The sequence below is a fragment of the Methylophilus sp. DMC18 genome, from assembly GCF_056314005.1.
In genome coordinates this window covers 56,760-518,132 of record NZ_JBQUZE010000002.1, presented here as the reverse complement: position 1 = coordinate 518,132, position 461,373 = coordinate 56,760, and the positions used below count along the sequence as shown (strand labels likewise).

Genomic DNA, 461,373 nt, shown 5'->3' with positions numbered 1-461,373 from the left:
CTGCTTGACTACCTCATTGCCCTTGATATCTTCAGAACCGATATTGAGCAAACCCACGGTTGGATTCGGCTTATTGGTCAGGCAGCTCACCACCATCGCGCCCATAATGGCAAACTGGTACAAATGCTCAGGCGTACAGTCGGCATTCGCCCCCAGATCCAGCATAAATGTACTGCCTTTTTCAGAGGGTAAAGTCGAGGCAATGGCTGGCCGGTCAATCCCGGGCAAGGTTTTGAGGACAAAACGTGCGGTCGCCATCAACGCACCGGTGTTACCGGCACTCACGCAAGCCTGCGCTTCTCCCGTTTTCACCATATTAATAGCCACCCGCATAGAAGAATCTTTTTTGTTCTTCATCGCACTTTGTGGCGACTCATCCATCAACACCACTTCACTGGCATGGCGGATACGCAATCGCGGTCCCGGCTGGACATTCAAGACCTTAAGCTCGGATTCAATTGCCTCTTGCAGGCCGACCAGGATAATGTTTAATTCAGGATTTTCGTTCAGAATTCGAACTGCCGCGGGCACAGTCACATGCGGACCGTGATCTCCTCCCATGGCATCAATGGCAATCACTACTTCATGTGAATGCACGTGTTGACCAGTTGTCATGTGATTTTCCAAGTTTGTTAACTTTGCGCGTTTAAGCGCAGCCATCACAGCGGCTTACGTCAGATACGCAAACGCCGCGCATTTTACTGCGCGGCGCGTTTTAAAGCGGTTCGCTTTAATGTGGCGATTATTCGCCTTTTGCAGGCATCACTTTGCGGCCACGGTAAAAACCGTTAGGGCTCACGTGATGACGCAAATGCACTTCACCTGTGGTTGGCTCAATTGCCAAAGGTGGGTTAGTCAAAAAGTCGTGGGAACGGTGCATACCACGCTTGGAAGGTGTCTTTTTGTTTTGCTGAACGGCCATTTAAGTTACTCCAATATCAAACCGCCACACCTCATGTATCGAAGCTCAATGACAGTTTATAAAACAAACTCGGTTATTAATAAATTAAAAATGCTACCTAATCCAGCATTATAAAATAACTCAGGGATAACTGCAAATAAATCATGCAAATATCGCTTTTCATTGGTTTATTTGCCATGATTCGCGGCATGAACACCCAGCTTACGGGGTTATTTGTCCAGCTTCAACTGCTTGAGCACAGCAAATGGATTCGGCTTTTCACCCGCAGACTGCTGTAATTGTGTACACGCCTCTTCATGCATGACAGAGATAGGCAGCGCCATCAACAACTCATCCTCGACCAACACTTCCAGTGACGACTCATCCGTAGATTCCAGCCAATCCACCGTTTCATCTTCTAGCAATGCTTCCGGCGGCTCATCACAAAGCGCAAATTCAAAGGTCATCTCTAGCGACTCTGGCATGGGCTCAAAGCAGCGCTGGCACACCAGCGGCAAAGTCGTCTGCAAACTTAGCGCCAGCATAGGCAGCGACACCTCACCAAAATAGCGGGATGGCAAGCCTTGCAACCGATAATGCACCTGCATGCCGTCGAGCGCGGCCGCATCCGTCACTCCTAGCGCTTGCAACGCCTCATGTAACCTGGGCATAGCGCTCAGCGCTAACACCCCCTCAACGGTTTTTTGCTGCTTTGCAAGCTCCTGAAAATGCGCCATGATCTTTACCAAACAATTCAATCAACTATTAAGCCGGCACTATAACAAACTCAATGATCATTGACGACTAAAACACGGACAAGACCAGCACTAAAATGACAGGCCTCTGTTTAAGCGCAAGGTTTGTTGTTATAATGACACCGCATCACGCGGCGCTCTGTTCAAGGGCTCACCCATGGTGCCGGTTTGCCTGATCGGCCATTTGTTGCTGTAGCAAAGACGACTCCAAACCACAACCAAATCAACTTGAACCGTTTTATATTCAGTCTCCTGGAGATTGAAAAACTCGGTTGAGTTACTAAAAGACTCTAGTCCTTTTTTCTTGCTTTAAGGGTAATGTGTGTTTAAGAAAATTTTAGTCGCGAATCGCGGTGAAATTGCGGTGCGCATCGTACGTGCCTGCTCTGAAATGGGCATTAAATCGGTAGCTATTTACTCCGATGCTGACCGCCATGCGTTGCATGTTAAAAAGGCAGACGAAGCCTATAACATTGGCTCAGACCCTGTCGCAGGCTACCTGAACGCACACAATATAGTCAACATTGCTGTGGCTGCAGGCTGTGACGCCTTGCATCCTGGTTATGGCTTCCTGTCAGAGAATCCAGAACTTGCTGAAGTCTGCGAACGTCGCGGCATCAAGTTCATTGGTCCTGATGCCGACGTCATCCGTCAAATGGGTGACAAGATCCAGGCACGTAATGCCATGATTAACGCAGGCATTCCTTGCGTGCCAGGCAGTGAAGGCAATCTGGAATCGGTAGAGGCCGCAGTGACTTTGGCCAATAAAATTGGCTATCCCGTGATGCTCAAGGCGACGAATGGTGGCGGTGGCCGCGGAATTCGTCGTTGCGATAGCGAGAAAGAGCTGCTCAGCAACTATGACCGCGTCATTTCAGAAGCCAGCAAAGCCTTTGGCAAGCCAGAAGTCTTTCTCGAAAAGTGCGTGGTGCATCCGCGCCATATCGAAGTGCAAGTGCTGGCCGACTCACATGGCAATGTCATTCATTTGTTTGAACGCGATTGTTCCATCCAGCGTCGTAACCAGAAACTGATCGAGATCGCCCCCTCTCCACAACTGACTCAAGCCCAACGTGAATATATCGGTGGTCTGGGTGTGAAAGCGGCTAAGGCTGTCGGCTATGAAAACGCTGGTACGGTTGAGTTCTTGCTGGATTCAGACAATAACTTTTACTTCATGGAAATGAACACGCGCTTACAGGTAGAGCATACTGTGACCGAGACCATTACTGGCGTGGACATTGTTCAACAGCAGATTCGTGTTGCAGCCGGCTTACCGCTGCAATACAAGCAAAGTGAAATTGCTTTCCGTGGCTTTGCCATGGAGTACCGGATTAACGCAGAAGACCCGAAAAAAGACTTTTTGCCCAGCTTTGGTAAAATCACCCGCTACTATGCGCCCGGCGGTCCGGGTGTGCGTATGGATGCGGCGATTTACAGCGGATATGTCATCCCGCCTTACTACGACTCCATGTGTGCCAAACTGACAGTTTGGGCCCTGGATTGGGAAAGCGTGATTGAACGCGGTCGCCGTGCCTTGAATGACATGATTGTCTATGGCGTCAAAACGACCATTCCATACTACCAGCAGATCATGCAGCATCCGGACTTCCGCGCCGCTGATTTCAACACCAGCTTTGTGGAGCAACACCCCGAGCTGACTGAGTACGACGTAGGATTACCCAAAGAGTTGATGGCAGCCGCCATTGCGGCTGCGATTGCCGCCCACGAAGGCATTTGATTAACCCGCATTGCAAGATATTTATTTAGATCGACAAGACTATGAGCAAAATACATGTCACCGAACTCGTTTTAAGAGATGGTCACCAATCCCTGATTGCAACGCGCATGCGCACCGAAGACATGCTGCCGATCTGCAGCAAGCTGGATGAGATTGGGTTCTGGTCTCTCGAAGCCTGGGGCGGTGCAACCTTTGACGCTTGCGTCCGATTTTTGAAGGAAGATCCGTGGGAACGCCTGCGCAGCTTGCGTAAAGCCTTGCCCAATACGCCTATCAATATGCTGTTGCGTGGCCAGAACTTGCTGGGCTACCGCCATTACTCTGATGACGTCGTGCATGCCTTTGTCAAACAGGCAGCCGATGCCGGTGTCGATGTGTTCCGTATCTTTGATGCGATGAACGACATCCGCAACCTGAAAACCGCGATTGAAGCCGTTAAATCTGTCAAGAAACATGCCATCGGTACCCTGTCCTTTACGACCAGCCCGGTGCATGATGTGGCCTACTTTGTGAGCATGGCCAAAGAGCTTGAGGCGCTGGGCTGTGACAGCATTGGCGTCAAGGACATGGCCGGCCTGCTGACACCCACCATGGCTGCCGAACTGGTCAAAGGTCTGAAGGCTGCGGTCAGCGTGCCCGTACACATGCACAGCCATGCCACCTCCGGTCTGGCCAGTATGGTCTTGCTCAAGAGCGTGGAAAGCGGCGTGGATATTATTGATACCTGCAACTCTTCATTCTCCGAAGGTGCCAGCCATCCGACCACAGAAAGCCTAGTGGCCGCATTGAAAGGCACGGAATACGACACAGGCCTCGATTTGGGCAAGTTGCAGGAAATCACCGCCTACTTCAAAGAAGTGCGCAAGAAATACTGGCAATTTGAAAGCGAGTTTACCGGCGTGGATACCCGCGTTCTGGTCAACCAGGTACCAGGAGGCATGATTTCCAACCTGTCCAACCAGCTGAAGGAACAAGGTGCGCTTAACCGTATGGACGAGGTGCTTGCCGAGATTCCACGTGTGCGTCAAGATCTTGGTTATCCTCCGTTGGTGACGCCCACCTCACAAATCGTCGGGACACAAGCTGTACTGAACGTATTGACCGGTGGCCGCTACAAGTCCATTACCAACGAAGTCAAAAATTACTTGTTAGGCCAATATGGCAAAGCCCCTGCGGCAGTGAATGCTGAGGTGCGTAAACAAGCGGTCGGCGATGCTGAAGTCATTACCTGCCGTCCAGCAGACTTGCTGCAACCGGAAATGGTCAAGCTGCAGTCCGAGGCCGAGCGCTTTGCCAATAACGAGCAAGATGTATTGACCTATGCCATGTTCCCGGACATCGGTAAAACCTTCTTGCAAGAACGCAATGCAGGCTCATTGAATCCAGAGCCCTTGTTGAGCAAAGATGCGGTCACCCAGCAAACAGCAGCCGCCCGTTATGCACCGAATGAATTCAACATTACCCTGCATGGTGAAACCTACCATATCAAGCTGACCGGCAGCGGTCACGCGGGTGAAGAACGCAGACCTTACTATGTCAAGGTAGACGGCATTTCTGAAGAAGTGTTTGTTGAGACCTTGAGCGAAATGGAAGTCAGCGGTGGCGGCAGTAACGGCAGCAAGAAAAAAGCCGCTGCAGTCGCCGCGAGTGGGCGTCCACGCCCTCACCATCCAGGCTGCGTCACCACGGCAATGCCAGGCACGATAGTGACGGTAAAAGTGAATGTGGGTGACAAAGTCAATGCCGGTGATGGCGTGTTGGTGATCGAAGCCATGAAAATGGAAAACGAGATCCAGGCCAGCAAATCGGGCACCGTGGTCGCCATTCACGTGGCCAAGGGCGACAGTGTCACGCCAGATGAAACACTGATTGAAATTCAACCTGAATAATTACAATCAACAAAAATCCCTGAAGTAATTCAGGGATTTTTGCTTTTGAGCTACCTGATCCATGAAACAATCACTGATTCTTGCCTCCTCTTCACGTTACCGTCGTGAAGTACTGCAAAAGCTGCATTTACCGTTTACCTGCTTGTCACCAGAGATTGATGAAACCCCGTTGCCAAATGAAAGCCCCGAACAGACTGCTTTGCGCTTGGCAGAGGCCAAAGCCCGCAAAGTGGCAGAAACCCAGCCTGATGCGCTGATTATTGGCTGCGACCAGGTCGCGACCGTGGATGGTATGCAGATAGGTAAACCTGGCAATCATGCCAATGCTGTCAGGCAACTCACCATGCTCAGCGGCAAAGAGGTGGTTTTTCATAGTGCCTTGTGCCTGTATGACAGCCAACGACAGCACATGCAAGCCACCATCGTGCCCTATTTCGTTAAATTCAAATCCTTAAGTGCCAGCCAGATCGAGACCTACCTGCGCCTTGAACAACCTTATGATTGTGCAGGCAGTGCCAAATCTGAAGGCATGGGCATCGCACTGCTGGACTATATGCGCGGCGATGACCCGAATGCGCTGATAGGACTGCCCTTGATTGCCTTGGTCGAGATGCTGCGACAAGCGGGTGTAGACGTATTATCGGCTTCAACTCGATAGCATAAAACAAAGTCGTGTGTTAACTTTTGAACGGCCAATGCGTTTAGGCAGTCTCATGCTTAAAACGCAAATAACCCATAACGAAAGGATACACATGCGACTCAGCACCCTGCTATTTTTCTCCATGGGGACGGCTGCATTGACGTATGCAGCCGCTGCACAAGCGGAAACCACCCTCACCAGCCCGCAATCTGACCAGACCAGTGTGGCGGTGACGATTTACAATGAAGACCTTGCGCTGGTCAAAGACAGTCGCAAGTTAAAGTTAAGCAACGGGTTTTCTGCCGTTTCTTTCCGCGATGTCAGTGCGCAGATCAAGCCTGAAACCGCCTTGTTGCGTAGCTTGCTCCCTAACACCAGCTTGCAGGTGCTGGAGCAGAACTTCGACTTTGACTTGCTCACCCCGCACAAACTGCTAGAAAAATATGTCGGCCAACAAGTCACCGTGATTCGTACCAACCCGACCACAGGTGCCGAAACAGAAGAAACAGCCACCGTACTCTCTGCCCAGGATGGCCCGGTGCTCAAAATAGGTAACCGTATCGAAACCGTGATCCCGGGCCGTATCGCCTATCCTAACGTCCCCGGCATGCTCAAAGACCGTCCAACCCTGACGACGCAGTTGCAATATAAAGGCGGTGAACAGTCCACTCTGGAGCTCAGTTACCTCACAGGTGGCTTGCAGTGGAAAACCGACTATGTCGCTGAGCTCAGCAGCAAAGAGGATGCGATAGACCTGTCTGGCTGGGTCACGCTCACCAATACCAGCGGCACCAGCTATCCCAACGCAAAAGTGCAACTGGTGGCAGGGGATGTCAACCGTGTGCGTGAAGTGATCCACCCCAAAACCATGATGATGCGCGCGGATGCCATGGTCGCCGAAGCCGCCATGCCCACCGAGCAAGCATTACTCGAATATCATTTATACACCCTGCCACGCCCCACGACCATTGCAGAAAACCAAACCAAACAAGTGGCCTTGCTTTCTGCGCAACATATCCCGGCGCATAAAGAGCTGGTGCTGAATGGCTCGGAGTATTATTTCCAGGGTCAGTATCCTGATATCGACAAAAAACTCAAAGTGCAGGTCTTTGTAGAATTTGATAACAAAGAAAGTAGCCAGTTGGGCATTCCTCTGCCTAAAGGCACCATGCGCGTTTACAAAAAAGATCACGACGGCACGGCACAGTTTGTGGGCGAAGACCAGATCGACCATACACCAAAGAACGACACGGTGCGCCTCAAACTTGGCAATGCCTTTGATGTGACGGCTGACCGTGTGCAAACCGATTTTAAAAACCTGAGCAAGCAAAACCAGCCACCCGTGTATGAAAGCGCTTATACCATCACTTTGCACAACGCGAAAAAAGAAGCGGTCACCGTCACCGTGCAAGAGCCGATTGCAGGTAGCTGGAAAATACTAAGCGAATCACAGCCACACCAGAAAACCAGTGCCCACCAGGCCAGCTGGAAAATCAATGTGCCTGCCGATGGCGATGCCACGCTGAAATATCGTGTGCAGGTGAAATATTAGCCTGCCACACCCCGGCTCAACATGCTTCAAGGGCGTCAACAAAAGCATTCTTGCAAAAGAATGCTTTTTTGCTGTCTGGCCGTGGGATAATCACGCTGTTTAACTCATTAAGATTGCCATGACTGCTGGAACCCTCTACTTTATTCCCGTCCCCCTCACGGAAGACACCACGCCCCAACAAGTCGTACCGCCCGAAGTCATACAACGCATGCACAGCTTGCGTCACTTTATCGTCGAGAACGAAAAAACGGCCCGTCACTTTCTAGGCGCCAGCGGGCACCCAGTGCCTATGCGTGAAATCACGCTCACGGTGCTGACTAAAGATACACCGAATAAAGACCTGCAAAAGTTACTGCAACCTGTGCAACAGGGCATGGATGTTGGCTTGATGAGTGAAGCCGGTTGTCCGGGTATCGCCGATCCAGGGGCCGCGCTCGCCGCCGTCGCTCATCACAAAGGCATACGCGTCTCCCCGCTCATCGGCCCCAGCAGCTTGCTGCTGGCACTGATGGCCAGCGGCTTGAACGGCCAGAGATTTACGTTTTTAGGCTATCTTCCCAGCGATAAAAATGAACGTATCAGAACCATCAAAGGCATTGAGTTTGACTCAAAAAAACAGCAAGCTACCCAGCTGTTTATTGAAACACCCTACCGCAATCAGCATGTATTAGAAGACCTGATTGCTAACCTGCAAGCACAAACAAAATTATGTGTGGCCTGCAATGTGTCAGGCAAAGAAGAATTGATTGTGACAAAAACAGTGGCTGACTGGAAGAAAGCACCCCTGCCAGATTTGCATAAAAAACCGACCGTTTTTTTGCTGCTAGCCTAAGGGATCAAAAACGTACCACCCGCACACCAGAGGCAGCCTCGGGATTGGAGGCTGCCTGCTGCGCCTGATCATAATCACGTTGCGCTTGCAACACCTCATCCATATGCGTCTCAGACCAGTCCCGCAATGCGGCTAGCAGGCCCACCAGCGTGTTCCCCAGTGGTGTCATCTTGTACTCCACTCTTGGCGGCACCTCAGGATACACCGTACGCGCAATCAGCCCGTCCCGCTCCAACCCGCGCAATGTTTGCGTCAGCATCTTTTGTGAAATTCCACCAATCTCGCGCTGCAAGGTGCTAAACCGCTTGGTTTCATTCTCCAGCAACCCCAATACCAGTACCGTCCACTTATCTGCTATCCGGTTCAACATCAAACGTGTCGGGCACGCTGCCTGATACGCATTCCAGCTACTGACAATCTGCAACGGTTGTTCTATCTCTTCCAGCATGGCTTTCCCTCGGTATCTAAGACGTTCAAGTGAGTAACAAGTGCATAAGTTACTTTAAGGTACCTACTTACTAAAAGTAACCATTGAAATTATGATGCGCAACACCTACAACACGCAAGCATTTTCAACTCACTTAAGGAAGCCATATGCATCTATTCAAATCGCTGCTTACCACCTTGCTATTCACCACCCTGTTAACCAAAGGAACCCTCACCATGGCACAAGACCAAACGCAACAAAACAAACAACTGCTGGCAGACTTTGCCACTGCCGTCTTTGTGAAAAAAGACCTGAGCCAACTGCCCAACTTCATGCAGCCAGGCTATATTCAACACAACCCGCTCGTGCCACAAAGCCTGACTGGCTTCGAGCAATTCTTTAGTGCCTGGTTTAAAGCTGTACCAGACTGGCACTATCAACTGGAAAAGCTGGTCGCCGAAGGGGATACCGTTTGGGCGTATGGCGTGTATTCAGGGACACAAAAAGGCGACTGGTTAGGCATCCCGGCTACAGGCAAGCACTACAGTATTTACGCCGTGGATATTTTCAGGATCGAGAACGGTAAACTGGCCGAGCACTGGGATGTGCTGGATGCTTATGGCTTGTTCAAACAACTAGGCGTTATTCAGTAACTTTCACCGATTAAAAAGGCCTATCCAAGATAGGCCTTTTTTGCGCCTACAGCAATATCCGCTACCGCACTGCTTAAAGCGATTTGAACTATATGATCCAACCGCGGTATTAATCAATCAGTACATCACTGATGAAAAGAATGCATACAAAACAATCATTACCGAGAAAAGGAATGAATAGGCCGCCCAAGTGGGCTATTTTTACGGCGGTTTTCATAGCGGATAAAGCAATGGTGATTGTAGAGGCCGTTTAAAAAAGCAGTCTTGGACAAGAATTGTTTTTAAGTACTATCGTGGGATAATCCGGCTTTGCAATCTCCTCTATCTCTTTGGCTGCCATCCTTGATACTTCATTTTATGCGTAAATCTCTGATTGTTAATCTGCTGATCAATTAGTGAGTGCCGGACATGTCAGACCAAGAGCACAGACGCATCGCACATATTGATATGGATGCTTTTTTTGCATCTTGCGAATTGTCACGCTACCCGGAGTTGAAAGGCTTGCCCATGGTGGTGGCCGGTGGCTCCTCACATGTGCCGAGGATCAGAGAAGATGGTACACGCGAATTCTCGCGCTTGCGTGATTACGCAGGGCGCGGCGTGTTGACCACAGCCACCTACGAAGCGCGGGCGCTGGGCTTGAACTCGGCCATGCCCACCATGCAGGCAGCCAAACTCGCGCCAGATGCGGTCTTGCTACCGGTCAACTTCGAACTCTATCGCCATTACTCGCAGTTGTTCAAAGCAGCGATTCGTAGCATCAGCCCGCAGGTGGAGAATATTGGAATCGATGAAGTCTACGCCGATGTTTCGGCGCTGCCAGGAGACGCCACCGAGATTGCACAACAGCTGAAATCGGCCGTATTCGCTGCCACCGGCCTGACCTGTTCAGTCGGGATCGCCCCCAATAAACTATTGGCAAAGTTATGCTCTGAAATGCAAAAGCCAGATGGCATCACGGTCATCACGATGTCAGATGTCCCCAGCCGCATCTGGCCGATGGCGGCAAAAAAGATCAATGGCATTGGTCCCAAAGCCAGTGCAAAACTCGAATCGTTGCAGATTAAGACCATAGGCCAAATCGCCGCTATGAGCGAAGCCTGGCTTGTTCAACATTTTGGCAATCGCTATGGCAGGTGGTTATACCGTGTTTCCCGCGGTCAGGACGACAGACCGGTCGTGACAGAAAGCGTCCCGGTCTCCATGAGCAGGGAGACCACTTTCGAACGCAACTTGCATCCGGTGAGAGACAAACCAGCGCTGAGCGAGGCATTTACCCGCTTATGTGAACGTGTCGCCAACGATCTGCAAAAGAAAGGCTATACCTGCTGCAAGGTCGGGATCAAGCTGCGTTTTGAGGACTTTAAAACGGTCACGCGCGACCTCACCTTGCCCACGGCGATCAGCGATGCGAAATCGCTACGGCTTTTTGCTGGAAAATGCCTGAAAAGGATAAATCTTGATAAAAGGATACGATTATTAGGCGTAAAAACCAGCGGTCTGCTGCGTGCTGATCGTATAAACCAAACGGATTCAGCGCAATTTACCCTAGACTTTGACGAGTAAGACGCACACGCTTTTAAAATCGGGGCTAGACGGCTACTGCCCCCGCATAAACATCTTATCCAAATCGGCCAAACTCACCTGAAACCAGGTGGGTCTGCCGTGATTGCACTGCCCGCTTCTTTCAGTCGCCTCCATATCACGCAACAAGGCGTTCATTTCAGTAATGGTCAGTTGCCGGTTAGCACGAACGGCAGCGTGGCAGGCCATGGTACCCAGTACTTCGTTTTGCCGTTCTAGCAGCACGCGGCTGGCGCCATATTCGTGTAAGTCGCGTAATACAGCACGGGCCAGCGCGACGGCATCGGCATCTTGCAGCATGGTGGGGATGGCACGAATGGCAATCGTGGTGGGTGACAAGGTAGCCAACTCAAAGCCCAGTTGCTGTAATGTGTCGCTGCCTTGCAAGGATTGCAGCGTGGCAACTTCAACTTTTTCGGCATAAAAACTGATGGGGATCAGCAACGGCTGAGTTGCGATGGCCTGCTCGCTCAGGGCATTTTTCAGGCGCTCGTACATGATGCGCTCATGCGCGGCGTGCATATCGACCACCACCATGCCTTGGGCGTTTTGGGCAAGGATATAAATCCCATGCAACTGCCCCAGCGCAAACCCCAACGGGTATTGTTGCGGCAGATCTGGCGTGGGTTGTATCGGCTGATCCAAGGCCGCCACCGTAGCAAACACCTCTAAAGAATTACTTTCAAGGATGGTCGCTTGATCCATCGCGGCCGGTTTTAAGTCGCCGTAAAGTTGACCATAAAACTGCTGCGCCATGTCACCCCCGTTGCTGATATTGGGGGGGTAGCTGCCGCCAAAGACCGGGCGATTGTGCAGTGGCATTTCCACCTGTTCGCGTGGCATGCTAAACACAGAGGCATCCGTGCCTGGGCGGAAGGGATTAAAAGGCGCTTGCACGGGCTGGCTGGCTTGTATCTCGGCGGAGGTTTTACCCAGGGCCTTGTGCAGGCTATGAAAAATAAAGCGGTGTACCGCTTGCGATTCGCGGAAGCGGACTTCGGTTTTGGCGGGATGCACGTTGACATCGACCAGGGAGGGATCCAGCTCAAGAAACAGCACAAAGGCCGGATGTTTATCGCCGTGCAACACATCCTGATAGGCTTGCTTGATGGCGTGCGCAATCAGCTTGTCGCGCACAAACCGGCCATTCACAAACACATATTGGCTATCGCGGCTGTGGCGCTGGTAAGTGGGCGAAGCGGTCATCCCCCACAGGCGCAAGCCACCGCTATTCTCTTCTAGCCAGAGGCTTTGTGCAGCAAATTCGCTCCCTAACACATCTGTGATGCGTTGCTGCGGGGTATTGGACGCCAAGCGGCTAATGGCTTTGCCATTGTGTTGCAACAAAAACCCGATATTCGGACGCGACAGGGCGACGCGGGTAAAGGCATCTTCACAATGGCCAAACTCGGTATTTTCGGTTTTGAGAAACTTGCGCCGCGCCGGGGTATTAAAGTACAAATCATGCACCTCAACAATGGTGCCTGCATCCAGTGCGGCCGGGCTCAGCTGTGGCGCTTGCGTGCCTTCTGCGGCGATTTGCCAGGCATGACTGGCGCTTTGCTGACGGCTGGTGAGCACAGTACGCGAGATAGAGGCAATACTGGCCAATGCCTCGCCCCTGAAGCCCAGGCTGCCAACTTGTTCGAGATCTTCAAGGCTCTCAATCTTGCTGGTGGCATGCCGTGTCAGCGCCAGGGCCAATTCATCCTTGGCAATTCCGTGACCATTGTCGGTGACTTTCAACAGCTTGATACCGCCTTGTTGCAAGGCTACCTGAATCTGCGTGCTGCCTGCATCCACACTGTTTTCGAGCAGCTCTTTCAGGGCGGAGGCTGGGCGTTCAACCACCTCACCGGCGGCAATTTGAGAAATCAGTTGATCGGGGAGAAGTTTAATTTGCATCTTGGCATTTTAAACCGTTTGGTAGAATGACTGTATGTTCTCAGAAGAATTTCAGGCGTATTTATCTCGCTTTACCCTCGCCCGCCAGCTGGGTCGCCAACATCATTTTTATGTCGGGCCCACCAACTCAGGCAAAACCTATCAGGCACTCGAAACCCTGCGCCAGGCTGAGTCTGGCGTTTATCTCGCGCCGTTACGTCTGCTGGCAATGGAGGTCCGCGACCGGCTGATGCAGGCGGGCGTCCCTTGCAATCTGGTGACTGGCGAAGAGCGTGTCATGGTGCCCGGTGCCAGACACACCGCCTCCACCATCGAAATGCTGCGGCCAGACCACGCCGTAGACGTCGCAGTGATTGATGAAATCCAGATGCTGATGGACCCGGACCGCGGCAGTGCGTGGACAGCGGCGCTGGTCGGGGTCCCTGCCAAACAAGTATTTATCTGCGGGGCCAACAGCGTCACCAGCAGCTGTACCCGCGTGCTGGATACGCTCAACGAGCCCTACACTCTCACTCATTTACAGCGCATGACACCGTTGCTGATCGAAGAACATAGTATTTGCGGTGCACGCTACCACGCCGCCAAACTACGCAAAGCACTACACACCGGTGATGCCATCATCGCCTTTAGCCGCAAAGATGTGCTGACACTGGCTGCGCGTATCCGCCAATGGGGGCTGTCTGTCGCCACCATCTATGGCGCCCTCTCGCCTGAAGTCCGCCGCGTCGAGTCTGCGCGTTTTGCCAGCGGCGAGGCGCACATTCTGGTCGCCACAGATGCCATAGGCATGGGGCTCAACCTGCCGATCCGCCGCGTGATTTTTGCCAATATCCATAAATTTGACGGCATCGCCTCGCGGCCGCTCAATGCCACCGAAATGCGCCAGATTGCCGGTCGGGCCGGACGCCATGGCTTATATGACACGGGATATGTCACCGTCCTGGAAGACGACGAGCAATGGCATTTACAGGCTATGTTAGACGCCGATGACACGGTGCCACCATTTGCCTTGCCGATTGCGATTGATGGCGGGGAGATTGAAGCGCTGAGTTTACACATCCCTACCTGGCGACTGGCCGAATGCATGGAGTACCTGCACAAGCAATATGCCAGGTCACCCGGCCAGTATGCCTTGCAGTGGCAAGTGACAAGCCTGCAACACCAGCAAGCCATGCTGATAGACCAAACCGCACCGCAACTCTCCATGCGGGACAAATACCGCTTGATGTGCGCCCCGCTCGCGATCCAGGTGCCGATTGCACGGGACTATTTTTTGCAATGCGTACAAGCCGTCGCTACGCAACAAGCCAGGTCATTGCCGCAAATGCCAGAATGGCTGAATGGCCAACAGGCGCAATATCTAGAGCAGGCTGAACTCATATGCCAGCATTTGAGCTTGTATAGCTGGTTATCGTATCAATATCCACGCATCTTTGTGGATAGCGCATTGATTGATGATGCCAGGAAAAAGCTCAATGGTTTTATTGGTCGGGCGTTGAGAGTTCAGGCGGGCTATGGCAAGACGCAAAGGGAAGCAGAATTAGGGCAATACTTTTAATAGCACTTCTACCAAGAACGCTTACAGCGTCCTTTTCGCCTGTAGGCAAAAATAAGCCCAATCATCGAATGACTTTTGAACCAAATAAATAACACTTATTTTTTAGCGAAGGAAGGATTGGTCGCAATATAAGACTTCACGCCAGACAAAATCGCATTGACCAACTTATCCTGATAAGCATCATCATTCAACCTGGCTTCTTCTTCAGGATTGCTGATAAACGCCGTCTCGACCAGAATCGAAGGGATATCCGGTGATTTAAGCACCGCAAACGCCGCTTGTTCAACATACTTGGAATGGAGCGTATTGATTTTAGCGATGCGTCCCAGCACGGCTTTACCCATGCGGATACTGTCGTGAATAGTGGCCGTTTGCGACAAATCGAGTAAGGTTCTTGCCAGGTCCATATCGCGGGTATCAATCGCCACACCACCAATCAAGTCTACCGCGTTTTCCTTTTTCGCCAGGTAGCGGGCGCCAGCACTGGTGGCGCCACGCTCAGACAGGGCAAACACAGAAGACCCTTTGGCGGTGCTGTTCACAAACGAGTCGGCATGGATGGAAATAAACAAGTCGGCCTTGGCCGCGCGTGCTTTTTTGACACGGTCTCCCAGTGGCACGAAATAATCGCCATCGCGGATCAGGATCGCTTGCATGTTTTCTTCGGCATCGATCTGTTGCTTGAGCTTGCGCGCAATGGCCAGGGTAATGTTCTTTTCGTGGCTGCCATTGGAACCGCGTGCACCAGGATCTTCACCGCCGTGACCGGCATCGACGGCAATGGTAATGAGTTTTTGGCCAGGTTTTGCCTGTTTGAGTGGTTTTTCAACCGGCTTGTCGGCCACTTTTTCCGCCGGTTTTTCGGCAGATTTTTCCACCGTTGGATTGGCATTGTCTGGTGTGGGCTCGGCTGCTTTTTCAGCAGGTTTGTCGTCTTGACGTGGCACTTCTTGCAATTGCCGGGAAGGTGTCAGTACCGGGTTCGCCATGGCTGACTCGACAGGACCACTCGCAGGGCCTATGCTGATGGCCAAGCGTTGTTGCGAGCTGCCCGCATTCATATCGGTGACCTGCGGTTTAATATCAGATTTGATGTCAAAAACGATACGCGCCGTTTTCTCGGTAAACGGCGCAATGCGGATTTTAGACAGATAAGGATGTTGGGCATCCAACTGCAGCGCGAGCGCTTTCAGGGTCGGGCTGATGGCAACGCCGTCCATATCAATCACCACGCGGAATGGATTATCCAGCGTGAAGACACGGTATTTGACTTGCTGGTCGAGCAAAAGCTCGACATGTGCCTGACCGCCTTGCTGCTGCAAATTGGCCAGGATGACTTCAGCGGCATGTGCGGCCTGACTCAGGATGAAGAACAGGACTGGCAATAGCCAGCCCAGGCAATGCTTACGATTTACTGGCATAGTGTTTCCAAGGCCAGCGCCTGCTGACTTGTGATGTGCAGCACGCGGCCGTGCGGCAGGATATCAAAGCGAATCTCGATGTCTGCGACAGGCAATAGCTCGGCTGCACGCTCAGGCCACTCGACCAGGCAAACACTGGCAGGGTTGAAATAATCGCGGAAGCCGGCAGCTTCCCACTCTTCTGCATCCTGAAAGCGGTAAAGATCAAAGTGATAGCACGTGGCGAATGGCAGCATATAGGATTCCACCAGTGTATAGGTGGGGCTTTTCACTTTGCCGACATGACCCAAGGCATGTAGCATGCCACGCACCAGCGTGGTTTTACCGGCCCCCAGATCACCGTGCAGGTAAATGACCTGCCCAGGCTGCAATTGCTTTGCCAGCACGCTTGCGGCATGCACGGTCGCTGCTTCGTCTTTTAAAATCTGTGTAGAATACGTTTCTGTCATGTCACATCAATCACATCCCGTCCCGATTCAACTGCCAAATGTTCATGTCGCTGCGCAAATGGCAGCGACCATCAAGGGCTGGGCGCGAGAACTGGGGTTTGGCAATATCGGCATTAGCGATACCGACTTGTCTGCCGCGGAGCCTGAATTTTTAAAGTGGCTGGACAAACAATACCACGGCGACATGGATTATATGGCAAAACATGGGACCAAGCGAACCCGTCCGGCAGAATTGGTGCCTGGCACCTTGCGCGTGATCTCGGTCAACCTCAATTATTTGCCCGCAGATGCAGCCGACGGCTGGCAGGTGCTGGAGAGCCCTGAGCAGGCTTATGTCGCCCGCTATGCCATGGGGCGCGATTACCATAAAGTGATGCGGCAAAAATTGCAGCAATTGTGTACCCGCATCAGCGAGACCTTTGGCAGTTTTGAATACCGTGTATTTGCCGACAGTGCGCCGGTGATGGAGGTGGCACTGGCGACCAAAGCGGGGGTGGGATGGCGTGGCAAACATACGCTGCTACTCAATCGCCAGCAGGGATCATGGTTTTTTCTGGGGGAAATTTATACCAACCTGCCGCTACCCGTGGACCCGCCCATCTCAGCACATTGTGGCAGTTGCACTGCGTGTATTGATGTCTGCCCGACCGCTGCCATCGTTGCACCTTACGAACTAGACGCCCGCCGCTGTATCTCTTACCTCACCATAGAACATCAAGGCAGCATTCCCGAGGAGTTAAGGCCACTGATGGGCAACCGGGTGTATGGCTGTGACGATTGCCAGCTAACCTGCCCGTGGAACAAATTTGCCGTCAAGACCTCAGAGCCCGACTTTGCGGTACGGCATGGACTCGACAGCTTGAGCCTGGTGACCTGTTTTGGCTGGACCGAAGCTGAATTTCAGCAAAAAATGGCGGGGAGCGCGATCTACCGCATAGGCTACACGCAGTGGCTGCGCAATATTGCCGTCGGCTTGGGTAATGCGCCGACGTCGATGGCGGTGATTGCAGCACTGAAGTCACGGGCACAGGATGAAAATGCCTTGGTGCGGGAGCATGTGGTCTGGGCACTGGCGCAACACCAGGCGCACACGCATGAAGGGTTATGCTGAGCGGGTGGTGGACTCGGCCAGCAAGGCAGCACCCAGCATGCCAGCAATATCGCCAGAGCGAGATAGATGAACCACGACCTTGCCTCTGAGTACCGGAATCAAGTCAGCTTCTAGCCGTTGATAAAACGCCTCAGACATCAGCGACCATGCGGCAACCACGCCACCGCCAATCAAAACGGTGCCGACATCAACCACCTTGAGTACACTCGCCAGCATTTGCGCCAGTTTGCGACCAGCATCCGCGTAGACTGCGCGCGCATGTTCATCGCCCTGCTCCGCAGCCAGCGCAATCTCCAAAGCACTCCTTGTCTGGCCAGTCAACTCGGCATAGCCTTTGCTGATGCCGGTGGCAGAAGCATATTGCTCGACGCAACCTCGGTTACCACAGCCACACAAGCGGCCTTGATGCTCGACAATAATATGCCCGGCCTCGAGCGCATAACCATGCTGCCCGGCCCAAACATGACCATTCACGACCAAGCCGGCACCCACTCCGGTGCCCAGGCCCAGATACAGCAAGCCACCAGCAGGCTGACCAAGCAGGCTAAATTCCCCAAAGGCTGCAGCATTGGCATCGTTCTCGACCCGGATATTGAAACCAAGTCGGGCACCCAGATCGTGGCCCAGATTCACGTTCAACAAGCCCGGTAAATTGGGCGATTGCGCCAGGATGCCCGTGTGCGGATCAATAAAGCCGGGAAAACCAATGCCTATACTCTGAATCGCCGGATATTTTTCGAGCAATGGCTGGATGGCTTCTGCCGTAACTGCAATAATCTTTTGCCAGGCCTGTGCTGGCGAGTGCTGCTTGCAAATGGCAGAATAGTTTGCCTCAAAACGCGTTTCTTCAATCAGGCGCAGATCAGAAAACACACCTAAACGCAGATTGGTCCCGCCCACATCCAGACCCAAACGATAAACCGGAGTCACATCACGCATGGAAGCGGCCACTTTCTTCAACACTGTGTCTAAAAGACAATAATTTCTCTTCACTCAGTTGCGACCATTGCATGCGCCAGCACCAGTTACCTTCTATGGTGCCTGGCGTGTTCATGCGCGCCTGGCTATCCAGCGCGAGAATGTCTTGCATGGGAATAATTGCCAGCTTGGCCTGGCTCTCCAGGGTCAGTTTAATCAGGGCGGCGGGCATTTGCGGAGGATGTTGATTCAGGTAATCATGTAAATGATTACGCACATGCTCTGGCGCGGTGAGGTACCAGCCCAGGGTGGTATCGTTATCATGTGTGCCGGTATAAGCGACGCTGTTTTGTTCTATGTTTTCTGGCAAGTAAGGATTATCCTCACCGCCACCAAACGCAAACTGTAAAATTTTCATGCCAGGCAAGTCGAATCCATGGCGCAAGGCATCCACCTCTGCGGTGATAATGCCCAAGTCCTCAGCCACCAGACTCAGCTCCGGGAAGGTCTCGGAGATGGCGTTTAACAGCGCTTCACCTGGCGCCTCTTGCCAAGTCCCGTTAATGGCAGTGGGCTCTTCTGCGGGGATTTCCCAAGCGGCCTGCAAGCCCCTGAAGTGATCAATCCGTAGCACATCAAACAGCTGTGCCTGCGTATCGATACGCCCCAGCCACCATGAAAAGCCATCTTTTTGCATGGCTAGCCAGTCGTAATGCGGATTCCCCCAGCGTTGTCCGGTTTCAGAGAAATAGTCTGGCGGCACACCCGCTACGACGGTCATGTTGAGGGTGTCATCCAGCTTGAACCATGCGTGATGCGCCCAGACATCGGCACTGTCGTAAGCGACAAAAATCGGGATATCGCCAAACAAGCGAATACCGCGCTGATTGGCGTAACGCTTGAGCTGCGCCCATTGCTGAAAAAACACATACTGCGTAAACTTAATCAGCGTCAACGGCTCCTGGTGCGTGACCCGATAAGCTTGCAAGGCTTGTGGATCATGCTTGCGGTAAGCTTGTGGCCATTGCTGCCAGCTTTGATTATGGTGCTGCTCACGCAAGCAGCCAAACAAGGCAAAATCTTCCAGCCAGTATTGCTGCGTCTGACAGAATCTCGCAAACCCGGACCAGGACAGGCCATGGCCTTCGCCATGTGTGGGGGCGCTGCCTGACTGCACGCGCGCCATGACTTTGGCCATCAACGCAGGCAAACTCAGCGCGAGCTCATTGGGCAGACACCAGCCATCAAGCTGCAATTGCTGCGCGCTGATCATGCCACTATGTCCTGCATGCGCGGAGACACTTTGATAGGGCGACTGGTCTCCATGTGGCTGGTTGACCGGCAAGGTCTGCCACACCGATACGCCCATTTTGACCAGGGTGTCTACAAAACGATAGGCCTCTGGGCCGAGATTGCCCTCAGGCAATGAAGTGATGTGCATCAGCACACCCGCTTGTCTATGTTGCGTCATGGATTGGCATTCAAATCAGTTGAAAGAATCAGGCGTTGCCCCGGCGCATGGTGCCTGCATTTTCGGCATCGCCACCGCCCAGGCTGATGGGTTGTAACAAATGTGCAGGGGCTGTCAGGCCAAGTAATTTGTACAGGTTGCTCAAATTACGGCGATAGAGCTGGTCAAAACTTTGTACGCTTTGGGCGCTGTTGTAATCGCCAAACCACCAGAACCAGTCCGAACCTTCGCACAGGGCCAATTGCTGCTGGCACTTTTGTTTCTGTTCGGCTGAAAGTTGGTGTATCTGTTGATCATAATGCCGCTTGGCTTCGCACAACAGATCCCAGGCACGGTTTTTGGCCGGTTCCCCAATCCAGGTACTAAAGGTGCCATAGACCCAACTCCCGGCGCAAATATCATCCAGCAAGCGTGGCGCTGGCAATGTGTGTTTCTGCTGCAAAGCGAGAATATCGCTAAAAGTCGTCATCTGGATATCCGGATGCTGCGCCAGCGCCTGATAGAGCTCGTGCAAGAAATAATAACCGTTGTATGGATAGTATTCCCAGGCATTCTCGCCATCCAGAATCACGCTAACCACCGGCGTCTCTTCACTGTTGGCCAGGATATGCTCCAGCGACTGAATAAAGTCATGCACCGCTTCGCTTGCGTATTGCTTGGAATACTCAAAACCAATTTTGTCAGACAGATGGTCGTCACGGAAAAAGCACACAATATCCTGCTGACCATTGGTGATCTTATAAGGCTGATACAGGTATTGCGCTGGCGTGTCGTGCGGCAGCCCAAGTTTACGCAAGCTGTTAGCCAGCACACCCTGGCCAGTGGCTGCCCAGGCTACGCCCTGCTCTGCCAGCAACGACAGTGCAGGATGCGAGACCGCGCCTTCAGCAGGCCACATACCATTGGCGGGCTGACCAAATATTTTTTCATGATAGCGCTGTGCCGCCTGCACATGAGCAATCGCACGCGGATAACCGTCTGGATAGGTGGCTGACTGCGGCAACGGCGCATCGGGCATGGCGTCACGCGCACTTTCCAAATCAATGAGCAATGGCAAGATGGGATGGTAGTAAGGCGTGGTGGTCATTTCAATGCGGCCTTTTTTCAGCAAGGCCTGATAGCGCGGCAAAATGCCTTGCAAGGTCTCGCTAATCACGGCTAACAGCGCTTGCCTGTCTTCCAGGGTAAACAACACGCCTTTTTGCATCAGGGTTTGCACAGTTTTGTTTTTGCGGCGCAAGCTCTCCCCCGTCCATGCCAGGTGGTACCAGACCAGCAAGTCCGCTTTATATTGCGCCGAGAGATAATGAAACTGGCCGTTTTGCATGATAGGCGCCACCAGTTCATACAGCTTGAGCAAGCGCTGATAATGCGGAAAAGGACTCAACATTTTTTCATGGTGTGCCTTGAAACAGCTGTCCACAATCAGGCGACACTCTTCATCCGTGATGTTTTCCAGATTGGGATTTGCCAGCAAACGCAGTAATGGGTCGCGCCACTGTCCGGACCGTGACTGCTCAGCATAATCTTCGAGCTGCTCCACCAGAATAGGTACAAAGTTGAACGTTACCCTGGCGTTTGGATTTTGCTCCAAGTGAAAGGCCATATCACTGTAATCCTTGAGCGCATGCAAATACGTCCATGGCAGCACAAACTCGCCTGTCACCAGATCACGGTAATCCGGTTGGTGCATGTGCCAATATAAATTCAAGAGCAATTTTTTATCGGACATCCTTCAACCTCTTTCACTCATTCAATGACTGTAAAACTACTTCACACGGTATAAATCTTGGCCCAGCATGTCGGGTGTGACCAATACGATGCCTTTTTCAGAGACATGAAAGCGCTTTCTATCGCGCTCCAGATCGACACCGATCTGCATGCCAGCAGGAATCTCGCAGCCGCGGTCTATCACTGCGTTGCGCATGATGACCCCCTCGTTAATTTTGACCTTGGGCAGCACTATAGCGCCATCCAGATCGGAATAATCCGCCACATGCACGCCGGAAAAAAGCACTGAGTTAGACACGCAAGAACCACTGATCAGGCAGCCCCCTGACACCAGCGAGTCTGTCGCCTTGCCCGTACGGCCTTCATCCTTGAATACAAATTTGGCCGGCGGCAGTTGTTCCTGATACGTCCAGATCGGCCATTCACTGTCATACAGATTGAGCTCTGGAATCACCTTGGTCAGCTCCATATTGGCTTCCCAGTAGGCATCTATGGTTCCCACATCCCGCCAGTAAAAGTTGTTGCCTTGTGCACCAACGCAACTATCGGTAAATCGGTGCGCCTGTACCCGGTATTTTTTGATGATGTAAGGAATAATGTCTTGCCCAAAGTCGTGGTGTGACTTGCGGTCATAAGCATCCCGGATCAATTGTTCGTACAAAAATTTGGCATTGAAGATATAAATACCCATGCTGGCAAAAGCCACCTCGGGATTGTTCGGGCTAGGCTTGGGATGCGCTGGCTTTTCATCAAAGGCGATCACGCGGTCGGTGGCGTCCACCTCCAATACCCCAAACCCTTTGGCGTCTTCGAGCGGCACATTGATGCAGGCAATGGTCATATCGGCATTGCTGCGTGCATGCGTCGCCAGCATTTTGCCGTAGTCCATTTTATAGATATGGTCGCCGGCCAGGACCAGAATATATTCGCCGCCATTCTCTCGCAGCAAATCAATATTCTGATAGACCGCATCAGCCGTGCCTTTGTACCATTCCTCGCCCAGACGCTGCTGGGCAGGAATAATGTTGACGTATTCGTTAAACTCCCCACGCAAAAAGCCCCAGCCGCGCTGAACATGCTGAATCAGGCTTTGCGCTTTGTATTGGGTCGCCACATTAATGCGGCGGATGCCAGAGTTAATGCAATTAGACAAGGGGAAGTCGATAATGCGGAATTTGCCACCAAACTGTACAGCCGGTTTGGCCCGCCAGTCTGTGAGGTTTTTTAACCGGCTGCCACGACCACCCGCCAGGATAATGGCAACGGTATTTTTCGTCAGGTTACTGATAAACCGGTCGGAGGGACGTTCTTGCCGCCGGTTGGCTTTACGACGTTCAACAAACTCTGCTACTTGAGACATGATGCTATTCCTGTTTTTCCTGATCCTGGGAACCAGCCTACAGTCATTATTGTCAGCGTTGCGCGTTTCAGCAGAGACGACACAAGGCTTTGCATCTGCAGGTCTGACATCCACAGTCTGCATGATAATTGGGGTAAAGACAACGAAATTCCGGGGGCGAATGACGTAAATCTTAACTTTTTTTGATAGCATGGAATCTGCTTAACCGGATACCGACAGCATGACTGCCAAAGCTTCTCATCAAATTGCCACCGACAATCATCATTTGCAACGGATTTTAGACGCCACCCATCATAATCCCTTTGAATATTTGGGGTCGCATCAGGATGCGAAAACCAAGCGCTGGCAGGTGCGTGTGTTCATACCAACGGCAGAACAAGTATGGCTCAACAATGGCAAAAATTGGCAGCCCATGCAGCAGGCGCATGCCCAGGGCTTGTTTATTTACGAGTCAGATAATCCGATTTCAACCCCTGCCCTACTGCAAGTTCAGCCCAAGGGGCAAGCTAGCCGTTACGAAACCCTGGATGTCTATGGTTTTGACAGCACCGTGTCTGCCGATGACCTGTATCTGTTTGCTGAAGGTCGTTTTTACCAGGCCTACAATACCCTGGGCGCAGTCCCCATGCAGGTGAATGGGGTGCCAGGCGTCCGGTTTGCTGTCTGGGCGCCCAATGCGTCACGGGTCAGCGTAGTTGGCAACTTTAACCAGTGGGATGGCCGTATCCATGCCATGCGTGTCATTGGTAGCACCGGTGTTTGGGAGTTGTTTATTCCCCACCTGACCGAACATGATTTATACAAATTTGAGATCCGCAACCGCGAGCATGGCTATGTCATGCTCAAGGCCGATCCCTATGGCAGAGCCTTTGAGCCTAGGCCCGGCACGGCCAATCGTATCTGCCACAGCAAGTATACCTGGCAAGATGATGGCTGGTTGCAGCAACGCCAGCAGCATGACTGGCTGCATGCCCCCTTTAACTGTTATGAAGTGCATTTAGGCAGTTGGCAACGAGACCCAAACGGCCACTTTATGGGCTATCGCGCCATGGCAGAGGCGCTGATTCCACATTTGCTAGAGATGGGCTATACCCATATCGAGCTGTTACCAATTGCCGAACATCCGCTGAATGAATCCTGGGGTTATCAGGTGACGGGCTACTTTGCCCCCACCCAGCGCTATGGCAGTCCGGATGATCTTAAGTATTTTATTGACCGCTGTCATGCCGCCAATATCGGCGTCATTCTGGACTGGGTCCCTGGTCACTTCCCCAAAGATGACTGGGCGCTGGCGCGTTTTGACGGCACGGCGCTGTATGAACATGCCGACCCCCGCCTGGGTGAACATATGGACTGGGGCACCTATATTTTCAATTATGGCCGCAATGAAGTGCGCAGCTTTTTACTCAGCAATGCTTATTACTGGTTGCAAGAGTTTCACATTGACGGCTTGCGTGTGGATGCCGTGGCGTCCATGCTCTACCTGGATTACTCGCGCAAAGATGGAGAATGGTTGCCTAATGTCTATGGCGGACGTGAAAACCTGGACGTGATCGAGTTTCTCAAGCAACTGAACGTGATGGTGGGCGAACGCTTCCCCGGCGCATTGACGATAGCCGAGGAATCAACGGCCTGGCCCGCCGTTTCGCGACCGGTCTATGCCGGGGGCCTGGGGTTCAGTATGAAATGGAATATGGGCTGGATGAATGATGTCCTGACCTACATGCAACTGGATCCGGTCTACCGCCAATACCACCATAATCGCCTGACCTTTGGTCAGATGTACGCTTATTCCGAGAACTTTGTCCTGCCGTTCTCGCACGACGAAGTGGTCCACGGCAAAAAGTCCTTACTCGAAAAAATGCCTGGGGATGATTGGCAAAAATTCGCCAACTTGCGTCTGTTGATGACCTTGCAAATGACCATGCCAGGTAAAAAGCTCAACTTTATGGGCAATGAAATTGCCCAGCGCCGTGAGTGGCGTGTCAACCAAAGCCTGGACTGGCATTTACTTGAAGACACTGCTGCTGACCATGACCTGCATCGAGGTATACAGCGCGTTTGCAAGGACCTCAACTGGCTCTATCGCCATCAAAGCGCACTCCATGCCCATGACTTTGATGCACAGGGCTTTCAATGGATAGACTGCGAAGATGCCGCGCAATCAATATTAAGCTACGTCAGACGCGGCAAAGACCATAGTTTTGTTATAATCCTACTTAATTTCACACCGGTACCGCGCCATCAATACCGTTTGGGCGTACCACAATCGGGTTACTATCAGGAATTGTTTAACAGTGACGCCGCTTGTTATGGTGGCAGCAATGTTGGTAATGGTTCCGGCTGTCCTAGTGACCCCGTGCCATGGATGAACCAGCCAGCCTCCATCAGCCTAAACTTGCCGCCACTTGGGGGTGTCATACTTCAGTTACAATAACTGGTTACACTGACTATATGATGTAGCCTGGCAGTAAAGATTTTTGGCCAGACAAGAAAATTCAGAGATTGCCTTGTCTGGCCCCGTAAATTTAATTGACTTGAAAAACGATAGTAACAACACGACATGGCAAAACTAACCACACATCCGAGCTGGCATGCGCTGAACCAGCATCAAATTGAAATGCGCGATGTTCAAATGCGCGATCTGTTTAACCAAAACCCCAAACGCTTCGAAGAATTCAGTTTAACGGTGGACGACATCCTGCTGGACTACTCCAAGCACCGTATCACTAAAGAAACCCTGTCCCAGTTATTCCAGTTAGCGCGCGACTCAAATATTGAGCAATGGCGCAGCCGCATGTTCAGCGGCGAAAAAATCAACATTACCGAAAAGCGTGCAGTGCTGCACACCGCCCTGCGTAACCGCAGTAATACACCGGTGTATGTGGATGGCAAGGATGTGATGCCAGAAGTGAACGCCGTACTGGCGCAAATGCGGGCCTTTACCGAGCAAGTACGCAACGGCCAATGGACAGGATTCACCGGCAAACGGATTACCGATATCGTAAATATCGGTATTGGTGGCTCAGACCTCGGTCCAGTCATGGCATGTGATGCGTTAAAACCCTACGCCAGCCCCAACTTGAAAGCCCACTTTGTTTCCAACATTGATGGCGCGCACTTGATGCGTGTGCTGGAAGTCTGCGACCCTGAAACCACCCTGTTCATCGTTGCCTCCAAAACCTTTACCACCCAGGAAACCATGACCAACGCGCACTCAGCGCGCCGCTGGTTCCTGCAAGCAGCTAAACAAGATCAGCATGTGGCCAAACATTTTGTCGCGCTGTCCACCAATGCCAAGGCCGTGCAGGCATTCGGCATAGACACCAACAACATGTTTGCTTTCTGGGACTGGGTAGGTGGTCGTTACTCCCTGTGGTCAGCCATCGGTCTGTCCATTGCGCTCTATGTCGGCATGGACAACTTTGAACAGTTGCTGGCAGGCGGTCACGCCATGGATCAGCACTTCTTGTCGGCGCCACTGGAACAGAACATGCCTGTCATCATGGCCTTGCTGGGTGTCTGGTACAACAATTTCTTCCATGTTGATACGCACGCGATTTTGCCTTATGACCAGGGCATGTCTCGCTTTGCGGCCTATCTGCAACAAGCAGACATGGAAAGTAATGGCAAATTTATTTGCCGTGACGGTAGCCGCGTCAGCTACAAAACGGGCCCGGTCATCTGGGGCGAAGCTGGCACCAATGGCCAGCATGCGTTTTACCAGTTGATTCACCAGGGCACACAAATGGTTCCGGCAGACTTTTTGATGCCAGCCAACAGCCATTACAAAGTGGGTAGCCCAGACGATCAGCACCATAAAATCCTGCTGGCTAACTTCCTGGCACAAACCCAAGCCTTGATGTTGGGCAAAACCCGTGAAGAAGCACGTGCCGAACTGGAAGCACAAGGCATGAGCGGCCAGGCACTGGAAGATCTGCTGCCGCATAAAGTGTTTGAAGGCAACCGCCCAACCACGTCTATCCTGTTTAAACAGCTCACACCCTTTACCTTGGGTAAACTGATTGCGCTTTATGAGCACAAGATTTTTGTGCAAGGCATGATCTGGGACATTAACAGCTATGACCAGTGGGGTGTGGAATATGGTAAGCAGATTGCGAGCCAAATTCTGCCACAGCTGAATACCAACGAGCCGGTAAACAGCTTTGATAGCTCAACCAACGGCTTAATCAATTACGCGAAGAAAATTTCATAGCATATTGATTAATATTAAAAAAGGCCTCTATTGAGGCCTTTTTTTATTGTGCGGTGCTATCTCAAGCGCCCCTAAACCAATTGGTTCTTGATGGCGTAATGGGTGATATCGGCATTATGTTTAAGATGCATTTTTTCGAGCAGCCGCGTCCGGTACATGCTGACCGTTTTCACCGACAATGCGAGTTTATCTGCAATCTCACTGACTGACTGCCCGGAAGCAATCATGCGCATGACCTGAAACTCGCGATCTGAAAGGGTTTCGTGCAAGGCCACCGCATAATCATTCCCCACCTGCTCGGCCAGAATCTCTGCCACGTTGGGGGTAATGTATTTTTTGCCTTTGGCCAGCGTGTGTATGGCGGTGAGCAATTCTTCTGACGCCGTATGCTTGCACAGGTAGCCAGAAGCGCCAGAACGAATGGAGCGCACGGCATACTGCTCTTCCATGTACATGGAAAGCATCAAGATGTTGAGCGCAGCATTTTCTCGCTTGATGAGCTTTAAGGCTTCTATGCCAGTTTTATCCGGCAACGAAATGTCCAGTAGCATGACATCGGCAGCCACTTCACGTACACATTTAATCGCCTGCGCAACATTCTCCGCCTCACCGACGACATCAATATCCCCACTCGCAAGCAATATTTGCTTGATGCCAGAACGTAAGATGGCATGGTCATCTACGATAATGACTTTTATTTTTTGTATATCCAACCTGACCCCTCTGTTTTGCTGGTTGCACCATGGCTAATCCAGAAACTGCGCTGTTGATTGTAAATCGGATCAGCCATTCTGTCACGACTCTGCGGGCTTGAACGGTGCTTGCACCCGGATACAAGTGCCAGACGCGGCGCTGGAAGATTCAATCTGGCACTCGCCCCCCAGTGCCGCGGCCCTTTCCTGCATACCTCTCAGGCCAAATGCGTTCGATTTGATCTTGTCGGCAGGGGCAATGCCGATGCCATTATCCGTGATGTTCATGAATAACAGCTGATCCTTGAGGCTGAGCTCCACTTCGACCGCATTGGCCTGCGCATATTTGGCGATGTTCGAGAGCGCCTCCTGACAAATCCGGAACAACGCCATGGATTGGTCGGGATCACACTCCAAATCATGACAATTGGTGAGAAATTTTGCCGAGATGCCTAATTGTTTTTTGAACTGGCTCACCTGCCACTCCAGCGCATCCACCAGCCCCAGATCGAGAATGTTGGGTCGCAAATTGCCAGAAATACGATGTACGGAATCAAACGTCTGGTTGATGATCCCTTGCAACAAATGCGCTTGCTCGAGGTTGACCGGCTCACCGGCCTCAATTTGCTGGATGATGGTCGACAAGCCCAGCTTCATCGCGGTCAGGTTGCCGCCGAGGTCATCATGAATTTCACGCGCAATCGACACGCGCTCCTGCTCTTTGACCTGGTTCAAGTGCGCCGTCAGTGCCTGCAGATCTTGCCTGGCTTGCTCGATCTCCTGTTTTTCATGCTTGCTCTGGCTAATATTGAGCATAATGCCATCCCATTGCACCGCGCCCTGCCCCAAGTCTTGCACGGTAGCCCGGATATTGACCCATTTCATGTCTTGCCAGTCGGCAATCCAGATTTGTCCTTCCCAATCCAGGCGCTTGTGTTGCCGGGCGGATTTTTGCAAGTTTTGCTTGAACAGATGGGCGGAAGGTTGATCCATGGCATCAAACAGGGTGTTGGCATCCTTGAGCAATGCTGCGGCCGGGATACCCAGCAAGGCTTCGCAGCCCTCACTCACATAAGTAAAAACCACTTGAGCATCTGCAGTCATATGCATCTGGAACACGAGTCCAGGAATGCTGGAAACAATGGCGGAGAATCTGCGCTCGCTTTCATGCAAGGCGTGTTGGACACTATCAATAGGAAAATGGCTGGCTGGCGTAGACACATGGCACCTCAATCAAGATGCCAGCTAGCATATCATGCCAACCCACGGCTGGATATGACAGTCAGTGATCCCGGATAAAACCGCTGTCGATCAACAAAGTGCTGACCAAGCGCACAAGCTAGGGATTGACGCTGCCAACTAGATCAGTTTCAGTCATCACCCGGTTTTTACCGCTTTTTTTGGCCAGGTACATGGCCTGATCTGCGCGCAACAAAATGGCACTGACATCGTCCTCTTTCTGGAACAAGGCGACGCCTGCACTAAAGGTGATGAGCAGCTTTTGGTTATTACCCATGAAGTACTCTTTGGTCAGTGATCGCTGCAAGCGCGACATAATGATCACCGCCTCTTGCAAGTCGGTCTTGGGCAGAATGACAACAAACTCTTCGCCGCCCATTCTGGTCACAATATCCGTCGGCCTCACCGCACGTTTAACCACTGAAGCCAGATGTTTGAGCGCAGCATCCCCGGCGGCATGCCCATGCTGGTCATTAAGCGATTTAAAATTATCGATGTCGAGCAAAGCCACACTAAATGACTCACCGCTACGCTGAAAACGCGCAATCTCGGCCTGGAAGGCATCGTCCATACCGCGGCGATTGAGCACGCCGGTGAGTTGGTCAATTCTGACGACCTCACTCAACTGCTGCAACTCCAGTTGCAATTGATCAATACGGTCTTGCGTATCCGTTGCCTTGCGCTGTTGGATAAGCAAGTCATCGCGCGAACGCAGGATGTCGGTCTGCATGACAGAAGTATCGCGCATCAACTGGTTGACCAGCTCATTAATTTTAATCAAATCATCAGTTTGAGAGAGCTCTTTGGCATAGGTCTCGATTTTGCCACTGTAGAGTTCGCTGGCTTCACCCATATATTTGAGCTTATCAATAAAAGTACTGATTAAGGTTTTAAATGAGTTCCTCGCCTCAATCAGACTGTGCTTGACCAGTCCTTGCTTGTAAATAACCTCTTTGAGGCTTTTTTCGGCTTGTTTAAGCTTGGTTCTATCCAGCGGACCGGTAATAATCGACTGTACAGCATAGACCTGACCACTCAGCCAGCTATCTTCAGCCACCAGTTCACCGATATTTTCCAGTAGCAAATGCAACAAGTCGATAATGTCGCCGCGCACGTCATCTTCTTGCGCGCCAATCACCTCGACCCGCATCAATAACGCTTTGAGTGACTTGGCCAAAGCCTCCCACTCTTTCAGCTTTTTGGCGCGCTCGGCAGATTCCTGCAAGGCCACCGCTTCCGCCTGCAAGTCTGGATACCCTTGCAAACGGGGAATCAAGCCCAGGTAAAGTGTTTGCTTCAACAAGGTCTGCAAAATGGTAAAAGCGCCATGGAACTGCTGTACTTCAGAGGGCAAACCTTGTTCACTGGATATATCCAAGACAGGTTGCGACGTCGATGCTGTGGCCGCGTCAGCCGCATCAGTCAAGGCAATCCCCTCAACCCGGGCTTCAGAAGGCAACCACATATTCGCCATGCCGATCAACTTGTCGGACAGGCTCTCGTCATCACCAAAATTAATGAGCACACGTTCCAGCGTCTCACGCTTTCTGGCAGTATCTATGCCACTGCGCTTGTCGTCCCAGGCTTGCAATAAAACACGAATCGCCTTGGGCCATTTGGTGGAATGACTAAGCTGCTGTTGCATGGCCTCAGTCAGCAATTCCCCCAATCCTTGCCAGTTATCCTGTTTCAGGACTTTTTCCCAGCGGTTAATCCAGTTGGTTTGCTCCAGGGTGTCGTGGGGCAACTGCTTCAGTGCCTTGCGCAACGCACTGGCAGCATCCTCCTTCACCGGTTTACCTGCAATCTCATAGTAAATTTGCATGTAATTGTCCGGTGTCGGTTCGACACGCCTGACAGCCATTTGCTTGATGGTTTCACGTGCAACTTCTGAAGCTGTCATGGATGATCCGTTTGCTGCCATCGTTTTCTGCCAAATCACACTAAAATTAATAGGATGCAAATATTATGCGGGGCGATGATTGGAATTTATTGGTGTATAAGAAGGTAAATAATTGTTTATTTCAGAAGCTTTACCTCTGCAGGTGAAATGGGGCACGGCGAAAATAAGGCGGTAAAAAAACGTTTTTGCGTTACAATAGCGTCCGCGGGCCTCCCCGCATTGTAAGGTAGCCAACCTGGTCAGGTGCGGAAGCAAGCAGCCACAACTATCGAGCAAGTGCCGGGGGTTGGGCTCGCCCCTTCTCTCCAGCCCTTCTGTTTGTCATGCCAGCGTTGATCTCAATGTTATGGTTTGTGGCAAGCATGAGTCGGCAAATTAGGCTAAAGTACAGGTTTGCCTTATTGCTTTTAATCAGTAGAGTGCGCGATGTCTTACCAAGTGTTGGCGCGTAAATGGCGCCCCAAATCTTTTGCCAGTCTGGTGGGCCAGGACCATGTAGTCCAGGCCCTGAGCAATGCTCTGAGCCAACAGCGCCTGCATCATGCTTACCTGTTTACCGGCACCCGTGGCGTCGGCAAGACCACCCTATCCCGTATTCTGGCAAAATCGCTGAACTGTGCGACCGGCATCACCGCAACGCCTTGCGGCGAATGCGAAGCATGCCGTGCGATTGATATCGGCCGTTATGTAGATTATGTGGAAATGGATGCAGCCTCTAACCGTGGCATCGCAGACATGGTGAGCTTGCTGGAGCAGGCGATCTACGCACCGTCTTCCGGCCGTTTCAAGGTCTACATGATAGACGAAGTGCATATGCTGACCAAAGAGGCGTTTAATGCCATGCTGAAAACGCTGGAGGAGCCGCCTGCCCACGTCAAATTCATTCTGGCGACCACAGATCCACAAAAAGTCCCGGTCACCATTTTGTCGCGCTGCCTGCAATTCAATCTGCGCCAAATGGCCAGCAGTACCATTACCGCCCATTTGCAAGACATTCTGAGCCAGGAGCAAATTCCATTTGAGGCGCCCGCATTACAGCTGATAGCGCGTGCGGCCAATGGCAGTATGCGTGACGCGCTCTCACTGACCGACCAGGCAATTGCTTATGGCAACCAGTCCGTCCGTGAAAGCGATGTGCGTAGCATGCTGGGGGCGATTGACCAGAGCTACCTGTATGATTTGTTGCGGGCGTTGATCGCACAAGATGCAGCCAGCCTGCTCAATATCGCACAGCAAATGGAGTCGCGCAGCATTGGCTTTGAAAGTGCCCTGAACGACCTTGCAGCTTTGTTGCATGTGCTAGCTGTCGCGCAATACGCGCCGCAATCGATTGCGGACGATCACCCCGAGCGGCAGAACTTGCTGGAACTTGCTGCAGCCTTGCCCGCAGAAACGCTGCAGCTGTATTATCAGATTGCTATTTTAGGTCACCGCGATATTGGCCTGGCCCCGGATGCTTATGCAGGCTTTACCATGACGCTGTTGCGTATGCTGGCATTTAAAGCCGATGCAACGGCTACCACACCCGCGCCCCCGTCAAGCACAGAAGGTCATGGCCGTGGCAGCGCTCCGAGTATTGGCAGCGCGCGCGCCGCCTTGGCGCAAAGTTATCAAGCCAGCAGCGCAACCAACCCTGCAACAGCGGATCATGCGATGCGCAAGCGTGCGGTGGAACAGGCTCCCGAAAGTGCTACTGAACCAGGCGCATCTTTCACCACTGCCCCCCTGGCAGAAATGTCGCAGCCAGCGCTTTCGGCCCCAGCACCGACAGCCGTTGCCAGTGAAGCAGTACATGTTGCAATGCCTGAGACGCAAGAAACAAGCGCTGCATTGGACTGGGATGGCAACTGGCGCGCGCTGGTAGAGAACCATTTGAGCAAATTGGGCCTGGTACGCGCACTGGCACAAAATTGCGAGCTGGTCCAGTTTGAGGACGATGCCATGACATTGCGGATTAGCGAGTCACATAAACACCTGGCCAGTGCCAATTATCTCGAAAAACTCAATGCTGCTTTAAACAGCCATTTTGGCCGCCGCTTGCAACTGATCATCACCACCAGCCAGGAAGCCAATACGCCCGCCAGACAGCTGGCCGTCGAAAAAGCAGAATTACAGGATCAGGCTACACAAGCGATTATGAGTGACCGCTTTGTGCAAGGCCTGATGCAGGAAATGGGCGCAACGATAGTGCCAAATTCCATTAAACCCTTACATTAACCACACGTAACTTCAGGAGCAGACAATGATGAAAGGTGGCATGGGCAATATGATGAAACAGGCCCAAATGATGCAAGCCAATATGCAAAAAGCCCAGGCAGAACTGGCAAACACTGAGGTGGAAGGTATTGCCAGCAATGGCATGGTCAAAGTGACCATGACCTGTAGCAATGATGTGAAACGCGTACAGATTGATGACGCGGCCATGGATGACAAAGAAACACTGGAAGACTTGCTTATGATTGCGTTGAAAGATGCGAAAGCGAAAGCCGAAGCGACCAGTTCAGCGAAAATGAGTGGCCTGATGCCACCAGGCTTCAAGTTGCCGTTCTAGTGCCTGACGCCCACCCATATTATCGTCGACGCGGAGACCAGGCGTGAATCACCCGGCAGTTCTGGATCAGCTGATCAGTGCCCTGCGCTGTCTGCCGGGCGTGGGGCCTAAATCCTCCACGCGGATGGCCTATCACTTGCTGCAACGTGACCGTGAAGGTGCACAAAAGCTGGCAGCCAGTCTACAACAGGCGCTGGATAAGCTGGCGCATTGCGATTATTGCAACAACTTCAGCGAGCATCGCGTATGCAGCGTGTGCCAGGATACCCACAGAGACAAATCCACGCTATGTGTGGTGGAGATGCCGACCGACCTCATGATGCTGGAGAATACGCGTAGCTATCAGGGCCAATATTTTGTATTAATGGGAAAACTCTCGCCCATGGATGGCATTGGGCCCAAAGACATTCACCTGGATAAACTGCTCAAACGTGCACAGGACAGCGCGATAAACGAAGTGATTATTGCCACCAACTTTACCTCCGAGGGTGAAGCCACTGCACACTATATTGGGCAGATGCTCAAATCGCGTGGCATTCGCGTCAGCCGGATTGCGCGTGGGCTGCCGATGGGTGGTGAGATTGAGTATGTGGACAGTGGCACGCTGTCTACCGCGTTGCTGGAAAGAAAAGCCGTCACTTAACAGCAAAGCAATCGTCAAGCAGTCAAGATGACTGCCAGATTTGATGCCCTTGTGCCAAGACCTTAACAAGTTTTTAAGCAGACTTGTCTTTTATCTTCGTTTTCTCTCTTCATAAACACGCTGTCCTGTCGTTATACAAATGACGCCCTCCCGGTTGTTAATCAGGCGAGTCGTCATTATCGTGAGCTAATAAAAATAAAAGCAAGGTCGTATTCCATGGAATTATTTCTGCATACTTTTGACGCCAATAGTCATACCAACTCTGAAAGTCCGCATTTTTCAGGCATCAACACCGCATCTTTCAGTTATGAGACTGAAGCAGAACTACTGCAGATTTTAGACCGTATCATTCCCGAGGAGCCTGCACATACACTCAGAGATACCTGGGTGCTGGTGTCACAGGACAAGCAGGCCATGCATCCAATGGAAGCCTTGCAGGCCACCATGCCATTCAATACCTTTTATGCTAGGCATAAATACCCGTGGCTGCTGTCTGAGCTGACGCCACATGTGCAAATGCATTATCAACCGATTGTCGACTTTGGCCAGAGTGGCAAAGTGTTTGGCTTTGAAGCCTTGTGCAGACTGAAAACACCAGAAGGCAAGTGGCTCAACGGCATGGAGGCTTTCGCCCTTGCCACTGAGGTTAAACGCAGCCACGAGTTAGACCTGGCCTGCCAACAGTTGGCGCTGATGGGCAAGTCACAATCAATTTCTGTGGACAAGCCCCTCTTTATTAATGTGCTGCCACAAACAATCATGAGTCCGGGCTGGCTCAATTTTATTTTAAACCTCTTGAACCAGCAGCAGATTGATCGACGGGATATCGTCATCGAAATTGTTGAGAGTGAAAAAACCAATCCCGAAGTACTGGCGCGTTACTGTGATGAAATCCGTATGCATGGTCTGCGCATCGCACTAGATGACATGGGTTCCGGTTTTAACGGTTTGCGCATCCTGGCTGAGGTACGGGCTGACTTTATCAAGATAGACCGTGCCATTGTGCATGAAGCACAAGGCAGCCGTGTGAGGACAGTGTTACTTGAGGCGATTATTTCGATGGCGCAACGACTGGGATGCACCATTATCGCTGAAGGGCTGGAGCGCGTAGAGGATATTACCTATTGCCAGGATTTAGGCCTGCATTATGCCCAGGGCCATTATTTTGCCCAGCCACAAAGCACGCCGAGCGACAAGGTGGCGGCACTGCCCGTACGGGATGAAGCCCACCGTTCGCATATTCCTGATGATTTTCATATTGGTGAATATATTAGTCACGGCTTGACAATTGATGTCAGCAGCACGCTGGCTGAAGCCAGACGCTTGTTTAACGCGCATGCCGATATTGCAACGGCGGTGGTGCTGGACGGGCAAAAACCGCTGGGGGTATTGCGGCGGGGCAAAGTATTCTCCAAGAAACCCACAGGCCTGGGTGCTTGTTGCGACCCCTTGCCCAAGGTCATCAACCATAAACTGCCCTCTTCGGTGTTGGCGCGCATTTTTTATCTGGAGCGTGGCAATATCGACATCTGGATCACCGTCAATGACGAAGGCGGCTATGTCGGTATCTTGCAGCCGATGGAAATCATGGCTCAGTTGATCAGCCGCAAAACTGCTACCGGCAATCTTCACCCCTTAAGCCATCTGACGACAGGCCCGACACTCCGGCAAACCCTGGATAACAGCTTGCGTAACAATCCCAATACGCAACTGATCTACATAGATCTGGATCATTTCAAGGCCTATAACGACCGCTACGGTTTTATCCGTGGCGATGCCATGATACGACTCCTCTCCGAAATCATCCGACAGGAGTTTCAGGATAAAGCGGGCGTGATGGTAGGCCATATTGGTGGCGATGACTTTGTGCTGATCTATGATCATAAGGTGCCTACCCTTAATGACACCTTATTGCATATCATTAGCCAGTTTCAGGCCCTGGCCGTGCATCTGTATGACGCAACAGATCTGGAACGAGGATTTTTCACCACTGAAGATGGTAAGGATCACCCGGTCGCCAGTGTCTCGATTGCGGTGGTGAATGGCAAACAAGGCAAGCTCGAAAACAGCGTCATTGCCGCGGAACGCGCAGCGCTGCTTAAAAAGATAGGCAAAGCCAATATTGGCAGCATTGTGGTTGTAGAAGATACGCCGCCACAAACCATCCTGCCAAAAAAAGAATTTTATTCAGACTGGCAGCAAAAAGCACTGTCCGCCTTACAGTCGCTGCTACACACGCAACGCTCGACAGGCGCCCATGATTTGGACAGCTGCTTTGCCGAATTCCCCTTCTTTGAGGTGATCTTTGAGTTAGAGCCAAACGGTGTACAGCGCTATGCCAACTGGATAAATCCCAACATGTATGGAAAAATCAAGGCTGGCGGTGCAGGCATAGACCGGAGCCAACAAGCCTATTATCGTCGCGTGGCAGAAACTCAGGCGCCTTATATTTCAAGCATTTATCTGTCTACCGCAACCGAAGACTTCTGCCTCACGGTCTCTTTGCCTATTTTGGGTGAGGACGGCCAGCTGGCTAGTATTTTAGTCGCAGATATTAATATTGCGGCGATGGCGGTACTCAGCAGCAAGCGCAATTAGCTGAGCGGCAAGCGCAATGATAAATTGGCGCGGAATCTGCTCAGTTATAAATACGCCAGCAAGTCCTGGGGCTGCTGGATACAGCCATCCGCACCCCATGCCTCAGGCCGATCCATGTCTGACAGGTAGCCAAACAAAGCCACCAGCGTTGTCATGCCCGCTGCATTACCGGCCTGCACATCTCGCTCGGCATCGCCAACATACACCACCTGTTCAGGATCAAGCTGCATACGTTCACAGGCCAATAACAGTGTTTGGGGCGCCGGCTTGGGCTGGGGCGCATCATCCCCGCTGATGACCGCACCCGCGCGGCTATCCAGCGCCATGTGTGTAATCATAGGCAAGGTAAACCGGCGTGGCTTATTGGTGACAATGCCCCAGCGGAGCCCCCGCTGCTCAATCTCCTGTAACACCTCTGCCATGCCGTCAAACAATTGTGGCTGACGGGTCATGACTTTGGTGTATAACTCCAGATATTCAGTGCGCATCTGTTCAAACTCAGCATGATCCGGTAACAGACCAAATCCGACTTCCAGCAGCCCTCGAGACCCATGCGAGGCATAGGGGCGAATCGTCACTTCTGGTAAAAAGGGCAATCCATGCCGTTCACGCTGCAAATTAAGTGCATATGCCAAATCTGGAGCGGTATCTACCAACGTCCCATCCAGATCAAATAATACGGCTTGCATGCGCTCAATCCTCTTTGACCGCATGTAGCATGTAGTTGACGTTGGTATCTGTTGTCAATTTATATTGTTTACTGAAAGGGTCATAAGTGACGCCAGTCTGATGCTGTAACTCCAGTCCAGATTGACGTAACCAGCTCGCTAACTCAGACGGCTTGATAAACTTGCTGTAATCATGTGTGCCTTTGGGAAGCAGATTGAGGACATACTCAGCCCCGACCACCGCCATCAGGTATGCCTTGGCATTGCGATTAAGCGTGGAAAAAAACAATTGCCCCCCCGGCTTGACCAGTGCAGCGCAAGCACGCACCACGCTGGATGGGTCGGGAACATGCTCCAGCATTTCCATGCAGGTCACCACATCAAACTGCTCCGGCATTTCTGCAGCCAGCGCTTCCACGGCAATACAGCGATACGAAACCTGGGCCCCTGCCTCAAGCGCATGTAATTGCGCCACCTGCAGCGACTTGTCTGCCATATCAATCCCCATCACGTGGGCACCACGTTGTGCCATGGACTCGCTCAGAATACCGCCACCACAGCCGACATCGAGCACCTGTTTGCCCTTAAGCAACGCGCGACTGTCAATATAATTTAAACGTATTGGGTTCAACTGATGTAAAGGTTTGAAGACACCTTGCTGGTCCCACCACTGGTGTGCCAGTTCAGCAAATTTGTTTACTTCTGCAATTTCGACATTGGCCATGATGTTTTCCTAAACAAAATTAATCTGCGGGCTGTTGCATCTTGAGCTGCCACTGCAAAGCGATAGACCGTAATGCCTCGGTCTCAATGCCTGCAAATTGTGGCTGGCCATCTGGTAAGCGCTGATACCGTAATTGACCATTGACCCAGGTATGGGTGACCTGCTCGCGGCTAGCCACATACACCAGATGAGAAATCGGGTCAAAACAAGGCAAGCTATTCAGCTCATCCAGACGAACCGCAATCAGATCAGCCTGCTTACCGACGCTAATGCTGCCAATCTGTGCTTGCAACCCCAGTGCCGTGGCTCCATTAATGGTTGCCATCTGTAGCGCCTGATAAGCTGGCACAGCCTCTGCCTGTTGCGCTGATACCTTGGCAAGCAAGGCCGCTGTGCGCATTTCCTGCCACAAATCGAGCCGGTTATTACTGGCGGCACCATCAGTGCCTAAACCGATATTGATCCCCGAACGCAACGCAGATGCCACCGGCGCAATCCCACTCGCCAATTTCAGATTAGAACTTGGACAATGCGCGATATGCGCGCCTAACGTTGCTAGGGTCTCCTGTTCATACTTTTCAAGGTGTACTCCATGCGCCAATACGGTGCTGGGACCAATTACCCCCAGCGCTTGCAAACGCTGCAACGGCCGTACACCAAATTGCTCCTGACTTTGCGCGATTTCCGCCTGGGTTTCATGCAAATGCGTATGAATCCCCAGATTCAACTGTTCGGCAAGTGTGACAACGTCGGTAAAGGTTTGATCACTCACCGTATAGGGGGCATGCGGCGCAAAAGAAAAACTGATAGAGGACTCGGATTTATACTGATCGCGCACTTCTGTGCCCAAGCGGATATATTCACTGGCAGTTGCCGCATAATTACTGGGAAACTCCATGATAGTTAAGCCAATATGTGCGCGTATCCCTGTGCGTTTGGCAGCCTCTATGGTCGCTTGCGGAAAAAAATACATATCGTTAAATGTGGTGATTCCGCCTGCCAGCATTTCCGCACAAGCCAGCAAGCTGCCATCCTGTACGAAAGCGGGTGAGACCCATCTCTTTTCTGCTGGCCAGATATGCTCATTCAACCACGGCATCAACGCATAATCATCAGCATATCCCTTTAACAGGTTCATACTGCTATGAGTATGCAAATTGATCAGCCCGGGCATCACGACATGTTGTGAACAATCAACGACGGGCCAGTCAACCGCCCAATCCGGGATATCGGATTTGGGTACAATCGCCTTGATTTTTCCAGCATCCACAAGAATTGCATGCTGCTCCCGCACTTGTGGCCCTTCATCCATAGTAACGAGCCAGCGTGGTTTGATGATAAATTGGGATTCACTCATGCTTGGATTATAACTGAGGCAGGCTGGCAAATTGAAAGTCCGCCTGCGTGCAGCAACAAAAAAGCCACGCAATTGCGTGGCTTTTTAAACTCACAAGTCAGTGCTTATTGGCAACCTTCTTGTTTCGTACCTTCTGCACGGATTTCAACGCGGCGGTTAGGTTGCAGGCAAGAGATCAATTTCTTGCTTACTTTTTTACCTTCGCACTGAACAACTGGCTCAGATTTACCTTTACCTTCAGCAGTGATCAAGCTGCTGTCTACACCTTGAGCAACCAAGTAGTCCGCCACTTGTTTTGCACGGCGCTCAGACAACTTCTGGTTGTAAGCATCTGAACCGATACGGTCTGTGTGACCAGTGACGATCACAGCTTTGATTTCAGGGTTTTCTTTAATCTTCGCGGCAACCGCATCCAATGTAACGCGGCCTTTTTCTTTCAGGTTTGCCTTGTCAAAACCAAACAACTCTTCAGCAGATACAGTCACAGTCTCATTCACTGGCTTGCAAACAGGTGCTGGTGCCGGAGCTGGTGCTGGTGCCGGAGCTGGTTCAGCCGCAGCAACAGGTGCTGGTGCTGGCTCTGGTGTTGGCTCTTCAACCACTGGTGCTGGTGCACCAAAGCGGAAGATACCACCAATATTAAATAATGTGTTATCAACACGGCCAGAATCACCAGCTGTTCCACCAGGGCCGGTAGCTACCAAACGTGCTCTGCTCCATTGATGGCGCAGATCAGCTTGGATACCAAACTTATCATTAAACAAATACTGGGCACCTAAACCTACGTTAGCCATCCAAGAAGTTTTTTTACCATCAATATCAACGTTTGGAATGTTGTAATCTAAATCATTGCGGGCTGCACCAATACCAGCCAACAGGAATGGGCGGAATTTTTCACGACTGAACATATACAATGCGTCCAAACCCAAAGTGGTTTGTTTGTATTTACCACTTGCACCCGCAATGCCAGTATCTTCATCAGCACGGTTATAACCCAGACGACCTTGAATGTCCCAGTGCTCGCTCAGCTCTTTACCAATGGACAAGAAACCACCACGGGCATTATCTGCATCCAGATCACTATCAGTGTGCATGTAGCTTGCACCTGGCACAACATACCAAGCACCGCGGTACATGTCTTCAGCTTGCGCAGCTTGCGATGCAAAAACAAATGCAGAAGCAATTGCCAAGCCTAAAAAACTTTTTTTCATTCATTGACTCCTTTGTTATTGGGCATTTTCGCCACATCTTTGAAAATACTTACAAACCCAACTATACGCAAACAGTGCAAGAGGCGCAAGCCTAGAGAGCTACAAGCCCAAGTATTTATTGGTTTAGGCGCTCATTTTGCAACAGTTTCCTGACAGCTGCCTGACAACGCTCACAATCGATTCAGCCAACAGGTTTGATTGCCTTAACCCTTTTTCACATAAACCACTACGAAAACCCAAAAAGTCCGCCTCTAGCGAACGCAATTGCGCCAAATATGCCGGTCTGAGTCCGCCGGCCACCCCGACCATTAACTGCAAGCGTCTGGCTATCTCGGTAAATTTCTGAATATGCGATATAGAAACGCAGTCCAAGACTGAGCTAGACTTGTCTATCGTGTCGACCATAACCCCAACATACCCTTGTCTGGCGAGCTTGTTCAAGCGCAACTCAAGCGTAGATGCTTGCAATAAACTATCTGGGCAAAACACCGCAACCATCTGCGTGCCTGCCGCAAGTAGTTGGCTAATCACCGTTGCATACAGAGGATGATCCCAAATGGCTTCCGGTAGCTTGATAATGTCCACGCCAATCTCAAGACGGGATTGGATCAACTCCAGCAATGCAGCCACGGATTCAGCAGTATCGCCCACGGTGGCACTGACCAGAATGTCTGCATGGGGATGTTGTTTTTTGTAACCATTCACTACCTGCATAATGGCAACCGACTGCGACAGACTTAATGCAGAGAGCGCACCATGACTGGTGTCTTTCAAATCAATCAAGCTGACTCCAGCGGCCAGTACCAACTGCGCCTCGGCAACCGAATTTACACTGACTAATATGCGCATAGATATCCTTATGCCTGCTGCATGCCTGTTTGCTGTGCCTGGTGGTTGTTAACGCAATCCACCAGCCATTGCCAGGCTTCAAGCTCGTTGGGGCCGGCTGTTTTATCAATCGCAATTTGTAAATACTGCATTTCTTGCGTAATTTTCTCAGCAGGCAACAGATGCAGCCTGCTGACAAGTACGGCCAATTCAACCACTGCCGCCTGGGCACGGTTAAAGCCCATAAATGGCGCATGTGTCTGACTTTCAACCACTTGCATCCATAATTTTGGTCGATTTTCATCCGGCTCGACTGTATCGAGGCTTAATACATGATGCGCCAGACAGTCAGTTAGCCGCACGCTGTGGCCATGCCCGACTGGCAAGGTGGAAAACATTTTTTTTCTGGCAATAGCGGCAGCAAAAACACGAACATCATCGGTCAGATTTAAGACGGCCGACCGGGTCTGTAAAATATTCTGCAAGGTAGTTGAGGGCTGGTAAGGCATGATGAGCACTCGCCCTGCCTGCCATTGGATCCCAAACGGCGCAATGTGCACCTCACCTTCAGGAGAGCACGTGGTGATGATGGTTTCGTAAATCATTCTTTGTTTTCCGGGCTGGTTGAATTACCAACGGGCTTTTTCGCTGATGCGTGAACCGTGGCACCACTGGCTTGATCAGGTTTAGTCGCTTCCTGACGCTCTTTGATGGAAGCCTCACGATGTGCAACTTTGGCCTGCTTGTTTTGGGCGACTGAGGCAACGCCCCACTCCAGCATTTCATCCTGCACATAGCGTTTTTTCAGTTGCCAGGCAATTTGGGCGCGAGCCAGCTCTACCCCCAAATAAAACGCATGCGAAGCATCGTCTTGCACCTGCAGTTCTGGATAAAAAACATAGGGATCCGTTGCCTGCTGCAGACCATCCCGATTGTAGACATGTACACCCGCTTCGCTCACCATGATGCGAAAACTGGGGTCCTTGATTTGCCTGGCCATCTCAGCAATTTCCGCCGCACTGTAAGGAAACGGCTTGCGATCATGCAGGCCAAGCAAGCCGGCATCATAGCCACGAGGCAACCGTTTGTCCTGTTTGGCGCGGTACATGACACGGCGGGCAATATCAGCCTCAGCCACAGCCTCGCAGGCATGCGCGCTGACCGAGGTCGCCAGCACAGCGTTGATATTCAGCTCACTGATCATCCCGAACAGCATGGCGTTAATCCCGGTGGTGTCGGCATCTGTCAATTCGGTCAGATTGCCCACGCCCATCATGATCGCGATATCCGGATATTTTTTGCGCAGCTTGTGATAACGTACAATCGATTCGGTGAAACCAAAATGGATGGGATCCAAAATAGGATCGGCAATAAACGCAAGCTCCCGTTTAAGGCAGTGCTCGATGGCACGTTGCAAGCTGGGCATGCTACCAGGCTTGGCTGGAATCAACACGGGGGTAGAAGCGACTTCTTCTGCAATCCAGAGACTGTTTTCATGCAGACTTAAGAGGTAATCGGCACCGGCTTTACCCGCTGCCAGCAGATCGTCTTCACGCATGGAATCTACACTTACCTGAAAACCTGCTGACTTGAGCGCACACACGCTCTCTGTCATATGCGCAAATGCTTTTCCCGGCAGGCAGCCGAGGTCGATGACATCCGCCCCCTGCTGTTTGAAATGCTGCGCTTTGGCGATGATTTGCTCAACCGTCAGATCTGGTGCATCGACAATTTCAGCAAAAATCAGCACACTATGCTGGCTTAAATCGGGCACTTTTCCTTGCTGACCAAAATATTGTGGCAAATCCTTCAAGTCTTTAGGTCCTCGCTCTACAGGCACACCCCACTGCGACTCCAGCAGGCCGAGATCGCCCTGACAGAGACCAGGTAAAATGACTTTATCAATATTCTCGACTTTGGGTAAGCGGCGGGCGATCAGGGGCGGCGTCATCAATGCCGCAACAGACACCCCGATCTGTTTCACTTCATATTCAAACGGAGACTGTTTACTGTCGGCCTGTATCGCTTGTAATACCTGATGCAGACTGTGTTCTGCCAGTTTTCCGGTAAGAAACAGCAGTCGATTCATGGTGTTAGTCGTGAGTGTGCTCTACCTGTACGCCCTGATGCAAATGCAACTCATGCACGACTGCCAGACGCGCCATGATCGCATGCTGCAAACCAGCCATGTCTTCAACGACCGTGGTATCCGCAAAGCGTTTTAACTGGGCCACATTATCCAGATCGATCTGGCGTGGATAGACCTTGACCACGTTGTCTCTGGGTGCTTCCGACTCCAACTCTGGCGCCGTATCACATGCAAACACAATGCTTTGGATCCGCGTTTTACCTGCTTGCGCAAACAGGTTGGTGACCAGGCTATCCGAAAAGCCATATGCCATTTTGGCGATAGTATTAGACGTCGCAGGTGAAATCACCAGCGTGTGATATACGCCCTCATAAAAACGCTCGACCGGGACGCTGCTGGCTGTTTTGTCCTGATAGACCTTGTGGCCAGTGGCTTCCAGTGCAGCCTGAAAGCCATATTGCTGGATAATTTCGGCCGCTGCACGGCTCAGGTAAATATCGACCTCCTGCAAGGTTTGCAGAATGGCCAATGACTCTCGCAGATAATGGCCGGAACCGGTAATTGCCCATGCCAATCGTTGTGCACGCATGTCAAGTCACCTTACTCAGGCGAAAGGATGTTGCAGCACGATGGTTTCATCCCGCTCCGGGCCAGTCGAGACAATGGCAATCGGCACGCCACAGACCGCTTCCAGACGCTTGAGGTAATGCTGCGCATTTTTGGGTAATGCATCCCAGGTTTTGACACCGAAGGTGGTTTCGCTCCAGCCTGGCACGGTTTCATAAATCGGCTCACAACGGGCGACGTCATCCGCACCGACCGGCAGCATATCAACCACTTTGCCATCCAGCTTGTAACCCGTGCAAATATCCAGTGACTCAATGCCATCCAGCACATCCAGCTTGGTAATACACAAGCCAGTCAAGCCGTTGATTCGCGCAGAGCGACGCAAGGCTGCAGCATCAAACCAGCCACAGCGGCGTTTTCGTTTGGTCACAGTCCCGATTTCCTGTCCCTTGTGAGACATCTGGTAACCTGGTGCGCCTTCTGTTTCAATATCCAGCTCGCTTGGGAAGGGGCCGCCACCCACACGCGTCGTGTAGGCTTTGGTAATACCAAGCACATAGTGCAGCATGTTGGCACCAACACCGGTCCCTGCTGAGGCTTGGCCAGCGATACAGTTGCTGGAAGTCACATAGGGGTAAGTGCCATGGTCCACATCCAGCAAGGTGCCTTGTGCGCCTTCAAACAGCAAGTGTTCGCCACGGGCATTGGCTTCATATAACGCCGCAGAAATATCAGCCACCATCGGCTTCAACGCCACAGCGTGCTGCATGCTGGCATCGTATTGCTGCTGGAAATCTACCGCAGCAGAACCAAGATAATTGGTCAATACAAAATTGTGATAATCCATGACTTCGCGCAGCTTTTCGGCGAAGCGCTCAGGGTGGAACAAATCATAGACACGCAAGGCGCGGCGTGCGACCTTGTCTTCATAGGCAGGGCCAATGCCCTTGCCTGTAGTGCCAATTTTTTTCTCGGCGCTGCGCTTGGCTTCACGTGCCAAATCAACCGCAACGTGATGAGACAAAATCAATGGACAGCCAGGACTGACTTTGAGACGGTTTTTAACATCCAGCCCGCCTTGTTCCAGCGTGGAAATCTCATGCAGCAAATGGGTGGTATCCAGCACCACGCCATTACCGATATAGCAATTGACGCCATCGCGCACAATACCAGAAGGCACCAGGTTTAACTTGTAGACTTTTTGCGCATCCCCTTGGCCGACGACCAGGGTGTGACCCGCATTGTGACCACCCTGAAAACGCACCACACCTTGCGCATGGTCGGTCAGCCAGTCAACAATTTTACCTTTACCTTCGTCGCCCCATTGGGTGCCAATCACAACGACGTTCTTTGCTTGCTTAAATTGTGTCATGTTCAATCAATATCTTGTCTATACAAATTAAAGAGGCGGCGTATTACACAGCCACCACTTGCCAGCGACCATCCACCTTTTGCAACAGACGGTCACAGGCCAATTCAGAATAATCCACCTGCGCATCAGGCAAGGCTTCAACCACCACCTGACCTTGCGCGCGTAAGGTCTCTATCAGGGCTAACAAGTCAGCATCCTGCGTTGCAGGCGCCAAAATCCCTTTGTCCATGGTCGCAGGGCCCAAGGCGAGTAAAGCACCACGCAGATCCAGGCTAAAGCCTGTCGCCGGGCGTGCACGGCCAAAGGCAGCCCCCACCTCATCATAGCGGCCACCCAGTGCAATGGGGCCAGCATAGCCTTTGGCATAGGCCGCGAAGACGATGCCGCTATGGTAGTGATATCCACGCAACTCACTTAAATCAATGGTCACCGTCACATTACGATCACCCAGCGCTTTCGCGACTGCCTCCAACTCAAGCAAAGCCTGTTCAATCCCTTCTGAGTCAGGCAATACTTCACGCGCCTGATCCAACACCTCAATGCCACCATTGAGTTGGGCCAGGGCAATAAAAGCTTGCCTGGATTTTTCGGGCAAATTCACCACCAGTTGCTCTACCAATGAAATGTCTTTAGCTTGCAAAGCCGCTTGCAGGGCTTGTTCTTGCGGCAGGCCTAATTGCGCGGTATGCGACAGGCTGGCGAAAATCGCTGCATGACTCAGGTCCACAAACAAGGTTTGCATGCCTAACAACTGCAAGGCTTTGACCATCAGCCGCTGCACTTCAATATCGCTGGCAATACCGGCATGACCATACAATTCTGCCCCGAGTTGCAAAGGCTCACGAGTGCGCGCCAGGCCATCCGGCTTGGTTCTCAAAACGGTCCCGGCATAACACAAGCGCGAGACACCGGCATGATTGAGCATATGCGCATCAATGCGCGCAGCCTGTGGCGTCGTATCAGCGCGCAAGCCCATCAAGCGCCCGGTCAGTTGATCCACCACTTTAAAGGTGGCGATATCCAGATCGTGACCGGTCCCGGTGAGCAGGGATTCAACATATTCCATCATCGGCGGCATGACATACTGGTAGCCATGGACACGGAACAAATCCAGCAGTTGCCGACGGTAGGACTCAAGCCGTGCTGCTTCAGCAGGCAGCACATCTTCAATATATTCAGGGAGTAACCAATTATGCATCCCGCCATTATACCTGCAAACCCCTGCCGAAAGCACGGCTTTAGCAACCTGCCAGCAAGTCGCGTCAGCCTTGCACTCCGTTAAAATCCAAACAAAAAAGCACACGCAAGGTGTGCTTTTTTTAAAACGCTTAACCATCTCAGCTTGGTGGCATTCACCCGTTAGCGATTTAACCAGAGAATGAACAAACCAAACAGCATTGAAATAAAACCAATAAAGCGAATTTGACCATCCCGCAGTTGCAGCATTCGTTCAAAAGTATTGCGCCAGGCTTTGGTCAATAACAGCGGCATCAAACCTTCAATCAGCAACACACCACCCAGCACACTCCACCACCAGTTCATGGTGCAAGCATTACTTTTTACCGCTGCTACGCATGTATTTAAAGAAGTCTGAACTCTGGTCAATCACCATCACGTCAGACTTGCTCTTGAAGCTGTTTTTGTAAGCTTCCTGGCTGCGGTAGAAGGCATAAAACTCAGGGTTTTTACCAAACGCCTGTGCATAGACTTCTGAGGCTTTGGCATCGCCCTCGCCTTTAATTTTCTGCGCATCGCGATAGGCTTCGGCAATAATCACTTCACGCTGCTTGTCGGCATCGGCACGAATTTTTTCTGCCGCCGCTGCACCTTGTGAGCGCAACTCATTGGCCACCGATTTACGCTCGGCCTCCATGCGTTGATACACGGATTCGCTGACTTCTTTCGGCAGATCTACACGACGTAAGCGCACATCCATAATCTGGATGCCCATTTGGCGGCTTTCCTTGTCTGCACGCTGACGCAGGATTTCCATGATCTGCGAACGCTCGCCAGAGACGACATCGTGGATGGTGTGTTTACCAAACTCAGCGCGCAAGCCGTCATTGACCATCTGCGACAAACGACGCTCGGCCTGCACTTCATCGCCACGCACAGAAACGTAGTATTTGGCCGGGTCGATAATGCGCCATTTCACAAACGAATCCACCAGTACGTTTTTCTTTTCACTGGTGATAAACCGGTCTGGTTCTTCCCAGTTCAGCGTCAGAATCCGCTTGTCGTAATAGCGGATGTTCTCCACCATAGGCATCTTGAAATAAAGACCAGGGTCTTTTTTCACCGAGACAATTTCGCCCAGACGGAAGACCAGCGCATATTCACGCTGATCGACCGTATATGCTGATGATGTCACCAAGACCAGCAAGACAAACACCCCAATTAACAAACTTCCAATATTTCTCATCATGTATTTTCCTTGAGGGGCAGACTAGCGATATTCGCGATCACGACTACGCATGGCATCCCTGGAGCGGTCTAGCACACTCGCGTCAGCCGGTGGCTCGATGGCTGGCTTATCCGCCGGGACGGCAGACCCAGCTGCGGCATTACTGCCTGCACCACTCATGCTCATGAGTTTATCCAGTGGCAAATACAGCATGCTGTTGCCATTTTTCTGATCAACCAGCACTTTGCTGGTATTGGCCAAAATATGTTCCTGCGTATCCAGATACAAACGCTGGCGGGTCACTTCAGGCGCTTTGTTGTACTGCGCCAGAATCTGCTCGAAACGGTCTGCATTACCCTTGGCTTCGTTCTCCACCCGCAGCTTGTAACCCGCGGCCTCTTCGGCCAACCGCGACGCTGTACCACGTGCTTTAGGAATCACATCATTGGCATAAGCCTGACCTTCATTTTTCTGGCGTTCCAGATCCTGTTTGGCCTTGACTGCATCATCAAATGCCGCCTGTACCTGTTCTGGCGGCTGTGCATTCTGCATGGTAACGTTAACAATATTGACGCCAGATTGATATCTGTCCAGCATGTCCTGCATGAGTTTTTTCGCTTTGGCAGCCACATCATCCCGGCCTTCATACAGCACGAAGTCCATCTTGCTCTTGCCTACCACTTCGCGGATGGCTGTTTCTGCCACACCACGCACGCTTTCTTCGGTGGAGCGGTTGCTAAACTGATAATCTTCCACCGACTTCAGGTTGTATTGCACAGCCACCTGCAAATCAATAATGTTTTCGTCATCGGTCAACATTAAAGACTCTTTCAGCTCTTTGCTACGGCCAGATTCGCCCTCATAAGAACGGTAGCCCATTTCAATGGTACGCACCTGCTCGAGGTTCACGTTTTCCACGGTCTCAATCGGAAATGGCAAATGCCAACGCGGGCCAGGCATGGTGGTTTCCACATGTTTGCCAAAACGTAACACCACACCGCGAGAGCCCTGGTCAACAATATAAAAGCCAGAGCCCAGCCAGATCAGCGCCACCAACCCTAAAATCGGGGCCACTGGCAAGGATTGTGGAGCAGGTGCTGATCCACGCGGACCACCCTGCCCGCCTTTATTGTTGCCAAATAACCGGTTCAGCTTTTGATTCAAATCCTTGAACACCTCGTCCAGATCGGGCGGGCCTTCATTGTTTTTATTCCAAAAGCCTGGAAATTTTTTCATGCGTGTACTCCGTATGTTTTGATCTTTTTAAACGTAAGCACTTTCTTCGGTGCTGAGTTTTTTCAGGTATTGCTGATGCTCTAACAGCGCCTGGCGTAAATCCTCTATGCCTATGCCATCCCTGGCTGACACACGAACAGTTCGGATATTACCATACTCGTCGCGGTCGATTCCGGGCGGCATGCCCATGCGGTCAATCTGGTTAAGCACCAGAATCTGTGGGACCCTGGCAGCACCAATCTCGTTCAATACGATATTGACTTGTTCGATTTGCGCATCGCGATTAGGGCTGGCCACATCAACCACATGCAGTAATAAATCGGCCTGCGCGGCCTCTTCAAGCGTAGCACCAAAGGCTTCAATCAAAGTCGTAGGCAAATGCTTGATAAAGCCAACCGTATCTGACAACACCACCGGATAACCTTCCGGCAGGTGCATTTTACGAGAGGTGGTATCCAGTGTGGCAAATAGCTGGTCTGCCGCATAGACACCCGAGTGTGTCAGGCGATTAAACAAGGTGGATTTACCCGCGTTGGTATAGCCGACCAGAGAAACGGTCATCAGGTTGGAGCGTTTGCGCGCACGACGTTGCATGCCACGTTGCTGCTTGAGTTTATCCAGCTTTTCACGCAACTGCTTGACGCGCACGCGCAACATGCGTCTGTCCAGCTCGAGCTGGGTTTCACCAGGGCCGCCCCGCACGCCAATCCCGCCCTTTTGTCGTTCAAGGTGGGTCCAGCCACGCACCAACCGCGTAGACAAGTGCTCCAGTTGGGCAAGCTCGACTTGCAGCTTACCTTCGTGCGATTGCGCACGTTGGGCAAAGATATCCAGAATCAGGCCGGTGCGGTCTACCACACGTGCTTCAAGCAACTTTTCAAGGTTGCGCTGTTGCGAGGGGCTCAAGTCGTGATTGAAAGCCGCGACTTTGCTGTCATAGGCGGCCATCAAGGCCTTTAACTCATCTGCCTTGCCAGAGCCGATAAAGTATTTGGGATCAGGCGCATGACGCTTGCCTTCCAGCGTCGCTGAGATATTGAGGCCAGCAGTCCCGGCCAGGTGGCGGAGTTCTTGCAAACTTTCTGCGTAGTCAGCGTCACCAAAGTTGACGCTGACCAGAACGACGGCATCTCCGCCGCTTGGTCTATCAAACATGCATTAAGATTCTTGAGCGGCGTCGTGCGATCCGAGGCTGACTGGACGTGCAGGAACGATGGTGGAAATGGCGTGCTTGTACACCATTTGTGTCACGGTGTTTTTTAACAAAATGACATATTGATCAAAAGAATCGACCTGCCCTTGCAATTTAATGCCGTTTACCAGGTAAATGGACACTTGAACGTGCTCTTTTCTGAGTGCATTCAAAAACGGATCTTGCAGCATTTGGCCTTTATTATTCATGGAATTGCTCCTTGTTTGTTTTAATCGTATTGGAGTTTTATTATCTTGAACACCAATCCCTCATAGTGACTATGATTGTACTAATTTGTTCCTTTTTCAATCCCCGCGCTTTACTTTTTTGGAAATAAAGCGCGGATGCGCTGCAGACAAGCCTCTTTACCCAGAATTGACATCACCTGATCAATGCTAGGCGACTGTGCTATGCCGATCAAAGCCACCCGCAAAGGCATCGCCAGCTTGGGAAACTTGATCTGCTGCTCAGTGACCACCTGATTTAGCGCATCGTGTAGCATATCGGCAGTCCAGTCAGAATCTTGAGTTTTTTCTAAAAAAAGTTCGATATAGCCGGCGGTTTCCGGCAACACATGTTTGGTTTTGTCCGCCTCATTGATCTCAGGCACTTGGTAAAAGAAGGCAATTTCCCTGGCCAGTTGATTGAGGTTATTGGCACGCTCACGGTATAAATTCAATACTGCCAGCAAATCTGGCGACTGTGTTTCTGTGACGCCTAATTCAGCCAAACGGGGTTTGACTTCATCGGCAATCCGTTCCAAGGGCAAGGTTTTAATGTAATGCGCATTGAGCCAGTTGAGCTTTTCAGTATTGAACTGTGCGGCTGACGGCGTGATATGGTCCAGATCAAACCACTCGCAGAACTGCGCCATGCTGAACACTTCATCATCGCCATGCGACCAGCCCAGGCGCGCCAGGTAGTTGAGTACCGCCTCACGCAAATAACCGTCTTCATGGTATTGCATGACGCTCACGGCACCATGGCGTTTGGACAGCTTCTGACCATCATCGCCCAAAATCATGGACAAGTGCGCATACTGCGGCACCTGTGCACCCAGTGCCTTGAGCATATTGATCTGGCGCGGAGTGTTGTTGACATGATCATCGCCGCGAATTACTTGCGTAACGCCCATTTCCCAGTCATCCACCACCACACAGAAGTTATAGGTTGGCGTACCGTCAGCCCGCGCAATAATCAGGTCATCCAGCTCGGCATTGGCAATCTCAATGCGACCCTTGACCATATCCTCCCAGGCCACCACGCCTTCGGTCGGGTTTTTGAAACGCACGACCGGTGGCACATCCTTAGGCGGCTCAGGCAACACTTTACCGGGCTCAGGCCGCCAGCGGCCATCGTAACGCGGCTTCAAACCCTGCTGCATCTGGCTTTCACGCAAGGCATCCAGCTCTTCTTTGCTGCAATAGCAATAATAAGCATGGCCAGCATCCAGCATCTGCTGGATCATTTTTTTGTAAGTCTCCATGCGCTGCATTTGGTAAAACGGGCCTTCGTCATGATCCAGCTGCAACCAGGCCATGCCATCCAGAATGGCCTGCACGGCTTCCGGCGTGGAGCGTGCAACATCCGTATCTTCAATACGCAAAATAAACTTGCCGCCATGGCGCTTGGCATACGCCCATGAGAACAAGGCGGTACGCGCACCGCCAATATGCAGATAACCGGTAGGACTGGGGGCAAAACGGGTTTTAACAGCTTGCATGATGACTCTTGAAATTAAAACAGGCGTGCATTTTAACATGCCGCCTGTCAACACCGTGTTTAGTCTGGTTAAGATTGAAGCCGTGGGCGCAGAGGACGCATTGAAGCTGGTTTAAAATCACGCTAAGATGCGCGTATGCAAACTGCGCCATTAGATACAAACTTGGAAATTCATGTAGGCGAGCTCTATGGCAAGCCAGACGCCGATGGCCACATTGCCGTCTTGTATCACGTGCTGGCTGTTCACAAACAGGGCATCACCTTGCAAAATATGGACAATCCGCTCAGTCAGTTTGAGACCACAGCCGGCAAGCTGCTGCAATCCGGCTATATCCGCCTGAGTCAAACACCCTACGTCAACTTGCAACAAGCCAACAAACGTAAAAAAAATGCGGCCACCAAGCTCACACGCTGTCCGTTTACCACCGACATTTTTGCTGAACGCGCGGATAGCGAACGGCCACAGCTCGCCATTTAAAAAAGACGGTAGGCTAGGCCGTTGCCTGCCGAAACTGAAACGCGTCACCCTTTTATCTCAACGCTAATTGAGCACTACGACAGCGATCTGCTTAAAAACCTGTCTGATTTAAGCGGGCCTGAATCAACGCCTTGGCCTAGCCCTAAAACTCCGGTGGCGCCCCGATCAAATCATGGCCTTGCGCATCGATAATCTGTACATCCACAAAATCACCCGGGTTCAAGCCATCTGCATCTTGCAGATAAACAATGCCATCAATTTCGGGCGCATCTGCCTTGGTGCGAGCAATACCGATGATGTTTCCATCGTCATCTTCAGTGAGTTCATCCACTAGCACGGTTTGCAGGCTGCCGATTTTAGCCGCCACCTTGGCGGCACTGATGCGCTCCTGCACTTCCATAAAGCGGCTCAGGCGCTCTTGTTTGATTTCTTCAGCCACCGGATTAGGCAAATGGTTGGCCGCTGCGCCATCCACTGCCGAATAGGCAAAGCAACCGACGCGGTCCAGCTGCGCTTCTTCCATAAAGTCGAGCAGCATTTTAAAGTCATCTTCAGTCTCGCCGGGGAAGCCGACAATAAAGGTGCTTCGGATAGCGATTTCCGGGCAAATATCACGCCAGGCTTTGATACGGGCCAGGTTGTTTTCACTGCTGGCCGGACGCTTCATGGCTTTGAGCACCGCCGGGCTGGCATGTTGGAACGGCACATCCAGGTACGGCAAAATCGCCCCTTCGGCCATCAATGGGATCACGTCATCAACATGTGGGTAGGGATACACATAGTGCAAGCGAACCCAAACGCCCAGCTCGCCCAGGGCTTTACTGAGTTCGGTCATATGCGTTCTAACTGGCCTGCCGTTCCAGAAGCCTTTGCGGAATTTCATGTCCACGCCATAGGCAGAAGTATCCTGCGAAATGACCAAAATTTCGGAAACGCCTGCATTCACCAAGCTCTCAGCCTCATTGAGCACGTCACCAATCGGACGGCTAACCAAATCGCCGCGCATGCTGGGGATAATGCAGAAGCTGCAACGGTGGTTACAACCTTCTGAAATTTTAAGGTAAGCATAATGCTTGGGCGTGAGACGAATGCCTTGCGGCGGCACCAGGTCGGTGTAGGGGTCGTGCGGTTTCGGCAGGTGTGTATGTACATGCCCCATCACCTCTTCCAGGGCATGCGGGCCAGTCACGGCCAACACGCTGGGGTGTGCGTCCGTGACCACGTCTTTTTTCGCGCCCAGGCAACCGGTCACAATCACCTTGCCGTTTTTGTTGAGTGCCTCGCCAATCGCATCCAGCGACTCTTGCACCGCAGAGTCAATAAAACCACAGGTATTCACCACCACCAGGTCAGACTGCTCGTAACTGTTGCTGATTTCATAGCCTTCGGCCCGCAATTGGGTCAGGATACGCTCGGAATCTGAGCCTGCCTTGGGGCAACCCAATGAGACGAAACCAACTTTAGGTGAACTTTGCATGATGCTTCCCTCTTAACCTTCTACCAACCATTTGGTCAGGGCAACTGAAGCCACCCCCAACACAATTAACAATAACTGATTCATGGTATCGCGCAATGCCGTACGCTTGTGCAAGCCTGGAATCAGGTCCGCCACCGCCACATAGAGCATGCTGGCTGCGGCAAGACTCAAGATATAGGGTACCCAGTGCTGCACCGCATGCAGCGCAAAATACGCAATGATACCGCCAAGCACGGTGGCCAGGCTGGAGCCGATATTAAACAAAAAGGCTTTTTGTTTACTGTAGCCGGAATGTAACAAAATCAGAAAGTCGCCGACTTCCTGCGGAATCTCATGGGCGATAATCGCCAGTGCAGTCACTACGCCCACCTGCATATCTACCATAAATGCCGCGCAGATCAGGATGCCATCAACAAAATTGTGAAAGGTATCGCCTACCATGATCATCAAACCACTGCGGCCACCATCATGACCATGCGCGTGACCATGTAAATGAGGATGCCCTATCATCTGGCTAGGCTGCGCCGCTGGCAATCTGAACTTGATTGCGCCTTGCGGTTTTTTGGTAGCAGGCTGGCCTGGATGTAACTCGGGGCAATGGGCCTCGTCATGCATGGCATGTATTTCACAGTGCTCGCCATGACAATGCCGCCACAGCACCAGTTTTTCCAGCGTAAAAAACAGTAGCACGCCAAACAGCATGGTACCGGTCATCGCCTCGATATTGGGGCTGCTTTCAATCGCGTGCGGCAAAATCTCAAGAAACACCGCGGCCAGCAAGGCGCCAATCGCATAACTCACCAGCAAAGGCACCCAATGCTTTTGAGCATTGAGCGCAAACAGGGCTGCGACACACACACTGAGCACGCCCCCTAACAAACAGGCCAGCATCATGCCGGTAAAAGGCGAAATATCAGTCAACAAAGGGGTCAAAGCAAGCATGCCGAGTGATTAAAGGAAGCCGCGCATTATACGTGAGTTATCAAAAAAACAAAGCATAAACAATTAGTTAACGCATGCAGATGCCAGGTCACCTGGCTCAAATAAACTGCGCAATGATGTAGCCAATCACAATGCCGATCAGCAAGGCCATGGTCAATCCGCGATAGGTCAACACATCCCGTGAGTAACCACGACGAATGGCAATGTAAGACATCAGGTAACCTACAGCATTGAGCAGCCAGATAAAGCCAAAGCTGAGCACCTTGACAATGATGGGGCCAATCAATGGCACCAGGCCTATCACGCCGACCAGCCACACCAGCAACCCTGACAACAGGCCGAACAACAGTGTGACCGCCGCCAGTACCCGCGTATCCCAATGGAAATGCTGCCCCAGTAAAAACAAGCAAAGCAAAGCCACCGCGAACAATACCATTTGTGGCCAGGCGCGCAATGTACTACGCGTAGCGCTCACCTCCCCCGGTGTATTTGCCGGATGCCGTCTGGCGCGCAATCTTTTCATCATAAGACACTGTCCGCACATAGCCCGGCCACCAGGGCAGGCAAGTCAGGCACAGCGTCGCAGCACTGCCAATGCGGTTGACGCAAGGCCACATCGCCGGCATAGCCCCAGGTCACCAGCACGAAGTCCATCAGGTTGGCCTCGGCCGACTGGCCATCTTCAAGACGGTCACCGATATACAGGCAATCCTGGATTTTTAAATCATGCTCGGCGACCACGCGCCCTATCATCTGCGCCTTTGACTTCAATGCAGGGCTGAAATAATCCAGTGCATAGACGCCCGCAAAAAAATCCTGCCAGCCCAGATAGGCCATGATTTTTTCAGTCGGATCAAAGCGTTTATTGGTCGCAATATACAGCGTATAGCCCTCTGCCTTGAGTTGCTGCAGCATGGCCGGAACACCATCAAACACCACCGACTGCTGATAACCCGTGCTGTCATAATGCTGCTTAAAAGCTGCGGCCAAAGTATTCAACACAGCCGCATCCTCGCTACCAGACAGCTGTTTAAGCGTCTCCATGAGCGGCGGGCCAATCACCTCATTGCCCAACGCCATTCTGAGTGGCGTATTGGTCGAACGGAAAGCCAACTCAAAACAATGCAGTGTACTCGGTGCGGAATCGATGAGTGTGCCATCGAGGTCAAAAATCAGATGTTTTTTCATTATTTAAATAATATCTTGGGTTGAGCCACAGGGCACTCAGAGATCAATCTCTATCAACCAGCTTGCAATAGCGCAGTATTGACATACTCCAGCGTATCAATCCTCGCGAGGATCAAATACGTTCGTGCCTGACGCTGTATCCACTATGGCGAAAAACACTACTCCAGCCAAATCAAGCTGGCCATACGCCCGGTATCGCCATCACGCCTAAAGCTGAAAAACGTCTCTGGTTCACGATAAGTACAGCGTCCACCACCATAGACCTGCGTCACTCCTAGCCTGGAAAGCCGTTGTCGCGCAATCGCATACAAGTCTCCCAGCCATTTTTCGCCTTGCGCCTGAAATGCATGTTCTGCCTGCGCATCTTGCGCCATAAATTGCGCGCGCACTTCATTCCCCACTTCAAACGCTTGCGGGCCAATGGCCGGACCTAACCAGGCCATGAGCCTGGCGGGCTCAACCGGCATGGTTTTTACCGTCGCCTCTATCACCCCGTCACACAAACTGCGCCAGCCAGCATGCACAGCCGCCACCACACTCCCCGCCTGATCACAGAGTAATACTGGCAGGCAATCGGCGGTCATGGTGACGCAGACCACCTGTTTGCGGGTGCTAAAACTGGCATCTGCGATTTCCAGACATGAAGATAAGGCCGCATCAATTACGCGCACCCCATGCACCTGGTTAAGCCACACCGGCTCACTCGGCAAATAGGGACTCAGTAATTGTCTGTTGGCCGCCACATGCTGAGGCAAGTCCTTGACATGATCCCCCAGGTTCAGACTGGCATAGCTGCCCTGACTAACACCGCCAAGACGTGTGGTTTGCAAGGCCTTCACGCAAGCAGGCGCCGGCCAATCAGGCAAAATAACAGGCAAAACAGCCATTATGCCTCATCCTCTTCGCCTTCTTCATCCCAGGCATCCTCATCCAGCTCAGCATCGAGATCTTCGTCAAAATCTTCATCGCCCCAATCTTCGTCATCTTCACCAATGAACAAGCCGTTTTCATCCACATTGAAATCGACAGGCGCCAGCGGCTCATCGGGCAAGTCGGTCGTGCGCATAGCGTCTAATAGTTCACGCATGTCATCAGCAAGCTCAATCTGCCATTCCATGGGCGCATTCGTCACCGGGTGAATCAAGCCGAGCTTGATCGCATGCAAGGCCTGACGCTTGAAATTGCCGATGACCTCACGCAATTCCGGCGTCATCATCTTGTGCGGAATAATATTGCCTATGCCATACAGCGGATCACCGACCATAGGCGCTTTCAGATGCTGCAAATGCACGCGGATCTGGTGGGTACGGCCGGTTTCCAGGTTGCAGCGCAAATAGGTATTGGTGCCAAACCGCTCAAGGATCTCGTAATGCGTGATGGCGGTTTTACCTCGTCGCACCACCGCCATTTTGGTTCTGTGGTGCGGATGGCGCCCTATCGGCTGATCCACCTTACCATTACGCCACAACTGGCCCCAAACGATGGCCCGGTACTCACGTTTAACCGTGCGTGCCTGCAACTGACGCACCAGGCTGGTCTGTGCTTCGAGCGTTTTCGCAACCACCAGCAAACCGCTGGTATCCTTGTCCAGCCGGTGCACAATACCGGCACGTGGCACCTCTTTGAGCGCCGGCCAGTGAAACAGCAAGGCATTGAGCAAGGTGCCGCTCCAGTTGCCGGCCGCCGGGTGCACTACCAGACCAGCAGGCTTGTTAATAATGATCAGTGCATCGTCTTCGTATACAACATCCAGTGCAATGTCTTCTGGCTCAAACGCATTGTCCTGCGCATTTTTAGGGGGAGTCACCACCAGTCGCTCGCCCCCCCACACCTTGGTTTTGGCCGTGGGCGCCTTACCATCGAGCAAGACCAGACCTTCTTTAATCCAGGCCTGCAGGCGGCTGCGAGAATGGTCTGGCAACATCTGCTGCAAGGCCAGGTCCAGGCGTTGCCCGCCAAGGTTGCTAGGGACGACCAGCTGTAAGGAGGTGCTTTCTTTCATATTTTCAAACAGCATCAGTTATAATGCTTTGAGTTCCCTTGATAAAACAACATAAATCAACATGCTTCGCATTTTACCGCTTAACACCCTGTTCACGCGTGCTTTTATTTTGATTGGCGCGCTGGCCTTGAGTGCCTGTGCCATTTTCGGCAATCCGAATCCCCCTGACGAAACCAAAGGCTGGAGCGAACAACGCCTTTATGCCACGGGCCAGGAAAAAATGGTTGACCGTAACTATGACAAGGCGATTGAGTATTTCCAGAAGCTGGAGGCACGTTATCCGCATGGTGCGTATGCGACACAATCCCAACTCGAAGTTGCTTATGCCTACTACAAAAAATCAGAACCGATTCTTTGCCTGTCTGCGATAGACCGCTTTATCAAGCTCCACCCTAATCACCCCAACCTCGATTACGCCTACTATCTCAAGGGCCTGGCCACCTTTAACGAGCGCGGCGTCATTGAAAAATATACCAAGCAAGAAATTAACGATCGCGACCCCAAAACTCTGCGTATTTCGTTTAACGCCTTTAAAGAACTGGTTGAACGGTTCCCTACCAGCCGCTATAAAAACGACGCCACCCAGCGCATGATTTACCTGGTCAATACACTGGCACTGCACGAAATGCATGTCGCGCGTTATTACATGCAACGCAAAGCCTACGTCGCCGCACTCAACCGTGCTCGCTATGTGCTTGAGACCTATCCCAATTCCAGCTCCATCGAAGATGCGCTGGTCATGGAGATCAGTGCTTACGATGCCATGGACATGACAGACCTGAAAAATGAAGCGCTGCGTGTTTTAAAAACCAACTATCCTGATAATCCTATGATTGCCGGTAAGGTTCAGGAAGAAGAAAAAGTCTGGTGGAAATTCTGGGAAAGCTTATATTAAGCGCCTTCCATCCCATAAAAAAACGCCAGTCTGCTGGCGTTTTTTTATTGCCCATTCGTGATCACCGCCTGCGGCAAGCGCTTAAAGTGAAGGCATTCAGCGGCCACGGCTGCCTTTTCAAACGGATGATCGTGATAGACATGGCGTCCGCGTAACAGCTGCCACAGTCCAGCCAGCAAATAGGCCGGAATAAAAAACAGGCCCCAGCATTCAGCTTGCCGCACATGCGTATGCTCATGTACGCGCAACTGCTGCAAAGCATGCGCGGAATAGCCAAGCACCACGTGACCGAATGTTATCGCAGCAAAGCCGCTATACCGGGCCAAGCGGCTGGCCAGCCAACCGCCAGAGACTTCCAGCACGCCCGCCACTTGTCGCATTCGCGCGCCCGTCAGCATGAGCAGGCAGGCAAAGAGCAATCCAAGTACGGTATTAGGTGCGGCCCACAGATAGCGCAAACAATCCACGATAAATTTAGGCATAGGGCAGGAGATTGCGCAAAGAATGAAAAGATACCGGGTTAAGGGAGCCGATTTAAGCGCGATTGACGCCAGTACAGCAGCATGCCAACCAGCATATTTAGTGTCCCCTGCCAGACGGGCAAAAACAGGAAAATCAGACCGCCCTGCGCATCGGGATACATGACCACGGTCTGGAAATATAGCCAGGCGACGACAGCCACTTCAATCACGCTAAAGCTCAACCATTGTTTTTGTATGCGCGGATGCTCAAAAAAATAATAGCCTGCATGCAGCGTCAGATAAGGGACTATCGTCCATAAAGTGATCAGCAAACCGCTCGCGCTTTCCAGAAAAGCAAATCCGCGCGCAGCATATAGCTCAAAGCCAAGTGCCAACAGGGCACCTATCATGGCCGTAATCATGAGCGCTGATTTGAACATGCGCTCACCTCACCATCCACTGCATAGCACCCACAATGTTTATAGCTCGTCACCGCTATCATTTTCGCCCCTCCTGGTTTCCCTGGTCCGTGCTATTTGGACTCAGGCGGCTCCTGCTCGGAAATCAGTAATTGATTGTGGTCGGTTTTAAGATAAAACGTCCCATTCTGGTCAATTTGGATGGCACGAATCCGGTATCCACTTAACACAGGTTCGGCATACACCAGGGTCGTGCCCTCTTTGCGCACGCGATACAGCGTAGTATTACCCATGCCAGCCACAAACAAATCATGGTCCCAAAAATCATTGCGGCCAGTGGCCGGATACTTCACTAGCGGGCCGATGCCGATGGAAGGTACAAACGTCATGGCCGGTTTTTCATAGCCTTCGTGGCTATTAAACTTGTTGCCATAATAGCCACTCATACCGTCGCGCTCGTAAATAGTGCCATAACTGACAATCGGCCAGCCATAATTTTTGCCGCGTTTGATCAGGTTGATTTCGTCGCCGCCCCTGGGGCCATGATCCGTCAACCATAACTCATTGCTGTCGCGGTCAAAATACAAGCCGCCAGAGGGGGAGCGGAAACCACTGGCATACACCTCTGCATTCAAGCGCTGCAAGTCTATACGAATCACTTTGCCAACCGAGGTGGTCTTGTCCTGCACACGGTCCGGTTTGGAAAAATCGCCTATGCTCAGGTACAAGGTCCGCTCGTTTTCGCCCAGCGCCAGTTTGCCACCCACCTGATGCCCGAGTATCGGCTCTTTCATCGCTGGCCGGCTAATATAAATTTCGCGGTTAAAACTGACTTCGCTGTTCTCTACGTCGACCTCAAATTCGCTGACAGCCAGCCGTACGCCGTTATTGGCCTGATCCCAGGCGGTATAAGCCACATACAGGGTCTTACCCACCAGCAATGAATCCTTGACACCCGACAGTTCACGGCAATACACCAGCGATTTACTGCTACTTTCATCGGCAGAAGTTTCTTCACCCGGAATAAACTTCGCCAGCGGCTTACCCGGCTTCACCAGCTCCATGGTTTCATTCTGACGAACAAAATAAACCTCGCCACACTTGCTGATAAACAGGAATAGTTTTTTATCCAGGCGCTCAAACGGGCCCGTCGGGTATTGATCCTCAAACGGTAATTTATACTCTTTGAGGGCTTGCGTCCCAAACACGGACACAATCTTTGGTGTCTCCGGCTCTTTTGTTGCCTCTTTGTCAGCTTGGGCAGCATCACTGCCGGAGAGCAATAACTTGGGCACTGTCGCATCCTCTGCCTGCAGCTGGCCCAACCACCCGGACAACAGCAAAACAAAGACAACATGAATCAAAGATAGGCGCGAGGTACGGCTCGCGCTTTTGAATGAATAATGCAATGAAGGCTCCCTATTAGTTTATTTTTTCGAGTAGCCTTTGCTAAAAAAGTTTAAAAATAAAATTAAAAGTTATTTTTAAACAATATATTATTTATTTTTATTAAAGTAATTTGTGATATAAATTTTAAGCAATAGTCCGGCGATCAGTACGCCCCAAGCGATCAAGGTGAGCTGAATAAAGGCGGCAAATGCGTCCTGCTGGCAAACCCCTTGCAAGGCGGCAAAAGACGCATCGCACCCAAATGCAACCACGGCAAAGGCAAAGCCTGGACCTAAATGCAAAATGGTTAACCCGTAAATTAAACCTCGCAACACAGCGTCACCCAATCCCAAATACTTAAAGCCAGCATTGTAAAGTGGGCTGCACGGATAGACTACTGCATGCCTTTAAAAATCTGGTAAGTGCCGCCCATATAATTGCCCTGAAACGAAGTCGCCCGCATGCCTGCCACTAACTCCATTTCCAGCGGGACATGTTCGTAGGAATAAAGCGCGTGCCCTTTTTGAATGCAGCGCGGGCAGGCAATATTGTCATAGCTGTATACGTCCACCTGCACCTCATCCAGCCCGACGATACGTTGCGTGTGATAAGCCCCCAGGATCACTTTCTGAATCACCACGCCCGGCGCCAGCTGAATATGCCAGGTGACAGGCTCATAAGCCATCAGGCCCAGAATCATGGGTTTGCTATCGTCAGTGATATTTACAGTGACTATGCGCTGATCACGACCCGCCAGTAAAAACGCATCGCATTCACCTGGCACAAGTGGCCCCAACTTGCCCTCTGCCGCCCTGGCTGCCTGACATTGCGCCCACCAGGGTCGCTGGTCTGCCTCTGGTGGCAATGTGCCTTGGTAAACGCCAATGACATGCAAAGCCACGCTAGATTCCGCGGCAGATTTGAGGGGGATAGGCTGGGTAATGCTGGTCGGCTTTGGCGTACAACATCCAGCCAGCCACAAGGCCAGGGTGACGGCAAAAGCACGGTAAAAGGACAGTGAAGATGGCATGCTGAATACTTTCAACGCTGGTTTGTTGGCTAGGCATCACGTCATCAAGCATAAAAAAGCTTCATTCGCCGTGATCACCGCATGCATTTATCAATAAATTCACAGCGCAAGCAATAGCCATTTGGGGCTATCAGCCCTGGGTAAAACTAACGCTTCAAGGCCAGCAGCAACACGCCTGCGGCAACCAGTGCCAAGCCCAACCACTCGCGCAAAGACAAGCGCTCACCCAAAAACAGACAGGCAAATAATGCAACCAGCACCAGACTGAATTTATCCACCGGGGCCACTTTCGACGCATCACCCAATTGCAGGGCACGGAAGTAACACAGCCAGGAAGCGCCCGTCGCCAGTGCTGACAAGCTCAAAAACAGCCAGGCATGGCCCGGCAAACTCAAGGGGTTACTCCACTTTCCGGCCAGCCAGACAAAGGGCGCCAGCACCAGCGTAATCAGCACGGTACGAATCAACGTTGCAAAGTCTGAGTCTATGCCCTGAATACCGACCTTGGCAAAAATCGCCGTCAAGGCGGCAAAACAGGCTGACAGCGCTGCCCAGAAAAACCAATCGTTCGTCATTTACATACTCCCCGTCATATATAAACTTAAAGCGACCTAATCCACATTCTGGCCGATGCGCCACAACACGCCAGAAGGATCTGTCAGACAAAAATCGCGCATCCCCCATGGCTGCAACTGAATCGGCCAGAGCTTGATGCCATATTTTTGCACGATGCCCGTTTGCTCAATCTGCTGCCACCAGGCATCCACATCCGGGACCAGCAAATGCATCATAAAGTTTTCAGCCAGATTTTCTGCACAAAAATCCTGCAACAAAAAACTCACATGCTCAAAGTGGAAATAAGCTACTCCGCCGCCCTCAGAAGCCATCTTGAAGCCTAAATCAAGATAAAACTGCTTGGATAACGCAAAGTCTTTGCTAGGCACAAACGCCTTGATTTCAGTGACCTGGAGAGTTGACATGACACATCCTCCGCGAATGGCTATGTAATGACGGAATCAACTTCAGGCAGATCACTCTCCCTGAAGCACCAATGCCAGGGCTCATACTGATAACCCCAACGATTTACTTTTGGATAAGAGAGTATGAAACCAAAGTCTGCTGCATAGCGACATAACCAGGCATAAGCCGCTGTGTGCTCAAACGCAACCTCAAGCGGTGGACTGCCCGGCGTAGCAATATCCACCGCCCGGCCAGTATGGTGCTCACTGTAACCGGGTGGCGCGCTCACATTCAGAATATCCTCAATGCTCTGGCCTTTTTCCAGCTTGGCGCGAATAATTTCAGACTGTCGATCAACGCTGCGGAAAGCAGAGACAATAAACACGTCCACCCCCGCTTCAAAAGCTGCAGACTTAAGACTCTGCCAAGCGGCAGCTGCTGGCGGTATCAACAAATGTTGACGCCCATGTTCACTCACCTCAGCAACCTCTAACGTGACCGCTTCGGCATAAGGTTGCAAGCCACGCGCCAACAACAGCGAGTCAGGAACGCCTAATGCAAGCAGATGAGTACTCATCTCTACCAATGGCTTATCTCAAGAGCAGATAAACAAATGCTAAGGTCATACTTACTGACAACCCAAAAGACACTATCAGCATGGTCTTATAAGTCGCCACCTCTTTTCTCGCCTCTTCTGCGGCCTCCTCTAACGCCAGGATGGCCTGCTGCATTTTTTCTGCCAGCAAGTGAATAGACTCGGCATTCTGAACCGTTGCTGTCTGTAACTCCTCAATCTGCTTGGTCAATACAGGATCAAGCTTTTCCGCCTCAGGCTTGGCGGTAAATGCCGGAATGGCAGCCGTTGCCACCTGTGCCAAGTAAGGGGCGACGGCTTTAAGAATGGGTAAAAACTGAATGGCCACGTGTATCCTTTCTGCCTTAACGCAATACATTGATGCTCATGGTAAAGGCTATACTTGCACGCGTCCAGCATGGATTTTCGGAACTCACGACCACATCCACGTAAGTTTCAGGCTAAGGTTACGGTTTAAATAACCAACTTTTGCGCATTAACACAGCAATCACAAAAGGCCAAAAGAGCGTATTAATCACATCATGCAAACTGGCATCCCAACGCCAATATCCCAGGCTATGCAGGCCATCCCGCATATCCAGCACTTCACCGCAGCAGGCCACGATAAACACAGCGAGTAAGGGCATAAAACAATGCCCCTGCCTACGAAAAATGCGCATCGCAGCAAAAAATACCACCAACCCAACGTAAATATGCAATGCGTCTTTTGAAAGGCCCGTGACACTCACAATCGCCAACTTGATCGCTTGAAATGTTGAAACCGCCATACGCCCCTCATACTCTGGCGCGATCCGCAGCCACTAGTTGATGACTTTTGCTGAAACCTGATTGCATATTGCCAAGCCTCACTCAGATGTTGCGACAAGATCAAACTGACTTGCTATTGCTGCAATAACCTCTACCGGCCCCTCAATGCGCCATTCATCACAGGGATCCCACTCACATTTAAGCTTTATGCCAGCGCGTTTTAAGCGGATGCAGTCGTAATCAATGCCCGCATCAAAGCCACCGTAACGCGCATAAACTTTCCACCCCATCTGCTCAAGCTGGGGCAAAACACAGTCAAACTCTTGAGACCCGATATTGGCAATGGCTGAAAAATCTCTCCTCCGAAACGGCCACATTACCAACCGGCGCATCAAATTGACGAACAGCTGCATAACGTCTTGGAAAGAAGTCTGGATTCTAACGTGTACCCTGGGTGCCCTTAGACAGGGCCTAAACGGAGCGCCGCAAAAAGCCAGCTACTTTTGATTTGAGCGCTCTTTTTCATACTCTTCATAGGTTTTCTTGTTCAAATTCTCTAAACAACGGTCAACCTCACTCGGGGGTTGATTGCGGCAATTGTTCTCAGCGCCACGCTTGACACCCTCATACCAAGACTGGGAAGTGCAGCCTGAAATTGCCATGATCCAAAAAGAAAATGAGACAAAGGCGATATATTGTTTTGTTTTTACGGGCAGATTCATATTTAGGTGCTCAATAATTGTTGTGTTGGTTTCACAAGTGATTGTAAGGGACTTTACTAATTTTTAATTAATAGAGCAAACGGGGAGCTGTTCAGAATCGCAGCTGAACTGCCAGGCCTTGATGTGTAGCGGGTTGAGCCCGCGCCGGGGAGCCTGATTAACTCTAGGGGAGCTGATATACCCGACTAACGAATGAGGCCCCGACGCGCGTCTTTCACCAGGGGTCCGGGCCAATCATGCCCAATATGCCCGGTTGTAGTACCGCAGTCCTTCACCTTCTTGCTTAACACTGGCTACAGCAAAAGGTACTTATGCGTTGAAAAACTTAAAACACACAAAAACATTGCAGATAGCTATTGCTTAAAATGGGGAAGCCCTTGTAGTTTGAATTAAGGGGCTGGCTTTTGCCAATCCCGCTTGAATGATGGGTTAGACGGTTTTAAGTAACGTGATAAAACAACGAAACTTACAAACCAACTAAGAGTAAATGATACTGCTGCAAAGTGCCAAATTGGAGCAAAGAATTGATTGTATGGAACTGGTTTAAAAAGCAGCGAGATAAGAGGAACGAAAAAAGTAATGATTGGAGTAGGAACTGGTGCAACTACTATTGAGGTTAATAAAGATAAACCCAAAACGTAAACACCAGAAGATAGTAGTTTTTTGCGCATATATTTAGCAATAAAAAAACTAATGGCAAGAAATGGTGAAGCAAATACAGTCCATAAAACCGAGAAAAGCAGAACAGCTAATATGGCTTCAAGGATAAACATTGGTTTTGCCGTCTAACATAGAGCTAACCAGCACTGCGCGGCTTTATCGCGCAGCGTCCAGCGACCGAAGGGAGCGAGGTTGAGCGCCGGATTAGCAGTCATATTGGGTCTGGCGTGAAGCCACTGGGAAATTGAGAGGCGACTTGGGTATTGAGTACTGAGCCAACTGTCCTCTCGAACCCCAAGGCTGATTCATTGACGTGCGGAAAACCGCGCTCGAGTTGACGCCACATCTCTCGTGCAAGGGGGCGAAGTTCTAGACGTACGCCAGCTCGGGCGGTGTGCAGCCATACCAAGAGTGCGGCTGCGTCTTGCATTCGACCCTGTTTCTGGGCTTCGGCAATAGTTCGCGATAGAAATAGCGGGAAACCGACGTTTTGCCCAGTATAAATTATCGGATCCATTACGTTGTGACCTTCAGATTCAAGTGCGCGACGCATGTGGGTAGCGATGGCGACAACATGTCCAAGCTCTGGCCCATCCATTGCGCGAAGCATTTCGACAAAATGTGCCATCTCTTCGCGCTGCTTGTCCGATGACCAGCTATTGATTTTATTCATGAGCCAACCCATTGCGCACGCTCCTAGACGGCTAACGTTAATTAGACCCCAAAACGAACCTAAATTTTTATTCAGGACGGAGCCATAAAATTAATGAAATAATTTATTATAATTAAATCAATTATTAGTTGTTTTTTATAACACCTTGAAAAAAGGATCGCAGTATGGAAAACACACCTGAGGTAAAACCGGCTCCAAAGTTGTTTCCTTTAATCGTAGAGCGATTACGTTCACAAAATTACAGCAACCGCACCGAAGAAGCTTATATACAGTGGATTAAACGCTTTATTTTGTTTCATGACAAGCGCCACCCCAGAGACATGGGCACGGCTGAAATTGAGGCGTTTTTGAACCATCTGGCGGTAGAGAAAAAGGTGGCGGCTAGCACTCAAAGTCAGGCGAAAAGCGCCCTGCTGTTTTTGTATGATGAGGTGTTGGAGCGGAATCTACCCAAACTTGAAAACTTGACCAAGCTCCCGGCAAAAAAAGACTTGCCTGTGGTATTGAGCAAGCAGGAGGTACAGGCCGTGCTTTCTGGGTTGGAGGGGACGATGTGGTTAATGGTGAGCTTGTTATATGGCAGCGGCTTGCGGGTGATGGAGTGCTTGCGCTTGCGGGTGGCGGATATTGATTTTGATCGGCAGGAAATTTTGGTGCGCGACCCGCAAGGTTATAAAAACCGTACGACATTATTACCAGGAACGTTGGTGCATCCTTTAAAAACACATTTGGCGTCTATTGAGGCATTACATGCCGAGGATTTGAGTAAAGGTTTAGGGGAAGTCTGGATGCCTGAGGGGTTGGCTAAACGCTACCCCAATGCGGGTAAGGATTGGCAGTGGCAATATGTGTTTCCCTCAAGCCGCTTATCGGTTGCGCAGCAATCAGGCGGAGTTTACCGCCACCATGCGGATGAAAAACCAATACAGCGGGCGGTGAAAAATGTCGCCAAGCAATTAGGCATTAAAAAAGCCGTGACGCCGAATACACTCAGACACAGCTTTGCCACACACTTGCTGGAAGGTGGCCACGACTTGCAGACCGTGCAGCGCTTGTTGGGTCATGCCAATGAGGCAAACACTAAAGTCTATGCGCAACTGGTCAACACTGGCGGACGAGGTGTGGCCAGTCCGCTTGATATGATGAAACCAGGTTGATTAAGCGCGCTTTTATATATTACAAAGTGAAGACATATCTACATCAACCAAGCTAGACCAGCTGCGATTAAACACTTCATCAGGCGATGTCGAAACTCACTTATTCATGCTTGTTTTGGTGATCGCCGATGTGATTTTGGCCGCGCAATCTGGCCAGCTTCACCTGCTTTTGACGCTCACGCAAAGACTCTTTCTTTTCTGCGGTCAATTTGTCATAGCAATAAGGGCAAGAAATACCGGCTTCATATTGCTCACTTTGCATTTCTTCTGCGGTAAGTGGCATGCGGCAGGCATAACACTGGTCATGATCCCCGACTTCCAGGCCGTGCTTGACTGCCACGCGCTGATCAAAGACAAAACACTCGCCTTCCCACAGGCTTTGCTCTTTGGGCACGGTTTCCAGATATTTAAGGATGCCGCCTTGCAGGTGATAGACCTCTTCAAACCCTTGTTGCTTCATGAAAGAAGAAGCTTTTTCGCAACGGATGCCGCCGGTACAGAACATGGCGACTTTTTTGTGTTTGGTTTTATCCAGGTTTTCAGCCACATAGTTGGGAAACTCGCGGAAGGTGGTGGTTTTTGGGTCCACCGCGCCTTTAAAGGTGCCAATATGCACTTCGTAGTCATTGCGCGTGTCTAGCACAATCACGTCCGGGTCTGAAATAATGGCATTCCAGTCTTCAGGCTTCACATAGGTGCCCACGACCAGATTGGGATCCACCTCTGGCACGCCCATGGTGACGATCTCTTTTTTGAGCTTGACCTTCATGCGGTAAAACGGATGGCTATCGGCCCAGGATTCTTTGTGCTCGAGATCGGCCAGTCGCGGATCCTGGCGCAAGTAGGTGAGCACGGCGCGGATATCTTCCGGCTTGCCAGCAATGGTGCCATTAATCCCCTCATGGGCCAACAGCAAGGTGCCTTTAATCTGGTGTTGCTGGCAAGTCTCTAAAATCGGTTGTTGCAGGTCTTTGTAATTATCCAGCGTGACAAATTTATAGAGGGCAGCGGTGAGATATTGACTCATGAGAAATCTGGCTTGATTGCAAAAGCGAGATTTTACCACTCTAACCCACTGATGCAAAAAGAAAAACGGACACGCGGCCCGTTTTCATATGCACACTGATTGGCTTTAAGGCTGAATCACCAGTATCTCAGCTTTACCGAGGCCACCCATATCGCCCATCCAGCGTTGTACGCGCTGACTGCTGATTTGCGCAAAGCGGCTATCCAGCAACTTAAAGGATTTATACAGAATATTGAGGAAAGGCAGCTTGTGCAAACCACAGTCTATCCAGGTAGCCTGCGGCGCTGGCGATTGTGCCAATAATAAAGTCCCGCGTTTCATGCCGTAACCCAGATATACACCTGTGCTGCCCAGTACGCCCAGCGTCCCCGCCATCATGTCCGAGCCGCAATAGTCACCGGCATTGCCTTCAATCAACAGCATGCCTCTGCGCATACGGTCGCCCGCTCGCGCACCGGCGTTGCCCTTGCAGATCAGCACACCGTTTTGCAGTTGCGCCCCTAAAAAGTCACCCGCATCCCCCTCGACTAACAGCTGGCCAGCCGTCATGCCGAAGCCGATGTATTGGTGCGAAGAAGTTGTGTTTTTAAAAGTCAGCTTAGTTGCCTCTGTGGCTGCGTCCACGCTCACCTCAAACGCGTCGGCAACAGACAAATTGGCGGCCAGTTTGATGGTGCTGATCTCGGTCTCAGTTTTGCCTTGCAAGGCCAGCGGCAATAAGGCACGGCAATCGACCGTGCGCGAGAGTGGCTTGGCGGTTAATACGATATGGCTCATGCGGTCACCTCCCCGCTTAAAATTGGACGCAGTTTAAAGTGATGCTGGCCCAGCTTGCCGCCGTAGTTACCGGCAGAAATACGCAAGATGCCATTGTCTTTACCCAGGCTACAGGCCGCTTCAATCCCAGCTTTCATCGAAACAGCAATATCTTCAAAAGTCAGGCCATTGACCACAATTTCCATCACGCTTTCCACCCGTGGATCCAGCTCGCTCTTAACCACGCCTTTAAGGGTTGGGCAGAATGCGTCGTTGGTACTGGCAAACATTTTGGGGTACTTGCTGCCCACCTTGGAACCAGAGCGCACCACCCCGCCCGGGAAAGGCATAATCACATTGGGCAGTTTGCGCATGGCATCAATGGCGGCTTCACAGGCCGTCAGCACTTGTGCCTGACTGGCGCCCAAGACCAGGAAGTTACCGCCGCCAATGGCACGTACCATGCCCGTGGTTTCTTCGGTTAAAAACTCGCCATCCATCACCGGAATACGCCAGTAGCGCTTAAGCTTGCCCGTGGCATCGGGGATTTGTTTGGACACCTGATAACCATCGCCAAAAAAGCGCAAATGTTTGCCGAGGCTGATCATGTCTTCTGACTCAATCCCGGCAAAGGCGGCCGCGGTTGGGCAAGTGAGAATACATTGGCCCATGCGCGTTTCGAGTTGTTGCATCAGCACTTTGCTGCCCATGGCAAACATGAGCACACTAACGCCCGGACGACCGTCCGGGGTTTCATCCTCGGACAACTCCCGCTCTATGCCCGCCTCGACGCCACAGCCAATCACACTGGTGGCAAAACCCGTCATGGCATTGGCGGCGTTATATGCCCAGCGCAAATTTTGCGCCGTAATCAGGATACGCGTGCCGCGCATATTAAATGCTTCAGCAAAGGTATCGTCTATGTCTACGCCATTTAACTGCATATTCACCCCTGGCTATGGTTAATGACATGGTTGCGGCCATCTTCCGCAATCTGGTCATCCGAAATTTTAAAGTTATGCATTTGCATGGTGTGGTAGCGGTCAAAATACTGCTTGATGTCTTTTTCCACACCCAGATCAAAGGCTGGTTTGGCGGTATGTGTTGCGCCCCACACCACCTTGACCACTTTGCCCTCTTTCACTACCAGCTCACCGTCTTTAAACACCAGGTCTGGCTTGGCGAACATGGCCTCCTTGTCAGCCTGATCGGTATAGACGGTAATATCAGCCGCAGCGCCCACACCCAAATGGCCACGGTCTTGCAAGCCAATCAATTTCGCCGGCGCTGAACGGGTCATGGTGGCGATTTCATAAAGGCTGTATTCGCGTTCCAATGACTTGAGGTTGCTCATGGCTTGCGCATCGAGGTTGAGCTTGTCAAACGCGTCGTTACGGAAGGTTTTATCCATGAGCAACCGGATCAAGTGCGGATAGCTGGTAAACGGCGCGCCGTTCGGGTGGTCCGTAGTCAGGAAAATACGCCAGGGGTCATCTACACTGAGGAATACTTCGAGGCCAATCGCCCATTGCAAGGCGTTGACATAGTTCTGGTCGCGGTATTTGAACGGCACCACGCCACAACCTGCGTCGCATTCAATGTCCATGATCACCGATTTTTTCGGGTTGGCCACTTTGGCGTTTAAATGCTGCATCATGTTGTCGCCAGACGCGGTCACGGTCTGTCCAAACAGAATCTGGCCGACATCCGCAGTGATGTGTTTGTTGTTGTTGATCGCTTCGGCGATATTGGCGGCGGCAGAAGAAAATTTCTTGTCACCCTCGGTGCCATAACTGTGAAACTGGATATGGGTCAAATGCATGGGGATGCCATCGCTGGCGCCCATGGTATCCAGCGTGGTCTGAAAGTTACCAGCCACGCCCAGGTTATTACAGTGCACATGCAAAGGTTTGGCAATACCTATCTCATTTACGGCACGGCTTAAGGCCTGCAAAATGCGGCGCGGCGTGATGTTGTAATAACTGTGCAGTTGATCGAGGTCCTGGCGGCGCTCATTGAATTTAAACGCGGAAATGCCGCCCGGATTGACCACTTTGATGCCTATTGTTTGCGTCGCATGCAGAGTCCACGCCACATAGTCATTAATGGTTTTCTGGTCAGCATTCTGGCTCAGCAAACGCAGCAGGTAATCATCGTTACCCAGCATGGCGTAGCCGCCTTTATCAATCATCGGCGTGTCACCCATTTCCATATGCGCCTGACGCGCATTCACGGCGAGCACTGCCGGCTCAAAGGCAGCGGTATAGCCCATCTCGATATAGCGCATGCCGGTATCGGTGGTATTCGGTGTCGCATGGTGACTGCAGTTGGCGCCGCAGATGTGAGCTTCAGGCTCCTCCAGCTTGCGCATGGCCTGGTATTCAGGCAGCAGCATGCGGGCAATATTGACTTTGCCGCCACCAATATGGCTATGCATATCAATCGCCCCGGCCATGACGATCTTGCCATTCAGGTCGTACACCTGCGCAATTTTTTCACTGTCGGCCGGTTTGGCAATAATGCGGCCATCACGGATATAAATATCCTGCACCACGCAATCCTTGCCGTGCGCGGGGTCAATCACTTTAGCGTTCTTGAGTACGGTAATCATGCCGCCACTCCTTTAAGTTCTGTTTCTATCATGGCGATCACTTGTGACAAGGTAGGCAGGTCAGAAGGCTTGGCTGCGCTGAGCGGCAAGGTAACCGAGCCATCGACACGGAATTGCTGGCCGTTGCAGTCCAGCCCTGGCGTCGCAACGGGGATAAACACCGCTGGCGTCTCTTCAAATTGGCTGTCAGCAGCACCGAGCACAATCACAGGTTTAGTGCCTGCAGGCGGCATCGCATCAGGGCTGTAACTATTGACCCATACCACCGCGTCATGGCTTTCCCAGTCTGGCGTATCAATAATCACGCCATTGAGCCAGGTATGTGCGTAGTTGACGCTGGTATCGCCATCACTGCCGCCAAGCGACAAACCCATGGCGCGGCTCTTCTGGTTCAAGGCGACCACTGTTTCAGTGATATTTTCAATGGTTAATTCGGCATGCGCATAATGCAGGTCTTTGGACACCCACACCAAAGTGGCGTACTTGGCTGCCTTCAGGGTCTCAGCCACGTTTCTCAAACGGCTCACATCGACGCTGGCCACCTTGTCCACCGTCACAGGCTTATCCATGACCAACGCACGCAGCGTGGCAACCACTTCCGGCAATTGTTCGCTTGCACAAGGAATGACTTCAGGTGCGCGTCCATCGGGAGAGACGCCTGGCTTGGTATTCAGGTCATCGCCGCCCAGGTAGATGATCTTGCGGGCGGCAGGCGCAGTAAACATGGCCTCAGGCACCCACACGACGCGCTCGAAAAAACGGGTATTGTGGCTCACCACATCAGTGCCTATCATCAGGATCACATCTGCGCGGTTGCGTACTTCGGTCAAGGTGGTGGTCTGCCAGCCGCGATGCTGTAATACCTGCATGTTGCGCAGCGTGCTGCTGGCATTGAGATGCGTCATTGCCGCATGCGTATGATGCGAAAGGCTGACCAGAGCACGCGCACCGTGGACATCGGTACTGCTGCCGGCGATCAATGGCGTTTTGGCTTGCTTGAGCAGTTCGACGGCGGTATGTACGGCCTGGGTCAGCGACACGGGTTGCCCCGCCACCCGAGGTTGCGCACCATTACTCGTTCGCGCATAGAACTTTGCGGCTTTGCCACACGAAAACTGCTGTTTGGCAATGGCCTCCCCCGAAATGTCGTCACATAGCAAGCCACAAGCCGGGCATGCATGCATACTGTTTTGTTGATTTGTCATGGCTTTATAGTCTCTCGTTTTGATCTTTATGTATTCAATCCTGAATATCCACCTGACCGTGGGAAACCATCACATCATAAAACATCTGCTGACAATAGATAAAAAAAATAAAGCAATGAATGCCTGCTATTTAACGCAATAAAAGCCTGTCATCGGTATCTAAGGTTTATCAATCACAGTAAAAATAGTAGAATAGTCGTTTGTTTTTCTTGTTCATTACTTTATTTGGAGTTCTCATGGCTTTAGAGCGTACACTCAGCATCATCAAACCAGACGCCGTTGCAAAAAACGTGATTGGTCAAATCTACACCCGTTTTGAAAACGCCGGTTTGAAAATTGTTGCAGCTAAAATGACCCACCTGACTCAAGCTGAAGCTGAAGGCTTCTACGCTGTACACAAAGAGCGTCCTTTCTTCAACGACCTGGTTAAATTCATGATCTCCGGTCCAGTGATGATCCAGGCTTTGGAAGGCGAAAACGCGGTATTGAAAAACCGTGAACTGATGGGTGCAACTAACCCTAAAGACGCAGCCCCTGGCACCATTCGTGCTGACTTCGCTGAAAGCATTGATGCTAACGCCGTGCACGGTTCCGACTCTTTGGAAAATGCGGCCATCGAAATCAAATACTTCTTCGGTTAATCACACCCTTCGTCACTTAACGACGATCACATTGATACCGAACTAGGAATACACTTGGTTAACTTACTGAATTTTAACCAATCGCAACTCGCCGAGTACTTCACCAGTCTCGGCGAGAAGCCTTTCCGCGCCAAACAATTGATGCGCTGGATGCATCATTTCGGGGTACTTGACCTCGACCAGATGACAGATATTGCCAAAACCCTGCGCGAAAAACTGCGTCAGGAAACCGAATTTGCGCTGCCAGACGTGCAGTTGGAACAAGTGTCAGATGATGGCACCCGCAAATGGCTGATCGGCACAAACAACTTAAGAGACGGCACGTCTAACAGTGTGGAAACCGTCTTTATCCCTGAAGATGACCGCGGCACGCTGTGTATCTCCAGCCAGGTAGGCTGTGCACTCGAATGCACATTCTGCAGCACTGGTCGCCAGGGCTTCAACCGCAACCTCAACGTCTCCGAAATTATCGGCCAACTATGGATTGCCAATCACGCCCTGCGCCAGGCGCCTGGCTATGACTTGCTGCCACCCGGTGAGCGCATTATCTCCAACGTGGTGATGATGGGCATGGGTGAGCCATTGGCCAACTATGACAACGTCGTCACGGCGATGCAAATCATGCTGGATGACAGCGCTTATGGCTTAAGCCGTCGCCGCGTCACCCTGTCGACCAGCGGCATGGTGCCAGCGATGGACAGACTCAAAGAAGATTGCCCCGTCGCCTTGGCAGTGTCGTTACATGCGCCGAATGATGCGCTACGTGATGAGATCGTCCCCATCAATAAAAAATACCCGATCAAGGAACTGATGGCGGCCTGTGAGCGCTATCTGGTCAAAGCACCACGTGATTTCGTGACGTTTGAATATGTCATGCTGGACGGCGTCAATGACACCCTGGAACACGCCAAGCAACTGATGAATATCGTGCGCGATGTCCCTTGCAAATTTAACCTGATCCCATTCAACCCGTTCCCAAACAGTGGTTACGGGACGTCCAAGCCCATGCAGGTGCGTGCGTTTCGTGATATGTTAATGCAGGCAGGCTTTGTAGTCACCGTGCGTAAAACCCGCGGAGACGACATTGATGCGGCCTGCGGGCAACTGGCGGGTAAAGTGCTCGATAAAACCCGCCGCACTGAGAAAACCATAGCGATACATCCGGAACAGTAAGTGATGACAGCCCCCTTTTACAAGCCTTTCGTGGTCATCTCTGCAGTGACCTTGTTACTGTGGCTGTCAGGGTGTGCGCAAAACCCTTCTTCCAACGCTCAAGCTCAACCTTATGACCAGCAGCCTATCGGACGCGAAAGCGGCGATATGGAATCTGCCCGCGTGCATACCGAACTTGGCGCGGAGTATTTCCGTCTCAAACGCTACGATGTGGCGCTTGAGGAGTTTAATACCGCGCTTGAACGCAGCGCGACCTATGCGCTTGCCTACAACGGTTTAGGCCTGGTCTATGCGGCCCTCGGTGAAAAAGCGCGCGCAGAAGCCGCATTCAAGCGGGCGATTCAACTGCAACCAGCTAACTCGGAGTCACACAACAACTATGGCCGTTTTTTGTGCGACCAAGGCCAATACGATGCCTCACAAAAAGAATTTTTGCTGGCGGTGAAGAATCCGTTGTATAAAACACCGCAAATTGCGCTGTATAACGCTGGCGTCTGTGCCTTGCGTGCCCAGCAAAAACCACAGGCTGAGCAGTATTTTTATCAGGCACTGCAAGTGGACCCATTGGCCCACGCCAGTGCTTATCAATTGGCCAACCTGCAATTTGCACGCGGCGAGGCACAACTGGCACTCAACACCGTGCAAAATAGTGTGAACGTTGCCCCGACACCAGAGTCCCTCTTTTTGGCAGTCCGAATTTGCCGGTCCTTACAATTGGCCGATGATGCAAATTATTACAGTGTGCAACTGCACAAACTGTTCCCGAATGCCAATGAAACCAAACAATTGCTGAAAACGGAGTAAATGCACGTGACGTCAGAAGATACCACCAACGTCAATCCTGCACCGGCAGAAAAACCCAGACGTGGCCGTCGGCCCAAGAATGCTGCCACCACGCAGACGGCAGCCAGCCAGGCGCCCACAACAGACACTGCGGTGAGCCTGGAGCAAACGCCTGCAGCCGTCTCGGTTGCGCAAGCAGCGGCCGCAGAAGCTTCTCGCATGGATACCACACCTGACGATACTAGCAGTCTCAATCCAGTGCCTACCGATGCGCCTGAAGAGTACGGTGCCGCCATGGGCTTGGAAAGCATCCCGCAGCAAGCAGTGAACCCGTCGATCGCTTATGGTTCTGGCTGCGGCAATGTCCTCAAAGCGGCACGAGAAGCGCAGGGCTTGAGTATCCACGAAGTGTCTGGCCAATTGCGCCTGGGCGTCAAGCAAATCCAGGCCATTGAGCAGGATGACTTTGATAAGTTGCCACAACCAAGCATTGTGCGCGGCTTTATCCGTAACTACGCACGTTTGCTCAATATTGATGTGGCACCCATCATCGAGGCCTATCAACGCATCGTGCCTAACAAGACCCCGCTGCCCTTGAGTGTCCGCTCGAATGCCAGCCGTTCGGTGATTGATAAACCGGTGCGCGTCTTGCGTCCGCAACGCTTGCTCACCTTGCTGATCTTTTTGATATTAGCCGCGATTGCCGCCTATTTTTATATCAACCATATCAAGCCGCACACACTCAAAGATGCTTCACTGGCGCTGGATGTGGAAGAAATCAGTGAAACAACGGGTCAGCAAATCGAAATTCCAGTGCCTCCGGCAACTGCGACCGCCCCCGAAGCAAGCAACAGTGCGCCCGTAGAATCCGGCAATACTGCGAGTACAGCCTCGGTAGAGGCGCCCGCCGAAGCCAATCTAGCCATGCAACCGGCCGCAGGCATGCCGCCAGCGAGCCCGGCTGATACGGTTGCCAGCACGCCTACCATCGTTAGCACACCGACACCGGCGGCTGGTCAGTCGCTTGAAACGACCATGCTCAAAGCCGTGGATCCGCAGAAGGCAAACTTGAGCTTTAAAGTGACTGAAGACTCCTGGGTGCGCATTGAAGATATGCAAGGCAAAAAATTATTTAGTGAGGTACTGCCGGCCGGTTCAGAACGTCAGGTAGTGACAGACAAACCGGTCAATATCACGGTCGGGCATGCCGCCGGTACTCAGCTCACAATTGATAACCAGCCTTACGATTTAACCCAAGCCACACGTGGTCGTGTTGCGCGTATTCAATTGAAATAATCATGATATCCCGTAGACATACCCGTCAGGTCATGGTCGGACACGTTGCGGTCGGCGGTGGCTTATATGGTACACAGGTGTCGCCTGTGGTCGTGCAAAGCATGACCAATACCGATACCGCCGATGCGGCTGCCACCATCGCGCAGGTCTATGCCTTATGGCAGGCCGGCTCTGAAGTGGTCAGGATCACGGTCAACAGCGCCGAAGCTGCCGCGCAAGTTGCTACCATCCGCAAAGGCCTGGATGCTATGGGGTGTTCTGTGCCGCTGGTGGGCGACTTTCACTTTAACGGCCACAAGCTGTTGCAAGCTTACCCGGATTGCGCCGAAGCACTGGCCAAATATCGGATCAACCCTGGTAATGTCGGCAAAGGCAGCAAGCGTGACGAACAGTTTGCGGCGATGATAGAAGCCGCCATCCAATACAAAAAAGCCGTCCGCATCGGCGTGAACTGGGGCAGCCTGGATCAAGCCAAAATGGCACAAATGATGGATGAGAATGGCAAATCTGCCAACCCGCTCTCTGCCGATGCCTTGATGCGCGAAGCACTGATTCAATCCGCGCTCGAAAGTGCCCAGCAAGCCGTCGATTTAGGCTTAAACCCCGATCAAATCATCATTTCCTGCAAGGTCAGCAACGTGCAGGATCTGGTACTGGTCTATCAGGCGCTGGCGCAACGCTGTGATTATCCCCTGCATTTGGGACTGACTGAAGCGGGCATGGGCTCCAAAGGCATTGTTGCCTCCACTGCCGCACTGGCGATTCTGTTACAGCAAGGCATAGGCGACACCATCCGCGTCTCACTAACCCCCGAGCCGAATGAGTCCCGCACCAAAGAAGTGGTGGTCGCCCAAGAAATTCTGCAGACCATGGGGATCCGCTCGTTTACGCCCTTGGTGACCGCCTGCCCTGGCTGCGGCCGGACCACCAGCACCTATTTCCAGGAGCTGGCGATGCAAATCCAGAGCTGGTTACGCAATCAGATGCCAATCTGGCGTAGCCAATACCCCGGCGTGGAAACCCTCAATGTGGCAGTCATGGGCTGCGTGGTCAATGGCCCTGGCGAATCCAAATTAGCCAATATCGGCATTAGCCTGCCGGGCACAGGCGAAACGCCGGTGGCGCCGGTGTTTGTTGATGGTGAAAAAACCGTCACCCTTAAAGGCGACCATATTGCTGAAGAGTTTCAACAGATCGTGGATGAGTATGTGCGCACGCATTATGCCGAAGGTGGCAAATTGCGCACAAACAAAGCGCCCGTGATTCCGATTGTGGCCGTATAAGCCATCCACCTCCCCCATTCGTACAAGATGAGTCAAACATTTCAATCCATTAAAGGTTTTTACGACATCCTGCCAGAAGCCACGCCCTTGTGGTTCAAGCTTGAAGATACGGCACGCCGGATCTTGAGCCAGTATGGTTACAACAATATCCGCATGCCACTGGTCGAGCCGACCGAGTTGTTTGTGCGCAGCGTAGGCGAGCATACAGATATTGTGGAAAAGGAAATGTACGCCTGGGAAGACAAGCTCAATGGCGACAAACTGACGTTGCGCCCGGAAGGCACGGCCGGTTGCGTACGTGCCGTGGTGGAACACAATCTCACTTACAATGGCCCGCAACGCCTGTGGTATATGGGACCCATGTTCCGTCATGAAAACGTACAAAAAGGCCGTCAGCGCCAGTTTCACCAAATCGGCGTAGAAGCCTTTGGCTTTGAAGGGCCCGATGTGGATGCCGAGCAAATCGTCTTGCTGGCCAGACTGTGGCAAGCGCTGGGCATTGCCGACGTTGAATTACAGTTAAATAGCATTGGTGATGCCGAGGAGCGCGCGCAATATCGCCAAACCTTGATTGCCTATTTTGAGCAACACATGGACTTGCTGGATGAAGACGCAAAACGTCGTCTGCATAGCAATCCCCTGCGCATTCTGGATACGAAAAACCCACGCATGCAGGCCATGTGTGAGGCGGCCCCCAAGCTGATGGATTGCCTGGGTGAAACATCCAAGCAGCATTTTGCCCAATTGTGCACCCTGCTTGATCAGGCTGGCATTGCTTATACCATCAACCACAGACTGGTGCGTGGTCTGGACTATTACAACCGCACGGTCTTTGAATGGGTGACCACCAAACTTGGCGCGCAAGGCACCATTGCCGGCGGCGGACGCTACGACACGCTGGTAGAACGCATTGGTGGTAGCGAAACGCCAGCTTGCGGCTTTGGCATTGGTCTGGAACGCGTATTCCTGTTGATGCAGGAATATGGCGTCACCGCCCAGAACCAACCCGATATTTACCTGGTCAATGTGGGCGAGTTGGCGACACAAAAAGCCTTTACGCTGGCCGAAAGACTGCGTAGCATGGGACTCAAGGTGGTCTTGCACGCCGGTGGCGGTAGCTTTAAATCACAAATGAAAAAGGCTGACCGCAGCGGTGCACGCTTTGCCGGCATTTTTGGGGATGATGAAGCAGCCGTTGACGAACTCACCTTAAAACCCATGCTGGGTCAAGGCGAACAAGCACGTGTCAGCTTTGATCAAGTCGCCTCCATCGTTAATGCGGGCTGATTGACGGCAGTGTTCTGTTTGAATGATGACTGGTCTGAATAGCAAGGCTGGTAAATATCAACAACGGTCGCTGGCATGGCGATAAATCCGTAATTTTGTGAATCTGGTGATTGATCTATCAACATGAGCGAAATCTTAAATATCCAGGACCTCAATATTTACCCGGCCAATGCGCCAGGGCGCTACTTGGTCAAACAGGCCTCGCTCAGCCTCGCCCGTGGCAAGACCACTTGCATCGTGGGTGAGTCTGGTAGCGGCAAAAGCCTCACTGCGCTCAGCATCATGAAGCTACTTTCCCCGCAATTGCGCATGCAAGGCCGCGTGGTGTTTCAAGGCCAGGATCTCAGTCAATTAAGCGAGCGAGAAATGCAAGCCATCCGTGGTCGACAAATCGGCATGATTTTTCAGGAGCCCATGACCTCGTTAAACCCGGTACTCACCATCGGCTTTCAAATCGGTGAGCCACTGCAAACGCATTTAGCGCTTAAAGGTGCCGCACTTAAACAAAAAGTCGCTGAATTACTAACGCAAGTGGGCATTGATCCCACGCGCGCCAACAGTTATCCCGACGAACTTTCAGGCGGGCAACGTCAGCGTGTCATGATAGCCATGAGCATTGCTTGCCAACCTGCCCTGCTGATTGCCGATGAGCCGACAACTGCGCTAGATGTCACCGTGCAAGCACAGGTGCTGCGCTTGCTCGATGAACTCAAGCAACGGCTGAATATGGCGATGTTGTTTATTACCCATGACTTCGGTGTGGTCGCGGATATTGCCGACGATGTCATCGTCATGTTCAGAGGTGAAATCGTAGAAGCTGGCCCGGTCAACCAGGTATTGGATGCGCCACAGCATCCATATACCCGTGCCTTGCTCGCTTGCGTGCCTGATGCTGAGGGCAAAAAAGTGTTGCAGCCCATGCGCTATGACTGGCTGACGCCTGCGTGAGGTCGATATGACGGATTTCCTGTTACAAGCCCATCATCTAAGCAAAAGTTATCGCCAGCGGACGGGCACGCTCGGGCTGAATACCCAGACCATACATGCCCTCGACGATGTCAGCCTGCAACTCAAACGCGGCAGTACGCTGGCTGTGGTCGGCGAATCTGGCAGCGGAAAATCCACACTGGCTCGCGGCATTTTGCGCCTGTTGCCGCTAGACCAAGGCCAGGTGCTGTTCGATGGTCAGGACTTTCTCGCGCTAGACCAAAGCAGCCTGCGTCATGCACGCCGCCATATGCAAATGGTGTTTCAGGACCCATTTGCTTCACTCAACCCTAGAATGCGTGTGGGTGAAATCATTGCCGAGGGCCTGGTGATCCATGGCGTCGGCGATAAAAAACAACAACAAAACAGCGTCTTTGAGATGCTGGAAAAAGTCGGGCTAAAAGCTGAAGATGCCAGCAAATATCCGCACCAGTTTTCAGGCGGCCAACGCCAGCGTATCGGCATCGCGCGTGCCCTGATTCTGCAGCCCAAGCTGGTCATCTGCGATGAGCCGGTGTCGGCGCTAGATGTATCAGTGCAGGCGCAAATCCTCCTATTACTCAAGCAACTGCAACAAGAAATGGGGCTCAGTTACCTGTTTATCACGCATGATTTACGCGTGGTCAGACATATTGCCGATGAGGTTCTGGTCATGCAAAAAGGCAAAGTAATTGAGCAAGGAAGCGTAGAAACCATTTATAATGCTCCCCAACAAAAATATACCCAACAGCTGCTCAGCGCAATTCCTGGTCAAGGCCTGCGCGGGGCTGCCGCATAATTAAGATCCTAATACAAGAATACGCAGGAAATTCAATGGCATACGATTTGGAAGAACAGGAACAACTAGACGAGTTTAAAGCCTGGTGGAACAAAAACGGTAAACTGGTCACCCGCCTGGTGATTGCAGCGGTCGTCGTCTATGGCGGCTGGCAAGGATACCAGTCTTACATGAATAGCAAGGCCACTGCCGCCTCTACCGCCTATCAGACCTTGATCAGCAGTTCCTTGCTGGATGTTGATAGCAAAAAAGCCGAGCAAATTAGCAAAGAAGCGCAAGCCATTGAGCAAGACTACAGCATGACCCCTTATGCAGGCCGTGCCGCCCTGTTTGCAGCGCGCGCATTGCATGAAGCCAAGCAGTCCGAAGCCGCTGAAAAGCAATTGCGCTGGGCGATGGCTGAAGCAAAAGAACCCGCCATTAAACAGATGGCCGCCATTGAAATTGCCGGCTTGCAAATTGAGCGCAATGCACTGGACGATGCCAAGAAAACCTTGGAAGGCATCAATGACCCAGGCTTTGATGGCATTAAAAACAGTTTGCTTGGCGATATCCTGATGGCGAAAAAACAGGAAAAAGAAGCGAAACAAGCCTATACCAAAGCATTGCAAGCGCTTGATCCTGAAGGAAAATTGTTTTACCTGACCCAGCAAAAGCTGGATGCTTTAGGATAATTGCTGATGAAGTTGAATGTTGCCGCCATGCCTGTCCCGTCTCACCGTCTCAAACAATGGACACTGGTTGCCCTGTGTTTCATCGGGAGCAGTTTGACTGCGTGTACGGCATTCAACGATGTTAAAACCAATTTAAGTGAAAGTATTTTTGGCGCCGAGCCTGCCAACCCGCCTGTAGAGCTTGAGGAAATCAAATCCTCTTACGAGACACGCGTACAGTGGTCCACCGATGTGGGCGAGGCAGGCCGTTTCAGCTACGTGCCCGTCCTGGCTGACAACATGGTATATGCCGTCAATGCTGAAGGCAGCGTCATGCAGCTTTCTGCAGAAAATGGCAAAACGCTGTGGCAAACAGAATTAGGCGAGCCCATCAGCAGTGGCGCAGGACTGGGCGGTGGCCTGGTATTGGTCGGGACCAGCAAAGGCCACGTCTATGCACTCAACTTGAATGGCAGAAAGCTCTGGAGCGCCGTGCTCTCCAGTGAAATACAAGGCTCCCCGCGCTATTATGATGGTACGGTGATTGTACGTACCACCGATCACCACATTTACGGCATTGATGCGGCGGATGGCCGACGCAAATGGTCTTATGAACGTGCCACCCCTTCCCTCTCGCTCAAAACGCATGCCGGCATCGTCGTGGATGGCGGCGCCATTTATGCAGGCTTCCCTGGCGGGAAACTGGTGGCGATTCGTGCCGACAATGGCAAACTGATTTGGGAAGCAACGGTTGCCCAACCCAAAGGCGTGACCGAAATCGAACGGATTGCCGACATCACCAGCCTGCCGTTTGTCGATGGCCCGCTGGTGTATGTGGTAGCTTATCAGGGCAAAGTCGCCGCGGTTGACCGTCAGCGTGGACAAGTGGTGTGGAGCCGCGATATTTCAAGCTATGTCGGCCTGACCGCAGAGAATAACAAAGTGTACCTGAGCCACACCATCGGCTCAGTCTACTCACTGGATGCCAGCAATGGCAAAACCTTTTGGCGCCAGGGCAACCTGGGCTACCGTAACCTGACCGTGCCTCTGCCACTCAGCAATATTGTGGCTGTTGGTGACCTGGAAGGCTATGTCCATTTACTGAGCCAGGATGACGGCAGCTTTGTTGGTCGTCTGCAATTAGGTTCCAAACCCCTTATGGCATTGATCGCAGGCACCAATGCCAACCAGTTTCTTGCACAATCGCGTGACGGTCACCTTTACGCAGTGACATATAAATAATGCTACCTACCATCGTGCTTGTTGGCCGACCCAATGTCGGCAAATCTACTTTATTCAATCGTTTGACCAAATCGCGAGATGCGCTGGTCGCCGATTTGCCTGGTCTCACGCGTGACCGGCACTACGGCCGAGGCCTGGGCGCCAGCCAGCCCTATCTGGTCATTGATACCGGCGGCTTTGAGCCCACCGCAGATACGGGTATCTTGAAAGAAATGGCCAAGCAAACCTTGCTTGCCATTGATGAAGCCGATGTCATTATTTTCCTGGTCGACGCCCGTGCAGGCCTGACACCGCAAGAATTTACCATTGCGCAAACCTTGCGCAAGGCCCAGCGGCCGGTGCTGCTGGCAGTGAACAAAACCGAAGGCATGCGCAAAGCCATCGTCAGCGCTGACTTTCATGAACTGGGCATGGGTGAACCCCTGTCCATCTCTTCCGCGCATGGCGAAGGGGTCAGAGACTTGATTGAACTGGCGCTGGAAACCATCGCCGATAAGGAAATCGAAGCTTCCGAGCCTGTGAATCCGGACAATCCCCGCATTGCAATTGTTGGCCGCCCTAACGTAGGCAAATCGACACTGGTGAATGCGCTGCTGGGAGAAGACCGCGTGATTGCCTTTGACCAGCCAGGCACGACTCGCGACTCGATTGAAATCGCGCTCGAAAAGAACGGCAAGCACTATACGATTATTGACACTGCGGGCGTACGCAAGCGCGGCAAGGTCTTTGAAGCGGTTGAAAAATTCTCCGTGATCAAAACCATGCAAGCGATTGAAGACGCCAACGTGGCTATTTTGGTGGTGGATGCCCAAGAGGGCATTACCGAGCAGGATGCACACGTTGCGGCCTATATTGTCGATGCCGGACGTGCTCTGGTCGTCGCCATTAACAAATGGGATGGCTTGCAGGATGATGAGCGAGAATGGATCAAACGCGAAATCGACCGTAAACTGCAATTCCTCGACTTTGCCAAATTCCACTATATCTCGGCGCTGCGTAAAAAAGGCCTGAATGAGTTACTGGACTCAGTTGATGTTGCCTTTAAGGCGGCCATGGCCAAGTTAGCCACGCCACAACTGACGCGTGTGCTTGGCGAGGCCACCACCCAGCATCAACCACCCATCAGCCGTGGTATTCGCCCCAAACTGCGCTATGCACACCAGGGCGGCAGCAACCCACCGATTGTGGTGGTACACGGCAACCACATTGATGGCGTCAAAGCGAGCTATACGCGTTTTCTCGAAGGGGTGTTCCGTAAAGCATTTCAATTGGTAGGCACGCCGCTACGCGTGCAATACCATCAGGGTGAAAACCCGTTTGATAGAGAAGACGAGCGCAAAAAAGGCGAAGGCCTGGTCACCATGCGTAGACGTAAAAATGAAATGCGCGCCAAGCTGAAAGCGCGCAACGAGCAAAATAAAACCAAAAAATAATTGCTTGGGCGCTCAGGATGGGCTTTTACTTTATTCCATCCTGCGCGGTCAAGCTTACACGCACAGGCAGCACGCCTCTTGAGTGCTCAACTTGAAATCAGACTTATTTCAAGCTGATTTCATAGGTTTGCCAGCCTTGTATGCCTTGCCAGCTTATCATCGCAGGCACATGCCAGCTGGTTATCCTCAGCAGCCACCCAACGGATCACCGACCATCCCTGCAGTTGTCCAATCTGCACCACTGCCTTGATCAAAGCGGTGCCAACACCCTGCCCTCTGACCGCGGATGCTACAAACAAATCATCGAGATAACCGCCCATGCTCGCCGCCAAGGGTCTAACAAAAGCACGATAATGTGCAAATCCAATCAGGCGCCCCTGCGCATCTACTGCCACCAAAGCAAATATGGCGGGAGACGGCTGGTGTAAGCACTGCCAGACCTGTTCCCGCTTGGCGACAGACTGATTCACAGCATAAAACCTGGCGTAGTCAGCATACAAGGCTGACCACTCGGCATGATCTTCACCAGCGATTGGACGAATATGGAAACGGGATGGTTGTGTCATGGGAGTTCTTCAGTCATACGGCAAACAAAAAAAGGGACCTTGCGGTCCCTTTGCATCCCTTTCAAAGGTTTATCGCAAGGTGGGCAACAGATTTTTTGCGCTCACGCCCAGCTCTTGTGCCATGCTGGCCCCCAACTTCTTGGCAAAGCGATCCACAACCGTCTCCTGGTAGGTGAAATCAACGATTTCAGCCTGCTTGATCACTTCACGGGCGACGTATTCTGCGCTGCCTTGCGCATCCGCCAGACCCAGCTTGATACTTTCTTCGCCGTTCCAGAACAGGCCACTAAAGGTGTCTGCATCTTCCTTGAGGCGGCTACCGCGGCCTTCACGCACCACGGTGATAAATTGCTGGTGGATTTGATTGAGCATGCTTTGCGCAAACGCCTGCTGCTTTGGATTGACCGGTGAGAATGGATCCAGCATGCCTTTGTTTTCGCCGGCAGTCATCAAACGGCGCTCTACCCCCACTTTTTTCATGGCTTCAGTAAAGCCGTAGCCATCCATCAGCACGCCGATAGAGCCAACGATACTGGCTTTATCGACAAATATTTTGTCCGCTGCGACGGCAATGTAATAGCCTCCCGAAGCGCAGATATCTTCAACCACGGCATAGACAGGAATTTCCGGGTGCAATTTGCGCTGACGGTGGATTTCATCATTGATGATGCCTGCTTGTACCGGACTGCCACCTGGACTGTTGATACGCAAGATAATACCCTTGGTGCCCTTGTTGTCGTAAGCATCATTGAGGCTGCTGATCACCGCATCGGCATTGACTTGGCCACCGGCCTCAATCACGCCGGAAATGTCGATCAGCGCAGTGTGTGCAATAGAGGTGCTTTTGCTTTGCCCAACCCAGCCCAACAACATCATGAGCAGGAAGAACAGATAGATAAACGTCAGCGACTTGAACAACACAGACCAGCGTCTGGCTGTTTTTTGCTCCTGCAATCCGGCCAGTGCAATTTTTTCTACCGTGCGCAAAGCCCAATCCTGCGAGGCAGGGCTGGGTTGTGTGTCTGAGGATGGCGTATGGTTTTCTTGCATCATTCAACTTTCGTCTATTAATTTTTAGCTATTCTAGCAATATTTGTGTGCTCGCCGTTGGCTATTTAAGAGGCTGTCACACGGACGAATCCTCATCACTAAAACTGATCGAGATGGACCGTGATCATGCCATCGGCTTCAGTAACAGGGATGGATGACAGGCGCTTGCCCTGGCATGGCCCCACCACACAATAGCCGGTTTCTGGCGCGTACATGGCTCCATGCGTCGCACAGATCAACCACTCTTGTGTCATGTTAAAAAATTTACCATGCTCCCAGTCCAGCTCCACCGGCACATGCGCACAGCGATTAACATACGCATAGGGCTTGCCCTCAAAGCGGACGACAAAGCCGGTGGCATGCGGACCGAGCGCCGGGATATCAAAGCGTAACCCATCGCCTTTTTCAGGCAAGGCGGCACTGTCAAAAGTGACGGCGTTCAGGCTCATGTCTGCTCCAATAACCAGGCGCTTAATGTTGCCACATCATGAAACAGGTAATCCGGGGAATACTGCTGTAAATGCTCAGCTGTTTGCGACCCATAACTGACCGCAGCCGTGATCACCCCTGCGTTTTTGCCCATTTGCATATCATATTGTGAGTCGCCTATCATCAAGGTACGCTCTGGCATCACCACCAGTTCGTCCATGAGCGCATCCAGCATTTGCGGATGCGGTTTCGAAAAACACTCATCCACGGTTTTGGTGGCATTAAAGCACCTGGCCAGGCCCGATTGTTGCAAAGCAGTATTTAAGCCACGCCGCCCTTTGCCTGTCGCGACCGCCTGCTTGCAACCTTTGCGGTCGATGGCAATAATCGTTTCGGCAATGCCTTCAAACAATACAATATTGTTTTCATTGTTGTAATAGTTACGGTTGTAATTGGAGACCAGGGCCTGTGCCTGAAACTCTGGAATATCACCAAACAGTACTTCTATGGATTCGCGCAGTCCCAGGCCGATAATGCTACGCGCACGTGCTTCGGTCAGGCCGGGTAGGCCTGCCTGTTCTGCGGCCTTAATCAGCGCCTGAGAAATCAAACCGGTAGAATCTGCAATGGTGCCATCCCAATCCCAGACAATTAAATCAAACTGTTTCACTAAATCAGACTTCTTCACTCAGCAAACTTTCTTTAAAACTCAACATTGATGCGGCCAGAACACACGACCAACTTTATTTTACGGCCTGAAGTTGACGTTGTTGTTGCAAAAAGCTTTCTAATTCTGCCGGCAACGGTGCCACCAAATGCAAGGGCTCTCCCGTCAGCGGATGGGCAATCCGCGTCTCGCTGGAATGCAAAAACATGCGTTTCAAGCCCTGCTTGCTTAATTGCTTGTTCAAGGCAAAGTCACCATATTTATCGTCACCCAGAATCGGGAAGCCCAAATGAGACAACTGCACCCGCAACTGGTGCGTACGTCCGGTGATTAATTTGGCTTGTAAAAAACTGTACTGTCCCAACACGGATTGCAGGTAAAACCAGGTTTCAGAGATTTGCGTTTCCACCTCAAACTTGCCTTTGGCCGCATGTCGCTTGGCGGTCAAGCCACTTGCCTTGAGTGACTTTCTGCCGCCCGCTTCGTGATTGAGCAAAGGTTCATCCACGACTTGCACCCTGCGCTCACCACTTTCTGTCACGTATTTCTGCAAATCCAGGGTGACTTTCTTTTTCGCCTCTGTCCACTGCCCCTGCACCAGGATTAAATAGCGTTTATCCATATGATGATGGCGCATGGCTTCGTGCAAGGCAGTCAAAGCCGAGCGTTTTTTGGCAATCATCAATACGCCAGAGGTTTCACGGTCCAGACGGTGCACCAGCTCGAGAAATTTGGCTTGCGGCCGCTCCAGGCGCAATTGCTCAATCACGCCCAGACTGATACCACTGCCACCATGGACCGCCATCCCGGCCGGTTTATTCAGTGCCAGCATAGCATCATCCTCATAAATCACTTGCTCGGCCAACTTGGCCTTGACCGTTGGAGCGGCAGGCTTGGCTGCCGCTTCCGCAAGGCGAATGGGCGGCACGCGCACTTCATCGCCCATTTGCAATCGGTATTCCGCATCAACGCGCTTCTTATTGACGCGGACTTCGCCACTGCGCAAAATCCGGTAAATATGGCTCTTAGGCACGCCTTTGAGCACCTTGGTCAGAAAGTTATCTACCCGCTGTGTTTCAGACGCCTCGTCCACCATCAAGAATGTGACGCGATCACTGGCGGGCCTGAGCTCGGAATCGAGGCTGGAAGCCATTGCGGCCGTCGCGGATGTGGATGATCGTAATTGTGAGCTCATAGTTGCAGGTCGTGCTTTGCTTTATCAGGACTTATGGATATACTGTCGAGATTCTGAATCAATGGTTTACCGGCAAAAGCGACAACATTGCCATGCCGATTTCGAGATGACAAACTGTTTTCATCTCTGACCTGAGAGCCCTGATATCCGGACTCGCCAGATTTTGGGTCTCGTCAATGCATTCAGAATCAAAAAAATTTTGGTGAATACCGCTCGCCATCAAGTAGCGATAATTAATTAGAAATGTTTTAACGCGAAGCTCACGCAGAATAACCAAAGAAATGAGCTCGGCGTTAGCCAACCCGAATTTTAACGAAATTGCCCTCTGTTTAGGGTTTTATTTTTGCAGTCTATCGCGCTGGACAATACAGGTCACACACTCCTGCCACGCACACACTGCCCCTTGCAGAAACCGAGTCTTCAGCCACATTCAGTGTTGGCTGCACTCAAGTGCATATTGATGCCTGCCTGCTGCGCTGACAATCTTGTAGCGCACCTCGCAAAAGCCATTGCACATCCCCGGTGACATCTTGGTCACTTCGTTAAGTTCTGGTGGTTGTTTACGACCACGGCCCGCCCTGCGCACATCTCTATTCTGTGGCTTCGTCTAGGAGCCCTGCATGAAAAGAATGTTGTTTAACGCAACGCAATCAGAAGAATTGCGCGTTGCGATCGTCGATGGACAAAAACTCATCGATCTGGATATTGAACACGCTGGTAAAGAACAGCGCAAAAGTAATATCTACAAAGGGGTGATCACCCGTATTGAACCGTCTCTCGAAGCCGCATTTGTCGACTACGGCACTGACAGACACGGCTTTTTGCCGTTCAAGGAAATTGCCCGCAGTTACTTCCAGGAAAAACCGGATCAAGGACGAGCCCGTATTCAGGACGTGATCAAAGAAGGTCAGGAAGTCATTGTGCAGGTAGACAAAGACGAGCGCGGCAGCAAAGGCGCTGCGCTGACTACCTTTATCTCGCTGGCTGGCCGTTACCTGGTCTTGATGCCCAACAATCCACGCGGAGGCGGTGTCTCGCGTCGCGTGGAGGGTGAAGATCGCAATGAGTTGCGCGACACCATGGCGCAACTGGAAGTGCCTAACGGCATGAGCATCATTGCCCGCACCGCTGGCATTGGCCGCAATGCAGAAGAGCTGCAATGGGATTTGAATTACCTGACCCAATTGTGGCAAGCGATTGAAGATGCCTCCAATTTCCAGCCTGGCGCTTACCTGATTTACCAGGAAAGCAGCCTGGTGATCCGCGCCATCCGTGACTACTTCAGTGCTGATATCGGCGAGATCCTGATTGATACCGCTGACGTACACGAGCAAGCCTTGCAGTTCATGAACCACGTGATGCCAGGCAATGTGACCCGCGTCAAACTGTATCAGGACGAAATTCCGCTGTTCTCCCGCTTCCAGATCGAACATCAGATCGAATCTGCGTTTGCGCGTGAAGTACGTCTGCCTTCCGGTGGCGCCATCGTGATCGACCACACCGAAGCACTGGTGTCCATCGACGTCAACTCTGGCCGCTCCATCAAAGGCGCAGATATTGAACAAACCGCGTTTAATACCAACCTTGAAGCGGCCGAAGAAGTGGCACGTCAGATGCGTCTGCGTGACCTGGGTGGCCTGGTGGTCATTGACTTTATTGACATGGAAAACCAGCGCAACCAGCGTGATGTCGAGAACGCCCTGCGCGACGCCTTGCATCACGACCGCGCACGCGTGCAAATGGGCAAGATTTCACGCTTTGGCCTGTTGGAAATGTCCCGCCAGCGCCTGCGTCCTAGCCTGGGCGAAACCAACCACATGACCTGTCCTCGTTGTAACGGTACCGGTCATATCCGCGGTATCGAATCCACGGCCTTGCATATCCTGCGCATCACGCAGGAAGAGGCCATGAAGGACAACAGCGCCATCATTCAGGTACAGTTGCCGGTTGAAGCCGCCACTTTCCTGCTCAATGAAAAACGTGCCGACATCCACAAGATTGAGCAACGCACCGGCGTGGAAGTGATCCTGATTCCTAACATCCATATGGAAACGCCAAATTACAACATCTTGCGTATCCGCCATGATGATGTGAACGAAGAAACCACGCAAGCCAGCTACAAGATGGTGGACTTGCCAAGCGAGTCTGATTACCAGCATCGCCTGGAACAGGCTGCAGCCCCTGCCAAAGCAGAAGCTTTAGTCAAAGGCATTACGCCTGCGACATCGGCCCCGATTGTAGAAGAGAAACCTGCGCCTGCGCCGGTACAAGTGACTGAGCAGAAAAAGTCATTCTTTGGCGTGATCAAGTCCTGGCTTGGTCTGGACGAAAAAGAAGTGGTGCCCTCAGAACCTGAAAAACCAGCGCGCGAAAGCAAAGAGCATGGCCGTGACCGGAACAAAAACCGTAACCGTCGTGACCGTCAGCGTGACCGCGGCCAAGAGCGTAATGAGCGTCCAGCCAATGAACGTGCAGGCAAAGAGCAACAGGAAACGCAGCATGGTAGCAAACCTCGCCAGGAGCGTCCGGCACAGGAAAAACCTGCGCAGAGAGAACGTCAAGAGCGCCAAGCCAATCAAGAAGTCAAAGCAGAGACTAATCAGCCCGCATTGACCGCGCAATCAGGCGACAATAAGCAGGAACGTGGTGAGCGCGGCAACCGCCGTAACCGTCATGGCCGCCGTGATCGCCGTAACCGTGATGAAGCGCCCAACCAGAACGTTGTAGAGTCTGAAAACAGTGTGGTGACTGAAACTGCTGCATCCGTCAATCTTGCCGCTGCACCAGTTGTTGCTGACACAGTGCCTACGTTTGCGGTGACAGAAACAACTGCCGCAGTTAGCCCAGTAGAAGTAGTGGCTGCCGCACCAATCGTAGAGAACCCTGCTGCCACAGTGGAAACGCCCGTTGAAGACACCGCCATCCAAAGCGCAGATGACAATCAGACTGAAGCGCCCAAGGCACAAAAACCTGCGCGCAATCGTTCAAGAGCAGGCAAGCCAGCAGGAAAAGCCAAAGCGAAACAGGCTGATCAGGCAGTAGACACCAGCGGGATTGAATTGGTGGAAACCGCTGCAACGTCCTCCCCTGTCGTGACTGAGGCTACAGAAGCCCCAGCGGAAGCGAAAAAGAAACCGGCCCGTAAACGCAAACCGTCCGCGGCAAAAACTACAGAAACCCAGGCGGACAGTGGTATTCAACTGGTTGAAACCAAAGCAGAAGTGGTGAATACAGGTGTTGAAGCCACCCAGAAAACCAAAAAGCCACGTAATGCGGCTAAATGGAAAAAAGACGAAGCCAGCACCGGTGAAGATGGACTGGTCATGGTAGAGACGCAGAAGTAATCAAACTGAGTCTGATAAAAAAAGAGGGCCTGTCAGGCCCTCTTTTTTTATGGCATCAACCGCATTACCAACTGGAGTGCCAACGCACGATACTCCAATAGCCGACTATTGTCAGCAAGATAGAGACCACAACATGCGAGGTGACATAAAGCAACATTCCACCGTAATTTTGCTTTTGTAACAAGCTGAAAGCTTCTGCCGAAAAGGTAGAGAAAGTGGTTAACCCGCCCAAAAAACCGGTTGTCATCAACAAGCGCCACTCCATAGACAGGGTTGGAATCACCTGCAAGATACCCAACGCAATGCCCATTAACAGGCCCCCAATGGCATTGGCGAGAAAAGTGCCGAACGGGATCAGTCCACCTTGATTCAAGCTCAATGCCAGGCCCCATCTGATCCATGCACCAACACTGGCACCGAATGCGACTGCTAGCCATGATTTCATTTGAATATCCTTCTAAAACGTGAACAGGCAATGTATCATAAGTTTAAAAACATTCAGCTTCAACCGCCCGTTGATTTAAAGAGATTGCCTTGCGTTTACTATTCGTTACTTCAGAAGTTTTCCCGTTAATCAAAACAGGTGGTTTGGCAGATGTCAGTGGTGCACTCCCCACCGCCCTCGCTAGCAGTGACACAGAGATTCAAATTCTGTTACCGGCTTATCGTGGCATGCTGGCGCAATGTAGTTCACCCAAACACTTGGGCAGCTTACAGCCCTTCCATGATATCCGCTGCGAGCTCTACAAAACTTTATTACCAGGTACCAATATCCCCTTGCTGCTCATAGACTGCCCTGCGCTCTATGACCGGGATGGCGGCCCTTACCATCACCCGCTCCATGGGGAGTGGGAAGATAACCCGTTGCGGTTTGGGGTGTTGTCAAAAGTGGCAGCCATGTTGGCGATGCCTAACATGCTGCAGGCCTGGCAGCCAGAGATCGTCCATTGCAATGACTGGCAAACTGGATTAACGCCCTACTACCTCAAGCAAATGGGCAGCCAGGCCAAGTCCGTGTTCAGCATCCACAACCTGGCCTTCCAAGGCAACTTTCATGCTGACTGGCGCTATCGATTAACCCTCAACCTTGAGGACTATCAGGCAGAAGGCTACGAGTTTTATGGCCAGGTCTCATTCATGAAATCCGGTCTGTTTTACGCCGATGCTTTATCAACCGTCAGCCCAACCTATGCCCGAGAAATTCAAACCGATCAGTTTGGTTTTGGTTTTCAAGGCTTGCTGCAGCATCGTGCGGCAGATTTAACCGGGATTTTGAATGGCATCGATACCGAAATCTGGAATCCCGCACAAGACCCTTATTTGCCAGCACACTACACTGCCAGTGCGTTATCCGGCAAGCAAGCGATCAAGCAAGCCTTGCAGGCAGAATTAGGACTGCGTCAGCAAGCAGATACGCCACTGTTGGGGGTCGTTAGTCGCCTCACCTATCAAAAAGGGCTGGATATGCTGATCGAGATTGCTGACGTACTGCTTGGCAGCGGCTGTCAATTAGCCGTGCTTGGCAGTGGTGAGGCCAGCATGCAACGGCAGTATCTGAGTTTAATGCAACGCTATCCTGGACAAGTGGCCGTGACCATCGGCTATAACGAGCCACTCTCGCACCGTATCATGGCCGGTACCGATATTTTCGTCATGCCCTCGCGGTTTGAGCCCTGCGGGCTGAACCAGATGTATGGCTTGCGATATGGCACGATTCCCGTAGTCGCCAATACTGGTGGACTGGCAGACTCAGTGCATGGCGGCGAAATCAATGCCCAAGGGGTTCCCGGCACGATGACTGGATGGGTCATGGCTGACAATGACGCATCGACACTTTTGGTCACATTACAAACTGCGATGCAGGTTTATGCCAATTCTGGTCAGTGGCAACAGCTGCAACGGCAAGCGATGCAACAGGATGTGAGCTGGGAAACCAGCGCCCAACACTATCAAACACTGTACCAAAACGTGCTTTCAAGCCCAAAAGCCTGATTTTTAAAGCCAGAGAGACAAAAAGGAGAAGTTGGCACGGAAGCTGCTTATTACTAATCAAGCTTCTCCAAAGCTAACTTCTCCTCCCTCAAGACGCCGAATAGGCGTCTTTTTTTTGCCTGAATTCAGACTCAGTCGCTTATTCAGCGGCCGCAGGTGGTGTCATATTCAAAAAGTGTTCGCGGTAATACTTAAGCTCATCAATCGACTCATAAATATCCGCCAGGGCTTCATGACGGCTGGCTTTTTTAAATCCCGCATAAATATCCGGGCGCCAGCGACGTGATAACTCTTTAAACACGCTTACATCAAGATTGCGGTAATGGAAAAATGACTCCAGGCGTGGCATGTAACGCGCCATAAAGCGCCTGTCTTGACAAATTGAATTGCCACACATCGGCGACTTGCCTGCAGGCACATGCTCTTTCAAGAATGCCAGCATGGCATCTGTTGCTGCTTCTTCATCCAGGGTCGATGCCTTGACCTTATCGATCAAGCCACTCCGGCCATGCGTGCCTTTATTCCAGGCATCCATGCCATCGAGTACCGCGTCAGACTGATGAATGACCAGCACAGGGGACTCTGCAATCACATTTAATTGTGCATCGGTGACGACGGCAGCTAATTCCAGAATGCGGTCCGTGTCAGGCAGTAAACCGCTCATCTCCATATCCAGCCAGATTAAATTGTCCTGATTAGTTGCCAATTGTGTGCCTCTCGTCATGATTTCCATTAAAATGAAACATTATATTCAGTTCAGTGAACAAGGTGGAGTTAAATCCATCAAAATAGCTAACTGAAATCATTCATCCTCATTACTGTTATGTCCGGATTATTTACTCAAATTTTTGTCGCTGTGATTGTAATCAGCTTGGCAGTACGTGTCTGGCTCGGCTTGCGCCATATTCGCCATATCCAGCAACATCGTGCACAAGTGCCTGCCGCCTTTAGTCAAACAATCAGCCTGGAGGCGCATCAACGCGCTGCAGACTATACGACCGCCAAGGTAAAACTGCGCTTGAGTGAAACCGTCATGGAGTCATTGATTTTGCTGGCACTCACGCTAGGCGGCGTTTTACAACTGCTGGATCAGGCCTGGCAACAATGGCTGCCTGACCATGAAATCATTCGTGGTGCACTGGTCATTTGCTCGGCCATGTTGATCTCGGGTGCAGCGACCCTGCCGTTTGATTACATTCAGACTTTTAAAGTCGATGAGAAATTTGGCTTTAACAAGATGTCACGCAGCATGTTTTTTAGTGACCTGGTTAAACACACCGTTGTTGGCTTAATGCTGGGCGGACCAATCTTGTTTGTCGCGCTCTGGCTTATGCAAGGTGCTGGCGACTTATGGTGGCTCTACCTGTGGCTGATCTGGAGTGCATTTAACCTGTTTATGCTGGCAGTGTATCCCATCTGGATTGCGCCACTGTTTAACAAATTTACGCCCATGCAGGATCAATCCCTTAAGGCACGTATTGAGGCCCTGTTGCAAAAATGCGGCTTTGCCAGCCAAGGCTTGTTTGTGATGGATGGATCCACCCGCTCTGGTCATGGCAATGCCTACTTCACCGGTTTTGGCAAAAACAAACGTGTCGTGTTCTTTGACACCTTGCTGGAAAAGCTCAGTGCCGATGAAATTGAAGCGGTGTTGGCCCATGAGCTTGGTCACTTCAAACACCAGCATGTCATTAAACGCATTATCATGATGTTTGGATTAAGCCTGTTAGGACTGGCGTTATTGGGTTACCTGATCAAACAGGAATGGTTTTTTACAGGACTGGGGATTTCGGCACCGAGTAACCACATGGCTTTGCTGCTGTTCGTGCTGGTCTCGCCCGTCTTCATGTTTATTCTGCGTCCAGTCATGGCGGCCTACTCCCGAACCAATGAGTTTGAAGCCGACCACTACGCGGCACAACAATCCAGACCACAGTTTCTGATTGATGCACTGGTTAAGCTGTATCGTGACAATGCGTCTACGTTGACGCCGGATCCACTCCACTCTGCATTCTATGACTCGCATCCACCGGCGAGCCTGCGGATTGCCAAGTTACAAACGTACGCATGAAAGCGCTCCTGCTGATCAGTTGGTCTTTATTGCTCGCCAGCCATGATGCAAGCGCAACTGAAGCCCAGCTGCAAGCAGGAAAAAAACTGGTCGACACCCATTGCATCAGTTGTCATGCCAGCAGCTATGGCGGCGATGGTAGCGGCATTTATACACGTGACTACCGCAAAGTGCGCTCTTTCAATGGATTAAAAGCTCAAGTCACCAACTGTAATACCATGCTCAACCTTAAATGGTTCGATGATGAAGAGCAGCAAGTGGTACAGTACTTGAATCACACCTACTATCATTTCTAGCATGTCGCATCCAGGCCTGATTGTCGCTGCCTATGGCAAGCGCTATAACGTAGAATTGCCCGATGGGCGTATTCTTAGCTGTGTCACGCGTGGCAAAAAAGTCGATAATGCGGCAGGTGACCGCGTCACAGTGACCCTCACTGCCAACAATGAAGGCGTCATTGAGAAAACCGCAGAACGGACCACCCTGCTCTATCGCAGCAATGCTTATAAAAGCAAAGTGCTGGCAGCCAATGTCACCCAGATATTGATTGTGCTGGCAACGCAGCCCAGCTTTTATGAAGACCTGCTTAACCGTTGCCTTGTCGCTGCAGAAGCCGCTGGCATTCGGGCTGTCATTCTCCTCAACAAATGTGACTTGCCTAATCCACAAGCCCTACAAAAGCTGGAGCAATATGCAGCGCTTGGCTACCTCACTTTGCAACTCAATGCACGGCAATCGGTAGAGGCGCTCAAACCGCTACTTGCGGGTCACACCAGTGTATTAGTTGGGCAGTCCGGCATGGGAAAATCTACGATTATCAATAGCCTACTCCCTGAAGCACGCAGCAAAACACAGGAAATCAGTACCACACTGGATAGTGGCAAACACACCACGACAGCCACCCATCTCTACCATCTTGATCAGGACAGCGCCATTATTGACTCACCAGGCCTGCAGGAGTTTGGGCTGTATCATATCAATGAGACCGAGCTTGAATATGCATTTGTCGAGTTCAGGCCTTTTATTGGTCACTGCAAATTCAATAATTGCACGCATACGCACGAACCAGACTGCGCGATTCTAAAGGCTGTCCAAGCAGGCAGCATTCCCCGCGAACGCTTACAAATATTCCAGCAAATCCGTAGCGAAAATAGCGTGCAAGTCTACGGTTAACCTCCGTTATCTTCTACACTCCTCAGCGTTAGATACAAAAAAACACCCTGCCGAAGCAGGGTGTTTAGTCTTTTAACCGACCAATGACTTGATCGGTCATAAGCTGAGTTGATTACAGTGCGAATACGTTCAATGCACCGCCGCCAGGCGCAGCGTTGTACTTGGTCAACTCTTTGTAACCACCAGCAGCACCCAGTGCGTCTGTGTCAGTCGTCATGCCCAAGTTCATCGCAACACCAGCCCAACCACCGATACCAGACAAGATACCCACGTATTGCTTGCCTTTGTTACCGTAAGTGAAAGCGTTACCAATTGCACCGGAACCGACTTGGAATTTCCACAGTTCTTTACCGGTTTTCGCATCAACCGCCTTGAACCAACGATCCAATGTACCGTAGAACACGATGTCTGAAGCTGTAGTCAGAGCACCACTCCAAGCAGAGAACTTCTCTTTGTTGTACCAAACTTTTTTGTTGGTCATTGGGTCATAAGCACCGAAACCACCCATCACGCCGTCTGGACCAGCAAACATGGTCAGTGTCGCACCAACCCATGGTTGACCAGCAACGTATTTGGACTCAACGGGCTCGTATGTCATACATACGTGGTTCAGTGGAGAGTACATCAAACCGGTTTTTGGTGAGTAGGCTGCTGGCTGTTGGTCTTTAGTTCCCAAAGCTGCTGGGCAGATACCCTTAGCATTATAGTCCTGGTGTGTTGAGTAACGGCCATCTTTGCTTGGCACACCTGTTTTCAGGTCTACATCATTTGCCCAGTTAACGAATGGGTGTACTTTTTCAGCGGCAATTAAAGTACCGGTCAGTGCGTTCCAGGTGTAAGCAAAACCGTTACGGTCATGGTGCCATGCGTATGTTTTGCCACCTTTGTCAAACAGGATCACTTCGTTCACACCGTCGTAGTCCCACTCATCGTGTGGTGTCATTTGCATTGCCCATTTAGCAACACCAGTATCCAGATCACGTGCAGTCACAGTCATAGACCATTTGTTGTCGCCTGGACGTACATCTGGGTTCCAAACTGATGGGTTACCCGCACCGTAGTAAACCAAGTTTGTACGTGCATCATATGGCCACCAGCCCCATACGGAACCACCACCATGTTGCCAGCCGTCTTTAATCGCTTGTGGTTTCAACCAGGTACGAGTACCCAACTCTTTTTCGCCACCTTTGATTTGGTCAGCTGACAAGCGCTTGAAAGAACCACCTTCTTTGTTACCACCATTCACGTCTTGATAAACAGACAGTGCGTTGTAAAGCGGATTGTCTTTGTTAGTGTTAGCGTCGTGCAGTGTTTCAGCATCAGGACCTGTAGAGTAGGCTTTCCATGCCAGAGAACCGTCTTTCAGGTTGTATGCAGCGATAAAGCAACGTACGCCGAACTCAGCACCTGAGCAACCGGTCAGTACTTTGTCTTTGATCACATGTGGTGCGTTGGTGTTAGTTGCACCGACTTTTGGATCAGTGTTTTTAACGTCCCAAACTTTAGCACCGGTTTTTGCATCCAAAGCAACCAGCATGCCGTCGTTTTGTTGCAAGAAGATTTTACCGTCACCAAAACCCAGACCACGCGTCACGTTGTCACAGCACAATACTGCTTGTACGCTTGGGTCTTGTTTAGGAAAATAGGTCCAAACGATTTTCTGATTGTCGTTCAGGTCAAGTGCGTATACGTTGTTTGGGAAAGCAGTCACGATATACATCATGTTGCCAACAACGACTGGAGAGCCTTCGTGACCACGGTTTACACCAGTCGCGAATGTCCACGCCATTTTCAGGTTTTTAACGTTGCCCTTGTTGATTTGTGCCAAAGCGCTGTAGCCTTGGTTATTATGTTGACCACGTGGATGTGCCCAGTTGTTGGGATCTTTCATCGCAGCTTCTTGATCAGCAGCAGCGAATGCGAGCATTGGCATGGCAAGCGCAACGCTGGCAGCAATACCAAAAGCAGTTTTGATTTTCATGATAGTTATATCTCCGAGATAATCACAAGGTAGCAATTGTTAACATCAATTGCGCGGTGCTTAAGTTGCCACTGGCACTAGGATTTCCAGAGCTGAAACATCCTGTAACGGATATATGTCACTTTATTAAGCGCTTGTAACTGTAATATAAATAACCGCCCATGACAGCCAGCCAGTTTAAGGTTTTATTCATGGGCCAGAGCGGGAATTTTTCCGAAAACTTTATTGAATTGCTTTTTTTTTGTATCATCTGGTAACGGAAGGCCATGTCCTAGTGTGCCCTTCAGGTAAGCGTGCCCAATGTGATGTGCAGGCACCCTTTTCTTGAACATAAGGCAAACGCAGACGTGCTGAGACCCTGGTATTACTCACTGGTATTAGATAAAGACTCCCCTTCCTCCATACATCAGCAACTCATAGATCACTTCAGGTCTATGATAGAAGCAGGTGACTGGTTAGGCGGTAGTCCCTTGCCCAGCTCACGCGATATTGCGCAACGCCTTGGGATCAACCGAAAAACGGTTTCACGCGTGTACGAAGAGCTTTCTGCACAAGGACTGATCTACACTCAACCCAAGCGCGGCACTTTTGTGGCCGAGACCACCAAGCGTGCCAGCTCAGCAGACAAAGTGATGGCGGGCCAGAGCCAGCCATCTCCCGCACCACTCACCGAAACCAGCAACATAGAAAGCCTGATCCAAAAAAGTAGTATTCATCATCTGCGCCGGGCAGCATTGCATCTGCACAAATTGCGGCAAGCAGATTACGATGTCACGGGCTTGCATCATCTCAAGCATTTGCTGGCAAATTTGCTAGCACATGAACGGCGCTATCTGGTGCCGCCGGAACATATTGCCTGTGGCGCGCGGCATGGCCTGCAACAGGCGATCCTCTGCAATCTGGATGCAGCCCATGGTTATGTATTAATTGATGCCGAAGTCGGGACCGGGTTGGAGCGCGCGTTGAAAAAGCACGGTATTCCAGTCATGAAACTGCCTGAAATGGCATGTAACCAGACTCAGCAGTTTATTGATCAGGTTGAAAAATACTGCATCAATTTTCCGGTATCCGCAGTGTGGTGTGATAGCAGCAAGATTGTGTCACCAGACCACCTGGAAGCCGAACACACCCTGATTGCACAAAAATTGTCCGATTATGGCCTGCTGCTCATTGATGACCAGCGTAGCCGCCTCCCCCTGGGCCTTGAGCATCAACCGCCACTAGCAGCAAAGTACGCACGCAGCCTGCTACTCGGCAGCCTCTATGGTACCTTTTGCGAGATGTTCAACATTTGCTATGTGGCGAGCAATCTGGGATTCACAGACAAGTTCTTGAATGAAATGGACGCCCATTCACAATCTCCGTTGCTCTTGAATATGCTGGCGCAAAGTGACCTGATTAAACGCGGTGAGTATAAAAAACTGGTGACCACAATACATCGCACCATGGCTTAAACAAATACACTCACTTAGCAATCAGGCACGCACCAAATTGGTTGAAAGGAACCAAACAAAGGCGAAAATCGGCTATTAATAACCACCAAATTTTCAGGAAAAAATCCTATTTACTTTAAAAATAGATTTTTAAAACATTGAGTTAAATTGAATTTATAGAGTTGGCATGAGAAATGCTAAGTTCAAGCCGGGAGTGAGCTATCACTAGGACCGATACCAGCAGACTGCATATCCGCCGGTATCGGGGTAGACACTCCCAAACTTGCATATTGATCTCAGTCAGAATAAAAAAGGCAACGCAATTGCGCTGCCTTTTTTATTCTGACTTTTAGACTGGATCTGCCTCACGGAGAGACAGACACAACCCAATTACTCTTGACCGATTTGGTAAACTTCGTAGCTGGTTTCCACAATCTTACCGGTTGTCGCATCAACTTCAACTTTGACTTCTTCGTTGTCTGCTTCGAGGATATCAAATTCGTAAGAGGCTTTGCCATCTGGTTCAAGCTCATACTCCACTTCAACCACTTTACCAGCATGCGCCGCCAGAGCTGTGGCTTTGGCATCGGCTTCTGAAACTTTAGCCAAGGCTTTGAATTTCTCGTCATCCGCGGTCACTTCTTGCTCTACTTCTGTGACTTTACCTGTTTTGGCGCTACACTCGATATCCCAAGCAGAGCCGTCTTTGGACTGCACATCAAACTCGTATACCAATTGCTTGCGCTCTGATTTGGCTTCGACTTTTACAATTTTGCCATCATGCACAGACAAGGCCGCTTTTACGCACTTACCCAGGCTGTCGTAGGCTTTTGGTTTGATAGTTTCATGGTCAGCGAATGCTGGCGCTGACAATACACCGCATACAGCGGCAATGATGAATGACGCTTTGATTTGCATAATGATCTCCTAAGATTAAGTCATGAACTCATCGTGCAAGACTGCGCTAGGGACGCATCTTGACACATTCACAACGATGCAAAGGATATCAAAAACAAACAGGGGTTTTGCAAATATTACACCTTATTAACAAAATGGTTTAAATCAACCATTTCACGCCCTTCACCAGCCTCTTTAGACCGCAACTGGCGCCTTGATAGCAGGATAAGGATCGTAGTTTTCCAGTGTGAAATCTTCAAACTTAAAGGCAAAAATATCGCTAACTGCCGGGTTAATCCGCATGTTAGGCAAGGCACGTGGTGTGCGTACAAGCTGCTCTTTGACTTGCTCCATATGGTTGCTATAGATGTGGGCATCGCCCAGCGTATGCACAAAATCCCCCAGCTGCAAATCACACACCTGCGCGACCATCATGGTCAACAGAGCATATGAGGCAATGTTAAACGGCACGCCGAGAAAAATATCCGCACTTCGCTGATAGAGCTGGCAGGACAGTTTGCCATCTGCCACATAAAACTGGAAAAAAGCATGGCATGGTGGCAACTTCATCCGCTCAACATCGGCCACATTCCAGGCTGACACAATTAAACGACGAGAGTCAGGGGTCTTTTTGATCTGCTCTATAACCTGCGAAATCTGGTCAATATGACTGCCATCCGGCTTGGGCCAATTGCGCCATTGATAACCATACACAGGCCCAAGATTGCCTTGTTCGTCTGCCCACTCATCCCAAATGGTAACGCCGTGTTCCTTGAGGTAGGCAATATTGGTACTGCCTCGCAAAAACCAGAGGAGCTCATGAATAATCGACTTCAGGTGTACCTTTTTGGTCGTTAATAATGGAAAACCTTCTGCCAGGTTAAAGCGCATCTGATAGCCAAACACCGAGATCGTGCCTGTACCGGTGCGGTCAGTTTTGACATGACCATGCGCAAGTACGTGGTTCAGTAAATCATGATACTGTTGCATAGACAGGCTCCCGCTAATTTAGGTATTGGCGACGATAAATGCTTTAATCGCATCGACACTGACGTCCATGACAGTCGAGGTTTGCGGCAAGTCTTCCAGGCCTTGCAGGCTGGCTGGCCGCTCTGGTTTTTCTCCTAGAGCTTCCACGATGGCGTCTTCAAACTTGGCCGGCAGTGCCGTTTCCAATACTAGCATGGGCACATTTGGCTTACGGTGTTCCAGAGCGACTTTCAAGCCATCGGCAGTATGCGTATCAATAGTCACGCCATATTTTTCTTTGGTAGTGCGTATGACTTGCATCCGGTTGGCATGGTTACTATGGCCTGAAACAAACCCAAAGTCAGCCACTTTCTCAAAATAACCATCTGCATTCAGGTCAAACTTGCCCCCATGATCCACAGCGGTCCACAGCTCGCGTACCCTTGCGCTGTCTTGCCCCACCAAGTCATAGACAAAGCGCTCAAAGTTGGAGGCTTTGCTGATATCCATGGACGGGCTGGAGGTATGATAAGTATTGGCTGAACCACGCGGCGCATAAACGCCGGTATTGAAAAATTCGTCCAGCACATCATTTTCGTTGGTAGCAACGATCAATTGATCAATGGGCAAGCCCATCATGCGCGCAATATGCCCTGCACAGACATTACCAAAGTTTCCACTTGGCACGGTGAAGCTGACCTTCTGGCTGTTGTTTGTGGTCACAGCCAAATAGCCTTTGAAGTAATACACAATTTGGGCTGCAATGCGCCCCCAGTTAATGGAGTTGACTGCGCCGATTTTGTATTGCGCCTTGAATGCATGATCATTTGAGACGGCTTTGACCATATCCTGTGCATCATCAAATACCCCTTTAACCGCAATATTGAAGATGTTTTTATCTTGCAGGCTGAACATCTGCGCCGTCTGGAAGCGGCTCATTTTCTGGTAAGGCGATAGCATGAAGACACGTACGCCTTTTTTGCCACGCATGGCATATTCGGCCGCTGAGCCTGTATCACCGGACGTTGCGCCCAAAATATTGGTGGTCTGGCCAGTTTTTTCCAGCACGTATTCAAACAGGTTGCCCAGTAGCTGCATCGCCATGTCTTTAAACGCCAGCGTTGGCCCATTTGAGAGACTCAACAGGTAGAGATTATCCTCGAGCTTGAGTGTAGGTGTAATGTCCTCGGCATTTTGGCCAGCACGCGCATATTGATAGACTTCAGCCCGGTAGGTTTTATCAATAATGGCTTTGAGATCTGCGTGTGGAATATCACTGTCATCAACCAAGCGTGACAAAACCGCAAACGCCAGCTCACGGTAACTCATGCCACGCATGGCATTGAGGTCAGCATCGCTGAATTGCGGATACTGCTCAGGCAGATACAAGCCGCCGTCTGGCGCCAGGCCACCCAGCAAAATCTCACTAAAACTCAAAGCAGGCGATTGCCCGCGGGTACTGATATATTTCATTGTATGACACTCACTGAATTTGGCCGGGTCAACATTAGACTGACTTAGCGCGACAAGGATTCGACACGGATTTTTGTCACTTTACCAGTCAAGGCGGGCAAGGCCTCGATACGGGCGATCGCGGTATCCATGATTTTTTCCTGGGTGGTATGGGTCAGAATAACGATATCTGCTTCTGACTCCCCATCTGCGGGCTCTTTCTGCAGCATGGCATCAATCGAAATTTGCAGATCAGCCAGAATCTTGGTGAGATCGGCCATGACACCGGGTTTATCCGATGCACGCAAACGCAAGTAATAATCAGAATGCACTTCTGCAATCGGCAACACGGGCAAAGCTTGCTGCTGATCTAACTGGTAGCCCAAATAGGCCACGCGTTGTTCCGCCTGCGTGCCCTGCAAGCGCGCGATATCGACTAAATCAGCCACCACGGCACTCGCGGTAGGCTCAGCGCCCGCACCGGCGCCGTAGTATAAGGTAGGCCCAACGGCATCGCCTTTCACCACAACGGCATTCATGGCGCCATCGACATTGGCAATCAGGCGTTTTTCCGGGATCAAGGTGGGATGCACACGCAACTCGACGCCCTCACTGGTTTTCTTGCTGATGCCCAGCAATTTAACGCGGTAACCTAACTCTGCCGCATAGCTAATATCTTGAATGCTGAGTTGAGTGATGCCCTCAGTATAAGCTTGTTCAAACTGCATGGGCATGCCAAACGCAATACTGGCCATGATGGTCAGCTTGTGTGCGGCATCAATGCCTTCGACGTCAAACGTCGGATCAGCCTCGGCATATCCCAGACGCTGCGCTTCTTTGAGCACATCTGCGAAGGCGAGGCCTTTGTCACGCATTTCGCTGAGGATAAAGTTGGTGGTGCCATTAATAATGCCAGCCACCCATTCGATTTTGTTGGCACTTAAGCCTTCACGTAAAGCCTTGATGATGGGGATACCACCTGCGACCGCCGCCTCAAACGCTACGATCACGCCTTTATCAGACGCAGCTTTGAAAATTTCGTTACCATGCACGGCCAGCAAGGCTTTGTTGGCCGTGACCACGTGCTTGCCATTGGCAATGGCTTGCAGCACCAGCTCCTTGGCAATGGTGTAGCCGCCGATCAACTCGACAACCACATCGATCTCCGGGTTATTGACCACGGCAAAGGCGTCGTCAGTCAGGGCAACCTGCCCATTAGTAACCTGTTTGGCGAGCTCCAGGTTGCGGTCAGCCACTTGCACAATACGGATATTGCCCCCAATCCGGCGCGCGATTTCCGCCTGGTTACGGGTGAGCACGGTATAAGTACCACCGCCTACTGTGCCTATGCCTAACAATCCAACTTTTAATTCTTTCATACTTAATACTCACCATTGATGGCATGCCCACTGGCACACCTTTTATTTTGAATGTTTCTTTCGATACCCATCGAGGTAACGCCCGATACGTGTCATGGCCTCGGTCAGGTCATCCACATTAGGTAGGAAGACTACACGGAAGTGGTCTGGCGACTTCCAGTTAAAACCGGTCCCCTGTACCAGCAGCACTTTTTCTTCGAGCAGCAAGTCGAGAATAAATTGCTGGTCATCTGCAATCGGATACATGTTGGCATCCAGCTTGGGGAACAAATACATGGCGGCCTGAGGTTTGACACAGGTCACCCCTGGCATCGCGGTCAACATGTCATAGGCCAGATCGCGCTGTTTGCACAGACGACCACCAGGGGCCACCAGATCGTTGATACTTTGGTATCCTCCCAACGCAGTCTGGATCGCCAGTTGGCCGGGCACATTGGCACATAAGCGCATAGAGGCCAGCATATTCAGGCCTTCGATGTAGTCCTTGGCGTCTTTTTTATCGCCAGAGATAATCATCCAGCCGGAACGATAGCCACAAGCCCGGTAGTTCTTGGACAAGCCATTGAAGGTCACAAACAATACGTCATCGGCCAGAGAGGCAATAGAAGTATGTGTATTGCCGTCGTACAAGACCTTGTCGTAAATTTCGTCGGCAAAAATGACCAGGCCGTGATGGCGGGCGATCTCAATAATGCCTTCCAGCGTCTCTTTAGGATACAAGGCGCCGGTGGGGTTATTAGGGTTGATAATCACAATGCCTTTGGTATTGGCATTGATTTTGTTCTCAATATCCTCAAGGTCGGGCAACCAGCCAGACTGTTCATCACACACATAATGCCTTGCCGTGCCACCCGCCAGATTAACGGCTGCCGTCCACAGTGGATAGTCGGGCATGGGCACCAGAATCTGGTCACCATTATTGAGCAAGCCTTGCATTGCCATGACAATCAGCTCGGACACGCCGTTACCAATAATGATGTCGTCTATGGTCACGCCAGTAACATTTTTTTGCTGGGTGTAATGCATGATGGCTTTGCGCGCGGCAAACAAGCCTTTGGAATCCGTATAGCCAGAGGCCTGATCCATATTATGAATCACGTCCTGAACGATTTCTTCTGGCGCATTGAAACCGAATGGCATCGGGTTACCGATATTCAGCTTGATAATGCGCTGCCCGTCTTCCTCCATCTGGCGTGCGCGCTGTAATACAGGGCCACGGATGTCGTAACAGACATTACTGAGTTTGCTGGATTTATTGACTGGCTGCATAGCGGATTAACAAACACATCTGGCGTGTGTTAAGCTCTTAAAGTAAAACTTTCATTCTACCTGCAAACCCTTGCTACATCAATGAACCTAGTACGTGGCATCGGGTCTGGATTGGATAGTCCTTGCACATTCAGCCACCTCACAATCGAGCTTCAAACTTATGAAACTACATCTGCATACCGGTGAACAGCAATACCAGATTCATGGCGTCGATAGCGATGCGGTGACCATCAATCAGCAGCGCTATCCACAACCAGTCATTGTCAGCGATCAGGCACTGCGCACTGACTGGTTTCATGGTCCTTGGGAAAAGCTGGACGCTCAAGCTTTATCAGTCATTCTGGAGTTCAAACCAGAAGTCGTGTTATTGGGGACGGGAGACAAACAGCGGTTTATTCACCCCAAACATCTGCAGCCCTTTTTATCTGAACTGATCGCTGTGGAATGCATGACCACTGCAGCCGCTTGCCGTACCTTCAACATTTTAAGCGCAGAAAACAGAAAAGTCGTGGCTGCCCTGCTACTTGAAAAACACCTCTCGGACGCAACTTAGCCGCTTACTGCGGCTTGAGCGTCACGCTTAGCCCATCCGGGGTGACTTTAAACTGGTCGGGGTGATACTTTCTACCGGCATAACTCAAATCTTCCGGCTTCACTTCATATAGGACGACCTGCTTAAACCATTGCCGACCTATGTCTTTAGCCAACTGCTGGGCGAGGTTGCTCCACTCACTGCCAGCACCATCCAGCTGTAATGAATCCACCTCAGGCTGATCCAACACCACCGTCTGTTGCGCCTGATCAAACCTCAACAAACCAGAGAGACCGAGTTTACCGGTCGCAGAGTTGGCCAGCAAATCGCTACGAACATTCGCATCCATCAAGGCATGTATGCGGCCAGAGCCAGGCTCGACCGAAACGAGTGCATTAGAAAGCTGAAGATGAAATACACGCATGAGTGTGATCGGTTTTTCCAGTTTTCGATTCAACTTTTGCTGTAATTGTGCCGTATTAATATGCAAGGTGTGTTCGCCCAGACTCACACAGTGCGAGAGGAGTAACGCTAGCAAAACACTGAGGCAAAGCCCGATTAATTGACGCATTTGTAAGCCCTATTTAACACTTGTAACATTCAACAAAAATCGAAAACACTTCACAGAGGATAAGATAAGATCGTGCGCTATGGAAATTAAACATCGCCTCCAGCCTGGATTTACATTGGTAGAAATGATTGTGGTCATGCTGATTCTATCAGCGCTGGCTGTGACTGCCTATGCACGTATTTCTCAGGTCGACTCACAGGCCAGACAAGCCAGCTTGTCAGCCTTCAAAGCTAACGTACAAGCGACTGCCATCATGGCCAAAGGCGTATGCATGTCCGATCCGCAATGTGACAGCCAGCAAGTGGCACCGTCAACCACGATAGAGGGCAATGTTATTTACTTCAGCCAAAGCTATCCTGTCGGCTGGCTGGGCAATAGTGATGGTGCAGGCACCCTCAACCAGTTACTAGACACTGGGAAATTTGCTATCCAGCCATCCCTGTCAGATCGTGAGCATGCCACCTATTATTTGCAAGGGGCCAGAAACAGCGCACACTGCAAGCTGGAATATATCCTGACCTCTGGTGCAAACAGCACTCAGCCCCTGACGATCCAGACAGACAGCAGCGGTTGCTAATATCAGGTCAAGCAGGCACCAAAAATAAAAAAGCCGTGTGTTGAAATCACACACGGCTATGCTATTTACGCTATGATATTTACAGCTAAACCCAAGCTTAAAGATGTTTGGTTGACAAGGTCAATGTGGCGTTGGTGCCACCAAAACCAAAGCTGTTAGAAAGTGCGGTTTGCACCTTGGCAGATGGAATGGCCTGACGCACAATATTCAAGCCCTCAGCCGCCGGGTCCAGATGATCAATATTGGCAGAGGCCGCAATAAATCCGTGCTGCATCATCAGCAATGTATAAATGGCTTCATTGACACCGGCGGCCCCAAGCGCATGACCAGACAGTGATTTGGTCGAAGCAATCGCTGCCCGGCTTTGCGTGCCAAAAACAGCGCGAATGGCTTCAAGCTCTTTGGTATCACCAACCGGGGTGCTAGTCCCATGCGTATTGATGTAATCAATGTCTTCCGGACTAATCCCTTGCAGGGCTTGCTGCATACACCGCACCGCCCCCTCGCCGCTGGGAGCCACCATGTCATAGCCATCAGAGGTTGCCCCGTAGCCTATCACTTCAGCATAAATCTGCGCACCGCGGGCTTTGGCATGTTCGTACTCTTCAAGCACGACAATGCCGCCTCCACCGGAGATGACAAAGCCATCCCTATCCACATCGTAAGTACGGGAAGCTTTTTCAGGCGTCTCGTTATACTTGCTCGACAAGGCACCCATGGCATCAAACAGATAACTCATGGTCCAGTGCTCTTCTTCGCCGCCGCCAGCAAACACGATATCCTGTTTACCCAATTGAATTTGCTCTACACCGGCGCCGATACAGTGGGCACTGGTTGAACAGGCAGAACTGATGCCGTAATTAACGCCCTTGATTTTCGCCCCGGTCGCCAAGCAGGCAGCAATGCCACTGCTCATGGTTTTGGTGACCATGTAAGGTCCCACACGACGAATCCCTTTTTCAGCCAGTGTATTGGTGCCTTCCAGCATACTCTCGGTGGAGGTCCCCCCGGCACCGACAATAAGGCCGGTCCGCACATTAGACACCAGTTCAGCTGGCAGTTGCGCATCAGCAATCGCTTCCTGCATGGCCAACCAGGCATAAGCATGGCCTTTGGCCATAAAACGCAACAACTTACGGTCAATCAGGGCTTCGATATCCAAATTTTTAATCGAACCCGCCACGTGCGAGCGCAAACCGCGCTCGGCATACTCCGGCTGATAGCTTATGCCAGAGCGCCCGGCTTTCAGGCTCTCCAGCACTTCTTGTTTGTTATTACCGAGACTTGATACGATACCAAATCCTGTAATCACTACGCGACGCATTGCGCCTCCCTTAAACTTCAAAAAACGGTCACGAATACTAAAAATGATCCGTACTAAAAATTGTCTGTGGTGGTAAACAGCCCAACACGCAAATCGCTGGCAGAATAAATCTCACGACCATCCACCTCCATCCGTGCATCCGCAATCCCCATCACCAGTTTGCGCATGATCACGCGTTTTAAATCAATGTGATAACGCACCAACTTGGCCTTGGGCAGGACTTGACCGGTAAACTTCACCTCGCCTGACCCCAGCGCACGGCCACGTCCAGGCCCACCTTTCCAACCCAGAAAAAAGCCTACCAGCTGCCACATCGCATCCAGACCCAAACAGCCTGGCATCACAGGGTCTCCGGTAAAGTGGCATTCAAAAAACCACAGATCAGGACGGATATCCAGCTCGGCAATAATTTCGCCCTGGCCATATTTTCCACCTTCATCAGAAATCTTTACGATCCGGTCAAACATCAGCATAGGAGGCAGTGGCAATTGCGCGTTGCCTTCACCAAACATTTCGCCGCGACCGCAAGACAGCAACTCCTCTTTACTGAAACTACTTTTTCTAGTCATGTATTTTTTAGATTTTTAGTATAAAACAATATTTTCGCCGGAAATTGCGTTTAGTGAAAGCTTTTTGTCACGCAAAGACTATACAGACCTGTATACTTTTCTTCAAAACACAGGTAACATTCCCAAAATTGTTACTGAATTTTACATATTAAAAACCGGCTGTCTGACGGGGTTTAAAAAAGGATTCGTGAATTTTTCACCCCGTTAAAGTTACAATTTAGTTACAATCAGAATCACTTAATACATTCAAATCATCAGGAACTCAGGCATGCAAGAACAACAACTCAACGATTGGCGTACCCATGCGCTCACACTCGAGTCAGAAGTCAACAAAGTGGTCGTCGGTCAGGAAACCCCGGTACGTCTGATTACCACGGCCGTGTTTGCGCGTGGCCATGTGCTGCTGGAAGGTGATGTGGGCGTTGGCAAAACCACCTTGCTGCGCGCATTCACCCGTGGCATTGGCGGTGGCTACCAGCGAATTGAAGGCACCATCGACCTGATGCCGAATGATTTGGTGTATCACACTTATTTGGGCGAAGATGGCAAACCTCATGTCAGCCCCGGTCCGCTGCTGATGTCAGGCCAGGACTTGTCGATCTTCTTCTTTAACGAGATCAACCGCGCGCGGCCACAAGTGCACTCCCTCATGTTGCGCGTGATGGCGGAACGGACACTGACCGCGTTTAACAAAGAACATCACTTCCCGCACATGCTGGTGTTTGCTGACCGCAACCAGGTAGAGCGTGAAGAAACCTTTGATATTCCTTCAGCAGCGCGCGACCGTTTCATGATGGAAATTCCAATCGTGGTGCCGCCTGCACACGACATTATGGAATCCCTGATTTTTGATACGCGCTTTCATGATGTAGACCAACTGATTTCAAATGTGCCAGCCGACATCCTCCAGTTTGACCAGCTAAACAGTTTTGCCAAGGTAATCCAGGAAAACATTCAGGCCAGCCCTGCCCTGCGCAAATATGCACTTGACCTGTGGCTGGCCACCAAAGATCCGGTTGCCTATGGCGTCAAGGTCTCCAACGTAGACATGAAGCGCCTGGTACTGAGTGGCGCAAGCCCGCGCGGGATGGGTATGCTGCTGCGTGCCGCCCGCGTCAATGCCTGGCTCAATAACCGCGCTGCAGTGATACCGGAAGATATCCATGCCGTGTTCCATGAAACCATTGCCCACCGCCTGGTCTTTAGCCCGGTCTACGAAATGCGCCGGACTGAAATCGCCCGAGAATTGCTGTCTGGTATCGTTCACGCGATTGCTGCCCCTTAATGGATGATGTACGAATTCACAAATAACGAGTACTGAAAAGTGATGCAGACAATTAAGGAATTCAGCTACCACATCGGCTGGCGCTCGCGCGCACGTCGCCCAGGCCGCCACAAGAGCAATCAGCGTGGCATGGGGATGGAGTTTCGCGGTCATACCACGCTGCTGTCCTATCCTGACCCGCGCCGGATTGACATCCGCCAAACCATACGTGACCCCATGGAGCAGGTTTATGTGCGTATTTTTAACCAGAAAAGCGCCACGCCTGTGTTTGTCCTGTGTGATATGTCGGGCTCCATGCAATACGGCACACCGCATACCAAACTGGTGACTGCGGCTGAAATCACCCGCTCGGTCGCCCAATCGGCTTGCCGCAATACGGATCCTGTTGGCTTTATCGGCTTTGATGATGATTTGCATGACGCGTGGCTGTCTACGTTGTCTTCACGGCCACACAGCATGTTTGACCTGGCTGACCGCCTTGAAAACCATTTACCCAATGAGGTCGGTGCCGCCGCCCTGCTGGAAAGCGTCAGGTTGTTACCACGCGAGCGATCCCTGATTTTCATGGTGTCCGATTTCCATATGCCGCTGGAACAACTGGAAGCCGCGCTGGTGCTCATGCTGCGTCATCATATTGTGCCAGTGGTGTTATGGAATAGCACTGAATACAAGCAGTTGCCGGAATTTGGCATCACCAGTATCAATGACCCTGAAACCGGCGAGCGGCGCACGCTGTTTTTACGCGCCTCCTACCGTCAACGCATCCTGGAAGCGTTCGCGGCCCGTCGCCAGGCCATTGAAGATATTTTTATGAGATTTGATATGCAGCCTTTTTTTGTGGAAGACCAATTCGATGCCGATTTACTGACCGAATACTTCCATCAATACGTGCCTGCCTGAGGAAAGCGACCCATGAAAGCGCGCCACCATCTTTTATCTTTAGTGTTAGCGGCCAGCCTGTTGTCTGCCTCACTCAACAGTGTTGCCGATGTAATTTTGCCATCCGTTGACAATAAATTTGTCAGTGTCCAGGAAATCAACCCGACCCGCGATGCCGGCTTTTTCGTCGGTGACAAGCTGCAACGGACCATGATCCTGACCGTCAAGCAACCTTACGAATTGATCAAGGAGTCGCTGCCGATTGTCGGTTATGAGCACCGTTACCGCGGCCAGGTTTCTGGCATTGAATTGACGGCGATTGACATGGAGGAAGCCCATGAGCGACAGCAGACCGTGTATACGATACACCTAGAATATCAGGTCTTCAAATCTGGTCGCGTGGTCAAGCCCGCCATCCTCAGAGGCGAAATCGTCAAGCTACGCCAGCAAGGCAGTCAGGACATCAAGCAATTCCGCATGCCCTCGTTTAACTTCAGGACCTCACCACTGTCCGTGTATGGCGAAGTCAACCTGAAGAATGAAATGAGCCCGTTTGTCGCCCCCTTGAAACTGCATGCCGACAAAGAATGGCTGGCGCTAAAGGTGGCGACTGGTGTGCTGGCCGTCTGTTTGCTGGGCTTAGTCTATATTTTGGCGGCCAATACCTGGTTACCGCGCATGGGTGGTGCTTTTGCCAAGGCCTACCGCAAGCTTGGCAAACTGCCGGACGACGCGCAAGGTCTGCAACAGGCCATTTCCACCGTACATGAAGCCTTGCATCAGGTGGCGGGGCACAGCGTATTTGGTAATGGTATCGAGCATTTCTTGCAGCAAAAACCTGGTTTTACCCCTGCCAGGCCAGAAATTGAACGTTTTTTTGCCTTGTCTCGCCAAGTATTTTTTGACGCCAGCACCCCGCTGGAGCTGGGCATCCCACCACGTGAATGGCTGAAAAAATTCTGTAGGCACATGCGCGACTGCGAACGCGGCTTGAAGCCAGAGGTACATGCATAATGGCTTTTACCCATCCGTGGCTGTTGTGGGCACTCCCCTTGGCGCTATTACCATTATTGCTAGATCGTTCCCATAGTAAACATTACTCCTGGGTGAGCCTGTTGCCACCGGACCCGCTGTCCAAAACCATCGGTTTTTTACTCAAGGTCTTGGCCGTCATTAGCATCGTCTTCATTATTTTGGGTCTGGCCGGCCCACATAGTCTGGAGCAACAGGTGGAGCGTACCGGCATAGGTGCGCAGATCGGCCTGGTGCTGGACCGCAGCGCGAGTATGGACGACCCGTTTGCCGGAGACAAAGATGGCAATGTTGGTGAAACCAAATCGGTCGCAGCCGCACGTATCATGACCAAATTTGTGCAAAGCCGCCAAAACGACATGATGGGTCTGATTACCTTTAGTAACTCAGCCATGTATGTGTTACCCCTGACTGAAAATAAAGAAGCGATTTTGTCTGCCATTCAGGCGACTGCCGGCAACTCGCTGTTTCAAACCAATATTGGCGGCGGTTTGACCAGTGCGGTTGAATTGTTCAAGGATATGCCGGACTCCGGCTCTCGCGTGATTATCCTGATTTCTGATGGTGCAGGACGCGTCAGTGACATGGTGCAACAGAAGCTGCGTGACTGGCTGCAACGCTATAACATCGGCTTGTACTGGATTGTATTGCGCCAGCCAGGTGGCATTACCATCTTCGATCCCAAATATACGGCCAGTGGCTACGACGGCCCCATGCCAACCGAAGTGTTGCTGTATCAGTTCTTCCAGACGCTGCGTACCCCGTTTAGCGCCTATGAAGCCGCAGATCCCAAGTCACTGGAAGCGGCGATTGCCGATATCAACAGCAAAGAAAAAAAACCGATTCAATATCTGGAAAAAATCCCCGGCCATGATTACACCAATGTGTGTTACTGGGTGGCTTTCGTCATGATTGCACTCTTGCTGGCGGTTAAATATTTGGAGATTCATACATGGCGCTCAGCGTAAATAAACTTGTGATTGGACTGGTCGTGGTCGCTACCGTGGCCGCAGGTACCATTACTTATAGCTGGCAACGCATCAAGCAAGTCGAAGCCTTTAATCAAGCCGTGGCGACAGCTAAAAGTCCACAAACGGACCAGCAAAGTTTCGAAGCCAAGTATGCAGTCGCCTACTGGTTAGGCAAAAATGAGCGTTACAAGGAGTCCACACTTTTGTTTACCAAGCTCATCGAACAAGCCAATGCCAGTCAGCGCGCGGCCATTCTGCACAATGTGGGTAATATGTTTTTCATGCGTGCAATCCAAATGACGGGCGGCAATGACAACAGCACACGTGATGAGATTGAATACCTGTTGTCGCAAGCGGCCACCTCTTATAAATCAGCGCTCAAAGCAGATAACAGCAACTGGGGCACACGCCGCAACTATGACCGCGTTCTTGGCTTGCTGCCAGAAAAACCCACGCCAGGTGTAGGCGAATCTGACAATCCCGGGTTGATCATGGGCAACATTCCCAACGGATTGCCATAACAGGCGGCGATTTTCTCTGGCTCTGGATCTGAACATATTGACTGGCATGGCATGAAAATCTGGCTAAGACACTTTATCAAACATCGCGACACGGCGCTGCTCGCCTTGGCACTGCTCTTTCTGCTGGGAGCAATTTTACGACCCAGCATCCCGTTTAAACATAATATCTATGCCTATTTTCTGGTTGCAGATATTTCGCAAAGCATGAATGCAGAGGACATGATGCTGCATGGCAAAAAAGTCACGCGCATGGCCTATATGCAAAACATGATGCATGAAGTGGTGGCTTCATTGCCATGTGGCACCAAAGTCAGCATCGGCATGTTTGCAGGTAACTCGGTCGCCGCCATGTATGCACCGATTGAGGTATGCCGTAATTTTGCCGCAATCCAGGACACCATTGCCCATCTGGACTGGCGTATGGCGTGGTCAGGTAACAGCCGGGTGCGTGAAAGCCTGTTTGTGACCGCGAAAGTGGTGCGTGCCATGCCTGAGCCGGCGCAAGTGCTGTATTTTACCGATGGCGAAGAAGCCCCTAAACTGCACGCCTTCAACACCAAAAACCTTGATGAATTTCAAGGCGGTGATGACTGGCTGTTTGTTGGCATCGGTACCGATGAAGGCGTGGCGATTCCCAAGCTGAGCCAGGATAATCAGGTCATTGGCTACTGGTCTAATGAAAGTTTTGCCATGCAGCCTGGTATCGCACAGATCTCCGAAAGCACTTTGGGCGTGCGCGACGATAACGTCGCATTTGGTGACCATGACCGCTATGTCTCCAAACTGGCCAGCGAATATCTGGAAAACCTGACCAAAGAAATTGGCGCAAAATTCATCAAAGGTGACAGCACCTATACCGTCCTCAAAGCCATGAAGGAGCAAAAACCGGCCCGCCGCGATATTGCTCCCTTACCATTGGATTGGCTACTGGCCAGCCTAGCAGGCTTATGTATACTCGCGACCTATGCGAGCCATCACCCTTGGCGGCAAATCAAGCAGAATCTGCATCTTTACCGTCGTGAGATTCAATCCAGATTTTTTGTAAAAAGCGAGGCCGTCGCCCACGACAACCATTTTCAATAACCGTTAACGCCTCGCCCCTCTGACATCCTAGGCCAGCGATGCAGGCAAACAGAAGACCTGACCATGCACAAAAAATGGCTACCCTTTTGCCTGAAACATCGCGACACCCTGCTGCTAGGCATTGCCCTGATGCTTTTACTCGGGGCGGCCTTGCGGCCTTCAATACCGATTAAGCGGAATATCCATACTTACCTGCTGATAGCAGATATCACGCAAAGTATGAATGTGGTCGATATGTCGCTCGATCATGCCCCTGCCAGCCGTCTCGATTACACCAAACGCATGATGCATGACATCATCGCCCAACTGCCCTGTCAGACCCGCATCAGTATCGGCCTGTTTGCAGGCGATGCGGTAGCCGCCCTTTATACGCCCCTGCATGTCTGCAAACACTTTTCAGCTATACAGCAGACCATAGACCATCTCGATTGGCGCATGGCCTGGACCGGCAACAGTCAGTTACGCCAAAGCGTGCCGATGGCAGCAAAACTATTGCGGCAAATGCCTGAGGCAACCAAAGCCGTCATTTTTACTGATGGCGATGAAGCGCCCCTGTTGCATGCCTTTAACACGCGTAACCTCAAAGACTTTCAGGGCTCGGACGACTTTTACTTTGTCGGCGTCGGGACAGACCAAGGGGCTGGCATTCCCAAGCTGACAGAAAACAATCAGATGATAGGCTACTGGTCGAATGAAAGCTTCGCCGTCCAGCCTAATATCGCGCAGGTCACCGCCAGTAAAAGCAGTGGACGTGATGACAGCGTGGCTGTCTCGGACTATGACCGCTATATTTCCAGACGGGCGTCGGCCTATTTGAAAAAACTGTCTGAAGAAATTGGCGCGCAATACCTGGATGGCGATGACCCCCACCATGTATTGCAACATATCCAAAAACACAGCTCGCCACGTTATGAAATTGTGGCATACCCGATAGACTGGATACTCGCCACCTTGTCTGCGGTATGCATCGTCAGCGCCTATCTCAATCAGGACTCCAAACGACAGCTCACGCATACACTACGCAAACGATTTACCAAGTTGAGGCAGACACGCTTGTTTAAAGCTAGACACGATGTCGCACACGACAATCACTTTTAAGCATGGGCCATTCAAGCCTGTCCCCAACGCAACCAGACGCGCAAAGCCGTCAAGCTTGCCCTGTCGGCCTGGTCAGGGAGCACTAGCATACGCTGCGTGCGCAAGATGGGTTCAGTTGCTGCCTCATGCAGCGGTTGCAGCTGCATATGCAAGACCAGGCACCACGGATGCACAACGCTATCAGGGAGCACGCTGACCTGATAGACCTGTCCCGTGCGGTTCACGACAGTCATCTGCCCATACACATCCACACGCAGTCTCTGGATACTGTGTTTCCAAAAAGTTGCCGCCAGTTGCGTCCAGTGCCAGCCACTTGCCAGTCCATAGACAGCCGTTGCACTCAACGCCCAGACAAACGCTAATTTCCACCACAGGCAGGCCATCACCAGCATTGAAAATAAGCACCACCAGCCCCATAAAAGATATGATGGTCGTAAGCGCAGATCAATTTCAGTTGATAAAATAGCTTTTTTCATTGCATGAACCAGGGCAAAGCCGCGCAAGCGACTCTGGCCCAGAAGGAAAACCGAGTTATGTCCAATCCAGCAACCGCATGGCAAACGTTTTTAATCTCGCAAGGGGCGCACTTCAATTCACAAGGTGAAGCCAGCTTCCCCATAGAAAAGGCCTCTGCGCAACTATTTGACCTGTCGGGCAATGGCCTGATCGCCATCAGCGGTGCAGACAGCCAGACCTTTTTGCAGGGCCAGGTCACCAATGATATTAAACTGCTCGCTCAAGGTGCGCAATTCAATGGTTATTGCACGCCCAAAGGCCGCTTGCTGGCGCTGTTTTACACCTTTATTGTTGAGGACGTCATTTACTTGCAAAGCCCGCGCGCCTTGGTGCCAGACTTGGTGAAACGCTTGCGCATGTATGTGTTACGCAGCAAGGTGGTGGTAGAGGATGCCAGTGAGCGCCTCTACAACCTGGGATTGGCGAGTGATGCGCTTGCGAGCACATTGACTGGCCTGCCCGCGGATCCGCATCAACTGGCGCAAACCGAGCTGGGGACGCTGATCCGCCTCGCTGACGCTGGCACACAACAACGCGCCCAGCTGATTGTCGCTGCCGACCAGGCTGAAACCGTTTGGAAATCGCTGCGCGCGACCTTCACCCCAAGCAGCACGGCTCACTGGGAAGCGCTTGAAATTCAGGCGGGGATTCCGCAAGTTTACCCAGCCACTAAAGAACAGTTTGTCCCACAAATGGTCAATCTGGATGCATTAAATGGGATCAACTTTAAGAAAGGCTGCTATACCGGCCAGGAGATTGTTGCCCGTACGCATTATCTGGGCAAGGTCAAGCGCCGCACATTGCTGGCACAGCTGCCTAAAACCGCCCAAGTACCACTAGCAGGCGACACCTTGCAGGATGTCCAGACACAAGACGCGGGTCAACTGGTGCGCGTTGCGCCCGATGCCTTGAGTGGCGGCTGGTGGGTATTGGCAGAATGCCGACTGGAAGCCAAAGAGGCCGGAGAGATTCTCTGGCAAGGTCAGCCCTTGCTGTTTAAAGAATTACCGTATCCCTTGCCCTAATGTACAGGGTCAATAAAAATAAAAAAGGCGCTTGTGAAGCGCCTTTTTTATTGGGACGGTTGCGCCGGGATCACAGGCGCTGCATCTGTTGGCTTGGCAGCAGCATCGGTATGGCTCTTGCTGGCTGAAGATTTGTTCTGAATCACCTGAAAAAATACTTCGTCCTGCTTCACCAGGCCCAGCTCACTGCGTGCCCGCTCTTCAATCGCAGATTGACCCTGCTTGAGATCGCGCACTTCAGCGCGCAGGGTTTCATTGCGTTGCCGATAATAATCGTTACGCTTTTGGTGCGCCTCAATCTGCTGTGAATATTGCCATACGCGCAACCAACTGCCCTTGCCCAGCCACAACGGATATTGCAGCAGGGCAATCAGGACCACTAATACAACTGTCAGTTTACGCACCGTGGCCCAAAATCAGTTATTTGAACAACTGATAGAAAGCAGACAAGCCAGCGTAGCTGGTAGCATCGCCCAACTCTTCTTCAATACGCAGCAACTGGTTGTACTTGGCAACGCGCTCTGAACGGCACAGGGAACCCGTCTTGATTTGCAAGGCATTGGTCGCCACAGAGATGTCGGCAATCGTGGTATCTTCGGTTTCGCCAGAGCGGTGTGACACTACGGCCGTGTAGTTGGCACGTTTTGCCATCTCGATAGTCTGGAAAGTTTCAGTCAAGGTACCAATCTGGTTGACTTTGATCAGCACAGAGTTGGCCACGCCTTTCTGGATGCCTTCACGCAGGATTTTTGGGTTGGTCACAAACAGGTCATCGCCGACCAACTGTGTGGATTTACCCAAGCGTTGTGTCAACAGGTCCCAGCCCTCCCAGTCAAACTCGCTCATACCATCTTCAATGGTGATGATAGGATACTTGTCGGCCAAGGTAGCCAGGTAGTCACAGAACTGGGCAGAGGTCAGTGCAGCGCCTTCTGACTCGAGGTGGTATTTACCATCACGATAGAATTCGGTACTGGCGCAATCCAGGCCCAGGTAAATATCTTTGCCTGGCTCATAGCCAGCTGCTTCGATGGACTCCATGATCAGCTGCAAGGCAGACTCGTTGGAAGGCAAGTTAGGTGCAAAACCACCTTCATCGCCCACGGTTGTCGCCAAGCCTTTGGCATGCAAGGTTTTCTTCAGTGCATGGAACACTTCTGCACCCGCACGCAAGGCTTCACGGAAGCTTGGCAAGCCTGCTGGCACAATCATGAATTCCTGAATATCCACAGAGTTGTCTGCGTGTGCACCACCGTTGATGATGTTCATCATAGGCGTTGGCAATTGCATGAACGCAGAACCACCCAGGTAACGATACAGTGGCAAACCGCTTTCTTCAGCCGCCGCACGTGCACAGGCCATAGACACGCCCAAAATCGCATTTGCACCCAAACGGTCTTTGTTCTCGGTACCATCCAGTTCAATCAGCGTCTTGTCGATAAAACTTTGCTCTTCAGCATCCAGGCCAATGATCGCTTCGGTAATTTCCGTGTTGACGTTCTCAATCGCGTTCAATACGCCTTTGCCCAGGTAACGGCTTTTATCGCCATCACGCAGTTCCACGGCTTCTTTGGTACCGGTAGATGCGCCTGAAGGCACTGCCGCACGACCAATCACCCCGCTTTCCAGCAAAACGTCGACTTCAACCGTCGGGTTGCCACGGGAATCCATAATCTCGCGGGCGATAATATCTACAATAGCGCTCATGATTTATCCTTATCTAAGATGAAAAAAATTATAGGGTTTGTTCTGCGAAACCGGCTTTTTTGACCAGCTTGTCGAGATCGACCAGCAAGTGCAGCAAGTCTTCCATTTTGCCCAAGGGCCAGGCGTTCGGGCCATCAGACAAAGCTTGGCTCGGGTCAGGATGCGTTTCCATAAAGACCCCGGCAATACCACTTGCCACCGCTGCACGTGCCAACACCGGCACAAACTCACGCTGACCGCCACTCTTCTCGCCCTGCCCGCCTGGTTGCTGGACAGAATGGGTGGCATCAAAAACCACTGGACACTGTGTTTCACGCATAATCGCCAAACCACGCATGTCAGAAACCAGCGTGTTATAGCCAAACGAAGCGCCGCGTTCACAAACCATAATATTGTCGGCACCGCCGTTGGCTTCTTTAGCCTTGTTGACCACTTGTTTCATGTCACCAGGGGCTAGAAACTGGCCTTTTTTGATATTGACCGGCTTGCCAGACTGGGCACAAGCGACGATAAAGTCGGTCTGACGGCACAGAAAAGCCGGGGTTTGCAACACATCCACCACCGCGGCCACGTGAGGCACCTGTTCTTCGGTATGCACGTCGGTCAAGATCGGCACACCGATCTGGGCACGCACTTCGTCCAGAATTTTCAGGCCCTCTTCCATACCAAAACCACGGAAAGTCTTGGTCGAACTACGGTTAGCTTTGTCGTAAGATGATTTATAAATAAATGGCACCCCCACGCGGGCAGCCATCTCTTTTAACTGGCCAGCCGTATCAATTGCCATTTGTTTGGATTCAATGACGCAGGGGCCCGCGATCAGAAACAGAGGATGTTCGAGACCAACGTCAAAACCACATAATTTCATTCAACATTCCTTATTTTTTGGATGCTTTTTGTGCCAGCGCAGCCTGCACATAGGCTTTAAACAATGGATGACCCGCACGCGGGTTAGACGTAAACTCGGGGTGGAACTGGCACGCGACAAACCACGGATGCACAGACTGTGGCAACTCAATCATTTCACACAATTCTTCACGCGGCGTGCGTGCAGAAATGACCAGACCGGCGTCTTTCAACTGGTCCACATAGTGGTTGTTGACTTCATAGCGGTGACGGTGACGCTCATTAACTTCGCTGCCGTAAATGCTGGCGGCCAACGTGTTCGGCACAATCGGACAGCTTTGCGCACCCAGACGCATGGTGCCACCGAGATCGGAGTGTTCATCACGCTTCTCGATCTTGCCGGAAGCATCTTGCCACTCGTCAATCAGACCAATCAATTTATGCTCGGTGCCAGGGTTAAATTCAGTGCTGTTCGCATCCTTAAGCCCTGCGACATTACGCGCATACTCAATCACGGCCAATTGCATGCCCAGGCAGATACCCAGGTAAGGCACTTTGTTTTCACGCGCATACCGAATAGCCGCAATCTTGCCTTCGGTACCACGTACGCCAAAGCCGCCAGGAATCAGGATCGCATCCATGCCTTTGAGACTATCGGTGCCACTTTTCTCAATGTCTTCGCTATCGATGTAGTGAATCTTGACCTTGGACTCGGTGTGAATACCGGCGTGTATTAGCGCTTCGGTCAGCGACTTGTATGACTCGGTCAAATCGACATACTTACCGACAAATGCGATATCGACAATCTCTTTGGGATTGGCTTGCGCGTGAGTAATTTTTTGCCAGGCAGACAAATCCGCTGCTTTGGCAAGAATATTCAGTTTGTGGCAAACAATCTCATCCAGCATTTGCGCGTGCAACAGGCCGGGGATTTTATAAATCGAATCGCTATCAATGGCACTAATCACCGCCTCAAAAGCCACATTGGTGAACAAAGCAATCTTGCGTTTTTCGTCTTCAGGGATTTCACGCTCGGCGCGGCACATCAAAATATCCGGCTGAATACCGATTTCGCGCAATTCTTTCACCGAGTGCTGGGTGGGTTTAGTTTTCAGCTCACCTGCGGTTGGAATCCATGGCAACAGGGTCAGATGGATATAACAGGCGTTGTTTCTGCCTTCTTCAATCCCCATCTGACGAATCGCTTCCAGAAACGGCAAGGACTCAATATCGCCGACCGTACCGCCCACTTCGACAATCGCCACATCCGCGCCTTCAGCACCACGTTTCACGTGTGCCTTGATTTCATCGGTAATATGTGGAATGACCTGTACGGTTTTACCCAGATATTCGCCACGGCGTTCTTTCTTGATCACCGTTTCGTAAATCTGGCCAGTAGTGAAGTTGTTACGCTTGGACATCTTGCTGCTGATAAAGCGCTCGTAATGACCAAGATCGAGATCGGTTTCCGCGCCGTCGTCGGTCACAAACACTTCGCCGTGCTGAAATGGCGACATGGTGCCGGGGTCAACGTTGATATAGGGATCAAGTTTCAGCATGGTCACTTTAATGCCACGCGATTCGAGAATGGCGCCGAGGCTGGCGGCCGCGATACCTTTTCCAAGAGAAGAAACAACACCGCCGGTTACGAATACATATTTGGTCATGGATCAGGTACTTTGAGATTGTTACAGACGGGAGAACATTTTACCGTAAAGCCCCCTCTCCCACAATGAAAGTCAGGCATTAAATCTGGCAGCGACTCGCCAAGGCCTGCGCTTACGCATACAATTCAATCATGTATGACGCTCAAACAAACGCTCCAGCCCTGTGGCAACCATTATTGCCGCAACCGCATGCGCAAAGCCATAAATATAGCCGCGGCTATGTACTGATCCAGGGTGGCTACCCGGTCACTGGCGCAGCCCGCCTCGCGGCAATGGCGGCTGCCAGATGCGGGGCAGGCATGACGGCGATTGCAGCCCCAGAAGTCGCACTACCAATTTATGCCAGCACGCTATTGAGCGTCATGGTGAAGCCCTATGCGCATGCCGCAGAATTACAGACACTGCTTGAAGACACCCGCGTGAGTTGCTATTTAATTGGCCCCGGCGCAGGTCTCTCACAAGACACCAGACTCACCACCCTTGCCATGTTAGCCACAGGCAAACCGGTGGTGATCGATGCCGACGCCCTGACGACCTTTGCCGGTCAGGCGGATACCCTCAAGCAAGTAATACGTGCAAGTTGCGTGCTCACCCCGCATGAAGGCGAGTTCAAAAGCGTTTTTGGAATGAGTGCGGCGCATGATAGACCCACCCGTATCACACAAGTAATGACGGCGGCACAAACCTGCGGGGCGATTGTTTTACTCAAAGGCGCCGACACTATTATTGCCACGCCGGAAGGCCGGGTGTTGATCAACGAACAGGCACCGCCGACCTTGGCGACTGCAGGCGCTGGCGATGTGCTGGCGGGCATGATTGCCAGTCTGTTGGCACAAGGCATGCCCGCATTCGAAGCATGTGCGGCGGCCACCTGGATGCATGCGCAAGCCGCGCGTTTATTTGGAGTGGGATTGATTGCAGAAGATTTGCCAGGGATGATTCCGGCCGTGTTGCAGGCGCTTTTAAAAACTTAACCCTTTTTCAAAGATTCGTCTTTTGCTAAGCGCTCTTGATTTCGCGTCACTTTTAACGCTTCATCTTGTTTTTCATCAGCGCATTTTGCTCGCGCTTCCAGTCGCGCTCTTTTTCAGCATCACGCTTATCGTGTTGTTTTTTACCTTTAGCCAACCCAATTTGCACTTTTACCCGTCCGCGGGTGAAATGCATGTCCAGCGGCACCAAGGTGTACCCTGCACGCTCGACCTTACCGATCAATTTGTCGATCTCTTCGCGGTGCAGCAGCAATTTGCGTGTACGGATCGCATCGGGACGCACATGGGTGGATGCCGAGCCTAGCGGCGTAATGTGGCAACCGATCAGGTACAACTCCCCACGCATGACCACCACGTAGGATTCCTTGAGGTTGGTACGGTTATCGCGTATCGCCTTGACTTCCCAGCCCTCGAGCACGAGGCCGGCTTCGTACTTTTCTTCAATAAAATAGTCAAAAAACGCTTTTTTGTTTTGCGCGATAGTCATAACGCTGCTGTGCGGGCTTAAATCACTTAAAATAGCATTTTAACTCAAAACCGACTTTCGTTCTGACGCAATGGCTCAAGTAGAAAAAACCGTGCTGGTCATGCATTCGTGTGAAGCGATGTTTCAATTGGTTGATGCCGTTGAAACCTATGCTGACTTTTTACCCTGGTGTGGCGGTAGCCAAGTCATCGAGCGCACGGATACCGTAACCCAGGCCACCATCCACATCCGTTACCACGGCATACAGCAGCACTTTACAACACGCAACCACAAACAGTTCCCTCACCGCATGGAAATCACGCTGGTGGATGGCCCGTTCAAACAACTGAGTGGACACTGGCACTTTATAAGACTGCGTGAAGATGCCTGCAAAATTGAATTCAAGCTTGAATATGTCTTTGCCAACGGCCTGATTGAACGCATGATTGCGCCGGTGTTCAGCCATATTGCCAACACCTTCGTCGACAGCTTCGTCAAACAGGCTGGCAAGCTCCAACTCAAGTAATGACCAAACCGGTCACGCCAGCCATGCCTGAAGAACTCACCGGGATGCTCAATATAGAAGTGGTCTATGCGCTGCCAACGTCGCAAACGCTGATCACACTCGTGGTGCCGCCAGGCACCACGGCAATCGCGGCCGTGCGACAGTCGGGCATTCTGGAACAACACCAGATGACCGCAAGCAAAGAATTACCCTTAGGCATTTTTGGCAAAAAAGTCAGCCACGACAGGCCACTAAAAGCGATGGACAGGATAGAAATTTATCGCCCGCTGATTGCGAACGCCAAAGAAATGCGCCGTCAGCGTGCCACTAAACAGAAAACAGCCACGGCCAAGCGGGCCAATTCCCGTTAATTACGTATTGCACCATTCAGCGCACTGACAAAACTGCAGGCTTTCTGATCAACACCATCAAGATGCATTACTCGGGTGGACAATTTTCGTCGATTTCTTGCTGCGCGGCTGCCAGCCCCTGACGAATTTGCTCATCTGACAGATATTCGCGCTGACCGTTCTCATTCACATTCTGCATGCGGCCGCCCACGGCATAGTTGCGATAGTTGCTTCTGGCTGCTGCACAATTTTGGGCTTTTTGACGCGCTTCCATCGCCTTGAGCGCTTCAGCTTCTGGGGACGCATTCTGCCCGGCTGAGTTCTCGGGCATTTTCTGTTTGGCCGGATTCATTTGCTCGCGCGAATAGGCGTCGGATCGCGTCAGTGGCGTATCCGCTGGCACCGTCGTCGCCTTGATTTTTTGCGTGGATGGACCGGCGACAGGAGGCGTATCCGAATAATTCATAATGCCTTTTTCATCGCGCCATTTATAAATCTCGGCCGCAGCCTGCATGGCCCAGCACAAGCCCAGCATCAACATCCATCTCAACGTCATTCTCATTTGATAAACCCACACTTGCTTAGAAAAAGGTTAAGTAAAGGCCTCATGCACAAACCATGCCAGACATCAGCAAACAGAACTGCAAAAACGCAAAACGCTTTGTCAAGGCAAAGTGAAATCGGTATAATTATATTTTGGAGATAAGGAATTCACATGCGTTTGTTGCAACAAGCTCTTACCTTTGATGACGTTTTACTCGTTCCCGCACATTCGAATGTGATGCCGCGCGAGGTCAATCTCAGCACCAAGCTTACCAAGAGCATCACCTTAAATATTCCCCTGCTATCTGCTGCGATGGACACCGTCACTGAAGCACGCATGGCCATTGCCTTGGCGCAACTGGGCGGCATGGGCATCATACACAAAAACATGTCGGTAGAGATGCAAGCTTCTCGCGTCTCCCGCGTAAAACGCTTCGAGTCCGGCGTTGTCATTGACCCGGTCACCATCCACCCGGCCATGAGTGTGCGCGAGGTGATGAATATCACCCAACAGCAAAAAATCTCAGGCTTGCCAGTGTTGCAAGACGGCAAGGTAGTCGGCATTGTTACCAACCGTGACCTGCGCTTTGAAACCAACCTTGATCAAGCTGTCAGCAATGTGATGACCCCGCAAGACCGTCTGGTCACCGTGCGTGAAGGCGCCAGTCGCGAAGAAATCATGGGCTTGCTGCATAAACACCGTCTTGAGCGCTTGCTGGTTATTGGTGAAAACTACGAGCTCAAAGGCTTGATTACCGTTAAAGACATTCAAAAATCGTCAGATCACCCCCTGGCCTGTAAAGATGAAAAAGGCCGCCTGCGCGTCGGCGCGGCAGTGGGCGTGGGTGACGGCACAGAAGAACGCATTGCCGCACTGGTTGAAGCCGGTGTCGATGCCATTGTGGTAGATACCGCGCATGGTCACTCACAAGGCGTACTGGATCGCGTCAAATGGGCTAAAACCCACTATCCAAAACTGCAAGTGATTGGTGGCAACATTGCCACGGCAGAAGCAGCGCTGGCCTTGGTGGATCATGGCGCTGACTGTGTCAAAGTGGGCATCGGTCCTGGCTCTATCTGCACCACCCGTATCGTGGCTGGCGTTGGCGTGCCGCAAATCACAGCCATCAGCAATGTGGCCAAAGCCCTCGAAAAATCAGGCGTGCCATTTATTGCAGACGGCGGGATTCGCTTCTCTGGCGATATTTCCAAAGCCATTGCTGCAGGCGCGTATAACGTCATGCTGGGCGGGATGTTTGCAGGCACTGAAGAAGCGCCTGGCGAAGTAGAGTTGTACCAAGGTCGCTCTTACAAATCCTACCGCGGCATGGGCTCGATAGGCGCCATGCAAAAAGGCTCTTCTGACCGCTACTTCCAGGACAGCACGGCCAACGCCGACAAGCTGGTGCCTGAAGGCATCGAAGGCCGCGTCCCTTATAAAGGCAGTGTCGTTGCCGTGATCCATCAGTTGATGGGCGGCTTGCGTGCCTCCATGGGTTATGTGGGCTGCGCTTCTATTGAAGAAATGCGTAACAAGGCAGAGTTTGTGCAAATCACCAGTGCCGGTATGCGCGAGTCGCATGTGCATGATGTGCAGATTACCAAAGAAGCACCGAATTACCGTATTGATTAACCCTTATTGATAAACGCGAATTCATCCATTTAATCAAAGCCACAGAGGACACAGAGATCACAGAGAAATGACTTCTCTAAGACTCTGTGTCCTCTGTGCACTCTGTGGCTAAACAAATGTCTCATTCAAAAATCCTGATTCTAGATTTCGGCTCCCAGGTCACCCAACTGATTGCACGCCGTGTACGCGAAGCGCATGTCTACTGCGAAATTCATCCTTGTGATGTGTCCGATGAATTTGTCCGCAATTTCGGTGCTGACGGCATCATTTTGTCTGGCAGCCACGCCAGCGTTTACGAAGAAGAAACTGACAAGGCCCCACAAGCCGTGTTTGAACAAGGCGTACCTGTGCTGGGCATTTGCTACGGCATGCAAACCATGGCGCAGCAGTTAGGCGGCAAGGTTGAGGCAGGTGCAAAACGCGAATTTGGCTACGCCCAAGTGCGTGCACGTGGCCACTCTGCCCTGTTTCGCGACATTCAGGATGCCACCAACGCTGAAGGCCACGGCCTGATCGACGTCTGGATGAGCCACGGCGACAAGGTCACCGAACTGCCTGACGGTTTCAAAGTGATCGCCAGCAACGACACCACGCCCATCGCCGCCATGGCTGACGAAAGCCGCAAGTTTTACGCGGTGCAATTTCACCCTGAAGTCACCCACACCAAGCAAGGCCAGGCCATGCTTGAGCGCTTTGTACTGGATATCTGCGCGGCCAAGGCAGACTGGATCATGGGTGACTATATCGCCGAAGCCGTTGCAAAAATCAAGGCACAAGTTGGCGATGAAGAAGTCATTCTCGGCTTATCAGGAGGCGTAGACTCCTCCGTGGCAGCCGCACTGATACACCGTGCCATTGGTGACCAACTCACCTGCGTCTTTGTCGATCACGGCCTGCTGCGTCTGAATGAAGGCGATATGGTGATGGACATGTTTGCTGGTCGTCTGCACGCCAAAGTCATCCGCGTGGATGCCTCTGCACAATTCATGGGTAAACTGGCTGGCGTCAGTGACCCGGAGGCCAAGCGCAAGATCATAGGCGCAGAATTCGTTGAAGTGTTTAAGGCCGAAGCCGCCAAGCTCAAGGCCAGCGGTGCCGGTCACAAAGGCGCCACCTTCCTGGCACAGGGCACCATTTACCCGGATGTGATTGAATCGGGCGGCGCCAAGTCCAAAAAAGCGGTCACCATCAAGAGCCACCACAATGTCGGTGGCTTGCCAGAACAATTAGGCCTCAAGCTGCTGGAGCCATTGCGTGACCTGTTTAAGGATGAAGTGCGTGAACTGGGCGTCGCGCTCGGCTTACCCCGCGACATGGTTTATCGCCACCCCTTCCCTGGCCCGGGCTTGGGCGTGCGCATTCTGGGTGAGGTCAAACAGGAATATGCCTTGTTACTGCAACGTGCAGATGCCATCTTCATTGAAGAGTTACGTAATACCGTGGATGCCGCCAGCGGCAAAACCTGGTACGACCTCACCAGCCAGGCCTTTACTGTGTTCCTGCCGGTCAAGTCTGTCGGCGTGATGGGCGATGGCCGCACTTACGATTATGTGGTTGCATTGCGCGCCGTGATCACCAGCGACTTTATGACTGCACATTGGGCGGAATTACCCTATAGCCTGCTGGGCAAAGTGTCTAACCGCATTATTAATGAAGTGCGCGGCATTAACCGCGTGGTTTATGATATTTCCGGCAAACCTCCCGCAACCATTGAGTGGGAATAAGCTTTAAACATTATTCTGACGGCCTACACTGAGAACAAAAAATGAGCACTAAATCCATCATCCTTACTGGTGATCGCCCGACTGGCCCGCTGCATTTGGGTCATTTTGTCGGCAGTTTGCGCAACCGCGTCAAATACCAACATGAATACAAACAGTATGTCATGCTGGCCGACGCGCAAGCGCTGACCGACAATATGGATGATATCGACAAGGTGCATCGCAACGTGGTGGAAGTCGCGCTGGATTATCTGGCAGTCGGTATAGACCCCAAGCTGTCGACCATATTTATCCAGTCGCAAGTGCCTGAACTGACTGAGCTGGCCTTTTACTACCTCAACCTGGTCACTGTGGCGCGTTTGGAGCGCAATCCGACGGTGAAAGAAGAGATACGCCTGCGTGATTTTGAGCGCGACATTCCGGCCGGTTTCCTCACCTACCCAGTCAGTCAGGCAGCCGATATTACGGCCTTTAAAGCAACGCTGGTGCCAGTGGGCGAAGACCAGATTCCCATGATTGAGCAAACCAATGAAATCGTGCGCCGCTTTAACCGCACCTATAAAAACATTCAAACCAAGCAAGAGATTCTGGTTGAAACCAAGGCTCTGGTGCCTGAACTCGGCCGCTTGCCTGGCATTGACGGTAAAGCCAAGATGAGCAAATCCCTGGGTAATGTGATAAATCTGGGTGCAAGCGCAGACGAAGTCACCAAAGCCGTCAAGCGCGTCTACACCGATCCCTTGCATTTGAAGATTGAAGATCCTGGCCATGTAGAGGGCAATATTGCCTTTACCTATCTAGATGCGTTTGACCCGGATAAAGCAGCGGTCGCCGAGTTAAAAGCACACTACACACGCGGTGGACTGGCAGACAGCATTGTAAAAAAACGCCTGGAAGCCGTATTGCAGGAAATGCTGGAACCCATTCGTACCCGCCGGGCCGAACTGGCCAATGACAAAGGCTACATTTTGCAGTTGTTGCGCGAAGGTACTGAGCAAGCGCGTGAAGTCGCCGCTCAAACCATGAGCGAAGTGCGCGCGGCGCTGGGCCTGAATTACTTTTAAATGGCGCAGGCAACCACACCTCACCTATGAGCCGGGGCTTTGTCAAAGAAGACGATCTGGAACTGGCGGGCACCGATTTACCGGAACGCCCCATCAGTGCGCATGTCAATTACGTCACGCCTGCAGGCTTGCAACAATTGCAGCAGGCAGTGAAAACGCTGGAAGCTGACCGCTTGCACTATAGTGCGCGCAAGGAAGATCCCAACGCGCAACAGAAGCTGGCCGAGATAGACCGCGACCTGCGCTACTTTGTCGCACGGCTGGAAACCGCACAACTGGTGGATCCCGTCCAACAGCCGCAACATACGGTGCTCTTCGGCGCGACCGTGACCGTAGAAGACGAACTGGGGACGCAACAGGCTTACCAGATTGTTGGAGAAGACGAGGCAGACATTGCGCAGCACAAAGTCAGCTATGTTTCGCCCGTGGCCAAAGCCCTGCTCGGCCGTAAAGTCGGTGACACCACGGTCTGGCAACGGCCTGCGGGTCCCTTGTCACTGGATATTTTAGACATTAAATACTGAAAACACGATGAACGTTTCCCAAGCAATTGAACAACGCCGCTCTATTAAAGCCTACGACCCTGCACACCGCATGACAGAGGCAGAAATCCAGCAACTCTTGTCGCTGGCCATGCTCTCCCCGACCGCTTTTAACATCCAGCACTGGCGTTTTGTGGTCGTGACTGACCCGGTGTTACGTCATCAGATCCGCGCGGTGAGCTGGAACCAGGCACAAGTCACCGATGCCTCATTGCTGATTATCCTGACTGCGGATTTAAAGGCCTGGGAAAAAGACCCTGCCCGCTACTGGGTCAACGCGCCACAGCCGGTTAGTGACTACCTGGTCAAGGCCATTCACGGCTATTACACTGATCAACCTCTGGCACAACGCGATGAAGGCATGCGTTCTTGCGGCATGGCAGCCATGACCTTGATGCTGGCCGCCAAAGAAATTGGCTATGACACCTGCCCGATGGATGGTTTTGATTTTGAGGCTGTGTCCAAATTAATCAACTTGCCTGAAGATCATGTCCCCGTGATGTTTGTCGTGGTAGGAAAAGCCCTCGAAGCAGCCAAGCCACGTGGTGGCCAATTGGCCATGGATGAAGTCGTCATTTATAACCGTTTTTAGCAAAATTACGATGCCTGAAGCAGGCGCACCTTTTTAATTATTGATTGAGAGTTCTTGCATGTTAGTTGCGAACAATATCACCATGCAGTTTGGCTCCAAGCCACTGTTTGAAAATGTTTCCGTCAAATTTGGTGATGGCAACCGTTATGGTCTGATTGGCGCCAATGGCTGTGGTAAATCCACGTTTATGAAGATCCTGGCCGGGGTGCTGGAGCCTACCAGTGGCAACGTCAGCCTGGACCCGAACGAACGCATGGCTTTTTTGAAGCAGGACCAATTTGCCTATGAAGACCAGCGCGTGCTGGACGTGGTCATGATGGGTCACGAGCAAATGTGGAAAGCCATGCAAGAGCGTGACGCGATTTACGCCAACCTCGAAGCCACCGAGGACGACTACATGCGTGCCGCCGAACTGGAAGGCGTGTTTGCAGAGTATGACGGCTATACTGCCGAAGCACGTGCTGGCGAATTGCTGTTAGGCGTAGGCATTCCCCTGGAGCAACATAATGGCCCGATGAGCGCCGTAGCCCCAGGCTGGAAGTTGCGTGTGCTGCTGGTACAAGCCCTGTTTGCAAATCCGGATGTGTTATTGCTGGACGAACCGACCAACAACCTGGACATCAACACCATCCGCTGGCTGGAAGATGTGGTCAATAATCGTGACTGCACCATGGTCATTATTTCTCATGACCGCCATTTTTTAAACCAGGTCTGTACCCATACCTGTGATATGGATTACGGCAAGATTACCTCTTATCCAGGTAACTATGATGATTACATGGAAGCCAGCATTGCCGCACGTAATCAGCAAGCCAAGGACAATGCCAAGGCCAAACAGCAGATTGCAGACTTGCAGGACTTTGTCCGTCGCTTTTCGGCCAATGCGTCTAAAGCCAAGCAGGCAACCAGCCGCGCCAAACAGATTGATAAAATCAAGGTCGAAGAGTTTAAACCCTCTAGTCGCCAGTATCCGTTTATTCGCTTTGAATTTGACGACAAAGAGAAGCTGCACCGCAATGCCGTCGAGCTCAAGAAACTCGGCCATGGCTTTGACAAACCCTTGTTTAACAACGTGGAATTGATCTTCGAAGCAGGTGAAAAAGTCGCCATCATTGGTGAAAACGGCATTGGTAAAACCACCTTTTTGCGTTGCCTGGCCGGGGATTTGCAGCCCAAGCATGGCGAAGTCAAATGGGCAGAAAAAGCCAAGCTGGGCTATTTTGCGCAAGACCATGAATACGAGTTTGCAGAAGGTGAAGACTTGTTTGAATGGATGACCAAGCAACGCCAGCAAGGCGATGATGACAACACCGTGCGCAGCATGCTGGGCCGTTTGCTGTTCCCGACCGAAGCCACTAAAAAATCAGTCAAAGTGCTGTCCGGGGGTGAAAAAGGCCGCATGCTTTACGGCAAACTAATGCTGGCGAAAACCAATGTTTTGCTGATGGACGAACCGACTAACCATATGGACATGGAGTCGATTGAAGCGCTGAATACGGCACTGGACAAATACAAGGGCACCTTATTTTTTGTCAGCCATGACCGTGAGTTTGTCAGCTCGATTGCCACCCGTATTATCGAAATCAAGGCGGATGGCATTGTCGACTTTACCGGCAACTATGAAGACTATTTAGCCAGCCAGGGGATTGCCTAAAAACTGACGATACATTCCGTTACACAGCTGACCACCCCTGACAAACACCCGATACAATCGGGTGTTTTAATATCATCATTGCAAATTCGCAATGGTGATTGAAAGGATCCATCATGAAACTGAACAAACTGGTATTCGCGGGGCTTTTGGTGTTGGTGTGCGGAACTGCCTTTGCCGAGCATGGCCATGATTGCGGTAAAGGCAAATTTGACCCTGCCAACTGGCAAGCACAGCGCCTGGAGCACTTTGAACTGCATCAGGAAAAATTGCATACCATTTTGCAACTCACTAGCGCACAGGAAAATGCCTGGAAAACCTATCAGGCACAGATTAAACCGCAAGACAAGGAACATCCGGACTTTGCAGAGTTAAGCAAACTGAATACCTTGCAACGCCTGGACAAAATGGAAGCCTGGGATAAAGCGCGTGACGCACGTCAGGCTGAACGTGCCAAAGCCATCCGTACATTTTATGCCCAGCTGAATGATGCACAGAAGAAAGCATTTGATGAAAATGCCTTACCGCAACATCCGCATCATGCCAATGCGCATCACGAAAAACCTGTGCGTGAATAATCTCAGCGCGTTTCACAGACTCACCGGCCACAATGGCCGGTTTTTGTGCTCAAATACTCCCCTTGCAAGTCCGAGACACTTTTATGACTGACGGCCATCCTGATACCCATGTGCTTGTCGTTGATGACGACGATGCCATCCGTGATTTATTGTGCGACTTTTTGCAGGATAATCAACTCAGCACACAACAAGCCAGCAATCATGCACAAATGTGGCAAGCGTTGCAGCAGCGCATGCCTGATGTCATTATCCTCGACATCAACATGCCGCAGCGGAGTGGTATTGAGCTCTGCCGTGAACTGCGCGAGTCCGGCAAATATCATCTCCTGCCCATCATCATGCTCACAGCCAGAACCAGCTCTCTGGATACCATCATGGGCCTGGAAACCGGGGCAGATGACTACGTGGCCAAACCGTTTGAGCCGCTGGAACTGCTGTCGCGTATCCGTAGCGTGGTCAGACGGTCGCGCATGATGCTGGAGAGCGCAGGCAAACCCGATCACGAATGGCAGACCGATCACGCTCTTTTGCGTTTCATTGAGTTTAACGAATGGACTCTGGATATTCAAAACCGTACCCTGGTCGACAACCAGCATACGCGCATTCCCCTCTCCAATGCCGAATTCAAGTTCTTGCGTTTCATGCTCCTGCATGCCAACCGCACCTTGAGCCGAGATCAGCTCATGGAAGAAATGCATGGCCGGGAGGCGGGTCCATTTGACCGGTCAATAGACTTACAAATCAGTAGATTAAGACATAAACTTGAAGTGGATACTAAGAATCCATCCATGATCAAAACGCTACGCAACGAAGGCTATTTACTCACCGCCGAAGTGCGTTACATTAAATAATGTGTGACATTCAATGACCGGATACACAAGATGATGAAAAAATGGCTAGGCACCATGTCGGTTCGTATTTTCCTGATCACGGTGATCGGTATTCTATTGACCGCCACCACAGTCAGGATGCTGGGACAGCGGGACTTTAAAGAAAATGAATCTCGCATGCGCGACCAATTTGCCTTTGACCGCATTGAGAGCATGGTGCGCATACTTGAAGCCACCGTCCCCGAAAAACGCGTCGAGATTCAAGATGTGTTTAAGCGTATGGGCAGCCACGTCACCATTGGCGCCAACAAACCTTCACAGGTGCCCGCCTTACCCGCAGAACTGGCGCACTTGAATACCTTGCTGGTGCCAGAAGTGGCAGACATGATTGACCTGGTTCCCCTCAGTAATTGTGCTCCACGCCGCATGACACTGCCGCCGCCGTCTGCCATGGGTTTCTCGCCGCCGCCTCGTCCGCATGGGCAATGTCTGGCCATTTACACCCACCTTGAAGACCAGACACCGATAGTGATCACTCTGCACTATGGCGGCCATAGACCACCGCCACCGCACGAACGCAACCCTTTAGCCATTTTACTGGCCTTCCTCGGCTTATTGCTGATCATTTGGACCGTCGCCTCCGTAGCCACCAGACCCCTGCGTAAACTGGCCGATGCGGCCTTGCAGCTCGCCCATAATATCGAGCACCCGCCACTGCCAGAAAATAAAGGCTCGACAGAGGTCCGCCATGCCGCCAAAGCCTTTAATGAAATGCAACGCAGCATCCTCAAGCATATTCAGGAGCGTGGCTTTATTCTGGGGGCCATCGCGCATGACCTGCAAACACCGTTGACCCGTCTGCGCTTGCGCCTCGAAAAAGTCAAAGACCCAGAACTCAAGCAGGGACTGATCAAAGACCTGACCGCCACCCAGGAAATGGTCCGGGAAGGACTGGATTTTGCGCGCCTGTGTGGTGAAAACATCCACAAAAACAAAGTGGATCTCACCGCCCTGGCGACGGCTGTTTGCGACGACTTTGAAGACGCAGGCCAAGCCATTCAAAAAACACTACCCGAACAGGCAATCACCGTCATGGGCTCTGCCCATTTGCTCACACGCTGCCTCACCAACCTGCTCAACAATACCATTGCCTATGCAAAAACGCCTGCCTTATCCATTCAAGTCAAAGGTAAACAAGTCATCTGTACCGTCTCGGACAATGGTCCAGGCATTCCTGAATCTGCCCTAACCAGCGTGCTGGAACCGTTCCGGCGCCTGGAGGACTCCCGCTCCCGCCAGACCGGTGGCACCGGCCTGGGCCTGGCCATTGCACGAATGATTGTTGAAAAACACGGCGGGAAAATGACACTGAACAACAAGACAGCCCCTGAATCCGGCCTGGTCGTGCAGATGGTGCTACCGCTGAACTAAATCAGCTGTTGCGTAACACTGCTTGCATATTTTTGTTGAAGCGCGAGGCCACCACAGTGTAGACTAGCGCCCTTATCAAGGCTTGCTGATCGCAATGATTACGCAAGACCTCCCGGAGAAGTGGCAGAGCTGGTTGAATGTACCTGACTCGAAATCAGGCATACGTGAAAGCGTATCGGGGGTTCGAATCCCCCCTTCTCCGCCAGTCATCTCAGGCATGAGAAATCCGTAGCTGGATTCTGATGACATTTTAGTCACGCCTGTTTAATGTTCACCCATTCATTCTATTTGCTTAGAACAACCACACTACTCGACATCGAGTCGACTCATTTTTTGCTTGAAGCTGTTTACAGAAAAGTCAGCCGCGGCAAGACATGCGGCCATATCAAATTGATTGTCGCTGATATCAATATAGCCCATTCCCCAGTCAGCATATAGCCTCTCTGGCAGATCACCGCTGAGGATCATCACGATATTTTTGTGTCGCCGATCACGCAGGATATTCGCTAGCAGCGCATCGACACTGGACGCTTCTCCTTCAAAATATTGCGTGAAATTTAAGCCATCAAACAGTAATACACCGGTAATTCCATCACGGCTGTTTGCAGCACGCGCAGTTTTAACGATCTCAGGCACCACCAATACGTCGTAGTGCTCTTGGTTTAATACGCTTGTATACAGAACAAATTTCATGGCTGTGCTCATGTTTTGAGATACTTAATGATATACGATAAATAATTGATCAATATATATTTAAAGCGTCATGTTTGATCTCGTCTGATCGTCGCAATAGTTCTAGCAAGCGCTCATGTCCCGTCCTGACTGATCCGACAGTCCCTTGTCATCAATAACGGCCTGATCCTGCATCAAGCTCGACTACGTTGTTTAACGTATTAATCAACGATGACTTCGGTGCGAGCATAGTAACAAACAAGCTTGGCAGTAAACCGTGCAATGGTGATCAGCCCTTCTGTTTCTCTTTTCTTCAGGCCCGCGAGATCGGTGGTCAGCGCAAAAGAGTAACAGGTCATAGAGCGCAACTTCCCCATATTCAGCCAGCCCCCAATAGGCGGCATGCACACCTCTTATCCGTCATTCAGCCGCTCTCAAGCCTTGTTCCTTGAGCCAACGACTATCACGCCTAGCAGCGCCATGTTAACGAGCTCACTTGCACATTCTTAACCCAGTGGAGTCTTTCAATATGTTAGAGCATACTTGTAGTCCCGGTTGTCAGCATGGCGTTACCCCAGGTAATGAAGCACACATCAAAGAAGAGTTTCACGAGGCAAGGAGGTCTTTTTTAAAAGATGCCTTTGCCGTCGGCAGCACCACTGCCGCGCTTGGCGCGATGGGGATTACCATGTCGTCAAACGCCTTTGCCCAGAGTCCCAAGGTCGGTACGGGCCGCGCCAATCATTTTTATGTCCCTGCCAATGACAAAACGGTCCATTGGGGATTTTTCAGTAAATCCCTCAAACCGTTAATTGAGGTCGAGTCTGGGGACTATGTGACCCTGGAAACCCTGACCCACCATGCCAATGATGATGCCGAACGGATGGTGAGAGGCGATGCGGGCGCAGAAAGTGTGTTTTACTGGGATAGCAAACGCAAAGGAGTAGACCGGCGCGGGATAGGCGCCATGAATGCCAAAGTGGGCGCAGGGGGTGGCTTAGGTGTCCATATTTGTACCGGGCCGATTGCAGTTAAGGGCGCTGAGCCGGGTGATATTCTGGAAGTCCGCATTGTGGATGTCACTCCCAGACCTAGCGCTAACCCCTTGTACAAGGGCAAGGCCTTTGGCAGTAATGCTGCCGCCTGGTGGGGATTTCATTACGGTGACACGATAGAGGAGCCGAAAAAACGTGAAGTGATCACCATTTATGAAGTCGATGCGACCGGCGAAAGAAACTATGCGTCCGCAGTGTATAACTTCCGCTGGACGCCACAAACCGATCCATTCGGAATTGTGCACCCCATCATTGACTACCCAGGCGTCCCGGTCGACCATAAAACCATCAAAGAAAATCATAATGTACTGAAAAACGTCCGTATCCCTATCCGTCCGCACTTCGGTACTATGGGGGTCGCGCCAAGTGAAGCTGACATGGTCAACTCGATTCCTCCCAACTACACCGGCGGCAACATAGATAACTGGCGCATTGGTAAAGGCGCCACGCTCTACTACCCGGTATCGGTGTCAGGCGGCTTATTTTCGGTCGGCGATCCGCATGCGTCACAAGGCGATTCCGAGCTGTGTGGCACGGCCATCGAGTGTTCTCTGACCGGCACTTTTCAGCTGATTTTGCATAAAAAAGCCAGCCTGCCCGGCACGGCACTGGAAAGCCTGAAATATCCACTGCTGGAAACGCAAGATGAATGGCTGCTTCATGGATTCAGTTATCCAAACTACCTGGCGGACTTGGGGCCAGATGCGCAGAATAGTATTTTTGCCAAATCCTCGGTCGATTTAGCCTTGCGCGATGCCTACCGCAAAATGCGCGATTTCTTGATGACTACCCAAGGATTGAGTGAAGACGAGGCGATCTCACTGATGTCAATTGCGGTTGACTTTGGCATTACGCAGGTGGTGGATGGCAACTGGGGCGTGCATGCGTTGGTGAAAAAAAGCATTTTCCCGCCGCGCAAAAATTGATCATGCGCCAGAGCATCAGCCTGATAAATTGCTAATGGAAAGGCAACGCGCCTCTCCGTTAGCAAATCTATTTAAGAAGAAGGATGCGTTCTAAGAAAAAACAGGATTGAGCAGAGCAGCGTGCAATGCATGCGGTGACTAGATTAAAGCACGAATCTCGGGCAAATTGCGCCACCAGCCATACACGTCCATGCCGCAGCCAAATACGTAGCGGTTTGGCACCACCAACCCGACCACATCGGCTTGCAATGGCTTTTGCAAGCCATTGTCTTTTTCAGTCAGCACCGCGGTGAGCACGTGGCGCGCACCTGCCGCATGGCAAAAGCGCACCACTTCTGCCAAGGTAATCCCCTCATCCAGAATATCGTCCACAATCAGCACAGTTTGGTCACGCAGGTCTAACTCGGGCTGCTTGCTCCAGACAATTTCATGGCCAGCCGTGCCGTGATAGCGATTGGCCTGCAAGTAGTCTATTCGTGCTGGCAGATTGAGTCGCGCCATTAATTGACCGGCCAGATAAAGGCCGCCACGCATCACGCAAAGCAACACGATGCTTTCGCTAGCAAGGTCTTGCATGCGCTGCTGCAACTGTAACGCAACGCGCTCCATGGCGGCGTTGACCTCTTCTGCGGTAAATACCACCTGCGACTGCGCCAGCCAGTGCGCCGGCGGTTGATCCTGCGGTGCAACCATGCGCGTTAGAGGCTCAGGGTTTTCAGATACGCTCTGAAGCTGTCGGCGATTTCGGGATGTTTGAGACCCAACTCAACGTTGGCCTGCATAAAGCCGAGTTTGCTGCCGCAATCATAGCGTTTGCCCTTGTAGCGGTACGCCATGACTTTCTCGTACTGCATCAAGGCAGAAATACCGTCTGTCAGCTGAATTTCGCCGCCTTTGCCTGGCTTGACGTGCTCCAGGCACTCAAAAATGCGTGGGCTCAACACATAACGACCGACCACGGCCAGGTTGGAAGGCGCTTCTTCCGGTTTTGGTTTTTCTACCATGCCTTTCACTTCGAGCAAGTCATCGGTTTTTGCCACGGCATCCACCACACCATAGCTGCTGGTTTCTTCCGGTGCAACCGTTTCAATGCCCAAAATGGAGCATTGCTGCTCTTCATACATGTCTACCATTTGCTTGGTGATGGATACATCACCAACCAGCAAATCGTCCGCAAGTAAGACTGAAAATGGCTCATCCCCGACCACAGGCTTGGCGCAAAGCACAGCATGTCCCAGGCCCAATGCTTGTGACTGGCGGATAAAGACGCAGCTGACGCCTTTGGGCAGAATGCTGTGCACGATATCCAGCAGTTTTTGCTTGCCGGCAGCCTCGAGTTCAGCTTCCAGTTCATAGGCCTTGTCAAAGTGGTCCGCAATCGAACGTTTGTTGCGACCAGTGATAAAAATTAACTCGGTTGCGCCAGCGGCAATCGCCTCTTCGGCTGCATATTGAATCAGCGGCTTATCGACGACAGGCAGCATTTCCTTAGGGCTAGCCTTGGTCGCTGGCAAAAATCGGGTCCCTAGCCCTGCCACCGGGAAGACTGCTTTTGTAATTTTTTTCATGGTCGTATCCTAATAAATAAAAATAGTTATAACAAAAGAATAAAGGTGTGACTCAAATTTTTAATATAGATTTCAACTTTAAGCAAAGAACAGTCCCTGCCAGCAATGCCGTCACCGCATTGGCGATAATCACCGGCCAATCTCCGATCAAGAGACCATAAATCAGCCATAACACCACGCCAGAAGTGAAAATGGTGTACATCGGCAACGAGATGCCGCTTAAATCCCTGGTACGCCATGATTGCAAAACTTGTGGGATAAAGGCTAACGTGGTGCACACGGCAGCGATTGATCCAATACAGGTGTTTACTATGCTCATTTCAAATCTTCTACTTCGGCACCAAAGGCCTGTAACTTGAGTTTTTTGAGTTGATCCCTGAATTGGGCCGCCTTTTCGAACTCAAGGTTTTTGGCCGCGTCGTGCATGGCTTTTTCAATGCGCTTGATTTCCTTAGTCAGCATTTTTTCGCTCATGCTTTCATAGCTGGCCTGTTCCTGCGCAGCCTTGCGTTCACGCTGGGCCTCATCCTTGTCATAGACGCCATCAATGATGTCTTTAATGCGCTTGGTGACGCCTTTGGGCGTAATGCCATGCTCGGCGTTAAACGCCAATTGAATCTTGCGGCGGCGGTCCCCTTCATCCATCGCCAGCTTCATGCTGCGTGTGATGCTATTGGCATAAAAAATGACGCGCCCATTCAAATTACGCGCCGCACGGCCCGCCGTTTGAATCAATGACCGCTCAGAGCGCAAAAAGCCCTCTTTATCGGCATCCAGCACGGCCACCAGCGACACCTCGGGGATGTCCAGGCCCTCACGTAGCAGGTTAATGCCGACCAGCACATCAAACTCCCCCAGGCGCAAGTCACGGATGATTTCCACGCGTTCCACCGTATCAATATCGCTATGCAAATAGCGGACCTTGACGCCATGTTCGCTCAGGTAATCCGTCAGGTCTTCAGCCATGCGCTTGGTCAGGGTTGTTGCTAGCACGCGTTCGCCCACGGCGACACAGCGTTTGATCTCGCCGAGCAGATCATCTACCTGAGTATCGGCAGGTTTGACGGTAATTTCAGGGTCTACCAGTCCGGTTGGCCGAGCAATCATTTCCACCACTTGCTGCTGATGCTCTTTTTCGTAATTGGCAGGGGTGGCCGAGACAAATACGCATTGCCGCATAATACGCTCAAACTCTTCAAACTTGAGCGGACGATTATCCATGGCCGAGGGCAGGCGCCAGCCATAATCCACCAGGTTAGCCTTGCGTGAGCGATCACCCAGATACATACCGCCAATTTGCGGCACGGTCACATGGCTCTCGTCTATGATCATCAGCGCTTCAGCGGGCAGGTAATCAATCAGCGTCGGCGGCGGGTCGCCGGGGTTGCGGCCCGTCAAATGACGGCTGTAATTTTCAATGCCTTTGCAAAAGCCGATTTCGTTAAGCATTTCGAGGTCAAAACGCGTGCGCTGTTCGATGCGCTGCGCTTCTACCAGCTTGTTTTCACTCAGGAAAAAACTGACGCGCTGACGCAGTTCTTCCTTGATGGTTTCCATGGCCCTTACCGTCGCTTCACGCGCGGTCACATAATGGCTGGACGGGAAAATACGGAAATTGTGTATCTTGTTAAAAATCTGGCCCGTCAGCGGATCAAACAACTGAATGGTATCAATCTCGTCATCAAACAGATTGATTCTGACCGCCGTTTCACTGTTCTCTGAAGGGAACACGTCAATAATGTCGCCCCGGACACGGAAGCAGCCCCGGCTAAAGTCAAAGTCGTTGCGGTCATACTGCATAGCAATCAGGTGCGCAACAATGTCTTTTTGTGCAATCTTTTTACCCTGATGAATATGCAACACCATGCCATGGTACTCACCCGGATCGCCAATACCGTAAATGGCCGAAACAGTGGCCACAATCACGGCATCTTCGCGCTCGAGCAATGCTTTGGTCGCTGACAAACGCATCTGCTCAATGTGTTCGTTGATGCTGGAGTCTTTTTCGATAAACAGGTCGCGCGAAGGCACGTAGGCTTCAGGTTGGTAATAATCGTAATAGCTGACGAAATACTCGACGGCATTATTGGGAAAAAACTCGCGGAACTCGCTATAAAGCTGTGCCGCCAAGGTTTTATTCGGTGCCATGACAATCGCCGGTTTGCCGGTGCGCGCAATCACGTTCGCCATGGTGTAGGTCTTGCCAGAGCCTGTCACCCCCAGCAAGGTTTGAAACTTGAGGCCGTCATGGATCCCCTGCGTCAATTTTTCAATTGCCTGTGGTTGATCCCCAGCCGGCGGAAAGGGCTGGTGTAATTCATATTTACTACCTGGGAAAGTGACGATCACAACAACAGTCTGTGCAAGGGATAAATAATATACGTTCTATTTTAACTGCTTTTGCGCAGGCAGGCATATGATTTACAATTTTCTCAACTACTTTGCGCCTGAACTTTTATCGCAAGCACCAGTCAGTTAAACCACAATGAATCATATTTTTTGGGGGTCGCGTGAAATTCCTTTTAATAGCCATTCTGGCACTCGGTACACCAGCGGCGCAAGCCTACAATCAGCAAGCCCTGATGGAAGCTTACTTTGGCGTGGTCATGATCCGCGGCTACAACCAGGAAGGTGGCATGGCCTATGGTTCCGGCGTGGTCGTCAGCGACAATTCAGTGGTCACAAATTGCCATGTCTTGCGCGCAACCAAACAGCCCTGGGTCTCGCGTGGCGAAGACAGCTACCCAATCACCAGCGTACGCGCAGATGCCTGGCATGATTTGTGTCTGGTGACCACTAGCCATATGCCCTTCAAGCCAGTCCCGCGCGGCAACAGCCTGGCCTTGAGTCGCGGCCAGGAAATCACCGCGATTGGACACTCAAATGGTGTGCCTGCACCGATCACCTCTATTGGTGAAATTCAGGGCTTGTATCCCACGCCTGCCGGCAATATGATCCGCAGCAGCGCCAAGTTCCTCATGGGAGCCAGCGGCAGCGGCTTGTTTGACATGGATGGCAAACTGGTGGGCATCAATACCTTTAAAACGGCAGGCAATGGTGGCAGCATTCACTTTGCATTGCCCGTCGAGTGGCTGGAGACCCTGGAGAAAATGCCAGCCAGCAACGTCTTTCCAGTGTCAGGCAAAGCATTGTGGGAGGAAGACGAAGACAAAAAACCCTACTATATGCGTGCTGCCGTGCCCGAGTCCCGTCAAGATTGGCCTGCACTGGCACAAGTCAGCCAGCTTTGGACCCAGCAAGAAACAAGTAGCCCAGATGCCTGGTTTAGTCTGGGGCTGGCAGAAATGTCACTCAAGCACTTTGATGTCGCCGCCTCCGCCTTTAGCCAAGCCGTCAAACTGGACAAACAGTTTGTTGAGGCCTGGTTTAGACGTGGTGAAATGGCCCAGAAACTGGGCGACCAACACACCGTGCATGAGATTGAGGGCCAGCTACAACAAATAGATCCCACCCTGGTGCCCGTCTACCAGGCTTATCTCGGCTGCGGCAAACAATGTTAAATGAGCCCGTCATCATTTTCGAATCAATGCACCGCTCTGGGCGGCCAGCTTAAAACACCAGGCGCGCTTTTTGCGCGCCTTTCACTTCCCTATCCGCTTGTTTTTGCGTAAAATATTGCGTTTTTCATTTTTTTGCAGGCTGCATATGCAGCCTGCTTATTAAGCATACGACCCAACAAGGAAGTGATCTTGAACCAAGCTGCTGCCAACGTGCTGTCCGCACGCGTGTTATCCATTAAAGAATCGCCCACCCTGGCCATTACAGCCAAAGCGGCCAAATACAAATCTGAGGGCCGTCCTATCATAGGCCTAGCGGCAGGCGAACCTGATTTCGACACGCCACAACATATTAAAGATGCAGCCAAGGCAGCGATTGACGCCGGTTACACCAAATACACCCCTGTGAGCGGGATTCCCGCCCTCAAAAAAGCCATCGTCAACAAATTCAAGAACGAAAATGGCTTTGATTACGCAGCCAATGAAGTGATTGTTGGCGTCGGCGGCAAACAAACCATTTTCAACCTGTGTCTGGCGGTGTTAAACCCAGGCGACGAAGTCATCGTGCCTGCCCCCTACTGGGTGAGCTATGCCGACATTGCCATGGTCGCAGAGGCAAAACCGGTGATTATCGAATGCGGGATTGAGCAAGGCTTTAAACTACTGCCCGCGCAACTTGAAGCAGCGATCAACAGCAAAACCAAACTGGTGATGTTTAACTCACCTTCCAACCCAACTGGCGCAGTCTATAGCCTGGATGAGCTCAAGGCGCTGGGCGAGGTGCTGCTCAAACATCCACATGTGCTGGTCGCAACTGATGACATGTATGAACACGTCAACCTGACCGGCGAAAAATTCCACAACATCCTCAATGCCGCGCCAGGCCTCAAAGACCGCTGCATTGTGCTCAATGGGGTGTCAAAAGCTTACTCCATGACCGGCTGGCGTATCGGTTATGCCGCAGGCCCGGCCTACATCATCAAGGCGATGGAAATCCTGCAAAGCCAATCCACCAGCAACCCGACCTCAATTTCGCAATATGCGGCCGAGGCAGCATTAAGTGGTTCTCAGGACTGCATCAAGCCCATGGTTGCCGCCTTCCGCGAACGCCACAAATATGTGGTGGATCGTTTTAACGCCATGCCAGGCTTGAGCTGCCTGATGGCAGGCGGCGCATTCTATGCCTTCCCGGATGCACGCCAGGCCATTGCCAACCTGCACCAGGCTGGCAAAATCAAGGAAACCACCGATATGGCGCTGGCAGAATACCTGCTTGAAGAACACAATGTCGCGGTTGTCCCAGGCTCAGCCTTTGGCGCAGAAGGCTACTTCCGCATCTCGTTTGCCACCAGCATGGAAAACTTGCGCGAAGCATTAGACCGCATCGAGCACGCACTTAAGGTTTAACAAGATCGTCCCAAATATAGTCACCAAAAAGCGCCTGCGGGCGCTTTTTGCTTTTGCATCGCAACAACTGTCACAAAACCAGTTTAAAGCTCAAAACAAGCGTATCAGCCTAAAACTCCATAATTTTTCTGCGCTTTGCGCAGGGTTCAAGGTCGAGACTGCCATGCCCATCTGCAAGGTATAACGCTCGCTCGCATCGAAATGTACTTGTGGCGTCAATCGGTAACGCCAAGTACCGCCGCGGCTGATTTCCTGATTTATTTCCATGCCCAAGGTCACTCGCGTCGATGCATCATAAAACACCGAGTGATTAAACAAATAGCCAGTCCTGGCACGCCGATTGACATCCTGTACACGCAGTCCCAACATACTCAGCGACGACCATGGCTCAGTCCATCGCTTGGCGACAATATAGGTTGCATCGACAGAAACAGCTTTACTATGTTTATGCATATCAACAAAAGCCTGCCAACCGGTGGCCATGCCACGCGCAGAAGAAACCTGCAGCGTCTGCTGAATGGCCAATTTATACCGTTCGTGCCGCGTATTCTCGATAGGCAATTCCAACTCCACCCCAATGTCGTCCGCCAGGCCATATTCAAGCTCAGGCGCCCAGCTGACATCCCCGGTCGCCGCACTCACATCCACCAGCGCATTCACCTCCAGATCTCCCTGCTTCACCCCCAACGGTCGCACCAGATCATAGACCATAGGCTCAGGCACTCTCAACACACGGTCACTATGTGCAGCATCCGACTCAAGAAACAGCGCTTCTTCAGAAGCCTCCGAAACAAAGGCGCTGGTTAACAGCCACACATAAGCACAAACAACAGCACAGACATTCACAATTACATTTATGCAAATATAAAAACCACATCATACCAAGCAAGCGACCAACGCTCCAAGTGATTCCTCCTCACACAGGTTATTCTTGTTTGACATGCGCAGGAAAGCCTTTGGAAGCAAACAGCAATGATCAGGCGTTTGCAAAATAAACAAAGAGAGAGATAAAGAATGCATCAGGATAAGGTGATCCGATATTGCGAAGCGCTAGGCAATGCTGCAGAAAAGCAAAAAGGCCTCGCATTTCTGCAAGGCCTTTTTCTATTTGGCTCCTCAACCTGGGCTCGAACCAGGGACCTACGGATTAACAGTCCGGCGCTCTACCGACTGAGCTATTGAGGAATCGGTACGTCGTTTGAAGGCGCTATATTACTGAGACCACGCCCCTTGGTCAACCACTTTTTGCGAAATATTTTATATTTTTTTGGCCACAGGCCAGCCACCTGCAAAATGCCACTCACGCTGCAAATTTTCGGCAAATTTTTGTAATATTCAGCTTGTCCAAGCTTGACAGACTTAGGCATGTAAGGTTATGAGGATATAATATTTCCAGGAGAATAAAGATGCATAGCATGGTGGCAAAAATTTCACACCTGGATGGTCAGGTCGAGGCAGTCAACGCAATGGGCCAGCACCGGCCACTGATCGCCGGCGACTGGTTACGCGAGGGTGAGCGTATTGTGGCGCATGATGGCGCCCAGGTTTCCCTGGAGACTGCGACCGGTGAACGCTTGCAGGTGCAAGGTCTGCAAACCATGACACTGAGCGCGCAATTGACGGCGGACTATCTGCCGCATGCGAGTGATGATGCGATTGATGCACAATTGTTGCAACATGTCCTCTCCTCATTACAGGCGGGCGATACCGAACTGGATATTTCTACCCTCTTGCAATCACCGCTGGAGTTTGCCGCTTTTGCGGCCCCAGCGGATCATCCGCCACAAGCGGATGCCTTGCATATCGCTGACTTGATCCCCGAACAAGCCGCCGCTGAACATGGTGCATCCAGTTTAGCGCCTAACGATAGTGTCGCGTTGATGGTTGCCACCGCACTGCCTAGCGAGATCGCGCTGCAGCAGCAATTATTAAAAGACATGGATCAACACTAATCTTGTGAGTGATGTCTGCTAAAAGCCTTGCATTGTTGCAAGGCTTTTTACTTATGCGGGCCTGCGCTCTTACCAACAAGTCATCAAACGGCATCTCTTTGTCAGGCAAACGCCGAGGATAGATTTTTTTACTTGCAGACGGCCCTGTGGCAAACTTAATGGGCGGAGACACGGTCTATATGGTTGATTTCCGCAACAGCAGGCGATATCCCTCTCCGGCGGCGGGAAGGTAAGGTGGTAGAAAGATCAATATGTCTGATTTGGCACTGACGCTGGCGCGTATCCAGTTTGGTTTTACGATTTCGTTTCACATCATCTTCCCGGCCATCACCATAGGTTTGGCCAGCTACCTGGCAGTTCTTGAAGCACGCTGGCTCATGACCAAACAAAGCGTGTATCTGGATCTCTACCACTTCTGGATTAAAGTGTTCTCGCTATGTTTTGGCATGGGCGTGGTATCTGGCCTCGTAATGGCCTACCAGTTTGGCACCAACTGGGCAGGCTTCTCCAATGTCGCTGGCGGCGTGACCGGTCCTTTACTGGCTTATGAAGTGCTTACCGCCTTCTTCCTTGAGGCGGGTTTTCTCGGCGTGATGCTGTTTGGCTGGAACAAGGTCGGGCCAGGCCTGCACTTTCTGTCAACCTTGATGGTCGCGGTTGGCACCTTGATCTCTGCCACCTGGATTCTGGCTTCGAATAGCTGGATGCAAACGCCACAGGGCTTTGAGTTAATCGCCGGTAAAGTAGTGCCGGTGGACTGGTGGCAGATCATATTCAATCCCTCATTCCCTTACCGGCTCATGCACATGGTCATCGGTGCCTATCTGGCCACAGCCTTGCTGGTGGTGGCGACAGCTGCCTGGCACTTGCTCAAGCAGCGGGATCACGCCAGCATCCGTAAAATGTTGTCCATGGGGTTATGGCTGATTCTGCTGATTGCGCCCTTGCAAGCATTTATTGGCGATATGCATGGCTTGAATACCCTCAAATACCAACCCGCCAAAATCGCCGCGATTGAAGCGCACTGGGAGAACAAAGGCAATGAACCGACGCCGCTGATTCTGTTTGCCTGGCCAGACATGCAACAGGAAAAGAATCATTTTGTCCTCGAAATCCCGGTGCTTGGCAGCCTGATTTTGCGTCACTCATTGACCGAGCAGATTCCTGCACTCAAGCAATTCGCCCCTCAAGATCGGCCCAATGCCACCATTATTTTCTGGACCTTCCGCGTGATGGTGGCGCTGGGCTTGCTCATGATCTTGCTGGCATTCTCCTCCGTGTGGCTACGCTTGAAACAACAACTGTATCAACAGCCGCTGTTTCTCAAGTTTGCAGTGGCCATGGGGCCCGCAGGCATTATTGCCATCCTGGCAGGCTGGTTCACCACCGAAATCGGCCGCCAGCCCTGGGTAGTGTATGGCGTGTTGCGTACTGCAGAGGCGGTGACGCCGCACCCTGCCAGCGAGGTGGCACTGACCTTGGGCCTGTTTGTCATCATTTACCTGTTAGTGTTTGGCATGGGCACGCGCTTCATGCTCCGGCTGCTCAAAGCAGGCCCTAGTACCGGGGAGGCCCTGCACGGCGACGCCATTTCACCGCAGCTTGACCACGCCACTGCGTTTACGCTGGCCCCTGAGTTTCACCCGGAGACGAAGACACCCGCTTCGGCGCAGTCAGCAAAGCACCAGGCTGGCACTCAGGCTGACGATCAATCAAAGGATCAATAAATGGACTTGTCTCTCATATGGGCTGCGATCATTCTGTTTGGCATCATGATGTACATCATCATGGATGGCTTTGATCTTGGTATAGGCATTCTTTATCCCTTTTTTAAAGACAAAAGCGACCGTGACCTCATGATGAACACGGTGGCCCCGGTGTGGGATGGTAATGAAACCTGGCTGGTGTTGGGGGGCGCCGGCTTGCTCGCCGCCTTCCCCTTAGCCTATTCAGTGATTTTGAGTGCGTTTGCGCTGCCTTTGCTGCTGATGCTGATGGCACTGATCTTTAGAGGGGTGGCGTTTGAATTCAGGTTTCGCGCCAAGGACAGCGAAAGGCACTTCTGGGACAAGGCATTTACCGGCGGATCGGTTGCGGCGACCTTCTTTCAGGGCATGACGCTAGGGGCTTACCTGCAAGGAATCCCCATGTCAAACCAGGCCTATGCGGGTGGCTCACTGGACTGGATTTCACCGTTTTCGCTGTTTACCGGCCTTGGGCTGCTGGTCACCTATGCCCTGCTCGGCAGCACCTGGCTGATCATGAAAACCGATGGCGCGCTACAGGCCAGCTGTTACCGCCTGTCAAAACACATCGCCACCGCCTTGTTTGCCATCATTGTCATTATCAGCGTGTGGACACCATGGATGGATAGCCGCATTGCTGAGCGCTGGTTCAGCATGCCGAATCTGTTATGGCTGTCTCCCGTGCCGTTACTGGTGGGATTGTGTTTTTACCGCTTGCAGCGAGCCCTGAGCCAGCAAGCTGAAACCCGCCCGTTCCTTTACACCCTGGCACTGGTTCTGCTGGGCTATGCCGGGCTGGGCATCAGCATCTGGCCTAACATCATTCCGCCCGACTTGCCGATACAAGCTGCCGCAGCGCCGCATATCAGCCAGATGTTTGCATTGATAGGCGCACTGGTGATCATCCCGATTATTTTAATTTACACCGCCTGGGGCTACTATATTTTCAGGGGCAAGGTGAATAGAGATGAGCACTACCATTAAGCACACAACAGGGACAAAGTCTGTTCAGGCAGACACCCCACGCCCCAACTGGCGCAAGCGTGTAGTCTGGCTATGCCTGATCTGGCTCGCCAGCATTGCGGCATTGGGCGTAGTCAGTTTATTGCTGCGCTTTTGCATGCGCCTGGCAGGCCTGCATACTTAAGAATCTCATCAAAACAGGCGCGCCTCCTCTGCTGAATACGTCGGCTTGCGCACACCCGGCAGCGCATCGCTCAGAAAATCCTTCTTGCCCCATCCCTACTCCTTTCACCATGGCAAAAAGGATGAGACAACAGGGATTTCAAAGCGCGTATGCGGTGACAAATTGTGTGCATCAAACCGCCGTAAGAGACAATTCCTGTCATCAGTCCATCTTAATGAGTCTCTACAGCACGGAATTTTTCTTGCCTGATCAAATCCAATCCCATTACTATGCATGTATCCAGCCTGTTGAAAAACTGACAATCCGCTGCCTGCAACCCCCTGTATGACGACCCAGCAACCGACAAAATGGCGACGCTTGCGTGCCTGCCCAGCCTGTGACATGGTCAGTGCCATTCCGGTACTGCGGCCGGGTCAGCACGCCAGTTGCCCGCGCTGTGGTCATGTGCTGGCACGCCGCTACCTGCATCCGGTGCAACGCAGCATTGCGCTGGCGGCAAGCGCGCTCATCACGCTGTTGATTGCGGTGGCGTTCCCGTTTATCCGTGTCGATGCCGGCGGGCTGGATAACCAGATCGCCCTGTCACAAACCGCCTCCACCTTGTTGCAATCGCATCAACCCATTGTGGCCTTTATTGTAGCGTGCACGGCAATCGTGCTGCCCGGCTTGTACCTAACCGGGGTGATTGCCATGCAGGCCAATGTATTACGCACGGTACCCAAAGCCTACAGCGATGTGATTGCGCGCCTGTTTTCACAACTGCACCCATGGATGATGGCGGATGTTTTTATCGTCGCCGCGCTGATCAGCCTGGTGAAGCTGACCGGCATGGCCGATGTGCATCTGGGCGCCTCGTTCTGGGCGTATTGCGTGTTTGCGCTACTCTTGCTGATGACGACACGCTCGGTGGATATAGACTGGCTGTGGTACCGGCTGGCAGGCGAACCGGAAACCCCGGAAGACATCCGTTGCGGCATCAACGCCGCTGAGCAGCATGTCACCGGTTGCCCGACTTGTGGGCTGATCAACCACCTGGCTAGTCATCCTGATAACGAAGGCCATCATGCCAGCTGTATCCGTTGCGGCACGCTCTTGCATGCGCGCAAGCCGCACAGCCTGCAGTTCACCTGGGCGCTGTTGCTCACCGCCATCATTTTATATATCCCGGCCAATGCCTACCCGATGATGATTACCACGGCGCTGGGGCAAAGCCATGCAGCCACCATTATCGGCGGTATGATGGAGCTCTGGCAGCATGGCTCGCAACCGATTGCGGTCGTAATTTTTGTCGCCAGTGTACTGGTGCCAATCCTCAAAATGCTGGTGTTAATCCTGCTATCGTGGCTGGTCAAACACCCAGGGCCACTCAATGCCCTGCAAAAAACCCGGCTCTATCATCTAACCGAGTTTGTCGGCCGCTGGTCCATGGTGGATGTGTTTGTGGTCGCCATCATGGTGGCACTGATCCAGTCCGGCAACCTGATGTCGGTATTGCCCGGCCCCGCCGCGCTGGCCTTTTGCGCCGTGGTGATTACCACCATGCTGGCCGCAATGGCGTTTGATCCGCGCCTGTTATGGGATACTCAAGGAAAACAACATGACTGATACGTCTGATGACAATTTATTGGCCCGGGTAGGCAAGCAGGCCAGGGTTTCACCGATCTGGATCGTGCCCATTGTCGCGTTGCTGATAGGCTGCTGGCTCATTTATGACAACTATACGCGTGCTGGCAAGCAAATCACGCTCTCAATGTCCAACGCCGAAGGCATAGAAGCCGGCAAAACCAAAATCAAGGTACATAGCGTCGATATCGGTCTGGTCGAGCAAGTCAAACTGTCCGAAGACCTTGGGCACATCCAGGTCATCGCCCGCATCGCGCCAGATGCGCAACCGCTGCTGGTCAAAGATACGCAATTATGGGTAGTCAAACCCCGGATCGGCCTTGAGGGCATCAGCGGCCTCAATACCGTGATCTCAGGCGCCTACATCCAGTTGCAACCGGGCAAGGGTCATGAAGAAACAGACGAATTTACCGTGCTCGACCAACCCCCCATTTCATTGAATGGCGCCGGCGGCGTACATATTAATTTGATCGGCACCGTCGGCAACGCCTTGCGCATTGGTGACCCGGTCACCTATCAGGGCCTGCGCGTGGGCCGGGTGGCGAGCGCCACCTTTGACCCCAAGCAACGCAAAATGCAGCATGAGTTGTTTATCGAGCAGCCCTACGACGTGTTGATCACTGAAAACACGCGCTTCTGGACCACCGTTGGCATAGACCTCAAGTTGGATTCCGAAGGCTTCAAGGCCAGCATCCCCACCGTGGAGTCGCTGATTGCAGGCGGGGTTAGCTTTGGCCATGCCGACAACCGGCCCATGGGTAAACCGGTGGCGTCCGAAACCACCTTTGAGCTGTATGCCAATGAAGAAGCTGCCCGCCAGCAAACCTACGACCAATATCTGGAATATGTGCTTCTGGTGGATGATACGGTGCGCGGACTCTCCAGTGGCGCGCCGGTCGAGTTCCGCGGCTTGCGCGTAGGCACGGTGATGCAAGTGCCGTGGAAATTCAACTCGCCCGCGCGCAAACAGGACTTCAACTATGCGATTCCGGTGCTGATTCATCTCGAACCTGGCCGTCTGGCAGACAGTGGCAAGGCGGACCTCAATGAGTGGAAATCGCGCCTCGGCATCATGCTCAAAAACGGCCTGCATGCCACGCTCAAATCTGGCAACCTGCTCACAGGCTCATTGTTTGTCGACTTGAACATGGACAAGCACGCACGCAAAGTCAACTACAAAGCCAAAACCTTTGAAGGCTTGCCAGTGTTGCCCACGAGCGCGACCAGCCTGGCACAGATAGAAGAGAAACTGTCTGATCTGCTGGATAAACTGAATAAGCTCAATGTCGAGCCGGTATTAAGCGGCCTCGATAAAAACCTGCAACAATCCGAGCAAACCTTGCGGGAGATTCGTGCGCTGAGCCAGCAAGTGAACCAGTTTGTGGCACAACCAGAGTTCCAGCAAATGCCGGCCAACCTGAACCAGACCATGCAAGAACTGCGCACCACCATCAAAGGCCTGTCGCCCGAGTCACCAGCTTACCAGGAGCTGAGCAGCACCCTGCAACGGCTGGAAAAGGTCTTGCGCGAAGTCCAGCCGCTGGTGCGTACGCTGAATGAGCAGCCCAATGCCATCCTGTTTGACCGCAAACCCGGTAACGACCCGATGCCACTGGCACCGGCAACCCCATAAGGACAGTTTTCATGCATATGCCTTTTTCTTTCTTGCGTACGACAATTTGCCTGCTCTGCAGCCTGTCGCTGACCGCTTGCCTGGGCAACCGCCCGCCGGTCAATACCCAGCGCTACAGCCTGCCAGAAGTCAGTCTGCCAAATACCACCACACCCCCTACGCGCATCCTTATTCTGGGCAATCTGGTGCTGGCCGATGCGCTGGACAGCGACCGTATTCTGATCCAGCTTGATGACATTACCATTCAGCCCACGCGCGACCATTTATGGAGCGCCTCGCTGTCTGAAGAACTACGGCAAGGCCTGCGCAGCCGACTCGCCCAACGCCTGCCTGACACGCTGGTCACCGATGCCTTGCCCGGCACCAAACTGCAAGCCAGCCGCTTGCAATTGCGCATAGATCAGTTTCAAGGACATATGCGTGGCGAAGCGATCATGAGCGGCCAATGGCAATGGCTGTCCGCCGATCAACGCCCGCTCAAAATCCAGCCGTTTCAATTTACCACCCCGCTCACAGAAAACGGTTACCCTGCGCTGGTCCGCGCACTGGGGCAAGACTTGGACAAATTATCTGACCAGATCGCCAGCCAGATCAAAGCAACGCCAAGCCAACCCTGAAACATGAGTTAGTACCCCACGCCCTTTTACTCAAACAGCGCCCCAGACAAGGGCGCTGTTTGGCCTTGAACGCATCGCCCGCAACCACACCTTCGTTAGTAATTCTTTGCGTTTCTTAATCCATTTCCCCACAAGAGAGACAGGAACTTTTCAGGTAAACTGGCTTGTTAGATTTACTCTTGATGGATAACAGTCTTGCAACGCTTTCTCCTCTGTGCCCTGATGCTGCTCTTGACCTGGCTGCCCACGCAAGCCCAGGCAGACGCGCAATTGTCGGGCACAACCTGCATGAGCAGCGAGGGCGAAATCGTAGGTAATATTCCGCTGCAAGGCGGCCGCTTTGTGTGTCAGGGCGTGCTCAAGATCACGCAGGCCGGTCAGTATGTGATTGACTTTAAAAACACCTCTACCCTGGCCCAGTTCCAGCACGAAATTTCTGATGGTCACCACACCATGCATGTGCTGTCAGGCGGACTCAGTAGCGAGCATACAGACCAGCTTCTGCTCAGGCATGGCCGCCTCGTAGCACTGCAGCCGGGGACCTACCGGCTCATTACCTGGCTGCAATCTCCTTATTATCTGGCGCAACCAGAAGTGTTTGTGACTGACCTCGCCAGCCACCAGCAACAAACCAATGTCAGCACTGCCGTGAGCCTGTTGCTGCTCGGCATTTTGCTGGGGATTTTCAGTTACTACATGGCCATCGGCATCATGCCCGGCCACGTCACCGAGCGCATGTATGCCTTGTTTATTCTGGGCAACCTGATTTTTCAAAGCGCGGTGCTCGGCCTGTTCAAACAATTGTTTGACTGGCACTGGTTCTACCTGACCAGCCTGCCTATCCTGTTTTCCAATCTCGCTTATATCAGCTTTGTCTGTCATTTACTCGGCATCAGCCCGTTTCGCCATAGCCGGCTTTATCAGGTTTCGATTGCGGCCAGGCTGACGCTACTGGGGCTCATGGTGTTCGCCATGATCTACCCCAACTGGATGCTGGAAATGGACAGGCTAGGCGTGGCCATTTTTCTGGTCTTTGGCCTGGTGTGTGGCATCCGTTTGAGCTTGCAAGGTCAGCGCGTGGCGCAGTTATACCTGCTGGCCATTTCCATTTTTGGCGTGCTAGGTGGTTTGACGATTACCGCAGATCGCCTCAGCTCAAACGCCTGGACCGTAGAGCAACTCGGCCTCATCGCAGTGACCGTGGAAGCCGTCGCGCTGTCACTGCTGGTGGCATACCAGATCAACCGCCTGCACAAAGAAAAAGAACACATGCTGGCCGAACTCGAGTCCACGCGCTCGCTGGCCATGACAGACCGCCTGACTGGCGTACCCAACCGGCATGCGCTGGAGAATCAAATGCTGCATTTTCCCGAGCACGGTTGCCTGATGTTCCTCGATATCGACAACCTCAAGCATGTCAACGACCAATATGGCCACGAGGCCGGGGATCAACTGCTCAAGAGTTTTAGCCGCATCCTGACGAACAAGCTGGATACGCATGGCAAGCTTTACCGCCTGGGGGGCGATGAATTTGCAATCGTCTGCCATGAGGATGATGTGGAATGGTGCCAGCACCAGTTGGAATACACGCACTTGCACCTGCAAAAAGAAGGCATCGTTGGCGCGGGCACCAGCGTAGGCATCGTGTTTGCCCACGAAGCCACAGATACCGAATCGCTGATGCGCATCGCTGACAAACGCATGTATGCCGATAAGCGCGCACGCAAAAATCGCAAAGAAATGGTCCAGGTCTTTACGCATTAACCCTGCGCAACAAAGCGCCGTTGGTTTTTTTGCGACGTCATTGACACAGATGCAGCCTTGAACGCCAATGCGCGCCCTGATACATGCCATCCGCGCCTAAATCCGTTACACTCTATTCTGCACGCGCGCTATGCTAAGCCTGCACCGTCCGTGACTTTAATCTTGATGGTTCAAACCAAAAGAAGTCCTCGCGCAACGACCCCATTGATCTTGCCTTATGGCGCGCTGCCCAACCATAAGAGAAACCAATGCCATTACTGACATCGCTACTGATTCTGATCGTCACCGCCCGCCTGCTCGGGCAAGTCTTCAGTCGCTTTAGCCAACCCGCCATTATTGGCGAAATGTTGGCCGGGGTGTTGCTTGGCCCCAGCCTGCTCAACCTGATCACGCCCAGCCCAGCGCTGTCTGGCATCTCTGAGTTTGCCGTGTTCTTAATCGTGCTGTCGGCCGGGCTGGAGATGAACTTCAAGGAGGTCATAGACTCCATGCGCGGCAAAGGCGCTGTCATTGCGCTGCTGGGCTTTTTATTGCCACTCACGGGCGGCATTCTGGTCGGGGTCGGCTTTGGTCTGGATGTCAGCCGTACGGTGTTTCTGGGCCTGTGTGTCTCGATTACAGCGCTACCGGTCACTGTTAGCATTCTGCAAAGCTTCAAACTGCTGGACTCCACCATCGCACGCTATTCAGTCGCCACGGCGATCTTTAACGATATCGCCGCGCTGCTGGTGTTAGGGGTGATTCTCAACCTGCCCGAGCAAAAATCCTATCAGGCCGTGGCCGCTGCCACGTTTAACGCGAGCTGGAAGCTGATTTTGCTCATGACGCTGATTGTCAGTATCAGCGTGCTGATCAAGCAGGTCATTCAAAGAGGCATTCTTATCGACCAACTGTCAGAAAAGCTGGTCACCATCATCGGCAACGAGGCCCTGTTCGGCTTGCTGCTCCTATTGGTACTCGTATTTGGTTCAGTCAGTGCCGCGCTCGGGTTTCACTTTATCATCGGCGCCTTCTTTGGTGCCCTGCTCATAGACCGCACCTTTTTTTCACCCGAACGCTACAAAGAACTAGAGCTCACCTTAAGCTCCATCACCGGCGGCTTTCTGGCCCCGGTATTTTTTGCCTATCTCGGGCTGGAATTCAAAATCCAGGTCATTGATTCAGTCTGGTTTGTCGCTGTGGTGCTGGTAGTGTCGATTGTGACTAAAATCCTGGCCGGTTGGCTGGGGGGCCGCCTCATCGGCCTCAGCAAAAGCGATGCACTAGGCATCGGCTTTATCCTCAATGGCCGCGGCGTAATGGAGCTGGTCATCGCCAGTATCGCCTACGAACGCGGCTTTATCGGGCAGGACTTGTTCTCGGTGCTGGTGTTGATGGGCGTGGTGACAACGCTGATCACACCGCTCATGTTCCGCAAATGGGTGATGCCAAAACTCCCCAAGACAACGAATACAAGTAATCCTTAATCAATAACAAGGCTCGCAGGTTTTTATCATCGCCTGCGCGAGCTGGTAGCCGCTCATCCATGCGCCTTCTACCTTGCCGCCATTGAGCCAGTCGCCACACATACCCAGTTGCTGGGCGGCATCCCAGGCAAAGCCCTGGTGCAGATAATTGGCACAATCCGCATAGCGCCAGCGGTGCACACTGTGTTCCATGGGCGCTTCACCACCCAAGGCCTGGAATGCCGCCAGCAACTCCACCGCAACCTCCTCTGGTGCACGCTCAATATTGGCCTCGGACCATTCAGCGCTGGCATGCAATACCCAGACCTCTTTGACCGCACTGCCCTCAGGCACACGCCCCGGCTTGCTACTGTCTCTCGCCACCCAACTCAGCGGTCCCGCATTCACAAACAAGCCATCAAACGGCAAATCGAGCGTATGCGCATAGCGCCCCATCAAGGCCCAGCAGCCACGCATGTTTACACTGGCCGCCAGCGTCTGCATCTCCAGATTAAAGCCTAGCAGCGCCTGTGCCTGCGGTGCCGGAATCGCCAGCACAACCTTGTCAAACACCTGCGGATACGCGCCGTGCTCTTTGCTGTGCACGCGCCATTTCCCCTCGGCAAAGGTAATCTGCTGCACCGTCTGCTCCAGCTCTACGGTTAAAGACTGTGCCATCTGCCGCGCTGGTCGCGTATTGCGCGGCACGCCAACATAACGCTGTTTTTCAGACAGCTTGGCGCGTAAACCGGCCTCATTCGCCTCGTAAATGCGCCCTTGCCACTCAGCCACCACGCCCGCCTGCAACCACTTTTGCACCTGTGTCACAAACGGCTGCTGGCTCACCGTAAAATACTGCGCGCCATGGTCACACTGCCAGCCCTCGCCCAATCGCGTAGACACGCGCCCCGAAGGCCCACGGCTCTTTTCAAACACCGTCACCAGATAACCGGCCTGTTGCAACGCCTGGCTGCAAGACAAGCCCGCCATCCCCGCACCAATCACCGCAATATTTTTCACGCCACCCACCCCTGTTTCCACACTGCGCGGTCTTGCAACGCATGCCAGTCAATCACCTGCACGCGCCCAGTCATGACCGCTTCTAACTCAACGGTTTCAATCACTTGCGTCTCCTCATCACCCATCTTCTCATCGCTTACGATGAGCTTGGTCACCATAAAGTGTTTTTCTTTATTCACGGGCTTTACCGCTGTCCACTTAGAATGTAACAGCTTTTTAGGATTAAGCCGCAATGGTTTTGTTTGCATGATCGTGTGACAACGTAAATCCAACAATTTATCCACTATTTAGAGAGATTTCTAACGCATGCTAACCGTTGCAAGGCCCCCCCGAACTCGGGATTGACCAGCCTCACTGACCAGCATAGTCTCCAAAAGATTAAAAAAATCATTTAAATACCATTTGAGAGGAGTCAGGCATGCATCAAAAAGGCATATTCAAACTATTCTGTCAGGGCTTAGTGTTATCTTTATTCACTATCGCTTTGCCAGCCAAGGCAGTCGTATACTCAGTATTTGGCAATATTGAGTTTGTCGCAAACGGATCAAACGTCAGCCTGCTGACGGGTCAAACCATCCGCGATGCACTTACCAACCAATATGCCGGGTTTACCGTCGATGTTGATACCACAGTGGCAGACACCAACCCTGCCGTAAATCAAATCGAACTGCGCAACGCAGTGACCTCCACCGCAGTCATCGGCAACACCAGCCTTGCCCTGAGCAGTAACCCTTGCCTTACTCTTGACATTGACTGCCGTGTCACCTCAACCAAAGACGGATTTAACGCCAACTTTGATACACAACTCATCAGCAGCCAACTGCACAGCACCGCTGCACTCGGCCTGAATGGAACCCTCAGCTTTTTTATTAATACCAGCGGGCAAGATTTATTCGTGTTTGCACGGCAAAAAGTCATAGACCCGTTTGATGGCAATACAACCGTCAATTTCTCGGTGTTTTACACTGAAGGGGGCAGTGGCTTTGGCTCGCAACGTGTGAATTTTCAACTGGCTAACATCACAGCAACACCTGTGCCAGAGCCTGAAACTTATGCCATGCTTGGCTTGGGCCTATTGGTCTGTGCAATGATCAGTCGACGCAAACGGCCGCAGTGTTAACCTTTTATGGGCTAATAATAAAAACTCTTTTAAAGTATGCAGTGCGCAACTCACCCCATGTTATTTGACATGGGGTTTATTTTTATAATCATATTGATAGCGCCCACATTGCGCTGATTGAGGAATAGCTTTGTCAGTCCTGCACCGCAGGCCAAATGCAAGAGTTTTACGCTCAAAAAGCCATGGCTCTCTTAGTGATTGACGTTCGCAAAATATGGCATATACTAATTGTATATGCAAAAAGGAGCACCTGCCATGTCAAGTTTATCCAAAGCCCCTCACCGAGAAGCCAAGCTGTTCCGCAACAACCGCAGCCAAGCTGTGCGCATCCCTGTTGAGTTTGAGCTACCAGGTGATCGTGTATTAATTCATCGTGAAGGCAACAAGCTGATTATTGAACCAGTAGCACGTCCCGCCAACCTTGCCGAACTATTGGCGCAATGGCGTCAGGAGCCACCACTCGCGCCAGAAGATCAATTCCCGGATATTGAAGATATGCCCGCCAAGCCGGAGGACATATTTTGAGTGGCTACTTGCTAGACACCAATATCATCAGCGATCTGATTCGTAACCCGTCCGGGGCTGCTGCAATCCATATTGAGAGAGTCGAAGCCAAGTTCATCTTTACCAGTATTATCGTGGCTTGCGAACTACGCTATGGCTGCGCAAAAAAAGGATCAGTCAAACTTACAGAAAAAGTAGATAATCTACTCGCCACCATCCCGGTGCTGCCATTAGAGAACCCAGTAGATACCGAGTATGGACGTATCCGCGCAGAACTTGAAGCAGCAGGCCAAAGCATCGGCATGAACGATTTACTGATTGCTGCACAAGCTTATACTCTAGGAGTTACGCTGGTAACGGATAACCTGCGAGAATTTAGCCGTATTCGTAGCCTCAAGGTTGAAAACTGGCTGGAGAGATAATTGATGAGGGTTTTAATTTTACTCTGACCCCAATTATTCAACCACCAGCTCGAAAAAAGCACCCTGGGTAAACCATTCGTTGAACTCATTAATTTACGTGTTTCACACGTCAATGGCTGTGCTTATTGCTTGGGCATTCACGCCAAATCACTCCGCGCGGCTAGTGAAAGCAACTCCCGTATTGATCAATTAGGCGGCTGGCAAGTGAGTGACCAATATACCGAAAAAGAACGCGCGGCCCTGGCCTGGACGGATGCCGTGACCAACATCACCACCTCAGGCACACCAGATGATGTTTTTAATGCATTAAAAACGCATTTCACAGATCAAGAAATCTCGGATCTGACGTTTGCGATTATTACCATGAATGCGCTTAATAGGTTAGGCATCAGCATGCGTAAGTAATATATTCATCACCGCAGCAGCCATTGGCTTAGCCACATTTACCATGGTGACCATTGGTATGATGCTTGGGTGTTTACTAGGATTGATGTTTGGGAGACGTTCAGAGATTGTGGGTGGTTTGGTACTGATCGCGATTGGGTTTTACGTTCTTTACGAACATCTCGTAATTAAAGCCATTTCCTAATATTGATCTATCATTTGTATTAATATTCTTCACAACATATTTATGGAGTGTCACAAATGTCCATTGAAATTATTAAGCAACAAATTCAAAAGTTTTTAATGGATGACACTCCAGAAGTATTAGCTATTAAAGGCGCATGGGGCATAGGGAAAACGTACTCTTGGAAGAGATTTCTAAATGACGCTAACACTAATAATAAGATTGCATTAGATCGCTATGCGTATGTATCTTTGTTTGGCGTTAATTCTTTAGATTCATTAAAGCAAACAATTTTTGAGTGTGTAATAAACAAAGATTTAATAGGAACAGAGCCAAGCCTCGAAACTTTTAAAGCTAATATCACAGCAGTTTCTAAATCATTCGGGCGAAAAACATTAGATTTTTTTTCTAGTATTCCCTTAATAAAAAACTTTACTTCAACTATTGAATCCCTGTCATTCCTATCTTTGAATAGAACTTTAATTTGTATTGACGATATTGAGCGCAGAGGCTCTAAGCTAGAAATTAAAGATGTAATGGGTTTGATTTCTCAACTCAAAGAGCAGAAAAAATGCAAGATTGTATTATTACTGAATGATGAGGAAGATGGGCTAAATGAGTACCATAAGCTTCGTGAGAAAGTAATAGATATAGAGTTAAAATTTACACCTACAGCTTCAGAATGCTCTGCTATTGCTTTCGATAAAGAAGATGAAACACATGCCACTTTACGTGAGTTATCGGACAGACTCGAAATTAGAAATATTAGGATTCTGAAAAAAATAGAAAAGCTTGTGAATCTTGCTATTCCTTTTTCAAAAGACTTTGAAAAGGAAGTCCAATATCAATTTATTCATTCCATAACATTATTTACTTGGTGTTATTTCAGCTCTACAAAAGAAGTTCCTAGTTTGGATTTCGTCACAAAATCAGGTTACAGTTTCTATGACATTGGAAAGGATAAAGAAGGTAACGATGATGAAAAAAAGTGGATAAAAATACTTGATAAGTATGAGTATCGTCTTACTGATGAACTGGATTTAGTGCTGGCAGAAGCAGTCAGAACTGGGTATTTTGTTGAGACTACTTTAAAAGCGGTAGCATTGAAGAAAAACGAAAGTATTCTTGCAGAAAAATCAGATAATTCATTTGGCGATGCTTGGCGTCTTTTTCACGACAGTTTCGCCGATAATCAAGAAGTAGTTGTTAATACAATTTATGACAGCTTTAAAGCTAATGCAAAAAACATCACTCCAACAAATTTAAACGGAACAGTTCATTTATTTCGCGATCTTGAAGAGCCAGGAAAAGCCTCTGAAATAATTGACTACTATATTAATTTAAGAGGGCAGGAAATAGATTTATTTGACCCCGAGAAGGACAACTTTTTTGGAGACTCAATAGATACAGAGGTCCTAGAAAAATTTAGAGTTGCATTTGCAAAACTTGCAATTACTGAAAGTGCTACAGACGTATTAAAACGGATAGCTGGTAAAAATAGTTGGAATACAAAGGACGAAGTCATTTTAGCCAATACTTCCACCGATGAATATTATGAATTATTTAAATCTGAGTCTGGAAAACATTTATCTAGATATGTCAAAACATGCCTACAGTTTGGTGAATTTGCCAGTTCTACAGAACAACAACAAACAATTGCAAATAATGCACGTAGAGCTTTACAAAAAATTGCGGCAGAGAGTTTAATCAATCGAAGAAGGGTGAAGAAATTTGGTATAGATCCAGAAGAAGCCGCAGAAGAGAAATAAAACTATAAAACTCGGCTTTAAGCCAATTATTAGAAAATTAGTAACTTAATTTTTTAAGACTTTTAAAGTCGATATGACGTTAGCTGTACCAATGAAATATCTATTTATTTCCCAATGCCTTGTGATTTACTGCCATATCTCCATATAAGTTGAAACACTTAGCATCACCAACAATCATCCGCGTTAAAATACCGTCACACTCGTTTTATTAAGATTTATATGGATAAACGTATCCCCGTCACGCTGCTCACTGGTTTTTTGGGCAGCGGCAAAACCACCCTGCTCAATAAGCTCCTGCATAATCCGGCGATGAAAGACACCGCAGTGATTATTAACGAGCTCGGCGAGGCAGGCTTGGACCAGATTTTTGCCAATAGCCAGATTTCGCAAACCATTGAGAGCGAGCACATTGCCGATAACACGGTGTTGTTGAGTTCTGGCTGTTTGTGCTGCTCCCTCAAAAACGAGCTGGCTGACACCATGCGCGATCTGTTTTTTAAGCGCAGTTTGCAGGCGGTGCCGGAGTTTAACCGCCTGGTGATTGAGACCACGGGCATGGCTGACCCTGGGCCGATTTTGGCTAACCTGATGAATGAGCCGGTGATTGAATCGGTGTACCGCTTAGACGCAGTGGTGGTGACGATAGATGCGGCGTATGGCTTGCAACAGATTACCGAGCAAAAAGAGGCGCTTAAACAAGCTGCCGTGGCAGATGTGTTGCTGATTACCAAGCGTGACACAGCTACACCAGAGCAAATTGAGGCCTTGCAGGCGAAGCTGAGCGAGATCAACCCGAATGCGACGCAGCAATTTGTGTTGCATGGCGAGATAGACCCGATGCAGATTATTGATGTAGGCTTATTCGACTTTGCCAGCAAGCAGGCGAGCCCGCAGCGTTGGTTGCGTGCCCCGGCCAGTGGGTTTAGTGCGGCGAAAAAAGGCACTTTGCCCAAAGCGCCTGCGCATGATGGGGTGAGCACTTTTACCGTGTATTTACCCAAGCCGATGGCTTATGCCGATTTTAAAAGTGTGATTTTAAAGCTGTGCCAAACACACGGTGAAAAGCTGCTGCGCATGAAAGGCATTTTGCATGTGGAAGATGCGCCTGCCCCGCTGGCGATTCACGCCGTGCACTTTACGCCCTACCCGCCCACCTTGCTTGAGGGCTGGGATGAAGAGGAGCCGATTAGCCGCGTGGTGATTATTGGCAAGGGGATTGATGAAAACGCTGTGCGCGACATGCTCACACAGTTTTAGGAATGAAGTGATTTAACAGGCGAATCGCTGTGTTGCGCGGTACGCGAAATCCTCATGTACTACAAGTACACTCCGGTTTCTGTGTTCCGTGCGCCTTGCGCTTCATCCTGCAAAATCATTCATTGAGAAAAATTAGTAGTTTCTATTTGGAGTTTTCATGGCGAAGTTTTTGGAAAAAATTTTAGAGAGTTTGATTTTTAAGAGCCGCTGGCTGATGGCGCCGATGTACCTCGGCCTGGTCGGCGGGCTGGTCATTTTACTGGTTAAATTTGGCCAGGAGTTTATGCATATTGCCGGGCATCTGGGTTCGCTCACCGAACAAGAAACCGTGCTCTCGCTATTGGCGCTGGTGGATATCACCTTGGTGGGTAACTTGCTGATTATGGTGATTTTTAGCGGCTATGAAAACTTTGTGTCGCGCATTGATACGGCTGATAGCGAAGACCGCCCTGAATGGATGGGTAAAGTCGATTACTCCGGCCTGAAACTCAAACTGATTGGCTCGATTGTAGCGATTTCTGCCATCGACCTGCTTAAGGCTTTTGTGCACCAAAGCTCTGGTACCGCCACGTTTAGCACCGAGCAAATGGCGTGGCTGGTGGGCATTCACCTGACCTTTATCATCACCGGCGTGTTGTTTGCCTGGATGGATAAAATTGCCGGACATGGGGATGACCACTAAACCCAGACTTGCTTGACTGAACACCGTTGCTTGTCTTTAAAAGGCTAAACTACAAAACCCGCTGCGGCGGGTTTTTTGTTGTTTGCGAGACCTATTAAATCTTGCAAAAATAATAGCCTTAAAGGAACCTGTTAGCTATCGCGTTAATCATATTAACAACTTTATTGGGGTGGCTAACTATGAAAATTCCTGTCTTCACTTTTATTGTTTTTTTGATTCCATCACTGTATCAAAACACGCATGCAGACGAACATGCGACAACACCGGATTGCAACAAGCTGCCGCCTAATTACAGTTTGAGCTATCTGGATGAAAACACCGATGGTGTGATTTCGTTACAAGAGTATTTGCAAGGCGACCCGACGCATCAGAAAAAGATGTTTGAGCATATGGATGCCAATCATGATGGTGTGCTGGATGTGGCGGAACAAAAGGAAATCGAGCAGGTGTATCAACTCATGCATGAAAAGCGTGCAGCAGGGAGCCACAAAACCTGAGCCAATAAAAAAGCCCCATCACTGGGGCTTTTTTTATATGCGGCTGATTAAGCCTTTTTAAAACGGCGGGCGACAATCGCACCCAAACCCACGAGCATCAAGGCCATACTTTCTGGCTCTGGCACTGGGGTGACAACTGAGGCAAATGGCGTCAAGTTCGCATTGAAGCTATAGTTACCACCGCCATTGATGTTGAATCTTAGGCTGTAAGTACCTGAGGCCAGGTTGCTAAAATTGAATCTATAGACATCACCGCTGGCAGCAGTAAAATCTGCCAGGCCTTTAATCAGCGTATCGTTTTTGTAAAGCCCAAACACAAAGTCCTGGTTACCGTTTTTCTGCAGGGCACCGTCTAGGTCGAGTGAGCCCAGAAGATTAAAAGCGGTATTCTGTGGAGCAAAGTCAATGATTTCAGTTTTACCCGAAGCTGCTCCTGGCTCATCGTAGCCATTTGTGATTGTAATCGTAGCTGCATTTGCATTTAAAGCTGCAAACATGACCCCTGCACAAGTCAGTTTCCAAAACATATTTATATCCCCAATTTGTTTATATAGTTACCACGATAACAATTATACTTCAAAGTAACATTTAAGCCTAATCCCCTGATCAGACTAAGCACAGGCTTGGTCGCGATTCATACATCGACGATAGTCCATCTCAAGCATTCTTTCTGCCAGCGGATCAGCGTCTATAGCGTGTTTGTTTGATCTATTGAATACAGACACTAACCCGTCTCTTATCCCAGCATGCCTTTACACCTGATTAGTCTCTAATCCTATTGGTATCGCGATAATAATTACAAGATAAATTTATATCAATGAGGGTGTAAAAGTGAACTGGAATATTTTTAATAAGCTTGGCAAACAACCTTCTCAGGAAACACTGCTCCGGCAGCTGGATCAAGAAGGACAACTGCGCGCGATTGATAAAGTCATGGGCGTGATTGAATTTGACCTGGAGGGAAACATCCTTGCGGTCAACGACAATTTTGCGGCAGTGACGGGTTATAGCAAGCAAGAACTGATCGGCCAGCACCATCGGCTGCTGCTGGATGCCGCGGATCAGGCAAGCCCGGAATATCAGGCACTCTGGCAAAAGCTTGTGCGCGGCGAGCCAGATCAAGGCCTATATTTGCGCAAGGGCAAAGACGGCAAACAAATCTGGCTGCAGGCCAGTTATAACCCGATTCTCGATAAACAGGGCAAACCATTCAAGGTTGTTAAATACGCCACTGATATCTCGGCAGAAAAACGCAAGAACGCAGACTTTGCAGGCCAGATTTCTGCAATCGACAAGGTGATGGGGGTGATTGAGTTTGACCTTGACGGGAGAATCATTGCCGTGAATGACAATTTTGCCGCAGCCACTGGCTATAGCAAGCAGGAAATCATTGGCAATCACCACAGCATGTTTGTTGAAACCGCTTATAAAAACAGTGCGGAATATAAACAGTTTTGGGACAAACTGGCCAAGGGTGAGGCCGATAACGCGCAATACAAACGCATCGGCAAAGGCGGCCGAGAGGTTTGGCTGCAAGCCAGTTACAACCCCATTTTTGATGCGACAGGCAAACCGTTCAAAGTCGTCAAATATGCCACCGACATCACCGCTGAAAAAAGAAAAAATGCGCAGTTTGAAGGCCAAATTTCGGCCATCAACAAGGTGATGGGCGTGATTGAATTTGACCTCAAAGGGAATATCACACATGTAAACCCCATTTTTGCCGCAGTCACCGGTTACAGCGCGCAGGAAATCATCGGCAATCACCACAGTATGTTTGTCGAACCGGCTTATAAAAATAGTCAGGAATATAAACAGTTCTGGGAAAAACTGGCGCGCGGGGAAGCCATGAGCGGCCAATGCAAGCGCTTGGGCAAAGGCGGCAAGGAGATCTGGTTACAAGCGAACTACAACCCTATTCTGGATGCCGCTGGCAAGCCGGTGAAGGTGATTAAATACGCCACCGACATCACGGCAGAAATCGTTAAAAATGCAGACTCTGCCGGACAAATTGCGGCCATTAGCAAAGTGATGGGGGTGATTGAATTTGATTTAAAAGGCACGATCACCCATGTCAATGACAACTTTGCAGCCGTCACTGGCTACCGCCCGCAGGAAATCATCGGCAACCACCACAGTATGTTTGTGGAGTCAGCTTATAAAAATAGTCAGGAATATAAGCAGTTCTGGCAAAAACTGGCACGTGGTGAAGCCGATAACGGCCAATATCTGCGTATAGGCAAAGGCGGTAAGCAGGTCTGGCTACAAGCGAGTTATAACCCGATATTGGATATGGAAGGCAAACCCTTCAAGGTGGTGAAATACGCGACTGACATCACCGACAAAATGCTTGAAGCACAAGCCATGAAACAGGCGGTTGATGAAACCGGAGAAGTGGTGGCTTTAGCTAAAGCAGGCGACTTGACAAAGCGCATCAAGACAGATGACAAACAAGGAGAGATCAGGGAATTGTGCCTGGGGGTCAACAGTATTGTCGATACCATGGCTGAGATTCTTGCTGCCATCAAAATTGCCGGAGAGACCATCAAGACCGCCGCCAGCGAGATTTCTGTGGGTAATAATGATTTGTCTCAACGTACAGAAGAGCAAGCCAGCTCGCTGGAAGAAACCGCGGCCAGTATGGAACAGATTGCCTCTACGGTAAAACAGAATGCTGAAAATGCCAAACAGGCCAACAGCATGAGCGCGCAAGCCAGCGAAATTGCTGCACGCGGTGGCGAGGTATTTGGCAAGGTGGTCATCACCATGTCCGAAATTACCGAGAGCTCGTCACGGATTGAGGAAATTATTTCAGTGATTGATGGCATTGCTTTTCAGACTAATATTCTGGCCTTGAATGCAGCCGTGGAAGCCGCCCGTGCGGGGGAGCAAGGCCGTGGCTTTGCCGTCGTCGCCAGTGAGGTGCGTAACCTCGCCCAACGCTCAGCCAGTGCGGCCAAAGAGATTAAACAACTGATTGTAGATTCTTCTGAAAAAGTCTCGAGCGGCTCTCAGTATGTCAATCAGGCAGGCAGTACGATGGACGAGATGATAGGCGCGATACGTCAAATTTCGGACTTAATCACTGAAATCACTTCTGCTTCGCGTGAGCAAAGCATAGGCATCGAACAGGTGAATACTGCAGTGACGCAACTGGACGAAGTCACGCAACAAAATGCCGCCCTGGTCGAAGAAGCCGCTGCAGCGGCCATGTCACTGGTAGACCAGGCCGAGCAATTAAACGAGAAAGTCAGTCACTACAAATTGAATCACAGTGGCAATACTGCCGGACAACAAAACCAGTTCACGCTACAAAACACTCAAAAAAGACGGGCGTAGCGGCTCATATCAGAGCCACTACCCGTCATGAAACGGATGCCCGGAGCGTATGGGCATCCTTTTTAGGCATAAACGGCTGGCGTCCCCTTGATGCCCTGTTCTGGCTGGCGATCAAGGGGGCTCACCCTACAATTGCACGCGGCTACCCAGCTCAATGACACTATTGGCCGGGATATTGAAAAACTCAACCGCACTGCTGGCATTGCGCGACATCACCGAGAATAACTGGTCACGCCAGCGTGGCATGGCACCGCCTACATCCGGCACGATAATCTCGCGGCTCAAGAAATAAGAATTGGTGAACGGATCCAGCGTCTTGCCATCCAGCGCCACCGAGCGCAAGGCTTGCGGAATATCAGGATGTTGCATAAAGCCATACCGTAACTGGATTTGCCAGAAGCCTTCTGCCAACCGCGTCACCCTCACACGCTCTTCTGCGCTCATAAACGGCACTTCCTCAAACGTGACATTTACAAACAGGTTATGCTGATGCAGCACCTGGTTATGCTTGAGGTTGTGTAACAGCGCTTGTGGCACAGTCTCAAGATTGGAGACCATGTAGACGGCCGTGCGCTGGACGCGGGGCAGCGTACAGTGTGCCAGTGACTCGATAAAAGGTAGCAATTTGGGGTCAGACTGCGCAATGCCGTTGAGCAGGCTAAAACGGCCTTTTTTCCAGGTGGTCATGAACAGGATCAACACCACACTGAGCGCAACCGGAAACCAGCCACCTTGCATAAACTTCATGGAGGCAGAACTGAGCAAAATACCATCTACACTCGCCAATACGGCCGTCAACAAGCCTGCCAGCCAAAGCGGAAACTGCCAGCGCTTGCACATGACGATAAACATCAGGATGGTGGTAATCAGCATGGTGCCCGTCACGGCAATGCCATAAGCCGAGGCCAGTGCCGATGAGCTTTGGAAAGCCAGACAGACGATGATGACGGCGATCAGCAGCGCCCAGTTGACAGAGGGCATATAGATTTGGCCGGACTCGCTGGCTGAAGTGTGAATAATGCGCATACGAGGCAAAAACCCTAATTGAATCGCCTGACGTGTCATGGAGAAAGCGCCAGAAATCACTGCTTGCGAGGCAATAATGGTGGCCAGAGTGGCCAAAATCACGGCGGGAATCAGCAAGGGCTCGGGAAACGACAGGTAAAACGGATTGTTGACGGCTTCAGGATGATGCAGCAGCAAGGCGCCCTGGCCCAGATAATTTAAAATCAGGCACGGAAATACCAAGCCCAGCCAGGCCAACTGAATGGCCGGACGGCCAAAGTGACCCATGTCTGCATACAAGGCCTCGGCCCCGGTCACGGCCAGCAAGATGGCGCCAATGGCGATAAACACACCAGCCCCGCGTGATTGCAGAAACTGCCAGGCATACTGCGGATGAATGGCCTGCAATACTTCTGGCGCCTGGCTAATTTGCCAGACACCGATACAGGCCAGCGCCAGAAACCAGCTAATGACCACCGGGCCAAAAAAACGCCCGACGGCATGCGTGCCATGGCGCTGAACCCAGAACAAGCCGATCAGGATGCCGATTGAGATCGGCAGCACCTGCGCAGCCAGGGTGGGCGACGCCACTTGCAGGCCTTCTACGGCAGACAGCACCGAAATGGCCGGCGTCAGGACACTGTCGCCATAAAACAGCGCCGCCCCGAGGACGCCGAGTAATAACAGCACAGTGCTACGCTTGTCTTGTGGACGCAAGCTGGAGACCGCCAGCGACAGCAAGGCCATGACGCCGCCCTCGCCTTTGTTATGAGCCCGCAGCACGAGCAGGACGTATTTAAACGTCACCACAAACATGAGTAACCAGAAAATAGACGAAATCGCGCCAAGGATATTGGGCTGGTTGAGCGGCACACCGGTGCTCTCGCTAAAAATGACCTGTACGGTATAGAGCGGACTGGTTCCGATATCGCCATAGACGACACCGATCGCCCCTAAGGCCAAGGCGGCCAGACTGCTTTTTTTGGTGGAAAACGTTTCCATCACATCCCCTTATGGTTGATTGATGGCGCAAGTGTGCAATCAGGCGTATATCAATCGCATATACATGATGCAATGTTTACAACGCCTATGGTCATGGCGACAATGATTAAGCCAGCCGGTAGCCGATCCCCAGCTCAGTTAAGACGACTTTAGGCTCAGCGGGCTGATCTTCGAGCTTGGCGCGTAAACGGCCGATGTGAATACGCAGGTATTGCGTATCGTTGAGATATTCTGGCCCCCACACCGCTTGCAGCAATTGAGCATGGGTAAAAATGCTGCCAGGTTTACTGGCCAGTTGCATGAGCAAGGCGTGCTCGATGGGCGTCAGGTGCAAGGGCGCACCAGCCTTGGTCACAATTCCGGTGGCACGGTTAACGCTGACCCCGGCGTGCTGATACACATGGTCGCGCATTTGCATCATGGCAGAACGCCTCAGGGCCGCCTGTAATCTGGCCAGCAATTCCTGCAAGCCAAACGGCTTCATCAGATAGTCATCTGCGCCCAGATTAAGACATTGCACTTTGTCTGCCTCATCCTGCCGTGCGGACAGCACCAGTATCGGCACGTCGGAATAACTGCGCAAATGCGGAATCAGTTGTTCGCCCTGCCCGTCTGGCAAGCCAAGGTCGAGTATCACCATGGCAAAGCCGCTGGCCTGTCTGGCCTGAGCCAGGTCACGTGCATGCTGCACGTGATAGCCATGCGCAGACAGCGCGGGCAGCAGAAACTGGTAAACACCAGGATCATCTTCGACCAGCAACAGATGTGGGTGCGTAGAGTGATCGACTGGTTGGCTCATCCGGCATCCCCTGCACTCAAGCTGGTGGCGGGCACAAATGGAAACAACATACGCACACAGGTGCGCCTGGCAACTGCCGTTTTATCTAACGGCGCTGCATTTAATGGGGACTCATCTGACTGCTGCGTCAGTTGCAATTGCCCCTGATGCAGCTGCATGATGGTATTGACGATACTCAGGCCCAGGCCAAAGCCACGGCTACCACTGCCCGCAGGACGGCGCGAGTGAAACGAGGCAATCTCGAAATCTGGTGCAAAGCCGGGGCCTTCGTTGATCACAGAAAGTACCAGCCAATCCCCTTCCCTTGCCAGCTGCAATGCCACGGGCGTCTCAGTGCTGCGCCATTGCAAGGCGTTATCCACCAGATTAGAGAGCGCATGCGCCACCAGCACCGCATCCATATGCACCAGCCATTCTTCGCCCTCTGCAACAGCGGCAAAGGCCAGTGATACCGGGGGCGTGCGCTGCAAGTAGCGGTGCATCACATGTTGGATCACCTCTTGCAACGATTGCCATTCGCGATGCAAGGCGCGCTCGCCCGCTTCCAGCTTGACCAGAGTCAGGATATTTTCAGTGGCCTGGCTTAAATAACCGGCTTCTGCCTGGATGCTTTGCAATAACTGTGAGGACTGTGCCGGCGCCAGCGTAATCTGCTGGTCGGCCAGCACATTGGCCGCGCCTAAAATCGCCGTCAGTGGCGTACGCATATCATGCGACAAGGCGGTCAGTAGCGATTTTTTGAACTGGGCCTCAGTGGTCTCGCGGGCGGCGTCTGCCAGGGCAATCTGCTGCCTGAGCTTGAGCGTGGCGTCAGCACATTGCTGTACCAGCCGTTGTAAAAAATGCAGGTCAGGCGCGTGACCGACAGGCACAGCCACCACCAGCACTTCGTGCTGCGGGAAACCAAACGGTAATAAACATTGACCCAGCGCTGGCCAATCCTGAGTGCCTGCGCCGATGGCACGCTGGTAATCGAGTGCCCATTGCACACTGGAAGGCTGAACAAGCAGCGTGGACTCACCAGCCAGGCGCTGCAATTGCATGTCGGGCGCCAATTGCACAACACAAACCTGCCAGCCAAATCCCTGTTGCACATGCTGGCAAGCGGCCTGCAACAACGCTGCAACGCTCAAGTGGCTGGATAACACTTCGGCCAGTGATTGAAAAAAACGGGATTGTTGTGCGGCCAATTGTGCCTGTTGCCTTTGCCGCTTGAGCTGTTGCATGGCTCGGCTCACCGTCAATGCCAGCACGGCAAACACCATGAGCATCACCCACGATTGCAGGCTAGCCACGCGCAAGGTGTACAGCGGTTCAATAAAACAGTAATTGATCAGCAGGACAGCGGCAATCGCCGTCAGCATGGCGGTGGCAAAGTGCAGGAAATAGGCCGCCCACAACACCCATAGCATATACAGCAAGGTGAGCAGCGTGACACCCAGGCTGGCAAAATGCCAGACACCCACCCAGGTGGTGAGCGCTATGCCCGACCACAACACCAGCTGATATTGCCAGTCTGGCCGATGCGACGTTGTGGAGGTAACAAAGCCGTCTGCCATCTGCTGCTCCGGGCGCTAGCGGCCGTAAATATCCTGATTTTTATAATTGGGCCCAAAGAACTCTTTCATCAAAAAGTCTTCGAGCCCCGCGCTGTCTGCAGGCCGCGCTGACAGCGTGACAGTACGGCCCAGGCGGTTGGATATCCAGTCAAAATCACCGTTATAGTGCTCACGGATGATACTGATCATTCGTCTGACCATCACCAGGCGGATATCTTCACCACTGCGCGCTTCCACCTCGTAGTACTGCGTATTGGCCGAGGTGTAATCATTGACCCAGCCCTTGAAGCTGAAGGTTGCATTCAAGGGATCCATGCGGCGGATCTGGAACAAGCCGTTGGTGCCGAACTTGAGATTGTTCATGATGTTTTTGGTACGGCGCTCATCCTCGGAAGGACCACGCTCGGCCGCTGCAGCAGCATCATTGGCCTGTTTGGCCGAGATCTCATCCGCATAACGGTCGGTCTGCTTGCGCTTGATAAAACTTGAAAAGTCTTCCACCGGCGGTGGCGGCAAGTTTGGCGTAGGCTCTGGCCTGGGTTGCGGCTTGGGCTCGGGCAATTTAAAGGCGCTATCCGGCCGCTGTGACTGAATAATCTTTTTAGGCAGCTTGAGCTCAGATTTGGGCGGTGGCTTCGGTTTGGGTTCAGGCCGCGGTTGCGGAGTGGGCGGAATCTCAGGCGGCGGCGACACCACTTTGGGTTTGGTCGGCGCCGGCACGCCCAAGTCGAGCACAATATTCAGCGGCGCTTGCGCGGGCTCCTCAAGCGGCTTGAGCAAATCGAGTAAAAAGCCCCAGAACAGGATGGCGTGTATCAGCAGCGACACCAAAATCGCCCACATCAGGCGTGCCGGGATGCGCAACACGCGCTCGCGTTGCTTGGGCTTTAGCCAGTTAGGCGTACTAAATGGTTCAAAGGGAGAAGGCTGCATGAACAGGGTTGGTCACAGGTTAGCAGTGGTCACGCGATACTATTGCATTTCTTGCCAGAGTTTTTCAAGACGTTTGATTGAGACAGGATAAGGCGTCCTTAATTCCTGCGCAAATAATGATACACGCAACTCCTGTAATTGCCACGCAAAGTCTTGTAACTGGTTGGTTACAGGCAGATGCGCCTTGCGCAATTGCTCAATTTTTTGCTGCCAGCGCTGCTCCAGTTGTACCAGCGCCTGCGTATGGCGGCCATCACGCTCTATGCTGGTCGGATATTTGTCTATGCGCAGCTTGATCGCCTTGAGATAACGCGGCAGATGCGGCAATTGCTCCCACGGGGTCCGGCTAAAAAAACCGTGATACAACAAACCCTGTAATTGTTGCTCGCAGTCGCGTTTGATTTTCTGCGTCACCGGCGTCATTTTCTGTAACTGGGCAACCAGCACCTGATACTCATTGGCAATCAGTTGCGCCTGCCCGGTCAGCGCCTCGGTCACCGCTGGCAAGCGGGTCCGCGCCCGTGTTTTCAGTTGCATAAACTCGGCATTGCTGCGCGGCAAGTCGTCCTCGGCAATAAAGGCGCGGTCAGCAATACATTGCAGCATGTCTTCACGCAACTGGTCAGAATTCATGATGGCGCGCAACAGCAAGGCATACTGGTTAAAGCCTGGCAGGCCTTTTTCCAGTTGTTTGACCTGCTCCTTGAGCTCAAAACGCATCAGGCGGCAGACGCCTTTACGGTGAGCGGCCAAGGCGGCTTCTGGCGTATCAAACAGCTTGATGGCCACGCTGTCACCATTGTCTTCGAGGCCCGGATAGCCGGTCAGTTGGCGGCCATCTTTGCTAAAGGTAAGGGTGGCTGGCAAGTCGCCAAAATCCCACTGCTTGAGCCCGGATTTTTCAATGCCGGGCGAGCCGGTTCTAAACGTCAGTTGCGCGGCCGAGCCCAGTTGTTTTTTGAGCTGATTCCAGTCGCGGCCCATGCCTAGCTCACGGCCTTTTTCGTCGACCACGCTAAAGTTCATGCGGTGATGTGGTTCCAGGCCCGCCAGGTCAAACTCTTCCGGCTTGAGCTTAAGCCCGGTTTTTTGCTGGATAAACTCAGCCAGAGCGGGCAATAATGGCTGCGCAGTCTGCTTGGATTCGAGGAAGCCGGTCACGAACTCCGGCACCGGGACACAAACGCGGCGCAGGGTTTTGGGCAAGGCTTTAATCAGTGCCGTCACCTTGTCACGCACCATGCCCGGCACCAGCCATTCAGTCACGGTAGCATCAAGCTGATTGAGCAAGGCCAGCGGTATCGTCGCCGTCACCCCATCCAGCACATGCCCGGGTTCAAAGCGGTATTTGAGTGGCACGGTTTCGCCGTCTACCACCATGGTCTCGGGAAACTGTACCTCGGTAATGGCACTGGCGCCATGGCGCATCAGCGATTCGCGCGTCAGGTACAACACCTTGGGGTTGGCTTTTTCAGCGTCCTGCCGCCACTTTTCAAATGCAGCGCCATTATAGACACGGTAAGGGTCTGCAATCGGCGGCACCACCTGGTCATAAAATACAAACAACTGGTGTTCGTCGACCAGCACGTCCTGACGTCTGGCTTTATGCTCCAAAGCCTCCACTTCGGCGATCAGGCGACGGTTAGCTTCAAAAAACGGGGCCCGCGTGTCAAATTCCATATTGGCCAGGGCTTCACGGATAAAAATTTCACGCGCTTCGGTCGGCGCAATCGGCCCATAATGTACGCGGCGTTTGGGCACAATGGTCAGCCCGTACAAGCTCACGCGCTCCCAGGCCACCACTTGCGCGGTTTTGCGGTCCCAGCGCGGGTCGCTGTAATGGCTTTGTGTAATGCCACGGCCGCCGCCTTCATGCGCAATGGGTTCTATCCAGTCCGGATCAATTTTTGCAACGCAACGGGCATAAAGCTTGGTGGTGTCGACTAACTCGGCGGCCATCACCCACTTGGGGCGGTTTTTCTTGAGCACCGAGCCCGGTGCAACGGTAAAGCGGATCCCGCGCGCGCCGGCATAGGTCTCGCTATCGCCATCTTTAAAGCCGATATTGCCAAGCAAGCCGGACAGTAACGCACGATGGATTTGCGCATAATTCGCTTCTTGCTGATTGGGCTTGATATCAAGCTCATCCACCATTTCCAGCAACTGCGCATGCAACTCACGCCATTCCTTCAGCCGTAAAAACGAGAGAAAGTTCTGGTGGCACTGATTGAGCAAATCACGGTTGGACTTTTTGCTTTTGAGCGCCTGCTCATACCAGTCCCACAACTTGAGATAACTCATAAAGTCAGAGTCATCCGCCTTGAATTTGGCATGCGCATTGTCGGCGGCCTCGCGTTTATCCATGGGCCGCTCCCGCGGATCCTGGATGCTGAGTACGCTGGCAATAATCAGAATCTCACGCACGCAGCCTTCTTTTTTTGCGGTCAGAATCATGCGCGCCACACGCGGATCCAGCGGCAAGCGCGCCATCTGCCGACCCAGCTCGGTGATCTCACGACGCTCGGTCACCGCCCCCAGCTCTTGCAGCAACTGATAGCCATCGCTGATCAGGCGTGAAGAAGGCGCCTCAATAAACGGGAATTCACCGACATCCCCCAGCCGTAAATCCGCCATGCGCAAAATCACGCTGGCTAGCGAGCTACGCAGAATCTCGGGATCGGTAAACGCCGGACGCTGGTTAAAATCATCCTCGCCGTACAAACGCACGCAAATGCCGTTAGACACACGCCCGCAGCGCCCTGCCCGCTGCTTGGCTGCCGCTTGCGAGATTTTTTCAATCTGCAATTGCTCGACTTTGGCGCGCGGGCTATAGCGGTTGACTCGGGCCAGTCCGGTATCAATCACATACTTGATGCCAGGCACGGTCAGCGAGGTTTCCGCCACGTTGGTCGCCAGCACAATGCGGCGCTGGCCGCTGGGCCGGAAAATCTTTTGCTGGTCTTCTATACTCAAGCGCGCGAATAGCGGCAAAATCTCAATCGACTTCAGCTTGGGCGAGCGGCCCTGGTATTTACGCAGATGCTCGGCGGTATCACGGATTTCACGCTCACCCGGCAAAAACACCAGAATATCGCCATCCCCCAGACGCAACAAATCCTCGGCGGTATCGAGGATGGCATCTTCCATGACTTCCTCTTCGTCATCCTCTTCCAGCCAGCGCGTCTCGGTACGCGGCGGCTTGCGCTTGATGCCCATCAGGTCCTGCGCAAAACGGTCTATATCATCCAACCCATCATCAATCGGCACTTCCACGGCCACCATAGTGGCCTTGTTGCCCAAGGGCCGGTAACGAATTTCCACCGGATAAGTCCGGCCAGAGACTTCAATCACTGGCGCGCCATCAAAGTGGTTCGAGAAGCGGTCTGCATCAATCGTCGCCGAGGTGACGATGATTTTCAAATCTGGCCGCTTGGGGAGTAACTGTTTGAGATAGCCCAACAGAAAATCAATATTCAGGCTGCGCTCGTGCGCCTCGTCGATAATGATGGTGTCATAGCCGTTAAGGAATTTATCGCTCTGCGTCTCCGCCAGCAAAATCCCGTCCGTCATCAACTTGACGTAACTGCGTTCGGACAACTTGTCGTTAAAGCGCACCTTGTAACCGACCACCTCACCGAGCGGACTTTGCAACTCCTGCGCAATGCGCGACGCCACCGAACGCGCAGCAATCCGGCGTGGCTGCGTATGGCCAATCAAGCCACTCACCCCACGACCGAGCTCGAGGCAGATTTTAGGCAATTGTGTGGTCTTACCCGAACCGGTTTCACCACACACGATCACCACCTGATGCTTGGCAATCGCCGCTGCAATCTCATCCTTTTTACCACTCACCGGTAACTCTGGCGGGTAATCAGGCTGAGGCAATGCCGCCTGACGCGCCTGCAACCGCTGCTGGGAAGCCTGTACCTTGTGTGCAAGTTCCACCAGCGCTTTATCCACGGGTTTATTTTGTTTTAAAGCATCGCGTAGCTGCTGCAAACGACGTTTGAGCGGAAAGCGATCAGCCAGCATGCACTGGGGGAGTTGTTTTTCGAGTTGGCTGATGAGTTGGATGGGAGAGACGGCAGTCATAGGGGTGAGATTTTATCATGGCATGCGAATGGGGATGCAGCATGACGGCTTACATCTAGCTTAAGATTTAAGCTGGCAAACAAATTTCTCAGGTTTTTCGCTTACATAGGCTGTTGTAACGCTTCGATGCCAAGCTTAACTTAGGGGAATTATTGATTTCGCCTTTACGGCGACCGTTCTTTCTTATGCTTGTCCATAAGAAAGAAGGCAAAGAACAAGACACCCTTGCTTCCGCTTGTTTCCTGCGTTGCTCGCCAAAACAAGCGGTCACGAAACTCGACCTGGCAGCTCACAACATACGTGAGCTGCTGCGGGACTCGAACAGTCGCTCCCTTCTTCCTTGTTTTGGCTGCGCTACTCGGCGCGGCAGATAGGGGCCCAAAAACCACTGAGCGCCACACGTAGTGCATTAAAGAAAGAATTGGAGTTTTTGAACGGTCCAAATTTTTAGGCTGTGAGTTTGACGCGACAAATCCCATCCCATCACGCTGAGTAGCGGAAACAAAGTAAGAAACAAGGGAGCGACTGTCCGAGCTCCGCGGCAGCTTGCGGGGTGTGCAAGCTGCTAGGGCGAGTTTCGTGACCGCTTACTTTGTTGAGCAACGCAAGGGAGCCGAAGGCCGTGATGGCTGGGTGTCCTCTTCTTTGGCTACGGCCGCCACTTTGTGGCTTAACCTAAAGGTTAGCCTACGCCGCAACACTCCGTTAGTTGTGGTTACTTTCTGGGGGACAAGCACCAGAAAGTGACTCGCCGAGAGGCGAAAAGAAACGTTACCTAAAACACTCTAAACTCAAATGAAAAGAGTTAATTTCTCACACACTCCTCCACTCCCGTATTGCCTCCTTTAAACCCAGGCTCAAAATAAAACTTCCTAAAACTCAACTGTCCCTTGGCATTTTTCTTAAACTCGGCAATCCCGGTTCCATAATCATGCGTCTTGCCGCCATATTCGCCATTTTCCATCGGTAAGGCAAAATGCATCGCCGCATGCATGCCGTGCACGGCAGCGTGGCCTTTATAAGTGCCATAGTCCGGCACAGCCAGTTCAAAATCATAGCTGGCATCCGCGCCTTTACTGTGCTCCGGGCGCAATTTCATGGTGACTGTGCCGGTGTATTTGCCTTCATGTGCATCGTCACCGGTACAGCTGTAAACACCGCTTAAATCCAACGCATAGGCGTTCATTGCAAGACATGTGACTGCGAGTCCAAGCATCCATTTCATGATGTGATCCTTTCTGTTTCAATTATTCCGGTGGCCGTACCCGCACAAAGCGGGCAAATTTTGGTTTGCCGTTTTTGGTGAGGTCGCGGTAGGTAAACGTCACCTGGCTGCCGATAGGCGGTGGATGTGCCCGGTCAGTATCTTTAAAGCCAGTGCCAAGTTTGAAGCGTATGCCTTGCGCGGTTTCGACCACTAATGCACCCATTTTACCTTGGTATTTGCCTTTGCCGGGCACGTAGGCAAGGACTTTGGCTTCAGCATCCAGTTGCGGCTTGAGTTTGAGTAACACGTGGCTGCGGCCAGTCAGGTAAGGTGCATCGGCTTGATGCAACATGAGGCCCTCACCTTTATGCGCCACCACCCAGTCCAGCGTGCGCTTGAGCGCAGCGGTATCTGCTACGCGAAACTGTTTGATGGCTTTGAGATACGGGCTCTGCTGACGTTTAACCAGTTGCTCGATGTGCTGGGCACGTTGAGTGAAAGTGCCTGGGGCCATTGGCAGTTCAAACACATAATAGACCACATGACGCCACTCCGCTTCATCAGGCTGCGCGCGGCGCACAGTGGCAGAGAGTCTTTCAAATTGTGCGCGGGCGATCCACAGTTCACCATCCAGGGGCTGTTGGGGGAGTTTTTGCACAAACCAGGCCGGCGCGTGGATGGGATGGCCCTGTCGACTGATCAGTTGTTTGCCATCCCACACGGCGCGTATGCCGTCGAGCTTTTCGCTGACCAAGTAGTCGTTGACAGCGAGGCCTTCGTGGTAAACCTGTGCCAGCAGGATTTCTGGTACCTGCGCATAGGCTGGCATGCCAGACTGACTGATCAGCCACAGTAAAAAACAGATGCGCATCCATATCATCATCACCGCCCCAATTGTTAATTTAATTTAACAATCGTAAGTTAGCGGAATTTAACTAGGTAGGCAATATGCGGATGGCGAAAACGAGCATCCCGGAGGCTGCTTGTGCAAACAATCAGACAAGGCTATAACAACTGGCACCACAGTTTGTCGTGATGCATGACGTCCATCCACAGCGCCACCAGGCTGAGGGCGACCAGCAAGCCGCCACTCAGGCGCATGCCTGCCGCTTCACTGAACCAGCGCGGCAGGCTTTGCTGGCCCGCGCGCCAGAAAAAGGGGGCCAAGGCGAGGATGGTGGCGGAACCGGTCGCGAAGGCAATCATGACCAGTGCGCCTTGCAGCCATTGCGACTGGAGGGAGGCCAGCATCACCGCCGAGTACAGCAAGCCGCAAGGCAGCAAGGCCCAGACGATGCCGGTCACAAAATAGCCCGACCTGGCATGCGCGGTATGTTGCTTGATCCATGCCCAGACCAATTGCGCCCGCTGCACCGCCCATTGTGGCTGTCGGCCGAGGATAAGTAGCAACACGCCCCAGGCGAAGATCAGCGTATGCGAGAACGTCCACAATGGTTGAAACAGATGGCTCTGATTGGATAACCAGGCCAAACCGCGCAAGGTTTCGGCAGCAATCGCGCCGAGCAAGCCATAGCCGAGCATACGGCCCAGGTAAAAACTCCAGGGGATGATCTGTACGACACGCAGAGGGATGGAACGCGGGGGATTGGAAAGATTCGGCGGCGTTTGCATGGCGCCGCAAGCAGCGCCACACATCAGCACACAGTGCGGGCCGCCTGCCAGCCCCATGACAAAAGCAGTCAAGAGTAAACTGGCTAACATGCCAGCAGTTTAAAGGATTTTGGAGAACCTTGCACGGTTGGCATCGTGCTGCAAATAACGGTCAAACACCATGGCAATGGCGCGCACAAAATACCAGCCCATTTCGGTGACTTTGAGGCCATCGTCTTCGAGTACGACCAGGCCTTGTTTCTCTTTCTCGGCCAATTGCGCAATTTCTGCCTGAAAATATTGCTTGAAATTGACCATGTAAGACAACTCAATGGACTCGTAACTCAGTTCACCATGGCACATGACCGCCATGATCACGGCACGGCGGATCAGGTCATCGCGGCTTAATGCCAGCCCTCGCACGATAGGTAACTGGCCTTGGTCAAGAAAGTCATAATACTCTTCGAGGGTTTTGGCATTCTGGCTGTAAGTAGCACCGATCTTGCCAATCGCGGAGACACCCAAAGCCAGGATATCCTGATCAGCCATGGTGCTATAGCCCTGAAAGTTGCGGTGTAACCTGCCCTGTTGTTTGGCAATCGCCAGCGGGTCATCAGGCAAAGCAAAATGATCCATGCCGATAAAGACATAGCCTGCCAGCATCAGCTGCTGAATCGCTTCTGACAGCATTTGGATTTTATCTACGGCATGTGGCAAGTCCGCTTGCAAAATCCGGCGTTGCGGCTTGAAACGTGACGGCAAGTGCGCGTAGCCATATAACGCGATACGGTCTGGCCGCAATTGAATGATCTGGGCGATGGTCTGGCGGAAGGTCGCCGGGGTTTGCTTGGGCAAGCCGTAAATCAAGTCGGTATTAATAGACGCAAACCCCAGGTCGCGCGCATGTTGCATCAGGCTTTCAACCTGCGCATAAGACTGCACCCGGTGCACGGCCTGCTGTACCTCGGCATCAAAGTCTTGCACGCCAAAACTCAGGCGGTTAAAGCCCAGCTCGCGCAAGTGTTGCAAGCGTTGCTGATTGACGGTACGTGGATCAATTTCAATCGAGTATTCACCATCTTTGGCAAAGGCAAACGCCTGCTTGAACATCTGCATGAGTTGGGTCAACTCGGCATCATTGAGAAACGTCGGCGTGCCCCCGCCCAGATGCAACTGGTTGACGGTTTGCTTTTTGGCAAACTTGTCCAAGTGCAAATCAAGCTCGCGTTGCAGGTAGTTGAGATAAACCGCGCCTTGCTCATAACGCTTGGTGACTATCTTGTTGCATGCGCAATAAAAACACAACGAGGCACAAAACGGGATATGCACATACAACGAGAGCGGCTGCGTCCAGTTGCTGATATTGCGCTGCTCGGCCGCCTTGAGATAAGCAGCGGCGTCAAACGCCTCAACAAAGCGGTCTGCTGTCGGATAAGAGGTATAACGAGGCCCGGAGACGTCATAGCGCTCAATATGCTCTTGAGTAATCAGCAACGGGGAGTTCATGGTTTCTGGCAAATTCTTTCCTATCAGTATCCCGAAACTGGACTTTACGGGTTCATCTGGCGCTACTGTGCCATAAACCAATGCAGGGCTTTTTGACACAAGTCAAATGCAGCTTGCGTCGCCTGCTGCATAATGCGTCTAAATACAAAAGGAAGAGGTCACACCATGTTCAATGAAATCGCAACCGAAGAGGCGTATAATTTGCCGCATGTTCAACGTCAGTCAAGGACGCCCTCCATGCAAGCAGAATCCAGTTTCAAGGTTGCCTGCTCCAATTGTAACTTGCGTGAACTGTGCCTGCCGGTAGGCTTGAGCACAGATGAAATGACTAAACTGGATGGCATGGTTGCCACCCGTAAAAAGATCAAGCAAGGCGGTCACTTGTATAGCAGTGGCGATGCCTTCACCACGCTTTATGCGATCCGCACTGGTTTTTTCAAGACCTGCGTCGTCTCGGAAGATGGCCGTGAACAAGTCACCGGCTTTCAGATGGCTGGTGAAATCATGGGCTTGGATGGCATTGTCAGTGACAAGCACAACTGTAACGCCATTGCCCTCGAAGACGCCGAAGTCTGTGTCATGCCCTTCAATCATGTCGAAGACCTGTCGCGTGAGATTCCCGTCTTGCAACGCCATGTGCACAAAATCATGAGCCGCGAGATCGTGCGCGAAAACGGCGTCATGATGTTGTTGGCTAATATGCGCGCCGAAGAACGCCTGGCGGCGTTTCTGCTCAACTTGCTGCAACGCCTGCATGCACGCGGCTACTCCAAAAGCGAATTGATTTTACGCATGACGCGTGAAGAAATCGGCAGCTACCTGGGCATGAAACTGGAAACAGTCAGCCGCACTTTCTCCAAATTTAGTGAAGAAGGCATTATCGAGGTCAAGCAAAAGAATATCCGTATTCTGGACCACGAAAAGCTTAAAACCATCTTCAACGCCAGCACCTGCTAGGCGGTTGCTGACGTCTGTAAGCGCTGAGGGATGCCACTGCCTTCGTCTCTATTTGAGGCCTTACAGCGCATGGCCGCGCAACAAGCCTGGCAATATATTTATCCTGTCTGGTCCCGCCGTGCGCAGGGCCTTTCCATCGGCATAAACCTGCACCCGAATCAATGCTGCAACTGGCATTGCATTTATTGCCAGGTGCCAGGGCTGCATCGCGGCCCCTCCCCGGTCATTCAAATAGAGCGCCTGCAACAAGAATTAAGCACCTGCTTGCACTGGCTAAGACAGCACTTACACGCAGCAAAGCGTGTATTGTCGGAAGATGTGCAGGATATTGCCTTTGCCGGAGACGGCGAACCGACCACCTCGCCGCAATTTCCTGAAGCCTTGGCACTGGTTGAACGATTGCTGAGCCAGACAACACAAACAGACCGTCCGGCACGGGTCAGGCTCATTACCAATGGCAGCCAAATGCATCTGGCCACGACACAGCAAGCCTTAAAGGTACTGCAACAGATGGGGGGAGAAGTCTGGTTTAAGCTGGACGCAGGCAACGATGCAGAAATGCTGGCAGTGAATGATGCGCGTTTGCCACTTAGCCTGCATCTGCAACGGCTGCAGGCTTGCAGCATGGCTTGCCGGACTTGGGTGCAAACCGCTGTGATGCAGCGACGTATCGCGGACCAACTGGTCACCACCCCCGCATTGGCCGTCTATGTGCAGGCGTTGCTACCACTTAAAGAGAACATTGAAGGCATTTTGTTGTATGGCATCGCCAGACCTAGCCAGCAAGACACGCTGGCCAGCATTCAAGCACCAGACATCCGGCTGTTACAGCAGTATGCTGAGGCTTTGCGCACGCAGGGTTTCAACGTGCGCCTATTTGCCTAAACGCTGATCTCCTACCCGCAATGCTCGCGCCTGAATCAGGTCTTAGACGCGCGTCAGCGCTGAGAGACAGGCAGACAGTTTACTGTTCAGCAGGCTTCAGGCCGGTCTGCGCATGGTTACGCGCCTGGATGGCGGGCGCCATGGCATCTGTCTGGCCGTCTTGCGCTTGCGCATCCAGCGTTTTGTTGATTTCTATGCCCTTGCGGTAGTAATCATCAATCGCTGGATCAGGATGCGTAATCGCCAGATACAGGGTAATGAAAGAAGCCACAATCACGGCAGAAGGGCCGCCTATAATCATCCAGACATAAGGGTTGTGATACCATTTTTTCTGGTCAACCGCTTTAGCGGCCGGTTTCTGCTGTGCTTGGTGTTGTGACAATCTCTGCTCCATTAGTTGCTCGGCACAATAAAGACCGACTTTTCTTTGACCGCTTCGCTGGTTTGTAAATCCGTCATTTCGAAAAAGATTTTATGGGAACCAGCTCTGGTGACCCCATCAGGCAACTCCAGCTCAATCACCACATTGCGTGTCTCAAACGGCCGCAAGCCTTTGAAGTCCTGGCTATTCTCGTCAGCAAAATGCACCACCAAGCCTTCGAGCCCCGTGACCTTCAATGCATAGTCATGCACGGCTTCGGTATCATTTTCAAGCTTGAGGTTATACACGTTCTCAATCATGCCTTCATCAGTATAGCGAGACATGACTGCACGATCACGTAACACATCCAGCCTGAAATCGGGCTTGAAGTAGAGACTGACCACCATACCGATGGTGAGCGCCAACAAAATCGTTGTATAAATAATCACGCGTGGGCGTAGCAAACGTTGCAGCATTTGCTGACGGCTCCAACGGTTGGTGATGCCGTTCTGCGTGGAATATTTGATCAAGCCCTTGGCATAGCCCATTTTGTCCATTACATCGTCGCACGCATCAATACAGGCACCGCAACCAATACACTCGTACTGCAAGCCTTTACGGATATCAATTCCGGTCGGACACACTTGCACACAAATACTGCAATCAATGCAACTGCCCAGGCCATTGGCATTCTCGCCAGCTTTTTTAGAGCGTGCACCACGCGGTTCACCGCGTGCCTCGTCATAGGTCACAATCATGGTGTCATCATCAAACATGGCACTCTGAAAGCGGGCATAAGGGCACATATATTTGCAGACTTGCTCACGCATATAGCCTGCATTGCCATAGGTAGCAAAGCCGTAAAAGCAAATCCAGAACGTTTCCCAGCCACCCAATTGCCAGTTCACAATATTGGGCACCAGCTCGCGAATGGAGGAGAAGTAACCGACAAACGTCACGCCTGTCCACAAGCCGAAGGCGATCCAGGCAAACTGCTTGAGCGATTTGCGCGTGAGCTTGTTCAGAGTCCATTTGCTGTCATCGAGGCGCATACGTGCGATACGATCGCCCTCGATTTTATTTTCCATCCACATGTAAATCTCGGTATACACCGTTTGCGGACAGGTGTAGCCACACCACAAGCGACCGGCAATGGCCGTAAACAGAAACAGCGACAGCGCAGACACAATCAGCAAAAACGACAGATAGATCAAGTCCTGCGGATGAAAAATCAGGCCGAAGATATAAAAGCGCTTGGCATCCAGGTCGAACAGCATGGCCTGACGACCATCCCATTGCAGCCAGGGTACACCATAGAAAAACAGTTGCGTGGCCCACACCATGACCCAGCGCCAGTTGTTGAACATCCCGGAGACGCTACGGGCATAGATCTTATCTGCGGATTTATAAAGTGACAAAACCACCTCCTGTTCAGGGATGGTGGTTTTGTTCACAGCGTTTTGTTTAATATCGCTCATGGGTTATCTGCATTCGCCTATTTGTTGGAAAGACCCCAAACATAAGCAGTCAGCAGATGAATTTGCTCTGGGCTGAATTTTTCTTTCCAGGCTGGCATCACGTTGTTTTTACCTTCATGAATACGCTTGATAATCGCGGCTTCACCTTGACCATGCAACCAGATGTTGTCTGTCAGGTTAGGTGCACCAATCGCCTGATTGCCCTTACCTTCTGGGCCATGGCAAGCAGCACACACCACAAATTTGTCTTTACCGGCATTGGCACGACCAGAGTCATGAATACTGCCAGACAAGCTCAATACGTAGTTGGCGACGTTTTTCACATCTTCTTCAGAACCAACAGCAGCAGCCATGGGAGGCATGATGCCATTACGACCATTGTTGATAGTCAGCTTGATCGTATCAGGTGAACCACCATACAACCAGTCATTGTCGGTCAGGTTAGGAAAGCCACGGCTCCCTTTGGCGTCAGAACCATGACAAGCAGCACAGTTGTTCAAGAAAATACGCTTACCGATGTCGCGGGCTTCAGGAATCTTGGCCACTTCTTCTACCGGCATGGCTGCATATTTGGCATACAGCGGGGCGATCTTGGCATTGTTCTTTGCCACTTCAGCTTCGTACTGCTTGACTTCCGACCAGCCGAACTTGCCATTGTAAGTCCCCAAGCCTGGAAACAGGTACAGATAGGTCAGGCCAAAAATTACGGTAATGATAAATAACCCTACCCACCACATTGGCAGCGGATTGTTCATCTCCTTGATGCCATCCCATTCGTGACCATTGGTGTTATCGCTATCCAAAGGCACTTTGACGCGGCTTGCGAAAATCAGCAAACCGACACAGAAAGCAATCCCGCCCAAGGTAATGGTCGAAATCCAGATCGGCCAAAAACCATTTACAAAATCATTCATGATGTTTTCCTTAACCTTTCCGCGCAGTGTTTAGTCTTGGTCGAACGGCAGATTTTGCGCGTCCTTGAATTGCGCGGAGTTGCGATTGCGCCATGCCCAAATCAAAATTGCCACAAACAGGACGAAACTGAGTACTGTAAAAAATATGCGTAGTATGTTGATATCCATGGCGCGTCTCCTTATTTCAGGTGTGTACCCAACACTTGCAGGTAAGCCACCAGTGCGTCCTGCTCGGTTTTGCCTTTGATTTCATCCCCAGCAGCCTTGATCTGCGCGTCGGTGTATGGCACGCCAACTTTACGCAGTGCAGCCATATGGTCACCAATGGTTTTGTCGTCAACCAGGTTTTCTTCCAACCATGGATAGGCTGGCATGATGGACTCAGGAACGACATCACGTGGGTTGTGCAGGTGCACACGGTGCCAGTCATCACTGTACTTGCCCCCTACACGGTGCAAGTCAGGACCCGTACGCTTACTGCCCCACTGGAACGGGTGATCATAAACATACTCACCAGCAACCGAGTAATGGCCATAACGCAGCGTTTCAGCGTGGAAAGGACGAATCATCTGTGAGTGGCAGTTGTAGCAACCTTCACGCAGATAAATGTCACGGCCAGCCAGTTGCAACGCGTTGTAAGGCTCCAGACCACGGATAGGCTCGGTGGTTGACTTCTGGAAGAACAAAGGCACGATTTCGACCAGACCACCAAACGAGATCGTGATGAAGGTCAGCACGATCAGCAGGAAGTTGCTGGTTTCAATCTTTTCGTGAAAATTGCCACTATTGTTTTGATGCGTAGCCATAGTGAATTCCTTAAGCGTGAGCAACCACAGCTGGCACTTCTACAGTGACTGCTTTGCCGTTAGTTGCTGTTTTATATGTATTCCACAACATGATGATCAAACCGCTCATGTACAGGAAACCACCCAATGCACGTGTGAAGTAGTATGGGAACTTGGCTTTCACACTTTCAACGAAGGTGTACGCCAATGTGCCGTCAGCGTTCATGGCACGCCACATCAAACCTTCCATCACGCCGGAAATCCACAATGCAGCGATGTACAACACCACGCCGATGGTTGCCATCCAGAAGTGCACTTCAATCGCTTTCACGCTGTACATTTGTTTTTGACCAAACAAACGTGGAATCAGGAAGTACAGGGAACCGATAGACACGAAACCAACCCATCCCAGCGCACCAGAGTGCACGTGACCCACGGTCCAGTCAGTGTAGTGAGACAAGGCGTTCACAGTCTTGATCGCCATCATCGGACCTTCAAAGGTACTCATACCGTAGAAAGACAGGGAAACAATCAGGAAGCGCAAGATTGGGTCTGTGCGCAGTTTGTGCCATGCGCCAGACAAGGTCATGATACCGTTGATCATGCCACCCCAGCTTGGTGCAAACAGGATCAGAGACAACACCATACCCAATGACTGTGTCCAGTCAGGCAAGGCAGTGTAATGCAGGTGGTGAGGACCCGCCCACATGTAAGTGAAGATCAGTGCCCAGAAGTGGACGATAGACAAGCTGTAAGAGTAGACAGGACGCTCAGCTTGTTTAGGCACAAAGTAGTACATCATGCCCAGGAAGCCCGCAGTCAGGAAGAAACCTACCGCGTTGTGACCATACCACCACTGCACCATCGCATCCTGTACCCCGGCGTAAGCAGAGTAGGACTTCATGAAACCAGCAGGAATCGCAGCACTTTCAACGATGTGCAACAAAGCCACCGCAAGAATAAATGCACCGTAGAACCAGTTAGCTACATAGATATGCTTTACTTTACGGATACCGATAGTACCGAAGAAGTTGACTGCATAAGCAATCCATACCAAGGCAATCAGGATATCGATTGGCCACTCCAGCTCGCCGTATTCCTTACCCTGGGTATAACCCAAAGGCAGAGAAATGGCAGCAGCCACGATGACAGCCTGCCAGCCCCAGAAGGTGAAGCTGGACAACTTGTCGCTGAACAAACGTGTCTGACAGGTACGCTGAACAACATAGTACGAGGTAGCAAATAAAGCACAGCCACCAAACGCGAAAATCACTGCATTGGTATGCAGTGGTCTCAAACGGCCAAAAGAGGTAAACGGCAGGCCCAGGTTCAGCTCTGGCCACACCAGCTGAGACGCAATAATCACGCCCATCAGTGTACCCACAACACCCCAAACCACTGCCATGATTGCGAACTGGCGGACTACACTATCGTTGTAGGTCGCAGCCTTCACGGTTGCATTTTGCATGGATTTCTCCCAATGATTAAAACAAACACCCAACACTAAAAAAACTTCTAGTTGTTCACCCTGATATTCTCAGAGATGTCACAAATTTGATTTGACTCACATCAATACTGCTTAAGAATCCCCGTTCCTGCTTGAGAATTCCTAATCCTGCTCGAGAATTCTGGACCCCTCTTCCTCAAGGTCTTCAAATTGCCCGGTTTGAATGGCCCACCATAAGCCACCCAAAATCACAAACACCAGCAACACTGCCAGTGGGATCAGTAAGTATGCAATTTCCATTGAGCGATGCCTAACCTTTCTGCCAGGCCGACTTATCCCAGTCGGTCAATCGCAATGCATTTAACAGTACCAGTAACGAACTGGCCGCCATCCCCAACCCGGCTAACCAGGCAGGCAACAGCCCCATAATCGCCAAAGGCACACCGGCCGCGTTATACAACGCCGCCCACAACAAATTCTGTTTTACGATGAGGATGGTTTTTTTGCAGTGTGAAATGAGCGAAACCAGCACGCCGATATCATTGCCCAACACTACCATATCGGCCTGTGCCTGCGTCAAAGGGACGCCGGAACCCATTGCAATAGAAGTATGCGCTGCTGCAATGACAGGGCCGTCATTCAAACCATCACCTACCATCAACACTTTCCGCCCCTGTTGTTGCAGCTGCTTGACATGCTGCAGCTTATCTTCTGCTTTTTGTAACCCTGCTGCTCGCTGGATACCCAGTTGTGATGCAAGGTTTTTAACGGCCGCTATTCTATCACCAGATAACAGTTGAATATCAAGCCCGGATGCAATTAATTGTGAAACAGCAGCCTTGGCGTGTGGCTTCACTTGCTCAGACAACGCTAATGTCGCCAACATTTTGCCATTGCTAGCCAGATAGACCACTCGCAACGCCTCGTGTTCCGGCTTGACCGTGATCCCGCAAAATTCAGCATTGCCCAATTTTAATGGCATGGAATCACCAGACTGTGTGATCAAGGTCGCAGACATGCCACCCCCCACAATTTCTTGCCAGTCCTGCATCTCCAGCTGGTCACTCGCGTCTTGCCGGGTGGCAAATCCATGCAACGCCTGCGCCACCGGATGCAGGGAATCGCGGCTCATGCTGGCAATCACATCCAGCAACCACTGATGGTCTTGCCCGGCGGCCATTTCGACCGCGCTAACCTCTTGCAAGCTCTCGGTCAGGGTTCCGGTTTTATCAAATACAATGGTGTCAATTTCGCTGAGGGCCTGAATCGCCTGCAGACGGCGGATCAGCACACCGCCTTTGGCAAACGTGCCCGCACTGGCCAGCATGGCCGCAGGCGTTGCCAGCGACAAGGCACAAGGGCAAGTCACCACCAGCACCGCCACTGCTGACATAATCGCTTTGGCCGGATCGGTGGTCCACCAGAAAACCAGGGCATACAGCGCGGCCAGCAGCACACCCCACAAGAAGGGTTGCGCCACTTTATCAGCCAGCAAGGCGATGCCAGGTTTCTCGGTTGAAGCAGAGGCCATCAGGTTCACCAGCGCATGATACTGTGTACCCTCACCCACCTGCTCCACCTGCATTTCAATCGCCGAAGTCAGGTTACCCGAACCGGCAATCACAGTCGCGCCGGCAGGTTTCAACACCGGGTCCGACTCACCCGTCAGCATGGATTCATCGGCACTGGTATTGCCTACCAGCACCTTGCCGTCGGCGGCAAACACTTCACCAGGGCGCACATATAAGACATCGCCCACATTGATGTTGCTGGCGGCGATTTGCACCCATTCGCCTGCTTCATTCTTCTTGAGCACCGCATGTGGCAAGCGACGCATCATGTTTTCCAGCGCGCCTGCCGTACGGTTGCGCAGCTTCACATCCAGCCAGCGGCCAACCAGCAAAAAGCTGACAAACATGGTCAGAGAATCGTAATAGACCACATCGCCCCACCAGCCACCCGGCACAAACGTGGCCAGCGTACTCATGATAAAGGCAGCCAGTATGCCCAATGACACCGGCACATCCATGCCTAACTGGCGTTGCTTGAGACTGTTCCAGGCCTGGGAGAGAAACGGCGTCGCAGAAAACAGCATCACGGGCAGTGTCAGCACCCATGACGCCCACTTCATCAACTGCACCATATCAGGCGCCATGTCATTACTGCCGGTCCAATAAGTGGGATAAGCATACATCATGACCTGCATCATGCAGAAGACGGCGACCACCAGGCGCCACAGCATCTTGCGCTGCTGCACGGTTCTGTCGCTGATGGCGTTGTATTCGTTAAGCGGAAGCGCTGGGTAGCCAATCTCGTTAAGACCGGCAAACCATTGCGAGGGGGAGGTTTGATGCGCATCCCATACCACACGGACGCGCTTGGAAGCGGCACTGGCATGCACAGCCAGCACACCACGCATTTGTTTCAATGTCTGCTCAATGCGACCACTGCAGGCGGCACAATGCATGCTATCAACCCAGACATGCGAGGTCCACACCTCGTTGGCAGAAGCATCACGCTGACTAAACCGCTCCCACTCGGACTGGACATCCAGCCCCTGCCAGGGATTTGCACTGCTCACTGCTAAAGGGGTTGCCATTGGGTGATGGAGCATCCGTGAAACAATCTATAACTTTATATTATATGATTGAATATAATATAAATCAATGTGTTAGCGAACTTTTCAAGCTGTCATTAAAGCAGCAAACGATCTTCTCTTTGTTGATTTGGCGCAAACATCGCGTCCATGACAGCCCAAGAAAACCGCCTGATGCGCATGCAACCATTATTTCACACGCATCCCCGCTTGCGCACCACTGTCAGGTGAGAGGATATAAGGCCCACCACGCTCATCGCTGGCGGCCAACACCATGCCCTCACTCATGCCAAACTTCATTTTGCGTGGTGCCAGGTTAGCCACCATCACAGTCAGCCGCCCCACCAGCGTCGCCGGGTCATAAGCGGACTTGATACCGGCAAACACCTGACGCGGCGTCTCTTCGCCAATATCGAGTTGCAGCTTAAGTAACTTCTCGGCACCCTCTACGTGCTCGGCACTGACAATTTTGGCAATCCGCAAATCCACCTTGCCAAAGTCATCAATCGAAATATACGCCCCCTCTTCTGCCGCCTTGGCTTCGGCTTTCGCTTCTACCTTTACTTCAGCCTTGGCTGGCGCTGCCGCTTGCAGGCTTTCTTTATTGGCTTCCACCATGGCTTCGATTTGCTTGGCCTCCAAACGCGTCACCATATGACTATAAGCCTGGATCGTTTGCGCAGCCAGGCCTTGGTTCACATGTGACCACTGCAAGGCTGGCACGTTCAAGAAAGCCTCCACCGCACTGGCGATATTTGGTAACACTGGCTTCAGATAAATGGTCAACAGACGGAACATTTCCAGCGCATTACTGCAAATGGTATGCAGCTCAGCCGCCTTGCTTTCGTCTTTAGCCACCACCCACGGCGCCGCTTCGGCGACATAGCCATTCGCGGCATCGGTCAGCTTCATGATTTCACGCAAAGCACGCGCAAAATCACGCGCGGCATAGGCTTCGGCAATCACAGGCGCGGCGGCGCGCATCTCGTCAATCACAGCGTGCTGCGCTGCAATCACTTGGTGATCGAATTTTTTGGCGATAAAGCCGGCCGTGCGACTTGCGATATTGATATATTTACCCACCAGATCACTATTCACCCGGGCAACAAAATCTTCCAGGTTGAGATCGATATCCTCCATGCTGCCATTCAGTTTGGCTGCATAGTAGTAACGCAAGTATTCAGGATTTTTGACATGTTCCAAGTAGCTACGCGCCGTGATAAACGTGCCGCGCGACTTGGACATTTTTTCGCCGTTCACAGTCAAAAAGCCATGCGCAAACACCTGCGTAGGCGTGCGGTGACCGGAATATTCCAGCGTGGCTGGCCAGAACAAGGCATGAAAATACAGGATATCCTTGCCGATAAAGTGATACAGCTCGGTCGAAGAATCCTTTTTCCAGTACTCATCAAAGTCCAAACCAGCTTTGGCACACAGATTTTTGAAGCTGGCCATGTAGCCAATTGGCGCATCCAGCCAGACATAAAAATACTTGCCTGGCGCATCCGGGATTTCAAAGCCAAAATAAGGCGCATCGCGCGAAATATCCCAATCGGAGAGCTTGTTCTCGCCCGCCTCGCCTACCCACTCGCTCATCTTGTTGGCAGCTTCGGCTTGCAGCGTGCCAGACCGTGTCCAGTCACGCAAAAAGTCAGCACATTCACTGAGCTTGAAGAAATAGTGTTCGGTCTCTTTACGTACTGGCGTCGCACCAGAAACGGCAGAATAGGGATTTAGCAAATCTGTCGGGCTGTAGGTCGCACCGCACACTTCACAGTTATCGCCATACTGGTCTTTGGCGTGGCACTTGGGGCACTCGCCTTTGATAAAGCGATCCGGCAAAAACATACTTTTCACCGGGTCAAAATATTGCTCTATGGTTTTGCTGGCGATTTTGCCGTTGGCCTTGAGCGCCTTGTAAATGCCAGAGGCCAGTTCGCGGTTTTCTTGCGAGTTGGTGGAATAGTAGTTATCAAACTGCACCAAAAATTCGGCAAAATCCTGGCTGTGCTCAGCGTGGACTTTCTCAATCAACGCCTCAGGGGTAATGCCCTCTTTTTCAGCACGCAACATAATCGGCGTGCCATGCGTATCATCCGCGCAAACATAATGCACGGTATGCCCCTGCATCTTGTGAAAACGCACCCAGATATCGGTTTGAATGTATTCAACCAAATGGCCCAGATGGATACTGCCATTGGCATAAGGCAAGGCGGAGGTCACCAGAAGTTTGCGTGTCATGTCAGCCAGATCAAAATAAAACGACTATTTTAGCAAACCATGCGGCATTTCAGCGATGCCAGCGGCAGATAATGTTTGTGAGCAAACGCGCGATCAACCCCTGGCTCATTTAAACCAATATGGTTGATATCAACCATATACTCACAACCAAAGTCACAGCTTGAATTTATAAAAATCATGATAAACAACAAGTTAGCCCATGCTGGCTGCACGGTACAATCCTTGCCTGATGCCAAACAAGTTCACCTTACTGGCAAATTCGCATGTTATGGCATGGCATTAATCTTCATTGGGCATATAGCACGTTGCTACCCGGCATCCGCCGTAAAACGCAATGCCAGCATCATGCCAAGGATATTTTGCATGATGGCTTTCTGCGCTTTGCCCTGACCACCAGCCCCAACCGCGGGCAAGAACCGCATGCCTATCTGCGTACCATCGTACAAAATCTGCTGCTTGAGCATTACCGTAAAGAGCGTTATTTTGCCGAGTATCAGCAACAGGCAGACTTGGAAGAACCCGTCACGATTTCCGTCGAACATCTGGCAGACATCAAACAACGGCTGGAACTCGTCACCCAAATCATTCAGGACCTACCGCCCAAATGCCGCCAGGTGTTTGTCATGTACCGCATTGAAGGCCATGCGCAAAAAGACATTGCAACGCAACTCAACATTAGCCTCAACATGGTCGAACGCCACCTGATCCGCGCCTTGCTAGACCTGCGTGCGGCGCGCGAGCAGTTTCTCAAATAAGCGCATGTCGGCCCATCAAAAAATCGCTGAGACAGCTGCCCGCTGGTTTATCCGCATGCAAGAAGCGGCACCAGACGCGCCGGAACGCAGCCAGTTTGAAGCCTGGCTCATGCAAAGCCCATTGCATCAACAAGAATACCGTAGCATCAGCGAAGCCTGGCAAGGCATAGACTCGGTCACCGAGCTGCAATCTCTGGCGCAGGCCAAACAGGCTGATGCTTTCTTCAAACAGAGCGAGCGCAAAAAATCGCGGCAGAAACTGGCTGGCACGGTGGCCAGCGTGGTCGCGGCGCTGTGCATAGGCTGGGCAGGCTTGCACCAATATCAGGTTTGGCAAAGCACGCCCACGCTACAACTCGCCGCGCAAACCACCACCGCCCAACTCAGCACACAAACGCTGGACGACGGCAGCCGTGTCACACTCAATGCCAACTCGCGTATTGAGATCAAGTACTACCGCAACCAGCGCCACATTGACCTGCTGCAAGGTGAAGCCGTGTTTGAAGTGCAACCAGACCGAGACCGACCCTTTGTAGTAGAAACCCAGCGCCTGAAAGTCACCGTGCTGGGCACACGCTTTGCCGTCAACAAACTCAAACAGCTTGAACGTGTCAGCGTCGATCACGGCAAGGTACAAGTGCTCAACAAGCAAGATCAGCAAGGCCTCATCCTGCAAAATAACCAGGTCGCTGAAATCAACCAGCACGGCCTGCAAGCTCGCCCACAAGTGAGTGCCCAGGACTACTTCCGCTTTATTAGCGGCACCTTGGTATTTAATCAATCCTCGCTCTCAGAAATCGCCGAAACCCTCACCCGCTACCAGCCCCAACCCATCACCAGCGATGAGCGTTCCAGCGAAAAAATCAGCGCCGTGGTCGCCATTAAAGACAGCAACAGCTTTATCGCCACCCTGCCCCGCATAGCCAATGTGCGTGTGCACCGCAGCCCAGAAGGTATTCAACTAGAAACTTACCCCGCAGCCAAATAAGCAAATCGCACATCATTACATTTTTTTGCAATCAACATATCAGGGTTTTGACGCCCCGTGCATTAAGGCAATAACAAGCCAAAAAGTAACGGGGAAGTCAGATGCACACACCAAAAAAATTGATTCTGGGCGCAGCCATCGCCGCCTGCTTTAGCAGCCAGCCGACCTGGCTCAACCCTTTATGGGCGGCAGAGCTTAATACCAAGTTGCCGCAGTCAGAAGAAGACGTTTTGCTCTCGCAAAAAATCACCATCACCTTGCCAGCCCAACCACTGGCCGCTTCGCTAAAAACACTGAGCGCCAAAATAGGTTTAAACATCACTTATAACGATAAGCTTGTGTCAGATAAACAAGCCCCGGCGCTGAGCGGCACCATGCGTAGCAAAGAGGCGTTGCAAAAACTGTTGGCAAATACCGGGCTTGAAGCGAAGTTAAATGACAACACGCTTTATATACAACGCATAACAAAGGTTGAAACAAAAGATATACAGCTAGATAAAGTAGAAGTCCGTGCAAAACGGTTTTATGAAATTGGGCCTTTGGGAGGCACTGGCCTGACCAAAGAAGAAATCCCTGGCAACGTGCAATCGCTCACAGCTCAAGACATTAAAGAGGCGCATGCTTTAAGTCTAACCGATTTGATGAACTCGAAATTGCAGTCAGTGAACGTCAACGACTATCAGGGCAATCCATTCCAGATGGATGTCCAATATCGTGGCTTCACTGCGGGGCCTCAAATTGGCACCCCGCAAGGCTTGTCTGCTTTTATTGACGGTATTCGTATTAATGAGCCATTTGGGGATGTAGTTAACTGGGACATGATTCCATTAAATGCGCTTGCCAGTTTCGATGTGTTCCCTGGCTCGAACCCCATCTTCGGGTTAGGGACCTTAGGTGGTGCGCTCTCCATGAAAACCAAGGATGGATTTAATCACTCAGGGTTTAATGCAGACGTACTAACGGGTTCTTTTGGACGCAAACAACTTCAGGTAGATGGAGGCTGGAACAATGGTACGGTTGGTTTATTTGCAGCGGGAAACTTCTTTTTAGAGGATGGCTGGCGGGAGAACTCCCCAAGCCGAGTCAATCAGCTTTTTACCAAGGCGAGCTATCGCGGAGAGAAGCTAGATCTTAATCTTGGGGTATTAAACGTTTGGAACGATTTGGTTGGTAATGGCCTAATCCCGAATGAAATGTACGCACAAGATAGAGATGGCGTATTTACCTCGCCCGATAAGACTAAAAACAAGTTACTCCAGTTTCAGCTCTCAGGTAGCTATTTCGTTAATGATAATTTTTCTGTCACTGCGCAAGCCTATCGCAGAAAAAGTAATCGGGATCAATATGGCGCAGATGTATATACGCAATATGGTGCGCAGACAGTCAAAAGAAACTTGCGGCCAGGTGAGCAGTTTACGTGCTTGTTTGACAGTACGAATCCCTATGGTCTACCTGATTACTATGTGATTAATTTAGATACGGATGTAAACGACCCATTTGCTAATCAGGATTTTTTGAATTTCATTTCTGGCACGCCTACTCCTGGTTCGTTTAATCAAAAGCTTCCTCCAGAAGCTGCTGCATTTTTGGCCGGAGCACAATCTAACTTTAATGGGGTGTTTAAAAACGCTCAGCAAGCATTAATTTTCAAGGCCCAAAATGGGACTGATGCTGTCGCTCAACAGGGCGCAGTCGAGGCTTATAGTAGTGGTATTGCTTCTTGGCAATACGACCCCTCTACGCTAATACAATTTCGTAATGCGCAAGGCGATCCAGTTGGGCAAGCTTTTCTTGCCAACTCAAGTTTTTATTACTTTACTGATGCTGGTAATGGCAATGGCGTAAAGCATATAGTAGTACCTGTTATACCAAACAATGCGGCTGATTGTGCAGGATACACGTCTGGACCTGATGGCACAGATGTCACCGGGCTTAAGCCTCTACAGGTACCTTACGGTAATGGTGAACCTACTTATGTGGATGGTGCGGCGCAGGCTGGCGGTCAGGCGCCGGGCGTGGTTGAAGGTACGCCAACCTCGGTTCTAACAAATACTCAGATTGATCAAGTCACGGATGGTGCTTCTGTTCAACTGAACTGGAACTTTGAGAAGCACAAACTCATGGTAGGCGCTTCTATTGATATGCCTTCTGCTGACTATACCAGTAGCCAAATGCTGGGTTTGCTGGATGCCAATCGAAAAGCTTATTTAGCTCCGGATGAAATACGGGATCAATATGCGTTGGCTGATCAGCCAATCAGTAATAATAACTTTGAAGGTAGTCAGGTCACTAAAAGTCTGTACTTCAGTGAGACATGGAGCCCGATAGAAACATTACATTTTACTGGTTCGGCACGATACAACGACACCAAAGGACATAATAAAATAGCCTCACGTACATTTGGCTTCACGGTTTTTAATCTTTCACAATTTGAAGCGTTCCCAGATGCATATGGGGTGTGTATTAATGGCACTTGCCCAACTACCGGCTATATAGTCCCCAATGCCTCCAATGTATTGAATGCTCCTGAAAAAGAGAAATTCTCATATCATTCACTCAATCCCTCTTTGGGCGTGAGTTGGCAAGCGAAAGAGGATCTGAATGTCTACGCGAATATCTCACAGGGTACCCGAGTTCCTTCTGTCATTGAGTTAGGGTGTGCATTTGATCCAACTCCAGTACAGATTGGAATAAATCAATTTCTTGCTAGGAGTTTGGCACAGAATCGTTCTTGCTCATTGCCAACAACGCTGTCAGGAGACCCCTACCTTCCTCAGATTAAATCAACTTCCATGGATATCGGTTTGAGGGGCCGTTGGGGTGACAATATTGAGTGGAACTTGGGCGCTTACCAGACAGATTTGCGGGATGATATCTATCTCGTCACCTACCCTGGCAATAGAAGCTTCTTTAATACGATCGGTGATACCCGTCGGCAAGGGATTGAGGCAGGGATGACTGCGTCATTAGATAGGTGGAAGTTACGTTTGAACTATGCCCTGACTTCCGCGACCTTCGAAAACAGCTTCAAGATGGCCGCTAACGACAATAGCAGCTCTGTTGAAACCGTGACTGGTAATAACGATTATGGTAGAGAAATTCAGGTTAATCCAGGAGATGTAATGCCTGGGGTGCCTCTCCACAATTTGAATGCCACTATAAGTTATGCGGTAACGCCTAAATGGCAGTTGGGATTTACCGCGGTCGCACATTCTATGGCTTATGTGCGTGGCAATGAGAATAACAAACATCAGAAAGGGGTCGTTCTGGTGGATAGTTATGAGGAGCCTAACACTGGCACTGTTGTACCGGTTAGCCGCGCTCCAATTACTTCTCCCGGTTTTGTCCCTGGCTACATGACAATTAACTTCCAAACCAGCTACAAGATTAATTCAGAGTGGACATTAGGGCTACGCATTAACAACATTTTTGACAAGGAATATTTCTCAGCAGGTCGCTTGGGTAGGAATCCGTTCTCGCCTTCGATATATGGTGCGATTGGACCTGATGGCTACAACCATAACTCTAGTGATTGGCAAACAACTAACTTTATTGCACCGGGGGCACCAAGAGGGGCTTGGGTGAGTTTGACCTATCAGTTCGATCCGAATAAATAAAACTTAAAGGGGCATTAACATGATAAACACGGAATTAAGTTTTGCTGCTTAAGTATTAATTGGTTCTCTTGGATAAGATATTTGGGGTCAGAGTAAAAAGTAAAAAACCTCACTTTTACTCCGATCCCAATGCACCCTGAAGGTTTGGAGATAAACGTGTTTAGACAGATTTTTCAAGACGCTCGGCAAGCCATACTTTAATAATTGATTGCCTGGTCACCCCCAGCCGTAACGCCTCTCGGTCAAGGGACTCAATCATCCATGTAGGAAAATCGACATTCACCCTTTTTTGCGCTTGCATGACGCGTGTTGCTTTTGATAAATCCAGCGCAGCAGTAATATCAACGTCGTCATCAAACTGCCGTTCAAAATCTTTAGCCTTCATAAAGCTCCACCTCCTCGGTACGTGAGCGACGAACAGAAATCAGCCTGACATTTAAACCTCTGTAGGTAATCACGGCAGACCAATGCTTGCCATTGATCAGTCCGATCATCAAATATCGCGGTTCATCTTCAGTTTTTGCTGGGATTTCCACTAATCGTGAATCATCCCATATCGCCTGAGCATCTATAAAGTTAATGCCATGAAGATTGGCCTGACTTTTTGCTTCGTCAAACTCAAAAGTGATCATGGTATAAAAAATATACCTTTATTAAACAAAATGCGAGCACATAAATCTTAGAATAATTGGGCAAAGTAAAAGTAGAAAAATCTCACTTTTACTCTGACCCCGCTGCTCGTATTTTATAAAAGCTTTCAAAGCTGCCCAGTGGCGCAACATGAGCGCACTACATCCCTGTTCCAAAATAGTTTCTTTTGATTTATACCAAACCATTTGCCATGGTGAGTGACATACTACTCAAATGATCAGTGAAAATGAGAGGGTTGCGCATATGACTGAACACAGGGTTTTATTAGATCAAAATGAACTAAACCGCATCAATCGTTATTGGTCGGCGTGTAATTATTTGGCTGCCGGGATGATTTACTTGCAGGACAACCCACTGTTAAAAAAACCGCTGGAAGCTTGTCATCTCAAACAACGGCCACTCGGCCACTGGGGCTCTAGTCCAGGCCTTAGCTTCACTTACATCCATATCAATCGCATGATCAAAAAATACGACTTGAATGCGATTTTTCTGGCTGGACCTGGACATGGCGCACCCGGCGTACTCGCACCAGCCTATCTGGAAGGCACTTATAGCGAAATCTACCCAGACAAAGCCCAAACCGAAGTGGGTATGCGTACTTTCTTCAAAGACTTTTCGTTTCCAGGTGGATTTGGCAGCCATTGCACACCTGAATTGCCGGGCTCCATTCATGAAGGCGGTGAACTGGGGTATAGCCTTTCGCATGCCTTTGGGGCTGCTTTTGATCATCCGGATTTATTGGTCGCTGTGATGGTCGGTGATGGTGAGGCGGAGACTGGCCCCTTGGCCACCGCATGGCATTCAAACAAGTTCCTGAACCCTATTCGGGATGGGGCGGTGTTACCGGTGTTGCATCTCAATGGCTACAAAATTAACAATCCCACCGTATTGGCGCGGATATCACACCAGGAACTGGAAGAGTTGTTCAAGGGCTATGGCTGGACACCTATTTTTGTGGAGGGGAATGATCCCGAGCGCATGCATCATGAGATGGCGCAAGCGCTTGAAACCGCTATTCAGTCAATTAAGGATATCCAGCAAAACGCGAGAACCAACAATGATACCAGCCGCCCTCGCTGGCCCATGATTGTGTTACGCAGCCCCAAAGGCTGGACTGGCCCCAAAACGGTGGATGGGCATCAAGTGGAAAACAGCTGGCGCGCGCATCAAGTGCCAATCAGCAAACCCGCGGAGAACCCTGAGCATCTTGCGCAATTGGAATCGTGGTTGCGCAGCTATCAACCTGAAAGCTTATTTGATGCAGAGGGGCGTCTGTTGCCTGAGCTGGCTGAGTTAGCCCCTTGCGGCACCAGTCGCATGAGTGCCAATCCGCATGCCAATGGCGGACTGTTACGCCAGCCACTGGCTTTACCAGACTACCGCCGGTATGCGGTCACGGCATCGCGGGCAGAAGGCGCCCTCCACTCCAATACGCAACCGCTGGGTTGCCTGTTGCGCGACGTGATATCAGCCAACCCCAACAATTTCCGCGTATTTGGGCCTGATGAAACCAGCTCGAACAAGCTGCAAGACGTTTACACCGCCAGTAAAAAGACCTGGCTGGCGGATAGATTGCCTGAGGATGACGATGGTGGCGAGCTGGCGGCGGATGGCAAAGTCATGGAGTACTTGTCTGAGCACACGCTGGAAGGTTGGCTGGAAGGTTACCTGCTCACAGGCAGGCATGGTTTCTTATCCACTTATGAGTCATTTGTACACGTGATCGACTCCATGTTCAACCAGCATGCCAAGTGGCTGGATATGTCAAAAAAAGTCAGTTGGCGTGCGCCGGTTTCTTCTTTGAATTTATTGATTACTTCTACTGTCTGGCGACAAGATCATAATGGTTTCACGCATCAAGACCCAGGCTTTCTAGACCTTGTGGTTAACAAAAGCCCGGAAATTACACGCATTTATTTACCTCCCGACGCCAACTGCCTGCTTTCTGTGGCGGACCACTGTTTGCGCAGCACAGATTACATTAATGTGATTGTCTGCGACAAACAAAAACACCTTCAGTATCTGGATATTGAAAGTGCGACTATCCATTGTACAAAAGGGCTGGGGATTTGGGACTGGGCCAGCAGCGACGCGGGAAGCGAACCCGACTTGATTATGGCATGTGCGGGTGACATTCCTACCAAGGAAGCGCTTGCGGCAACCCAGCTGCTCATGCACCACTTCCCTTCGCTAAAAATCCGCTTTATCAATGTCGTCGATTTATATAAATTGACACCGGATAGCGAGCATCCGCATGGCTTATCCGATAAGGAGTTTGACCGCTTGTTTACAACGGACAAGCCCATCTTGTTCAATTTTCACGGCTACCCCTACCTGATTCACAGGCTCACTTACCGGCGCGCCAATCATGCCAACCTGCACGTGAGGGGCTATCGCGAAAAAGGCAGTATCAACACACCGCTGGAACTGGCCATCCAGAATAAGATTGATCGTTTCAGCCTGGCGATTGAGGCCATTTACCGTATCCCCGGCCTACGCAATATCGGTGCCCATGTGCAAGAGGAACTCCTGAACCGCCAGATTGCCTGCTGTGAATATGCCTATGAACATGGCGTGGATATGCCTGAAGAGGATGAGTGGCAATGGCAGAAGTAAGCACGCAAAACATGTTAAATGATGACCAGTCTTTACTGGTGATCAACTGTGGCTCGTCCAGCCTCAAAGCGGCCTACTTTGCATCTGACAAAGCCCGCCAGAATTACCATTATCGTATAACCCCGCATCTGCCAGTGACAGAAGGCTTTGAGGCTGCATTTAAACAGCTTTTTGTAGCGCTGGGGGCTGCCCGCCCAACCCGTGTCGCCCACCGTTTTGTGTTTGGCGGCCATATTGAGGACACGGCGCGTTTACTGACGGTGGAAGAGCAAGATCGTCTTGAAAAACTGATTTCATTCGCACCGTTGCATCTCCCACTCAATTTGTTGGGGGTCAGGCTTTGTGCAAATCACTATTCCGACCACCCCCGACTGTCGCAGTGGGCATGTTTTGACAACGGTTTTCATTACAATCTGCCCGCATTGTCCTACCGCTACGCTATCCCCGAATCAGCGCAGCTACGTCGATTTGGCTTTCATGGTTTGAATTATGCGCATATCGCCAAGCAGCTACCTGGATTGCTGGACCATACGATCACGCAAGGCCACATCGTTGTGGCCCATCTTGGCAGCGGATGCAGTTTATGCCTGCTTGAAAATCTGCAATCTGTCGATACCAGCATGGGTTACAGCACAGCAGGCGGCATCCCGATGGCGACGCGCAGTGGCGACCTGGATCCCGGCGTGATGCTGGCACTGGCAAAAGAATTGGATCACACACAATTAGAGGATCTTATTTTTCATCAAAGCGGCCTGCTCGCGCTCTCTAACGGCGAAAGTAGCGACATTCAAACCCTGCTTGAAAGCGACAGCCCTGCTGCAAAATTTGCGGTGAATTACTTTGCCCGTAGCGTGCGTGCCATGATAGGAAGTTATGCGGCAAAAGCAGGCGGCATTGATGCATTGGTGTTTACAGGAGGCATAGGCGAACACGCCAGCAAAATAAGAGCATTGATTTGTGACCCGCTCTCATTTTTAGGTTTTAGCTTGTCCGCAAGCGCCAACCAAACCCATCAAACCTGGATCAGTGACCACTCCTCCAAACCTATTCTGGTCATTCCTGCTGATGAAGAAGCTGAAATGGCTGCCGAGGTCACCCCTAAAAACTGATTTATTCCCTCCTTCTGCCTTGCACTTGCTATATGACTTGCACCTTAAAAGTACGCAACACCGCTTTTTCCAGCTCAATCACTAAAAACATCAAGATGGCGAAGGCCAGAATAAATAACCAGCTAGCAACATCAATAGGTTCAGTACTGAACACCGATTGCATCCACGGCGAATAAGTAAATAAAGCTTGCAAGACGATCATCACGCCACAAACGACTAAAGTGATTCGATTCTCGATGAAGGCTGAAATCCGCATGGATGAATGCGTAAAGTATTTAACATTGAATAAATAAGCCATCTGGCACAGGATCAGCATATTGACGGCAGTTGTTCTAGACATCGCCAAACTGTGCCCACGCAATAACTCCCACTCAAAGGCTGTAAAAGTGAATGCCATGAGCAGGGCGCTGACAATAATAATTCTTGTTGCAAACAGCTTGGTAATCAGGGGTTCTGTGGGCAATCTGGGCGGCCTTTGCATCACACCGCGTTCAGGCCGCTCAAAGGCAATGGCAAGCGAAAACGTCACGGCTGTGACAGTATTGATCCATAAAATCTGACTAGCTGTGATGGGCAATGATAATCCGCCAAGGATGGCAAGTAGAATGACCCCGGCTTCCGCAACATCGGTCGGCAAAATAAACAACATCGACTTTTTGATATTATCGAGTACCACTCTCCCTTCTTTGACTGCGTTGCTGATGGTGGCAAAGTTGTCGTCGGTTAACACCAGATCAGCCGCTTCGCGGGCAGCGGCAGTGCCTTTATTACCCATCGCCACCCCAATATCAGCGACCTTGATCGCAGGCGCGTCATTGACCCCATCGCCGGTCATGGCAACCAACTCGCCAAGCGATTGCAACGCTTTCACCAGGCGCAATTTGTGTTGCGGCGATGCTCTGGAAATCACATCCACCGTTTTCATCTGTTCGCGAAGCTCAGCATCATCCATTTTTTCTATCTGTTCGCCAGAAAGGATGGCACTGGCATTCAAACCTATCTGTTTGGCGATGGCACTGGCAGTGATGGCATGGTCGCCCGTGATCATCACCACACGCAACCCGGCGGCCTGGCACTCTGCGACGGCTGCCATCGCTTCCGCACGCGGAGGATCCAGCATGCACACCATGCCAAGCAGTTCAAAATTGTCATCCATCGCAGCCATCGACAATGTGGTGCTATTCGTGGGCAGGATGCGTCTGGCTAACGCCAGCACGCGTTCTCCGCGTTTGGCAGCTTCTGCCATGCGTGCTTCCCAACGCTCAAGATCCAGCGGACCTGACAGATCGCGCTGACAATGCGCCAGTACAGTTTCTGGTGCGCCTTTGAGCAACACCACACCTTCACCCTTCTGACTGTGATGCAAAGTCGCCATGTATTGATGCTCAGACTCAAACGGTATGCAATCCAGCCTGGGGTAGCGTTGATGCAAGTTCAGTTTGTCTACGCCGGCTTTAGCGGCGAGCGTTTGCAGTGCGCCTTCTGTAGGGTCGCCTATCAGCTCCCAGGCGCCCTCCTCGTTTTGCTCAACCCCCGCATCGTTACACAGCGTGGCGCACATGAGCAAACTCTGTAGGTCATGGGCAAGAGTCACATCAAGCCACTCGCCATTTTTAAAAAAGTCGCCTTTAGGGGCGTAGCCCAGGCCAGATACGTTGAGCGTTTGCTCTGGCAAGATGACCGTCTCCGCAGTCATTTGATTACAGGTGAGCGTCCCCGTTTTATCAGAACAGATCACGGTCACGGAACCCAGTGTTTCTACTGCGGCCAGTCGACGGACAATTGCCTTGTTTTTCGCCATTACCCGCGTTCCAATGGCAAGCACGATAGCCACAATCGCAGGCAAGCCCTCTGGAATGGCTGCCACCACCAAGCCCACCACGGCTACAAATAAGTCCAGCAATGGCATCTGTCTCACCCAATAACCAAAGGCAAAAGAGAAGACGCCGATGATTAAAATAAGCAGCGTCACTTGTTTTGCAAACAGGCCCAGGCGACGGGTTAATGGCGTCTCTAAGCTTTGCTCATCGCTGACCATGGTGCCGATTTTGCCGATTTCGGTCTGTTTGCCCGTGGCTACCACAACGCCATGCGCATACCCCGCGGTGACCAATGTACTGGAATAGGCCATACAAAGGCGGTCTGCAACAGGCGTCTCCACCGCAACAATGTCTATATTTTTTTCAACAGGGACAGACTCACCTGTTAGCGCGGCTTCCATGACAAAGCAATTTTTCACCTGCATCAGTCGCAAGTCTGCAGGCACGAGATCACCGGGCTCCAATATCACCACATCTCCAGGCACCAATAGACTGGCGTCTATGTCTGCTTGCTGCCCATCACGCAACACTTTTGCCCGCGTTGCCATTAACGAGCGCACTGCTTTTAGCGCTTCCTCAGCCTTTCCCTCCTGCACAAAGCCGATCAGTGCATTAATTATGATCACCGCCGCAATCACCCCTGCATCCACATAATCATGCAGCGTAAAAGTAGCAATGCCCGCCACCATCAAAACGTAAATAAGTGGATTATGAAATTGCAAGGCTAACCGGAGCCACATTGACTTTGCGCTGGGCTGGGGCAATCGATTCTCACCAACCATGCGCAAACGTGCCATGGCAACAGCGCTGGATAAGCCTGTTTTTTGGGTATCAAAGGTATCTAGTACTGCTGGTAATGGCAGGGCATGCGACGGACTGTCTTGAATATTGATCAAACCATGTCTCCTTAGCACCTTGGCAAGATAGAGCAAGTAACCGCGAAACACGCAAGCAATGAGAAAAGTTGCCGCTGTGATGGGCAAACTCTCGGTAAGATTCTAATTCGATTTGAGGTGCATGCTTTGATATAAGATAAAGCAATGCAACATGAGGTATGTCATCACATGCTCATGTTGCAGACGACAAGACCAATTATTGCGATCCAATATGCATTAATCTGGTCTATAGGGTGACATATAACAGCCTGATTGAAAACCCTGCCTTTAGCTTAACCCGAGGCTGCTTGAAGACAGGGTGCCTTGCATGAAATCGGTTTAACCTTTTGGAATCAGCACCGCACTCATGGTATGGATCACACCGTTATCTGCATTGATTTCATCACCAATCACTTTGACATTGTCCACTTTTACACCATCAGTCACAGTGAGTTTCAAGTCTGCACCTTCTAGCGATTTAACCTTGCCAGCGCTCACGTCTGCCGAGGTAATTTTGCCTGGATAGATATGGTAGCTGAGCACTTTTTTGAGCTCAGTGGGGTTAGCCATTAACGCTTTAAGTTTTGCTTTTGGCAACTTGGCAAAGGCAGCATCGTTAGGGGCAAACAGGGTGATCGGGCCTTTTTCGTTCAGCGTACTTTCCAGGCCAGCGGTCTTCACGGCTTGTAAAAAGGTTTTGAAGTTGCCTTCCTGATCTGCGGTTTGCAGCAGGGTATCTGCATTGGCATGATGGGTATAGCTGATGGCTAACAAGGTGAGTGCAAGTAGTTTGTTCATGCGTGTTCTCCAGAATTATTGTTTAACTGAAACTAAAGCGTGTATTACCGAGACTTTTAGCGGCTTGCGTGCTGCTGTCGTCGATGTGCTTACCTTAGCAAGCCAGCCTTACGCTTAACTTACCGGGGCATGGTCAAAACTTACAGCGAGCTGAACACCCGTGAAGCATGTGCGCAGGGATGATCAGTTGGGCAATGGTTATCGCAGCTTTAAAGCGAGATGTTCATAAACTCGTCATGCTGGCTTGGCAAGATCATGGCACCTTGTTGCGGAGCTTGCATGATGACGATGTTGATTGTGACGGACACTTTTCAGCAAACCAATGGCGTCTCTACGACCTATAAAAACCTGCGGCGGGTGGCCAAATCACGCAACTTGCGTTTTCGTGTCTTGCACCCTAGCCTGTATCGCTGGATACCGTTGCCGTTTTATCCTGAAATCCAGCTCAATATCCAACCCTTGCGCCTGTGGCGCACACTCAATCGCATCCAGCCTAAACAATTGCATATTGCCACCGAGGGCGTCATGGGCCTGGTGGCACGCCACTGGTGCAAATCGCGCGGGATTGCGTTTACGACCTCCTATCACACGCGCTTTCCTGAATACCTCGAATTAATGTGGCGGATCCCCGCACGCTGGACCTATGCTTATTTACGCTGGTTTCACCAAGGCGCACATGCCACCTTTGTCACCACCGAAAGTATGCGCCAGACTTTACAGGCGCATGGATTCAAGCACTTGGTGATTTGGTCGCGGGGGGTCTCTGAACAGTTATTGAGCGTTGCGCAGCCGCCAGTGGCCGGACAAAAATTGCGCGTGTTGAACGTCGGCCGGGTGAGCCGTGAAAAAAACCTGGATGCGCTATGTGAGCATCAGGATCAGTTTGATATTACTATCGCTGGCGATGGTCCTTATTTAAGCCAGCTTAAGCAAAAATACCCGCGCGTCAATTTTGTCGGCTATCAATATGGCAAGGCGCTGGCGGCGTTATATGCGCAGCATGATGTGTTTGCTTTCCCCTCCCGCACCGATACATTTGGCATTGTGATGATAGAGGCGATGTGCAACGGCCTACCCGTGGCAGCATTTGATGTGACGGGGCCCAGAGATGTGATCAAACATGGTTTTTCAGGCATGTTGGCCGAAGATTTTACGCAAGATCTTGCGCAAGCTATTGTGCAGTGTTCATCGCTGGATAAGGCGGCGATACGCGAGCAGGCGCGCAGCCAGTGGAGCTGGGCGCATTGCTTTGAGACGTTTCAAAAGCACTATCCTGACCATAGCCCCTGTGTGCGCTCACAGCCTGCTACGACTAACGCAGAGATTGCATGACGAATCAGGGGGGATGGAGTAGAATTCCTGATTTAATTAGTCAGGCATTTCTGCGGGAATTCAAGGCATGGCCATCAGCGATATTGTGATTCAAAGCACGCTCAAACTGAGCATAGACCCTAATACTGGCAAGGATTTTGTCAGCAGCAAATCAATCAAAAATATACAAGTCAATGGCAATGATGTCAGCCTGGATGTGGTGCTAGGCTACCCTGCAGCGACGCAACTGGACCTGATTCGTGCACAAATTACCGAGGCATTAAAAAGCATTGCCGACATTGGCAAAATCACCGTCAATGTTGGCAGCCGCATTGTGGCGCATAGCGTGCAACGCGGCGTCAACTTACTGCCTAACGTGAAAAACGTGATTGCCGTGGCGTCTGGTAAAGGCGGCGTGGGCAAATCCACCACGTCAGTCAATCTGGCACTGGCCTTGGCTGCTGAAGGCGCCACCGTCGGCTTGCTCGATGCGGATATTTACGGGCCTAGCCAGCCACAGATGCTAGGCATTTCCGGCCGCCCGGATAGCGCCGATGGCAAGAGCATAGAACCGATGCGTGCGCATGGCATCCAGGCCATGAGCATCGGCTTTCTGGTCGATACCGACACGCCCATGGTGTGGCGCGGCCCGATGGTGACCGGCGCTCTGGAGCAATTGCTGCGCGATACACGCTGGCAGGATCTGGATTATTTGGTGATTGACCTGCCTCCTGGCACCGGCGACATCCAGCTGACTCTGGCACAAAAAATTCCGGTCACCGGCGCGATTATCGTCACCACCCCACAAGACATAGCCCTGCTCGACGCGCGCAAGGGCCTGAAAATGTTCGAAAAAGTCGGCATCCCGATTTTAGGCATTGTAGAGAACATGAGTACGCATATCTGCTCCAACTGCGGCCATGAAGAGCATATTTTTGGCGCAGGCGGCGGCGCCTTGATGGCTAAAGACTACAACGTGGAGTTGCTCGGCAGTTTGCCGCTGGATATCAATATCCGCATGCAAGCAGACGGTGGCCAGCCTACCGTAGTCGCCATGCCGGATGGCGCCATTGCAAAAACGTATAAAGAAATTGCACGCAAAGCAGCAAGCAAAATCGCCATTGCCAGCCTGGACCACAGTGCCAAGTTCCCCAACATCGTCATTCAAAATACATAATCAATCAAGCCGACCGACTGCAATGACCGCCAGTGAACATGAGATTGCAGAAACGCTGATCGGCAAGGATTATGACGCCATGGACGCGCACACCCAGCGCGTCGCCCGGCACCTGACCGAGCGCAGGCATGTGTCTCGCAATACGGCAGATGAGAGTGACGGTAGTATGACCACCGCTCAACGGGCCGCCGATGCAGTAGCTCGTTTTGGCGGCTCCTGGACGTTTATTTTTGTGTTTGCTCTGGTGCTGATCGCCTGGGTCGTGCTGAACTCGGTCATTTTGCTCAAATATGACCGTGCGTTTGACCCCTATCCTTATATTCTGCTCAATCTGTTTTTGTCTATGCTGGCCTCGATACAAGCCCCCATCATCCTGATGTCGCAGAACCGGCAAGCAGAAATAGACCGCAAACATGCAGAGCATGACTATGAAGTGAATTTGAAAGCAGAATTGGAGATTTTGCTGCTGCATGAAAAAATGGATGGCTTGCGCGAGCAACAATGGCAGGAACTCATAGATTTGCAGCAACAGCAAATTGGCTTGCTCGAGCAGTTACTGGCCAAGCAAAATAAAAAACCATCTTAGCGACAGCACGCACAGGGTGATAAAAAAGCCACAAAGAGTTCTCTCTGTGGCCTTTATGTTCTCGGGAGCTTAAAACGATTTAGCTCAAAACCACACCAAAGCAATAGACATCCACGCCATTCGGTGACTGGATTAATGTCGCCGGAATCGCTACACCTTTACGCCAGTTATCCACCGCCTCCTGCTTACCCGCGCCCGTCACCAGAAACATGACCTCATGCGTATCGTTCAGACGCTTTTGGCTAATCGTAATGCGATCCGCGGGCGGTTTGGGCGAGTTAAACACTGGCACGGCATCGGCACTGTTATCAACCGCCTGGCCTGGGAATAAACTAGCAGTATGCCCATCTTCACCCAGCCCCAAAATCACCAGATCAAAGGTGCGCACACCTTTAAGGATCTCGCTATAAGCCAGCGCACCAGCCACATTGCCAAGCTCGGCCGGAATATCATGAATCTGACTTTCAGGAATCGCCACATGGCTTAACCAGGCATCGCGGGCCATTTTGCTGTTGCGCTCCACATGATCGACTGGCAAACAGCGGTCATCATTATGATAGACATGCCATTTGGACCAGTCGGCATCAGCTTTTGCCAACAACTGATACACCGCCTTGGGCGTACTGCCGCCTGCCAGCACAATCAGAAAACTGCCATGCTTGGCAATGGCGGCGTCGGCAGCCGCCAGAATTCTGTTAAGTGCTGCCTGGTTGATTTCTTCCTGGGATTGAAACGTGTGCCAACGGGTTTGAGCATTCAAAGACATAGAAAACCTGTAAAAAACAATACAAAAAAGCTTGCGCAGCCTTTTAGACCGTGACTGCATTTGTTATAATTATAGCTGACTCGACATGATAATTCTGCAAAATTATCCGAAGCACTGATCGGGTTCATGCCATCCAAAAGATGGGTGTCTCTTAAACTATCCTCACACCATAGGAAAATCCGAATGAAATTAGCAATGATTGGCTTGGGCAAAATGGGCGGTAACATGGCTGCTCGCTTGCTGCGTCACAAAATTAACGTGGTTGGTTTTGACTTTAACACCGAATTCGTTAACAGACTGGTTAAAGAAGAAGGCCTGGAAGCAGCGACCTCCGTTGCGGATGCAGTTAGCAAACTCGAAGGCCAAAAAATTGTTTGGTTGATGTTGCCCGCTGGCGAAATCACCGAAAATCAAATCAAAGATTTGATCCCAATGCTGAACAAAGGCGACATCATCGTCGATGGCGGCAACTCAAACTACAAACATAGTCAGCGCCGTGGCGCAATGTTGGCCGAGCATGGTATCGGCTTTATCGACTGTGGTACTTCCGGCGGCGTTTGGGGCCTGGATAACGGCTACTGCCTGATGTACGGCGGTGAAAAACAATATGCTGATGTATTGGCTCCATATGCACAGGCATTGACCCACGCGGATCGCGGCTGGGCACACGTTGGTCCTGTCGGTTCCGGTCACTTCACTAAAATGATCCACAACGGGATCGAATACGGCATGATGCAAGCCTTTGCTGAAGGTTTGGACCTGATCAAAGGTAAAGAAGAGTTCAACCTGGACTTGGCACAAATCACTGAACTGTGGCGTCATGGTTCCGTGGTACGCAGCTGGTTGCTTGACTTGACGGCTGAAGCACTCAAACAAGACCAAAGCCTGCAAGAAATTGCACCATACGTTGCTGACTCCGGTGAAGGCCGCTGGACCGTGGTTGAAGCGGTTGAGCAAGGTGTGGCAGCGCCAGTGTTGACCACTGCATTGCAAGCACGTTTCAGAAGCCAAGACTCAGAAGGCTATAGCTACAAGCTGCTGTCACTGATGCGTAATGCATTCGGTGGCCACTCAGTGAAAACCAAGTAAGTGATATAAGCCTCTCATGATGAGAGGCTTTTGCTTATTTGTTCATAGCCACATGCTGACACGACTAAGTTTAAGAACTTATTAGCGCTAGTCATAAACATATGGGAAAGGCCTGCCCTTTCCCGTTTACATTTTTATCTTAAGGTTAGAAATGACGAATAAAATTGATCCATGCACCCTGGTATTATTTGGCGCGAGTGGCAACCTTGCCCGCGTAAAATTGTATCCTGGTTTGTTCAGGCTAGACCTGCTGGGCCGCCTGCCTGATGACATGAAAATTATCGGCGTTGGCCGTCAAGTGGTTGATCTGGATGCCTGGCGTGCAGACATCAAATCCATGCTGGATACCAAATTCAAAAAAGGCTATGACCAGAAAGTCTTCGAGCGCTTTATCGCCCGTAACTTCTACCATGCCAACCCACCGACTGACCCAGACGCGTTCAACAAACTGAAAGCCACGCTGAGCGACGAAAAAGTATTTCCGCAGAACCTGGCTTACTTCCTCTCAGTACGTCCGGTAGACTTTGCACCAGTCGTTGAATCACTGGCCAATGTAGGCCTGACTCAGGAAGACAAATACTGGCGCCGCGTGGTGATCGAAAAACCATTCGGTACCGATCTGCCATCTGCCAAAGAACTGCAGGCTGCCATCACCAAGCACCTGAAAGAAAGCCAGATTTACCGTATCGACCACTACCTGGGCAAATCCGCGCTGCAAAACATCTTGCTGCAACGCTTTACCAATACCGTGTTAGAGCCGATCTGGAACAACCAGTACATTGACCACGTGCAAATCACCAACACCGAAATGCTGGGTGTAGGCGACCGTACGCAGTTCTACGACAGCACAGGTGCTCTGCGCGATATGTTGCAAAGCCATATTCTGCAAACCTTGGCACTGACCGCCATGGAGCTGCCAAAAGACCTGTCACCGGAAGGCGTACGCGACGCTAAAATCAAGTTGCTGGAGCAGATTCGTCCTATCCCAGTCAACGAACTGGAAAAGCATGCTTTCCGCGCGCAATACAGTGCCGGTGAAATCAATGGCGAAAAAGTGCCTGGCTACCTCGAAGAGCTGGGCAACAATGACAGCGTGGTAGAAACCTATGCTGCCTTGAAACTGTTTATTGATAACCCACGCTGGAAAGGGGTGCCTTTCTACATCCGCACCGCCAAGCGCCTGCACGAAGCCGATACCCGTATTGCTATCCGCTTCAAAAAAGCGCCATTGCAAATCAATGACCAAGATCAAAACTGGCTCATCATCGGCATCCAGCCACGTGAGTGCATCAAGCTCGAAATCCAGTCCAAGATTCCTGGTCTGGATGTACAAACCCGTACTATCCAGCTGGATGCAGCCAACCGTTGGGATGCAGACGACTCCGTAGATGCTTACGAGGCCTTGCTGCTGAACCTGATGCAAGGTGACAACTCCAACTACCTGCATATTTCTGAAGCCGAAGCACAATGGCGCTTGGTGGATCCAGTGGTGAAAGCCTGGGCAGAAGACAAGCGTCCGGTCCATCAGTACCCTGCTGGCAGCCGCGATCCTGAAGCGTCCAAAGTGATTTTTGAAGCGGAAGATCAGTTCTGGCGTTACAGCATTGAATTAGGCGGCGATAAGTAAACCTTGGGGGCTCATGCCTCCTAGGTAGATTAATTCGCCTCAAAGCCAAAAAAATTTGCAAATTTAACTGTAATTGTTGTTATTATTTGCACTCACTAAAAGCGGAGTTTAAACTCCGCTTTTTTCTCTTTATTGCATGCGTTGATGACGCAAATGACTGGATATCGTAATGAGCATTAAGTCTGATAAATGGATACGCAGGATGGCTGAACAACACGGCATGATCGAGCCGTTCGAGCCCACGCTGGTCCGCGAGGTGAATGGTCAAAAAATCGTGTCTTACGGCACCTCCTCTTACGGCTACGATATCCGTTGTGCGGACGAATTCCGCGTGTTCACCAACATCAACAGCACCATTGTCGACCCCAAGGCATTTGACCCACAGTCTTTTGTCGAGGTCTCAGGCAAAGGCTATTGCGTCATTCCTCCCAACTCGTTTGCACTGGCACGTACGGTCGAATATTTCCGCATCCCGCGTTCCGTGTTAACGATTTGCCTGGGCAAGTCCACTTACGCGCGCTGCGGCATTATTGTCAATGTGACACCGTTTGAACCTGAGTGGGAAGGCTATGTAACGCTGGAGTTTAGTAACACGACGCCTTTGCCAGCCAAGATTTATGCGGGTGAAGGCTGTGCACAAGTGCTGTTCCTGGAGTCTGATGAAGTTTGTGAAACCAGTTATAAAGACCGTGGTGGCAAATACCAAGGTCAAATTGGTGTCACATTACCAAAGATATAATCACACTCTTGAACACAACCAGAACATTTCACCACAGAGGCACAGGGTTAAGCGCTGACTTTCCCTGTGCCTCTGTGTCTTAAGCGGTAAAAGGATTCCTTTATGAAATTTAGATTTCCCATTGTGATTATTGACGAAGATTTTCGCTCGGAAAACTCGTCTGGCCTGGGCATCCGTGTGTTGGCCAAAGCGATCGAAGACGAAGGTCTGGAGGTGCTTGGTGTGACCAGCTACGGCGACCTCACCTCTTTCGCCCAGCAGCAAAGCCGTGCCTCGGCGTTTATCCTGTCAATTGACGATGAGGAAATCGTTGAAGAGAAACCAGAAGCCATCGAGCAACTGCGTAATTTTGTACAGGAAATCCGTTACCGTAACGAAGAGATTCCGATCTTTTTGCATGGCGAGACCCGCACCAGCCGCCACATTCCAAACGATGTGCTGCGTGAATTGCATGGCTTTATCCATATGAACGAGGATACGCCAGAATTTGTGGCGCGCCTGATTATCCGCGAAGCCAAGGCCTACCTGGACAGCCTGCCACCGCCCTTCTTCAAGGCACTGACGCATTACGCGGCTGATGGTTCCTACTCCTGGCACTGCCCCGGTCACTCCGGTGGCGTCGCGTTTCTGAAATCACCGGTCGGCCAGATGTTCCACCAGTTTTTTGGCGAGAATATGCTGCGGGCAGACGTTTGTAACGCAGTAGATGAGCTCGGTCAATTGCTGGATCATACCGGCCCGGTGGCCGCTTCCGAGCGCAATGCCGCACGTATTTACAACTGCGATCACCTCTATTTTGTCACTAACGGCACCTCGACCTCGAACAAGATCGTCTGGAACTCCACCGTCGCGCCTGGTGACATCGTGGTGGTTGACCGTAACTGCCATAAATCCGTATTGCACTCCATCATCATGACCGGGGCGGTGCCGGTATTCCTGATGCCAACGCGTAACCACTTTGGTATTATCGGCCCGATTCCGAAAAGCGAGTTTGCCTGGGAAAACATCCAGAAGAAAATCGAACGCAACCCGTTTGCCACCGACAAAAACGCCAAGCCACGCGTACTGACCATCACGCAATCTACCTATGACGGCGTGCTGTACAACGTTGAAGAAATCAAGGAAATGCTGGATGGCAAGATCGACACCCTGCACTTCGATGAAGCCTGGCTGCCACACGCGACCTTCCATGACTTTTATGGTGACTACCACGCAATTGGCGCAGACCGCCCACGGTGTAAAGAATCCATGGTGTTCTCCACACAGTCTACGCACAAACTGCTGGCTGGCCTAAGCCAGGCCTCGCAGATTCTGGTACAGGATGCTGACCAGAACCGCCTGGACCGCGATGTGTTCAACGAAGCTTATCTCATGCACACCTCTACCAGCCCGCAATACTCGATTATTGCCAGCTGTGACGTGGCTGCCGCCATGATGGAAGCCCCAGGCGGCACCGCCCTGGTAGAAGAATCCCTCAAAGAAGCCCTGGACTTCCGCCGTGCCATGCGTAAGGTGGATGAAGAATGGGGTACCGACTGGTGGTTTAAAGTCTGGGGCCCGACCGACTTGTCCGAAGACGGCCTGGAAGAACGAGATGCCTGGATGCTGAAAGCCAATGAGCGCTGGCACGGCTTTGGCAACCTGGCCGAAGGCTTTAACATGCTGGACCCGATCAAAGCCACCATCATCACGCCCGGGCTGGATGTAGATGGTGAATTCTCAGAAGAATTCGGCATCCCGGCAGCGATTGTGACCAAGTACCTGGCTGAACACGGCGTGATCGTCGAAAAAACCGGTCTCTACTCGTTCTTTATCATGTTTACCATCGGCATTACCAAAGGCCGCTGGAACACCATGGTCGCCGCATTACAACAGTTTAAAGACGACTACGACAAAAACCAGCCATTATGGAAAGTGTTGCCAGAGTTTGTGCAGAAGCATCCACGCTATGAACGCGTAGGCCTCAAAGATTTGTGTACACAAATTCACGAAGTCTACAAAGCTAATGATGTCGCCCGCCTGACTACAGAAATGTATCTGTCTGACATGGTGCCAGCCATGAAACCGACGGACGCCTTCTCAAAAATGGCCCACCGCAAAATTGAGCGCGTGGCCATTGATGAACTCGAAGGCCGTGTCACTGCTGTGCTCTTAACCCCCTACCCACCAGGCATTCCGCTGCTGATTCCAGGTGAACGCTTTAACAAGGTCATTGTGAACTACCTCAAATTTGCACGCGAATTCAACGAGAAATTCCCGGGCTTTGAGACCGATAACCATGGCCTTGTGAAGCAAGTCGTGGATGGTAAAGCCGTGTATTACGTGGATTGTGTGCAGCAGGAAGATTAGCTCTTTAGCTTCACTCAGCTGTTTTTTACTGAGCTTTCTTTTTTGTGAGCTTGAGCAAAGGCAACTTAATGGTTGCCTTTGCTATTTTACCGAGACCTCTGTTTCGCCTGTGAGCTAGTCACCTTTCTTTGCGTACATTGAACAAGGTTGTATTAGGCATTAACAGGATGGGTGAATGATTTATTTCGCCTTTTAGGCGACCGTTCTTTCTTATGCTTGTCCATAAGAAAGAAGGCAAAGAACAAGACACCCTAGCTTCCGCTTGTTGGCTGCGCTACTCGGCGCGGCAGATAGGGGCCCGAAAACCCATGAGCGCCACCGTTTGTGGGCTAAAAAGAAAAGAATTTGAGTTTTTGAACGGTCCAAATTTCAACAGTGTGATTTTGATGAGATAAATCCCATCCCATCACGCTGAGTAGCGCAGACGAAGTGGGGGATGTCGGCCATCGGCTGTTCGAGTTCCGCGGTGGCTTGCGTTTTGTGCAAGCCGCTAGGGCGAGTTTCGATGGACGCCCACTTTGTTGATAACTAAGACTGCAGCGCATTCTGTTACGGCGTAGGCTAACTTGCGCAGCAATGTTAAGCGTAGCGGCCTTAGCCAACAACGCAAGGAAGCCGTAGGCCGTGATGGCTGGGTGCCCTCTTCTTTGGCTACGGCCGCCACTTTGTGGCTTAACCTAAAGGTTAGCCTACGCCGCAACACTCCGTTAGTTGTGGTTACTTTCTGTGGGACAAGCAACAGAAAGTAACTCGCCTACAGGCGAAAAAGAAAGGTGGAATTCCGTAAATATCTAAGAAGACTTGCAGCAAATTCAATACGCGCTCTTCAATTTTAATCAGATTAGTATTAACCTTGCATGAATTCGGCCTACGCCGGAATGACGAAAAACTGGACTAACTTGGATTGAGATTAAGCATCGAAAAAACAATAACCTTATTCTTTTTTCGATGCATCAAGCCAAAGGCTTCTATCATCGCCGCTGATAAACCATATCACTATAATGCAAGCCATTCTCCGAGGTATGCCCTTCCTCACTCACCAATTCCCACTCATGCATCTCGATTTCCGGGAAAAATGCATCGCCGCCGACATGTGCATATACCCGCGTAATGTATAGCCGCGTGACGTAAGGCAGGCCCTGTGCATACAACTCCGCGCCGCCAATCAGAAAGGGTTCTTCATCACCGGCACAGGCTGCAAGCGCTTGTGGCAGTGAATGTACAACCTTGGCCCCTTCAACCGCGTATTCAGTATCGCGAGTGACGACTACCGTGGTGCGTCCGGGCAACAAGCGACCCAGCGACTCATAGGTTTTGCGGCCCATAATAATGTGGTGTCCCATGGTCAGTTGTTTGAACCGCTTGAGGTCTTCGGGCAGGTGCCAGGGCAACTGATTATTGTGACCAATGACACGGTTGTCTGCATGGGCGACGATCAGAGAAAGGGCTTGCATGGTGATACTCACTAAAAAGCCGACAGACGCTTGAGGTCACGAATGATGGCCTCGCTATGCCCGTCAGGGTTGACGTTGCTGTAAGACTCGGCAACGACGCCTTGCGGGTCAACAATAAAGGTCATGCGCTTGGCGGCCTGGAAGACGACAAGTTTAAACAAGGCGCCATAGGCATCAGCCACCTGACCATTGCTGTCTGCCAGCAACGGAAAAGACAAGCGGTGTTTTTGCGCAAATGCGGCATGGCTGGCAACGGTATCGACACTGATACCTACCACCTCGGCACCCAGGGCATGGATCTGCTGGATATCATCCCTGAACTGGCAAGCTTCGCGCGTACAACCAGGCGTGTCATCTTTGGGATAAAAATAAAGCACCAGCCATTTACCCTGCCATTCGGAGAGTTGCCGCAGGTTTCCCTGGGCATCTGGCAGACTGAATGCCGGAGCTTTCATGCCGACGCTGACGCGTGTAGAAGGCTGCTGATATTGGCGATAGCCCCAGACGGCTAACCAGAACAACAGGCCGTACATGATCAGTTTGATCAGCATTGAGTTTCCTTTCTTTAGGGTAAATGACATTCAGGTCGTTGACGCTGACAGCTGCTTATTGTACCTTAATCCGCCATCCATCCATTTAAGGTCGCCCGCAATCGCTTGAAGTGTTGCCAGTTATCCCATGAACAATGAAGCCATTGCAAAACTGCTGAAACTGATTGCTGCCGATCCGCAGAAGTGGGATGCCTATCAGAAGCTGGCAGGCCTAATGCTGCAAAACCAGGAGTTTCATGCGGCTGAGCAATATTTGCTGCAAGCGATCAGTTTGCGGCCTGACCTGCTGGAACTGCGAGTGCAGCTAGGCAACCTGCATATGCGCACACAACAGTTCAAGGCGGCGCATGAGTGCTACAAACAAGCCATTGCCCTGGATGCCAAACAGGCACAGCTTTATTACCTGGATGCACGCGCACTGAAAAACCTGGGTAGAACACAAGAAGCCATTTTGCGCCTGCGTACCGCCATCAAGCTTGACCCGCAACGACTACCCGCTTTTACCGAATGTACTGACCTGATGCTGCAACTGCAGCAAGTCGACCAGGCAGCCAATGTTTTACGACAGGCAGTGGTGGCGCATCCGGAGCATGCCCATTTTCACTATCGTCTGGGGGTGTTATGCATGCAACTGCAACAGACAGACGATGCACTGTTATGCATGAACGAGGCGATCCGCATACAGCCTGACTTTGCCGATGCCTATCATCAGCGCGCCTTGATTCTGCAATCACAGGGCAAGCCACAAGAGGCCGTGCTAAGTTTTGATGAAGCTATCCGCTATCAACCGAATTTGCATTTACCCTACAACAACCGTGGCGTGGTGTTATGCCAGCTGGGGAAGTACACTGAAGCGATTGCCGATTTCCGCCTGGCCTTGCAGTTGAACCCTGGGTATGCGGCTGCCCAATGCCACCTGGGCTTGGCGCTGTATGAAAACAGGCAGCACGATGAGGCTTACGCCTGCCTGGAGACGGCGCTTAAATTGGCGCCGAATCATGCGCAAGCCAGATATACCATGAGTATGCTGCGATTGGCACGCGGAGAATTCGAAGCCGGCTGGCCGCTGTATGCGGCGCGTTTTCAAGTGCTTGCGGACAAACACCGGCCAGATTTAAACTTGTTATGGTCATCAGCAGGCGCTCTGGTCGGCAAAACCATTCTGATCTGGGCCGAGCAGACGTTGAGCGACACCCTGCAATATTGCCGTTACCTGCCTATGGTTCAAGCCTGCAAACCTAACCATCTGGTATTGGCCGTCCCTGAGGCTTTATTTGACCTGTTTAATGAGTATTGGGCGCATGACGCAACGATTCTGGTCGTTTGCCAGGATGGACGTAGCCTGCCGCATTTTGACGTATTCTGCCCCATGCTGAGCTTGCCAGCGGTGTTTAACACGCAACTGGATACGATACCAGCCAGCTTGCCTTATCTGGGGGTAGAGGCACGCCACAGTGAACCCTGGCAACAATTACTGGGGCCGGGCCGTCGGTTGCGCATCGGGCTCAACTGGTGTGGCGAGGCGACGAACAAATATGATCAGTGGCGCAGTATTCCGCTCTTTCTGATGGCGCCTCTGCTGAATATGGAAGTCGAATGGCACAGCTTGCAAAAAGAGTTCAGGCGCGAAGACCATATCATGCTCAAACGGTTTCCCATGCTGGAATGTCATCACCCGGAATTAATAAACTTCACCGCCACTGCGGGGCTGATCATGCAAATGGATCTGGTGATATCAGTCGACACGGCCGTCGCGCATTTGGCTGCGGCCTTAGGCAAAGAGGTCTGGTTATTACTGCCGCAACATGCCCATTTCCGCTGGTTACAACAGCGCGAAGACAGTCCGTGGTATCCAGGCATGCGCCTGTTCAGACAGGGGGATGACGAAGCCTGGGAGCAAGTGATTGACCGGCTACATCAGGCTGTCACCGATGTGCTGGCCCAGCGTCATGAGCGCCTGATCGCAAGCGAACAAGCCGCACAAGACTAATGTTGTGGCACGCCGACGATATGTTTGACCCGCTCAACATCAACATGCAGCAACTCGGCAATATCTTTGTAGTCATCGGGCAAGGCGGCATTATCCCAGCCGTCGGCAGAATGTCTGGCCAGATTCACGGCTAACTGCACATTACGCACCCTGGGCAGGTCTGCGCGCGCCTCGTCCATCAGGTCACTGAGCAATGGCGGCAAGTTAAAGACCTGCACCAGCTCGGCCTGTAACTCCAGCAATCTGAAACCCAGCACCTCTTGTTGAACAACCCGGCTACGCAAGGTTTTATCTGCGTCCTGGCGCTGGCTGATTTCGCCCATCGCATCCGGGTTAAAGCACCACATGAGCATTTCGGCAAAATCATGCAGCGAGGCTGCCACCCTCACCTCTTCTGCGTGCAAATCCATCAAATGCGAAGCAAACTCTGCGGAAAAATAACCGGCACGGTGAGCCCGTATCATGAGCTTGAGCAAATCGATCAAGGCGGACATATGCTCATGCAGCACATCTTCCACATGCGGAACAGTAGGAATCTGCGCGAAAAACGTGCCAGTGCCCATCATGATAATTGCCTGCTCGACCTGTACCAGGTCCTGTAACTGATGACGGCTGCGATGATTATTGGCGTACGCCAACACCTTGAACATCATGAGCGGATCATTAATGACCACACGGGTAATGTCACGGGCGCCCGTTTCATCTTCACGCGCCTGTAATTGAGCGATCTCTCTGGCCGTCTGCCGCAAGACCGGAATCTCTGCCGCCTTAAAAAAAGCCACCCAATCTTTAACGGTGCGGTTGGCTCTTGCTTCGGTGAGTGTCACCATAAGTGTGCTCCAGCTAAAATCATGCCCGAGTATAAATCATTGCCATCAAGTGCCATGTCGGGATCAATTACACTAATGCCAGTCAGTTTCTTTTATGACTCAACTCTATTAACGGCGTTCTTGCGCATTCCTTGAGCGAAGTAGGCCAAACATCATGACTGCTATGTGTCTATGTTAGAATGTTGTTTTAGTTAATGATTCCGAAAGCCTGTCTGGGAAACGGATTAACGTAAGAGCGGTCACTCGTTTATGGCAATTGTTCTGCATACCCCCGAAGAAATTGAAAAAATGCGCATCGCAGGTCGTCTGGCCTCAGAAGTGCTGGATTACATCACACCGTTTGTCGTGGCGGGGGTGACCACCAACAAACTGGACCAGCTTTGCCATGATTACATCGTCAATGAACAGCAAGCGATCCCGGCCCCATTAAACTATGCACCAGATGGCCATGCACCCTACCCCAAGTCTATTTGCACCTCGATTAACCAGCAAATCTGTCATGGGGTCCCTAGCGAAAAAGAGCTGAAAAATGGTGATATCGTCAACCTGGACATCACAGTCATCAAAGACGGCTATCATGGCGATACGTCACGCATGTTTATGGTCGGCAGTGTCTCACCACAGGCCAAGCGGCTGTGCGACCTCACCTACCAAGCCATGTGGCGCGGCATAGAAAAGGTCAAGCCTGGTAACACGTTGGGCGATATTGGCTATGCGATTCAGTCATTTGCCGAAAAAAATGGTTACAGCATTGTGCGTGAGTTCTGCGGCCATGGCATCGGCAAAAAATTTCATTGCGAACCCCAGGTGTTGCATTATGGCAAACCCGGGGCAGGCTTGACGCTCAAGCCTGGCATGATTTTTACCATCGAACCCATGATCAATGCTGGACGCCGCGACATCAAATTCATGCCGGATGGCTGGACCGTGGTCACCAAGGACCGTAGCTTGTCGGCACAATGGGAGCATACCGTACTCGTCACTGAAGAGGGCTTTGAAATCATGACCGTCTCAGCGGGTACGCCAGCCCGGCCCACGCTCTAAGGCACGCATGTCGATGGTCAGTCCCGCATGACAGTCATTGGCAAGGAACATCTCAAGCATTGGCGAGCGTCAGTACAACTGACACGTCAACAACTGGCCGATGCTTATCTGGCCAAGCCGCAAGCCAAACGCCTGCTACAACAACATACGCGCTCACTCGATCTACTGCTTAAACAGATTTGGCAGGCTTATGCCCTGCCAGACAGTGCTTGCCTGGTTGCGGTCGGCGGCTATGGCCGTGGCGATATGTTTCCCTACTCGGACATTGATTTGCTGATCCTGATGCCGGAAAACAGCGATGCTGCGCTACAGACGCTGGTTGAATCGCTGATTGGCACCTTGTGGGATATTGGTCTCAATATCGGTCATAGCGTGCGCAGCCTCAAAGAGTGCCTGGACGAAGCGCAGCTGGATGTCACCATCATGACCAACCTGCTGGAAGCCCGCTGGCTGAGCGGAGACAAAAAAACTTTCCAGTCCCTGACGCAGTTACTGCATGCACAGCTGGACCAAGCCCGTTTTTTTGCTGAAAAACTGCGTGAGCAACAAATCCGTCATGCCAAATTTCATGACACGGCTTACAACCTAGAACCCAATGTCAAAGAGAGTCCAGGCGGCCTCAGGGATTTGCATATGGTTCTTTGGGTCGCGCAAAGCCAGGGCTTGGGCAGTGATTGGAACGCGCTTGCCCAGGCGGGGTTATTAAGCCGGCATGAAGCCATTCAACTCAAAAAACACGAACGTTTGCTGCAAAATCTGCGCATCCGCCTGCACCTGATGGCCAAGCGTCGGGAAGACCGCCTGGTATTCGACTTTCAAAACACGCTGGCGGAGCAGATGGGCTATGAGACCAATCCGCAAAAACGTGCCAGCGAACAGTTAATGCAAGGCTTTTACCGGAGTGCCAAAGCGGTCATCATAGAAAATGAAGTCCTGCTGAAATTACTGCATGCACGCATTCAGCCAGAAACCAAGCCGCCGCAAGCATTAACAGAAGACTTTAGCCTGTCTCAGGGCTTGCTAAGTGCAAATGCGCCAGACCTGTTTCAACGCAAGCCAGAAACCATCTTGCAATGTTTTCAACTCCTGCAACAATACCCGGAAATTACCGGCTTTAGTGCGCCGCTCGTACGTGCATTGCAGGCGGCACAGCCGCTGATCAACCATCAATTCAGACAACGCGCCAATCACAAAGCCTTATTCCTGCAGATTTTGCACAGCCGCGAAGGTGTGCACCGCAGCCTGCGACGCATGAACCGTTATGGCATCCTTGGCCGCTATATCCCGGTATTTGGCCGCGTCATCGCACAAATGCAGCATGATCTGTTTCATGTCTATACGGTAGATGAGCACACGCTGAATGTCTTGCGCAACCTCAGACGCTTTGCCAAACCCGATTTGAGACACGAATTTCCGCTGTGCAGCCAACTATTTAATGCATTCAGCCAGCCACATTTGCTCTATCTGGCGGCCATTTTTCACGACATTGCCAAAGGCCGTGGCGGCGATCATTCGCTGCTGGGCACCCTGGACGCGCGCCGATTCTGCAAACAACATGGCTTAAGCAAAACGGATACAGAGCTAGTCGCTTGGCTGGTTGAGGCACATCTAAAACTGTCCAGCACGGCACAAAAAAGTGATTTATCCGACCCCGATGTGATTGAAGCCTTTGCGCATCTGGTGGGGACAGAATATCGCCTGACAGCGTTGTACTTACTGACGGTGGCCGACATTCGTGGCACCAGCCCGAACGTGTGGAATGCGTGGAAGGCCAAGCTGCTCGAGAGCCTGTTTTTGCAAACGCGGCGAGTGCTGCAACAATCACTGAATACCGAAGCCCAGCTCAGCTTACGCAAGCAGGAAGTGTTGCAGAAACTTAGCAGTTTCAACCTCAAAGAGTCTTCCGTCGCAGCCCTGTGGCAAGCCTTTGGCAATGGCTATTTCAGTCGTTTTGACAGTGATGAAATCGCCTGGCAAAGCCGCTTACTGATTCCGCATCTCAATACCGAACAAGCCATTGTGCGTGCCCGGCTCAGCCCCAAAGGGGATGGCATTCAGGTGATGATCTACAGCCGAGATCAAAAAGAGATTTTTGCCCGTATCTGCCATTTTTTTGACAGCATGCAATACAACATTGTGCAGGCCAAGATTTACACCACCGCTCACGGCTATGCCCTGGATAACTTTATTGTGCTGGAACCTGAAACACGGCAGATCAGCTATAACGGCTTATTGAAGCATATTGAACAAGGGTTGAATACGCAATTGATCAGCCATGAGGCGATTCCCGCGCCAATTCGCGGCCGGGTCAGCAGGCAAGTCAAACATATGCCGATTAGCACGCAAGTGAGTTTTAAAGCCGTGCCCAATCCACAGGACGCAGACCAGCCTTTTCAACAGCTGGATATCATCGCCAATGACCGCCCAGGATTATTGGCCAGTATGGCGCTGATTTTTCAGCAACATGGCATTGCATTACATAATGCCAAGATCAATACCTTGGGCAACCGGGTAGAAGATAGTTTCTTGATCTCTGCGTGTAATAACGGCCTGCTTGATGCAACATCCATCACCAACTTGACGCAAGCACTCCATCAAATATAGCCAGCTCACTCAAAATGGTAATGCTTTTTCAACGGCTGTTTGACTTCCCACACACAATCCAGCCCACTGGCAAAGGTGACTAAGTCACCCGCCCCAAAATTCACCGGCTCGCCATCTTTAGGTGTCACGGTCACCTCCCCCTGCAAGATATAAGCAATCTCGCTAGTGCTATATTGCCAGGGGAAAATAGAGACTTCTTTTGACCAGGTTGGCCACTGATCTACTCCGAGTAAGGCCAGTCTCTCTGAAGAGGGACGCTCGACCTTAATTTGATTCACTGGATGATGACTCATGTGTATTCCTTTCCTGCTTACGGGAACGGAGGCCCATCAACAAAAAACCCTGCCGGATTGACAGGGTTTTCATCATACGCCCACTTCAATTAAAAGTGTTTGTAGTGTTTTTTCAATTGCTTGACCACTTCCCACTGGGATTTCAGGCCTTTTGGAAACTCTACGTAGTCACCCGCTTTGATGGTAACAGTTTCGCCACCAGCTGGCGTCACTTTGAATTCACCTTCCAACACATAGGCTTTTTCAGTCATGGTGAAGTCGAGTGGGAATTTTGATGGAGGGCAATCCCAAATGTTCCAGCTGGACACGCCCAGCTCGTTCAATTTCTCTTGGGATGGGTTGCTATCGATAATGATTTGAGCCATGACGGTTCCTTCATGTAAATATAAAAAACTGCAAATAGAAATGCCGCAAAACTGCGGCATTTCATGTCTGGCGGAAGAGGTGAGATTCGAACTCACGGAGGGCGTGAACCCTCGACAGTTTTCAAGACTGTTGCATTAAACCGCTCTGCCACTCTTCCCGAAAGCGCGCATTATAGCAAACAATCAGTCATCTGGAAGCGTTATTCCAGGAAAAAGTACATCATTAAAGCCAAATTTTGTCAGATCACGGATACGCATGGGGTAAAGCACACCAAATAAGTGGTCACATTCATGCTGGACCACCCGCGCATGAAAGCCGCTCACCGTGCGGTCAATCACGTTACCTTGCGGGTCAAAGCCACGGTAATGCAGGTGCTGATAACGCGGCACCAGGCCGCGCATGCCAGGCACAGACAGACACCCTTCCCAACCCTCTTCTTCTGCCTCATCCACAGGTGTGAGTTCGGGGTTGATCAAAATCGTAAAAGGCACGGCTTCGGCATCCGGATAACGCGGATTGGCACCGACGCCGAACATCACCACCTGCAAGCTGACACCAATTTGTGGCGCGGCAATGCCTGCGCCCTGCATGTGCGTCATCGTGTCGTGCATATCCTGAATCAAGGCATGCAACTCGGGCGTATCAAACTCGGTGACCTTGTCTGCTACCCGGTAAAGTATAGGCTCGCCCATTCTCAGCACAGGTTTGACTGCCATTTCTGCTCCTCTGACTGCCGTTTAAGCCACAGAACAATCATTATCTGACAGGTATTGCGCAATGACGGCACGGACTTTATCCATGGTTTGCTGCAGCAAAGGCATGACCTGCTCAAACTGGATAGATTGTGTACTATCGCCGCGACCAGCCGCAAAATTGGCTACCGGGCAGATGGCCGCATAAGACACGCCCAATTCACGCGCCAATACCGCTTCCGGCATGCCGGTCATACCGACAAGGGTGGCACCATCCCGCTCATAGCGGTCTATCTCTGCGGCGGTCTCTAGCCGCGGCCCTTGCACGCAAGCATACACACCGCCATCCACCACGCTGCAGCCCACATCGGCAGCGGCTTTGAGACAGCGTTCACGCATGGCTTGTGAATAAGGTTGTGTGAAGTCTACATGCCGCACAGGCAGCTCTATGCCATCGTGATAGGTGTTATTGCGGCCATAAGTGTAATCAAGTATCTGGTTAGGCAAGACGATATCTCCCGGGATCAGATTACGCGTAATGCCGCCCACCGTGGCCACTGCAAGCAAATCACAGACGCCGACCGAATGCAGGGCCCAGACATTGGCCCGGTAATTGATCGCATGTGGCGGAATCGTATGCCCACCACCATGACGGGCTAAAAACACCACCTCTTTGCCATTGATTTCGCCAAAGACTAAGGGCTGCGAAGGTTCCCCATATGGCGTGCGTACGATCAAGCGCTTAGAAATGTTCAAATTATCCAGTGCGGTGAGCCCAGTGCCCCCAATAATGCCTAACATAAGTTCTCTTTATGATTGTTCATCTGCAAGGCGTAAGCGTATCATGGATTTATGGCATACTTAAGCCATGCATGCCTTTTCCAAGCCCGCCCAGCCCCAACCTAGCCTGACACTTGCACACACGCATTACGAAAACTTTCCGGTTGCATCCTTGCTGTTACCGGCCCATTTACGTCATGCAGTGACGGTCATTTACCAGTTTGCGCGCGAGGCAGACGATATTGCAGACGAAGGCAACGCGAGCGAAATAGAGCGCCTGCAAGCCCTGCAGGCTTATGAAGATGAGTTATTATTGATTCAGGCCTATATACAGCCCTCACAGCCATTGTTTCAATCGTTGCAAGCGGTGATCCGGACTCACACTCTCGATGTTCAACTGTTAATCGACCTCATCGATGCTTTCAAACAGGATGTGGTGAAAACCCGTTATGCTAACTTTAAGGAAGTACTGGATTATTGCCGCCGCTCGGCAAATCCGGTCGGCCGCCTAATGCTGCAATTGTATGGCAGTGACAGCACGCAACACCGGCTGTGGTCCGATCAAATATGCAGCGCGCTGCAACTGATTAACTTTTATCAGGACATTGCGCTAGACCTGCAAAAACATGGGGCCGTCGGACGGATTTACCTGAGTCAGGAGGACATGCTGGCGGCGGGCATCAGTGAGCAGGATTTGCGTGCACAACGGCTGGACAGCCACTGGCAACAGTTCTTTTTGACACAAGTGGGGCGTGCTGAGGCCATGTTAAAGGCTGGCAAACCGTTAGGTCGCGCCCTACCTGGACGGATCGGTTTTGAGTTGCGCATGATGATTGCCGGTGGCGAACGTATCGTGCATAAATTAAAATCCTGTCGTGGCGATATTTACCATCACCGCCCGACCTTGAAAGCCTATGATTGGCCACTGATTTTGCTGAAAGCCCTGTTTAAACAATGACGCCGCAACAATATTGCCTGCAAAAAACCCGTGAAAGCGGTTCCAGCTTCACGCTGAGTTTTGCTTTTTTACCCAAAGCCAAGCGCGAGGCGATGACGGCGCTGTATGCCTTTTGCCGCGAAGTGGATGATGTGGTGGATGAGTGTACCGACTACCAGATCGCCCAAACCAAGCTTGGCTGGTGGAAACAGGAAGTTGAGCGGCTGTTTCATGCCACGCCGCAACATCCTGTGACGAAAGCCTTAGAGCCCGTCATCAAAACCTATGGTTTGCAAGAAAGCCATTTCATTGAAATCATCGATGGCATGCAAATGGATACGCAATACAATCGCTATGCGGATTTTGAACAGCTGGGCCTGTACTGTTACCGTGTAGCAAGTGTGGTCGGCTTGCTGTCAGCGCAAATTTTTGGCTATAAAAATCCGGCAACCTTGCAATACGCGCATGACTTGGGCATGGCGTTTCAACTGACCAATATCATCCGCGATGTCGGCGAAGATGCGCGGCGCGGACGCATTTATATTCCACTGGATGAGCTGGAGCGTGACAGTGTCACCGAGCAACAACTGCTTAATAGCGAAGCCACGCCGCAAACGCAGGCCTTGCTGCTCAAGCAGATTGCCCGCGCAGAACTGTTTTATGACAAAGCCCTGCAGCAGCTCCCGCCAGAAGATCGGAAAGCCCAATTACCAGGATTGATGATGGCGGCCATTTACCGAACACTGCTGCAGGAAATCAAACAAGATCCCAACCTGGTACTTAACCATAAAATTGCGTTACCGCCATTTAGAAAGCTCACCTTGGCGCTGGGCGCCTGGTTTAAATCCCGCCGTTCATGAGTGCAGTGTTATCCAGGGCTAGTCAGAAAACATCCCCAACCGTTAGCGCCACCGCGAAGCTTCGCAGAGTAGCGGTGATTGGCGCCGGTCTGGCCGGGTTGTCTACGGCCTTGCGCTTAGGTCAGCAAGGCTATCAAGTATGCGTCTTTGAGGCCGCCCCGCAGGCAGGTGGCCGTGCACGTGGGGTATCGCACTCTTCAACCACGCTGGATAACGGCCAACATCTTTGCCTGGGCGCCTATCATGCCACGCTGGCCTTGCTACGCGATGCCGGCCTGGATCACAGGCATGTGTTCAGGCGCTTGCCGCTGGCATTGCACATGCACGATGGCCAGCATCGTATTTCGCTGGTCACCCCAGAATGGCTACCCGCCCCGCTGCATCTGCTGTGGGGGTTAATCACCGCGACTGGACTGGACTGGCAAAGTAAATGGCGCGCCATCTGCTGGATGCGGCAGTTACAAAAAACCGCTTTTACGCTTGCGCAGGATATGCCGGTATCCGGCTTACTGGCTCAAGCACAACAAACGCCACTGGCGATCAAGTACTTGTGGGAGCCCTTATGCCTGGCTGCACTGAACACGCCGCTAGCGCTTGCCAGTGCACAGGTATTTTTAAATGTACTCAGGGATAGTTTTCAGCATCGTCGTCAGGACAGTGACTTTCTAGTGGCCAGATCTGATTTGTCCACCGCCCTTATTCAGCCGCTGTTAACGCAGTTACAAACACAAGGGGTTGCAGTCAGGCTGGGGACCACTGTCACCGCCATCGAGGCTTTTGAGCATGGTTGCAAACTGACGCATCAGCAACAAGAAGTGTTTGATGCGATGGTGCTTGCGGTCGGACCACACCAACTGAAAACCATCGCAGGCGCACCTACGCTGCCCTGGCGCGAGTATCAACCCATTACCACCATTTACCTGCAATTCAGCGATCAGGTGCGCTTGCCGTACCCCATCATGGGCTTATGCGGCGGCTGGGCACAATGGGTGTTTGACCGCGGGCAGTGCTGTGACCAGGCCGGCTTGCTCGCAGTAGTCATCAGTGCGCATGCGCCCTTTGAGATGGACAAGGCCGTCCTGGTCACACATTGCCTCAATGAGATTAATGCTGCGCTCGGCAACTACGACATGGCATTGCAGCAAACGCCTCTGTGGACAAAAATCATCACAGAAAAACGCGCCACCTTCAGTTGCAGCCCGGCTTTAAAGCGACCTGGCCCTCAAACCGCACATGCCCGCATCTTTTTAGCCGGAGACTATGTCGCGAGCCCTTATCCGGCCACCATAGAAAGTGCGATCCGTAGCGGCGAGGCCGCTGCGCAAGCAATTGCGCGATTACTGGGCTAGCAGCGCCAAGACAGGCGATTAGCCTTTACACACCACCGCCAGGTGATTATTCGCTGGTCTGTAAATCCCATCACCGCTATCAGGGAATGTTTCGGTGTAAGACAAACGTTTGTCTAGCTCATACCCCCCGGCACACTGTTCACCCGCCTTGCGCTGGCATTGCTCCCAGGTCGTGTTGAATTCACTGCATGTCAGGGTATAGCCCGTTTTACCATTGTTGCCTGTATATTGCTGCGGGCTGACACTGGCACAAGCCGTCATTAACAGTGGCAAAAGAAAAATGATTTTTTTCATTATTTTTTCTCCTTTAATACATATCGTCATCTTATTGTCATATTTTTGTGAATCTGACTTTATTTTGGCCTACATTTTGTAGGAATAGTTGCATTAAATTTTTATGACAATTACTTTTATATAAATTAAAATTATTGGTGATGCACGCGATCTCTGCTCTGTATCGAACTCGCTACAAATGCCTACAAAATGCGCGGCCTTTGTAACTGACATAACCCAGTGGGTTTTTTATACTGTTTTCAATGTCATTGATTGAAAGGAGTTAAGCATGAAATATGCGACCGTCATGGCCACCGGCTTATTCGTCCACATGTCAATCTTCGCTTCAGATATATTACCGACAGAAGATTACGCAAACCTGACAGGGGAAAAAGTACGCATCCTCAAACAACTGGGCGAACATGCAGAGTGCATCCGTTTGGCTGATAACGAGCAGGCTTTGCGCGATTGCCAGGAGAAACTGAGCCAACACCAACTCACCCAGGATCCACTCGCGCGGGACCTGTCTGTAAAACAAAGAACAGCCAGAAATATAGAAAAATTAAAGACAGATAACCCGAATCAAAACGAGTTTTTTTGACACGGCCATCAAGCCGCTTGAGTGAACCGACTTCCCTGTGGTTGCCTACCCTCTTCTGGGCAACCTCATCCTTAGGCAACGATAGGACTCCCATCTATCGTTGCCATTTTTTTATGCACGCATGACGTCTATGGCATGTTCCAGCCTATCCACGGCCTCAACCTGCATACCGGCAATGCCGCCTTTGGGCGCATTTGCTTTGGGGATAATGGCATGGGTAAAGCCCAGTTTGGCAGCTTCCTTAAGACGTTCCTGGCCCCGCTGCACGGGCCGCACTTCGCCAGCCAAGCCCACTTCACCAAAGACAATCAGCTTGTTTGGCAACGGTTTGTTTTTCAACGATGAAACAATCGCCAGTAACACTGCCAGATCCACCGCAGGTTCACTGATTTTGACACCACCGACGGCATTGATAAATACATCCTGGTCATAACAGGCCACGCCTGCATGTCGATGCAACACTGCCAGCAACATAGCCAGCCGGTTCTGCTCCAGACCCACACACAAGCGCTTGGGATTGGGCGCATGTGCCGTATCCACCAACGCCTGGATTTCGACCAGCAAAGGCCGTGTGCCTTCTTGCGTGACAGTGATACAAGAGCCAGGTACTGGTGATTCATGGTGCGATAAAAACAAGGCGGAAGGATTGCTGACTTCGCGCAGACCCTTTTCGGTCATGGCAAACACACCGAGTTCATTGACCGCACCAAACCGGTTTTTAAACGCGCGAATCAGCCTGAAACTCGAATTCTGGTCGCCCTCGAAGTACAGCACGCTGTCGACAATGTGCTCCAGCACACGCGGGCCCGCCAGCGAGCCTTCTTTGGTCACATGACCAACCAGAATCATGCTGATCCCAAGTTGCTTGGCCACCCGAGTGAGTTGCGCAGAACATTCACGCACTTGCGCCACCGAGCCTGGTGCAGACTGCAAAGCCTCGGAATACACGGTCTGAATCGAGTCTATCACCACCACGTCCGGCTGATGCTGCTGCAGTACCTGGCTGATTTTTTCGAGATTGATTTCCGCCAGCACATCGACCTGGCTCGCATCCAGCCCCAGGCGATGTGCCCGCATGGCAATCTGCTGCGCAGACTCCTCACCGCTGATATAAAACGCTTTGAGCGATTGCGAAACGTTGCACACGGTTTGTAGCAACAAGGTCGATTTACCAATGCCAGGATCGCCACCGATGAGGACCACACCGCCCGCCACCAGCCCGCCCCCCAGCACCCGATCAAACTCGGTAATGCCGGTCGCCTGACGGGACACATCCTGCGCTTCAACATCAGCCAGTTTTTGTAATTGGGCCGTTGGCGCCAGACTGGCAAACCGGCTTGTCGTTGCCGCTTCTGGCACCGTCTCTACCAGCGTGTTCCAGGCATGGCAGCTCGGGCACTGCCCTTGCCACTTAGGCTCAGTGGCACCGCATTCGGTGCAGGTGTATTGTGTTTTTGCTTTAGCCATAGTGCTTGAACGGGACCCTGGCGGTGACCGCACATAATAATTCGTAGCCTATGGTCCCCGCTGCTTGCGCAACCTCATCTACAGGGACTTGCTCACCCCATAATTCCACAATGCTGCCAACGGTTGCGTCAGGGATACCGGTGACATCTACCGCCAGCATATCCATAGACACGCGCCCTAGCGTACGGGTCAATTGACCATTAACGGCAATCGGCGTCCCTGTTGGCGCATGTCGGGGATAGCCGTCGGCGTAACCACAAGCGACAATCCCGACCTTGGTCGGCTGATCTGCGGTAAACAAGCTGCCATATCCGACACTTTCCCCGGCCTGAATTGACTGCAAGGCAATAATAGCGGACTGCAAGGTCATGACAGGTTTCAGGCCCAGCATGGAAGCATGCTGGTCGGCAATCGGCGAGGCACCATACAACATGATCCCAGGCCGCACCCAATCGGCATGGGTTTGCGGCTGCTGAATCACGGCAGCCGAATTCGCCAGGGAGCGCGCATAAGGCTGATTGGCCATGACCGCCTCCACGGTGTGCATGGCCTGCTCAACGCCATCCGCGAGATCCGCATTGGCAAAATGCGTCATCATGACGATCTCGCACACATTGGCGCATGCAGCAAGAGCAGATAACGCCTGCGGATACTCGGCTGGCGACAAGCCAAGCCTGTGCATGCCGCTATCTAACTTGAGAAACACTCGAATGGGGGCACTCAATGCGGCCTGCTGCAACCAGGCAATCTGCTGCATCTGGTGCACGACAATATCCAGCCGGTATCTGTCGACCTCAAGCAATTGCTCGGGCGCAAACACCCCTTCAAGTAACAATATGGGCTGCGTATAACCCGCTTCACGCAACGCGATGGCTTCACTAGGATTGAGCACAGCGAAAGCATCTGTTTCGCTGAGCCCTTGTGCCGCATTGAGCAAACCGTGACCATAAGCATTAGCTTTGACAACGGAGATGATCTTCGCAGCTGGCGCGTAACGTTTGACCTGCGCCAGATTGTGTCTAAGCGCAGCTAAAGACAGATGAGCAACAATCGGACGCATTAATACTCGTCCGGCATGTAGGCCGCGTTCGCATAGTCGGCAAAACGCGTATGCGCACCCATAAAGGTCAAGCGCACCCGGCCAATCGGGCCGTTACGCTGTTTGGCGATAATAATCTCGGCCGTGCCTTTTTCAGCACTGTCCGGGTTGTAATACTCATCGCGATACACGAACATGATCAAGTCAGCATCTTGTTCAATCGCGCCGGATTCGCGCAAGTCACTCATCACCGGGCGCTTGTCTGGCCGTTGGTCCACGCTACGGTTAAGCTGCGAAATCGCAATCAGCGGCACATTGAGTTCTTTGGCCAGCGCCTTCAGCGAACGTGAAATTTCTGAAATCTCGGTTGCACGGTTTTCGCCCTGACGGCCGGCTGGTGAGCTCATCAACTGCAAATAGTCAATCACAATCAGACCAAGTTCGCCTGTTTGCCGATGCAAGCGACGGGCACGCGCCCGCACGTCAAAGCTGCTTAAACCGGCCCCTTCATCAATATAAATCGGCGCCTCGTTCAATTTACCCAGCGCGGTGGTGAGCTTTTCCCAGTCCTCATCCTCAAGGTTACCGTTACGCATTTTGTGCTGATCGAGGCGGCCAATTGAGCCGATCATACGCGTGGTCAACTGCGTCGCCCCCATCTCCATCGAGAAAATAGCGACCGCTTTATTGGTCTCAAGCGCGACATTCTCAGCAATATTAATTGCAAACGCGGTCTTACCCATGGACGGACGACCGGCAATAATCACCATGTCACCGCCTTGCAGGCCTGAAGTCATGGAGTCAAGATCGGTAAAGCCGGTGGGGATCCCCGTCACATCAGAATGATTTTCGCGTGAGTACAGGTAGTCAATGCGGTCAGCCACTTGTGGTAAAAGCACTTGCATGCCCAAAAAGCCCTGGCTCTTGCGGTTACCACCCTCGGCAATCTGGAAAATCTTGGCTTCGGCTTCATCCAGTAACTGCTGTGCATCGCGACCATTCGGTTGGTAAGCACTTTCGGCAATATCAGTGCCCACTGCAACCAATTGGCGCATGACAAAGCGCTCATGCACAATTTCGGCATAGCGGCGGATATTGGCAGCGGTGGGCGTATTTTGCGCCAGCGCACCCAGATAAGCCACACCACCAACCGTGGTCAACTCACCACTGTTTTCAAGCGATTCAGCAACCGTCACAATATCGGCTGGCTGGTTGCGCTCAATCAGCCGTGCAATATGTTCATAAATCAATTTATGGTCATGCTGGTAGAAATCCTGAGGGGCCAGAATATCGGCAATCTTGTCCAGCGCTTCGTTATCCAGCAACAGGCCGCCCAGCACGGACTGCTCAGCTTCAATGGAATGTGGAGGGAGTTTTAAGAATTCGAGTTGTTCATCAGCCATCTGGCGATTATACCGAAAAGCTGACTGGCATTTTTGGGTTTCAGAACAGATGAAAGATTAAAAATACTTTAGCCACAGAGATCGCAGAGGAGACAGAGAAAAACCTCATGTACTTTATTGGTACGTTATCAAATAACGCTTTGTGGCAAAAAAGCAAAAAGGCTACCGAAGTAGCCTTTTCCTGTCATGCATGCAGATGCCTGATTAGGCTTCTGGCGTCACAGTCACAGTGATATCAACCACTACGTCGTGGTGCAATGCCACGCTCACAGCGAAATCACCAATGGTCTTCAGTGGGCCGTTAGGCAGGCGCACTTCCGCTTTTTTCACTTCGTGGCCTTGTGCTTGCAAGCCTTCCGCGATGTCCATGTTAGTCACGGAACCGAACAGACGGCCATCCACACCCGCCTTTTGAGCGACTGTCAGGACAAAACCAGCCAGTTTTTCGCCACGCGCTTGTGCTGCGGCCAACAGGTCTGCCTGTTGTTTTTCCAACTCGGCACGCTGAGCAGCAAACACTGCCTTGTTCGCTTCGGTCGCGCGTTTTGCTTTACCTTGTGGGATCAGGAAGTTGCGGCCGTAACCGTCTTTCACTTTAACCACGTCACCCAGGGAACCCAGGTTTGCTACTTTTTCCAATAAGATTACTTGCATGTTGTTCTCCTAAGCCGCCGATTAACCTGGGTGTTTGTCTGTGTAAGGCATCAGCGCCAGGAAACGTGCGCGTTTTACCGCGGTTGTCAATTGACGTTGGTATTTAGCCTTGGTACCAGTCATACGGGCTGGGATGATTTTGAAGTTTTCAGAAACGAAATCTTTCAACAGATCTACGTCTTTGTAGTCAACTTCTTTGATGCCTTCTGCGCTAAAACGGCAGTAACGGCGACGTTTGTACATATCTCTTGCCATTTGAAACTCCTTAAATTCTTTAATACTGTATTCGCTGTAACTCTTGTATGTGCAGTACCACTTGTGTGCTTTTTGCACTGCGCTGTGCCAGAAAACCCTTCACTTTGATCTGATCGCCGCTTTGCAATGGCAGATTGGCTTTTTCACCAATAATCACTGCGGGTAACTGACACTGCACCTTCCGATTCATCCCAGCCTCTAGCTGCTCTGAATCATGTTGCAATTGCAATCGCAACAAGGGCAAGCCCGCCGGTGTGTATCGCAACGTTTCAACTGCTTGAACCGTCGCTGCAATCACCAGCGTATTCACAACACTTAAGCAGCCGCCTCTGTGCTAGCAGCAGGTGCGTCACCAACGATGGTTTTGGATTTTTCCTCTTTCATCATTGGGCTTGGTGCGGTGACCGCTGTTTTCGTCGCGATGGTCAGGTGACGTAATACAGCATCATTAAATTTGAAGCCATGCTCCAACTCTTCCAGCACTTCTTGGCTGCACTCGATGTTCATCAACACGTAGTGTGCTTTGTGTACTTTTTGGATTGGATAGGCAAGTTGACGACGGCCCCAGTCTTCCAGACGGTGGATGTTGCCGCCATTACCTGTGATTTGTGCGCGGTAACGCTCAATCATCGCAGGCACTTGTTCACTCTGGTCAGGGTGAACAATAAACACGATTTCATAGTGTCGCATGAGATTTCCTTATGGTTAAAGCCACCTTCGGATCAAACTTAAGAATGCCTGATCAAAGTGTGGCAAGGTTGCAAAGCACGCGATTATAAACCCTTTTTGAAGGATTGATCAAGAACCGATTATGTTTTAGGCGGATTCTCTAGGGATTTGTCTTCTTTTGGCAGGTAATAAGGGTCAGCGACGTAGCCAGGCCCTTTCATGATAATGATCACGATCAGGCCTATCATGGCGGCACCGATAAAGAACCAGAAGGTAAACAGCAAGCCCAAAAACATGGAGTTGCGTTCCAGGTCATGGGCCAGCAAATCGCCTGACTGCCACCAGTCATAAGCAATCGGGGCAGCAAACACCACGCTCCCCAATAGCCACCATTTAGGCAGTTTCTTGAGCAGCTGCCATTCTTTATAGCTAGGGTAACGCACGCCACCAGGAAGTTTTTTCAAAATACCCATGAATGTCTGGACCTTAAAGCCATCTCATCTCGCCAGCCTTATTTTACCTTAAGGCCCCAAGTAGTAGGAAAACGATGTGGCCAAATCGTTCAACCCTTGCGCCATCTCAAGCATATCCCTTTGCATGGATTCACTCATGCATGGTTAAAGAATTGCCAGCCTATGCCGTAAAACCCTTAAACCATGAAACATCGGGCAATGCTGCCCTGCTCATTACCGTTTGAGGTCATTGCATGCTGGTACAAAAAAAACAAACCCACTGGGAAGGCATTTTGCAAGCCATACAGAAATCATATGCGATTAAACGGCATATTGAATTCTTTCAATGGCTGAAACAAGATATTCATCCGCTGATGCGACATGATGCACTATTGGCAGCGTGGGGCGACTTCAGCACCGGTGAACTGCATTTTGATGTCTCTTCTGCAATCCCGGAAATGTCTACCCAGCGCTTACTGGAAGACTCTGCCATTGTGAACTACCTGATGTGCAACCTGTACAAACGCTGGGTAGAAAACGACGAAAAATGGTTTGTGATTAACCGTTTTGATGCCACGGGCATTCATGCACAGTCGCCCAACCCGTTCACGCAGCAGTTGATAAAAATGCATTCGCTCATGGTGTATGGCGTACGCGATACCCGTGGCAAATCAGACTGTATTTATGTGTTTTTTGACCGCACCAAAGAGTTTCATGTGCCAGACCAGATGCTGGGCATGATCATGCCGCACCTGGATGCGGCGATCCGCCGTATTGGACACCTGAAACCGGTGATTAAAGACGAGGACCTGCTGGACAGTATGGCGCAAGGCGGGTTATCAGACCGCGAGCAGGAGATTCTGCATTGGGTGCGTAGTGGCAAAACCAATCTGGAGATAGGCATGATCCTGCATATCAGTGCCAATACGGTCAAAAACCATCTCAAACGCATTTTCCAGAAACTGGATGTTTCTTGCCGGGCACAGGCGGTGGCAAAAACCGGCCTGAGCAATGGCGCCCGCAGGCCAAGCTAGACTAACCGCGTCCAGTAAAGCGCTGAATCTCGCGCATTTGACGCTTGGTCGGACGCCCCATGCCACGGTCGCGCTCGGCAAAATGCTCCGCACCGCTCTCTTTCATCTGCTGGCGTATTCGTTGGCTTTCTTCAGTCTCGCGGTATAGCAAGGCGGCTTCGGGCGCGCCGCGCCGTACATTACTGAGCGCCAGCACTTCCACCTCTATCTGCATATCCTTGTTTTTAATACTCACGCGCATGCCAGGCTTCATTTCGCGTGCATTTTTGGCGCGGTCACCATCAATGCGCACCTTGCCGGCATCGACGGCGTCGGCCGCCAGACTGCGTGTTTTAAAAAAACGGGCGGCCCATAGCCATTTGTCTAGTCGGCAACCGTCGTCTTTTTCTGGCGGTGCCTCTTGCTTGCGGTGATGCGTGCGTGGCATAAATCAAAAATGTTGATGGTCTTGTTGTTGCTGGATATAGGCCATACGCGCCTGATTACGTTCCAGCGTTTGCCGGTAGCTGGCGAGTGCAGCTTGCGCGCGTGCCATGAGCGTATCACCCTGATAGGTGCCATCCGCCTCTTGCACGCCGGCTTCGCAGTCGGTCAGATGGGCAATGCCTTCCAGCACATGGTCAATGGCAATAATTTTGAACATGCCATTATTCACGGCAGTGACGACGGTCTCATCCAGCAACAGGTGACGCTGGTTACGTTTGGGGATAATGACGCCCTGCTCGCCGTTCAAGCCCAAGGCCTGACAGACGCGGAAATAGCCCTCGATTTTTTCATTGACGCCACCAATCGGCATCACTTCACCAAACTGATTGAGGGCGCCGGTGACGGCCATGCCTTGCTTGATCGGCAAGCCGGTCAGCGCAGATAACAGCGCAAACAATTCGGCACAGGAGGCAGAGTCGCCTTCTACGCCGTTATATTCTTGCTCAAACACCAGCGAAGCGTTCAGGCTCAACGGTGCCAACGCCCAAAAACTGGCACTGAGCCAGTTTTGCAGAATATAAATGCCTTTGTCATGCGTGGGGCCGCTCATATTCACTTCGCGGTCAATATTGATCACGCCACTGCGGCCTGGATAACAACGGGCGGTAATCCGGATAGGCGAACCAAAACTGGCATCGCCCAACTCGATATGCGTGAGGCCATTGACCTGCCCGACCACACTGCCATGCACCTGAATCAATAACTCATTATCAATAATCGAGTCACGAATCTGTGTTTCAAAAAACTGCTGACGCAACAAGCGCGCAGACAGGGCCTGCTTGACATGCGCATCGGTCACCAGACGTGCTTCAGCAGCCACCGCAGCACTCTCATGCATGAGCTGATCCAGATGCACAAAGCGCGTACTGATACGGCCTTGGTCCTCTTCCAGCCTGTGCATGAACTGCAACAGCACATTCACCGCCGCGCTCGTAAAATGCGGCATCACCTGTTGCTGGCATTTACGCGCAATATAGCCGGCCACCCAGGCATAATTGTCTAGTGTGGCGGCAACGCGGTCCTCAAATTCGACTTTTACCGGAAAGAAGTCAAAGAAATCGGGCTGTGCTTCAAGACAGTCGTAATAATCTTCGCGGCTGGCAATCATGACAATTTTGACATGGACCGGCAAGGCGCCATGACGATTGCCACCAGCCCCTTGCTGCGCATGGTTTGCCCAGTCTTCAATCTGCACCTCGCGGTTACGCATGAGACGGTAAAGCTTTTCGAGCAAGGCGCTGCCGTTGCCTTCGTCTTGCATCAGATCACGCAAATGCAGCAGCAACATGCCTCCATCGGCCTGGTGCACACTGCCGGCACGCAAGCGTAAGAACTCCGGCCATTGAGCCGACTCTCCTGCAGCGGTTTCCAGCATGCCAAACAAGGCGGCAAAGCCGGGATCTTTGTCTTCCACCACAGGCTGCTTGATGCCGGAGGTGAGGTTAGCGCGCTGATCGACCAGCAGATTTACCCGAAAACGCGATAAGAAGCCGTCATTGACCAAGCCGTCAGTGCCGCTGTCGCCCTCACTGCCGACTTGCTGCCAGGCTTGCAGATACCCCAGCACCTCGGGTTTGATCAGATTAAAAAATGGCGATAACTTGGCGCTGCTTAATTGCGAGCGCAAACCATCCACGCGCTCCTCAAGCCAGGTTTCGGCCTGCGAAAAATTGACCTGGCCATTGGCATCCACCCATTGCTGCATCTCTGCCACCAGCGACTTGATAAACGACTCCATCACAGTCCGCAATTGGGCGCCCAGCCCGGCCGGCAGCTTGATGTAGTTGGCGCAGGATTGCTGGCTAAAATCATACAGCGCCACCAGGTCGGTCAGCGTGGTATCAATCCCGGTCATGGCAGAGGCTTTCATCGCCGCCAGTGTGAGTCCGGCACGACCGGAACCAGGCGTCCCCAGCACCAGCACATTACAACCATCCTGTTGCAGCGACAGGCCCATCATCAGTGTTTTCTGTGCTTCTGGCTGTAGTTTCCAGCCGTAGTCGGTCAGGCTAAGCTCACTCGCATTCAGCAGGTCTGCGGTGGACTCAAATGACATGGGTGACAGTTTGTAGGAAACGGTCATTTCTTCAGGACTGAGGACTTGCATCATTTAGGGCTGTTTCCATTGTTGTTTTGCTTGTTCATCAGAGGCACGGGCTTCTACCCAGTGTTCGCCAAACGCGCCGATTTCTTTTTTCCAGAACGGCGCATCGGTCTTTAAATAGTCCATCATAAAGGCACAGGCTTCAAAGGCTGCCTGGCGGTGCAAGCTGGTAGCAGCCACCAGCACAATCTGCGCCTGAGCAGCCAATAGGCCGACACGGTGGATGATACGCACCCCGAGCAATGGCCAGCGACTTGCCGCCTGTTGCGCAATACTCTGCAAGGCCTTTTCTGTCATGCCAGGATAATGTTCGATTAACATCTGGCTTAGCTGACCTTCACTGGCGTGCTCTCTTACCCAGCCGACAAAATTCACCAGCGCACCTGCTTCTGGCGAGGCTAGGCGCAAGCGCTGCAACTCGCTGGCCAGGTCAAAATCCTCAGACTGAACAGAAATATCCAGAAATGGTGGCTTGCTCAAATCAGCCTCCGGTCACAGGTGGAAAAAACGCCACCTCATCACCTTCATCAAAGGTTGCCATATCGTCGACCAGTTCATGATTAATGGCCGCACGCACTACCCCGCTGCCGTTAAACAGTTTTTGCCAGGTCTCGCCGCGGCCAGACAACCAGGACTTGAGTGCGACGATGGTTTCTATCTCATCCGGCAGCTCAACGTCTTCAGAGGAGTAATTCACCACCTCTTTGATGCGTGCAAAATATAAAATGGTGATCTTCATGTAGGGGTGCTCTTTCCAACCTCGTCTAATTCGTCCAGCAATTCCAGCGTTTCCAGACCAGCCTCTGCCAGCTCGACTTTTTCAATTTGGGCGAAGCGTCTGGAAATCTTCTGACTGCTGATATGCACGTCTTGCGCATTTTCATGCGCCTGCCGGATATTATCAGCCAGTTTTTTCATGCGGGTATCAAAGCGGTCAAAATCTTTACTTAATTTGCCCAGCTCGTCTTTGATGATATGCACCTGTTTGCGCATCTCCACATCTTTGAGCACTGCGCGTGCCGTATTGAGCACCGCCATCAGGGTGGTCGGCGACACCAGCCACACGCGTTTCTGCATCGCGTAATCGACCACATCCCTATGATAGGCATGAATCTCGGCAAACACCGCTTCAGCCGGGATAAACATGACCGCGCCATCGGAGGTCTCGTTGGCGATGATGTATTTGCTGCTGATATCATCAATGTGTTTTCTGATGTCGGCCTTGAACAGCTTGGCGGCTTGCGCCTGCACCAGATCGCCCTGGCTGCTATCTATCATGCGATGGTAGTTTTCCAGCGGAAATTTACTGTCAACGGCCACTGTGCCAGTTGGCTCGGGCAAAAATAAAGCACAGTCCACGCGTGCGCCGTTACTCAGCGTATGTTGCATGGCAAAACTGCTATTGGGCAAGACATTGCGGATCAGCCCTTCCAGTTGCACTTCCCCATAAGCACCGCGGCTACGCTTATCCCCCAACAGCTCCTGCAAACTGACCACATTCACACTGAGACCATCAATTTTCTTTTGGGCCTCATCAATGGTGGCCAGCCGCTCCATCACACTCACAAAGGTCTCATTGGTTTTTTTGAACCCTTCTTCCAGGCGAATAGACACCTTGCCACTCATTTCCTCCAGGCGGCCATCGACGACTTTGGTCAGTGCTTCAATGCTTTGCGTCAGGCTTTGAGTCGTTGTTTGCAAGGCGGTTTTAAGCAAGTTTTGCTGGGCAATGCCCTGCTCCGACAAGCCATTACGCAAGCTCAGGCTGAGTTGTTCAGTGCTCTGGCTCAAGTGGTCGCGCTGGGCAACCTGTAACGCCTGCATCGCTTCACGCGTCGCGGTCAGCTCTTGCGACAATTGCGCCCGCAAACGGTCTTGCTGGTCGGTATTCAGGCTTTGCAAGCGATCAGCCAGATGATTGAGTGACTGGTGCATCTCCTGCATCATCATGCGGTGTTTCTCTTCGAGCTGCTGCGCCAGTAACTGTGCCAGCGCCTGCTGCGCAGCCTGTTGTTGCCTGCGAGATTGCCACACCAGCATGGCAATAATCACCACTAATAAAAGAAGCTGAATAATTTGAAACGTCATGCAGGCATTATAGCCGATGACTGGGAGGGCCACACTGCCCGGCTGCAAATTCGGCCGCCGGGCGGCAGGCCCATCGCATGCGCCATGCGATCAGAGCAATCAACACGTATTCTCTGCGATGCCTGGGCATGCAGTCCAGACATCGCTAGCGATCAGGCCGACGCGACTAATGATGATGCGACTGCAAGCCAGGCGCATCGTGCGCTTTGGCCAGCCATTGCATTTCGGAAGGGTTGTGTTCCATATCGCCCAAATCGGCATAATCTACATGCTGGTACTGGCTCAACGCCGTCAAAGAGGTTTTGGGCGCGACTTCGACAGGCTGACCAGGCTTGGCTGCCGGTTGCAACGCCTGCAACTGTATGCTGACCGTGTGTTGTGGATAGGTATATTCGACCTTGTAGGGCAATTTCAAGGCTGGAATCCACCAGACCTGACTACGGATCCCGTTGCCCAAGGTGCCACTGTACTTCTCAATAGCATAGCCATACTGTTCGCTGGCTTCGTCTGCCACTTTTTGCAGGCTGGCCAACTCGGCATCGGTGACCAATTGCGTCTTCAGTTGCCATGTGGCTTCATCCATTTTGATCGCCAGCAGTTTTAAATCCACATCGCTGTAATCAATGGTGCGCTGCTCGTCATGCATCAGGTAAATATAGCTGAATTGCCCACCCGGTTTTTTCTGCCACAAGCTGCTGTGGTGAGCTGGCTCGCCATTTTGATACAACTGACGAATTTCCACCTCATCCTGGTCACGCATCAGCCACCATTGCAAGTGCTTGGCGGCATCGGCCTGGCATGGCAAGGCGCACTGCACGGTGTCATAGCGTGCAGTGATGATTTCTTCGGCCTGCGCGCCAGCGCTTATCATCGCCATCACCAGCGCAAAACAGCCAGCGGTTTGTTTCAATCTCATGATGATTCCATTTCTTACTAAAGGCAGAGGGCAGCTTGCGCTGCCCCACTGTTAAACCAATTGATGTTCAGGTCTATTCTAAAGACAGTCGATTAAAAACCGAATGCATCTTTCATGACTTGATAAATGTAGCTTTGCTCTTGTACCCCATGGACCAGATAGGCTTTAGGGCCGACGGCATAAATCGCAACCTCTTCACCAGCATGCGTTTCAGAGCTCAGTGGCACCAGTGCCTCCTGGTGGAAATCTGGGTCCTCAGTATCCACGCCTGACATGTCGACCACGCGGCCTGCAGCAATCGCCTCATTGTAAACCGCATCACCTGGTGAGTTAGTGTGATAGCCTGGGCCGTTGGCAAAGCTCACGGTGGTGTAAGGCTTGCCATCAGCCGCCAGCGTTGGCGTGGTTTTACCTGGCTCAACCACTTTACCCAAAATCGGGTTACCACGTTTTGGGTAGCCGCCTATGGTCAGGGTGTGGCTATGGTCAGCTGTGACAATAATCAAGGTGTCGTTCAGATTCACTTTGGAAGCCGCTTCACGCACCGCATCTGACAGCGCCACCGCATCTTTAAAGGTACGGTAAGCATTGCCTGCATGAGAAGCATGGTCAATCCGGCCACCTTCCACCATCAGGAAAAAGCCATTCTGGTTTTTCTTCAAAATGTCGATGGCCTTGCCCGTCATCTCTGCCAAAGAAGGCTCACCAGCGATATCGTTAGGACGGTCTTGCTCGTATTCCATGTGGGAGGGGTTGAACAAGCCCAAGACTTTATTGGTCGTGGCTGGATTCAAGGCATTGAATGCCGATTGATTTTCGATATAGACGCCACCAAACTTGTTCACATATTCTTGCGTCAGGTTACGGCCATCGGTACGGCGGCCTTTGGCACCTTCGATATCTTTAATACTGTTAGGCAAAAAGTAGCTACGGCCACCGCCAAAGACGACATCAACGCCATCGCCAAGCTTGCCATTGCCAAAGTTATCAATCAGTTGTGCGGCAATATCCTTGACGCCATTGCTAGCCGCCGCCGCTGACAGGTTAGCGTTGGCTTCCCAGTCACGGTTGGAAATATGTGCATAGGTGGCTGCCGGGGTGGCATGCGTGATACGGGCAGTCGACACCACACCAGTGGCTTTGCCAGCTTGCTCGGCCTGTTCCAGCAGGGTGGTTACTTTATTCGCATTGATCACGGCAGGGTTAGCCTCATTGCGCGGAACAGACTGGTTCAATGAAATGATGCCGTCATTGGTTTTCACGCCAGAAATGATGGCGGTCATGGTCGGTGCAGAGTCAGAGGTCTGCTGGTTGGTCGAATAAGTTTTGGACAGGGCCACATAAGGGAACTCTTCAAAAGACAGTTTGTTGCGCTCACCATCCTTGCCTTTGAGCTGACCTTCAAAAATACGCGCGCCAGTGACCGTCGAAATCCCCATACCATCGCCGACAAACAAAATCACGTTTTTGGCTTTGCGTGCATTCGGTACCAGTTTTTTACTGTCGCTCAGGCTTGCTGCGCCATCGTTGAGCCAGAACTGGGCGTTTTCCTCAGCCATCAAAGGTTGTGTCAGGGAGACTTGTGTACCCAGCAGCATGGCCAACAGAGCAGTAAGTTTTAAGTTAAACAGTTGCATGATTGTTTCCTCAAAGATATTCGTTATAAGTTATTGTGCGCGTCTACGCATGATGGCGGCAATCAAACCAAGCCCCACCAGCATCAAGGCATTGGTATCCGCTTCAGGGACTGCAGAAGCCGTTTGCAAGCTAATATTGTCTACGCCCAGTTGAAGAGAACCCTGGTTGGCGACACTGGCGAAGCGCAACATGAATTGGCCTCCGCCAGACAGGATGGAGGTCAGGTCAAACTGGTAGCTCAGGTAGTTGTTGGCAGCCAGCGTGCCATTGGCACCGCCCAGATACAGGCTCTGCAGGACATCGCCCTGGCTGGTAGAAAAAGGATCACTGCCCGCCTTTAAGATATCCACACGGACATGCTGGTTTGGATGATCGGTTGCGTCAACGGTGTAATCAAGGCCACCTGCATCGACAGCACTGCTGGCTGACTGATTGTTGACAAACATTTGGAAGGTCAAGGTCGCCTGGCTGACCGCAGACGTCGTAAAGTTTTGATACAAGATGTTGCTGGCCAGGCCGTTATTATCAAGCAAACCGTAATGTGTGCCCTGATAAGCGCCAACGGTGGTGTTTCCGGTGACTTCAGTCGTGGTGCCTTGCTGTGCCAGTACGCTACCAAGGATGCCAGCTTCAGCCACTTGCCAGCCGACGATGTCATAGGCGTCTACGCCCTGCACCTCGAAGCCACCATTTTGGATTAATTCAGCGGCGTGTGCTTGAGAGAGCAAAGTCGCTCCCATCAACCCAGCCATGAGCCAAGGTTTCAATGTCATCATTCATCCTCTCGCAGATGGTTATATTACGTTTTGTACACGGTTAAGTGCTTGTCATGTCACAAGTCATTTGCTTGTGTTAGCCCATGCATTCTTGAAAAACTCTGTGTCAGACAGGTTACGGAAACATGAAATTTATGTGACATGCCTGACTAGTTTTAAGCTGTTCAACACCCCCTAAAACATTAAAAAATGTAAGCCAGTGTTGGGTTCACGCAACCTTCATAAAACCATCACGCCCACTAGTCATGATGAGCTACGTTTCGGGCGCAGGACCACTGAATGCCTGTTACACAGCCAGGTTACGATTTCCGGGCTCAAGAATTGTTCTTGTGCTCTTGATATGGGGATGATTTATGAATTTTTTTCGTTTGTTACCAATTTCTGCTGCAGTATGGATGGCCTTAAGCGGACCAGCTTTCGCCGCGGCCAGCACCTCTGGTGTTGTGATCGGCTTGCATGGCGCCAAGCTTGCCAATACCCTGGTTTGCATTGACGCCAACCTGAATGCCCGCTGTGACAGCGGTGAAGTCAGCACACAGACCAATGCCAACGGCGAGTTTAACCTGGCAGGCCATGGTGCTCTGGTGGCGCAAGCAGGGAAGTCTGTGTACCGCGCAGCTGCCGAAAACACGACCGTTGTCAGTGCGTTGAGCACCGAAATCCTGGCGCTCATGGAAGGCAGCAATCTTGATTACATGACCGCACGCGATCGTCTGGCCGCCAGACTACACGTCAGCGGATCACAGCTAGAAGCTGACTTCACACAAACGAGCACTGGCGCCGACCTTGACAGCCTGATGACCGAAAACGATGAGCTGCAAAATCGCCTTGCCGAAGCGGTGCGCGAGGCTGGCAGCAAAGGCAATCTGAATAAAGCGCTGAGCAACCGTCTAAATCTGGACAAAATCGAGCATTTTGTCGTGATCTACCTCGAAAACCGCAGTTTTGACAACCTGTTTGGCAAATATCCAGGCGCCAACGGCCTGAATACACCACAGGCTAAAGCGATCAAACAGGTAGACCGCGACTACACCACGACGCTGACCACCTTGCCACCGGCTTGGGGTGGCATGCTGGCCAATGGCCAGAAAAACACCGCTGGCCAGGCCATCACCCAGGCACAAACCGCTGGGGTGTGGCCCAATGCGCCCTTTCAGGTCGATGCCACGAGTGACCAGTTTGGCTATGGCCTGGTGACTGGTAACAACATCACCCGCGATCTGTATCACCGCTTTTTTGAGAACGCCATGCAAATCAATGGCGGCCAGAATAACCTTTATGCGGCCTTTAGTGATGCCGGTGGTTTATCCATGGGTTATTTTGATGGTAGCAAAATGCAACTGTGGGGGCTGGCTAAAAAGTACACCCTGGCAGATAATTTTTACCAGGCCGCATACGGCGGTTCATTCTTGAACCACCAGTATCTGGTCTGCGCTTGCGCACCGGCAATTTCCGCCGATACCGTCGCCAATAACAAAGCTTCTCTCAACGTCTTGACTACCCCAGTCAACGGCGTGCCACAATTGGCCCGCAACAGCTCCATGAGCGCCTCTGCGATTGGCACCAACGCCACCAACACCTCATTCAAGAGCGGCAATATTGCCCCATTGGACTACTTTGGTGCGGGTGACGGCTATCGCGCCGTGAACACCATGCAGCCACCATTCCAACCCAGTGGCAATGCGCCGGTGACCAGCGCCTCAGGTAACCAGTTGCTGTACGCCAACCCATCAGCTTCGACCACCTTGCCAGCACAAACCATCACCACCATTGCAGACCTGCTGGATAGCAAGCAAATCAGCTGGAAATGGTACTCAGGCGGCTGGAGCGATGCGGTCAATGATCGCAGCAATGTCTACAAGTCAAACAGCTTTGGCGTGGCAGATGCGACCCATGGCGACTTTCAGGCCCATCACCAGCCATTTAACTACTATGCAAATTTTGACCCAGTGGCCCATGGCACCTACCGTAACAGCCACCTGCAAGACCGTGCAGATTTGTTGAATGACATTACACAAGGCACCTTGCCAGCCGTGTCGTTCTATAAACCGATTGGCAACCTGAACCAGCACCCAGGCTATACCAACGTCACCAATGCGGATGATGAAGTGATGACCATCATCAGCCAGTTGCAAAACAGCCCGCAATGGAATAACACCCTGGTATTGATTACCTATGATGAATTTGGCGGCCAGTTTGACCATGCCGTGCCTCCTAAAGGCGATTTGATCGGGCCAGGCACACGTATTCCGGCCTTGATCATTTCACCTTTTGCCAAAAAAGGCGCCGTGGATCATACCCAGTATGACACCGGTTCTGCCTTGCGTTTTATCACACACCGCTACTCACTGCCGCCATTGGACGGCCTGAAAAAGCGTGATGAAAGCTTGCAAAGCCATGGTGCCAACATCATGGGCGACCTGACCAACGCCCTGGCATTCTAATCATTACAACATACGGCGCAGTTGGGTATCCCAATTGCGCTGACTGAATCTTAACTTCTGGAGAAGAATCATGATCAAATCTTTGGGCTTTGCCACCCTGCTGGCCTTCACCTTCGCATCCAACAGCAGTGTTGCGGCCACCCCTACCATCGTGTTTTCAAGTGCTAACTATGTGAGCGAATCTGCCGCTTTCGGTAGTTACATCATCGATAACACGGATTATCTGGGTGTACGCCTCACCTTGAGCAGCAGCATGGATATTTCCTACATTGGCGGTAACTTCAGCCAATTCTCCGATGGCAATATCTTTGGGGCGATCGTCAAAGCCGGTGACTGGAATAGTAGCACCCTTGCTGCCAACAGCCTGGCACATACCGTCTTTGCAGCGACCGGTGGCGATCAACTCGCTTCACTGGGCAGCACCGTTCATCTGGCCGCAGGCAGCTATGACATCATCTTTGGTTCCGGTCAATTTGGCGCGACTGGCTACAGCGCTCTGGTTGACACGCAAGATGCTGCCAGCACCAGCAATATGTTCCAAAGTACCGACGCAGGCGTGACCATCAGCGCGCTGTCCGGCACGGCTGTACGCGTAACCGCCGCCGCAGTGCCAGAAGCCAGCAACACTGCGATGATGCTGGCCGGCCTGGGCTTGACTGGCCTGATGCTGCGCAGACGCCAGTCCAAATAATCACATTTTTGTGCCCAACAAAGCGGATGAGCAGCCTGTTTATCCGCTTTTTTATTCGCTCCATTCACTGCTATGCTCAACTTGAAAACATTATTGCTGACCGTGCTTTGCTTCTCTTCTTTGCAATTGACGGCTCAGGAAGATGAAACCTTAGTCCCGCCGCAGGTACAAGAACCCCAGGCGGCCAATACGCTGTCACCCGCCTCACGCACCCAGGCATTGACGGCGCTGGGCAAACGTCTGTTTCATGATGCGCAACTATCGGCTTCGGGCAAATTATCCTGCGCCAGCTGCCATCAGGCCCAGAACGCGTTTACGCCAGGCAACCCGCAGTCGGTTCAAAAGGGCGGTGACCATATGCAGTTAATGGGGACGCGGGCAGTGCCTACCCTGATGTACTTGCAATCCACCCCGCCTTTCACAGAACACTACACCGAAGATGAGGGCTTACAGCCTGGCCTGGATAATGGTCCGGCAGGCGGATTCACCTGGGATGGCCGCGTCAACACGCTGGCCGAGCAAGCAAAAATCCCATTATTTTCAAGCAATGAAATGGCCTCGACACCGAGCCTGCTGGCCAAAAGAATACGCCAGGCTTATCCCCAGGCGTTCAGCCAGTTGTTTGGCCCGGCCAGCTTGCAAGCCGACGCCGCCATCACGGATGCGGTTTTATTGGCGCTGCAAACCTACCAGCAAGACGCGACAGAATTTGCGCCCTATTCCAGCAAGTTTGATCACGTCATGGAAGGCAAGGCCCGCTTTACCGCGTTGGAGGAAAAAGGCTTGCGGCTATTTATGGACCCCAACAAAGGCAACTGTGCAAGTTGCCACCAGGCAGCAGTCGTCCATGGTGCCCTGCCGCAATTTACCGATCATGGCTATGCTGCACTGGGTCTGCCACGCAATCCACACATCGCGCAAAATCATGACCGGCACTATTACGACCTCGGCTTGTGCGGCCCGGCCAGACAGGATTTGAATGCAGAGTACTGTGGCTTGTTTAAGGTGCCGACGCTGCGCAATGTGGCGCGCAAAAAAAGCTTTTTCCATAATGGCGTGGTACACACCCTCAGAGATGCCGTGCGCTTTTATGCTGAACGCGATACCGCACCAGAAAAATGGTATCCGCATGACCGTACCGGCAAGCGCCTCAAATTCAATGACCTGCCAGAAAAGTATCAAGACAATATCGAGATGAAAGCCCCGTTTGGCCAACAGCCTGGTGACCCCGCCCCGCTGGATGCAAAGGAGATCGACGCGATTGTGGCCTTTTTAAAAACGCTCAACGATGAAGCGCGCACTGGCAGCCGCCTGGCCAGAGCACCATAATCGCAGCGCGCTATCCCCAAAAAGAAAAAGCCCCGACGGGTCGGGGCCAAAGAGACTTTAAACTTGAAAAACACGCCACAATTACACAAAAGCATCCAAAATGCTGACAATGAGCAGGATGAGCAATCCAAACCATAATACTTTTAGATTAAACCCTGTCATTTCTTGTGTCCTTGCGATGTGTGTAGAATACTTGTCTGGTTAAGCCGCCACAATGGCCCGTTCGGGTCATCTGTTTCAACCTCCGACCACGCCAGGCCAGACTGGCAAATGTGAGCATGACCGCCATGGCTGATTAATGTTTTTACCGAATATCCAGACATTGCAGCCCTTAAACCCACTCCCGTGCCCGACACTCGCTTTTAAGGTAGGCATAGTAAACCGGCGCAGCGACGATGCCCGGCAGCCCAAAGGTGGCCTCCATCAGTAACATGGCGACCAGCAACTCCCAGGCGTGCGCGCGGATTTGCCCGCCAACAATACGCGCGTTTAAAAAGTATTCCAGCTTGTGAATGACGATGAGAAAAGCCAGCGAGCCCATGGCGATCACAAAGGAATGACTGGTACTGACTATGACAATCACAGTATTGGACATCAGGTTGCCCACCACAGGCAGCAAGCCAACCAAAAAGGTAATCGCAATCATGGTCTTGGTGAATGGTAGATGTACACCGCACAACGGCAAAATCACGATCAGGTAAATCGCGGTCAGGCTGGCGTTGACCGCGGAAATTTTCACCTGCGCAAACACGATATTTTTAAACGCCAGCGCAAACAGCGTGATGCGATTGAGCAGGCTTTGCGCAAGCGGTTTATGGTTACCGTGTGTTTGCACATCATGCAAGGCGACCATGGCCCCGATCACCATGCCGATCAGAATATGCGCCAGATGATGCCCGGCCTCCTTGCCCAGCAATTGCCAATCTGCCGAATGTGAACGTAACCACTCAATCACGGTTTGCTGCAAGGTAATCGCATCATCTGGCAAACGCTCGTTGAGCCAGGGCGGCAACACTTTGCGCGAGTCTTCAATGATTCTAGCCAGTTGATCAAACAACATGGCCAAACCGCCGCTGTCACTGCGGATCAGCGTCACAATCCCCATGCCCAAGGCAACCAGCAGGCCGATCACCAGCGTGGCAATCAGCATGACTGCCAGCCATTTGGCATATTTACCCGGCAATTTGCGTGCAATCAGCGGCGAAATGACATGAATCAGCTCAAACACCAGCATGCCGACCAGTAACGCGGGCAATAATTGCACCTGCAATACCAGCCACATTAACCCTACCATGAGCAAACAGGTGGCAGTATCCAGTCGTTGGGTTTGGTTCACGTCGAACTCCGGTTCCTCAGTTGTTCAGTCTATTGCGCGACTAAAACTTGGCGCGTATTTGTTGGGCGGCATCCAGGGGCAGCTTGAGCAGAAAATGCACAGCCTCATCAAACTGCTTGTCCAGAATTTCGCCCTGGCACTTTTGTACTTCGCGGGTCAGTTCATCTACCCGTTTATAACTGGTTGAGATCTTCAGTTGCACCATCTCGACGAAAGGCATGCTTCCGGCTTGATCCATGGCCTGCTTGGCCGTGCCGCCATACGCCCGCACCAAACCGCCAGTGCCCAAATTGATGCCACCATAATAGCGCACCACCGCCACACAGCAATTGACATAATTCTGCCCATCCAGCATTTGCATGATGGGTTTACCGGCCGTGCCTGCCGGCTCACCGGCATCTGAAAAACGCGCGACAATGCCCTCAGGAGTTTTCATGCGAAATGCATACGCCAAGTGGCCGGCAGTTTGATGGTCGCTGGCAAACTGACGTAAAAACAGGGCCAGTTCGCGCTCATTTTCACAGCGCTTGGCCCGTGCGATAAAGCGGGATTTATTGATGGTTTGATCGGCTTGACCGAGTTGGCTAAACGTTTGCATGACACAGACTTCAGGATAACCCCTGTATTCTACCATCTGCATCGACGCTAATCCGGGTGCTGGCGGGCTGCTTGGGCAAGCCGGGCATGGTCATGACGTCTCCACAGATAGCGACGACAAAGCCTGCACCACGCGACAAGCGCAGCTCTCGCACATGCAATACATGATCCGCGGGCACATTGCGCAACTTGGGGTCACACGAGAACGAATACTGCGTTTTGGCGACACACACCGGCAAGCCCTGGCTGACTTCTGCCAGACGGGCAAGTTGCTGTTGTGCCAGCGCACTAAAGGTCACCCCGCTGGCGCCATAGAGTTTTTGCGCAATGGTGTCTAGCTTTTCAGTCAGGGACAAATCGTCTGCATACAGTAACGAAGGCGTCGATGCTTGTTGGGCCTGGTCAGCCACCGCGTGCGCCAGCGCAATCGCCCCGGCGGCGCCCTGTGCCCAGTGATGGCAGACATGCAGACTGGCGCCCAAGGCTTGCACGGCTGCCTGTACTAACGCGATTTCGGCCTCGGTATCCGCAGTAAAATGATTCAGCGCCACCACCACCGGCAAATTGAAATGCTGGCGTAAATTCGTCACATGCTTGCGAAGGTTGGCCACGCCCACCTGTAAAGCGGCGAGGTTTTCGCGGTTCAAGTCCGCCACATCCACCCCACCGTGATATTTCAAGGCGCGCACCGTGGCAACGATCACCGCCACATCCGGCCGCAGGCCAGACTGGCGGCATTTGATATCCATGAATTTTTCTGCACCGAGGTCGGCACCGAAGCCAGCCTCGGTCACCACATAGTCCGCCAGGCGCAAGGCGGTTTGTGTCGCTACCAGAGAGTTGCAGCCATGAGCAATATTGGCAAACGGCCCCCCATGTACGAGCGCCGGCGACCCTTCCAGGGTCTGTACCAGATTGGGTTGAAAAGCATCTTTAAGCAAGGCGGCCATGGCGCCTTCAGCCTGCAAGTCACTCGCCAGAATCGGGCTGCCTGCTGTACTCAAGCCGACCTGAATCCTTCCCAGTCTAGACGTCAAATCGGCCAGATCGGTCGCCAGGCAAAAAATGGCCATCACCTCACTGGCGACGGTGATATCAAAGCCGGTATGGGTATTATTTTCCAGCGTGAGCCGCCGTAAGGCGCGATCATTCATATCTATACAGCGGCGCCAGCTGACGGTGTCAAACTGCAGCGCATTGCCCTGATATATATGGTTATCTACAAGGGCAGCCAGCAAATTATTGGCGGCACTGATGGCATGAAAATCACCGGTAAAATGCAGGTTGATATTTTCCATCGGCACCACCTGCGCATAGCCGCCGCCGGTCGCCCCGCCTTTCATCCCAAACACGGGCCCCAGAGAGGGTTCACGCAAACAGGCCATTGCCTGATACCCGGCCTGATTCAAGGCATCGGTCAATCCTATCGTGGTCGTGGTTTTGCCTTCGCCTGCCGGGGTCGGATTGATCGCCGTGACCAGGATCAGTTTGGCTTTGGCAGGTTGCGCCTGCAAGCGGTTGACGGTGGCCTGCGTCAATTTGGCCATATGCTGACCATAGGCATGCACATCGTCCGCCACAAGCCCAAGCTTGCTGGCAATGTTGACGATAGGCGTTAGCGTGGCGGCCTGGGCGATCGCGATATCACTGAGCATGTCTCTTCCTGACTGACTTCACGGTTAACGCTTGCTTTTGCCATTCCCCATGATGGAGCCTAGCACGCCACGGATAATCGCCCGCCCCAGTTGTGAGCCGATGGCGCGCGCGGCTGATTTGGCCGCAGACTCCAGCACCGAGTCTGAGCGGCTGGTTTTACCGCCTAGAATGCCGCCCAAATCAAAGCCTGAACTTTCTTCCTGTTGTTGTGCCTGCGTCGCAGCACTGGCCTGCTCTGCCCGCTGTTTGAGAATCTCATACGCAGATTCACGATCCACCAGCTTGTCGTAAACACCCGCCACCAGAGACTGCGCCATCACCTGCTTGCGCTCCACATCGGTCGCTGGTCCCACACGGCTCTCGGGTGGACAGACAAACACGCGCTCAACCGGCGTCGGCGCGCCTTTTTCATCCAAAAATGATACCAGCGCCTCGCCCACGCCTAACTCGGTAATCGCTGTGGCAACATCCAGCTTGGGATTGGCACGAAAGGTTTGAGCCGCCACTTGTACCGCTTTCTGGTCGCGCGGGGTAAACGCGCGCAAGGCATGCTGCACCCGATTACCCAATTGACCCAACACCACATCTGGAATATCCAGCGGGTTTTGCGACACAAAGTAGACGCCCACGCCTTTGGAGCGCACCAGACGCACTACCTGCTCGATTTTTTGCATCAGAATGGTCGGCGCATCATTAAACAGTAAATGCGCCTCATCAAAGAAAAACACCAGTTTTGGCTTTTCCAGGTCACCGACTTCAGGCAGTTTTTCAAACAACTCGGAGAGCAACCACAGCAAAAGCGTCGCATACACACGCGGCGAATTCAGCAGCTTGTCCGCAGCCAGAATATTGATAAATCCCAATCCTTTGCCATCGGTTTGCATCATGTCTTCGAGATTCAAAGCCGGCTCACCAAACAGCACATCGCCACCTTCTGTCTCCAGTTGCAACAAGGCTCGCTGAATGGCACCAACACTGGCGGTAGAAATATTGCCGTACTGGGTCTGATAGGTGGCGGCATTTTCGGCACAATGTTGCGCCATGGCGCGCAAATCCTTTAAATCCAGCAGTAGCATGCCATTGTCATCGGCGATTTTGAAAATCGCATTCAAGACACCGCCCTGCACCTCATTAAGGTTCAGCATGCGTGCCAGCAGCAACGGCCCCATCTCACTCAAGGTGGTGCGCACCGGATGGCCTTTTTCACCAAACATATCCCAGAACATGACTGGATAGGCTTTATTCGCATAGCCAGTCAGCGCCAGCTGCTGCACACGCGCCTCCACCTTGGCGTTGCCACCGCCAACCTGACTCATGCCAGACAAATCGCCCTTCACATCAGCCATAAATACCGGCACACCAATGCGCGAAAACTGCTCCGCCAGACTTTGTAGGGTCACGGTTTTGCCCGTCCCGGTGGCCCCGGCAATGAGGCCATGACGGTTGGCCATTTTCGGCAGCATCACACTTTCGATGTCATTATTTTTTGCGATGAGCATAGGTTGAACCATGGAATGCACTCTTAACAATTAAAGTTAAGTTGAGTATAGGGGATGGCTCTAAAAAGGGGAAGATTGTTGTTTTGCCTTAAAGGAGAAATCGTTTAAAAAACTTTTAGCCACAGAGAACACCGAGAAAAGCGATGAGTGTGCACCACAGTAAATCAGAACATAGCGGATTGATGCTGCTCCCTCTGTGTTCTCTGTGGTTAAAAAATGTTTTTATAAGAACTATCAAAAATCCCCACGTCGGGCTTTTTCCATCAACTCAATCAAGGCATTTTCAAGCTGTTGTGCCGAGGCTTGCGCCCTGGCGGTGGGATGCTTGATATTTTTCAAGTCATGCGTGGGTCTGTCCAGCCCCAGGTAAAGTTGCCGCTTGCCGTGCGCATCCGGCTTTTCATAAATGGCCAGGCGGCAAGGCGCAAACACCAGAAATTCGGGGTGATCGAGGATAATTTCGGTGCCCATGCTCAGGTTACAAAAGGTGCGGACTTCTTTGATGCCTTGCGGATCCTGGCCGCGTTGTTTCATATGGTCACCAATCGGGAAGTTTGCAGGGTTTACAAAATTCATGCCCTCAGAGAGCGATTTAAGGCTATCCACCAGATCCTGGTAGCTCACGTCAGGCTGCACCGGCACTTCATAAATGGCGTTATCGAGATCGACGTCTGGCATGCCATGACCAATGACACGGACATGCGCCGGCGCGGCCCAAACCGAGCAATGGATAAAAAAACAGAGGCAACACCATCCCTTGAGGTGACTTAAACGCATGAAAGACCTCTCTATCTGTGAAGACTATGCAGCATTACAGCATGCCGCTACGCAGACCAATGTGACGCGCATCACAAGTCCTGATGCAAGGCCCGTTGCACACTGCGCTTGTCATATTGCGGTGACAGCATGGTAATAAAGTTAAGCATGTAATCACGCAAAAAAGCATCCCTGCGCACACCCAGATAAGTGGTGCTGTCAGGAAATAGATGGCTGCAGTCCAGGCTTTTTAGCGGTGCATCGCGGGTTTCCTCATAAGCCATATTGGCAATCAACCCAATACCCAGCCCCAGATTGACATAGGTTTTGATCACGTCGGCATCAATCGCCGTAAACACCACATTGGGCTGAAGACCGGCATCGTGAAAGACTTTAGACACCAGTGTGCCGCCAGTAAAGGCAAAGTCATAGGTGATCAGCGGATAGTTGACCAGATCTTTCAGGCTGATGGTTTTTTTTTCCAGCAAGGGATGTTGCGACGGCACGACCAGGCACCGGTTCCAGCTGTAGCATGGCAAGCACGACAAACGCTCATCCTTGCTGATGTTCTCGGTCGCAATGCCGATATCGGCTTCTCCGGCAGCAACCTGTTCGGTGACTTGCGACGGGTTGCCCTGATGAATCGTCAATTTCACATTGGGATACTGCGCCATGAACTGCTTGACCGCAGCAGGCAGGCGATAACGCGCTTGCGTATGGGTAGTGGCAATGGTCAGTTCACCACTGTCTTCGCGGCTGTATTCGTCGCCCACCCGTTTGATATTCTGCATGTCCAGCATGACACGCGCGGCCAGCTCGACAATTTTACGGCCAGGCTCAGTCACGCCGATGAGGCGTTTGCCATTACGCTGAAAAATCTGCAATCCCAACTCTTCTTCTAACAGCTGGATTTGCTTGCTGACCCCAGGTTGGGAGGTATGCAATGCCTCAGAGGCAGCAGAAATATTCAAATGCTGCCGCACCACCTCATGCACATACCGTAACTGGTGAAACTTCATAGATCACCCTTTATAACCAAAAGCTATATCATAGAAGAATTTATTATTAAATCAACACTTAAAAACTTGTTATGATGCCGCGCTTAACTTTTCAAGATACTCCTCATGGAATTCGGATACATATTGGCAGGCTTTGTCGTGGGCTTTTTGGTTGGTCTGACGGGCGTTGGCGGCGGCTCATTAATGACGCCGATTTTGTTGCTTATTTATAACATCAAGCCCGCCGTCGCCGTAGGGACAGACCTGCTCTATGCCTCGATCACAAAATCTGTGGGGATTTTTGCGCATGGCAAACTGGGGAATATTGACTGGCGTATCGTCAAACGCTTGGCCATGGGTAGCGTTCCAGCGTCTCTGTTAACCCTGTGGGCCTTGCACAGCATGGATTTACAGTCAGGCGAAGTGGTATCCACAATCAAATTCTGGTTAGGCATTGCCTTGATGGTGACCTCAGCGGCCGTGCTGTTACGCAACAAATTAATCGCTTTAGTCTCCAAAGACGAATGGATTCCAGCCCATTACGTACCTCCGGCCACCGTATTACTCGGGGTGGTACTGGGCGCGCTGGTCACGCTGACCTCGGTCGGTGCGGGCGCGCTTGGGGTAACAGCACTCATTCTGTTATATCCCAAGGAGAAAATCACCACGATTGTCGGCAGTGATATTGCGCATGCCGTCCCGCTAACGCTGGTGGCTGGTCTCGGCCATGCCTCCCTGGGCACCATAGACTACCAGTTACTCGGCACCTTGCTGATCGGTTCCATACCGGGCATTTACCTGGGTAGCCATATGAGCTCACGTGTTGCAGAACACTGGGTACGTATTGCCTTGGCTATGATATTGATTTATGTAGGCTTTAAGCTAGTTTTCCATTAAAATACTGCCTCTTCGCTTTTTGCGAACAAAGTGACTCAAGCATGTACAAATACGATCCTATAGACCAACAAATTGTTAATGAACGTGTCGCCCAGTACCGCGACCAGACCCGCCGCTATTTGGCAGGCGAACTCACGGATGAAGAGTTCCGCCCACTGCGTCTGCAAAACGGCCTGTATATTCAGCGCCATGCACCGATGCTGCGGATTGCCGTACCTTACGGACTCATGTCCAGCAAACAATTACGCAAACTGGCAGACATTGCCAAGCGCTATGACCGTGGCTATGGTCACTTTAGTACCCGTCAGAACTTGCAGCTCAATTGGCCCAAACTGGAAGACACCCCGGAGATTCTGGCTGAACTGGCGACGGTAGAAATGCACGCCATTCAAACCTCAGGCAACTGCATCCGTAATATCACGACCGACCAGTTTGCCGGCATTGCGCCCGACGAGATCATTGATCCGCGCGCCATTGCTGAAATCATGCGCCAGTGGAGTACCTTCCACCCTGAATTCGCCCTGTTGCCACGCAAGTTCAAGATTGCCGTCTCAGGCACTGAACAAGACCGTGCGATTGTGCAGGCGCATGACATTGGCCTCGAATTTTACAAAGACGCACAAGGCCAGATGGCGATCAAAGTCTGGGTGGGTGGTGGCTTGGGCCGTACACCGATCCTGGGCACTGTGATTCGCGAACATCTGGAATGGCAACATGTGTTGTCTTACTGCGAAGCAGTGATCCGTGTATATAACATTCACGGCCGTCGTGACAACATTTACAAAGCCCGCATCAAGATTCTGGTGAAGGCGCTGGGCATTGATGAATTCAGACGCCAGGTAGATGAGGAATGGGCCCACCTCAAAGACGGTCCACTCACCATCACTCAAGCCGAACTAGACCGCGTGGCACATTACTTTGAGCCCATGCCATACAAAACACTGCCTGCGCATGATGCGTCATTCGACGCTGCGGTCGCATGCAATCCTGCCTTTGCCGCCTGGGTGAAACGTTGTGTCCACGCACACCGTGTCCCGGGTTACCGCGCGGTGACCTTGTCGCTCAAACCACACGGCAAAGCGCCTGGAGACATCACCAGCGAGCAAATGCACGTGGTGGCTGACTTGGCCGATGCCTACAGTTTTGGCGAGCTGCGCTCCTCCCACGAGCAAAACCTGATCCTGGCCGACGTGCAATTGTCCGACCTATTTGCCGTGTGGGAAAAAGCCCGCGCAGCCGGTCTGGCCACGCCTAACATCGGCTTGCTGACGGATATTATCTGCTGCCCTGGCGGTGACTTCTGCAGCCTGGCCAATGCCAAATCGATTCCGATTGCCGAAGCCATTCAGATGCAGTTCGACAATCTGGACTACCTGTATGAAATCGGTGACCTTGAGCTCAATATCTCTGGTTGCATGAATGCCTGCGGCCATCACCATGTCGGCCATATCGGCATTCTGGGTGTGGATAAGGATGGTTCGGAGTGGTACCAGGTCACCATTGGTGGCAAGCAAGGTAATGATGCCAGCATCGGTACCGTGATCGGCCCTTCATTCTCGGCAGAAGAAATGCCAGGCGTAGTCAAACGCCTGATTGAGGTCTATGTGCGTGAGCGTAGCGACGAAGAGCGTTTTATCGACACGGTACGTCGTTTGGGCGTGGCGCCGTTCAAGGCCCATGTCTACGCTGAAAAGGAATCTGCATAATGAGTCAATTAATTCAACTTGATGCCAACGGCCACGCCAGCATTGTGGCGGATACCTGGACCCGCGTCATCCCGCCTGCGCCGGCAGAAGAATCTGTTCGCAAACAGGCGGGTAAAGTGGTGCTATTTAAACTCACCGGCGAACAAACCTACAGCCCGGAACAAATTGCCAATACCCAGATTCCTGCCACCGGCAAGATTCTGGTTCCCCTCACCGTCTGGCAAGCACGCAAAGCCGAATTGCAAGCGCGTCTGGCAGCGGGTGAACTTGGCATTGTGCTGGCCACCAATGAAACTGCCGAGACCCTGCAAGCTGAGTTTGCAGATTTGAACAGTTTGCCAATCATCGCCATTTATGTGGAACGCTTTGCCGATGGCCGCATTTTCACCTTGGGCAACTGGCTACGCACGCGTTACGGGTTTAAAAACGAATTGCGCGCGATTGGCGATGTATTGCGTGATCAATTGTTCTTTCACAAGCGCGCAGGCTTCACCAGCTTTTTAATTCGTGCTGACCGCTCGGCCGAAGATGCACTGGCCAGCCTGAATGACTTCAGCCAGCCCTATCAGGGCGCGGTAGGTGATGTGCCAGTGTGGAGAAGGATACAGCGCGCATGAGTTTCGGCGTCAGCATGCTCAAACCGGCAGCCAGCAATCCTGCGACACGCCCTGAGCTGACAGAAGCCCTGGTTGCTTCTGTCCAGGCCAAGCGCGCCCAAGTAGTAGCCCTGCTTCAGTCTGCGGCGGCAGAGTTTCCGGCCATCACTTTTGCCAATAGCTATGGCGCTGAAGACATGGTGTTGACTGACTTGATCGCCAAAGAGGCCCTGCCCATCGAGATTTTCTCACTGGACACGGGTCGACTGCCCGCAGAAACCTACACCCTGATGGGGGAAGTTGAGCACACCTACGCCACCAAACCGGTGGTGTTTTTCCCCAAGCATGAAGCCGTAGAGCAGTATGTGCGTAGCCAGGGCATCAATGCCTTCTATGACAGCATAGAACTGCGTAAGGCCTGCTGCCATATGCGCAAAGTGGAGCCGCTGCAACGTGCACTGGCTGGCAAACAAGCCTGGATCACCGGCATGCGTGCTGAACAAGCCACCACCCGCAGCAATTTGCCTGTCCGTGAATTTGACGCAGGCAACAAACTGGAAAAATTCAACCCGCTTAGTGACTGGACAGAAAAAGAAGTCTGGGCCTATATCCGGTTGCATGAAGTGCCTTACAACGCCCTGCATGACCAGTTTTACCCCAGCATTGGCTGTGCACCTTGTACGCGTGCCGTCGCCATGGGTGAAGATATCCGTGCCGGTCGCTGGTGGTGGGAAGATCCGACCAGCAAAGAGTGCGGTTTGCACGTAAAGAAATAGTTAACTGCCGGTAAAACGTTAAAGCAGTAATGAGCGTGTATCTACGTTGATCGGCGGTAAAAATTTGATTGGTAATAAATTAAGATGACAACGAAACAACCTTTATCACATCTCGACTGGCTCGAAGCTGAAGCCATTCATATCCTGCGTGAAGTGGCTGGTCAGTGCGCCAACCCTGTGTTGCTGTTCTCCGGCGGCAAGGATTCGTTGTGCATTTTGCGTCTGGCAGAAAAAGCCTTCCGCCCAGGTCGCTTCCCTTTCCCGCTCATGCATATCGACACCGGTCACAACTATCAGGAAGTGGTCAATTTCCGTGACCAGCGCGCTGCCGAGCTAGGCGAGCGCCTGATTGTGCGTTCAGTGGAAGACTCCATGAAGCGTGGCACTGTGGTGCTGAAAACGCCGGATGAGCCACGCAACAAACATCAGTCGGTGACCCTGCTGGAAGCCATTGAAGAGTTCGGTTTTGACTGCTGCATTGGCGGCGCCCGCCGTGATGAAGAAAAAGCGCGCGCCAAGGAACGGATCATGAGCTTCCGTGACGAGTTTGGCCAATGGGATCCGAAAAACCAGCGCCCGGAATTATGGAACCTATACAACGCCCGTGTGCACAAAGGGGAAAACATCCGCGCCTTCCCGATCTCGAACTGGACAGAAATGGATGTCTGGCAATACATCGAGCGTGAAAAACTGGAGCTGCCTAGCATCTACTTTGCCCACCAGCGCGATGTGGTGATGCGTCATGGTGCGATTTTCCCGGTCAACGTGCCGCTGACTTCTGGCGAATTGATCAACCAGCCCAAGGCCGGTGAAGAAGTCATCAACATGCAGGTACGTTTCCGTACCGTCGGTGACGTCACCTGTACAGCGCCCGTCATTTCTGATGCCGATGATGTGAGCAAAATCGTGGTAGAAACCGCCACCACCACCATTACCGAGCGCGGCGCAACGCGTCTGGACGATCAAACTTCCGAGGCTTCCATGGAGCAGCGTAAGAAAGAAGGTTATTTCTAATATGACAACACAACACAACGACTCTTTGCTGCGCTTCATGACCTGCGGCAGTGTGGATGATGGCAAAAGCACGCTGATTGGCCGCTTGCTGTACGACACCAAAACCATTCTGGCAGATACGCTCAACAACATTGAACGTACTTCGAAAAAACGCGGTATGGAAGCCGTGGATCTCTCCTTGCTGACCGATGGTTTGCAAGCCGAGCGTGAACAAGGCATTACCATTGATGTGGCTTACCGCTATTTCAGCACCGGCACCCGCAAATACATCATCGCCGATGCCCCTGGTCACGAACAGTACACCCGCAACATGGTGACCGCCGCATCAACGGCTAATCTGGCCATTATCCTGATCGATGCGCGTAAAGGCGTACTGACCCAAACCCGCCGCCACAGTTATCTGGCGCATCTGGTCGGCATTCCCCATATTGTCGTGGCAGTGAACAAGATGGATCTGGTCAATTATGACCAAGCCGTCTTTGACAAAATCAAGGCGGATTACACGGCATTCGCCACCGAGATCGGTCTGGCGCAAGCGCGTGACATCAAATTCATCCCCATGTCTGCACTCAATGGTGACATGCTGGTAGACCGTCTGGAGAATCTGAACTGGTACCAGGGCGAAACCTTGCTGGAGCTGCTGGAAGCGGCCCCGGCTTCAAATAGCGAGGCATCAGAAGCCTTCCGCTTCCCGGTACAGTTTGTCTGCCGCCCACATGATTCAGCCAATCCCGACCTGCATGATTTCCGTGGCTTTATGGGGCGCGTTGAGTCCGGCGAAATCGCCGTCGGTGATGCGGTCACAGTATTGCCGAACGGTTACCAGTCTAAAGTCAAGGCGATTCAACTGGGTGCCGAGCAACTGCAACGTGCGCAAACGGAGCAAAGCGTAACCCTACTGCTTGAAGATGAGATTGATACCTCACGCGGCGATATGATCGTGAAAACCAGTCAAGCGCCTGAAGCCGTCAAACACATTGAAGCACATGTCTGCTGGCTGTCAGAAACCCCATTGTCGCCGGCACGGACTTACATAGTGCGTCACACCACACGCGAATCCAAAGCGAAAATCGGCAGCATTCAATACAAGGTGGACGTCAACACGCTGGAGCAACAGGCGACTACTGATCTCAAAATGAATGATATCGCCCGCGTAAGCTTTAAGCTGGCGCAACCGCTGATGGTAGACAGCTATGATAAAAACCGTGCCACCGGCGCCTTTATCGTCATTGACGAGAGCACCAACAACACGGTTGGCGCAGGCATGATTGTCTAAACCAGCGCAAGCGGATGTCACACCAAGCCATCCATCGTCAATTTGGCTAAATTGCAATAAAATATCGTTTTGGCCCTAAAAGCCCACAAAGGATTTAAAACATGACTTATGTAGTAACCGAAAATTGTATTCAGTGCAAATATACCGACTGCGTAGATGTGTGCCCGGTAGACTGTTTTGTTGAAGGCCCTAACTTTCTGGCAATCAACCCGGATGAGTGCATTGACTGCACGCTGTGTGTGGCCGAATGCCCGGCAGAAGCCATTTTCTCTGAAGATGATGTGCCAGCCAACCAGCAGCACTTTATCGAACTCAATGCCCGTCTGGCAAAAGTCTGGCCGACCATTACAGCACGCAAAGAACCCTTGCCGAATGCCGATGAAATGAATGGCAAATCCGGCAAGACTGAACTGCTGGTCGAATAAGTTTTTCTGGCCTTGAGGTCACAAAAAAGCCGCTTTTTAAAAAGCGGCTTTTTTATTGCGACTGGCGTCCAAGTGTTTAACTGTCCATGGCTATGAGCAGTTTTTTAACCGGTGCATAACTGCGCCTATGCTCAGGCGTGACGCCATGTAAGGCCAGTCGCTCAAGATGCAACGCGGTGGGATAGCCTTTATGCTGGGCAAAGCCATACTCTGGATATTGCGCGTCTAATTCCAGCAATGAAGCATCTCTGGCCGTCTTGGCCAAAATAGAGGCTGCCGAAATTTCAGCCACTTTGCTATCGCCTTTGACAATGGCTTCACAAGGGATCTGGAATACAGGTTTACGATTACCGTCCACCTGGATCAGTGTGGCCTGTATATGAAACTGGTCGCACATGGCCTGGTAAGCGCGCTGCATGGCGAGCAGACTGGCCTGCAAGATATTGATCCGATCAATGTCTTGCGCACTGACGCTGGCGATGCCCCAGGCCAAAGCCTGTTCTTTGATGGTGATCGCCAGTGCATCACGCTTGGCTTCAGATAACTTTTTCGAGTCTGCCAGGCCTGCGATAGGTCTGGACGGATCCAGAATGACTGCGGCGGCATACACTGCGCCAGCCAAAGGCCCCCTACCTGCTTCATCAATACCACACAGGATATGCATCGCAGTTAAGCCTGTAGAAATTGTCTAATCACAGCCGCCGCCTTTTGCGCGCTGTTTTGCTTGAGCTGCGCGTGAATATGGCGATACTTTTCTTGTAGCGCACTCAAGCCAACTTTATCAGCCAGCAGATTGTAGAGTGTTTGCGCAATGCGCTCCGGAGTCGCGTCATCCTGCAGCAATTCAGGCACAATAAACTCACCAGCCAGGATGTTAGGCAAGCCAACATAAGGCTGCAGACGCATGCGTTTAAGCAATTGCCAGCTCATATTGGACATCTTGTAGGTAATGACCATCGGCTTCTTGAGCAACGCAGCTTCCAGTGTTGCCGTGCCAGAGGCGACCAGCACCGCATCTGCGGCTGTCATCGCATCATGTGCGTGACCAAACATGATTTGCAGGTCTATGCTGGTCTCAGGTTTTTGCGTTAATAACTGGTGCCAGGCACTGGTAAAAATATCACGGGTTTCTCGCGTCACCAATGGCACCAGAAACTGCGCTTGCTGGCCGTTTTCACGCATCAGGCGATCAAATACAATCGCAGTTTCCAGAACAAGTTCTGCATGAAACGTCACCTCAGACTGGCGGCTACCAGGCAGCATCGCAATGACCACTGTGTCTTTTTTGAGTTTGAGTTTCTCGCGGGCTTGCTCAACAGGCGGCTCCATCGGTAGCGCATCCGCCAGAGGATGGCCGATATAGGTGACAGGCACGCCGACCTGCTGGTAAAGCGCAGGTTCAAACGGAAACAAGGCGAGCATATGTGAAACCGCCCGCTTGATTTTGTGAATCCGGTTTTTACGCCACGCCCAGATAGAGGGGCTGACATAATGCACAGTCGCGATGCCCTTGGCTTTGAGCTTACGCTCCAGCCAAAAGTTAAAGTCTGGGGCATCAATACCGATGAACACATCCGGCTTTTCAGTGAGAATCTGCTTGTACAACTGGCGGCGTAACTTGAGCAGGCCCCACAGATGCTTGAGCACTTCAAGATAGCCACGTACCGATAAACGTTCAATCGGGAATAAGGATTTGGCACCCAGGCTCATCATTTTAGGACCCGCAATGCCAAAAATCTCGACGTCAGGTTGCGCTGCTTTCAGCTCCTGAATCAAGTGATAGCCCAGCAAGTCTCCGGAGGCCTCTCCCGCCACCATTGCAATCTTAGCCATAATCTGTGTGAATTAACGGACAATGCCGCGCGTGGTCTGCGCGAGAAAACGGGTCATCAAGCCAATTTCCGGGCAGGATGTTTCCATGTCAGCCAAGGCCGCTTTTGCTTCTTCTAACGACAAGCCTTGACGATAAAGCACTTTATAGGCGCGCTTGATTTGCTGTATGGTCTCAGCATTAAAGCCTCTACGCTTGAGGCCCTCGGCATTAATCCCATGCGGCTGCGCGTCATACCCCGCTGCCGTCACATAGGGCGGAATATCCTTGAACACCACAGACCCAACCGCGGTAATAATATGCTCACCGATCTGGCAATATTGGTGGATTAAGGTAAAGCCGCCAAGAATGGCATGATCATAAATAGTGACATGCCCTGCCAGCGAGGAGTTATTCGCCATGATGGTATGGTTGCCAACGATGCAATCATGGGCAATATGTACATAAGCCATAATCCAGTTATGACTGCCGATTTTGGTCGTGCCTTTATCCTGAACCGTGCCACGATTAAAGGTACAAAACTCACGGATGACATTGTGATCACCGATTTCAAGCAGCGTAGGCTCATCCTTGAATTTTTTGTCTTGTGGCTTTGCCCCTAGCGATGAGAATTGAAAAATCTCGTTATGCTTACCAATGGTGGTGGGGCCTTCAATCACCACATGTGAGGCGATTTTGGTACCCGCATCAATACGGACACCCGCACCTATGGTGCTATACGCGCCCACTTCGACCGAGCTATCCAGCTCGGCTTTGGGATCAATAATTGCGGTAGGATGAATCAAACTTTGCATGTTTCGCCTGCTACGCCCTCATGAGCGCAGTATCATATCGTTATTTTTCAATGGCTTTCAGGATACACATCATGTTGGCCTCGGCCACCACTTCGTCTCCTACTTTGGCCACGGCGACATATTTCCAGATACCCTTCAGGATACGGTCAATTTTGACATTGAGCACGATCTGATCGCCTGGGGACACCGGCTTTTTAAAGCGCACATTGTCTATGCCAGCAAAATAATATACGGAGTCATTGGTCGGCTTGGTACCCATCGTTTTAAATGACAGGATGGCTGCCGCCTGTGCCATGGCCTCAACAATCAAGACGCCCGGCATCACAGGGTGGTATGGAAAATGGCCTGGAAAATAAGGCTCGTTGACCGAAACGTTTTTGACGGCGGTGATCTCTTTACCCAACTCCATAGACAGTACGCGGTCAACCAGCACAAACGGATAACGGTGCGGTAAATGTTCTAGTATCTCATGAATATCCATGCTATTCATTGGGTTCTCAGCCATAGTCTCTCTCAATCTTTTGAATGTCTCTGTATATTGCTAATTGCTTGCTCAAGCTGCTTGAGCTTGAGCTGATATTGTTCCAGATGCCGGATATTGGCCGCGGTCCGCAACCAGTCTGCATGTTTTTGGAATGGCATGAGCGCCGTATAAGTGCCTGCCTGCTGGATAGAGCGCATAATCATGGAACCAGGCGAGATGGTGACACCATCTGCAATCTGCAGATGGCCCAAAATCATGGCCGCGCCACCGATTTTGCAATGTTCACCGATCACTGCACTTCCTGCGATGCCCACGCAGCCAGCAATCACCGTATGCGCGCCAATGCGGACATTATGGGCGACCTGTATTAAATTGTCCAACTTCACACCGTCTGCAATGACCGTGTCATCCAAAGCGCCGCGATCGACTGTGGTATTTGCACCGATATCCACGTGATTTCCGATCACTACCCGGCCTATCTGCGGTATTTTAACCCATTCGCCCTGCGCTTCTGCGTAACCAAAGCCATCATTTCCAATAATACAGCCAGAAAACAAATGGCAATGGCTGCCAATCTGGCTGCCATGCTTGACCACCACACGCGGTTCCAGCACGGTATGCGCACCAATGCTTACATCGTCTTCGATCACGCAACCGGCACCAATTCTGACCCCTTCGCCCAGCACAACGCGGTCACCAATATAAACCTGCGCCTCAACGGTTAACTCAGACGCATGCTGTACCGCTTGCCCAAGCACGGCGGTTGCATGAATCTGGTTCTGGTAAGTACGCGGCGGATTCAATAGCGCGGACAGCCTTGCGAAGTAGGCATAAGGATTATCCGTCAGAATACACGGCAGAGCCGTTAAATGCTGATGCTCAGGCCGTAAAATGATGGCAGATGCCTGGGTGGCCTGTAAGGATTGTGTATATTTGGTATCGTTAAAAAAAGCAATGCTGCCTGGCTGCGCCTGCGACAAGGAAGCCATGCGAGACACGGTCAGGGCGCTCGCATGTTGTGACTGCTCGCCTAGCCATAGCTCACCGCCCAGAGACGCAACAATCTCTTGTAATGTATAGTGTTGCGCCATAAAAAAACAACCCTAGAAAACAACTTTAGAAAAATAACTCGAAAACAACATGACTAAGCAGCGGACAACCCAAAGCCAGGCAAAATCTCTATTTTTTACCTAGCAATTTCAGCACTTTATCCGTGATATCAATACGCTTGCTGGCATAAGCAACTCCACTGTAGGCGACTAGATCATAGCCTTCGTTCTCAGCCACAGTCTGCACCGCTTTATTGATACGTTCTTGCAACAAGGCCAGCTCTTCATTTTTGCGCAAATTAATATCTTCACGCAATTCACGCTGCTTGCTCTGAAATTCAAGGCGTGAATTGTTCAATTGACGCTCTTTCAGGCGGCGATCTGACTCAGTCAGGTTTGAACGATCATGATCGAGCTGCGTTTCCAACTCACGAATCTGTTTTTGCAGCTTATCAAGCTCGAGTGAGCGCGGACTAAACTCTTTTTCAAGCTTTTTACCCGTCTCGGCGGTTTGCGGTGCCTCTTGCAGAAGCTTGTCCACCTGTACATACCCGACTTTGTAATAATCGGCGGCTTGTGCATGAGCACAACACAATACAATCGCTAGCACGCTAAACCAGATGCTTCTCATGAGAGTCCTCCTTTCCGCGCCAGCATGATGAGTGATTTGACACTGCATGCGTTAGAACTGCTGTCCAAACTGGAATTGCAGCACTTGTGTGTTGTCATAACTTTTACTATTCAAAGGCTTGGCCAGTACCAATTTCAACGGTCCAAATGGCGACACCCAGGTCACGCCTGCACCGGTTGAGAAACGCAAATATTCCGAGTTAATCGGATCATCTTGCCCGTAAACTCCCCCCGCATCCAAGAACACACTCAGACGGAACTGACTAGACTGGGTGACGAACGGCACTGGCATAAACAATTCCGCATTGCCTAAAACCTCTTTGGTGCCGCCCAGCGCATAGGTTGAACCTGACGTTGGGTTTATACCTCTAGGGCCTAATGAAGAGTTCACAAAACCGCGGACACTGTTTACACCACCCAGATAAAAGTTTTTAAAGAAAGGATAGTTTTTACCACCATAACTGTTCGCATAGCCAACTTGCCCGTTCAGCATGAAGGTAAAGTTATCATTTAACTCTTTATACCAGGCATGCTGGTAAGTGGTTTTGTAATACTGCAGATTGAGTCCTGGCACACTGACTTCGCCAGAGAGTCTTTGTAACACACCGCGATGCGGGAAAAGAATGCTGTCCCTGGAGTCAAAGGTCCAGCTGGCATTGGCCACTAAGGAGTTGCTGTCACAGCCACTGGTATTACCGCAGAAGTTAATGTATTGGATCGGACTGCTGCTACTCAAACTGACATTGGTAAAGTCTAGCGTCAGCCCGGCATTGACAAAGTCCCTTTCTGACAGCGGCATACCAAAGTTAACACCCACGCCATAAGAACGGCTGCTATACGTACCCACATTTAACAAACTACTATTGGTATTACCAGTGTTGACATCACGCCGGTAAATATCAAAACCACGACTGATCCCGTCTGGGGTGAAGTATGGGTTGGTATAGGATAACGAGTAGGTTTTATTGTAGTTACTGGTATTAACCACCAACGCGACACGGTTACCGGTGCCGAGGAAGTTCGGCTGGTTGACGTTGAAGCCCAGAATCACGCCACTGCTACTGGACAAACCAGCACCGAACTGGACACTACCGGTGGCCTTTTCTGCAACCGTCACGTTCATATCGACCTGATCATTGATGCCAGGGACAGAAGGCGTCTCCAGCTCGACCGTGTCAAAGAAGTTCAAGCGCTGGATACGCTCTTTTGAACGCTTGATTTTATCGCCTGCATACCAGGCAGACTCTAGTTGACGCATCTCGCGTCTGACCACCGCGTCACGCGTACGTGTGTTGCCTTGTACGTTAATCCGTCTGACATAAACTTTACGGCCGGGATCAACAAAGAAGGTAAATGCAACAGTATGCTCTTGCTTGTTGATCTCGGGCACCGCGTTGACATTAGCAAAGGCATAGCCTTCTTCACCCAGCTTGTCATTGATGTTTTTGCTGGCGTCGGTGACTTTTTGGCGATTGAATACTTCGCCATCCTGAATATTAATCAGTTTGCGCAGATCGTCTTCTGGCAGCAATGTCTCGCCAGCCAGCTTGGTTTTGCTGATATTGTATTTATCACCCTCGGTGATATTGATGGTGATATACACGTCCCGCTTGTCTGGCGAAATGGAAACTTGGGTGGAATCAATCGCAAACTCCAGATAGCCCTGGTTCATGTAAAACGAACGTAAGGCTTCTAGGTCCGCCGTCAGCTTTTGCTTGGAATACTGGTCATCCTTGTTCCACCAACTCATCCAGTTTGGGGTCGTCAGTTGAAAGTTTGCACGCAAATCCTGCGTGGTAAACAAATGATTACCCACGATATTGATATCGCGGATTTTGGCTGCAGGGCCTTCGGTAATCTCAAAGCGGATAGCGACGCGGTTACGCTCCAGCGGACTTGCCGTGGCTTTAACCTCTGCGCTGTACTTGCCTTGTGACAGATACTGGCGCTTGATTTCCTGTTCGGCGCGATCTAACTGGGCTTTATCAAAAATCTGCCCTTCGGCAATGCCGATCTGCTTCAGGCCCTCTTTGATTTTGTCCGTTTGAAACGATTTGTTTCCGCTAAAATCAATTTGTGAGATAGAGGGGCGTTCCTGAACGGTGACAACCAGCACATCGCCTTCATTTTCAATACGCACATCCTTGAAAAATCCGGTGGCATAGAGGGATTTAATCGCTTGCGCAGCTTTTTCATCACTCATGACATCGCCCACCTGCATGGGCAGGTAGTTAAATACAGTCCCCGCCTCGGTGCGTTGCAAACCTTCAACGCGGATATCTGAAATGACAAACGGTTCTGTGGCGTAAGCGCTGAAATGCATCACCCCAGCTAACAAACCCAACCACAATTTGGAACTTGATTTTATTCTCATTAACTATGCTTTCAACCAATCAGGTAGCGATTAATGTCGTTAAAAAAAGCAATTAACATTAACGCGCCCAATATACCCAAACCCAGTCGCTGACCAATCGCCAGCACACGTTCAGGTAACGGTTCTCCTCGTATCAACTCCGCCATATGATACAACAAATGACCGCCATCCAATACTGGAATCGGTAGCAGATTCATGACCGCAATACTGATACTGAGCAAAGCAATAAAGCCGATGTAGGGTTTAATGCCCATATCGGCCGACTCACCAGCCGCATCGGCAATACTGACCGGGCCACTGATCGCCTTGAGTGATGCCTGACCCGTGACCATTTTTCCCAACATTTTGAGGGTGAAGGCAATGGTCTCCTGCATTTTTTCCAACGCCCGGCCCGCCGCCTGCATCAGACTAAAGTGCCTGACCACTTGATAAGGCGTCAAATCCACTGCTGCCATATCCACAGCCGCCCCCAGACGGCCAATTTTCTGACCACCCTGCAGAGTCAGTTCTGGCAACAGCTTGACTTCATAGAACCTTTCAGCCCGCTGGTATTCCAGCTTGAGCGCTTGCTCGGGACTCGCACGGACCAGTTTGACGAATTGCTGCCAGTCTGCAATCGGCTTTTGATTCACCTTGAGGATACGATCCCCAGGCTGCAAGCCACTTTTCTCAGCCACCGAGCCAGGCAAGACCTCCCCAATCACTGCTGGCACCGTCGGCATCAAGACGGCCAAACCCACTTTCTGCATCACCTCGCCATCTGGCTCGCCCGCTAACTGTTGCAGCGGCAACTGATGCTGATGCAGCTCGCCTTGCGGGGTTTTGGTCACGACACGCAGGCTACGGTGTGCCATCCATTGACCCAGCATTTGCCACTGCACCTCTTGCCAGGTCGCCACCGCTTGACCATCCAGCGATACAATCAGGTCGCCTTGGCGCAGTTTGGCGGCCGCTGCCAATGAGCCAGGCTCGACCGGACCAATCAAGGGTTTCAGGCCAGTCTCGCCTTGCGCAATCAATCCCCAGTAGCACACGAATGCCAGGAGCAGATTGGCCAGCGGGCCGGCAAATACGATCCACATTTTGGCCGCAATGGACTGACGATCAAAGGCCTGTGACCAATCCACATCGGGACGAGAAGGCATTTCAGTCGCTTCACGGCTATCCAGCATTTTGACGTAGCCGCCGAGCGGGATCCAGGAAAGCACCCATTCTGTGGCCTGGGGATGGGCTTGAAACTTGAAAATCGGCCGACCGAAGCCGATGGAAAATTTCAGGACACGCACGCCACAACTGCGGGCGGCCAAATAGTGGCCAAACTCATGGATAGTCACCAGCACGCCTATGGCGACAATAAAAGCCCAGACCGAAGTCATACACTCGCCACCTTGCGCAAGGGGCTGACCGCCTGAGCAGCCAGCGCATGCTCGACAAACTGTCTGGCCTGCTGATCAACCGCCAGCAATTGCTCAATCGAGCTGACTGTTTCGACCGGCAGCGATTGCAAGGTACGTTCTATCAGGCATGGAATATCCAGATAATGGATTTTTTCCTGCAAAAAGGCAGCGACCGCCACTTCGTTGGCGGCATTCAGGATTGCTGGCGCCGTGCCGCCTGCAGCCAAGGCCTCATAAGCCAGATGCAAACAGGGGAAACGTTGCGTATCAGGCGCCTCGAACTCCAGCTTGGCGACGTCAATCAAACTCAAGGGTTTGACCCCAGAGGCAATTCGGTCTGGATAGCCCAAGCCATAGGCAATCGGCGTACGCATGTCTGGATTACCCAGTTGCGCCAGAATGCTGCCATCCACATAAGAGACCATGGAATGAATCACACTTTGTGGATGCACAACTACTTCTATCTGATCTGGACGCGCATCAAACAACCAGCGCGCCTCGATCACTTCCAGCCCCTTGTTCATCAAGGTGGAAGAGTCTATCGTAATTTTTGCACCCATCACCCAGTTCGGGTGCTTGAGCGCCAAGGCAGGCGTCACTTCCTGCAATTGTGTCTGTGTATACCCGCGGAACGGGCCGCCTGACGCGGTGAGAATAATCTGATTCACACCGACATCTGCCAGCGCATGATAGCTCTGACGCGGCATGGCCTGAAAGATCGCGTTATGCTCGCTGTCAATCGGCAGCAGGGTGGCCTGACCCTGCTTGACGGCATCCATAAACAATTGGCCAGCCATCACCAGAGTTTCTTTATTAGCCAGCAGGATTTTCTTACCCGCACGGGCCGCGGCCAAGGCAGGCAACAATCCGGCAGCCCCAACTACGGCCGCCATCACGATGCTAACGTCTTCATGCGCAGCGACTTCACTCAAGCCATCTAAGCCAGACAATACCTCCACCGGCAGTTGCTCGGCAGCCAGGCATTGTTTTAGTTGTCGCGCGGCTTCCGCATCCTGCATCACAGCAAATCTTGGCTGGTATTGGGCACACTGTTGCAACATGAGGTCAACTCGACTGTGTGCTGCCAGCGCGAACACACCATAGCGCTCAGGATGCTGGGCAATCACATCCAACGTCTGCTGACCGATGGTGCCAGTGCTGCCTAGTATGGTGACGTATTGCAAATCAACCTCTTAAAATGAATGAGCTTGCGCGCAGAAGTGAAACCAGAACAGCAGGCACAGCCCGACCGGCAACGCTGGCACAACGCCATCGACCCGATCCAGCAAGCCGCCATGCCCAGGCAAAAACTGTCCACTATCCTTGAGGTTGGCTCGGCGCTTGAAAAATGACTCAAACAAATCGCCATAAATCCCCACCACCGTCACCAGCCACAAGCCTGGGAAAATCCAGCCTGTAGCCACCCAGCCGCTGCCATACAAAATCCCCGCATAGCCTGTGACGGCGATTAACGCCCCAAGCACGCCCTCCCAGGTTTTGCCTGGACTAATCGCTGGCGCCAGTTTGTGACGGCCAAATTGTTTACCCGCAAAATAAGCCGCACTGTCAGCCAGCCAAATGGTGGAAATAATCACCAGCAGCACATAGGGATTCACCGCTTTTGCGACAACCAGCGCCATCCATAACGACAGCATCAGTCCGGCACCCACCCATGCATTCACAAAGGCACTGTTAAAAAAAGTATTGAAGTATAAGGCCACTGGCACAATCAATAGCCAGAATAGGCTGGCAAGTGCAAATACCTGTAACGATTGATAAAAAAACCAGTGAAAGCCCAGGTTAAGCAGGCCAAACAACAGGACTACGCCCGCCAGACTAGAAATTGCCAGATACACCGTGGTTTGCACACGATTAAACTGCAAAAAGCCAGACCATTCACGCAGGCAGACCAGCGACAATCCCAACATAATCAGGGCCCAAGCCAGCAATGGCAGCAAAAATAAGGCTGGCAAAAACAATCCCAGCAAGACAACCGCGGTCACAATTCTTGTTTTTAGCATATCCTTGCTTTTAGTCTCTCTAGGCGTCGCTACCATCAACCAGTTGCTCACTGGTGCGGCCAAAGCGGCGTTCACGTTGACGGTATGAAGAGAGTGCGGCTTCAAAGGCGTCATCATCAAAATCGGGCCACAAGGTGGGCGTAAAATACAATTCAGTGTAAGCCAACTGCCAGAGTAAAAAGTTACTGATACGGGTTTCACCGCCGGTGCGGATAAACAAATCCGGCTCTGGCGCATATGGCATGGAAAGGTAAGGCAACAGATCACACTCCTCGATCTGCTTGAGGTCGGGCCGTGCCTGCATTAACTGGTTCATGGCATTGACCACATCCCAGCGTCCACCGTAATTGACAGCAATCGTCAACACCAGCCCGGTATTGGCAGCCGTTTTCGCTTCGGCCTCGATCATTTTTTGCTGTAATGCTGCGTTAAAGGCACTACGATCGCCAATCAGTTTCAGGATCACATTGGCGTCATGCAGTTTCTTGACTTCGCGGTCCAGGGCCTCCAGAAACAGGCTCATCAGAAAAGTCACTTCCTCCTGCGGGCGGCGCCAGTTTTCACTGCTAAACGCAAACAGGGTGAGGTAGTTGATTTGCAGCCGGACACAGGCCTTGACCATGGCGCGCACAGATTCCAGGCCACGTTGATGCCCGGCGACACGGGGCAAAAAACGTTTTTTGGCCCAGCGCCCATTGCCATCCATAATGACGGCGACGTGCTGGGGCACTTCCTGAACAGGCGGGACTTCTTTGGTAGAGCTTGAGAAAAAACCCAAAACAGTTTCCGTTCGCGCAAATGGCTGTTAAACAGCCATCAGGTCCGCTTCTTTTTGTTGCAGAATTTTATCGACTTCCGCCACGGCTTTGTCTGTCATTTTTTGCACTTCATCTTGTGCGCGGCGCTCATCATCTTCAGAAATAGCTTTGTCTTTAATCAGTTTTTTCAGCGCATCGTTTGCATCACGGCGCACATTACGGATCGCCACTTTGGCGCCCTCGCCTTCCTGACGCACAATTTTGGCGAGGTCGCGGCGACGCTCTTCGGTCAACATTGGCATAGGTACGCGAATCAAATCACCATTGGTAGCAGGGTTAAGCCCTAAATCACAGTCTCTAATCGCTTTTTCAACTTTGGCAATCATGTTTTTTTCGTAAGGCTGCACATTCAAGGTACGTGCATCTCCCAAATTGACATTCGCAACCTGATTGACTGCCACCATAGAACCGTAGTACTCCACCATCACATGATCCAGCAAGCCGGTGTGTGCACGGCCAGTACGGATTTTTGCCAGATCCACCTTCAGGGACTCCAGCGATTTATGCATTTTCTGCTCGGCAGATTTTTTAATGTCTTCAACCATTTGATTCTCCAATCGACGCGCGGGGCTTAAGCCATCACGCGCGTGCCTTCATTTTCACCCAGAATGACACGCTTCAACGCGCCTTCTTTAAAGATACTGAATACCGCAATCGGCATTTTCTGATCTCGGCACAGCGTAAATGCAGTTGCATCCATCACTTTGAGGTTTTTATTGATCGCCTCGTCGTAGGTCACCATATCATAACGGGTCGCTGTCGGATCTTTTTTCGGATCTGCCGTGTAAATGCCATCGACCTTGGTCGCCTTCAATACAATTTCGGCATCAATCTCAACGCCGCGCAAAGCAGCTGCCGTGTCCGTGGTAAAAAACGGGTTACCAGTACCCGCGCCAAAAATCACCACCTTACCTTCTTCCAGGTAACGAATGGCTTTACCGCGGATATAAGGCTCAGCGACCGCCTCAATATTCAATGCACTCTGCACACGTGCTGGCAAGCCTGCGTGCTTCATGGCATCCTGCAAGGCCATCGCGTTCATCACCGTGGCCAGCATACCCATGTAATCCGCAGTTGCCCGGTCCATACCCTCTGCGGCAGGGGCAACACCGCGAAAAATATTGCCACCGCCGATGACTATGCCTACCTGTACGCCCATACTGACGATTTCTTTGACTTGCGCAACAATAGCCGTCACTGTTTCGCGATTAATGCCATATGCGTCATCGCCCATCAGCGCTTCACCTGATAACTTGAGTAATATGCGCTTGAAAACAGGTTGTGCCATAATTATTTTCCCAAACTCAAAAATGTGCCTATTTAATCACAAAAACGTCATTTTTTGGATGTTGCAGGCGCAATTAGAAATAAAACTAGTGATTCGCGGTAAAACCACAAGGCTGATCCATAAAAACCAAAATTCAGCCATAAAACAAAATTCAGCCATAAAAAAAGTGGAATCCTAAGATTCCACTTTTTGTGAGACGCTACTAGCCAGTCAATTAGACTTTTGCAGCAGCAGCCACTTCAGCCGCGTAATCGACTACGGCTTTTTCAATGCCTTCACCCACGATGTACATGCTGAAAGAAGCCACGCTTGCCCCTTTGGATTTCAGCAATTGCTCAATGCTCAGCTTGTCATCTTTCACAAAGGCCTGGCTCAGCAAAGTCACTTCTTTCAAGAACTTCTGCACCGTACCTTCTGCAATTTTTTCCAGCATGGCTTCTGGCTTGCCAGCTTCTTTGGCTTTTTCGATAGCCACACGACGCTCGGCTTCAATCAGCGCAGCATCCACACCACTGGCATCCAACGATTTTGGTTTGGCTGCAGCAATATGCATTGCAATGTCTTTACCCAGCGCTTCGTCACCACCCACCAGATCAACCAGCACACCAATTTTGCTACCATGCACATAGCTGAACAATTGGCCTTGTGCTTGTGTACGCACAAAACGACGTGGGGTGATGTTTTCACCAATTTTACCAACCAGTTGCGCACGCACAGACTCCGCTGTTTCGCCACGCAATGGTAAAGCGCCTACCGCGTCAATGTCAGCAGGATTGTTTTCATTTACAGTTTGCGCCAATTCGCTCACAAACTTGAGGAATTCTTCGTTCTTGGCGCAGAAGTCAGTTTCAGAGTTCACTTCGATCAGTGTACCCAGTTTGCCATCAGCGGTGATGCTGATGCCTACGGTGCCTTCTGCAGCCACACGGCCAGCCGCTTTGCTTGCCTTGTTACCAAAGCGTACACGCAGAATTTCTTCCGCACGGGCCATATCGCCTTCAGCTTCTGTCAAAGCCTTTTTACAGTCCATCATTGGGGCATCGGTGCGCTCACGTAAGTCTTTCACCATGCTTGCGGTAATTTCAGCCATTTATTTGCTCCTTTTATTCAACGACCTGAGCGGTCGCCATCAATATTCTTTTCACTATACAGAGACTGTGTGACAGCCAGATTGCGCCAGACACCAGCGCATTTACGTGCCCATTCTGTCAGCCTATGCAACAGAAGACACAATAGAAAAAGGGGCGATGCGCCCCTTTTCATGCCACCGGGAATTACTCAGCCACTGCCTCAGCAGGTGCAGCTTCTTCCTGTGCAGCCTTCACGATTTCAGAAATCGCGTTTGCACGACCTTCCAACACGGCATCAGCCATGCCACGTGCGTACAAGCGGATTGCGCGTGAAGAGTCATCGTTACCAGGGATGACATAAGTGATGCCATCTGGTGAGTTGTTGGTATCCACGATACCAATCACTGGAATACCCAGTTTACGTGCTTCAGTAATCGCGCCGCTTTCATGACCAACGTCGATCACGAAAATCGCATCTGGCAAGCCACCCATCTCTTTAATACCACCAATGGAACGCTCCAGCTTTTCGATTTCACGCTTGATGCCCAAAGCTTCTTTTTTACCGAACTTGTCAATGCTGCCATCAATCATCATGGCCTCAAAGTCTTGCAAACGCTTGATAGATTGCTTCACGGTTTTGAAGTTGGTCAGCATACCACCCAACCAGCGATGGTTCACGTATGAACAACCAGCACGCTGTGCTTCTTCTTTCACGATATCGCGGGCTTGACGCTTGGTGCCCACAAACAGAATACGGCCCTTGTTTGCTGCCAAAGTGCGCACATATTTCTGTGCCTCTTCAAACAGTGGCAGGGTTTTTTCCAGGTTAACAATATGAATTTTGTTACGATCGCCAAAAATGAACTCTGCCATTTTCGGGTTCCAGTAACGAGTTTGGTGACCAAAGTGAACACCGGCCTCCAACATTTGACGCATAGTCACGGACATGATTTTATCTTTCCATTCAAAGGGTTATTCATAAACTTGCAATCAAAAACACCGCATTTAACGGCACCCAATGTGATTGCAAGCAAGTGTTTGACAAAAAAGTCAATCCAAAATTATAGCGCTTAATCCGAATACTATCAAGCACTTAAGCATTTTCAGCTAAGCTGGCGTCCCCGTCAGGACTCGAACCTGAAACTAGCCCTTAGGAGGGGCTGGTGATATCCTGTTTCACCACGAGGACAGCGGCGCTATTTTAAACGCTTGTCTGCAAAACGACCACCCTGTTATTCAAAATCGCTGACGCCTCCCTCAGCCAGCTTGCCGAGCCCGATGGCTGTGAGTAACATGCACCTACAAACTTTCTAACTGACAGACAGAGATATGGATACTAACTCTATCAATCGTTATGCCTCGGCGATACGCGAGGCAATTGTTGCGCATGAAGCGGATATCGAATGCCTGGACCGCGAAATAGGCGATGGCGACCACTACATTAATATGAAGCGTGGCTGTGAAGCGATTGCAGGACTGGCAAACGAACTCAATGGCCTAGACGCATCTGATGCCCTGAATAAAATTGGCATGAAATTACTGAGCACCATAGGCGGGGCATCTGGGCCGTTATTTGCAAGCTTTTTTATGGCCATGGGCAAATCGCTTAAAACCAGTGAAGCAATCAGCATCAACCACCTTGCCGCCGCATTTGACGCTGGTGTACAAGCCATTATGCAACGGGGCAAAGCCCAGACCGGTGAAAAAACCATGCTGGATGTGCTGGTCCCCGTCGCCCAGACCTTTAAACACATGGCAGAACAAGGCCACACCCGCCCGGAAATTGCAGCCGCCCTGAAAAAGACAGCCAGTGAAGGTCTTGAGTCCACGCGCAATATGCTGGCCACCAAAGGTCGCGCGGCTGGATTGGGTGAGCGCGCCATTGGTCATCTCGATGCGGGGGCAAAAAGCTGCCAGGTCATGATTCATGCAGTATGCGATCTCGTGCTTGCCGGTTAAGGGCATTGCAGATCAAGTTTGCCCCACTCACCCCTCTACGCGGCGCACTGGGTATCAGGCTTAGCTTAGCCAGCTGTGCACGGTTTTAATCACGGAGCGAAAAATGAAAAAATTTTTAAATCAGGTTGACCAGATGCTGATTGAAAGTCTGGCTGGCTTTGCCACTGCACATCGCGAGCTGGTGCAAGTGCAATTTGAGCCGACCTTTGTCAGCCGCAAACAAAAAGCACAAAACAAGGTCGTGCTGATTTCCGGTGGCGGTTCAGGCCATGAACCTTTGCACGCGGGCTATGTGGGCAAAGGCATGCTGGATGCCGCCTGTCCAGGCCAGGTATTCACCTCACCCACCCCAGATCAGATGCTGGCGGCAGCCGAAGCGGTGCATGCGGATAAAGGCGTGCTGTTTATCGTGAAAAACTACGCCGGGGATGTCATGAATTTTGAAATGGCGGCTGAAATGCTGCCGTTTGAGCATGCCACGGTGCTGACCTCGGATGACTGTGCCGTCGTCAATAGCACCTATACCTCAGGTCGCCGCGGCGTGGCAGGCACCGTCATTGTCGAAAAATGCGTCGGTAGCCTGGCGGAAAGCGGCGCTGACCTCGCTGCCTGCAAGGCGCTTGGCGATAAAATCAATCTACGCACTTCTAGCATAGGCGTCGCCCTGACCAGCTGCACGGTTCCTGCGGCAGGGAGACCCACCTTCGATATCACTGAAGCTGAAATTGAAATGGGGGTAGGCATCCATGGTGAACCAGGTCGTCGCCGTGAAGCCATGCGTGCAGCAGACGCCATCGTCACGGACATGGTCGCCGCGATTGTGCATGATATTGAAGCCAAGCAACTGCCTGGTGCGGGCGATATCCTGCTTTTGGTCAATGGCCTGGGCGCGACACCGCTAATGGAGTTATACCTGATTTATCACACAGCCGCAGAACAGCTGACCGCCAAAGGTTATCAAGTCACCCGCAGTCTGGTTGGCAACTACACCACCGCCATTGACATGGCAGGCGCCTCAATCACTGTATGCCTGCTGGATCAGGAAATCCTAAAGCACTGGGACAGCCCAGTGCATACCGCTGGCTTGCGCTGGGGCTGCTAACACGATTAGCTACCTTAAACGCTGACCCTAAGTCATTCCGCTCACAGGCAGCAAAGGCAACTGCATTAATTTATTTTAAATCGCCATTTTCTCGCACATTATGATTGCTTCCTGCTTGCGGCAGGTGTATGTTAATCCAAGGGATGCAAATCCACTGTTCATATCAGTGTGGACATAACAATAAACAAAAGCAGTATATTTGAGTGATGATGCATGGCAGCAACAAACCTGTGGCGGACTTCCTGAATTCAGATTCAGTCTCAGCTTCATTTTTCTGCAAATCAGACTGGACCGCCTGATGAAGCGCCTGCTCAACCACAAACAATCGCTGACGCTGGATGTCATGTTGCAAATGGCGATCAGGGTCAGCATCGTCATCGTCGCGGTCAGTGCGCTCACTTACTGGCACATCTACAAAACGCTGGTGGCCTCCACTATTGATGGCCTGGAACATTACATTCAGGAACGCGGCCAGCGTGAAAGTGCCATTTTCAAGTTGGCCGAGTCCAATCACCAGATTTTCAGGGCCACCTTTCTCGCGCACTGGCAACAAGATTTTTTCTACAATGACCACTTCTTCTGGCAAGTCTTTCAGCGCATGCCAGACCACACCATACACCTGCAAAAAAAGGCCTACGATGGCTTTTATAATCAATCCGGACTGATCAGCAAAGACGTCACCGCATATATCGGCGCCAAGGCCCCGATTGCCAATGAGGATTTCAGGAAGAAATTACTTCTGTCGTATGTCATGGTCGATCACTTTGGCACGTCGTGGACCAAGCAGTTTGCCAACTTGTATGTCTCCATGCCAGAAAATGTCAATATTGTGTACTGGCCAGGCATGCGTTGGGCTGACAACGCCAGCAGCAAACTGGATGTTCTCACTGAAGAGTGGGTTTACATCACCACCCGGCAGCGCAATCCTGAGCGCAAGAGTGTCTGGACTGGCCTCTACTTTGACCCGACCGCCAATGAATGGATGGTGTCACTGGAGACCCCTATTGATATCACTGAGACAAACACGCTGAATGTGGGGCATGACATTTTGCTCAATGCCCTGTTTGACCGCGTGTTTAATGACCATCTGTCAGGGACCTACAATTTTATCTTCCGCGAAGATGGGCGCTTGATTGCGCACCCGGCCAAAGAGACAGAAATGAACCGTACACGGGGCATGCTGATGATCCCTGACCTCAAAGACGGGCATTTGAGCCAGCAGTTTCAGGTGCTGACTCAATCCATCAAAAACAGGCAGCAGGCTTATTTTATTGTTGAGGATGATGACGCATTTCTGGCAGCCACACAAATAGAAGGCCCTGGCTGGTGGTTTGTCACGGTCTACCCAAAATCTTTATTGTCTGCACCGTCCATGAGTGCCGCCAGGTTTATCCTGATTGTCAGTGTACTGGCATTGGTGATAGAGCTGATCATGCTGTATCTGGTGATGAAGAAAAAAGTCATTCAACCGCTGGAGACGTTTATGGCAGCTTCCAGCGCCATTGAAGCGCAGCAGTATGAAAAAATCACCAACCACACCCTACCCTTGCCCTTTAAGTTGCAAAACGAGATTGGCAAGCTGGCGAGGATGTTCAAAAGCATGTCTGGCAGCTTGCAACAATACCGCAATGAGATGCAACGCCTGAACCATTCGCTGGAAGATCAAGTAAAAATCAGAACCCGGGCGTTGCAGCAGGCAAAAGACAAAGCGGAAAAAGAGGCTACCATAGACAGCCTGACGCAAATCCCCAACCGCCACTCTTTTTATAACCGAGCCAAAGCCATACTGCAACAGGCAGACCATACCGGTGCACCACTGTGCTTCCTGATGCTGGATATTGATTTCTTCAAAGTGATCAATGACTCTTACGGCCATCCGCAAGGCGACCAGGTGCTGATTGCCTGTTCACGGACGATTGAAAATGCCATCCGCGACAAGGACTTGCTGGGTAGACTGGGTGGTGAGGAGTTTGCCGTGGTCTTACCCGCCACAACAGCCGAAGAAGCGCGCGTGATTGCTGAACGCATCCGTACCTCGATCGCAGAGTTACGCTTTTTTACCCCACAGGGCGGCCATGAATTCAGCACGACGATCAGTATAGGTATTTCGTGCGCGAATGAAACGATTTATGCTTATGAATTGCTTTATAAGCATGCCGACCTGGCCCTTTATCAGGCCAAGCAAACCGGACGTAACCGGGTGATTTGCTACAACAGTCAATGGCAACCACCCGTCACAGACGCGCAAGCCTGGAATGCAGGCGAATAAAGCGTTTGTCAGTCAGACCTGGCCCAGCAACTGCTGCCCCAGTAACTGCTGCCAAAGTGCCTTGACCACGGTTCTCTGCGGCAACAATTCCGTATCCTCAACGATGGCTTCTTGCCCTTGCAATTTGGTGTGATGGATCAGTCTCCGGTATTCCCGGTAGGCTGTCGCCACCGCTTCCGCCATGGTTGCGGAGTCAATCAGCCCCAATTCGGCACAACGCTCCAGCAAGCCGATATTGCCAATATTTTCGGCCAGGCCGGGATGCTTAGCCCCGTGCAATAACACCAGATATTGCACCATAAACTCGACATCAATAATGCCGCCTGGCCCTTGCTTGAGATCAAAGCGGCCAAGCTTGGACTTGTGGGCTTCGCGCATTTTCTCGCGCATGTGCACAATATCTTGCTTGAGCGCAGTTGCATCTCGCGGCTGCACGATGATCTCACGGCGGATCTGTTCAAAGGCCGCGCCGATGTGTTCCAAGCCCGCCACAAAACGTGCACGCGTCAGTGCCTGATGCTCCCATACCCAGGCTTTATGATGCTGATACTCCCTGAACGCGGCCACCGTACTGACCAGCAAACCACTATTGCCATCTGGGCGTAACTGCAAGTCGGTCTCATACAGCAAGCCGGCATTGGTCAGCGTGTTAAACCAGGTATTCAGGCGCTGAGCAAAGCGCGCATAGACCTCCGGGGCCTGCTCCGCGTCATCTTCATATAGAAAAATAATATCCAGATCCGAGAGATAGCCTAATTCTTTGCCGCCCAGCTTGCCGTAGCCGATCACGGCGAACTGGGGCGTATCGCGGTGTTTGATCGCCAGGTTTTGCCACACGGTCTGTACACTGACCTGCAAGATCACGTCGGCCAGTGCGCTTAAGTCGTCCGAAATCGCCTCCAGCGACAACGCTGTCATCACATCCTGTGCCGCAATTTTAAGCACGCTGGCATGCTTGAAATGTCGCATCGCATCCATTTGCGCTTCCACATCGCCGTGCAAGGCTTGCATCTGGCTTAGCAGCTCGGTTTTCAATTGGGCGGCATCCAATCGCTTGAACAAGGTCTGCTTATTGAGCAACTCATCCAGCAAAATGGGGTGGGCAGAGACATACTGTGCAATCCAAGGGCTGGCGGCACACAGTTTGACGATCAGCGACAGGGCATCAGGAAACTCTGCCAACAAAGCCAGATAGCTGGCGCGGCGGCAAATACTTTCCAGCAAGTCCAGCGTGCGAATCAGCGCGGTATCCGGCGAGGTACTCTGTTGCTGAGCGGCTTCCCGCAACAGTAAAGGCATCAGTTGATCCAGTCGGCGACGGCTTTGCTCGGGCAATTGCTGGATGCGTTGGCTCGCCCGCGTCTGCTGCAACAAATGCACGATATCGCTGCCACGCGTATACCCTTGCGCAGCCAGCCATTGCTCACTGTCAGCGGCACTCAGCGTCCCTTGCCAAACAGCCGTTTCCTGTTGTAAATCCTGTTGCTGTTCGTCCTTAAAGGTTTCATCAAAAAAACGTTGTATGCGGTCTCTATGCAGATTGAGTTCGACTATAAAACTGGACCAGTCCGGCTGCTTGAGCATCTGCAGCAAGTAACCACGATAGGTCTCAGACTCAGGCAAATCCTGGGTTTGCTGATCGTCGATGTACATGAGTCTATGCTCTAGGTTGCGCAGATAGACATAACTTTGCTTGAGCGCAGAGACTTCGTCTGCGGGCAACATGCCGCGCATCGCCAAGCAGTCGAGCACCGCCAGCGTCGGCTTGATTTGCAAATCCGGCACTTGACCACCACGGATCAACTGAAACAACTGCGCGATAAACTCGACCTCGCGGATGCCGCCCCGCCCCAGCTTGATATTGTCCGAGAGCTTGCGCTGCAGCACATCGCGCTGAATTTGCAGCTTGAGGTCGCGCATGGAGGCATAAGCGTTAAAATCCAAGTACTTGCGGAACACAAACGGCTTGATCAGCTTGGTCAGCGCAGCGTCTGGCCCATGGACAACCCGGCCTTTAATCCAGGCGTAACGCTCCCACTCCCGCCCATAATTCTGGTAGTAATCCTCCAGCGCATCGAGGTTGCAAACCAGCGCGCCTTCCGAGCCAAACGGGCGCAAGCGCATATCCACGCGAAAGACAAAGCCTTCCGCCCTGACTTCATCCAGCGCCACAATGACCTTTTTACCCAGTCGCGTAAAAAAGTCCTGGTTACTGATGGACTTTTCTCCATTGGTGTTCCCTTCTTCTTCATAGGCAAAAATCAGGTCTATATCAGAGGAGACATTCAATTCACGCCCGCCCAGCTTGCCCATGCCGACCACGATCAGTTGCTGCGGCTCGCCCTTGACTGAGCAAGGCTGACCATAGATATCAGCCAGGCGGGCGTGGTAGAAGGTGATAGCCGCAGCAATTGCCGACTCGGCCAGCGCGCTTGTGGTTTCCACCACCTCGGCAAAATCCGCCAGACCATTCAGGTCACGCACGATCAAATGTGCCATCAAGCGCTGCCGGATTAAGCGGATTTGTTGCAGAAAAACAGATTCTTCACTATTTTTTTCAATTAAAAACAGATCTTTGACATCTTGATTCTTATATGTCTTATATAAGTTATCTAACAGATCAGTTACAAAATCTGGATGTTTTGTAACGAATCTGGCAAAAAAGGGGCTACAAGCAGCCGCATGCAGCAAATAGGCGGCCTCTGTAGACGCGACCTGCTTTTCTGTTAGAATTTGGGCAAGCTGTTGCATGGGCTGTGGCTCTAGTAACGGGATGTGTGCTCGGAGAGTTTGTCAATCAGAACCAAAATAATAACACCTGAGGTTCGCTCACACTTTCATTTTTTGACATTGATTTTTGGGGGACGCTATGTCTATCGAATCTGTACTTCATGAACACCGCGTATTCGCGCCGGGCAAAGAGTTTTCAAGCCAGGCCGCGATCGGCAGCATGGAGGAATACCAACGCCTGTGCCAGGAAGCGGCACAGGATTACGAAGGATTCTGGGCCAAACTGGCTCGCGAGCTATTAATCTGGCACAAACCGTTTACCAAGACACTCAATCAGGACCATGCCCCCTTCTACAAATGGTTTGAAGATGGCGAGTTAAATGTGTCCGCCAACTGCCTGGACAAGCACCTGCAAACCATCCCCAACAAAACCGCCATTATTTTTGAGGCGGATAACGGCGATGTGCGCAGTGTGAGCTACAAAGAACTCTACCACCAGGTCTGCCAGTTTGCGAATGGCCTCAAGTCACTCAAGCTGGTCAAGGGTGACCGCGTCATTATCTATCTGCCCATGGGCATTGAAGCCGTGGTCGCCATGCAGGCCTGTGCCCGTCTGGGCATTATTCACTCGGTGGTGTTTGGCGGCTTTTCTGCCAAAAGCCTGAATGAGCGGATTATCGATGCTGGCGCGGTGGCGGTGATTACCTCAGACGGCCAATACCGTGGCGGTAAAACGCTGCCGCTCAAACAAGCAGTCGACGAAGGCATTGCCATGGGCGGCTGTGACAGCATCCGCCATATGGTGGTGTTCAAGAAAACCGGCATGGACGTCGCCTGGGATAGTACCTGTGTCTGGTGGCATGACCTGATTGCAGGCCAAGCCGACACCTGTGAGCCGGTGATGGTAGACGCAGAACATCCGTTGTTCCTGCTCTACACCTCAGGTTCGACCGGTAAACCCAAAGGCGTACAACATAGCTCGGCGGGCTATCTGCTGCACGCCATGAACACCATGCGCTGGACCTTTGATATTAAGCCCAACGATATTTACTGGTGTACGGCCGATGTGGGCTGGATCACCGGTCACAGCTATGTCGCTTACGGCCCGCTTGCCATGGGGGCGACCCAGATTGTGTTTGAAGGTATTCCGACCTATCCGAATGCAGGGCGTTTCTGGGAAATGATTCAGCGCCACAAAGTCAGCGTGTTCTACACCGCGCCCACCGCGATCCGCTCCCTGATCAAAGCCGGTGAAACCGACTTTACCACGCACCCCAACCATTTCGATTTAGCCAGCCTGCGTTTGCTGGGCACCGTCGGCGAGCCCATCAACCCCGAAGCTTGGATGTGGTATTACGAACAAGTGGGCGGCAATCGCTGCCCAATTGTCGATACCTTCTGGCAAACCGAAACCGGCGGCCATGTGATAACCCCGCTACCAGGCGCGACCCCACTAGTACCAGGCTCCTGCACCCTGCCCTTCCCTGGCATTGATATCGACGTTGTAGATGAAACCGGCAAAGCCATTGCCTGGGGCAATGGCGGTCTACTGGTGATTAAAAAGCCGTGGCCCTCCATGATCCGCACCATTTACAACGATCCCGAACGTTATAAAGCCAGCTATTTCCCGGCTGAACTGGGTGGCAACCTGTACCTGGCGGGGGATGGCGCCGTGCGTGACGCTGACACTGGTAATTTCACCATCATGGGCCGCATTGATGACGTATTGAACGTGTCCGGCCACCGCCTGGGTACCATGGAAATCGAGTCTGCACTGGTCGCCAACCATTTGGTCGCCGAGTCTGCCGTGGTCGGCAAACCACATCCGATCAAAGGTGAGTCTGTGGTGGCTTACGTCGTACTGAAAGGCAAGCGCCCAGAAGGCGAAGAAGCCAAGAAGATCGTGGCCGAATTGCGTGACTGGGTAGGAAAAGAAATTGGCCCGATTGCCAAGCCGGATGAAATCCGCTTTGGCGACAACCTGCCCAAGACGCGTTCGGGCAAAATCATGCGCCGCTTGTTGCGTAGCCTGGCCAAGGGTGAGGAAATCACTTCTGATATTTCGACCCTGGATAACCCGGCCATCCTTGAACAGTTGAAACAGGCCGTCAATTAACCCTCTGCTGACGATGGAAGGGTTAATTATTCTGATTATTTTCGCAGCGGTGGCGATCTTCCTCATGCGAAAATAATCCGGCTAAGTGTTTGATTAGCCAACCCAGATTTTATACTGGGCGGCATACCTACTTGAATGTCAATTTGCGCAGTTCGCGTCTTTTCTGCTTAATTTTTTGGCAATAGAATGACTATTGCCAAAAAATTGCACAAAAACCCATCAAACTGCACGTCGTTGCCTTTTCAAGTCCCGATATAAAATCTGGGTTAAAATAGCACTTTTTTCCAAAGTGCTATTTTTTCATGTCCAGTCTGCAGCAAGAAGTTGAACGCCGCCGTACCTTTGCCATTATTTCGCACCCGGATGCGGGTAAAACCACCCTCACCGAAAAACTGCTGTGGTTTGGTGGCGCGATTCAGGTTGCGGGTGAAGTGCGTGGTCGTAAAGCCGCCCGTCATGCCACCTCGGACTGGATGGAACTGGAAAAACAACGCGGCATTTCCGTTACCTCATCTGTGATGCAGTTTCCCTATCGTGAACACATGGTGAATTTGCTGGATACCCCCGGCCACGATGACTTCTCCGAAGATACTTACCGCACCCTGACCGCCGTGGACTCGGCCGTCATGGTCATTGACTCGGTCAACGGCGTCGAAGCGCAAACCATCAAGCTGCTCAATGTCTGCCGCATGCGCGACACGCCCATCATCACTTTTATCAACAAGCTGGACCGTGAAAGCCGCGCACCGATAGAGTTACTTGATGAAATCGAGACCACCTTGGGGATGGAATGTGCGCCCATGACCTGGCCGATTGGCATGGGCAAGACCTTCCGCGGCGTCTACAGCCTGGTGAATGATAGTATCCTGTTCTTTGATCCCCGTGCTGAAAAAGGGACTTCTGAAACAATTCAAGGCCTGGATAATCCACGTCTGGACGAGCTGATTGGCTACCAGGCGCAAGAATTGCGCGTTGATATTGAGCTGGTCCGCGGTGCTTCAAACGAATTCAACAAAGAGCGCTATTTGAGCGGCAAGCAAACGCCAGTGTTTTTTGGCTCCGCGGTGAACAACTTTGGCGTGCAATCCTTGCTGGATGCCGTGGTAGATTTATCGCCACCGCCACAGGCTCGCAACACGGCGACACGCGCAGTCGCCGCCAACGAAGACAAGTTTGCCGGCTTTGTCTTCAAAATTCAGGCCAATATGGATCCCAAACACCGTGACCGCATTGCCTTCTTGCGCGTGTGCTCTGGCCGCTTTGAACGTGGCATGAAAATCAAGCAAGTCGCCACTGGCAAGATGCTCAACGTTAACAACGCCATCACCTTTATGGCGCAAGACCGCACCATCATGGATGAAGCCTATTCTGGTGACATTATTGGTATTCCCAACCATGGCACCATCAAACTGGGCGATACCTTTACCGAAAATGAGGCTCTCAAGTTCATTGGCATTCCGTCATTTGCGCCTGAATTTTTCCGGCGGGCACGGATTAAAAATCCGATGAAAATGAAGCAGCTACAAATCGGCCTCAAGCAGTTATCCGAAGAAGGTGCGGCGCAATTATTCCGTCCGCTGCTGTCGAATGACCTGATTTTGGGCGCAGTGGGGATGCTGCAGTTTGACGTGGTAGCACACCGTCTGGAGCATGAATACGGCGTCGATATGGTATTTGAGCCCTATGACTGCTATACCGCGCGCTGGCTCAAAGGCTCGGATGCGGATTTGAAAGCCATTGCAGATAAATATGGCTTTAACGTTGGCCTGGATAGCGCGGATGATTATGTCTACCTGGCACCCAACCGCGTCAACCTGCAAATGGCGCAGGAACGTTACCCGGATATCCAGTTTATGGAAACGCGCGAAATCGCCTAGCGAATCGCTTTATTATCCGTATAGCCTCTGTCATCGCGCCGTTAAGCACCGCTTACGGGGCGTTTTTCTGTTACTCGTGCGCAGTGTTTAGACGACTTTTGACGCGTTGCTCAAGATCATCCATCAGCGTATAAATCAGCGGTACGACAATCAGGCTTAACAAGGTGGAGGTCACCAGCCCCCCTATCAGCGCATAAGCCATGGGCGTACGGAATCCAGTCCCTGCCCCGGCGCCGATGATCACTGGCAGCATGCCCGCAATCATGGCAATCGTGGTCATGATAATCGGTCGGCTACGCTGCTGGCAGGCGGCAATGATCGCCTCAACTCTGGACAAGCCTGCGGAGCGACATTCAATGATGGCGTCGACAATAAGGATGCCATTTTTGCCGACGATGCCCATCAACATGAGGATGCCGATCACTGCAGGCAGAGAAAGCGCCTGATGGGTGAGCGCCAGCGCCAATAGCGCGCCACAGATGGATAAAGGCAAGGCCATCATGATGGTGAAGGGCTGCAAGAGCTTTCTGAACAGCAGTACCAACACCATCCACACCAGGAACAAGCCGCTCAGCATGGCCATGCTAAAGGTACTGAACATTTCACTCAGCATTTCGGAATCGCCAGTTTCACTGAGGCTGATGCCCGCAGGCAACTGCTGCAGGGTCGGCAATTGCCGCACCGTCTGCATCGCATCGCCCAAGGAAATACCATTCAGGTCGGCAGAAATGACGATTTGCGGCATACGGTCATAGCGCGTGATGCTGGCATAGTCATGCATCAATGACAAATTGGCCACAGCATCCAGCGCGACAATCTGCTGGGTATTGGTCGTCACCGGCAGCTGACGCAAGAATGCCAGCGCAGACTGCTCAGGGACTCTGACAGCACAACGGACCGGGACGGCCTGATTATCCAGCAACACATGTGCCAATTGCTCTTCACTGCCGCCTTTCAAGGCGATCTGCAGCTCCTCGGCAATCGCACTGGTGGTGACGCCCAGGCGCGCTGCTTCATGCGGCTTGGGCGTCACCACCAGATTGCTTTTCATGGCCGGCACCGTGGACAACACGTTAGAAAACGCCGGCAATTTGCGCATGTCATGTTCCAGTGCCAGCGCAGTACGGTACAAACGTTGCGAATCATGCCCGGTTAATACCAGACCAAAAGCCTTGCTGCCATTTTCATTTAAGGCACTCAGTCTCATATTGGGTACGCGGCGCAACTCATATAACGCTTGCAGCTTGAACTGATCGACACTGATGTTGCGCTGTGACCGCGCCACCAGCTTGACTATCATGGTCGCGCGATTGACTTGTCCTGCAACCATGGTCTCGGCGTCACGTCCACCAATCCAGGAATACACGCTGCTAACCTCAGGCTTGCTTAGCAAGGCTTCAGTCACCTGCTCAATCGCAGCATCGGTTTGTTTTAACTGTGCTTCCGCAGGCAGCTCCACCTGCAACATGAAAAAGGCTTTATCTTCTTGCGGCATAAAGTCTGCTGGCAAGATCAATAACAGACTGGCCGAAAGCAGCAGTAACAGCCCCACCAGCAACAGGCTGATCCGTCTATGCTTGAGCGACTGTTCCAACCATCCTTGATAAAAGTGATACCAGCGGCCTTGCTGTGCCACTGGCGGAGTCGACTTTAGAAAGTAGGCGGCCATCACCGGTGTGATGAAACGTGCGACCAATAAGGAGAAAAAAGTCGCCGTTGCGACCGTGATGCCAAATTGAATGAAATACTGGCCAACCAGCCCGCCCATAAAACTGACCGGGACAAACACGGCAATAATGGCAAAACTGGTGGCAATCACGGCCAGGCCAATTTCATCCGCCGCGCGCATGGCGGCTGGATAAGGCGCTTGGCCGTTTTCCATATGGCGGATAATGTTTTCAATCTCGACAATCGCATCATCGACCAAGACCCCGGAGACCAGTGACAGGGCGAGCATGCTGACCAAGTTCAAGGAAAACCCCAGCCAGTGCATGACAACAAACGTCGGGATCACAGAGAGGGGAATGGCAATGGCGGCAATCAGGGTGGCACGGGTGGAGCGCAAAAAGGCGTAGACCACCAAACCTGCCAACAACACGCCTTCCAGAAAGGACATCATGGCAGAAAAATACGTTTTTTTGGTAAAGTCGATCTGCGTCTGCACCCGCTCGGCCTGGATATGCGGCTGCGTCTCTTGCCAGCGCTGTATGGCCTGCTCAATCGCCTCTGCGACTTTTAATTCATCTGCTTTCGCCGTTCTATAAATCGCAATACCAATGGCTGGCTGACGATTAAGCCGCGTTAATTGCTGGGCAGGTTTGAAGGTATCAAGCAGATTGCCGAGGCTGGACAAGGTGACATAGCGATGCTCTCCCACAGCTATTTCCAGATGCGCCAGGGCATCCACGGACTGCGGATCCCCTTGCACGTGTAGCGATGTCTGTTTGCTGCCCAGGCTAAACTGCCCTGCCGGAGCCTGCGCAATATAGGCCTGTATTTGCTTATTCACCGTGGCGGCACTGACACCGAGTGCATATAGCTTCTCCGGTAACAGCTCAATGTGAATTTCACGGTCATAGCCGCCCTGACGTTCAATTTTCTCCACGCCCTCCACCGCCATTAAAGCGCTGACCAGGCCTTTGTCTACCTGTTGCGTCAGCGAGGGCAGTGAAAGCGTGCCGGATTGAAAGGCATAGGTCATTAATGGCGTATTGTCATCTTCGGACTGCTGGATCAGGGGTTCTCCCACATCGCTGGACCATTGACGGCGTAGGCTGGCAACTTTCTCGCGCACAAGTGACAACACAGTACGGATGTTGGTGCCATATCGAAACTCAATCTGCGTGACCGAGACGCCGTTTTCGATATAGGACGTGACATGCTTGATATTCGGGATATTGGCCACGGCATTTTCTACCGTGATGGTCACCTGCCGCTCAATGGTTGAGGAGGAGGCGCCCGGCAACGCAATCGATACCGAGACCACTGGAATTCTGACCGTGGGCATGCCGTTCACCGGCAAACGATGGAAACAATCCGCGCCCCAAACAAGCAGGATGAAGGTCGCCAAGGCAATCAGCAAAGGGTTGGCGATCGCCCAGGAAGAAAGCTTTAATTTCACTTAGTGTACTGCCGCAATGACGTTGACTGGTTCACCTTCGCGGATAAACCCGGCAAATTTATCAATGAGGCGCATGCCAGGGCTGACCCCTGCCAGTATCTCCAATTCCCCATCCAAACGCTGCCCGATAGTAACGGCAATGCGCTTGGCATGTCCTTGCTCGACGCTGTAGACATAATACTGGTCGCCTTCTACGGCAATGGCGCTATCTGGCACACGGATGGCATTGCGTTGCGGCAGGGTGACCAGCACGGTGGCGGCTTGTCCTGGGCTCAGCGCCGGGGCTTTGGAAAAAGCAACTTTGAGATGCAACATCTGGTTTTCATCGTGCACCATGATGCCTTTTTTACGGATATGGCCAGCATAGCTTCGTTCTGCATCCTTGATTTTCACCTGCACTGGCATGCCATGCGTTAAGGACGCAGCCACCTCAGCGCTGGTTTCGATGTCGACCTCGAGCGTGCCATCTTTGGCCAGTAAAAACTGGGATTGATTGGTTTGACTGAGCAATTGGCCAACGACCGCATTTCTTTGAATCACCAGCCCTGACACCGGGGCGACCAACTCTGCCTGTTTGATTTTGAGATCCGCTTCATCCACCTGCGCATTGGCTGACAACAAATCGGATAAGGCCATCCTTAAACGGTTGCGGGCGGTGTTAAGCTTGCTCTCTGCGGCCTGTTCGGTCTGGATACGTTGCTCCAGTAATTCTTTTGAAATCAGCCCATCCTCTGCGACTTTTTCACCGCGGACGCGTTCAGTCCGCGCCTGGTCCAGCGTTTTCTTGGCATCATCGAGCGCTGCTTCCGCTTCACTAAACGCCACAATCGCCCGCTGCTTGCTGGCAAGCGATTGCACCCGTTGCACTTTGGCCAATTGGGTATCCACCACCGCCAGTTGCTGACCGGCCTTGACGTGATCGCCCTCGTCAGCTAACACTTTGGTAATCCGGCCTTGCATCATGTCCGCGTACACCGGCACCTGCTCCTGGGCAACGACTTTACCAAACAACTCCAATGTCGAATTGAGCGGTTTGTTTTCCACGGTGATGGCTGTCACCGTCAGTCCTGCATTGCTGGGTCTGGCAGATTCTGAGTGCGTGCTAAAGTGCCAGACCATCAAGATCGAGGTCAGCACCACAATGGCTAAGGCCATGCGTGTGCGCAAAAACAGGGGCAATTGATCGATGAGCCGATTGTTCATTCGTACCTTATTGTGTATTTTCCGTAGCCTGTTGATCAGGATTCAGACTGACAGTCCCGGAGAGCGCTTTATTTGCAAAAGCATACCCCCTCATCCAGGCCTGTTTGGCGTCTATATATTGTAATAAGGTCTGCTGGTTTCGCATATCCTGCTTGAATACATCCATCTTGCTCAGATAGCCGACATCCACCGCACGTTGTAACTTGGCAGACTGTGCCTGCCACCGGCTCAAGGCCTGCTCTTCCGCCAGTAGCTGTGCTCGGCTTTCATTAAAATTCACCAGCGCATTTTCAGTTTCTTCAATTGCCAGTAATACAGCCTCCTTGTAAGCCAGCAATGCCTCCCGCAGTTGCGACTCACGCTGATTTACCACTTCCCGTCTTAACCCCCAATCCAGCAGGGGGATATTGATAGAAGGGGCAATATAGGTCAATGATCCAGTGTGCCTCAAGCTTTCACCCGTCACCCGCCCTGCAACCATCAGAGCGCCCTCAATAGATAATTTTGGATACAGGTCAGATTTGGCGATACCCAACGCCCCGCTTGCTTTCAATACCTGTGACTCTGCCATCTTGATATCTGGACGCTGGCGGATAATTTCTGCAGGGACGCGCATTGGTAACGAGATGGATTGCACATCCTCGGCAAGCTTGCCAGCCGGACGTGACTGTAATTCTGTCAACCAAGCCTCAGCTGGTTCCGCCTCGCCACAGAGCACAGCCAGTCTTTGCAAGGCCATTTCCTGGTTAAGGCGGTTTTGCCTGCGCATGCGCTGGGCACCCTGAACTTCCGTCATAAACGACTCAGCAGTTTCTGGAGAAGTAAACCCACCGCTCACGCCTTTATTCGACAATGTCCGCAAGTTGGCATATCCCGCTTCGGCGAGTGCCAACTGCTTTTCACGCTGGACAGCTGCATCCAGCTCAGCGTAAACGCGGACCAATTCAGCCGCTAATGACAATTGCCTGCTGGAGACGTCTGCCTCTGCAATTTGTAAATCAGCCTGCGTAATTTGCCGCTGACCGGCGCCCTGGCCAAAGATAGGCAGCTCCCAAATCAGGTCAAAGCCAGCCAGAAATGCCCCGGAAGCGGCATGGCGCGATTGACCGGAGGAGCTATTCCCCACTGCAAGCATGCGCGAAAGGCTATTCGGACCGGCATATAAACTGAGCTGCGGTTTTTCGGTCGCCAGCTCATGTGCCTGCAAAGAACGGGCATAGCTGATCCGCTCACTGGCTTGCTGTAGCGTAAGATTTTGCTTGAGGGCGGTTTGCATGAGCTGGTTTAGCAGCGGATCCTTGAATGCAAGCCACCACGCTGTTTCGGCCGCTGACAGTTGCGTGGCCGATGTGGTGCGCGCCTGACGCCACTGAGCCGGTGCTGGTGTATCCAGTGCAGGCATCTCGGTATGAAGGCACGCGCTCAAGCTGACCGCCACCAGCACACTCACCGTCGTTGTGCGCATGCCTGAGACTAGCGTTGCGACTCTAGCCGCCCTGGCCATCTGCCAGCGTGCCAGAAGTCGCACCAGTCGATCTGACTGACGGATCAAACGCACGCCGTGCATCAGCGCATCCAGCCCCATTACACAACACCCCTCAAGGATAACCAGATAGAGCCACGCCGCGTATACCTCACGTGCTTCATCCAATCAATCCGTTTTTTGTGCATAAATAACCTAAAGGGATGTTCAAGGATGCTGAAGAACAGGGGCAACCAGCGGGGATAGATTGAAAGCGTGTCCATGTAGAGGATTGCAGCGACATAAACATGGTCGGCGGTTTGCGGGGAGAAAATTAAAAATATGCATAGGACACCTGAGTGGGCGATAGTTTAGAATCTTCTCTCAAACGAGTAAACAGATTTAAACATTTTAAAACAGCATTCAGTGCTGATCACGGCTGAATGTATTTTACTTACCGGGATACCCAAATTTGAAACATGCCTGCCCTTGTTACAGCGGAAATGCTTATGCAGCCTGCTGCCAGCCTTTACACCAAGGCTTACCCGCCCCCGATGCCGAGCGCCTGATGCGCTCTCGCTACAGCGCTTATGCCCTCAGATTGCCTGACTATATTTTACAAACCTGGCACACTGAGACACGGCCGAATAGCCTGACACAAGCAGATTTGCAGGGAATTAAATGGTTAAAACTCGAGGTGCTTGCGCATCACCAACAGGATGCCACCCATGCTGAAGTCACTTTTGTGGCGACTTATCAAAGTGGTCAGCAAAAGAAGGCGACCATGACTGAACACAGCCGTTTTGAATATCTAGACGGGCGCTGGCTGTATTGCGGCCAGGTAGAGGCTTAAAAACGGCTGCTATGCGGCTGCTGCAAACAGATTAGTGCGCAGGACCGTAATCACTGACCAATCGGGCAAACAGGGGACTGACCGGTGCCTGCCTGGACTGCAGTTGCGTCTGACTCAACCAGTCGATAATCGCCAGATTGAGTTCATAAGGGGAAATGCGGTCATCCCCATCCTGGTCCAACCTATGGAGTAAACTGCGCACCTCTGCTTGGCTGAGGTCTTTCAACGCGCGCTGCAAGGCACGCTGATCCAAAAAGCCACAGTGTTCCAAATCGATGCGCGAAAAGATGTTTTGTGTGATCTGCGCACTCACAGTACAAAGAATACTCGCCATGTCGCCACCTCCTGCTTGATGTCATCATCACCAGGTCATTGTAAGCGCGGCATAACGGCAACGGTGTATCGTAATGTAGCGGTTTGTATCGAATGGCGATTGTCCGGCCCGGGCATGACCGGACAATCGGAGACTAATGCTCGCGCACCAGCACGCCAACCCGCGGCGCCCAGCCGGCATTCGCCTGCTTCTTGGCGGTGACCAGCGTCAACATCGAAGGGTCATACACATCGACGTTATGGGTCACCGGCGTCGTGAGCAGGTATTGTGCCTTGGTCGCCTGCAGGAACCTGGCCACGCGCTTGATGTTGAAAATATCCAGGTGTGCAAACGGCTCGTCAATAAAGACAAACCCACCTGGCCGGGTTTCTTCCATCATCAGCGCCACCAGCAAAATCAGTGACTTCATGACCTGCTGACCGCCAGAAGCATCCCCATCATTCATGCCAGACAAGCCTTTGTCGTCAAAGCCAAACCGCACTTCGAGCCCAGCTTGTGACAAGGTCAGATCATCTGCCTCCAGCGCGACCGGCGCACAATCGACGTCGACATCGGCCATTTTGGCCAGCTCTTTAAGGTTTTTGCTGTACTTGCTCACCGAGTAACGCAAGCGGCCAATATAGGCTTCACGGGCATGTTCGGTTTGCGTTTGTGCAGCGCGGTTGTCACGTTCGCGGCTTTCAACATCCTCTTTTTGCGTCAGGTAATCCGCCTGCATTTTGTCGCGCATGGCGATTACATAAGGGTCGGTCTCCCAACTTTGCGTTTCCAGTCGCTTGGCTATCTGTTCAATTTGAATATCCACCAAGCGTGGGCTCTCCCACTTTTCGAGCAGCTGCTTGTTGGCCGCAGTTTCCTGCCAGTCTGCGGGCAATTTCTGCTGGTCGTGACGGATACGCTCCAGCCGACGCTCTTGTTCAGCCCAGCCTTCACGGTTTTCTTTATCGACAATGTCTTTTTGCAACTGGGCAATCTTGTTGCGTATGCTTTCCTGAGCACGGATAGACTCGCGGATACGTTCCTCCAGCTGTGTATTCAGTTGCGACACTTCATACAACTTCTCGCCGACCGCCTGCCGTTGTGCCTTGACGTCCGCGTACTGCCGCTCAACGCTGGCAAACTGCTCAGCACGTGCCGCCAGTTGCGCGGCCGCATCGACCCCAGCCAGCGCATTTTTGAGGGTTTGAATCTGCTGCCGCAACGGATGCAGTTCATCCTGCAAGGCATTGATCTCGGTTTCGATCTGTTGCAGGTTCTGGCGCAAGCTCTCCAGCCTGGCTTTACCAAACCTGGGTTCATTCGGTGCCGCATGCCGGCCACCACGACGCTCTCGCAAGTAGCCCTGACGCGTCACCCAGTCCTCACCGCGTGGCAAGGCAACGCCGGCGGCAGTATCCTCCACCCGTTGCGTGCGTTCCAGCATCGCCAGCATCCAGGGCGCCACCGGTTGTTTGAGTTTAATCACTTCCAGCAAGGAGCCTTTGGGCGGCAAACCGGCCAACTGTCTTTCCGGCACAATCAGGTGACGATACTTCAGACTTTCACCCAGGGCAAAGGCCGTCTCGGCCTGTTTTTCACTGTGCAGCATGATGACATGCGCAAACGGTGCCAATACCGCCTCAACGGCTGTTTGCCAACCGGCATCCGTCACTTCCAGAATATCGGCCAGTGTGTCATGCGCAATATTGGCCTTACTCAGCGTCTGCCTGAACTCCGTCACTTCGTGTGGATCTGCCCGGCGCCCGCTGCTCAGGTTTTCCAGGGTATGTTGCCATTGCTGCTGCTGTTGCTGTTTGGCCCATAACCGGTTTTGCAAGGCACTACGCTGCTGCTCAAGCTGCCCCAGCTCGGTCGTTGCTTGCACCACGTCGGCACTCAATGCCGCTTGTGCTTCAAGCAGCTTCTTCTGCTCGAGGACCGCTTCCAGCTTGCCCTCTTCCTTGTTGAGCTGGTTAACCTGCTGGCTCAAGTCGGCTTCATGCAGACGCGTGGCTTGCTGCTGGCTCTGCAAATGCTCGGCCTGGGTTTTGTGATAGTCCAGTTCACTGGTCTTGGCCGACAGGTCTGCCTGCAGACCTTCACGCTCTTTACGGTTGGCATCCAGACTGCGGGCTGCACGCTCCGCTTCTTCCTGCAACTGGTAAAACTCCAGCCGGGGTTTCACCTCTTCCACCAGCAAGGCCTGCTCCTGGGTCAGCTGCTGCCATTCCAGATAGCGGTTCACACGCTGCTCCTGGGTTTGCAGGCTGTGTTCCAGCGCCTTCAGGTTATTTTGTGTGTATTGCAACTCCTGTTCGGTGGCCCGCTGATGCTGCCTGGCCTCCTGATAGCGGGTCAGAATCTCTTTGTCACCAAACACATCAAACACCAAATCGAGCAACTCGCGTGGCTTGTATTCGCATAACTTGTCGGTCTGGCCTTGCTCGAGTGACAGCACACGGGCAATGGCGGGCGACAATCCGGCCTCATGCAGCAGACGCTGATAATCGCGCACCCCAAATTCCTGGCCCTGTTGTGCTATGTCCTTGAGTGCCACTTCACCATCGGCCACCCAGTAATGCCGCACCCAGTCACCGCCTTTTTTCTCGATATGGCAAGCCAGTGTGATTTTGTCCTGCATGAACGGAATGCCGAATGGGCGCTTGCTGCTCCCGACAGGGCGACTGTTGTCTACCACGCCCAGCAACCAGCAAAAATCTTCGCCGTTGCGACGCACATAGCGCTTGTAATCCCGTTTCCCTGAACCAGAGCCTGAGCATTCCAGCGCCAGCAAGGTACGCATGGCATCCAGCAGCGTGGTTTTGCCCGAGCCATTGGGCCCGACAATGGTAATAATGGAAGCATCCAGCGGCACCACAAAACGTTGCCAGTAATCCCAATGTACGACTTCCAGTCGATTTAACCTGAACATCTTATTGATCGTCTTTCTGTGTGTTCATTGATTTAAGAAGTTGCCTGACCCGCGCCAGCGCTCTGCGACTGTTCGCGGATCAGATCACCCAGGGCGCCCTGGATGATGCGCGGGGCCATTTCGGCATAGTCAAACACCAGGTCGAGTAAAGGACCTTCGTAAATAATCTTGTTACGGCGTTCGATGAGTCCCAGGCGCGATAACTGTGGCAAGGCAAAATTACTGATACGGCCTTTGCCGCCTAGCAACTTGCCAAAATCCTCAAGCAACACGTTTTCGGGGATGCCGCGTGACAACTCCTCTGACGGCTCGGCTTTAACCAGCGTGCCAAACAACTCGCCTTGTGACTCCAGTGCGGCTTCCCGCCCCAACTGACGTTCGCGCTTGGGCAGGATAATCAAGGCCCACAGCACCACGGTCAGGGCGAGTGTATCTTTGGGCAACCCAATATTGTTACTCAGCCATTGCTGACCATCATCCATCACGGCACGCTCTGCGTCCTGGTGCAGCCCTACCGCCACGTGGCTGGCATAAGGGTTGTCCAGCAAGCGCAAACCGCAAGCCTTGAGGTTGTTTTCGAGCGAGACCCGAAAATCCAGGTCGAACAGCACGCGCCTGATGACTTCATCAGAACGTGGTAAATAACGATGAGCAATCAGTCTGGCGGCCAGTTGTTCGCTTGTTTGTTGCATGCGGTTAACCCTCCTTGGCTGGCGTATGTTTAATTAATTGACCGGCGGTCATGGCGGCCACCTCGTTTCGATGTACGGCTTGCAATGGCGCATCCAGTGCGTGCGCTAGACGGAACGGTTGTTCTGCCAGCGCATTCAAGTCGGCATCCTCATGCTTCTCACCCAAAAAGGTCAGCAGGGAATAGCGGTAAGACGCCTGGGCAAAGCCACCACCAACGACCACATCTGGCAATGCGCTATCGTCCTCGAGTTGTGCCAGCACACGCGTAAGGTCGGTGAGTTGTGGCGGGTAAGAAAAGGCTTCGGTTTGCGCAGGGGCGACTTCCACATCCGGGGGCATGACAGAGACTTTAGGCACTGCCACTTCACGTTCGAGCACGTCATCGGCAATATCCAGCATCACGTCGGGCAGCACAAACAGCGGTTCTGGTGTCACTGCCATCCGCGCGCCCATTTGCGCCAGCGACTCAACGCTGCGTTGCTGCAACCAGGCGGATAACTCGGTGGAGCTCAGGCCGCCTTGCGACAGCATGACCCTTTGCCTGGCCACTTTGGCCAGTTCACGCTGAAAGACCGAGGCCATATTGAGTAAACGCGACTGCTGGCTGGCAATTTTATGCACAATTTGCCAACCGGCATCATCCATGCCGTTTTCTGAAATGGTATTGATCAGTGCCGTGGCTTTTTCAATCCAGGGTTGCGCCTTGCTCAATCTGGCCTGCGCCGACTTCAGCCTGAACTCGGAACCTGAGGCAATCGCTTCCTGGAAAAAATGTTCGTATTCGGTGAGTTTGGCCAGCACGTGACTCAAGTGCTCGGCACTGAGTTCACCGACGGCACTGCCGCCCGCCGCCTGCGACATCAGGTAGCCCAACTCGTCATCAGCTTCGCCAAACCGCAACAAGCCACTGATGGCAGACAACACCATGCGGCCCGCGGCAGAAATCTGGTACACGCGGCGGTCTGCGTCCCATTGCAGCAAGTCGTGGCTGCGCAAGCGGTGCAACACGGTTTCCAGCTTGGTGGCATCAATAAAAGAAAGGTGATTTTGCAACTGGGCTGGCGTCCACTCCGGCAACTCTGCCCGGGCTGCAATTTCACGCATCACGGCGAGGCGAATCATGACTTCATCACGGCCGCCGCGGAACAGCCCGATCAGCACATCGATGATGTGTGAGGACTGCAACAGGGGAAACAATGCATCAATATCCTGAACATAGACTCCCGGTTTGAGGAACTCCTCAAACGCGTTTACATCACTGACTTCTGACATCTATTACAGGCCCTGCTTCAAGCTTTCCATGATAAACGGATCGAGATCACCATCGAGCACGCCTTGCGTATTGCCGATTTCAACATTGGTACGCAAGTCTTTGATCCGTCCTTGATCCAGCACATAGCTACGAATCTGGTGACCCCAACCAATATCGGTTTTGGCATCTTCCAGCGCCTGCTTTTCTTCATTACGCTTGCTGAGTTCCAGGTTATACAAGGCGCCTTTCAGCATATTCATCGCTTCTTCTTTGTTTCTATGCTGTGAACGGTCATTCTGGCATTGCACGACTACTCCCGTTGGCAAGTGGGTAATCCGCACGGCAGAATCAGTCTTGTTAATATGCTGACCACCGGCACCACTGGCGCGGTAAGTATCAATGCGCAAATCTGCAGGATTGATTTCAATTTCAATCGAATCGTCCACTTCCGGAAAGATTTGCACGCTGGCAAAGCTGGTATGACGCTTGGAGTTGGCATCGAAGGGCGACTTACGGACCAGGCGATGCACGCCGCTTTCGGTACGCAAGGTGCCAAACGCATAATCCCCAGTCACTTTAATCGAGGCGCCTTTAATCCCGGCAATGTCGCCTTCAGATTCCTCAAGCACTTCGACTTTGAAACCTTTGCGCTCTACGTAACGCAAGTACATGCGCAGCAACATGCCGGCCCAGTCTTGTGCTTCAGTGCCACCGCTGCCGGACTGAAACTCAATAAAGCAATTGTTGGCGTCCATCGGCTGCGAGAACATGCGCTTGAATTCCATCTCGGCAACGATTTTTTCTATCTTCTGGGCATCAGCCTCCACACTCAGCAATGTGTCGTCATCACCCTCTTCACGCGCCATGTCAAACAATTCACGGCTATCGGACAATGACTGAGACACATCATCCAGCGTCATGACCACGCTTTCAAGCATGCGTTTTTCCTTGCCCAGATTTTGCGCTTTTTCGGCGTTATCCCAGACTTTAGGATCCTCGAGCAGGCCGTTAACTTCGGCTAAGCGTTGCTGCTTGTTCTCGTAGTCAAAGATACCCCCGAAGCGCTTCGTGGCGTTGAGTCAGGTCGCTCAGTGCATTGGCAATACTATTAAGGTGTTCGGCTTCCATTTTCTGTGCGTATAAAAATGTAAAAACCAGCATTATAACGCAGCTATGCCCTTGGTTCAGGCGTAACTTACGCTGCCCACACTCAGACGGCCCCATATTTTTGTCACAATCATTGTCACAAAATAGTAAAATTACTGTCACAAAACTTTTGAACGTATAGGGAGTCCTCAATGGCGAATGCCACTTTCGGCCGCATCATGGCCGCGATCAGCCCCAGAAACGATAACTATTTTGTCCTGTTTAACCGTTTGGCTGATTGTGCAGTCCGTGGCTCCAAAGTCCTTGCGCTGATGGCGGCCGTTGTTGATCAGGCAGGCTTTGAAACGCATTTTGCCGAAATCCGCAAAATCGAATCCGAGGCAGATGAATACACCAAGGAAATTCTGCTTTCACTGCATAAAACCTTTATTACCCCGTTTGACCGCCGCGAAATCCGTGAACTGGCGATGGCGCTAGATGACATCATTGACTTTATGGAAGCGATTCCGCAAAGCGCCGAGATTTATGGTCACAGCAAGTTCACCCCCGAAATGGTCGCCCTGGCACAGATCTTATTAAGGGCAGCAGAAAAGGTAAGGGATGCGGTGCATATGCTGTCAGACATGAAAAATGCCGAACGCATTCTGCGCACCTGTGAAGAGATCAGCCAGATCGAAGGCGAAGCCGATCACATCATGCGCTCAGGCATGCACAGGCTGTTTGCCGAAGACAGTGACGCACGCAGTTTGATCCGCTCACAAAAACTGTACGACCTGTTTGAAGAAGCGGTCGACAGCTGCGAAGACGTCGCTGACGTGATTCACGGTGTCGTGCTAGAACGCATCTAGGACACGACCATGGATCATGTGATTGTGGTCATGGCAGTGCTGGTCATCGTGGCGCTGATCTTTGACTTTATGAACGGTTTTCACGATGCGGCCAATTCGATTGCGCTCATGGTGTCTACCCGTTTACTGACGCCACAGGCGGCCGTGATCTGGGCCGCGTTTTTTAACTTTGTTGCCTTTCTGTTTTTTGGCCTGCATGTGGCCGACACGGTTGGCAAAGGCATCATAGACCCCAACATCGTCAATAATACCGTGGTGTTTGGTGCCTTGTTCGGGGCGATTGCCTGGAATGTCATTACCTGGTGGTTCGGCATCCCCTCCTCGTCCTCCCACGCGCTGATCGGCGGTCTGATTGGCGCAGGCATGGCCCACTCCGGCACCCAAGGCGTCATTTTCGGCAGTAAGCTCATCAGCACTGGCATTGCCATTATCTTGTCGCCGTTATTTGGCATGTTGCTGGCGCTGTTGCTCTCTATCGGCATCATGTGGGCGTTCCAGAAATCCTCGCCCTATAAAATCGAAAGCCGCTTTAACAAGCTGCAATTTATCTCGTCTTCTTTATTCAGCCTTGGCCATGGCGCCAACGATGCGCAAAAAACCATGGGCATCATTACCGTGCTGCTGTTTGCCAATGGCTATCTGCAAGGTGACTTTCATGTGCCCTTCTGGGTGGTGATTGCCTGTCAGCTGGCTATGGGGCTGGGCACTCTGTTTGGGGGCTGGCGCATAGTGCGCACCATGGGCATGGGCATTACCAAAATCCGCCCCACTGGCGGCTTTGCGGCCCAGACCTCAGGCTCGATTGCGCTATTCCTGGCCACCAGCCTGGGCATCCCGGTGTCGACCACGCACACCATTACCGGCGCCATTGTCGGCGTCGGCCTCTCGCGCCGCATGACCGCGGTGCGCTGGGGCCTGGCGTCACGCATTGTCTGGGCGTGGGTGCTGACGATTCCTTGTGCCGCCATCATGGCAGCCATCGCCTACCATATCGGCGAAAGTGTGCTGTAAGCCTGACGTAAGCTAAAAAGGACCTGCCCAAGGTCTTTTTTGGCTTTTGTCACATTTCTGTCATATTAAGTTTTTATGATTCCGTCATCACATACAAACCACACTCAAATACAGGAGTCCTTAGATGAAAACCCGTTTGTTCCGCAATACCATGATAGCCGCACTGGTCGCACAGGCCTTTACCTTCGCGCACACCGCAGCGGCTGCGGACAAAATCATCAAAATTGATGGTTCCAGCACGGTTTACCCAATCACCGAAGCCGTTGCCGAAGAGTTTCAACGCAGCAAAGGCGTGAAAGTCACTGTTGGCGAATCTGGCACTGGTGGCGGCTTCAAAAAATTCTGCCGCGGCGAAACCGATATTTCAGATGCTTCCCGCCCGATCTCACAAAAAGAAATCGACGCCTGTAAAGAAGGTGGCGTTCAATTCATCGAACTGCCTATCGCTTATGATGCACTGACTGTGGTTGTGAACAGCAAAAACGACTGGGTGAAACAAATCACCGTCGCCGAACTGAAAAAAATCTGGGAACCAGGTTCCAAAGTGAAAAACTGGAAAGAAGTGAACGCCACTTACCCGGACAAGGCCATCAACCTGTACGGTCCTGGCACGGCTTCCGGTACGTTTGACTACTTTACCGAAGCCGTTAATGGCAAGGCAAAAGCTAGCCGCACAGATTACACACCGTCAGAAGACGACAACGTACTGGTGCAAGGCGTTGCCGGTAACGTGGGTGGCATGGCCTACTTCGGCATGGCCTACTATCAGGAAAACACTGACAAGTTGAAAGCGGTGCCAGTGGTTGCCAAAGAAGGGGCTAAACCAGTGTTGCCTTCTGAAACGACTGTGATGGACGGGACTTACCAGCCATTGTCACGTCCACTGTTCATTTACGTGAACGCGACAGCTGCTGCGTTTAAACCAGAAGTGAAAGCCTTTGTGAATTACTACCTGGAAAATGCGCCACTGCTGGTGAAAGAAGTGAAATACGTGCCACTGCCAAAAGAAGATTACGAAGCAGTGAAAACACACTTCAAAGCCATGAAACCAGGCACAGGGTTTAACGGCACAGCAGAAGTCGGTATCAAAATTACTGATTTGTTGTCCCGAATCAAGTAATGATGACAAAGGGGCTTAAATGCCCCTTTTTTACTGACAAGCCGGCCTGAACAACCGATTATCCGCTAAAATCCACCCCTGACAGATCACACTATGGCGACTCAAGCAATGCAAGTACCTGCGCAACTGACTATCAGCCCACGACTGGCGAAGAACATTCGTCGTAACGTCAAAGAACGTATTATTGAATTCATCCTGATGACCGCCGCGCTGGTCGCAGTGGCAACCACGTTTGCAATTGTGGGGGTTTTGCTGTTTGAATCATTGAGTTTTTTTAAAACAGTGTCTGTCGTCGATTTTTTAACCGATAGCCAATGGACGCCACTGTTTGAAGATGCGCACTACGGCATCATGCCGCTGGTTTCCGGCACTTTGACCACCTCCGCGATTGCGCTGGCCGTGGCTGTGCCAATTGGCACCGTTTCGGCAATTTTCCTGTCTGAATTTGCTTCACATAAAACCCGTGAAACCATCAAGCCGATTCTGGAATTGCTGGTGGGTGTGCCTACCGTTGTCTTTGGTTACTTTGCCTTGTTTTTTGTCACCCCCATGCTGCAAGCCATTTACCCTCAGCTACCCAGTTTTAACATGCTGGGCGCCGGGATTGTCATGGGCGTCATGATTATTCCTTACATTGCTTCCATGTCCGAAGATGCCATGCGCGCCGTGCCCATGAGCATGCGTGAAGGTTCTTATGCCATGGGTGCAACCCGTTTCCAGACCGCGATTAAAGTGGTCACACCCGCCGCAGTCTCAGGTATTGTGGCGGCCTATATTCTGGCGATTTCTCGTGCAGTGGGTGAAACCATGGTGGTTGCCATTGCAGCAGGCCAACAGCCTAACCTGACCTTTAATCCGCTAGACAGCGCTGCCACGATTACCGCCTACATCGTACAAGTGGCCATGGGTGACTTGCCGCATGGCAGCATAGGCTACCAGAGTATTTTTGCCGCCGGCCTGGTACTCATGATCATGACACTGTCTTTCAATATCGTGGGTCACTGGGTACGCAAGAAATACCGCGAGAATTACTAAACAAAGACTCGTAAAGTCTGCCCGTTGTCTTATTACTGAAATATCACCACCATACACTGCCGGTAACCCTTGCTTACCGGCACTTGCGGAAGTTATACCAAATGGAACATAAAGCCTCAGTCCTCGAAAATCTGGCCGAAGTCCGCGCCATGATTAAACGTCATAAGCGTAATGACGCCCTGTTTGCTGCCATCGGCCTGATCTGCCTCATGCTGGGCCTGATTACGCTGATGCTGCTGTTCTGGCAACTGATTGCGGATGGCTATCCAAAATTCAATCTGGACTTTTTGACTGAATTCCCGTCACGCCGTGCGGCCAGAGCCGGCCTGCTGTCTGCCTGGGTAGGTTCTTTGCTCGTCATGTCCGTCACTTTCCTGACCGCAGTCCCTGTCGGAGTTGCTGCTGGCCTTTATCTCGAAGAATATGCGCCGAAAAACTGGTTTACTGACCTGATTGAAATTAACGTGTCCAACCTGGCCGGTGTGCCTTCGATTATCTATGGCCTGCTGGCGCTGGGTCTGTTTGTCTACATGCTGGACTTTGGTCAAAGCATCCTGACCGCAGGTCTCACCCTGGGATTGCTGATTTTACCGATTGTCATTGTCTCAACCCGAGAAGCGATCCGCTCTATCCCGCTGTCTATCCGTGAGGCGGCCTACGGCGTTGGCGCAACCAAATGGCAAGTCGTCTATGACCACGTATTTAAATACTCTTATGGCGGTATCCTGACCGGTATTATTATTGGCATGGCACGTGCACTGGGTGAAACAGCCCCCATCATTACCATTGGTGCGCTGACCTTTATTGCCTTCCTGCCACCCAGCCCGATCACGCTGGAGCCGCCTTTCCTGAATTTCGAATGGTTATCTTCAGGCTTTACTGTGATGCCGATTCAAATGTTTAACTGGTTGTCCCGCCCTGACCATGCGTTCCATGTCAATGCGGCAGCCACCGGGGCGCTGATCATCATCGTCACGCTGTTAATGAATGGTACAGCCATCTGGTTGCGCTATAAAATCCGTAAAAATATTAAATGGTAATGCCACACAAGAATTAGGAAACTTCATGGCCACTGTCACTACTGCAATTAAAGCCGAAGCACGCGATTTAAACTTTTTTTATAGCAACGGCGCACGCGCACTCAAAGGCATCTCCATGCCTTTGTACGAGAACAAAATCACCGCGCTGATTGGCCCTTCAGGCTGCGGAAAGTCCACTTTCCTGCGCTGCTTCAACCGTATGCATGATTTGTATCCTGGCAACAAATACCAGGGCCAGATCGTGATGCATCCAGACAACACCAATGTGCTGGATTCAGGCGTAGACCCCATTGAAGTGCGTATGCGCATCAGCATGGTGTTTCAGAAGCCTAACCCCTTCCCAAAATCCATCTATGAAAACGTGGCTTATGGCCTGCGTGTGCGTGGTGAAAACAACAAACGCATTATGGATGACAAGGTTGAAGAAGCTTTGAAAGGCGCGGCGTTGTGGAACGAAGTCAAAGACCGCTTGCATGACCTCGCTTTTAACCTGTCTGGTGGTCAGCAACAACGGTTATGTATCGCCCGTGCCTTGGCCACTGATCCAGAAATCATGCTGTTTGACGAGCCCACCTCTGCGCTGGACCCGATCGCAACAGCCAACATTGAAGAACTGATGGTCGAACTGCGCAGCAAACTGACTATTCTGGTGGTGACGCACAACATGCAGCAGGCAGCTCGTGTGTCCGACTACACCGCTTACATGTATCTGGGTGAGTTGATCGAGTACGATGACACTGACAAAATCTTCACCAACCCCAGCCGCAAGGAAACCGAAGACTACATCACCGGCAAGTTTGGTTAATTGCCCGTGCTATAAAAAACGCCGCAGATTGCGGCGTTTTTTATGCGCGTTAATCATGCGCTTTCACAACACGTGATGCGCATTGAGCCGCCTTCAGCCCAATAGCTAATCCAGCATGCTTGGGCTCCAGAACGCTTGTGATACATAGGGTGAGGTCAACAATTGCTGAATCACCGCTTCCAGCTCGGCTTCACGGATGGCACTGGCCAGCAACATGGCCTCAATTTCAACACAATCGTTGCCAAATGCATGCATCTGCAAATGCTTGGTCGGATATTTGGCTTGCTCCAGCGTGCTTTCAAGCAAGCTCATCGCCTCTTTCTGATAACGGCGCGCAGCAATCACATACACCGTCGTTGTCGCCTCCACATGCAAGGTATTGATGGGTTTGCGGTTGATCTGATTGACGACCGGGCGTAACAAGGTATTGGTCGCCAGCACAAACAAGGTACCCAAGAAGGCTTCCAGCAACAGGTCAGCACCGGCACACGCCCCCACGGCCGCAGAACCCCATAGCGTAGCCGCCGTATTCAAGCCTCGCACATTGCCCTCTTCACGCATGATCACGCCCGCGCCCAGAAACCCGATACCGGAGACCACATAGGCCACCACATGCACCGCGCCATCATGCGACATGAGCCGATTGGCCATATCCACAAAAATGGCGGCGCCAATGGCCACCAGCACATTGGTGCGCAAACCGGCGGTGCGTTGGCGGTATTGCCGCTCAAAGCCGATAATAGCCCCGCAAACAAAAGCCGTCGACAAGCTCAACAATGAGTCTAGCAACGACACCAGATTAATATTTTGCATCGCTTGCAACGTCATGCGACATCCCTTTTCCTAACAACACTCTTGTCAAAACAACGCTTAGTCTGCGTGAAGACCGTCCAATAAAAAGCGCCACGAAACTCGTGGCGCTTTTTATTGGACGCTCAACCAGGATCAGATGATGATCGTGATTCAGGCAGTACGGCGTAACCCTGGTTCAAGGACAAAAAAGTCAGGATTCAACGCTGCCAGCGGCTGTTTCAGTTTTTCAATCTCGGCGGCAGGCGCGTGCACTTCGAGACGGATAATTTTGGCCAGTTTCAGTGCCTCGGCTAAGGGGGCGGCCACATTCTCAAGATGTGCGAGCAATGATTCAGCGTCCCGGTAGCCTTCACGGCAATGCGCGATATTACCATTGAACGAAAAAGCGTAGTGCAGGCAACCTGCTTCCTGGCGTGTTTTTTCCACGAATGTTGCGCCCAGTGCTTTGAATGCTGCCAGATGTTCGGCTTGTACCTCAAAATAAGGCACCAGCGTACAGCATTGATCGGTTGTAAACATGTTTGATTCTCCTGATGTGTTTTATATTGAGTTTGTTAAACACAAACTTGCACACATCTTGGCTGGGCAATGCCCGAGCGTCAAGCGTCAATCTTCCCGATCGTAGACAAAGGCGCGCGTCCGCGTATTAAGCCGTTGCGGAAGCGGCCAGACTCAAATGTGAGAGCACCAGGCGCTGGTAACACTCAATCAACTTGGTCGCCTGCGCATCGCTGGACCAGACTTGCTCCACATAGCGCTTGCCTTGTTTCCCGATGCGTTCGCGCAATTGGCGATCAATGAGCAAGGTTTGGACTTGTTCGGCGAAATGCAGTTCGTCATCTTTGGCAATCAGGGCGCCCTGCTCCTGACGCAGGATAGAAGCCGTGCCCAGCTCGGCAATCGCGACCACGGGCGTGGCCTGCGCCATGGCTTCAAGCAGCACCAGGCCTTGAGTCTCGCTCTTGGAGGCAAACACAAAAATATCAGCCGCCTGATAGGCCGCATTGAGCCCAATGGCACGGTCCAGGTAGCCCAGGAACATGACATGCTGTTGCAAGCCCTTGTCGCGGCTCATTTTCTTCAGCATGGCTTCTGCCGGGCCTTCACCCGTGATCACCAGCAAGACTTCAGGATGGTCCTGAATCACCAGAGAAAGCATTTCAAGCAGGAACTGGATATTTTTTTCATGTGCAACGCGGCCAACAAACAGCAACAACGGACGCTGAGCGGGAATGCCATACTTCTCACGGAAAGCGGCACCATCACCGGGAATAAAACGTGAGGCATCCAGCCCGGTCGGGATCACGGTAATCGGTGTCGTCACCCCGTATTGTTGCAACACATCACGCATTTGCGCCGAAGGCGATACCACGGTATCCACCTGCTGGCATTGCTTGCGCGAGACCGATTGTGCAATCCGCACCGCCAGACTGCGAGGCACCCAGGGCAAATAGTGGTGCATATAGTCCTCAAAAAAGGTGTGATAGGTTTCTACCGCAGGCACCTGCAATTGTTTGGCAATTTTAAGCCCCGCATAATGCGCAATAAACGGCGTATGAATATGGACCAGGTCGTAGTCACCCGTATGCAAATGCCCGGCATAGTCCATCAAGGCAGACCATTTCATCAAATAATCTTCAGGATCAAACACGATTTTGCGGGCATCGATGCGCGTAATCCACTGCTCGTCTTCTGTTTGAGACTGCTCAATCGCCACCGGATATTTGGGCGCAATCAGATGCACCACATGGCCTTGCTGGCGCAAGCTTTGCGCAAATGTGCGGATGCTGGTGGATACGCCATTGACGCGTGGAAAGTAGACATCTGAAATCATTAATATTTTCATGACAAATGCTGTATTGCACAGATTCCATATTAAAAACTTTACAGAGTCTAACAACGCTTCATGATGGTTTTATGACCAAAATCACTTTCATATCAATGTCATACAGACTTCATGCAACTGTCACTTAGCAGGCGCAAAGTGCGCCCATGTTACTGCGAGCCTTACTGATCACCTGTTGCCTGTTATTCGCCCTGCCTGGTGAAGCGCATGCATGGGGATTGTATTCGCATGTGGCTTACACTCACCAGTGGTTACAAAGCCTGCCGCTACAAACACTGCCCTTGCTTCCTTTGTCCTGGCTGGGCGTGATCCAGCGTTACCCTTCACTGGTGATGGCTGGTGCCTGTCTGCCCGACCTGGCTGTGGTTTCACGCTCATTCAGCCATAGCCATGGCTGGGGCATCGGCCAGCAGCTCCTGCAAAGCAAAAATGAGCGCCAGCGTGCATTGGGCGTGGGCTATAACCTGCATCTGCTCACAGACGTAGTGGCCCACCAGCACTTTGTGCCGACCTTTGAGGCCAAGTGGCAACACCACAGCCTGCTCACGCACGCCGCGGCCGAATGGGCCATGGATGCCTATTTGCACCAGCCCGAGATTCCTACCCCAGGCAAACTGTTGCGCATACATCGTAATACCATTGTCGACACCCTGAGCCAGGGCCTGCATTGTGATGCCAGCATCGTCCAGCGCGCCGTTAGCCGCCTGGCCAGTGCCGACCAGGCCTTGCGTTTTTCTCGCATCCCGAATTACCTGTTACAACGTTATCGCAGGCTGGATAACGAGTTTGAACACAAACTGGCGTATTACCGCAGCCAGGTCTCGCTCGCCCTGCACGATATGCCGCAGCTGCTCAATGGCCACTTTCCGTCTTTGCATGCCGAACATATTCACCTGAGCATGGAGCAGCTGGATGACTGGCGCCGCAAATGCCTGCAAGATGCCCGTTTAAGGCCTACGAGGGCGATCCAGGCCTTTGAGCAATATCAGCACCAATGGTTTAACCAGCCTGATTGCTGACACCACGCAATCAGGCCGCTCAAGCGGTCATCCACACCGCATGGCTTGAAACTTAACGTTTAAACGCCATCTAAGCTAAGACCTCCTCATAAAAGATTCCAGCTCAACCATGCCTCCCCTGCGTTTTTTAATCATCACCACAACCCTGGTCGGGTTACTGCATTACTACATTGGCAGCCGCTTGTTGTCTGGCCTAGACTGGCCGAGCACAGTGTTATGGCTGGGATGGCTGGCACTGGCACTCTCCGCCTTGCTACAACCTGTCGCTTTCCTGGCACGGGGCTTACGTAGCGAAACCCTCCGAGACCGAGTGAGCTGGATCGCCATGACGGTGATGGGGCTATTTTCGTCTTTGCTTGTATTCACTGTGCTGCGGGATGGATTGCTGTTGGCCGTCGCCGGCTTACATGCGACAGGAGTCGTTAAGGTGGACTTTTTATGGCTGGAACGGCAAACCGCGTTCGCTAGCTTGCTGATTGCCTGCGTTATCAGCCTGATTGGTTTTTTTCACGCACGTAAACTGGCTCGCGTCATCCATGTCAGCGTGCCGTTACGCAACTTGCCGGCCGCCCTGCATGGCTTCAAGATTGCACAAATCAGTGATATTCATGTCGGCCCGACCATCAAGCAGCCCTATCTGTCACGCATCGTGCAAGCAGTCAATGCGCTGGAAGCGGATTTGATCGCGATTACCGGCGACCTGGTGGATGGGCGTGTGCATGAACTGGCGGAACACACGCGCCCACTGGCGCAGTTATCGGCGCGCCATGGCAGCTTTTTTGTCACCGGCAATCATGAGTACTATTCCGGGGCCCTGGCCTGGATTCATGAACTGGAACGTCTTGGTATACGCGTTTTGCTCAATGAGCATGTGCAACTGCTGCACGGAGAAGCCACGTTGGTGGTGGCGGGTGTGACAGACTATACGGCTGGCAGCTTTTACGAGGATCACCACAGCGACCCTCAGGCCGCCATTGCCGGTGCGCCTGCCGCGGCGCCTAAAATCCTGCTCGCGCATCAGCCACGCTCTGCCGAAGCCGCCCAGGCGGCCGGCTTTGATTTGCAGCTATCCGGGCATACACATGGTGGCCAGTTCTGGCCCTGGAAATACTTTGTGCCCTTGCAACAACCCTATGTTGCCGGGCTGCACCGCCTGCAAGACTTATGGATTTATGTCAGTCGCGGCACCGGCTATTGGGGACCCCCCAACCGCTTTGGTTCCCCTTCTGAAATTACCTGCCTGACCTTGATGCCTGCACAGGATTAACTGCGCGCCCCTGCCGTTCGCCGCATGCGCAAATCGGGCACATACGTCGCCAGTATCAGCACCAGGGCAGACAGCAGGTAAAAGCTGCGTAAAGGGTAATCGGTGACAAAGCTGGCGGTGGCTGGCTTGGCGGCCAATGCCTGGTAAAAAGCTGGCTGGTCTACGCCTTTGACATAACTGCCTTTAAACTCGGCCGCCAGTGATTTTAAATAGTCTTCTTCCAGTTGCGACAGCATGCGGTCATACTCGGCGTAAGCCACAGGAGGGTCTGGCTCATCCTGGCTGGGGTCGGCATAAGTCACGCCAACAGCCCCCGCGTTATTGTTGTCGCTCACCGGCCAGTCCCCGACGCGTTTATTGGCAGAGTTATAGCGCGGAATCGCCACTTTTTCTGCGCCGCCTACACCGACAAAGGTGAAAAACTCCCCAATCTGTACCCCGCTCAAATCCTGTTTGATCGTCACATTGACGCGCGGCGCTTCATCGCCATCCGTGAAAAACAGCATCTGCGCCGGTTGATTGAGCGCATCATAGACATGGGTCGCCGCGTGCACGGCAAAGCTCAGGCGGCTGTTGCCTTTCCAGGCCATGCGCCATTCCAGGTGGTCGATGCCGTCGCTAATCACATCCAGGTTTTTGCATACCTCCAGCGGCGTTTGCAGCATGGCGATATTATCCGAGGCAAAAATGCCCAGGCTAAAGTATGTGCCACAAGGTGATCGCTGCACCAACTGCTTCATTAAATGCTGGCTATAGGCCAGGCGACTCACAGTCTGTTCATTCAGCAGCACATCCTCTGCATTCATGCTTTGTGACACATCGGCAATCATCAAATAATGCTGCACCTGCTGCTTGAGCTGGACCTCAGGCTTGAGCAGCGCCAAGCCGAGCAGGCCGAGGGCCAAACCGTAGCAGACCGGCTCATAATGTTTGCTTAACCACGCCCATCCACGCATCAGGGTAATCCTATCGGTAAGTTACTGAGTTCCATATGCGATTGCTCCTTGCTACCGGCTTGCATGCCACGTGCCATGACCGAATGCAGCAGCGACAAGTTGAATTTTGCCGTCCGGTCATCCGGTTGCAAACGCAAGGCCTGCTCATAAGCAATTTTGGCCTGGCTAAACGCATAGCGGGCTTCATCCTGAAACGAGCCATCTTCGTTGACCGTGCGTACGAGGCCGGACAAAAACAGGTTGTTGCCGATATTAAAGTGGATATGCGGCAGTACATTGGCAGGTGGCGATGCCTCAAGGGCCTGGCCATAGGTTTGCACCGCATGTTTATAGTCGCCATGCTGACCCTGGTCATACGCCGCAGTAAATTTCTGCAGATAAGCCTGGCCGCCCGTTTTAATCACCTCGCCAGCAGCGATCTGGGCGTTGAGTGCGCGTGCAGCGTGTAATTGCCAGCCAAAATACAGTGTTCCTGCCAGGCCTGCCAGCGTCAGGCCCAGCCAGAGTGTATTGGCATGTTTGCGATAAATGCTCATTCGTATACCTTTATCTGTTTAATCAACAACAGGGCCAGCCCCAGCAATAACGCTACGATGATCAAATCCCTGGCGTAATCATGGCCCGGAATCATGATGTCGTACTGAATCAGGTTCTTTTCCTTGGCGTCAATCTCACGCAAGGCGGATTCGAGTGCGGTGGCGTTATCCGCTTCAAACGCCTTGTATTTGATATTGAGCGACTGAAAAAAACGGTCCAGTGCAATCGCCTCGGGCAGATGGTCATCGTCATAGCTGTTTTGCGTAAAAATGCTGATGTCGTCCGGCTCACGCAACACAATCCAGTACAAATTGAGCTTTTTACCCACCAGCTGTTTGCGGATCTGGTATTTGACGCGCGGGCTTAACTTCCCGGCGCCGTCGGACAGCAGCACAATGGCGCGTGAGCCGGTACTGGGAATCTGCTCGAACAGGGTCACGGCATGCGTAATACCCGCCCCGATATTGGTCTGGTTGATGGCGGGCCCCGTCGCTGCCTGGATCGCAGCGTGAATACCGTCGCGGTTGGTGGTGATTTTCATGCCATACAACGCTGAATTGGTAAACCCCACCACCCCCATCATGTCATCAGGCCGTGAGTCAATAAAAGCGGTAATCAGTCGTCTGGCCGCCGCAGACTTGATTTCAGCGGCGCGCCCGCCCACGCTTTGACCGGCAAATGGATGATCCATGCTAACGCTGCGGTCAATCACAAACACGCTTTGTGCGCCCTTGCCGATTTTCTTTTCCTGATGGCTATCGCCCTGCAATCCGGCCAGGGCTAGCACCAGGCACAATAACATCAGACTCGTTGCGGCCTTAACCAATAGATGAATGCGCTCGGAGAACGGATCGTCCGGCACCATCTCCAGCCACGAGTAAGTTTGCGCATGGCGGCTGGTCAGCAAAAACGGGACCGCAATCACCGGCAACAGGAGTAAAAACCAGGGACTCAGGCTGTGCATCAGACGCCCCGCTCACAACTACGCAACTGACGTGTCAACATCTTGCATTGCTGCAGATAATCGGCTGCCGCAGGCAGCTGGTCATCATAAAGCAGCGTATTGGATTGCGCATAAAACTGCTGAATCTGGTCGGTATACGCCGCAAATGCAGGCTGTTTGGCGACAAACATAGGAACCTGACTGGCCAGCATCTGCTGGCCAAAATGCTGGTTAAAGGCTTGCTGCATCGCCAGTGCCGCCCGGGTTGCCCCCTCCTGGGTGGCGGGCAAGCGTTGCAGGCGCCGATAGGCCTGAGCGAACGGGCCATTCAGCATAGGCAACCAGGCCCAGCTGGCATTGCGGTATAGCAAAAGTAAACTGCCCAGCAAAGCCAGCCCCCCACTGACCAGCAAGCCTAGGCTTAAAGGGTGTGTGTCCAGTAAGGCTGCGCGGTGCTGGCCCAGCAAGGTAGGTTTGGCCGGTTGCATGCGGTCAGGCAGTTGCGCCATCAGCCAAAAGCGCCAGGCGGGTAGCGTCACGCTGGCGCCACTCGTAAACACAATCTGTTCGGGCGGTAAGGCTAATTGCACGGGCTGGCCGCTGCTGGCAAACACCTGATACTCAAACGTCAGCGTATACACCATTTTGTCCGCTTGTCTGGCATGCGTCTCTTGCACCTGCCTTAACTCGATACCGTTTCGCTGCACGCCCTTGATTGGCAACTTGTCTGACAGCAGTTGCAGCGACTCAGGGACGGACAGCGTGATGCGCCGTAGCAGGACATCGCCAATCTGAATGCCTGCATAGTGCGCAGGATTTTGCAGATGCAACACCTGGATGGCCTGTGCTGCAGAGGAGGCGACCGCTTGAGGTGGTGCCGCATCCTCTTTGGCCAGGGATTCGGCCTTGACTGGTGCCATCCAGATCAAGCCGGTTAAGCAAACTATCAAAAATGGATTCATCGCCACACGCTATTGAATAAGTTGTTCAAAATAATCGGAAAGCATCGCCGCATCAAACGCGCCTGTGACATACAACGGGCGAATCTCAAACCTGGCGAATAATTGATCCAGCGCTTGCTTGCGCTGCTCAAACTGCGCCACAAAGCGGGCACGCAAAGCGGGCCGAAAAAAAATGGTTTTTTGCTGCCCCGTCTCGGGATCTTGCAAATTGCCAAAGCCCAACCGTGGCAAGCGCTCATATTCCTGCGGATCCCATAACACCAGCGGGATCACCTGATGGTTAGACAGGCTGTTCAGACTTTGCTCAATCAGCGACAAGGGCAGGTGAAAATCCGAGATCCAGAACACCAGTCCTTTTTGCTGCCCCAGCCAGGCCGTCGCCTCCACAATCCCTTGTCCATCCTGAGGCCCCGCCTCAACTTCTGTCAGTTGCGCAATGGTGTCAAAGGATTGCTGGGCGTGGTGCCCAGGCGCCAGGCTGAGCTCTGGCAGCACTCGATGCTGATAGCAAACCATGCCGAACAAATCGCTGTTTTCATGGGCAGAGCAGGCAACCGCAGCCGCTATCGCCTGCAAGGTTTCATATTTGCTGACGTGCCCCTTGAACTGCATGGAACTGGACAAATCACACAAGGCATACAGCGGAGTGGAAGCCTCTTGCTTGAAGACCCGGATCTGGATCTGTTCATAAGGGTCACGCAAGGTTTGCCGCAAATCCAGCCGTCTGGCATCTGGATAATCGACCAGCGAGACATGCTTGCTGAACTCATCACCAATGCCGCGCTGAACCCCCTGATGCGCTCCGCTATGCACACTGGCTGAACGCCACGGCACCTGGTAAAAAAAGGACTGTACTTTATCGGGTATCATGGTCTGGCATCATGCGGCTTTGGCCCGTTCCGGGACGCTGACCGTGGCAAGAATCTGCTGGGTCAGCTCACGGGACAGTTGCGTACGGCGGCTCTCGAACATCGGATTCAATACCAAACGGTGCGCGATGATTTCATGAAAGACAGCATGGATATCCTCTGGATACAAATGCTCGCGCTGCATGAGCCAGGCATGCACGCGCGCGGCCTTGAGCAGCATCCCCATGCCGCGCGGGCTGGCGCCGGTATGAATCAGGCGGTTAACATCCACACTCTCCAGACGCACGCCAAACGCTGCCGGGGATTGCGTCGCCTGCCATAAATCCAGCGCATACTCCTGTAACACGTCACTGGCCTGAATATGGCTTTGCAGCACATCTGAAAACGCATTCAGCTGATCATAGGCCAGCACGCCGGACTGGACTTGCTGCGTGAGGCGCTCTGCATGCTGGAATTTGACATCAAACATCAAGGCCTTGCGCAAATCGCGATCGTCTGGAATATCAATCGGGATTTCCATCATGAACCGGTCGCGCGCAGCGGAAGGAATCTCGAAGGTTTCATTTTTCTCGACCTGGTTACGGTCCGCAAAGACCAGCATATGCGGCAAGCGGTATTCTTTTTTAAAGGCGGTGACATGACGCTCGGCCATGACCCGCAACATCAAGGCATGGACTTGCGGGCGGGCACGGTTGATTTCGTTGAAGAAAAAGACCGACAGTTGCTCACCGGCGCGCAGCAAAGGCCCCTCTTCGACCTTGGGGCGACCATCTTCACCGAGAAAAGTATGGTAAATGAGGTCATTGGGCATCAGGTCTACCGTGCCCTCAATCCGCTCATAAGCGCCGCCCAGCCCCCGCGCAATCGATTGTAGCAAGGTGGTTTTACCCACCCCCACGCCACCTTCGAGCAAGACATGACCGCGGGCAAAAATGGCAATATTAATGGCGCGGATGGCCTGGTCCTGACCCACCACCACTTTTTTCACTTCATGCTCCAGCGTCAGCGCATGATCGCGCCAGTCCGCCAGTTGGCTTGCTACAGATGCAGATGTCATTGTCTATCCCTTGTTAAGCAATGCAGCCAGGGCTATGATGCCAATCGGGCCGCTGAAAAGATGAATGAACCCCTGCTTGCATTTTAGCCAGTCACACGATAATATGCAGACAGGTCTGTTCACTTTTTTCCAGTCTACTTCAGCCAACAAAAAAAAAGCAAGCGAATTTTAGGGGTCACCGGGTGAATTTTTTAGCGATTGTGAATCAGACCAGGCAGTCCATGACGCGCAGGGGCATGACCTATGCCAGCCAGGCGCTGTGGCGCTTGGGGCTGCGGCAATGGGCAAAACATGCCCCGTTTTACCAGTTGCGTGATGCACTGATGGATTGGAACCAGCAACGCATTCAACGCAGCGGCAAGGCGGTTGCGTTGAATGCGCAGGATATTGCGGCATTACGGCAATTACTGGAGCAGGCGCAACAGCAATCCAGTGCAGCCCTGCCAGCCGCCCTGCTCGACCAGTGGTTTTTCCTGGCCGTTGGCGCGATACAGGTGCATACACAAACTGGGTCAGCGCGTGCATGGCAATTGTTTGAGCAGTCTGTGCATAGCCAATTGGGCAGCACAACATGGCAGCGCAGCTGGTCATTTGGTGCACTGGTCAGCCTCTGCGTGATCTGGATGAGCTTGAGTACGGCCCCACACAAGCCTGTCACAGAAGAGGCCTCCCCATTAGAGACCGCAGTCAGCCACGCTGGCGGCGGCACGGCAGACCCGGTGACATTGAGTTTACTCAACCTGGCCTACCAGAAAATGCAAAGTGGCAGTTGCCAGTTACCGCAGGCAGCGATGTTACCAGAAGCCCAGCGTCAGGCCTTTTTGATGTTTGTGACTGAAGGCAAGGTGGATGTGGACCAAGTGGAGCATTTAAGACAAGCCCTGGGCTATGTCAGCTGCTTGTATCCGCAAGAGTTGATGCGTCCGCAAGGACGGGATCGTTTACCAAGAGAATAAAAATACTAGGCCTGAATCGGGAAAAAAGGGATATACCAGATGAACATGCGAGATAAAATTCTGAACATTGCAAGCACGCTGTTTGACAGCCGCGGCATCCAGGCTTCTGGCGTGGATACCATTATCCTCGAAGCCGGAGTTGCCAAGGCGACGCTATACAAACACTTTCCGAGCAAGAATCTGCTGATTACCGCCTATTTGCGTGACAAATCGGACAAATTTTACGCCTGGCTCACCGCTCAACTCACCTCTCGCAAGGCAGAGTCGCTGGAGTTATTGCTGTTATTGTGTGAATTGATGGAGCAATGGATCAGCCAGCCCGCGTTTCGCGGCCTGCCCTTTCACATTGCCGCCGTCGAATTTCCTGAGCAAGATCATCCGATCAATCAATACTCAGTGGTGCTATCCAAGGAGTTGCAAGGCTTTTTATGCAAGATTGCCCGCGACGCAGGTGCCAAAGACCCGGAAGCGCTCGGCCAGCAGTTGACCATTCTGTTTGAAGGCGCTGCCCTGGTGGAGCGCCTCACACCCAATACTGGCGCCGCCAACCGTGCCAAACTGGCGGCCATGACCTTGGTGCGTAATGCCATTTAACGAAGCTCAGTCGTTGTTTGGGTCGGCATGAAGTCTTGCGTCAATCACCGGCCCATGGTGCTGGCTATCGACGCAAGCGCCTCCTGACTCGCCATGCACGGCTTGTATGGTCATGCCTTGATGGACGGTCATTACCAGGTTGGCCAGCAAGCCTATCTCTACACTAGCCGCAATTTCTCCCGCTTGTACCGCAATCGAAAAGCGCTTGCCTAATTTCTGCTCCATGGTCATGCGATAGCCATTCAAAAAGGCTTTCATGACTTCGGCTTCGGTGCTGCAAGCCAGTGCGCCTTGTGTAACCTGACACCCTGCAGGATGGTGGGTTTCAGCCAGCATAGTGGCGGCTTGCGTAGGGATGTGCTCTATCACCTGTCGCGCGGTCGGCTGGCTCAGCGCCGCTACCAGAAAGGCGGCAGACCCTTGCACGTATTGCTCGACGGCCTTCTGGTACAACGCTTCCTTGCAAGCATAGGCCGTGCCTTGTTCATCTGCATCGCTTCCATCAGCGTACTCTTACGGCCATATTCATAAATATATTGGCAGAGATTCCAGCAAGGGGGAGCACTCAGGAGGCCGCACTGAAAAAAGCGTTGACATAGAATATATACATGACTACCGAGCTGCCCGCCTTACCGCAAACCTTGGCTACCGTTCTTTTTACAGCCAATGTCATTCGAACTGACACTAGAAAACTGCCAATTCTGTCAGCATTTTGTTGATCACAGCTTGGCTGCAACGCTTAACCCAATGACTCTTGCCCTCGCCTGAATAAACACACCCGCCCTGCCTTGCAGGGCTTTTTCTTCGCTGCAATCCCTGCTGTATTTTTTCAGCAGACACAGCACTTGATATGTTTCCATATTTGTGGAAATATAGAAACATGAATAAAGAACAAGCGCTCACTGCACTGTCTGCCATTGCCCAATCAGCACGACTGGACATTTTTAGATGCCTGGTCCAGGCAGGGCCGGAAGGCCTGGCGGCCGGCGTGCTGTCAGACGCATTACAGATTGCGAACAGCACGCTGTCTTTTCATTTGAAGGCGCTGACCCATGCCAACCTGATTTGCGCCCGCCAGGAAAGCCGTTTTATTTATTACACGGCCAACTATGCACAGATGAATGGCTTACTGGCTTATCTCACCGAAAACTGCTGTGGCGGCGATAGCAGCTGTTGCCCTGATCTGCAATGTTTACCAACCTCCAAGGAAACCCGATGAAACGTATGCACCTGCATGTCCGCGTGACCGATCTGCCACAGAGCATCCGCTTTTATTCGACGCTATTTGGGATTGGTCCTAGCGTTGAAAAGGCTGACTATGCTAAATGGATGCTTGAAGATCCGCGCGTGAATTTTGCCATCAGTGCCCGCGGCCAGGCGCCGGGGCTGGATCACGTTGGCATACAAGTAGAAACCGCCAATGAACTGGAAGTGATTCAGGCACGATTGCAAGCGGCAGACATGGCGGTGTTATCACAAACCGACACCACTTGTTGTTATGCCAAATCGGATAAACATTGGGTGCAGGACCCCTCTGGCCTGGCCTGGGAAAGCTATCTGACGCTGGAAAGTGCACCTACGTTTAACGATGCAGGGAAAACAGCGGCTTCAGCCCCCTGCTGCACCCCGATGGCACAGCCAGTCAGTATTCAAATCAAAAAGAAGGATGTTTAAGCCGATGACAAATCAAGCTTCAGGTATTGGAAATTTTGAGCGCCATCTGACCTGGTGGGTACTGGCGTGCATTATCACCGGCATCGCACTGGGCAAACTTGCCCCAGATTTTTTTCAGGCGCTGGGAGCGTTGAAATGGGCAGAGGTGAACTTGCCCGTGGCCGCCCTGATCTGGCTCATGATTATCCCCATGCTGCTCAAGGTGGATTTTGGCGCCATGCGCGAGGTACTGGGGCATGCCAAGGGCATCACGGTCACCCTGGTGATTAACTGGCTGGTGAAGCCGTTTTCCATGGCCTTGCTCGCCTGGCTGTTCATTCGTCACCTGTTTGCCGACTGGTTACCCGCCGAGCAGATTGACAGTTATATTGCCGGGCTGATTTTACTGGCCGCCGCACCCTGTACGGCCATGGTATTTGTCTGGAGCAATTTATGTCAGGGCGAGCCCAAATTCACCTTGTCGCAGGTGGCCATCAATGATGCGATCATGCTGATCGCGTTTGCCCCCCTGGTCGCACTCCTGCTGGGCCTCTCCAGCATTATCATCCCCTGGCAAACCTTGCTGGTGTCAGTGAGCCTGTTTATCGTTGTGCCATTGATATTGAGTCAACTACTACGGCGTTGGCTGCTGGCAAAAGGGCCTCATCGATTCGCAGCCACCCTGCAAACCATCCAACCCTTTTCCATGGCGGCATTATTGTTGACGCTGGTGTTGTTGTTTGCTTTCCAAGGTGGGCAAATCCTGTCGCAACCTTTGGTGATTGCCTTGCTGGCGGTGCCGATTTTGATTCAGGTCTATTTCAACGCCCTGCTGGCCTACTGGCTGAATAAACAATTCAAGGTCGCCCATTGTGTGGCGGGCCCCTCTGCACTGATTGGCGCGTCTAACTTTTTTGAACTTGCTGTGGCGACAGCGATTGCTTTGTTCGGGTTTGACTCGGGCGCCGCACTTGCAACAGTGGTCGGTGTGTTGATAGAAGTGCCAGTCATGCTGTCTATCGTCGCCATCGTGAACCGTTCTAAACATTGGTATGAAAGTGTGTAATATGCGCATCCTGTTTTTATGTACCGGTAACTCCTGCCGCTCCATCATTGCCGAAGCCACCTTTAATCACCTTGCGCCGGCAGGCATGCGGGCACAAAGTGCCGGCAGCCATCCTACGGGTGAGGTGCATCCTCGCTCAATTGCCCTGCTGCAGGCCAAAGGCATTGCCACAACAGGCTATTTCAGCAAGTCCTGGGACGAGATTGGGGAAACACCTGACATTGTCATCACCGTCTGCAGCAACGCAGCCGGTGAAACCTGCCCTGCCTATCTAGGCAATGTGCTCCGTGCACATTGGGGGGTGGATGATCCAGCCAAGGCGACTGGCACCGAGGCTGAGATTACGGCCAGCTTTGAGCAAGCCTACCGGATTCTGCGCACGCGTATTGAAGCCTTCCTTAAGTTGGAAAACACAATATATCAGGACAGAGTAGCGCTACAGACCGTCTTGCAGCAGATAGGTCAACTCAGTTAAGTAGCGCGTATGCTAGGTGACAGCGCTTAAAAAGGTTTACGCGGCTCAAGGTGGCGGAAAATAATCCGGCCTTTGTCCATGTCATAAGGGGACATTTCAATGGTGATTTTATCGCCAGCCAAAATACGGATTTTGTGTTTGCGCATTTTGCCACCGGTATAAGCGATCAACTCGTGACCATTATCCAGCTTCACCCGATAACGGGCATCAGGCAAAATTTCCGTCACTGCACCCTGCATTTCGATTAATTCTTCTTTAGCCATCGCTATCCCCCTAAAAAATAAGTCGTTTCAAAATAAAAAAGCCCGGAAACTCCGGGCTTTTCTCGGAGGCTGCATACACAGCCTTGCCGAAAACCATTGAATTACTCAATGATTTGAATGTTTGCCGCTTGTTTGCCTTTAGGGCCTGTTGCCACTTCAAAGCTCACGCGTTGGTTTTCTTTGAGTGTTTTGAAGCCAGCAGATTGAATTGCAGAGAAGTGCGCGAACAAATCTTCGCCGCCGTTATCCGGAGTAATAAAACCAAAACCTTTAGAGTCGTTAAACCATTTAACAGAACCTGTCACCATAATAAATCCTTGTACAAAAAATAAAAATGCGGGCGGTTGCCCATTAAAACGAGGATCAAGATGGCGAGAAGTAACGATAGAACCAAAAGATAGAACCGGGGAACAACAACACTACTTGAACTTCGTGAGTTGGTACTATGCACGTAATATCAAATATTAGCAACAAGTATTTGACAAATTGAAAGATGCCGCGACAATCTTCGTCAAAAACAGCATATTGCCTTGATCAAGGCTCAGGCTTTGCGTGCCGCATTGGGCCTCATTCCCAAGACTGCGGGATCGCGCTCACCAGATAATCCATAAATGCGCGTACCTTGTTGGTCATGGCGTACTTGTCGCGATAACAGGCATAAAACTCTAAGGGTACGCTCTCGGCTGCCATCGCCTCCGGCTGTTGGGCGAAAGGCTGAAACAGCGGGATCAGCGTTCCCTTTTTAATCGCGTGATTGACGACGAATGCGGCCAGGCGCGCAATTCCCGCCCCCGCCAAAGCAAGTTGAAAAATGGAGTCGATATCATTGCAGACAATGCTGGGGATGATTTCAGGCTCGTATAACATGCCATTCCGGTTAAAACTCCAGTTCAACAAGCGTCCATCCACCGGGATGCGGAACAACAGGCAATCATGTTGCGATAAGTCTTCTGGGGCCTGAGGCAGGCCTTTGCGTTGCAGATAGTCCGGTGCAGCACAAAATAGCACGGGGACGGTCGCGATTTTCCTGGCAATCAGTCCTGGCTCTAACTGCTGTTTGAAACGGATGCTGATATCGATATCCTCTGCCACATGATCCAGGCTACGATCAGACAGAATCAGCTCCAGAGACACTTGCGGAAAACGGCGGCTAAATGCCGGGATCAACGGCATTAAGACATGACGGCCAAAAGCCACCGAGGAACCAATCCGCAAGCGCCCCTGCGGTTGCCCGTGAAACTCGGTAATGGCCGATTGTGCCCTGGCCAGCACGTCTACCAGATGCTGGACCTCTGCATAATAAAGCGCACCACTTTCTGTCAGCGCCAGCTTGCGCGTGGTTCGCATCAACAAGCGCGTCCCCAATGACTTTTCCAGCCGCTGGATATTCTGGCTGGCCGCTGCCGCTGTAATGCCTTGCAAACGCGCACCCGCCGCAATACTGCCGGCCTGTACCGCTTTTACAAAGCTTTCTATGCTTCTTAAGGTATCCATAAACTATCGAATAGCATGATTGATTCGATAGTTTAACTTTATAGTGATTAAATCTTCAAGCCTCTACCCGGCAACTGTGTGAGCTTTTATAGTGTCACCACACATTAGGAGAACCACCATGAATCAAACCAGAACGACTTTCCGCAAGATCCCTAAGCAATTTACGCCTTATGTGTTTGCCTTTTTTATGGCAGGCATCATGGCCTTTTTGATGTCTATGGTCATTGTGGCCGCCAACAGTGGCTTGCAAGCCGGTTATGTGACGCGTGTCATCCACGCTTATACACTCGCGATGCCTGTCGCTTTCTGTTGTGTGCTGATTGTGCGACCAATTGTCATGCATTTGGTGAATCAGTTGGTCGACACCCATTGATGGCGTGAGCGGCCACAAACAAAAACGGATACCAAGGTATCCGTTTTCACGCATACTAAAGCATGTGTATGACGATTAAAACAGCGGTGCGTACAAAGCGACCAGCGTGTACCCAATCAATCCTCCTGCCAAGACATCACTCGGATAATGTAAACCCAGCACGACACGTGAGATGCCGACTAACACGACAAACGGATAAACGACAGGAAACAGTTGCGGGTAATAATGCACGGCCACCATGCCAAACGCCACCGCGTGCAAGGTATGCCCTGAAGGAAAACTGAAGTAATCCAGCGGCGTGCCACTCAACAAGACATCCTGACGCACCTGAAAGGGTCGTGGACGGCTGGTGCGATGTTTCAACCATTTATAGACCAGTGTACCGCTCAGTCCTACGGTCAACATATGCAGGCAGACGTAAAGACCGTGCTGGCCCTGGCTGATGGCAATCACCAGCATGAGCAAATACCAGAACATGCCATCGCCCATACGCGAAATGGCGCGAAACAGGTTGCGTATCAGGCGATATTGTCCGGTATGGCTGACTTTGACACACAGTCGGCTATCGACCGACTGCACCCATCCCAGTGTTTGTTGTAGTTTCAGCATCGCAGGTCCTTTCCGGGGCTTCCCCCGACTATGCTTGTTGGGTAAGCTTAGTCTGAACCTGATGCTTTAAATTAGCGTGAAAGATTGATGAATTAAATATGACGGGTGCTTATGCGATGAGCGCATGCCAAGGATGAGCCCCTGTACATTCACGCAGGCTTTATTTCCAGAGTACCCGATAGACAAAGCCCGGGAATGAAAACACCAGAAACAGGCATAGCGTGACACTGTAAAACTCCCAGCCTTGCGGCCAGACTTGTCCCATCACATAACGCTCAACCAGATAGCCAATCAGCAGCGTGATGAAGTAGGCAGGCAACATGGCGGCAAAACGCTGCCATAGCTGCTGAATATTGCCGATCAAACCCAGCCACTTATCCGAAATCCAGGCCAGGTTTGCCAAAAACAACATCAGCAACAAAAAAATGAGTTTGGTAGCCATTTTATTGCAGACTCATCAGCAAGCTATGCCCGCAGACGCCTAATAGAATTTCAGGGAACAAGCCCAAGCCCAGCAACGCCAGGGTATGCACACTGAGGATAAAGCGCATATCCATCGGTGCGGACAGCGGTGTATGGTCTTCCGGTGCATCGAAATACATTTTACGCACGATGTTGAGGTAGTAAAACGCACCAATGGTCGCCATCAGCACGGCAAACACCACCTGCCAGGTGAACCCGGCTTGCCAGGCGGCCTGCAATACGGTGAATTTGGCATAAAAACCAATGGTAGGCGGGATACCGGCCATGCTGAACATAATGATCAACATGAGGAAAGCAAACCATGGATGGCGCTGGTTAAGCCCTTTGAGATCATTGATCTCTTCGGCTTCAAAGCCCTGACGGCTCAATAGCAGAATGATACCGAAGCCGGCAATTGACATCAGGACGTAGGCACTGATGTAAAAGAAGCTGGAAGCAAAACCATTGGCATTGGCACTCATCATGCCGAACAGGATGAAACCGACATGCGAAATGGTGGAATATGCCAACATACGCTTGAGGTTGGTCTGCACAATCGCGCTAAAATTACCGATGATGATGGACAACACCGCCATTAACATCAGCATATCCTGCCAGTCCATGGCTAGCGGGTGCAGGCCTTGCACCAACAGACGCACGGTCATCGCATAAGCCGCCAATTTTGGCACGGAGCCAATTAACAGTGTCATCGGAGTTGGCGACCCCTGATAGACATCGGGCACCCACATCTGGAACGGGACAGCGCCAAACTTGAAGGCAATACCGGCAACCAGAAACACCAGGCCCATGATGAGCACCGGACTCTTGGGCTGCTGACTAATGCTGTTGGCAATATCACTGACATCCAGGCTGCCAGTCATGCCATACAGCATACTCATGCCATATAGCAGCATCCCTGAAGCGAGTGCACCTAACACAAAGTATTTCATGGCCGACTCGGACGCTCTTGGATTATCTCGATCAAAGGCTACCAGAGAGTAGAGGCACAGTGACAGCAATTCCAGGCCCATATAAATGGTCAGCAGGTTGTGGCCTGACACCATGATCATCATACCGAGCAAGCCAAACAGGACCATGGCATAAAACTCACCACGATAGAGGTTACGGTCTTGCAGGTATTTGCGCGTATATACCAGGATCAACGAGGTGCCCAGATACATCATCATTTTGATGACGTCTGACAGCGTATCGTCGATAAACATATGCGAGAAGGCAAAGCCCACCGCTGGTGTATGTGTTTTAAAAGTCAGGAAGGCGGCCGCAAGCAAGGTCAGTTGGCTTAAACCATAAATCATGAAGCGGTTTTGTGGCAGGATGAACAAATCCAGCAACAAAATAAGCATGGCCATGCCCAATACAACCATTTCCGGCAACAGGGCGAGCAAGTCAAATTGCATATTATCCATTTTTTAAAATCCTGCTTTTAATAGCCTGTGACGGGCAATTTGGAAATCGCCATATGTTTCAGGAACTCTGTGCTGGTTGCCTGCATCACTTCGGTCAGTGCTTGTGGATAGACGCCGAAACCAATCACCAAGATGGCCAGAATACCCAAGATCAGGAACTCACGTTTGCTGAGGTCGCTCAGTTCGGCCACGTGATGATTCGTCACATTGCCAAAGAACACACGCTTGGTCATCCACAGCGTATAGGCGGCACCAAATATCAAGGTCGTCGCAGCAAAGAAAGCCACCCAGAAATTGAATTTGACTGCGGCCAGAATCACCATAAACTCGCCCACAAAGCCGGAGGTGCCAGGCAAGCCACTGTTGGCCATGGCAAACAACACGGCAAAGGCGGCAAACACAGGCATCTTGTTAACCACGCCACCATACGCGGAAATTTCACGGCTATGGACGCGATCATATAACACACCTACGCTCAGGAACATCGCAGAAGAAATAAAGCCATGTGAAATCATTTGCACCAAGGCCCCCTCAAGCGCCAACTGGCTAAACATGAAGAAGCCCAAAGTGACAAAGCCCATGTGCGAGATCGAAGAATAAGCAATCAGCTTCTTCATGTCTTTTTGCACCAGCGCGACCAGTGCGATGTAGACCACTGCAATCAGCGACAGCGCGACCATGGCTGAAGTGAAGTAATGGGCTGCATCCGGAGCAATCGGCATGGCAAATCGCAGAAAGCTGTAGCCGCCAAGTTTCAGTGCAATGGCCGCCAGCACCACAGAACCACCCGTAGGTGCCTCAACGTGCGCATCCGGCAACCAGGTATGCACTGGCCACATCGGGATTTTCACCGCAAATGCCATGAAGAAGGCGATGAAAATATAGATTTGCGCTTGCAGGCTGAGCGGTAACAAATAGTAATCAGCTAACTCGAAACTGCCAGTCTGGTGATACAGGTAAATAAAAGCGACCAGCATCAACAAGGAGCCCAGCAAGGTATACAGGAAAAACTTGATGGTAGCGTAGACGCGGTTAGGCCCGCCCCAGATGCCAATCACCAGGAACATCGGAATCAGCATCGCTTCCCAGAAGACGTAATACAGAATCGCATCAAGCGCGGTGAACACACCAATCATGATCCCGCTCATGATCAGGAAGGCCGCCATGTACTGTGCCACATGTTTGGTAATCACTTCCCAACCTGCCAGTACCACAATCACCGTGGTAAAACTGGTTAACAGCACCAACGGCATTGAGAAGCCGTCGACCCCCAGGTGGTAATGCATATTGAAGGCCGGTACCCAAGGCAGCAATTCTTCAAACTGGAAGAAGCCGTCGTGAATATCAAACTGCGTGTACAGCGGCACAGTCACCAGAAAACTGACCAGGCTACCTACCAATGCCAGCCATCGAGTCAATGTGGCCTTTTGGTCACCGCCTAGCAACAACACCAGCACGCCAGACAATACCGGCAGCCAGACGGCCAGACTTAACCAGGAAATACTTGTGAGGTCGGCTTGCATCATTAGTTAATTTTGATAAAGAAAGTCATAAGAAGGAATACGCCAATAATCATGGCAAAGGCGTAGTGATAAATTAAACCGGATTGCAGCGTGCGTATCTTGGCAGCAATCTTGCCCATGGTATTGGCGGTGCCGTTGACCATGGCGCCATCAATCAACGTGATGTCACCAAACTTCCACAACAAGCCGCCCAGACAGCGTGAACCTCCGGCAAAAAACTTCTCGTTAAAGCTGTCAAAACCGTATTTGTTTTCGAGAATGTTGTAAATCACGATAAAGCGGTCTTTGATTGCAGCAGGGATATCCGGACGCTTCATATAGAAGAACCATGACAGTGCCACCCCGGAGGCCGCCAGGAAAAATGGCAGGCTGGTAAAGCCATGAATCGCCATGCCTGCCGGGCTATGCATAAACTCGTGGTAGTGATGGGCGAGGTGCTCCATGGCAGGATGCGCTTCAGGATTCACAAAAATCACATTTTTGAAGAAATCACCGTACAGCATCGGTTCCAGTGCAATGTAACCAATCACCAGTGAGGGGATCGCCAGCAACGCCAATGGCAAGGTAACAACCCAGCCTGGCTCATGCGGATCATCGTTTGGTCCCAGGCCATGATGATGCTCTTCGTCATGTGCATGATCGTCATGATGCGCGTCGTCATGGTGTGCGCCTGCATGTGCGACATGTGCATGGTCATCATGTTTGGCATGGCGCCACTTTTCTTCACCGTGGAATACCAAGAAGTACAAACGGAAAGAATAGAATGCGGTCACGAACACACCGGCAATCACAGAGAAATAGGCAAAGCCACTGCCGGGGATATGCGACAACTCAACCGCTTCGATGATGCTGTCTTTGGAATAAAACCCGGCAAAGAACGGCGTGCCAATCAAGGCCAGAGAACCGATCAAAGAGGTGATCCAGGTGACCGGCAGGTATTTCTTGAGGTTACCCATGTTGCGGATATCCTGGTCGTGGTGCATACCCATAATCACAGAACCGGCACCCAGGAATAACAACGCCTTAAAGAATGCATGGGTCATCAGGTGGAAAATGGCCACGGAATAGGCTGATGCACCCAATGCAACAGTCATATACCCGAGTTGCGACAAGGTCGAATAGGCCACCACGCGCTTGATATCGTTCTGGATAATACCCAGGAAGCCCATAAACAAGGCAGTAATCGCACCGATCACCATCACGGTCGACAAGGCCGTGGTAGACAATTCATATAAAGGTGACATGCGTGCCACCATAAAGATACCGGCGGTCACCATGGTCGCCGCGTGAATCAGCGCAGAAATTGGTGTTGGACCTTCCATGGAGTCTGGCAGCCAGACATGCAGCGGAACTTGTGCAGATTTACCCATGGCGCCGACAAACAATAACAGGCAAGTGACTGTCATCAGGGACCAGTTGCAACTACCAATCAAGTTAACTTGTGTATTGGCAAACTCAGGGGCGCGCTGAAACACGGTGGCGTAATCCAGGCTACCAAAGTAATACAGCACCATGCCTATACCCAACAGGAAACCGAAGTCCCCTACCCGGTTAACCAGAAAGGCTTTCAAATTGGCGTAAATGGCGGTGGGACGTGTAAACCAGAAACCAATCAGCAGATATGACACCAGACCGACCGCCTCCCAGCCAAAGAACAACTGCATGAAGTTGTTGCTCATGACCAGCATCAGCATGGAGAAGGTAAACAGCGAAATGTAGCTGAAGAAGCGACTATAGCCTGGGTCTTCTTCCATGTAGCCGATGGTATAAATATGCACCATGAGTGACACAAAAGTCACCACGACCATCATCATGGCACTCAGGTTATCAATCAGGAAGCCCACTTCAAAATGCACGTCACCCGAGTTGAGCCAGGTATACACCGCTTCGTTGAGCGTGAAGCCATTCAGGGTCTGGTTAAAAATGTAGGCAGACAAGGCAAATGCCGCGCCGACGCCAGCGATGGTCAACACATGTGCGGCCCAGCGTGGTAAGTAATTCCTAAAGAGGCCAACAGCGGCCGCAGCCAGCAAAGGCAACATCGGAATCAAGATCAGGATTTGTTTTATTGTCATGACGCTTAACCTTTTAATTGATCCAGATCATCGACGTTGATGGTACGCAGGTTGCGGAACAATACGACCAGAATCGCGAGACCAATTGCAGACTCCGCCGCAGCCACCGTCAAGATGAAAAAGACGAATACCTGGCCACCAATATCATTGAGGTAATGCGAAAAAGCCACAAAATTCAGGTTAACGGCCAACAGCATCAACTCAATTGCCATGAGCAAAATAATGACGTTTTTGCGGTTGAGGAAAATACCAATCACACTGATGGCAAACATCAGCGCCCCCAAAATCAGGTAGTGAGACAAACCGACCATGATTATTTACTCTCCTCTGCAGACGGTGCTGGCACTTCGACTTCGGCAGGCATAGAGATAATACGCAATCTATCGTTACGCTTCACTTTGACCTGCTCGGCCGGATTCATGGATTTGTTGTCTTTACGCTCGCGCAAGGTCAACACAATGGCGGCAATCATCGCCACCAGCAACACTACCGCAGCCAATTCAAACGGCAGCAAGTAGTCGGTATACAATACCTTGCCCAACGCAGCCGTATTACTGAAGCCTGCCGGTGCAGACACCGCCTGACTTGGATTGAGGTTTTTGGCGGAAAGCACCATCACCATTTCGGCCATCATGACCACGCCAAAGGTCAACGCCAATGGCAGGTTAGACCAGAAGCCTTCACGCAATTTGTCGATATTGATGTCCAGCATCATAACCACAAACAGGAACAGCACCATCACCGCCCCCACGTACACCAGAATCAGGGCAATGGCGAGAAACTCAGCTTCAAGCAACAACCAGATGCCTGCCGCCGTAAAAAATGCCAGCACCAGAAACAGTGCAGCATGCACGGGGTTACGCGTAGTAATCACGCGGATGCCAGAGAACAGCAGAATCGCTGCCAGCACATAAAAAACAATATCGGTAAATAACATTTAGGATTCCTGTCCGCGCTTATCGATAAGCTTTATCCTGGGCGCGGTCTGCTGCAATTTGCGCCTCGTATTTGTCACCCACTTCGAGCAACATTTTTTTTGTATACAGCAAGTCGCCGCGCTGCTCTCCGTGGTAGTCAAAAATCCGTGTTTCCACGATGCTATCCACTGGGCAGGATTCTTCACAAAAACCGCAAAAAATGCACTTGGTCAGGTCTATGTCATAACGCGTGGTACGGCGGGTGCCATCATCACGCTGCTCGGATTCAATCGTAATCGCCATCGCCGGACAGACTGCTTCACACAGCTTGCAGGCAATGCAGCGCTCTTCACCATTCGGGTAGCGGCGCAAGGCGTGCAAGCCACGAAAACGGTTGGACTGCGGCGTACGCTCTTCCGGGTACTGAATAGTAATTTTCTTGGCGAAGAAATAGCGTCCAGTCAGGGCCATGCCTTTGAGCATCTCCCATAACATCAAACTGCCTAATGTATTTTTAATTGCGTTCAACATGGTAAGGTTTCCAAATACGTTGTCCGTGCGATTGTCCAGTTAGTGGAATAAATAAGCCCACTGGGTTTGCATCATGCCACCGACCACAATAATCCAGACCAGCGTGATGGGAATAAATACTTTCCAACCCAAACGCATGATCTGGTCATAGCGATAACGTGGAAAGGTAGCGCGGAACCACAAGAACAGGAACAACAGGAAAGCGACTTTTGCCAGCAACCATACAATACTGTCAGGCAAGAACGGCACCGGGGATAACCAACCGCCCAAGAACATCAATGCGGCCAGCATGGACACCAGCATCATATTGGCATACTCAGCCAGGAAGAACACCGCAAAGGCCATGCCCGAGTACTCTACATGGAAACCTGCCACGATTTCAGATTCACCTTCGGCGACGTCAAACGGCGCACGGTTGGTTTCAGCCACCGCACTAATAAAATAGACGACGAACAGCGGGAACAACGGCAGGAAGTACCAGTGCCAGAAGCCTCCTTCTTGCCCCATCACAATCTTGCCCAAATTCAGTGAGTTGGCACACATCAACACACCGACCAGTGTAAACCCCATGGCAATCTCATACGAGACAATTTGTGCTGCGGAACGCAAGGACCCCAGAAACGCATATTTTGAGTTAGACGCCCAACCGGCGATAATCACGCCGTAGACAGCCACCGAAGTCATCGCCAGTATATAGAGTAAGCCTGCATCGACATTGGCCAACACCAGTGTGGCATCAAAAGGCACCACAGCCCAAGCTGCAAACGCCGGAGCAATTGCCAGCACTGGGCCAATAAAAAACAATGCTTTATTAGACGCAGTCGGCAGGATAATTTCTTTAAACAGCAATTTGAGGCCATCTGCCAATGGTTGCAACAAACCCCAGTAGCCCACACGGTTGGGACCGATACGCACCTGCATGTAACCAATCACTTTACGCTCGGCCAGTGTAAGGTAGGCAACGCCTATCATCAATGGCAGCACAATCGCCACAATTTTAATCAGTGTCCACACGACCAGTTGTACGTCTGTCCAGTAGGAACCAAATAATTCAGCAAAGAAATGCATGTTATGCCATCTCGGTCAGTTGTTTTTCGTAAATTGCCACTTGCTCGGCAGACGCTTTTTCAATGGTGATGTCCCCCATCAAATCGCCAAGACCCGCAGTGAGTGGATGCGCTGCAGCCACACGCACACAGCCTTTGGCAACGTGGTTATCCAGACGCGCTTTAAGCACGGCACTGCCTTTATCCTGACGGGCGACAACGATGTCGCCATCTTGCAAGCCAAGCTCTGCCAATTGGTCAGCATGCATCCGCGCCATCGGACGGATGTTGTATTTGGTTTTTTGCAGGGGCGCAGAACGGCGCACGATCGGGTCAGACTCGTACTGTGGCACTTCACCAATTCGCTGCAGGCCTTGTTTCTTGATATTCACCTGAATTTCTACCAGCTCTTTGAGGTTGTTGTTGAGACTGCGCCAGACCACGGCCGAGGGCTTCTCACCATTAAAGATGGCATTTTTCACTTCGTCGGAACTGTTGTATTCAAAGCCAGGAAAATCCAGCGTATTTGCCAGCACACGCAGGACTTTCCAGCCTGGGCGCGCTTCGCCGAGAGGACGCGTCACAGCCTGGAAGCTCTGTACACGCCCTTCCATGCTCATAAAGCTGCCAGAGGTCTCGGTGAATGGCGTGATCGGTAACAGGATATCGGCGTTGTCGAGTGCTGCAGACTTGTACGCGGTCAAGGCAATCACGCACTCGGCTTTGGCGATGGCATCGGCTGCCAGTGCGGCATGCTGACAATCCAGCTCAGGCTCAATATTGAGCAATAGATACGCTTTGCGTGGGACTTCCAGCATAGCCCGTGCGTGCATGCCTGTGGCTGTAGGCATGACACCCATCAAATGCATGCCGGTGCTGTTTGCCGCTGGCGGTAAAATACCGCCTTTCGCACCGCTGATGCCGCCAATGGCTTCAGCCATACTGTACATCTCGGTAAAACGGGGATCACTCAAAGCCATATTGCCTAGAAAAATACCAACCTTGGGTGCAATCAGGATCAAGTCGTCGCTGATACCTGCCAGGCACTCTGCAATTTTTTGCGTATTGGGACGCACCTGGATTTCTTCGAGTAACTTGTTCAGGGTGGGTGGCAAGCATAGCGACAGTTTTTGCAAGCCAGACATGGCTTTGAGGATCTGGCCCAACACATTCACCATGTCGTTCGGGCGCACAATGACTTTATGTGCAATGTCCATCAATGGATCGTTATCGAGCGGGCTGACAATACATAATTCAGCCCCTCTGGAAACGGCCTTGCGGATACGTTGTGCCAGCAAAGGATGTTCATTGCGGATATTCGAACCAATCAGAAGGATGCGATCCAGCTCTTCGATTTCCTGAATATTGCAACCCATCCATGGGGTGCCGGTACGTTTGCCATCCAGACGGAAGTCTGTCTGACGCAGGCGGTAATCCACGTTGCCACAGCCCAGGCCATCTGCCAGCTGCTTGATCAGGTAGCCTTCTTCCATGGTGCTATTCGGAGAAACCAGCACGCCCAAGGCATCACCGCCATATTGTTTGGTAATGTCTTTGAGCTGTCCCGCTGCAAACTCAATGGCTGTTTTCCAGTCAGTTTCCTGCCATTGCCCGTTGTGCTTGATCATGGGCACCTTGAGGCGGTCCGCACTGTTCAAGCCCTCGTAGGAGAAACGGTCACGGTCAGACAGCCAGCATTCGTTAATCGACTCTTTTTCACGCGGTAACACACGCATGACTTTATGATCTTTGACGTGGACTTCAATGTGCGAACCCAAGCCATCGTGCGGCGCAATCGAAGGTCTGCGCACCAGCTCCCAGCTGCGTGCAGAGTAACGGAAAGGCTTGCTGGTCAGCGCGCCCACCGGGCACAAATCAATAATATTGCCACTGAGTTCGGAGTTCACAGACTGGTCAACATAAGCGGTAATCTCGGCATGCTCGCCACGATTGACCAAGCCCAGCTCCTGCATGCCGCCTACCTCTTTCAGGAAGCGCACACAGCGGGTACATTGGATACAACGTGTCATGTCAGTGCTGACCAGCGGACCAATGTTTTTGTTGAAGACCACGCGTTTTTCTTCGGTATAGCGTGAGCCAGACGCGCCATAAGCGACGGCAATATCCTGCAAATCACATTCACCGCCCTGGTCGCAAATCGGGCAATCCAGCGGGTGGTTAATCAGCAAAAACTCCATCACGCTTTGCTGAGCTTCCACGGCAGATTTACTACGGGTGTAAATCTTCATGCCATCCGCCACCGGGGTTGCACAGGCAGGCAGCGGTTTGTTGAATTTTTCTACCTGCACCAGACACATACGACAGTTGGCGGCCACCGACAGCTTTTTGTGGTAACAAAAACGCGGGATGGCGATCCCTGCCGCATCGGCCGCATCAATAATGGTGCTGCCATGTTCGACTTCTAGAGGTTTGCCGTCAATTTCGATGTTTAGCATGTGATTACCGTTAAGCTTAAAACCGTTTATTTACCATCTACCATGGATTTGCCATGCTGGATGTAATACTCAAATTCGGGACGGAAGTGCTTGATGAAACTCAACACAGGCGTTGCTGCAGCATCGCCCAAAGCACAGATGGTTCGGCCAGAAATGTTGTTACTTAAATCAGTCAGCAAGTCGAGATCTTCCATCTTGCCTTTGCCATCGACAATACGCTCGATAATGCGGTACACCCAACCGGTGCCTTCGCGGCAAGGCGTGCATTGCCCACAGCTTTCTTCATAAAAGAAATAGCTTAAGCGCTTGAGTGTTTTCACCATGCAGGTGGTTTCGTCCATCACAATCATGGAACCTGCACCCAGGCTGGAGCCGGCTTTGCTCAAGCCATCATAGTCCATGGTGGCATTTTCAATGGCGCTCGCTGGCATGACCGCAGTGGAAGGGCCACCTGGAATCACCGCTTTGAGTTTGCGACCTTTCCAAACACCACCGGCCATGGTCAGCAGGTCCTTAAAAGGTGTCCCCATTTTGATCTCGTAGTTACCTGGTTTTTCAACATGACCAGACACCGAGAATAACTTACTGCCACCAGAATTAGGCACGCCTAAATCTGCAAATGCCTGACCGCCATGCTGCATGATCCAGGGGATGGAGGCATAGCTCTCGGTATTGTTGACGTTGGTCGGCTTGCCAAATACACCGTAGCTAGCAGGAAATGGTGGTTTGAAACGAGGCTGGCCTTTTTTGCCTTCAATCGACTCAATCAGGGCCGTTTCTTCACCGCAGATATAAGCACCGTATCCATGGACAGCATAGAGATCAAAGCTAAATTCAGTGCCGAACAGGTTTTCACCCAGGTAGCCAGCTTCACGCGCCTCAGCTAACGCAGCCTCAAAAATCTCATAATCCTGCCAGATTTCACCGTGGATATAGTTATACCCCACGCGTGCACCCAGCGTATAAGCGGCAATCGCCATGCCTTCAATTAACTGATGCGGGTTATAACGGATAATGTCACGGTCTTTAAATGTACCTGGCTCGCCTTCGTCTGTGTTGCAAACCAGATATTTGGTGCCGTCGTAATAACGCGGCATAAAGCTCCATTTGAGGCCGGTCGGAAAGCCTGCACCACCTCGACCACGCAAATTGGACACCTTGACCTGGCTGATGATATCCGGGGCCTTCACTTTTTCGGTCACCAAGCGCTTGAGCTGGGCATAGCCGCCTAATTTCTCATACGTTGCCAGGGCGGCAGGATTGTCTTCGCTAAGTGTACGCAAAGTCACCAAAGTCTGGCCGGCCAAATCAGTTTTGATCACTGGTTTACTATTCAAGGAAGCATTTGAAGTCTTAGCCATATTCCGTATCCTAGCCCTTGTTTAGCTCGTTAATGAGGGCATCCACTTTTTCGGTGGTCAGAAATTCGTGCATTTCACTGTTATTCACATGCAGTAACGGTGCGCCACCGCAACAGCCCATACACTCGCCTTCTTTCAGGCAGAATTTACCATCCGCTGTAACTTCGTTGAAGCCCACACCCAACTTGTGCTGCAAGTGCTCGACAATCTCATCTGAGCCACGCAACATGCAAGAAATATTGGTACAGACCGTAATTTTGTATTTTCCGACTGGCTCGAGATCATACATGTTGTAGAAGGTAGCGACTTCTAACGCCGCGATTTCCGGAATGCGCAAGTACTTGGCTACTTCGGAAATACTTTCCTTGGATAACCAGCCACGCTCCATCTGGACGATGCGTAATGCAGACATCACCGCTGCCTGACGCCTGTCAGCTGGATATTTGGACAGTTCGTATTCAATCTTTTCAATCGATTCTGCACTGAGCATGCTTTTACCTTACTATCTTTTCGATCCGCGCTATCACGTTGTTCGGATTATCTGTCGATCTCACCGAACACAATATCTTGTGTCCCAATGATGGCTACCAGGTCGGCGATCATGTGGCCTCTGGTCATCTCATCCAATGCAGCCAAATGGGCAAAGCCCGGCGCACGGATTTTCAGGCGGTAGGGTTTATTGGCACCATCTGACACCATATAAATCCCGAACTCGCCTTTGGGATGCTCAACCGCAGCATAGGCCTCCCCTGCGGGAACATGGAAACCCTCGGTAAATAACTTGAAGTGGTGGATCAAGTCTTCCATATTGGTTTTCATCCCTTCGCGGTTTGGCGGGGCAATCTTATTGTCATCTGTAATGACTGGCCCTGGGTTCTTGCGCAACCAGTCTATGCATTGTTTGATGATACGGTTGGATTGACGCATTTCTTCCACACGCACCAGATACCGGTCATAACAGTCGCCATTGACGCCAATCGGGATATCAAAGTCCATCTTGTCATAGACTTCATAAGGCTGTTTCTTGCGTAAATCCCAGGCAATGCCAGAACCACGCAACATGGCACCGGTCATGCCCAATGCCAATGCGCGCTCCGGTGTCACCACGCCAATACCCACTGTCCGCTGCTTCCAGATACGGTTATCGGTTAACAGTGTTTCATATTCATCTACATAGGTCGGGAAGCGATTGGTAAAGTCTTCAATGAAATCCAGCATGGAACCCTGACGGTTTTCATTGAGCTTGTTAACTTCTTCTGCACTACGGAATTTGGTGGTTTCGTGTTGCGGCATTTTTTCCGGCAGGTCACGATATACGCCACCCGGGCGGTAATACGCCGCATGCATACGGGCGCCAGACACGGCCTCATATACATCAAACAAATCTTCACGCTCGCGGAACGCGTACAGAAAAACCGTCATGGCGCCGACGTCCAGCGCATGTGCGCCCAGCCACAGCAAGTGGTTGAGAATACGGGTAATTTCGTCGAACATGACGCGGATATACTGCGCGCGCACTGGCACCTCAATGCCGAGCATTTTTTCAATCGCCATGACATAGGCGTGCTCATTGGCCATCATGGAGACATAATCCAGCCTGTCCATATAAGGCACACTTTGCAAATAAGTGCGGTTCTCAGCCAGTTTTTCAGTGGCACGGTGCAGCAGGCCAATGTGTGGATCGGCGCGCTGGATCACTTCACCATCCAGCTCCAGCACCAAACGCAACACACCGTGTGCCGCAGGGTGCTGCGGGCCGAAGTTCATCGTATAGTTCTTAATTTCAGCCATACTAACCATTCCTCAGCTTGCAAGATTCAGCCCAAAACAAGGCGGAATTGCACAGACTGTATGAGTCAAAACGGCAAGCAATGACAACGCCGCATTGAATTGAAGCTTGCAAGTGATTAGCCATGGTGAGCACCTTCATCACGAATAATCCTTGGCACATTATTGCGCAACTCTACCGATACTGGCTGATAGATGACGCGCTGCTGAACAGGGTCATAACGCATTTCAACGTTACCAATCATGGGGAAATCTTTACGGAAAGGATGACCGACAAAACCGTAATCTGTCAGCAAACGACGCAAATCCGGGTGATTTTCAAACATGATGCCGTAGAGGTCAAAAGCTTCACGCTCAAACCAGTTGGCGACCGGCCAGATATCGACCAAAGTCGGAAACACAGGAAAGTCATCGTCAGCTGCAAACGCACGGATACGCACACGCTGATTCAAACTGACCGAAAGCAAATGCAGCACCACAGCAAAGCGCTGACCTTCCCAGCGGCCATCGCCATACTCCAGATAATCCACCCCACACAAGTCAATCAGTTGCTCAAATTTGAGCTCCGCATGAGTTTTCAATTTTTCAGCCACGGCCAGCAGGTGTTTCACATGAACTTCCACCGTGAGTTCACCCAACTGTTGCTCCAGCCTGACCACACCCTCACCCAAGGCCAACTTGAGCTGTGCAGACAAATGTTCGAGTTTTGCAGACATAGTTAATTTCTAGGGCTTAGTATGTTGTCAGAGCGCGTCACCATCAGGTTCTGGCAATCGTATTGGTACGCTTGATTTTCTTTTGCAACTGGATAATGCCGTACAACAAGGCCTCGGCAGTGGGCGGACACCCAGGAACATATACATCCACCGGCACAATCCGGTCACAGCCGCGCACCACTGCATAAGAGTAGTGATAGTAGCCGCCACCGTTAGCACAACTACCCATGGAAATTACCCAGCGCGGTTCTGCCATCTGGTCATACACCTTGCGCAGCGCAGGCGCCATTTTGTTCACCAGCGTGCCCGCCACAATCATCACGTCAGACTGACGTGGGCTGGGCCTGAACACAATCCCGAAACGGTCAAGATCGTAACGCGAAGCGCCGGCATGCATCATTTCAACCGCACAGCAAGCCAGACCGAACGTCATCGGCCACAATGAACCGGTACGGGTGTAATTAATCACCGTATCCAGCGTGGTGGTAACAAAGCCTTTTTCTAATACGCCTTCAATGCTCATTTTGCATCAATCCCATTCAAGGGCGCCCTTCATCCATTCAAAGATGAAGCCGACCACCAATACAAATAAAAACACCATCATTGCCCAGAAGCCAGCAGAACCAATTTCTTGGATCACCACCGCCCATGGAAAAAGAAATGCAATTTCGAGATCAAACAGAATAAACAGAATGGCGACCAGATAGTAGCGCACGTCAAACTTCATGCGCGCATCTTCAAAGGCTTCAAAGCCACATTCGTATGGAGAGTTTTTTTCCGCATCAGGTTTGTGCGGAGAGAGAATTTTACCGGCAAGCAACGGACCAAGACCAACGCCCAGCCCCACCAGAATAAACATCAAAATCGGGAAATAGTTTTCTAACACTGATTTGCCTTCATCGATCATGTTAACAAGTTATTTCAATGCAGCTAGCCGCCCATTAAAACACTCCCAAACCATCTATTCCCTGCCAGAGCAAAGTTGCAAGCAACTCTATCTGGTGCCGTCGGCGAGACTCGAACTCGCACGACTTTCGTCACTACCCCCTCAAGATAGCGTGTCTACCAATTTCACCACGACGGCCAATGTTTAGTTAGGAATATCTTTGGGTGTATTTTCAACCGGCTTGGCCACTTCTGTAGCCTCACCTTTGGCCGGAGCCTGTTGGGTCACTGTGGATTTAACCACACTGCCAGAACTTGCTTTATGGCTGGACATAAAGGCCAGCGTCAAGCTAGTTGCAAAAAACACTGAAATAAAAATCGATGTCAGCTTGCTCAGCAAGTTAGAGGACCCAGACACGCCGAATAGACTGCCGGAGGCTCCACTGCCAAAAGCGGCGCCCATATCGGCACCCTTACCATGCTGCAATAAGACCAGGCCAATCACGGCAGCAGCTGCCAGCACATGAATGACGAGAATGACGTTTTCCATATTTCTTTAATCCATTAAGTAATAACGATTTGGCTTTTGGCTCTTTCGCTATCTAGATGACGCTATTTTCAGGGACGGCCTGACATATTTTTATAAATTGCTCTGCATCTAGCGAGCAACGACCGACCAGCGCGCCATCAATTTCCTTCTGATTCAACAATTGTACCGCATTTTGCGGGTTTACGCTGCCCCCGTAGAGGATTTTTAGCGTGTCCGCCGCCGTTTTATCGGAGGCGGCAACCGTCTCTCGAATAAACTGGTGCATGGCGACCGCCTGCTCCGAAGTGGCCGCCAGTCCGGTGCCAATCGCCCAGATCGGCTCATAAGAAACAATGCTGCCAGCAAAGGCCTCACCGCCAAATAAGCGGATGATGGTTTCCAGCTGCTTGCCAACCACACGCTCCATGACGCCTGCTTCACGCTCCAGCAGCGTTTCACCCACACATAAAATAGGTGTTAAGCCGTGCCGTTTGGCCATCATGAATTTTTCAGCAATGTTTTCATCGGACTCACAATAAGCCGTGCTGCGCTCCGAGTGGCCAATAATCACATACCTGGCGCCAAAATCGGTCAGCATTTGCGCCCCTACTTCACCGGTGTAGGCACCTTCCTCATATTTCGCAACATTTTGTGCGCCCCAAGCGACAGAAGTTCCCGTCAACAGGGTTTGAATTTGCGCAAGATAGGGATAAGGCACGCAGACCACGACCTCAGTGCGCGTACAAGCGGCCAAAGCTGGCAGGTAGGCCTGAATCAATTGCTGGTTACGCATGAGATTGCCATGCATTTTCCAGTTGGCAACCACCAGCTTTCTTGAGGCCAGGGATATTGGAGTAGATGAAACAGTGCTGGTGCTAGACATGCAGAATTAAGCTCGCAGAGGCATGATGTGGATGCATATATAACGAGCCAGAGAGGCCCGCAAATATTCGGTTGTGCGGATTTTACGCTCGCGCCTCCTGAGCAGCAAGCATTAGTCGCCAAGTAGAGCGTGTCTACCCCGTCAACACAAGATAGACACGAGTACGATCAGGCACTCAAGAAGGGATAGTCGGTGTAGCCATGCTCGGTACCGCCGTAAAACGTTTTGGAATCAGCCTCATTGAGTGGAGCATTTTTTGCAAACCGCTCAACCAGATCCGGGTTGGCAATAAACGGAACACCATAAGCGACTGCATCTGCATGGCCACTGGCAATCGCCGCATTCCCGCGCGCCTTGTCATAACTCAGGTTTGCGATATAACCGCCCTTAAACAATTTACGCATCGCCGCAAAATCAAATGGCTCAGCTTTGCCACCGCCATGAATGCCCCCTTCCACCACATGCAGATAGGCCAGCGTGAAGCGATTCAGGGCATCCGTGACATGATTGAATGTTTGCTGCGCCTGGCTATCATGCATATCATTAAATGGGTTCACCGGTGACAAGCGCACCCCCACTTTGTCTGCGCCTATTGTATCCACCACCGCCTGCACCACCTCGAGCAGTAATCGCATACGGTTTTCTACCGGCCCGCCATATTGATCCTGGCGCTGATTGCTACCGTCGCGCAAAAACTGGTCTAGCAGATAACCATTGGCCGCATGCACTTCTACACCATCAAAACCCGCTGCAATGGCACATTTTGTGGCATGAATATAATCCTGCACGATGCCAGCCAATTCGGACACCTCCAGTGCGCGCGGGGTCACGTAATCTTGTAAACCCTGGTAGGTAAATGCCTGGCCGGCAGGCTTAATTGCTGAAGGCGCCACTGGCAATGCCTGATTGGGTAACAGGCTGGGGTGTGAAATACGGCCTACATGCCACAACTGAATGACGATTTTTCCGCCCTTGGCATGCACAGCATCAGTCACTTTTTTCCAACCAGCCACCTGCGCATCAGTATAAATGCCTGGCAAAGCAGGATAGCCATGCGCCATCGGTGAGATCGGGGTCGCTTCGGTAATAATCAGCCCGGCAGTCGCCCGCTGCTCATAATAGGTGACATTCATTGCTTGTGGTACACCGCCCTCGCCTGCACGGTTACGTGTCAGTGGGGCCATTGCAATACGGTTTTTGATCTCAATGCTGCCCAGTTTGCCCGGGGAAAATAAATCCAATGTCATACTCGCTCCTCATTCCCTGCATACAATAAACACTGCGCGGACAAAACGTCCGCGCATGGATTTAAAATTATTTTGCTTTCACACCTTCAACCAACAAGGTTATTTCAATGTCGTCACCGACCGGCGCATTTGCGCCCGTCGCCCAGCCAAAACCATAATCAGAAGCTTTGATGGTCAAATGCCCCTCAAAACCGGCGCGCTGACCACCCCATGGATCGGCGCCATAGCCCAACACTTTCACGGGAATATCCACCAGTTTGGTCACGCCATGCATGGTCAACTTACCCTGCATCACTGCCTGCGTCTGGTTGCTGGCCGTGACCTTGGTGCTCTCGAACAAAATCTGGGTATATTTTCCCACATCCAGATACTTATCCGCCTTGATATGTTCATCACGTTTGCCAAACCCGGTATTCACACTGCTGACATTGATCGCAGCACGTACGGTCGCCGTATTCAGATTGGTGGGATCCAGGGTAATGACGCCACTGACATCGTTAAAAGTCCCTGAAGTTTTGGAAACAACATGACGGATACTGAAATTGGCAAAACTGTGGGTGCCATCGATATTGTAGGTATCGGTCACCGCCCAGGCCTGAGTAGCCATCATCAAGCCGAGCGTCAAAATTAACTTTTTCACTGAGTTCTCCTTGTTAGATCGTGAATTAGGATAGGTTTTTAATGAGGCCGTGGTTAAGCGGCTTTCGCAAAACGTAACGCAACACTGGCCACACGCTCACCCAGGTGCTCTGCCGTGAGCAGGTCACTCTGAATCGGCGCCAAGTCCGGGCCCTGGTCAGCATTCGCCTGCGCCATGGCACCTAAAAAGCTGCCCAGACGGTTTAAGTCGTTGACCGAACCATTACTGTTATTGTTCCCCGGCAGCAAATCCTGGCCCACCCAAATCATGCCATGCTGCGCGGCAAACACAGCCAACTGGATCAAGGTACTAAGCTTGTCACCACTCTGGCTGGCAGAAGTGGTAAAGCCAGCCGCAATCTTGTCTTTCCAGTCACGGGTATACCAGGCCTTCGAGCTGGCATCCATAAAAGTTTTAAACTGGCCTGAAGCCGAACCCATATAGGTTGGGCTGCCAAAGATAATGGCGTCGCTGGCCTTGAGCAGATCCCACTGCTGCTGCGCCTCATCCACAGTTAAAAGATTGACGGTCACACCCGCAACCTTTTGCGCGCCACGGGCCACGGCTTTAGCTTGCTCAGCGGTATGACCATACCCACTGTGATAAACAATTGAAACTTGAGTCATGTCATTGCTCCTTTAAAAAATGTAAAAACGATTATTCGACTATTTCAGGCAGATCAAACCATAATATTTCGCTGTCTTGGGCAGCAAGTATCGAGAGAGAAGCCGGGGCATCTACCTTGAGGGCATCCCCTGTCTGCAACCGTTGACCACCGATCACCACTGCGCCGGATGCAATATGGAGGTAAGCACAACGTCCCGCATTGACCTCAACCGGCAAAGCAGCCTCTGCTGTCAGTACCGTGGCATACAATGACAGATCCTGATGCACTTTTAATGACCCGGCGCGGGCATCAGACGAAGCAATCAAGGCCCAGCGGTTTTGCTTGTCAGCCAGCGGGATGGTTTTATCTTCATACGCCGGGGCCAAGCCTTGCGTATCAGGGGTGATCCAGATTTGTAGCAAATGGGCCGTGGTCTGCGAGGATGCATTCATCTCACTATGACGGATACCCGTCCCTGCACTCATGCGCTGTACATCCCCCGCGCGAATCACTGCGCTGTGGCCCATGCTGTCAGTATGGCGCAACTCCCCCGCCAACATGTAGGTAATAATTTCCATGTCCTGGTGGCCATGCATACCAAACCCCGTGCCGGGGGCGATTTTGTCGTCATTGATCACCCGCAACACCGAGTAGCTCATATGCTCAGGGTCGTAATAACTGGCGAAAGAAAAACTGTGAAAGCTTTGTAACCAGCCATGATTAGCATAACCACGACTATTTGAAGGGCGAACATGCAACATTTATTCACTCCATTTGAAAGTTTAAATGTATGATAAAAAAACACTTAATCTTTAGATAGCAAAACATTTTGCATCACTTGTTCAGATTTTTTGATGAAGCTGTTAGCACTTAATGCGATGAACCACCCCGCCCTTTTTCAACCTTATCCCTTCAGCTATGGCCATTAAACTGAGTCTGGAAGCCCTTGAAGTCATTGATGCGATTGACCGCAAAGGCAGTTTTGCCGCCGCGGCTGAGTCGCTATACCGTGTCCCCTCGGCACTCACCTACACCATCCGCAGACTGGAAGAAGATTTGGGGCTGGAGCTTTTTGACCGCAGTGGCCACCGCGCCACGCTGACCGAAGCCGGTGCCGAACTGCTCAAAGAAGGCCGTTATTTACTCGATGCTGCGCATGCGCTGGAGCGCCGCGTACAACGCGTTGCGACCGGTATTGAAACTGATATTGCCATTGCGATTAGCGATTTATTTGATTTCGACCCGGTACTCAATCTGCTACAAGCCTTTTACCAGCAAGGCTTTGGCACTCGGGTGAAGCTGGTCCGTGAGGTGTATGGCGGGAGTTGGGATGCATTACAGACGGGGCGGGCTGATATCTCTATTGGGGCTCCAGGAGACGCTCCGCCTGGCGGCGGCTTCTCTACACATTTGCTCGGACAACTGGAATTTGTGTTTTGTGTGGCCCCGCATCATCCGCTTGCCGCATTACCAGAGCCGCTCAGCGCAAGTGATATTGTGCAGTATCGCGTTGTAGCGGCCGCAGACAGTTCACGCAACCTGCCCCCAAGGACCTCAGGCATTCTTTCTGGACAGGATGTACTCACCGTGCCTGACATGCAGACAAAATTAAAGGCGCAAATGGCAGGAATTGCCATCGGCTATCTACCAAAATTTATGGCACAAGCGGCCGCTGCGCAGGGCAAACTTGTGCTAAAACAGGTATCAGAACCGAAACCGGTGGGACCCACTTTTATTGCCTGGCGCCAACAGCGGCCCAGCGAAATGGGCAAAGCCATGCAATGGCTGCTCAAAGCCTGTTGCGAGATTCCACTGGAGCAATTGCTTAGCAAATGATTTATCATCCTTGCTGTCGCATTGATTGGATCCAATATGTCGCAAGAACAACTACCTGAAGAATTTGCACCACTCAACCGCATCGCCATCAAGGCCATGCTTTGGCTCAATGGGTTCGCGCATATTATTATCGGCCTTGCTCTGGCCACTTCTGTATTGATGTTTACCTGGCTATTTTTCCTCGACGTGAAGGAAGCGGCTTACGCACATAATCTGGTTCATGGCTTTTTGCGCGCCTTGGGCACCTTGATGCTGTTATGGTCCATCTCTGCCCTCATCTCGGCAGAAATTCGCTACCTGCGCGGCCACAAATTACTGGTAGAAACCTTTGTCGAGGTGGTACTGGTCATGTTTTTGCGCAAACTGATTGTGCTCCCTGTACAAGATGCCACACCGACTTATGAAGAAATCGCCATCTGGCTGGCCGGCGCATTTGTCATGGGGCTGGTGTACATACTGATCCGCCTCGCCGATAAAAATAGTAGTAGATAAGCATGCAAGACGAAGCATTTATGCGCATTGCCATCGCGCTGGCAAATGAGGCAGCAAACCTGGGCGAGGTCCCGGTCGGCGCGATTGTGGTCAAAGAGGGGCAGATTATCGGCAAAGGCCGCAACGCCCCCATCAGCCTTAATGACCCCACCGCCCATGCGGAAATCCAGGCCATGCGTGAAGCAGCGCAGCACTTAGGTAACTATAGACTGGTTGGCTGCACTTTATACGTCACCCTTGAGCCGTGTGCCATGTGTAGCGGCGCCATACAACATGCCAGAATTGCGCGTCTGGTTTACGGTGCCAGCGACCCCAAAACGGGTTGTTGCGGCAGTGTAGTGAATTTGATGGCGGAGCAGAAACTCAATCATCACTGTGTGGTGAGTCATGGCGTCTTGGCTGATGAGTGTGGCGCGTTATTAAGTGATTTCTTCAGGCAGCGTCGCTTAGCCAAATCAAATGGATAACGACCAGATCACAAGCGCTTATCACAGCCATATAAAACAACAAACCCGCCAAAGGCGGGTTTGTTTTACAACGGATACAGCTTAAAATTAAACAGCTTTGCGACGGCGAACGATGCCACCAATCAGACCCAAGCCTGCCATCATCATGGCAAATGTTTCAGCTTCTGGTACAACGGTTGCAGATGTAGCCAACACGTTCAAACGGTAGTTCAAGCCATTACCTGAGCCATTAGTGAAGCTATTACCCCAGTAGCCGCTTGAAGCCATACCACCACCGTTTTGAGCGGTGTTACCACGGATACGAATCCAGAAATATGCATCAGGCGCATTAGTGTCGCCATTATTGCTTACAGCATTTGCCAGAAACTGATCCACTGAGAAACCTGTGTAGCCAGCAACACCACCGTTCAGATAATCAATCGTTGAGAATTGACCATTGGTAAAAGTGCTGGTTGCAAAATTGATTTCTTGTCCCCAAGCAGCATCACCCGTCGCACCACCCCAACCTTTTTGAGGGGTACCACAGCTGGCGCCATAACTGACGCAACCGTTTTCTTCCCACTCAATATCGTTTGTGCCTAAACCAGCCACATTACGGTAGTTATCATTCCCTAAATTTTCTGTACCTGCAAAGTTCATCTCGTAAGATGAAATCCAAACTGCACCGGTATTACCAGAAGCAAACTGGCTCAGATTATTCAAGCTTACAGTAACACGAACACCACTGGCACCATCACCTAAGTTCAAGTCAGCCAAATCAGTCATCGTAATAGACCCTACACTGCTTGAAGTTGTGCCGTAGTTATTTGTAGCAATAAAGTTCAAATCAAAGGTTGCAGTTTTAGCAGAGGCTTGAGTTGACAGAGCCAATAATGCAGCCAGTACAGAAGTTTTAATTACATTTTTCATAGAGATTCCCCTCAAAAAGTGGGCGGAGTTACCGCCCTTATTTAAAAAATATTTTTCAAGTTAAAGCGAGTATGCTTTTTTAGTTATTAAGCTTGTTTCTTTTGACGACGCGCTGCAGCAATCACGCCTAAACCTAACATCATCAAAGCAAAATTTTCTGGTTCAGGCACTGGCGTGACGGTAGTTGGCACAAACCCTCCAATAAAACCACCTGCAGGGTCTTGACCCTCTTCACCAGCCTGATAAAAGCCAATTGCCTTAGCACCAAGGGTGTATGCAGTTGCATCAGTCTTTACTAGGAAAAGGCCGGACCATGGATTCTCTTCTGTCAAGCTGAAGTCACCCATTTGACGAACGGTACCTTCAGAGAGTGCAAACACTGATCCACCTGCTGTAGAGTCTGTTTTAGCGGCTTGATACATTCTCAAATCATAATCAGAAGAGTATGTCCACGCTGCTGCTGTGTTATAGCCAGTAAAGCCGTAACGATAGAGATAGTTAGCTTCTTCACTGTTGTCTTCACGGTTCAAATAACGAGTACCAAATACCAAGGTGTTATCTGCACTGTCACGATAAACAAAATCAAAAATGTCAGCTTGTGCAGACCCTGGTGCCAAATCGACCCCGCGAGTAACTTTCCAGTCCACCAAAGTCAATGTCCCAGTCGATAAAGTAGTGCCTGCGCTAAAAGTACGGTAATTAATTAAACTAGCGACAATATCGCCGCTACCACCATCAGCAAATGAGGTGGAAACATCATCGTAGCCAGTTAAGTAAGTTGCTGAAACTGTCTCTATATAGAGCTTATCGGCGTTTTGGTTATTTGAGCCCTGAACGAAGCCTCCTAAAGCAGCAGAAACATTAGTGCCATTACCATTGGTCAGTGTTTGAAAGTTGCCAGCTTCTGCAGACATCGCAGTCATTGCGAGCAACGTTGAGCAGATTAATAATTTAAGCTTCATGCTTGATCTCCTATCAATTTTTATATCAACAAAATTAAACGTTATAAATTCATGGCTGTTTAGCTTTACAAAATGGCTAATTATTTTTTGCGTCTTGCCATAAGTCCTGCCAAACCAAGACCGCAAAGCAGCATACCCAGCTCCGATGGTTCTGGAACCGGTGTTACTGAAATCACACTGAGCACACCTGAGGTAGCGTCATAATTCCAACTAAGGCCATTCTGCAAAGGATTAAGCGCAACAATTTGAGCAAAAGCACCACTTGAACTTGTGAAGTCAAATAAATCGAACGAATCACCGGCATTACCTGAATAGCCATTGATAAAGGAAAGCTTGAGAATGCCTCCAAATGTCAAGTTGCCATTAACAGTCAAGTGATCATAATCAGTGCCCTGTATTAATCCGCCGATTTCAACAAGCGTTTCATTAGCGGTACCAAAGACAACATCACCATCAATAGTTACTGCACCTGGGCTATTCCCTGCTGAGTACCCGCCATTGAATTCAAAAACTCCACCACCACCCAACTGAGCGCCAACACGCTGATTGAATTCTCCATTGAACGTTACTTTTGTTTGGGGTGTGGTTGTGATAACAGCACTCGAGTTTGCAACTACGGCACCGTTGAACTGAGTGTTTCCGTAACTTACGTTCAGTCCACCACTGATATTCATATCATTCGCGTAAGTTCCACCATAAGTATTAATTTTTTCACCCGAGAGGATGCCTGCTTCTAGTTTAGTTGGTGCATATCCTGACAACTTGACTGATAGGACAGATTGACCCTCTTCACCACCCTGGCGAATTTCGATAGCGTTGTTAATGACTTTAAAAGCAGTGGCGTTGGTTCGAATTAAATATAAGCCTGATAATGGATTACCCTCAGAGGCATTAATATCAGATCTAAAATCAACAACATTTGGATCATAAACGTCGGCGCCTTGGCCTAGCCCCTTATTGGATGAGGCAACGCTGTAAAGTCTTAAATCTGAATCTGATAGACGTGTCCAACCAGCCTGTACGCTAAATCCGCTGTAGCCATAACGAAAAATGTCGTTCGCTTCTGCAACATTTCTCAAACCATCTGGACGAGTTCCGAAAAACAATCTTGAACCAATCACAACAGAATTTGTGGTGGAGTCAATAAATACATAATCCGAAAACTTTCCTGAATAATAGGTAGCACCACTACCACTCAAAAAGTTTGTATCTACCTGATTAATTAAAGACAAGGATGATGGGAAATTATAGGTACCATCCGCCTTCAAAGTCCCGGTCGGGATGTATAAGGGATCGTTTGTTGAGTTGGCAACACCGCCACATCTAATCAACACAGAGTTGGCCCTGCCACAGCCAGGTGTATTTCTTGCAGTCGGCAAATCAACGAAAGCAGCACTTGCTTCCGATGCCACCAAAAATGACCCGAACACTGCGGCCAGCAGACTGGTTATATTTACCGTTTTCATAATTCTCCTCACATACCTTTGTACTAATCAGTTATCAATAGAGACTTTGCAAAAGCCATGCCAAATAGATAAAAAATACAAATAATCATTAAAATCATATATTTAATAGAGTCAAAAATAATATCGAGCTAAAAGCCTATTTTTTAGGTTGTTTTAAACCAACTTCCGAGAGCCAATTGGTTGATAAAAACAACCACCTAATCAAGCTTGGTTTTTCTTGACTTCCAGTCCAAGTCATAACTCAATCCAAACCATATGGCTCGCGGCGCACCAGGACCAATAAACGTGGTGTTCTTCCATTGATCAGAGTTGTAGTTAAATCCTGCAGAATCAGTTGCAGCCCCACCACTGGCTGGGGTAAATGGGGTTCGACCAAGATTTCCCGCTGTGGCATATTCACGGTCAAATAAGTTATCGAGTCGCGCAAATGCGGAAAATCCGTTATCAAACTTGTAATTGGCGCGAATATTAAAAACGGCGTAACCGGGAATGGTTCCTTTGCCGATATAGTCATAAGGATCACGGTTTGTGCCAGACACTACAGTGTTTGTTGCTGCACGTGGCTGGTGTTCGTTATTCTCATTTCCCCGGACATAAGATGATGAGTGCAACACCATATTCAATGTCATATCAAACTTTTTAGTAGGCGTATAATTCCAACTCGCTTGGATAATATGGTTAGGCATTCCTGGCAACTCATCACCAGGCTTCACATATACATAATTCTGGGAATCAACAACAACGTTAGAACTGTTATTGGGGTTAATTATTGATGAGGGCGACTCAAAGGTCGCTTTCATCCAGGTGTAGTTAAAGCTGAAGCGGTGTGCGTTCCAAGTACTCGAAAAACTCGCTTCAACTCCTTGCCTAAGGGTTGCCCCAAAATTATCAAATACCCCTCGATTCTTACGACCTAAGGGTACAAATAGAATATCGTTTGAGAGCTCTGTTCTAAAAAGACTCAGATTCCAGTTGAGAGGTTGATTGCCTAAAAAGCTCTGCAATACCCCTCTGGTTCCTGCCTCGTAAGATGTAGATCGTACCTGCTTGAGATAAGGGTCAGCCGTAAGTGATGTTGGGATCGCGCAACCAAATTGGAAATTTACGTCGTTAACGATTTGCGTTCTGTCAATAGCACAACCAAGCTCAATGACCGAAGGGGTACGTGCCCCCCTACTTACGTTGCCATAAGCTACCAAATTTGGCTTAACTTCCCATGCAAAGCCTGCAGAGGGATTGAAGCTTCGGTACAAATAATTTCCTTTTGTACAAATGAAACGCGCTTCAGAGTCACTGTCATTCTCTGCACACCTGTCATTGTCAGAATCAAAATAACTAGTTGGATTATCAAACTGATATAACGCCTTACCACGCTCTGACTCAAGATAATTCTTAACTCGAGTATGATTGAACCTTGCTCCAAGTGTGAAATGAACAGTTTCGACAGGTGACCAAGTATCACTCAAAAAAATACTTTTTGTAGTGCTACTACCGGTTAGACGATTTCTGACTATCGGAAATTCTGCGGCAATCAAGCCATAGTCTGTGTAATAACTTGAGTTTTCAATCAACCGACGGTCAGGGCCAATATCGGCAAACATTTCACTTTGCTTAAAATTAATATCATTCGTGTCATAAGTGACACCAGCAGTGAATTGATTTTTATCGGTGACGTGATTTAACTGAAATGCAAGCCCTTTTGAGCCCTGATCCAAGTTCGAATTACTTAATACACCATTAGGCAATAAACCTGCACAACCAGAACCTGGACTATCAGAGTTAGTGCCGCCATCAGGATAGCTCCCATCAGCACACAATGGCGTTGAAATGCCGATACGATTAGACATCGCCGGGAAGCCATCGTAAAAGTCTGAACCAATAGCCCCCTGCTTAACACTGCGACGATACGTCAACCCAGAAAGTGTTAGATTATCATTTAGATCAAATCTACCCGTAAGATTGTAGTGCTCAAGCCCATTCTTGTTCTGATCAGGAGATGTAAAAACTGCTCGCCTATCTTGCTCATACATTTCATAAGGCACTACACCATTACCCGTTAAAGCGGTGTCAACATTCAAAGCCGTCAAACTAACCTCACCATAGTCACTTCGTAAATTAGCGCTGGTGAATAATTGACGTACATTGGAAGGAGAGTTATCTCTCCAGCCATCCTCTTTGAAATGGTTATAGGCTACAAATAATCCTAACTTGCCATTATTGAAGCCATTTGAGAACTGAGCCTGCTCCCTTCCCCAAGATCCTCCCATTATTTCTGCATGCAACTGGTTATGCGTAAAACCATTTTTCGTGGTAATTGCTAAAGCACCGCCAAGTGTATTCAATCCGAATAAAGGATTAGAGCCAGGGATTAAGTCAAGACTGGCTATAGCATTCATGGGAATGAAATCCCAATTTACAACCTCTCCAAAAGCCTCATTAACCCTTACACCATCTAAATACACAGAGATACCCTGCGGCGTACCGATTTGAGGTGAAGCTGTAAAGCCACGAAAATTTAGATCTTGTTGAAAAGGATTACCGGTGTAGTCATTAATAGTCACAGATTGCATTGTGCTATTCATTAAGTCAGTAATATTGACTGATTTAGAATCCGCAATTTCTTTACCACTGATACTTTGAACATTAGTGGTCATTTGCTCCCGGTCTATGACTAATCCGGGCAAAGGTGTAATGACAGTTCTTCGCTTAGCCTTGACCTCTACCTCATCTAATTCAATGCCCTTTGTTGACTCAATAGCTTTGACTTCTTTACTAGAGACAACAGCATCATTGGTATCTGCCGCGATTGAAAAACAAGAATAAACCCCTAAAAGCAATACTGATTTTATTTTTTTATTAAGCACTTCACCCCTCCATGTGGAGGAGATACTGCAAAAACCGAACCACTTAATTAAGTGTATTTTTTATTAATAAAATCAATAATTTAAAAATATCTCACATTAAAAGCAGTAATGCATATGGCTGAAATAAACCACGCTGGCTAAAAACAACCAATCACAAACTCTTTTTTCGCATGAACTAAATTGATGCAAATAAAAAACCCGCCAAATGCTTGGCGGGTTTTTTGAGATGGAAAAACTCAGAACTTAGTCGCGGTTGCCTAATACTGCCAGCAAAATATTCAACAGGTTCACAAACAGGTTGTAGATATCCAGATACAGATTCAAGGTCGCCATCACATAGTTGGTCTGACCGCCACGCACGATCTGGTTCACGTCGTACAAAATGTAGCCGGAGAAAATCAGTACTGAGACACCAGAGATTGCCAATGACAAGGCTGGAATCTGGAAGTACATATTAGCCAAACCAGCGACAATGGCCAGAATCAGACCTATCATCAGGAACTTGCCGATACCGCTGAAGTCACGGGCTGGGGAAGAACCAATGCCAGCCAAGCTTAAGAAAGTGATCCCAGTCCCGGCAGCAGCCAAGCCTACAATTTCAGCGCCGTTGCGCAGATGCAGGGCAAATTGCAGGATAGGGCCAAGCATCACACCAAAGACAAACGTCAGTGCCAACAACAACCACACGCCTACACCGCTGTTCTGGTTAACCGCAATCAGTTTAAACATACCAAACATGACAGCCATAAAACCGATAAAGAACATGAACGGGTGTGCCGCCATCCAGCCAAAATTCATCTGCAGGCCAACATAGGCACCGATCACGGTTGGCACCATGCTCAAACCCAGCAAGGCGTATGTATTGCGCAGTACGCGATTTTGCGTTTCGGATAATTGACCGTCACGACCTAAAACTTGCATATCTGACATAGTGTATTTCCTCTTTTCAATTAAAACTAAAAGCAGCTTCTGTAGTTAAGATAATGGCAAACACCTAAAGTTTCAAGGCTTTGCGTGACATTTGTGTGAACAATCGTTCAGTTTACAGCTTCCACAGCCCGTAAATGACTACCGCAATCAGCACGATGCGCGTGATTTGATAAACGGTTTTATTCCACTTTTTAAAACGGCGGCGGTACTGACCGATCACCCAGGCATAATGAAACAGGCGGTTAATGACGCCGGTCTGGTCCCCGGCTTCATTTGGCGAGCTGGCCGCAGTAACGATGGTATTGGCCAGAAACCGATTGACTGTCTGCGCCCAGCGGTAGCGCATGGGGCGCTCAATGTCGCAAAACAGAATCACACGCGTTTCATCGGTCTTGTTATAGGCTTCATGGATATAGGTTTCATCAAACATGACGGCCTGTCCATCACGCCAGCTGTAATCCTCACCATCAACGCGGATAAAACACTGATCGTCATTAGGGGTGGCAAGCCCTAGATGAAAGCGCAAAGAGCCAGCATAGGGATCACGGTGCGGACGAAGATGCGCGCCCGGCGGCAGCTCGGCAAACATGGCAGCTTTGACGCTGGGGATGCTTTGCAGTAAGGCGACTGTTTTTGGGCAGTAAATGCTGGCAGAGGGATGATGTGCGTCATACCACTTAAGATAAAAACGTTTCCAGCCGGTTTTAAAAAACGAGTTAAACCCGGCATCGTTATTGGTCTTGGCCGCAGCAATGCGCTCCTGTTCGCGTACATACAACGCTTCTTCACGGATCTCTTGCCAGCGGTCGGTGATCGCTTTCAGTTCCGGGAAGTCATGCACCGGCAAATACGGCGTGGTCGGCGCTTTGGAGAACAGGTATAAAAATACATTGAATGGCGAAACAATGCCGGAATGGTCAAATATCTGGCGATAAAAGCGGTGCCTAACCTTGCCCCTGAAGTGCACATAACTGACCGAAGCCAAGAAAATGCCAAGAATGATCCATTTCATAATTGATACCGATGTTTACGCCGTGATTAGATTGTCATCAATAATTGTCTAGCTTACCGCAACCGTCCGGCTTCAAGCAAACAAATCCGCCTCTTTTTGACCGACCATGGCCACACGCTTGACCGCTTCTACATAGGCCGCAGACTCACGTAATGCCACCATATCCTGCGGATGATGACCACCATGCATACGTGCCAGGCGCGCAATACTTTGTGCAGAAATCTTCCACGTTAACTTGTTCAACAATTCATCGGCCAAGTCCGGGCGGTTGCATAACAACACCATATCGCACCCGGCGTCCAAAGCAGCCATGGTTCGTGCAGTGACGTCGCCTGCCACGGTGGCGCCCTCCATACTCAAGTCATCACTGAAAATCACACCATTAAAACCCAAGCGCTCACGCAGCACTTTTTGAAGCCAGCGGGACGAGAAGCCGGCCGGTTTATCATCGACCTTGGGATAAATCACATGTGCGGGCATCACCGCATGCAAGCCCTCGTCTATCATGCGTACAAACGGCTGCATATCGTTTTGTGCAATCTGGTCAAACTCGCGATCATCCACCGGAATGCTCACATGCGAATCTGCCACCACAAAACCATGCCCGGGGAAATGTTTGCCTACCGCAGCCATGCCAGCCTTTTTAAGGCCTTGCATCAGGCTAAACGCCAACTCATTAATCGCCTGCGGATCACGGTGAAACGCGCGATCCCCAATCACCAGGCTGTCGCCATAGTCCATATCCAACACTGGCGTAAAGCTGAAATCCACGCCATGCGCCCTTAGCTCTGCGCCCAGCACATACCCGGCCTCTACCGCCAGCTCTTTCGCTTTGCGTGGGTTTTTGTCCCAAATATGGCCAAACTCGCGCATGGGCGGGATTTTGGTAAAGCCTTCTCGGAAGCGCTGCACGCGACCGCCTTCATGATCCACGGCAATCAGCAGCGGCGGCTGACGCACCGCATGTATACTGGCTGTGAGTGCCTTGAGCTGCGCGCAACTCTCAAAGTTACGCGCAAACAGAATCACCCCGCCGACTAGCGGATGTTGCAAGCGGCGGATATCGTCGGCGGTGAGTTCCTTGCCGACCACATCCAGCATGACGGGACCTAAAGACATAACAAATTCCTATTATTCAAAATTCAAACGCATTTTAACCGATAAAGACTGGTTACTTCTTTGGCACGGGCAGCATATAACGGATCCGATTGATCGCTGGCCTTGGCATGTGTTGGCGCAATATCCAGCTTGTCGACCACCTGCAACCCTGCTTCATGGATCCATGTATTTAAGGCCTCAGGCTGGCGCAAGCCAATCTGCTCAGCCAAATTAGACATTATCAGCCACCCCTCGCCCTCAGGATTTACATGCGCTTTCAAGCCACTTAAAAAGCCTTTCAGCATCTTGCTTTCGGGGTCATACACGGCATGCTCAATCGGCGCATTCGCTTTGGCAGGTAGCCAGGGAGGATTACAGACAATCAGGTCCGCACTACCCGCTGGAAACAAGTCTGCCTGCATGACTTGAATATGGCTTTGCATATTCAACCGCTGGATGTTTTCGGTGGCACACGTCAATGCTCGCGGCTGGTTGTCCGTTGCGACGACTTGCTTGACGCCCCGCGCTACTAAAATGGCGGCAATCACCCCCGTGCCGGTACCAATATCCCAGGCCACCTGCGGACTACTAAGCGGCGCCTGGTCAATGAGGTCGAGATACTCACCACGTACGGGCGAATACACCCCGTAATGCGCATGTATATTGGCATTCAGCGCATGAATCGGCACGCCTTTTTTACGCCATTCATGCGCGCCCACCATGCCTAGCAACTCACGCAATGAGAGCACAAGTCTTGCAGGCAGTTTGCCTGTGTTGTCATCCACAATCAAAGCCGCCTGCACAGCCGCTTTAACGTCTGGCGCACGCGGTAAATCGCAGGCACCATATTTAAGCTCGATTAATACTTTATTCGTAATATTGGCACGACCGATCTGGCGCGCGCGATGCTGGTGAAACGCTTCCAGCAGGCTAGCCGCCGGTTTGACTGGTTTTCGGTCTACACGCCGCGTAATCGCTTGCAGCAATTGCTTGGCATTTTGAAAGTCACCGCGATATAGCAAGGCGGTGCCCTCACACGCCAGACGGTAGGCTTCATCCGCTTTGGTGGTGTCGTCTGCAATCACCACGGCTTTGGGCGCAGGGTTACCCGCTTCTGACTGCCAGTCAGCGGCTTGTGTTTTGTTTTTTTCGTACCAGTTAATCAGGGTCAATGGGGTTCCGATAATCAGAAGTTGTCAAAGGTAGCCAGTTTAAAGCTTAAACGGGCTAAAGTCGGTATGGGTATCGTAATAGTCTTCTTTTTCTGCCCGTTTGAGAAAAGCGACGATTTTATAGGTGACTGGCGTAAAAGCGACTTCTACCAGCACTTTGGCCGTAAATTGCGCCAGCACAATTTGCGGCATCATGGCATCTGGGAATTCGCCTGAGCCATAAAAGGCCAGCGGAAAAAATAACATGGTATCAACCGCCTCGCCAAAAATGGTCGAGCCTATGGTGCGGCTCCATAACCAGCGGCCACTGGTCAACACTTTCATTTTGGCCAGGACAAATGAATTCACAAACTCACCGGCCACAAAAGACACCAGCGAAGCCAGCGCTATGCGGGCGGTCGAGCCAAACACAGATTGATAGGCCGCCTGATCATGCCAGTCCGGTGCGGGCGGCAAGGCCACAATCACCCAGGCCATCAGGCTGGCAAAAGCCAGGCAGATAAAGCCGGTCCAAATGACGCGACGCGAGGCGGCATAGCCATACACCTCAGTGAGGATATCGCCAAAAATAAAACTGATGGGGAAAAACATGATGCCCGCGCCAAACGTGAGTGCACCCAGCACAGGGGCGTGGATTTCAGTGATTTTACCGGGGCCGATCAGGTTGGAACAAACCAGCACGACCGCAAATGCGGCCATGATCAGATCGTAATAACGGTATTGTTTTTTCATGCTTGCACTCCCTGACGCACATCCAGCTTGTCCCGCAAGACATCCCCCCCCAAGTTAATTGCCAGGATCAGGCTCATCATGCACACGCCTACGGTCAACACATAATGGGGGGCGACCAGCATAAAGCGCACCGCATCACGCAACATGGCACCCCAGGAGGCTTCCGGGGCCTGAATCCCCAGGCCAAGAAAGGACAGCGAAGCTTCGGCAATCATGACACTGGCCATGCTGTAGGCAGCCTCAACCATTAAAATGGACAGCAATAGCGGCAAGATGTGGCGCAACATGATACGCCATGCGCCAGCGCCTAATGACTCGGCCGCCAGCACATGCAGGCGCTGGCGTAGTGCCAGAGCTTGCCCGCGCGATAGTCTGGCGTAGGTCACCCAGCCGGTCAGACATAAGGCCAGGATCAGGTTATTGAGACCCGCACCCAGCACGGCGGCAAACGCAATCGCCAGCAAGATCCCGGGGAATGCCAGAAAAATACTGGTGATTTGCATGAGTACATCATCCAGCCTGCCGCCATGATACCCGGCCAGCAAGCCTATCGTCAGCCCTATCGCCATGGTCATGGTCGTCACGATCACCGTCACCATGAATGACACTTCTACGCCATGTAATACGCGCGCCAGAATGTCACGGCCCAGGTCATCAGTTCCCAGCCAGTGCTGTGCACTTGGCCATTGTAAAATCGCATCCAGATCAATCTGGTTGGGACTCATCTCGACCAGGCGACCAAGTAGTACCGCCAGCAGCCAAAACGCCAGGGTCAGCAGAGAAAAGGTCTTCATGCCTGACCTCGCGTGCGTGGATCCAGCCAGCGATAGGCCAAATCTGTGCCCTGGTTAATCAGTACATAGCTCAAGGCAATCACCAGCACACAGGCCTGCGTCACCGGGTAGTCGCGTTTTTCTATACTATCCACCAGCAGGCGACCGACGCCATTCCAGCCAAAAATGGTTTCTGTGATCACCGCCCCGGCCAGCAAACTGCCCATTTGCAGACCAACAATGGTCACCAGCGGCAACAAGGCCGCCCGCAGGGCATGTTTAAGGACCACTTGTTGCTCGCTTAAGCCTTTGGCGCGCGCCGTGCGGATATAGTCCTCATGCAGGACCTCGAGCAAGCTGGTGCGTGTCATGCGCGTGAGAATGGCACTTAAGCCCAAACCCAGGGTCAGCGCGGGCAACACCACACTTGCCGCGCTTTCCATCCCGCTCACGGGCAACCAGCCCAGCCAGACGGCAAAAACCAGCATGAGCAAGGGCCCGAGCCAAAATGCCGGCATGGCCGCGACACGGATACTGAACAAAGTGATCATCACGTCTTGCCAATGTCCTGCCTTGAGTGCAGACCAGACGCCCAGCGGAACACCAATGCTGATGCCTATGCACAAGGCCGACACCGCTAATAGCATGGTCGCTGGATAGGTTTGCAGCAACAAGGTTGAAATATCGGTATGCGTGTGTATGGAGACACCAAAGTCACCGTGCAAGAGATGGGCAGTATATTGCAAAAACTGCTGCCACAATGGCTGATTCAGGCCGAGTTCTGCTTTGAGCGCCTCGCGGTCGGCCACACTGGCAGACTCGCCCAGCATGACATCCACCGGATCGCCCGGCACCAGATGTAGTAGCAGGAATGTCAGGCAGAGCACCCCCAGCACCACAGGCAGCAATGTCAATAAACGCTTAATCATCCGCCTCGTGCAGATGGACTGGGGTACCCACAGGCACCAGATCAAATAACTCAATCAGGTCAGTATTACGCATGCGTACACAGCCGTGCGATCCGGGCTTGCCAAGCTCGGTGCTGTCAGGCGTGCCGTGAATGTAAATATACCGCTGCATGGTGTCTACTTCTCCGAGGCGGTTTTTACCGGGCTCGGTGCCACTGAGCCATAAAATGCGGGTTAGAATCCAGTCACGTTCAGGAAACGCCTGTTTCAAGGCTGGTGTAAAAATCTCTCCAGTGGGCCGGCGGCCAACGAATACGGTGTTTTCCGGCGCACCCTCGCCAATTTTGGCGCGAACAATATGGGTGCCTAGCGGTGTACAACCGCTGTTTTTGACACAGCCTACCCCATTCGCCGCCGTTGACACTGCGTACTGTTTGCGCGGCTGGCCCTGATCATCAAACAAGGTCAGCGTTTGCGCCGGAATTGAAATATCAATATGCATAGTTATTATTCTAAGCCATTTAATCGCAATTGCATGGCCGTTGACCGCAGATTTGCAAGTCGAGCGTCTGGGGCAATATAAATTGCATTACAATCGTTGCACCAATGCTTTTAAACTCGGCCCTCTATCGCAATCCCTCAATCCTACAGGTGCGCCATGCAACATCATGAAAAACATTTTTTACAGCGCAGTGGCTGGTTACGTGCAGCCGTATTAGGCGCCAATGATGGCATTATCTCTACCGCCAGTTTGCTGATGGGTGTGGCAGCAGCGGGGACTGCGCAACAGGCATTAATGATGACGGGCATCGCCGGGCTGGTCGCTGGGGCATTATCCATGGCTGCCGGCGAATATGTCTCGGTGAGCTCGCAAACCGATATTGAACAGGCCGACCTCGCGCGTGAGGCGCAAGAGCTCAAACAAAACCCTGAAAGCGAGTTGCGTGAACTCACAGGCATTTATATCCAGCGCGGTTTGTCGCCTGCGCTGGCAAAACAGGTCGCGCAGGAGCTGTCACAACATGATTCTTTAGGGGCACATGCGCGTGACGAATTAGGCTTGCATGACATCAACCAGGCTAAACCACTGCAAGCTGCATTTGCCTCGGCATTAGCCTTTTCTAGCGGCGCGCTATTGCCATTGCTGACCACGCTACTCGCCCCGCATGCACAAGTGCAGTCGTGGCTGATGTTCAGCACCTTGCCATTTTTGGCCTTGCTAGGCATGGTGGCCGCACGCACTGGCGGGGCCAGTGTCAGCAAAAGCGTCATCCGCGTGGTGATCTGGGGCGCGCTGGCCATGGTCGCCACGGCGCTGATTGGCCACTGGTTTGGTGTTCAGGCCCCGGTTTAAGCAAGCTTAATGTGGCGCAGCGTGAAAAGCCACTTTGGTCAACCCATCCCAATTGCCATCCGGCGCCGGGGTATAGCGTTTAATTGATCCTCGATAGGCGGCAAACTGACCTTCATACCAGAGTGGAATCACGGGCAACTGCTGGTGGACACGTTGCGTGACGGCAGGCCAGTCTTCTTTCTCCAGCAAGGCATCCAGTTGGGCATCCTGATACCGCCCTCGGTTAAAACCTGTGGGCGGAATACTCTTGGAACCAAAGACTTTGCCGTAGATTTCCGGGGTTTTAATACCCACCCAGGTTAAGCCGTAAAGTTGAAAATTGCCTTTTTGCACATCGGCAAAAAAAGTGCCCCAATCCAGGCTCTTGATTTGCAAGTCTATGCCTGCGGCTTGCATCTGTGCCTGCAAAATCGTCGCCAGCCGCACCCGTTGCGGGTCTGTGCTGGTTTTATAGATCAGCGTCAATGGCAGCTTGACCCCGGCAGCTGCCAATAACTGTCTGGCGCGAGCGGGATCGTAATGATATGGCTGCAATTGCGCATTGCCCGCATAATGTTCGGGCGGCAGGATAGCACTGGCTTGCCGACTTTGACTGACCATGACTTTATCGATGATGGCCTGTGGATCAATCGCATACGCAATCGCTTGCCGCACGCGCGCATCCTTTAAAAAAGCTGCCTGGGCATTAATGCCCAGATAAGAGTAATTGGCACCCACCCCGGTATTCACCGTGATATTCGCTTGTGTTTGCAGATACTTGACCAGCTCAGGCGGCAAATCGCCCTGAATCAAATCGGCCTCACCACGCTTGAGCTTGAGCACGCGCACATTCGGGTCTTTGACTTCTTCAAAGCGCACCTTGAGTCCATCTCCCAATCGCTCCAGCACCAGCGAAGATGACCAGCCATCGAACTTGAACGGCCCACTGCCCACTGGCGCATGGCTAAAGTCATGCGCAGCCGCAATTAATCGTGCGGGGAGGATGCCGACAATCATACGCGCCGCAAAATGGGGATCGGCATGCGCCAACGTAAAGTCTATGGTCTTTGCATCCGGGGTGCTAATGTTGCGAATATGCCTGAATTCGGCAGTATGGGGCGAGTCTTTGAGTGTGAGCAGGCTATCGTACGTCGCTTTCACATCGGTGGCCGTCAAAGGCTGGCCATCATGAAATACTGGGGCCCGCAGCAAGTGAAAACGGTAATGCAGGGGATCCAGTTGCTGCCACGAAGCCAACCCGGCGACCTCGTGTGATGCGGCATCAAACTCGACCAGTCGCTGATAAACCAGGCGATTGACCCGCTCTGAAGCCGCATCGGTAGCATAGCGCGGATCCAGATTGAGTGGCGCCTGCGCCACTGCAAACACCAGTGTATTCGGTGCATTGGAAGAATGACAGCCGGCCACCCCTCCCCCTAAACAGATCAACGCCAAAAGGTGCGCCAGCTTGAGCCAGCGCAGAGGAACAGCTAGCACATCAATCCTTCTCAAACACAGCAATCGATTCAACGTGCGCCGTATGCGGGAACATATTCATCACCCCGGCCGCCTCTAAGCGGTAACCCTTGACCTGAGTCAGAATGGCAGCATCGCGTGCCAGCGTGGAAGGGTTACAAGAGACATAAACAATGCGTGAGGGCGCGTGACTGTCATTCGGATCTTCAGCCTCGGGCAATGCCTTGATCAGTTCAATCGCACCATCACGCGGGGGATCAATCAGCCATTTGTCAAACGCGCCCAAGGCCAATAATGACTCAGGCGTCATATCAAACAGATCAGACTCGGCAAACTCGACATTGGTCACGCCATTAAGGCCTGCGTTTTCAATCGCCCGCTTCACCAGCGCCTGCGCACCTTCCACCCCATACACCGTGGCGCCACTACGCGCAATCGGCAAGGTAAAATTACCGAGCCCACAGAAAAAATCGGCGATACGCTCACCCGCCTGCGGCTGCAACAACTGCATGGCACGACGAATCATGACGCGGTTGATGGCAGGGTTGACCTGCGTAAACTCCGTCGGATTAAAGGGATACTCCAAACCAAACTCAGGCAGGCTGTAGTGCAATTTATCGCCATGATCAAACAAAGGCTTGACCGTGTCGGGACCTTTGGTTTGCGTCCACATTTGCACACCATGCGCCTCTTCAAAGGTTTTCAGCAAGGCCACATCGTCCTCGGTCAGCGCTTCCAGAATGCGTAGCACCAGTACCGTAGCATCTTCACCTACCGCCAGTTCAATCTGTGGCAGCGACTGTTTAACTGAGAGCTGTCCAATCAACGCTTTCAACGGCAAGATCAAATCGGACACCGGTTGGGTCAGGACTTCACAGCTGTCCATAAAAGTGACATAGCTGCTGCCCTTTTCATTAAAGCCCACCAGCACCCCACCCTTTTTCTCGACATAGCGCACGCGTAAACGGGCTTTGTGCCGGTAGTGCCAAGGCGTGCCCTGAATAGGCGGTAAAATCTTGGCAGGTTTGACGCGGCCAATATGCCACAAATCATTTTCCAGCATACGTTGCTTGGCTGCGACCTGTGCCGAAAACTCCAGATGTTGCATGGCACAGCCACCGCAAATGCCAAAATAAGCACAGCCAGGGGTTACGCGCTGGCTCGAAGCTTTCAGCACCTCAGTCGCGGTCGCCAGCTCATAGGTCGATTTGACATGGTGCGAAACAAACAGGACTTCTTCAAATGGCAGGGCCCCTTCGATAAAAATCACCTTACCATCGACATGGGCAACGCCCCGTCCTTCCTGGTCGAGTGATTCAATGCTGGCACGGCGCGGAGTTTGCGCTGCCTTGGCAGCGGGGGATAAATTGGATGATCGTTGACGGCTATTTCTCATAACCTGTTATTTTACCTGATTTGGGCATACAATCGTTTCAAGGTCTAATCAAAATGAGGAGGTCACCATGTTAAAAAAATATTGCCTTTCACTCGCCATCTGCCTCTCGCTATTCGCGACCGGGGTGTGCCATGCCGATGACATTTCCATCCAGCAGGATGCGCATGGGGTTCAATACGTCACTGGCGGCATAGGCTCAGAAGAAGTGGAGGCCATGGAAGCCTTTAAAAAACAATTCAATTTGTATTTCCTGTTTTCCGAGGGCAAGGCGGGTCGCGTCATTGATGATATCCAGCTGGCCATTCTGGACAGTAAAAATCAGGAAGTATTTGCGCTAGACCATGCCGCACCGAGACTGTTGCTCAACTTGCCGAGTGGCAAATACCAGGCGGTTGCCAGCTACCTGGGTAGCGAGCAGCGCTACCGTTTTGTGCACGACGCAAAAAAATCTAAACGCATCATTCTTAATTGGAAAAACAAGATTGATGAGGATACTGTCGAGCCGGTGACTGACGATCAAAGCGCTGAGGAACCTGCACCGACAGCGACGCCTTAAACAGTGGAATCCATTGCGTCCCAGGCAGCCATAAACTGCTGCCAGTGTTCGCCAGGATAGGCTGCCAGCGTATCCCGCACCAGCTGGATTTCTGACTGGTAACCGGCCTCATTCAAATGCCCACGCATTTTTAAAAAGCGCAGGTACACCAAATGCGTATTGGCAACATCCGTTTCGCAATAATCGCGGATCGCCTTGACTTCACCGTTAAGATAGGCCTGCCAGACCTTGCTGCCATCCATGCCAAGCTTGCCTGGGAAGCCACACAGCTGGGCCATGTCATCCAGTGGGGCATTGGCACGTCCGCTATACATGGCTAGTACATCCATTAAATCCAGATGGCGCATGTGATAACGGCTGATATAGTTATTCCATTTAAAATCCTTGTCGTCTTCGCCCAGATCCCAATAGCGTGGCGCAGCAATGCCATGCACCATGGCGCGGTAATGCAGCACCGGCAAATCAAAACCACTCCCATTCCAGCTCACCAGGTTAGGGGTGTATTTTTCAATCCCGTCAAAAAAGCGCTGGATAATTTCAGCTTCACTGGCTTGCTCATCGCCAAGCGTCCAGACGCGAAATTGGTTCCCTTCACGCAAGGCGCAAGAAATCGCACACACGCGCTGCAAATGATGCGGCAGAAACTCCGTGCCATTTTGCTGGCGCCGCTGATGAAAAGCGATATTCGCCGCCTCGTCGTCGCTCAAACTGGCTGGCAGATCATGTAACTGGCGGATCCCCGCAACATCGGGAATCGTTTCAATATCAAACACCAAACTAAGCATCGGATTTCCTGTTAAAGAGTCGCTTTTAAAATAGCACAGCGCCAGTGCTGACAGCAATCTATGCAGTCAGCTTGTAGAAAAAAGACTGCGTTTGTATCAAAAGATACAATCAGTGCACTTTTGTATCAATTGATACATTTAAATATATGATTTATAAAGGTTTTTTATGTTTTTTTAGTCTATCAAACCTAGAGATGCCGTATTACTCTGTATCCGTTCAGTCAACAAGAGCATTGCCAGGGAGCAATTGCTTCAGCCCTGAACCTTTAAAAACTTACGGAGTACTCATCATGACATCTATCAGTTCAATCGGCAGTAACAACTACATTCAATCGCTTGCGCAAGTAGGGCAGCGTAATGGCATGCAACCGCCGCCACCCCCAGATGGCGACAAACAAGGCAAGGATGGCGGCGGATTTTTGGGGGCGATAGACGCAGCGCTGAAAAGTGCTGGCATTTCAGGCGGTCTGGAATCTCTCTTCGGCAGTCAGGGGACTAACAGTGCAAGTACCAGCACAGAGAGCACAGATACAAGTAGCACAACAAGCACGAGTACAGATGCCAGTGATGCATTGAGCAGTTTTTTACAAAACCTGATGGGCGCCCTGCAATCACAGGGGACGGCTGGCACCAATACAGAAAGTACGAGTGACAGTACAGACAAGACGAGTGTTGATGCCAACACAACAGCAGGCGTACACCGTCATTTCGGCGGCCATGGCAAACAAGATATGGAAGCAAAACTACAAAGCTTGATTAGCGCTTTAAATACAAGTAGTGATTCCAGCAACACAACGGCCAGTAACACGACCTCCACTGGATCAACAAACCAGAACAGTGCGCTGGAGAGCAGTTTTCAGTCACTGGTTAGCGCACTTGGTGGCAGTAGCAGCAATGCCAGCTTGAGTGGCTTTTTGCAGGCCTTATCCTCCAATATGCAAAATCGTGGTCCAGCAGGGAACGTCGTCAGCACTGAGGCTTAGAGATAACAGCATCTGGCCCCAGATCCACCGCAACTACCACTGTGAGAGACTCTGTAATGGTGGTAGTTGTCGCTTGATTCCGATAATTTGGAATCAAGCTTGCCCCCTGATTAAAGCGCGATCAGGCAAATTCCAGTTGCATAATATCCGTCTCAGAATCTTCCTCCAGCCATTCCGCAGGCGCTTTATGCAATCGGATAGGCGTTTGCATTTCTTCACCGTCAAACGTTAGAATCGCGTAACTGACTTCCTGGGGCGCGGCCATCGGCGTGAATTTACCAAAGCCAAAGTGCGCATTGCGCATGACTTGCCATGCACCAGAGGGTTCAGTGTATTCAGGCTTGGAAAAGTAATGTGCAATTTGCTTGTCGGAGGCGGCCTTGAGCGCGCAGTCTTGCTCACGCGACAGCACCGACCAGCGATAATCCAGTCCATCCGCAATCGGTTGCAGCTGCATCAAATACCAGTGCACGTTTTCGCGCGCTAATTGGATCAATGATCGCACCCGACCGGTGTGATGATTCAGAATGTAGTAAATCCCCAGGTCTTGCTGATGAATGCTTTCACCCAGACGGGGTAGAACGAAAAGATTAGTTGGCACAACAAACTCCTTTCATTGGGACACGCACTTTGATTGTATGCAATGAACATGCCTGAAACTGAAATCAATGACTTTTACCTGTTTGTTCTCAATCTAGATGAGAGAAGCAACCTGCCGGAGTTGTTCAATGCGGCACACTTTGGGGGCGCTATTGGCAGTGGTGATTTGCTTTAAGCAATTGATTTGATTGATGACATACCTACGGTTCACCACGAGGCAAGCCAAAAATAAGCATCGTGGTCATTTTGAGCCGGCCTGTGCAGCCACAGCACCACTGTGACCATCTATGGCAGTAGATAAGTTGCCTTTTTAGTCATTTAGCGCGGTTTTATGCACCATCCTGACACTTTACTGCTCGGCGGTCTTAGATGACCGATTTGTGACAGCCCACACCTACAAACATAGTCACACCAAAAGTTACGTAATTTAACCTTTTCTGCTAAAGTAACAAAAAAACAAATCATTCCTCAATCAGACCGTAAAGGCACTTCTATGAAACTATTGCGTACAACTTCTCTCTTGGGACTATTGCTGATGTCAGCCGCCAGCACTGTGAGTGCCGCTGAGCCAGAAAGCCAGCATGGCTTGCAACAAACACCGTTTTATTTTGGTTTGGATGTCGCTTACCTTCGGCAAAAAAATCAAACACGTGACTTCAAGGAAGCGTGGTTTGATGAGTTTGGCACAACCCCCTCGGTAAAACAGGATAGAAATGCAGGCGCAGGACGGATATTTGCGGGCTACAGCGTCAATGAAAATCTTTCCCTGGAACTTGCGTACTTCAAAACCACTAAAGAAAAAATCGACGCCTCTGATAACATCAGATCAGCGAGCATCAAATACGATGCCAAAGGCGTTGAGTTATCAGGCTTATTCAGCCCTAGCCAATTCCCCAATTTTTTTGTTAAAGCGGGTGCCATTTACTCAGAGTTAGATGCACGTATTAGCGCATCGGCGGGTAACAATGTAGGAAGTAGCTCAGTAAACGATAAAGGCTGGGGCTATGTCGCCGGCTTTGGCTACAAGTATCCGATCAATCAAGTGGTCGATATTAAAGCGACCTATGCCTACTATGGCAGAGTGGCTGGCGACAGTGACTCACACATGAACCTGTTGTCTCTGGGCTTCCAGTATCACTTTTAAGCTTCTGCTGGCAGGCGGCTAACATCGTCTGCGTAACACAATCAAGCCGAAATGGAGCTTTCCATTTCGGCTTTTGTATGTTCAGACCGCTTATTTCTTAAGCCACTGTCCATCCTTCTGCACAAACCAGCCCGCTTGCGCTTTATCCATCCAGCGTTGGGCAAAGGTGCGCTGAATCTCGCCTGTCCACTCTGGATGCCCATTGGCGGCAGCAATGCCCTGGTAGAGCTGGGTGCGATCGTTGTTCTCCTGATTGACCAAGCTGGTAACCATGTTACGTTGTGATAATGGCACTCCGCTGGCCTCTTTGATGGCAATATAGCCATCCGCGGTAAAGCCAATTGCGCCTGACTGGTAGTAAGGCAGTAATTGCGGATGGCGCGCTTGCATGCTGGCTTTAACTGCAGCCAGTGCAGGCGTGTTGATATCCAAATCTGCGGCCGCCAGTGCGACACGCGGTGCGGCAACCAGCAAGATGACAGTTAGCATAGCGATTGCAGACTGACGATAACGGCACAACAGGTTAAACAGTGCATGGATCATGGTTTGATCTCCTGAACAGAGGGGGACACAGGGTCTTGAGTCGTCGCAGGCGGGGTCGGTGCGGTCGAGCTGGCTGGCAGTTGCCAGACCTCATCAATCACCTTGTCAGCCGCTTTTTCAGCGGCAGCGGCGGGAAAGTAAATATTAATGGTGACACATGCACTGAGCAGCATGGCCAGGCTGAGTATCAAACGCTTGAAAACGACGCTGTGCCTTTGAACCGTGTTTTGTTGTTGCCTACCCATCACGCGAATTCCTTTCTTTAAAACTATCGCCATTGAGTGCGCTTATTTGACGATCATTTTGCTATTGCTATCAGTGATCCGCCGCATGCGGGCCAGCATATCTTTCCAGCTGACATATTCGGTATAGCCATTCACGTTGACTGAGGGAATCCCCTCACCTTTGACGATGACGAATCCGCCAGGAATCTGCTCAACACCGCCCATTTTACAAACATCCCCACGCAGCTCGCAGCTTAAACCCATTTTTTCATAGCCAAACTGTTTGAAAAAACGCAAAAACGTCCGTTGCAGGGCTGCCGCCGTGCCCTCACCACCCAATGCAGTGATGTTTTCGACCGCGCGTTGAGACACTTTTTTCTCAAAAGGGCCATCCGCAGTCTGTATCACAGCATTCATAGAGACAGGCTTCCAGTTTTGTAAGCGCAAATGCTGGACATCACCTTCCAGTTTGCCGGTAATCGAACCAAAATTAAACGTCCGAGTGATCTCGCCCATATCAATCTCTCGAATGCGCAGATTGGCATGCAGCTTGGGGACAGCCCCCAGCGGATCATCGACTTCCAGATCAGAGAGCGCGACTTGCCCTTTAAACAAGCTCAGCTGCATCTCCCCATCCATGCGCAAGGCATGGTTGGCATAAGTCACGAGTGGAATCTGGCCTTTGATCTCACCACGCATGGCAGGCCAGCCGAGCGCCTGGCTAAAGGTGCGCATGCTGATGGGCTGCATGTCCATCTTCAGGTGCCAGACCATGCTCTGATGTATCCAGGCGGCAGACACGTCTTCAAAGATCAAGGCGCCATCCAGCACAGGCAAGCTCAAAGTTGGACTGGTAATCGAGAACCGATTCACGTTTGCCTGCCATTGCGTTTTTCCGAGCGGAATCTTAAGCACATGGCCAGAGGCATAGCCCATGCTGATCTGCTGCGGCTGATCGTAATCCCAGGGAATATGCGCATTCAGATGGGCAAAGCCAAACTTGCCACGTTGATCTTCAACCGTGGCATCCGCAACATCCAGCTGAAACTTCACCGGCTGCAGGCCTTTGGCCTCAAAAGACCAGTCGGCTTTGCCATTCACCTTGAGCTGTCCGAACACGGAATCAGGCAGCAAAGGCTGGATAAACGACTGGTAAAGGCCGTTAAAATCGACGTCTTTGGCATCCAGCTTTAAAAACTCAAAGCGCTGGCTATCCAGATTAAACCGGCTTTGACTGTGTAAAGTGCCTACGCCTTGCAATGACAAGGTCGCTGCTTCAATCTCCAGAATGGGCGATGCATACAGGCCACGGATTTCAAATCGCTTGTTGCCCTCGGCAAAATAAAATGGTTGCCAGAACAACTCGCCTTGCTGCCATTCAAATACGCCTTGCCAGCGCCAGCCATTCGCCACCTCATGCGCAGCAATATGCATCACGCCGGTCAGTCTCTCCGCCGCATGCAAGCCTGCGGCATCACTGAATTTGGCGTCTTTCACCGCCAGTTGCAGCTCAAGCCCTCTGCTGGCCTTGGTGTTCGATGCAGTGTGCCAGGTCGGCATCACCGTCAGATTAAACGGGATATGTGAACGGACATCATGATACAAGCCATCATTACACTGCCAAGTCTCCTGACTGGCTTGTGTCGGCAACTGGCAATACACGTGGAATTTGCCCCAGACCTCATCTTGCATCGCTTTGACTTCAGCATCAACCGTCACCACTGGTTGCCGAGTTTGCGGACGGTAATCCAGATAGATGCGCGGTCGGCGTACCTGGTAATCAGGCATTTTTAACTGCTCAGAGGTAATCAGCAGGCTGGGGCGCGTACTGATCTCCAGTGTCATATCCGGGTGATCGATGCTGGCATTGCCCACCTGCAAGCGCTCGGCATGAATTTGCACATGCTGTTTGCGCTGCAAGTTGACCACCGCGTGCGGGTGGTCGAGTTGAAAGAAATCGCCCTCAACGCTCTCGGCACTGAAGCTAAGCTCGGTCACGGCCCAAAGCGGCATCGACCAACAGCACAGCAGCAGTGCCCATAGGCGCATCAATCGGGAAACACGCCTGTAGACAAATAGCGGTCGCCACGATCGCACACAATGGTGACAATCACCGCATTGTTCACTTCTTTGGAGAGTTGCATCGCCGTATACAAGGCACCGCCGCTGGAAATCCCGGCAAAAACGCCTTCTTTGGTTGCCAGTTTGCGCGTGGTCTCTTCTGCATGCTTCTGGCTCACATACCGCAACCCGTCTATGCGTTTGGGGTCATAAATTTTAGGCAGATAGGCTTCTGGCCATTTGCGGATCCCCGGGATTTGCGCCCCCTCCTCCGGCTGCACGCCGATGATCTGAATGGCAGGATTTTGCTCCTTGAGAAAGCGCGAAGTGCCCATAATCGTGCCAGTGGTGCCCATGCTGGATACAAAGTGTGTCACCGCTCCGGCGGTATCACGCCAGATTTCCGGCCCGGTCCCTTCATAATGCGCTTGCGGATTATCCAGATTGCCAAACTGATCCAGCACAATGCCCTCGCCTTCTGCTTGCAACTTCAGTGCCACATCGCGTGCCAACTCCATACTGCCGTCTTTGGGTGTCAAGATCAGTTCAGCGCCATATGCCTTCATGCTTTGACGGCGTTCAACGGACTGGTTTTCCGGCATCACCAACACCATTTTGTAACCGCGCATGGCCGCCACCATGGCCAGTGCAATGCCGGTATTGCCACTGGTCGCTTCAATCAGCGTATCGCCTGGCTTGATTTGCCCGCGTTGCTCTGCCCGCACAATCATGCTGTAGGCAGGCCGGTCTTTAACTGACCCGGCCGGATTATTGCCTTCCAGCTTGAGCAAGATCGTATTGCTCGGATTCGGGTTCATACGCTGCAAAGCCACCAGCGGCGTGTTTCCAACAAAATTGTCCAGGGTCAGGTAAGGTTTCATAGGGACCGATAATCTGTTTTCGGGGATGAAGTAAGACCACTCCGAAACATAAAAATTTGTGAATGCGCGCGTACGATGACACGCAGCAGCTTAATATATGTAAAATTCAGCGGTAATGTACAGCTAACGACAAAGTCTCAATTTTACATAATCTGATCGCATCACAAAAACAATTATTCTTTAGGATACCGGATGTTGAAAAAGTGGTTTAGCCAAGCGCTTGTCATGATGTTGCATCCCATCAAGCTTTTTCCAGCGTCCGGCGATGCGGACCACATGCGTTACAAGGTGGTTTTCCTAAACAACGTGTTTACCTTCTTTGGCATCGTGTCTTTTAGCATGGGCATCATCCGTTGGCGCGTGCATCCGCTCATCGGCATCGTGGATATTGTGTTTGGTCTGATTGCGTTTGCCTTGCTATGGGCCTTGCGCCGCAACAAACAGCGCGTCGAGCTGATCTCCGGCATTGCCCTCTGGTTATGCTTTCTCCAGTTTTTGACGGTCTATTTTCTGGCGACTGGCAACAGTACCCGGAGCGGATTATTGCTCCTTATTCTTGCTGGAGCGTTTTACCTCAAAGGCAGGCAGATGGGCTACCAGATGCTGGCGATTTTACTGTTGCTGGTGGTGGGCAATCACTTAACGCATCTCTTCCCCTCAGAATATGGTCATCTGGATATTCTGAGCTTGTGCCTGTACCTGCTTGGACAGTTTTTCATCATCCGCAACTACGAATGCCTGCGTGAAAGCCAGACCAATCATTTAAAAGCCCTGAACACCGATCTCGAAGCATTGGTCAAACAGCGGACCGAACAACTGGCTGCGGCCAATACCGCCCTGCAAGTTGAAAAAGAAAACTTAAAAACGCTGTCCAGCACCGACTTTTTAACTGGTTTGAGCAATCGTCAGCACTTTGAAACAGTGTTTGCTGAGCATACCCACACGGTCGGCAGGAAAATCTCGGATGCGCTGATTCTGATAGATATAGACCGTTTTAAATCCATCAATGACACGCACGGCCATGTCATCGGTGACCAGGTCATTAAAACCGTCGCCGAATGCATCAAGAAAAATACGCGCCTGTCTGACATTGCCGTGCGCTGGGGAGGCGATGAAATGATGATTTATGCGCCCCGCATCACCCTTGCTCAGGCGGCAAAGCTGGCCGAAAAAATCCGGCAGCAGGTACACGCCAGATCTTTGCCCGACATTGGCCAGATCAGCATCAGTTGCGGCGTGGCAATGTTGCGGATGGGGGACAGCTTGACACAATTGCTGCATCGAGCAGACCAGGCACTATATGAGGCCAAGCAGGCCGGACGCAATCAGGTCGCTATCTCCGCCGCAGAATAATCATTACAATGGCGGCCACTTGCCGCTGCTTTCTATTTATGACCATTGATTTTATGCTATTCAAAAACGCACTTCCCGCCTGTCTGACGCTGTTTACAAGCTGCCTGTTTACCAGCCCACCCCTGCATGCCGAACAATGGCATACGGTGCAAGGACGGGAAAAGTTTCTGACGGTGTCGGTTGATTTAGACTCCATGCAAGTCGGCCAGCACGAAGACATTATCCTTTTCAAGCTGCGTACAGACGATCATGACGATACGATTGCCACCAAATTGGTACAAGCCTCCTGCAGTGAGTTTTCGATGGAGGTTGAACGCGAAGTGGTATTTCACAAGTCCGAACTTGCCTCAGAGACGCTGGACTGGAAAAACGATCAGACACTCAAGCAACGGCCAGATTATGCCTCTGCCAGACTGTCGTTCTGGGGGGTGACGCAAGCCTACGGCCAGGCCATTTCGCTGGCATGCCGCATGACGGGCAATCGCGCACCGGAACGGCTGCAAAGCATGCAGCAAGACCAGTGCAGCGTCTCTAACCCGCTGTATAAAGTCGCCTGTGCCAGCCATCCCAATTGGCGGGCTAATTACAAATTGTATCTATCCCGCTCGCACGACGTCATCCACAACTGCGGCATTTCTGACGAACGCATGACCAAGCAGGCGGCCTGGTTGTTAAAAAGCGTGATGCGCTGTCAGGATGAACGCTGCGGCAACGAAATTCTGGAATACTGGATTAACCAGCGTGGCCGCGATATTGCCAGTGTGATCCATATGCAAAAGACCTCGGGCAAGGCCTGGACTATCCCCAGCGAACCCGTCCCCTTGTGCCAATCGCTGAATCAGGCTGATCAGGCAATCGCCAGCCTGCAAACCGAAGAGGTGTATGCCAAAGCCAAATATCTGGGTTGCCTCAAGCGCGAGACTGCCAAGCTTAAGGCCGCCAGCGTGCCAGCAGAGAGCATCTCGCAACAAGCAGAGCAGTCATGCGAAGCGCATTTTAAAGCCTGGCATGACGCGATTGAAAAACAAGCGGCCATGCTGGATGAAAGCACACCCGAAGTTGAGATTGAGACTTTTGCTATCCAGCGCGACGGCTACGAAATAACCAGCCAGCATACACCGCAAACAGAATAAAACTGATCAGGCCCAATTGGGGCAAGGTTAATCCCAGAAACGTCCAGTCTATGGCGGCACAATCGCCCGTACCACGAAATACCAGGGTAAGTGCTTTTTTCAGCGGGAAGTTTTCAAACATGTAATCAAAGCCGACACCACAATCGGCAAAGATTTCTTCTTTGTGTGCCTGTAGCCACCAGTGGCGTATCGCCACCCCCGAGCCGCCAAGCGCCGTCAACACCTCAATCAGGGCCAATCCGGCATGTAGCCAAGATTTGGGTGAGACAAAGGCGTGCAGCAAAAACAACAAGCCCAGACTCATGAAAATGATGCGTTGCGAGATACACAAGGGGCAGGGTTCAAGCTGGTTTTGTACTTGAATATACAAGGCGAGTGCCACAATGCCAAATCCGGCCAAAAATCCCAATACATAGCCGCCACGTCCTTTAAACCATGCTGCCATTGCCCGCTCCTACCTAATGATTAAATGCAAATTGTAATGGATAACGCAGCTAAGAGGCAGTCTGGGTGTGGGTGGTTCCCGGTTTTTTAAGTTGGCCGGGATCTCCCGGTCAAACAGCACAAAAAGTCAGCAGAAAGATTCAGGAGTTGGCCGCCGGGCTCTGCCAGTCACGCATGGCCGCAGTTTGCCTGATTTCGTGATGTTTTTTCTTGTAGTAACGCGCCACGCGCTTCACATAGTCGCGTGTCTCCGGGTACGGCGGGATGCCCTGATGCCTGGACACCGCATGTTCCCCGGCATTGTAAGCCGCTACGACGCGCTCGACATCGCCATCAAAGTAATTGATCAACCAGCGCAGGTAGGACAAGCCCCCTTTAATATTTTGCTCGGGATCATAAGCATCCTTGACGTGAAACCTGGCCTGCGTCTCGGGTAGCAATTGCATCAGGCCCTGGGCCTTTTTGCGTGAAGTTGCTTTAGGATTAAAGCCGGACTCCACTGCAATCACGGCCATCGCCAAATCAATGTCTACCCCATAAGCAGGCGCATGTTTTTTGACCAGCGTGTAAATGGGGCCGCGTTTACGGAACAGCACCTCAGCCGCTGACTGCCCCTGATTTTGCATGCAGGCGGGCAGCTTGGCCACGGAGGCATCACCAGTGCCCTGGTCCAGCCAGATCCGGGCATCGCGATGGCCTTGAATCGCCGCCAGGCTGAAAAAACGCGCGGCAATATCATGATTGACCTCCACGCCTTTGCCCATGCTGTAAAACCAGCCCATGGCAAATTGCGCATCAGGATCACGGGTTTCTGCAGCCAACGCACAGTAATGGGCGTGCGCCTCGGCATAACTGCTGATCCCAAGCGCATTTTTTGTGCCTGTCGCCAGACTCACCTGTAATTTAATGAATTGCTTGTAGGCGTCATTCTGCATCACCGCCTGCTCGCGCTTGTAGCTGGCCATGACAGGATTCGTGGTCTCGACCGCGGCTACTTCCGTCTCGGGCGGCGATTTGTCAGACGTTTCATCCGCCTGCGCCTGCGCAACCAGTCCCAAGCCATGCACAGCACTTGTGTACAGACAACACATAAAAAATGATCGCGCAAAAAATAAATATTTTTTCATTCGCATACAATCCTGAGGGAAATGACCTTGCTTCAAGGTCAGACAGTCATCAACCATTCCCATGCTGCTCATATCAAGACGCCGCTTTTACCCAAAAGTGCCCCTCTATATTGAATCAGTGTTCAGCATCCCCACAGAGCGCCTCTGCTCAGACACCGGCCACTCGATGAAAGACATAGCCAAATCCAGCGGGGCTGAGGGATAATGTGCAGCTATGGCTAGCTTGTTATCGACATCATTCAAACAAATCTTGAGTGTCAGCGACCTCACCCGACTCACCAAAGAGTTGCTGGAAACCAGTTTCCCCCTCTTTTGGATCTCGGGCGAGCTCTCAAACTTCACCCGTGCCGCCAGTGGCCACTGGTATTTTTCGCTCAAGGATGAACGCGCACAAATCCGTTGTGTGATGTTTAAAGGGCGCAATAGCGTATTAGGCATGGTGCCGCGCGAAGGGGACCTGATTGAGGCGCGTGCCACGGTCACGCTGTATGAAGCCAGAGGCGATGTACAACTGACGGTGGAATTTATGCAGCCCGCTGGCCTGGGCAAATTGTATGAAGCTTATGAACAACTCAAGCAGCGCTTACAAAACGAAGGGCTGTTTGCTGCCGAGCGTAAACAAGCCATTCCGGCCAATCCGCAACGCATAGGCGTGGTGACCTCAGCGGATGCCGCCGCCTTGCGCGATGTGTTAACCGCCATCCGCCGCCGTGCGCCGGCCATGTCTGTCATCATCTACCCGACGCCGGTGCAAGGCAAAGGCGCTGCCGAGCTGATTGCGCAAGCCATTCATCTGGCTGATCAGCGGCAAGAGGTGGATACGCTGCTGATTTGCCGCGGTGGTGGCAGCATAGAAGACTTATGGTCATTTAATGAAGAGGTGGTTGCACGCGCAATCGCCGCTTGTCGCCTGCCGACCATTAGCGGGGTGGGCCATGAAACAGATTTCACCATTGCCGATTTTGTCGCTGACTTGCGCGCGGCCACACCGACAGCGGCAGCCGAATTGGCCTGCCCGGATCAGGCGCAGCTTCGCGATCAACTCAGGCAATTACAATTAAGGCTGGGCCGGGCCATGCAATCTTGCTTGCGCCAGCAAAGCCAGACCCTGGACTACTTGTCCAGACGCCTGATCTCCCCCACCCAGCATCTGCAACAACAGCGCCGCGGTCTGCAGCAATGGCAACACAGACTGCAACTGGCCATGCAGCAAGGTTTACAAACGCAACAACGCAAACTGCAATACCTGTCCGCCAGCCTGCAACAACTCAACCCGCATCAGGTGTTGGCCAGGGGCTATGCCATTGTGCAAAAAGCCGATGGCCGCGCAGTGACCGCGGCCAGCGAACTCAGCCTGCAGACGCCCTTGAAACTGACCTTGCATCAAGGTCAGGCAGAGGTGGTGGTGACGCAAATCAGCCCCGACTAGGCGCTCCACTTTTCGTGTAATCGTCCACATGCATTTAGGTCATCAAGATAATTTGCGTCAAAATCTTTGGTGAAGCTCTAAAATTACCCGATAATAATCGTTTGTCTTTAGCTGTTCACACAATGGACCATACAAAAAATCAGCAAACGGCGCTCCATACCATGGCTCTCGCCGCGCTAGGTGTCGTTTTCGGTGACATTGGCACCAGCCCGCTCTACACCATGAAAGAAGTCTTTGCAGTCGGGCACCACCCACTGTTACTGACACAAGCCAATGTCTACGGCATCTTGTCGCTAATCACCTGGGCACTGCTGCTGATTGTGTCGTTCAAATATGTGGCCTTTATCATGCGGGCAGATAACCGTGGTGAAGGCGGCATCATGGCGATGCTATCTTTGGCCAGCCGTTATGCTGGCGGCGAACCGGACCAGCGTAAACGCATCATGCTGCTAGGCATTATCGGGGCCTGTATGTTTTATGCCGACGGCATGATCACCCCCGCCATTTCCGTGCTCTCAGCGGTTGAGGGCCTCGAGGTGGCAGCACCGCAACTGGATAGCTGGATCGTCCCAATTACTTTGTGCGTCCTGTTTGTACTGTTCTGGGCACAAAGCAAAGGCACCGCTGTCGTCGGTGCTTTTTTTGGTCCTATCATGCTGACCTGGTTCTCGGTATTAGGCATTTTGGGCATCCTCAATATCAGTCATCATCCCGAAATTCTCAAGGCTTTAAGCCCCTTCTACGCTTATCAGTTTTTTGCCACCCAGCCCAAAATTGCGTTTATTGCGCTCGGTGCGGTGGTGCTGGCCGTGACCGGTGCCGAAGCCTTGTATGCCGACATGGGTCATTTTGGCCGTAAACCGATTCGCCTGGCCTGGTTTTTGTTCGTGTTGCCTGCACTGATTTGCAACTACTTTGGGCAAGGCGCACTTATTCTGGCCGAGCCAGAGTCCATTCAAAACCCGTTTTACCACCTGGCCCCAGACTGGGCCTTGTTCCCGCTGATTATCCTGGCAACCCTGGCGACCGTGATTGCCTCCCAGGCCGTGATTACCGGCGCGTTCTCTGTTTCGCGCCAGGCCTTGCAACTTGGCTTTATTCCGCGCATGCATGTTTCGCACACCTCAGAGCAAACAGAGGGCCAGGTCTACATGCCGCGTGTCAACTGGGGCCTAATGGTCGCAGTCATGGGCCTGGTGCTGATTTTTGGCAGCTCTGGTGACCTGGCGGCAGCCTACGGTATTGCCGTCACCGGCGATATGGTCATCACGACCTTGCTGGCGGCCGTGGTGTTCCACCACCTGTGGGGCTGGAGCAAACTCAAAACGGCCTGCCTGATTTCGCTATTTCTTGTCATTGACCTCTCGTTTTTTGCGGCCAACATTCTCAAAATCCCGGATGGTGGCTGGGTGCCTTTATTGATCGGCATCATCATCTTCACGCTGATGCGTACCTGGAAAACCGGGCGTAGACTGCTCTACCAAATCCTCAAGTCCGAATCCATGGAGCTGATCCCGTTTGTGCAAGCGATTGGGGCGCACCCGCCCGCCCGCGTCAATGGTGCAGGCGTGTTTATGACGCCCAACCCGGATGGTGTGCCGCATGCGCTGCTACATAATCTCAAACACAACAAGGTACTGCATGACAAAGTGGTGATCCTGACGGTGCGTTTTGTTGATTACCCCTACACCACGCTGGAAGAGCGCGCCTCGATGGAGGTGCTGCCTTACGGTTTTTACCGCGTGACCTTGCGTTATGGTTATATGGACGAACCAGACTTGCCACGTGACCTGCCATTGACCGAGCCCTTTGGCCTCACGCTGGACACCATGGATACCTCGTTCTTTATCGGCAAGGAAATCCTGCTGGCCTCGGATAAACCCGGCATGGCGTTCTGGCGTAAAAAAATCTTTATTGGCTTATTTAGAACGGCAGAGTCGATTACCAACCAGTTCAAATTACCACCTAACCGGGTGGTAGAGCTAGGCTCGCAAGTCAAAATTTAACCAGAATGACTGATACTTAAGAACCAGGCATTCAGCGATCAGCAACGACATGCATTCTGCACTGAATGGGTAGACTGATCGCAGCACCTGAATGGAATGATCATAAAAACGAATGGTCACTGCCAATACGTGACCGAGAAACAAGAGGAGAAACACATGCCGACCATTAAAACCCTGGGAATCGCCTGCCTGTGCGCCTTGTTGTCTGCCTGCGCCAGCACCACCAACAATAGCGTCTCGGGCGTACAGCGTAGTCAACTCTTGCTGTTGCCCTCAGCGACCGTGGATAAAATGTCTGCGCAATCGTATACGCAAACCCTGCAAGATGCGCAAAAGAACCATACCCTTAACGCGGATAAGGCCTTGCTGAATCGCGTGACTACCATTTCTCACCGCCTGATCGCCCAGGTCGGCGTGTTCCGGCCAGATGCCACCAAATGGAAATGGGAAATCAATGTCGAAAAAAATGACCAGCTCAATGCCTATTGCATGCCTGGCGGCAAGATCATGGTGTTTTCCGGTCTGGCCGAAAAACTCAATGCCACCGATGATGAGTTAGCCGCGGTGATTGGCCACGAAATCTCGCATGCCTTGCGTGAGCATGGCCGTGAGCGTATGTCACAAGCCTATGTACAGCAATTCGGTTTGCAGGCACTCGCTGCCTACATAGGCGGCACCGCGGGCAATATGGCGGCACAAGGCGCCAGCATGGGCAGCCAGCTGTTCTTCTCCTTGCCCAATGGCCGTGAACAGGAGCGTGAAGCGGATCGCATAGGGCTGGAGCTGGCGGCGCGCGCCGGTTACAACCCGGAAGCCGCAGTCAGCTTATGGAAGAAAATGATGGCGGCCAACAAGGAAGCGCCCCCGGAATTCTTAAGTACGCACCCTTCCAGTGAAAACCGTATTAAAGACCTGCAGGCACTGGTGCCCAAGGTCATGCCGCTCTACTTAGCCGCCAAAGGCAAGTAAGCGCTGGCGTAAAGGGCCGTCTTTCATCGACGGCCCCTGCCCTTTCAAAATTAGGTTAAAATTTCGGGTTTACTGTTTTTCAATCGAACAAGAGAAGATTATGGATCCACGTCAAAGCATTATTGAAGCGGCCTTTGAAGACCGCGCCAACATCAACCCTGCCAATGCACCGGCAGACGTCAAAGCCACCGTGGCTTCTATTCTGGATGATCTGGATGCAGGCAAACTGCGTGTGGCTACCCGGATTGGCGATAGCCAGCAATGGGAAACGCATCAGTGGATCAAAAAAGCGGTCTTGCTGTCCTTCCGCCTCAAAGACAACTATTTGATGGATGATGGCGTCACCCGCTACTTCGATAAAGTGGATCCAAAATTTGCCAACTACACCGAAGAAGACTTCAAGGCAGGTGGCTTCCGCGTGGTGCCTAACGCCATAGTGCGCAAAGGCTCTTTCATTGCGAAAAATGCTGTCTTGATGCCGTCTTACGTCAACATTGGCGCTTACGTTGGTGAAGGCACCATGGTAGACACCTGGGCAACCGTAGGTTCCTGCGCACAAATCGGTAAAAATGTGCACTTATCCGGCGGTGTTGGCATTGGTGGCGTACTGGAACCTGTACAAGCCGGTCCAACCATCATTGGCGATAACTGCTTCGTCGGCGCGCGCTCAGAAGTGGTTGAAGGCGTGGTGGTTGAAGACAACTGCGTGATTTCCATGGGCGTTTACATCGGCCAATCCACTAAAATCTATGACCGCGAAACCGGCGAAGTGCATTATGGTCGCGTGCCTGCAGGTTCTGTGGTCGTTTCAGGCAACCTGCCTTCCAGCGATGGCAAGTACAGCCTGTATTGCGCCGTCATCGTGAAAAAAGTGGATGCCAAAACCTTGGGTAAAGTTGGCATCAACGAGTTGTTGCGCGGCATTTAATACGCCTGCCGAAATAAAATAAAGAGTCACTTCAACCGGCCTGCTCAAGTTATTGCGCGCCGGTTCCGATAAAGGAGTGACTCTCAATACCGTAAAGATGTCCCGCAAGCAAGACAGCGTGAGCATTCTTGAATAGTTGAGTGTTAACCCGTTGGAGAGTCAGTAGTCCGAGCAATCCCAGCAGCAAAGCAATGAGCAATACAGAGCAAGCACAAAGAACAAGTAGTCGTGCCACACATTAAACAATCAAAATAAACGTGCAATTACTTATGATAACAACGCAAATGCTATTGGTCGCACTCTTTACATCCAGCGTCGTTGGATGCTTTTTTGCGTTCAAACTGGTTGATCGTTTGCGTGTTGCCACTCCCAAAGAGCATGACTTCATGCTCAAAAAATATGCCGTCGTCATGGCAGCTGGTATCTTCAGCCTGCATGCTGGCTACCAGTTTCTCGCAGATAATATCCCTAAGGTTAGCCAACATCCTATCGACCTAATTGGCTGCATGCTGTGCAGCTATCTGTTGGCGGCCGCTATCCTCAAAACGGTCCATAAAAAAAGACTGCCCTTACGTGATCTGCTCTCCGCTTCTGCGGCCACCGGCATCAGTGGCTACCTGCTGTCTTATTTTTATCAGATCAGTGCCGGGGCCATCAATATCCGTATAGACAGCTGGACGGCCCTGTTTTCTCTGTTCCTGGCCTGCCTGACCGCCGCCCTGGCGATTGTCACCATCCTCTGGCTCAAAGGCTATAGCGGCAAACTCGAAAAACGTTTGAAGTGGATGTTTTCGATAGAAATTGCACTGGGCTTTTTGGCCTCGCACACAGCCATCAACCTCAGTATTGTGCATAACAATATGCTGATTGGGCAGCCCAGCGATCAAGCCGATAATTATTTAATGCTGCTGCTGGTTCTGGTCCCGGTCTTTTTATTTATCACCTCATTTATTCTGGTGATTTTTTATGAGCGCAACATCGATCTAGCGCAAAGCAAACTGACCTTCCGCAATACGCAAACCGTCAATAAAAAATTCCTGGCCTATGACCCACTCACGCACTTGCCCAACCGGGATGCCTTGAACCAGCACCTGATCCTGAGTGCCAAGCGCTGTGACCGTAACGGGGAGTCGCTGGCCCTGGCTTATATCGACCTGGATCACTTCAAACCGGTCAATGACCAGTTTGGTCACCATATTGGCGATTTGCTACTGATTGAAGTCTCCAAGCGTATCAGCAATGCCATCCGCAATTGTGATTATGTGGCACGTGCCGGTGGCGACGAGTTTATTGCCGTTTTAAGTGAGATTGAAAATCACCAGAGCGTGGTCACCGTGATTCAGCGTGTGGTGGATGCGTTACGCGAAACCTTTGTCATTGAAGATCACGTGATTGAGATTTCGTGCTCAGTGGGCGTCTCCATGTATCCACAAGACGGCAACCTGCAAAAACTCAAACTGAATGCAGACGCCGCCATGTACAAGGCCAAGGAAAACGGTAAAAACCAGTATCGTTTCTTTGATGCCGAGATCGAGCAAGCCTCTGACGAGATGCAACAAACCCGTATTGAACTCAAGCAAGCCATTAGCGAGCAAGAGTTCAGGCTACTGTTTCAGCCCAAAGTGGATGCCATCACGCGCATGGTCCATGGCGCCGAAGCGCTGTTACGCTGGCAGCATCCGGCGCGCGGACTGCTCTCCCCCAACAGTTTTATTGAGGCGGCGGAGCGCTTTGGCATGATTGAAGAAATCAACGCCTGGGTCATCTCCCAGGCCTGCCGCACGATTAGCCAGGCACGCGATCGCGGCATAGACCTAAGCATTTCAGTCAATATGTCCAACCAGCAGTTCCGCAACAAACAGTTGGGCGCGCTGATTCAATCGATTCTTGAAGCGCATGCCGTAGAATCCCGCAACCTCATTCTTGAAGTGTCTGAAACTAACGCCATTCATCATCAGGGCCAGTTCAAGGACACCTTGCGCCAATTTAAACAGCAGGGCCTTAAAATCTCGCTGGATGATTTTGGCTTGCATCCGTTCAGCCTCACACATTTAGAAGACCTGGAAGTCAGCGAAGTCAAACTGGACCGCTCCCTGACCAAAAACGTGGCGGTTTCGCACACCTCGCTCTCGATTGTTGAGGCTATCGTCAAACTGGCGCATGCACTCAATCTGAACGTCGTCGCCGAAGGCGTGGAAGACGAGGAGCAGCGCAAAGCGCTGGTCAACATCGGCTGTGACCAAATGCAGGGTTTCCTGTTCTCAAAACCGGTAGAGCAACAATACCTGTTTGATGTATTCAGCAAACTGCAATCGCAGTCAGCAACCCAAAACTTGTTCTGAGGTTATGTGAACACCGCAATAAATGGCGACGCCATCTGCCGTGGCTGGTAAAATAAGTTTTTTAGCTTGATGATCAGCCATGAAACTATACGGCATCCCCAATTGCAATACCGTCAAAAAAGCGCGTGACTGGCTGGACCAACACGCCATTGCATACGAATTTCACGACTTCAAGAAACAGGGCCTGGATAGCGTTACCGGACAAGCCTGGCTACAACAATATCCTTGGGAAAAACTGGTGAACCGCAGCGGGATGACCTGGCGTAATTTGGCCGAACCGGAAAAAAATAGCGTAGTAGATGCTGCCTCTGCACTTGCCCTGATGCAGTCCAAAACCTCGGTGATTAAACGCCCGGTATTGGTCAACGCCGATAAAATCATCGCCCTCGGTTTTAATGAAGCCGATTACCGCCAACTGTTTGCTCAAGAATAACCACTATGTCAAAAACACTGGATCTTGCCATTGATTTACTTAAACGCCGCTCGCTGACGCCAGAAGATGCTGGCTGTCAGGAGGCCATGATTGCCCGCCTGGCGCCACTGGGGTTCAAGATTGAGCGCATGCGTTTTGGCGAGGTCGATAACTTTTATGCCAGACGCGGCACCACCGGTCCACTGATCGTGTTTGCCGGCCATACCGATGTCGTCCCCACTGGCCCGTTGGATCAATGGCATACGCCACCGTTTGAGCCTACGATTAAAGACGGCATGCTGTATGCACGCGGCGCGGCAGACATGAAAACCTCGCTCGCTGCGTTTATCACCAGCATCGAAGAATTTATCGCCGAACATCCTGACCATCCTGGTTCGATTGGCCTGCTGATCACCTCAGATGAAGAAGGCATTGCGATTGAGGGCACCGTCAAAGTGGTGGAGGCGTTGCAAGCCCGTGGCGAAAGCTTTGATTACTGCATTGTGGGTGAGCCCACCAGCAACAAAGTGGTCGGTGACATGATTAAAAATGGCAGACGTGGCTCCCTGTCCGGCAAACTCATCGTCAAAGGCATTCAGGGCCATATTGCCTATCCGCATCTGGTGAAAAACCCGATTCATCTGGCAGCTCCGGCCATTAAAGACATGGTTGAAACCGTATGGGACAACGGCAACGAATATTTTCCGCCGACTTCCTGGCAGATTTCTAACATTAACGGCGGCACCGGCGCGACCAATGTGGTGCCTGGGCATGTCGAGATATTGTTTAATTTCCGTTACTGCCCTGAAGTGGATGGGCAAGGCAGCTCTGAACAAAGTTTGCGTACGCGCGTCCACGCGATTCTGGACAGCCACGGCTTTGAATATAGCCTGGACTGGGAACATAACCAGTCCTATATCACGCCACGCGGCAAGCTGGTAGAAGCTATCAGCAACGCGATTGTGCAGAGTTACGGGGTCACGCCCGAGCTGTCTACCACTGGCGGCACCTCCGACGGGCGTTTTATTGCCGATATCTGCAAAGAAGTGATTGAATTCGGGCCGTTAAATGCCACCATCCATAAATTGAACGAATGCGTCGCCGTGGCCGATATCGAGCCTCTCAAGGAAACCTACAAGCGCACCATGGAATTATTGCTAACAGCTGATTAAGCCACAGATAAACACAGAAGGACACAGATAAGATGCTGTTAGAAACTGCGTTGACAAATAGGATAATCGGCTGTGCTTACGAAGTGAGTAATACATTGGGGGTAGGTTTTTTAGAAAAGGTCTATGAAAATGCACTCGCTATCGAGCTTAAAAATGCAAATTTGTTAGTAGAACAACAAGTCCCTCTTGATGTTACTTATCAGTCGACAATCGTCGGACATTTTGTATGCGATTTACGTGTCAATCAGTCAGTGATTGTTGAACTAAAGGCTTGCTCTGGCATTGATAACGCACATATTGCGCAATGTATGAACTACCTTAAAGCCAGTCAACATCGTTTTGGTTTAATTATCAATTTTGGCAAACCAAAAGTAGAAGTTAAACGTGTTGTAAATGGCTATTGAGTCTAATTGTTAAGGGTTTAATCTGTGTCTATCCGTGTTTATCTGTGGCTAAAATAATGACAACCAACCTACATACCATCCGCGACTGGCTGCGCTATGCCGTCAGCCGTTTTGAAAACTCTGACATTTTTTATGGTCATGGCACCGATAACAGCTATGACGAAGCTGTCTGGCTGATCATGAGCGCACTGCATTTGCCGCATGACACCCTGAATAACTTTCTGGATGCGCGTTTAACCACAGAGGAAAGCCAACACTTAGCAACCTTGATCGACAAGCGGGTCACAGAACATACGCCCACCGCCTACCTGGTGAATGAAGCCTGGCTGCGCGGGTTCAAGTTTTACGTCGATGAACGCGTCATCGTGCCACGCTCATTTATTGCCGAATTGCTGGAAGATGGCTTGCAGCCCTGGGTAGAGTTTCCGGAAATGGTGGAATCCGCAGCGGATATTTGTACCGGCTCGGGCTGCCTGGGCGTGTTACTGGCCGAGGCCTTTCCCAATGCGCATATTGATGTGGTGGATATCTCCCCGGATGCCATTGAGGTCTGTAATATCAACATCCAGCGCTACGGACTTGAGCATCAGGTGCAAGCGGTGCAATCCGATATGTTTACCGCACTCAAAGGCCGTAAATATGACGTGATTATCAGCAATCCGCCTTATGTAGATGCCCCTAGCATGGCTGAGTTACCAGAAGAGTACCGCAAAGAGCCGCAACTGGCTTTGGGCAGCGGTGTTGCCGGGCTGGACCATACCCACGTCCTGCTGACGCAGGCAGCTGAATACTTGAATGATGGCGGCGTGCTAGTGGTAGAAATCGGCCACAACCGTGACGCCTTGCATGAAGCCTATCCAGACTTACCCTTTACCTGGCTGGATACCAGCGGCGGCGACCAGTTTGTGTTTATGCTCACTAAAGAAGACTTGCTGGAAGCTGGGCTGCACACTGAATAACGTGTTATCAGCGTAGGCATCACAGCAATACTGAGGCCTACGCTGCTCTTCTTGGCTTGGTAGCGATTAAACGCTATTCGCCGTAAACCTTCATTGCTTCGGGTGCAAAGCCATGATTGAGTGGCCCGACGCCCTCGCCTGTGCGCACATTCGCGCCCGCATATAAGGCACCGCGCACATAGGTTCTGGCCGCCAACACAGCCTCTGACAGGTTACAGCCCAAGGCAAGATAGGCAGCGATCGCGGATGAAAGCGTACATCCGGTGCCATGCAAGTTATGGGTAGAAATTCGCACTGAATGCAAGCGCTGCATTACATTGTCCTGCCCATTGGCATGGGCTTGCACCAGAATATCCAGCACGTCATGGCCAGGCAGATGCCCCCCTTTGAGCAGGATGGCATGCGCGCCTTGTGCAAGTAAGGCTTGCGCGGCCTCGGCAAGTGCATCGCTTTGCGTCAGCGGACGGCCCAGCAACAACGACGCCTCATCCAGATTCGGGGTCACCACCAATGCCCGTGGAAACAACTCGGATACCAGCACGGCAATCGCTTCATCAGAAATCAGTTTGGCACCATTGGCTGCCACCATCACCGGGTCCAGCACCACTTGCTTGAGACCATGGGCATCCAGCGCCTGTGCCACCGCCTCCACCAATTCAGGAGAGTGCAGCATACCGATCTTGACGGCATCGACACCGATATCTTCGACCACCGCATCAATCTGGTCACGCAACATGCTGACCGGCACGCTATGAATAGCGCGCACCCCTTGCGTATTTTGCGCCGTCAGCGCGGTAATGGCCGTCATGCCATAGCAACCAAGGGCAGAGAATGTTTTGAGGTCGGCCTGAATCCCGGCACCACCACTACTATCAGAGCCAGCGATGGACAGCACACGCGGATATCGGTGCGTGACCAGAGTTTCTTGCATACGACTGTCAGTCATGCGATCGGCTTTTCCGTCAACACACGACGCGCAGATTAACCACGCCCCCGATTACGGTCAGTGCGTTTTTTAGCACCGCTATTGATACGCGCATTTTGCATGGAGACCTGCTTCAAATCTGAATCCTGACGAATACGACGGTTGCCAGTTGGCGCACGTGCAGGACGCTCTTGCTGCGTATCAACGGGATTATTCACAGTATCCAGCAAGCTACGGCGCTGCTTGCGTACTTTAGGCGTAAACACGCGCGTCGCACGGTCACGGTCATGCGGGCTCATTTGCTTGAGCGGTTTGCGCGGCACAGGCAAGCCAGCCCACTCCAGCAAGGCCACCACCTGTTTTTGTTCCAGCTTGAGCATGGTGCCGCGCTTGAGGCGGGGCGGCAACGCAACCGGGCCGAAGCGGACACGCATCAGGCGGCTCACAGGCAGGTGAAATGCCTCAAACAGGCGACGGACTTCACGGTTACGGCCCTCTTTAATCACCACCTGATACCACTTGTTGGCGCCTTCGCCCCCGTTAGGGAAAATACTTTCAAAGTTGGCTGGGCCGTCTTCGAGCTCAATACCGTGTTTGAGTTGCGCCATCTGCTCTTCAGTCAGTTCCCCCAGAATACGCACCGCATATTCGCGCTCCACCTCATAGCGTGGATGCATAAACCGGTTGGCCAACTCGCCGGAGTTAGTAAACATCAGCAAACCGCTGGTATTCATATCCAGACGCCCCACGGCAATCCACTTGCCCTGTTTGATGCGTGGCAGCTTGTCAAATACCGTCGCACGCCCTTCCGGGTCATCCTGACTCACAATCTCGCCTTCCGGCTTGTGATACAGCAACACCTGCGGCAACTCTGCCTCAAACGGCAGATGCAGAATCCTGCTATCCATGCGCACCACATCATGCTCATCAACCACCGCGCCCACCTGCGCCACCTGGCCATTAATGGTAATGCGGCCGGTTTCGATCAAAGCCTCCATGTCGCGACGTGAGCCAAACCCGGCCATCGCCAGCAGTTTATGCAAGCGCTGCCCTTCACGCGGCGCAGGCACCCCTTCTTCGCCGTCCTCTACTGCGGGCGGAGTAACTTTGGGCGCACGTGGCGGACGAATCGGACTTTTGGGAGCTTTAAACGGACGGGCCATACTTCAACCTCTTGAATGAAGGCTCTATTTTAACTGATTTAGGGTAAAGGGCCTAAAGCTGGTTTAACGTAGCCACAGCCCCCTACCCAGAAATGATACCAGCCGCTTTAGCAAGATAATTAGAGGCTTTACACCATATGCATTTCGCACTTAGTGCGTAAACTAAGACGCAACACGGCTGGTATCGCATTATGCTGAGGACAGGCAGTTGGGCAAATGCTTGGGTCATTGAACTGACGTTGAGTAATGATAAAGAAAGCTTCATTTTACTTAGATTCCAATGACTGTTGACTAAAGCAAAGTAACATTCAGCGCCCTGCGCCTTGTGCAAGTGTCGCCCTACTTGGTACAGGCTACGCTTGCTGGGCTGTTGACATGTACAAGCCAGCGCCAAGAATTGGAATCAGCTTATAAAAAATATTATGAAGTTAGCAATTTTCGTCAGGCTTTACTTCATATAAATAAGCATACTCCTGTTCGTGGATAAGGAAAAAACATGAACAAGCAAAAAGAAAAGTTGTACGCTGCACGATTTCAAGAGGTGCTCAATTACATTGACCATAATCTTGATAAGCCGTTAAATGTGGATCAACTTTGCGCTATTGCTCACTTCTCTAAATTCCATTTCCATCGGCAATTTGCCGATTATGTTGGTATTAATGTTGCTCGGTATGTATTACTGCTTCGATTAAAACAAGCTTCGTTTAAGGTCGCTTTTCAAGATTCAGTAACAATTATTGATGTCGCACTGAATGCCGGTTTTGAAACCCCAGAGTCATTTACCCGTGCTTTCAAAAACACATTTGGACAATCCCCATCTGCTTTTAGAAAAAATCCAGATTGGGATAGTTGGCACAAGGTATTTGATTTTCGGTTACCAGAAAGGAATAACAAAGTGAAGGTTGATATTATAAATGTTGAAATGACACGCATTGCAGTCAAAGAACATATTGGCCCTGTAGAAAAGTTAAACAACGCAGTGAGTCAATTCATCGAATGGCGCAAAGAAACCGGCTTATCGCCCAAAAACACGAGTAGGACATTCGGTATTGCATACGATAATCCAGACACAACCGAGCCTATGCAGTTTCGTTTTGATATTGGAGGAGAAGTGAAAAGTGACATTCCAGAAAACTCCTACGGAATTGTCACCAAAACGATTCCTGGTGGCCGTTGCGCAGTGGTCAGACATTTAGGTTCTCACGCCCGTCTCGGGGAATCAATTTACCCAATATACAGAGATTGGCTGCCCAAGAGTGGTGAAGAGTTACGTGATTTTCCTCTTTACTTTCACTATTTGAATCTACTGCCGGATATTGCTGAAGCTGACCTCATCACAGATATTTACCTGCCGTTGAAATAAGTAAAGTCAGTCGATTGAGCAGAGTTGATTACTGAAAAATTCGTCATTAGGATTCACTAATCAACTCTATCTCTATTAAATTTCATATTTATTTCTTGGGCGCAAAGAAACTATATATTTCAAAATTTAATTTTACATAAGCTATTGGTTACTTTCACTTCATTGCATCACCAAGTTTCTTCAAAGGACTGCATGCACCACTTGCAATTGCACGCTGCGGTGACCGTTGTACTCATTCACTTGTAGAGAGTATGCAAGCGCGACCTGTTCTGGCAACGGTTCAGCGTGCTGAAAATAAATCGCATCAAATTGCTGGTTATGTTTTTGCAGGCGCAGTTTTAAGTGCTTTTCGGCCAATAATTTTTGTGACAAGACGTCAAACTGATCATAAAACACCGGTTGCGGAAAGCCTTGGCCCCAGACATGCTGGGTCAGTAATTCTGCCGTTTGCAAAGACATCTCATTTGGCGCAAGGCCGCCATCGGTTTCCAGCATCTCTTGCAAGACTTCTGCGCTGATCAGGCTTTGCACGACCTGCTCAAATGCCTGCTGAAAACGTGAAAAATCTTCAGCGCGGACACTCAAGCCGGCCGCCATGGCATGGCCGCCAAATTTGACGATGAGATCGGGTTGCTGTTTGGTGACCAAATCGAGCGCATCGCGCAAATGCAAGCCGGCGATAGAGCGGCCTGAGCCTTTAATCAAGCCGTCTCCGGCATCGGCAAAGACAATGACGGGGCGGTGAAAACGCTCTTTGATGCGTGATGCCAGAATACCGATGACCCCCTGATGCCAGTCTGGCTGGAATACGCTAATCGTGTATTGCTCTGGGCGAAAGTCCTGATTCAAATCAGCCATGGCGTCGAATTGCATCTCAGCTTCAATCTGCTTGCGCTCGGCATTGAGGCGATGCAACTGCTGCGCATATTGCATGGCTTCTTGCGGCGTATCGGCCAGCAAACAACGAATACCTATTGTCATATCATCAAGGCGACCAGCAGCATTCAGACGTGGGCCGACATAAAAGCCCAAATCTTGCGCACTCACTTGTTGCGGATCACGCCCGGCGAGCTTAAGAATGGCCTGAATGCCAGGGCAGGCTTGGCCCTGACGGATACGCTTGAGGCCTTGCCTAACCAGAATACGGTTATTGGCATCCAGCCGCACCAGGTCAGCGACGGTGCCCAGCGCGACCAGATCGAGCAAGCGCCCCAAGTGAACTTGGTCTTCAGCCAACTGGCCGCGCTGCTTGAGCTCGGCACGCAAGGCAATCAGCACATAAAACATCACGCCAACACCAGCCAGATGCTTGCTAGGAAAACCGCAGCCACGCTGGTTGGGATTCACGATGCAATCTGCAGCAGGCGTTTGCTCGGCGGGCAAATGATGATCGGTAATCAGAACGCGTAGGCCCAGTGCCTTGGCCGCGGCCACGCCCTCTATACTGGCGATGCCGTTATCCACGGTCAGCAGCACCTGCGGCTGCCGCGTGGCTGCCAGTGCGACAATTTCCGGCGTGAGTCCGTAGCCATATTCAAAGCGGTTAGGCACCAGAAAGTCGACCTCTGCGCCCATCATGCGCAAGCCGCGCATGGCGACACTGGTCGCTGTTGCACCATCCGCGTCATAATCGCCGATGATTAAAATGCGCTGTTGTTGCGCAATCGCGTCCGCCAATTGCCTTGCCATTTCCGCTGCGCCGGTCAAGGCCTCCGGTTTAAGCAGATGCGGCATGTCTTGCAGGCCCCAGTCAGCGCTTGTCACGCCTCTCGCTGCGAGCAATCTCGCCATCAATGGCGGCAAGCCCTGCGCTTGCAAGCCCTCCAGCGCAGCGATGTCATAAGTTCTCTGTTGAATCTTCATGGGTTGAATTCCGCTTGCTCAGTGGCGGAAGATAGCGATTGCTCGAGTTGCTGCAATAGCTTGTTTAACGTGGTGGGCTTGCGCCAGAACTGCCAGCGCGGACGTTTCTGGTAATGAATCTGTACACTACGTTCAGCAAACGGGAGCACGATGTGAAGTGCTTGAAGCGTGCCAGCTTGCAAGGCCTGGTTGAGCGCAGGCCAATCCAGCGTTTCAAGTTCATCGGTGATCCACAGCGCCTGTTGTGTACGCGGCAGTTGCATCACCTCAGCCAGCGTGGTCGCTTTGCATCTGGGTAATTGCAAGGCACTCAACCCAGCAAAGACCTCGCCTTGCCCGGCAACCAAATCAAACCCATGCTGCCAATCTGGCACAGGGCCCACGCTGGCAAACCAAAGGCTGTTGAGCGCTCCTGGCCAGTCAGCCATGGATGGCTCGGTGGCCAGTTGATGCAGCAGCATTTGCATCTCGTTGGCCCATTGCCGGATCAGGCCGGCATCAGGCCCTTGCGGCTGCCAGTGCATGGCTTGCTGAAACAAACAATCCTGTGGCCAGCGGCACTGTGCCTGAACCTGTCGCAAAGGTTGTACCCACCAGTACCGCTGACCTGCATCAATATGCAGCTCAAAATCTGCTGCAAAATGGGCTTGTAGCCGCGTTGTGAGCGCTTGATAAATCGCTGACGACAAGGGCAAAATTGACTGCAAACTAAACGTATCACGTCGCATTGCCAAATGGACAGGCAGCAGACAAAAGGCCGGCAGGACAGTCTCCTCCACTCTTGACGACAATACGCGACTGACTGGAGCGTGTGGTGCGCGGGAATCAGGCGCGACCAACTGCGTAAATAAGGCATTTAAGGGTGGCTGTGCAACTGTTTGCCAGCTTGCATATTGCAACGACGGACACTGATTCAAGAGTGATTCAACTTGCGCAACAGGCTGCGCAGCCGCTCCAGACAAGTAATCTGTGATATAAATTTGCTGAATCATGAGAAAACCAATACACTAGAACGAATCGAAAACTTGAATGCTTGCGGATGTCACCGGAACGAGTCAAACCTAGGCTGAACACGCGTGAGTAAGCAATTTTTGCAGTGACAAACATTAAACTTATACACGAAATTGGGGGGGATGTCATGAATCACCGGCGACGGCAGTGCAACCCATTTGTATTTGTGCTGATGTTATTTAGTATTTGACCTGGAATCCATGCAATTCTTCCAAAACCTGAGTATACAGTCCAGACTACTGCTTCTAGTCATCGGCCCCGTCTTCGCGCTTTCCTGCATTTTTCTGTTGTTCGACTTTAAAGAACAACTGCAACATGAAGAAGAAAAACTCAGTCAGCATGCCTTGACCACTGCAAAATTTTTGTCTGCGGTCATCCATAATCAAGATCAATTACATGGCAAGCCTTATATTGATCGCTTGCTCAAGGCAAGCCAGCTTAACCGCGAGCCCTATCTTTCACTGATCATTGCAGACGCCAATAAACAACCGATCGCCAATGTAGGTGCAGTCTTCACTATGCAAGACGGCCTGCTCCAGCAAGACACGATGGTGATGCAGCAAGCCACGCACGACATCACCATGGTGAAAGTGTTTTCCACCACGCCCGCGCATCAGCTTTTGGGGTATGTATTTGTATCCGTAGACAAAGCCGCCCTCATCGAAGACCATAGGCAGGCATTTATTAAAAATGTCGGCTATATCACGCTGACCCTGATCTTGTGTTCCATCCTTGTCAGCTGGGTCAGCCGCTCTATCAGTCAGCCAATTCGCGATATGACCGCGGCACTCAAGCGCTTTGTGATCGGTAGCCAGCAGGTCAGCCAGGTTAAAAACACCCTGCCAGAGATCAAATCCCTACAAAGTACGATCAACCAGATCTCTCGTGAGATGCAGCACGTCGAGGCAGACATGCGTCACCGCATTCAAGATGCACAGGCGCAATTGCGTTATCAGGCGCGGCACGACGCCTTAACCGGGCTGGTCAATCGTCAAGAACTCGAAAGACGGTTGCAGCAAGCCTTGCAAGACGTCAAACAGCATCGTGCCAATCATGTCTTCTGTTACATGGATCTCGACCAGTTCCGCGTCATTAACGACACCTGCGGTCACCTGGCAGGCGACGAAATGCTAAGGCAGATCAGCATGATCCTGAGCCAACGCATTCGTGCCGAAGACACCTTTGCCCGCCTGGGTGGCGATGAATTTGGCCTGTTACTGAGTTATTGCCAGGTTGAAAAAGCCATTGAAATCGCCGCCCAGCTGCGGCAAATGGTCGAGGCCTTTCGTTTCATGCACGAAGGTCGGCTATTTCAAACTGGCATTAGCATAGGCATCGTTGAAATCACCGCAGACCTCAAGGATGTTGGCCAGATTACGCGCCATGCGGATGCCGCCTGCTACGTTGCCAAAGACAACGGCCGCAACCAGATTCACCTGTTCCATAATGAAGATGACGTGATGCTCAAGCGCCATGCGGAAATGGAGTGGGTACTGCGCATCAACGAAGCCATCGAACATAACGAATTTGTATTGTATTGCCAAGGCATTTTTCCCCTACAGCAAAAAGAACTGCCGCCCTTCTATGAAATCCTGATCCGCAAGCGTGACGAAAACGGCGGCATTATCCCGCCTGCCGAGTTTCTGCCATCGGCAGAGCGTTATAACCTCATGACCAAAATTGATCGCTGGGTCATTCAACATGCCTTCATGGCATTACAACCCCTGTTCAAACTGCAATCCAGCATCAAACCGTTTATTGTCAGCATTAACCTCTCGGGCATGTCTCTTGGAGATCCACAGCTACTGCCCTACATCAAAAACTGCTTTGAAACCTACGAGATTTCGCCTGGCCATGTCTGCTTTGAAATTACTGAAACCTCGGCAATTATCAATATCGACAACACGATCAAACTGATCAAAGAACTACAAAAAATGGGCACCCGCTTCATGCTGGATGACTTTGGCAGCGGCATGTCCTCATTCAGCTACCTCAAGCACCTGCCCGTCAACTTCCTCAAAATGGATGGTGCCTATGTCAAAGACATCACCAGCAACAAGGTAGACTTAGCCATGGCAAAAGCCATTCAAAGCGTTGCCCAATCCATGGAAATCAAGACCATTGCAGAATATGTTGAAGACCAAGCCACCTTGGACTGCCTCAAAGAAATGGGTGTCGCCTACGCGCAAGGCTTCTATTTAAACCGCCCGATGCCACTCAACGAAGCCCTGGCCCGCCACATCGGGACCATCAGCCAACAACTTCAAGTACCCGTAACCATTACCCCCGATCTCGCAGTTTAATTGCACAACCAAGACGATCTGGATCAGACTTAAAGCCGCAATCTTCGCAGCCTCAGAGAGTTTGATCTCCTCACATGATCAACCTCGTTGACAGCTTGAAATGACGTAAATCTTCAGTATTAGGTGCTGCAGTACTCTTAAGACTTGAGGCATGCAGAAACAAGCCAGGATGAACTGCAAATGATGATTGGATGCAATCAAAATCACTATTTAAAAAGTACTCCCCACCAACACTGTCGAATTAAACTTACCCTTGGATTGAACCCAATAAAAAACCTCAGCTCCGCTGCTGCTCCAAGCTGAGATCCATGCCCTCAGCCACTAGCTTTATGGCTTCTTCACGCTCTTGATTGGCTTGCTGTAGGGAGATATCTGGATAAGTACCTAGGGAAAGCAGCTTTTCTTTTGCTGCAAAGTGATACTAGAGCCGCCACCACTTGCTAATGTTGAGGTAACTCACACTGGGGCCAAGTGTTGTTACCCCGTCACTTACCCCACTTTACTCGTGGATTTCAATGAACTACTTTGGATGGCTGATACGTAAAAATAGCCTTGAAAGGTCGTTTCAAGGCTATTCTTTGGATGGTATTGAACCACCTTGGATATGTGTTTGGTCGGGACGGCGGGATTCGAACTCGCGACCCCTTGCACCCCATGCAAGTGCGCTACCAGGCTGCGCTACGCCCCGAATATTCAAAATCAAACGATAAAACCGTTTGAAAAAGAAGGTGGCATTATAAAGCAAAACCGCATATTCGCTAAGCAGAATATGCGGTTTTTATGGCTACGTTGTGCGCTTATGCAGGCACTTTGAGCAATTGCAGTACTTGTTGAATCTGCTCTCTAAGCGCCGCCACATCAATAGCGGATTGCGATATTTCTTCTGCCATCAAGCCCTGAGGTTGTGGACTGCTTGAAACCGCTGATTCGGTGCTGCTGCGCGGTTTATCTGCTTTTTCTTCCACACCATCTAGGCGATTGCGGGCGCCACTGATGGTAAAGCCTTGCTCGTATAGGAGTTCGCGAATTTTACGGATCAGCAGGACTTCGTGATGCTGGTAATAGCGACGATTGCCGCGGCGTTTGACAGGCTTGAGCTGAGTGAACTCTTGTTCCCAGTAACGCAAGACGTGTGGCTTCACCCCGCATAGTTCGCTCACTTCACCAATCGTGAAGTAGCGCTTGGCGGGAATGGGGGGCAACGACACTTTTTGCGTTTCTAGCATAGGGTGTAATCAGATCAGGCTTGTGCTTGTAATGGATGTTCTGCGTAGTGTTCTTCTACGCGTAATTTCAATTTCTGGCTGGCATGAAAGGTCACCACACGGCGTGCAGAAATTGGGATTTCTTCACCGGTTTTTGGGTTACGACCTGGGCGCTCGGATTTGGTACGCAGTTCAAAATTACCGAAACCGGATAGTTTGACGCTGTCCCCTTCTTCTAGCGCATTCCGGACTTCTTCAAAAAACGCTTCTACCATATCCTTGGCTTCGCGCTTGTTCAGCCCGACTTGTTCAAACAACAAATCGGCTAAATCAGCTTTTGTGAGTGTCATTAACGATCCCCTGAACCTTCTTATTATGCGAGATGACGCTTGAGTTGTATCAACTGTTAATCCTTGGAGTAATGCAATAATGATTTAAATGGCATTATCCTGATGAATTACCTAAATGATGTTATCCCTAAGTGATACTATCTTAGTGATGCAGCAAAATTGGATGACCAGTTATTGAGGATTCGCGCCACGATGGTATCGACTTCCTCATCGACCATTGTCTTGCAAGTATCTTGCATAAGTACAAGAAATGCAAGGCTTTTTTTGTTTTCTGGCACCCCTTTGCCTTGATAAACATCAAACAATTTTAGGGTTTGTAATTGCGGAATTTGCTCGGCAATAATGGCATCAATCATGGTTTGTGCTGACACATTTTGATCAACAATCACGGCAAGGTCACGGCGTACAGGTAAGAACTTGCTTACCTCGCCATACGCCGGCACTTGCGTCGCCAGCGCAGCGGCGGCATCAAGCTCAAACAGATAACAGGCGCTGGTCAGGCCATACTGTTGTTGCCATTGCGGATGCAATTTACCTAGCCAGCCTACAGCTTGATCGCCCAGATAAATGCGTGCTGACTGGCCTGGATGTAAGGCGGGATGCTGCTCAACCACAAAACGCACGGTTTGCGCGAACAGCGACTCGACGTGGGCCTTGGCATCATAAAAATCAAAAGCACGGGCTTCTGTCGCCCATTGTTCTGGCTGGACGCTGCCATAGATCAGGCCAGACAATGTCAATGTTTCGATAAAGCCCTGGTTACCTTGTTCATAGCGCGCACCGAGCTCAAACAGCATGGCACGGGTTTGCTGACGCTTGAGGTTGTAGTCCAGAGCATCGAGCAGACCGCCCCACAAACCGGAGCGCATCACGCTCAGATTGCTGGCAATCGGGTTTTTAAGTGTAATCGGTGCTTCATTCCCGTACAAATCACGCTCCCAGCTTGCGTCAACAAAGCTGTAGGTGACCACTTCTTGATAGCCTTGATTAACCATGACATCGCGCAACCAATGCTTGCTGCGCTGCGCTTCTGGCGAGGCCAGCATGCCTTGCGGTGCCACAGGGGTCAGTGCCGGGATATGCTCGTAGCCATGCAAACGGGCAACTTCTTCAATCAGGTCTTCTTCACGCGCGATATCAAACCGGAAGCTGGGCGCATTGACCTGGAACACACCATTGCTTTCGGTATAACTGAAACCCAATTGTGTGAGCAACTGCCCTACACGCGCCAGGCTGATTTCTATGCCTAACACTGACAGCAGGTAGGCATAGCGCAAACTGACTTGCTTGCGTACCGGCAAGTCAGCAGTCACTGCGGTGACGGCGGCGGCCTGGCCACCACAAATTTCGAGCACCAATGCCGTCGCACGTTCAAGGGCATTCAGTGTGTTACCAAAATCCACGCCACGCTCAAAACGGTAAGAGGAGTCAGTGCTCAACCCCAAACGACGGGCTTTACCAGCCATCACATCTGGCGTAAAGAATGCGCTTTCTAAAAAGATCGCTTGCGTAGTATCGCTGACTGCGCTGGGGTTACCCCCCATGATGCCTGCCAACGCCACGGGGCCGTTACTGTCTGCAATGACCAAATCATCGCCTTTGAGGGTGACTTCTGTGTCATTAAGCAATACCAGTTTTTCACCTGCCTGGGCAAAACGTACCTGAATATCGCCTTGCAGCAGGTTCAGGTCAAAGGCATGCAACGGTTGCCCTTGCTCCAGCAAAATATAATTTGTGATATCCACCAGCGCACTGATGCTACGAATACCACTACGCTCAAGGCGGCGGACCATCCAGTCTGGCGTTTTAGCTTGTGCATTCACGCCTTCGATCACCCGGCCATAATAGGCCAGGCAAGCCGTACTGGCTTGCAGCGTCACGTTTTTGGTCAGTGTCCCTGTCACCGCAGCAGGGGCAACAGTTGGTGCAGTCATTGGCGCGCCGGTCATCGCAACCACATCGCGTGCAATACCGACGATGCTCAGGCAATCCGCACGGTTAGGCGTGAGCTTTAACGTGTAGGCATGGTCGTTCAAATCCAGATACTCACGAATATCCTGACCAACCGGCGCGTCTGCTGGCAGCTCCAGAATGCCGTTGGCTTCTGTGGCAATGCCCAGCTCTTTGGCAGAACACATCATGCCAAAAGACTCAACCCCACGTACTTTGGCTTGCTTGATTTGAATGCCTGGTTGCCCATTGATTTCTGGCAACTGTGCGCCAACCAGCGCACATGGGGCTTTCAAACCCGCACGCGCATTAGGCGCACCGCAGACAATTTGCAAAGTCTCCTCGCCGACTTTCACCTTGCACACTTGCAGGCGATCAGCGTCTGGATGTTTGGCCGCCTCCAGAATCTCGGCCACAACGACGCGGCTAAAGGCTGGTGCAACAGGCATGAGCGCTTCAACCTCCAGGCCTGCCATCGTCAGCGCATGACCAAGCTGCTCGGTATCCATCGCTGGATTCACCATGGATCGTAACCATTGTTCGGAGAACTGCATATCTGTCTTACCTTGTCTTAATTCTGCTGTTTAAAGTGCGCGGGCGCTGAAATTACTTGATGAACTGCTGCAAAAAACGCAGATCATTATTAAAGAAATGGCGTAAATCATTGACGCCATAACGCAACATAGCCAGGCGCTCGACACCCAAACCAAAAGCAAAACCACGGTATCTGCTGCTATCGATATTGACGTGCTTGAGTACTTCGGGATGCACCATACCGCAACCACCGATTTCCAGCCAACCGCCATTCCAGCTCATGTCCATCTCGGCTGACGGCTCGGTAAACGGAAAGAAAGACGGACGGAAACGGACGGTTAAATCGTCACGCTCAAAGAATTTTTGCAGGAAATCCTGCACAACGCCTTTTAGGTTAGCAAAACTGATCTGCTCATCTACCCACAAGCCTTCCACCTGATGAAACATCGGTGAGTGTGTCGCATCCGAGTCCACGCGATACACGCGCCCTGGCGCAATAATTTTTAAAGGGGGCGTATTGTCTTGCATGTAATGGACCTGCACTGGCGAGGTATGTGTACGCAGCACGTATTCCATGTTATCCCCGCCGGTTTCCACATAAAACGTATCGTGCATGGCACGCGCCGGGTGGTTGTCAGGGATATTCAAAGCGGTGAAATTATAAAAATCGGTTTCAATTTCAGGGCCATCGGCCACACTAAAACCGATAGAGTGAAACAGCTCTTCCACACGACGCAAAGTCAGCGTCACAGGATGCAGGCCCCCTTTGGACTGCGCACGCGCAGGCAAAGTCACATCAATGGTTTCGCTCGCCAGCTGCTTGGCCTGGGCTGCGGCCAAAATACTGTCACGGCGGTCATTCAAGGCTTGCTCGACCGCCTGCTTGACCACATTAATCGCTGCCCCGGCTGCAGGACGTTCTTCGGCACTCAACTTGCCCAAGCCCTTCAGTGCATCAGTAATAGCGCCTGACTTGCCCAAAAATTTGGCCTTGGCGTTTTCCAGTGCAGGGATATCATGACAAGCGGCAAAGTCCTGTGCTGCTTCTGCGATTAAGTGATTAAGATCAGCCATCGTCGGTATTCTTTTAGGGTTTAAGTAACATTAAAATAAAAAAAGAGGCCGCAGCCTCTTTTTTTGGTAGGTCTGATTAGGCGCTTAAACCTGTTTTAGCCAATTCTACAAACTTGGCAAAAGCAGCTTTATCGAACACGGCCAGATCAGCCAGCACTTTACGGTCAACTTCAACCGCAGCTTTTTTCAAGCCATTCATGAAACGGCTGTAGGTCAAACCAGCTTCACGGGCTGCCGCGTTAATACGGGCAATCCACAATGCGCGGAATTGACGTTTTTTCTGACGACGGTCACGGTATGCATATTGACCGGCTTTCATGACCGCCTGTTTGGCAACACGGTAGACGTTCTTACGACGACCACGGTAACCTTTAGCAGCATTTAATACTTTTTTGTGTTTTGCGCGTGCGATGACACCACGTTTTACTCTAGGCATGTCGGTCTCCTTATTGTGTTGGCATCATTGCGCGAACGCGTTTCACGTCGGTCGCAGAAATAATTGCGGTACCGCGCAGTTTACGTTTTTGCTTGGTTGTTTTCTTGGTCAGGATGTGGCGCAAGTGAGAGTGTGTACGCTTCACTTTGCCGTTACCCAAGAACTTGAAGCGCTTTTTGGCGCTGCTCTTTGTTTTCATCTTTGGCATTTTGGTCTCCTTAGAGGTTGAGTAAAGAGTGAGTAGGCAGCCAATTTAGCCATATCACTCCAAAAAACTTATTCTTCTGCGGACTTGTCCGCTTTTTTCGGTGGCACCTTTTTAGCGGGCGCCAGTACCATCACCATTTGACGGCCTTCCATTTTCGGGTATTGCTCCACCGCAGCATGCTCAGCAAGATCCGCTTCCAGACGCTTCAACAGCGCCAAACCGAACTCCTGATGCGTAATTTCACGGCCACGGAAGCGCAAAGTAATCTTGGCTTTGTCACCATCGCCCAAAAAGCGAATAATGTTACGCAACTTGATGTTGTAATCGCCATCATCAGTGCCAGGTCTAAATTTGACCTCTTTGATCTGCACCTGTTTTTGTTTGAGTTTTTGCTCGTGTAGACGCTTGCTCTCGGCGTATTTGAATTTGCCATAATCCATCAAACGGCACACGGGCGGTGCAGCATTTGGTGCAATTTCAACAATATCAATATCAGCTTCTTCCGCTTTGGCAAAGGCCTCTTTGAGACTCATAATGCCTAACGGTTCGCCATCTACACCAATCAGACGCACTTGTGGCGCGGTAATATCGCCATTAATGCGTGTATCTTTATCCTGAGCTATAACAATCCCCTAACAATAAACAAAGCCGCACGGCACCTAAAAAATTAGACCCGGTTTTGGATGTCTTGCTGTACACGCGCAACAAACGCATCTACCGACATTGCACCCAGATCTTCACCTTTTCTGGTACGTACGGCCACATGACCATTTTGCATTTCCTTATCGCCAACAACAATCAGATAAGGCAATTTTTGCAAACTATGTTCGCGTATTTTATAGGTAATCTTCTCGTTCCTCAAGTCAAAATCGCATCGAATGCCATTTTTCTTCAATTTTTCAACTACTTGGCGCACGTAATCGGCTTGATTGTCCGAAATATTAAGCACCATCACCTGCACAGGCGACAGCCAGACCGGCATGGCACCCGCAAAGTTTTCGATCAAGATGCCTAAAAAACGCTCCATGGAACCGACAATCGCACGGTGCAGCATGATAGGCCGCTGGCGTGTGTTATCCTCAGCCACATACTCCGCGCCCAGGCGCTCTGGCAGGTTTGGGTCGAGCTGGATGGTGCCGCATTGCCACATACGACCGAGCGAGTCTTTGAGGGTGAATTCAATTTTCGGGCCGTAAAAAGCGCCTTCGCCCGGCTGATACTCGAACTCAAGGCCATTCGCCTTAATCGCGTTAGCCAAGGCATTTTCTGCCATGTCCCACGCTTCTTCAGTACCCACACGCTTTTCTGGGCGGGTAGACAATTTAACGATCACATCGTCAAACCCAAAGTCTTTATAGACTTCGTACAACATTTTAATAAAGTCCGCCACTTCGGCTTCGACTTGCGATTCCATACAGAAAATATGGGCATCATCTTGGGTGAAGCCACGCACGCGCATCAAGCCATGCAAAGAACCAGACGGCTCGTTACGGTGGCAAGAACCGAACTCCGCCAGCCGCAACGGTAAATCGCGGTAGCTATGCAAACTGCTGTTGAAAATCTGGATATGGCCGGGGCAGTTCATCGGCTTCACGGCATAATCACGGTTTTCCGACTGGGTGACAAACATATTGTCACGGTAGTTTTGCCAGTGGCCGGATTTTTCCCACAGGGTCTTGTCCAGTACTGTCGGCGTACGTACTTCCTGGTAATCGTACTCCCTGAATTTGGCACGCATGTACTGCTCGACTTCTTGCCAGATGACCCAGCCTCGCGGATGCCAGAACACCATCCCCGGCGCATCCTCCTGCATATGGTAAAAATCCAGCTGCTTGCCGAGCTTGCGATGGTCGCGCTTCTCAGCTTCTTCCAGCATATGCAGATACGCTTCCAACTCTTCTTTATTGCGCCAGGCAGTGCCGTACACACGTTGCAGCATTTCGTTATTGCTGTCACCGCGCCAGTAGGCGCCGGCCAGCTTCATCAATTTAAATGCCTTGAGCTTGCCGGTATTAGGCACGTGCGGGCCACGACACAAGTCGGTAAACGCGCCTTCTGAATACAGCGAAACATCCTCATTGCTGGGAATACTGGCAATGATCTCTGCCTTGTAGTGCTCGTTAATGCCTTTGAAGTAAGCCACGGCTTCATCACGCGGCAACACCTTGCGCTCGACCTTTTCGTCTTTCTTTGCCAACTCAGCCATTTTTTTCTCAATGGCCACCAGGTCATCCGGCGTAAATGGGCGCTTATAGCTAAAGTCGTAATAGAAGCCATTTTCAATGACAGGACCTATCGTCACCTGTGCATCCGGGAACAGCTCTTTTACCGCATAGGCCAACAAGTGTGCGGTTGAGTGGCGGATAATTTCCAGCCCCTCTTCGTTCTTGTCCGTGATAATCGCCAGCTCAGCATCTTGCGCAATCTGATGACTGGTATCTACCAGCTTTGCTTCCTGACCGGGATAAGTCACCTTGCCAGCCAGCGCGGCTTTTGCCAAACCGGTGCCGATATTGGCTGCCACCTCCGCCACCGTTACAGCGTGTTCAAACTGTCTTACAGAACCATCGGGTAATCGAATATTTGGCATGCCAGATCCGTCAAAATTTTAGCGAACAACCTTGAAACAAGGCCTATACAAAGCATTTGATAAAAACAACAAAAGCCGTTAATTATAACGGCTTTTTGAATTTTGGTAGTCGCGAATGGACTCGAACCATCGACCCCCACCATGTCAAGGTGGTGCTCTAACCAGCTGAGCTACGCGACTATTTTAAGATTGATCACATGGACTGCAATCAATAAGGTTGCGCATTCTATCCGAAAGCCAGTCGTTAGGCAATGGGATCACGCTTATAATATTGCCATGCAGATTTTTCAGTTGCCCATGGGCGCACCAATCACCACATTGACTGACACGCTCGTAGAGTCCCTCAGTGAACACCAATATTGCCTGATCGATCAATGTTTGCCGTCCGACACCATCGCCGCATTGCGCACGGTAGCATTGGCGCGCGACCAGCAAGGGCAGATGCATCAGGCGGGCACGAGCAAAGCCGCCATTACCAATCCCAATCTTCGTGCTGACCGCATTGCCTGGCTGGAAGCCGACGACCCCGACCCTGCCTTGCAAGCCTACTTTAGCCTGATGGCTGAGGTGCAACAAATGGCGAACCGTCACCTGATGATGGGACTGGCCACTTACGAAACCCATTTTGCCCTCTACCCTGCCGGTTCCAACGGCTACGCCACGCACATCGACCAGTTCCGCCAACACGCCACCCAAATACCAAGCGGCGTCCGCAGCTTGACCGCAATTATCTATCTCAATGAGGATTGGCCAGAACAAGCAGGGGGCGCCTTGCGCCTGTATCTGGATGAACATCACCAGACCCCGGAGCAAGATGCCAGACATCTGGATATCTTGCCGCTAGGCGGCCGACTTGTGCTGTTTTTATCCGCCAGATTCTGGCACCAGGTATTGCCCGCCATCCAGCCAAGAGTGAGCGTGACGGGCTGGTTTAAAACACGCTAAATTACTGTGCCGTTTGCACGGGTGTCGTTAAACGGCTAAACAATTCGGCGCCTGCATAGCCATCTTGTGGCAACCCTTTGCTCGCTTGATATCGACGGATCGCGGCCTGGGTTTTGGCACCTGGAAAGCCATCAGGGGCCCCACAATCAAACCCTTGCGCGTTTAAAGACTCCTGCAACAGCCACATTTGCTGATAGCTGAGCGCAGGTGGCTCAGGCGGCAGCTGTAAGGTATAACTGTCCTGACGCAACTGTTGGCTGAGCAAACTCACAGCCAGGGCATAATTAATGGAACGGTTCCATTGCATGATGACGTCAAAATTGGGGAATACCATATATGCCGGACCATCAAAGCCCTGAGGCAATACAATCGACGCTTTTGGCAAGGCCAGCGCGCTGGCTGGAATGCCCGCCACTCCGGCTTTCACCCACTCACTGACAGCTTTGGTCTGTTGCCATTGCGCCTGGCTGTAATCAAAGCCCGCAGGCAAGGCGACCTGAAAGCTAACGGGCTGGCCAGGCTGCCAGCCCGCCTGCGATAAATAATTGGCGGCAGAACTGAAGATATCTGGATAAGAGTCCCAGATATCAATCTTGCCATCCGCGTCTGCATCCACCCCATATTTGAGCAAAGTGGATGGCATAAATTGCATATGCCCGGTCGCGCCCGCCCATGACCCCACCACCTGGCTATCATAGCGTTGATCACGCTCGACCACACGCATCAGGTTCAGCAGCTCTTTTTTAAAGAACGCAGCGCGGCGCCCTTCAAATGACAGGGTCGCCAAGGCAGACGCTAACGGGATATCCCCGGTAAATCCGCCAAAATTGGTTTCCAGCCCCCAGAAGGCCACCAGCACCTCCCTGGGCACCTGATACAACTCTTCTACCACATAGAGAACGCCACCATAGTCCTGCATCATGAGTTTGCCCTTGCTCACCACACGCGGATTAATGCGGCGGTTCACATAAGCAGAAAAACTGGTGACGAATTCTGGTTGCTTGCGGTCAAGCTCAATCACCCTTGGCAAATAGACGACGCCTGTTAGCGTCGCGTCAACCGCGGCCGGCGCAATCTGCATCGTTAATGCTTCCTGACGCAATGCCGTTAACCAGGGCTGAAAGCCTTCCGGCGACGCCTCTTGCGCCGTACCCGCCTGTGCAGACAGGCCAAGCGCTGTCAGCAGCAAGCCAAGAAACAGTGTGAGAATATTTTTTTTATACATGATCCATTTTAGAGAGTATGGCTGCATAGCCTGCCTGATAATCGGCAAATAAAAACGGGTAACCGGATTGCTGCAAAAACGGGTTGCGGATCCGTTTACCGCTCTGCAAGTCAGTGGTCGGGGTCACAGGCCCTGGCCTCTGCAGTTGCTGTGCCAGCCATTGCAACACCTCATGTTGTGGCACTGGCGCACCATCCGTCAGAATAATATGCGTGGGCAAGGACTGCGCGTGTTCAATCTGGCGGTAAAAATGCACCACCGCACCGGCAACGTCCAACTCATGGATACGGTTGGTCCATTGGATATGTTGTGGCCAGCGCTCAGGGGTTTGCAGCAACTTGAGCAGGTAAAGCCGTTGCGGGCCGTAAATGCCAGACACGCGTAACGCAGTATGCGTGCAAGGCAAATCATCCAGCAATTGCTCGGCGGCTAGGATCGTCTGGCCATTTTCTTCAGCCGGCATGGCAGGCGTATCATCATCAACCCACTGCCCTTGCTGCTCGCCATACACACTGGTACTCGAAATAAAAAACACATGCTTTAACGCGCGCTGATCCACATTGGCCAGCACATGCCGCAAGCCATCGACATAAGTTTGCCTATAGCTCTGCCCTGCCACGGGCGCCAGGCAATACAGCAGGATTTCCGGGGCCTGGTCTGCCAGGGCAGAAAGACCGTTTGCAGAGACGACATCCAGGTAGAGGGCGGCTGCGCCGTCAGGCACAGGCTGCTGAGAGCGCCTGACGATTGCCAATGCATGCCCTTGGGCCAGGGTCGCCTGGGCAATCAGCTTGCCCAATGCACCACAGCCTATCTGCAAAACACGCATCGTGGCCCTTTACCGCGCCAAGCCAGGCAAAGGATGCTTGCGCAAGTAACGCTCGGCCAACAGCATGGCGGACATCGTCTTGCTATCGGTAATTTCACCGTCTTCAATCGCTTGCATAATACGTGCAAATGGCCAGACCATCACATCCATCGCTTCATCGATATCTCTGGCATGATCGCCCAGTGAGAGGTCTGTCGCCAGATAAATATGAATCACCTCATTGGAATAGCCGATGCAAGGATGCTGTATCCCCAGCTTGGTCCAGTTCTTGGCCGCATAGCCGGTTTCTTCAAGCAACTCACGCTGGCCTGTGGTCAATACCGGCTCACCTGCATCGATCTTGCCAGCCGGTAACTCTATAAACACCTGCTTGAGGGGATAGCGGAATTGGCGCTCTAGTACAACCTCACCGGCATCGGTGAGAGCGACTACGACGACAGCACCAGGGTGCACAACATACTCGCGACCGCTGATCACGCCGTTTGGCAAGCGTGCTTCATCGTAGCGGACAGTGAGCATTTTTCCCTGCGCCATCACCGCACTGGAAACCGTTGTTTCAATTAAATGTGCATCCTCATTGAGTACTGTTGCTTCTGTCATATTTCTCTTTACTGATTAACACTATTTTTATATTCAAGGTTGATTGAATGCTTAACTGTTGAAGGTATTACACTGATTAAGGTCGCCAGACTGCAAGCCTTGCTTGAACCAATACACCCGCTGTGCAGAACTGCCATGAGTGAAACTATCTGGCACCACATAGCCTTGCGCCTGCTTTTGCAAGGCATCATCGCCAATAGCCGTTGCCGCCTGCAGCGCTTCTTCCACATCGCCGGCTTCCAGCACATGATACTGTTGATCAGCATAATAGGCCCAGACGCCCGCATAGCAATCCGCCTGTAGCTCTAGTTTGACCGAATAGGCGTTGGATGCGGCCTCAGACCCGGCCTGTTGCCTGGCTTGTTGTACCTTGGCTGAAGTCCCCAGCAGATTTTGCACGTGGTGCCCCACCTCATGCGCAATCACATACGCCTGTGCGAAATCTCCAGGCGCTTTAAATCGGTCTTGCAGCTCCTGATAAAAACTCAAATCAATATAGACTTTTTGGTCTGCCGGGCAATAAAACGGCCCCATGGCCGACTGCCCCTGACCACACGCAGTGCTGGTCATGCCACTAAACAGTTGCAGATTGGGCGCCGTATATTGCCGTCTACTGGCGGAGAACTGTTGCTGCCAGATTTTCTCGGTACTCCACAGCACCTGAGAAACAAACTTGACCTTGGGGTCCTGGCTTTGCTCAGGACGCTGCGGCGACTCGGCCACAGGTTGGGCTTGCTGCGCCAGATTTAACACCAGCTGGGGATCGACGCCAAAATACATGGCGACCAGCACCAGTGCAATGGTGCCTATGCCGATACTGCGCCCACCAAAGCCGCCACCGCGGCGGTCTTCAACATGCTGACTTTCTTCCAAATCGTCCAGGCGCACAGAAATCCTCTATCCGTATGAATGAAAAATGTTGCGGGAATGTGATTACTTTAGCATGCAGCACTGATAAAATCACACCATGTTTACTGGGATTATTCAAACCGTCGGCAGGATTGCCGAAGTCGTTCCACATGGCGAAGATTGTGCATTACGCATAGAAGCGCCGTCTTTGGGGATGGAAGATGTGCAGTTGGGAGACAGCATCGCCGTCAACGGTGTCTGCCTCACCGTCACTGACTTTAATTCACGCAGCTTTCAGGTCATGGTATCCAAAGTCACGCTAGAGGTCACCACCGGCCTAAGCCAACCTGGACCTGTCAACCTGGAAAAAGCCATGCGACTGGCTGATCGTCTGGGTGGCCATCTGGTGACCGGGCATGTGGATGGTATAGGCAGCATCACGGCACTGGAGTCCGTCGGCGAATGCTGGCTACTCAAAGTGCGCGCGCCTCATGCCATCAGCAAATACATTGCCAAAAAAGGCTCACTCTGCGTGAATGGCATCAGCCTCACCGTCAATGAGATTCAGCAGGATGAGGTCAGTATCAATTTGATCCCGCATACCATGCAGCACACCATGATGCAGCATGCCAAAGCGGGCGACCCGGTGAACCTTGAAATTGACGTGATTGCGCGCTATGTCGAGCGTATGCAAGCTTGGGAGCAGGAATAATGTCGGCGCAAATCAGTCCTATCGAGGCCATTATTGCCGATATCCGTGCTGGCAAAATGGTGATTCTGGTCGATGATGAACACCGTGAAAACGAAGGTGACTTTGTCATCGCCGCAGAATTTGTCACCGCTGAGCATATCAATTTTATGGCCAAATATGGCCGTGGCCTGATCTGCCTGACGTTGACCGAACAGCGTTGCCGTCAATTAAACCTGCCCCCTATGGTGCAAAAAAATGGCACGCGCCTGGGCACCAACTTTACCGTCTCGATTGAGGCCGCCGAAGGCGTCACTACGGGCATTTCGGCCGCAGACCGCGCCACCACCATCCGTGCCGCCATTGCCAAGCAGGCCAACGCAAGCAGCATTGTTAGCCCCGGGCATATTTTCCCGTTATCGGCGATGAATGGCGGCGTGCTGGTACGCGCAGGCCATACCGAGGCAGGCTGCGATCTGGCGCAACTGGCAGGCTGTGAGCCCGCCAGCGTCATTTGCGAAATCCTCAAAGACGATGGCGAGATGGCAAGGTTACCAGACCTGATGCAGGTCGCCGCCGAGCACAATATCAAAATCGGCACCATTGCCGACTTGATCCACTATCGTGCTGCACACGAAAGACTGATAGAACGTAGCGCAGAACGCGAAATAGAAACCGTGTTTGGCACGATGCGACTCATCGCCTATCGCGACCACATTGCCCAGGAAACCCATCTGGTGCTGATCAAGGGCCAGCCTGAGCAAAGTGATGAAGTGCTGGTGCGGGTCCATGAGCCGCTGTCGATGATAGACCTGCTTGATAGCAGCCACCAATCACATAGCTGGAATCTGCTCCAGGCCATGCGTACCATCAGCACGGCCGCGTGTGGCGTCATCGTACTCATCAACCATGATGAAGATGGCCTCGGCCTGACTGACCGTATTTTGCGGGCAGACCAAAAACTGGTCCTCAATCAGGAATTACGTAATTACGGTATCGGCTCACAAATCTTGCTCGACCTTGGCGTGAAAAAAATGCGCCTGATGGCTGCCCCGCGCAAAATGCCGAGCATGGATGGCTTTGGTTTTGAAATTACCGGATATTTGAGCGCTGAGGAAGCGCATGCATGAAACGCAGCCATAAAGCCTATCCCCAATGAGTGAGCAACTGACTTTGAATGACCAGACAAGCCGTCTGGACCTGACCGGCCAAATCCTGATTGCCATGCCAGCCATGCAGGACCCCTACTTCAGCAAAAGCGTGATTCTGATCTGCAATCATGACGAAGATGGCGCCATGGGCATGATCCTCAACCATCCCTTGCAACTGAATGTGGGTGACCTGTTTGAACAGCTGGAGATGGAGTGCCATGTTGCGCAACAACAGGTGCGCCCGGTGCATTTTGGCGGGCCGGTTCAGGTAGAACGGGGCTTTGTCCTGCATGCGCCAGCCACTGAATTCAATACCACCATGAGCTTGTCCGATAGGCTGGCCATGACCTCATCCAAGGATATCCTCGAAGCCGCCGCCCGTGATGAAGCGCCACAAGACATGTTTATTGCGCTCGGCTACACCGGCTGGGCAGCCGGTCAGCTGGAACAGGAAATCCAGGCCAATGCCTGGCTAACCCTGCCACTGGCAGATCACCACCAGCTGCACAAGTTGATTTTTAAATTACCCAGCGATGACAAGCTGTTCTGGGCCATGCAGCAATTAGGGGTGGACTTTGCCACCTTGTCCGAGGTTGCCGGGCATGCCTGATGCAACCAGGCTTGGCAAACAGCCACTTAACCAAAGCCATTTACCGATCACCCAGCGTCGCTATCCCGATATCACAGGCACCCTGCTGGCATTTGATTTTGGTGAAAAACGCATCGGGGTGGCCGTCGGTGACACCCTGCTCAAACTGGCACATCCACTGCTGACCATAGAGGCTGAAGAAAACGCCGCCAAGTTCGCGCAAATTGAATCCTTGCTAAAAGAATGGCAACCGGCGCTGCTGGTGGTTGGGCTACCCATGTCCCTGGATGGCGAGGCGCATGCCATGACGGCCTTGGCGCAAAAGTTTGCCCAGCGTCTCGAGGGCCGCTTTAACTTGCCGGTGGTGATGGTGGATGAACGCCTGTCTTCAGCGGAGGCCTCACAATCCCTGCGCGAAGCAGGCATCCGTGGCCGCGCGCAAAAGCAGATGCTGGATCAAGTTGCCGCCCAAACTATATTACAATCTTATTTTGATGCTTATCATGCACGTAAGTAGCACTGGATACTCATGACTTTACCTGATCCCGAACAATTACTTGATCATCTGTACGCTCAACTCAAACCGCGTATTCAGGCGGAAACGGCTCTGGTTGGCATTTATACGGGCGGCGTCTGGCTCATGCAAAAACTGTTGCAGCGCTTGCAGGCCGAGCTGGGGCAAGACATTGTGCATGGCAAGCTGGATGCAGCCATGTATCGCGATGATTATGCGCAACGTGGCCTCAAAACCGCTGCGCAGCCCGCGCAAATTCCGTTTGATGTAAACGGCAAGCACATCATCCTGATTGATGACATTTTTTATACCGGCCGCACCACACGTGCCGTCATGAATGAATTATTTGATTATGGTCGTCCGGCTTCGGTGCAATTAGCGGTACTGATTAACCGTGGTGGCGCCCAACTACCGATCCGCCCCGATATGACTGGCGCCGATCTGCCATTGCAGGCCAATCAATCGTTTGAACTGGCAATCAATACTCAGGGCAAACTGCACCTGAGCATTGCCACCTCGGCAGCGAATGGAGTGGATGCCAATGTATAACCCGCAACTAAACGCCCAGGGCCAGCTGCAACACTTGCTAAGCATCGAAGGTCTGCCCAAGCGCATCCTTACCGATATTCTGGACACCGCCGAAAACTTTGTCGGCGTTGCCGAACGCGAAGTGAAAAAAGTGCCGCTGCTACGCGGCAAAACCGTCTGCAATATCTTTTTTGAAAACAGTACGCGTACGCGCACCACATTTGAAATTGCCGCCAAACGCCTGTCGGCCGATGTGCTCAACCTCAATGTCAGCACCTCGTCACAATCCAAAGGCGAGACCATCCTCGATACGGTGAACAACCTGATTGCCATGCATGCGGATATGTTTGTGGTCCGTCACCAGCAAAGCGGTGCCGCGCATTTCATTGCGCAACACGTGCCACCGCACATCAGCGTGATCAATGCCGGCGATGGCCGCCATGCGCACCCGACCCAAGGCTTGCTGGATGTATTCACCATCCGCAAATACAAGCCAGAGATGCACAACCTGCGCGTGGCGATTGTGGGCGACGTCTTGCATTCGCGCGTCGCCCGCAGTGAAATCCATGCGCTCACCACGCTGGGCGTCCCAGAAATCCGCGTCATCGCACCGCGCACCTTGCTGCCTGCCGATGTGGAAAAGCTGGGCGTGCAAGTGTTCCACAATATGGAGCAAGGCCTCAAAGACGTAGACGTCGTCATGATGTTGCGCCTGCAAAACGAGCGCATGTCCGGCGCCTTGTTACCCAGCTCACAGGAGTTTTTCCAGACCTTTGGTTTGACCCCTGAGCGCCTGGCACTGGCCAAGCCGGATGCCATTGTCATGCACCCAGGCCCGATGAACCGGGGTGTGGAAATTGATTCGGCAGTGGCGGACGGCAAACAATCCGTGATCCTGCCACAGGTTACGTATGGAATTGCAGTACGCATGGCGGTGATGGCAATTCTTGGAGGAGGCAACGCCGCATGAATATCCTGATTACACAGGGCCGCTTGATGGATGCCAGCCAGCAGCTGGATCAGGTGCAAGATCTTTATATCAGCGCAGGCAAGATTGTTGGCATGGGTGCAGCGCCCCAAGGTTTCCAACCAGACCAGACATTGGATGCCGAAGGCAAATGGGTGTTACCTGGCCTGGTGGATTTGTGTGCGCGCCTGCGGGAACCGGGCAGCGAATACAAAGCAACCTTACTAAGTGAGTTACGCGCCGCCATGGCGGGTGGCGTCACCAGTCTGGCCTGCCCGCCAGACACTGACCCGGTACTGGACGAGCCTGGCCTGGTCGAGATGCTCAAGCACCGAGCGAAATCGCACGCCCTCGCCCATGTCTATCCACTGGGCGCAGTCACACGGCAGCTTGAAGGCCATTTACTCACAGAAATGTTCGCCCTGACCGCTGCCGGTTGTGTGGGCTTTTCACAGGCGGATACAGCGATTGTTGATACCCAGGTCCTGTGGCGGGCGTTTGAATATGCCGCAACCTTCGGCTATACACTGTTCATGCGTGCCGAAGATCCGTACCTGGCAAAAAATGGGGTCGCCCATGATGGCGAAGTCGCCTCCAGACTGGGGCTCAAAGGCATCCCGGCGGCGGCAGAAAGCATTGCGCTGCAAACCATGCTGCGGATCGCCCAGGCCACAGGCGCCAAATTGCATATCGCCCGGGTCTCCACGGCTGAATCGGTTGAATTGATCAGGCAAGCCAAACAGACTGGCATGGCAGTGACAGCTGATGTCAGCATCCAGCACCTGCACCTGACCGATATGGATATCGGCTTTTTTGACAGCATGGTACATCTGAAACCGCCTGTACGCACCCAACGCGACCGTGACGCACTACGTGCTGGCTTGCTGGACGGTACGCTAGATGCAATTTGTTCGGATCATACGCCAGTCGATGATGACGCCAAAGCATTACCGTTTGCCGAGTCGCACCCTGGTGCCTCAGCGCTTGAGCTCTTGCTGCCACTGACCTTGAAATGGTCTGCGCAGGCCAAACTGGCCCCCTTGCAAGCCCTGGCCAAAGTCACGCAAATCCCCGCGCGGATTCTGGGTGTTAATGCAGGCACTTTGCAAACGGGTGCCACGGCCGACGTGGTGATTTACGACCCGGAAATGGAATGGCGCGTAGATGGCCGCGCCCTGCTCAGCCAGGGCAAGAATACGCCATTTGTGAATCACAGCCTGACCGGCAAGGTCACTGCGACCATTACGCAGGGCAATCTGGTGTTTCAGCAGGAAACCGTGCAGCTTACAAGATGAGTGTTGCATGCATGCCGGATGCCTACCCGGCATGCCTGTTGAATAAGGTTTACAAAATATCCAGATCAGAAATCTTGCTGCGTTCCTGATTTTCCGGGTTGGCGACTTTGCTGTTGAGTTTAAATTTGAGTCGCAAGTCGTTGACCGAGTCGGCATTACGCAAGGCGTCTTCGTAACTGATCTGGCTGGTTTCAAACAGGTCAAACAAGGCCTGATCAAAGGTCTGCATGCCCAGCTCTCGGGATTTGGCCATGACTTCTTTAATACCGTGTACATCACCTTTATAAATCAGGTCTGAAATCAGCGGTGAATGCAGCAGGACTTCGACGGCAGCCACCCGGCCCGAGCCATCCACTTTAGGAATCAACCGTTGTGAGGCAATACAGCGCAGGTTGAGCGACAGGTCCATCAGCAATTGCTGCCGGCGCTCTTCGGGAAAAAAGTTAATAATGCGGTCCAGCGCCTGGTTGGTGCTGTTGGCATGCAAGGTGGCCAGGCATAAGTGGCCGGTTTCAGAAAAGGCAATCGCATAATCCATGGTTTCACGGTCGCGGATTTCACCGATCATGATCACATCAGGTGCCTGACGTAGCGTGTTCTTGAGCGCGGCATGCCAGTTGTCCGTATCCACGCCCACTTCGCGCTGGGTGACAATGCAGTTGCGGTGGCTATGCACAAACTCTACCGGGTCTTCAATGGTGATAATGTGGCCATAACTGCTTTCATTGCGGTGCCCCAGCATGGCGGCCATTGAGGTCGACTTACCTGATCCCGTGCCGCCAACAAAAATAATCAGGCCGCGCTTTGCCATCACCACATCCTTGAGTACGGGCGGCAAATTCAAGTCATCAAATTTGGGGATATTGGTATTGATCACCCGAATCACCAGACCTACGGCACTGCGCTGCACAAAGGCATTGACACGGAAACGGCCCACCGATGGCATGCTGATCGCAAAATTGCACTCCATGGTTTCTTTAAACTCTTGCGCTTGCTTGTCATTCATGACAGTACGCGCAATTTCGGCCGTTTGCTGGGTACTCAAAGTTTGTGAGGTAATGGGTGTGAGCTTGCCATCAATCTTCATGGCCGGCGGAAAGCCTGCGGTAATAAACAAATCCGAGGCTTTACGCGTGACCATGAGCTTCAACAGGTCATTAATAAATTTCTCGGTTTGCGCGTGATCGGCACCGGTCTGCATGCTGCTATCCATCTTTAATATTTATCCGATAATGCCATCACGGTTAGCCGCTTTGGTACGCGCCTCATCGGCGCTGATGACGTTGCGTCGCACCAGATCTTGCAGATTCTGGTCCAGCGTTTGCATGCCCACACTTTGGCCCGTCTGAATTGCCGAATACATCTGCGCGATCTTGTTTTCGCGGATCAGGTTACGGATGGCGGGGGTTCCGATCATGATTTCATGCGCAGCCACCCGGCCCTGCTCGTCTTTGGTTTTACACAGGGTTTGCGAGATCACAGCGCGTAAAGACTCTGAGAGCATGGAGCGCACCATTTCTTTTTCTGCCGCCGGGAACACATCGACCACCCGGTCTATGGTCTTGGCCGCAGAGCTGGTATGCAGGGTCCCAAATACCAGGTGACCGGTTTCGGCCGCCGTCAGCGCCAGGCGGATGGTTTCCAGGTCACGCATTTCACCCACCAGAATCACATCCGGGTCTTCACGCAAGGCTGAACGCAGCGCATTTTCAAACGACATGGTATGCGGCCCGACTTCACGCTGGTTAATCAATGACTTTTTCGAGGTATGCACAAATTCGATCGGGTCTTCCACGGTCAGGATATGCGACATCTGGGATTCATTAATGTAATCAATCATCGCCGCCAGTGTGGTCGATTTACCGGAACCGGTCGGCCCGGTCACCAGCACAATGCCACGCGGCGTATCGGCCAGGTCCTTGAACACGCGTGGGGCGTTAAGCTCTTCCAGCGTCAACACCTTGCTAGGAATGGTACGGAATACCGCACCGGCGCCGCGCTGGTGGTTAAATGCATTGACCCGGAAACGCGCCAGGTCAGGGATCTCGAATGAAAAATCGCATTCCAGCTTTTCTTCATACACTTTGCGCTGGCTGTCATTCATGATGTCGTACAACATGCTATGTACTTCAGCATGATCCATGGCGGGCAAGTTGATTTTACGCACATCGCCATGCACGCGTATCATCGGTGGCAACCCGGCTGACAAATGCAAGTCTGAGGCTTTGTTTTTAACTGAAAACGCCAATAAATCTGAAATATCCACAATCCACTCCAGTGATTATTTATATAATGTTATTTTTTACCGCTACCCGGCACCGTGTTGCTTCCCATGACTGATATTGCTGACAATCTGGCACTCATCCGCCAACAACTGGCCCAGGCACGTGCAAGCTACCAAGCCACACAAACGGTCACCTTATGTGCGGTGAGTAAAGCACAACCTGCCTCAGCTCTCAGGGAGGCCTATCAGGCCGGTCAAACGGTGTTTGGTGAAAACTACCTGCAAGAAGCGCTCGCCAAACAACAGCAACTGCAGGACTGTGCGATAGCATGGCATTTTATTGGCCCGATTCAAAGCAACAAAACACAGCCAATTGCCTGTCATTTCGATTGGGTGCATTCGGTGGACCGCCTTAAAATTGCACAACGCTTGTCTGACGCGCGCCCTGCAGACATGGCGCCTTTGAATATTTGCCTGCAAGTCAATATTAGCCAGGAATCAAGCAAAAGTGGTGCCAGCGCTCAAGAGGTGCTGGATCTGGCTTTAAATATCAGGCAGTTACCGCGCTTGCATTTGCGTGGCCTGATGGCGATTCCGGCCCCCGTGGAAGATTTCGACCAACAACGTGACCAATTTCGGCAGGTACGGGCCCTGTTTGATCACCTGAATGCGCATGACTTGCAGCTGGATACCCTCTCCATTGGCATGAGTGGTGACTTTGCCGCAGCCATTGCCGAAGGCGCGACGCTGGTGCGCATCGGCACGGCCATTTTTGGTGCCCGCCCGCGCAAATCCGATAACGACTCAGTTTAAAGAAGGAACTTGAATACCATGCAATCACTGTCAGCCACCCGCATCGCCTTTATTGGCGGCGGCAATATGGCACAAGCCCTGATGATAGGCCTGCAACAACGAGGCTTTGCCATGTCACACATTACCGTGATTGACCCAGACACCAGCAAGCATGCTTCGCTACAAGCCAAATTAGGCGTGCAAACCAGCGAGACGCTGTCGGCAGCCTCGCTGGCGGCTGAAGTTGTGGTGCTGGCGGTCAAACCACAGCAATTGCAGGCGGTGGCACACTCGCTGGCTCCCTACTTACAATCACAATTGGTGATCTCAGTTGCCGCCGGTATACGCACTGGCGACTTGTGCCGCTGGTTAGGCGGCTACCAAACGCTGATTCGCACCATGCCCAATACGCCTGCGCAAATTCAGGCGGGCATCACTGGCGCTTATGCCCTGCCAGCCGTCTCAGCGGGCCAGCGTGATATTGCCGACCAGTTGTTGCAAGCGGCGGGTGAAGTAGTTTGGCTAGAAGCTGAAGACCAGCTGGATGCGGTGACCGCGATTTCAGGCAGTGGTCCGGCTTATGTCTTTTTGATGATAGAAGCACTCACCGCGGCAGGGGTCGCTTTAGGACTCAGCGAAGCCCAGTCACAACAACTCAGCCTGGCCACATTCAAAGGCGCCAGCTTGCTCGCGGCCTCGAGCGCTACCCCCGTGGCGACGCTGCGTGAGCAAGTGACCTCCAAGGGCGGCACCACCGAACAAGGTCTGCTCAGTATGCGTGAGCACGATATTCATGGCATGATGCAACATGCCGCGGCACAAGCAGCGCGCCGCGCCAAAGAACTCGGCGATCAATTGGGAGCACAATAATGTTGCAAAACATGACAACTTTTTTACTGAATGCGGTATTTGGCATTCTGACTTTTTTACTGGTATTGCGTTTTTTAATGCAGTGGACCCGGACCTCGTTCCAGAATCCGCTGGGACAAATGGCCATGGCGCTGACTGACTTTATGGTCAAGCCTGCCCGCAAACTGATTCCCCCTGCCCGCCAGCTGGACTTATCGACCCTGTTGCTGGCCTGGCTGGTACAAGTGATTCTATTCGCCTTGCTGACCTTGCTTGCAGCCGCTCCGGTGTCCCCGGTGTTTTGGTTCTGGCAGGCCTTTGTCGCCGTCCTGGGGCAAATGCTGGATGTGTTTTTTTACGCCATTTTGCTCATGGCCATTTTAAGCTGGATCAATCCATACAGCCCGATTTATGGCGTGCTGAACCAGTTATCAGCGCCTATCCTCAATCCGTTGCGTAATGTTTTGCCTTCGATTCAGGGATTCGATTTTTCCGCGCTGGTCGCCTTGCTGTTGTTGCAAATGATCAGCCGTATCGTGCTGCCAGGGTTGGCGGGCGGCATGCTGTAACACGCATACGCAGTGCTGCGCATCTCGCGGACGGCCTTACCTCTGGCCGTCCTCTCCAGAACAACAATTTTCTAGACCCAAACGATATCAAACTCTTCGCGGCCGTATTGCGTATCCGGGTGCAGCGACACCGGCCGTTTGATAAAGTCTGATAAATTGGCCAGGCTTTGTGACTCCTCATCGCCCAGCATATTGATCACCTCGGGCGAGGCCAGAATCTTGAACTCTTTGGCATTTTTAAACTGCTTGGACTCACGCAATAACTCACGCATGATTTCATAGCAAATGGTCTGGGCGGTCTTGAGCTCACCACGCCCCTGGCAAACCTGACACGATTCACACAGTAAATGGGCCAGACTTTCGCGCGTGCGTTTGCGCGTGAGCTCCACCAGCCCGAGGGCAGAAAACCCGTTCACATTAATCCGCGCACGGTCCAGCGTCACAGCACTGCGCAGTTCTTCGAGCACTGCCGCACGTTGTGCATCCTCATCCATATCAATAAAGTCGATGATAATGATGCCGCCCAGGTTACGCAGGCGTAGCTGACGGGCAATCGCTTGCGCCGCCTCCAGATTGGTTTTAAAAATGGTATCGGACAGGTTTTTACCACTGACAAAACTGCCCGTATTCACATCCACCGTGGTCAGTGCCTCGGTCTGGTCAAAAATCAGGTAACCGCCCGATTTGAGCTCCACCTTGCGTGCCAGCGCCTTTTCGATTTCGTTTTCAATATCGTAAAACTCAAACAGCGAGCGTTCGCCTTTGTAGTGCGTCAGCGGTTTTACCGCGTGCGAAACATAAAGCTCGGCAAACTCTTTTAGCCGCTCAAACATCTCGCGCGAATCGACACGGATGCTGGTGGTTTCGGTACACACCACATCGCGCAAAATGCGTCGCGGCAAACTCAGGTCATAAAAAATCAGCGAGCGTTCACCGACCTTGGTGCTCTCGGTCTGGATTTTTTGCCACACTTTGCGCAAATACTCGATGTCGGCCAACAACTCCTGATCGGTGGCGTTTTCTGACATGGTGCGGATGATATAGCCGCCTTCGCGTGCTTCAGGCAACAAGCCGAGCAAACGATTGCGCAAAAACTCGCGTTCTTCTTCGTGATCAATGCGCTGCGATACGCCGATATGTTTCTGGTAAGGCAAATACACCAAAAAACGTCCGGCAATGCTGATTTCAGTGGTCAGGCGTGCGCCTTTGGTGCCTATCGCCTCTTTAATCACCTGGACGATAATCGACTGGCCTTCATGCAACACTTCCTGAATCGGGCGGTCGGTTTTCACCGCGCCCTCCTCGGTATGGCACTCCATGATATCGGCCGCATGCAAAAAGGCCGCACGCGGCAGGCCGATTTCGACAAAGGCAGATTGCATGCCAGGCAACACGCGAACAACAGTGCCGCGATAAATATTACCGACAATCCCCAGCGAAGAGGCGCGTTCAATGTGCAACTCCTGGACGATACCCTGCTCCAGAATCGCCACGCGCGTTTCCTGCGGCGTGACGTTAATCAATACTTCCTGTGCCAACGACATAGTGCTTATCCAATCCCGAATCTGTTTTTTTGATAGCAGTTTACCATGCGTTCAGCAGCTGCGCCGTTTCATGCAGCGGCAAACCCATCACCCCGCTATAACTGCCCTCAATGCGCGCAATCCAGGCCCCGGCACGGCCCTGAATGCCATACGCCCCGGCCTTGTCCATGGGCTCCCCCGAAGCCACATAGTCTTGTAGCACAGCCAATGGTACAGGCATCATATGCACCCGCGTGGTACTCAACAAGCACTGTGCTTTACCCTCGTGCATCACCGCTACCGCCGTGTGCACCTCATGCAAGCTGCCACTTAGCCGCGTCAGCATAGCCAGCGCTTCCGCCGCATCCGCCGGCTTGCCCAATATCTCGTTGCCTAGCGCGACCGTGGTATCTGCCGCCAGAATCGGCAACCCGCGGTGACCATGCTCTGCATGGATCGCTTGTGCCTTGGCTACCGCCAGCCGCTGCACATAACGGGCAGGATCTTCACCTGGCCAACACGACTCATCAATATCCGCGGGCATGATGTCGCAGCTTATGCCCAATTGCGCCAGTAACTCGACGCGGCGTGGGCTACGCGAGGCCAAAATAATCTTGCGATTGTTCATCATTCTGTATCTTTATCAAATGCACGACATCCAGTGCTGGGTACCACAATTATTAAAACGCTATTATGGCTTATTCCAACCCCGGTTTAGCGAGACTTTGCAAGTTTCGCTAGCCCCGGCCGCTTTGTGTACAATACCTCCTCGTTTCACACTTGCAGCCTCGCCATGAATGCCATCGAACAGCTGATACAACGCGCCGACCAACTGATTACAAGACTTGAGCACCTGTTGCCCACCCCACCTGCTGAGCCAGACTGGCAAGCCGTGGCCTGGCGCTGGGTCAAGCACAACGGACAAGGCCAGTTACAGGCCGTCGGGCATCCACACCAGATTCTGCTGGACGATATCCGCTTTATAGACCGGCAAAAAAATGAGGTGGTACGTAATACGCGCCAGTTTTTACAAGGCCTGCCAGCCAACCACGTGTTGCTGACAGGCGCACGCGGCACCGGTAAATCGTCGCTGGTGAAAGCGGTACTCAACGCTTATGCCAGTGACGGCTTGCGTCTGATAGAAGTCGAAAAACAAGACCTCACAGACTTGCCGCAAATCACTCAATTGATACGCAACCGCCCGGAAAAGTTTATTATTTTTTGTGATGACCTCACCTTTGAAGCCAACGACATCGGCTATAAAGCCCTTAAAGTCATCCTCGATGGGTCGATTGAAAACGCCTCGTCCAACCTGCTGGTCTACGCTACATCTAACCGCAAAAACCTGATGCCAGAATATATGTCTGACAATCAACCGATTGTAGATAACGGCGAAATCCGCCAGAACGACACCATAGACGAAAAAACCTCACTGGCAGAGCGCTTTGGTTTGTGGCTCTCGTTTTACAGTTTTGACCAAGACGAATATCTCAATATTGCCGCCCACTGGCTGCAGACCTTTGGCATTACGATGGATGAGACAGCCCGTCATGCCGCCCTGCAGTTTTACCATACGCGCGGCGCCCGCAGCGGCCGTGTCGCCTACCAATTCGCCAAAGACTACGCAGGCCAACTGCAACTGAAATCCTGAGCCATGACAAAACTCGTTCAAGTCGCCGTCGCTATCCTGATCCGCCCCAATGGCGAATACCTGCTCGCCAGCCGTCCCAACGGCAAAGGCTGGGCTGGCTGGTGGGAATTCCCCGGTGGCAAAATCGAATCTGGCGAAACACCAGAAAATGCCTTGATCCGAGAATCGCAAGAGGAACTCGGCATTACGCCCACACAAATCCAGCCATGGATCAAACGCCGCTACGACTACCCGGCCACGCATGATGCCGAAGCCAAAACCGTGCTACTGCACTTTTTCTTTGTGCATGCCTGGCAAGGCGAATTACAAGCGCGCGAAGGTCAACAGTTTGCCTGGCAGCACCCACGCACACTCAACGTCAGCCCCGTGTTGCCTGCCAATGCACCGATCATGCAAGCCCTCAGCCTGCCGCCTATGTATGCCATCAGCAATCTCCAGGAAATGGGTGAACACGCATTCTTGCAAGGGTTAAAGCAGCAGCTCGACCATGGCCTGCAATTGCTGCAAATACGCGAATCACAGCTTGATGACGCAGCACTCGCCAAATTGAGCGAGGAAGTATTACAGCTATGTGCGCCTTATGACTGCCGCTGCTTACTCAATGGCAGCCCCGAACAAGCATTACAACTCGGCTACCACGGCGTGCATTTAAATAGCCAGCGCCTGATGACCCTCACGAAAAAGCCGGATAACTTGTTAGTAGCTGCCTCTTGCCATAACCGCGTAGAGTTAGCGCAAGCACAATCATTACAACTACACTTTGCAATGCTCTCCCCTGTGCTACCGACAAAAAGTCACCCTGACGCAACTGGACTAGGCTGGGAGCAATTTGGTGAAATGTTAAATGGGCTTGAGATTCCAGTGTATGCCCTGGGTGGGATGCTTTTTGAACATGTATCGCATGCGCAATCCTGTGGTGCGCGCGGCATTGCCATGCAACGTGCGATTTGGCAAAAAAGATAGATATTTAACAAGGCATGGCATCCAAAGTCCTAGAACACCCTGATACAAAACAACAAAGCAGACAACGCCTGATTTTGTGTACTGGCAGAAACATTCCCCTCAACCGTCAGATGAGATAAAAAAGCTTCAACTTCTTTGCCACCCATCTCTTTTGGATGCTGCTTGTGATGTAACAAAATGTACCGCTTTGCCTATTGTAAATATTGCGCTTCCGTACGAATACTGTGATGATTAAGACATATCTTTTCACGCATTACCGCTAATAACTTTGGCGGGTGTGTTTCCTGTTGCAGTTCTGAACCAGTCATGTAAATTGACCAAGAATAAAACCAAGATAAACAATAAGTTATTTGAATAATCAACAAAAGTAAATAAATGTTAATATTAAGTTATACACCGATTTCGGTGTATAACTTACGTTAGCCCTCTTTTCGCGAAAGGAAAAAGAGATGGATAATGCTCAAGATAAATACAGAGCCGTTTTGATTGAAATAAAGCGAAGAACGGCTGTCGTTGATGCTTTCATTAAAGGCGATACACACGCCTTGTTTGTCCCAACCACTGTAGAATCCATCTGCCTTCAAATAAGAAAAATATTAGAACTAATTGCATTTAGCTCACTAATAGCTAACATTGAGGCATATTCAAAAGAATACGAAAAGTTTGCGGAAAACTGGAATGCCAAATTCATGCTAAAAGATATGAGCCGCGTGAATCCAGATTTTTACCCAAAACCGATAATCCAAACTCCAAGCAAAAAACCCGGCATAACATCTGAATGGAGTGACCGTAAAGGTGATTTTCTTACCCAAGAAGAGTTCATAAAGGTGTATGAAAAGTGTGGTGCAATAATGCACGCAGACAATCCATATGGGTCAAAAATTGACCATGATTATTACTTAATTTCTGCTAGAGAGTGGAGACACAAGATAGTTAACCTCCTTAATGCACATACGATTAAACTCGTAGGAGATAGAAATCTGTATTTATTTCAAATGGGAGCTGCTGATGCAAACCCAAGCTATAACGCATTTGCACCTGTTGAATCATAAGCACCGTTTGCGCGGGCTAACCCATCCATCAAGCGGGATGCCTAACGGCGCCCCTTATGTCAAACGTTAGGCCTCATTGATGGGATCACACATGGAAGCCGCAATATTCGGATTTGTAGGCGCTTTGATTGGGGCTGTTCTCGTCTTTATCGGCTCAATTCTTAGCACCTTTGGAAAATCAAAAGATGTTCAGTTAGACGTTCGTACAAAAGTCGTAACAAATGAGCGTGCAGAATGGCGGAAGGACATGCGAGAGCTATCTGCAACATATGTCGCGCTATCCAATAGGGTAGCCATTTCACAGCAAGATAATGACAAAGACGAGCTTAAGCGTACTCGGGTTCTGATTCAACTCAGGCTGAATGCGAACCCAGACCATAAGCTTGATGCAAAACTTCTTCTGGTGCTCCCAGCCATATCCAAAAATGCCCACGCCAAAAATATAAATGATCTCATATCCAAGTTAGAGGAATTCGAGGCATATATGCAAGCGTTGCTTAAACGCGAATGGGATAAATCCAAGCGGGAAGCAGAGACCGGCAACATCTCTGCTTCGAATAGCCGTGCGGCCTAACCCCTTATTCATGGGACTGACAGGAAGCTGGTAGTCCCAGATCTCAAACATTAGGTCTTTGCATTCAAAATTTGAAAAATTGGCAGCCTTAGAAAAATACATAAATGAACAATTTTGATTTCGACACTCATTTGAAAAATGCCCCGGAAAAGCTAGATGAGCTTTACCGTTGGCATTTAGAAAATCCGAATTATTCATATGAGAAGCACATCGAAAACAGACGAGCGAGCATCACAAAGGATATTGAGGGAAAGAAAGTTATATATTTCGACACGAATGCATGGAAGTGCATCAGCGATTTCACACTTGGCAAGAGTTCGTTAACACAAGAAATGAAAACGTTTGCTGAATTGGCTACTGATAAAAGCACACTAGATGCATGCGTATTCCCAATAGGACTTGGAACACTATTTGAACTTCAGTCCATGACGGACCCATTGACAATATCGTCATTGGTTTCAATTTTAGACAATTATTCAAAAAGCGTTTGCATCGCGTTTCAGCTGGATATTTGTAAGCATGAGTTGACTTTATTCAACAACTCTCCTAACGTTCAACCAAATCCTCGAAATTACTATTTTTGCAGACCATTCGAGTTATTTGGAGTTCCAAGTCTTAAATGTCCCCCAACATTACAAATGATATATGAGCCAGCGGCGCTGCAAAAATCTATCTATGACTTTCTTGCTGACCTACCGATTTCAACTCAATTGAACATCGCGCTTGATAACAAAGTTGACAAGTGGGATAACAGTGCCGGAGTCGATATCATGAACTTCGGAAAAACCGAAAATCAGAGTAGTATTAAAACATTTAGTGATGGGGTGTTTGTTGAACTGGCTGGCGTGTTTTGTTCATTCTTCCCTAATGAGCCTCTCATAAATGGCGTTATACAACCCAAATACGTGGCGCTGCAAGCAATGTTGCACTGGCATGAGAATCCAACTTCTCGCCATTTAATCACAGCAAGAGTGATGTCAAATCTTCACGGGGTGATGCGATTCGCCAAAAACAGAACTTTCAAAAAGGGTGACATAGCAGATTTCTCAGCAGCCACGGCGGCTTTACCAGTTTGCGATGCACTCTTCACCGACCGCCGCCTTGCCTACATCGCGGCAGATCCGCACTCCCAAATAACTATGTTCTCAAATTGCGAAATTCTTAACGGTTTCAGCCATTTCTCGGACTACCTAAGATCTTGCATAAGCCCCAAGAAAAACAAGACATCTTCTCAAACTGCTGGCTTATAGAAATTATTATGCCATACCGAGTTAAAACTCTAACCCATCATTCAATACGGACTTGAGCGATCAAGCCGCGCAAGCCGTATAATCAAAAGTTAGGCCAATCATGACATTTGCACCAAGGCACATGACCAGCACGACCATAGAGCCACTTTGCTAATGAATACATCGCGTGCACTTGTCAGTCATTTGACTTCGATCACAGATAAAGACTTCCGATCTGACCACCTCAAACTTTGTCTTCTGTGGTACGACGAAATCATCATTGAAACCATTGGTGATTATGACGAAAAGAGGTTTATTGGCGGGCTTTTGCAGAGCGAGGATCCTCACCGAGCTGTTTCCCACGCCTTATCCGATGTAATGCGTCCACTCGATAAACAATTGCAAGAACACATTACCGGCGGCTGGAGGCGACAAGCCCAGAGAGGCTATCCCCGCTGGGGAGATGACGAGAACTACACATATCCAGAACCCGAAAACGCTGAGCAATATGCACACAATTGTTTACTGGAGAAAATCGCACAGGAGCATGGCGTAATCCGGTTCGACGATGGATACGATGTTGAACAAGCCGAAGGCCGTGCGCGCATTGCCGTTGACGCGGTTACTCTGTGGGAGGGAGTAAATTCAGAACTGCCTTGCATGCTTCAGGCAAATCAAGATGAAAAGGCAGCGATGACGGCTGCAAAACAATTTCTCTCAGGGGCAAGCATTCAAGATGCATCGTTTAGCCTGTTTGAAATCGCCATTCCATCACTTCTGGATGTAACTTGGAACGAGGTCGTTCAGTTCCGAAAGAGCGGCAGTCTGAAATCTCTACGAGACAAGATTGCACAATCCGTCGCGTGCGCTGGTGCCGATTTAGAAGCTGCTAAATCGCTGTTTGACAGGTCAGAGCAGGAAGCTATTGATGCGATGCTTGAAAGCACCCGACCCCGAGTGAAGCGTGTTGCTATCGAGTCAATCTTGGCGAACTTGCCAGGGATGGCGGTGAATCCATTCAGCCTGTTCTTTGGCATTAGAGACACGGCTGCCGCCCACAAGAAGAACCAAGAGAAGGGCTGGCTGTATTTGCTACGCGATATCAAAAATACGGCTGGCGCGAAGAAATGAGAAACTGGCCTAACCAATCATTCCACCGGACCTGTGCGAGAAGCCGCGCAGGCCGGTGAATCCAGACGTTAGGGTAAACAGCACATTATGAGATACAAACTAATATCGATAGGTTTGCTCTTTCTGGCATCATTAAGTAACATCTCAGCCGAAGAGGTTTATTGGTCATTCCCCTCACCAGAGGCTTACAGCGCTCACCTGACCGAGCTCTGTAAGCCAGAATCATCTTCAGCAATCTATATTGCAAACCTTCGAGATAAAGGGTTCACGAAAGAGCAGGTAGCATCAAGCCTACCTCAAGGCACTCCAGATCGGCTTCGTCTAACCCATGTGGTAAACGAAAATTTAGACGATCTGTATGCATACCCTGACTTAAATATCCTCACCTATTATGCTTTTCGTGGGCAATCTTGTGTTCGAGAAAAGGCGGAGGGAAAATCCATAGTAAAGTTTGACTCGATAGCAACAGAAGCGTTGAAGTGCCAAAAAGACTTAGGTTTGGGTGATCGAATAAAGCTTGCAACATGTGTGCGGGCACTCCTCAAATGAATATTGCCCTAACTCATCATTCAAGCGGGAGGCCTAACGGCGCCCCTTAATTCAAACTACAAGGGCTTCCCCATTTTAAGCAATAGTCATCTGCAAGATTTTTGTGTATTTGAATTTTTCAGCGCATAAATATCCTTTGCTGTAGCCAGTGTTAAGCAAGAAGGTGAAGGACTGCGGTACTACAACCGGTCATATTGGGCATGATTGGCCCGGACCCTGATGAAAGACGCGCGTCGGGGCCTCATTCGTTAGCCGGGTATATCAGCTCCCCTAGAAATAATCAGGTACGCCCGGCGCGGGTCTAACCCGCTACATATCAACGCTGGCAGTTAAGCTGTGATGCAACCACTTGAGTTCAAAATAAGGTTATTGAGGCTTTAAACATATAAAGTGCTACCATCGAACTATCGAATGACCTTGATATGGCTTTTATCAAATGAACACAGAACAACCGAACAATCCATTGCACGGCATCACGCTTGCAGAAGTGGTTGAGCAATTAGTGGCGCATTACGGCTGGGAGGCGCTGGCGACAAGGGTTAGTATCAACTGTTTTAAAAATGACCCTTCAGTTAAATCTAGCCTGAAGTTTTTGCGCAGAACGCCTTGGGCACGGGCTGAGGTGGAGGCGTTGTTTTTGCGGACGTTTTCAAAATAAACGATTCTTACACCTGCCCGAATTGGCAGTGTGTTACTGACGATGTTCCCATTATAAAAAAGCCAGCAAACGCTGGCTTTTTTCTTGGTGATTCTGTCATATTGCAGATAAGTATGTTTAGGGCGCTGCCTTCACGGGCATGGTGACAAACTGATCGGTGATGTTGCCTTGTTTATCTTTAAAGCACAGCCTGAATTTGACCTGCTCGCCGGCTTTAAACGGGGTGGGCAATTCAAACAGCATCAAATGCAATCCACCTGGCGCCAGCTTGACGGGCTTGCCCGCAGGGACAGGCAACGCTTCCATACTGCGCATTTTCATGACACCGTTTTGCATGGTCATGCTGTGCATTTCTACGCTCTCTGCACGCTCGGTTTCAATGTAGACCAGAGTGACGTCTTGCGGGCTGGTGAGCGTGAGGTAGGCGGCGCCGACGGACTGGCCGGGATTGGAGGCGCGTACCCAGGCATCGGTGAGTTTGACTTCTGCATGTGCAAAGGCCGTAGACGCTAACAGGCACAAGCTCGCGAGCAATTTCAGGCAGAGGTGTTTTGTTTGCATACTTAAATCCAGTCTCAAATTATTCTGGCTCGTATAAGTCTGGCGGCGTGCTATCGGGGATGCGAAACTTTTCCGAAGCCCAATCGCCCAGGTCCATCAGTTTGCAGCGTTCGCTACAAAAAGGCCGGAATGGATTTTTAGGGGAATACTCGGTGGTTTCTCCGCAGGCGGGACAGGCCACCTTGCGCGGTTTGACTACTGCTTGCGTCAATTGTGACTGGCTCCGGTAAAGTTGCAGACGATCATCTTGAATGGGATATCCTGTTCACAGCCTTTTGGCCGTTGCACGAAGTCCAGCTTTTGAAAGCGGATGTTGATCGCATATTTGTTGGCACTGACTTCCGGGAAGCATTCTTCATGGTCAATTTCAATGCGCAACAATTGGGCAGGTTTGTGTCCGGAAAGCTGTTGCTGATAGGCGCCATGGTGGGCAACCAGGGATAACACCTGGCCACTGCCACGCAACAACTGCATAATCAGGCTGATGGCTTCGTACATCGGCATCAAGCGGGATAACCACTGCGTAAAATCTTGCTTGCGGCGCTCTACACTCAGGTAGAGCCAGTGGCGGTATGAGGGCAAGTCAAACTCGCAGACGCCGCCTGGAATACTGGTCCGCTGCTTGACGCTCATGAGCCAGTCATTGTCGCGCAAGGTTTGGCCGAGCTTTTGATGATCGGCTCGCAGGGTGGTGGCGCAACGATCCAGATTGTTTACGGTGCTTTCGAGCGCTTCTTGGTCGATATTGGGATTATGTTGCAGCAGGGAAAGCTGGACTTTATGACGGTCCAGCTCTTGCAGCAAATCGACCTTGAGATCACCACGATCAATGACATCCAACACTTGCAGCATGGAAATCAGCGCCACATGATGACTGACCTCGTGACCAATGGCAATGTGATGCAGCATCTTGTTGAACAGGTCTTCAAGACGAAGATAGGTTCTGATGCGCTCGTTAAATGGAAATTCGTAGCTCGACACGGCAGCCTTTTCTGTCAGCTGATACTTGAAAAGTATGCAATAAAAGTTTGATTATGAAACCCTTTTAACTCAGAGGCAAGTTTTAGAGAAATTTTTGTGAAATTGAAGCACTTTTTGCTGTAAATCGGCGAGTGTCAGCTGGTTTTTAATCACGGTATCCGCAATCGCCAGCCGCGCCTCTCGCGGACTTTGCGACGCCATGATGGCTTGTGCCATTTCGGCAGAAAGCTGACTGCGTTGCATGACCCGCTGCAATTGCGTCTCCTCATCGCAATCGATCACCAGTACATGATCTATCATGGACCAATCCTCGCGGCTCTCGACCAGTAATGGGATCGCCAGAATCACATATGGATGACTGGCATACTGGGCAATTTGCTGTACGGCCTCAGCACGGATCGCCGGGTGCATGATCTGATTCAGTTGTTCGAGGGCTTCTGGGTGCTCAAACACGTGCGCGCGCAGTGTTGCCCGGCTGAGACGTCCATCTGCCTCAAACATGTGGTCGCCAAAAGCCACCCGCACCGCTTGCATGGCCGGACTGCCGGGTTCACTCATGGCGTGCGCAATGTGGTCCAGATCCACCACAGGCACGCCTAAGGCAGAAAATGCTGCACACGCCTCGCTTTTACCACTGCCGATACCGCCGGTCACGGCCACCACTTTTGCCATGTGCTGCTCCCGTTAAGGCACTAAATAATAAGCGGCCAGAGTTTGCCCATAAAACAGGGCGGCGATGCCGCCCAGGGCTAAAAAAGGACCAAAAGGAATCGCAGTTTGTCGGGTTTTGCCTTTGAGCAGAATCAAGCCGATGCCGATCACACTACCAACCACCGAGCTCAATAAAATGACCGCGGGCAGCAGTTGCCAGCCGAACCAGGCACCGATCGCAGCCAGCAGCTTGAAATCACCGTACCCCATGCCCTCTTTACCCGTCACGAGTTTAAACAGCCAGTAGACCGCCCACAACACAAGATAACCCGCCATGGCACCGATCACGGCTGACGAGAGATCGGTAAACCCATCTTTAAGGTTAAGCAACAGCCCCAGCCACAACAGCGGCAAGGTAATGTCATCAGGCAACAGTTGCGTATCAAAATCAATAAAGGTCAATGCGACCAGCGCAAACACAAATGCCAGTGCAAACAAGGTCAAATGGCTATAGCCATATTGCACAGCCACCGCCAGCGACAGACCGCCGGTCAGCAATTCAACCAATGGATAACGCATTGAAATCGGCGCATGACAGGCTTTACAGCGTCCACGTAAGAATAGATAGCTGATCACAGGAATATTCTCGAGTGCCATAATCTGGTGTCCGCAATGCGGGCAGGTCGAACGCGGCACCACAAGATTGTATTTGGGTTGATCAGGCACCTCTTGCCCCTGTAAATCCAGGCAACTGGCCTGCCATTCACGCTCCATCATTTTGGGCAGACGATGAATCACTACATTGAGAAAGCTGCCAACCAGCAAACCAAAGACCAGACAGGTGGCTTGCAGGGCATGAGGCTGCGTGCGCAGCAGACTTAAAACAGGTTCAAGGATTTCGTGCATGATGCCGATAACAAAGATAAGGTTGCTGCATCATCTCATCGTTGATGCCCATAGGCAAGGCTGACAAAGTGCAAAACTGCTTTAAAAGCGCATTCTTCTGGCTTGAAAACTGTTTGCAAGTCACCATTTATGTGTAAGATGGTCATGACACAGCAACTTTAGTGGTTTGCGTCTGTGTGAAGTGGCATCTGTTATCTAGAGAAGGAAGTTGCCTATGTCTGATCAAATCAAATTTACATCGCCAACCGAAGTTGAGTTGAACGAGGTTGAGCATCCTGCCTGGGATGAGCCAGTGATTTGTCGAGTAGAAGTCGATTTACCTGGATGGCTCACCAAACTGACCGGACAATCACACTGGGAAGTCTACAGTGAAGAAGAAGAGGAAAATTGCGTAAGCTTTGCGATGCGCTCTTCGAATCATCATCGTTTGCAAAAAGCGATGGCGTCAGCAGAGAGCGACCTGCAGGCAGAGGTGACCTTGTATCACAACGGCTATGCCGTCGTCGATGTCAATGGAAAATCCTTGTTTGATGGCGCATTGACCCATGCGACCAACGACTGCGCGCGACTCAGCTACTACCACATGAGTGGCGAGCCTATCGCCCTGAATTAACCCGGTGTTTGGTTCAGCCGGTATCTTTTAGGTGTTGTCGCCTGCGTACAAGCAGGCGACACCTTAATGTTGCCGGTTGACCGAAAACTGGGCCAAATCCAGCAAAGCCTGTTTGGCGGGCGTCAGTTCAAAAATGGCCAGTGCTTCACAGGCCTGTTCTGCTTCTTTTTGCGCCACGGCGCGTACATAATCAAATGCCTTCACGGCATGCAAAATCTCCAGCACGGCATCTAGCTGAGTGACCTGCCCTTCTAACAAGGCCTGCTTGACCAAGTCCGCTTGCGCGGTTGGCGCTTGCTGGATGGCATACAACATTGGTAAGGTCACTTTTCCCTCGGCCAGGTCATTGCCCAGGGTTTTGCCAATTTTTTCGCTGTCACCGGTTAAATCCAGCACATCATCTATGAGCTGAAAGGCCGTACCCAAGTGCATGCCATACTTGGCCAGTCCCTCTTCTTGCGCGACGCTGGCCTGACACTGCACTGCTCCAAGACGGGTCGCCGCTTCAAACAGTTTGGCGGTTTTAAAATGAATGACCTGCAAGTAATCCTGCTCGCTAACACCAATATTGCGCACATTGAGCAGCTGTAGCACTTCGCCTTCGGAAATCACATTGGTGGCATCGGCCAGGATTTCCATCACACGCATGTTTTGCAGCCTGACCATCATCTGAAAGGAACGTGAATATAGAAAATCGCCGACCAGCACACTGGCAGGATTGCCATACACATGATTGGCGGTAGATTTGCCACGACGCAGTTCGGAAGCATCAACCACATCATCATGCAATAAGGTGGCTGTATGAATAAATTCGACAATGGCAGCCAGAGCATGGTGGTCCGGTGTTACACGCCCGGCCAGATCAGCGGCCATCAACACCAATGTCGGACGCAAGCGTTTGCCACCACTATGAATGATGTATTCCGAAATTTGATTAATCAGCGGAACTTGGGATGACAAAGACTGGCGAATAACGGCATCCACCTGCTGCATATCGCCTGCAATCCGCGCCAAACAAGCCTGAAGAGACACTGAAACACCAATTAAATGAAAAGCTGAAGCATATCATACCGCCATCATCATCGCTATGTTCAGCGCGTATCAGCGATGTATCAACGCACTGATGAGCTTTAAGAAATGTAATGTTGGACAGGGATCACTAAAAGAAAAAAGCCTTGTTTCTCTGAAAGAAACAAGGCTTTTATTTTTGGCGCGCCCGGAGCGATTCGAACGCCCGACCCTTTGGTTCGTAGCCAAATACTCTATCCAACTGAGCTACGGGCGCCAAGGTTTGTTGCTTTGCAACAAAAACAGCATTATAACATAATTTTCAGCTTTGTGGAGGGGTCCAAGCAACGATGACACCCTAATTTACCAAACCCTTGAATCGTTAAACCCAGGTATTTGGCGGTGAGCGAGGGATTCGAACCCTCGATACAGGTTTAAGCCCGTATGCTTCCTTAGCAGGGAAGTGCCTTCGACCACTCGGCCAGCTCACCTTATTAAAACAATGACGCCTTAATAATACCAACACAGCTGATGCTGTTTTCTTTGCAGTATTGCTACTGCATTGAAGGGCGCCATACTACGTGAAAACCCTTCAAAAATCAACGCAAAAAAGAAGAATGTTTTATTTCTTTATTCGTGCGTTTGCGATTATGCGTTTTCCAGGCCAAACGCCTTATGTAACACGCGCACAGCCAGTTCCATATACTTCTCTTCGATCACCACTGCGATCTTGATTTCACTGGTAGAGATCATTTGAATATTGATGCCCTCTTCGGCCAATGTGCGGAACATCTGGCTGGCGATACCCACATGCGAACGCATGCCCACACCGACTACAGACACTTTTGCAATCTTGTCATCGCCAGTCACTTCACGTGCCTGGATATGGCCTTGAACCTTATCGCGCAGAATTGTCAGCGCCTTGTTCATTTCGTTTTTGTGTACGGTAAACGTGAAGTCTGTCGTGCCGTCTGCGCCCACGTTCTGGATAATCATATCCACATCAATGTTGGCATCGGCGACAGGACCAAGAATCTGATAAGCAATCCCTGGCTTGTCAGGCACGCCTGCTACGGTAATTTTCGCCTCATCGCGGTTAAAAGCGATGCCGGAGATAATTGGATCTTCCATGTTTTCCTCATTTTCTTCGAATGTAATCAGCGTGCCGTCACCCTCTTCTTCAAAGCTGGAGAGCACACGTAACTTAACCTTGTATTTGCCAGCAAACTCAACCGAGCGGATTTGCAGTACTTTGGAGCCTTGCGAGGCCAGTTCGAGCATTTCTTCAAAGGTGATTTTTTCCAGCCGGCGCGCTTCTGGCACCACACGCGGGTCAGTGGTATACACACCATCCACATCGGTATAAATCTGGCATTCATCGGCCTTGAGCGCTGCTGCCAACGCTACACCTGTCGTATCGGAGCCGCCACGGCCCAGCGTGGTGATATTGCCATGGGCATCCACGCCCTGAAAACCGGCGACCACACAGACATAGCCGTCATCGAGGTCTTGTTTCAGGTTATGCTGGTCAATGTCCAGAATACGCGCTTTGGTAAACGCATCATCCGTGAGGATTTTCACCTGGGTGCCGGTATAGCTCTTGGCCTTGATGCCAAGCTCCATCAGTGCCAGAGCGGTCATACCTATGGTGACCTGCTCACCGGTAGACACCATCACATCCAGCTCACGCGGATCTGGATCCGGCATGATTTCCTTGGCCAGTGAAATCAGGCGATTGGTTTCACCTGACATGGCTGACACCACGACCACCACTTGATGGCCCATGGCCTTGTAACGTGCCACACGACGCGCCACATTGCGGATACGCTCGGGATTGGCGACTGAGGTGCCACCATATTTTTGTACGATTAATGCCATTATTTTGCTCTGTTAATCAATTGAGTTAATTTAGTTTAGCTTCTGCCCAGGCTTGGACACTCGCCAGTGCCTGCGGCAGATTTGCGGGCTCAGTGCCGCCAGCCATCGCCATGTCTGGCTTGCCACCGCCCTTACCACCCACCTGGCCTGCAACATGATTCACCAGCTCGCCCGCCTTGACTTTGCCAGTCAAGTCAGCAGTCACGCCCGCAGCCAGACTGACCTTGCCCTCTGCCACGCTCGCCAAAACAATGACGGCAGATTTGAGTTTATCCTTGAGTTTATCCATGGTCTCGCGCAAGGCATTAGCATCTGCACCGTCCAAGGCAGCAGCCAATACTTTAACGCCATTGACTTCCAGGGCTTGCGTCGCCAGATCGTCGCCTTGTGAAGAGGCGAGTTTGGACTTCAAGCGCGCCAACTCTTTTTCGAGCGACTTGACGTGATCCATCACTTGCGCAATTTTGGCTGGGACTTCATGCGCAGGGGCTTTGAGCTCACCTGCCACCTGATTAATCAGCGCTTGCTGGGATTGCACCAGCTTCAACGCGCCCTCGCCCGTGGTGGCTTCGACACGGCGTACGCCTGCCGCCACGCCACTCTCGGAGGTAATTTTAAACAGTCCAATATCGCCAGTGCGGCTGACATGGGTACCGCCACACAACTCGCGCGAAGATCCGATATCCAGCACGCGTACTTCATCGCCATATTTCTCGCCAAACAGCATCATGGCGCCCGTTTTTTGCGCAGACTCAATATCCATCAAGCGCGCTTGTGTCGCCGCATTGGCCAAAATCTCGGCATTGACCAACGCTTCTACCCTGTCAATCTCGGCATCAGTCATCGGCGCATTATGCACAAAGTCAAAACGGGTTTTTTCCGTATCGACCAGGCTGCCTTTTTGCTGCACATGCTCACCCAGCACTTCACGCAAGGCCTTATGCATCAGATGCGTTGCCGAGTGATTACGCATGGTGCTGGCGCGCGCCTGCAGATTGACTTTAGCCGCCAACGCATCTCCCACAGACAAAGACCCGGTTTTGAGTACGCCATGATGGCCGAACACGGCTGCCTGAATTTTTTGTGTATCTTCTACGGCAAAAATACCGTTGGCAGACTTGAGCTCTCCGCTATCGCCAATCTGGCCACCGGATTCAGCATAGAACGGTGTATGGTCCAGCACGACCACACCCAAATCGCCTTCATTCAGCGTTTGTACAGCACTGCCGTCTTTATATAACGCCAGGACTTTGGCAGCGGTTTCCAGCTTGTCATAACCGTGGAATGTGGTCGCAGCGCCATCATATTCAAGATTGAGCGCCATTTTGAACTTGCCCGCCGCGCGCGCTTGTTCTTTTTGGCGCGCCATGGCCGCATCAAAGCCAGCGGTATCCACCGTCACGCCACGTTCGCGGCAGATGTCGGCGGTGAGGTCCAGCGGGAAACCAAAGGTATCGTGCAGTTTGAAGGCGAGATCGCCGTTGAACACGGCAGGCTTGGTCGCCAGTTCGGCTTCCAGAATCTGCATGCCGTTCTCTATCGTTTCGAAGAAACGGTCTTCCTCCTGCTTGAGCACCTCGGCCACTCGCGCCTGGTTGCTGGTCAACTCCGGGTAAGCCTCACCCATTTCAGCCACCAAATCTGGCACCAGCCTATGGAAGAAAGCAGCACGACAACCCAGTTTGTATCCATGACGAATCGCACGGCGAATAATGCGGCGCAACACATAGCCACGGCCTTCATTGCCTGGGATCACGCCATCGGCAATCAGGAAGCTACAGGCGCGGATATGGTCAGCCAGCACGTTGAGAGAAGGACTGTCCAAGTCAGCGGTGTTGGTTTCGCGCGCTGCGGCTTTGATTAATGCTTGGAACAAATCAATTTCGTAGTTGGCATGCACGCCTTGCAACACGGCAGAAATACGCTCCAAGCCCATGCCGGTATCGACCGATGGCTTAGGCAACGGATGCATCACCCCCGCTTCATCGCGGTTGAACTGCATGAAGACGTTATTCCAAATTTCGATAAAGCGGTCTCCATCTTCATCGGGCGAGCCTGGAGGGCCGCCTGGAATATGCGCACCGTGGTCATAAAAAATTTCGGTACAGGGGCCGCAAGGACCGGTGTCGCCCATCATCCAAAAGTTATCTGAGGCATAACGCGCACCTTTGTTGTCCCCAATACGGACAATCTTGTCAGCAGGGACGCCCACCTCTTTGTTCCAGATATCGTAGGCTTCATCATCCTCCGCATACACGGTGACCATCAGGCGTTCTTTGGGTAAAGCGTAGACTTCAGTCAACAGCTCCCAGGCAAAGGTAATGGCATCGCGCTTGAAGTAATCCCCAAAACTGAAGTTACCCAGCATCTCGAAGAAGGTATGGTGACGCGCGGTATAGCCCACATTCTCAAGATCGTTGTGCTTACCACCGGCGCGTACACATTTTTGTGCGGTCGCCGCACGCGTATAGGCACGCTTGTCAAAGCCGAGGAACACGTCTTTAAACTGGTTCATACCTGCGTTGGTAAACAGCAAGGTGGGGTCACCATGCGGCACCAGTGAACTGGAAGCTACCACTTGGTGGCCTTTGGAAGCAAAGAAATCCAGGAAGGCCTGGCGGATTTGTTTGCTGGAAGGTTTTTGCCCGTACTTAACTGTCATCTTCTGCGTGTCTATTCAAAATGTGTTTAATTACATCAAACGTAAAACCCCGACTCTGTAAGAAGCGGGCCTGTTTTGCCCATTCCTCGCGTGTTGTCGGGGCCGCTTTAAATTTTTTGCGCCAGACTTCGCTGGCACGTGCAACTTCATTGTCCTGCAGGCCTGCAACCGCTTCTGCAATCAACGTATCGTCTACCCCTTTTTCACGTAACTCGTTGGCGACACGCGCACTGCCAAATTTGGCTTTACGGGCATGGACCAATTGCTCGGTGAATCTGGCATCACTCAACCAGCCGCGCTGTTTAAAATCTTCCAACAAAGCCGGGAGGTCATCTGCTTCTTCGGCATAGGCCTTGAGCTTTTGCCCCAACTCCGCGTATGAATACTCGCGCTTGGCCAAGTATTCTAAAGCGCGTTGGCGTAAGGTTTTTTCCAGATTAGCCATTGAGTTTTTACGCGACAGTGCGTACAGCGCTCACAGAGAAAAACCAAACGTCAAAAGCACGCCTCACTCGGGCTCGCAAAAACCTTAATCATCCTCGCCGCGCGCTGAAGGCAGAATATCTGCCAGCACTTTGGCATTGGCGCGAATTTTCGCTTCAATTTCCGCTGCGATTTCTGGATGCTCACGCAAGAACTCTTTGGCATTTTCTTTGCCTTGGCCGATTTTTTCGCCGTTATAGCTAAACCATGCACCAGCTTTTTCCACCATTTTCAGATTGACGCCCAACTCAATAATCTCACCCAACCGCGAGATGCCTTCGCCATACATAATGTCAAACTCGGCTTGTTTAAATGGTGGCGCGACTTTGTTTTTAATTACTTTGACTTTGGTTTCGGAGCCAATGACTTCGTCACCTTTCTTGATCGCGCCTGTGCGGCGGATATCCAGTCGCACAGAGGCGTAGAATTTAAGCGCGTTACCGCCGGTGGTCGTTTCCGGGTTGCCAAACATGACACCAATTTTCATCCGAATCTGGTTAATGAAAATGACCAGCGTATTGGTACGTTTGATATTGCCGGTGAGTTTACGCAAGGCTTGTGACATCAAGCGCGCCTGCAAACCCATGTGGCTGTCGCCCATTTCCCCTTCAATCTCAGCGCGTGGCGTCAACGCTGCAACCGAGTCGACCACCACAATATCCACTGAGCCGGAACGCACCAGCATGTCGGCAATTTCCAAGGCTTGTTCGCCAGTATCGGGTTGCGAAATCAACAAATCAGGGACATTCACGCCTAATTTAGAGGCGTATTGCGGGTCTAGCGCATGCTCGGCATCAATAAAAGCAGCGGTGCCGCCTAATTTTTGCATTTCGGCAATCACTTGCAGGGTCAAGGTGGTTTTACCGGAAGACTCTGGGCCATAAATCTCCACAATGCGGCCGCGTGGCAATCCGCCTACGCCGAGTGCGATATCCAGACCCAATGAACCGGTGGAAACGACTTGCAGGTCTTCGCCGATATCAGCATCGCCCATGCGCATAATGGAGCCTTTGCCGAACTGCTTTTCAATTTGAGAGAGTGCGGCGGCGAGCGCTTTGCTTTTGTTGTCATCCATGCTGATTACCTTCTTTTAGCGATAAAATGCGTTGCTTGCACAAACGCGATATAATCCAAACAATAACCTCTAATTATTTCATAAATCGACCATCAGTGAAATGGCGTTGCGATGAATAAATGCCCAGCCATTCTGGCCTGAGGCAATTGCGCAGTTGCATGTGTGAATGGTGCTGTCAACCGTGGCCCGGCAACTGCGTTAATAGATCAGGGAGCATGCATTTGTTTTCCGCTAGAGGAGCATTTATGAAAGTCTTTAAACTGATTCTGACGTTGGCGCTGGCGAGTATCGCGGCAGTCAGCGCGCAAGCACAAGATAACTGGTCGGTGGGCGTGGTGGTAGGCAACCCTTACCCACCCGCTTACTACGCGCCGCCTGCCGTGGTTTATGCACCGCCGCCAGTGGTCATTTACCCACATCCACAAAGCCGTTACTACTATAGCCCCCCTGCAGTGACCTATTCCGCACCAGTACCACCACCAGGTCCCGGGTTTATTCAGTTCTCTTATGGCAATGGTGGCTACGGCGGTTACAACTATGGCCCGCGCAACTACTATGGTGGCGGATGGGGACGTGGTCACCACCACCATCACCACCACGACGATTAATTGATCACACTTCTGACGTCACGCTACGTAGCAGGACCGCCAATAAATAACTGGCGGCCTGTTCACGTATCTGCTGGCGATCGCCGGTAAAATATTGGGTGTGCACCAGCACATGAGGCGGTCCCGGTTGCCGGGTGGCCCAGGCAAAACATACCATCCCCACTGGCTTGTAAGCAGACCCACCGCCCGGCCCGGCAATGCCAGTTACCGCACCACTGATATTGGCCAAACTGTGTTCTAACGCGCCGATGGCCATGGCCTGTGCCACCGCTTCGCTGACAGCACCATGTTCGTCTATCAATTCAGCAGGGACGCCCAACATGTCGGTTTTGGCGGCATTGCTGTAGGTAACAAAACCACGGTCAAACCAGGCTGAGCTTCCGGCAACGGCCGTCATCGATTGTGCAATCAGGCCACCAGTACAAGACTCGGCCAGCGCCAATTGCCACCCTCTGGCCTGCAAGGCCTGCCCCAGGCTTGCACTGAGTTCCAGCATGGTGGGCATTACATTATCCCTTGTAACCATTGCAGCACCACTATTGTCATGAACGCGGCCAGCACATCATCCAGCATGACCCCCAGGCCGCCTTTCACGCGCTGATCCACCCAGCTGATCGGAAATGGCTTCCAGATATCAAACAGTCGAAACAGTGCAAATGCAGCCGCTCCCCAGCCGAACCCCGAGGGGACTGTGACCAAAACCGCAGCCATAGCCACAACTTCATCCCAGACAATCGCACCGTGGTCACTGACCCCGAGCGCACGTCCGGTAAACGCGCAGCACCAGACGCCCAGCAAGAAAAGTGCGGCCAAAGCAAGCCATTGCTGGGTTAAAGGTAAATGCATCAACAGCCAGTACAAGGGAAAGCCCAGCAGCGTGCCCACGGTACCAGGTGCTTTGGGTGACAAACCCGTGCCCAGACCCAAACTCAGACAATGCAGCGGGTGTGACCACAGCAGCCGCCAACTCGGTAACGATGACTGACTATGCTTAGCCAAAATGCTGATATCCTTTCTTTGCAATATCCAGAGCCACGTTGCCGTTCATCACGGTTAAACCAGGGCTCGCAGTGGTTTTACCAATGCGACTCAGCGGCAGATTCAATTGCTGCGACAGGGCCAGCAGCGCCTCCCGGTGCTGGGGAGCGGCAGTAAAACATAATTCATAATCATCCCCGCCTGCCAGCACGGCTTTCTGCATTGTCTCTTCTTCTATTGGCGTTTTCAGTCGTGGCAACGGCAACGCGCGCCAATCCAGTTCAGCGCCAACCCTGGAGGCCTGCAAAATATGGTCCAAATCGGCCAGCAAACCATCCGAAATATCGAGTGCAGCGCTTGCCATGCCACGCAAGGCCAAGCCCAGACGCACTCTTGGCTGCGGATGATGCATGGCAGTGGCGAGCATCGCAATATCATCGGCATGCAGAGACAGATACCCTAAACGGTTTTGTAGCCATAGTGCCGCCTGCCCTAAACAACCACTGACCCAGATATCCTCCCCCGCCCTGGCGCCATTACGTTGCAAGGCCTGGCCACGAGGCACTTCACCCAGGATATTGATGGCAATATTAAGTGGGCCGCGGGTGGTATCGCCGCCGATCAAAGCAACCTCAAAGGCATCCGCACAGGCAAACAGGCCGTCACTGAATTGGCGTAACCACGGATGATCCACCTCGGGCAATGCGATGGACAGCGTGGCCCATTTAGGCTCAGCCCCCATCGCCGCCATATCACTGATATTCACTGCCATCGACTTCCAGCCAATGGCAAAGGGCTGGGCATCGGCAAAAAAATGTGTGCCTGAAACCGACATATCGGCCGAAACCGCCAATTGATAGCCTAGACGCACGCTAACAAGCGCAGCGTCATCCCCTACCCCCAGATCAACCGCTGCTTGCCTGGTAAAATATTGGGCAATCAGATCAAATTCAGCCACGGCGATGCTGCCACCAGCGCAGACACAAGATGACAACGCCCCATGCCAGCAAGATACCCACGCTATCAGCCAGCCAGTCATAGACGCTGGGCTGACGGGTCAGGGTGAGCAGACCCTGTAGCACCTCCATGAGACCGCCATAAATCAACAAGCCGAGCATCAGCCATTGTTGCCGGGCGGGATAGGCCAATCCTGCCCAAAAAGTGACACCGCCAAACGCGACGATGTGCTGTATCTTGTCCAGATAAGGAAAGCGCTGCTCGGCAGGCGCCATTTCTATCAGCAACAGGTAAGTCAGTAGTGCCAAGCAGGCAATAAAGATAATTTTGGCAATCAGAGAAAAACGCATGAGTATCCTGAATGAAGATGAAGAGATCAAGCCTGGGGCTTGAGCGCCGACTTGGGCCGGAACGCCTGAACCACGCGTGCATCTGTTTCCAGATAAGGCATGGGCGCATCAGGGGTCGCCAGCAAGTCCAGGCAATATGGCACCGCCGCAAAGATGCCTGGCACTATTGTTTTACCTTCGCCATCCTTGAGGCCTTCCAGCGTTTCCTGAATAGACTTTGGTTGCCCGGGCAAATTGATAATCAGGCATTGCTTACGGATCACTGCCACTTGCCGCGACAAAATCGCCGTAGGCACAAACCTCAGACTGATCTGGCGCATTTGTTCGCCAAAGCCCGGCATCTCACGATCAGCGACCGATAAGGTCGCTTCAGGTGTGACATCGCGCAAGGCCGGACCCGTGCCACCGGTAGTCAAAATCAGGTGGCAGGCTTCTTCATCCACCAATTGCCTGAGCGTCTCGACAATGGTGGCCTGCTCATCGGCAATCAGCCTGGGGATGACGTGGTAAGGCGAAGTGAGCGCCTGTTGCAACCACGCGGTCAGCGATGGAATGCCCTTATCCTCATAAATGCCCTGTGAAGCGCGATCACTGATGGAAACAAGTCCAACACGCGTGAATTGTTGTTGCATAACGTGGTCTATCAGAAGTTGGTCTGTGTTAATGTACCAATACATCATAACATTACAATGTGACAATCGATCATGGAGAACGAGATGAACCAAGCGCATGCAAGCAGGCATTCCCCCCCCTTAAAACGTCCGCTCATCCTAGGCGGACTCATGTGGTTGTCCATGTGTTTGGCCCTCGCCTGTATGCTCACGAGTCAACGCGTCTCTGCCGAAGAAAACCCCTACGTCACACATTACCAGGCACAAAACCAGGGGAACCTGCACTCCTTGCAAGCCAATCCTGAGCCGCAGTTGCTCAGTGGCGTGCGCCGGGATGACGACAACATCAGAATGCTCGAAGATGGTTATGACTTGATGGGCTTTAGCAGTTTTGAAGCTGGGGAAGTCCCGCCAGAACTGGCACTAGACCATGGCCGCAGCCTCCAAGCCGATAGCATTCTGGTCTATGTGAAAAAAGCGGGCAACACTTCGCCAGCCTCCAAGATGGAGATGATCAAGGAAGCCGTGAAAAAAGGTCAGTCGCTGACTGAAAAAGACATGGCTGCCAGCCCGGGCAAATATCGTTATTACGCAAGTTTCTGGGCAAAACTGCCGCCTCCTTTACTAGGCATCCATGTGATCAAACTGGTGCAAAAACAATCTGGTGGTGAGAGTGAACGCATGCCTACCCCCGGCGTGCGCGTGATTGCCGTAATTCATGGCTCGTCTGCCGAAAAAGCAGGCCTGCAACGCGGCGATCAGCTACTCAGCATCAACCAGGAAAAAGTAGAAGATGCAGCCACGCTCTCCACCCTCGTGCGCAAATACCGCGGCAAAGCGGTTAAGTTAGAGATGGAACGTCAAAGTGAACCCCTCTCGCTAGAGGCGCAGCTCTAAACGTTTGGCGTGTTATCCTTGCCAAATCAAGCATCCAAGAAAGCGCTTTACATGTTTCAACCGATTTTTGACCACCAGGCCGCACGCGAAGCGGCCGGTGATATTGACGATATTCAGTTTATTCGAGCGTTGTTCGACAATATCCGGCCCAAGGACTCTTCGGATATTGAAAGTGCGAGCAATGCCTTGCAGGCCTTGTGCTTCCTGCTGCAACAGCATCCACAGTTTGCCTTGTTATTGCGCAACAGCGTACTGAGACTGCTCAACGAAAAGAGCGTGATATCGCTGTATTCAGACCACGGCATTCAATCAGACCTCGGCTTTTTTACCGAAATTTATCGTCGGCTTTCGCATAAAATCCTGCCAGACGTACCGGACCCTAAATATCTCAAGGATATCTTTGGCCAGATTTTTCATCAAAACGATGATGCTGACTGGGTCACCGGCATGCCCGACCAGGTCTGGCGAGACTTTATGCAGACATTGGACATCAGCCGAGGCGACTGGCAATTGCAGCAAAACTGCATCCAGGAGCTCAAGGATGCCCTGCAAGTGCTGTCTTTCAGGCTCTCGGCGTCTGGCTTGGACCCCGAGCTGATTTTGCAGCATGAGGATCTCGAATCAAACAGCTCGCCCTTTATCACGCAAAATATTGAAATTCAAAAGTTTTTGGCGCTGGGCAGCATCCAGGCTGAAGATGTGCAACATCTCTACAGTGTGCTCAAGCGTTGCGAGCAACTGACCTATGAAATCCGCAAGGCGAATGCCAAAACCGGCACCAGCATCTCGCTCACGGCGCTGATGCAAAGAATTTTGCAACAGATTCAGCGCATGCAACTGGTGGTAGACATTCTGCATGGGCTCATTCTCAAGCATGATGTGAGCCAGGCAATCACCAGCTTGCTGAAACAGCTGGTGGATGCCGAATGCAAGAAAAATAACCTGTCGGATTACTGGCGCCAAAATACGGAATTGCTGGCCTTGCGCGTCACTGAAAATGCCAGCCATACCGGCGAGCATTACATTGCGCAACATCGCGGTGAATATTTCAAGCTCATGGGCTCAGCCATGGGCGCGGGCCTCATCATTGCCTTTATGGCGATGTTTAAAATCATGATTGCCAGCTATCACCTGCCACCGCTGACCGAGGCCATTTTGTTTAGCCTCAATTATGGCCTGGGCTTTGTCCTCATTCACCTGTTGCACTTCACGGTGGCCACCAAGCAGCCTGCGATGACCGCTGCGACCATTGCTTCAACCATAGATGACCATGGCCATGACAGCAAAAACATCCACAATCTGATCAATATTGTGGCACAAACCACGAGCAGCCAGACGATTGCGATTTTAGGCAACGTGGTGGTGGTGATTCCGGTGGCCATACTGATTGACTGGCTGTTTATGCAAAGCACTGGCCATCACTTTATTGGCAGCGAAAAAGCACATAGCCTGCTGGACAACAACAACCCGCTGATCAGCCTGACCGCACTTTATGCGGCAGTCGCCGGGGTATGTTTGTTTTTGTCAGGCCTGATTGCCGGCTACCACGACAACCTGGCCGCCTACAACCGGATTCCAGAACGCCTGCAACATTTGGGCTGGTTGCAGTCCTTGCTGGGCAAAGAACGTCTGGGGCGCATTACCGACTATATTCGTCATAACCTGGGCGCACTGGCGGGGAATTTTTACTTTGGTTGCCTGTTGGGATTTGCCTCAGGGCTGGGGGTCATGCTGGGATTGCCGCTCGATATCCGTCACGTGACCTTTGTTGCGGCTTTTGCCGGTTACTCGTTCCCGGCGCTTGATTTTCAGGTCAGCCAATACATTGTGGGCACCACCATTCTGGGGATTGCCCTGGTCGGCACCATCAACCTCATTACCAGTTTCGGCCTGGCAATCTACGTTGCAATGAAGTCACGAAAAGTGCGCTATCGCCACTGGAAGGCTTTTTGGCTGGAATTGTTAAGTGCACTGTATCGCCAGCCAGGCAAGTTCTTGTTACCCCCTAAGAAAACCAATACAGATCATTAAACGCACGGCTCGCGCCGTGTGTTGGAGCGGGTCAGACGAAGCCCGGAGCCCAAGGCCACACCCGCTCAGTGACTAGTCAGCCGCCAGAGTGGTTTCTTTCTGGATCAAAAAGTGAAAGACACCGCCTTCTTTGTGCACAGACAACAACTTGACCGGGTGATGATTAATCACGTTGCGGATATTCTGTTCGCTGCCCGCAGAGGTCGTTTTCACGGACAACACCTGACCGGGCAACAACTCCTCCAGTTTTTCGATGGTTTTCAGCATGGGCAACGGACTGTCCAGGCCCATCAGGTCGAGTTCGATATCTATTGGTGTGGTGTGCATACTTGTCCCCCCTTTTCAAAAGCTGCTGATGTCAGCATGATCAAGCTGTGTTGGCGACCGCCAATCACGTTCAATCTTCATCCAACTCGTCTTCCTCAGTACCCGCTATCGCCTGCAAGTCATCCTCTACCGCTACACCTTCCATCAATTCGCGGATTATTTTAAATAATTCGCGGCTGCTTTTAGGCGGCTTGCCGGCAGCATGCTCCTTATTCGCATTACGGATCAAGGTACGCATTTGCTGCACAGGGGTCTGCGGATATTCAGCAATAAATAATTCGATGGCCTTGCTGTCTTCGAGCAAGCGTGACCGCCACCGTTCCATTTGGTGAAAGCGGGCATTTTCTTCCTGATGCTTGCCTTCCCACTTTTGCAACTGCTCAACAATCGGGGCCAAATCTGTTTCACGCATCAGGCGCCCGATATATTGCATTTGACGACGGATGGCACCATTCGAGGTAATGCGCTTGGCTTCGGCAATCGCATCCATCAGGGATTCTTCCAGCGCCAGTTTTTTCAGTTTATCCTTGGGGAGCGCCACCAGTTGTCGGCCAATGTCCTGCGCGGCATCCGCCTCAGCCTTGAGGCGGGTTTTACTGGGTTGGGAATCATCAAAGGTTTCAGATGTCATGTTAAAAGCAATCTCTGCCAAATCACGGTATGATAACAGCTTTAATCGCCAAGCTAAAAACAAGCAAGCCAGCATGCAAGCAGACCAACTACAACAAATCGCCCAAGACATTATTCGTTTGACGCAAACAGCCGGTGCCAGCAGCGCCGAAACCGAAGTCAGTTTTGGCATGGGTCAGAGTGTGTCTGTGCGCCAGGGCGAGACTGAAAATATTGAGTATAACCGCGATAAGGGCTGCTCGGTCACGGTCTACTTTGGTCAGCAAAAAGGCTATGCCAGCACCTCAGACCTGAGTCCGCAAGCCTTGCGTGATACGGTTGAAGCGGCCTGCAATATCGCCAAGTATACGGCGCAGGACCCCTTCTGTGGCCTGGCTGACGCTGACTTGATGGCAACCTCGTTTCCTGACCTGTCTCTGCATCATCCCTGGCAAGTCGATGTCGATGCAGCGCTGGCGCTGGCCAAACGTTGCGAAAGCGCGGCACTGGCAGTAGATCACAGAATCAGTAACAGCGAGGGAGCCAGTGTCTATACGCAAAGCGGCGCCTTCGCCTATGCCAACAGTCACGGGTTTATCGGGGGCTATGCCAGTTCACGTCATAGTATCAGTTGCTCGGTGATTGCCGAGGCAGATGGCCTAATGCAACGCGACTACTGGTATAGCAGTGCCCGCGATGCACTAGACCTGGCCAGCCCTGAACAGGTGGGCCAGATCGCTGGTGAACGCACCGCCAGGCGACTGGGTGCGCGCCCGATCAAAACCGGGCAATACCCGGTACTGTTTGAAGCACCGCTGGCCAGTGGCCTGATTGGTACACTCATGAGTGCGATTTCTGGTGGCAACCTGTATCGAAAATCCTCTTTCCTGCTTGATAGCCTGGGCCAAACCATCGCCAGCCCGTTGTTACAGATTGAAGATCATCCATTTCTGCTCAAAGGGGCGGCCAGCAGTGCCTTTGATAGCGAAGGTGTCGCTTGCCAAACCAGAACACTGGTCGAGAATGGCGTCCTGCAAGGCTATTTATTGGGCAGCTACTCCGCCCGCAAGCTGGGGCTCAAAACCACAGGCAATGCCGGTGGTGCGCACAATATTCTGGTCCGATCCACTGGTCAGTCCTTTGAACAGCTGCTGCAAACACTGGGCACGGGGCTGCTGGTGACGGAGTTACTGGGGCATGGCCTGAATATGGTGACTGGCGACTACTCACGCGGTGCGTCTGGCTATTGGGTTGAGAACGGCGTCATTGTGCACCCGGTCGAAGAAATCACCATCGCCAGCAACATGAAAGACATGCTAAAAAGTATCGTCGCCATTGGTAATGACGTGATTCCCAACAGTTCAAAACTGACGGGTTCTATTTTGATAGAGCGCATGACCGTCGCCTCATCCGAATAAACTTGTTCGCTCATCCAAATTACCATCAGTAAACAAGTTGTCACCAATAAAAAAGGCTTTGCAAATGCAAAGCCTTTTTTATATTTCCAGACAGGATTACTGTGGTGCAGTCTCAACCGGTAATGCCATCAGCGTTTCATCTATGGCAGCCACGACCTCTGCCGCCTCTTTTTCAACCACAGGCATTTCGTCGCCAGTTTCGCTCGTTTGCTCGAGTAATGGCGGCAAAACCTCTTCAGTTTGCGCAGTTGCCTCAAAAGCTAAGGCATCCACCTCATCCAATGTCGTTGCAGCGATTGATTCTACGGCTTGACTCTCAGACACGACAACCGCAGCCATATTGCCGGATTCAGCCTGATCCACAGAGGTAACTGACTGCAGCAATACGGTTTCGCCATTGTTAGAGGAAGACGCCGCTGGTTTGGCCGGCACATCTTCGTCAGCGGGCTCAAACTCGTCTTGCAGCAATTCCTGAGGCACCAAGCCATCCTGAATCAAGCTGGCACGGCGCTGCAAATAAGCATCACGCATAAAGGCATAAGGATCAATCGACGCATTATCGACAAGATCAGTCGCATCAAGCAATTGTGTACGCTTATCCAGCAACTGCACCGCACGCACCTGATAATAAGTACGAACCTGGCCAATATTGTGCAAATATTGAATCGGGTCAGAAGTCACGGTATCAATCGCCAACCCGCTGGCATCCCGCACCGTACTTGGCCCCAAAATTGGCAGCACCAGATAGGCACCCGACCCCATGCCCCAATAGCCCAGGGTTTGACCAAAATCTTCCTGGTGTTTGGGAATATTGTCCATACTGGCCACATCAATCAAGCCAACCACCCCAAAGGTGGTATTGATCACAAAGCGACCTGCATCACTGAATGCCTGGGCAAACTTCAATTGCAACAGATCATTGACCACCGTGGTCAAGGTGCCCAGGTTACTGAAGAAGTTGCTGATGCCAGTACGTACCGGCGAAGGGGCGACGGCTTTGTAGGCTTTTGCTACCGGCTTCATCGCATAGCGATCCGCAACATCATTAAATTTGTAGATGCCACGGTTGAGGCCTTCAAGCGGATCTTTATTGGTTGTTGCACAGCCAGACACACTTGCCAGTGTTGCAATCAGTACTATCGCTCTTAATTTTTTCATATTCGTCATTATTTCAGAAGCTGTTCAGGCGTATTAAATTTTTTGTATCCCCAACACTGCATGTTTTTTATCTTGCAATAGCATTTAATCACCAAGCAATGCTTATTCTTAACGGAATCACTTTTTAAAAACTAAAGCGCGTTTGACAAAGATATCTGAGATACAGCCACCAACTGGCTGTGTTTTGCCTTGATCCAGACTCCGCCCCAATCCCGATTAAAATGTTCTTCATTCTACCTCAAATGTCATTTGGGCTTCACATTATTTTTGTATAGGCGCAACGCCTGTTCCCGCTGTATTGCGTGATCTACAACAGGCCGAGGATAATTCAATGCAACGCCTTGATTAAATAAGCTTTGCTTGTGATATTTCGCTGCCCATGGCGCATGAATTTGATCATCATTCAGGTGTGCCAATTCTGGCACATATTTGCGGATAAATTTGCCTTGCGGATCAAACTTTTCAGATTGCGACTGTGGATTGAAGATCCTGAAATACGGTTGCGCATCGCAACCGGTGGAGGCCGCCCACTGCCAGCCACCATTGTTGGCCGCAAAGTCAAAATCGATCAGCTTTTGTGCGAAATATTGCTCACCCCATCGCCAGTCGATGAGCAAATCCTTGACCAGAAAACTGGCGACAATCATGCGTAACCGGTTATGCATATAGCCGGTCTGGTTCAACTGCCGCATGGCCGCATCCACAATCGGGAAACCGGTTTGGCCAGCGGACCATGCTTCAAACCAGGGCTGGTGATTGGGGAAAGCCAGCCCCTCATATTCAGCCTTGAAAGCCGCGCCCTGCTGCAAGTCTGGCCGATGATACAAAATCTGGAAATAAAAATCGCGCCAGATAAGTTCATTGAGCCAGATGGCCGCGCCTTCATTGCCAATCTGCGTCAATTGCCAGGCCGCATGCGCCAATTGGCGGATTGAAATGGTGCCGAAACGCAAATGTACAGACAGGTAAGACACGCCCTTGATGGCAGGAAAATTGCGCGCATCGTGATACTGGCTGATCCGCTGCAGAAAGTCATCAAACAGCTGCTGCGCACCAGCCATTCCGGTCGGCAAACGCATGGCTTTCAGATTAGTCTCCTCAAACCCAAGTGATGCCAAAGCGGGCATTGCTTGAGGCGGCAGTAGTGCCAGTTGACCGAGATACTTGTCAGTTGGATACGCTTGCAAATAAAAAGGGCTGAGTTTTGCCAGGTGGGCATTCTTGTAGGGTGTAAAAACACCATACGGCTTACCAGCCTGTGTCAGGATCTCGTCTTGTTCAAACAAGACCTGATCTTTAAACAAAAATAGTGACTGACCTAAAGCCGCCAGGGATTGTCTGACGGCCTCATCACGCGCGATCGCGGTGGGCTCATAATCACGATTTGCATAGACGGCAGAGACTTTCAGGCGTGCTGCCAAGGCAGGAATCTCTTCTCTGGCAGCGCCATGCAACACAATCAGATCCGCACCTCTTGCTTGCAGCGCCTGCTTGAGTTCAAGTGCGCTTTCCCAGATAAACTCGACCCGGCGGTCGGCTTTATCGGTCAGGGCATCCAGGATTTCAGTATCAAAAACAAATGCGAGATAGACTTGCGCATGTTGTTTGAGTGCGTGGTAGAGGGCAGCATGATCATGGTCGCGCAAATCGCGACGCAGCCAGACCAGGGCATTGGACATTCTTATTCTCGGTGGTAAGGATGATTGCTTAGAACCGTATGCGCACGATAAAGTTGCTCGGTCAGCATCACTCTGACCATGCCATGCGGCATCGTGAGCTTGGATAGGCTGAATAACCATTGCGCCTGACTTTTCAATTGCGGATGCAAGCCGTCAGCGCCGCCTATGACCAAAGCCACATCACGCCCCATTTCCTGCCAGGATTTGAGTTTATCGGCCAGTTGCAAGGTGGTGACAGCCTGCCCGCGCTCATCCAGTGCCACCAGATAGTCTTTACCAACCACTTCGAGAATGCGCCTGGCTTCCGCTTCTTGGACAACTTCACTGTTTTTGCCCGAAGCGCGCTTGTCAGGCTTAATTTCAATGATGCGCGTCTCAAGTTCGCGCGGCATGCGCTTAAGGTATTCCGCGCAGGCAGACTCCACCCAGTCGGGCATTTTGTGGCCGACCGAGATGATATTGAGTTTCATGCGGGATAAAAAGAATGACCTTGCGTCAGAATCAGGCGGCCGAGGCGGCGCGGCGAGACTGTGACTCGCTCCACAGCTGCTCGATATTGTAATAGGCTCGTGTAGCAGGCACCATCACATGCACGACAATGTCGCCCAAGTCGACCAGCACCCATTCGCCTTCTTTTTCGCCTTCAATACCACGCGCATCCATGCCTTTTTCTTTAAGCTTTTCGCGCACATTGTCCGCAATGGCTTTGCATTGGCGGGTGGAATTGCCGCTGGCGACGATCATGTAACTGGTCATGGCGGTCATGTCGCGCACGTCCATCACGGTGATATCAAAGGCTTTGATGTCTTCCAGCGCGTCAACAACGGCCAGTTTCATGTCTTCAAGAGACATTAATGAAGTATTTGGTTGCATAGAGGGTTTCAAATTCAGGCAGCTTGCGCTGGAATATGGTTTTTCTGTTGGACGATGCGGTTCTGCGCATCGACATAAACCAGTTGTGGATGGTAATTTGCCAATTCAGCTTCTGTATATTGCGAGTAGCTGGCAATAATAATCAAGTCGTCAGGATCGGCTTTGTGGGCCGCCGCGCCATTGACAGAGATCACGCCGGAATGGCGCTCTGCACGAATCGCATAGGTGGTAAAACGCTCACCATTGTTGATGTTGTAAATCTGGATTTGCTCATACTCATGAATATTGGCCGCTTCCAGCAAGGCCTCATCAATCGCACAGCTGCCTTCATAGTGCAACTCGCTATGCGTCACACGTACCCGATGCAGCTTTGATTTCAACATGGTTCTTTGCATTGCGTTCCTTAACTCGAACACCCGCTCGCGCGGAAAAGGACGTAATTATAAAGTTATCAAGGGCTTAGCGCAAAATAAATTTATGGTTAGAAGTGGCGCATTTGGTCTACAGACTCACTTCGCAATTATCAATCAGGCGCGTCCCACCAAGCTTGGCAGCCGCCAGAATCACCCAGGCCTGGTCATTCGCATCGGGCAAGGTCAGGTCTGTTTGCCTGCGAATGTCTACATAATCGACCTGCCAGCCTTGCTGGTTTAACCCAGCCACCGCCTGTTCACACAAGCTTGCATAATCCCGCTGGCCTGCCAGCAACGCCTGCTTGATGCGCTGCAGTTGCTGATAAAGTTGCGCTGCCTGTGTTTTTTCTGTGGCAGAAAGATAGCCATTGCGAGAACTCATGGCCAGGCCAGAAGGCTCGCGCACAGTCTCGCCCGCCACAATCTCGACGTTAAAATTGAGTTGCCGCACCAGCGCGCGGATCACCATCAATTGCTGGTAATCTTTTTTGCCGAACACGGCCACCTGCGGCTGCACCATATTAAACAGCTTGGCGACCACCGTTGCCACGCCGACAAAATGCCCGGGCCGACTGGCCCCGCATAATTCATTGGCCAGTGCGGGCGGTTGTATCACAACGGCTTGCCGCAAATCCTGCCCATCAAAATCCGGGTACATTTCAGTGACGGTAGGCGCAAATACCACGTCCGCCCCTACCGCTTCCAACTGTTCACAGTCGGCCGCCAAGGTACGTGGATAGCTGCCAAAATCTTCGTTCACCCCAAACTGCAAGGGATTGACAAAGATACTCACCACCACAATCTCCGCGAGCTGCTTGGCCTGCGTCACTAATTGGCAATGTCCTGCATGCAAATTGCCCATTGTCGGGACAAAGCCCACCTTTGCTTGCGGATGACGGGCTAAAAAGGCGCGTAACTCGCGCACACTGTGACACACTTGCATCAATCATTCATCCAACAAAAACACAATTCCGGCAATATATCACAGGCCTCTCGCACCAGCGGCCCATCACCTGGCGTTTAACCCAAGCATTGACAAGCAGATCCCTCATTGCCTATAGTCGCTTTAGGGCACTTCTATAAACTCAGTTTGCGAGCCTGCGTTTCACGCAGGGCGTCTTGAAACCACTAACATCGTCATACGGTGTTGTTGATAAAAACTTCCTGCCCTCGCAACCAGAGACTGCATCTCCTTTTTTAATCGCACCTCGTCTTGCTTTACGACTTGAATTTATAAAAGTGCCCTTTACAATCTTAATCTTTAATAACAATGGTGGGAGAAGTCATGAGCGTCATTTCAGAATTCAAGCAGTTCGCCCTTAAAGGCAATGTCATGGACCTGGCAGTCGGTGTCATTATTGGTGGGGCCTTTGGCAAAATTGTGGCCTCACTGGTAGATGATGTCATCATGCCCGTGGTCGGCAAGATTTTTGGCGGCTTTGATTTTAGCAATTTATACGTGCCCCTGAACGGCCAATCGGCTGACCTGGCATTGGCAGAAGCCAAAAAACTGGGGGCAGTGCTGGCCTACGGCAACTTTCTGACCATCGTGCTCAACTTTATTATCTTGGCATTTATTATTTTCCAGATGGTGAAATTCATGAACCGCCTGAAAACCGCGGATGAACCGGCCCCTGCCGCACCTGCGCCGACCCCGGAAGATATTGTGCTACTGCGCGAAATCCGTGATAGCCTGAAAAAATAATCAATTAAATCAGGGTTTATCGGGGTTAAAAAACAAAGGGCGCCTGAGCGCCCTTTGTTTTTGATACCGCAATAAAGAATTAAATGCCTGCCGGATTGGGATTGGGCACTTCGTAGGTTTGACCACTGCTGGCGTCAGACCCATCATTATTCAAAAACACCACCACGCTGACCTGGTCTTCCACAATATCCAGCTCGGTCGTTGGGTAGTAGGCCCCCTTCGCATCCTTGTTGATGTTGTGATAATGCCAGATAGAGGCAACCACCCGTCCACTGTCCTTGAGTTTCACATCTTCTGCGCGGGCAGGTTCGCCCAGCAATGCAATCAATTCGGCCCGGCTCATCTTGCCGACTTTATCCACAAAGGCCTGCTCGTCTTCTGGAATCGCTCCCGTCGTAGCGGTCCCCGGCGTCGCCCCTGCCCATAATGCACAGCTCACTGATAACAATCCAACTGCCAACACCCCGTGCAACCAAGTTTGTGCTCTCATCATCACTCTCCTTATGTTCAAACACTCAGGCAATCAAAACGATCATTAGGTTCCATTTGCAGCCGCTACGCATAGGCTGGCGGCGGCGCTGCGACCTAGACCGACTCAATAGGATAGGCTTCTTCTGGCAATAGCTCTATCAATAACACATGGACACGACGGCTGTCAGCATGCACCACGGTCACACTCAGGTTTTGAATGCGGATATGCTCGCCGCGCTTGGGCAAATGACCAAAATGGTTGACCACCAGCCCACCCACGGTTGAAAACTCTTCGTCACTAAACGTGGTGCCAATGGCTTCATTAAACTCAGGGATTTCAGTCAAGGCTTTGACACGGTATTTACCCGGCGCCTGCTGGATAATATTGCCCTCGCCTTCGTCATCATCATATTCGTCTTCAATATCCCCAACAATCTGCTCCAGCACGTCTTCAATGGTCACCATGCCCGCCACACCGCCGTATTCATCCACCACAATGGCAATATGATTGCGATTGCTGCGAAACTCCTTGAGCAATACATTCAGGCGCTTGGATTCGGGGATAAACACGGCCGGACGCAACATGTCGCGCAGTTCAAACGACTCATTTGCATAGTAACGAAGCAGGTCTTTGGCCAGCAGGATGCCAATCACATCATTCTTGTTGTCTTCAATCACGGGGAAGCGGGAGTGTGCCGTTTCAATCACAAACGGCAGGAAACTGTCTGGCGGTTGAGCGATATCAATCACATCCATTTGCGAGCGCGGAATCATGATGTCACGGACTTGCATTTCACTGACTTGCAAAACACCTTCGATCATGGCCAGTGAATCGCCATCCATCAGATGATTTTCATAAGCGCCATGCAGCAATTCAACAAGCTGCTCTCGATCTTCTGGCTCACGCAACAGAAAATGACTTAATCGTTCTAAAAGAGAGGGTTTATGAGATAACTTATCCGGCTCCGAAGCCATATTTACTGCTGAAAACAGCATCCTGTATAACGAGATGACTTAAGCATACATGAAAACAGATGACCATGTCACCTTCACCTCACCAGCCCTCTGATTTGGCTCAAGATTTGCCCAGGCCAGTCGCGATCACGCTATAAACATTTAAATTCTGCTAAATTATCGCCTATGCTCAATCGCTTGCGTTCCTATTCTTCTCGTTTTCGCCTGCCTCAGTCGGGCCGACTGGCGCAAATCGCATTATCAGTACCGTTGAGGATCCTCGCCGGACTGGTAGTTTTCTACCTGCTGTTTGCCTGGCTGGCTGTGAACCCGCTGGCCAAATGGCTGTTGCCCTGGGTTGCCGAAACACAGCTGGCCAGCAAAGCTAGCGTCGACAAGGTCACATTTGCCCCCTTCAGCCTGACCACCACCATCGAAAAACTCTCACTCACTAATCAGCAAGGTGCGCCCTTGGCTGCGTTTGACCGACTGGTGGTCGATCTTGACGCCAGCGGGCTGTTTAAATGGGCATGGAAACTCAAGCAGATCCAGTTGACAGGCCCACATGTGAATGTGATGGTCTCCAAACAAGGTAAACTCAACTGGGCAGACCTGATCGCCAAACTCAATGAAAATCCCTCGCCGCCAGATCAGGACCTGCCCCGAGTCATCATTGAAAAAATCATCCTGAGCCAGGGCAATATTGAATACTTGGATGCACAGCACGACCAGCCTTTGCGCGCCTCCCTCAAGCCGCTGGATTTTGAACTTGAAGGCTTTTCTACCCTGCCCCAAGACCGCGGCGACTACCTGATCGCGGCAAAACTGCCCTATCAGGGCGGCACCGTGAAGTGGAAAGGTAATTTCGGCGTCAATCCCCTCGCATCGCAAGGGCAACTGGCGATTGAGGCGTTACAAATTGCCAAGGTGATGCAGTGGGTCAACACAGCGGCGCTGCCCGTTAAAGTTGAGACCGGGGCTTTTTCTGGTCAGTTGAACTATGCATTTTCCATGCATCAGCAACAACCAAAGCTGCAGCTCAGTGATGTCCAGCTACGCATTGAGGACTTGGGGGCGACAATGGCGCCAGCGGACAAACTTACCTGGGCCTCATTCACGGTCACCACCAAACAGCTGACGCTACTCCCTGCTGCGCAACTCAGCCTGCAGGGTCATGACATCGGCATGACTCTGAATCAGCTCAAGCTACAAAAGCCGCAAGCGGTCGTCTCAATGGCCAGCAGCCAGCTGTCACTGCCCAGTCTCAGTTTCACGCTGGATAAACAAGCACAGCTTCAGTTTGAAAATCTGGATGTTCATCTGCAACAGGCGCAGGTACAGCATGGTCAGCAAACCTTGCTCAGCCTGCCTGAACTGGCGCTGGAACACGCCAGTTTCAACCTGACTGACCGTCGTGCGAAGATCGGGCTCGTCCATCTCAATCAGGGACAATTATCTGCCACGCAGCTGGCCTCTGGCTTGCTGGATTGGCAACAGAGCTTCGAACCAGCCGTCGCAAAAAATACGTCAACCACCCAACCCACAGCCGAGCAAAGAGTGCAAACAGCTGAAAGCAAACCGTTCCATTTGAGCATTGACGAAATAGCCCTCGCGCACTGGCACCTGACCTATACCAGCCACCAGTTTGCCAAACCGCTGCAGGCAACGGTAGGCGACATGAATCTGCAATTGGCCTTGGATCTTGCTAAAGACCTGACGCTCAGTAACATGCAACTGGATGCCAGCCAACTCGCGCTGCAATCGGATAAACAAACGCTGGCACAACTCGGCAAGCTATCGGTAGGCAAAGTACATCTGGCGCTGGCGCAACAAAAAGCCGAGATCGCGGCGATCCAGTTAAGTGGTCTGAAAACCTCGGTGATTCGCCAGGCCGACCAGCGCTTGAACTGGCAAACCCTGCTCGCAACACCCCCGGCAGAAGCCCCCAAGAATACGGCGACTTCACCCACCGCGACAACGCAGAAAACTGCATGGACCTATAGTCTCAAACAGCTAGCCCTGCAGCAGGCTGAGGTGCATATTGAGGATCATTCGACCTCAAGCCCCATGATCCTGGATGTGACCGATGGTCAACTCTCGCTGACTGACTTGACCCAGAATCTGACACGCTGGCTCCCGGTCAAGGCTGGCTTCAAGGTCAAACAAGGTGGTCAATTGAATCTGCAAGGCAAGATCGCGGCGGCCCCGTTTAAAGCAGACCTGCAAACACAGCTCAGTCAGTTATCTTTAAAACCCTTTGCGCCCTACCTAGCACAAATCGCCTTACTCAAACTGGAAGATGGCGCAGTCGGTTTAGAAGGCAGGTTACAACAATCCACGCAAGGCTCAACCCGCTTTGATGGCGGCTTCACCGTCAACCAGCTCTCGATTATTGAGGAAGAAAGCCAGCAACCATTCTTGCGCTGGCAAACCTTACAGGCAGACGGTGTATCGCTATCAGTGGCACCGAACAAATTGCAAATCGACACCTTGAGTGTGAACCAACCGCAGACCAAGTTTATGATTGCTGCCGATCGCAGCCTGAACGTAAGCAAGCTCATGCGTACTGCGCCCGCTTCTGACCACCCGCCCGCGAGCAATGCAACAACATCGACCAGTACAAGCGCAGCAACCGCGGCGGCAAACGCAAGTAAACAGAGTGATTTTCCGGTCAATATAGACAGTGTGCGAATCAACAATGCCGAACTGGACTTTGCCGACTTGTCATTGCCACAACCGTTTGGCACGCATATTAACAATCTGGGCGGGGTGATTAACGGCATCTCGAGCAATCCTGCCTCCACAGCCCAGGTGGAGATGGATGGCAAGGTGGATGACTATGGCGCTGCCCGCATCCGTGGCAGTTTGCAGCCATTTAACACCGGCGAATTTACCGACCTTAAACTGGCGTTCACCAATCTGGAAATGAACCGGCTAACCCCCTATTCCGGCAAATTTGCCGGGCGCAAGATCACCTCAGGCAAGCTGTCTGTCGATCTCGAATACAAGATCAAGCAGCGCAAGCTGGCCGGAGAAAACAAATTCGTTATTCACAAACTGACCTTGGGCGAGCGCGTAGACAGCAAGGATGCCGCCAACCTGCCCCTGGATCTGGCGATTGCCATTCTTGAAGACAGCAATGGCGTCATTGACCTCGACCTGCCAGTCAGTGGCAGCCTGGATGACCCCAAGTTCAGCATAGGCGGGATTGTCTGGAAAGCCTTTACCAATATCCTGACCAAAATCGTAACAGCGCCATTTAGCGCCTTGGGCAAGCTGTTTGGCAGCAGTGAAAAGCTGGAGGCCATTGTGTTTGATCCCGGAACGGCGGCTTTATCCCCGCCTGAGCAGGAAAAACTGCAGGCAGTGAGCAGCGCACTTAACAAACGCCAGCAATTGAAGCTGGGTGTGGTGCCTGCTTACGATATCGCTGCAGATACGCGCGCCCTGCAGGAAAGCAGCCTGCGTAAGCAAGTGGCTGCGGAAATGGGCATCGTACTGAAGGCAGACCAGACACCGGGACCGATAGACCTCAACAACCCCAAAGTGCAATCTGCGCTCAAGGCCTTGCATGACCGCTTAACCAACAAAGGCCTGCTAAAGCGGCTTGCTTCAAAGCTGGAAAAAACACCGGCCGGATTTTATGAACAGGCACAAGAGACCTTGACGACCAGTATCCCGGTTTCAGAAGCGGACTTACAGGCCTTAGCCAAATCACGGGCAAACGCAATTCAGCAGCAATTGCTGGCCGCAGGCCTGAGCCAGGATCGCATCGCCCTCGCACCGCCAGTGGCCGCAAAAGCAGAGCGCGCTTTGGTACCAACCAAGCTAACGCTGGAGGCGATCAAGCATTAATGTGAGCGGTGTCATGACGGCTGAAACGTTGAATTTACTCCCAAAGCGAGTCGATTTGGCTATTGTGTCCTCTGAGTCCACTGTGGCTTAAAAATATAGCCAAGATTAATGATCAATACCTGATTTAACTCAGGCTTGAAAGACTGAGGCAGCGGCTCAAGCCGCAACGAATCAACCAAGTTGGGCTCGCTGTTAGAACACCAGCACAGTGAGCAAATGCTGAAAAAAGCGCAGTACCGGCGACAGCACTATCCCCAAAATACCGGTAAACAGGAGTGCAATCAGTATCAGCATGCCGTAACGCTCGAGTTGGGCAAATTTGATGGCCGCGGACATGGGCAATAAGCTCACCGCAATACGACCACCGTCCAGCGGTGGCAGTGGAAACAGGTTAAGCACCAGCAACACCAGATTGATCTGTACACCTGCAAGACTCATTTGCGACACATATGCCTGGGCAGCGTCTGGAAATTGTCCCACTCTCGCCAACACCAAGCCCCAAAGCAATGCCATGACAAAATTGGACGCGGGGCCGGCTAGGGCCACCCATAGCATATCCTGCTTGGGACGGCGTAACTGGCCAAAATTCACGGGCACCGGTTTTGCCCAGCCAAACAGGATACCGCCAAATATAATGCTGATGGCGGGCAATAAAATGGTGCCGATAGGGTCAATATGTTTGAAGGGATTAAGCGTAATCCTGCCCATGCGCTCGGCGGTCAAGTCGCCAAAATATTTGGCGGCGTAACCATGGGCAGCTTCATGCACGGTAATCGCAAACAGGATAGGCAGTGCGTAGGCAGCAATTTTTTGTACGACGGTCAGTTCTTCCATGCAAATAGCTTTCAGACAACATTAAGGCCAGGGCGCGACACCTGCCCGGACCAGTGACGGCGGATCTTCGGTCAAATCCAGCACCGTGGTGGGACCCACGTGCACGATATCACTGTCAATCACCGCATCAATCTGGTGTTCCAGCGCTTCCCGAATCTCCCATCCGACCGAGAGGGGCGCCTCGTCACCGGGTAATTGCAAGGTCATGCTCAGCATGGGGCAATCCAGCGCGTCCAGCAAGGTTTGCGTCACAATATGCTTGGGCACGCGCAAACCGATGGTGCTGCGTTTGGGGTGATGCAGGCGGCGCGGCACTTCTCTGCTAGCCTCAAGCAAAAAGGTATAAGCGCCTGGGGTCAAGGCTTTAAGTAGCCGAAACTGGCTATTGTTCACTTTGGCATAGGTGCCAATCTCGGCTAGATCACGGCAGATCAGCGTAAAGGGGTGATCATCATCCACACCACGCAACCGGCGGATGCGTGTTTGCGCGTCCTTGAACTCCATCAGGCACACCAAGGCATAACTGGAGTCAGTCGGACAAGCCAGAATACCGCCCTGCTTCAACAGCTGTACCGCTTGTTGAATCAACCGCGCCTGCGGGTTTTGCGCATGAATAATAAAGTACTGGGCCATAAAGCACTACTGCAGCAGACTGGCCTCGGGCCAATCCTGCCAGAGGGGGACACAATTGGCCGGTAAGGCGGGCAAGCGGCCCATTTCCATGAACGAAAGTCCTGGGCCATGATAGTCAGAGCCTTGAGATGCCTTCAAGTCAAAGCGATGGGCCAGTTTTGCGAACTGATCGAACTGCGGCGGCTGATGGCTACCAGTCACGACTTCTATGGCCTGTCCGCCGTAGCCCCTGAACTCGTGCAATAGCAAATGCATATTGACGAAGCCCAGGTCATAACGGCCAGGGTGTGCCAGCACGGCGACACCGCCAGCCTGGCGAATCAAGGTCACTGCTTGTTCCAGACTCATCCACTCATGGTTGACGAACCCTGGCTTGCCTTTGACCATATATTTTTTAAAGACAGACTTGATGTTT

At 51.6% G+C, this 461,373-nt stretch carries 449 protein-coding genes, 9 tRNA genes, 1 other RNA gene and 3 pseudogenes (2 of these 462 running past the window's edge); 181 read left to right on the top strand and 281 right to left on the bottom strand.

Annotated elements, in window-relative coordinates; genetic code table 11:
* The 3 genes from plsX to ACT53G_RS06395 form a co-directional block, all read right to left on the bottom strand.
* On the bottom strand, positions 1-615 hold the 5' portion of the coding sequence (gene plsX / locus ACT53G_RS06405) for a phosphate acyltransferase PlsX (RefSeq protein WP_194747684.1). The gene continues 438 nt to the left of window position 1, outside the view; the window shows 615 of its 1,053 coding nt (coding positions 1-615); the start codon lies at positions 613-615; its stop codon lies off the left edge, out of view.
* A gap of 127 nt (positions 616-742) precedes the next feature.
* A complete protein-coding gene (rpmF, locus tag ACT53G_RS06400; RefSeq protein ID WP_018985326.1) occupies positions 743-922 on the bottom strand; it encodes a 50S ribosomal protein L32 in 180 nt (59 codons plus the stop codon).
* A 209-nt stretch (positions 923-1,131) separates the two neighbouring features.
* Positions 1,132-1,638: a YceD family protein gene (locus ACT53G_RS06395; RefSeq protein ID WP_194747685.1), complete on the bottom strand. Its 507-nt coding sequence runs from the start codon at positions 1,636-1,638 to the stop codon at positions 1,132-1,134.
* 340 nt (positions 1,639-1,978) lie between these two features.
* Here ACT53G_RS06395 and ACT53G_RS06390 point away from each other — a divergent pair, with 340 nt between their 5' ends.
* From ACT53G_RS06390 to ACT53G_RS06370, 5 genes are all read left to right on the top strand, one after another.
* The gene (locus ACT53G_RS06390; RefSeq protein WP_476168981.1) at positions 1,979-3,397 is read left to right on the top strand and encodes an acetyl-CoA carboxylase biotin carboxylase subunit; all 1,419 of its coding nucleotides are present in this window, start codon (positions 1,979-1,981) and stop codon (positions 3,395-3,397) included.
* Positions 3,398-3,438: 41 nt separating this feature from the next.
* The gene (gene oadA, locus ACT53G_RS06385; protein ID WP_194747687.1) at positions 3,439-5,286 is read left to right on the top strand and encodes a sodium-extruding oxaloacetate decarboxylase subunit alpha; all 1,848 of its coding nucleotides are present in this window, start codon (positions 3,439-3,441) and stop codon (positions 5,284-5,286) included.
* 61 nt (positions 5,287-5,347) lie between these two features.
* Positions 5,348-5,944 carry a Maf family nucleotide pyrophosphatase gene (locus tag ACT53G_RS06380; RefSeq protein ID WP_476168980.1) on the top strand — a complete coding sequence of 199 codons (597 nt, stop codon included), beginning with the start codon at positions 5,348-5,350 and terminating at the stop codon, positions 5,942-5,944.
* Positions 5,945-6,038: 94 nt separating this feature from the next.
* The gene (locus ACT53G_RS06375; protein ID WP_476168979.1) at positions 6,039-7,478 is read left to right on the top strand and encodes a DUF4139 domain-containing protein; all 1,440 of its coding nucleotides are present in this window, start codon (positions 6,039-6,041) and stop codon (positions 7,476-7,478) included.
* Between the two features lie 118 nt (positions 7,479-7,596).
* The gene (locus ACT53G_RS06370) at positions 7,597-8,310 is read left to right on the top strand and encodes an SAM-dependent methyltransferase (protein WP_194747690.1); all 714 of its coding nucleotides are present in this window, start codon (positions 7,597-7,599) and stop codon (positions 8,308-8,310) included.
* Between the two features lie 4 nt (positions 8,311-8,314).
* Here the strand turns inward: ACT53G_RS06370 and ACT53G_RS06365 are convergent, their stop codons facing one another.
* Positions 8,315-8,758, bottom strand: coding sequence for a winged helix-turn-helix transcriptional regulator (locus ACT53G_RS06365; RefSeq protein WP_476168978.1), 444 nt, complete (start codon positions 8,756-8,758; stop codon positions 8,315-8,317).
* Positions 8,759-8,904: 146 nt separating this feature from the next.
* Between ACT53G_RS06365 and ACT53G_RS06360 the strand changes: the two genes are divergently transcribed.
* Together ACT53G_RS06360 and dinB are read left to right on the top strand one after the other, a co-directional pair.
* The gene (locus ACT53G_RS06360) at positions 8,905-9,390 is read left to right on the top strand and encodes an ester cyclase (protein WP_275355368.1); all 486 of its coding nucleotides are present in this window, start codon (positions 8,905-8,907) and stop codon (positions 9,388-9,390) included.
* Positions 9,391-9,798: 408 nt separating this feature from the next.
* Positions 9,799-10,956: a DNA polymerase IV gene (gene dinB, locus ACT53G_RS06355; RefSeq protein ID WP_476168977.1), complete on the top strand. Its 1,158-nt coding sequence runs from the start codon at positions 9,799-9,801 to the stop codon at positions 10,954-10,956.
* Positions 10,957-10,989: 33 nt separating this feature from the next.
* Here dinB and mutL read toward each other — a convergent pair whose 3' ends face one another.
* Positions 10,990-12,879 (bottom strand): DNA mismatch repair endonuclease MutL, encoded by a 1,890-nt coding sequence (gene mutL, locus ACT53G_RS06350; protein WP_476168976.1) that lies wholly within the window; start codon positions 12,877-12,879, stop codon positions 10,990-10,992.
* A gap of 34 nt (positions 12,880-12,913) precedes the next feature.
* Between mutL and ACT53G_RS06345 the strand changes: the two genes are divergently transcribed.
* A complete protein-coding gene (locus ACT53G_RS06345) occupies positions 12,914-14,437 on the top strand; it encodes a helicase-related protein (protein WP_476168975.1) in 1,524 nt (507 codons plus the stop codon).
* A 95-nt stretch (positions 14,438-14,532) separates the two neighbouring features.
* Here the strand turns inward: ACT53G_RS06345 and ACT53G_RS06340 are convergent, their stop codons facing one another.
* Complete coding sequence (locus ACT53G_RS06340; protein ID WP_476168974.1) at positions 14,533-15,858, bottom strand: N-acetylmuramoyl-L-alanine amidase; 1,326 nt, start codon at positions 15,856-15,858, stop codon at positions 14,533-14,535.
* Complete coding sequence (gene tsaE, locus ACT53G_RS06335; RefSeq protein ID WP_476168973.1) at positions 15,849-16,307, bottom strand: tRNA (adenosine(37)-N6)-threonylcarbamoyltransferase complex ATPase subunit type 1 TsaE; 459 nt, start codon at positions 16,305-16,307, stop codon at positions 15,849-15,851. The genes ACT53G_RS06340 and tsaE overlap by 10 nt, the downstream gene beginning before the upstream one ends.
* Here tsaE and queG point away from each other — a divergent pair.
* Positions 16,306-17,418 carry a tRNA epoxyqueuosine(34) reductase QueG gene (gene queG / locus ACT53G_RS06330; protein ID WP_476168972.1) on the top strand — a complete coding sequence of 371 codons (1,113 nt, stop codon included), beginning with the start codon at positions 16,306-16,308 and terminating at the stop codon, positions 17,416-17,418. The genes tsaE and queG overlap by 2 nt on opposite strands.
* On the opposite strand, the gene ACT53G_RS06325 is transcribed toward queG, so the two are convergent.
* The 4 genes from ACT53G_RS06325 to glgC are packed head-to-tail and all read right to left on the bottom strand — an operon-like array spanning position 17,410 to position 22,898.
* The gene (locus ACT53G_RS06325) at positions 17,410-18,357 is read right to left on the bottom strand and encodes an ROK family protein (protein WP_476168971.1); all 948 of its coding nucleotides are present in this window, start codon (positions 18,355-18,357) and stop codon (positions 17,410-17,412) included. The two genes, queG and ACT53G_RS06325, sit on opposite strands and share 9 nt — an antisense overlap.
* Complete coding sequence (gene malQ / locus ACT53G_RS06320; RefSeq protein WP_476168970.1) at positions 18,350-19,807, bottom strand: 4-alpha-glucanotransferase; 1,458 nt, start codon at positions 19,805-19,807, stop codon at positions 18,350-18,352. Before malQ ends, ACT53G_RS06325 begins: the two co-directional genes overlap by 8 nt.
* A 28-nt stretch (positions 19,808-19,835) precedes the next feature.
* The gene (locus ACT53G_RS06315) at positions 19,836-21,539 is read right to left on the bottom strand and encodes a glycoside hydrolase family 57 protein (protein WP_476168969.1); all 1,704 of its coding nucleotides are present in this window, start codon (positions 21,537-21,539) and stop codon (positions 19,836-19,838) included.
* A 36-nt stretch (positions 21,540-21,575) separates the two neighbouring features.
* Positions 21,576-22,898 (bottom strand): glucose-1-phosphate adenylyltransferase, encoded by a 1,323-nt coding sequence (gene glgC, locus ACT53G_RS06310; protein ID WP_313987719.1) that lies wholly within the window; start codon positions 22,896-22,898, stop codon positions 21,576-21,578.
* A 220-nt stretch (positions 22,899-23,118) separates the two neighbouring features.
* Here glgC and glgB point away from each other — a divergent pair, with 220 nt between their 5' ends.
* Together glgB and pgi are read left to right on the top strand one after the other, a co-directional pair.
* Positions 23,119-25,335 (top strand): 1,4-alpha-glucan branching protein GlgB, encoded by a 2,217-nt coding sequence (gene glgB, locus ACT53G_RS06305; protein WP_476168968.1) that lies wholly within the window; start codon positions 23,119-23,121, stop codon positions 25,333-25,335.
* A gap of 126 nt (positions 25,336-25,461) precedes the next feature.
* Positions 25,462-27,114, top strand: coding sequence for a glucose-6-phosphate isomerase (gene pgi, locus ACT53G_RS06300; protein WP_275355392.1), 1,653 nt, complete (start codon positions 25,462-25,464; stop codon positions 27,112-27,114).
* A gap of 71 nt (positions 27,115-27,185) precedes the next feature.
* Here the strand turns inward: pgi and ACT53G_RS06295 are convergent, their stop codons facing one another.
* The 3 genes from ACT53G_RS06295 to ACT53G_RS06285 all read right to left on the bottom strand — a co-directional run bounded on the left by ACT53G_RS06295 (position 27,186) and on the right by ACT53G_RS06285 (position 30,948).
* The gene (locus ACT53G_RS06295; RefSeq protein ID WP_275355394.1) at positions 27,186-27,827 is read right to left on the bottom strand and encodes a response regulator; all 642 of its coding nucleotides are present in this window, start codon (positions 27,825-27,827) and stop codon (positions 27,186-27,188) included.
* 81 nt (positions 27,828-27,908) lie between these two features.
* Entirely contained in the window at positions 27,909-29,027 is a 1,119-nt protein-coding gene (locus tag ACT53G_RS06290) for a PAS domain-containing sensor histidine kinase (RefSeq protein WP_338654301.1), read from the bottom strand.
* Between the two features lie 118 nt (positions 29,028-29,145).
* On the bottom strand, positions 29,146-30,948 hold the full coding sequence (locus ACT53G_RS06285) for a GGDEF domain-containing protein (protein WP_379076069.1): 1,803 nt from the start codon (positions 30,946-30,948) through the stop codon (positions 29,146-29,148).
* 203 nt (positions 30,949-31,151) lie between these two features.
* Between ACT53G_RS06285 and ffs the strand changes: the two genes are divergently transcribed.
* The 5 genes from ffs (at position 31,152) to ACT53G_RS06260 (ending at position 36,740) form a co-directional block, all read left to right on the top strand.
* Positions 31,152-31,248, top strand: an RNA gene (gene ffs, locus ACT53G_RS06280) — signal recognition particle sRNA small type.
* 126 nt (positions 31,249-31,374) lie between these two features.
* Positions 31,375-33,165: a DNA polymerase III subunit gamma/tau gene (gene dnaX / locus ACT53G_RS06275; protein ID WP_379076066.1), complete on the top strand. Its 1,791-nt coding sequence runs from the start codon at positions 31,375-31,377 to the stop codon at positions 33,163-33,165.
* A 25-nt stretch (positions 33,166-33,190) separates the two neighbouring features.
* A complete protein-coding gene (locus tag ACT53G_RS06270; RefSeq protein WP_194747725.1) occupies positions 33,191-33,499 on the top strand; it encodes a YbaB/EbfC family nucleoid-associated protein in 309 nt (102 codons plus the stop codon).
* Between the two features lie 43 nt (positions 33,500-33,542).
* A complete protein-coding gene (gene recR / locus ACT53G_RS06265) occupies positions 33,543-34,142 on the top strand; it encodes a recombination mediator RecR (RefSeq protein ID WP_194747727.1) in 600 nt (199 codons plus the stop codon).
* A 216-nt stretch (positions 34,143-34,358) separates the two neighbouring features.
* A complete protein-coding gene (locus ACT53G_RS06260) occupies positions 34,359-36,740 on the top strand; it encodes an EAL domain-containing protein (RefSeq protein WP_476168967.1) in 2,382 nt (793 codons plus the stop codon).
* Positions 36,741-36,784: 44 nt separating this feature from the next.
* Here the strand turns inward: ACT53G_RS06260 and ACT53G_RS06255 are convergent, their stop codons facing one another.
* From ACT53G_RS06255 to gltX, 16 genes are all read right to left on the bottom strand, one after another.
* Entirely contained in the window at positions 36,785-37,429 is a 645-nt protein-coding gene (locus ACT53G_RS06255) for an HAD family hydrolase (protein ID WP_379076058.1), read from the bottom strand.
* A gap of 4 nt (positions 37,430-37,433) precedes the next feature.
* Positions 37,434-38,132 carry a bifunctional 2-polyprenyl-6-hydroxyphenol methylase/3-demethylubiquinol 3-O-methyltransferase UbiG gene (ubiG, locus tag ACT53G_RS06250; protein ID WP_338654308.1) on the bottom strand — a complete coding sequence of 233 codons (699 nt, stop codon included), beginning with the start codon at positions 38,130-38,132 and terminating at the stop codon, positions 37,434-37,436.
* 19 nt (positions 38,133-38,151) lie between these two features.
* The gene (locus tag ACT53G_RS06245) at positions 38,152-39,489 is read right to left on the bottom strand and encodes a TRZ/ATZ family hydrolase (RefSeq protein WP_476168966.1); all 1,338 of its coding nucleotides are present in this window, start codon (positions 39,487-39,489) and stop codon (positions 38,152-38,154) included.
* A gap of 104 nt (positions 39,490-39,593) precedes the next feature.
* Positions 39,594-40,700, bottom strand: a complete 1,107-nt coding sequence (locus ACT53G_RS06240; protein ID WP_476168965.1) for an OmpA family protein — start codon at positions 40,698-40,700, stop codon at positions 39,594-39,596.
* 123 nt (positions 40,701-40,823) lie between these two features.
* Positions 40,824-41,549, bottom strand: a complete 726-nt coding sequence (locus tag ACT53G_RS06235) for a (5-formylfuran-3-yl)methyl phosphate synthase (protein WP_476168964.1) — start codon at positions 41,547-41,549, stop codon at positions 40,824-40,826.
* 8 nt (positions 41,550-41,557) lie between these two features.
* A complete protein-coding gene (locus ACT53G_RS06230) occupies positions 41,558-42,133 on the bottom strand; it encodes a DUF447 domain-containing protein (RefSeq protein WP_476168963.1) in 576 nt (191 codons plus the stop codon).
* Positions 42,130-43,617 (bottom strand): DUF6513 domain-containing protein, encoded by a 1,488-nt coding sequence (locus ACT53G_RS06225; protein ID WP_476168962.1) that lies wholly within the window; start codon positions 43,615-43,617, stop codon positions 42,130-42,132. Before ACT53G_RS06225 ends, ACT53G_RS06230 begins: the two co-directional genes overlap by 4 nt.
* Before the next feature lie 4 nt (positions 43,618-43,621).
* The gene (locus ACT53G_RS06220) at positions 43,622-44,206 is read right to left on the bottom strand and encodes a flavoprotein (protein ID WP_476168961.1); all 585 of its coding nucleotides are present in this window, start codon (positions 44,204-44,206) and stop codon (positions 43,622-43,624) included.
* A 15-nt stretch (positions 44,207-44,221) separates the two neighbouring features.
* Complete coding sequence (locus ACT53G_RS06215) at positions 44,222-45,556, bottom strand: adenylosuccinate synthase (protein WP_313987762.1); 1,335 nt, start codon at positions 45,554-45,556, stop codon at positions 44,222-44,224.
* Positions 45,557-45,599: 43 nt separating this feature from the next.
* Complete coding sequence (locus ACT53G_RS06210; RefSeq protein ID WP_338654320.1) at positions 45,600-46,754, bottom strand: ATP phosphoribosyltransferase regulatory subunit; 1,155 nt, start codon at positions 46,752-46,754, stop codon at positions 45,600-45,602.
* Positions 46,755-46,915: 161 nt separating this feature from the next.
* Entirely contained in the window at positions 46,916-47,098 is a 183-nt protein-coding gene (locus tag ACT53G_RS06205) for a DUF2065 domain-containing protein (RefSeq protein WP_194747741.1), read from the bottom strand.
* Positions 47,099-47,108: 10 nt separating this feature from the next.
* On the bottom strand, positions 47,109-47,978 hold the full coding sequence (gene hflC / locus ACT53G_RS06200; RefSeq protein ID WP_194748434.1) for a protease modulator HflC: 870 nt from the start codon (positions 47,976-47,978) through the stop codon (positions 47,109-47,111).
* A 24-nt stretch (positions 47,979-48,002) separates the two neighbouring features.
* The gene (hflK, locus tag ACT53G_RS06195) at positions 48,003-49,196 is read right to left on the bottom strand and encodes an FtsH protease activity modulator HflK (RefSeq protein ID WP_194747743.1); all 1,194 of its coding nucleotides are present in this window, start codon (positions 49,194-49,196) and stop codon (positions 48,003-48,005) included.
* Between the two features lie 27 nt (positions 49,197-49,223).
* Positions 49,224-50,351, bottom strand: coding sequence for a GTPase HflX (gene hflX, locus ACT53G_RS06190; protein WP_476154493.1), 1,128 nt, complete (start codon positions 50,349-50,351; stop codon positions 49,224-49,226).
* A gap of 3 nt (positions 50,352-50,354) precedes the next feature.
* The gene (gene hfq, locus ACT53G_RS06185; RefSeq protein WP_194747747.1) at positions 50,355-50,597 is read right to left on the bottom strand and encodes an RNA chaperone Hfq; all 243 of its coding nucleotides are present in this window, start codon (positions 50,595-50,597) and stop codon (positions 50,355-50,357) included.
* A 110-nt stretch (positions 50,598-50,707) separates the two neighbouring features.
* A complete protein-coding gene (gene gltX / locus ACT53G_RS06180; protein WP_476168960.1) occupies positions 50,708-52,111 on the bottom strand; it encodes a glutamate--tRNA ligase in 1,404 nt (467 codons plus the stop codon).
* A 162-nt stretch (positions 52,112-52,273) separates the two neighbouring features.
* On the opposite strand from gltX, the gene ACT53G_RS06175 reads away from it, so the two are divergent.
* Entirely contained in the window at positions 52,274-52,588 is a 315-nt protein-coding gene (locus tag ACT53G_RS06175) for a hypothetical protein (protein ID WP_476168959.1), read from the top strand.
* Positions 52,589-52,730: 142 nt separating this feature from the next.
* Here ACT53G_RS06175 and rimO read toward each other — a convergent pair whose 3' ends face one another.
* From rimO to rluD, 6 genes are all read right to left on the bottom strand, one after another.
* Positions 52,731-54,065 carry a 30S ribosomal protein S12 methylthiotransferase RimO gene (gene rimO, locus ACT53G_RS06170; protein WP_476168958.1) on the bottom strand — a complete coding sequence of 445 codons (1,335 nt, stop codon included), beginning with the start codon at positions 54,063-54,065 and terminating at the stop codon, positions 52,731-52,733.
* 12 nt (positions 54,066-54,077) lie between these two features.
* Positions 54,078-55,007, bottom strand: a complete 930-nt coding sequence (locus tag ACT53G_RS06165) for a ZIP family metal transporter (protein WP_379076025.1) — start codon at positions 55,005-55,007, stop codon at positions 54,078-54,080.
* Positions 55,008-55,104: 97 nt separating this feature from the next.
* Positions 55,105-55,533, bottom strand: a complete 429-nt coding sequence (locus tag ACT53G_RS06160) for a hypothetical protein (RefSeq protein ID WP_313987786.1) — start codon at positions 55,531-55,533, stop codon at positions 55,105-55,107.
* Positions 55,530-56,195: an HAD family hydrolase gene (locus ACT53G_RS06155; protein WP_476168957.1), complete on the bottom strand. Its 666-nt coding sequence runs from the start codon at positions 56,193-56,195 to the stop codon at positions 55,530-55,532. Before ACT53G_RS06155 ends, ACT53G_RS06160 begins: the two co-directional genes overlap by 4 nt.
* Before the next feature lie 158 nt (positions 56,196-56,353).
* On the bottom strand, positions 56,354-57,082 hold the full coding sequence (gene pgeF, locus ACT53G_RS06150) for a peptidoglycan editing factor PgeF (RefSeq protein ID WP_476168956.1): 729 nt from the start codon (positions 57,080-57,082) through the stop codon (positions 56,354-56,356).
* Entirely contained in the window at positions 57,082-58,212 is a 1,131-nt protein-coding gene (gene rluD, locus ACT53G_RS06145; RefSeq protein ID WP_379076012.1) for a 23S rRNA pseudouridine(1911/1915/1917) synthase RluD, read from the bottom strand. The genes pgeF and rluD overlap by 1 nt, the downstream gene beginning before the upstream one ends.
* Positions 58,213-58,258: 46 nt before the next feature.
* On the opposite strand from rluD, the gene ACT53G_RS06140 reads away from it, so the two are divergent.
* The gene (locus ACT53G_RS06140) at positions 58,259-59,092 is read left to right on the top strand and encodes an outer membrane protein assembly factor BamD (RefSeq protein WP_194747762.1); all 834 of its coding nucleotides are present in this window, start codon (positions 58,259-58,261) and stop codon (positions 59,090-59,092) included.
* Positions 59,093-59,136: 44 nt separating this feature from the next.
* Here the strand turns inward: ACT53G_RS06140 and ACT53G_RS06135 are convergent, their stop codons facing one another.
* The 14 genes from ACT53G_RS06135 to ACT53G_RS06070 form a co-directional block, all read right to left on the bottom strand.
* Entirely contained in the window at positions 59,137-59,574 is a 438-nt protein-coding gene (locus ACT53G_RS06135; protein ID WP_476168955.1) for a hypothetical protein, read from the bottom strand.
* 38 nt (positions 59,575-59,612) lie between these two features.
* A complete protein-coding gene (locus ACT53G_RS06130; RefSeq protein ID WP_476168954.1) occupies positions 59,613-59,993 on the bottom strand; it encodes a hypothetical protein in 381 nt (126 codons plus the stop codon).
* 92 nt (positions 59,994-60,085) lie between these two features.
* Positions 60,086-61,309, bottom strand: coding sequence for a PQQ-dependent sugar dehydrogenase (locus ACT53G_RS06125; protein WP_476168953.1), 1,224 nt, complete (start codon positions 61,307-61,309; stop codon positions 60,086-60,088).
* A 159-nt stretch (positions 61,310-61,468) separates the two neighbouring features.
* A complete protein-coding gene (locus tag ACT53G_RS06120) occupies positions 61,469-61,663 on the bottom strand; it encodes a hypothetical protein (protein WP_476168952.1) in 195 nt (64 codons plus the stop codon).
* A gap of 92 nt (positions 61,664-61,755) precedes the next feature.
* Positions 61,756-62,391, bottom strand: coding sequence for a hypothetical protein (locus ACT53G_RS06115; protein ID WP_476168951.1), 636 nt, complete (start codon positions 62,389-62,391; stop codon positions 61,756-61,758).
* Positions 62,392-62,537: 146 nt separating this feature from the next.
* Positions 62,538-62,966, bottom strand: coding sequence for an EamA family transporter (locus ACT53G_RS06110; protein ID WP_476168950.1), 429 nt, complete (start codon positions 62,964-62,966; stop codon positions 62,538-62,540).
* 36 nt (positions 62,967-63,002) lie between these two features.
* On the bottom strand, positions 63,003-63,371 hold the full coding sequence (locus ACT53G_RS06105) for a VOC family protein (protein ID WP_194747767.1): 369 nt from the start codon (positions 63,369-63,371) through the stop codon (positions 63,003-63,005).
* A gap of 20 nt (positions 63,372-63,391) precedes the next feature.
* Positions 63,392-63,928, bottom strand: coding sequence for a M15 family metallopeptidase (locus ACT53G_RS06100; RefSeq protein WP_476168949.1), 537 nt, complete (start codon positions 63,926-63,928; stop codon positions 63,392-63,394).
* 13 nt (positions 63,929-63,941) lie between these two features.
* Positions 63,942-64,274, bottom strand: coding sequence for a hypothetical protein (locus ACT53G_RS06095; protein ID WP_476168948.1), 333 nt, complete (start codon positions 64,272-64,274; stop codon positions 63,942-63,944).
* 118 nt (positions 64,275-64,392) lie between these two features.
* Entirely contained in the window at positions 64,393-64,713 is a 321-nt protein-coding gene (locus ACT53G_RS06090; RefSeq protein WP_476168947.1) for a hypothetical protein, read from the bottom strand.
* A 78-nt stretch (positions 64,714-64,791) separates the two neighbouring features.
* Complete coding sequence (locus ACT53G_RS06085; protein ID WP_379075992.1) at positions 64,792-65,106, bottom strand: hypothetical protein; 315 nt, start codon at positions 65,104-65,106, stop codon at positions 64,792-64,794.
* A gap of 84 nt (positions 65,107-65,190) precedes the next feature.
* Positions 65,191-65,415 carry a hypothetical protein gene (locus ACT53G_RS06080; protein ID WP_275355452.1) on the bottom strand — a complete coding sequence of 75 codons (225 nt, stop codon included), beginning with the start codon at positions 65,413-65,415 and terminating at the stop codon, positions 65,191-65,193.
* Positions 65,416-65,804: 389 nt separating this feature from the next.
* Complete coding sequence (locus ACT53G_RS06075; protein ID WP_379075989.1) at positions 65,805-66,188, bottom strand: hypothetical protein; 384 nt, start codon at positions 66,186-66,188, stop codon at positions 65,805-65,807.
* A gap of 98 nt (positions 66,189-66,286) precedes the next feature.
* Positions 66,287-66,748 carry a hypothetical protein gene (locus ACT53G_RS06070; RefSeq protein ID WP_379075986.1) on the bottom strand — a complete coding sequence of 154 codons (462 nt, stop codon included), beginning with the start codon at positions 66,746-66,748 and terminating at the stop codon, positions 66,287-66,289.
* 164 nt (positions 66,749-66,912) lie between these two features.
* Here ACT53G_RS06070 and ACT53G_RS06065 point away from each other — a divergent pair, with 164 nt between their 5' ends.
* On the top strand, positions 66,913-67,905 hold the full coding sequence (locus ACT53G_RS06065) for an integron integrase (RefSeq protein WP_476168946.1): 993 nt from the start codon (positions 66,913-66,915) through the stop codon (positions 67,903-67,905).
* Positions 67,906-68,005: 100 nt separating this feature from the next.
* Here the strand turns inward: ACT53G_RS06065 and trhO are convergent, their stop codons facing one another.
* The 5 genes from trhO to ACT53G_RS06040 form a co-directional block, all read right to left on the bottom strand.
* On the bottom strand, positions 68,006-68,932 hold the full coding sequence (gene trhO / locus ACT53G_RS06060) for an oxygen-dependent tRNA uridine(34) hydroxylase TrhO (protein ID WP_476168945.1): 927 nt from the start codon (positions 68,930-68,932) through the stop codon (positions 68,006-68,008).
* A 105-nt stretch (positions 68,933-69,037) separates the two neighbouring features.
* A complete protein-coding gene (locus tag ACT53G_RS06055; protein WP_476168944.1) occupies positions 69,038-69,709 on the bottom strand; it encodes a formylmethanofuran dehydrogenase subunit C in 672 nt (223 codons plus the stop codon).
* Positions 69,706-70,632, bottom strand: coding sequence for a formylmethanofuran--tetrahydromethanopterin N-formyltransferase (gene fhcD / locus ACT53G_RS06050; protein ID WP_194747781.1), 927 nt, complete (start codon positions 70,630-70,632; stop codon positions 69,706-69,708). The genes ACT53G_RS06055 and fhcD overlap by 4 nt, the downstream gene beginning before the upstream one ends.
* Before the next feature lie 2 nt (positions 70,633-70,634).
* Complete coding sequence (locus tag ACT53G_RS06045; protein ID WP_476168943.1) at positions 70,635-72,299, bottom strand: formylmethanofuran dehydrogenase subunit A; 1,665 nt, start codon at positions 72,297-72,299, stop codon at positions 70,635-70,637.
* Positions 72,296-73,504: a formylmethanofuran dehydrogenase gene (locus ACT53G_RS06040; protein ID WP_476168942.1), complete on the bottom strand. Its 1,209-nt coding sequence runs from the start codon at positions 73,502-73,504 to the stop codon at positions 72,296-72,298. Before ACT53G_RS06040 ends, ACT53G_RS06045 begins: the two co-directional genes overlap by 4 nt.
* A 236-nt stretch (positions 73,505-73,740) precedes the next feature.
* Here ACT53G_RS06040 and ndk point away from each other — a divergent pair, with 236 nt between their 5' ends.
* The 11 genes from ndk (at position 73,741) to der (ending at position 85,060) form a co-directional block, all read left to right on the top strand.
* A complete protein-coding gene (ndk, locus tag ACT53G_RS06035) occupies positions 73,741-74,145 on the top strand; it encodes a nucleoside-diphosphate kinase (protein WP_194748437.1) in 405 nt (134 codons plus the stop codon).
* Positions 74,146-74,199: 54 nt separating this feature from the next.
* The gene (rlmN, locus tag ACT53G_RS06030) at positions 74,200-75,318 is read left to right on the top strand and encodes a dual-specificity RNA methyltransferase RlmN (protein ID WP_476154457.1); all 1,119 of its coding nucleotides are present in this window, start codon (positions 74,200-74,202) and stop codon (positions 75,316-75,318) included.
* 3 nt (positions 75,319-75,321) lie between these two features.
* The gene (gene pilW, locus ACT53G_RS06025) at positions 75,322-76,122 is read left to right on the top strand and encodes a type IV pilus biogenesis/stability protein PilW (RefSeq protein WP_194747787.1); all 801 of its coding nucleotides are present in this window, start codon (positions 75,322-75,324) and stop codon (positions 76,120-76,122) included.
* On the top strand, positions 76,123-77,397 hold the full coding sequence (locus ACT53G_RS06020) for a helix-turn-helix domain-containing protein (protein WP_476154455.1): 1,275 nt from the start codon (positions 76,123-76,125) through the stop codon (positions 77,395-77,397).
* Positions 77,398-77,399: 2 nt separating this feature from the next.
* Positions 77,400-78,680, top strand: a complete 1,281-nt coding sequence (gene ispG, locus ACT53G_RS06015) for a flavodoxin-dependent (E)-4-hydroxy-3-methylbut-2-enyl-diphosphate synthase (protein ID WP_313987851.1) — start codon at positions 77,400-77,402, stop codon at positions 78,678-78,680.
* 27 nt (positions 78,681-78,707) lie between these two features.
* On the top strand, positions 78,708-79,967 hold the full coding sequence (gene hisS, locus ACT53G_RS06010; protein ID WP_476168941.1) for a histidine--tRNA ligase: 1,260 nt from the start codon (positions 78,708-78,710) through the stop codon (positions 79,965-79,967).
* A gap of 123 nt (positions 79,968-80,090) precedes the next feature.
* Positions 80,091-80,915: an ATP-binding cassette domain-containing protein gene (locus ACT53G_RS06005; protein WP_476146617.1), complete on the top strand. Its 825-nt coding sequence runs from the start codon at positions 80,091-80,093 to the stop codon at positions 80,913-80,915.
* Positions 80,916-80,922: 7 nt separating this feature from the next.
* Positions 80,923-81,732 (top strand): ATP-binding cassette domain-containing protein, encoded by an 810-nt coding sequence (locus ACT53G_RS06000; RefSeq protein ID WP_476168940.1) that lies wholly within the window; start codon positions 80,923-80,925, stop codon positions 81,730-81,732.
* Positions 81,733-81,767: 35 nt separating this feature from the next.
* Positions 81,768-82,406 (top strand): YfgM family protein, encoded by a 639-nt coding sequence (locus ACT53G_RS05995; protein ID WP_194747799.1) that lies wholly within the window; start codon positions 81,768-81,770, stop codon positions 82,404-82,406.
* A gap of 6 nt (positions 82,407-82,412) precedes the next feature.
* The gene (gene bamB / locus ACT53G_RS05990) at positions 82,413-83,627 is read left to right on the top strand and encodes an outer membrane protein assembly factor BamB (protein WP_379075947.1); all 1,215 of its coding nucleotides are present in this window, start codon (positions 82,413-82,415) and stop codon (positions 83,625-83,627) included.
* On the top strand, positions 83,627-85,060 hold the full coding sequence (der, locus tag ACT53G_RS05985; RefSeq protein ID WP_379075944.1) for a ribosome biogenesis GTPase Der: 1,434 nt from the start codon (positions 83,627-83,629) through the stop codon (positions 85,058-85,060). Before bamB ends, der begins: the two co-directional genes overlap by 1 nt.
* 119 nt (positions 85,061-85,179) lie before the next feature.
* Here der and ACT53G_RS05980 read toward each other — a convergent pair whose 3' ends face one another.
* The 5 genes from ACT53G_RS05980 to ACT53G_RS05960 form a co-directional block, all read right to left on the bottom strand.
* On the bottom strand, positions 85,180-85,626 hold the full coding sequence (locus ACT53G_RS05980; RefSeq protein WP_379075941.1) for a GNAT family N-acetyltransferase: 447 nt from the start codon (positions 85,624-85,626) through the stop codon (positions 85,180-85,182).
* Between the two features lie 69 nt (positions 85,627-85,695).
* Complete coding sequence (locus tag ACT53G_RS05975) at positions 85,696-86,676, bottom strand: S49 family peptidase (protein WP_194748439.1); 981 nt, start codon at positions 86,674-86,676, stop codon at positions 85,696-85,698.
* Positions 86,677-86,774: 98 nt separating this feature from the next.
* Positions 86,775-87,125: a Rieske (2Fe-2S) protein gene (locus ACT53G_RS05970; RefSeq protein ID WP_313987870.1), complete on the bottom strand. Its 351-nt coding sequence runs from the start codon at positions 87,123-87,125 to the stop codon at positions 86,775-86,777.
* Positions 87,122-87,775 carry an HAD family hydrolase gene (locus tag ACT53G_RS05965; protein WP_194748440.1) on the bottom strand — a complete coding sequence of 218 codons (654 nt, stop codon included), beginning with the start codon at positions 87,773-87,775 and terminating at the stop codon, positions 87,122-87,124. The genes ACT53G_RS05970 and ACT53G_RS05965 overlap by 4 nt, the downstream gene beginning before the upstream one ends.
* A gap of 73 nt (positions 87,776-87,848) precedes the next feature.
* Positions 87,849-88,925, bottom strand: coding sequence for a pseudouridine synthase (locus ACT53G_RS05960; RefSeq protein WP_379076917.1), 1,077 nt, complete (start codon positions 88,923-88,925; stop codon positions 87,849-87,851).
* Positions 88,926-89,587: 662 nt separating this feature from the next.
* Between ACT53G_RS05960 and ACT53G_RS05955 the strand changes: the two genes are divergently transcribed.
* The gene (locus ACT53G_RS05955) at positions 89,588-92,311 is read left to right on the top strand and encodes an Rne/Rng family ribonuclease (RefSeq protein WP_379075937.1); all 2,724 of its coding nucleotides are present in this window, start codon (positions 89,588-89,590) and stop codon (positions 92,309-92,311) included.
* Between the two features lie 64 nt (positions 92,312-92,375).
* On the opposite strand, the gene crcB is transcribed toward ACT53G_RS05955, so the two are convergent.
* A complete protein-coding gene (gene crcB / locus ACT53G_RS05950) occupies positions 92,376-92,756 on the bottom strand; it encodes a fluoride efflux transporter CrcB (protein WP_379075934.1) in 381 nt (126 codons plus the stop codon).
* Between the two features lie 89 nt (positions 92,757-92,845).
* Between crcB and glgA the strand changes: the two genes are divergently transcribed.
* Positions 92,846-94,303: a glycogen synthase GlgA gene (gene glgA, locus ACT53G_RS05945; protein WP_379075931.1), complete on the top strand. Its 1,458-nt coding sequence runs from the start codon at positions 92,846-92,848 to the stop codon at positions 94,301-94,303.
* 139 nt (positions 94,304-94,442) lie between these two features.
* Here the strand turns inward: glgA and orn are convergent, their stop codons facing one another.
* Entirely contained in the window at positions 94,443-95,027 is a 585-nt protein-coding gene (orn, locus tag ACT53G_RS05940; RefSeq protein ID WP_275355495.1) for an oligoribonuclease, read from the bottom strand.
* 99 nt (positions 95,028-95,126) lie between these two features.
* On the opposite strand from orn, the gene ACT53G_RS05935 reads away from it, so the two are divergent.
* Genes ACT53G_RS05935 through rsgA form a run of 3 tightly spaced genes read left to right on the top strand, consistent with a single transcriptional unit; the run spans position 95,127 to position 97,547 of the window.
* Positions 95,127-96,374: a M48 family metallopeptidase gene (locus ACT53G_RS05935; protein ID WP_275355496.1), complete on the top strand. Its 1,248-nt coding sequence runs from the start codon at positions 95,127-95,129 to the stop codon at positions 96,372-96,374.
* Positions 96,371-96,670 carry a c-type cytochrome gene (locus ACT53G_RS05930; RefSeq protein ID WP_194747813.1) on the top strand — a complete coding sequence of 100 codons (300 nt, stop codon included), beginning with the start codon at positions 96,371-96,373 and terminating at the stop codon, positions 96,668-96,670. Before ACT53G_RS05935 ends, ACT53G_RS05930 begins: the two co-directional genes overlap by 4 nt.
* A 1-nt stretch (position 96,671) precedes the next feature.
* The gene (rsgA, locus tag ACT53G_RS05925; RefSeq protein WP_476168939.1) at positions 96,672-97,547 is read left to right on the top strand and encodes a ribosome small subunit-dependent GTPase A; all 876 of its coding nucleotides are present in this window, start codon (positions 96,672-96,674) and stop codon (positions 97,545-97,547) included.
* A 112-nt stretch (positions 97,548-97,659) separates the two neighbouring features.
* Here the strand turns inward: rsgA and ACT53G_RS05920 are convergent, their stop codons facing one another.
* Positions 97,660-99,528, bottom strand: a complete 1,869-nt coding sequence (locus ACT53G_RS05920) for a PQQ-dependent dehydrogenase, methanol/ethanol family (RefSeq protein WP_338654395.1) — start codon at positions 99,526-99,528, stop codon at positions 97,660-97,662.
* A gap of 347 nt (positions 99,529-99,875) precedes the next feature.
* Here ACT53G_RS05920 and ACT53G_RS05915 point away from each other — a divergent pair, with 347 nt between their 5' ends.
* Entirely contained in the window at positions 99,876-100,982 is a 1,107-nt protein-coding gene (locus tag ACT53G_RS05915; RefSeq protein ID WP_338654398.1) for a GntR family transcriptional regulator, read from the top strand.
* Positions 100,983-101,351: 369 nt separating this feature from the next.
* Here ACT53G_RS05915 and ACT53G_RS05910 read toward each other — a convergent pair whose 3' ends face one another.
* The 5 genes from ACT53G_RS05910 to ACT53G_RS05890 all read right to left on the bottom strand — a co-directional run bounded on the left by ACT53G_RS05910 (position 101,352) and on the right by ACT53G_RS05890 (position 106,927).
* A complete protein-coding gene (locus tag ACT53G_RS05910; protein WP_275355502.1) occupies positions 101,352-101,879 on the bottom strand; it encodes a PepSY domain-containing protein in 528 nt (175 codons plus the stop codon).
* 174 nt (positions 101,880-102,053) lie between these two features.
* A complete protein-coding gene (locus tag ACT53G_RS05905; RefSeq protein WP_476168938.1) occupies positions 102,054-102,848 on the bottom strand; it encodes a thymidylate synthase in 795 nt (264 codons plus the stop codon).
* Positions 102,849-102,866: 18 nt separating this feature from the next.
* A complete protein-coding gene (gene thrC, locus ACT53G_RS05900; protein WP_476168937.1) occupies positions 102,867-104,300 on the bottom strand; it encodes a threonine synthase in 1,434 nt (477 codons plus the stop codon).
* 44 nt (positions 104,301-104,344) lie between these two features.
* Complete coding sequence (locus tag ACT53G_RS05895; protein ID WP_476168936.1) at positions 104,345-105,658, bottom strand: homoserine dehydrogenase; 1,314 nt, start codon at positions 105,656-105,658, stop codon at positions 104,345-104,347.
* Between the two features lie 42 nt (positions 105,659-105,700).
* Positions 105,701-106,927, bottom strand: a complete 1,227-nt coding sequence (locus ACT53G_RS05890; RefSeq protein WP_194747826.1) for a pyridoxal phosphate-dependent aminotransferase — start codon at positions 106,925-106,927, stop codon at positions 105,701-105,703.
* A gap of 160 nt (positions 106,928-107,087) precedes the next feature.
* Between ACT53G_RS05890 and ACT53G_RS05885 the strand changes: the two genes are divergently transcribed.
* Positions 107,088-107,480 (top strand): Mth938-like domain-containing protein, encoded by a 393-nt coding sequence (locus ACT53G_RS05885; protein ID WP_476168935.1) that lies wholly within the window; start codon positions 107,088-107,090, stop codon positions 107,478-107,480.
* 4 nt (positions 107,481-107,484) lie between these two features.
* On the opposite strand, the gene ACT53G_RS05880 is transcribed toward ACT53G_RS05885, so the two are convergent.
* Positions 107,485-108,030, bottom strand: a complete 546-nt coding sequence (locus tag ACT53G_RS05880; protein ID WP_476168934.1) for a DUF1439 domain-containing protein — start codon at positions 108,028-108,030, stop codon at positions 107,485-107,487.
* A gap of 79 nt (positions 108,031-108,109) precedes the next feature.
* Between ACT53G_RS05880 and ACT53G_RS05875 the strand changes: the two genes are divergently transcribed.
* Positions 108,110-108,607: a type II secretion system protein gene (locus ACT53G_RS05875; protein WP_194747830.1), complete on the top strand. Its 498-nt coding sequence runs from the start codon at positions 108,110-108,112 to the stop codon at positions 108,605-108,607.
* 97 nt (positions 108,608-108,704) lie between these two features.
* Here the strand turns inward: ACT53G_RS05875 and fabB are convergent, their stop codons facing one another.
* Together fabB and fabA are read right to left on the bottom strand one after the other, a co-directional pair.
* Positions 108,705-109,931 carry a beta-ketoacyl-ACP synthase I gene (gene fabB, locus ACT53G_RS05870; RefSeq protein ID WP_476168933.1) on the bottom strand — a complete coding sequence of 409 codons (1,227 nt, stop codon included), beginning with the start codon at positions 109,929-109,931 and terminating at the stop codon, positions 108,705-108,707.
* 53 nt (positions 109,932-109,984) lie between these two features.
* Complete coding sequence (gene fabA, locus ACT53G_RS05865) at positions 109,985-110,500, bottom strand: 3-hydroxyacyl-[acyl-carrier-protein] dehydratase FabA (RefSeq protein ID WP_194747833.1); 516 nt, start codon at positions 110,498-110,500, stop codon at positions 109,985-109,987.
* A 268-nt stretch (positions 110,501-110,768) separates the two neighbouring features.
* Between fabA and ACT53G_RS05860 the strand changes: the two genes are divergently transcribed.
* The 7 genes from ACT53G_RS05860 to ACT53G_RS05830 all read left to right on the top strand — a co-directional run bounded on the left by ACT53G_RS05860 (position 110,769) and on the right by ACT53G_RS05830 (position 117,369).
* Positions 110,769-111,785 carry an AAA family ATPase gene (locus ACT53G_RS05860; RefSeq protein ID WP_476154431.1) on the top strand — a complete coding sequence of 339 codons (1,017 nt, stop codon included), beginning with the start codon at positions 110,769-110,771 and terminating at the stop codon, positions 111,783-111,785.
* A 42-nt stretch (positions 111,786-111,827) separates the two neighbouring features.
* Positions 111,828-112,685 (top strand): DUF58 domain-containing protein, encoded by an 858-nt coding sequence (locus ACT53G_RS05855; protein WP_194747837.1) that lies wholly within the window; start codon positions 111,828-111,830, stop codon positions 112,683-112,685.
* A 12-nt stretch (positions 112,686-112,697) separates the two neighbouring features.
* On the top strand, positions 112,698-113,678 hold the full coding sequence (locus ACT53G_RS05850; RefSeq protein ID WP_313987923.1) for a hypothetical protein: 981 nt from the start codon (positions 112,698-112,700) through the stop codon (positions 113,676-113,678).
* Positions 113,678-114,664, top strand: coding sequence for a vWA domain-containing protein (locus ACT53G_RS05845; protein WP_194747841.1), 987 nt, complete (start codon positions 113,678-113,680; stop codon positions 114,662-114,664). The genes ACT53G_RS05850 and ACT53G_RS05845 overlap by 1 nt, the downstream gene beginning before the upstream one ends.
* The gene (locus ACT53G_RS05840) at positions 114,649-115,188 is read left to right on the top strand and encodes a hypothetical protein (protein WP_476154425.1); all 540 of its coding nucleotides are present in this window, start codon (positions 114,649-114,651) and stop codon (positions 115,186-115,188) included. The genes ACT53G_RS05845 and ACT53G_RS05840 overlap by 16 nt, the downstream gene beginning before the upstream one ends.
* Before the next feature lie 51 nt (positions 115,189-115,239).
* Positions 115,240-116,271, top strand: coding sequence for a vWA domain-containing protein (locus ACT53G_RS05835; RefSeq protein WP_194747845.1), 1,032 nt, complete (start codon positions 115,240-115,242; stop codon positions 116,269-116,271).
* A 63-nt stretch (positions 116,272-116,334) separates the two neighbouring features.
* Positions 116,335-117,369 carry a vWA domain-containing protein gene (locus tag ACT53G_RS05830; protein ID WP_275355525.1) on the top strand — a complete coding sequence of 345 codons (1,035 nt, stop codon included), beginning with the start codon at positions 116,335-116,337 and terminating at the stop codon, positions 117,367-117,369.
* An 11-nt stretch (positions 117,370-117,380) separates the two neighbouring features.
* Here ACT53G_RS05830 and ACT53G_RS05825 read toward each other — a convergent pair whose 3' ends face one another.
* Positions 117,381-117,845: a hypothetical protein gene (locus ACT53G_RS05825; RefSeq protein ID WP_476168932.1), complete on the bottom strand. Its 465-nt coding sequence runs from the start codon at positions 117,843-117,845 to the stop codon at positions 117,381-117,383.
* 57 nt (positions 117,846-117,902) lie between these two features.
* Between ACT53G_RS05825 and ygfZ the strand changes: the two genes are divergently transcribed.
* Positions 117,903-118,910 carry a CAF17-like 4Fe-4S cluster assembly/insertion protein YgfZ gene (ygfZ, locus tag ACT53G_RS05820; protein WP_476168931.1) on the top strand — a complete coding sequence of 336 codons (1,008 nt, stop codon included), beginning with the start codon at positions 117,903-117,905 and terminating at the stop codon, positions 118,908-118,910.
* A gap of 47 nt (positions 118,911-118,957) precedes the next feature.
* On the opposite strand, the gene ftsB is transcribed toward ygfZ, so the two are convergent.
* From ftsB to ACT53G_RS05800, 4 genes are read right to left on the bottom strand one after another with little or no spacing between them, the layout of a single operon-like run.
* Positions 118,958-119,314 carry a cell division protein FtsB gene (gene ftsB / locus ACT53G_RS05815; protein ID WP_338654430.1) on the bottom strand — a complete coding sequence of 119 codons (357 nt, stop codon included), beginning with the start codon at positions 119,312-119,314 and terminating at the stop codon, positions 118,958-118,960.
* Positions 119,315-119,330: 16 nt separating this feature from the next.
* Positions 119,331-120,617: a phosphopyruvate hydratase gene (eno, locus tag ACT53G_RS05810; RefSeq protein ID WP_194747853.1), complete on the bottom strand. Its 1,287-nt coding sequence runs from the start codon at positions 120,615-120,617 to the stop codon at positions 119,331-119,333.
* A gap of 28 nt (positions 120,618-120,645) precedes the next feature.
* On the bottom strand, positions 120,646-121,485 hold the full coding sequence (kdsA, locus tag ACT53G_RS05805; protein ID WP_194747855.1) for a 3-deoxy-8-phosphooctulonate synthase: 840 nt from the start codon (positions 121,483-121,485) through the stop codon (positions 120,646-120,648).
* A 10-nt stretch (positions 121,486-121,495) separates the two neighbouring features.
* Entirely contained in the window at positions 121,496-123,130 is a 1,635-nt protein-coding gene (locus ACT53G_RS05800) for a CTP synthase (protein ID WP_194747857.1), read from the bottom strand.
* Between the two features lie 131 nt (positions 123,131-123,261).
* Here ACT53G_RS05800 and ACT53G_RS05795 point away from each other — a divergent pair, with 131 nt between their 5' ends.
* Complete coding sequence (locus tag ACT53G_RS05795; protein WP_476168930.1) at positions 123,262-124,104, top strand: NAD(P)H-hydrate dehydratase; 843 nt, start codon at positions 123,262-123,264, stop codon at positions 124,102-124,104.
* A 52-nt stretch (positions 124,105-124,156) separates the two neighbouring features.
* Here ACT53G_RS05795 and smpB read toward each other — a convergent pair whose 3' ends face one another.
* The gene (smpB, locus tag ACT53G_RS05790) at positions 124,157-124,609 is read right to left on the bottom strand and encodes an SsrA-binding protein SmpB (protein WP_194747859.1); all 453 of its coding nucleotides are present in this window, start codon (positions 124,607-124,609) and stop codon (positions 124,157-124,159) included.
* Between the two features lie 70 nt (positions 124,610-124,679).
* Between smpB and ACT53G_RS05785 the strand changes: the two genes are divergently transcribed.
* The gene (locus ACT53G_RS05785) at positions 124,680-125,114 is read left to right on the top strand and encodes a type II toxin-antitoxin system RatA family toxin (RefSeq protein WP_194747861.1); all 435 of its coding nucleotides are present in this window, start codon (positions 124,680-124,682) and stop codon (positions 125,112-125,114) included.
* Positions 125,114-125,464, top strand: a complete 351-nt coding sequence (locus tag ACT53G_RS05780) for an RnfH family protein (RefSeq protein ID WP_476168929.1) — start codon at positions 125,114-125,116, stop codon at positions 125,462-125,464. Before ACT53G_RS05785 ends, ACT53G_RS05780 begins: the two co-directional genes overlap by 1 nt.
* Positions 125,465-125,531: 67 nt before the next feature.
* Here the strand turns inward: ACT53G_RS05780 and ACT53G_RS05775 are convergent, their stop codons facing one another.
* Positions 125,532-125,999, bottom strand: coding sequence for a DUF4124 domain-containing protein (locus ACT53G_RS05775; protein ID WP_275355541.1), 468 nt, complete (start codon positions 125,997-125,999; stop codon positions 125,532-125,534).
* A 159-nt stretch (positions 126,000-126,158) separates the two neighbouring features.
* On the opposite strand from ACT53G_RS05775, the gene guaB reads away from it, so the two are divergent.
* The 10 genes from guaB (at position 126,159) to ACT53G_RS05725 (ending at position 136,233) form a co-directional block, all read left to right on the top strand.
* Complete coding sequence (guaB, locus tag ACT53G_RS05770; protein WP_194747867.1) at positions 126,159-127,619, top strand: IMP dehydrogenase; 1,461 nt, start codon at positions 126,159-126,161, stop codon at positions 127,617-127,619.
* 116 nt (positions 127,620-127,735) lie between these two features.
* A complete protein-coding gene (gene guaA / locus ACT53G_RS05765) occupies positions 127,736-129,343 on the top strand; it encodes a glutamine-hydrolyzing GMP synthase (protein ID WP_275355543.1) in 1,608 nt (535 codons plus the stop codon).
* Between the two features lie 41 nt (positions 129,344-129,384).
* Positions 129,385-130,404, top strand: coding sequence for a tryptophan--tRNA ligase (gene trpS / locus ACT53G_RS05760; protein WP_194747871.1), 1,020 nt, complete (start codon positions 129,385-129,387; stop codon positions 130,402-130,404).
* 26 nt (positions 130,405-130,430) lie between these two features.
* Entirely contained in the window at positions 130,431-130,928 is a 498-nt protein-coding gene (locus ACT53G_RS05755) for a GreA/GreB family elongation factor (RefSeq protein ID WP_194747873.1), read from the top strand.
* A 7-nt stretch (positions 130,929-130,935) separates the two neighbouring features.
* Positions 130,936-131,538 (top strand): nitroreductase family protein, encoded by a 603-nt coding sequence (locus ACT53G_RS05750; RefSeq protein WP_476168928.1) that lies wholly within the window; start codon positions 130,936-130,938, stop codon positions 131,536-131,538.
* 58 nt (positions 131,539-131,596) lie between these two features.
* Positions 131,597-133,192, top strand: a complete 1,596-nt coding sequence (locus tag ACT53G_RS05745; RefSeq protein ID WP_275355546.1) for an ABC-F family ATPase — start codon at positions 131,597-131,599, stop codon at positions 133,190-133,192.
* Between the two features lie 113 nt (positions 133,193-133,305).
* Positions 133,306-133,767, top strand: a complete 462-nt coding sequence (locus tag ACT53G_RS05740) for a Spy/CpxP family protein refolding chaperone (protein WP_476168927.1) — start codon at positions 133,306-133,308, stop codon at positions 133,765-133,767.
* An 83-nt stretch (positions 133,768-133,850) separates the two neighbouring features.
* Positions 133,851-134,618, top strand: coding sequence for a response regulator (locus tag ACT53G_RS05735; protein ID WP_476168926.1), 768 nt, complete (start codon positions 133,851-133,853; stop codon positions 134,616-134,618).
* Between the two features lie 30 nt (positions 134,619-134,648).
* A complete protein-coding gene (locus ACT53G_RS05730; protein WP_476168925.1) occupies positions 134,649-136,028 on the top strand; it encodes an ATP-binding protein in 1,380 nt (459 codons plus the stop codon).
* A 114-nt stretch (positions 136,029-136,142) separates the two neighbouring features.
* Positions 136,143-136,233: transfer RNA gene (locus ACT53G_RS05725), tRNA-Ser, on the top strand.
* Positions 136,234-136,334: 101 nt separating this feature from the next.
* Here the strand turns inward: ACT53G_RS05725 and ACT53G_RS05720 are convergent.
* On the bottom strand, positions 136,335-136,733 hold the full coding sequence (locus ACT53G_RS05720; protein WP_476168924.1) for a BLUF domain-containing protein: 399 nt from the start codon (positions 136,731-136,733) through the stop codon (positions 136,335-136,337).
* 188 nt (positions 136,734-136,921) lie between these two features.
* Complete coding sequence (locus tag ACT53G_RS05715; protein WP_338654452.1) at positions 136,922-137,104, bottom strand: hypothetical protein; 183 nt, start codon at positions 137,102-137,104, stop codon at positions 136,922-136,924.
* A gap of 125 nt (positions 137,105-137,229) precedes the next feature.
* Here ACT53G_RS05715 and ACT53G_RS05710 point away from each other — a divergent pair, with 125 nt between their 5' ends.
* Entirely contained in the window at positions 137,230-138,681 is a 1,452-nt protein-coding gene (locus tag ACT53G_RS05710; RefSeq protein WP_476168923.1) for an acetamidase/formamidase family protein, read from the top strand.
* A gap of 138 nt (positions 138,682-138,819) precedes the next feature.
* Here ACT53G_RS05710 and ACT53G_RS05705 read toward each other — a convergent pair whose 3' ends face one another.
* Genes ACT53G_RS05705 through uvrB form a run of 4 tightly spaced genes read right to left on the bottom strand, consistent with a single transcriptional unit; the run spans position 138,820 to position 142,598 of the window.
* A complete protein-coding gene (locus tag ACT53G_RS05705) occupies positions 138,820-139,374 on the bottom strand; it encodes a hypoxanthine-guanine phosphoribosyltransferase (RefSeq protein WP_476168922.1) in 555 nt (184 codons plus the stop codon).
* A 5-nt stretch (positions 139,375-139,379) separates the two neighbouring features.
* Positions 139,380-140,249, bottom strand: coding sequence for a UTP--glucose-1-phosphate uridylyltransferase GalU (galU, locus tag ACT53G_RS05700; protein WP_194747895.1), 870 nt, complete (start codon positions 140,247-140,249; stop codon positions 139,380-139,382).
* 52 nt (positions 140,250-140,301) lie between these two features.
* On the bottom strand, positions 140,302-140,568 hold the full coding sequence (locus ACT53G_RS05695; RefSeq protein ID WP_313987966.1) for a SemiSWEET transporter: 267 nt from the start codon (positions 140,566-140,568) through the stop codon (positions 140,302-140,304).
* On the bottom strand, positions 140,565-142,598 hold the full coding sequence (uvrB, locus tag ACT53G_RS05690) for an excinuclease ABC subunit UvrB (protein WP_194747899.1): 2,034 nt from the start codon (positions 142,596-142,598) through the stop codon (positions 140,565-140,567). The genes ACT53G_RS05695 and uvrB overlap by 4 nt, the downstream gene beginning before the upstream one ends.
* Positions 142,599-142,759: 161 nt before the next feature.
* Between uvrB and ACT53G_RS05685 the strand changes: the two genes are divergently transcribed.
* Both ACT53G_RS05685 and ACT53G_RS05680 read left to right on the top strand, forming a co-directional pair.
* Positions 142,760-143,770, top strand: coding sequence for a trypsin-like peptidase domain-containing protein (locus tag ACT53G_RS05685; protein WP_476168921.1), 1,011 nt, complete (start codon positions 142,760-142,762; stop codon positions 143,768-143,770).
* Between the two features lie 189 nt (positions 143,771-143,959).
* A complete protein-coding gene (locus ACT53G_RS05680; RefSeq protein WP_379075832.1) occupies positions 143,960-145,174 on the top strand; it encodes a pyridoxal phosphate-dependent aminotransferase in 1,215 nt (404 codons plus the stop codon).
* Positions 145,175-145,264: 90 nt separating this feature from the next.
* On the opposite strand, the gene ACT53G_RS05675 is transcribed toward ACT53G_RS05680, so the two are convergent.
* Positions 145,265-145,990, bottom strand: a complete 726-nt coding sequence (locus ACT53G_RS05675; protein WP_476168920.1) for a hypothetical protein — start codon at positions 145,988-145,990, stop codon at positions 145,265-145,267.
* 293 nt (positions 145,991-146,283) lie between these two features.
* Positions 146,284-146,359: transfer RNA gene (locus ACT53G_RS05670), tRNA-Asn, on the bottom strand.
* A gap of 221 nt (positions 146,360-146,580) precedes the next feature.
* On the opposite strand from ACT53G_RS05670, the gene ACT53G_RS05665 reads away from it, so the two are divergent.
* The 9 genes from ACT53G_RS05665 to ACT53G_RS05625 all read left to right on the top strand — a co-directional run bounded on the left by ACT53G_RS05665 (position 146,581) and on the right by ACT53G_RS05625 (position 157,121).
* On the top strand, positions 146,581-147,126 hold the full coding sequence (locus ACT53G_RS05665) for a hypothetical protein (protein WP_476168919.1): 546 nt from the start codon (positions 146,581-146,583) through the stop codon (positions 147,124-147,126).
* A 251-nt stretch (positions 147,127-147,377) separates the two neighbouring features.
* Positions 147,378-148,853, top strand: coding sequence for a cytochrome ubiquinol oxidase subunit I (locus ACT53G_RS05660; protein ID WP_194747913.1), 1,476 nt, complete (start codon positions 147,378-147,380; stop codon positions 148,851-148,853).
* Entirely contained in the window at positions 148,854-149,855 is a 1,002-nt protein-coding gene (gene cydB, locus ACT53G_RS05655) for a cytochrome d ubiquinol oxidase subunit II (RefSeq protein WP_476168918.1), read from the top strand.
* Positions 149,839-150,018: a DUF2474 domain-containing protein gene (locus tag ACT53G_RS05650; RefSeq protein ID WP_476168917.1), complete on the top strand. Its 180-nt coding sequence runs from the start codon at positions 149,839-149,841 to the stop codon at positions 150,016-150,018. Before cydB ends, ACT53G_RS05650 begins: the two co-directional genes overlap by 17 nt.
* Before the next feature lie 324 nt (positions 150,019-150,342).
* Positions 150,343-151,623: a PqiA/YebS family transporter subunit gene (locus ACT53G_RS05645; protein WP_476168916.1), complete on the top strand. Its 1,281-nt coding sequence runs from the start codon at positions 150,343-150,345 to the stop codon at positions 151,621-151,623.
* Positions 151,616-153,274 carry an intermembrane transport protein PqiB gene (gene pqiB, locus ACT53G_RS05640; RefSeq protein WP_476168915.1) on the top strand — a complete coding sequence of 553 codons (1,659 nt, stop codon included), beginning with the start codon at positions 151,616-151,618 and terminating at the stop codon, positions 153,272-153,274. Before ACT53G_RS05645 ends, pqiB begins: the two co-directional genes overlap by 8 nt.
* 11 nt (positions 153,275-153,285) lie before the next feature.
* Entirely contained in the window at positions 153,286-153,891 is a 606-nt protein-coding gene (locus ACT53G_RS05635) for a PqiC family protein (protein WP_476168914.1), read from the top strand.
* A 195-nt stretch (positions 153,892-154,086) separates the two neighbouring features.
* On the top strand, positions 154,087-155,655 hold the full coding sequence (locus tag ACT53G_RS05630) for a GGDEF domain-containing protein (protein ID WP_338654472.1): 1,569 nt from the start codon (positions 154,087-154,089) through the stop codon (positions 155,653-155,655).
* 248 nt (positions 155,656-155,903) lie between these two features.
* Positions 155,904-157,121: a cation:proton antiporter gene (locus tag ACT53G_RS05625; RefSeq protein ID WP_194747922.1), complete on the top strand. Its 1,218-nt coding sequence runs from the start codon at positions 155,904-155,906 to the stop codon at positions 157,119-157,121.
* On the opposite strand, the gene ACT53G_RS05620 is transcribed toward ACT53G_RS05625, so the two are convergent.
* Together ACT53G_RS05620 and ACT53G_RS05615 are read right to left on the bottom strand one after the other, a co-directional pair.
* Complete coding sequence (locus ACT53G_RS05620; protein WP_476168913.1) at positions 157,122-158,120, bottom strand: NAD(P)/FAD-dependent oxidoreductase; 999 nt, start codon at positions 158,118-158,120, stop codon at positions 157,122-157,124.
* Complete coding sequence (locus ACT53G_RS05615; RefSeq protein ID WP_313988036.1) at positions 158,117-158,299, bottom strand: TIGR02450 family Trp-rich protein; 183 nt, start codon at positions 158,297-158,299, stop codon at positions 158,117-158,119. Before ACT53G_RS05615 ends, ACT53G_RS05620 begins: the two co-directional genes overlap by 4 nt.
* 239 nt (positions 158,300-158,538) lie before the next feature.
* Between ACT53G_RS05615 and ACT53G_RS05610 the strand changes: the two genes are divergently transcribed.
* The 9 genes and pseudogenes from ACT53G_RS05610 to ACT53G_RS05570 all read left to right on the top strand — a co-directional run bounded on the left by ACT53G_RS05610 (position 158,539) and on the right by ACT53G_RS05570 (position 164,939).
* Complete coding sequence (locus tag ACT53G_RS05610; protein ID WP_476168912.1) at positions 158,539-159,240, top strand: PEP-CTERM sorting domain-containing protein; 702 nt, start codon at positions 158,539-158,541, stop codon at positions 159,238-159,240.
* 255 nt (positions 159,241-159,495) lie between these two features.
* The gene (locus ACT53G_RS05605; RefSeq protein ID WP_275355580.1) at positions 159,496-159,765 is read left to right on the top strand and encodes an antitoxin; all 270 of its coding nucleotides are present in this window, start codon (positions 159,496-159,498) and stop codon (positions 159,763-159,765) included.
* Positions 159,762-160,166, top strand: coding sequence for a PIN domain-containing protein (locus ACT53G_RS05600; protein ID WP_476168911.1), 405 nt, complete (start codon positions 159,762-159,764; stop codon positions 160,164-160,166). Before ACT53G_RS05605 ends, ACT53G_RS05600 begins: the two co-directional genes overlap by 4 nt.
* 60 nt (positions 160,167-160,226) lie before the next feature.
* Positions 160,227-160,571 (top strand): annotated as a pseudogene (locus ACT53G_RS05595) (carboxymuconolactone decarboxylase family protein); the annotation flags it as partial.
* A 43-nt stretch (positions 160,572-160,614) separates the two neighbouring features.
* Positions 160,615-160,755, top strand: coding sequence for a manganese efflux pump (locus tag ACT53G_RS05590; RefSeq protein ID WP_476168910.1), 141 nt, complete (start codon positions 160,615-160,617; stop codon positions 160,753-160,755).
* Between the two features lie 56 nt (positions 160,756-160,811).
* Entirely contained in the window at positions 160,812-162,503 is a 1,692-nt protein-coding gene (locus ACT53G_RS05585) for a hypothetical protein (RefSeq protein WP_476168909.1), read from the top strand.
* 219 nt (positions 162,504-162,722) lie between these two features.
* Complete coding sequence (locus ACT53G_RS05580) at positions 162,723-163,760, top strand: CobW family GTP-binding protein (protein ID WP_476168908.1); 1,038 nt, start codon at positions 162,723-162,725, stop codon at positions 163,758-163,760.
* A gap of 157 nt (positions 163,761-163,917) precedes the next feature.
* Complete coding sequence (locus ACT53G_RS05575; RefSeq protein WP_194747933.1) at positions 163,918-164,442, top strand: TIGR00645 family protein; 525 nt, start codon at positions 163,918-163,920, stop codon at positions 164,440-164,442.
* Between the two features lie 179 nt (positions 164,443-164,621).
* Positions 164,622-164,939 (top strand): EF-hand domain-containing protein, encoded by a 318-nt coding sequence (locus ACT53G_RS05570; RefSeq protein WP_194747935.1) that lies wholly within the window; start codon positions 164,622-164,624, stop codon positions 164,937-164,939.
* 47 nt (positions 164,940-164,986) lie between these two features.
* Here the strand turns inward: ACT53G_RS05570 and ACT53G_RS05565 are convergent, their stop codons facing one another.
* Positions 164,987-165,466, bottom strand: a complete 480-nt coding sequence (locus ACT53G_RS05565; protein ID WP_476168907.1) for a PEP-CTERM sorting domain-containing protein — start codon at positions 165,464-165,466, stop codon at positions 164,987-164,989.
* Positions 165,467-165,770: 304 nt separating this feature from the next.
* On the opposite strand from ACT53G_RS05565, the gene ACT53G_RS05560 reads away from it, so the two are divergent.
* Positions 165,771-168,278: a methyl-accepting chemotaxis protein gene (locus ACT53G_RS05560; RefSeq protein ID WP_476168906.1), complete on the top strand. Its 2,508-nt coding sequence runs from the start codon at positions 165,771-165,773 to the stop codon at positions 168,276-168,278.
* Positions 168,279-168,404: 126 nt separating this feature from the next.
* Here the strand turns inward: ACT53G_RS05560 and ACT53G_RS05555 are convergent, their stop codons facing one another.
* From ACT53G_RS05555 to hemN, 9 genes are all read right to left on the bottom strand, one after another.
* Positions 168,405-170,285: a potassium transporter Kup gene (locus tag ACT53G_RS05555; protein ID WP_194747939.1), complete on the bottom strand. Its 1,881-nt coding sequence runs from the start codon at positions 170,283-170,285 to the stop codon at positions 168,405-168,407.
* 106 nt (positions 170,286-170,391) lie between these two features.
* A complete protein-coding gene (locus tag ACT53G_RS05550; RefSeq protein WP_338654494.1) occupies positions 170,392-171,084 on the bottom strand; it encodes a response regulator transcription factor in 693 nt (230 codons plus the stop codon).
* Entirely contained in the window at positions 171,081-172,643 is a 1,563-nt protein-coding gene (locus ACT53G_RS05545; RefSeq protein ID WP_476168905.1) for a DUF4118 domain-containing protein, read from the bottom strand. The genes ACT53G_RS05550 and ACT53G_RS05545 overlap by 4 nt, the downstream gene beginning before the upstream one ends.
* Positions 172,644-172,658: 15 nt before the next feature.
* Entirely contained in the window at positions 172,659-173,576 is a 918-nt protein-coding gene (locus ACT53G_RS05540; protein WP_194747944.1) for a hypothetical protein, read from the bottom strand.
* A 39-nt stretch (positions 173,577-173,615) separates the two neighbouring features.
* The gene (hrpA, locus tag ACT53G_RS05535) at positions 173,616-177,608 is read right to left on the bottom strand and encodes an ATP-dependent RNA helicase HrpA (protein ID WP_476169013.1); all 3,993 of its coding nucleotides are present in this window, start codon (positions 177,606-177,608) and stop codon (positions 173,616-173,618) included.
* Between the two features lie 865 nt (positions 177,609-178,473).
* On the bottom strand, positions 178,474-178,893 hold the full coding sequence (locus ACT53G_RS05530) for a hypothetical protein (protein WP_476168904.1): 420 nt from the start codon (positions 178,891-178,893) through the stop codon (positions 178,474-178,476).
* A 22-nt stretch (positions 178,894-178,915) separates the two neighbouring features.
* Positions 178,916-179,758 carry a DNA ligase gene (locus ACT53G_RS05525; protein WP_476168903.1) on the bottom strand — a complete coding sequence of 281 codons (843 nt, stop codon included), beginning with the start codon at positions 179,756-179,758 and terminating at the stop codon, positions 178,916-178,918.
* 122 nt (positions 179,759-179,880) lie between these two features.
* Positions 179,881-180,597: a sulfite exporter TauE/SafE family protein gene (locus ACT53G_RS05520; RefSeq protein WP_476168902.1), complete on the bottom strand. Its 717-nt coding sequence runs from the start codon at positions 180,595-180,597 to the stop codon at positions 179,881-179,883.
* Between the two features lie 9 nt (positions 180,598-180,606).
* The gene (gene hemN, locus ACT53G_RS05515) at positions 180,607-181,992 is read right to left on the bottom strand and encodes an oxygen-independent coproporphyrinogen III oxidase (RefSeq protein WP_194748455.1); all 1,386 of its coding nucleotides are present in this window, start codon (positions 181,990-181,992) and stop codon (positions 180,607-180,609) included.
* Between the two features lie 237 nt (positions 181,993-182,229).
* Between hemN and fnr the strand changes: the two genes are divergently transcribed.
* Both fnr and ACT53G_RS05505 read left to right on the top strand, forming a co-directional pair.
* Entirely contained in the window at positions 182,230-182,949 is a 720-nt protein-coding gene (gene fnr / locus ACT53G_RS05510) for a fumarate/nitrate reduction transcriptional regulator Fnr (protein WP_338657593.1), read from the top strand.
* A gap of 30 nt (positions 182,950-182,979) precedes the next feature.
* Positions 182,980-183,834: a radical SAM protein gene (locus ACT53G_RS05505; protein WP_476168901.1), complete on the top strand. Its 855-nt coding sequence runs from the start codon at positions 182,980-182,982 to the stop codon at positions 183,832-183,834.
* Between the two features lie 79 nt (positions 183,835-183,913).
* Here ACT53G_RS05505 and ACT53G_RS05500 read toward each other — a convergent pair whose 3' ends face one another.
* From ACT53G_RS05500 to ACT53G_RS05455, 10 genes are all read right to left on the bottom strand, one after another.
* Positions 183,914-184,135 (bottom strand): FixH family protein, encoded by a 222-nt coding sequence (locus ACT53G_RS05500; RefSeq protein ID WP_228518788.1) that lies wholly within the window; start codon positions 184,133-184,135, stop codon positions 183,914-183,916.
* 92 nt (positions 184,136-184,227) lie between these two features.
* Positions 184,228-185,673 (bottom strand): cytochrome c oxidase accessory protein CcoG, encoded by a 1,446-nt coding sequence (gene ccoG, locus ACT53G_RS05495; RefSeq protein ID WP_476168900.1) that lies wholly within the window; start codon positions 185,671-185,673, stop codon positions 184,228-184,230.
* Between the two features lie 17 nt (positions 185,674-185,690).
* Positions 185,691-186,587 carry a cytochrome-c oxidase, cbb3-type subunit III gene (ccoP, locus tag ACT53G_RS05490; RefSeq protein ID WP_338654506.1) on the bottom strand — a complete coding sequence of 299 codons (897 nt, stop codon included), beginning with the start codon at positions 186,585-186,587 and terminating at the stop codon, positions 185,691-185,693.
* 30 nt (positions 186,588-186,617) lie between these two features.
* Positions 186,618-186,755, bottom strand: coding sequence for a cbb3-type cytochrome oxidase subunit 3 (locus ACT53G_RS05485; protein WP_194747960.1), 138 nt, complete (start codon positions 186,753-186,755; stop codon positions 186,618-186,620).
* 11 nt (positions 186,756-186,766) lie between these two features.
* Entirely contained in the window at positions 186,767-187,393 is a 627-nt protein-coding gene (gene ccoO / locus ACT53G_RS05480; RefSeq protein WP_194747962.1) for a cytochrome-c oxidase, cbb3-type subunit II, read from the bottom strand.
* Between the two features lie 10 nt (positions 187,394-187,403).
* Entirely contained in the window at positions 187,404-188,840 is a 1,437-nt protein-coding gene (ccoN, locus tag ACT53G_RS05475; protein ID WP_194747965.1) for a cytochrome-c oxidase, cbb3-type subunit I, read from the bottom strand.
* Positions 188,841-188,981: 141 nt separating this feature from the next.
* Positions 188,982-189,119 (bottom strand): cbb3-type cytochrome oxidase assembly protein CcoS, encoded by a 138-nt coding sequence (gene ccoS, locus ACT53G_RS05470; RefSeq protein ID WP_194747968.1) that lies wholly within the window; start codon positions 189,117-189,119, stop codon positions 188,982-188,984.
* A gap of 10 nt (positions 189,120-189,129) precedes the next feature.
* Complete coding sequence (locus tag ACT53G_RS05465) at positions 189,130-191,418, bottom strand: heavy metal translocating P-type ATPase (RefSeq protein ID WP_476168899.1); 2,289 nt, start codon at positions 191,416-191,418, stop codon at positions 189,130-189,132.
* A gap of 186 nt (positions 191,419-191,604) precedes the next feature.
* Entirely contained in the window at positions 191,605-193,656 is a 2,052-nt protein-coding gene (gene metG, locus ACT53G_RS05460) for a methionine--tRNA ligase (protein WP_476168898.1), read from the bottom strand.
* 29 nt (positions 193,657-193,685) lie between these two features.
* Positions 193,686-193,868, bottom strand: coding sequence for a hypothetical protein (locus ACT53G_RS05455; protein ID WP_476146783.1), 183 nt, complete (start codon positions 193,866-193,868; stop codon positions 193,686-193,688).
* Positions 193,869-193,919: 51 nt separating this feature from the next.
* Here ACT53G_RS05455 and ACT53G_RS05450 point away from each other — a divergent pair, with 51 nt between their 5' ends.
* The 3 genes from ACT53G_RS05450 (at position 193,920) to ACT53G_RS05440 (ending at position 199,016) form a co-directional block, all read left to right on the top strand.
* Entirely contained in the window at positions 193,920-194,411 is a 492-nt protein-coding gene (locus tag ACT53G_RS05450) for an RNA polymerase sigma factor (protein WP_194747977.1), read from the top strand.
* Positions 194,412-194,415: 4 nt separating this feature from the next.
* Positions 194,416-195,399 (top strand): FecR family protein, encoded by a 984-nt coding sequence (locus tag ACT53G_RS05445; protein ID WP_476146785.1) that lies wholly within the window; start codon positions 194,416-194,418, stop codon positions 195,397-195,399.
* A 101-nt stretch (positions 195,400-195,500) separates the two neighbouring features.
* On the top strand, positions 195,501-199,016 hold the full coding sequence (locus ACT53G_RS05440) for a TonB-dependent receptor (protein WP_476168897.1): 3,516 nt from the start codon (positions 195,501-195,503) through the stop codon (positions 199,014-199,016).
* Between the two features lie 160 nt (positions 199,017-199,176).
* On the opposite strand, the gene brnA is transcribed toward ACT53G_RS05440, so the two are convergent.
* On the bottom strand, positions 199,177-199,401 hold the full coding sequence (gene brnA / locus ACT53G_RS05435; RefSeq protein ID WP_476168896.1) for a type II toxin-antitoxin system BrnA family antitoxin: 225 nt from the start codon (positions 199,399-199,401) through the stop codon (positions 199,177-199,179).
* Complete coding sequence (locus ACT53G_RS05430) at positions 199,391-199,648, bottom strand: BrnT family toxin (protein WP_476168895.1); 258 nt, start codon at positions 199,646-199,648, stop codon at positions 199,391-199,393. Before ACT53G_RS05430 ends, brnA begins: the two co-directional genes overlap by 11 nt.
* A 262-nt stretch (positions 199,649-199,910) precedes the next feature.
* Here ACT53G_RS05430 and ACT53G_RS05425 point away from each other — a divergent pair, with 262 nt between their 5' ends.
* Both ACT53G_RS05425 and ACT53G_RS05420 read left to right on the top strand, forming a co-directional pair.
* The gene (locus ACT53G_RS05425; RefSeq protein ID WP_476168894.1) at positions 199,911-202,283 is read left to right on the top strand and encodes a phosphoketolase family protein; all 2,373 of its coding nucleotides are present in this window, start codon (positions 199,911-199,913) and stop codon (positions 202,281-202,283) included.
* The gene (locus tag ACT53G_RS05420) at positions 202,271-203,392 is read left to right on the top strand and encodes an acetate/propionate family kinase (protein ID WP_476168893.1); all 1,122 of its coding nucleotides are present in this window, start codon (positions 202,271-202,273) and stop codon (positions 203,390-203,392) included. Before ACT53G_RS05425 ends, ACT53G_RS05420 begins: the two co-directional genes overlap by 13 nt.
* Before the next feature lie 28 nt (positions 203,393-203,420).
* On the opposite strand, the gene ACT53G_RS05415 is transcribed toward ACT53G_RS05420, so the two are convergent.
* Both ACT53G_RS05415 and ACT53G_RS05410 read right to left on the bottom strand, forming a co-directional pair.
* Positions 203,421-206,108 (bottom strand): cation-translocating P-type ATPase, encoded by a 2,688-nt coding sequence (locus ACT53G_RS05415; protein WP_476168892.1) that lies wholly within the window; start codon positions 206,106-206,108, stop codon positions 203,421-203,423.
* A gap of 318 nt (positions 206,109-206,426) precedes the next feature.
* On the bottom strand, positions 206,427-206,885 hold the full coding sequence (locus ACT53G_RS05410) for a fasciclin domain-containing protein (protein WP_476154364.1): 459 nt from the start codon (positions 206,883-206,885) through the stop codon (positions 206,427-206,429).
* Between the two features lie 279 nt (positions 206,886-207,164).
* On the opposite strand from ACT53G_RS05410, the gene ACT53G_RS05405 reads away from it, so the two are divergent.
* The 3 genes from ACT53G_RS05405 to ACT53G_RS05395 all read left to right on the top strand — a co-directional run bounded on the left by ACT53G_RS05405 (position 207,165) and on the right by ACT53G_RS05395 (position 209,959).
* Positions 207,165-208,217: a glycosyltransferase family 4 protein gene (locus tag ACT53G_RS05405; protein ID WP_476168891.1), complete on the top strand. Its 1,053-nt coding sequence runs from the start codon at positions 207,165-207,167 to the stop codon at positions 208,215-208,217.
* 67 nt (positions 208,218-208,284) lie between these two features.
* Positions 208,285-209,373, top strand: coding sequence for an iron-sulfur cluster carrier protein ApbC (gene apbC, locus ACT53G_RS05400; RefSeq protein ID WP_275355630.1), 1,089 nt, complete (start codon positions 208,285-208,287; stop codon positions 209,371-209,373).
* A gap of 22 nt (positions 209,374-209,395) precedes the next feature.
* On the top strand, positions 209,396-209,959 hold the full coding sequence (locus ACT53G_RS05395) for a DUF1003 domain-containing protein (RefSeq protein WP_476168890.1): 564 nt from the start codon (positions 209,396-209,398) through the stop codon (positions 209,957-209,959).
* Positions 209,960-210,038: 79 nt separating this feature from the next.
* Here ACT53G_RS05395 and pgl read toward each other — a convergent pair whose 3' ends face one another.
* Positions 210,039-210,725 (bottom strand): 6-phosphogluconolactonase, encoded by a 687-nt coding sequence (gene pgl / locus ACT53G_RS05390; protein WP_379075729.1) that lies wholly within the window; start codon positions 210,723-210,725, stop codon positions 210,039-210,041.
* A 183-nt stretch (positions 210,726-210,908) separates the two neighbouring features.
* Here pgl and gnd point away from each other — a divergent pair, with 183 nt between their 5' ends.
* The 4 genes from gnd (at position 210,909) to ACT53G_RS05370 (ending at position 216,529) form a co-directional block, all read left to right on the top strand.
* Entirely contained in the window at positions 210,909-211,814 is a 906-nt protein-coding gene (gene gnd, locus ACT53G_RS05385; RefSeq protein ID WP_194747997.1) for a phosphogluconate dehydrogenase (NAD(+)-dependent, decarboxylating), read from the top strand.
* 151 nt (positions 211,815-211,965) lie between these two features.
* Positions 211,966-213,441, top strand: coding sequence for a glucose-6-phosphate dehydrogenase (gene zwf / locus ACT53G_RS05380; RefSeq protein ID WP_275355634.1), 1,476 nt, complete (start codon positions 211,966-211,968; stop codon positions 213,439-213,441).
* 169 nt (positions 213,442-213,610) lie between these two features.
* Positions 213,611-214,180, top strand: a complete 570-nt coding sequence (gene dcd / locus ACT53G_RS05375) for a dCTP deaminase (protein ID WP_275355635.1) — start codon at positions 213,611-213,613, stop codon at positions 214,178-214,180.
* Positions 214,181-214,282: 102 nt separating this feature from the next.
* Complete coding sequence (locus tag ACT53G_RS05370) at positions 214,283-216,529, top strand: arginine/lysine/ornithine decarboxylase (protein ID WP_194748003.1); 2,247 nt, start codon at positions 214,283-214,285, stop codon at positions 216,527-216,529.
* A 971-nt stretch (positions 216,530-217,500) separates the two neighbouring features.
* Here ACT53G_RS05370 and ACT53G_RS05365 read toward each other — a convergent pair.
* Complete coding sequence (locus ACT53G_RS05365; protein WP_476154358.1) at positions 217,501-217,983, bottom strand: dihydrofolate reductase; 483 nt, start codon at positions 217,981-217,983, stop codon at positions 217,501-217,503.
* Positions 217,984-217,994: 11 nt separating this feature from the next.
* Positions 217,995-218,534, bottom strand: a complete 540-nt coding sequence (locus tag ACT53G_RS05360) for a peroxiredoxin (RefSeq protein WP_476168889.1) — start codon at positions 218,532-218,534, stop codon at positions 217,995-217,997.
* A 127-nt stretch (positions 218,535-218,661) separates the two neighbouring features.
* Here ACT53G_RS05360 and ACT53G_RS05355 point away from each other — a divergent pair, with 127 nt between their 5' ends.
* Complete coding sequence (locus ACT53G_RS05355) at positions 218,662-220,524, top strand: tetratricopeptide repeat protein (protein WP_476168888.1); 1,863 nt, start codon at positions 218,662-218,664, stop codon at positions 220,522-220,524.
* Here the strand turns inward: ACT53G_RS05355 and ACT53G_RS05350 are convergent.
* On the bottom strand, positions 220,521-221,354 hold the full coding sequence (locus ACT53G_RS05350; RefSeq protein ID WP_275355641.1) for an HDOD domain-containing protein: 834 nt from the start codon (positions 221,352-221,354) through the stop codon (positions 220,521-220,523). The two genes, ACT53G_RS05355 and ACT53G_RS05350, sit on opposite strands and share 4 nt — an antisense overlap.
* A gap of 249 nt (positions 221,355-221,603) precedes the next feature.
* Between ACT53G_RS05350 and map the strand changes: the two genes are divergently transcribed.
* Both map and ACT53G_RS05340 read left to right on the top strand, forming a co-directional pair.
* Positions 221,604-222,398, top strand: a complete 795-nt coding sequence (gene map, locus ACT53G_RS05345) for a type I methionyl aminopeptidase (protein WP_275355642.1) — start codon at positions 221,604-221,606, stop codon at positions 222,396-222,398.
* A gap of 27 nt (positions 222,399-222,425) precedes the next feature.
* Positions 222,426-225,002: a [protein-PII] uridylyltransferase gene (locus tag ACT53G_RS05340; RefSeq protein ID WP_476168887.1), complete on the top strand. Its 2,577-nt coding sequence runs from the start codon at positions 222,426-222,428 to the stop codon at positions 225,000-225,002.
* A gap of 5 nt (positions 225,003-225,007) precedes the next feature.
* Here ACT53G_RS05340 and ACT53G_RS05335 read toward each other — a convergent pair whose 3' ends face one another.
* From ACT53G_RS05335 to ACT53G_RS05315, 5 genes are all read right to left on the bottom strand, one after another.
* Positions 225,008-225,295 (bottom strand): cupin domain-containing protein, encoded by a 288-nt coding sequence (locus tag ACT53G_RS05335; RefSeq protein ID WP_476168886.1) that lies wholly within the window; start codon positions 225,293-225,295, stop codon positions 225,008-225,010.
* An 89-nt stretch (positions 225,296-225,384) separates the two neighbouring features.
* Complete coding sequence (locus ACT53G_RS05330) at positions 225,385-225,660, bottom strand: cupin domain-containing protein (protein WP_194748017.1); 276 nt, start codon at positions 225,658-225,660, stop codon at positions 225,385-225,387.
* Positions 225,661-225,728: 68 nt separating this feature from the next.
* A tRNA-Ser gene (locus ACT53G_RS05325) sits at positions 225,729-225,818 on the bottom strand.
* Between the two features lie 25 nt (positions 225,819-225,843).
* On the bottom strand, positions 225,844-226,377 hold the full coding sequence (gene def / locus ACT53G_RS05320) for a peptide deformylase (RefSeq protein ID WP_275355647.1): 534 nt from the start codon (positions 226,375-226,377) through the stop codon (positions 225,844-225,846).
* Positions 226,378-226,398: 21 nt separating this feature from the next.
* Complete coding sequence (locus tag ACT53G_RS05315; protein WP_194748021.1) at positions 226,399-227,154, bottom strand: S-methyl-5'-thioinosine phosphorylase; 756 nt, start codon at positions 227,152-227,154, stop codon at positions 226,399-226,401.
* 67 nt (positions 227,155-227,221) lie between these two features.
* On the opposite strand from ACT53G_RS05315, the gene hpnC reads away from it, so the two are divergent.
* From hpnC to hpnE, 3 genes are read left to right on the top strand one after another with little or no spacing between them, the layout of a single operon-like run.
* Positions 227,222-228,091, top strand: coding sequence for a squalene synthase HpnC (hpnC, locus tag ACT53G_RS05310; protein WP_476168885.1), 870 nt, complete (start codon positions 227,222-227,224; stop codon positions 228,089-228,091).
* The gene (gene hpnD, locus ACT53G_RS05305; RefSeq protein ID WP_275355651.1) at positions 228,088-228,930 is read left to right on the top strand and encodes a presqualene diphosphate synthase HpnD; all 843 of its coding nucleotides are present in this window, start codon (positions 228,088-228,090) and stop codon (positions 228,928-228,930) included. Before hpnC ends, hpnD begins: the two co-directional genes overlap by 4 nt.
* Positions 228,927-230,279: a hydroxysqualene dehydroxylase HpnE gene (gene hpnE, locus ACT53G_RS05300; protein ID WP_476168884.1), complete on the top strand. Its 1,353-nt coding sequence runs from the start codon at positions 228,927-228,929 to the stop codon at positions 230,277-230,279. The genes hpnD and hpnE overlap by 4 nt, the downstream gene beginning before the upstream one ends.
* A gap of 18 nt (positions 230,280-230,297) precedes the next feature.
* Here hpnE and ACT53G_RS05295 read toward each other — a convergent pair whose 3' ends face one another.
* Positions 230,298-230,573 carry a hypothetical protein gene (locus tag ACT53G_RS05295; protein WP_275355654.1) on the bottom strand — a complete coding sequence of 92 codons (276 nt, stop codon included), beginning with the start codon at positions 230,571-230,573 and terminating at the stop codon, positions 230,298-230,300.
* A gap of 268 nt (positions 230,574-230,841) precedes the next feature.
* Between ACT53G_RS05295 and ACT53G_RS05290 the strand changes: the two genes are divergently transcribed.
* Complete coding sequence (locus ACT53G_RS05290) at positions 230,842-231,153, top strand: hypothetical protein (RefSeq protein ID WP_476168883.1); 312 nt, start codon at positions 230,842-230,844, stop codon at positions 231,151-231,153.
* Positions 231,154-231,264: 111 nt separating this feature from the next.
* On the opposite strand, the gene radA is transcribed toward ACT53G_RS05290, so the two are convergent.
* The 8 genes from radA to ACT53G_RS05250 form a co-directional block, all read right to left on the bottom strand.
* On the bottom strand, positions 231,265-232,620 hold the full coding sequence (gene radA / locus ACT53G_RS05285; RefSeq protein ID WP_476168882.1) for a DNA repair protein RadA: 1,356 nt from the start codon (positions 232,618-232,620) through the stop codon (positions 231,265-231,267).
* The gene (gene alr / locus ACT53G_RS05280) at positions 232,613-233,680 is read right to left on the bottom strand and encodes an alanine racemase (protein ID WP_275355659.1); all 1,068 of its coding nucleotides are present in this window, start codon (positions 233,678-233,680) and stop codon (positions 232,613-232,615) included. Before alr ends, radA begins: the two co-directional genes overlap by 8 nt.
* The gene (dnaB, locus tag ACT53G_RS05275; protein WP_194748036.1) at positions 233,680-235,062 is read right to left on the bottom strand and encodes a replicative DNA helicase; all 1,383 of its coding nucleotides are present in this window, start codon (positions 235,060-235,062) and stop codon (positions 233,680-233,682) included. Before dnaB ends, alr begins: the two co-directional genes overlap by 1 nt.
* Before the next feature lie 204 nt (positions 235,063-235,266).
* Positions 235,267-235,716 carry a 50S ribosomal protein L9 gene (gene rplI, locus ACT53G_RS05270; protein ID WP_194748038.1) on the bottom strand — a complete coding sequence of 150 codons (450 nt, stop codon included), beginning with the start codon at positions 235,714-235,716 and terminating at the stop codon, positions 235,267-235,269.
* A 21-nt stretch (positions 235,717-235,737) separates the two neighbouring features.
* Positions 235,738-235,971 carry a 30S ribosomal protein S18 gene (rpsR, locus tag ACT53G_RS05265; protein ID WP_024929836.1) on the bottom strand — a complete coding sequence of 78 codons (234 nt, stop codon included), beginning with the start codon at positions 235,969-235,971 and terminating at the stop codon, positions 235,738-235,740.
* A gap of 19 nt (positions 235,972-235,990) precedes the next feature.
* Positions 235,991-236,269 carry a primosomal replication protein N gene (priB, locus tag ACT53G_RS05260; RefSeq protein ID WP_379076906.1) on the bottom strand — a complete coding sequence of 93 codons (279 nt, stop codon included), beginning with the start codon at positions 236,267-236,269 and terminating at the stop codon, positions 235,991-235,993.
* Positions 236,270-236,286: 17 nt separating this feature from the next.
* Entirely contained in the window at positions 236,287-236,661 is a 375-nt protein-coding gene (gene rpsF / locus ACT53G_RS05255; protein WP_194748042.1) for a 30S ribosomal protein S6, read from the bottom strand.
* 119 nt (positions 236,662-236,780) lie between these two features.
* A complete protein-coding gene (locus tag ACT53G_RS05250) occupies positions 236,781-237,113 on the bottom strand; it encodes a hypothetical protein (RefSeq protein WP_275355669.1) in 333 nt (110 codons plus the stop codon).
* 233 nt (positions 237,114-237,346) lie between these two features.
* Between ACT53G_RS05250 and epsA the strand changes: the two genes are divergently transcribed.
* Positions 237,347-238,126, top strand: coding sequence for an XrtB/PEP-CTERM-associated transcriptional regulator EpsA (gene epsA, locus ACT53G_RS05245; RefSeq protein ID WP_275355671.1), 780 nt, complete (start codon positions 237,347-237,349; stop codon positions 238,124-238,126).
* Between the two features lies 1 nt (position 238,127).
* Here the strand turns inward: epsA and ACT53G_RS05240 are convergent, their stop codons facing one another.
* From ACT53G_RS05240 to ACT53G_RS05205, 8 genes are all read right to left on the bottom strand, one after another.
* Entirely contained in the window at positions 238,128-238,553 is a 426-nt protein-coding gene (locus ACT53G_RS05240) for an RNA-binding S4 domain-containing protein (RefSeq protein WP_338654596.1), read from the bottom strand.
* A gap of 3 nt (positions 238,554-238,556) precedes the next feature.
* On the bottom strand, positions 238,557-240,722 hold the full coding sequence (locus ACT53G_RS05235; RefSeq protein ID WP_476168881.1) for a Lon protease family protein: 2,166 nt from the start codon (positions 240,720-240,722) through the stop codon (positions 238,557-238,559).
* A complete protein-coding gene (locus ACT53G_RS05230) occupies positions 240,723-241,196 on the bottom strand; it encodes a molybdenum cofactor biosynthesis protein MoaE (protein WP_476168880.1) in 474 nt (157 codons plus the stop codon).
* A gap of 1 nt (position 241,197) precedes the next feature.
* Positions 241,198-241,455 carry a molybdopterin converting factor subunit 1 gene (moaD, locus tag ACT53G_RS05225; protein WP_275355676.1) on the bottom strand — a complete coding sequence of 86 codons (258 nt, stop codon included), beginning with the start codon at positions 241,453-241,455 and terminating at the stop codon, positions 241,198-241,200.
* Positions 241,452-242,804: a DNA recombination protein RmuC gene (locus ACT53G_RS05220; RefSeq protein WP_194748054.1), complete on the bottom strand. Its 1,353-nt coding sequence runs from the start codon at positions 242,802-242,804 to the stop codon at positions 241,452-241,454. Before ACT53G_RS05220 ends, moaD begins: the two co-directional genes overlap by 4 nt.
* A 166-nt stretch (positions 242,805-242,970) precedes the next feature.
* Positions 242,971-243,720 (bottom strand): hypothetical protein, encoded by a 750-nt coding sequence (locus tag ACT53G_RS05215; protein ID WP_476168879.1) that lies wholly within the window; start codon positions 243,718-243,720, stop codon positions 242,971-242,973.
* A 92-nt stretch (positions 243,721-243,812) separates the two neighbouring features.
* Positions 243,813-245,357: an alkaline phosphatase gene (locus ACT53G_RS05210; RefSeq protein WP_476168878.1), complete on the bottom strand. Its 1,545-nt coding sequence runs from the start codon at positions 245,355-245,357 to the stop codon at positions 243,813-243,815.
* Between the two features lie 30 nt (positions 245,358-245,387).
* Positions 245,388-246,134, bottom strand: a complete 747-nt coding sequence (locus ACT53G_RS05205) for a PEP-CTERM sorting domain-containing protein (RefSeq protein ID WP_476168877.1) — start codon at positions 246,132-246,134, stop codon at positions 245,388-245,390.
* Positions 246,135-246,487: 353 nt separating this feature from the next.
* Here ACT53G_RS05205 and acpA point away from each other — a divergent pair, with 353 nt between their 5' ends.
* The 3 genes from acpA (at position 246,488) to ACT53G_RS05190 (ending at position 250,598) form a co-directional block, all read left to right on the top strand.
* Positions 246,488-248,578: an acid phosphatase gene (acpA, locus tag ACT53G_RS05200; RefSeq protein ID WP_476168876.1), complete on the top strand. Its 2,091-nt coding sequence runs from the start codon at positions 246,488-246,490 to the stop codon at positions 248,576-248,578.
* Between the two features lie 70 nt (positions 248,579-248,648).
* Complete coding sequence (locus ACT53G_RS05195) at positions 248,649-249,269, top strand: hypothetical protein (RefSeq protein WP_476168875.1); 621 nt, start codon at positions 248,649-248,651, stop codon at positions 249,267-249,269.
* A gap of 81 nt (positions 249,270-249,350) precedes the next feature.
* Positions 249,351-250,598 (top strand): cytochrome-c peroxidase, encoded by a 1,248-nt coding sequence (locus tag ACT53G_RS05190; protein ID WP_476168874.1) that lies wholly within the window; start codon positions 249,351-249,353, stop codon positions 250,596-250,598.
* 331 nt (positions 250,599-250,929) lie between these two features.
* Here ACT53G_RS05190 and ACT53G_RS05185 read toward each other — a convergent pair whose 3' ends face one another.
* The 6 genes from ACT53G_RS05185 to ACT53G_RS05160 all read right to left on the bottom strand — a co-directional run bounded on the left by ACT53G_RS05185 (position 250,930) and on the right by ACT53G_RS05160 (position 257,461).
* Positions 250,930-251,934, bottom strand: coding sequence for an AI-2E family transporter (locus ACT53G_RS05185; protein WP_313988187.1), 1,005 nt, complete (start codon positions 251,932-251,934; stop codon positions 250,930-250,932).
* Positions 251,935-251,974: 40 nt separating this feature from the next.
* The gene (locus ACT53G_RS05180; RefSeq protein ID WP_476168873.1) at positions 251,975-252,532 is read right to left on the bottom strand and encodes an IMPACT family protein; all 558 of its coding nucleotides are present in this window, start codon (positions 252,530-252,532) and stop codon (positions 251,975-251,977) included.
* 10 nt (positions 252,533-252,542) lie between these two features.
* Positions 252,543-254,186 carry a formate--tetrahydrofolate ligase gene (locus ACT53G_RS05175; protein WP_476168872.1) on the bottom strand — a complete coding sequence of 548 codons (1,644 nt, stop codon included), beginning with the start codon at positions 254,184-254,186 and terminating at the stop codon, positions 252,543-252,545.
* A 24-nt stretch (positions 254,187-254,210) separates the two neighbouring features.
* Positions 254,211-255,698, bottom strand: coding sequence for a helicase HerA-like domain-containing protein (locus ACT53G_RS05170; protein ID WP_476154329.1), 1,488 nt, complete (start codon positions 255,696-255,698; stop codon positions 254,211-254,213).
* A gap of 222 nt (positions 255,699-255,920) precedes the next feature.
* On the bottom strand, positions 255,921-256,463 hold the full coding sequence (locus ACT53G_RS05165; RefSeq protein ID WP_476145585.1) for a DUF302 domain-containing protein: 543 nt from the start codon (positions 256,461-256,463) through the stop codon (positions 255,921-255,923).
* 71 nt (positions 256,464-256,534) lie between these two features.
* Complete coding sequence (locus ACT53G_RS05160) at positions 256,535-257,461, bottom strand: CysB family HTH-type transcriptional regulator (protein ID WP_194748072.1); 927 nt, start codon at positions 257,459-257,461, stop codon at positions 256,535-256,537.
* 105 nt (positions 257,462-257,566) lie between these two features.
* Here ACT53G_RS05160 and ACT53G_RS05155 point away from each other — a divergent pair, with 105 nt between their 5' ends.
* The 7 genes from ACT53G_RS05155 to fdxA all read left to right on the top strand — a co-directional run bounded on the left by ACT53G_RS05155 (position 257,567) and on the right by fdxA (position 264,130).
* Complete coding sequence (locus ACT53G_RS05155; protein WP_194748074.1) at positions 257,567-258,337, top strand: sulfite exporter TauE/SafE family protein; 771 nt, start codon at positions 257,567-257,569, stop codon at positions 258,335-258,337.
* A 41-nt stretch (positions 258,338-258,378) separates the two neighbouring features.
* Positions 258,379-260,043, top strand: a complete 1,665-nt coding sequence (locus tag ACT53G_RS05150; protein WP_476168871.1) for a nitrite/sulfite reductase — start codon at positions 258,379-258,381, stop codon at positions 260,041-260,043.
* Positions 260,043-260,660 (top strand): DUF934 domain-containing protein, encoded by a 618-nt coding sequence (locus tag ACT53G_RS05145; protein WP_476168870.1) that lies wholly within the window; start codon positions 260,043-260,045, stop codon positions 260,658-260,660. Before ACT53G_RS05150 ends, ACT53G_RS05145 begins: the two co-directional genes overlap by 1 nt.
* Positions 260,657-261,415 (top strand): phosphoadenylyl-sulfate reductase, encoded by a 759-nt coding sequence (locus ACT53G_RS05140; protein ID WP_379075659.1) that lies wholly within the window; start codon positions 260,657-260,659, stop codon positions 261,413-261,415. Before ACT53G_RS05145 ends, ACT53G_RS05140 begins: the two co-directional genes overlap by 4 nt.
* Positions 261,416-261,499: 84 nt before the next feature.
* Positions 261,500-262,429 carry a sulfate adenylyltransferase subunit CysD gene (gene cysD, locus ACT53G_RS05135; RefSeq protein WP_194748082.1) on the top strand — a complete coding sequence of 310 codons (930 nt, stop codon included), beginning with the start codon at positions 261,500-261,502 and terminating at the stop codon, positions 262,427-262,429.
* A 1-nt stretch (position 262,430) separates the two neighbouring features.
* Positions 262,431-263,705 carry a sulfate adenylyltransferase subunit CysN gene (cysN, locus tag ACT53G_RS05130; protein ID WP_194748083.1) on the top strand — a complete coding sequence of 425 codons (1,275 nt, stop codon included), beginning with the start codon at positions 262,431-262,433 and terminating at the stop codon, positions 263,703-263,705.
* Between the two features lie 101 nt (positions 263,706-263,806).
* Positions 263,807-264,130, top strand: a complete 324-nt coding sequence (fdxA, locus tag ACT53G_RS05125) for a ferredoxin FdxA (protein ID WP_194748085.1) — start codon at positions 263,807-263,809, stop codon at positions 264,128-264,130.
* Positions 264,131-264,206: 76 nt separating this feature from the next.
* Here the strand turns inward: fdxA and rnhB are convergent, their stop codons facing one another.
* From rnhB to ACT53G_RS05045, 16 genes are all read right to left on the bottom strand, one after another.
* A complete protein-coding gene (rnhB, locus tag ACT53G_RS05120) occupies positions 264,207-264,794 on the bottom strand; it encodes a ribonuclease HII (protein WP_476168869.1) in 588 nt (195 codons plus the stop codon).
* 5 nt (positions 264,795-264,799) lie between these two features.
* On the bottom strand, positions 264,800-265,963 hold the full coding sequence (lpxB, locus tag ACT53G_RS05115; protein WP_194748087.1) for a lipid-A-disaccharide synthase: 1,164 nt from the start codon (positions 265,961-265,963) through the stop codon (positions 264,800-264,802).
* Between the two features lie 12 nt (positions 265,964-265,975).
* The gene (lpxA, locus tag ACT53G_RS05110; RefSeq protein WP_338654634.1) at positions 265,976-266,755 is read right to left on the bottom strand and encodes an acyl-ACP--UDP-N-acetylglucosamine O-acyltransferase; all 780 of its coding nucleotides are present in this window, start codon (positions 266,753-266,755) and stop codon (positions 265,976-265,978) included.
* A 40-nt stretch (positions 266,756-266,795) separates the two neighbouring features.
* On the bottom strand, positions 266,796-267,260 hold the full coding sequence (fabZ, locus tag ACT53G_RS05105; RefSeq protein WP_194748091.1) for a 3-hydroxyacyl-ACP dehydratase FabZ: 465 nt from the start codon (positions 267,258-267,260) through the stop codon (positions 266,796-266,798).
* A gap of 8 nt (positions 267,261-267,268) precedes the next feature.
* The gene (gene lpxD, locus ACT53G_RS05100) at positions 267,269-268,330 is read right to left on the bottom strand and encodes a UDP-3-O-(3-hydroxymyristoyl)glucosamine N-acyltransferase (protein WP_476168868.1); all 1,062 of its coding nucleotides are present in this window, start codon (positions 268,328-268,330) and stop codon (positions 267,269-267,271) included.
* A gap of 88 nt (positions 268,331-268,418) precedes the next feature.
* Entirely contained in the window at positions 268,419-268,919 is a 501-nt protein-coding gene (locus tag ACT53G_RS05095; protein WP_275355704.1) for an OmpH/Skp family outer membrane protein, read from the bottom strand.
* A 51-nt stretch (positions 268,920-268,970) separates the two neighbouring features.
* Positions 268,971-271,292 (bottom strand): outer membrane protein assembly factor BamA, encoded by a 2,322-nt coding sequence (bamA, locus tag ACT53G_RS05090; protein ID WP_476154317.1) that lies wholly within the window; start codon positions 271,290-271,292, stop codon positions 268,971-268,973.
* An 11-nt stretch (positions 271,293-271,303) separates the two neighbouring features.
* Positions 271,304-272,668 (bottom strand): RIP metalloprotease RseP, encoded by a 1,365-nt coding sequence (rseP, locus tag ACT53G_RS05085; RefSeq protein ID WP_476168867.1) that lies wholly within the window; start codon positions 272,666-272,668, stop codon positions 271,304-271,306.
* Entirely contained in the window at positions 272,665-273,873 is a 1,209-nt protein-coding gene (gene ispC / locus ACT53G_RS05080; protein WP_476168866.1) for a 1-deoxy-D-xylulose-5-phosphate reductoisomerase, read from the bottom strand. The genes rseP and ispC overlap by 4 nt, the downstream gene beginning before the upstream one ends.
* 9 nt (positions 273,874-273,882) lie before the next feature.
* On the bottom strand, positions 273,883-274,710 hold the full coding sequence (locus ACT53G_RS05075; protein ID WP_275355710.1) for a phosphatidate cytidylyltransferase: 828 nt from the start codon (positions 274,708-274,710) through the stop codon (positions 273,883-273,885).
* Positions 274,711-274,729: 19 nt separating this feature from the next.
* Complete coding sequence (uppS, locus tag ACT53G_RS05070; protein ID WP_338654650.1) at positions 274,730-275,488, bottom strand: polyprenyl diphosphate synthase; 759 nt, start codon at positions 275,486-275,488, stop codon at positions 274,730-274,732.
* Positions 275,489-275,515: 27 nt separating this feature from the next.
* Complete coding sequence (gene frr, locus ACT53G_RS05065) at positions 275,516-276,085, bottom strand: ribosome recycling factor (RefSeq protein ID WP_445241971.1); 570 nt, start codon at positions 276,083-276,085, stop codon at positions 275,516-275,518.
* Between the two features lie 14 nt (positions 276,086-276,099).
* Complete coding sequence (gene pyrH / locus ACT53G_RS05060; RefSeq protein WP_194748107.1) at positions 276,100-276,816, bottom strand: UMP kinase; 717 nt, start codon at positions 276,814-276,816, stop codon at positions 276,100-276,102.
* A 214-nt stretch (positions 276,817-277,030) separates the two neighbouring features.
* On the bottom strand, positions 277,031-277,906 hold the full coding sequence (tsf, locus tag ACT53G_RS05055) for a translation elongation factor Ts (protein WP_275355717.1): 876 nt from the start codon (positions 277,904-277,906) through the stop codon (positions 277,031-277,033).
* A gap of 184 nt (positions 277,907-278,090) precedes the next feature.
* A complete protein-coding gene (gene rpsB, locus ACT53G_RS05050) occupies positions 278,091-278,834 on the bottom strand; it encodes a 30S ribosomal protein S2 (RefSeq protein ID WP_194748110.1) in 744 nt (247 codons plus the stop codon).
* A 165-nt stretch (positions 278,835-278,999) separates the two neighbouring features.
* Positions 279,000-279,075, bottom strand: a tRNA-Arg gene (locus ACT53G_RS05045).
* A 140-nt stretch (positions 279,076-279,215) separates the two neighbouring features.
* On the opposite strand from ACT53G_RS05045, the gene dhaL reads away from it, so the two are divergent.
* The 3 genes from dhaL to ACT53G_RS05030 all read left to right on the top strand — a co-directional run bounded on the left by dhaL (position 279,216) and on the right by ACT53G_RS05030 (position 283,216).
* Positions 279,216-279,845, top strand: coding sequence for a dihydroxyacetone kinase subunit DhaL (gene dhaL, locus ACT53G_RS05040; protein ID WP_194748112.1), 630 nt, complete (start codon positions 279,216-279,218; stop codon positions 279,843-279,845).
* A 103-nt stretch (positions 279,846-279,948) separates the two neighbouring features.
* Positions 279,949-280,947, top strand: a complete 999-nt coding sequence (gene dhaK, locus ACT53G_RS05035) for a dihydroxyacetone kinase subunit DhaK (protein WP_476168865.1) — start codon at positions 279,949-279,951, stop codon at positions 280,945-280,947.
* A 199-nt stretch (positions 280,948-281,146) separates the two neighbouring features.
* Positions 281,147-283,216, top strand: a complete 2,070-nt coding sequence (locus ACT53G_RS05030; RefSeq protein WP_476168864.1) for a GGDEF domain-containing protein — start codon at positions 281,147-281,149, stop codon at positions 283,214-283,216.
* Between the two features lie 12 nt (positions 283,217-283,228).
* Here the strand turns inward: ACT53G_RS05030 and glnE are convergent, their stop codons facing one another.
* On the bottom strand, positions 283,229-285,967 hold the full coding sequence (gene glnE, locus ACT53G_RS05025) for a bifunctional [glutamate--ammonia ligase]-adenylyl-L-tyrosine phosphorylase/[glutamate--ammonia-ligase] adenylyltransferase (RefSeq protein WP_476168863.1): 2,739 nt from the start codon (positions 285,965-285,967) through the stop codon (positions 283,229-283,231).
* Positions 285,968-286,085: 118 nt separating this feature from the next.
* Here glnE and acs point away from each other — a divergent pair, with 118 nt between their 5' ends.
* Both acs and ACT53G_RS05015 read left to right on the top strand, forming a co-directional pair.
* Positions 286,086-288,062 (top strand): acetate--CoA ligase, encoded by a 1,977-nt coding sequence (gene acs / locus ACT53G_RS05020; RefSeq protein WP_313988254.1) that lies wholly within the window; start codon positions 286,086-286,088, stop codon positions 288,060-288,062.
* 302 nt (positions 288,063-288,364) lie between these two features.
* On the top strand, positions 288,365-289,939 hold the full coding sequence (locus tag ACT53G_RS05015; protein WP_275355729.1) for a peptide chain release factor 3: 1,575 nt from the start codon (positions 288,365-288,367) through the stop codon (positions 289,937-289,939).
* 70 nt (positions 289,940-290,009) lie between these two features.
* Here the strand turns inward: ACT53G_RS05015 and ACT53G_RS05010 are convergent, their stop codons facing one another.
* From ACT53G_RS05010 to ACT53G_RS05000, 3 genes are read right to left on the bottom strand one after another with little or no spacing between them, the layout of a single operon-like run.
* Positions 290,010-293,060 (bottom strand): efflux RND transporter permease subunit, encoded by a 3,051-nt coding sequence (locus ACT53G_RS05010; RefSeq protein ID WP_476168862.1) that lies wholly within the window; start codon positions 293,058-293,060, stop codon positions 290,010-290,012.
* Positions 293,061-294,263 (bottom strand): efflux RND transporter periplasmic adaptor subunit, encoded by a 1,203-nt coding sequence (locus ACT53G_RS05005; RefSeq protein ID WP_476168861.1) that lies wholly within the window; start codon positions 294,261-294,263, stop codon positions 293,061-293,063.
* A gap of 7 nt (positions 294,264-294,270) precedes the next feature.
* Complete coding sequence (locus tag ACT53G_RS05000) at positions 294,271-295,914, bottom strand: TolC family protein (protein WP_476168860.1); 1,644 nt, start codon at positions 295,912-295,914, stop codon at positions 294,271-294,273.
* Between the two features lie 283 nt (positions 295,915-296,197).
* Between ACT53G_RS05000 and ACT53G_RS04995 the strand changes: the two genes are divergently transcribed.
* Positions 296,198-296,578 (top strand): YchJ family protein, encoded by a 381-nt coding sequence (locus tag ACT53G_RS04995; RefSeq protein WP_476154274.1) that lies wholly within the window; start codon positions 296,198-296,200, stop codon positions 296,576-296,578.
* Between the two features lie 31 nt (positions 296,579-296,609).
* Here ACT53G_RS04995 and ACT53G_RS04990 read toward each other — a convergent pair whose 3' ends face one another.
* The 5 genes from ACT53G_RS04990 to prfB all read right to left on the bottom strand — a co-directional run bounded on the left by ACT53G_RS04990 (position 296,610) and on the right by prfB (position 302,896).
* Complete coding sequence (locus tag ACT53G_RS04990) at positions 296,610-296,912, bottom strand: EF-hand domain-containing protein (RefSeq protein ID WP_194748130.1); 303 nt, start codon at positions 296,910-296,912, stop codon at positions 296,610-296,612.
* Between the two features lie 133 nt (positions 296,913-297,045).
* Positions 297,046-299,823 (bottom strand): ATP-binding protein, encoded by a 2,778-nt coding sequence (locus ACT53G_RS04985; protein WP_476168859.1) that lies wholly within the window; start codon positions 299,821-299,823, stop codon positions 297,046-297,048.
* Positions 299,824-299,855: 32 nt separating this feature from the next.
* The gene (locus tag ACT53G_RS04980) at positions 299,856-300,515 is read right to left on the bottom strand and encodes a hypothetical protein (RefSeq protein ID WP_379075613.1); all 660 of its coding nucleotides are present in this window, start codon (positions 300,513-300,515) and stop codon (positions 299,856-299,858) included.
* Positions 300,516-300,519: 4 nt separating this feature from the next.
* Entirely contained in the window at positions 300,520-301,788 is a 1,269-nt protein-coding gene (locus ACT53G_RS04975) for a hypothetical protein (RefSeq protein WP_476168858.1), read from the bottom strand.
* A gap of 3 nt (positions 301,789-301,791) precedes the next feature.
* Positions 301,792-302,896 (bottom strand): peptide chain release factor 2 gene (gene prfB / locus ACT53G_RS04970; RefSeq protein ID WP_194748464.1). Its coding sequence is split into 2 segments (ribosomal slippage): positions 301,792-302,814 and positions 302,816-302,896, totalling 1,104 coding nucleotides; the frame shifts between segments, so codons are not numbered across the junction.
* Between the two features lie 170 nt (positions 302,897-303,066).
* Here prfB and ACT53G_RS04965 point away from each other — a divergent pair.
* The 6 genes from ACT53G_RS04965 to pstB all read left to right on the top strand — a co-directional run bounded on the left by ACT53G_RS04965 (position 303,067) and on the right by pstB (position 308,734).
* Positions 303,067-303,723: a DUF47 domain-containing protein gene (locus tag ACT53G_RS04965; RefSeq protein WP_194748138.1), complete on the top strand. Its 657-nt coding sequence runs from the start codon at positions 303,067-303,069 to the stop codon at positions 303,721-303,723.
* Between the two features lie 9 nt (positions 303,724-303,732).
* Entirely contained in the window at positions 303,733-304,734 is a 1,002-nt protein-coding gene (locus ACT53G_RS04960) for an inorganic phosphate transporter (protein WP_194748140.1), read from the top strand.
* Positions 304,735-304,858: 124 nt separating this feature from the next.
* A complete protein-coding gene (locus ACT53G_RS04955) occupies positions 304,859-305,854 on the top strand; it encodes a PstS family phosphate ABC transporter substrate-binding protein (protein ID WP_194748142.1) in 996 nt (331 codons plus the stop codon).
* 108 nt (positions 305,855-305,962) lie between these two features.
* Positions 305,963-306,889, top strand: a complete 927-nt coding sequence (gene pstC, locus ACT53G_RS04950) for a phosphate ABC transporter permease subunit PstC (protein WP_194748465.1) — start codon at positions 305,963-305,965, stop codon at positions 306,887-306,889.
* Between the two features lie 101 nt (positions 306,890-306,990).
* Entirely contained in the window at positions 306,991-307,929 is a 939-nt protein-coding gene (gene pstA / locus ACT53G_RS04945; RefSeq protein ID WP_194748144.1) for a phosphate ABC transporter permease PstA, read from the top strand.
* A 25-nt stretch (positions 307,930-307,954) separates the two neighbouring features.
* Complete coding sequence (gene pstB, locus ACT53G_RS04940; RefSeq protein ID WP_194748145.1) at positions 307,955-308,734, top strand: phosphate ABC transporter ATP-binding protein PstB; 780 nt, start codon at positions 307,955-307,957, stop codon at positions 308,732-308,734.
* 105 nt (positions 308,735-308,839) lie between these two features.
* On the opposite strand, the gene ACT53G_RS04935 is transcribed toward pstB, so the two are convergent.
* From ACT53G_RS04935 to ACT53G_RS04925, 3 genes are all read right to left on the bottom strand, one after another.
* Positions 308,840-309,562, bottom strand: a complete 723-nt coding sequence (locus tag ACT53G_RS04935) for an MgtC/SapB family protein (RefSeq protein ID WP_228518754.1) — start codon at positions 309,560-309,562, stop codon at positions 308,840-308,842.
* A gap of 135 nt (positions 309,563-309,697) precedes the next feature.
* Positions 309,698-310,066: a putative quinol monooxygenase gene (locus ACT53G_RS04930; RefSeq protein WP_313988280.1), complete on the bottom strand. Its 369-nt coding sequence runs from the start codon at positions 310,064-310,066 to the stop codon at positions 309,698-309,700.
* Between the two features lie 127 nt (positions 310,067-310,193).
* The gene (locus ACT53G_RS04925) at positions 310,194-311,393 is read right to left on the bottom strand and encodes a glycosyltransferase (RefSeq protein WP_194748147.1); all 1,200 of its coding nucleotides are present in this window, start codon (positions 311,391-311,393) and stop codon (positions 310,194-310,196) included.
* A gap of 146 nt (positions 311,394-311,539) precedes the next feature.
* Between ACT53G_RS04925 and ACT53G_RS04920 the strand changes: the two genes are divergently transcribed.
* Together ACT53G_RS04920 and ACT53G_RS04915 are read left to right on the top strand one after the other, a co-directional pair.
* On the top strand, positions 311,540-312,412 hold the full coding sequence (locus ACT53G_RS04920; protein WP_313988285.1) for a zinc dependent phospholipase C family protein: 873 nt from the start codon (positions 311,540-311,542) through the stop codon (positions 312,410-312,412).
* Between the two features lie 109 nt (positions 312,413-312,521).
* Positions 312,522-313,679 carry a metallophosphoesterase gene (locus ACT53G_RS04915; protein ID WP_476168857.1) on the top strand — a complete coding sequence of 386 codons (1,158 nt, stop codon included), beginning with the start codon at positions 312,522-312,524 and terminating at the stop codon, positions 313,677-313,679.
* Here ACT53G_RS04915 and ACT53G_RS04910 read toward each other — a convergent pair.
* From ACT53G_RS04910 to ACT53G_RS04885, 6 genes are read right to left on the bottom strand one after another with little or no spacing between them, the layout of a single operon-like run.
* Complete coding sequence (locus ACT53G_RS04910; protein WP_338654695.1) at positions 313,676-314,635, bottom strand: VWA domain-containing protein; 960 nt, start codon at positions 314,633-314,635, stop codon at positions 313,676-313,678. The two genes, ACT53G_RS04915 and ACT53G_RS04910, sit on opposite strands and share 4 nt — an antisense overlap.
* Positions 314,635-315,171 carry a hypothetical protein gene (locus ACT53G_RS04905; protein WP_476168856.1) on the bottom strand — a complete coding sequence of 179 codons (537 nt, stop codon included), beginning with the start codon at positions 315,169-315,171 and terminating at the stop codon, positions 314,635-314,637. Before ACT53G_RS04905 ends, ACT53G_RS04910 begins: the two co-directional genes overlap by 1 nt.
* Positions 315,168-316,136, bottom strand: coding sequence for a vWA domain-containing protein (locus tag ACT53G_RS04900; RefSeq protein ID WP_338654699.1), 969 nt, complete (start codon positions 316,134-316,136; stop codon positions 315,168-315,170). The genes ACT53G_RS04905 and ACT53G_RS04900 overlap by 4 nt, the downstream gene beginning before the upstream one ends.
* Complete coding sequence (locus ACT53G_RS04895) at positions 316,136-317,035, bottom strand: hypothetical protein (RefSeq protein ID WP_476168855.1); 900 nt, start codon at positions 317,033-317,035, stop codon at positions 316,136-316,138. Before ACT53G_RS04895 ends, ACT53G_RS04900 begins: the two co-directional genes overlap by 1 nt.
* Before the next feature lie 51 nt (positions 317,036-317,086).
* The gene (locus tag ACT53G_RS04890; RefSeq protein ID WP_476168854.1) at positions 317,087-317,947 is read right to left on the bottom strand and encodes a DUF58 domain-containing protein; all 861 of its coding nucleotides are present in this window, start codon (positions 317,945-317,947) and stop codon (positions 317,087-317,089) included.
* A gap of 9 nt (positions 317,948-317,956) precedes the next feature.
* Entirely contained in the window at positions 317,957-319,003 is a 1,047-nt protein-coding gene (locus ACT53G_RS04885; protein ID WP_379075591.1) for an AAA family ATPase, read from the bottom strand.
* Positions 319,004-319,185: 182 nt separating this feature from the next.
* Here ACT53G_RS04885 and ACT53G_RS04880 point away from each other — a divergent pair, with 182 nt between their 5' ends.
* Together ACT53G_RS04880 and ACT53G_RS04875 are read left to right on the top strand one after the other, a co-directional pair.
* Positions 319,186-319,959, top strand: a complete 774-nt coding sequence (locus tag ACT53G_RS04880; protein ID WP_476154255.1) for a hypothetical protein — start codon at positions 319,186-319,188, stop codon at positions 319,957-319,959.
* Positions 319,960-319,998: 39 nt separating this feature from the next.
* The gene (locus ACT53G_RS04875; RefSeq protein WP_275355772.1) at positions 319,999-320,553 is read left to right on the top strand and encodes a TetR/AcrR family transcriptional regulator; all 555 of its coding nucleotides are present in this window, start codon (positions 319,999-320,001) and stop codon (positions 320,551-320,553) included.
* Between the two features lie 6 nt (positions 320,554-320,559).
* On the opposite strand, the gene ACT53G_RS04870 is transcribed toward ACT53G_RS04875, so the two are convergent.
* Positions 320,560-321,006, bottom strand: coding sequence for a hypothetical protein (locus ACT53G_RS04870; RefSeq protein WP_313988309.1), 447 nt, complete (start codon positions 321,004-321,006; stop codon positions 320,560-320,562).
* A 427-nt stretch (positions 321,007-321,433) separates the two neighbouring features.
* On the opposite strand from ACT53G_RS04870, the gene ACT53G_RS04865 reads away from it, so the two are divergent.
* From ACT53G_RS04865 to ACT53G_RS04850, 4 genes are read left to right on the top strand one after another with little or no spacing between them, the layout of a single operon-like run.
* A complete protein-coding gene (locus tag ACT53G_RS04865) occupies positions 321,434-321,772 on the top strand; it encodes an ArsR/SmtB family transcription factor (RefSeq protein ID WP_476168853.1) in 339 nt (112 codons plus the stop codon).
* The gene (locus tag ACT53G_RS04860) at positions 321,769-322,227 is read left to right on the top strand and encodes an ArsI/CadI family heavy metal resistance metalloenzyme (protein WP_476168852.1); all 459 of its coding nucleotides are present in this window, start codon (positions 321,769-321,771) and stop codon (positions 322,225-322,227) included. Before ACT53G_RS04865 ends, ACT53G_RS04860 begins: the two co-directional genes overlap by 4 nt.
* A gap of 4 nt (positions 322,228-322,231) precedes the next feature.
* Positions 322,232-323,272: an ACR3 family arsenite efflux transporter gene (arsB, locus tag ACT53G_RS04855; RefSeq protein ID WP_476145545.1), complete on the top strand. Its 1,041-nt coding sequence runs from the start codon at positions 322,232-322,234 to the stop codon at positions 323,270-323,272.
* Position 323,273: 1 nt separating this feature from the next.
* Complete coding sequence (locus ACT53G_RS04850; protein WP_476169012.1) at positions 323,274-323,747, top strand: arsenate reductase ArsC; 474 nt, start codon at positions 323,274-323,276, stop codon at positions 323,745-323,747.
* Between the two features lie 26 nt (positions 323,748-323,773).
* Here the strand turns inward: ACT53G_RS04850 and infA are convergent, their stop codons facing one another.
* The 3 genes from infA to ACT53G_RS04835 all read right to left on the bottom strand — a co-directional run bounded on the left by infA (position 323,774) and on the right by ACT53G_RS04835 (position 325,504).
* Positions 323,774-324,010, bottom strand: coding sequence for a translation initiation factor IF-1 (gene infA, locus ACT53G_RS04845; protein WP_018985695.1), 237 nt, complete (start codon positions 324,008-324,010; stop codon positions 323,774-323,776).
* Positions 324,011-324,111: 101 nt separating this feature from the next.
* Entirely contained in the window at positions 324,112-324,318 is a 207-nt protein-coding gene (locus tag ACT53G_RS04840) for a cold-shock protein (RefSeq protein ID WP_018985697.1), read from the bottom strand.
* Between the two features lie 259 nt (positions 324,319-324,577).
* Complete coding sequence (locus tag ACT53G_RS04835; protein ID WP_476168851.1) at positions 324,578-325,504, bottom strand: LysR family transcriptional regulator; 927 nt, start codon at positions 325,502-325,504, stop codon at positions 324,578-324,580.
* Positions 325,505-325,622: 118 nt separating this feature from the next.
* Here ACT53G_RS04835 and ACT53G_RS04830 point away from each other — a divergent pair, with 118 nt between their 5' ends.
* Positions 325,623-325,877 carry a DUF2798 domain-containing protein gene (locus tag ACT53G_RS04830; protein WP_275355790.1) on the top strand — a complete coding sequence of 85 codons (255 nt, stop codon included), beginning with the start codon at positions 325,623-325,625 and terminating at the stop codon, positions 325,875-325,877.
* Between the two features lie 75 nt (positions 325,878-325,952).
* Here ACT53G_RS04830 and ACT53G_RS04825 read toward each other — a convergent pair whose 3' ends face one another.
* The 23 genes from ACT53G_RS04825 to ACT53G_RS04715 form a co-directional block, all read right to left on the bottom strand.
* Positions 325,953-326,486 (bottom strand): phosphatase PAP2 family protein, encoded by a 534-nt coding sequence (locus tag ACT53G_RS04825; RefSeq protein ID WP_313988330.1) that lies wholly within the window; start codon positions 326,484-326,486, stop codon positions 325,953-325,955.
* A gap of 160 nt (positions 326,487-326,646) precedes the next feature.
* The gene (locus ACT53G_RS04820) at positions 326,647-326,928 is read right to left on the bottom strand and encodes a DUF2818 family protein (RefSeq protein ID WP_476168850.1); all 282 of its coding nucleotides are present in this window, start codon (positions 326,926-326,928) and stop codon (positions 326,647-326,649) included.
* A gap of 1 nt (position 326,929) precedes the next feature.
* The gene (nuoN, locus tag ACT53G_RS04815; protein WP_476154243.1) at positions 326,930-328,375 is read right to left on the bottom strand and encodes an NADH-quinone oxidoreductase subunit NuoN; all 1,446 of its coding nucleotides are present in this window, start codon (positions 328,373-328,375) and stop codon (positions 326,930-326,932) included.
* A gap of 17 nt (positions 328,376-328,392) precedes the next feature.
* Complete coding sequence (locus tag ACT53G_RS04810; RefSeq protein WP_194748167.1) at positions 328,393-329,901, bottom strand: NADH-quinone oxidoreductase subunit M; 1,509 nt, start codon at positions 329,899-329,901, stop codon at positions 328,393-328,395.
* Positions 329,901-331,973 (bottom strand): NADH-quinone oxidoreductase subunit L, encoded by a 2,073-nt coding sequence (gene nuoL / locus ACT53G_RS04805; protein ID WP_476168849.1) that lies wholly within the window; start codon positions 331,971-331,973, stop codon positions 329,901-329,903. The genes ACT53G_RS04810 and nuoL overlap by 1 nt, the downstream gene beginning before the upstream one ends.
* Positions 331,974-331,978: 5 nt before the next feature.
* Positions 331,979-332,284 carry an NADH-quinone oxidoreductase subunit NuoK gene (gene nuoK, locus ACT53G_RS04800; RefSeq protein WP_194748169.1) on the bottom strand — a complete coding sequence of 102 codons (306 nt, stop codon included), beginning with the start codon at positions 332,282-332,284 and terminating at the stop codon, positions 331,979-331,981.
* A gap of 2 nt (positions 332,285-332,286) precedes the next feature.
* Positions 332,287-332,910 carry an NADH-quinone oxidoreductase subunit J gene (locus tag ACT53G_RS04795; protein ID WP_194748170.1) on the bottom strand — a complete coding sequence of 208 codons (624 nt, stop codon included), beginning with the start codon at positions 332,908-332,910 and terminating at the stop codon, positions 332,287-332,289.
* Positions 332,911-332,929: 19 nt separating this feature from the next.
* Entirely contained in the window at positions 332,930-333,421 is a 492-nt protein-coding gene (gene nuoI, locus ACT53G_RS04790) for an NADH-quinone oxidoreductase subunit NuoI (RefSeq protein WP_228518756.1), read from the bottom strand.
* A 39-nt stretch (positions 333,422-333,460) separates the two neighbouring features.
* Complete coding sequence (gene nuoH / locus ACT53G_RS04785; RefSeq protein ID WP_194748171.1) at positions 333,461-334,489, bottom strand: NADH-quinone oxidoreductase subunit NuoH; 1,029 nt, start codon at positions 334,487-334,489, stop codon at positions 333,461-333,463.
* A gap of 1 nt (position 334,490) precedes the next feature.
* A complete protein-coding gene (gene nuoG, locus ACT53G_RS04780) occupies positions 334,491-336,923 on the bottom strand; it encodes an NADH-quinone oxidoreductase subunit NuoG (protein ID WP_476168848.1) in 2,433 nt (810 codons plus the stop codon).
* 26 nt (positions 336,924-336,949) lie between these two features.
* Positions 336,950-338,284: an NADH-quinone oxidoreductase subunit NuoF gene (gene nuoF, locus ACT53G_RS04775; RefSeq protein ID WP_476168847.1), complete on the bottom strand. Its 1,335-nt coding sequence runs from the start codon at positions 338,282-338,284 to the stop codon at positions 336,950-336,952.
* Between the two features lie 10 nt (positions 338,285-338,294).
* Complete coding sequence (nuoE, locus tag ACT53G_RS04770; protein ID WP_194748174.1) at positions 338,295-338,774, bottom strand: NADH-quinone oxidoreductase subunit NuoE; 480 nt, start codon at positions 338,772-338,774, stop codon at positions 338,295-338,297.
* Between the two features lie 47 nt (positions 338,775-338,821).
* Positions 338,822-340,075, bottom strand: a complete 1,254-nt coding sequence (locus ACT53G_RS04765; RefSeq protein WP_476168846.1) for an NADH-quinone oxidoreductase subunit D — start codon at positions 340,073-340,075, stop codon at positions 338,822-338,824.
* 116 nt (positions 340,076-340,191) lie between these two features.
* Positions 340,192-340,788, bottom strand: coding sequence for an NADH-quinone oxidoreductase subunit C (locus tag ACT53G_RS04760; protein WP_275355805.1), 597 nt, complete (start codon positions 340,786-340,788; stop codon positions 340,192-340,194).
* 43 nt (positions 340,789-340,831) lie between these two features.
* Positions 340,832-341,311 carry a NuoB/complex I 20 kDa subunit family protein gene (locus ACT53G_RS04755; RefSeq protein WP_018985714.1) on the bottom strand — a complete coding sequence of 160 codons (480 nt, stop codon included), beginning with the start codon at positions 341,309-341,311 and terminating at the stop codon, positions 340,832-340,834.
* A 6-nt stretch (positions 341,312-341,317) separates the two neighbouring features.
* The gene (gene ndhC, locus ACT53G_RS04750) at positions 341,318-341,674 is read right to left on the bottom strand and encodes an NADH-quinone oxidoreductase subunit A (protein ID WP_029148540.1); all 357 of its coding nucleotides are present in this window, start codon (positions 341,672-341,674) and stop codon (positions 341,318-341,320) included.
* A 113-nt stretch (positions 341,675-341,787) separates the two neighbouring features.
* A tRNA-Leu gene (locus ACT53G_RS04745) sits at positions 341,788-341,872 on the bottom strand.
* A 6-nt stretch (positions 341,873-341,878) separates the two neighbouring features.
* The gene (gene secG, locus ACT53G_RS04740; RefSeq protein ID WP_476154230.1) at positions 341,879-342,223 is read right to left on the bottom strand and encodes a preprotein translocase subunit SecG; all 345 of its coding nucleotides are present in this window, start codon (positions 342,221-342,223) and stop codon (positions 341,879-341,881) included.
* A gap of 52 nt (positions 342,224-342,275) precedes the next feature.
* Positions 342,276-343,085, bottom strand: a complete 810-nt coding sequence (gene tpiA, locus ACT53G_RS04735; protein ID WP_313988360.1) for a triose-phosphate isomerase — start codon at positions 343,083-343,085, stop codon at positions 342,276-342,278.
* Positions 343,086-343,252: 167 nt separating this feature from the next.
* Entirely contained in the window at positions 343,253-344,332 is a 1,080-nt protein-coding gene (locus ACT53G_RS04730; protein WP_476168845.1) for an alkene reductase, read from the bottom strand.
* Positions 344,333-344,399: 67 nt separating this feature from the next.
* Entirely contained in the window at positions 344,400-344,972 is a 573-nt protein-coding gene (locus ACT53G_RS04725) for a YceI family protein (protein ID WP_476168844.1), read from the bottom strand.
* A gap of 53 nt (positions 344,973-345,025) precedes the next feature.
* Entirely contained in the window at positions 345,026-345,598 is a 573-nt protein-coding gene (locus ACT53G_RS04720; protein WP_194748181.1) for a flavodoxin family protein, read from the bottom strand.
* A 31-nt stretch (positions 345,599-345,629) separates the two neighbouring features.
* Entirely contained in the window at positions 345,630-346,340 is a 711-nt protein-coding gene (locus ACT53G_RS04715; RefSeq protein ID WP_476168843.1) for a pirin family protein, read from the bottom strand.
* Positions 346,341-346,497: 157 nt separating this feature from the next.
* Here ACT53G_RS04715 and ACT53G_RS04710 point away from each other — a divergent pair, with 157 nt between their 5' ends.
* From ACT53G_RS04710 to tadA, 3 genes are read left to right on the top strand one after another with little or no spacing between them, the layout of a single operon-like run.
* Positions 346,498-347,415 (top strand): LysR family transcriptional regulator, encoded by a 918-nt coding sequence (locus ACT53G_RS04710; protein ID WP_476168842.1) that lies wholly within the window; start codon positions 346,498-346,500, stop codon positions 347,413-347,415.
* Between the two features lie 36 nt (positions 347,416-347,451).
* Positions 347,452-347,907 carry a phosphate-starvation-inducible PsiE family protein gene (locus ACT53G_RS04705; RefSeq protein WP_194748184.1) on the top strand — a complete coding sequence of 152 codons (456 nt, stop codon included), beginning with the start codon at positions 347,452-347,454 and terminating at the stop codon, positions 347,905-347,907.
* A 2-nt stretch (positions 347,908-347,909) separates the two neighbouring features.
* A complete protein-coding gene (gene tadA / locus ACT53G_RS04700) occupies positions 347,910-348,374 on the top strand; it encodes a tRNA adenosine(34) deaminase TadA (protein ID WP_313988374.1) in 465 nt (154 codons plus the stop codon).
* A gap of 87 nt (positions 348,375-348,461) precedes the next feature.
* Here tadA and ACT53G_RS04695 read toward each other — a convergent pair whose 3' ends face one another.
* The 12 genes from ACT53G_RS04695 to ACT53G_RS04640 all read right to left on the bottom strand — a co-directional run bounded on the left by ACT53G_RS04695 (position 348,462) and on the right by ACT53G_RS04640 (position 361,702).
* Positions 348,462-349,283, bottom strand: a complete 822-nt coding sequence (locus ACT53G_RS04695; RefSeq protein ID WP_379075540.1) for a PEP-CTERM sorting domain-containing protein — start codon at positions 349,281-349,283, stop codon at positions 348,462-348,464.
* An 86-nt stretch (positions 349,284-349,369) separates the two neighbouring features.
* Positions 349,370-350,245, bottom strand: coding sequence for a PEP-CTERM sorting domain-containing protein (locus ACT53G_RS04690; protein ID WP_379075537.1), 876 nt, complete (start codon positions 350,243-350,245; stop codon positions 349,370-349,372).
* 80 nt (positions 350,246-350,325) lie between these two features.
* Positions 350,326-351,711: a PEP-CTERM sorting domain-containing protein gene (locus ACT53G_RS04685; protein ID WP_338654764.1), complete on the bottom strand. Its 1,386-nt coding sequence runs from the start codon at positions 351,709-351,711 to the stop codon at positions 350,326-350,328.
* A 197-nt stretch (positions 351,712-351,908) separates the two neighbouring features.
* Entirely contained in the window at positions 351,909-354,575 is a 2,667-nt protein-coding gene (locus tag ACT53G_RS04680; protein WP_379075534.1) for a TonB-dependent receptor, read from the bottom strand.
* 243 nt (positions 354,576-354,818) lie between these two features.
* The gene (locus tag ACT53G_RS04675; protein WP_275355822.1) at positions 354,819-355,505 is read right to left on the bottom strand and encodes a Bax inhibitor-1/YccA family protein; all 687 of its coding nucleotides are present in this window, start codon (positions 355,503-355,505) and stop codon (positions 354,819-354,821) included.
* A gap of 112 nt (positions 355,506-355,617) precedes the next feature.
* A complete protein-coding gene (gene lpxO, locus ACT53G_RS04670) occupies positions 355,618-356,517 on the bottom strand; it encodes a lipid A hydroxylase LpxO (RefSeq protein WP_379075531.1) in 900 nt (299 codons plus the stop codon).
* A gap of 72 nt (positions 356,518-356,589) precedes the next feature.
* Complete coding sequence (nagZ, locus tag ACT53G_RS04665; RefSeq protein WP_379075528.1) at positions 356,590-357,636, bottom strand: beta-N-acetylhexosaminidase; 1,047 nt, start codon at positions 357,634-357,636, stop codon at positions 356,590-356,592.
* Positions 357,637-357,659: 23 nt separating this feature from the next.
* Positions 357,660-358,787 (bottom strand): methyltransferase, encoded by a 1,128-nt coding sequence (locus tag ACT53G_RS04660; protein ID WP_476168841.1) that lies wholly within the window; start codon positions 358,785-358,787, stop codon positions 357,660-357,662.
* A 39-nt stretch (positions 358,788-358,826) separates the two neighbouring features.
* Positions 358,827-359,519: a queuosine precursor transporter gene (locus ACT53G_RS04655; RefSeq protein WP_194748192.1), complete on the bottom strand. Its 693-nt coding sequence runs from the start codon at positions 359,517-359,519 to the stop codon at positions 358,827-358,829.
* Positions 359,516-360,313, bottom strand: a complete 798-nt coding sequence (locus tag ACT53G_RS04650; RefSeq protein ID WP_476145530.1) for an ABC transporter permease — start codon at positions 360,311-360,313, stop codon at positions 359,516-359,518. Before ACT53G_RS04650 ends, ACT53G_RS04655 begins: the two co-directional genes overlap by 4 nt.
* Positions 360,310-361,221: a nickel ABC transporter permease gene (gene nikB / locus ACT53G_RS04645; protein WP_476168840.1), complete on the bottom strand. Its 912-nt coding sequence runs from the start codon at positions 361,219-361,221 to the stop codon at positions 360,310-360,312. The genes ACT53G_RS04650 and nikB overlap by 4 nt, the downstream gene beginning before the upstream one ends.
* Positions 361,214-361,702: a L,D-transpeptidase gene (locus tag ACT53G_RS04640; RefSeq protein WP_194748195.1), complete on the bottom strand. Its 489-nt coding sequence runs from the start codon at positions 361,700-361,702 to the stop codon at positions 361,214-361,216. The genes nikB and ACT53G_RS04640 overlap by 8 nt, the downstream gene beginning before the upstream one ends.
* Before the next feature lie 156 nt (positions 361,703-361,858).
* Here ACT53G_RS04640 and ACT53G_RS04635 point away from each other — a divergent pair, with 156 nt between their 5' ends.
* Positions 361,859-362,554: a VIT1/CCC1 transporter family protein gene (locus ACT53G_RS04635; RefSeq protein WP_476168839.1), complete on the top strand. Its 696-nt coding sequence runs from the start codon at positions 361,859-361,861 to the stop codon at positions 362,552-362,554.
* A 6-nt stretch (positions 362,555-362,560) separates the two neighbouring features.
* Here the strand turns inward: ACT53G_RS04635 and ACT53G_RS04630 are convergent, their stop codons facing one another.
* Positions 362,561-364,015 (bottom strand): ABC transporter substrate-binding protein, encoded by a 1,455-nt coding sequence (locus ACT53G_RS04630; RefSeq protein WP_476169011.1) that lies wholly within the window; start codon positions 364,013-364,015, stop codon positions 362,561-362,563.
* 16 nt (positions 364,016-364,031) lie between these two features.
* Entirely contained in the window at positions 364,032-365,405 is a 1,374-nt protein-coding gene (gene rlmD / locus ACT53G_RS04625; RefSeq protein ID WP_338654778.1) for a 23S rRNA (uracil(1939)-C(5))-methyltransferase RlmD, read from the bottom strand.
* Positions 365,406-365,472: 67 nt separating this feature from the next.
* On the opposite strand from rlmD, the gene ACT53G_RS04620 reads away from it, so the two are divergent.
* Complete coding sequence (locus ACT53G_RS04620; RefSeq protein WP_476154205.1) at positions 365,473-365,961, top strand: hypothetical protein; 489 nt, start codon at positions 365,473-365,475, stop codon at positions 365,959-365,961.
* Here the strand turns inward: ACT53G_RS04620 and ACT53G_RS04615 are convergent.
* Positions 365,958-366,746, bottom strand: coding sequence for a 3'-5' exonuclease (locus ACT53G_RS04615; RefSeq protein ID WP_476154203.1), 789 nt, complete (start codon positions 366,744-366,746; stop codon positions 365,958-365,960). The two genes, ACT53G_RS04620 and ACT53G_RS04615, sit on opposite strands and share 4 nt — an antisense overlap.
* Positions 366,747-367,036: 290 nt before the next feature.
* Here ACT53G_RS04615 and ACT53G_RS04610 point away from each other — a divergent pair, with 290 nt between their 5' ends.
* Positions 367,037-367,729 (top strand): hypothetical protein, encoded by a 693-nt coding sequence (locus ACT53G_RS04610; protein WP_476168838.1) that lies wholly within the window; start codon positions 367,037-367,039, stop codon positions 367,727-367,729.
* 121 nt (positions 367,730-367,850) lie between these two features.
* Here ACT53G_RS04610 and ACT53G_RS04605 read toward each other — a convergent pair whose 3' ends face one another.
* On the bottom strand, positions 367,851-368,330 hold the full coding sequence (locus ACT53G_RS04605; RefSeq protein ID WP_313988415.1) for a hypothetical protein: 480 nt from the start codon (positions 368,328-368,330) through the stop codon (positions 367,851-367,853).
* A gap of 48 nt (positions 368,331-368,378) precedes the next feature.
* On the opposite strand from ACT53G_RS04605, the gene ACT53G_RS04600 reads away from it, so the two are divergent.
* Complete coding sequence (locus tag ACT53G_RS04600; protein WP_313988418.1) at positions 368,379-368,504, top strand: hypothetical protein; 126 nt, start codon at positions 368,379-368,381, stop codon at positions 368,502-368,504.
* Positions 368,505-368,822: 318 nt separating this feature from the next.
* Positions 368,823-369,473: an outer membrane beta-barrel protein gene (locus ACT53G_RS04595; protein ID WP_476168837.1), complete on the top strand. Its 651-nt coding sequence runs from the start codon at positions 368,823-368,825 to the stop codon at positions 369,471-369,473.
* 90 nt (positions 369,474-369,563) lie between these two features.
* On the opposite strand, the gene ACT53G_RS04590 is transcribed toward ACT53G_RS04595, so the two are convergent.
* The 4 genes from ACT53G_RS04590 to cysM are packed head-to-tail and all read right to left on the bottom strand — an operon-like array spanning position 369,564 to position 373,182.
* Positions 369,564-369,962, bottom strand: a complete 399-nt coding sequence (locus ACT53G_RS04590) for a YdbL family probable chaperone protein (protein ID WP_476169010.1) — start codon at positions 369,960-369,962, stop codon at positions 369,564-369,566.
* 50 nt (positions 369,963-370,012) lie between these two features.
* Positions 370,013-370,261, bottom strand: a complete 249-nt coding sequence (locus ACT53G_RS04585; protein ID WP_194748204.1) for a hypothetical protein — start codon at positions 370,259-370,261, stop codon at positions 370,013-370,015.
* A 42-nt stretch (positions 370,262-370,303) separates the two neighbouring features.
* Positions 370,304-372,238: a hypothetical protein gene (locus ACT53G_RS04580; protein ID WP_476168836.1), complete on the bottom strand. Its 1,935-nt coding sequence runs from the start codon at positions 372,236-372,238 to the stop codon at positions 370,304-370,306.
* Between the two features lie 50 nt (positions 372,239-372,288).
* Positions 372,289-373,182 (bottom strand): cysteine synthase CysM, encoded by an 894-nt coding sequence (gene cysM, locus ACT53G_RS04575; RefSeq protein WP_275355846.1) that lies wholly within the window; start codon positions 373,180-373,182, stop codon positions 372,289-372,291.
* Positions 373,183-373,407: 225 nt separating this feature from the next.
* Here cysM and ACT53G_RS04570 point away from each other — a divergent pair, with 225 nt between their 5' ends.
* Together ACT53G_RS04570 and ACT53G_RS04565 are read left to right on the top strand one after the other, a co-directional pair.
* A complete protein-coding gene (locus ACT53G_RS04570) occupies positions 373,408-374,535 on the top strand; it encodes a GGDEF domain-containing protein (protein ID WP_275355848.1) in 1,128 nt (375 codons plus the stop codon).
* A 38-nt stretch (positions 374,536-374,573) separates the two neighbouring features.
* Positions 374,574-375,668: a hypothetical protein gene (locus tag ACT53G_RS04565; RefSeq protein WP_476168835.1), complete on the top strand. Its 1,095-nt coding sequence runs from the start codon at positions 374,574-374,576 to the stop codon at positions 375,666-375,668.
* On the opposite strand, the gene ACT53G_RS04560 is transcribed toward ACT53G_RS04565, so the two are convergent.
* On the bottom strand, positions 375,613-376,113 hold the full coding sequence (locus ACT53G_RS04560) for a disulfide bond formation protein B (RefSeq protein WP_476168834.1): 501 nt from the start codon (positions 376,111-376,113) through the stop codon (positions 375,613-375,615). The two genes, ACT53G_RS04565 and ACT53G_RS04560, sit on opposite strands and share 56 nt — an antisense overlap.
* A 139-nt stretch (positions 376,114-376,252) precedes the next feature.
* Positions 376,253-377,239 (bottom strand): lytic transglycosylase domain-containing protein, encoded by a 987-nt coding sequence (locus tag ACT53G_RS04555; RefSeq protein ID WP_476168833.1) that lies wholly within the window; start codon positions 377,237-377,239, stop codon positions 376,253-376,255.
* Positions 377,240-377,453: 214 nt separating this feature from the next.
* Between ACT53G_RS04555 and xseA the strand changes: the two genes are divergently transcribed.
* The 9 genes from xseA (at position 377,454) to prmB (ending at position 387,860) form a co-directional block, all read left to right on the top strand.
* The gene (gene xseA / locus ACT53G_RS04550; RefSeq protein ID WP_194748210.1) at positions 377,454-378,668 is read left to right on the top strand and encodes an exodeoxyribonuclease VII large subunit; all 1,215 of its coding nucleotides are present in this window, start codon (positions 377,454-377,456) and stop codon (positions 378,666-378,668) included.
* 122 nt (positions 378,669-378,790) lie between these two features.
* Positions 378,791-380,674, top strand: coding sequence for a potassium transporter Kup (locus ACT53G_RS04545; RefSeq protein WP_194748211.1), 1,884 nt, complete (start codon positions 378,791-378,793; stop codon positions 380,672-380,674).
* A gap of 156 nt (positions 380,675-380,830) precedes the next feature.
* Entirely contained in the window at positions 380,831-381,643 is an 813-nt protein-coding gene (locus ACT53G_RS04540; protein ID WP_313988443.1) for a M48 family metallopeptidase, read from the top strand.
* Between the two features lie 100 nt (positions 381,644-381,743).
* Positions 381,744-382,571: a 2,3,4,5-tetrahydropyridine-2,6-dicarboxylate N-succinyltransferase gene (gene dapD, locus ACT53G_RS04535; protein ID WP_194748213.1), complete on the top strand. Its 828-nt coding sequence runs from the start codon at positions 381,744-381,746 to the stop codon at positions 382,569-382,571.
* Positions 382,572-382,924: 353 nt separating this feature from the next.
* Complete coding sequence (locus ACT53G_RS04530) at positions 382,925-384,913, top strand: bifunctional diguanylate cyclase/phosphodiesterase (RefSeq protein ID WP_476168832.1); 1,989 nt, start codon at positions 382,925-382,927, stop codon at positions 384,911-384,913.
* Positions 384,914-384,992: 79 nt separating this feature from the next.
* Entirely contained in the window at positions 384,993-385,346 is a 354-nt protein-coding gene (locus tag ACT53G_RS04525) for an ArsC family reductase (RefSeq protein ID WP_476145514.1), read from the top strand.
* Between the two features lie 5 nt (positions 385,347-385,351).
* Complete coding sequence (dapE, locus tag ACT53G_RS04520) at positions 385,352-386,497, top strand: succinyl-diaminopimelate desuccinylase (RefSeq protein ID WP_338654800.1); 1,146 nt, start codon at positions 385,352-385,354, stop codon at positions 386,495-386,497.
* A gap of 32 nt (positions 386,498-386,529) precedes the next feature.
* Entirely contained in the window at positions 386,530-386,901 is a 372-nt protein-coding gene (locus tag ACT53G_RS04515) for a GxxExxY protein (protein WP_194748216.1), read from the top strand.
* Positions 386,902-386,957: 56 nt separating this feature from the next.
* Complete coding sequence (prmB, locus tag ACT53G_RS04510) at positions 386,958-387,860, top strand: 50S ribosomal protein L3 N(5)-glutamine methyltransferase (protein WP_476154186.1); 903 nt, start codon at positions 386,958-386,960, stop codon at positions 387,858-387,860.
* Between the two features lie 73 nt (positions 387,861-387,933).
* Here prmB and thiD read toward each other — a convergent pair whose 3' ends face one another.
* Positions 387,934-388,806: a bifunctional hydroxymethylpyrimidine kinase/phosphomethylpyrimidine kinase gene (gene thiD / locus ACT53G_RS04505; protein ID WP_476168831.1), complete on the bottom strand. Its 873-nt coding sequence runs from the start codon at positions 388,804-388,806 to the stop codon at positions 387,934-387,936.
* Positions 388,807-388,841: 35 nt separating this feature from the next.
* On the bottom strand, positions 388,842-389,948 hold the full coding sequence (gene rluB / locus ACT53G_RS04500) for a 23S rRNA pseudouridine(2605) synthase RluB (RefSeq protein WP_476168830.1): 1,107 nt from the start codon (positions 389,946-389,948) through the stop codon (positions 388,842-388,844).
* Between the two features lie 496 nt (positions 389,949-390,444).
* On the opposite strand from rluB, the gene ACT53G_RS04495 reads away from it, so the two are divergent.
* Positions 390,445-391,311, top strand: a complete 867-nt coding sequence (locus ACT53G_RS04495) for an AraC family transcriptional regulator (RefSeq protein ID WP_476168829.1) — start codon at positions 390,445-390,447, stop codon at positions 391,309-391,311.
* Positions 391,312-391,491: 180 nt separating this feature from the next.
* Here the strand turns inward: ACT53G_RS04495 and recJ are convergent, their stop codons facing one another.
* Together recJ and ACT53G_RS04485 are read right to left on the bottom strand one after the other, a co-directional pair.
* Entirely contained in the window at positions 391,492-393,174 is a 1,683-nt protein-coding gene (recJ, locus tag ACT53G_RS04490; RefSeq protein ID WP_476168828.1) for a single-stranded-DNA-specific exonuclease RecJ, read from the bottom strand.
* Positions 393,171-394,166 (bottom strand): hypothetical protein, encoded by a 996-nt coding sequence (locus ACT53G_RS04485; RefSeq protein ID WP_476168827.1) that lies wholly within the window; start codon positions 394,164-394,166, stop codon positions 393,171-393,173. The genes recJ and ACT53G_RS04485 overlap by 4 nt, the downstream gene beginning before the upstream one ends.
* A 219-nt stretch (positions 394,167-394,385) precedes the next feature.
* On the opposite strand from ACT53G_RS04485, the gene ACT53G_RS04480 reads away from it, so the two are divergent.
* A complete protein-coding gene (locus tag ACT53G_RS04480; RefSeq protein ID WP_379075455.1) occupies positions 394,386-396,488 on the top strand; it encodes a bifunctional diguanylate cyclase/phosphodiesterase in 2,103 nt (700 codons plus the stop codon).
* Between the two features lie 277 nt (positions 396,489-396,765).
* On the opposite strand, the pseudogene ACT53G_RS04475 reads toward ACT53G_RS04480, so the two are convergent.
* From ACT53G_RS04475 to ACT53G_RS04425, 11 genes and pseudogenes are all read right to left on the bottom strand, one after another.
* Positions 396,766-396,888 (bottom strand): annotated as a pseudogene (locus ACT53G_RS04475) (Arm DNA-binding domain-containing protein); the annotation flags it as partial.
* 211 nt (positions 396,889-397,099) lie between these two features.
* Positions 397,100-397,176: transfer RNA gene (locus ACT53G_RS04470), tRNA-Pro, on the bottom strand.
* A 109-nt stretch (positions 397,177-397,285) separates the two neighbouring features.
* Positions 397,286-397,714 (bottom strand): MerR family transcriptional regulator, encoded by a 429-nt coding sequence (locus ACT53G_RS04465; protein WP_476154176.1) that lies wholly within the window; start codon positions 397,712-397,714, stop codon positions 397,286-397,288.
* Positions 397,715-397,728: 14 nt separating this feature from the next.
* Entirely contained in the window at positions 397,729-398,043 is a 315-nt protein-coding gene (locus tag ACT53G_RS04460; RefSeq protein WP_194748229.1) for an integration host factor subunit alpha, read from the bottom strand.
* A 137-nt stretch (positions 398,044-398,180) separates the two neighbouring features.
* Positions 398,181-400,547, bottom strand: a complete 2,367-nt coding sequence (gene pheT, locus ACT53G_RS04455; protein WP_476168826.1) for a phenylalanine--tRNA ligase subunit beta — start codon at positions 400,545-400,547, stop codon at positions 398,181-398,183.
* 52 nt (positions 400,548-400,599) lie between these two features.
* Positions 400,600-401,601, bottom strand: a complete 1,002-nt coding sequence (gene pheS, locus ACT53G_RS04450; protein ID WP_476168825.1) for a phenylalanine--tRNA ligase subunit alpha — start codon at positions 401,599-401,601, stop codon at positions 400,600-400,602.
* Between the two features lie 76 nt (positions 401,602-401,677).
* Positions 401,678-402,037: a 50S ribosomal protein L20 gene (gene rplT, locus ACT53G_RS04445; RefSeq protein ID WP_194748232.1), complete on the bottom strand. Its 360-nt coding sequence runs from the start codon at positions 402,035-402,037 to the stop codon at positions 401,678-401,680.
* A 10-nt stretch (positions 402,038-402,047) separates the two neighbouring features.
* The gene (gene rpmI, locus ACT53G_RS04440; protein ID WP_018985786.1) at positions 402,048-402,245 is read right to left on the bottom strand and encodes a 50S ribosomal protein L35; all 198 of its coding nucleotides are present in this window, start codon (positions 402,243-402,245) and stop codon (positions 402,048-402,050) included.
* Positions 402,246-402,313: 68 nt separating this feature from the next.
* A complete protein-coding gene (gene infC, locus ACT53G_RS04435; RefSeq protein ID WP_275356385.1) occupies positions 402,314-402,868 on the bottom strand; it encodes a translation initiation factor IF-3 in 555 nt (184 codons plus the stop codon).
* Between the two features lie 44 nt (positions 402,869-402,912).
* On the bottom strand, positions 402,913-404,835 hold the full coding sequence (gene thrS, locus ACT53G_RS04430) for a threonine--tRNA ligase (protein ID WP_476168824.1): 1,923 nt from the start codon (positions 404,833-404,835) through the stop codon (positions 402,913-402,915).
* 103 nt (positions 404,836-404,938) lie between these two features.
* A tRNA-Val gene (locus ACT53G_RS04425) sits at positions 404,939-405,015 on the bottom strand.
* 96 nt (positions 405,016-405,111) lie between these two features.
* Here ACT53G_RS04425 and ACT53G_RS04420 point away from each other — a divergent pair.
* A complete protein-coding gene (locus tag ACT53G_RS04420; RefSeq protein ID WP_476168823.1) occupies positions 405,112-405,780 on the top strand; it encodes a 2OG-Fe(II) oxygenase in 669 nt (222 codons plus the stop codon).
* 1 nt (position 405,781) lies between these two features.
* Here the strand turns inward: ACT53G_RS04420 and ACT53G_RS04415 are convergent, their stop codons facing one another.
* Genes ACT53G_RS04415 through ypfJ form a run of 4 tightly spaced genes read right to left on the bottom strand, consistent with a single transcriptional unit; the run spans position 405,782 to position 409,322 of the window.
* The gene (locus ACT53G_RS04415) at positions 405,782-407,005 is read right to left on the bottom strand and encodes a lytic murein transglycosylase (protein WP_476168822.1); all 1,224 of its coding nucleotides are present in this window, start codon (positions 407,003-407,005) and stop codon (positions 405,782-405,784) included.
* On the bottom strand, positions 406,998-407,834 hold the full coding sequence (locus ACT53G_RS04410) for an NAD-dependent epimerase/dehydratase family protein (RefSeq protein ID WP_476168821.1): 837 nt from the start codon (positions 407,832-407,834) through the stop codon (positions 406,998-407,000). Before ACT53G_RS04410 ends, ACT53G_RS04415 begins: the two co-directional genes overlap by 8 nt.
* Before the next feature lie 9 nt (positions 407,835-407,843).
* A complete protein-coding gene (locus tag ACT53G_RS04405) occupies positions 407,844-408,434 on the bottom strand; it encodes an NUDIX domain-containing protein (RefSeq protein ID WP_476168820.1) in 591 nt (196 codons plus the stop codon).
* A 51-nt stretch (positions 408,435-408,485) separates the two neighbouring features.
* Complete coding sequence (ypfJ, locus tag ACT53G_RS04400; protein ID WP_275355893.1) at positions 408,486-409,322, bottom strand: KPN_02809 family neutral zinc metallopeptidase; 837 nt, start codon at positions 409,320-409,322, stop codon at positions 408,486-408,488.
* A 79-nt stretch (positions 409,323-409,401) separates the two neighbouring features.
* Here ypfJ and ACT53G_RS04395 point away from each other — a divergent pair, with 79 nt between their 5' ends.
* Genes ACT53G_RS04395 through ACT53G_RS04365 form a run of 7 tightly spaced genes read left to right on the top strand, consistent with a single transcriptional unit; the run spans position 409,402 to position 415,015 of the window.
* On the top strand, positions 409,402-409,995 hold the full coding sequence (locus ACT53G_RS04395; RefSeq protein WP_275355895.1) for a riboflavin synthase: 594 nt from the start codon (positions 409,402-409,404) through the stop codon (positions 409,993-409,995).
* Complete coding sequence (gene ribBA / locus ACT53G_RS04390) at positions 409,995-411,101, top strand: bifunctional 3,4-dihydroxy-2-butanone-4-phosphate synthase/GTP cyclohydrolase II (protein WP_194748240.1); 1,107 nt, start codon at positions 409,995-409,997, stop codon at positions 411,099-411,101. Before ACT53G_RS04395 ends, ribBA begins: the two co-directional genes overlap by 1 nt.
* A 25-nt stretch (positions 411,102-411,126) precedes the next feature.
* The gene (locus tag ACT53G_RS04385) at positions 411,127-411,732 is read left to right on the top strand and encodes a YqgE/AlgH family protein (protein WP_476168819.1); all 606 of its coding nucleotides are present in this window, start codon (positions 411,127-411,129) and stop codon (positions 411,730-411,732) included.
* The gene (gene ruvX, locus ACT53G_RS04380) at positions 411,725-412,228 is read left to right on the top strand and encodes a Holliday junction resolvase RuvX (RefSeq protein ID WP_194748242.1); all 504 of its coding nucleotides are present in this window, start codon (positions 411,725-411,727) and stop codon (positions 412,226-412,228) included. The genes ACT53G_RS04385 and ruvX overlap by 8 nt, the downstream gene beginning before the upstream one ends.
* A 12-nt stretch (positions 412,229-412,240) precedes the next feature.
* Positions 412,241-412,774, top strand: a complete 534-nt coding sequence (gene pyrR, locus ACT53G_RS04375; RefSeq protein ID WP_194748243.1) for a bifunctional pyr operon transcriptional regulator/uracil phosphoribosyltransferase PyrR — start codon at positions 412,241-412,243, stop codon at positions 412,772-412,774.
* Positions 412,767-413,723, top strand: coding sequence for an aspartate carbamoyltransferase catalytic subunit (locus ACT53G_RS04370; RefSeq protein ID WP_194748244.1), 957 nt, complete (start codon positions 412,767-412,769; stop codon positions 413,721-413,723). Before pyrR ends, ACT53G_RS04370 begins: the two co-directional genes overlap by 8 nt.
* Positions 413,720-415,015 (top strand): dihydroorotase, encoded by a 1,296-nt coding sequence (locus ACT53G_RS04365; protein WP_476168818.1) that lies wholly within the window; start codon positions 413,720-413,722, stop codon positions 415,013-415,015. Before ACT53G_RS04370 ends, ACT53G_RS04365 begins: the two co-directional genes overlap by 4 nt.
* 49 nt (positions 415,016-415,064) lie before the next feature.
* Here ACT53G_RS04365 and ACT53G_RS04360 read toward each other — a convergent pair whose 3' ends face one another.
* Both ACT53G_RS04360 and ACT53G_RS04355 read right to left on the bottom strand, forming a co-directional pair.
* Positions 415,065-416,228 (bottom strand): PilT/PilU family type 4a pilus ATPase, encoded by a 1,164-nt coding sequence (locus tag ACT53G_RS04360; protein ID WP_194748246.1) that lies wholly within the window; start codon positions 416,226-416,228, stop codon positions 415,065-415,067.
* A gap of 9 nt (positions 416,229-416,237) precedes the next feature.
* Entirely contained in the window at positions 416,238-417,281 is a 1,044-nt protein-coding gene (locus ACT53G_RS04355) for a type IV pilus twitching motility protein PilT (protein ID WP_194748247.1), read from the bottom strand.
* A 66-nt stretch (positions 417,282-417,347) separates the two neighbouring features.
* On the opposite strand from ACT53G_RS04355, the gene ACT53G_RS04350 reads away from it, so the two are divergent.
* From ACT53G_RS04350 to ACT53G_RS04340, 3 genes are read left to right on the top strand one after another with little or no spacing between them, the layout of a single operon-like run.
* The gene (locus ACT53G_RS04350; RefSeq protein WP_476168817.1) at positions 417,348-418,052 is read left to right on the top strand and encodes a YggS family pyridoxal phosphate-dependent enzyme; all 705 of its coding nucleotides are present in this window, start codon (positions 417,348-417,350) and stop codon (positions 418,050-418,052) included.
* An 18-nt stretch (positions 418,053-418,070) separates the two neighbouring features.
* Positions 418,071-418,901, top strand: coding sequence for a pyrroline-5-carboxylate reductase (proC, locus tag ACT53G_RS04345; protein WP_476145495.1), 831 nt, complete (start codon positions 418,071-418,073; stop codon positions 418,899-418,901).
* A gap of 11 nt (positions 418,902-418,912) precedes the next feature.
* Complete coding sequence (locus tag ACT53G_RS04340; RefSeq protein WP_476145494.1) at positions 418,913-419,449, top strand: YggT family protein; 537 nt, start codon at positions 418,913-418,915, stop codon at positions 419,447-419,449.
* A gap of 71 nt (positions 419,450-419,520) precedes the next feature.
* Here the strand turns inward: ACT53G_RS04340 and rng are convergent, their stop codons facing one another.
* Positions 419,521-420,993 carry a ribonuclease G gene (gene rng / locus ACT53G_RS04335; RefSeq protein ID WP_228518766.1) on the bottom strand — a complete coding sequence of 491 codons (1,473 nt, stop codon included), beginning with the start codon at positions 420,991-420,993 and terminating at the stop codon, positions 419,521-419,523.
* A 40-nt stretch (positions 420,994-421,033) separates the two neighbouring features.
* A complete protein-coding gene (locus ACT53G_RS04330; protein ID WP_338657598.1) occupies positions 421,034-421,600 on the bottom strand; it encodes a Maf family protein in 567 nt (188 codons plus the stop codon).
* 165 nt (positions 421,601-421,765) lie between these two features.
* On the opposite strand from ACT53G_RS04330, the gene ACT53G_RS04325 reads away from it, so the two are divergent.
* On the top strand, positions 421,766-422,623 hold the full coding sequence (locus ACT53G_RS04325) for an ATP-binding protein (protein ID WP_476168816.1): 858 nt from the start codon (positions 421,766-421,768) through the stop codon (positions 422,621-422,623).
* Positions 422,624-422,626: 3 nt separating this feature from the next.
* Positions 422,627-423,586: a Nudix family hydrolase gene (locus tag ACT53G_RS04320; protein WP_476168815.1), complete on the top strand. Its 960-nt coding sequence runs from the start codon at positions 422,627-422,629 to the stop codon at positions 423,584-423,586.
* 29 nt (positions 423,587-423,615) lie between these two features.
* Here ACT53G_RS04320 and ACT53G_RS04315 read toward each other — a convergent pair whose 3' ends face one another.
* A complete protein-coding gene (locus tag ACT53G_RS04315) occupies positions 423,616-423,732 on the bottom strand; it encodes a phage integrase N-terminal SAM-like domain-containing protein (protein WP_476168814.1) in 117 nt (38 codons plus the stop codon).
* 303 nt (positions 423,733-424,035) lie between these two features.
* On the opposite strand from ACT53G_RS04315, the gene ACT53G_RS04310 reads away from it, so the two are divergent.
* The 6 genes from ACT53G_RS04310 (at position 424,036) to ACT53G_RS04285 (ending at position 428,779) form a co-directional block, all read left to right on the top strand.
* The gene (locus ACT53G_RS04310) at positions 424,036-424,638 is read left to right on the top strand and encodes a hypothetical protein (protein ID WP_476168813.1); all 603 of its coding nucleotides are present in this window, start codon (positions 424,036-424,038) and stop codon (positions 424,636-424,638) included.
* A gap of 91 nt (positions 424,639-424,729) precedes the next feature.
* On the top strand, positions 424,730-425,212 hold the full coding sequence (locus tag ACT53G_RS04305; protein ID WP_476168812.1) for a hypothetical protein: 483 nt from the start codon (positions 424,730-424,732) through the stop codon (positions 425,210-425,212).
* A gap of 104 nt (positions 425,213-425,316) precedes the next feature.
* On the top strand, positions 425,317-426,462 hold the full coding sequence (locus ACT53G_RS04300; RefSeq protein ID WP_476168811.1) for a hypothetical protein: 1,146 nt from the start codon (positions 425,317-425,319) through the stop codon (positions 426,460-426,462).
* Positions 426,463-426,615: 153 nt separating this feature from the next.
* Entirely contained in the window at positions 426,616-427,572 is a 957-nt protein-coding gene (locus tag ACT53G_RS04295) for a hypothetical protein (RefSeq protein WP_476168810.1), read from the top strand.
* 87 nt (positions 427,573-427,659) lie between these two features.
* Entirely contained in the window at positions 427,660-428,121 is a 462-nt protein-coding gene (locus ACT53G_RS04290; protein ID WP_476168809.1) for a hypothetical protein, read from the top strand.
* A 436-nt stretch (positions 428,122-428,557) separates the two neighbouring features.
* Positions 428,558-428,779 carry a VF530 family protein gene (locus ACT53G_RS04285; RefSeq protein ID WP_476154133.1) on the top strand — a complete coding sequence of 74 codons (222 nt, stop codon included), beginning with the start codon at positions 428,558-428,560 and terminating at the stop codon, positions 428,777-428,779.
* Positions 428,780-428,896: 117 nt separating this feature from the next.
* On the opposite strand, the gene ACT53G_RS04280 is transcribed toward ACT53G_RS04285, so the two are convergent.
* The 5 genes from ACT53G_RS04280 to ACT53G_RS04260 all read right to left on the bottom strand — a co-directional run bounded on the left by ACT53G_RS04280 (position 428,897) and on the right by ACT53G_RS04260 (position 431,878).
* Positions 428,897-429,340, bottom strand: coding sequence for a copper chaperone PCu(A)C (locus ACT53G_RS04280; protein WP_194748257.1), 444 nt, complete (start codon positions 429,338-429,340; stop codon positions 428,897-428,899).
* 19 nt (positions 429,341-429,359) lie between these two features.
* Positions 429,360-429,551, bottom strand: a complete 192-nt coding sequence (locus ACT53G_RS04275; RefSeq protein ID WP_194748258.1) for a DNA gyrase inhibitor YacG — start codon at positions 429,549-429,551, stop codon at positions 429,360-429,362.
* Positions 429,548-430,321 (bottom strand): cell division protein ZapD, encoded by a 774-nt coding sequence (zapD, locus tag ACT53G_RS04270; RefSeq protein WP_275355925.1) that lies wholly within the window; start codon positions 430,319-430,321, stop codon positions 429,548-429,550. The genes ACT53G_RS04275 and zapD overlap by 4 nt, the downstream gene beginning before the upstream one ends.
* 69 nt (positions 430,322-430,390) lie before the next feature.
* Positions 430,391-430,993, bottom strand: a complete 603-nt coding sequence (gene coaE, locus ACT53G_RS04265) for a dephospho-CoA kinase (RefSeq protein WP_476168808.1) — start codon at positions 430,991-430,993, stop codon at positions 430,391-430,393.
* 12 nt (positions 430,994-431,005) lie between these two features.
* Positions 431,006-431,878: a prepilin peptidase gene (locus ACT53G_RS04260; protein ID WP_476168807.1), complete on the bottom strand. Its 873-nt coding sequence runs from the start codon at positions 431,876-431,878 to the stop codon at positions 431,006-431,008.
* 214 nt (positions 431,879-432,092) lie between these two features.
* Here ACT53G_RS04260 and ACT53G_RS04255 point away from each other — a divergent pair, with 214 nt between their 5' ends.
* On the top strand, positions 432,093-432,491 hold the full coding sequence (locus ACT53G_RS04255; protein WP_194748262.1) for a hypothetical protein: 399 nt from the start codon (positions 432,093-432,095) through the stop codon (positions 432,489-432,491).
* Positions 432,492-432,554: 63 nt separating this feature from the next.
* On the opposite strand, the gene ACT53G_RS04250 is transcribed toward ACT53G_RS04255, so the two are convergent.
* From ACT53G_RS04250 to recA, 7 genes are all read right to left on the bottom strand, one after another.
* Positions 432,555-433,484 carry a polyprenyl synthetase family protein gene (locus ACT53G_RS04250; protein WP_313986956.1) on the bottom strand — a complete coding sequence of 310 codons (930 nt, stop codon included), beginning with the start codon at positions 433,482-433,484 and terminating at the stop codon, positions 432,555-432,557.
* A 215-nt stretch (positions 433,485-433,699) separates the two neighbouring features.
* A tRNA-Arg gene (locus ACT53G_RS04245) sits at positions 433,700-433,776 on the bottom strand.
* 120 nt (positions 433,777-433,896) lie between these two features.
* Positions 433,897-433,990, bottom strand: a tRNA-Ser gene (locus ACT53G_RS04240).
* Between the two features lie 157 nt (positions 433,991-434,147).
* Positions 434,148-435,377, bottom strand: a complete 1,230-nt coding sequence (locus ACT53G_RS04235) for an aspartate kinase (protein WP_194748263.1) — start codon at positions 435,375-435,377, stop codon at positions 434,148-434,150.
* A gap of 25 nt (positions 435,378-435,402) precedes the next feature.
* Complete coding sequence (gene alaS / locus ACT53G_RS04230) at positions 435,403-438,039, bottom strand: alanine--tRNA ligase (RefSeq protein WP_476168806.1); 2,637 nt, start codon at positions 438,037-438,039, stop codon at positions 435,403-435,405.
* Positions 438,029-438,484 (bottom strand): recombination regulator RecX, encoded by a 456-nt coding sequence (gene recX / locus ACT53G_RS04225; protein ID WP_476145482.1) that lies wholly within the window; start codon positions 438,482-438,484, stop codon positions 438,029-438,031. The genes alaS and recX overlap by 11 nt, the downstream gene beginning before the upstream one ends.
* A gap of 84 nt (positions 438,485-438,568) precedes the next feature.
* On the bottom strand, positions 438,569-439,597 hold the full coding sequence (recA, locus tag ACT53G_RS04220) for a recombinase RecA (protein ID WP_275355935.1): 1,029 nt from the start codon (positions 439,595-439,597) through the stop codon (positions 438,569-438,571).
* A 245-nt stretch (positions 439,598-439,842) separates the two neighbouring features.
* On the opposite strand from recA, the gene ACT53G_RS04215 reads away from it, so the two are divergent.
* On the top strand, positions 439,843-440,205 hold the full coding sequence (locus ACT53G_RS04215) for a hypothetical protein (RefSeq protein WP_194748267.1): 363 nt from the start codon (positions 439,843-439,845) through the stop codon (positions 440,203-440,205).
* Between the two features lie 4 nt (positions 440,206-440,209).
* On the opposite strand, the gene ACT53G_RS04210 is transcribed toward ACT53G_RS04215, so the two are convergent.
* From ACT53G_RS04210 to mog, 5 genes are read right to left on the bottom strand one after another with little or no spacing between them, the layout of a single operon-like run.
* Entirely contained in the window at positions 440,210-440,710 is a 501-nt protein-coding gene (locus ACT53G_RS04210; RefSeq protein ID WP_476168805.1) for a CinA family protein, read from the bottom strand.
* The gene (locus ACT53G_RS04205; protein WP_476169009.1) at positions 440,710-441,213 is read right to left on the bottom strand and encodes a phosphatidylglycerophosphatase A family protein; all 504 of its coding nucleotides are present in this window, start codon (positions 441,211-441,213) and stop codon (positions 440,710-440,712) included. The genes ACT53G_RS04210 and ACT53G_RS04205 overlap by 1 nt, the downstream gene beginning before the upstream one ends.
* Positions 441,197-442,141, bottom strand: a complete 945-nt coding sequence (gene thiL / locus ACT53G_RS04200) for a thiamine-phosphate kinase (RefSeq protein ID WP_476168804.1) — start codon at positions 442,139-442,141, stop codon at positions 441,197-441,199. Before thiL ends, ACT53G_RS04205 begins: the two co-directional genes overlap by 17 nt.
* Positions 442,134-442,490, bottom strand: coding sequence for a VanZ family protein (locus ACT53G_RS04195; RefSeq protein WP_476168803.1), 357 nt, complete (start codon positions 442,488-442,490; stop codon positions 442,134-442,136). The genes thiL and ACT53G_RS04195 overlap by 8 nt, the downstream gene beginning before the upstream one ends.
* A 26-nt stretch (positions 442,491-442,516) precedes the next feature.
* Positions 442,517-443,122 carry a molybdopterin adenylyltransferase gene (gene mog, locus ACT53G_RS04190; protein ID WP_476168802.1) on the bottom strand — a complete coding sequence of 202 codons (606 nt, stop codon included), beginning with the start codon at positions 443,120-443,122 and terminating at the stop codon, positions 442,517-442,519.
* Between the two features lie 150 nt (positions 443,123-443,272).
* Between mog and ACT53G_RS04185 the strand changes: the two genes are divergently transcribed.
* Both ACT53G_RS04185 and ACT53G_RS04180 read left to right on the top strand, forming a co-directional pair.
* On the top strand, positions 443,273-443,998 hold the full coding sequence (locus tag ACT53G_RS04185) for a PDZ domain-containing protein (RefSeq protein WP_379075331.1): 726 nt from the start codon (positions 443,273-443,275) through the stop codon (positions 443,996-443,998).
* 51 nt (positions 443,999-444,049) lie between these two features.
* Entirely contained in the window at positions 444,050-446,029 is a 1,980-nt protein-coding gene (locus ACT53G_RS04180) for a site-specific recombinase (RefSeq protein WP_476145480.1), read from the top strand.
* Positions 446,030-446,101: 72 nt separating this feature from the next.
* Here the strand turns inward: ACT53G_RS04180 and ACT53G_RS04175 are convergent, their stop codons facing one another.
* Together ACT53G_RS04175 and yjgA are read right to left on the bottom strand one after the other, a co-directional pair.
* Positions 446,102-446,356: a sulfurtransferase TusA family protein gene (locus ACT53G_RS04175; protein WP_194748274.1), complete on the bottom strand. Its 255-nt coding sequence runs from the start codon at positions 446,354-446,356 to the stop codon at positions 446,102-446,104.
* A 70-nt stretch (positions 446,357-446,426) separates the two neighbouring features.
* Complete coding sequence (yjgA, locus tag ACT53G_RS04170) at positions 446,427-446,987, bottom strand: ribosome biogenesis factor YjgA (RefSeq protein WP_275355949.1); 561 nt, start codon at positions 446,985-446,987, stop codon at positions 446,427-446,429.
* Positions 446,988-447,060: 73 nt separating this feature from the next.
* Between yjgA and pmbA the strand changes: the two genes are divergently transcribed.
* Entirely contained in the window at positions 447,061-448,383 is a 1,323-nt protein-coding gene (gene pmbA / locus ACT53G_RS04165) for a metalloprotease PmbA (RefSeq protein WP_379076884.1), read from the top strand.
* A gap of 420 nt (positions 448,384-448,803) precedes the next feature.
* Here pmbA and ACT53G_RS04160 read toward each other — a convergent pair.
* From ACT53G_RS04160 to panC, 6 genes and pseudogenes are all read right to left on the bottom strand, one after another.
* Positions 448,804-449,541 (bottom strand): annotated as a pseudogene (locus ACT53G_RS04160) (MlaA family lipoprotein); the annotation flags it as partial.
* Positions 449,542-449,786: 245 nt separating this feature from the next.
* Positions 449,787-451,220, bottom strand: a complete 1,434-nt coding sequence (locus ACT53G_RS04155; protein WP_476168801.1) for a cryptochrome/photolyase family protein — start codon at positions 451,218-451,220, stop codon at positions 449,787-449,789.
* Positions 451,221-451,222: 2 nt separating this feature from the next.
* Entirely contained in the window at positions 451,223-451,690 is a 468-nt protein-coding gene (gene rlmH / locus ACT53G_RS04150) for a 23S rRNA (pseudouridine(1915)-N(3))-methyltransferase RlmH (protein ID WP_476168800.1), read from the bottom strand.
* Between the two features lie 31 nt (positions 451,691-451,721).
* Positions 451,722-452,093, bottom strand: a complete 372-nt coding sequence (gene rsfS / locus ACT53G_RS04145; RefSeq protein ID WP_275355952.1) for a ribosome silencing factor — start codon at positions 452,091-452,093, stop codon at positions 451,722-451,724.
* A gap of 14 nt (positions 452,094-452,107) precedes the next feature.
* Positions 452,108-452,488: an aspartate 1-decarboxylase gene (panD, locus tag ACT53G_RS04140; protein ID WP_194748281.1), complete on the bottom strand. Its 381-nt coding sequence runs from the start codon at positions 452,486-452,488 to the stop codon at positions 452,108-452,110.
* A gap of 106 nt (positions 452,489-452,594) precedes the next feature.
* Positions 452,595-453,449 (bottom strand): pantoate--beta-alanine ligase, encoded by an 855-nt coding sequence (gene panC / locus ACT53G_RS04135; RefSeq protein WP_476168799.1) that lies wholly within the window; start codon positions 453,447-453,449, stop codon positions 452,595-452,597.
* Between the two features lie 342 nt (positions 453,450-453,791).
* On the opposite strand from panC, the gene mscL reads away from it, so the two are divergent.
* Positions 453,792-454,211 (top strand): large conductance mechanosensitive channel protein MscL, encoded by a 420-nt coding sequence (gene mscL / locus ACT53G_RS04130; protein ID WP_194748283.1) that lies wholly within the window; start codon positions 453,792-453,794, stop codon positions 454,209-454,211.
* Positions 454,212-454,290: 79 nt separating this feature from the next.
* Here the strand turns inward: mscL and ACT53G_RS04125 are convergent, their stop codons facing one another.
* Positions 454,291-454,704 carry a hypothetical protein gene (locus tag ACT53G_RS04125; protein WP_476168798.1) on the bottom strand — a complete coding sequence of 138 codons (414 nt, stop codon included), beginning with the start codon at positions 454,702-454,704 and terminating at the stop codon, positions 454,291-454,293.
* Positions 454,705-454,796: 92 nt separating this feature from the next.
* Positions 454,797-455,657, bottom strand: a complete 861-nt coding sequence (locus ACT53G_RS04120) for an HlyC/CorC family transporter (RefSeq protein WP_338654886.1) — start codon at positions 455,655-455,657, stop codon at positions 454,797-454,799.
* Positions 455,658-455,822: 165 nt separating this feature from the next.
* On the opposite strand from ACT53G_RS04120, the gene ACT53G_RS04115 reads away from it, so the two are divergent.
* The gene (locus tag ACT53G_RS04115) at positions 455,823-459,491 is read left to right on the top strand and encodes a DUF748 domain-containing protein (protein WP_476168797.1); all 3,669 of its coding nucleotides are present in this window, start codon (positions 455,823-455,825) and stop codon (positions 459,489-459,491) included.
* Positions 459,492-459,683: 192 nt separating this feature from the next.
* Here the strand turns inward: ACT53G_RS04115 and ACT53G_RS04110 are convergent, their stop codons facing one another.
* The 3 genes in view from ACT53G_RS04110 to ACT53G_RS04100 are tightly spaced (at most 21 nt apart) and all read right to left on the bottom strand, a layout consistent with a single transcriptional unit that may run on beyond the window.
* Positions 459,684-460,325, bottom strand: a complete 642-nt coding sequence (locus tag ACT53G_RS04110; RefSeq protein WP_194748286.1) for a site-2 protease family protein — start codon at positions 460,323-460,325, stop codon at positions 459,684-459,686.
* A gap of 21 nt (positions 460,326-460,346) precedes the next feature.
* Positions 460,347-460,958: an L-threonylcarbamoyladenylate synthase gene (locus ACT53G_RS04105; RefSeq protein WP_476168796.1), complete on the bottom strand. Its 612-nt coding sequence runs from the start codon at positions 460,956-460,958 to the stop codon at positions 460,347-460,349.
* Between the two features lie 6 nt (positions 460,959-460,964).
* Positions 460,965-461,373: the end of a PHP domain-containing protein gene (locus ACT53G_RS04100; protein ID WP_476168795.1), read on the bottom strand. 443 nt of this gene lie beyond the right edge of the window; 409 of the gene's 852 nt are visible here — the last part of the coding sequence; its start codon lies beyond the right edge, outside the window — the gene reads right to left on this strand; its stop codon occupies positions 460,965-460,967.

What these genes read in the sequence shown, in the direction of transcription:
- rpmF (WP_018985326.1), bottom strand. Translation starts at nt 922, where the DNA reads ATGGCCGTTCAGCAAAACAAAAAGACACCTTCCAAGCGTGGTATGCAC.
- ACT53G_RS06395 (WP_194747685.1), bottom strand. Translation starts at nt 1,638, where the DNA reads ATGGCGCATTTTCAGGAGCTTGCAAAGCAGCAAAAAACCGTTGAGGGG.
- oadA (WP_194747687.1), top strand. Translation starts at nt 3,439, where the DNA reads ATGAGCAAAATACATGTCACCGAACTCGTTTTAAGAGATGGTCACCAA.
- ACT53G_RS06380 (WP_476168980.1), top strand. Translation starts at nt 5,348, where the DNA reads ATGAAACAATCACTGATTCTTGCCTCCTCTTCACGTTACCGTCGTGAA.
- ACT53G_RS06375 (WP_476168979.1), top strand. Translation starts at nt 6,039, where the DNA reads ATGCGACTCAGCACCCTGCTATTTTTCTCCATGGGGACGGCTGCATTG.
- ACT53G_RS06370 (WP_194747690.1), top strand. Translation starts at nt 7,597, where the DNA reads ATGACTGCTGGAACCCTCTACTTTATTCCCGTCCCCCTCACGGAAGAC.
- ACT53G_RS06365 (WP_476168978.1), bottom strand. Translation starts at nt 8,758, where the DNA reads ATGCTGGAAGAGATAGAACAACCGTTGCAGATTGTCAGTAGCTGGAAT.
- ACT53G_RS06360 (WP_275355368.1), top strand. Translation starts at nt 8,905, where the DNA reads ATGCATCTATTCAAATCGCTGCTTACCACCTTGCTATTCACCACCCTG.
- dinB (WP_476168977.1), top strand. Translation starts at nt 9,799, where the DNA reads ATGTCAGACCAAGAGCACAGACGCATCGCACATATTGATATGGATGCT.
- mutL (WP_476168976.1), bottom strand. Translation starts at nt 12,879, where the DNA reads ATGCAAATTAAACTTCTCCCCGATCAACTGATTTCTCAAATTGCCGCC.
- ACT53G_RS06345 (WP_476168975.1), top strand. Translation starts at nt 12,914, where the DNA reads ATGTTCTCAGAAGAATTTCAGGCGTATTTATCTCGCTTTACCCTCGCC.
- ACT53G_RS06340 (WP_476168974.1), bottom strand. Translation starts at nt 15,858, where the DNA reads ATGCCAGTAAATCGTAAGCATTGCCTGGGCTGGCTATTGCCAGTCCTG.
- queG (WP_476168972.1), top strand. Translation starts at nt 16,306, where the DNA reads ATGTCACATCAATCACATCCCGTCCCGATTCAACTGCCAAATGTTCAT.
- tsaE (WP_476168973.1), bottom strand. Translation starts at nt 16,307, where the DNA reads ATGACAGAAACGTATTCTACACAGATTTTAAAAGACGAAGCAGCGACC.
- ACT53G_RS06325 (WP_476168971.1), bottom strand. Translation starts at nt 18,357, where the DNA reads ATGCGTGATGTGACTCCGGTTTATCGTTTGGGTCTGGATGTGGGCGGG.
- malQ (WP_476168970.1), bottom strand. Translation starts at nt 19,807, where the DNA reads ATGACGCAACATAGACAAGCGGGTGTGCTGATGCACATCACTTCATTG.
- ACT53G_RS06315 (WP_476168969.1), bottom strand. Translation starts at nt 21,539, where the DNA reads ATGTCCGATAAAAAATTGCTCTTGAATTTATATTGGCACATGCACCAA.
- glgC (WP_313987719.1), bottom strand. Translation starts at nt 22,898, where the DNA reads ATGTCTCAAGTAGCAGAGTTTGTTGAACGTCGTAAAGCCAACCGGCGG.
- glgB (WP_476168968.1), top strand. Translation starts at nt 23,119, where the DNA reads ATGACTGCCAAAGCTTCTCATCAAATTGCCACCGACAATCATCATTTG.
- pgi (WP_275355392.1), top strand. Translation starts at nt 25,462, where the DNA reads ATGGCAAAACTAACCACACATCCGAGCTGGCATGCGCTGAACCAGCAT.
- ACT53G_RS06285 (WP_379076069.1), bottom strand. Translation starts at nt 30,948, where the DNA reads ATGACAGCTTCAGAAGTTGCACGTGAAACCATCAAGCAAATGGCTGTC.
- dnaX (WP_379076066.1), top strand. Translation starts at nt 31,375, where the DNA reads ATGTCTTACCAAGTGTTGGCGCGTAAATGGCGCCCCAAATCTTTTGCC.
- ACT53G_RS06270 (WP_194747725.1), top strand. Translation starts at nt 33,191, where the DNA reads ATGATGAAAGGTGGCATGGGCAATATGATGAAACAGGCCCAAATGATG.
- ACT53G_RS06260 (WP_476168967.1), top strand. Translation starts at nt 34,359, where the DNA reads ATGGAATTATTTCTGCATACTTTTGACGCCAATAGTCATACCAACTCT.
- ACT53G_RS06255 (WP_379076058.1), bottom strand. Translation starts at nt 37,429, where the DNA reads ATGCAAGCCGTATTATTTGATCTGGATGGGACGTTGGTAGATACCGCT.
- ubiG (WP_338654308.1), bottom strand. Translation starts at nt 38,132, where the DNA reads ATGGCCAATGTCGAAATTGCAGAAGTAAACAAATTTGCTGAACTGGCA.
- ACT53G_RS06245 (WP_476168966.1), bottom strand. Translation starts at nt 39,489, where the DNA reads ATGAGTGAATCCCAATTTATCATCAAACCACGCTGGCTCGTTACTATG.
- ACT53G_RS06240 (WP_476168965.1), bottom strand. Translation starts at nt 40,700, where the DNA reads ATGAAAAAAAGTTTTTTAGGCTTGGCAATTGCTTCTGCATTTGTTTTT.
- ACT53G_RS06235 (WP_476168964.1), bottom strand. Translation starts at nt 41,549, where the DNA reads ATGCGCATATTAGTCAGTGTAAATTCGGTTGCCGAGGCGCAGTTGGTA.
- ACT53G_RS06230 (WP_476168963.1), bottom strand. Translation starts at nt 42,133, where the DNA reads ATGATTTACGAAACCATCATCACCACGTGCTCTCCTGAAGGTGAGGTG.
- ACT53G_RS06225 (WP_476168962.1), bottom strand. Translation starts at nt 43,617, where the DNA reads ATGAATCGACTGCTGTTTCTTACCGGAAAACTGGCAGAACACAGTCTG.
- ACT53G_RS06220 (WP_476168961.1), bottom strand. Translation starts at nt 44,206, where the DNA reads ATGCGTGCACAACGATTGGCATGGGCAATTACCGGTTCCGGCCATTAT.
- ACT53G_RS06215 (WP_313987762.1), bottom strand. Translation starts at nt 45,556, where the DNA reads ATGACACAATTTAAGCAAGCAAAGAACGTCGTTGTGATTGGCACCCAA.
- ACT53G_RS06210 (WP_338654320.1), bottom strand. Translation starts at nt 46,754, where the DNA reads ATGCATAATTGGTTACTCCCTGAATATATTGAAGATGTGCTGCCTGCT.
- ACT53G_RS06205 (WP_194747741.1), bottom strand. Translation starts at nt 47,098, where the DNA reads ATGAACTGGTGGTGGAGTGTGCTGGGTGGTGTGTTGCTGATTGAAGGT.
- hflC (WP_194748434.1), bottom strand. Translation starts at nt 47,978, where the DNA reads ATGAGAAATATTGGAAGTTTGTTAATTGGGGTGTTTGTCTTGCTGGTC.
- hflK (WP_194747743.1), bottom strand. Translation starts at nt 49,196, where the DNA reads ATGAAAAAATTTCCAGGCTTTTGGAATAAAAACAATGAAGGCCCGCCC.
- hflX (WP_476154493.1), bottom strand. Translation starts at nt 50,351, where the DNA reads ATGTTTGATAGACCAAGCGGCGGAGATGCCGTCGTTCTGGTCAGCGTC.
- hfq (WP_194747747.1), bottom strand. Translation starts at nt 50,597, where the DNA reads ATGAATAATAAAGGCCAAATGCTGCAAGATCCGTTTTTGAATGCACTC.
- gltX (WP_476168960.1), bottom strand. Translation starts at nt 52,111, where the DNA reads ATGCAAGCTGTTAAAACCCGTTTTGCCCCCAGTCCTACCGGTTATCTG.
- rimO (WP_476168958.1), bottom strand. Translation starts at nt 54,065, where the DNA reads ATGCAAAGTTCACCTAAAGTTGGTTTCGTCTCATTGGGTTGCCCCAAG.
- ACT53G_RS06165 (WP_379076025.1), bottom strand. Translation starts at nt 55,007, where the DNA reads ATGCTTGCTTTGACCCCTTTGTTGACTGATATTTCGCCTTTTACCGGC.
- ACT53G_RS06160 (WP_313987786.1), bottom strand. Translation starts at nt 55,533, where the DNA reads ATGATGAAAAGATTGCGCGCCAGACGGCATCCGGCAAATACACCGGGG.
- ACT53G_RS06155 (WP_476168957.1), bottom strand. Translation starts at nt 56,195, where the DNA reads ATGAAAAAACATCTGATTTTTGACCTCGATGGCACACTCATCGATTCC.
- pgeF (WP_476168956.1), bottom strand. Translation starts at nt 57,082, where the DNA reads ATGGCTGTTTTGCCTGTTATTTTGCCTGATTGGCCGGCGCCTGCTTGC.
- rluD (WP_379076012.1), bottom strand. Translation starts at nt 58,212, where the DNA reads ATGCTGTTTGAAAATATGAAAGAAAGCACCTCCTTACAGCTGGTCGTC.
- ACT53G_RS06140 (WP_194747762.1), top strand. Translation starts at nt 58,259, where the DNA reads ATGCTTCGCATTTTACCGCTTAACACCCTGTTCACGCGTGCTTTTATT.
- ACT53G_RS06135 (WP_476168955.1), bottom strand. Translation starts at nt 59,574, where the DNA reads ATGCCTAAATTTATCGTGGATTGTTTGCGCTATCTGTGGGCCGCACCT.
- ACT53G_RS06130 (WP_476168954.1), bottom strand. Translation starts at nt 59,993, where the DNA reads ATGTTCAAATCAGCGCTCATGATTACGGCCATGATAGGTGCCCTGTTG.
- ACT53G_RS06115 (WP_476168951.1), bottom strand. Translation starts at nt 62,391, where the DNA reads ATGCCATCTTCACTGTCCTTTTACCGTGCTTTTGCCGTCACCCTGGCC.
- ACT53G_RS06110 (WP_476168950.1), bottom strand. Translation starts at nt 62,966, where the DNA reads ATGACGAACGATTGGTTTTTCTGGGCAGCGCTGTCAGCCTGTTTTGCC.
- ACT53G_RS06105 (WP_194747767.1), bottom strand. Translation starts at nt 63,371, where the DNA reads ATGTCAACTCTCCAGGTCACTGAAATCAAGGCGTTTGTGCCTAGCAAA.
- ACT53G_RS06100 (WP_476168949.1), bottom strand. Translation starts at nt 63,928, where the DNA reads ATGAGTACTCATCTGCTTGCATTAGGCGTTCCTGACTCGCTGTTGTTG.
- ACT53G_RS06090 (WP_476168947.1), bottom strand. Translation starts at nt 64,713, where the DNA reads ATGGCGGTTTCAACATTTCAAGCGATCAAGTTGGCGATTGTGAGTGTC.
- ACT53G_RS06085 (WP_379075992.1), bottom strand. Translation starts at nt 65,106, where the DNA reads ATGCAGCTGTTCGTCAATTTGATGCGCCGGTTGGTAATGTGGCCGTTT.
- ACT53G_RS06080 (WP_275355452.1), bottom strand. Translation starts at nt 65,415, where the DNA reads ATGAATCTGCCCGTAAAAACAAAACAATATATCGCCTTTGTCTCATTT.
- ACT53G_RS06075 (WP_379075989.1), bottom strand. Translation starts at nt 66,188, where the DNA reads ATGTTTATCCTTGAAGCCATATTAGCTGTTCTGCTTTTCTCGGTTTTA.
- ACT53G_RS06070 (WP_379075986.1), bottom strand. Translation starts at nt 66,748, where the DNA reads ATGAATAAAATCAATAGCTGGTCATCGGACAAGCAGCGCGAAGAGATG.
- ACT53G_RS06065 (WP_476168946.1), top strand. Translation starts at nt 66,913, where the DNA reads ATGGAAAACACACCTGAGGTAAAACCGGCTCCAAAGTTGTTTCCTTTA.
- trhO (WP_476168945.1), bottom strand. Translation starts at nt 68,932, where the DNA reads ATGAGTCAATATCTCACCGCTGCCCTCTATAAATTTGTCACGCTGGAT.
- ACT53G_RS06055 (WP_476168944.1), bottom strand. Translation starts at nt 69,709, where the DNA reads ATGAGCCATATCGTATTAACCGCCAAGCCACTCTCGCGCACGGTCGAT.
- fhcD (WP_194747781.1), bottom strand. Translation starts at nt 70,632, where the DNA reads ATGCAGTTAAATGGCGTAGACATAGACGATACCTTTGCTGAAGCATTT.
- ACT53G_RS06045 (WP_476168943.1), bottom strand. Translation starts at nt 72,299, where the DNA reads ATGATTACCGTACTCAAGAACGCTAAAGTGATTGACCCCGCGCACGGC.
- ACT53G_RS06040 (WP_476168942.1), bottom strand. Translation starts at nt 73,504, where the DNA reads ATGACAAATCAACAAAACAGTATGCATGCATGCCCGGCTTGTGGCTTG.
- ndk (WP_194748437.1), top strand. Translation starts at nt 73,741, where the DNA reads ATGGCTTTAGAGCGTACACTCAGCATCATCAAACCAGACGCCGTTGCA.
- pilW (WP_194747787.1), top strand. Translation starts at nt 75,322, where the DNA reads ATGACAGCCCCCTTTTACAAGCCTTTCGTGGTCATCTCTGCAGTGACC.
- ACT53G_RS06020 (WP_476154455.1), top strand. Translation starts at nt 76,123, where the DNA reads ATGCACGTGACGTCAGAAGATACCACCAACGTCAATCCTGCACCGGCA.
- ispG (WP_313987851.1), top strand. Translation starts at nt 77,400, where the DNA reads ATGATATCCCGTAGACATACCCGTCAGGTCATGGTCGGACACGTTGCG.
- hisS (WP_476168941.1), top strand. Translation starts at nt 78,708, where the DNA reads ATGAGTCAAACATTTCAATCCATTAAAGGTTTTTACGACATCCTGCCA.
- ACT53G_RS06005 (WP_476146617.1), top strand. Translation starts at nt 80,091, where the DNA reads ATGAGCGAAATCTTAAATATCCAGGACCTCAATATTTACCCGGCCAAT.
- ACT53G_RS06000 (WP_476168940.1), top strand. Translation starts at nt 80,923, where the DNA reads ATGACGGATTTCCTGTTACAAGCCCATCATCTAAGCAAAAGTTATCGC.
- ACT53G_RS05995 (WP_194747799.1), top strand. Translation starts at nt 81,768, where the DNA reads ATGGCATACGATTTGGAAGAACAGGAACAACTAGACGAGTTTAAAGCC.
- bamB (WP_379075947.1), top strand. Translation starts at nt 82,413, where the DNA reads ATGAAGTTGAATGTTGCCGCCATGCCTGTCCCGTCTCACCGTCTCAAA.
- der (WP_379075944.1), top strand. Translation starts at nt 83,627, where the DNA reads ATGCTACCTACCATCGTGCTTGTTGGCCGACCCAATGTCGGCAAATCT.
- ACT53G_RS05980 (WP_379075941.1), bottom strand. Translation starts at nt 85,626, where the DNA reads ATGACACAACCATCCCGTTTCCATATTCGTCCAATCGCTGGTGAAGAT.
- ACT53G_RS05975 (WP_194748439.1), bottom strand. Translation starts at nt 86,676, where the DNA reads ATGCAAGAAAACCATACGCCATCCTCAGACACACAACCCAGCCCTGCC.
- ACT53G_RS05970 (WP_313987870.1), bottom strand. Translation starts at nt 87,125, where the DNA reads ATGAGCCTGAACGCCGTCACTTTTGACAGTGCCGCCTTGCCTGAAAAA.
- ACT53G_RS05960 (WP_379076917.1), bottom strand. Translation starts at nt 88,925, where the DNA reads ATGGCTTCCAGCCTCGATTCCGAGCTCAGGCCCGCCAGTGATCGCGTC.
- ACT53G_RS05955 (WP_379075937.1), top strand. Translation starts at nt 89,588, where the DNA reads ATGAAAAGAATGTTGTTTAACGCAACGCAATCAGAAGAATTGCGCGTT.
- crcB (WP_379075934.1), bottom strand. Translation starts at nt 92,756, where the DNA reads ATGAAATCATGGCTAGCAGTCGCATTCGGTGCCAGTGTTGGTGCATGG.
- orn (WP_275355495.1), bottom strand. Translation starts at nt 95,027, where the DNA reads ATGACGAGAGGCACACAATTGGCAACTAATCAGGACAATTTAATCTGG.
- ACT53G_RS05935 (WP_275355496.1), top strand. Translation starts at nt 95,127, where the DNA reads ATGTCCGGATTATTTACTCAAATTTTTGTCGCTGTGATTGTAATCAGC.
- ACT53G_RS05930 (WP_194747813.1), top strand. Translation starts at nt 96,371, where the DNA reads ATGAAAGCGCTCCTGCTGATCAGTTGGTCTTTATTGCTCGCCAGCCAT.
- rsgA (WP_476168939.1), top strand. Translation starts at nt 96,672, where the DNA reads ATGTCGCATCCAGGCCTGATTGTCGCTGCCTATGGCAAGCGCTATAAC.
- ACT53G_RS05920 (WP_338654395.1), bottom strand. Translation starts at nt 99,528, where the DNA reads ATGAAAATCAAAACTGCTTTTGGTATTGCTGCCAGCGTTGCGCTTGCC.
- ACT53G_RS05910 (WP_275355502.1), bottom strand. Translation starts at nt 101,879, where the DNA reads ATGCAAATCAAAGCGTCATTCATCATTGCCGCTGTATGCGGTGTATTG.
- ACT53G_RS05905 (WP_476168938.1), bottom strand. Translation starts at nt 102,848, where the DNA reads ATGCAACAGTATCATGATTTACTGAACCACGTACTTGCGCATGGTCAT.
- thrC (WP_476168937.1), bottom strand. Translation starts at nt 104,300, where the DNA reads ATGAAATATATCAGTACCCGCGGGCAATCGCCTGCTTTGAGTTTTAGT.
- ACT53G_RS05895 (WP_476168936.1), bottom strand. Translation starts at nt 105,658, where the DNA reads ATGAAAGAATTAAAAGTTGGATTGTTAGGCATAGGCACAGTAGGCGGT.
- ACT53G_RS05890 (WP_194747826.1), bottom strand. Translation starts at nt 106,927, where the DNA reads ATGCAGCCAGTCAATAAATCCAGCAAACTCAGTAATGTCTGTTACGAC.
- ACT53G_RS05885 (WP_476168935.1), top strand. Translation starts at nt 107,088, where the DNA reads ATGAAACTACATCTGCATACCGGTGAACAGCAATACCAGATTCATGGC.
- ACT53G_RS05880 (WP_476168934.1), bottom strand. Translation starts at nt 108,030, where the DNA reads ATGCGTCAATTAATCGGGCTTTGCCTCAGTGTTTTGCTAGCGTTACTC.
- ACT53G_RS05875 (WP_194747830.1), top strand. Translation starts at nt 108,110, where the DNA reads ATGGAAATTAAACATCGCCTCCAGCCTGGATTTACATTGGTAGAAATG.
- fabB (WP_476168933.1), bottom strand. Translation starts at nt 109,931, where the DNA reads ATGCGTCGCGTAGTGATTACAGGATTTGGTATCGTATCAAGTCTCGGT.
- fabA (WP_194747833.1), bottom strand. Translation starts at nt 110,500, where the DNA reads ATGACTAGAAAAAGTAGTTTCAGTAAAGAGGAGTTGCTGTCTTGCGGT.
- ACT53G_RS05860 (WP_476154431.1), top strand. Translation starts at nt 110,769, where the DNA reads ATGCAAGAACAACAACTCAACGATTGGCGTACCCATGCGCTCACACTC.
- ACT53G_RS05855 (WP_194747837.1), top strand. Translation starts at nt 111,828, where the DNA reads ATGCAGACAATTAAGGAATTCAGCTACCACATCGGCTGGCGCTCGCGC.
- ACT53G_RS05850 (WP_313987923.1), top strand. Translation starts at nt 112,698, where the DNA reads ATGAAAGCGCGCCACCATCTTTTATCTTTAGTGTTAGCGGCCAGCCTG.
- ACT53G_RS05845 (WP_194747841.1), top strand. Translation starts at nt 113,678, where the DNA reads ATGGCTTTTACCCATCCGTGGCTGTTGTGGGCACTCCCCTTGGCGCTA.
- ACT53G_RS05840 (WP_476154425.1), top strand. Translation starts at nt 114,649, where the DNA reads ATGGCGCTCAGCGTAAATAAACTTGTGATTGGACTGGTCGTGGTCGCT.
- ACT53G_RS05835 (WP_194747845.1), top strand. Translation starts at nt 115,240, where the DNA reads ATGAAAATCTGGCTAAGACACTTTATCAAACATCGCGACACGGCGCTG.
- ACT53G_RS05830 (WP_275355525.1), top strand. Translation starts at nt 116,335, where the DNA reads ATGCACAAAAAATGGCTACCCTTTTGCCTGAAACATCGCGACACCCTG.
- ACT53G_RS05825 (WP_476168932.1), bottom strand. Translation starts at nt 117,845, where the DNA reads ATGAAAAAAGCTATTTTATCAACTGAAATTGATCTGCGCTTACGACCA.
- ygfZ (WP_476168931.1), top strand. Translation starts at nt 117,903, where the DNA reads ATGTCCAATCCAGCAACCGCATGGCAAACGTTTTTAATCTCGCAAGGG.
- eno (WP_194747853.1), bottom strand. Translation starts at nt 120,617, where the DNA reads ATGAGCGCTATTGTAGATATTATCGCCCGCGAGATTATGGATTCCCGT.
- kdsA (WP_194747855.1), bottom strand. Translation starts at nt 121,485, where the DNA reads ATGAAATTATGTGGTTTTGACGTTGGTCTCGAACATCCTCTGTTTCTG.
- ACT53G_RS05800 (WP_194747857.1), bottom strand. Translation starts at nt 123,130, where the DNA reads ATGACCAAATATGTATTCGTAACCGGCGGTGTTGTTTCTTCTCTTGGA.
- ACT53G_RS05795 (WP_476168930.1), top strand. Translation starts at nt 123,262, where the DNA reads ATGTATGACGCTCAAACAAACGCTCCAGCCCTGTGGCAACCATTATTG.
- smpB (WP_194747859.1), bottom strand. Translation starts at nt 124,609, where the DNA reads ATGACTATCGCGCAAAACAAAAAAGCGTTTTTTGACTATTTTATTGAA.
- ACT53G_RS05785 (WP_194747861.1), top strand. Translation starts at nt 124,680, where the DNA reads ATGGCTCAAGTAGAAAAAACCGTGCTGGTCATGCATTCGTGTGAAGCG.
- ACT53G_RS05780 (WP_476168929.1), top strand. Translation starts at nt 125,114, where the DNA reads ATGACCAAACCGGTCACGCCAGCCATGCCTGAAGAACTCACCGGGATG.
- ACT53G_RS05775 (WP_275355541.1), bottom strand. Translation starts at nt 125,999, where the DNA reads ATGACGTTGAGATGGATGTTGATGCTGGGCTTGTGCTGGGCCATGCAG.
- guaB (WP_194747867.1), top strand. Translation starts at nt 126,159, where the DNA reads ATGCGTTTGTTGCAACAAGCTCTTACCTTTGATGACGTTTTACTCGTT.
- guaA (WP_275355543.1), top strand. Translation starts at nt 127,736, where the DNA reads ATGTCTCATTCAAAAATCCTGATTCTAGATTTCGGCTCCCAGGTCACC.
- trpS (WP_194747871.1), top strand. Translation starts at nt 129,385, where the DNA reads ATGAGCACTAAATCCATCATCCTTACTGGTGATCGCCCGACTGGCCCG.
- ACT53G_RS05755 (WP_194747873.1), top strand. Translation starts at nt 130,431, where the DNA reads ATGAGCCGGGGCTTTGTCAAAGAAGACGATCTGGAACTGGCGGGCACC.
- ACT53G_RS05750 (WP_476168928.1), top strand. Translation starts at nt 130,936, where the DNA reads ATGAACGTTTCCCAAGCAATTGAACAACGCCGCTCTATTAAAGCCTAC.
- ACT53G_RS05745 (WP_275355546.1), top strand. Translation starts at nt 131,597, where the DNA reads ATGTTAGTTGCGAACAATATCACCATGCAGTTTGGCTCCAAGCCACTG.
- ACT53G_RS05740 (WP_476168927.1), top strand. Translation starts at nt 133,306, where the DNA reads ATGAAACTGAACAAACTGGTATTCGCGGGGCTTTTGGTGTTGGTGTGC.
- ACT53G_RS05735 (WP_476168926.1), top strand. Translation starts at nt 133,851, where the DNA reads ATGACTGACGGCCATCCTGATACCCATGTGCTTGTCGTTGATGACGAC.
- ACT53G_RS05730 (WP_476168925.1), top strand. Translation starts at nt 134,649, where the DNA reads ATGATGAAAAAATGGCTAGGCACCATGTCGGTTCGTATTTTCCTGATC.
- ACT53G_RS05720 (WP_476168924.1), bottom strand. Translation starts at nt 136,733, where the DNA reads ATGAGCACAGCCATGAAATTTGTTCTGTATACAAGCGTATTAAACCAA.
- ACT53G_RS05715 (WP_338654452.1), bottom strand. Translation starts at nt 137,104, where the DNA reads ATGCCGCCTATTGGGGGCTGGCTGAATATGGGGAAGTTGCGCTCTATG.
- ACT53G_RS05710 (WP_476168923.1), top strand. Translation starts at nt 137,230, where the DNA reads ATGTTAGAGCATACTTGTAGTCCCGGTTGTCAGCATGGCGTTACCCCA.
- ACT53G_RS05705 (WP_476168922.1), bottom strand. Translation starts at nt 139,374, where the DNA reads ATGGTTGCACCGCAGGATCAACCGCCGGCGCACTGGCTGGCGCAGTCG.
- galU (WP_194747895.1), bottom strand. Translation starts at nt 140,249, where the DNA reads ATGAAAAAAATTACAAAAGCAGTCTTCCCGGTGGCAGGGCTAGGGACC.
- ACT53G_RS05695 (WP_313987966.1), bottom strand. Translation starts at nt 140,568, where the DNA reads ATGAGCATAGTAAACACCTGTATTGGATCAATCGCTGCCGTGTGCACC.
- ACT53G_RS05665 (WP_476168919.1), top strand. Translation starts at nt 146,581, where the DNA reads ATGCATAGCATGGTGGCAAAAATTTCACACCTGGATGGTCAGGTCGAG.
- ACT53G_RS05660 (WP_194747913.1), top strand. Translation starts at nt 147,378, where the DNA reads ATGTCTGATTTGGCACTGACGCTGGCGCGTATCCAGTTTGGTTTTACG.
- cydB (WP_476168918.1), top strand. Translation starts at nt 148,854, where the DNA reads ATGGACTTGTCTCTCATATGGGCTGCGATCATTCTGTTTGGCATCATG.
- ACT53G_RS05650 (WP_476168917.1), top strand. Translation starts at nt 149,839, where the DNA reads ATGAGCACTACCATTAAGCACACAACAGGGACAAAGTCTGTTCAGGCA.
- ACT53G_RS05645 (WP_476168916.1), top strand. Translation starts at nt 150,343, where the DNA reads ATGACGACCCAGCAACCGACAAAATGGCGACGCTTGCGTGCCTGCCCA.
- pqiB (WP_476168915.1), top strand. Translation starts at nt 151,616, where the DNA reads ATGACTGATACGTCTGATGACAATTTATTGGCCCGGGTAGGCAAGCAG.
- ACT53G_RS05635 (WP_476168914.1), top strand. Translation starts at nt 153,286, where the DNA reads ATGCATATGCCTTTTTCTTTCTTGCGTACGACAATTTGCCTGCTCTGC.
- ACT53G_RS05625 (WP_194747922.1), top strand. Translation starts at nt 155,904, where the DNA reads ATGCCATTACTGACATCGCTACTGATTCTGATCGTCACCGCCCGCCTG.
- ACT53G_RS05610 (WP_476168912.1), top strand. Translation starts at nt 158,539, where the DNA reads ATGCATCAAAAAGGCATATTCAAACTATTCTGTCAGGGCTTAGTGTTA.
- ACT53G_RS05605 (WP_275355580.1), top strand. Translation starts at nt 159,496, where the DNA reads ATGTCAAGTTTATCCAAAGCCCCTCACCGAGAAGCCAAGCTGTTCCGC.
- ACT53G_RS05590 (WP_476168910.1), top strand. Translation starts at nt 160,615, where the DNA reads ATGGTGACCATTGGTATGATGCTTGGGTGTTTACTAGGATTGATGTTT.
- ACT53G_RS05585 (WP_476168909.1), top strand. Translation starts at nt 160,812, where the DNA reads ATGTCCATTGAAATTATTAAGCAACAAATTCAAAAGTTTTTAATGGAT.
- ACT53G_RS05580 (WP_476168908.1), top strand. Translation starts at nt 162,723, where the DNA reads ATGGATAAACGTATCCCCGTCACGCTGCTCACTGGTTTTTTGGGCAGC.
- ACT53G_RS05575 (WP_194747933.1), top strand. Translation starts at nt 163,918, where the DNA reads ATGGCGAAGTTTTTGGAAAAAATTTTAGAGAGTTTGATTTTTAAGAGC.
- ACT53G_RS05570 (WP_194747935.1), top strand. Translation starts at nt 164,622, where the DNA reads ATGAAAATTCCTGTCTTCACTTTTATTGTTTTTTTGATTCCATCACTG.
- ACT53G_RS05565 (WP_476168907.1), bottom strand. Translation starts at nt 165,466, where the DNA reads ATGTTTTGGAAACTGACTTGTGCAGGGGTCATGTTTGCAGCTTTAAAT.
- ACT53G_RS05555 (WP_194747939.1), bottom strand. Translation starts at nt 170,285, where the DNA reads ATGGAAACGTTTTCCACCAAAAAAAGCAGTCTGGCCGCCTTGGCCTTA.
- ACT53G_RS05550 (WP_338654494.1), bottom strand. Translation starts at nt 171,084, where the DNA reads ATGAGCCAACCAGTCGATCACTCTACGCACCCACATCTGTTGCTGGTC.
- ACT53G_RS05545 (WP_476168905.1), bottom strand. Translation starts at nt 172,643, where the DNA reads ATGGCAGACGGCTTTGTTACCTCCACAACGTCGCATCGGCCAGACTGG.
- ACT53G_RS05540 (WP_194747944.1), bottom strand. Translation starts at nt 173,576, where the DNA reads ATGCAGCCTTCTCCCTTTGAACCATTTAGTACGCCTAACTGGCTAAAG.
- hrpA (WP_476169013.1), bottom strand. Translation starts at nt 177,608, where the DNA reads ATGCTGGCTGATCGCTTTCCGCTCAAACGTCGTTTGCAGCAGCTACGC.
- ACT53G_RS05530 (WP_476168904.1), bottom strand. Translation starts at nt 178,893, where the DNA reads ATGAAATGGATGCTTGGACTCGCAGTCACATGTCTTGCAATGAACGCC.
- ACT53G_RS05525 (WP_476168903.1), bottom strand. Translation starts at nt 179,758, where the DNA reads ATGATGATATGGATGCGCATCTGTTTTTTACTGTGGCTGATCAGTCAG.
- ACT53G_RS05520 (WP_476168902.1), bottom strand. Translation starts at nt 180,597, where the DNA reads ATGTTAGCCAGTTTACTCTTGACTGCTTTTGTCATGGGGCTGGCAGGC.
- hemN (WP_194748455.1), bottom strand. Translation starts at nt 181,992, where the DNA reads ATGAACTCCCCGTTGCTGATTACTCAAGAGCATATTGAGCGCTATGAC.
- fnr (WP_338657593.1), top strand. Translation starts at nt 182,230, where the DNA reads ATGCAAGCAGAATCCAGTTTCAAGGTTGCCTGCTCCAATTGTAACTTG.
- ACT53G_RS05505 (WP_476168901.1), top strand. Translation starts at nt 182,980, where the DNA reads ATGCCACTGCCTTCGTCTCTATTTGAGGCCTTACAGCGCATGGCCGCG.
- ACT53G_RS05500 (WP_228518788.1), bottom strand. Translation starts at nt 184,135, where the DNA reads ATGATTATAGGCGGCCCTTCTGCCGTGATTGTGGCTTCTTTCATTACC.
- ccoG (WP_476168900.1), bottom strand. Translation starts at nt 185,673, where the DNA reads ATGAGCGATATTAAACAAAACGCTGTGAACAAAACCACCATCCCTGAA.
- ccoP (WP_338654506.1), bottom strand. Translation starts at nt 186,587, where the DNA reads ATGAATGATTTTGTAAATGGTTTTTGGCCGATCTGGATTTCGACCATT.
- ACT53G_RS05485 (WP_194747960.1), bottom strand. Translation starts at nt 186,755, where the DNA reads ATGGATATCAACATACTACGCATATTTTTTACAGTACTCAGTTTCGTC.
- ccoO (WP_194747962.1), bottom strand. Translation starts at nt 187,393, where the DNA reads ATGGCTACGCATCAAAACAATAGTGGCAATTTTCACGAAAAGATTGAA.
- ccoN (WP_194747965.1), bottom strand. Translation starts at nt 188,840, where the DNA reads ATGCAAAATGCAACCGTGAAGGCTGCGACCTACAACGATAGTGTAGTC.
- ccoS (WP_194747968.1), bottom strand. Translation starts at nt 189,119, where the DNA reads ATGGAAATTGCATACTTACTGATCCCACTGGCAGTGTTGCTGGTGTTT.
- ACT53G_RS05465 (WP_476168899.1), bottom strand. Translation starts at nt 191,418, where the DNA reads ATGGCAACCCCTTTAGCAGTGAGCAGTGCAAATCCCTGGCAGGGGCTG.
- metG (WP_476168898.1), bottom strand. Translation starts at nt 193,656, where the DNA reads ATGACACGCAAACTTCTGGTGACCTCCGCCTTGCCTTATGCCAATGGC.
- ACT53G_RS05450 (WP_194747977.1), top strand. Translation starts at nt 193,920, where the DNA reads ATGTTATGGCATGGCATTAATCTTCATTGGGCATATAGCACGTTGCTA.
- ACT53G_RS05445 (WP_476146785.1), top strand. Translation starts at nt 194,416, where the DNA reads ATGTCGGCCCATCAAAAAATCGCTGAGACAGCTGCCCGCTGGTTTATC.
- ACT53G_RS05440 (WP_476168897.1), top strand. Translation starts at nt 195,501, where the DNA reads ATGCACACACCAAAAAAATTGATTCTGGGCGCAGCCATCGCCGCCTGC.
- brnA (WP_476168896.1), bottom strand. Translation starts at nt 199,401, where the DNA reads ATGAAGGCTAAAGATTTTGAACGGCAGTTTGATGACGACGTTGATATT.
- ACT53G_RS05430 (WP_476168895.1), bottom strand. Translation starts at nt 199,648, where the DNA reads ATGATCACTTTTGAGTTTGACGAAGCAAAAAGTCAGGCCAATCTTCAT.
- ACT53G_RS05425 (WP_476168894.1), top strand. Translation starts at nt 199,911, where the DNA reads ATGACTGAACACAGGGTTTTATTAGATCAAAATGAACTAAACCGCATC.
- ACT53G_RS05420 (WP_476168893.1), top strand. Translation starts at nt 202,271, where the DNA reads ATGGCAGAAGTAAGCACGCAAAACATGTTAAATGATGACCAGTCTTTA.
- ACT53G_RS05410 (WP_476154364.1), bottom strand. Translation starts at nt 206,885, where the DNA reads ATGAACAAACTACTTGCACTCACCTTGTTAGCCATCAGCTATACCCAT.
- ACT53G_RS05405 (WP_476168891.1), top strand. Translation starts at nt 207,165, where the DNA reads ATGATGACGATGTTGATTGTGACGGACACTTTTCAGCAAACCAATGGC.
- apbC (WP_275355630.1), top strand. Translation starts at nt 208,285, where the DNA reads ATGGCCATCAGCGATATTGTGATTCAAAGCACGCTCAAACTGAGCATA.
- ACT53G_RS05395 (WP_476168890.1), top strand. Translation starts at nt 209,396, where the DNA reads ATGACCGCCAGTGAACATGAGATTGCAGAAACGCTGATCGGCAAGGAT.
- pgl (WP_379075729.1), bottom strand. Translation starts at nt 210,725, where the DNA reads ATGTCTTTGAATGCTCAAACCCGTTGGCACACGTTTCAATCCCAGGAA.
- gnd (WP_194747997.1), top strand. Translation starts at nt 210,909, where the DNA reads ATGAAATTAGCAATGATTGGCTTGGGCAAAATGGGCGGTAACATGGCT.
- zwf (WP_275355634.1), top strand. Translation starts at nt 211,966, where the DNA reads ATGACGAATAAAATTGATCCATGCACCCTGGTATTATTTGGCGCGAGT.
- dcd (WP_275355635.1), top strand. Translation starts at nt 213,611, where the DNA reads ATGAGCATTAAGTCTGATAAATGGATACGCAGGATGGCTGAACAACAC.
- ACT53G_RS05370 (WP_194748003.1), top strand. Translation starts at nt 214,283, where the DNA reads ATGAAATTTAGATTTCCCATTGTGATTATTGACGAAGATTTTCGCTCG.
- ACT53G_RS05365 (WP_476154358.1), bottom strand. Translation starts at nt 217,983, where the DNA reads ATGCAAGCCCTTTCTCTGATCGTCGCCCATGCAGACAACCGTGTCATT.
- ACT53G_RS05360 (WP_476168889.1), bottom strand. Translation starts at nt 218,534, where the DNA reads ATGCTGATCAAACTGATCATGTACGGCCTGTTGTTCTGGTTAGCCGTC.
- ACT53G_RS05355 (WP_476168888.1), top strand. Translation starts at nt 218,662, where the DNA reads ATGAACAATGAAGCCATTGCAAAACTGCTGAAACTGATTGCTGCCGAT.
- ACT53G_RS05350 (WP_275355641.1), bottom strand. Translation starts at nt 221,354, where the DNA reads ATGGTGACACTCACCGAAGCAAGAGCCAACCGCACCGTTAAAGATTGG.
- map (WP_275355642.1), top strand. Translation starts at nt 221,604, where the DNA reads ATGGCAATTGTTCTGCATACCCCCGAAGAAATTGAAAAAATGCGCATC.
- ACT53G_RS05340 (WP_476168887.1), top strand. Translation starts at nt 222,426, where the DNA reads ATGACAGTCATTGGCAAGGAACATCTCAAGCATTGGCGAGCGTCAGTA.
- ACT53G_RS05335 (WP_476168886.1), bottom strand. Translation starts at nt 225,295, where the DNA reads ATGAGTCATCATCCAGTGAATCAAATTAAGGTCGAGCGTCCCTCTTCA.
- ACT53G_RS05330 (WP_194748017.1), bottom strand. Translation starts at nt 225,660, where the DNA reads ATGGCTCAAATCATTATCGATAGCAACCCATCCCAAGAGAAATTGAAC.
- def (WP_275355647.1), bottom strand. Translation starts at nt 226,377, where the DNA reads ATGGCAGTCAAACCTGTGCTGAGAATGGGCGAGCCTATACTTTACCGG.
- ACT53G_RS05315 (WP_194748021.1), bottom strand. Translation starts at nt 227,154, where the DNA reads ATGTTAGGCATTATTGGGGGCACTGGGCTCACCGCACTGGATAATTTG.
- hpnC (WP_476168885.1), top strand. Translation starts at nt 227,222, where the DNA reads ATGCATGCCTTTTCCAAGCCCGCCCAGCCCCAACCTAGCCTGACACTT.
- hpnD (WP_275355651.1), top strand. Translation starts at nt 228,088, where the DNA reads ATGACGCCGCAACAATATTGCCTGCAAAAAACCCGTGAAAGCGGTTCC.
- hpnE (WP_476168884.1), top strand. Translation starts at nt 228,927, where the DNA reads ATGAGTGCAGTGTTATCCAGGGCTAGTCAGAAAACATCCCCAACCGTT.
- ACT53G_RS05295 (WP_275355654.1), bottom strand. Translation starts at nt 230,573, where the DNA reads ATGAAAAAAATCATTTTTCTTTTGCCACTGTTAATGACGGCTTGTGCC.
- ACT53G_RS05290 (WP_476168883.1), top strand. Translation starts at nt 230,842, where the DNA reads ATGAAATATGCGACCGTCATGGCCACCGGCTTATTCGTCCACATGTCA.
- radA (WP_476168882.1), bottom strand. Translation starts at nt 232,620, where the DNA reads ATGGCTAAAGCAAAAACACAATACACCTGCACCGAATGCGGTGCCACT.
- alr (WP_275355659.1), bottom strand. Translation starts at nt 233,680, where the DNA reads ATGCGTCCGATTGTTGCTCATCTGTCTTTAGCTGCGCTTAGACACAAT.
- dnaB (WP_194748036.1), bottom strand. Translation starts at nt 235,062, where the DNA reads ATGGCTGATGAACAACTCGAATTCTTAAAACTCCCTCCACATTCCATT.
- rplI (WP_194748038.1), bottom strand. Translation starts at nt 235,716, where the DNA reads ATGCAAGTAATCTTATTGGAAAAAGTAGCAAACCTGGGTTCCCTGGGT.
- rpsR (WP_024929836.1), bottom strand. Translation starts at nt 235,971, where the DNA reads ATGGCAAGAGATATGTACAAACGTCGCCGTTACTGCCGTTTTAGCGCA.
- rpsF (WP_194748042.1), bottom strand. Translation starts at nt 236,661, where the DNA reads ATGCGACACTATGAAATCGTGTTTATTGTTCACCCTGACCAGAGTGAA.
- ACT53G_RS05250 (WP_275355669.1), bottom strand. Translation starts at nt 237,113, where the DNA reads ATGGGTATTTTGAAAAAACTTCCTGGTGGCGTGCGTTACCCTAGCTAT.
- epsA (WP_275355671.1), top strand. Translation starts at nt 237,347, where the DNA reads ATGCTGGTACAAAAAAAACAAACCCACTGGGAAGGCATTTTGCAAGCC.
- ACT53G_RS05240 (WP_338654596.1), bottom strand. Translation starts at nt 238,553, where the DNA reads ATGCCACGCACGCATCACCGCAAGCAAGAGGCACCGCCAGAAAAAGAC.
- ACT53G_RS05235 (WP_476168881.1), bottom strand. Translation starts at nt 240,722, where the DNA reads ATGATGCAAGTCCTCAGTCCTGAAGAAATGACCGTTTCCTACAAACTG.
- moaD (WP_275355676.1), bottom strand. Translation starts at nt 241,455, where the DNA reads ATGAAGATCACCATTTTATATTTTGCACGCATCAAAGAGGTGGTGAAT.
- ACT53G_RS05220 (WP_194748054.1), bottom strand. Translation starts at nt 242,804, where the DNA reads ATGACGTTTCAAATTATTCAGCTTCTTTTATTAGTGGTGATTATTGCC.
- ACT53G_RS05215 (WP_476168879.1), bottom strand. Translation starts at nt 243,720, where the DNA reads ATGAGATTGAAACAAACCGCTGGCTGTTTTGCGCTGGTGATGGCGATG.
- ACT53G_RS05210 (WP_476168878.1), bottom strand. Translation starts at nt 245,357, where the DNA reads ATGCAACTGTTTAACTTAAAACTTACTGCTCTGTTGGCCATGCTGCTG.
- ACT53G_RS05205 (WP_476168877.1), bottom strand. Translation starts at nt 246,134, where the DNA reads ATGATGACATTGAAACCTTGGCTCATGGCTGGGTTGATGGGAGCGACT.
- acpA (WP_476168876.1), top strand. Translation starts at nt 246,488, where the DNA reads ATGAATTTTTTTCGTTTGTTACCAATTTCTGCTGCAGTATGGATGGCC.
- ACT53G_RS05195 (WP_476168875.1), top strand. Translation starts at nt 248,649, where the DNA reads ATGATCAAATCTTTGGGCTTTGCCACCCTGCTGGCCTTCACCTTCGCA.
- ACT53G_RS05180 (WP_476168873.1), bottom strand. Translation starts at nt 252,532, where the DNA reads ATGCAAACGTTTAGCCAACTCGGTCAAGCCGATCAAACCATCAATAAA.
- ACT53G_RS05175 (WP_476168872.1), bottom strand. Translation starts at nt 254,186, where the DNA reads ATGCTCAGTGATATCGCGATCGCCCAGGCCGCCACGCTAACGCCTATC.
- ACT53G_RS05170 (WP_476154329.1), bottom strand. Translation starts at nt 255,698, where the DNA reads ATGGTTCAACCTATGCTCATCGCAAAAAATAATGACATCGAAAGTGTG.
- ACT53G_RS05165 (WP_476145585.1), bottom strand. Translation starts at nt 256,463, where the DNA reads ATGCGTTTAAGTCACCTCAAGGGATGGTGTTGCCTCTGTTTTTTTATC.
- ACT53G_RS05160 (WP_194748072.1), bottom strand. Translation starts at nt 257,461, where the DNA reads ATGAAGTTTCACCAGTTACGGTATGTGCATGAGGTGGTGCGGCAGCAT.
- ACT53G_RS05155 (WP_194748074.1), top strand. Translation starts at nt 257,567, where the DNA reads ATGGAATTCGGATACATATTGGCAGGCTTTGTCGTGGGCTTTTTGGTT.
- ACT53G_RS05150 (WP_476168871.1), top strand. Translation starts at nt 258,379, where the DNA reads ATGTACAAATACGATCCTATAGACCAACAAATTGTTAATGAACGTGTC.
- ACT53G_RS05145 (WP_476168870.1), top strand. Translation starts at nt 260,043, where the DNA reads ATGAGTCAATTAATTCAACTTGATGCCAACGGCCACGCCAGCATTGTG.
- ACT53G_RS05140 (WP_379075659.1), top strand. Translation starts at nt 260,657, where the DNA reads ATGAGTTTCGGCGTCAGCATGCTCAAACCGGCAGCCAGCAATCCTGCG.
- cysD (WP_194748082.1), top strand. Translation starts at nt 261,500, where the DNA reads ATGACAACGAAACAACCTTTATCACATCTCGACTGGCTCGAAGCTGAA.
- cysN (WP_194748083.1), top strand. Translation starts at nt 262,431, where the DNA reads ATGACAACACAACACAACGACTCTTTGCTGCGCTTCATGACCTGCGGC.
- fdxA (WP_194748085.1), top strand. Translation starts at nt 263,807, where the DNA reads ATGACTTATGTAGTAACCGAAAATTGTATTCAGTGCAAATATACCGAC.
- rnhB (WP_476168869.1), bottom strand. Translation starts at nt 264,794, where the DNA reads ATGCATATCCTGTGTGGTATTGATGAAGCAGGTAGGGGGCCTTTGGCT.
- lpxB (WP_194748087.1), bottom strand. Translation starts at nt 265,963, where the DNA reads ATGGCTAAGATTGCAATGGTGGCGGGAGAGGCCTCCGGAGACTTGCTG.
- lpxA (WP_338654634.1), bottom strand. Translation starts at nt 266,755, where the DNA reads ATGCAAAGTTTGATTCATCCTACCGCAATTATTGATCCCAAAGCCGAG.
- fabZ (WP_194748091.1), bottom strand. Translation starts at nt 267,260, where the DNA reads ATGGCTGAGAACCCAATGAATAGCATGGATATTCATGAGATACTAGAA.
- lpxD (WP_476168868.1), bottom strand. Translation starts at nt 268,330, where the DNA reads ATGGCGCAACACTATACATTACAAGAGATTGTTGCGTCTCTGGGCGGT.
- ACT53G_RS05095 (WP_275355704.1), bottom strand. Translation starts at nt 268,919, where the DNA reads ATGAGAAGCATCTGGTTTAGCGTGCTAGCGATTGTATTGTGTTGTGCT.
- bamA (WP_476154317.1), bottom strand. Translation starts at nt 271,292, where the DNA reads ATGAGAATAAAATCAAGTTCCAAATTGTGGTTGGGTTTGTTAGCTGGG.
- rseP (WP_476168867.1), bottom strand. Translation starts at nt 272,668, where the DNA reads ATGACTTCGGTCTGGGCTTTTATTGTCGCCATAGGCGTGCTGGTGACT.
- ACT53G_RS05075 (WP_275355710.1), bottom strand. Translation starts at nt 274,710, where the DNA reads ATGCTAAAAACAAGAATTGTGACCGCGGTTGTCTTGCTGGGATTGTTT.
- pyrH (WP_194748107.1), bottom strand. Translation starts at nt 276,816, where the DNA reads ATGGCACAACCTGTTTTCAAGCGCATATTACTCAAGTTATCAGGTGAA.
- tsf (WP_275355717.1), bottom strand. Translation starts at nt 277,906, where the DNA reads ATGGCTGAAATTACCGCAAGCATGGTGAAAGACTTACGTGAGCGCACC.
- rpsB (WP_194748110.1), bottom strand. Translation starts at nt 278,834, where the DNA reads ATGTCCGTGACTATGCGTCAAATGTTGGAGGCCGGTGTTCACTTTGGT.
- dhaL (WP_194748112.1), top strand. Translation starts at nt 279,216, where the DNA reads ATGGATACTAACTCTATCAATCGTTATGCCTCGGCGATACGCGAGGCA.
- dhaK (WP_476168865.1), top strand. Translation starts at nt 279,949, where the DNA reads ATGAAAAAATTTTTAAATCAGGTTGACCAGATGCTGATTGAAAGTCTG.
- glnE (WP_476168863.1), bottom strand. Translation starts at nt 285,967, where the DNA reads ATGCAACAGCTTGCCCAAATTCTAACAGAAAAGCAGGTCGCGTCTACA.
- acs (WP_313988254.1), top strand. Translation starts at nt 286,086, where the DNA reads ATGTCTATCGAATCTGTACTTCATGAACACCGCGTATTCGCGCCGGGC.
- ACT53G_RS05015 (WP_275355729.1), top strand. Translation starts at nt 288,365, where the DNA reads ATGTCCAGTCTGCAGCAAGAAGTTGAACGCCGCCGTACCTTTGCCATT.
- ACT53G_RS05005 (WP_476168861.1), bottom strand. Translation starts at nt 294,263, where the DNA reads ATGAACAATCGGCTCATCGATCAATTGCCCCTGTTTTTGCGCACACGC.
- ACT53G_RS04990 (WP_194748130.1), bottom strand. Translation starts at nt 296,912, where the DNA reads ATGGCGAGTATTCTTTGTACTGTGAGTGCGCAGATCACACAAAACATC.
- ACT53G_RS04985 (WP_476168859.1), bottom strand. Translation starts at nt 299,823, where the DNA reads ATGTTCAGGTTAAATCGACTGGAAGTCGTACATTGGGATTACTGGCAA.
- ACT53G_RS04980 (WP_379075613.1), bottom strand. Translation starts at nt 300,515, where the DNA reads ATGCAACAAACAAGCGAACAACTGGCCGCCAGACTGATTGCTCATCGT.
- ACT53G_RS04975 (WP_476168858.1), bottom strand. Translation starts at nt 301,788, where the DNA reads ATGTCAGAAGTCAGTGATGTAAACGCGTTTGAGGAGTTCCTCAAACCG.
- ACT53G_RS04965 (WP_194748138.1), top strand. Translation starts at nt 303,067, where the DNA reads ATGGCGAATGCCACTTTCGGCCGCATCATGGCCGCGATCAGCCCCAGA.
- ACT53G_RS04960 (WP_194748140.1), top strand. Translation starts at nt 303,733, where the DNA reads ATGGATCATGTGATTGTGGTCATGGCAGTGCTGGTCATCGTGGCGCTG.
- ACT53G_RS04955 (WP_194748142.1), top strand. Translation starts at nt 304,859, where the DNA reads ATGAAAACCCGTTTGTTCCGCAATACCATGATAGCCGCACTGGTCGCA.
- pstC (WP_194748465.1), top strand. Translation starts at nt 305,963, where the DNA reads ATGCAAGTACCTGCGCAACTGACTATCAGCCCACGACTGGCGAAGAAC.
- pstA (WP_194748144.1), top strand. Translation starts at nt 306,991, where the DNA reads ATGGAACATAAAGCCTCAGTCCTCGAAAATCTGGCCGAAGTCCGCGCC.
- pstB (WP_194748145.1), top strand. Translation starts at nt 307,955, where the DNA reads ATGGCCACTGTCACTACTGCAATTAAAGCCGAAGCACGCGATTTAAAC.
- ACT53G_RS04935 (WP_228518754.1), bottom strand. Translation starts at nt 309,562, where the DNA reads ATGACGTTGCAAGCGATGCAAAATATTAATCTGGTGTCGTTGCTAGAC.
- ACT53G_RS04930 (WP_313988280.1), bottom strand. Translation starts at nt 310,066, where the DNA reads ATGTTTACAACCGATCAATGCTGTACGCTGGTGCCTTATTTTGAGGTA.
- ACT53G_RS04925 (WP_194748147.1), bottom strand. Translation starts at nt 311,393, where the DNA reads ATGAAAATATTAATGATTTCAGATGTCTACTTTCCACGCGTCAATGGC.
- ACT53G_RS04920 (WP_313988285.1), top strand. Translation starts at nt 311,540, where the DNA reads ATGTTACTGCGAGCCTTACTGATCACCTGTTGCCTGTTATTCGCCCTG.
- ACT53G_RS04915 (WP_476168857.1), top strand. Translation starts at nt 312,522, where the DNA reads ATGCCTCCCCTGCGTTTTTTAATCATCACCACAACCCTGGTCGGGTTA.
- ACT53G_RS04910 (WP_338654695.1), bottom strand. Translation starts at nt 314,635, where the DNA reads ATGCGTGGATGGGCGTGGTTAAGCAAACATTATGAGCCGGTCTGCTAC.
- ACT53G_RS04905 (WP_476168856.1), bottom strand. Translation starts at nt 315,171, where the DNA reads ATGAGCATTTATCGCAAACATGCCAATACACTCTGGCTGGGCCTGACG.
- ACT53G_RS04900 (WP_338654699.1), bottom strand. Translation starts at nt 316,136, where the DNA reads ATGCACAGCCTGAGTCCCTGGTTTTTACTCCTGTTGCCGGTGATTGCG.
- ACT53G_RS04895 (WP_476168855.1), bottom strand. Translation starts at nt 317,035, where the DNA reads ATGGCACCAGTCAAGGCCGAATCCCTGGCCAAAGAGGATGCGGCACCA.
- ACT53G_RS04890 (WP_476168854.1), bottom strand. Translation starts at nt 317,947, where the DNA reads ATGATACCCGATAAAGTACAGTCCTTTTTTTACCAGGTGCCGTGGCGT.
- ACT53G_RS04885 (WP_379075591.1), bottom strand. Translation starts at nt 319,003, where the DNA reads ATGACATCTGCATCTGTAGCAAGCCAACTGGCGGACTGGCGCGATCAT.
- ACT53G_RS04875 (WP_275355772.1), top strand. Translation starts at nt 319,999, where the DNA reads ATGAACATGCGAGATAAAATTCTGAACATTGCAAGCACGCTGTTTGAC.
- ACT53G_RS04865 (WP_476168853.1), top strand. Translation starts at nt 321,434, where the DNA reads ATGAATAAAGAACAAGCGCTCACTGCACTGTCTGCCATTGCCCAATCA.
- ACT53G_RS04860 (WP_476168852.1), top strand. Translation starts at nt 321,769, where the DNA reads ATGAAACGTATGCACCTGCATGTCCGCGTGACCGATCTGCCACAGAGC.
- arsB (WP_476145545.1), top strand. Translation starts at nt 322,232, where the DNA reads ATGACAAATCAAGCTTCAGGTATTGGAAATTTTGAGCGCCATCTGACC.
- ACT53G_RS04850 (WP_476169012.1), top strand. Translation starts at nt 323,274, where the DNA reads ATGCGCATCCTGTTTTTATGTACCGGTAACTCCTGCCGCTCCATCATT.
- infA (WP_018985695.1), bottom strand. Translation starts at nt 324,010, where the DNA reads ATGGCTAAAGAAGAATTAATCGAAATGCAGGGTGCAGTGACGGAAATT.
- ACT53G_RS04840 (WP_018985697.1), bottom strand. Translation starts at nt 324,318, where the DNA reads ATGGTGACAGGTTCTGTTAAATGGTTTAACGACTCTAAAGGTTTTGGT.
- ACT53G_RS04835 (WP_476168851.1), bottom strand. Translation starts at nt 325,504, where the DNA reads ATGGATACCTTAAGAAGCATAGAAAGCTTTGTAAAAGCGGTACAGGCC.
- ACT53G_RS04830 (WP_275355790.1), top strand. Translation starts at nt 325,623, where the DNA reads ATGAATCAAACCAGAACGACTTTCCGCAAGATCCCTAAGCAATTTACG.
- ACT53G_RS04825 (WP_313988330.1), bottom strand. Translation starts at nt 326,486, where the DNA reads ATGCTGAAACTACAACAAACACTGGGATGGGTGCAGTCGGTCGATAGC.
- ACT53G_RS04820 (WP_476168850.1), bottom strand. Translation starts at nt 326,928, where the DNA reads ATGGCTACCAAACTCATTTTTTTGTTGCTGATGTTGTTTTTGGCAAAC.
- nuoN (WP_476154243.1), bottom strand. Translation starts at nt 328,375, where the DNA reads ATGGATAATATGCAATTTGACTTGCTCGCCCTGTTGCCGGAAATGGTT.
- ACT53G_RS04810 (WP_194748167.1), bottom strand. Translation starts at nt 329,901, where the DNA reads ATGATGCAAGCCGACCTCACAAGTATTTCCTGGTTAAGTCTGGCCGTC.
- nuoL (WP_476168849.1), bottom strand. Translation starts at nt 331,973, where the DNA reads ATGACAATAAAACAAATCCTGATCTTGATTCCGATGTTGCCTTTGCTG.
- nuoK (WP_194748169.1), bottom strand. Translation starts at nt 332,284, where the DNA reads ATGGTCGGTTTGTCTCACTACCTGATTTTGGGGGCGCTGATGTTTGCC.
- ACT53G_RS04795 (WP_194748170.1), bottom strand. Translation starts at nt 332,910, where the DNA reads ATGTTATTTACCGATATTGTTTTTTATGTGCTGGCAGCGATTCTGCTG.
- nuoI (WP_228518756.1), bottom strand. Translation starts at nt 333,421, where the DNA reads ATGTTGAACGCAATTAAAAATACATTAGGCAGTTTGATGTTATGGGAG.
- nuoH (WP_194748171.1), bottom strand. Translation starts at nt 334,489, where the DNA reads ATGCATTTCTTTGCTGAATTATTTGGTTCCTACTGGACAGACGTACAA.
- nuoG (WP_476168848.1), bottom strand. Translation starts at nt 336,923, where the DNA reads ATGCTAAACATCGAAATTGACGGCAAACCTCTAGAAGTCGAACATGGC.
- nuoF (WP_476168847.1), bottom strand. Translation starts at nt 338,284, where the DNA reads ATGGCTAAGACTTCAAATGCTTCCTTGAATAGTAAACCAGTGATCAAA.
- nuoE (WP_194748174.1), bottom strand. Translation starts at nt 338,774, where the DNA reads ATGCTCAGTGCAGAATCGATTGAAAAGATTGAATACGAACTGTCCAAA.
- ACT53G_RS04765 (WP_476168846.1), bottom strand. Translation starts at nt 340,075, where the DNA reads ATGGCTGAAATTAAGAACTATACGATGAACTTCGGCCCGCAGCACCCT.
- ACT53G_RS04760 (WP_275355805.1), bottom strand. Translation starts at nt 340,788, where the DNA reads ATGTCTGCAAAACTCGAACATTTGTCTGCACAGCTCAAGTTGGCCTTG.
- ACT53G_RS04755 (WP_018985714.1), bottom strand. Translation starts at nt 341,311, where the DNA reads ATGAGCATTGAAGGCGTATTAGAAAAAGGCTTTGTTACCACCACGCTG.
- secG (WP_476154230.1), bottom strand. Translation starts at nt 342,223, where the DNA reads ATGGAAAACGTCATTCTCGTCATTCATGTGCTGGCAGCTGCTGCCGTG.
- tpiA (WP_313988360.1), bottom strand. Translation starts at nt 343,085, where the DNA reads ATGTCTAGCACCAGCACTGTTTCATCTACTCCAATATCCCTGGCCTCA.
- ACT53G_RS04730 (WP_476168845.1), bottom strand. Translation starts at nt 344,332, where the DNA reads ATGACATTGGATTTATTTTCCCCGGGCAAACTGGGCAGCATTGAGATC.
- ACT53G_RS04720 (WP_194748181.1), bottom strand. Translation starts at nt 345,598, where the DNA reads ATGACTCAAGTTTCAATTGTTTATCACAGTGGGTATGGTCATACCGCT.
- ACT53G_RS04715 (WP_476168843.1), bottom strand. Translation starts at nt 346,340, where the DNA reads ATGTTGCATGTTCGCCCTTCAAATAGTCGTGGTTATGCTAATCATGGC.
- ACT53G_RS04710 (WP_476168842.1), top strand. Translation starts at nt 346,498, where the DNA reads ATGGCCATTAAACTGAGTCTGGAAGCCCTTGAAGTCATTGATGCGATT.
- ACT53G_RS04705 (WP_194748184.1), top strand. Translation starts at nt 347,452, where the DNA reads ATGTCGCAAGAACAACTACCTGAAGAATTTGCACCACTCAACCGCATC.
- tadA (WP_313988374.1), top strand. Translation starts at nt 347,910, where the DNA reads ATGCAAGACGAAGCATTTATGCGCATTGCCATCGCGCTGGCAAATGAG.
- ACT53G_RS04695 (WP_379075540.1), bottom strand. Translation starts at nt 349,283, where the DNA reads ATGAAAAATGTAATTAAAACTTCTGTACTGGCTGCATTATTGGCTCTG.
- ACT53G_RS04690 (WP_379075537.1), bottom strand. Translation starts at nt 350,245, where the DNA reads ATGAAGCTTAAATTATTAATCTGCTCAACGTTGCTCGCAATGACTGCG.
- ACT53G_RS04685 (WP_338654764.1), bottom strand. Translation starts at nt 351,711, where the DNA reads ATGAAAACGGTAAATATAACCAGTCTGCTGGCCGCAGTGTTCGGGTCA.
- ACT53G_RS04675 (WP_275355822.1), bottom strand. Translation starts at nt 355,505, where the DNA reads ATGTCAGATATGCAAGTTTTAGGTCGTGACGGTCAATTATCCGAAACG.
- lpxO (WP_379075531.1), bottom strand. Translation starts at nt 356,517, where the DNA reads ATGAAATGGATCATTCTTGGCATTTTCTTGGCTTCGGTCAGTTATGTG.
- nagZ (WP_379075528.1), bottom strand. Translation starts at nt 357,636, where the DNA reads ATGTCTTTAGGTCCCGTCATGCTGGATGTGGTCGGCAAGGAACTCACC.
- ACT53G_RS04655 (WP_194748192.1), bottom strand. Translation starts at nt 359,519, where the DNA reads ATGAAAAAACAATACCGTTATTACGATCTGATCATGGCCGCATTTGCG.
- ACT53G_RS04650 (WP_476145530.1), bottom strand. Translation starts at nt 360,313, where the DNA reads ATGAAGACCTTTTCTCTGCTGACCCTGGCGTTTTGGCTGCTGGCGGTA.
- nikB (WP_476168840.1), bottom strand. Translation starts at nt 361,221, where the DNA reads ATGATTAAGCGTTTATTGACATTGCTGCCTGTGGTGCTGGGGGTGCTC.
- ACT53G_RS04640 (WP_194748195.1), bottom strand. Translation starts at nt 361,702, where the DNA reads ATGCATATTGATATTTCAATTCCGGCGCAAACGCTGACCTTGTTTGAT.
- ACT53G_RS04635 (WP_476168839.1), top strand. Translation starts at nt 361,859, where the DNA reads ATGCAACATCATGAAAAACATTTTTTACAGCGCAGTGGCTGGTTACGT.
- rlmD (WP_338654778.1), bottom strand. Translation starts at nt 365,405, where the DNA reads ATGAGAAATAGCCGTCAACGATCATCCAATTTATCCCCCGCTGCCAAG.
- ACT53G_RS04620 (WP_476154205.1), top strand. Translation starts at nt 365,473, where the DNA reads ATGTTAAAAAAATATTGCCTTTCACTCGCCATCTGCCTCTCGCTATTC.
- ACT53G_RS04615 (WP_476154203.1), bottom strand. Translation starts at nt 366,746, where the DNA reads ATGCTTAGTTTGGTGTTTGATATTGAAACGATTCCCGATGTTGCGGGG.
- ACT53G_RS04610 (WP_476168838.1), top strand. Translation starts at nt 367,037, where the DNA reads ATGACATCTATCAGTTCAATCGGCAGTAACAACTACATTCAATCGCTT.
- ACT53G_RS04600 (WP_313988418.1), top strand. Translation starts at nt 368,379, where the DNA reads ATGCCTGAAACTGAAATCAATGACTTTTACCTGTTTGTTCTCAATCTA.
- ACT53G_RS04595 (WP_476168837.1), top strand. Translation starts at nt 368,823, where the DNA reads ATGAAACTATTGCGTACAACTTCTCTCTTGGGACTATTGCTGATGTCA.
- ACT53G_RS04590 (WP_476169010.1), bottom strand. Translation starts at nt 369,962, where the DNA reads ATGCTAACTGTCATCTTGCTGGTTGCCGCACCGCGTGTCGCACTGGCG.
- ACT53G_RS04585 (WP_194748204.1), bottom strand. Translation starts at nt 370,261, where the DNA reads ATGGGTAGGCAACAACAAAACACGGTTCAAAGGCACAGCGTCGTTTTC.
- cysM (WP_275355846.1), bottom strand. Translation starts at nt 373,182, where the DNA reads ATGAAACCTTACCTGACCCTGGACAATTTTGTTGGAAACACGCCGCTG.
- ACT53G_RS04570 (WP_275355848.1), top strand. Translation starts at nt 373,408, where the DNA reads ATGATGTTGCATCCCATCAAGCTTTTTCCAGCGTCCGGCGATGCGGAC.
- ACT53G_RS04565 (WP_476168835.1), top strand. Translation starts at nt 374,574, where the DNA reads ATGACCATTGATTTTATGCTATTCAAAAACGCACTTCCCGCCTGTCTG.
- ACT53G_RS04560 (WP_476168834.1), bottom strand. Translation starts at nt 376,113, where the DNA reads ATGGCAGCATGGTTTAAAGGACGTGGCGGCTATGTATTGGGATTTTTG.
- ACT53G_RS04555 (WP_476168833.1), bottom strand. Translation starts at nt 377,239, where the DNA reads ATGAAAAAATATTTATTTTTTGCGCGATCATTTTTTATGTGTTGTCTG.
- xseA (WP_194748210.1), top strand. Translation starts at nt 377,454, where the DNA reads ATGGCTAGCTTGTTATCGACATCATTCAAACAAATCTTGAGTGTCAGC.
- ACT53G_RS04545 (WP_194748211.1), top strand. Translation starts at nt 378,791, where the DNA reads ATGGACCATACAAAAAATCAGCAAACGGCGCTCCATACCATGGCTCTC.
- ACT53G_RS04540 (WP_313988443.1), top strand. Translation starts at nt 380,831, where the DNA reads ATGCCGACCATTAAAACCCTGGGAATCGCCTGCCTGTGCGCCTTGTTG.
- dapD (WP_194748213.1), top strand. Translation starts at nt 381,744, where the DNA reads ATGGATCCACGTCAAAGCATTATTGAAGCGGCCTTTGAAGACCGCGCC.
- ACT53G_RS04525 (WP_476145514.1), top strand. Translation starts at nt 384,993, where the DNA reads ATGAAACTATACGGCATCCCCAATTGCAATACCGTCAAAAAAGCGCGT.
- dapE (WP_338654800.1), top strand. Translation starts at nt 385,352, where the DNA reads ATGTCAAAAACACTGGATCTTGCCATTGATTTACTTAAACGCCGCTCG.
- ACT53G_RS04515 (WP_194748216.1), top strand. Translation starts at nt 386,530, where the DNA reads ATGCTGTTAGAAACTGCGTTGACAAATAGGATAATCGGCTGTGCTTAC.
- prmB (WP_476154186.1), top strand. Translation starts at nt 386,958, where the DNA reads ATGACAACCAACCTACATACCATCCGCGACTGGCTGCGCTATGCCGTC.
- thiD (WP_476168831.1), bottom strand. Translation starts at nt 388,806, where the DNA reads ATGACTGACAGTCGTATGCAAGAAACTCTGGTCACGCACCGATATCCG.
- rluB (WP_476168830.1), bottom strand. Translation starts at nt 389,948, where the DNA reads ATGGCCCGTCCGTTTAAAGCTCCCAAAAGTCCGATTCGTCCGCCACGT.
- ACT53G_RS04495 (WP_476168829.1), top strand. Translation starts at nt 390,445, where the DNA reads ATGAACAAGCAAAAAGAAAAGTTGTACGCTGCACGATTTCAAGAGGTG.
- recJ (WP_476168828.1), bottom strand. Translation starts at nt 393,174, where the DNA reads ATGAAGATTCAACAGAGAACTTATGACATCGCTGCGCTGGAGGGCTTG.
- ACT53G_RS04485 (WP_476168827.1), bottom strand. Translation starts at nt 394,166, where the DNA reads ATGATTCAGCAAATTTATATCACAGATTACTTGTCTGGAGCGGCTGCG.
- ACT53G_RS04480 (WP_379075455.1), top strand. Translation starts at nt 394,386, where the DNA reads ATGCAATTCTTCCAAAACCTGAGTATACAGTCCAGACTACTGCTTCTA.
- ACT53G_RS04465 (WP_476154176.1), bottom strand. Translation starts at nt 397,714, where the DNA reads ATGCTAGAAACGCAAAAAGTGTCGTTGCCCCCCATTCCCGCCAAGCGC.
- ACT53G_RS04460 (WP_194748229.1), bottom strand. Translation starts at nt 398,043, where the DNA reads ATGACACTCACAAAAGCTGATTTAGCCGATTTGTTGTTTGAACAAGTC.
- pheT (WP_476168826.1), bottom strand. Translation starts at nt 400,547, where the DNA reads ATGCAGTTCTCCGAACAATGGTTACGATCCATGGTGAATCCAGCGATG.
- pheS (WP_476168825.1), bottom strand. Translation starts at nt 401,601, where the DNA reads ATGGCTGATCTTAATCACTTAATCGCAGAAGCAGCACAGGACTTTGCC.
- rplT (WP_194748232.1), bottom strand. Translation starts at nt 402,037, where the DNA reads ATGCCTAGAGTAAAACGTGGTGTCATCGCACGCGCAAAACACAAAAAA.
- rpmI (WP_018985786.1), bottom strand. Translation starts at nt 402,245, where the DNA reads ATGCCAAAGATGAAAACAAAGAGCAGCGCCAAAAAGCGCTTCAAGTTC.
- thrS (WP_476168824.1), bottom strand. Translation starts at nt 404,835, where the DNA reads ATGCCAAATATTCGATTACCCGATGGTTCTGTAAGACAGTTTGAACAC.
- ACT53G_RS04420 (WP_476168823.1), top strand. Translation starts at nt 405,112, where the DNA reads ATGCAGATTTTTCAGTTGCCCATGGGCGCACCAATCACCACATTGACT.
- ACT53G_RS04415 (WP_476168822.1), bottom strand. Translation starts at nt 407,005, where the DNA reads ATGTATAAAAAAAATATTCTCACACTGTTTCTTGGCTTGCTGCTGACA.
- ACT53G_RS04410 (WP_476168821.1), bottom strand. Translation starts at nt 407,834, where the DNA reads ATGCGTGTTTTGCAGATAGGCTGTGGTGCATTGGGCAAGCTGATTGCC.
- ACT53G_RS04405 (WP_476168820.1), bottom strand. Translation starts at nt 408,434, where the DNA reads ATGACAGAAGCAACAGTACTCAATGAGGATGCACATTTAATTGAAACA.
- ACT53G_RS04395 (WP_275355895.1), top strand. Translation starts at nt 409,402, where the DNA reads ATGTTTACTGGGATTATTCAAACCGTCGGCAGGATTGCCGAAGTCGTT.
- ribBA (WP_194748240.1), top strand. Translation starts at nt 409,995, where the DNA reads ATGTCGGCGCAAATCAGTCCTATCGAGGCCATTATTGCCGATATCCGT.
- ACT53G_RS04385 (WP_476168819.1), top strand. Translation starts at nt 411,127, where the DNA reads ATGAGTGAGCAACTGACTTTGAATGACCAGACAAGCCGTCTGGACCTG.
- ruvX (WP_194748242.1), top strand. Translation starts at nt 411,725, where the DNA reads ATGCCTGATGCAACCAGGCTTGGCAAACAGCCACTTAACCAAAGCCAT.
- pyrR (WP_194748243.1), top strand. Translation starts at nt 412,241, where the DNA reads ATGACTTTACCTGATCCCGAACAATTACTTGATCATCTGTACGCTCAA.
- ACT53G_RS04370 (WP_194748244.1), top strand. Translation starts at nt 412,767, where the DNA reads ATGTATAACCCGCAACTAAACGCCCAGGGCCAGCTGCAACACTTGCTA.
- ACT53G_RS04365 (WP_476168818.1), top strand. Translation starts at nt 413,720, where the DNA reads ATGAATATCCTGATTACACAGGGCCGCTTGATGGATGCCAGCCAGCAG.
- ACT53G_RS04360 (WP_194748246.1), bottom strand. Translation starts at nt 416,228, where the DNA reads ATGGATAGCAGCATGCAGACCGGTGCCGATCACGCGCAAACCGAGAAA.
- ACT53G_RS04350 (WP_476168817.1), top strand. Translation starts at nt 417,348, where the DNA reads ATGACTGATATTGCTGACAATCTGGCACTCATCCGCCAACAACTGGCC.
- proC (WP_476145495.1), top strand. Translation starts at nt 418,071, where the DNA reads ATGCAATCACTGTCAGCCACCCGCATCGCCTTTATTGGCGGCGGCAAT.
- ACT53G_RS04340 (WP_476145494.1), top strand. Translation starts at nt 418,913, where the DNA reads ATGACAACTTTTTTACTGAATGCGGTATTTGGCATTCTGACTTTTTTA.
- rng (WP_228518766.1), bottom strand. Translation starts at nt 420,993, where the DNA reads ATGTCGTTGGCACAGGAAGTATTGATTAACGTCACGCCGCAGGAAACG.
- ACT53G_RS04330 (WP_338657598.1), bottom strand. Translation starts at nt 421,600, where the DNA reads ATGAACAATCGCAAGATTATTTTGGCCTCGCGTAGCCCACGCCGCGTC.
- ACT53G_RS04325 (WP_476168816.1), top strand. Translation starts at nt 421,766, where the DNA reads ATGAATGCCATCGAACAGCTGATACAACGCGCCGACCAACTGATTACA.
- ACT53G_RS04320 (WP_476168815.1), top strand. Translation starts at nt 422,627, where the DNA reads ATGACAAAACTCGTTCAAGTCGCCGTCGCTATCCTGATCCGCCCCAAT.
- ACT53G_RS04315 (WP_476168814.1), bottom strand. Translation starts at nt 423,732, where the DNA reads ATGGGTGGCAAAGAAGTTGAAGCTTTTTTATCTCATCTGACGGTTGAG.
- ACT53G_RS04310 (WP_476168813.1), top strand. Translation starts at nt 424,036, where the DNA reads ATGGATAATGCTCAAGATAAATACAGAGCCGTTTTGATTGAAATAAAG.
- ACT53G_RS04305 (WP_476168812.1), top strand. Translation starts at nt 424,730, where the DNA reads ATGGAAGCCGCAATATTCGGATTTGTAGGCGCTTTGATTGGGGCTGTT.
- ACT53G_RS04300 (WP_476168811.1), top strand. Translation starts at nt 425,317, where the DNA reads ATGAACAATTTTGATTTCGACACTCATTTGAAAAATGCCCCGGAAAAG.
- ACT53G_RS04295 (WP_476168810.1), top strand. Translation starts at nt 426,616, where the DNA reads ATGAATACATCGCGTGCACTTGTCAGTCATTTGACTTCGATCACAGAT.
- ACT53G_RS04290 (WP_476168809.1), top strand. Translation starts at nt 427,660, where the DNA reads ATGAGATACAAACTAATATCGATAGGTTTGCTCTTTCTGGCATCATTA.
- ACT53G_RS04285 (WP_476154133.1), top strand. Translation starts at nt 428,558, where the DNA reads ATGAACACAGAACAACCGAACAATCCATTGCACGGCATCACGCTTGCA.
- ACT53G_RS04280 (WP_194748257.1), bottom strand. Translation starts at nt 429,340, where the DNA reads ATGCAAACAAAACACCTCTGCCTGAAATTGCTCGCGAGCTTGTGCCTG.
- coaE (WP_476168808.1), bottom strand. Translation starts at nt 430,993, where the DNA reads ATGGCAAAAGTGGTGGCCGTGACCGGCGGTATCGGCAGTGGTAAAAGC.
- ACT53G_RS04260 (WP_476168807.1), bottom strand. Translation starts at nt 431,878, where the DNA reads ATGCACGAAATCCTTGAACCTGTTTTAAGTCTGCTGCGCACGCAGCCT.
- ACT53G_RS04255 (WP_194748262.1), top strand. Translation starts at nt 432,093, where the DNA reads ATGTCTGATCAAATCAAATTTACATCGCCAACCGAAGTTGAGTTGAAC.
- ACT53G_RS04250 (WP_313986956.1), bottom strand. Translation starts at nt 433,484, where the DNA reads ATGCAGCAGGTGGATGCCGTTATTCGCCAGTCTTTGTCATCCCAAGTT.
- ACT53G_RS04235 (WP_194748263.1), bottom strand. Translation starts at nt 435,377, where the DNA reads ATGGCATTAATCGTACAAAAATATGGTGGCACCTCAGTCGCCAATCCC.
- alaS (WP_476168806.1), bottom strand. Translation starts at nt 438,039, where the DNA reads ATGACAGTTAAGTACGGGCAAAAACCTTCCAGCAAACAAATCCGCCAG.
- recX (WP_476145482.1), bottom strand. Translation starts at nt 438,484, where the DNA reads ATGGCTAATCTGGAAAAAACCTTACGCCAACGCGCTTTAGAATACTTG.
- recA (WP_275355935.1), bottom strand. Translation starts at nt 439,597, where the DNA reads ATGGATGACAACAAAAGCAAAGCGCTCGCCGCCGCACTCTCTCAAATT.
- ACT53G_RS04215 (WP_194748267.1), top strand. Translation starts at nt 439,843, where the DNA reads ATGAAAGTCTTTAAACTGATTCTGACGTTGGCGCTGGCGAGTATCGCG.
- ACT53G_RS04210 (WP_476168805.1), bottom strand. Translation starts at nt 440,710, where the DNA reads ATGCCCACCATGCTGGAACTCAGTGCAAGCCTGGGGCAGGCCTTGCAG.
- ACT53G_RS04195 (WP_476168803.1), bottom strand. Translation starts at nt 442,490, where the DNA reads ATGCGTTTTTCTCTGATTGCCAAAATTATCTTTATTGCCTGCTTGGCA.
- mog (WP_476168802.1), bottom strand. Translation starts at nt 443,122, where the DNA reads ATGCAACAACAATTCACGCGTGTTGGACTTGTTTCCATCAGTGATCGC.
- ACT53G_RS04185 (WP_379075331.1), top strand. Translation starts at nt 443,273, where the DNA reads ATGTGGTTGTCCATGTGTTTGGCCCTCGCCTGTATGCTCACGAGTCAA.
- ACT53G_RS04180 (WP_476145480.1), top strand. Translation starts at nt 444,050, where the DNA reads ATGTTTCAACCGATTTTTGACCACCAGGCCGCACGCGAAGCGGCCGGT.
- ACT53G_RS04175 (WP_194748274.1), bottom strand. Translation starts at nt 446,356, where the DNA reads ATGCACACCACACCAATAGATATCGAACTCGACCTGATGGGCCTGGAC.
- yjgA (WP_275355949.1), bottom strand. Translation starts at nt 446,987, where the DNA reads ATGACATCTGAAACCTTTGATGATTCCCAACCCAGTAAAACCCGCCTC.
- pmbA (WP_379076884.1), top strand. Translation starts at nt 447,061, where the DNA reads ATGCAAGCAGACCAACTACAACAAATCGCCCAAGACATTATTCGTTTG.
- ACT53G_RS04155 (WP_476168801.1), bottom strand. Translation starts at nt 451,220, where the DNA reads ATGTCCAATGCCCTGGTCTGGCTGCGTCGCGATTTGCGCGACCATGAT.
- rlmH (WP_476168800.1), bottom strand. Translation starts at nt 451,690, where the DNA reads ATGAAACTCAATATCATCTCGGTCGGCCACAAAATGCCCGACTGGGTG.
- rsfS (WP_275355952.1), bottom strand. Translation starts at nt 452,093, where the DNA reads ATGCAACCAAATACTTCATTAATGTCTCTTGAAGACATGAAACTGGCC.
- panD (WP_194748281.1), bottom strand. Translation starts at nt 452,488, where the DNA reads ATGCAAAGAACCATGTTGAAATCAAAGCTGCATCGGGTACGTGTGACG.
- panC (WP_476168799.1), bottom strand. Translation starts at nt 453,449, where the DNA reads ATGCAAGTGTGTCACAGTGTGCGCGAGTTACGCGCCTTTTTAGCCCGT.
- mscL (WP_194748283.1), top strand. Translation starts at nt 453,792, where the DNA reads ATGAGCGTCATTTCAGAATTCAAGCAGTTCGCCCTTAAAGGCAATGTC.
- ACT53G_RS04125 (WP_476168798.1), bottom strand. Translation starts at nt 454,704, where the DNA reads ATGATGAGAGCACAAACTTGGTTGCACGGGGTGTTGGCAGTTGGATTG.
- ACT53G_RS04120 (WP_338654886.1), bottom strand. Translation starts at nt 455,657, where the DNA reads ATGGCTTCGGAGCCGGATAAGTTATCTCATAAACCCTCTCTTTTAGAA.
- ACT53G_RS04115 (WP_476168797.1), top strand. Translation starts at nt 455,823, where the DNA reads ATGCTCAATCGCTTGCGTTCCTATTCTTCTCGTTTTCGCCTGCCTCAG.
- ACT53G_RS04110 (WP_194748286.1), bottom strand. Translation starts at nt 460,325, where the DNA reads ATGGAAGAACTGACCGTCGTACAAAAAATTGCTGCCTACGCACTGCCT.
- ACT53G_RS04105 (WP_476168796.1), bottom strand. Translation starts at nt 460,958, where the DNA reads ATGGCCCAGTACTTTATTATTCATGCGCAAAACCCGCAGGCGCGGTTG.